Source organism: Enterococcus sp. AN402 (assembly GCF_040719405.1).
In the GTDB taxonomy this organism is placed as follows: Bacteria; Bacillota; Bacilli; order Lactobacillales; family Enterococcaceae; genus Enterococcus; species Enterococcus faecalis.
The window spans coordinates 225,046-686,418 of the sequence record NZ_JBFDTM010000004.1 but is presented as its reverse complement, the minus strand read 5'-3'; the positions used below and the strand labels follow the sequence as shown (position 1 = coordinate 686,418).

The 461,373-nt window shown below is 37.5% G+C and carries 429 protein-coding genes, 3 tRNA genes, 3 pseudogenes, 1 CRISPR repeat array, 2 riboswitches and 6 other annotated features (2 of these 444 cut by a window edge); of the genes and pseudogenes, 124 read left to right on the top strand and 311 right to left on the bottom strand.

The window, feature by feature from the left end; genetic code table 11:
• The 6 genes from mraY to AB1I62_RS04675 all read right to left on the bottom strand — a co-directional run.
• Positions 1 to 910, bottom strand: partial view of a phospho-N-acetylmuramoyl-pentapeptide-transferase gene (gene mraY, locus AB1I62_RS04700; protein WP_002355894.1) — the 5' portion only. 56 nt of this gene lie to the left of the window's left edge; only the first 910 of its 966 coding nucleotides appear in the window; it begins with the start codon at positions 908 to 910; the stop codon falls past the left edge of the window.
• Positions 911 to 937: 27 nt separating this feature from the next.
• Positions 938 to 3,166: a penicillin-binding protein gene (locus AB1I62_RS04695; protein WP_010777493.1), complete on the bottom strand. Its 2,229-nt coding sequence runs from the start codon at positions 3,164 to 3,166 to the stop codon at positions 938 to 940.
• Complete coding sequence (gene ftsL, locus AB1I62_RS04690; RefSeq protein WP_002358883.1) at positions 3,166 to 3,573, bottom strand: cell division protein FtsL; 408 nt, start codon at positions 3,571 to 3,573, stop codon at positions 3,166 to 3,168. The genes AB1I62_RS04695 and ftsL overlap by 1 nt, the downstream gene beginning before the upstream one ends.
• Before the next feature lie 16 nt (positions 3,574 to 3,589).
• The gene (gene rsmH / locus AB1I62_RS04685) at positions 3,590 to 4,546 is read right to left on the bottom strand and encodes a 16S rRNA (cytosine(1402)-N(4))-methyltransferase RsmH (RefSeq protein WP_002355891.1); all 957 of its coding nucleotides are present in this window, start codon (positions 4,544 to 4,546) and stop codon (positions 3,590 to 3,592) included.
• Positions 4,547 to 4,560: 14 nt separating this feature from the next.
• Positions 4,561 to 5,046, bottom strand: a complete 486-nt coding sequence (gene mraZ, locus AB1I62_RS04680) for a division/cell wall cluster transcriptional repressor MraZ (protein WP_002383402.1) — start codon at positions 5,044 to 5,046, stop codon at positions 4,561 to 4,563.
• A gap of 233 nt (positions 5,047 to 5,279) precedes the next feature.
• A complete protein-coding gene (locus AB1I62_RS04675) occupies positions 5,280 to 5,672 on the bottom strand; it encodes a DUF3397 domain-containing protein (RefSeq protein ID WP_002383401.1) in 393 nt (130 codons plus the stop codon).
• A gap of 244 nt (positions 5,673 to 5,916) precedes the next feature.
• Here AB1I62_RS04675 and AB1I62_RS04670 point away from each other — a divergent pair, with 244 nt between their 5' ends.
• A complete protein-coding gene (locus AB1I62_RS04670) occupies positions 5,917 to 6,882 on the top strand; it encodes a magnesium transporter CorA family protein (protein ID WP_002390178.1) in 966 nt (321 codons plus the stop codon).
• Positions 6,883 to 6,949: 67 nt separating this feature from the next.
• On the top strand, positions 6,950 to 7,060 hold the full coding sequence (locus tag AB1I62_RS04665; RefSeq protein ID WP_002383399.1) for a DUF4044 domain-containing protein: 111 nt from the start codon (positions 6,950 to 6,952) through the stop codon (positions 7,058 to 7,060).
• Between the two features lie 90 nt (positions 7,061 to 7,150).
• Here the strand turns inward: AB1I62_RS04665 and recN are convergent, their stop codons facing one another.
• The 11 genes from recN to AB1I62_RS04610 form a co-directional block, all read right to left on the bottom strand.
• Positions 7,151 to 8,824 carry a DNA repair protein RecN gene (gene recN, locus AB1I62_RS04660; protein ID WP_367019125.1) on the bottom strand — a complete coding sequence of 558 codons (1,674 nt, stop codon included), beginning with the start codon at positions 8,822 to 8,824 and terminating at the stop codon, positions 7,151 to 7,153.
• 17 nt (positions 8,825 to 8,841) lie between these two features.
• Positions 8,842 to 9,291: an arginine repressor gene (locus tag AB1I62_RS04655; RefSeq protein ID WP_002358881.1), complete on the bottom strand. Its 450-nt coding sequence runs from the start codon at positions 9,289 to 9,291 to the stop codon at positions 8,842 to 8,844.
• Positions 9,292 to 9,429: 138 nt separating this feature from the next.
• Complete coding sequence (locus AB1I62_RS04650; protein WP_002355880.1) at positions 9,430 to 10,245, bottom strand: TlyA family RNA methyltransferase; 816 nt, start codon at positions 10,243 to 10,245, stop codon at positions 9,430 to 9,432.
• Between the two features lie 13 nt (positions 10,246 to 10,258).
• Complete coding sequence (locus AB1I62_RS04645) at positions 10,259 to 11,140, bottom strand: polyprenyl synthetase family protein (protein ID WP_002355879.1); 882 nt, start codon at positions 11,138 to 11,140, stop codon at positions 10,259 to 10,261.
• Complete coding sequence (locus tag AB1I62_RS04640; protein ID WP_002355878.1) at positions 11,140 to 11,370, bottom strand: exodeoxyribonuclease VII small subunit; 231 nt, start codon at positions 11,368 to 11,370, stop codon at positions 11,140 to 11,142. Before AB1I62_RS04640 ends, AB1I62_RS04645 begins: the two co-directional genes overlap by 1 nt.
• Position 11,371: 1 nt before the next feature.
• Entirely contained in the window at positions 11,372 to 12,718 is a 1,347-nt protein-coding gene (gene xseA / locus AB1I62_RS04635; RefSeq protein WP_002355877.1) for an exodeoxyribonuclease VII large subunit, read from the bottom strand.
• Positions 12,719 to 12,727: 9 nt separating this feature from the next.
• Positions 12,728 to 13,573, bottom strand: a complete 846-nt coding sequence (locus AB1I62_RS04630) for a bifunctional methylenetetrahydrofolate dehydrogenase/methenyltetrahydrofolate cyclohydrolase (RefSeq protein ID WP_002355876.1) — start codon at positions 13,571 to 13,573, stop codon at positions 12,728 to 12,730.
• Positions 13,574 to 13,676: 103 nt separating this feature from the next.
• On the bottom strand, positions 13,677 to 14,129 hold the full coding sequence (gene nusB, locus AB1I62_RS04625) for a transcription antitermination factor NusB (RefSeq protein ID WP_048738200.1): 453 nt from the start codon (positions 14,127 to 14,129) through the stop codon (positions 13,677 to 13,679).
• Positions 14,122 to 14,553: an Asp23/Gls24 family envelope stress response protein gene (locus AB1I62_RS04620; RefSeq protein ID WP_002355874.1), complete on the bottom strand. Its 432-nt coding sequence runs from the start codon at positions 14,551 to 14,553 to the stop codon at positions 14,122 to 14,124. Before AB1I62_RS04620 ends, nusB begins: the two co-directional genes overlap by 8 nt.
• Positions 14,554 to 14,885: 332 nt before the next feature.
• Positions 14,886 to 15,206 carry a MazG nucleotide pyrophosphohydrolase domain-containing protein gene (locus AB1I62_RS04615; RefSeq protein WP_002383393.1) on the bottom strand — a complete coding sequence of 107 codons (321 nt, stop codon included), beginning with the start codon at positions 15,204 to 15,206 and terminating at the stop codon, positions 14,886 to 14,888.
• A 13-nt stretch (positions 15,207 to 15,219) separates the two neighbouring features.
• Positions 15,220 to 16,284, bottom strand: a complete 1,065-nt coding sequence (locus AB1I62_RS04610; protein WP_002391500.1) for a Xaa-Pro peptidase family protein — start codon at positions 16,282 to 16,284, stop codon at positions 15,220 to 15,222.
• 171 nt (positions 16,285 to 16,455) lie between these two features.
• On the opposite strand from AB1I62_RS04610, the gene AB1I62_RS04605 reads away from it, so the two are divergent.
• Positions 16,456 to 17,271, top strand: coding sequence for a metallophosphoesterase (locus AB1I62_RS04605; protein WP_010826901.1), 816 nt, complete (start codon positions 16,456 to 16,458; stop codon positions 17,269 to 17,271).
• Positions 17,272 to 17,341: 70 nt separating this feature from the next.
• Here AB1I62_RS04605 and psiE read toward each other — a convergent pair whose 3' ends face one another.
• From psiE to rplU, 4 genes are all read right to left on the bottom strand, one after another.
• Positions 17,342 to 17,794, bottom strand: coding sequence for a phosphate-starvation-inducible protein PsiE (gene psiE / locus AB1I62_RS04600; RefSeq protein WP_002355869.1), 453 nt, complete (start codon positions 17,792 to 17,794; stop codon positions 17,342 to 17,344).
• 199 nt (positions 17,795 to 17,993) lie between these two features.
• Positions 17,994 to 18,281 (bottom strand): 50S ribosomal protein L27, encoded by a 288-nt coding sequence (rpmA, locus tag AB1I62_RS04595; protein ID WP_002355868.1) that lies wholly within the window; start codon positions 18,279 to 18,281, stop codon positions 17,994 to 17,996.
• A gap of 12 nt (positions 18,282 to 18,293) precedes the next feature.
• Positions 18,294 to 18,638 (bottom strand): ribosomal-processing cysteine protease Prp, encoded by a 345-nt coding sequence (locus AB1I62_RS04590; RefSeq protein ID WP_002355867.1) that lies wholly within the window; start codon positions 18,636 to 18,638, stop codon positions 18,294 to 18,296.
• A 32-nt stretch (positions 18,639 to 18,670) separates the two neighbouring features.
• Positions 18,671 to 18,979: a 50S ribosomal protein L21 gene (gene rplU, locus AB1I62_RS04585; RefSeq protein WP_002355866.1), complete on the bottom strand. Its 309-nt coding sequence runs from the start codon at positions 18,977 to 18,979 to the stop codon at positions 18,671 to 18,673.
• Positions 18,980 to 18,998: 19 nt separating this feature from the next.
• Positions 18,999 to 19,074 (bottom strand) — a sequence feature (ribosomal protein L21 leader region).
• Between the two features lie 172 nt (positions 19,075 to 19,246).
• Between rplU and AB1I62_RS04580 the strand changes: the two genes are divergently transcribed.
• Positions 19,247 to 19,320, top strand: a tRNA-Arg gene (locus tag AB1I62_RS04580).
• A gap of 531 nt (positions 19,321 to 19,851) precedes the next feature.
• On the opposite strand, the gene AB1I62_RS04575 is transcribed toward AB1I62_RS04580, so the two are convergent.
• The 14 genes from AB1I62_RS04575 to AB1I62_RS04510 all read right to left on the bottom strand — a co-directional run bounded on the left by AB1I62_RS04575 (position 19,852) and on the right by AB1I62_RS04510 (position 28,251).
• Positions 19,852 to 20,907, bottom strand: a complete 1,056-nt coding sequence (locus tag AB1I62_RS04575) for a lipoprotein (RefSeq protein ID WP_010824482.1) — start codon at positions 20,905 to 20,907, stop codon at positions 19,852 to 19,854.
• A 177-nt stretch (positions 20,908 to 21,084) separates the two neighbouring features.
• Entirely contained in the window at positions 21,085 to 21,390 is a 306-nt protein-coding gene (locus tag AB1I62_RS04570) for a hypothetical protein (protein WP_002388873.1), read from the bottom strand.
• 7 nt (positions 21,391 to 21,397) lie between these two features.
• A complete protein-coding gene (locus AB1I62_RS04565) occupies positions 21,398 to 21,682 on the bottom strand; it encodes a hypothetical protein (protein ID WP_016617980.1) in 285 nt (94 codons plus the stop codon).
• 19 nt (positions 21,683 to 21,701) lie between these two features.
• Positions 21,702 to 23,264, bottom strand: coding sequence for a cutinase family protein (locus tag AB1I62_RS04560; RefSeq protein ID WP_048738197.1), 1,563 nt, complete (start codon positions 23,262 to 23,264; stop codon positions 21,702 to 21,704).
• A gap of 24 nt (positions 23,265 to 23,288) precedes the next feature.
• Positions 23,289 to 23,684, bottom strand: a complete 396-nt coding sequence (locus AB1I62_RS04555) for a hypothetical protein (protein ID WP_048738194.1) — start codon at positions 23,682 to 23,684, stop codon at positions 23,289 to 23,291.
• A gap of 294 nt (positions 23,685 to 23,978) precedes the next feature.
• Positions 23,979 to 24,359, bottom strand: a complete 381-nt coding sequence (locus AB1I62_RS04550; protein WP_048738191.1) for a hypothetical protein — start codon at positions 24,357 to 24,359, stop codon at positions 23,979 to 23,981.
• A 12-nt stretch (positions 24,360 to 24,371) separates the two neighbouring features.
• Positions 24,372 to 24,656: a hypothetical protein gene (locus AB1I62_RS04545; protein WP_048738188.1), complete on the bottom strand. Its 285-nt coding sequence runs from the start codon at positions 24,654 to 24,656 to the stop codon at positions 24,372 to 24,374.
• Positions 24,649 to 25,059, bottom strand: coding sequence for a hypothetical protein (locus AB1I62_RS04540; RefSeq protein WP_048738186.1), 411 nt, complete (start codon positions 25,057 to 25,059; stop codon positions 24,649 to 24,651). The genes AB1I62_RS04545 and AB1I62_RS04540 overlap by 8 nt, the downstream gene beginning before the upstream one ends.
• A gap of 78 nt (positions 25,060 to 25,137) precedes the next feature.
• Entirely contained in the window at positions 25,138 to 25,419 is a 282-nt protein-coding gene (locus AB1I62_RS04535; RefSeq protein WP_065420471.1) for a hypothetical protein, read from the bottom strand.
• Positions 25,412 to 25,816, bottom strand: coding sequence for a hypothetical protein (locus tag AB1I62_RS04530; protein ID WP_048738183.1), 405 nt, complete (start codon positions 25,814 to 25,816; stop codon positions 25,412 to 25,414). The genes AB1I62_RS04535 and AB1I62_RS04530 overlap by 8 nt, the downstream gene beginning before the upstream one ends.
• Positions 25,817 to 26,122: 306 nt before the next feature.
• Positions 26,123 to 26,554, bottom strand: coding sequence for a VOC family protein (locus tag AB1I62_RS04525; protein ID WP_002355856.1), 432 nt, complete (start codon positions 26,552 to 26,554; stop codon positions 26,123 to 26,125).
• Positions 26,555 to 26,698: 144 nt separating this feature from the next.
• Complete coding sequence (locus AB1I62_RS04520) at positions 26,699 to 27,016, bottom strand: nucleotide pyrophosphohydrolase (protein ID WP_164978405.1); 318 nt, start codon at positions 27,014 to 27,016, stop codon at positions 26,699 to 26,701.
• Positions 27,009 to 27,308, bottom strand: coding sequence for a hypothetical protein (locus AB1I62_RS04515; protein WP_002358867.1), 300 nt, complete (start codon positions 27,306 to 27,308; stop codon positions 27,009 to 27,011). The genes AB1I62_RS04520 and AB1I62_RS04515 overlap by 8 nt, the downstream gene beginning before the upstream one ends.
• Positions 27,289 to 28,251 carry an AraC family transcriptional regulator gene (locus AB1I62_RS04510; RefSeq protein ID WP_104859542.1) on the bottom strand — a complete coding sequence of 321 codons (963 nt, stop codon included), beginning with the start codon at positions 28,249 to 28,251 and terminating at the stop codon, positions 27,289 to 27,291. The genes AB1I62_RS04515 and AB1I62_RS04510 overlap by 20 nt, the downstream gene beginning before the upstream one ends.
• Before the next feature lie 126 nt (positions 28,252 to 28,377).
• Here AB1I62_RS04510 and proC point away from each other — a divergent pair, with 126 nt between their 5' ends.
• Positions 28,378 to 29,193 (top strand): pyrroline-5-carboxylate reductase, encoded by an 816-nt coding sequence (proC, locus tag AB1I62_RS04505; RefSeq protein ID WP_002355848.1) that lies wholly within the window; start codon positions 28,378 to 28,380, stop codon positions 29,191 to 29,193.
• A 59-nt stretch (positions 29,194 to 29,252) separates the two neighbouring features.
• On the opposite strand, the gene mapP is transcribed toward proC, so the two are convergent.
• Together mapP and AB1I62_RS04495 are read right to left on the bottom strand one after the other, a co-directional pair.
• Complete coding sequence (gene mapP, locus AB1I62_RS04500; RefSeq protein WP_010777463.1) at positions 29,253 to 30,077, bottom strand: maltose 6'-phosphate phosphatase; 825 nt, start codon at positions 30,075 to 30,077, stop codon at positions 29,253 to 29,255.
• Between the two features lie 214 nt (positions 30,078 to 30,291).
• Complete coding sequence (locus AB1I62_RS04495; protein WP_048738179.1) at positions 30,292 to 32,460, bottom strand: PTS transporter subunit IIBC; 2,169 nt, start codon at positions 32,458 to 32,460, stop codon at positions 30,292 to 30,294.
• A 280-nt stretch (positions 32,461 to 32,740) separates the two neighbouring features.
• Between AB1I62_RS04495 and AB1I62_RS04490 the strand changes: the two genes are divergently transcribed.
• Genes AB1I62_RS04490 through bopD form a run of 4 tightly spaced genes read left to right on the top strand, consistent with a single transcriptional unit; the run spans position 32,741 to position 37,727 of the window.
• On the top strand, positions 32,741 to 35,035 hold the full coding sequence (locus tag AB1I62_RS04490; protein ID WP_010707761.1) for a glycoside hydrolase family 65 protein: 2,295 nt from the start codon (positions 32,741 to 32,743) through the stop codon (positions 35,033 to 35,035).
• On the top strand, positions 35,028 to 35,696 hold the full coding sequence (pgmB, locus tag AB1I62_RS04485) for a beta-phosphoglucomutase (RefSeq protein WP_002355844.1): 669 nt from the start codon (positions 35,028 to 35,030) through the stop codon (positions 35,694 to 35,696). The genes AB1I62_RS04490 and pgmB overlap by 8 nt, the downstream gene beginning before the upstream one ends.
• Positions 35,686 to 36,693 (top strand): aldose epimerase family protein, encoded by a 1,008-nt coding sequence (locus AB1I62_RS04480; protein WP_002396469.1) that lies wholly within the window; start codon positions 35,686 to 35,688, stop codon positions 36,691 to 36,693. The genes pgmB and AB1I62_RS04480 overlap by 11 nt, the downstream gene beginning before the upstream one ends.
• Positions 36,694 to 36,716: 23 nt before the next feature.
• A complete protein-coding gene (gene bopD, locus AB1I62_RS04475) occupies positions 36,717 to 37,727 on the top strand; it encodes a LacI family transcriptional regulator BopD (RefSeq protein WP_048738178.1) in 1,011 nt (336 codons plus the stop codon).
• 73 nt (positions 37,728 to 37,800) lie between these two features.
• On the opposite strand, the gene AB1I62_RS04470 is transcribed toward bopD, so the two are convergent.
• The 5 genes from AB1I62_RS04470 to AB1I62_RS04450 all read right to left on the bottom strand — a co-directional run bounded on the left by AB1I62_RS04470 (position 37,801) and on the right by AB1I62_RS04450 (position 41,149).
• Positions 37,801 to 38,010, bottom strand: coding sequence for a hypothetical protein (locus tag AB1I62_RS04470; protein ID WP_002355840.1), 210 nt, complete (start codon positions 38,008 to 38,010; stop codon positions 37,801 to 37,803).
• 169 nt (positions 38,011 to 38,179) lie between these two features.
• The gene (locus AB1I62_RS04465) at positions 38,180 to 38,701 is read right to left on the bottom strand and encodes a GNAT family protein (protein WP_048738175.1); all 522 of its coding nucleotides are present in this window, start codon (positions 38,699 to 38,701) and stop codon (positions 38,180 to 38,182) included.
• Positions 38,694 to 39,188, bottom strand: a complete 495-nt coding sequence (gene tsaE, locus AB1I62_RS04460; protein WP_002387026.1) for a tRNA (adenosine(37)-N6)-threonylcarbamoyltransferase complex ATPase subunit type 1 TsaE — start codon at positions 39,186 to 39,188, stop codon at positions 38,694 to 38,696. Before tsaE ends, AB1I62_RS04465 begins: the two co-directional genes overlap by 8 nt.
• A gap of 141 nt (positions 39,189 to 39,329) precedes the next feature.
• Positions 39,330 to 40,313: a phosphate acetyltransferase gene (pta, locus tag AB1I62_RS04455; RefSeq protein WP_002355836.1), complete on the bottom strand. Its 984-nt coding sequence runs from the start codon at positions 40,311 to 40,313 to the stop codon at positions 39,330 to 39,332.
• Positions 40,314 to 40,468: 155 nt separating this feature from the next.
• Entirely contained in the window at positions 40,469 to 41,149 is a 681-nt protein-coding gene (locus tag AB1I62_RS04450; RefSeq protein WP_002363309.1) for a uracil-DNA glycosylase, read from the bottom strand.
• Between the two features lie 133 nt (positions 41,150 to 41,282).
• On the opposite strand from AB1I62_RS04450, the gene AB1I62_RS04445 reads away from it, so the two are divergent.
• Positions 41,283 to 42,152: a Cof-type HAD-IIB family hydrolase gene (locus AB1I62_RS04445; protein ID WP_002383369.1), complete on the top strand. Its 870-nt coding sequence runs from the start codon at positions 41,283 to 41,285 to the stop codon at positions 42,150 to 42,152.
• 51 nt (positions 42,153 to 42,203) lie between these two features.
• A complete protein-coding gene (locus tag AB1I62_RS04440; protein WP_002355833.1) occupies positions 42,204 to 42,728 on the top strand; it encodes an LURP-one-related/scramblase family protein in 525 nt (174 codons plus the stop codon).
• A gap of 184 nt (positions 42,729 to 42,912) precedes the next feature.
• Here the strand turns inward: AB1I62_RS04440 and AB1I62_RS04435 are convergent, their stop codons facing one another.
• The 3 genes from AB1I62_RS04435 to AB1I62_RS04425 form a co-directional block, all read right to left on the bottom strand.
• On the bottom strand, positions 42,913 to 43,476 hold the full coding sequence (locus AB1I62_RS04435) for a GNAT family N-acetyltransferase (protein ID WP_010825082.1): 564 nt from the start codon (positions 43,474 to 43,476) through the stop codon (positions 42,913 to 42,915).
• A 96-nt stretch (positions 43,477 to 43,572) separates the two neighbouring features.
• A complete protein-coding gene (locus AB1I62_RS04430; RefSeq protein ID WP_048738203.1) occupies positions 43,573 to 44,742 on the bottom strand; it encodes a 3D domain-containing protein in 1,170 nt (389 codons plus the stop codon).
• 299 nt (positions 44,743 to 45,041) lie between these two features.
• Positions 45,042 to 45,809, bottom strand: a complete 768-nt coding sequence (locus AB1I62_RS04425) for a putative ABC transporter permease (RefSeq protein WP_002387023.1) — start codon at positions 45,807 to 45,809, stop codon at positions 45,042 to 45,044.
• A gap of 125 nt (positions 45,810 to 45,934) precedes the next feature.
• Here AB1I62_RS04425 and AB1I62_RS04420 point away from each other — a divergent pair, with 125 nt between their 5' ends.
• Positions 45,935 to 47,662, top strand: coding sequence for an ABC transporter transmembrane domain-containing protein (locus AB1I62_RS04420; protein ID WP_002363303.1), 1,728 nt, complete (start codon positions 45,935 to 45,937; stop codon positions 47,660 to 47,662).
• On the top strand, positions 47,652 to 49,418 hold the full coding sequence (locus tag AB1I62_RS04415) for an ABC transporter ATP-binding protein (protein WP_002355825.1): 1,767 nt from the start codon (positions 47,652 to 47,654) through the stop codon (positions 49,416 to 49,418). Before AB1I62_RS04420 ends, AB1I62_RS04415 begins: the two co-directional genes overlap by 11 nt.
• Before the next feature lie 51 nt (positions 49,419 to 49,469).
• On the opposite strand, the gene AB1I62_RS04410 is transcribed toward AB1I62_RS04415, so the two are convergent.
• Both AB1I62_RS04410 and mgsA read right to left on the bottom strand, forming a co-directional pair.
• Complete coding sequence (locus AB1I62_RS04410; protein ID WP_048738172.1) at positions 49,470 to 50,018, bottom strand: folate family ECF transporter S component; 549 nt, start codon at positions 50,016 to 50,018, stop codon at positions 49,470 to 49,472.
• A gap of 30 nt (positions 50,019 to 50,048) precedes the next feature.
• Positions 50,049 to 50,216: riboswitch (THF riboswitch) on the bottom strand.
• A 66-nt stretch (positions 50,217 to 50,282) separates the two neighbouring features.
• Positions 50,283 to 50,705: a methylglyoxal synthase gene (gene mgsA / locus AB1I62_RS04405; protein WP_002355823.1), complete on the bottom strand. Its 423-nt coding sequence runs from the start codon at positions 50,703 to 50,705 to the stop codon at positions 50,283 to 50,285.
• Positions 50,706 to 50,890: 185 nt separating this feature from the next.
• On the opposite strand from mgsA, the gene ugpC reads away from it, so the two are divergent.
• A complete protein-coding gene (gene ugpC, locus AB1I62_RS04400; protein WP_002355822.1) occupies positions 50,891 to 51,994 on the top strand; it encodes an ABC transporter ATP-binding protein in 1,104 nt (367 codons plus the stop codon).
• Positions 51,995 to 52,043: 49 nt separating this feature from the next.
• Here ugpC and AB1I62_RS04395 read toward each other — a convergent pair whose 3' ends face one another.
• The 4 genes from AB1I62_RS04395 to AB1I62_RS04380 form a co-directional block, all read right to left on the bottom strand.
• Positions 52,044 to 52,661 (bottom strand): hypothetical protein, encoded by a 618-nt coding sequence (locus AB1I62_RS04395; RefSeq protein ID WP_002355821.1) that lies wholly within the window; start codon positions 52,659 to 52,661, stop codon positions 52,044 to 52,046.
• Between the two features lie 127 nt (positions 52,662 to 52,788).
• Positions 52,789 to 53,676, bottom strand: a complete 888-nt coding sequence (rsmA, locus tag AB1I62_RS04390; RefSeq protein WP_048738166.1) for a 16S rRNA (adenine(1518)-N(6)/adenine(1519)-N(6))-dimethyltransferase RsmA — start codon at positions 53,674 to 53,676, stop codon at positions 52,789 to 52,791.
• An 18-nt stretch (positions 53,677 to 53,694) separates the two neighbouring features.
• Entirely contained in the window at positions 53,695 to 54,279 is a 585-nt protein-coding gene (gene rnmV, locus AB1I62_RS04385) for a ribonuclease M5 (protein WP_002368172.1), read from the bottom strand.
• Positions 54,276 to 55,046, bottom strand: a complete 771-nt coding sequence (locus tag AB1I62_RS04380; protein ID WP_002358846.1) for a TatD family hydrolase — start codon at positions 55,044 to 55,046, stop codon at positions 54,276 to 54,278. The genes rnmV and AB1I62_RS04380 overlap by 4 nt, the downstream gene beginning before the upstream one ends.
• A 134-nt stretch (positions 55,047 to 55,180) precedes the next feature.
• Here AB1I62_RS04380 and AB1I62_RS04375 point away from each other — a divergent pair, with 134 nt between their 5' ends.
• Together AB1I62_RS04375 and AB1I62_RS04370 are read left to right on the top strand one after the other, a co-directional pair.
• Positions 55,181 to 57,403, top strand: coding sequence for a UvrD-helicase domain-containing protein (locus AB1I62_RS04375; RefSeq protein WP_349581571.1), 2,223 nt, complete (start codon positions 55,181 to 55,183; stop codon positions 57,401 to 57,403).
• Between the two features lie 120 nt (positions 57,404 to 57,523).
• The gene (locus AB1I62_RS04370) at positions 57,524 to 58,129 is read left to right on the top strand and encodes a hypothetical protein (protein ID WP_104859705.1); all 606 of its coding nucleotides are present in this window, start codon (positions 57,524 to 57,526) and stop codon (positions 58,127 to 58,129) included.
• A 58-nt stretch (positions 58,130 to 58,187) separates the two neighbouring features.
• Here the strand turns inward: AB1I62_RS04370 and AB1I62_RS04365 are convergent, their stop codons facing one another.
• The 9 genes from AB1I62_RS04365 to AB1I62_RS04325 form a co-directional block, all read right to left on the bottom strand.
• On the bottom strand, positions 58,188 to 58,463 hold the full coding sequence (locus AB1I62_RS04365) for a hypothetical protein (protein WP_104859706.1): 276 nt from the start codon (positions 58,461 to 58,463) through the stop codon (positions 58,188 to 58,190).
• A gap of 99 nt (positions 58,464 to 58,562) precedes the next feature.
• Complete coding sequence (metG, locus tag AB1I62_RS04360) at positions 58,563 to 60,572, bottom strand: methionine--tRNA ligase (protein ID WP_367019124.1); 2,010 nt, start codon at positions 60,570 to 60,572, stop codon at positions 58,563 to 58,565.
• A gap of 187 nt (positions 60,573 to 60,759) precedes the next feature.
• Positions 60,760 to 62,151, bottom strand: coding sequence for an amino acid permease (locus AB1I62_RS04355; protein ID WP_002364708.1), 1,392 nt, complete (start codon positions 62,149 to 62,151; stop codon positions 60,760 to 60,762).
• Between the two features lie 40 nt (positions 62,152 to 62,191).
• The gene (locus AB1I62_RS04350) at positions 62,192 to 63,055 is read right to left on the bottom strand and encodes a GRP family sugar transporter (protein ID WP_002355811.1); all 864 of its coding nucleotides are present in this window, start codon (positions 63,053 to 63,055) and stop codon (positions 62,192 to 62,194) included.
• Between the two features lie 147 nt (positions 63,056 to 63,202).
• On the bottom strand, positions 63,203 to 64,228 hold the full coding sequence (locus AB1I62_RS04345) for a sensor histidine kinase (RefSeq protein WP_002358842.1): 1,026 nt from the start codon (positions 64,226 to 64,228) through the stop codon (positions 63,203 to 63,205).
• A 13-nt stretch (positions 64,229 to 64,241) separates the two neighbouring features.
• Positions 64,242 to 64,916 (bottom strand): response regulator transcription factor, encoded by a 675-nt coding sequence (locus tag AB1I62_RS04340; protein ID WP_002355809.1) that lies wholly within the window; start codon positions 64,914 to 64,916, stop codon positions 64,242 to 64,244.
• An 88-nt stretch (positions 64,917 to 65,004) separates the two neighbouring features.
• The gene (locus AB1I62_RS04335; RefSeq protein WP_002355808.1) at positions 65,005 to 65,229 is read right to left on the bottom strand and encodes a hypothetical protein; all 225 of its coding nucleotides are present in this window, start codon (positions 65,227 to 65,229) and stop codon (positions 65,005 to 65,007) included.
• A gap of 274 nt (positions 65,230 to 65,503) precedes the next feature.
• Positions 65,504 to 66,376 (bottom strand): VOC family protein, encoded by an 873-nt coding sequence (locus AB1I62_RS04330; protein ID WP_048738160.1) that lies wholly within the window; start codon positions 66,374 to 66,376, stop codon positions 65,504 to 65,506.
• 64 nt (positions 66,377 to 66,440) lie between these two features.
• Positions 66,441 to 67,271, bottom strand: coding sequence for a LysR family transcriptional regulator (locus tag AB1I62_RS04325; RefSeq protein WP_002358839.1), 831 nt, complete (start codon positions 67,269 to 67,271; stop codon positions 66,441 to 66,443).
• Between the two features lie 112 nt (positions 67,272 to 67,383).
• Between AB1I62_RS04325 and AB1I62_RS04320 the strand changes: the two genes are divergently transcribed.
• The gene (locus AB1I62_RS04320; RefSeq protein WP_002355805.1) at positions 67,384 to 68,412 is read left to right on the top strand and encodes a putative sulfate exporter family transporter; all 1,029 of its coding nucleotides are present in this window, start codon (positions 67,384 to 67,386) and stop codon (positions 68,410 to 68,412) included.
• A 93-nt stretch (positions 68,413 to 68,505) separates the two neighbouring features.
• Positions 68,506 to 69,681, top strand: coding sequence for a SulP family inorganic anion transporter (locus tag AB1I62_RS04315; RefSeq protein ID WP_048738158.1), 1,176 nt, complete (start codon positions 68,506 to 68,508; stop codon positions 69,679 to 69,681).
• A 15-nt stretch (positions 69,682 to 69,696) separates the two neighbouring features.
• Here the strand turns inward: AB1I62_RS04315 and AB1I62_RS04310 are convergent, their stop codons facing one another.
• The 3 genes from AB1I62_RS04310 to AB1I62_RS04300 all read right to left on the bottom strand — a co-directional run bounded on the left by AB1I62_RS04310 (position 69,697) and on the right by AB1I62_RS04300 (position 71,151).
• Entirely contained in the window at positions 69,697 to 70,212 is a 516-nt protein-coding gene (locus AB1I62_RS04310) for a GrpB family protein (RefSeq protein WP_002394916.1), read from the bottom strand.
• Between the two features lie 17 nt (positions 70,213 to 70,229).
• Positions 70,230 to 70,724 carry a GNAT family N-acetyltransferase gene (locus AB1I62_RS04305; RefSeq protein WP_002368164.1) on the bottom strand — a complete coding sequence of 165 codons (495 nt, stop codon included), beginning with the start codon at positions 70,722 to 70,724 and terminating at the stop codon, positions 70,230 to 70,232.
• Positions 70,725 to 70,791: 67 nt separating this feature from the next.
• Positions 70,792 to 71,151, bottom strand: a complete 360-nt coding sequence (locus tag AB1I62_RS04300) for a DUF1304 domain-containing protein (RefSeq protein WP_048738155.1) — start codon at positions 71,149 to 71,151, stop codon at positions 70,792 to 70,794.
• Between the two features lie 67 nt (positions 71,152 to 71,218).
• Here AB1I62_RS04300 and AB1I62_RS04295 point away from each other — a divergent pair, with 67 nt between their 5' ends.
• Positions 71,219 to 71,599 carry an MmcQ/YjbR family DNA-binding protein gene (locus tag AB1I62_RS04295; RefSeq protein ID WP_048738153.1) on the top strand — a complete coding sequence of 127 codons (381 nt, stop codon included), beginning with the start codon at positions 71,219 to 71,221 and terminating at the stop codon, positions 71,597 to 71,599.
• A gap of 143 nt (positions 71,600 to 71,742) precedes the next feature.
• On the opposite strand, the gene AB1I62_RS04290 is transcribed toward AB1I62_RS04295, so the two are convergent.
• From AB1I62_RS04290 to opp1B, 15 genes are all read right to left on the bottom strand, one after another.
• Positions 71,743 to 72,165: a hypothetical protein gene (locus AB1I62_RS04290; RefSeq protein WP_010824467.1), complete on the bottom strand. Its 423-nt coding sequence runs from the start codon at positions 72,163 to 72,165 to the stop codon at positions 71,743 to 71,745.
• A gap of 114 nt (positions 72,166 to 72,279) precedes the next feature.
• Positions 72,280 to 72,687: a hypothetical protein gene (locus tag AB1I62_RS04285; protein ID WP_104859636.1), complete on the bottom strand. Its 408-nt coding sequence runs from the start codon at positions 72,685 to 72,687 to the stop codon at positions 72,280 to 72,282.
• A 232-nt stretch (positions 72,688 to 72,919) separates the two neighbouring features.
• A complete protein-coding gene (locus AB1I62_RS04280) occupies positions 72,920 to 73,225 on the bottom strand; it encodes a hypothetical protein (RefSeq protein WP_010824466.1) in 306 nt (101 codons plus the stop codon).
• Between the two features lie 16 nt (positions 73,226 to 73,241).
• Positions 73,242 to 73,583 carry a hypothetical protein gene (locus AB1I62_RS04275; RefSeq protein WP_010824465.1) on the bottom strand — a complete coding sequence of 114 codons (342 nt, stop codon included), beginning with the start codon at positions 73,581 to 73,583 and terminating at the stop codon, positions 73,242 to 73,244.
• 19 nt (positions 73,584 to 73,602) lie between these two features.
• Positions 73,603 to 83,037: a DUF6531 domain-containing protein gene (locus AB1I62_RS04270; RefSeq protein WP_241689154.1), complete on the bottom strand. Its 9,435-nt coding sequence runs from the start codon at positions 83,035 to 83,037 to the stop codon at positions 73,603 to 73,605.
• Between the two features lie 8 nt (positions 83,038 to 83,045).
• Positions 83,046 to 83,699, bottom strand: coding sequence for a hypothetical protein (locus tag AB1I62_RS04265; RefSeq protein ID WP_239660066.1), 654 nt, complete (start codon positions 83,697 to 83,699; stop codon positions 83,046 to 83,048).
• Positions 83,662 to 84,342 (bottom strand): class B sortase, encoded by a 681-nt coding sequence (locus AB1I62_RS04260; RefSeq protein ID WP_010819806.1) that lies wholly within the window; start codon positions 84,340 to 84,342, stop codon positions 83,662 to 83,664. Before AB1I62_RS04260 ends, AB1I62_RS04265 begins: the two co-directional genes overlap by 38 nt.
• Positions 84,343 to 84,702: 360 nt before the next feature.
• A complete protein-coding gene (gene rplT / locus AB1I62_RS04255; RefSeq protein ID WP_002355799.1) occupies positions 84,703 to 85,062 on the bottom strand; it encodes a 50S ribosomal protein L20 in 360 nt (119 codons plus the stop codon).
• Between the two features lie 60 nt (positions 85,063 to 85,122).
• Positions 85,123 to 85,323, bottom strand: a complete 201-nt coding sequence (rpmI, locus tag AB1I62_RS04250) for a 50S ribosomal protein L35 (RefSeq protein ID WP_002355798.1) — start codon at positions 85,321 to 85,323, stop codon at positions 85,123 to 85,125.
• 113 nt (positions 85,324 to 85,436) lie between these two features.
• Positions 85,437 to 85,958 carry a translation initiation factor IF-3 gene (gene infC / locus AB1I62_RS04245; RefSeq protein WP_002355797.1) on the bottom strand — a complete coding sequence of 174 codons (522 nt, stop codon included), beginning with the start codon at positions 85,956 to 85,958 and terminating at the stop codon, positions 85,437 to 85,439.
• A gap of 54 nt (positions 85,959 to 86,012) precedes the next feature.
• Positions 86,013 to 86,144 (bottom strand) — a sequence feature (ribosomal protein L20 leader region).
• Between the two features lie 213 nt (positions 86,145 to 86,357).
• Entirely contained in the window at positions 86,358 to 87,428 is a 1,071-nt protein-coding gene (locus AB1I62_RS04240) for an RNA-guided endonuclease TnpB family protein (protein WP_002355796.1), read from the bottom strand.
• A 40-nt stretch (positions 87,429 to 87,468) separates the two neighbouring features.
• Entirely contained in the window at positions 87,469 to 88,425 is a 957-nt protein-coding gene (gene opp1F, locus AB1I62_RS04235; RefSeq protein ID WP_002361357.1) for an oligopeptide ABC transporter ATP-binding protein Opp1F, read from the bottom strand.
• Positions 88,425 to 89,483: an oligopeptide ABC transporter ATP-binding protein Opp1D gene (opp1D, locus tag AB1I62_RS04230; protein ID WP_002355794.1), complete on the bottom strand. Its 1,059-nt coding sequence runs from the start codon at positions 89,481 to 89,483 to the stop codon at positions 88,425 to 88,427. Before opp1D ends, opp1F begins: the two co-directional genes overlap by 1 nt.
• Positions 89,484 to 89,492: 9 nt before the next feature.
• The gene (opp1C, locus tag AB1I62_RS04225; RefSeq protein ID WP_002355787.1) at positions 89,493 to 90,545 is read right to left on the bottom strand and encodes an oligopeptide ABC transporter permease Opp1C; all 1,053 of its coding nucleotides are present in this window, start codon (positions 90,543 to 90,545) and stop codon (positions 89,493 to 89,495) included.
• Positions 90,545 to 91,486 (bottom strand): oligopeptide ABC transporter permease Opp1B, encoded by a 942-nt coding sequence (opp1B, locus tag AB1I62_RS04220; protein ID WP_002381304.1) that lies wholly within the window; start codon positions 91,484 to 91,486, stop codon positions 90,545 to 90,547. Before opp1B ends, opp1C begins: the two co-directional genes overlap by 1 nt.
• Positions 91,487 to 91,576: 90 nt before the next feature.
• Here opp1B and AB1I62_RS04215 point away from each other — a divergent pair, with 90 nt between their 5' ends.
• Complete coding sequence (locus tag AB1I62_RS04215; RefSeq protein WP_367019123.1) at positions 91,577 to 91,927, top strand: DUF3899 domain-containing protein; 351 nt, start codon at positions 91,577 to 91,579, stop codon at positions 91,925 to 91,927.
• Between the two features lie 78 nt (positions 91,928 to 92,005).
• Here the strand turns inward: AB1I62_RS04215 and opp1A are convergent, their stop codons facing one another.
• On the bottom strand, positions 92,006 to 93,676 hold the full coding sequence (gene opp1A, locus AB1I62_RS04210) for an oligopeptide ABC transporter substrate-binding protein Opp1A (RefSeq protein ID WP_010816372.1): 1,671 nt from the start codon (positions 93,674 to 93,676) through the stop codon (positions 92,006 to 92,008).
• A 243-nt stretch (positions 93,677 to 93,919) separates the two neighbouring features.
• Between opp1A and AB1I62_RS04205 the strand changes: the two genes are divergently transcribed.
• From AB1I62_RS04205 to fni, 6 genes are all read left to right on the top strand, one after another.
• Positions 93,920 to 94,993 carry an FUSC family protein gene (locus tag AB1I62_RS04205; RefSeq protein WP_002355782.1) on the top strand — a complete coding sequence of 358 codons (1,074 nt, stop codon included), beginning with the start codon at positions 93,920 to 93,922 and terminating at the stop codon, positions 94,991 to 94,993.
• Complete coding sequence (locus tag AB1I62_RS04200; RefSeq protein WP_048736929.1) at positions 94,990 to 95,625, top strand: pentapeptide repeat-containing protein; 636 nt, start codon at positions 94,990 to 94,992, stop codon at positions 95,623 to 95,625. Before AB1I62_RS04205 ends, AB1I62_RS04200 begins: the two co-directional genes overlap by 4 nt.
• Before the next feature lie 269 nt (positions 95,626 to 95,894).
• Entirely contained in the window at positions 95,895 to 96,839 is a 945-nt protein-coding gene (gene mvk, locus AB1I62_RS04195; protein ID WP_048736931.1) for a mevalonate kinase, read from the top strand.
• On the top strand, positions 96,839 to 97,834 hold the full coding sequence (mvaD, locus tag AB1I62_RS04190; RefSeq protein ID WP_002355778.1) for a diphosphomevalonate decarboxylase: 996 nt from the start codon (positions 96,839 to 96,841) through the stop codon (positions 97,832 to 97,834). The genes mvk and mvaD overlap by 1 nt, the downstream gene beginning before the upstream one ends.
• Positions 97,835 to 97,836: 2 nt before the next feature.
• Entirely contained in the window at positions 97,837 to 98,943 is a 1,107-nt protein-coding gene (locus tag AB1I62_RS04185; protein ID WP_002355777.1) for a phosphomevalonate kinase, read from the top strand.
• A complete protein-coding gene (fni, locus tag AB1I62_RS04180; protein ID WP_002399734.1) occupies positions 98,927 to 99,970 on the top strand; it encodes a type 2 isopentenyl-diphosphate Delta-isomerase in 1,044 nt (347 codons plus the stop codon). Before AB1I62_RS04185 ends, fni begins: the two co-directional genes overlap by 17 nt.
• A gap of 44 nt (positions 99,971 to 100,014) precedes the next feature.
• Here fni and adhE read toward each other — a convergent pair whose 3' ends face one another.
• The 5 genes from adhE to AB1I62_RS04155 all read right to left on the bottom strand — a co-directional run bounded on the left by adhE (position 100,015) and on the right by AB1I62_RS04155 (position 106,207).
• Positions 100,015 to 102,612: a bifunctional acetaldehyde-CoA/alcohol dehydrogenase gene (gene adhE / locus AB1I62_RS04175; RefSeq protein ID WP_002388933.1), complete on the bottom strand. Its 2,598-nt coding sequence runs from the start codon at positions 102,610 to 102,612 to the stop codon at positions 100,015 to 100,017.
• A 157-nt stretch (positions 102,613 to 102,769) separates the two neighbouring features.
• Positions 102,770 to 103,075 (bottom strand): post-transcriptional regulator, encoded by a 306-nt coding sequence (locus AB1I62_RS04170; protein ID WP_048736933.1) that lies wholly within the window; start codon positions 103,073 to 103,075, stop codon positions 102,770 to 102,772.
• Between the two features lie 261 nt (positions 103,076 to 103,336).
• Entirely contained in the window at positions 103,337 to 103,735 is a 399-nt protein-coding gene (yajC, locus tag AB1I62_RS04165; protein WP_025189494.1) for a preprotein translocase subunit YajC, read from the bottom strand.
• A 60-nt stretch (positions 103,736 to 103,795) separates the two neighbouring features.
• A complete protein-coding gene (tgt, locus tag AB1I62_RS04160) occupies positions 103,796 to 104,941 on the bottom strand; it encodes a tRNA guanosine(34) transglycosylase Tgt (protein WP_048736936.1) in 1,146 nt (381 codons plus the stop codon).
• 159 nt (positions 104,942 to 105,100) lie between these two features.
• Positions 105,101 to 106,207, bottom strand: coding sequence for an iron-containing alcohol dehydrogenase family protein (locus AB1I62_RS04155; protein WP_002379176.1), 1,107 nt, complete (start codon positions 106,205 to 106,207; stop codon positions 105,101 to 105,103).
• Positions 106,208 to 106,377: 170 nt separating this feature from the next.
• Between AB1I62_RS04155 and AB1I62_RS04150 the strand changes: the two genes are divergently transcribed.
• From AB1I62_RS04150 to AB1I62_RS04140, 3 genes are read left to right on the top strand one after another with little or no spacing between them, the layout of a single operon-like run.
• Positions 106,378 to 107,841 carry an ABC transporter permease subunit gene (locus AB1I62_RS04150; RefSeq protein ID WP_002355770.1) on the top strand — a complete coding sequence of 488 codons (1,464 nt, stop codon included), beginning with the start codon at positions 106,378 to 106,380 and terminating at the stop codon, positions 107,839 to 107,841.
• Positions 107,834 to 108,556 carry an amino acid ABC transporter ATP-binding protein gene (locus AB1I62_RS04145; RefSeq protein WP_002355769.1) on the top strand — a complete coding sequence of 241 codons (723 nt, stop codon included), beginning with the start codon at positions 107,834 to 107,836 and terminating at the stop codon, positions 108,554 to 108,556. The genes AB1I62_RS04150 and AB1I62_RS04145 overlap by 8 nt, the downstream gene beginning before the upstream one ends.
• Before the next feature lie 15 nt (positions 108,557 to 108,571).
• Complete coding sequence (locus tag AB1I62_RS04140) at positions 108,572 to 109,726, top strand: pyridoxal phosphate-dependent aminotransferase (protein ID WP_048736940.1); 1,155 nt, start codon at positions 108,572 to 108,574, stop codon at positions 109,724 to 109,726.
• A 46-nt stretch (positions 109,727 to 109,772) separates the two neighbouring features.
• Here AB1I62_RS04140 and AB1I62_RS04135 read toward each other — a convergent pair whose 3' ends face one another.
• The 15 genes and pseudogenes from AB1I62_RS04135 to AB1I62_RS04065 all read right to left on the bottom strand — a co-directional run.
• Positions 109,773 to 110,084, bottom strand: a complete 312-nt coding sequence (locus AB1I62_RS04135) for a hypothetical protein (RefSeq protein ID WP_002355767.1) — start codon at positions 110,082 to 110,084, stop codon at positions 109,773 to 109,775.
• Positions 110,085 to 110,099: 15 nt separating this feature from the next.
• Positions 110,100 to 110,960 (bottom strand): hypothetical protein, encoded by an 861-nt coding sequence (locus tag AB1I62_RS04130; RefSeq protein WP_048736942.1) that lies wholly within the window; start codon positions 110,958 to 110,960, stop codon positions 110,100 to 110,102.
• Positions 110,950 to 113,016, bottom strand: coding sequence for a cellulose biosynthesis cyclic di-GMP-binding regulatory protein BcsB (locus AB1I62_RS04125; protein WP_048736944.1), 2,067 nt, complete (start codon positions 113,014 to 113,016; stop codon positions 110,950 to 110,952). Before AB1I62_RS04125 ends, AB1I62_RS04130 begins: the two co-directional genes overlap by 11 nt.
• A gap of 14 nt (positions 113,017 to 113,030) precedes the next feature.
• Entirely contained in the window at positions 113,031 to 114,293 is a 1,263-nt protein-coding gene (locus AB1I62_RS04120) for a glycosyltransferase family 2 protein (protein WP_002355764.1), read from the bottom strand.
• Positions 114,290 to 115,873: a hypothetical protein gene (locus AB1I62_RS04115; protein ID WP_002355763.1), complete on the bottom strand. Its 1,584-nt coding sequence runs from the start codon at positions 115,871 to 115,873 to the stop codon at positions 114,290 to 114,292. Before AB1I62_RS04115 ends, AB1I62_RS04120 begins: the two co-directional genes overlap by 4 nt.
• Entirely contained in the window at positions 115,863 to 117,383 is a 1,521-nt protein-coding gene (locus AB1I62_RS04110) for a hypothetical protein (protein ID WP_367019122.1), read from the bottom strand. The genes AB1I62_RS04115 and AB1I62_RS04110 overlap by 11 nt, the downstream gene beginning before the upstream one ends.
• Positions 117,384 to 117,396: 13 nt before the next feature.
• Positions 117,397 to 118,605, bottom strand: a complete 1,209-nt coding sequence (locus tag AB1I62_RS04105) for a hypothetical protein (RefSeq protein ID WP_002390400.1) — start codon at positions 118,603 to 118,605, stop codon at positions 117,397 to 117,399.
• Between the two features lie 81 nt (positions 118,606 to 118,686).
• Positions 118,687 to 119,616, bottom strand: coding sequence for a primosomal protein DnaI (gene dnaI / locus AB1I62_RS04100; protein ID WP_002364725.1), 930 nt, complete (start codon positions 119,614 to 119,616; stop codon positions 118,687 to 118,689).
• On the bottom strand, positions 119,616 to 121,025 hold the full coding sequence (locus AB1I62_RS04095; protein WP_367019121.1) for a DnaD domain protein: 1,410 nt from the start codon (positions 121,023 to 121,025) through the stop codon (positions 119,616 to 119,618). Before AB1I62_RS04095 ends, dnaI begins: the two co-directional genes overlap by 1 nt.
• Before the next feature lie 15 nt (positions 121,026 to 121,040).
• Positions 121,041 to 121,523, bottom strand: a complete 483-nt coding sequence (gene nrdR / locus AB1I62_RS04090; protein WP_002381296.1) for a transcriptional regulator NrdR — start codon at positions 121,521 to 121,523, stop codon at positions 121,041 to 121,043.
• A gap of 179 nt (positions 121,524 to 121,702) precedes the next feature.
• Positions 121,703 to 122,302 (bottom strand): dephospho-CoA kinase, encoded by a 600-nt coding sequence (coaE, locus tag AB1I62_RS04085; RefSeq protein WP_002385031.1) that lies wholly within the window; start codon positions 122,300 to 122,302, stop codon positions 121,703 to 121,705.
• Positions 122,299 to 123,141 carry a DNA-formamidopyrimidine glycosylase gene (mutM, locus tag AB1I62_RS04080; RefSeq protein ID WP_002355756.1) on the bottom strand — a complete coding sequence of 281 codons (843 nt, stop codon included), beginning with the start codon at positions 123,139 to 123,141 and terminating at the stop codon, positions 122,299 to 122,301. The genes coaE and mutM overlap by 4 nt, the downstream gene beginning before the upstream one ends.
• A gap of 99 nt (positions 123,142 to 123,240) precedes the next feature.
• Positions 123,241 to 125,889, bottom strand: a complete 2,649-nt coding sequence (gene polA, locus AB1I62_RS04075; RefSeq protein WP_048736947.1) for a DNA polymerase I — start codon at positions 125,887 to 125,889, stop codon at positions 123,241 to 123,243.
• Between the two features lie 187 nt (positions 125,890 to 126,076).
• The gene (locus AB1I62_RS04070) at positions 126,077 to 126,988 is read right to left on the bottom strand and encodes an aldo/keto reductase family oxidoreductase (protein WP_048736949.1); all 912 of its coding nucleotides are present in this window, start codon (positions 126,986 to 126,988) and stop codon (positions 126,077 to 126,079) included.
• Between the two features lie 68 nt (positions 126,989 to 127,056).
• Positions 127,057 to 127,332, bottom strand: a pseudogene (locus AB1I62_RS04065) (hypothetical protein); the annotation flags it as partial.
• Between the two features lie 309 nt (positions 127,333 to 127,641).
• Between AB1I62_RS04065 and AB1I62_RS04060 the strand changes: the two are divergent.
• The 16 genes from AB1I62_RS04060 to AB1I62_RS03985 all read left to right on the top strand — a co-directional run bounded on the left by AB1I62_RS04060 (position 127,642) and on the right by AB1I62_RS03985 (position 145,201).
• Positions 127,642 to 128,691: a hypothetical protein gene (locus tag AB1I62_RS04060; RefSeq protein ID WP_367019120.1), complete on the top strand. Its 1,050-nt coding sequence runs from the start codon at positions 127,642 to 127,644 to the stop codon at positions 128,689 to 128,691.
• 21 nt (positions 128,692 to 128,712) lie between these two features.
• Positions 128,713 to 129,615: a hypothetical protein gene (locus AB1I62_RS04055; protein WP_367019119.1), complete on the top strand. Its 903-nt coding sequence runs from the start codon at positions 128,713 to 128,715 to the stop codon at positions 129,613 to 129,615.
• A gap of 19 nt (positions 129,616 to 129,634) precedes the next feature.
• Positions 129,635 to 131,593 (top strand): VirD4-like conjugal transfer protein, CD1115 family, encoded by a 1,959-nt coding sequence (locus AB1I62_RS04050; protein WP_367019424.1) that lies wholly within the window; start codon positions 129,635 to 129,637, stop codon positions 131,591 to 131,593.
• Between the two features lie 50 nt (positions 131,594 to 131,643).
• The gene (locus AB1I62_RS04045) at positions 131,644 to 131,847 is read left to right on the top strand and encodes a hypothetical protein (RefSeq protein WP_367019118.1); all 204 of its coding nucleotides are present in this window, start codon (positions 131,644 to 131,646) and stop codon (positions 131,845 to 131,847) included.
• Between the two features lie 124 nt (positions 131,848 to 131,971).
• Positions 131,972 to 132,106 carry a hypothetical protein gene (locus AB1I62_RS04040; protein WP_367019117.1) on the top strand — a complete coding sequence of 45 codons (135 nt, stop codon included), beginning with the start codon at positions 131,972 to 131,974 and terminating at the stop codon, positions 132,104 to 132,106.
• A gap of 20 nt (positions 132,107 to 132,126) precedes the next feature.
• Positions 132,127 to 132,567 (top strand): PrgI family protein, encoded by a 441-nt coding sequence (locus tag AB1I62_RS04035; RefSeq protein WP_367019116.1) that lies wholly within the window; start codon positions 132,127 to 132,129, stop codon positions 132,565 to 132,567.
• The gene (locus tag AB1I62_RS04030) at positions 132,488 to 135,226 is read left to right on the top strand and encodes a VirB4-like conjugal transfer ATPase, CD1110 family (RefSeq protein ID WP_367019115.1); all 2,739 of its coding nucleotides are present in this window, start codon (positions 132,488 to 132,490) and stop codon (positions 135,224 to 135,226) included. The genes AB1I62_RS04035 and AB1I62_RS04030 overlap by 80 nt, the downstream gene beginning before the upstream one ends.
• Positions 135,227 to 135,249: 23 nt before the next feature.
• On the top strand, positions 135,250 to 136,965 hold the full coding sequence (locus AB1I62_RS04025; RefSeq protein ID WP_367019114.1) for a phage tail tip lysozyme: 1,716 nt from the start codon (positions 135,250 to 135,252) through the stop codon (positions 136,963 to 136,965).
• 27 nt (positions 136,966 to 136,992) lie between these two features.
• The gene (locus AB1I62_RS04020) at positions 136,993 to 137,835 is read left to right on the top strand and encodes a hypothetical protein (RefSeq protein ID WP_367019113.1); all 843 of its coding nucleotides are present in this window, start codon (positions 136,993 to 136,995) and stop codon (positions 137,833 to 137,835) included.
• 28 nt (positions 137,836 to 137,863) lie between these two features.
• Positions 137,864 to 138,913 carry a VirB6/TrbL-like conjugal transfer protein, CD1112 family gene (locus AB1I62_RS04015; RefSeq protein ID WP_367019112.1) on the top strand — a complete coding sequence of 350 codons (1,050 nt, stop codon included), beginning with the start codon at positions 137,864 to 137,866 and terminating at the stop codon, positions 138,911 to 138,913.
• Between the two features lie 80 nt (positions 138,914 to 138,993).
• The gene (locus AB1I62_RS04010; RefSeq protein WP_367019111.1) at positions 138,994 to 140,262 is read left to right on the top strand and encodes a hypothetical protein; all 1,269 of its coding nucleotides are present in this window, start codon (positions 138,994 to 138,996) and stop codon (positions 140,260 to 140,262) included.
• 322 nt (positions 140,263 to 140,584) lie between these two features.
• On the top strand, positions 140,585 to 142,738 hold the full coding sequence (locus tag AB1I62_RS04005) for a DNA topoisomerase (protein ID WP_367019110.1): 2,154 nt from the start codon (positions 140,585 to 140,587) through the stop codon (positions 142,736 to 142,738).
• 22 nt (positions 142,739 to 142,760) lie between these two features.
• A complete protein-coding gene (locus AB1I62_RS04000) occupies positions 142,761 to 143,369 on the top strand; it encodes a hypothetical protein (protein WP_367019109.1) in 609 nt (202 codons plus the stop codon).
• Positions 143,370 to 143,395: 26 nt separating this feature from the next.
• Complete coding sequence (locus AB1I62_RS03995) at positions 143,396 to 144,142, top strand: hypothetical protein (protein ID WP_367019108.1); 747 nt, start codon at positions 143,396 to 143,398, stop codon at positions 144,140 to 144,142.
• 100 nt (positions 144,143 to 144,242) lie between these two features.
• A complete protein-coding gene (locus AB1I62_RS03990) occupies positions 144,243 to 144,839 on the top strand; it encodes a hypothetical protein (RefSeq protein ID WP_367019107.1) in 597 nt (198 codons plus the stop codon).
• A 53-nt stretch (positions 144,840 to 144,892) separates the two neighbouring features.
• A complete protein-coding gene (locus tag AB1I62_RS03985) occupies positions 144,893 to 145,201 on the top strand; it encodes a hypothetical protein (protein WP_367019106.1) in 309 nt (102 codons plus the stop codon).
• Positions 145,202 to 145,486: 285 nt separating this feature from the next.
• Here the strand turns inward: AB1I62_RS03985 and nrdH are convergent, their stop codons facing one another.
• The 9 genes from nrdH to AB1I62_RS03940 form a co-directional block, all read right to left on the bottom strand.
• Positions 145,487 to 145,759, bottom strand: a complete 273-nt coding sequence (gene nrdH, locus AB1I62_RS03980; protein ID WP_367019105.1) for a glutaredoxin-like protein NrdH — start codon at positions 145,757 to 145,759, stop codon at positions 145,487 to 145,489.
• A gap of 5 nt (positions 145,760 to 145,764) precedes the next feature.
• Complete coding sequence (locus tag AB1I62_RS03975; protein ID WP_367019103.1) at positions 145,765 to 146,706, bottom strand: DNA adenine methylase; 942 nt, start codon at positions 146,704 to 146,706, stop codon at positions 145,765 to 145,767.
• Between the two features lie 45 nt (positions 146,707 to 146,751).
• Positions 146,752 to 147,273 carry a hypothetical protein gene (locus AB1I62_RS03970; RefSeq protein ID WP_367019101.1) on the bottom strand — a complete coding sequence of 174 codons (522 nt, stop codon included), beginning with the start codon at positions 147,271 to 147,273 and terminating at the stop codon, positions 146,752 to 146,754.
• Between the two features lie 16 nt (positions 147,274 to 147,289).
• On the bottom strand, positions 147,290 to 147,481 hold the full coding sequence (locus AB1I62_RS03965; RefSeq protein ID WP_367019099.1) for a hypothetical protein: 192 nt from the start codon (positions 147,479 to 147,481) through the stop codon (positions 147,290 to 147,292).
• Between the two features lie 12 nt (positions 147,482 to 147,493).
• Entirely contained in the window at positions 147,494 to 148,702 is a 1,209-nt protein-coding gene (locus AB1I62_RS03960; RefSeq protein ID WP_367019097.1) for a relaxase/mobilization nuclease domain-containing protein, read from the bottom strand.
• Positions 148,699 to 149,082: a hypothetical protein gene (locus tag AB1I62_RS03955; protein ID WP_367019095.1), complete on the bottom strand. Its 384-nt coding sequence runs from the start codon at positions 149,080 to 149,082 to the stop codon at positions 148,699 to 148,701. Before AB1I62_RS03955 ends, AB1I62_RS03960 begins: the two co-directional genes overlap by 4 nt.
• A 559-nt stretch (positions 149,083 to 149,641) precedes the next feature.
• Positions 149,642 to 149,851, bottom strand: coding sequence for a hypothetical protein (locus tag AB1I62_RS03950; RefSeq protein WP_367019093.1), 210 nt, complete (start codon positions 149,849 to 149,851; stop codon positions 149,642 to 149,644).
• Positions 149,844 to 150,419, bottom strand: a complete 576-nt coding sequence (locus tag AB1I62_RS03945) for a ParA family protein (protein ID WP_367019091.1) — start codon at positions 150,417 to 150,419, stop codon at positions 149,844 to 149,846. Before AB1I62_RS03945 ends, AB1I62_RS03950 begins: the two co-directional genes overlap by 8 nt.
• Before the next feature lie 89 nt (positions 150,420 to 150,508).
• Complete coding sequence (locus AB1I62_RS03940; RefSeq protein ID WP_367019089.1) at positions 150,509 to 150,814, bottom strand: hypothetical protein; 306 nt, start codon at positions 150,812 to 150,814, stop codon at positions 150,509 to 150,511.
• 267 nt (positions 150,815 to 151,081) lie between these two features.
• On the opposite strand from AB1I62_RS03940, the gene AB1I62_RS03935 reads away from it, so the two are divergent.
• The 3 genes from AB1I62_RS03935 to AB1I62_RS03925 all read left to right on the top strand — a co-directional run bounded on the left by AB1I62_RS03935 (position 151,082) and on the right by AB1I62_RS03925 (position 156,453).
• Positions 151,082 to 151,333, top strand: a complete 252-nt coding sequence (locus AB1I62_RS03935) for a hypothetical protein (protein WP_367019087.1) — start codon at positions 151,082 to 151,084, stop codon at positions 151,331 to 151,333.
• A complete protein-coding gene (locus AB1I62_RS03930; RefSeq protein ID WP_367019085.1) occupies positions 151,330 to 152,331 on the top strand; it encodes a hypothetical protein in 1,002 nt (333 codons plus the stop codon). The genes AB1I62_RS03935 and AB1I62_RS03930 overlap by 4 nt, the downstream gene beginning before the upstream one ends.
• A gap of 93 nt (positions 152,332 to 152,424) precedes the next feature.
• On the top strand, positions 152,425 to 156,453 hold the full coding sequence (locus AB1I62_RS03925) for an LPXTG cell wall anchor domain-containing protein (protein WP_367019084.1): 4,029 nt from the start codon (positions 152,425 to 152,427) through the stop codon (positions 156,451 to 156,453).
• A gap of 108 nt (positions 156,454 to 156,561) precedes the next feature.
• On the opposite strand, the gene AB1I62_RS03920 is transcribed toward AB1I62_RS03925, so the two are convergent.
• Positions 156,562 to 157,449, bottom strand: coding sequence for a DNA-processing protein DprA (locus AB1I62_RS03920; protein WP_367019082.1), 888 nt, complete (start codon positions 157,447 to 157,449; stop codon positions 156,562 to 156,564).
• A 591-nt stretch (positions 157,450 to 158,040) separates the two neighbouring features.
• On the opposite strand from AB1I62_RS03920, the gene AB1I62_RS03915 reads away from it, so the two are divergent.
• The 7 genes from AB1I62_RS03915 (at position 158,041) to AB1I62_RS03885 (ending at position 162,521) form a co-directional block, all read left to right on the top strand.
• The gene (locus AB1I62_RS03915) at positions 158,041 to 158,463 is read left to right on the top strand and encodes a hypothetical protein (protein ID WP_367019080.1); all 423 of its coding nucleotides are present in this window, start codon (positions 158,041 to 158,043) and stop codon (positions 158,461 to 158,463) included.
• A gap of 355 nt (positions 158,464 to 158,818) precedes the next feature.
• Positions 158,819 to 159,154, top strand: a complete 336-nt coding sequence (locus AB1I62_RS03910) for a hypothetical protein (protein ID WP_367019078.1) — start codon at positions 158,819 to 158,821, stop codon at positions 159,152 to 159,154.
• 219 nt (positions 159,155 to 159,373) lie between these two features.
• The gene (locus tag AB1I62_RS03905) at positions 159,374 to 159,616 is read left to right on the top strand and encodes a hypothetical protein (protein ID WP_367019076.1); all 243 of its coding nucleotides are present in this window, start codon (positions 159,374 to 159,376) and stop codon (positions 159,614 to 159,616) included.
• An 848-nt stretch (positions 159,617 to 160,464) separates the two neighbouring features.
• Complete coding sequence (locus AB1I62_RS03900; protein WP_367019075.1) at positions 160,465 to 160,818, top strand: hypothetical protein; 354 nt, start codon at positions 160,465 to 160,467, stop codon at positions 160,816 to 160,818.
• Between the two features lie 2 nt (positions 160,819 to 160,820).
• Entirely contained in the window at positions 160,821 to 161,030 is a 210-nt protein-coding gene (locus tag AB1I62_RS03895; protein WP_367019074.1) for a helix-turn-helix domain-containing protein, read from the top strand.
• Positions 161,031 to 161,045: 15 nt separating this feature from the next.
• Positions 161,046 to 161,249 (top strand): excisionase, encoded by a 204-nt coding sequence (locus AB1I62_RS03890; RefSeq protein ID WP_367019423.1) that lies wholly within the window; start codon positions 161,046 to 161,048, stop codon positions 161,247 to 161,249.
• Positions 161,250 to 161,324: 75 nt separating this feature from the next.
• Positions 161,325 to 162,521, top strand: coding sequence for a site-specific integrase (locus tag AB1I62_RS03885; RefSeq protein WP_367019073.1), 1,197 nt, complete (start codon positions 161,325 to 161,327; stop codon positions 162,519 to 162,521).
• Positions 162,522 to 162,688: 167 nt separating this feature from the next.
• On the opposite strand, the pseudogene AB1I62_RS03880 reads toward AB1I62_RS03885, so the two are convergent.
• Both AB1I62_RS03880 and AB1I62_RS03875 read right to left on the bottom strand, forming a co-directional pair.
• Positions 162,689 to 163,849: pseudogene (locus AB1I62_RS03880) on the bottom strand (helix-turn-helix domain-containing protein); the annotation flags it as partial.
• A 123-nt stretch (positions 163,850 to 163,972) separates the two neighbouring features.
• Positions 163,973 to 166,117, bottom strand: coding sequence for a heavy metal translocating P-type ATPase (locus AB1I62_RS03875; protein ID WP_048736953.1), 2,145 nt, complete (start codon positions 166,115 to 166,117; stop codon positions 163,973 to 163,975).
• A gap of 125 nt (positions 166,118 to 166,242) precedes the next feature.
• Between AB1I62_RS03875 and AB1I62_RS03870 the strand changes: the two genes are divergently transcribed.
• On the top strand, positions 166,243 to 166,941 hold the full coding sequence (locus AB1I62_RS03870) for a helix-turn-helix transcriptional regulator (protein WP_048736955.1): 699 nt from the start codon (positions 166,243 to 166,245) through the stop codon (positions 166,939 to 166,941).
• Between the two features lie 69 nt (positions 166,942 to 167,010).
• Here the strand turns inward: AB1I62_RS03870 and AB1I62_RS03865 are convergent, their stop codons facing one another.
• Both AB1I62_RS03865 and AB1I62_RS03860 read right to left on the bottom strand, forming a co-directional pair.
• Entirely contained in the window at positions 167,011 to 169,017 is a 2,007-nt protein-coding gene (locus AB1I62_RS03865; protein ID WP_002381294.1) for a KUP/HAK/KT family potassium transporter, read from the bottom strand.
• A 333-nt stretch (positions 169,018 to 169,350) separates the two neighbouring features.
• Positions 169,351 to 171,996 (bottom strand): calcium-translocating P-type ATPase, PMCA-type, encoded by a 2,646-nt coding sequence (locus AB1I62_RS03860; RefSeq protein WP_002355749.1) that lies wholly within the window; start codon positions 171,994 to 171,996, stop codon positions 169,351 to 169,353.
• An 821-nt stretch (positions 171,997 to 172,817) separates the two neighbouring features.
• On the opposite strand from AB1I62_RS03860, the gene AB1I62_RS03855 reads away from it, so the two are divergent.
• Entirely contained in the window at positions 172,818 to 173,123 is a 306-nt protein-coding gene (locus tag AB1I62_RS03855) for a helix-turn-helix transcriptional regulator (RefSeq protein ID WP_002355748.1), read from the top strand.
• A 344-nt stretch (positions 173,124 to 173,467) separates the two neighbouring features.
• Here AB1I62_RS03855 and queA read toward each other — a convergent pair whose 3' ends face one another.
• Positions 173,468 to 174,499 (bottom strand): tRNA preQ1(34) S-adenosylmethionine ribosyltransferase-isomerase QueA, encoded by a 1,032-nt coding sequence (gene queA / locus AB1I62_RS03850; RefSeq protein ID WP_002355747.1) that lies wholly within the window; start codon positions 174,497 to 174,499, stop codon positions 173,468 to 173,470.
• Between the two features lie 165 nt (positions 174,500 to 174,664).
• Between queA and AB1I62_RS03845 the strand changes: the two genes are divergently transcribed.
• The 6 genes from AB1I62_RS03845 to AB1I62_RS03820 all read left to right on the top strand — a co-directional run bounded on the left by AB1I62_RS03845 (position 174,665) and on the right by AB1I62_RS03820 (position 180,139).
• Positions 174,665 to 175,555, top strand: a complete 891-nt coding sequence (locus tag AB1I62_RS03845) for a ring-cleaving dioxygenase (protein WP_002355746.1) — start codon at positions 174,665 to 174,667, stop codon at positions 175,553 to 175,555.
• 626 nt (positions 175,556 to 176,181) lie between these two features.
• Positions 176,182 to 177,375 carry a betaine/proline/choline family ABC transporter ATP-binding protein gene (locus AB1I62_RS03840; protein WP_002355745.1) on the top strand — a complete coding sequence of 398 codons (1,194 nt, stop codon included), beginning with the start codon at positions 176,182 to 176,184 and terminating at the stop codon, positions 177,373 to 177,375.
• 3 nt (positions 177,376 to 177,378) lie between these two features.
• On the top strand, positions 177,379 to 178,014 hold the full coding sequence (locus tag AB1I62_RS03835; protein ID WP_002355744.1) for an ABC transporter permease: 636 nt from the start codon (positions 177,379 to 177,381) through the stop codon (positions 178,012 to 178,014).
• Between the two features lie 2 nt (positions 178,015 to 178,016).
• The gene (locus AB1I62_RS03830; protein ID WP_002355743.1) at positions 178,017 to 178,937 is read left to right on the top strand and encodes an osmoprotectant ABC transporter substrate-binding protein; all 921 of its coding nucleotides are present in this window, start codon (positions 178,017 to 178,019) and stop codon (positions 178,935 to 178,937) included.
• 3 nt (positions 178,938 to 178,940) lie between these two features.
• Entirely contained in the window at positions 178,941 to 179,603 is a 663-nt protein-coding gene (locus tag AB1I62_RS03825; protein ID WP_002363261.1) for an ABC transporter permease, read from the top strand.
• A 71-nt stretch (positions 179,604 to 179,674) separates the two neighbouring features.
• Positions 179,675 to 180,139, top strand: coding sequence for a GNAT family N-acetyltransferase (locus AB1I62_RS03820; protein ID WP_002355741.1), 465 nt, complete (start codon positions 179,675 to 179,677; stop codon positions 180,137 to 180,139).
• Positions 180,140 to 180,173: 34 nt separating this feature from the next.
• Here AB1I62_RS03820 and AB1I62_RS03815 read toward each other — a convergent pair whose 3' ends face one another.
• The 5 genes from AB1I62_RS03815 to AB1I62_RS03795 form a co-directional block, all read right to left on the bottom strand.
• Positions 180,174 to 181,997: an APC family permease gene (locus AB1I62_RS03815; protein WP_002379167.1), complete on the bottom strand. Its 1,824-nt coding sequence runs from the start codon at positions 181,995 to 181,997 to the stop codon at positions 180,174 to 180,176.
• A 297-nt stretch (positions 181,998 to 182,294) separates the two neighbouring features.
• The gene (locus tag AB1I62_RS03810) at positions 182,295 to 183,464 is read right to left on the bottom strand and encodes a cation diffusion facilitator family transporter (protein ID WP_002386999.1); all 1,170 of its coding nucleotides are present in this window, start codon (positions 183,462 to 183,464) and stop codon (positions 182,295 to 182,297) included.
• A 220-nt stretch (positions 183,465 to 183,684) separates the two neighbouring features.
• Complete coding sequence (locus AB1I62_RS03805) at positions 183,685 to 186,390, bottom strand: YhgE/Pip domain-containing protein (RefSeq protein ID WP_082153244.1); 2,706 nt, start codon at positions 186,388 to 186,390, stop codon at positions 183,685 to 183,687.
• Positions 186,391 to 186,510: 120 nt separating this feature from the next.
• The gene (locus AB1I62_RS03800; protein ID WP_002355737.1) at positions 186,511 to 186,741 is read right to left on the bottom strand and encodes a hypothetical protein; all 231 of its coding nucleotides are present in this window, start codon (positions 186,739 to 186,741) and stop codon (positions 186,511 to 186,513) included.
• Between the two features lie 78 nt (positions 186,742 to 186,819).
• Positions 186,820 to 187,572 (bottom strand): tyrosine-protein phosphatase, encoded by a 753-nt coding sequence (locus tag AB1I62_RS03795; protein ID WP_002355736.1) that lies wholly within the window; start codon positions 187,570 to 187,572, stop codon positions 186,820 to 186,822.
• A gap of 173 nt (positions 187,573 to 187,745) precedes the next feature.
• Here AB1I62_RS03795 and AB1I62_RS03790 point away from each other — a divergent pair, with 173 nt between their 5' ends.
• On the top strand, positions 187,746 to 189,224 hold the full coding sequence (locus AB1I62_RS03790; RefSeq protein WP_002386996.1) for a helix-turn-helix domain-containing protein: 1,479 nt from the start codon (positions 187,746 to 187,748) through the stop codon (positions 189,222 to 189,224).
• A 54-nt stretch (positions 189,225 to 189,278) separates the two neighbouring features.
• Here AB1I62_RS03790 and lepB read toward each other — a convergent pair whose 3' ends face one another.
• From lepB to acpS, 7 genes are all read right to left on the bottom strand, one after another.
• A complete protein-coding gene (gene lepB, locus AB1I62_RS03785) occupies positions 189,279 to 190,028 on the bottom strand; it encodes a signal peptidase I (RefSeq protein WP_164978403.1) in 750 nt (249 codons plus the stop codon).
• Positions 190,029 to 190,085: 57 nt separating this feature from the next.
• On the bottom strand, positions 190,086 to 190,412 hold the full coding sequence (locus AB1I62_RS03780; protein WP_002364740.1) for a hypothetical protein: 327 nt from the start codon (positions 190,410 to 190,412) through the stop codon (positions 190,086 to 190,088).
• Positions 190,393 to 191,688 (bottom strand): hypothetical protein, encoded by a 1,296-nt coding sequence (locus AB1I62_RS03775; RefSeq protein WP_002361325.1) that lies wholly within the window; start codon positions 191,686 to 191,688, stop codon positions 190,393 to 190,395. Before AB1I62_RS03775 ends, AB1I62_RS03780 begins: the two co-directional genes overlap by 20 nt.
• A gap of 24 nt (positions 191,689 to 191,712) precedes the next feature.
• Positions 191,713 to 192,408, bottom strand: a complete 696-nt coding sequence (locus AB1I62_RS03770) for a hypothetical protein (protein ID WP_002378072.1) — start codon at positions 192,406 to 192,408, stop codon at positions 191,713 to 191,715.
• A 318-nt stretch (positions 192,409 to 192,726) separates the two neighbouring features.
• Positions 192,727 to 193,104 carry a type II toxin-antitoxin system PemK/MazF family toxin gene (locus AB1I62_RS03765; protein WP_002355729.1) on the bottom strand — a complete coding sequence of 126 codons (378 nt, stop codon included), beginning with the start codon at positions 193,102 to 193,104 and terminating at the stop codon, positions 192,727 to 192,729.
• Between the two features lie 15 nt (positions 193,105 to 193,119).
• Positions 193,120 to 194,235, bottom strand: coding sequence for an alanine racemase (gene alr, locus AB1I62_RS03760; RefSeq protein WP_002355728.1), 1,116 nt, complete (start codon positions 194,233 to 194,235; stop codon positions 193,120 to 193,122).
• A 29-nt stretch (positions 194,236 to 194,264) separates the two neighbouring features.
• Entirely contained in the window at positions 194,265 to 194,618 is a 354-nt protein-coding gene (gene acpS / locus AB1I62_RS03755) for a holo-ACP synthase (protein ID WP_002355727.1), read from the bottom strand.
• Between the two features lie 304 nt (positions 194,619 to 194,922).
• On the opposite strand from acpS, the gene AB1I62_RS03750 reads away from it, so the two are divergent.
• Positions 194,923 to 195,189: a hypothetical protein gene (locus tag AB1I62_RS03750; RefSeq protein WP_025189488.1), complete on the top strand. Its 267-nt coding sequence runs from the start codon at positions 194,923 to 194,925 to the stop codon at positions 195,187 to 195,189.
• A 60-nt stretch (positions 195,190 to 195,249) separates the two neighbouring features.
• On the opposite strand, the gene AB1I62_RS03745 is transcribed toward AB1I62_RS03750, so the two are convergent.
• From AB1I62_RS03745 to udk, 21 genes are all read right to left on the bottom strand, one after another.
• Positions 195,250 to 196,797, bottom strand: coding sequence for a DEAD/DEAH box helicase (locus AB1I62_RS03745; RefSeq protein WP_002355724.1), 1,548 nt, complete (start codon positions 196,795 to 196,797; stop codon positions 195,250 to 195,252).
• A gap of 302 nt (positions 196,798 to 197,099) precedes the next feature.
• Positions 197,100 to 198,473, bottom strand: coding sequence for a UDP-N-acetylmuramoyl-tripeptide--D-alanyl-D-alanine ligase (gene murF, locus AB1I62_RS03740; RefSeq protein WP_367019062.1), 1,374 nt, complete (start codon positions 198,471 to 198,473; stop codon positions 197,100 to 197,102).
• Between the two features lie 78 nt (positions 198,474 to 198,551).
• On the bottom strand, positions 198,552 to 199,622 hold the full coding sequence (locus AB1I62_RS03735; protein WP_002355721.1) for a D-alanine--D-alanine ligase: 1,071 nt from the start codon (positions 199,620 to 199,622) through the stop codon (positions 198,552 to 198,554).
• A 140-nt stretch (positions 199,623 to 199,762) separates the two neighbouring features.
• Positions 199,763 to 200,209: a YaiI/YqxD family protein gene (locus AB1I62_RS03730; protein WP_010775653.1), complete on the bottom strand. Its 447-nt coding sequence runs from the start codon at positions 200,207 to 200,209 to the stop codon at positions 199,763 to 199,765.
• Positions 200,206 to 201,234, bottom strand: a complete 1,029-nt coding sequence (locus AB1I62_RS03725) for a hypothetical protein (RefSeq protein ID WP_002355719.1) — start codon at positions 201,232 to 201,234, stop codon at positions 200,206 to 200,208. The genes AB1I62_RS03730 and AB1I62_RS03725 overlap by 4 nt, the downstream gene beginning before the upstream one ends.
• 93 nt (positions 201,235 to 201,327) lie before the next feature.
• The gene (locus tag AB1I62_RS03720) at positions 201,328 to 202,338 is read right to left on the bottom strand and encodes a sugar kinase (protein WP_048736967.1); all 1,011 of its coding nucleotides are present in this window, start codon (positions 202,336 to 202,338) and stop codon (positions 201,328 to 201,330) included.
• Positions 202,339 to 202,347: 9 nt separating this feature from the next.
• Positions 202,348 to 203,091: a KDGP aldolase family protein gene (locus AB1I62_RS03715; protein WP_104859283.1), complete on the bottom strand. Its 744-nt coding sequence runs from the start codon at positions 203,089 to 203,091 to the stop codon at positions 202,348 to 202,350.
• Positions 203,092 to 203,094: 3 nt separating this feature from the next.
• A complete protein-coding gene (locus AB1I62_RS03710) occupies positions 203,095 to 204,201 on the bottom strand; it encodes a DgaE family pyridoxal phosphate-dependent ammonia lyase (RefSeq protein ID WP_104859282.1) in 1,107 nt (368 codons plus the stop codon).
• Complete coding sequence (locus AB1I62_RS03705) at positions 204,191 to 205,300, bottom strand: amidohydrolase/deacetylase family metallohydrolase (protein ID WP_002373486.1); 1,110 nt, start codon at positions 205,298 to 205,300, stop codon at positions 204,191 to 204,193. Before AB1I62_RS03705 ends, AB1I62_RS03710 begins: the two co-directional genes overlap by 11 nt.
• Before the next feature lie 8 nt (positions 205,301 to 205,308).
• Entirely contained in the window at positions 205,309 to 206,397 is a 1,089-nt protein-coding gene (locus tag AB1I62_RS03700) for a MupG family TIM beta-alpha barrel fold protein (protein ID WP_104859281.1), read from the bottom strand.
• A gap of 8 nt (positions 206,398 to 206,405) precedes the next feature.
• A complete protein-coding gene (locus AB1I62_RS03695) occupies positions 206,406 to 206,705 on the bottom strand; it encodes a hypothetical protein (protein WP_002363233.1) in 300 nt (99 codons plus the stop codon).
• Between the two features lie 25 nt (positions 206,706 to 206,730).
• Entirely contained in the window at positions 206,731 to 208,044 is a 1,314-nt protein-coding gene (locus AB1I62_RS03690) for a PTS sugar transporter subunit IIC (RefSeq protein ID WP_002358780.1), read from the bottom strand.
• Positions 208,045 to 208,182: 138 nt separating this feature from the next.
• Positions 208,183 to 208,878 (bottom strand): DUF4310 family protein, encoded by a 696-nt coding sequence (locus AB1I62_RS03685; RefSeq protein ID WP_002361314.1) that lies wholly within the window; start codon positions 208,876 to 208,878, stop codon positions 208,183 to 208,185.
• A 19-nt stretch (positions 208,879 to 208,897) separates the two neighbouring features.
• Positions 208,898 to 209,677: a DUF4311 domain-containing protein gene (locus AB1I62_RS03680; RefSeq protein WP_002355709.1), complete on the bottom strand. Its 780-nt coding sequence runs from the start codon at positions 209,675 to 209,677 to the stop codon at positions 208,898 to 208,900.
• A 15-nt stretch (positions 209,678 to 209,692) separates the two neighbouring features.
• A complete protein-coding gene (locus tag AB1I62_RS03675; protein WP_002355708.1) occupies positions 209,693 to 210,049 on the bottom strand; it encodes a DUF4312 family protein in 357 nt (118 codons plus the stop codon).
• 36 nt (positions 210,050 to 210,085) lie between these two features.
• Entirely contained in the window at positions 210,086 to 210,436 is a 351-nt protein-coding gene (locus tag AB1I62_RS03670; RefSeq protein WP_104859279.1) for a glycine-rich SFCGS family protein, read from the bottom strand.
• Positions 210,437 to 210,450: 14 nt separating this feature from the next.
• Positions 210,451 to 210,774: a PRD domain-containing protein gene (locus AB1I62_RS03665; RefSeq protein WP_161797703.1), complete on the bottom strand. Its 324-nt coding sequence runs from the start codon at positions 210,772 to 210,774 to the stop codon at positions 210,451 to 210,453.
• Positions 210,740 to 212,659 carry a transcription antiterminator gene (locus AB1I62_RS03660; protein ID WP_002388793.1) on the bottom strand — a complete coding sequence of 640 codons (1,920 nt, stop codon included), beginning with the start codon at positions 212,657 to 212,659 and terminating at the stop codon, positions 210,740 to 210,742. Before AB1I62_RS03660 ends, AB1I62_RS03665 begins: the two co-directional genes overlap by 35 nt.
• Before the next feature lie 370 nt (positions 212,660 to 213,029).
• A complete protein-coding gene (locus AB1I62_RS03655) occupies positions 213,030 to 213,995 on the bottom strand; it encodes a Gfo/Idh/MocA family oxidoreductase (RefSeq protein WP_104859278.1) in 966 nt (321 codons plus the stop codon).
• A gap of 102 nt (positions 213,996 to 214,097) precedes the next feature.
• Positions 214,098 to 214,439 (bottom strand): type II toxin-antitoxin system PemK/MazF family toxin, encoded by a 342-nt coding sequence (locus AB1I62_RS03650; protein WP_002355703.1) that lies wholly within the window; start codon positions 214,437 to 214,439, stop codon positions 214,098 to 214,100.
• A 168-nt stretch (positions 214,440 to 214,607) separates the two neighbouring features.
• Entirely contained in the window at positions 214,608 to 215,237 is a 630-nt protein-coding gene (udk, locus tag AB1I62_RS03645; RefSeq protein ID WP_002355702.1) for a uridine kinase, read from the bottom strand.
• Positions 215,238 to 215,411: 174 nt separating this feature from the next.
• Here udk and AB1I62_RS03640 point away from each other — a divergent pair, with 174 nt between their 5' ends.
• Positions 215,412 to 215,867, top strand: coding sequence for an N-acetyltransferase (locus AB1I62_RS03640; RefSeq protein ID WP_002366240.1), 456 nt, complete (start codon positions 215,412 to 215,414; stop codon positions 215,865 to 215,867).
• 35 nt (positions 215,868 to 215,902) lie between these two features.
• Here the strand turns inward: AB1I62_RS03640 and AB1I62_RS03635 are convergent, their stop codons facing one another.
• Positions 215,903 to 216,583: a YjjG family noncanonical pyrimidine nucleotidase gene (locus AB1I62_RS03635; RefSeq protein ID WP_104859277.1), complete on the bottom strand. Its 681-nt coding sequence runs from the start codon at positions 216,581 to 216,583 to the stop codon at positions 215,903 to 215,905.
• Complete coding sequence (locus AB1I62_RS03630; protein WP_002361308.1) at positions 216,580 to 217,362, bottom strand: 16S rRNA pseudouridine(516) synthase; 783 nt, start codon at positions 217,360 to 217,362, stop codon at positions 216,580 to 216,582. Before AB1I62_RS03630 ends, AB1I62_RS03635 begins: the two co-directional genes overlap by 4 nt.
• A 330-nt stretch (positions 217,363 to 217,692) precedes the next feature.
• Here AB1I62_RS03630 and AB1I62_RS03625 point away from each other — a divergent pair, with 330 nt between their 5' ends.
• Together AB1I62_RS03625 and AB1I62_RS03620 are read left to right on the top strand one after the other, a co-directional pair.
• Entirely contained in the window at positions 217,693 to 218,301 is a 609-nt protein-coding gene (locus AB1I62_RS03625; RefSeq protein WP_002358773.1) for a 50S ribosomal protein L25/general stress protein Ctc, read from the top strand.
• Positions 218,302 to 218,552: 251 nt separating this feature from the next.
• The gene (locus AB1I62_RS03620; protein WP_002355697.1) at positions 218,553 to 218,876 is read left to right on the top strand and encodes a DUF960 domain-containing protein; all 324 of its coding nucleotides are present in this window, start codon (positions 218,553 to 218,555) and stop codon (positions 218,874 to 218,876) included.
• Positions 218,877 to 218,944: 68 nt separating this feature from the next.
• On the opposite strand, the gene AB1I62_RS03615 is transcribed toward AB1I62_RS03620, so the two are convergent.
• The 4 genes from AB1I62_RS03615 to AB1I62_RS03600 all read right to left on the bottom strand — a co-directional run bounded on the left by AB1I62_RS03615 (position 218,945) and on the right by AB1I62_RS03600 (position 224,600).
• Positions 218,945 to 221,959 (bottom strand): polysaccharide lyase 8 family protein, encoded by a 3,015-nt coding sequence (locus AB1I62_RS03615; protein ID WP_104859276.1) that lies wholly within the window; start codon positions 221,957 to 221,959, stop codon positions 218,945 to 218,947.
• Between the two features lie 114 nt (positions 221,960 to 222,073).
• Positions 222,074 to 222,874, bottom strand: a complete 801-nt coding sequence (locus tag AB1I62_RS03610) for a PTS system mannose/fructose/sorbose family transporter subunit IID (RefSeq protein ID WP_002383066.1) — start codon at positions 222,872 to 222,874, stop codon at positions 222,074 to 222,076.
• Entirely contained in the window at positions 222,867 to 223,658 is a 792-nt protein-coding gene (locus AB1I62_RS03605) for a PTS sugar transporter subunit IIC (RefSeq protein ID WP_002358771.1), read from the bottom strand. Before AB1I62_RS03605 ends, AB1I62_RS03610 begins: the two co-directional genes overlap by 8 nt.
• 48 nt (positions 223,659 to 223,706) lie before the next feature.
• Positions 223,707 to 224,600, bottom strand: coding sequence for a PTS mannose/fructose/sorbose transporter subunit IIAB (locus tag AB1I62_RS03600; RefSeq protein ID WP_002383065.1), 894 nt, complete (start codon positions 224,598 to 224,600; stop codon positions 223,707 to 223,709).
• Between the two features lie 260 nt (positions 224,601 to 224,860).
• Between AB1I62_RS03600 and AB1I62_RS03595 the strand changes: the two genes are divergently transcribed.
• Positions 224,861 to 225,568: a GntR family transcriptional regulator gene (locus tag AB1I62_RS03595; protein ID WP_002366233.1), complete on the top strand. Its 708-nt coding sequence runs from the start codon at positions 224,861 to 224,863 to the stop codon at positions 225,566 to 225,568.
• A gap of 24 nt (positions 225,569 to 225,592) precedes the next feature.
• On the opposite strand, the gene AB1I62_RS03590 is transcribed toward AB1I62_RS03595, so the two are convergent.
• The 6 genes from AB1I62_RS03590 to AB1I62_RS03565 form a co-directional block, all read right to left on the bottom strand.
• The gene (locus AB1I62_RS03590; RefSeq protein ID WP_104859275.1) at positions 225,593 to 227,371 is read right to left on the bottom strand and encodes a beta-galactosidase family protein; all 1,779 of its coding nucleotides are present in this window, start codon (positions 227,369 to 227,371) and stop codon (positions 225,593 to 225,595) included.
• 12 nt (positions 227,372 to 227,383) lie between these two features.
• Entirely contained in the window at positions 227,384 to 228,565 is a 1,182-nt protein-coding gene (locus tag AB1I62_RS03585) for a glycoside hydrolase family 88 protein (protein WP_104859274.1), read from the bottom strand.
• Positions 228,566 to 228,947: 382 nt separating this feature from the next.
• Positions 228,948 to 229,775 (bottom strand): hypothetical protein, encoded by an 828-nt coding sequence (locus AB1I62_RS03580; RefSeq protein ID WP_002391333.1) that lies wholly within the window; start codon positions 229,773 to 229,775, stop codon positions 228,948 to 228,950.
• A gap of 3 nt (positions 229,776 to 229,778) precedes the next feature.
• Entirely contained in the window at positions 229,779 to 231,518 is a 1,740-nt protein-coding gene (locus tag AB1I62_RS03575) for a DUF2264 domain-containing protein (RefSeq protein WP_164978380.1), read from the bottom strand.
• Between the two features lie 379 nt (positions 231,519 to 231,897).
• Entirely contained in the window at positions 231,898 to 232,146 is a 249-nt protein-coding gene (locus AB1I62_RS03570; RefSeq protein WP_002355684.1) for a GlsB/YeaQ/YmgE family stress response membrane protein, read from the bottom strand.
• A gap of 106 nt (positions 232,147 to 232,252) precedes the next feature.
• Positions 232,253 to 233,884: a peptide ABC transporter substrate-binding protein gene (locus AB1I62_RS03565; RefSeq protein WP_002404754.1), complete on the bottom strand. Its 1,632-nt coding sequence runs from the start codon at positions 233,882 to 233,884 to the stop codon at positions 232,253 to 232,255.
• 147 nt (positions 233,885 to 234,031) lie between these two features.
• Positions 234,032 to 234,264: a binding site (T-box leader), on the top strand.
• Between the two features lie 156 nt (positions 234,265 to 234,420).
• Positions 234,421 to 234,663 (top strand) — a binding site (T-box leader).
• Positions 234,664 to 234,716: 53 nt separating this feature from the next.
• Here AB1I62_RS03565 and AB1I62_RS03560 point away from each other — a divergent pair.
• The 4 genes from AB1I62_RS03560 to AB1I62_RS03545 all read left to right on the top strand — a co-directional run bounded on the left by AB1I62_RS03560 (position 234,717) and on the right by AB1I62_RS03545 (position 237,472).
• Complete coding sequence (locus AB1I62_RS03560; RefSeq protein ID WP_002383057.1) at positions 234,717 to 235,361, top strand: amino acid ABC transporter permease; 645 nt, start codon at positions 234,717 to 234,719, stop codon at positions 235,359 to 235,361.
• A 12-nt stretch (positions 235,362 to 235,373) separates the two neighbouring features.
• A complete protein-coding gene (locus AB1I62_RS03555; protein ID WP_002355681.1) occupies positions 235,374 to 236,009 on the top strand; it encodes an amino acid ABC transporter ATP-binding protein in 636 nt (211 codons plus the stop codon).
• 10 nt (positions 236,010 to 236,019) lie between these two features.
• The gene (locus AB1I62_RS03550) at positions 236,020 to 236,853 is read left to right on the top strand and encodes an amino acid ABC transporter substrate-binding protein (RefSeq protein WP_164978381.1); all 834 of its coding nucleotides are present in this window, start codon (positions 236,020 to 236,022) and stop codon (positions 236,851 to 236,853) included.
• A gap of 175 nt (positions 236,854 to 237,028) precedes the next feature.
• The gene (locus AB1I62_RS03545) at positions 237,029 to 237,472 is read left to right on the top strand and encodes a hypothetical protein (protein WP_002355676.1); all 444 of its coding nucleotides are present in this window, start codon (positions 237,029 to 237,031) and stop codon (positions 237,470 to 237,472) included.
• 611 nt (positions 237,473 to 238,083) lie between these two features.
• Here AB1I62_RS03545 and AB1I62_RS03540 read toward each other — a convergent pair.
• The 4 genes from AB1I62_RS03540 to AB1I62_RS03525 all read right to left on the bottom strand — a co-directional run bounded on the left by AB1I62_RS03540 (position 238,084) and on the right by AB1I62_RS03525 (position 245,824).
• Positions 238,084 to 239,022 (bottom strand): glycosyltransferase family 2 protein, encoded by a 939-nt coding sequence (locus tag AB1I62_RS03540; protein ID WP_002376017.1) that lies wholly within the window; start codon positions 239,020 to 239,022, stop codon positions 238,084 to 238,086.
• Positions 238,988 to 240,568: a membrane protein gene (locus AB1I62_RS03535; RefSeq protein WP_048737527.1), complete on the bottom strand. Its 1,581-nt coding sequence runs from the start codon at positions 240,566 to 240,568 to the stop codon at positions 238,988 to 238,990. The genes AB1I62_RS03540 and AB1I62_RS03535 overlap by 35 nt, the downstream gene beginning before the upstream one ends.
• A 212-nt stretch (positions 240,569 to 240,780) precedes the next feature.
• On the bottom strand, positions 240,781 to 243,195 hold the full coding sequence (leuS, locus tag AB1I62_RS03530; protein ID WP_221595564.1) for a leucine--tRNA ligase: 2,415 nt from the start codon (positions 243,193 to 243,195) through the stop codon (positions 240,781 to 240,783).
• 120 nt (positions 243,196 to 243,315) lie between these two features.
• Positions 243,316 to 243,548: a binding site (T-box leader), on the bottom strand.
• Between the two features lie 50 nt (positions 243,549 to 243,598).
• Positions 243,599 to 245,824 carry an autolysin gene (locus AB1I62_RS03525; RefSeq protein ID WP_141407720.1) on the bottom strand — a complete coding sequence of 742 codons (2,226 nt, stop codon included), beginning with the start codon at positions 245,822 to 245,824 and terminating at the stop codon, positions 243,599 to 243,601.
• A gap of 289 nt (positions 245,825 to 246,113) precedes the next feature.
• On the opposite strand from AB1I62_RS03525, the gene AB1I62_RS03520 reads away from it, so the two are divergent.
• The 5 genes from AB1I62_RS03520 to AB1I62_RS03500 all read left to right on the top strand — a co-directional run bounded on the left by AB1I62_RS03520 (position 246,114) and on the right by AB1I62_RS03500 (position 250,194).
• Entirely contained in the window at positions 246,114 to 246,800 is a 687-nt protein-coding gene (locus AB1I62_RS03520; RefSeq protein ID WP_002361297.1) for a DUF1700 domain-containing protein, read from the top strand.
• Entirely contained in the window at positions 246,800 to 247,825 is a 1,026-nt protein-coding gene (locus AB1I62_RS03515) for a DUF4097 family beta strand repeat-containing protein (RefSeq protein ID WP_014862125.1), read from the top strand. Before AB1I62_RS03520 ends, AB1I62_RS03515 begins: the two co-directional genes overlap by 1 nt.
• A gap of 171 nt (positions 247,826 to 247,996) precedes the next feature.
• Complete coding sequence (locus AB1I62_RS03510; RefSeq protein ID WP_002355669.1) at positions 247,997 to 248,647, top strand: phosphatase PAP2 family protein; 651 nt, start codon at positions 247,997 to 247,999, stop codon at positions 248,645 to 248,647.
• A 15-nt stretch (positions 248,648 to 248,662) separates the two neighbouring features.
• Positions 248,663 to 249,631 carry a TIGR01212 family radical SAM protein gene (locus tag AB1I62_RS03505; RefSeq protein ID WP_048737328.1) on the top strand — a complete coding sequence of 323 codons (969 nt, stop codon included), beginning with the start codon at positions 248,663 to 248,665 and terminating at the stop codon, positions 249,629 to 249,631.
• The gene (locus AB1I62_RS03500; RefSeq protein ID WP_048737330.1) at positions 249,631 to 250,194 is read left to right on the top strand and encodes a class I SAM-dependent methyltransferase; all 564 of its coding nucleotides are present in this window, start codon (positions 249,631 to 249,633) and stop codon (positions 250,192 to 250,194) included. Before AB1I62_RS03505 ends, AB1I62_RS03500 begins: the two co-directional genes overlap by 1 nt.
• A gap of 57 nt (positions 250,195 to 250,251) precedes the next feature.
• Here the strand turns inward: AB1I62_RS03500 and AB1I62_RS03495 are convergent, their stop codons facing one another.
• The 5 genes from AB1I62_RS03495 to erfC all read right to left on the bottom strand — a co-directional run bounded on the left by AB1I62_RS03495 (position 250,252) and on the right by erfC (position 256,642).
• Complete coding sequence (locus AB1I62_RS03495; protein WP_002363221.1) at positions 250,252 to 250,920, bottom strand: ABC transporter ATP-binding protein; 669 nt, start codon at positions 250,918 to 250,920, stop codon at positions 250,252 to 250,254.
• Positions 250,921 to 250,924: 4 nt separating this feature from the next.
• Complete coding sequence (locus tag AB1I62_RS03490; RefSeq protein ID WP_104859270.1) at positions 250,925 to 252,004, bottom strand: ABC transporter permease; 1,080 nt, start codon at positions 252,002 to 252,004, stop codon at positions 250,925 to 250,927.
• A gap of 138 nt (positions 252,005 to 252,142) precedes the next feature.
• Positions 252,143 to 252,748, bottom strand: coding sequence for a TetR/AcrR family transcriptional regulator (locus tag AB1I62_RS03485; protein ID WP_002355664.1), 606 nt, complete (start codon positions 252,746 to 252,748; stop codon positions 252,143 to 252,145).
• A 409-nt stretch (positions 252,749 to 253,157) separates the two neighbouring features.
• Positions 253,158 to 254,927: a multidrug ABC transporter ATP-binding protein/permease ErfD gene (gene erfD / locus AB1I62_RS03480; RefSeq protein WP_002358756.1), complete on the bottom strand. Its 1,770-nt coding sequence runs from the start codon at positions 254,925 to 254,927 to the stop codon at positions 253,158 to 253,160.
• Positions 254,927 to 256,642, bottom strand: a complete 1,716-nt coding sequence (gene erfC, locus AB1I62_RS03475; protein WP_002355662.1) for a multidrug ABC transporter ATP-binding protein/permease ErfC — start codon at positions 256,640 to 256,642, stop codon at positions 254,927 to 254,929. The genes erfD and erfC overlap by 1 nt, the downstream gene beginning before the upstream one ends.
• A gap of 253 nt (positions 256,643 to 256,895) precedes the next feature.
• On the opposite strand from erfC, the gene AB1I62_RS03470 reads away from it, so the two are divergent.
• Positions 256,896 to 257,558 carry a TetR family transcriptional regulator gene (locus tag AB1I62_RS03470; protein ID WP_002358755.1) on the top strand — a complete coding sequence of 221 codons (663 nt, stop codon included), beginning with the start codon at positions 256,896 to 256,898 and terminating at the stop codon, positions 257,556 to 257,558.
• Positions 257,559 to 257,638: 80 nt separating this feature from the next.
• Here AB1I62_RS03470 and AB1I62_RS03465 read toward each other — a convergent pair whose 3' ends face one another.
• The 5 genes from AB1I62_RS03465 to rpoN all read right to left on the bottom strand — a co-directional run bounded on the left by AB1I62_RS03465 (position 257,639) and on the right by rpoN (position 264,912).
• Complete coding sequence (locus tag AB1I62_RS03465; RefSeq protein ID WP_010712037.1) at positions 257,639 to 258,430, bottom strand: alpha/beta hydrolase family protein; 792 nt, start codon at positions 258,428 to 258,430, stop codon at positions 257,639 to 257,641.
• 38 nt (positions 258,431 to 258,468) lie between these two features.
• Complete coding sequence (locus AB1I62_RS03460) at positions 258,469 to 259,935, bottom strand: MDR family MFS transporter (RefSeq protein ID WP_048737336.1); 1,467 nt, start codon at positions 259,933 to 259,935, stop codon at positions 258,469 to 258,471.
• Between the two features lie 167 nt (positions 259,936 to 260,102).
• Complete coding sequence (gene metK, locus AB1I62_RS03455) at positions 260,103 to 261,287, bottom strand: methionine adenosyltransferase (RefSeq protein ID WP_002368060.1); 1,185 nt, start codon at positions 261,285 to 261,287, stop codon at positions 260,103 to 260,105.
• Positions 261,285 to 261,380: riboswitch (SMK box riboswitch) on the bottom strand. Its footprint overlaps the gene before it by 3 nt.
• A gap of 122 nt (positions 261,381 to 261,502) precedes the next feature.
• Positions 261,503 to 263,380, bottom strand: coding sequence for an acyltransferase family protein (locus tag AB1I62_RS03450; RefSeq protein WP_048737338.1), 1,878 nt, complete (start codon positions 263,378 to 263,380; stop codon positions 261,503 to 261,505).
• A 200-nt stretch (positions 263,381 to 263,580) separates the two neighbouring features.
• Positions 263,581 to 264,912, bottom strand: coding sequence for an RNA polymerase factor sigma-54 (rpoN, locus tag AB1I62_RS03445; RefSeq protein WP_002361288.1), 1,332 nt, complete (start codon positions 264,910 to 264,912; stop codon positions 263,581 to 263,583).
• Between the two features lie 58 nt (positions 264,913 to 264,970).
• Between rpoN and AB1I62_RS03440 the strand changes: the two genes are divergently transcribed.
• Positions 264,971 to 265,042 (top strand) — tRNA-Arg (locus tag AB1I62_RS03440).
• A gap of 756 nt (positions 265,043 to 265,798) precedes the next feature.
• Complete coding sequence (locus AB1I62_RS03435; RefSeq protein WP_127978659.1) at positions 265,799 to 267,139, top strand: ISL3 family transposase; 1,341 nt, start codon at positions 265,799 to 265,801, stop codon at positions 267,137 to 267,139.
• A gap of 101 nt (positions 267,140 to 267,240) precedes the next feature.
• Here AB1I62_RS03435 and AB1I62_RS03430 read toward each other — a convergent pair whose 3' ends face one another.
• The 6 genes from AB1I62_RS03430 to AB1I62_RS03405 all read right to left on the bottom strand — a co-directional run bounded on the left by AB1I62_RS03430 (position 267,241) and on the right by AB1I62_RS03405 (position 273,913).
• Positions 267,241 to 267,441 carry a cold-shock protein gene (locus AB1I62_RS03430; RefSeq protein WP_002355647.1) on the bottom strand — a complete coding sequence of 67 codons (201 nt, stop codon included), beginning with the start codon at positions 267,439 to 267,441 and terminating at the stop codon, positions 267,241 to 267,243.
• 233 nt (positions 267,442 to 267,674) lie between these two features.
• Positions 267,675 to 268,082, bottom strand: coding sequence for an NUDIX hydrolase (locus tag AB1I62_RS03425; protein WP_002361287.1), 408 nt, complete (start codon positions 268,080 to 268,082; stop codon positions 267,675 to 267,677).
• 25 nt (positions 268,083 to 268,107) lie between these two features.
• The gene (locus tag AB1I62_RS03420; RefSeq protein WP_002363211.1) at positions 268,108 to 269,895 is read right to left on the bottom strand and encodes a glycerophosphoryl diester phosphodiesterase membrane domain-containing protein; all 1,788 of its coding nucleotides are present in this window, start codon (positions 269,893 to 269,895) and stop codon (positions 268,108 to 268,110) included.
• Between the two features lie 29 nt (positions 269,896 to 269,924).
• On the bottom strand, positions 269,925 to 270,434 hold the full coding sequence (locus AB1I62_RS03415) for a hypothetical protein (RefSeq protein ID WP_002358746.1): 510 nt from the start codon (positions 270,432 to 270,434) through the stop codon (positions 269,925 to 269,927).
• A gap of 173 nt (positions 270,435 to 270,607) precedes the next feature.
• On the bottom strand, positions 270,608 to 270,991 hold the full coding sequence (locus AB1I62_RS03410) for a bacteriocin (protein WP_002358745.1): 384 nt from the start codon (positions 270,989 to 270,991) through the stop codon (positions 270,608 to 270,610).
• A gap of 24 nt (positions 270,992 to 271,015) precedes the next feature.
• The gene (locus tag AB1I62_RS03405; RefSeq protein ID WP_104859711.1) at positions 271,016 to 273,913 is read right to left on the bottom strand and encodes an isopeptide-forming domain-containing fimbrial protein; all 2,898 of its coding nucleotides are present in this window, start codon (positions 273,911 to 273,913) and stop codon (positions 271,016 to 271,018) included.
• Positions 273,914 to 274,377: 464 nt separating this feature from the next.
• Between AB1I62_RS03405 and AB1I62_RS03400 the strand changes: the two genes are divergently transcribed.
• Positions 274,378 to 274,782 carry a DUF1622 domain-containing protein gene (locus AB1I62_RS03400; RefSeq protein WP_002383026.1) on the top strand — a complete coding sequence of 135 codons (405 nt, stop codon included), beginning with the start codon at positions 274,378 to 274,380 and terminating at the stop codon, positions 274,780 to 274,782.
• 20 nt (positions 274,783 to 274,802) lie between these two features.
• Here AB1I62_RS03400 and AB1I62_RS03395 read toward each other — a convergent pair whose 3' ends face one another.
• On the bottom strand, positions 274,803 to 275,321 hold the full coding sequence (locus AB1I62_RS03395; protein WP_002355635.1) for a hypothetical protein: 519 nt from the start codon (positions 275,319 to 275,321) through the stop codon (positions 274,803 to 274,805).
• 195 nt (positions 275,322 to 275,516) lie between these two features.
• Between AB1I62_RS03395 and clpP the strand changes: the two genes are divergently transcribed.
• On the top strand, positions 275,517 to 276,110 hold the full coding sequence (gene clpP, locus AB1I62_RS03390) for an ATP-dependent Clp endopeptidase proteolytic subunit ClpP (RefSeq protein ID WP_002355633.1): 594 nt from the start codon (positions 275,517 to 275,519) through the stop codon (positions 276,108 to 276,110).
• A gap of 44 nt (positions 276,111 to 276,154) precedes the next feature.
• Here clpP and AB1I62_RS03385 read toward each other — a convergent pair whose 3' ends face one another.
• The 8 genes from AB1I62_RS03385 to uvrB form a co-directional block, all read right to left on the bottom strand.
• Positions 276,155 to 276,673, bottom strand: coding sequence for a DsbA family protein (locus tag AB1I62_RS03385; protein WP_002413649.1), 519 nt, complete (start codon positions 276,671 to 276,673; stop codon positions 276,155 to 276,157).
• A gap of 112 nt (positions 276,674 to 276,785) precedes the next feature.
• Entirely contained in the window at positions 276,786 to 277,709 is a 924-nt protein-coding gene (locus AB1I62_RS03380; protein WP_104859606.1) for a PEP phosphonomutase, read from the bottom strand.
• A gap of 233 nt (positions 277,710 to 277,942) precedes the next feature.
• A complete protein-coding gene (gene whiA / locus AB1I62_RS03375) occupies positions 277,943 to 278,878 on the bottom strand; it encodes a DNA-binding protein WhiA (protein WP_002358736.1) in 936 nt (311 codons plus the stop codon).
• A 33-nt stretch (positions 278,879 to 278,911) separates the two neighbouring features.
• The gene (locus AB1I62_RS03370) at positions 278,912 to 279,907 is read right to left on the bottom strand and encodes a YvcK family protein (RefSeq protein ID WP_002408004.1); all 996 of its coding nucleotides are present in this window, start codon (positions 279,905 to 279,907) and stop codon (positions 278,912 to 278,914) included.
• Positions 279,907 to 280,794, bottom strand: coding sequence for an RNase adapter RapZ (rapZ, locus tag AB1I62_RS03365; protein WP_002355625.1), 888 nt, complete (start codon positions 280,792 to 280,794; stop codon positions 279,907 to 279,909). Before rapZ ends, AB1I62_RS03370 begins: the two co-directional genes overlap by 1 nt.
• A 165-nt stretch (positions 280,795 to 280,959) precedes the next feature.
• The gene (locus AB1I62_RS03360) at positions 280,960 to 281,754 is read right to left on the bottom strand and encodes a YusW family protein (RefSeq protein ID WP_104859605.1); all 795 of its coding nucleotides are present in this window, start codon (positions 281,752 to 281,754) and stop codon (positions 280,960 to 280,962) included.
• 171 nt (positions 281,755 to 281,925) lie between these two features.
• Entirely contained in the window at positions 281,926 to 284,745 is a 2,820-nt protein-coding gene (gene uvrA / locus AB1I62_RS03355; protein WP_002361280.1) for an excinuclease ABC subunit UvrA, read from the bottom strand.
• Positions 284,746 to 284,862: 117 nt separating this feature from the next.
• Positions 284,863 to 286,860 (bottom strand): excinuclease ABC subunit UvrB, encoded by a 1,998-nt coding sequence (gene uvrB, locus AB1I62_RS03350; RefSeq protein ID WP_002355618.1) that lies wholly within the window; start codon positions 286,858 to 286,860, stop codon positions 284,863 to 284,865.
• Between the two features lie 278 nt (positions 286,861 to 287,138).
• On the opposite strand from uvrB, the gene AB1I62_RS03345 reads away from it, so the two are divergent.
• Positions 287,139 to 289,307 carry an amino acid ABC transporter substrate-binding protein/permease gene (locus AB1I62_RS03345; protein WP_002361277.1) on the top strand — a complete coding sequence of 723 codons (2,169 nt, stop codon included), beginning with the start codon at positions 287,139 to 287,141 and terminating at the stop codon, positions 289,305 to 289,307.
• Between the two features lies 1 nt (position 289,308).
• Complete coding sequence (locus AB1I62_RS03340) at positions 289,309 to 290,046, top strand: amino acid ABC transporter ATP-binding protein (RefSeq protein ID WP_002355616.1); 738 nt, start codon at positions 289,309 to 289,311, stop codon at positions 290,044 to 290,046.
• Between the two features lie 47 nt (positions 290,047 to 290,093).
• On the opposite strand, the gene AB1I62_RS03335 is transcribed toward AB1I62_RS03340, so the two are convergent.
• From AB1I62_RS03335 to AB1I62_RS03265, 15 genes are all read right to left on the bottom strand, one after another.
• Positions 290,094 to 290,813, bottom strand: coding sequence for an MgtC/SapB family protein (locus AB1I62_RS03335; RefSeq protein WP_002361276.1), 720 nt, complete (start codon positions 290,811 to 290,813; stop codon positions 290,094 to 290,096).
• A gap of 35 nt (positions 290,814 to 290,848) precedes the next feature.
• Positions 290,849 to 292,753 (bottom strand): heavy metal translocating P-type ATPase, encoded by a 1,905-nt coding sequence (locus tag AB1I62_RS03330; protein ID WP_048737347.1) that lies wholly within the window; start codon positions 292,751 to 292,753, stop codon positions 290,849 to 290,851.
• A 109-nt stretch (positions 292,754 to 292,862) separates the two neighbouring features.
• Positions 292,863 to 294,311 carry a helix-turn-helix domain-containing protein gene (locus AB1I62_RS03325; RefSeq protein WP_104859604.1) on the bottom strand — a complete coding sequence of 483 codons (1,449 nt, stop codon included), beginning with the start codon at positions 294,309 to 294,311 and terminating at the stop codon, positions 292,863 to 292,865.
• Positions 294,312 to 294,314: 3 nt separating this feature from the next.
• Positions 294,315 to 294,764, bottom strand: coding sequence for a hypothetical protein (locus AB1I62_RS03320; RefSeq protein WP_002390056.1), 450 nt, complete (start codon positions 294,762 to 294,764; stop codon positions 294,315 to 294,317).
• Positions 294,765 to 294,965: 201 nt separating this feature from the next.
• Positions 294,966 to 296,060, bottom strand: coding sequence for a DUF916 and DUF3324 domain-containing protein (locus AB1I62_RS03315; RefSeq protein WP_010774524.1), 1,095 nt, complete (start codon positions 296,058 to 296,060; stop codon positions 294,966 to 294,968).
• Positions 296,061 to 296,135: 75 nt separating this feature from the next.
• Positions 296,136 to 296,876 carry a WxL domain-containing protein gene (locus AB1I62_RS03310; protein ID WP_002375974.1) on the bottom strand — a complete coding sequence of 247 codons (741 nt, stop codon included), beginning with the start codon at positions 296,874 to 296,876 and terminating at the stop codon, positions 296,136 to 296,138.
• A 22-nt stretch (positions 296,877 to 296,898) separates the two neighbouring features.
• Positions 296,899 to 298,998, bottom strand: coding sequence for a MucBP domain-containing protein (locus AB1I62_RS03305; RefSeq protein ID WP_104859603.1), 2,100 nt, complete (start codon positions 298,996 to 298,998; stop codon positions 296,899 to 296,901).
• A gap of 19 nt (positions 298,999 to 299,017) precedes the next feature.
• On the bottom strand, positions 299,018 to 299,797 hold the full coding sequence (locus tag AB1I62_RS03300) for a WxL domain-containing protein (RefSeq protein WP_104859602.1): 780 nt from the start codon (positions 299,795 to 299,797) through the stop codon (positions 299,018 to 299,020).
• A 16-nt stretch (positions 299,798 to 299,813) separates the two neighbouring features.
• Complete coding sequence (locus AB1I62_RS03295; protein WP_104859601.1) at positions 299,814 to 300,545, bottom strand: WxL domain-containing protein; 732 nt, start codon at positions 300,543 to 300,545, stop codon at positions 299,814 to 299,816.
• Positions 300,545 to 300,928 carry an LPXTG cell wall anchor domain-containing protein gene (locus AB1I62_RS03290; RefSeq protein ID WP_164978382.1) on the bottom strand — a complete coding sequence of 128 codons (384 nt, stop codon included), beginning with the start codon at positions 300,926 to 300,928 and terminating at the stop codon, positions 300,545 to 300,547. Before AB1I62_RS03290 ends, AB1I62_RS03295 begins: the two co-directional genes overlap by 1 nt.
• A gap of 178 nt (positions 300,929 to 301,106) precedes the next feature.
• On the bottom strand, positions 301,107 to 302,057 hold the full coding sequence (locus AB1I62_RS03285) for a rhodanese-related sulfurtransferase (protein ID WP_002355603.1): 951 nt from the start codon (positions 302,055 to 302,057) through the stop codon (positions 301,107 to 301,109).
• 495 nt (positions 302,058 to 302,552) lie between these two features.
• A complete protein-coding gene (locus AB1I62_RS03280; RefSeq protein ID WP_002355601.1) occupies positions 302,553 to 303,263 on the bottom strand; it encodes a DUF1003 domain-containing protein in 711 nt (236 codons plus the stop codon).
• Positions 303,264 to 303,361: 98 nt separating this feature from the next.
• Positions 303,362 to 304,528: a serine hydrolase gene (locus tag AB1I62_RS03275; protein WP_002386952.1), complete on the bottom strand. Its 1,167-nt coding sequence runs from the start codon at positions 304,526 to 304,528 to the stop codon at positions 303,362 to 303,364.
• A 152-nt stretch (positions 304,529 to 304,680) separates the two neighbouring features.
• Positions 304,681 to 305,061 carry a VOC family protein gene (locus tag AB1I62_RS03270; RefSeq protein WP_033597357.1) on the bottom strand — a complete coding sequence of 127 codons (381 nt, stop codon included), beginning with the start codon at positions 305,059 to 305,061 and terminating at the stop codon, positions 304,681 to 304,683.
• 133 nt (positions 305,062 to 305,194) lie between these two features.
• Positions 305,195 to 306,586 carry an L-cystine transporter gene (locus AB1I62_RS03265; RefSeq protein WP_104859269.1) on the bottom strand — a complete coding sequence of 464 codons (1,392 nt, stop codon included), beginning with the start codon at positions 306,584 to 306,586 and terminating at the stop codon, positions 305,195 to 305,197.
• 297 nt (positions 306,587 to 306,883) lie between these two features.
• Between AB1I62_RS03265 and AB1I62_RS03260 the strand changes: the two genes are divergently transcribed.
• Entirely contained in the window at positions 306,884 to 307,219 is a 336-nt protein-coding gene (locus AB1I62_RS03260) for a hypothetical protein (protein ID WP_002355597.1), read from the top strand.
• A 46-nt stretch (positions 307,220 to 307,265) separates the two neighbouring features.
• On the opposite strand, the gene AB1I62_RS03255 is transcribed toward AB1I62_RS03260, so the two are convergent.
• The 9 genes from AB1I62_RS03255 to ptcA all read right to left on the bottom strand — a co-directional run bounded on the left by AB1I62_RS03255 (position 307,266) and on the right by ptcA (position 316,728).
• Positions 307,266 to 307,652 (bottom strand): DUF1149 family protein, encoded by a 387-nt coding sequence (locus AB1I62_RS03255; protein WP_002358717.1) that lies wholly within the window; start codon positions 307,650 to 307,652, stop codon positions 307,266 to 307,268.
• A 112-nt stretch (positions 307,653 to 307,764) separates the two neighbouring features.
• Entirely contained in the window at positions 307,765 to 308,196 is a 432-nt protein-coding gene (locus AB1I62_RS03250) for a hypothetical protein (protein WP_104859268.1), read from the bottom strand.
• A gap of 349 nt (positions 308,197 to 308,545) precedes the next feature.
• Complete coding sequence (locus AB1I62_RS03245) at positions 308,546 to 309,190, bottom strand: deoxynucleoside kinase (protein ID WP_002355594.1); 645 nt, start codon at positions 309,188 to 309,190, stop codon at positions 308,546 to 308,548.
• Positions 309,191 to 309,198: 8 nt separating this feature from the next.
• On the bottom strand, positions 309,199 to 309,897 hold the full coding sequence (gene pnuC, locus AB1I62_RS03240) for a nicotinamide riboside transporter PnuC (protein WP_002355593.1): 699 nt from the start codon (positions 309,895 to 309,897) through the stop codon (positions 309,199 to 309,201).
• A 554-nt stretch (positions 309,898 to 310,451) separates the two neighbouring features.
• On the bottom strand, positions 310,452 to 312,038 hold the full coding sequence (locus AB1I62_RS03235) for an amidase family protein (protein WP_104859267.1): 1,587 nt from the start codon (positions 312,036 to 312,038) through the stop codon (positions 310,452 to 310,454).
• 196 nt (positions 312,039 to 312,234) lie between these two features.
• Positions 312,235 to 313,164, bottom strand: coding sequence for a carbamate kinase (arcC, locus tag AB1I62_RS03230; RefSeq protein ID WP_002366182.1), 930 nt, complete (start codon positions 313,162 to 313,164; stop codon positions 312,235 to 312,237).
• 11 nt (positions 313,165 to 313,175) lie between these two features.
• The gene (gene aguA / locus AB1I62_RS03225) at positions 313,176 to 314,273 is read right to left on the bottom strand and encodes an agmatine deiminase (RefSeq protein ID WP_002383005.1); all 1,098 of its coding nucleotides are present in this window, start codon (positions 314,271 to 314,273) and stop codon (positions 313,176 to 313,178) included.
• Positions 314,266 to 315,642, bottom strand: a complete 1,377-nt coding sequence (locus AB1I62_RS03220) for an APC family permease (RefSeq protein WP_002355588.1) — start codon at positions 315,640 to 315,642, stop codon at positions 314,266 to 314,268. The genes aguA and AB1I62_RS03220 overlap by 8 nt, the downstream gene beginning before the upstream one ends.
• 66 nt (positions 315,643 to 315,708) lie before the next feature.
• Entirely contained in the window at positions 315,709 to 316,728 is a 1,020-nt protein-coding gene (gene ptcA / locus AB1I62_RS03215) for a putrescine carbamoyltransferase (protein ID WP_048949570.1), read from the bottom strand.
• Between the two features lie 398 nt (positions 316,729 to 317,126).
• Between ptcA and AB1I62_RS03210 the strand changes: the two genes are divergently transcribed.
• Positions 317,127 to 317,972: a helix-turn-helix transcriptional regulator gene (locus AB1I62_RS03210; protein WP_002392183.1), complete on the top strand. Its 846-nt coding sequence runs from the start codon at positions 317,127 to 317,129 to the stop codon at positions 317,970 to 317,972.
• Positions 317,973 to 318,014: 42 nt separating this feature from the next.
• Here AB1I62_RS03210 and AB1I62_RS03205 read toward each other — a convergent pair whose 3' ends face one another.
• The 8 genes from AB1I62_RS03205 to AB1I62_RS03170 form a co-directional block, all read right to left on the bottom strand.
• Positions 318,015 to 318,332 (bottom strand): thioredoxin family protein, encoded by a 318-nt coding sequence (locus AB1I62_RS03205; RefSeq protein ID WP_002355583.1) that lies wholly within the window; start codon positions 318,330 to 318,332, stop codon positions 318,015 to 318,017.
• A 139-nt stretch (positions 318,333 to 318,471) separates the two neighbouring features.
• Positions 318,472 to 318,600, bottom strand: a complete 129-nt coding sequence (locus tag AB1I62_RS03200) for a hypothetical protein (RefSeq protein WP_002355577.1) — start codon at positions 318,598 to 318,600, stop codon at positions 318,472 to 318,474.
• On the bottom strand, positions 318,601 to 319,974 hold the full coding sequence (rlmD, locus tag AB1I62_RS03195; protein WP_002368027.1) for a 23S rRNA (uracil(1939)-C(5))-methyltransferase RlmD: 1,374 nt from the start codon (positions 319,972 to 319,974) through the stop codon (positions 318,601 to 318,603).
• A 199-nt stretch (positions 319,975 to 320,173) separates the two neighbouring features.
• Complete coding sequence (locus AB1I62_RS03190) at positions 320,174 to 321,262, bottom strand: diacylglycerol kinase (RefSeq protein WP_048737362.1); 1,089 nt, start codon at positions 321,260 to 321,262, stop codon at positions 320,174 to 320,176.
• Between the two features lie 18 nt (positions 321,263 to 321,280).
• Positions 321,281 to 322,711, bottom strand: coding sequence for an Asp-tRNA(Asn)/Glu-tRNA(Gln) amidotransferase subunit GatB (gene gatB / locus AB1I62_RS03185; protein ID WP_002355571.1), 1,431 nt, complete (start codon positions 322,709 to 322,711; stop codon positions 321,281 to 321,283).
• Positions 322,711 to 324,180 carry an Asp-tRNA(Asn)/Glu-tRNA(Gln) amidotransferase subunit GatA gene (gatA, locus tag AB1I62_RS03180; RefSeq protein ID WP_048737364.1) on the bottom strand — a complete coding sequence of 490 codons (1,470 nt, stop codon included), beginning with the start codon at positions 324,178 to 324,180 and terminating at the stop codon, positions 322,711 to 322,713. Before gatA ends, gatB begins: the two co-directional genes overlap by 1 nt.
• Positions 324,180 to 324,485 carry an Asp-tRNA(Asn)/Glu-tRNA(Gln) amidotransferase subunit GatC gene (gene gatC, locus AB1I62_RS03175; protein ID WP_002355569.1) on the bottom strand — a complete coding sequence of 102 codons (306 nt, stop codon included), beginning with the start codon at positions 324,483 to 324,485 and terminating at the stop codon, positions 324,180 to 324,182. The genes gatA and gatC overlap by 1 nt, the downstream gene beginning before the upstream one ends.
• A 317-nt stretch (positions 324,486 to 324,802) precedes the next feature.
• Positions 324,803 to 324,919 carry a putative holin-like toxin gene (locus AB1I62_RS03170; protein WP_002355568.1) on the bottom strand — a complete coding sequence of 39 codons (117 nt, stop codon included), beginning with the start codon at positions 324,917 to 324,919 and terminating at the stop codon, positions 324,803 to 324,805.
• On the opposite strand from AB1I62_RS03170, the gene AB1I62_RS03165 reads away from it, so the two are divergent.
• Positions 324,882 to 325,070 (top strand): hypothetical protein, encoded by a 189-nt coding sequence (locus AB1I62_RS03165; protein WP_336605333.1) that lies wholly within the window; start codon positions 324,882 to 324,884, stop codon positions 325,068 to 325,070. The two genes, AB1I62_RS03170 and AB1I62_RS03165, sit on opposite strands and share 38 nt — an antisense overlap.
• On the opposite strand, the gene ligA is transcribed toward AB1I62_RS03165, so the two are convergent.
• Together ligA and pcrA are read right to left on the bottom strand one after the other, a co-directional pair.
• A complete protein-coding gene (gene ligA / locus AB1I62_RS03160) occupies positions 325,067 to 327,097 on the bottom strand; it encodes an NAD-dependent DNA ligase LigA (protein WP_048737366.1) in 2,031 nt (676 codons plus the stop codon). The two genes, AB1I62_RS03165 and ligA, sit on opposite strands and share 4 nt — an antisense overlap.
• A gap of 125 nt (positions 327,098 to 327,222) precedes the next feature.
• Positions 327,223 to 329,481 carry a DNA helicase PcrA gene (pcrA, locus tag AB1I62_RS03155; RefSeq protein ID WP_048737368.1) on the bottom strand — a complete coding sequence of 753 codons (2,259 nt, stop codon included), beginning with the start codon at positions 329,479 to 329,481 and terminating at the stop codon, positions 327,223 to 327,225.
• A 164-nt stretch (positions 329,482 to 329,645) separates the two neighbouring features.
• On the opposite strand from pcrA, the gene AB1I62_RS03150 reads away from it, so the two are divergent.
• From AB1I62_RS03150 to AB1I62_RS03135, 4 genes are all read left to right on the top strand, one after another.
• Positions 329,646 to 331,205: a ClC family H(+)/Cl(-) exchange transporter gene (locus tag AB1I62_RS03150; RefSeq protein WP_104859266.1), complete on the top strand. Its 1,560-nt coding sequence runs from the start codon at positions 329,646 to 329,648 to the stop codon at positions 331,203 to 331,205.
• A 138-nt stretch (positions 331,206 to 331,343) separates the two neighbouring features.
• On the top strand, positions 331,344 to 332,096 hold the full coding sequence (locus tag AB1I62_RS03145; protein ID WP_002381250.1) for a DeoR/GlpR family DNA-binding transcription regulator: 753 nt from the start codon (positions 331,344 to 331,346) through the stop codon (positions 332,094 to 332,096).
• Positions 332,093 to 333,010 carry a 1-phosphofructokinase gene (gene pfkB, locus AB1I62_RS03140; RefSeq protein ID WP_002363177.1) on the top strand — a complete coding sequence of 306 codons (918 nt, stop codon included), beginning with the start codon at positions 332,093 to 332,095 and terminating at the stop codon, positions 333,008 to 333,010. The genes AB1I62_RS03145 and pfkB (AB1I62_RS03140) overlap by 4 nt, the downstream gene beginning before the upstream one ends.
• A 23-nt stretch (positions 333,011 to 333,033) precedes the next feature.
• Positions 333,034 to 334,956 (top strand): fructose-specific PTS transporter subunit EIIC, encoded by a 1,923-nt coding sequence (locus AB1I62_RS03135; protein WP_002366176.1) that lies wholly within the window; start codon positions 333,034 to 333,036, stop codon positions 334,954 to 334,956.
• 51 nt (positions 334,957 to 335,007) lie between these two features.
• On the opposite strand, the gene AB1I62_RS03130 is transcribed toward AB1I62_RS03135, so the two are convergent.
• Complete coding sequence (locus AB1I62_RS03130; RefSeq protein WP_002355557.1) at positions 335,008 to 335,670, bottom strand: hypothetical protein; 663 nt, start codon at positions 335,668 to 335,670, stop codon at positions 335,008 to 335,010.
• A 111-nt stretch (positions 335,671 to 335,781) separates the two neighbouring features.
• Positions 335,782 to 337,065: a trigger factor gene (gene tig / locus AB1I62_RS03125; protein ID WP_002355556.1), complete on the bottom strand. Its 1,284-nt coding sequence runs from the start codon at positions 337,063 to 337,065 to the stop codon at positions 335,782 to 335,784.
• 346 nt (positions 337,066 to 337,411) lie between these two features.
• Here tig and AB1I62_RS03120 point away from each other — a divergent pair, with 346 nt between their 5' ends.
• The 3 genes and pseudogenes from AB1I62_RS03120 (at position 337,412) to AB1I62_RS03110 (ending at position 341,611) form a co-directional block, all read left to right on the top strand.
• Complete coding sequence (locus AB1I62_RS03120) at positions 337,412 to 339,703, top strand: hypothetical protein (protein ID WP_048737373.1); 2,292 nt, start codon at positions 337,412 to 337,414, stop codon at positions 339,701 to 339,703.
• A gap of 54 nt (positions 339,704 to 339,757) precedes the next feature.
• Entirely contained in the window at positions 339,758 to 340,495 is a 738-nt protein-coding gene (locus AB1I62_RS03115; RefSeq protein WP_025187388.1) for a WxL domain-containing protein, read from the top strand.
• Positions 340,496 to 340,530: 35 nt separating this feature from the next.
• Positions 340,531 to 341,611: pseudogene (locus AB1I62_RS03110) on the top strand (DUF916 and DUF3324 domain-containing protein).
• Positions 341,612 to 341,655: 44 nt separating this feature from the next.
• Here AB1I62_RS03110 and ptsP read toward each other — a convergent pair.
• The 3 genes from ptsP to AB1I62_RS03095 form a co-directional block, all read right to left on the bottom strand.
• Positions 341,656 to 343,383: a phosphoenolpyruvate--protein phosphotransferase gene (gene ptsP / locus AB1I62_RS03105; RefSeq protein WP_002361251.1), complete on the bottom strand. Its 1,728-nt coding sequence runs from the start codon at positions 343,381 to 343,383 to the stop codon at positions 341,656 to 341,658.
• Positions 343,383 to 343,649, bottom strand: a complete 267-nt coding sequence (locus AB1I62_RS03100; protein ID WP_002355551.1) for a phosphocarrier protein HPr — start codon at positions 343,647 to 343,649, stop codon at positions 343,383 to 343,385. The genes ptsP and AB1I62_RS03100 overlap by 1 nt, the downstream gene beginning before the upstream one ends.
• Positions 343,650 to 343,819: 170 nt before the next feature.
• Positions 343,820 to 344,011, bottom strand: a complete 192-nt coding sequence (locus tag AB1I62_RS03095; protein ID WP_002366170.1) for a hypothetical protein — start codon at positions 344,009 to 344,011, stop codon at positions 343,820 to 343,822.
• Between AB1I62_RS03095 and AB1I62_RS03090 the strand changes: the two genes are divergently transcribed.
• The 3 genes from AB1I62_RS03090 (at position 343,975) to AB1I62_RS03080 (ending at position 347,062) form a co-directional block, all read left to right on the top strand.
• Entirely contained in the window at positions 343,975 to 344,187 is a 213-nt protein-coding gene (locus AB1I62_RS03090) for a hypothetical protein (RefSeq protein ID WP_129236307.1), read from the top strand. The genes AB1I62_RS03095 and AB1I62_RS03090 overlap by 37 nt on opposite strands.
• Positions 344,188 to 344,312: 125 nt before the next feature.
• Entirely contained in the window at positions 344,313 to 346,553 is a 2,241-nt protein-coding gene (locus AB1I62_RS03085; RefSeq protein ID WP_002386935.1) for an ATP-dependent Clp protease ATP-binding subunit, read from the top strand.
• Between the two features lie 194 nt (positions 346,554 to 346,747).
• A complete protein-coding gene (locus tag AB1I62_RS03080; protein WP_002355547.1) occupies positions 346,748 to 347,062 on the top strand; it encodes a DUF1827 family protein in 315 nt (104 codons plus the stop codon).
• A gap of 43 nt (positions 347,063 to 347,105) precedes the next feature.
• Here AB1I62_RS03080 and AB1I62_RS03075 read toward each other — a convergent pair whose 3' ends face one another.
• From AB1I62_RS03075 to AB1I62_RS03050, 6 genes are all read right to left on the bottom strand, one after another.
• Positions 347,106 to 348,176: a hypothetical protein gene (locus tag AB1I62_RS03075; RefSeq protein WP_048737375.1), complete on the bottom strand. Its 1,071-nt coding sequence runs from the start codon at positions 348,174 to 348,176 to the stop codon at positions 347,106 to 347,108.
• Positions 348,177 to 348,242: 66 nt separating this feature from the next.
• A complete protein-coding gene (locus tag AB1I62_RS03070) occupies positions 348,243 to 348,890 on the bottom strand; it encodes a DUF421 domain-containing protein (protein WP_002368017.1) in 648 nt (215 codons plus the stop codon).
• 15 nt (positions 348,891 to 348,905) lie between these two features.
• Positions 348,906 to 349,349, bottom strand: a complete 444-nt coding sequence (locus tag AB1I62_RS03065; protein WP_002355544.1) for a DUF3290 domain-containing protein — start codon at positions 349,347 to 349,349, stop codon at positions 348,906 to 348,908.
• A 174-nt stretch (positions 349,350 to 349,523) separates the two neighbouring features.
• Positions 349,524 to 351,098, bottom strand: a complete 1,575-nt coding sequence (locus AB1I62_RS03060) for a peptide chain release factor 3 (protein WP_002355543.1) — start codon at positions 351,096 to 351,098, stop codon at positions 349,524 to 349,526.
• Between the two features lie 173 nt (positions 351,099 to 351,271).
• Positions 351,272 to 352,651, bottom strand: coding sequence for a hemolysin family protein (locus AB1I62_RS03055; protein WP_002363168.1), 1,380 nt, complete (start codon positions 352,649 to 352,651; stop codon positions 351,272 to 351,274).
• Between the two features lie 174 nt (positions 352,652 to 352,825).
• Positions 352,826 to 354,040 carry an AI-2E family transporter gene (locus AB1I62_RS03050; protein ID WP_002384914.1) on the bottom strand — a complete coding sequence of 405 codons (1,215 nt, stop codon included), beginning with the start codon at positions 354,038 to 354,040 and terminating at the stop codon, positions 352,826 to 352,828.
• Between the two features lie 75 nt (positions 354,041 to 354,115).
• Here AB1I62_RS03050 and AB1I62_RS03045 point away from each other — a divergent pair, with 75 nt between their 5' ends.
• Positions 354,116 to 354,547 (top strand): GNAT family N-acetyltransferase, encoded by a 432-nt coding sequence (locus AB1I62_RS03045; protein ID WP_002355539.1) that lies wholly within the window; start codon positions 354,116 to 354,118, stop codon positions 354,545 to 354,547.
• 87 nt (positions 354,548 to 354,634) lie between these two features.
• Here the strand turns inward: AB1I62_RS03045 and bph are convergent, their stop codons facing one another.
• The 5 genes from bph to pfkB (AB1I62_RS03020) all read right to left on the bottom strand — a co-directional run bounded on the left by bph (position 354,635) and on the right by pfkB (AB1I62_RS03020) (position 359,168).
• Positions 354,635 to 355,168, bottom strand: coding sequence for a biofilm phosphatase Bph (gene bph / locus AB1I62_RS03040; RefSeq protein ID WP_002355538.1), 534 nt, complete (start codon positions 355,166 to 355,168; stop codon positions 354,635 to 354,637).
• A 188-nt stretch (positions 355,169 to 355,356) separates the two neighbouring features.
• Complete coding sequence (gene lacD, locus AB1I62_RS03035; protein WP_002364816.1) at positions 355,357 to 356,334, bottom strand: tagatose-bisphosphate aldolase; 978 nt, start codon at positions 356,332 to 356,334, stop codon at positions 355,357 to 355,359.
• The gene (locus AB1I62_RS03030) at positions 356,331 to 356,792 is read right to left on the bottom strand and encodes a fructose PTS transporter subunit IIA (RefSeq protein WP_002358680.1); all 462 of its coding nucleotides are present in this window, start codon (positions 356,790 to 356,792) and stop codon (positions 356,331 to 356,333) included. The genes lacD and AB1I62_RS03030 overlap by 4 nt, the downstream gene beginning before the upstream one ends.
• Positions 356,793 to 356,818: 26 nt before the next feature.
• Positions 356,819 to 358,237 (bottom strand): PTS fructose transporter subunit IIC, encoded by a 1,419-nt coding sequence (locus tag AB1I62_RS03025; protein ID WP_002355535.1) that lies wholly within the window; start codon positions 358,235 to 358,237, stop codon positions 356,819 to 356,821.
• A gap of 4 nt (positions 358,238 to 358,241) precedes the next feature.
• Complete coding sequence (gene pfkB, locus AB1I62_RS03020) at positions 358,242 to 359,168, bottom strand: 1-phosphofructokinase (protein ID WP_002355534.1); 927 nt, start codon at positions 359,166 to 359,168, stop codon at positions 358,242 to 358,244.
• Between the two features lie 178 nt (positions 359,169 to 359,346).
• Here pfkB (AB1I62_RS03020) and AB1I62_RS03015 point away from each other — a divergent pair, with 178 nt between their 5' ends.
• Complete coding sequence (locus AB1I62_RS03015; protein ID WP_002363162.1) at positions 359,347 to 360,093, top strand: MurR/RpiR family transcriptional regulator; 747 nt, start codon at positions 359,347 to 359,349, stop codon at positions 360,091 to 360,093.
• A 59-nt stretch (positions 360,094 to 360,152) separates the two neighbouring features.
• Here the strand turns inward: AB1I62_RS03015 and trmB are convergent, their stop codons facing one another.
• From trmB to AB1I62_RS02995, 4 genes are all read right to left on the bottom strand, one after another.
• Complete coding sequence (gene trmB / locus AB1I62_RS03010; RefSeq protein ID WP_002355532.1) at positions 360,153 to 360,797, bottom strand: tRNA (guanosine(46)-N7)-methyltransferase TrmB; 645 nt, start codon at positions 360,795 to 360,797, stop codon at positions 360,153 to 360,155.
• A gap of 72 nt (positions 360,798 to 360,869) precedes the next feature.
• Positions 360,870 to 361,649: a phosphotransferase family protein gene (locus AB1I62_RS03005; protein WP_002355531.1), complete on the bottom strand. Its 780-nt coding sequence runs from the start codon at positions 361,647 to 361,649 to the stop codon at positions 360,870 to 360,872.
• 128 nt (positions 361,650 to 361,777) lie between these two features.
• Positions 361,778 to 362,989, bottom strand: coding sequence for an ABC transporter permease (locus AB1I62_RS03000; RefSeq protein WP_065420465.1), 1,212 nt, complete (start codon positions 362,987 to 362,989; stop codon positions 361,778 to 361,780).
• Between the two features lies 1 nt (position 362,990).
• Complete coding sequence (locus AB1I62_RS02995; protein ID WP_002363160.1) at positions 362,991 to 363,728, bottom strand: ABC transporter ATP-binding protein; 738 nt, start codon at positions 363,726 to 363,728, stop codon at positions 362,991 to 362,993.
• A 215-nt stretch (positions 363,729 to 363,943) separates the two neighbouring features.
• On the opposite strand from AB1I62_RS02995, the gene AB1I62_RS02990 reads away from it, so the two are divergent.
• The 3 genes from AB1I62_RS02990 (at position 363,944) to AB1I62_RS02980 (ending at position 365,906) form a co-directional block, all read left to right on the top strand.
• Positions 363,944 to 364,369: an HIT family protein gene (locus tag AB1I62_RS02990; RefSeq protein ID WP_002398134.1), complete on the top strand. Its 426-nt coding sequence runs from the start codon at positions 363,944 to 363,946 to the stop codon at positions 364,367 to 364,369.
• Positions 364,370 to 364,714 (top strand): YtxH domain-containing protein, encoded by a 345-nt coding sequence (locus tag AB1I62_RS02985; protein WP_104859263.1) that lies wholly within the window; start codon positions 364,370 to 364,372, stop codon positions 364,712 to 364,714.
• Between the two features lie 163 nt (positions 364,715 to 364,877).
• Positions 364,878 to 365,906, top strand: a complete 1,029-nt coding sequence (locus AB1I62_RS02980) for a peptidylprolyl isomerase (RefSeq protein ID WP_002407336.1) — start codon at positions 364,878 to 364,880, stop codon at positions 365,904 to 365,906.
• 39 nt (positions 365,907 to 365,945) lie between these two features.
• Here the strand turns inward: AB1I62_RS02980 and AB1I62_RS02975 are convergent, their stop codons facing one another.
• From AB1I62_RS02975 to AB1I62_RS02955, 5 genes are all read right to left on the bottom strand, one after another.
• The gene (locus AB1I62_RS02975) at positions 365,946 to 366,890 is read right to left on the bottom strand and encodes an HD domain-containing protein (protein WP_002361244.1); all 945 of its coding nucleotides are present in this window, start codon (positions 366,888 to 366,890) and stop codon (positions 365,946 to 365,948) included.
• Positions 366,887 to 369,598 (bottom strand): ATP-binding protein, encoded by a 2,712-nt coding sequence (locus AB1I62_RS02970; protein ID WP_104859262.1) that lies wholly within the window; start codon positions 369,596 to 369,598, stop codon positions 366,887 to 366,889. The genes AB1I62_RS02975 and AB1I62_RS02970 overlap by 4 nt, the downstream gene beginning before the upstream one ends.
• Positions 369,595 to 370,830, bottom strand: a complete 1,236-nt coding sequence (locus tag AB1I62_RS02965) for a DNA repair exonuclease (RefSeq protein ID WP_010818272.1) — start codon at positions 370,828 to 370,830, stop codon at positions 369,595 to 369,597. The genes AB1I62_RS02970 and AB1I62_RS02965 overlap by 4 nt, the downstream gene beginning before the upstream one ends.
• A gap of 155 nt (positions 370,831 to 370,985) precedes the next feature.
• Positions 370,986 to 371,327 carry a YlbF family regulator gene (locus AB1I62_RS02960; protein ID WP_002355518.1) on the bottom strand — a complete coding sequence of 114 codons (342 nt, stop codon included), beginning with the start codon at positions 371,325 to 371,327 and terminating at the stop codon, positions 370,986 to 370,988.
• A 62-nt stretch (positions 371,328 to 371,389) separates the two neighbouring features.
• Positions 371,390 to 373,576 carry a PBP1A family penicillin-binding protein gene (locus tag AB1I62_RS02955; protein ID WP_002378020.1) on the bottom strand — a complete coding sequence of 729 codons (2,187 nt, stop codon included), beginning with the start codon at positions 373,574 to 373,576 and terminating at the stop codon, positions 371,390 to 371,392.
• Positions 373,577 to 373,918: 342 nt separating this feature from the next.
• Between AB1I62_RS02955 and AB1I62_RS02950 the strand changes: the two genes are divergently transcribed.
• Complete coding sequence (locus AB1I62_RS02950; RefSeq protein WP_002381243.1) at positions 373,919 to 374,782, top strand: RluA family pseudouridine synthase; 864 nt, start codon at positions 373,919 to 373,921, stop codon at positions 374,780 to 374,782.
• Positions 374,783 to 374,905: 123 nt separating this feature from the next.
• On the opposite strand, the gene AB1I62_RS02945 is transcribed toward AB1I62_RS02950, so the two are convergent.
• From AB1I62_RS02945 to AB1I62_RS02925, 5 genes are all read right to left on the bottom strand, one after another.
• The gene (locus AB1I62_RS02945) at positions 374,906 to 375,460 is read right to left on the bottom strand and encodes a GNAT family protein (RefSeq protein WP_002367997.1); all 555 of its coding nucleotides are present in this window, start codon (positions 375,458 to 375,460) and stop codon (positions 374,906 to 374,908) included.
• Between the two features lie 23 nt (positions 375,461 to 375,483).
• Positions 375,484 to 376,992, bottom strand: a complete 1,509-nt coding sequence (locus AB1I62_RS02940; protein WP_367019020.1) for a phosphomannomutase/phosphoglucomutase — start codon at positions 376,990 to 376,992, stop codon at positions 375,484 to 375,486.
• Between the two features lie 33 nt (positions 376,993 to 377,025).
• A complete protein-coding gene (argR, locus tag AB1I62_RS02935; RefSeq protein WP_002355509.1) occupies positions 377,026 to 377,481 on the bottom strand; it encodes an arginine repressor in 456 nt (151 codons plus the stop codon).
• A gap of 141 nt (positions 377,482 to 377,622) precedes the next feature.
• Positions 377,623 to 379,140 (bottom strand): ABC transporter permease/substrate-binding protein, encoded by a 1,518-nt coding sequence (locus AB1I62_RS02930; RefSeq protein ID WP_002375918.1) that lies wholly within the window; start codon positions 379,138 to 379,140, stop codon positions 377,623 to 377,625.
• Complete coding sequence (locus tag AB1I62_RS02925) at positions 379,141 to 380,094, bottom strand: ABC transporter ATP-binding protein (protein WP_048737384.1); 954 nt, start codon at positions 380,092 to 380,094, stop codon at positions 379,141 to 379,143.
• 236 nt (positions 380,095 to 380,330) lie between these two features.
• Between AB1I62_RS02925 and AB1I62_RS02920 the strand changes: the two genes are divergently transcribed.
• The gene (locus AB1I62_RS02920) at positions 380,331 to 381,344 is read left to right on the top strand and encodes an acyltransferase family protein (RefSeq protein WP_048737385.1); all 1,014 of its coding nucleotides are present in this window, start codon (positions 380,331 to 380,333) and stop codon (positions 381,342 to 381,344) included.
• Positions 381,345 to 381,725: 381 nt separating this feature from the next.
• A CRISPR array of direct repeats spans positions 381,726 to 382,091; the repeat unit is 36 nt; unit sequence GTTTTGGTACCATTCTAAACAACATGACTCTAAAAC.
• 93 nt (positions 382,092 to 382,184) lie between these two features.
• On the opposite strand, the gene csn2 is transcribed toward AB1I62_RS02920, so the two are convergent.
• The 8 genes from csn2 to AB1I62_RS02880 all read right to left on the bottom strand — a co-directional run bounded on the left by csn2 (position 382,185) and on the right by AB1I62_RS02880 (position 392,942).
• On the bottom strand, positions 382,185 to 382,844 hold the full coding sequence (gene csn2 / locus AB1I62_RS02915; protein ID WP_048737387.1) for a type II-A CRISPR-associated protein Csn2: 660 nt from the start codon (positions 382,842 to 382,844) through the stop codon (positions 382,185 to 382,187).
• Positions 382,845 to 383,174 carry a CRISPR-associated endonuclease Cas2 gene (gene cas2, locus AB1I62_RS02910; RefSeq protein ID WP_002364833.1) on the bottom strand — a complete coding sequence of 110 codons (330 nt, stop codon included), beginning with the start codon at positions 383,172 to 383,174 and terminating at the stop codon, positions 382,845 to 382,847.
• Positions 383,171 to 384,037, bottom strand: a complete 867-nt coding sequence (cas1, locus tag AB1I62_RS02905; protein ID WP_104859259.1) for a type II CRISPR-associated endonuclease Cas1 — start codon at positions 384,035 to 384,037, stop codon at positions 383,171 to 383,173. The genes cas2 and cas1 overlap by 4 nt, the downstream gene beginning before the upstream one ends.
• Positions 384,038 to 388,051, bottom strand: a complete 4,014-nt coding sequence (gene cas9, locus AB1I62_RS02900; RefSeq protein WP_104859258.1) for a type II CRISPR RNA-guided endonuclease Cas9 — start codon at positions 388,049 to 388,051, stop codon at positions 384,038 to 384,040. It abuts the gene before it with no gap.
• A gap of 472 nt (positions 388,052 to 388,523) precedes the next feature.
• The gene (locus AB1I62_RS02895; RefSeq protein WP_002355504.1) at positions 388,524 to 388,757 is read right to left on the bottom strand and encodes a hypothetical protein; all 234 of its coding nucleotides are present in this window, start codon (positions 388,755 to 388,757) and stop codon (positions 388,524 to 388,526) included.
• 143 nt (positions 388,758 to 388,900) lie between these two features.
• Positions 388,901 to 390,316, bottom strand: coding sequence for a dipeptidase PepV (gene pepV / locus AB1I62_RS02890; protein WP_002358655.1), 1,416 nt, complete (start codon positions 390,314 to 390,316; stop codon positions 388,901 to 388,903).
• 133 nt (positions 390,317 to 390,449) lie between these two features.
• A complete protein-coding gene (locus tag AB1I62_RS02885) occupies positions 390,450 to 391,184 on the bottom strand; it encodes a pseudouridine synthase (RefSeq protein ID WP_048737392.1) in 735 nt (244 codons plus the stop codon).
• A gap of 108 nt (positions 391,185 to 391,292) precedes the next feature.
• Positions 391,293 to 392,942, bottom strand: a complete 1,650-nt coding sequence (locus tag AB1I62_RS02880) for a polysaccharide biosynthesis protein (protein ID WP_002364837.1) — start codon at positions 392,940 to 392,942, stop codon at positions 391,293 to 391,295.
• A 203-nt stretch (positions 392,943 to 393,145) separates the two neighbouring features.
• On the opposite strand from AB1I62_RS02880, the gene AB1I62_RS02875 reads away from it, so the two are divergent.
• Entirely contained in the window at positions 393,146 to 394,672 is a 1,527-nt protein-coding gene (locus AB1I62_RS02875) for a UDP-N-acetylmuramoyl-L-alanyl-D-glutamate--L-lysine ligase (protein ID WP_082153297.1), read from the top strand.
• 65 nt (positions 394,673 to 394,737) lie between these two features.
• Here the strand turns inward: AB1I62_RS02875 and AB1I62_RS02870 are convergent, their stop codons facing one another.
• On the bottom strand, positions 394,738 to 395,310 hold the full coding sequence (locus tag AB1I62_RS02870) for an alpha/beta hydrolase (RefSeq protein ID WP_002358653.1): 573 nt from the start codon (positions 395,308 to 395,310) through the stop codon (positions 394,738 to 394,740).
• Between the two features lie 30 nt (positions 395,311 to 395,340).
• On the opposite strand from AB1I62_RS02870, the gene AB1I62_RS02865 reads away from it, so the two are divergent.
• The gene (locus AB1I62_RS02865) at positions 395,341 to 396,315 is read left to right on the top strand and encodes a ring-cleaving dioxygenase (protein ID WP_048737395.1); all 975 of its coding nucleotides are present in this window, start codon (positions 395,341 to 395,343) and stop codon (positions 396,313 to 396,315) included.
• Between the two features lie 112 nt (positions 396,316 to 396,427).
• Positions 396,428 to 396,601, top strand: a complete 174-nt coding sequence (locus AB1I62_RS02860) for a hypothetical protein (protein ID WP_002355495.1) — start codon at positions 396,428 to 396,430, stop codon at positions 396,599 to 396,601.
• Between the two features lie 75 nt (positions 396,602 to 396,676).
• Here the strand turns inward: AB1I62_RS02860 and AB1I62_RS02855 are convergent, their stop codons facing one another.
• The 3 genes from AB1I62_RS02855 to AB1I62_RS02845 form a co-directional block, all read right to left on the bottom strand.
• A complete protein-coding gene (locus AB1I62_RS02855; RefSeq protein WP_025189908.1) occupies positions 396,677 to 397,147 on the bottom strand; it encodes a C-GCAxxG-C-C family protein in 471 nt (156 codons plus the stop codon).
• Between the two features lie 52 nt (positions 397,148 to 397,199).
• A complete protein-coding gene (locus AB1I62_RS02850) occupies positions 397,200 to 397,928 on the bottom strand; it encodes a YebC/PmpR family DNA-binding transcriptional regulator (protein ID WP_048737397.1) in 729 nt (242 codons plus the stop codon).
• A gap of 130 nt (positions 397,929 to 398,058) precedes the next feature.
• On the bottom strand, positions 398,059 to 398,568 hold the full coding sequence (locus tag AB1I62_RS02845; protein ID WP_002366143.1) for a VanZ family protein: 510 nt from the start codon (positions 398,566 to 398,568) through the stop codon (positions 398,059 to 398,061).
• A gap of 127 nt (positions 398,569 to 398,695) precedes the next feature.
• Here AB1I62_RS02845 and AB1I62_RS02840 point away from each other — a divergent pair, with 127 nt between their 5' ends.
• Positions 398,696 to 400,522, top strand: coding sequence for a M3 family oligoendopeptidase (locus tag AB1I62_RS02840; protein WP_174104881.1), 1,827 nt, complete (start codon positions 398,696 to 398,698; stop codon positions 400,520 to 400,522).
• A 24-nt stretch (positions 400,523 to 400,546) separates the two neighbouring features.
• On the opposite strand, the gene AB1I62_RS02835 is transcribed toward AB1I62_RS02840, so the two are convergent.
• The 8 genes from AB1I62_RS02835 to AB1I62_RS02800 all read right to left on the bottom strand — a co-directional run bounded on the left by AB1I62_RS02835 (position 400,547) and on the right by AB1I62_RS02800 (position 407,982).
• Positions 400,547 to 401,887, bottom strand: coding sequence for an MATE family efflux transporter (locus AB1I62_RS02835; protein ID WP_010777402.1), 1,341 nt, complete (start codon positions 401,885 to 401,887; stop codon positions 400,547 to 400,549).
• 174 nt (positions 401,888 to 402,061) lie between these two features.
• The gene (locus AB1I62_RS02830; RefSeq protein WP_104859412.1) at positions 402,062 to 402,712 is read right to left on the bottom strand and encodes a uracil-DNA glycosylase; all 651 of its coding nucleotides are present in this window, start codon (positions 402,710 to 402,712) and stop codon (positions 402,062 to 402,064) included.
• An 86-nt stretch (positions 402,713 to 402,798) separates the two neighbouring features.
• Positions 402,799 to 404,199, bottom strand: a complete 1,401-nt coding sequence (locus AB1I62_RS02825; protein ID WP_104859411.1) for an aminopeptidase P family protein — start codon at positions 404,197 to 404,199, stop codon at positions 402,799 to 402,801.
• 12 nt (positions 404,200 to 404,211) lie between these two features.
• A complete protein-coding gene (locus tag AB1I62_RS02820; protein ID WP_010825014.1) occupies positions 404,212 to 404,973 on the bottom strand; it encodes a DeoR/GlpR family DNA-binding transcription regulator in 762 nt (253 codons plus the stop codon).
• A gap of 129 nt (positions 404,974 to 405,102) precedes the next feature.
• The gene (locus AB1I62_RS02815; RefSeq protein WP_002355476.1) at positions 405,103 to 405,948 is read right to left on the bottom strand and encodes a VOC family protein; all 846 of its coding nucleotides are present in this window, start codon (positions 405,946 to 405,948) and stop codon (positions 405,103 to 405,105) included.
• Between the two features lie 42 nt (positions 405,949 to 405,990).
• Positions 405,991 to 406,587, bottom strand: coding sequence for a nitroreductase family protein (locus AB1I62_RS02810; protein ID WP_002355475.1), 597 nt, complete (start codon positions 406,585 to 406,587; stop codon positions 405,991 to 405,993).
• Positions 406,588 to 406,757: 170 nt separating this feature from the next.
• Positions 406,758 to 407,693 (bottom strand): LacI family DNA-binding transcriptional regulator, encoded by a 936-nt coding sequence (locus AB1I62_RS02805; protein WP_002361227.1) that lies wholly within the window; start codon positions 407,691 to 407,693, stop codon positions 406,758 to 406,760.
• 4 nt (positions 407,694 to 407,697) lie between these two features.
• Positions 407,698 to 407,982 carry a hypothetical protein gene (locus AB1I62_RS02800; RefSeq protein WP_002366136.1) on the bottom strand — a complete coding sequence of 95 codons (285 nt, stop codon included), beginning with the start codon at positions 407,980 to 407,982 and terminating at the stop codon, positions 407,698 to 407,700.
• 115 nt (positions 407,983 to 408,097) lie between these two features.
• Here AB1I62_RS02800 and AB1I62_RS02795 point away from each other — a divergent pair, with 115 nt between their 5' ends.
• Positions 408,098 to 408,433 carry a hypothetical protein gene (locus AB1I62_RS02795; RefSeq protein WP_002355470.1) on the top strand — a complete coding sequence of 112 codons (336 nt, stop codon included), beginning with the start codon at positions 408,098 to 408,100 and terminating at the stop codon, positions 408,431 to 408,433.
• A 182-nt stretch (positions 408,434 to 408,615) separates the two neighbouring features.
• Complete coding sequence (locus AB1I62_RS02790) at positions 408,616 to 409,470, top strand: M48 family metallopeptidase (RefSeq protein WP_002392656.1); 855 nt, start codon at positions 408,616 to 408,618, stop codon at positions 409,468 to 409,470.
• A gap of 70 nt (positions 409,471 to 409,540) precedes the next feature.
• Here AB1I62_RS02790 and AB1I62_RS02785 read toward each other — a convergent pair whose 3' ends face one another.
• Positions 409,541 to 410,554, bottom strand: coding sequence for a lipoate--protein ligase (locus AB1I62_RS02785; RefSeq protein ID WP_002389569.1), 1,014 nt, complete (start codon positions 410,552 to 410,554; stop codon positions 409,541 to 409,543).
• A 186-nt stretch (positions 410,555 to 410,740) separates the two neighbouring features.
• Positions 410,741 to 411,358, bottom strand: a complete 618-nt coding sequence (locus tag AB1I62_RS02780) for a nitroreductase family protein (RefSeq protein ID WP_002355466.1) — start codon at positions 411,356 to 411,358, stop codon at positions 410,741 to 410,743.
• A 111-nt stretch (positions 411,359 to 411,469) separates the two neighbouring features.
• On the opposite strand from AB1I62_RS02780, the gene AB1I62_RS02775 reads away from it, so the two are divergent.
• Positions 411,470 to 411,817, top strand: coding sequence for a helix-turn-helix domain-containing protein (locus AB1I62_RS02775; protein ID WP_002355464.1), 348 nt, complete (start codon positions 411,470 to 411,472; stop codon positions 411,815 to 411,817).
• A gap of 13 nt (positions 411,818 to 411,830) precedes the next feature.
• Here AB1I62_RS02775 and AB1I62_RS02770 read toward each other — a convergent pair whose 3' ends face one another.
• Together AB1I62_RS02770 and AB1I62_RS02765 are read right to left on the bottom strand one after the other, a co-directional pair.
• A complete protein-coding gene (locus AB1I62_RS02770) occupies positions 411,831 to 412,790 on the bottom strand; it encodes a GDP-mannose 4,6-dehydratase (RefSeq protein ID WP_104859410.1) in 960 nt (319 codons plus the stop codon).
• A gap of 20 nt (positions 412,791 to 412,810) precedes the next feature.
• On the bottom strand, positions 412,811 to 413,779 hold the full coding sequence (locus AB1I62_RS02765) for a TDT family transporter (RefSeq protein WP_002355462.1): 969 nt from the start codon (positions 413,777 to 413,779) through the stop codon (positions 412,811 to 412,813).
• 141 nt (positions 413,780 to 413,920) lie between these two features.
• Here AB1I62_RS02765 and AB1I62_RS02760 point away from each other — a divergent pair, with 141 nt between their 5' ends.
• Complete coding sequence (locus AB1I62_RS02760) at positions 413,921 to 414,748, top strand: LysR family transcriptional regulator (protein ID WP_002355461.1); 828 nt, start codon at positions 413,921 to 413,923, stop codon at positions 414,746 to 414,748.
• A gap of 46 nt (positions 414,749 to 414,794) precedes the next feature.
• On the opposite strand, the gene AB1I62_RS02755 is transcribed toward AB1I62_RS02760, so the two are convergent.
• Positions 414,795 to 415,205, bottom strand: a complete 411-nt coding sequence (locus tag AB1I62_RS02755) for a DUF4809 family protein (RefSeq protein ID WP_002370887.1) — start codon at positions 415,203 to 415,205, stop codon at positions 414,795 to 414,797.
• 15 nt (positions 415,206 to 415,220) lie between these two features.
• Entirely contained in the window at positions 415,221 to 415,583 is a 363-nt protein-coding gene (locus AB1I62_RS02750) for a DUF4809 family protein (protein WP_033594540.1), read from the bottom strand.
• Positions 415,584 to 415,750: 167 nt separating this feature from the next.
• Here AB1I62_RS02750 and AB1I62_RS02745 point away from each other — a divergent pair, with 167 nt between their 5' ends.
• The 3 genes from AB1I62_RS02745 to AB1I62_RS02735 all read left to right on the top strand — a co-directional run bounded on the left by AB1I62_RS02745 (position 415,751) and on the right by AB1I62_RS02735 (position 417,930).
• A complete protein-coding gene (locus AB1I62_RS02745; protein WP_048955688.1) occupies positions 415,751 to 416,704 on the top strand; it encodes an L-lactate dehydrogenase in 954 nt (317 codons plus the stop codon).
• Positions 416,705 to 416,835: 131 nt separating this feature from the next.
• Complete coding sequence (locus AB1I62_RS02740) at positions 416,836 to 417,342, top strand: phosphatidylglycerophosphatase A (protein ID WP_010710809.1); 507 nt, start codon at positions 416,836 to 416,838, stop codon at positions 417,340 to 417,342.
• Between the two features lie 138 nt (positions 417,343 to 417,480).
• Positions 417,481 to 417,930, top strand: a complete 450-nt coding sequence (locus AB1I62_RS02735; protein WP_002355456.1) for a YehR family protein — start codon at positions 417,481 to 417,483, stop codon at positions 417,928 to 417,930.
• 51 nt (positions 417,931 to 417,981) lie between these two features.
• Here AB1I62_RS02735 and AB1I62_RS02730 read toward each other — a convergent pair whose 3' ends face one another.
• The 12 genes from AB1I62_RS02730 to AB1I62_RS02675 all read right to left on the bottom strand — a co-directional run bounded on the left by AB1I62_RS02730 (position 417,982) and on the right by AB1I62_RS02675 (position 432,712).
• Positions 417,982 to 418,899 (bottom strand): hypothetical protein, encoded by a 918-nt coding sequence (locus AB1I62_RS02730; RefSeq protein ID WP_048955686.1) that lies wholly within the window; start codon positions 418,897 to 418,899, stop codon positions 417,982 to 417,984.
• A 356-nt stretch (positions 418,900 to 419,255) separates the two neighbouring features.
• On the bottom strand, positions 419,256 to 420,662 hold the full coding sequence (nhaC, locus tag AB1I62_RS02725; protein ID WP_202564417.1) for a Na+/H+ antiporter NhaC: 1,407 nt from the start codon (positions 420,660 to 420,662) through the stop codon (positions 419,256 to 419,258).
• A 124-nt stretch (positions 420,663 to 420,786) separates the two neighbouring features.
• Entirely contained in the window at positions 420,787 to 422,205 is a 1,419-nt protein-coding gene (tyrP, locus tag AB1I62_RS02720; RefSeq protein ID WP_002355453.1) for a tyrosine-tyramine antiporter, read from the bottom strand.
• A 202-nt stretch (positions 422,206 to 422,407) separates the two neighbouring features.
• On the bottom strand, positions 422,408 to 424,270 hold the full coding sequence (gene tdc, locus AB1I62_RS02715) for a tyrosine decarboxylase (protein ID WP_002355450.1): 1,863 nt from the start codon (positions 424,268 to 424,270) through the stop codon (positions 422,408 to 422,410).
• 298 nt (positions 424,271 to 424,568) lie between these two features.
• Positions 424,569 to 425,825, bottom strand: a complete 1,257-nt coding sequence (tyrS, locus tag AB1I62_RS02710; RefSeq protein ID WP_002355444.1) for a tyrosine--tRNA ligase — start codon at positions 425,823 to 425,825, stop codon at positions 424,569 to 424,571.
• Positions 425,826 to 426,016: 191 nt separating this feature from the next.
• Positions 426,017 to 426,231, bottom strand: a binding site (T-box leader).
• 291 nt (positions 426,232 to 426,522) lie between these two features.
• Positions 426,523 to 427,968 carry a cardiolipin synthase gene (gene cls, locus AB1I62_RS02705; RefSeq protein WP_048737404.1) on the bottom strand — a complete coding sequence of 482 codons (1,446 nt, stop codon included), beginning with the start codon at positions 427,966 to 427,968 and terminating at the stop codon, positions 426,523 to 426,525.
• Between the two features lie 165 nt (positions 427,969 to 428,133).
• Complete coding sequence (locus AB1I62_RS02700) at positions 428,134 to 428,616, bottom strand: VOC family protein (RefSeq protein ID WP_002355441.1); 483 nt, start codon at positions 428,614 to 428,616, stop codon at positions 428,134 to 428,136.
• A 22-nt stretch (positions 428,617 to 428,638) separates the two neighbouring features.
• Positions 428,639 to 429,514 carry an aldo/keto reductase gene (locus AB1I62_RS02695; protein WP_002384874.1) on the bottom strand — a complete coding sequence of 292 codons (876 nt, stop codon included), beginning with the start codon at positions 429,512 to 429,514 and terminating at the stop codon, positions 428,639 to 428,641.
• Positions 429,515 to 429,792: 278 nt separating this feature from the next.
• Positions 429,793 to 429,866 (bottom strand) — tRNA-Lys (locus AB1I62_RS02690).
• An 81-nt stretch (positions 429,867 to 429,947) separates the two neighbouring features.
• Positions 429,948 to 430,085: a hypothetical protein gene (locus AB1I62_RS02685; protein ID WP_002355364.1), complete on the bottom strand. Its 138-nt coding sequence runs from the start codon at positions 430,083 to 430,085 to the stop codon at positions 429,948 to 429,950.
• Between the two features lie 6 nt (positions 430,086 to 430,091).
• Entirely contained in the window at positions 430,092 to 432,242 is a 2,151-nt protein-coding gene (feoB, locus tag AB1I62_RS02680) for a ferrous iron transport protein B (protein WP_002355363.1), read from the bottom strand.
• Complete coding sequence (locus AB1I62_RS02675) at positions 432,239 to 432,712, bottom strand: FeoA family protein (protein ID WP_002355361.1); 474 nt, start codon at positions 432,710 to 432,712, stop codon at positions 432,239 to 432,241. Before AB1I62_RS02675 ends, feoB begins: the two co-directional genes overlap by 4 nt.
• 512 nt (positions 432,713 to 433,224) lie before the next feature.
• On the opposite strand from AB1I62_RS02675, the gene AB1I62_RS02670 reads away from it, so the two are divergent.
• The 4 genes from AB1I62_RS02670 to nrdF all read left to right on the top strand — a co-directional run bounded on the left by AB1I62_RS02670 (position 433,225) and on the right by nrdF (position 437,134).
• A complete protein-coding gene (locus tag AB1I62_RS02670; RefSeq protein WP_002355360.1) occupies positions 433,225 to 433,449 on the top strand; it encodes a redoxin NrdH in 225 nt (74 codons plus the stop codon).
• A gap of 1 nt (position 433,450) precedes the next feature.
• Entirely contained in the window at positions 433,451 to 433,828 is a 378-nt protein-coding gene (gene nrdI, locus AB1I62_RS02665; RefSeq protein ID WP_002355359.1) for a class Ib ribonucleoside-diphosphate reductase assembly flavoprotein NrdI, read from the top strand.
• The gene (gene nrdE, locus AB1I62_RS02660) at positions 433,809 to 435,968 is read left to right on the top strand and encodes a class 1b ribonucleoside-diphosphate reductase subunit alpha (RefSeq protein WP_002355358.1); all 2,160 of its coding nucleotides are present in this window, start codon (positions 433,809 to 433,811) and stop codon (positions 435,966 to 435,968) included. The genes nrdI and nrdE overlap by 20 nt, the downstream gene beginning before the upstream one ends.
• A 200-nt stretch (positions 435,969 to 436,168) precedes the next feature.
• Positions 436,169 to 437,134: a class 1b ribonucleoside-diphosphate reductase subunit beta gene (nrdF, locus tag AB1I62_RS02655; RefSeq protein WP_002355357.1), complete on the top strand. Its 966-nt coding sequence runs from the start codon at positions 436,169 to 436,171 to the stop codon at positions 437,132 to 437,134.
• Between the two features lie 39 nt (positions 437,135 to 437,173).
• On the opposite strand, the gene AB1I62_RS02650 is transcribed toward nrdF, so the two are convergent.
• The 7 genes from AB1I62_RS02650 to AB1I62_RS02620 form a co-directional block, all read right to left on the bottom strand.
• On the bottom strand, positions 437,174 to 438,460 hold the full coding sequence (locus AB1I62_RS02650) for a YgcG family protein (RefSeq protein ID WP_048737407.1): 1,287 nt from the start codon (positions 438,458 to 438,460) through the stop codon (positions 437,174 to 437,176).
• Between the two features lie 45 nt (positions 438,461 to 438,505).
• A complete protein-coding gene (locus tag AB1I62_RS02645; protein ID WP_002386098.1) occupies positions 438,506 to 439,075 on the bottom strand; it encodes a LemA family protein in 570 nt (189 codons plus the stop codon).
• A 158-nt stretch (positions 439,076 to 439,233) separates the two neighbouring features.
• Positions 439,234 to 439,935, bottom strand: coding sequence for an MgtC/SapB family protein (locus tag AB1I62_RS02640; RefSeq protein WP_002355354.1), 702 nt, complete (start codon positions 439,933 to 439,935; stop codon positions 439,234 to 439,236).
• Between the two features lie 95 nt (positions 439,936 to 440,030).
• Positions 440,031 to 440,732 (bottom strand): glucosamine-6-phosphate deaminase, encoded by a 702-nt coding sequence (nagB, locus tag AB1I62_RS02635; protein ID WP_002355352.1) that lies wholly within the window; start codon positions 440,730 to 440,732, stop codon positions 440,031 to 440,033.
• 129 nt (positions 440,733 to 440,861) lie between these two features.
• Positions 440,862 to 442,070, bottom strand: a complete 1,209-nt coding sequence (locus tag AB1I62_RS02630) for an LCP family protein (RefSeq protein WP_002393688.1) — start codon at positions 442,068 to 442,070, stop codon at positions 440,862 to 440,864.
• Positions 442,071 to 442,219: 149 nt separating this feature from the next.
• Positions 442,220 to 443,200 carry a diaminopimelate epimerase gene (gene dapF, locus AB1I62_RS02625; protein WP_002367903.1) on the bottom strand — a complete coding sequence of 327 codons (981 nt, stop codon included), beginning with the start codon at positions 443,198 to 443,200 and terminating at the stop codon, positions 442,220 to 442,222.
• A 147-nt stretch (positions 443,201 to 443,347) separates the two neighbouring features.
• On the bottom strand, positions 443,348 to 443,956 hold the full coding sequence (locus tag AB1I62_RS02620; RefSeq protein ID WP_002361201.1) for a superoxide dismutase: 609 nt from the start codon (positions 443,954 to 443,956) through the stop codon (positions 443,348 to 443,350).
• A 193-nt stretch (positions 443,957 to 444,149) separates the two neighbouring features.
• Here AB1I62_RS02620 and AB1I62_RS02615 point away from each other — a divergent pair, with 193 nt between their 5' ends.
• On the top strand, positions 444,150 to 444,959 hold the full coding sequence (locus tag AB1I62_RS02615; protein WP_002355344.1) for a DUF1189 domain-containing protein: 810 nt from the start codon (positions 444,150 to 444,152) through the stop codon (positions 444,957 to 444,959).
• 178 nt (positions 444,960 to 445,137) lie between these two features.
• Here the strand turns inward: AB1I62_RS02615 and AB1I62_RS02610 are convergent, their stop codons facing one another.
• Genes AB1I62_RS02610 through AB1I62_RS02580 form a run of 7 tightly spaced genes read right to left on the bottom strand, consistent with a single transcriptional unit; the run spans position 445,138 to position 450,463 of the window.
• Positions 445,138 to 445,557 (bottom strand): PTS sugar transporter subunit IIA, encoded by a 420-nt coding sequence (locus AB1I62_RS02610; RefSeq protein ID WP_002363016.1) that lies wholly within the window; start codon positions 445,555 to 445,557, stop codon positions 445,138 to 445,140.
• 9 nt (positions 445,558 to 445,566) lie between these two features.
• On the bottom strand, positions 445,567 to 446,556 hold the full coding sequence (locus tag AB1I62_RS02605) for a serine hydrolase (protein ID WP_048737092.1): 990 nt from the start codon (positions 446,554 to 446,556) through the stop codon (positions 445,567 to 445,569).
• A gap of 12 nt (positions 446,557 to 446,568) precedes the next feature.
• The gene (gene murQ, locus AB1I62_RS02600) at positions 446,569 to 447,459 is read right to left on the bottom strand and encodes an N-acetylmuramic acid 6-phosphate etherase (RefSeq protein WP_016615938.1); all 891 of its coding nucleotides are present in this window, start codon (positions 447,457 to 447,459) and stop codon (positions 446,569 to 446,571) included.
• Between the two features lie 14 nt (positions 447,460 to 447,473).
• A complete protein-coding gene (locus AB1I62_RS02595; RefSeq protein ID WP_002355339.1) occupies positions 447,474 to 448,325 on the bottom strand; it encodes an SIS domain-containing protein in 852 nt (283 codons plus the stop codon).
• A 16-nt stretch (positions 448,326 to 448,341) separates the two neighbouring features.
• A complete protein-coding gene (locus tag AB1I62_RS02590) occupies positions 448,342 to 448,818 on the bottom strand; it encodes a PTS sugar transporter subunit IIB (RefSeq protein WP_002355337.1) in 477 nt (158 codons plus the stop codon).
• Positions 448,819 to 448,848: 30 nt separating this feature from the next.
• Positions 448,849 to 449,685 (bottom strand): PTS system mannose/fructose/sorbose family transporter subunit IID, encoded by an 837-nt coding sequence (locus AB1I62_RS02585; protein WP_196782459.1) that lies wholly within the window; start codon positions 449,683 to 449,685, stop codon positions 448,849 to 448,851.
• Positions 449,660 to 450,463, bottom strand: a complete 804-nt coding sequence (locus AB1I62_RS02580) for a PTS sugar transporter subunit IIC (protein WP_002358431.1) — start codon at positions 450,461 to 450,463, stop codon at positions 449,660 to 449,662. Before AB1I62_RS02580 ends, AB1I62_RS02585 begins: the two co-directional genes overlap by 26 nt.
• A gap of 170 nt (positions 450,464 to 450,633) precedes the next feature.
• On the opposite strand from AB1I62_RS02580, the gene AB1I62_RS02575 reads away from it, so the two are divergent.
• Positions 450,634 to 451,404, top strand: a complete 771-nt coding sequence (locus AB1I62_RS02575; protein ID WP_225581367.1) for a sulfite exporter TauE/SafE family protein — start codon at positions 450,634 to 450,636, stop codon at positions 451,402 to 451,404.
• A 43-nt stretch (positions 451,405 to 451,447) separates the two neighbouring features.
• Here the strand turns inward: AB1I62_RS02575 and AB1I62_RS02570 are convergent, their stop codons facing one another.
• Complete coding sequence (locus tag AB1I62_RS02570; protein WP_002355332.1) at positions 451,448 to 451,849, bottom strand: organic hydroperoxide resistance protein; 402 nt, start codon at positions 451,847 to 451,849, stop codon at positions 451,448 to 451,450.
• A gap of 220 nt (positions 451,850 to 452,069) precedes the next feature.
• Between AB1I62_RS02570 and AB1I62_RS02565 the strand changes: the two genes are divergently transcribed.
• Together AB1I62_RS02565 and AB1I62_RS02560 are read left to right on the top strand one after the other, a co-directional pair.
• Complete coding sequence (locus AB1I62_RS02565; protein WP_002375856.1) at positions 452,070 to 453,596, top strand: acyl-CoA synthetase; 1,527 nt, start codon at positions 452,070 to 452,072, stop codon at positions 453,594 to 453,596.
• A 251-nt stretch (positions 453,597 to 453,847) separates the two neighbouring features.
• Positions 453,848 to 454,546, top strand: coding sequence for a glucosamine-6-phosphate deaminase (locus AB1I62_RS02560; RefSeq protein ID WP_048737096.1), 699 nt, complete (start codon positions 453,848 to 453,850; stop codon positions 454,544 to 454,546).
• A gap of 56 nt (positions 454,547 to 454,602) precedes the next feature.
• On the opposite strand, the gene menC is transcribed toward AB1I62_RS02560, so the two are convergent.
• The 6 genes in view from menC to menB are tightly spaced (at most 4 nt apart) and all read right to left on the bottom strand, a layout consistent with a single transcriptional unit that may run on beyond the window.
• Positions 454,603 to 455,706: an o-succinylbenzoate synthase gene (gene menC, locus AB1I62_RS02555; RefSeq protein ID WP_002375853.1), complete on the bottom strand. Its 1,104-nt coding sequence runs from the start codon at positions 455,704 to 455,706 to the stop codon at positions 454,603 to 454,605.
• Positions 455,707 to 456,531 carry a 2-succinyl-6-hydroxy-2,4-cyclohexadiene-1-carboxylate synthase gene (menH, locus tag AB1I62_RS02550; protein WP_002375851.1) on the bottom strand — a complete coding sequence of 275 codons (825 nt, stop codon included), beginning with the start codon at positions 456,529 to 456,531 and terminating at the stop codon, positions 455,707 to 455,709.
• A complete protein-coding gene (menD, locus tag AB1I62_RS02545; protein ID WP_048737100.1) occupies positions 456,519 to 458,252 on the bottom strand; it encodes a 2-succinyl-5-enolpyruvyl-6-hydroxy-3-cyclohexene-1-carboxylic-acid synthase in 1,734 nt (577 codons plus the stop codon). Before menD ends, menH begins: the two co-directional genes overlap by 13 nt.
• Positions 458,252 to 459,619, bottom strand: coding sequence for an isochorismate synthase (locus AB1I62_RS02540; protein WP_048737103.1), 1,368 nt, complete (start codon positions 459,617 to 459,619; stop codon positions 458,252 to 458,254). The genes menD and AB1I62_RS02540 overlap by 1 nt, the downstream gene beginning before the upstream one ends.
• The gene (locus AB1I62_RS02535; RefSeq protein WP_048737166.1) at positions 459,616 to 461,073 is read right to left on the bottom strand and encodes an o-succinylbenzoate--CoA ligase; all 1,458 of its coding nucleotides are present in this window, start codon (positions 461,071 to 461,073) and stop codon (positions 459,616 to 459,618) included. The genes AB1I62_RS02540 and AB1I62_RS02535 overlap by 4 nt, the downstream gene beginning before the upstream one ends.
• 4 nt (positions 461,074 to 461,077) lie before the next feature.
• Positions 461,078 to 461,373 carry the 3' portion of a 1,4-dihydroxy-2-naphthoyl-CoA synthase gene (menB, locus tag AB1I62_RS02530; protein ID WP_002361188.1) on the bottom strand. Its footprint extends 520 nt past the window's final position, so only the last 296 of its 816 coding nucleotides appear in the window; the start codon falls outside the window, past its right edge — the gene reads right to left on this strand; the stop codon is at positions 461,078 to 461,080.

Here is a 461,373-nt window from a genome sequence, read left to right as displayed (position 1 = left end):
CAAAATCAATTTTCCATTCAGACCAACCACACATTTCAAAATGGTGATGAATTGGTGACATTTTAAAAATCCGTCGACCAAATAATTTAAATGAAGCAACTTGTAAAATAACACTTGCTGTTTCACAAACGTAGACAAGTCCAATTAAAAGTAGCGTCCATTCTTGATGCAAAATAATTGAAATTGCTGCTAACAATCCACCTAATGCTAATGAACCAACATCACCCATGAAGATTTTTGCTGGTTTTCTATTATAAGGGAAAAAGCCAATCAGCCCACCAATCACACTTAGGCAGATAATCACAACATCAAATTGTTGTTGTTTCCAGGCAATAATTGCATAAGTACCAAATGAAATTGTTCCTAAACCAGCAACCAAACCATCAATTCCATCTGTCAAGTTCACGGCATTAGAAAAACCGACTAACCAAAAAATAATAAACACGCCATAAAAAATACCTAACGGAACTTCTGCTACTCCAAACAAATCTAAGGTGTCTGAAAATCCTTCACTTCGATAAACAAAGTAGAAAACCAACCCACCAAAAATTTGACCAATTAATTTTTGACGAGAATTCAAGCCCATGTTCCGTTTTTTAAAGACTTTAATGAAATCATCCAAATAACCTAGCAAACCGTATAATACTAAAATAAATAGAATAATTAGTAGAGACGGCGTAAATTGGTGGAAAAACAACCCCATTGCTAATGAAGTAATCAAGCTGGCTACAAGGAAAACGACTCCCCCCATTGTAGGGGTACCTGTTTTCACGCTATGCCAAGTCGGGCCATCTTCACGAGTAACCTGCCCTTGTTTTTTCATTTGAAAATAGCCAATGAATAGTGGCATTACGCTCACTGTAATGGCAAAACTCACCACTATGGGAATAAAAATCTGTGTCCACTCCATGTTATCTCTCCTAATTATTCTACGTTATTATTCTGTGCCTTCTAAAGTCACGGTTAATTTTTTCTCCGTAATTTCAGTTTCAGCAGCGATACTTTGTTTCGTCACATAGCCTTCACCTTTAAACTCGACAGTCAAACCTAATAAATCACCAAACTTGGTAACATCGCTCTTCGACCAGCCGGTTAAATCAGGCATATAGTTCGTTCCATTTGTGATCAAAATCAATTTCTGATTAGGCATTAATGTTTGACCAGACGGCGTTGATTGTTTCTTGATTTTTTCACCATCACCGATAATCACAGGATCCACCCCGTTCACTTTGGCATTGGCCAACGCTTCCGCTGGTGTCATATTTTTATAATCAGCAACTGTGACTTTATCAGAAGCTACTTTCGTTGTTTCCGGATCTGTCTCTTTAATGTCTAACGCTAATTTCATTAATGGGTTTGCAATTGCCGCCATTGCTTCTGAAGGCGAACCTGATTTTGCTTGTCTAAGCGTAATATACAAAACATATTCAGGATTATCTGCTGGGACCATTTCCACTACAGAAGACAAGACTTGACTTGCTCCATCAACGTACCCTTTACCATCTGAAATCTGGGCAGTTCCTGTTTTGGCAGCAACATGATAGCCTGGTACTTTATAAATATCATACGCAATCCCGTAAGTCGGGTCTTCAACAGTATCAATCATGTACGTACGAATCTGTTGAGCTGTTTGCGCTTTGATTGGGGTTCCTACGATTTGTGGTTCCGTAATCGTTTCTTTTCCTGTATTTTTGTCAACAATTTTGCTGATGTAATGAGGTTGCAACATTGAACCGTCATTTGCAATAGCTGAGAAACCTTTCATCATTTGGAAATTAGTAACCGTAATCCCTTGACCAAAAGCTGAATTGGCCCGATCAACAATATTATTATCTGGAAGTTTCCCAGTGTGTTCTGAAGTTAAACCTGAATGTGTGCTTGAACCAAACCCAAATTTTTTCAAATATTCGACCCACTTGTCGCCACCCATTCGTTGTTCCAAGTTCACCATTCCGATATTACTAGACCAAGAAATAGCTTGACGATAAGTTAAAGACGTTTTGTCTTTTAAATTGCCGACATCATGGTCGTTAATCGTGGTGTCACCAACAGTGATACCACCTATACGGTTAAATGATTCATTTGGATTAAACAATCCTTGCTCAATGGCCGCCGCCGACGTAAATAATTTAAGCGTTGAGCCAGGTTCATACGGACTTTCAACCAATAGGTTCTGCCACGTGCCATTATTGTCTAATCCTTGTTTCGTTTCAGGATTAAATGTTGGCCGTTGAGACATAGCAACAATTTCGCCTGTTTTTGCTTCCATTAACATAGCAGTCATGGAAACTGGTTCATATTTTTCATTAACTTGCGTCATTAAATCTTCTAAGGTATTTTGCAAGCGACTATCCAACGTTGTGTAAATATCTTGACCATCCACTGCTTTTTTCTCTTCCGCCACAGTTCCTGGTAAGGCATTACCGTAAATATCTTTTTCAAAATACACACGGCCATCGGTTCCGCTCAAAATATCATTATAGGCCTGTTCTAGTCCCATCGCGCCTACTAAGCCTTCTTTATCATCATCTGGATTGGCTGCTTTTGTATAGCCAATAAAGTGAGAAGCAAACTGACCATTGGGATATAGTCTGGCTGGATGTTCATTGAAATAAACGCCAGAGATTTTTTTCTTTTTCAAATCTGCTTCAATTTTTTGCCGTGTTTCCAAGGTGATGTTTTGACCACCCGTACCAAATTCCACTTGATATTGTGTTGACCCATCTTCATGGATCCCATTATTCAAGTATTTCAATGCTGTTTTTTTGTCTAGTTTGGTATATTTCGCTAAAATTTCAGCAATATCATCGAAGTCTTTTTTCTCCGCATATAGCTTTTCATTATTTTGTCCCGTATATTTTTTTGATAATACGACATATAACGAATAGGAAGTAGCATCTTCTGCGATTGGATTACCATATCGATCTAAAATTGATCCTCGCTTAGCTTTTACCACTTGGCTTCCTTCATATAGAGAAGCTGTTTTTTCCTTTAGTGATACACCGGCTACTTTGCCTGTTGCCACAATGTATGTCGTTCTAAAGGCAAATAAAAAGAACAATCCAATACTCGTAGCGAATAAAATGATGCCTACTTTTTTACGATTGTTCATCGGATTTAAGTTTTTCTTTTTCATGAATTGTTTAAATTTATGTCTTTTACTCATTATTTAACAGTCCTAACATTGTCGCCGTTATTTTCTAGTCCTTGTTTTTTAGCGACATCTTTGATTCGATCTGATTTAGAAAGTTCGCTTCTTTCTTGTTCCAATTTCAAAGCGTTATCTTCCTTTTCTTTAATGACTGCTTGTGTTTCTGTAATATCGTTCATGGTTTGGACAATTGTCGTTCTTACTTGAATTGTCGCAATTGCAATACCAATCGTTGCACAAACTAATACAACACCGATTAATTTTTCTAGTAAAGAGACATTTTTTAGTTTCTTTTTGGGTAATAGAGTGGGGACAGGTAGTGTTTCCTCTTGCATTTTTCTGTCTTGCTCTGTTGCCACAGTTGGCTGATCCATTTCTGGTGCTTCATAATGGAAATCATTTACTTTCTTCAATTCAGCCATGTGTCTACCCCTCTCTCTATCTAGATTTTATTTTTTCGGCAATGCGTAACTTCGCACTTCGTGAACGATTATTCTCAGATAACTCACTGTCACTTGGTAAAATTGGTTTTCTAGTAATTACTTTTAATTCTGGTTGAAATTCTTCTGGTACCACTGGAATGCCTGGTGGCAAATCTTGTACCGTACTGTATTCTTTAAACATTGTTTTAACGATACGATCTTCTAACGAATGGAACGTAATCACACTGATTCTGCCATTTTTCGCTAGCAAATCAATTGCTTGTTCTAGCGACTCTTCAACTGCCCCTAATTCATCATTAACGGCAATGCGAATTGCTTGGAAAATTCGTTTTGCAGGATGTCCACCTTTGCGTCTTGCTGGAGCTGGAATCGCCGTCTTAATAATCTCAACGAGTTCACCTGTTGTTTCAATTGGTTGCTTTTCGCGAACACGTTCAATTTCTCGAGCAATCTGTTTCGAAAATTTCTCTTCCCCATAACGAAAGAAAATTTTTACCAACTCACTATAACTATACGTATTCACCACTTCGCGAGCCGTCAAGGGTGCGTCTTGATCCATGCGCATATCTAAGGGCGCGTCTTGATGATAGCTAAAACCACGTTCTGCTTCATCTAATTGTGGTGAAGAAACACCTAGATCGTATAGAATCCCATCAACGTGGAACACCCCGTGTTCTGCCAATTCTTCTTTAATATTTCTAAAATTTGATTTGATGAAGGTCACTTGACCTTTGTCTACATATTTCTGCAAACGAGTCTTAGCATGTGCCAACGCTTTTTGGTCTTGATCAAAGGCATATAAATGACCGTGCTCATTCAATTGTGTCAGTAAGTATTCACTATGTCCGGCACCACCGAGTGTGCAATCTACGTATACGCCATCCGGCTTCACTTGTAATCCATCCACTGTTTCTTTTAAAAGAACGGTGTAATGGCGAAATTCTTCAGTCATCATTTGCCTCATTCCTAAAATCCAAAATCAATCATTGTTTCTGCTAATTCATCAAAGTTTTCTTCAGCTTCATCAGAGAATGCATGCCAACGTTCGTCACTCCAAATTTCAATTCGGTTAGAGACGCCAATAACAACACAGCCTTTTTCTAAACTGGCATGTGTTCGTAAATTCGCCGGAATATTGATACGACCTTGCTTATCAATCTCACATTCTGTTGCAGCGGAATAAAAGAATCGTACAAAGGTACGTGCATCTTTCTTAGCTAAGGGCATTTCTTGAAGTTTTGCTTCAAGTTGTGACCATTCATTTAAAGGATAACCAAATAAACAGCCATCCATCCCTCTCGTTACCACAAATTTTTCACCAAGTTCCTCACGAAACTTTGATGGAACGATTAGGCGGCCTTTGGCATCGATATTATGTTGGTATTCACCCATAAGCATAGCCAATACACCCGCTTTTCCACTTGATAGAACAAGTCTACCACATCCCACCACTTTCTACCACTATAAATCTAAAAACTTCTATTTTTTAACTGTTATTTAAAATTTCTGTAATATTTACAGGGTTTTATGTAACAAGCATCACCCAACAAAAAATGTTATTATAACAAGGTTTTTACTATGTTTTTTATAAAATAACCCCACAAATAACAAAAAAACCCCACGGAGTGGGGAGTTGTGGGGGACATTTTCCCACAGCGTATTTCCCCTATTGTCTCCACGCTTTATTACAGTAGATAATGACTGATATTTAGCAAGATAAGCAACACATACAACACAAACGTTAGTAAAAACGTCAACCGCCAAAACATCTTGAAATATCGTCTATATAAAATCTCTCCATAATAATAAGCTTGAAACAGGGCAACAGCGACTCCTAATAACAAAATAGAAATCACAAAATACGGCATAATCGATTCATCATAACTATCTTTGGATAACTCATGGATCCCTATGAATAAAAACGGAATGGCCAAATCCGGTGCTTTTATTTTCCAACGTTCCGTTAGGGAAAAAGTGGACACGAGAAAATTGCACGCAAAGAGCACAATTACCGGAAAAATATACCAAAATAACATTATTGCCGAAAACGACACCATTCTCTCAACAAATCCTTTCATTCCACCTGCTATAACTATACTTCATCAACGTTACACAGATGTTTCATTTCGTTTAAATATATGTGCTAAAAGCCCTTTTTGCTTGCTTTTTCATATAAAAAACGGATTACTTATCAAACCATTTTCAAAACGAGGCCTCACCTATCGCGGCCACTTATTTTTGAATGTTTTTTATAAGCTTTTCTTCTCGTAATGTGTCATACTTCTATTATAATGGATTTAGAACAAAAAATGTTGATTCGGGGTGAATCTTTTGATTAATTATTTATTATTGAAAAATGACTATTTTGAACCTTGTTCACCAGACGATGAATCCCTAAGTTGGATTTCGGTAGAATCTCCTACAGAAGAAGAAATCGAGCGTCTCGTCAATCAATACCACTTACCAACAGATTATCTTACCGGCGTTTTAGATGATGAAGAAAATGCTCGAGTGGAAGGTTTCCGCCACGAAAAATTACAAACGCCTACGTTACTTTTATTTCGTTATCCCAAAGCTAGTATCAGTCCTAGCGGCTATCTGCAAGTAGAAACGGTACCGATTGCTTTAATCGCAACCGTCGATAACAAACTAATTACTGTTAGCAATGGGCCTAACGACATCGTTCATGGGATCCAAAAAGAGGCGTTCACGCATCAAGATCTTTCTATTGAGAAGGCCTTAATTTTAGCCCTTTCATGGAAGATGGCCCTTTCCTTCAATAAAAACTTACAAGCACTTATCCAACAAACCAACAAACTTGAAGGAGAGCTCCAAGTAGCCACAGAAAATAGTCAATTGTATCAGATTATGGACATTCAAAAAAGTCTAGTTTATTTCGAAGCAGCTTTAACGGATAATTTAAAAGTATTAAAACGTTTATATAGCGCTGAAATTTTTAATCATCCAGAAAAACATTTGCCATTTTTAAGGGATATTCTGATTGAACTAGAACAAGGACTGAATACGACTAAAATACAACTAAAATTAGTTGATAACATTAGTAATACTTTTTCAGCAATCGTTTCAAATAACTTAAATAATGTCATGAAAATTTTAACATCCTTAACAATTGTCTTGACCATTCCAACCATCATCGGAGGAATTTACGGCATGAATGTGAAACTCCCTTTTGCAGAGCATGAATATTCTTTTTGGATTATTTTTGCTATCACTACCTTAATCTGTGTAATTAGTATTCGAATTTTAAAGAAAAAGAATCTCTTATAACTTTAGGTTGCTGTTTTCAGGAAAAGGTTGTACACTATTAGCAGAAATTAAAAAGGACGTGTCATTTATGAACGACAAAGAACAAAGTCGCTTTTCAAAAATCACGAAAGTCGTGGTTTGGCTAATGCTGATCGCAATTGTAGGTTCAACTGTTTTAACAGCAATTCTTAGTCTTTAAACTGGAGAACTTTTTCACACATTAAAAGTAAAAAAACAGCCCCTTCAATTGATAGAAGGGGCTGTTTTTTTACTTGCTCAAATAGAGCGGCTATTTTTTCGCCATCGCCAACAGCTCTTGTGCATGTTCAATGGTTAATTTCGTAATTTCACTTCCTGCGAGCATACGCGCAATTTCGTTTACTCGCTCTTTTTCAGATAAAATTCGGACGCTTGTTTCTGTCCGACCCGCCACAATTTCTTTTTCAATAAAATAATGTTCATCAGCAACGGCTGCCACTTGTGGCAAGTGCGTGATACACAACACCTGCGAATTTTCTGAAATTTGATAAATTTTATCGGCAATCGCCTGTGCTACACGGCCACTGACTCCTGTATCTACTTCATCAAAAACAATACTAGTGATCCCTTGCGTTTGAGAAAAGATTGTTTTCATAGCCAGCATCACTCGCGAAAGTTCTCCGCCAGAAGCCACCCGAACTAACGGTTTTAATGGTTCCCCTGGGTTAGTAGTAATATAAAATTCTACTCCGTCTAAGCCATTTTCTTGTAAATGCTCAAGTTCTGTAAAGCGGACTTCAAATTCAGTTCGCTCCAAATATAGTTCTTTTAATTCGGTTAAAATTTGTTGTTCGAGCTCTTTGGCTAGGTGCTTTCGTTCTTTTCGTAAAGCTAACGCTTGTTGATGAGCCGCTTGTTGTTTCTCTGCAAGCAACGCTTCTAAGTCACCTGTACCACCTTCCAAAAAATCAGCCTCTGCTAACTCTTTGGTGATTTCTTCATAGTAAGATAAAATCGTTTCGATTGAATCGCCATATTTACGTTTCATTTGACGGATTAATTCCAAACGATTTTCTACTTCATTCAAGCGACCTTCGTCTAGTTCTAAGCCATCAATTAACCTAGAAAGATCTCCACTGGCTTCTTGTAGTAAGTAGTAAGCATTTTGAACAGTATCTGACAATGTTTTATATTCTGGATCAAGGGATTCAATCGAAGCGAGTTCATTCATACTTGTTCCGATTTTATCCAAACTACTATCGTCTTCACCATTTAGCGCGGCATAACTAATCGTCAGTGCATCAGCAATCTTTTGAAAATTGTTCAGTTTATTGCGTTCTTCTAACAATTGTTCTTCTTCGCCAGCGACTAACTGTGCACTAGCAATTTCATCACTTTGAAAATGAAGCATGTCCATTCTTTGGGCAAATTCTTTTTCATTTTTTTGTCGCTTTCTGACTTTGGCTTCGAGTGCGCGATACTCTTGATACGCCTGTGTATATTTTTCTTTGACTGCTAAAAGTTTTTTCCCACCAAATTCATCTAACATATCAATATGGCGTTCACTTTGCATCAATTCTTGATGTTCGTTTTGGCCATGAATATCTACTAAATATTCCCCAATTCTTTTTAAATTAGTAATGTTGACAATCCGTCCGTTGACACGGCAAATATTTTTACCAGAAGCGGAAATATCTCGTTGGATCACTAAAGAATCTTCTTCTGTTTCAATACCTAATTCTTCTAATAATTGCTTTAATTCTTGACTTTTCGGCATTAAAAAAAGTCCTTCTAAGGTGCATTTATTTGCTCCTTGACGAATATAGTCACTGGAGCCACGTCCGCCTGTGAGTAATCCCATTGCATCAATAATGATGGATTTCCCCGCACCTGTTTCTCCCGTTAAAACGGTCATACCCATTTGAAACTCTAATTGTAACGAAGAGATAATCGCAAAATTTTTCACGGAAAGTTCTTGTAACATCTTGTTCACCTCATTCTTTATAGATAGCTTAACAGCTCTTTATGAAGTTTTTCTGCCGCCTCCTCAGTTCGTGCAATCATGAGAACACTATCATCATCGTTGATGACGGCAAAAAGTTTCTCTTGGTAATTCTTTTCGATTAAACTACCACACGCCGCCGCATTGCCAGGAATGGTTCGTAATACGACATATTTTTCCATTTGTTCTGCAGCTACAAAGGCATCTTTTAAAAGCTTTGCAAGTTTAGCACTCGTATTAGCTTGTGTTTCTAATGGAAGGCTATATCGATAACCCCCTTCTGCAGATGGAACTTTGATCAGTTTCATATCTTTAATGTCGCGAGAAATTGTTGCTTGTGTTACAGCTACGCCCTTTTCTTGTAAGTAGTTGACAAAATCTTCTTGCTTTTGAATATTTTTTTCAGTCAATAAACGTGTAATTAAACGGTGTCTATCTTGCTTTCTCATGGCGCCGCTCTCCTTTTCAGTTTACTCTTGCCCTCATCATAGCTTATTTTTATGCATTTTAAAAGATGAATTACTAGATTTATACAAAAAAGAAGCTTTCACCCGTAGGCGTCCACTTCTTTCTTCTAACTTTTCTCATCATTCCGCTAATTTTTGATGCGCATGCGCGACAACTTCTTCAATGGATTCTGTTGCTTGATAGGATCCTTCTCCTTCAACAGAAACTAAGTGTGCCAAAAATTCAATGTTTCCTTCGCCACCAGTGATTGGTGAAAAATCTAAGTTTTTCACATCATAACCGTTATTCATGGCAAAGCGTGTAATTTCCTCCACAACCATTTGATGGGTTTCTGGATCACGCACGATTCCTTTTTTCCCAACAAACTCTTTGCCAGCTTCGAATTGCGGCTTAATTAACGCCACCACACTACCGCCTTTTTTCAAAATATCATGAAGAGGTGGCAAAATTAAGCGTAACGAAATAAAGGAAACATCAATCGTTGCAATATCCGGCACCCCTTCGGTGAAATCTTCGGGTTTACTATAGCGAAAATTGGTACGTTCCATTACCACCACGCGTTCATCTTGCCGAATTTTCCATGCTAGTTGGTTATAGCCAACATCTAAAGCGTAACTCAAACGAGCCCCATTTTGTAAAGCAACATCGGTAAAACCACCTGTGGAGGAACCAATATCTAGCATTGTTTTGCCTTGAACGTTGATTGCAAAAACATTTAGTGCCTTCTCTAGTTTTAAGCCCCCACGAGAAACATAAGGCATTACTTGGCCCTTAGTATGTAAGGGTGTCTCCACAGAAATTTTTTCCCCTGGTTTATCTAAACGTTCATTTTTATCATTGTAAACCAAACCAGCCATCACGCTGCGTTTGGCTTTTTCTCGTGTTTCAAATAGTCCTTGATTAAACGCCAAGACATCGACGCGTTCTTTTTTCATAAGTGCCTTCTTTCTATCTCAATTGTAACTGAGTTAACAAGTTTGCTAAATGTTCTTCTGAAAAATTGGGAACATTTGCTTTGATTTTTTCTAAAACAGCGCTGCCTTCTGCTAATTGATGTGTTAGCGCATCTTTCGCGCCAGCAATCCCTAGAAGAGCTGGATACGTACTTTTATTCAACGCTTCATCTCGGCCTACTTTTTTACCTAAATCTGCTTCTGTACTTGTGGCATCTAATAAGTCATCACGAATTTGAAAAGCCAAGCCATAGTGATGCGCAAACTGTGTCAGTAAACCAATGACTTCTTCTGTTTGATTGGCTAATACGCCCCCAGCAATTAAGGCGAATTCAATTAGCGCTCCGGTTTTCTTTTCATGAACAGCCGCTAACTCTTCTAAAGTCAAGCTGACTTTTTCTCCTTCAATATCACCCATTTGGCCGGCAACCATGCCTTGATTCCCCGCTGCCTTTGCCAGTTGTTGCATCAGTAAAACTTTTTCACTTAAGCCTAATTGACTCAAAGAAAGTAACTGAAACGCGCCTGTTAATAAGCCGTCCCCTGCTAAAATGGCAGTCGCTTCACCAAACACTTTGTGATTGGTTGGTTTGCCACGACGTAAATCATCATCATCCATTGCTGGTAAATCATCATGAATTAATGAATACGTATGAATCATCTCTAAAGAGGCAGCCACTTGATAGTCTTGTGTTTCCATCTCTTTTTGAAAAGCGGCCACTGTTGTTAGCACTAATAGCGGGCGTAATCGTTTGCCACCTGCGTGTATCGAGTAGAGCATTGCTTCTTTCAAACGCTCATTTTCAGTATATTCTGCGATAAAATCGACCATGACTTTTTCAACCAACGGTAAATGCTGTTGACTAAAATTCGTCATTACGCTTCCTCGCTCTCTTCAAAAACAATTTCTTCATTGTTTTCTGTCATCATTTTCGTTAAAGTTTTTTCCGCTTTTTCCAATGTATCTTGACATTGTTTACTTAATGCCATGCCCTCTTGAAAGGCAGCTAAGGCTTCTTCCAAAGGAACATCTCCTCGTTCTAAGCGCTGAACGATTTCTTCTAAGGCATTTAATGATTCTTCAAACGTTTTTTCTTTTGCTGGCATGTTAAAACTCCTCTTTTTTCGCTGTTATTGTTTCGACGTTTGCTTGAACTGTACCGTCAGCATAATGAATCGTTAATTGATCTGCTGGCTGTAACTCGGTAACAGTTTTAACGACACGGTCCTCTTTTGTAGTATAACTATATCCTCGACCCATAATTTTGAGTGGGCTGAGTAAGTCTAGTTGTTGAACAGCAGACGTGAATTGCTTTTGTTTGTTTAGGAACAATTGTGTCATTTGCGTTTGCAAGTTTCGTTGTAAAAACGCCAACTGTTGCTGACTTTCTCTTAATTGTCCCTTTGGTGTCTGTTGTTGCAATTGAGCGATAATTCCTTGGGCTTGACGTTGCTTTTGGTGATGAATCGTTGTCATTGCTTGGAAAAGACGTTGCGTCATTCGATCTAATTTAATCGTTTGACCTTCATAAAGTCGCTCAGGTTGCTTAAACACATAAGAGTTTTGTAGTCGTTGGAAACGTTCTGTTCGTTGTTGTAAGAGATATAAAAAGCTTTGTTCTAAACGACTACGCCGTTCACTAATTCTTAATAGTTCTTCATTTAAAACTGGTACCGCTAGTTCCGCTGCTGCCGTTGGCGTTGCTGCACGAACATCTGCTACCATATCGGCAATTGTCACATCTGTTTCGTGACCAACCGATGAAATAATCGGTGTGGTGGCAGCATGAATGGCTCGAGCCACTTTTTCTTCATTAAATGGCCATAAATCCTCGATTGAACCACCGCCACGGCCGATGATCATCGTATCAAAATCGCCTTGCGCATCGGCTCGCTGAATGTTCCGCACAATGTCATCCGCCGCCTGCTCGCCTTGGACCAAGGTTGGAAAAAGGACCAGTTGTGCAATTGGGTAGCGTCTTTTGACTGTCGTAATGATATCCCGAATGACAGCACCACTAGGACTTGTAACCACAGCGATTCGTTTGGGATAACGAGGCAACTGTTGTTTAGGCCCTTCAAAAAGTCCTTCTTTTCCTAGTTTTTCTCTTAATTCTGCCAATGCTTGATAAAGTGCACCTACACCATCTGGTTCCATATGTTCAATATAAATTTGATAGGAGCCGCTGTTTTCATAAAGCGAAATCCGCCCCACCACCATGACTTTCATGCCTTCTTTTGGTTGAAACTTCAATTTTTGAAAGGCTGATTTAAACATAATTGCAGAAATCTTCGCATGGTCATCTTTTAAACTGAAGTACTGATGCGCGTTCGCTCGGAAGCGAAAGTTCGAAATTTCACCTGTTAAATAGACACGTCCTAAGTAAGGGTCTGCATCAAATTTACGTTTTAAATACTTCGTTAAGGCTGTTACTGTTAAATACTGTTGCGTCATTTTTTCACCTTACTTTTGTTTTTTTGCTGCCTCGACTGTTTGATACATTAACATGGTAATCGTCATTGGGCCAACACCTTTGGGAACTGGTGTGATATAGCTTGCAATTTCAGAAACTTCATCGAATGCTACATCACCAATCAGTTTTCCTTCTTGATTGCGATTCATACCCACATCAATCACTACCGCACCTGGTTTCACGAACTCTTTGGTGACAAAATGCCCGCGTCCAATTGCTACAACTAAAATATCCGCTTCTTTTGCAACTTCTGCTAAATGTTCAGTTTTAGAATGGGCAATCGTCACGGTCGCATTTTTCATTAACAATAATTGTGCCATTGGCTTGCCAACAATATTACTTCGACCAATAACCACCGCACGTTTACCTGTTAAATCAATATCATAGGCTTCAAACATCTTCATAATTCCATACGGCGTGCAAGGAATCATTTCAGGTTTGCCTACAAACAAACGGCCTAAATTCATTGGATGGAACCCATCTACATCTTTTTTGGGATCAATCGCTAATAAAATCTTTTCTTCATCAATATGTTTTGGCAAAGGTAATTGTACAAGAATGCCATGAAAGCGTGAATCTTGATTATATTTGTCAATCTCAGCCAATAATTCTTCTTCTGAAATAGTTTCTGGTAGTTTTTCGACCTTTGACAGAATGCCAATTTTGGCTGCTGCACGTTCTTTATTTCTCACATACGTTTGGCTGGCAGGATTTTCCCCAACTAATAAAACAACTAATCCTGGTTGGATGCCTTGTTGTGTCATCTTCTCTACATCTTTTTGAATCTCTGCTTGCATTTGATCTGCTAATTCACGACCGTTAATTACTGTACTCATTCCTTCGCTCCCTCTATTGTTTCTTTACTTCTTTAATAGTATTTATTTTAGCATATAACCCAGTATCTTAACACCAGTTAGATAGTAAAAAAAGATTCAGAGCTTACGCCTCTGAATCAATTTCTTTCATTACATTTGATAACACACCATTAACAAATTTACGCGAACGGTCGTCGCTGTATTTTTTACTTAACTCAACGGCTTCATTTAATGCCACAATGTTTGGCACATCTGAAACGTATAGCATTTCAAAAATAGCTAAGCGTAAAATAACAATATCTATTTTTGCTAAGCGTTGCATAGACCAGTTATTACCTAAATGGTTCGTAATCACTTCGTCTAGTTCTGCTTTGCGGCTACACACACCGCCGACAAGTAAATCTAAATACGTAGGGACTAGGTCTTCGCCATCTTCACTGACGATTGCCCGATTATCATAAGCCAATGCATAATCAATGGCATCTTGTTTGGTTAAATCAGCATTAAAATCTAAAGGAAAAAGGGCTTGGAGCGCTTTTTCACGAATCTCGTGACGGGTTAATTCTGTTTTACTCATTCTCTTCTCCATCTTCATCTTCTGGGAATAATTCATTTAAGTCTGGTTGAGGGATTTTTTCAGGTACTACCGCTACAACATGAATATTCACTTCAACTAAATCAATATCTGTCATAAATAAGACTTGTTGTTTCACACGGTCTTGCATTTCTAACGCAACTTTTGGTACAGAAACACCGTAGTTCAAGTAACAATAGATATCGACTTTTAAGCCTTCTTCTTCTGTTCGTAAATATACACCTTTGCCGTGTGCTGCACGGCCTAATAATTCATTCACATTATTGGCAAACGTGCCACGCATCCCATAAACGCCCTCTACTTTTGAAGCAGCGATTCCGATAATTACTTCAATGACTTCAGGAGCGATCACGATTTCTCCTAAAGAATCGTTTGCATTGATTACAAGATTTTTTTCTTCTGACATTTGGTTGTCCTCCTTATCTATTACGCACAAAATCGTTAAATAAACGATTTATTTGATGAATCACTAAGTCTCTTAAGGATTCTCTTTTAAGCAACGGATGATTCTTAAAAATTAAAACAACACTGGTTTCTTCAGTTAATTGTGAAAGAACGTCCAAATTTTGCTTATCAATACTCGTTCTTAGTTTATCATTAATTAGCCTATTTCGCTACCAGAAAAGCTAAGTTCTGACTAAAAGAACAGATAATTTCTTGTCATAAATTTCTAATTCAAGCCTTTAGACGTAAAAATAAGAAAGACCAAGTAATTTTGGCTTTCTTATTTTTACGTCTTTATTCTTCAGGATAACGTTCCATTAGTTTCGTCCGATGCTTTTGCATAATCATTTCTAAAGAGATGTCATATTTATCCGCTAAAATAAATAAATTATCCAACACATCGCCTAACTCTTCCGTTAAGTTTTCCAGATTCTCTTCATCCGCCAAAACTGTTTCATCCGGTCGATCACGGCCAATTTCAATTGTCCGAATGGCTCGACAAACTTCGCCGACTTCTTCTGTTAAAAAGTTGGAACGAATAAACGGATCATATTGATACCAGTTACGTTTTTTATAAAACTCGCTAATAAACCGCTGATACTCTTGGATATCCATGTTCTCCCAACCTTTATAAAATGATTAATTCTTTTGGCGCATGTGTTAATACACGATTACCTTCAGCAGTAATTAATAAATCGTCCTCAATACGCACGCCACCAATTCCTGGCAAATAAATTCCAGGTTCGTCCGTAATCACATTCCCTGGTACAAATTGTTTATCTGCTCGGAATGAAACATTTGGTCCTTCATGAATTTCTAATCCAATGCCATGACCAGTACTGTGGCCAAACGCATCGCCATAGCCATAGGAAGCAATATGATCCCGTGCAATCGCATCTAATTGAATGCCCGTCAACCCAGGTTTAGCTTCTGCTAACACTTTTAATTGTGCTTCTAAAACAATGTCATAAATTTCTTTTAGTTTTGGCTGAATACTACCAATAGCGAATGTCCGTGTCATATCAGAAACATAGCCTTCATAATAACAACCGAAATCTAAAGTGATTAACTCACCTTTTTCGATGACTTTATGGCTAGCAACGCCATGTGGCATCGCTGAACGTAGACCGCTGGCCACAATTGTCTCAAAAGAAACACCACTGGCTCCTTTTGAACGCATGAAGAAATCTAATTGATTAGCCACTTCAATCTCTGTCATTCCAGGTTTAATCATCTCTAAGACAAAGGCAAATCCTTGATCCGCGATGGCACACGCTTTTTCAATAATCGCTACTTCTTCTTCATCTTTCACTTCTCTTAATTCTTCAATCAAACCCATTACAGGAACTAATTCACATGGTAAAATTTCTTCCAATAAGCTATAATCAGCGAAACTAACTTGCGTTTCTTCAAAAGCTAAATTATCTAATTGCAAACGTTCAGCTAAATCTGCTACTTCGTCAAAAATATGTCCTGTGTTTTTAACGATAGTAAAACCAGTTGCTTGTTCCGCAGCTTGTTCCGTATAACGAAAATCCGTTACAAAAAAAGCTTTATCTAATGTAATCATTGCCAAGCCTGTTGTCCCAGTAAAATTGGTTAAATAACGTAAATTATACGGACTTGTCACTAAAAATCCTTGTAAATTATTTTCTTTCATTAACTCCCGTAGCTTTTCGACTCTTGCCATCATTGGTTCGACCTTCTTTCTTTTTTCTCATTTTTCATTATAGCAAATTTACTTCAGAAAAGCATGAATCACCAAAAAACTTCATCGAGAAAGTTTACTGAAAATTTTACCTTTCCTTATTTTTTGCTTAACACTTTTGTAGTAAACTAATTTAGCGACTTCAAGGAGGAAATTATGAACGTTTATTTATTTCTGGCACTATTTTTCATTATTATCGGCATTTTAAGCTATAGTTTTTTTATTGAACCTAACTGCTTAGTCATACACAAAAATCAAATTAAAGTAACAGAATCAGGGAAAACCTTACGGATTGTTCAACTCTCTGATATTCATTTAAAAAAGAATTATTCTGTGAAAGCCTTAAAACAGATTGTTGAAAAAACAAATACATTACAACCAGACATAGTCGTTTTTACAGGAGACTTATTTGATGATTATGCCCGTTTCGGTATCGAAATTCAGGATGAAGTGAGTCAACTTTTCCGTAAAATTAACGCCCCATATGGCAAATTCGCTATTTATGGCAACCACGAGTATAGCGGGTTAGATACCAATTTTTACGAAACAATCTTAGAAGCTGCCGACTTTACCGTACTAAAAAACACGGGCAAATTACTGCCTGTCTCACACCACATCTCCTTGTACGTCGCTGGTTTAGAAGATTCGTTATATGGACAAACCGACTTAGCTGCAGCTTTAGTCAACCGCCCTACTGGAACGCCCACTCTGCTACTAACCCATGAGCCAGATGTCGCAGACTCAGCAGTCAACAAAAACATTGACCTCATTTTAGCAGGACATAGTCACGGCGGACAGATTCGCTTGCCTTTTTTCACTTACAAAAATCAGCTTGCTAAAAAATATACACATGGGCTTTATCATTTAGAAGATGAAACGCCGCTAATTGTTCACCCAGGAATCGGAACCACTAAAATCAGCGCACGCTTTGGTGTCTTACCAACAATTGAACTGATTGAGTTAACTATTTAACTATGCATTAAAAAGACCGCCCCACGTTAGAGAAAAATTCTCACGTTGGACGGTCTTTGATTATGTTCGATTAATGATGAAAATCTTGCTCGTGATCTTCTTCTACTTTCGCTTTTCCTAGCGTATAAAATTTGCTGCCATTTAACCCGAGAATAAATAGCACAACCACTAGTAAAAGAATTGATAAAGATAACAATAAAGTCTGCAAGCCATCGCCATGTGCAACCATTAATTGACGTAAAATTGCGGTTAAACAAATTAAAATCAAATAACGAATCGGAATATGGTGTCCTTCTTGAATATAGCGAAGAATCATCATAATAAACTCAAATAACATAAAGAATGAAATAATTTCTTGCATGATAACTGAAAAATTATCCGGCGTCATTGGCTTCATGAGATATGTAGCGAGGTCAACTAAATAACTAGCCATAAATACTAATAAGAAAACTCCTAAAATCCCTAATACAATATCCAAAATCAAATTCACGTACTTCTTTACTACACTAAAATTCTTCTGCATAATACCCTTCTTTCTTTTGACTCAATTATTTTATAACATGCTTGTTATTACATTAAATATATCATCAATTAACCTTGTCAGACAAGCAGTTAAACCCAATGTGAGATTTTTTTTATTTTGAGATGTTTCTTTATTTTCCGGCTAACCCTTTATGCAAGACAAAAAAAGCTGAATCCGCAGATTCAGCTGTTTAATCGTATTAGTTAGCTACTGGATAAACTGATACTTGTTTTTTGTCGCGGCCTTTACGTTCGAAACGTACCACACCGTCAACTTTTGCAAATAACGTATCGTCGCCACCGATTCCAACGTTCACACCTGGATAAATTTTAGTTCCGCGTTGACGGTATAAAATTGAACCACCTGTAACTGTTTGGCCATCAGCACTTTTAGCGCCTAATCGTTTAGATTCAGAGTCACGGCCGTTTGATGTAGAACCGCCACCTTTTTTATGGGCAAATAATTGTAAATTCATAGTCAATAACATAGTCTGCACCTCCTATTTCTCAGTGATTGTTTTTATTTGAATAAATTCAGTATTTTCGTTCTCTATTGATTGTAAACCTAATAAAAGATTTTCTAATAGAATTTGGGCAATATTTTTTTGTTCCTGATTGACAGTTGTTAACATCTCGACATAAAGGTAGCCACCTTCTACATCGTCAACTTCCACAATCGGTTCAAAACCTGCTAAGGCATCAATCCCATTGACTGTGCTAATTGCTAAGGCAGAAACTGCCGCGCAAACCACATCGCTGCCATAAGGACCTGCTTCAGCATGCCCGGTTAATTCGAATGAAACGATTCGGCCGGAGCCTGTTCGTTTAAAAGAACCTTTAATCATTGATAGGCCTTCTTTCCTGTCAACAAGAGAGATTAAGCGTTGATTGCTTCGATCATAACTTTTGTATACGGTTGACGGTGACCTTGTTTACGGTGAGAGTGTTTTTTAGGTTTGTATTGGAAAGTCACGACTTTCTTTTGTTTGCCGTGTTTTTCAACAGTTCCTTCAACAGTTGCGCCTGCAACAGTTGGCGCACCAACTTTTGTAGATTCGCCACCTACTAAGATAACTTCGTCAAAAACAACTTTCTCGCCAGCCTCAACGTTTAATTTTTCAACGTAGATTGCTTGACCTACTTCAACTTTCACTTGTTTACCACCAGTTTTGATAATTGCGTACATGCTATACAGCACCTCCTTCTTCTAGACTTAGACTCGCCATCCCAAGTGATGATTACTCATGCTTAAAAACTTGTTCTGTGCGGTTGTAGCTGTGGAGACCACAATTACAACACTAACTATAATAACAGAACCAGAAAACCTCGTCAATATAAACTCTCTATTTTCTTCACTTTCTCTCTCCAAAAAAACTTCTTCTGTTATTTAAATTTCCGATTGACTTTCTAACACTACTTCCATTATAATTAGCTTTGTTGTGTTACAACTATTGTCATAGTAGCTCAGCAGGATAGAGCATCCGCCTTCTAAGCGGACGGTCGGGGGTTCGAATCCCTCCTGTGACGTAAAGGGTTCAGTATTGAAACCTACCAAAAAAGCTTTTTTCAGCTATTTTGGTAGGTTTTTTTGTATGTTTTTTGTTATAGTGAAGACGAACTAGGATTCGAACTGAGAACGAGTATCCCTCACGTTTTGGACCATATTAACATTATTTAATTTTTCTGTATAGTGATTATTTTGTACTTTTAAATGCTTTTAGTAGCTTGACGTTGAGCAATTTTATCTTTAATAATGATTGTTTAGCTCAATTGGTCATTCCTAACGAAGGCGGATACTCTCTCCTAATTTTTCCTCTCTTTTTTTAGCTCAACGAGTCAATCCTTCAAACTATTCACATGAAACATACTAAGATTATTTTTAATTTTGCTTTCACAAACTCTTCCTCGGTAATTATTCCATTTATACGCAGCTTTTCTAATTCATTAATTTTTTTAATCATATCGTTTGGTATTTAGTGGATAAGAAGAAACATGAAAATAGAAGAACCTGAAATCAGGTTCTTCTATCACGATTCACTACTAAGTTAACGACTTCGACTATTTGACTTCCGTATAACCGTATCCTTCATAAAGTTTAATAACTGATTCTAATGAATACGTATCATCTTTTGTCGTAGAAATTTTTTCCATTTCTGCTACATTCACTTCATTTTTATCATTTAAAACAATATCAGAATATCCAATAATTGCTGTGAAGGTATCTCTTAACTTGCTATCCGTTCCTGTAGAATACTCTTTTATAGTATAGATGCCAATTAGATTACCATCTGTATTAGAACTAGAGTACCAACCGTTATCCTCATCTGAATTTTCTTTAGCAAATTGACGATACATTAATTTGTTTAATGTTATTTCATATTTAGAAAAATATTCAGAGTCTTTGTATTGTCTTTTGACTTCTTCATCAATCATCCGTTTAATGTCTTCTAAGTTGGCAATGTCTGTTGCTTCTTCAGCAACCTTTGCTAATCCTTTAACTTCAAATTCAGGGGCAAACTTCTTATCAAGTACATATCCTTCACTACTCAGCGCTTCTTCTAATTCCTTTGTTTTCTCAATTTTAGCTTTGTCACCATTTTTCAGTTTACCATCATTTTCAATCGTAAATGTTATAGTATTTAGTGGCGAATCAAATGTGTTATCAATTTGTGCCACACCTCGTCCGCTTACACCATTAAAATTAATTACTAAGTGTTTTTCTACATCCTCTGATGTTAATTTTTGTGGCTCTTCAAGTCCCTCGACTACAACTTCTTTTTCACCAGATTTTATTTTTTTCGTTTTCTTTTCATTAACTTTAGCTATGACTTTCACTTTATCGCCATTAGATAGCTTATCTGTTTTATCAAGCTTAATTTTAAAAGAATTATAAAAATCAGACATTTCTTCCTGTTCTTTTTCATCTAAAAAATCGGACTCTGAATCATACTTGAAAACATCCTTATTTAATTTTTCTGTATCAATAGTATAAGTAGCTGTTCCTTGAGTATCCATCCCCATAAATTCTACATCCACATACTCTGTTAAATCTTTAGCGGAACCACATCCACTTAATAAAAAAAGACTCCCTAAAAATAAAATTAACTTTTTCATTATTTATTCCCCAATCTAAAAATAATTATACCCTATCAAATATATAAATATTAAATTGTAAAAGCAACTGATTATTCAAAAAATCAGACAGATAAATGATTATGTCTGTTTGTTATTTATCCAAAGATATAAACAAAGACAGAATCACCTTTAAAGGCAATTCTGTCATTATTCTTTTTAGAGTTTATCCAATTCTTTTCGATATGTTCTCGTCCATTCACGTTCTTTTTCCTCTAATTGTTGTCTATAACGATTTCCTTCTTGACGTATCAGATGATCACTTTGTTCCATTGCATGGTAAAATTGCTGTTTGTGCCATTGATCATTTTTCGTTAAATAATTGACTTTATCTACCAATTGTCCAGTTTCTCTTCTAAAGTTTACTAATTGATTACTCAGCACTTCTTGTTGGCGGTGAATTTTATTTTTTTCTTCATAATATTGTTCTTCTAAATATTGCCGTTTTCTTCGCTGTTCATCCATTTGTCGGTCACTCTCCCTTGACAGGTGTTTTTAAATTTGGTCTCTGGCTTCCTTTTAAAAATTTTCCTGCTGATTCTGCACTTTTCCCCTGCAAAGCTCCGTTCAAGGCATTAGGTAGGGCGCTATTTGTTTGTTGAAACATGGCTTCTGAAAGTTCTGTCAAACTTGCGGTTGTGTTTTGTTTGGTTGTAGCAATTCGTGTTTTTTTAGCAGTAATTACTGTCTGGATTGCTACTCGTTCACGAGCTTTTTGTTCTATTTCTAATTTTTCTTGAAATTCTCTTTCATCCATAGGAAAACCCTTTCATTTATTATTTTTGAAATAAACTACTTCTTGCTTGTTGATCGTATGCTTGAATATTTTTAGCAACAGTTGTTAATTTTCCGCTAAAATCAGTTAATTTTTGCTTGTATTGCTTGGCTTGGTTGCTAGTATTTGTTGCTTCAGCGCTATCCCAAAGACGACTTTTTTCGTAAGGAGCAATCATTGCTTGGACTTCTGCATAGGATAGATACTGTCGGATATTCATTGCACTTTCACGAATTTCCTTTGAAACTGTCTGGACTTCATCTTCTGCTTCTTGGAGGATATTTTTCACAAGTAGTTCGTATTCTTTTCCAGCTTGCTGCGCTTGTTTTGCAACTAGTTCTGCTAATTCACTACGTAATTCAATCTTTTGACTACCTGAAGCACTGGCTAAACTTTTCTGAATACGACTCACTTTCCCTTGCCATTGGCTGGCAATTTTTGCTTCGTGAATGATTTTTTCATATTCTTTGATGATTTTCTGGCGATTTTCTTCAGATAGCAGACTTAACAAAAATTGGAGACTGTTTTTAGCTAAGGATTCACCTGAAGCATCCATGATTTTCCCTAAATATTTATCAATAAGTTTGGAAACTTTTACTCCTGCTGCAAAAATATAGCCATGTTCCTTTAGATTGGCTTCTTTGGGCGTACCATCAGGATTTAATTGATACTGACCAAAATCATGACTAGAACCGTATTTGTCCGTCAGATCAAAAGTAGTGGTGAACGTTTTCGGTAATAGATAATGCACCCGACCAATTTCATCTACCCCTTTTTTATTTCGATTCAACATGGAGACAATATCAAACGCATTCACATAATAATCGATTTTCCCTTGTTCTTCTAATTGTTGAAGATTTTCCTGAGCTTGTTGAGACATTTTATTAATGCTTTCTCGCGCATCAGGCCCTTGAAACAATACTACTTTATCAATTTTAGCGAGATCTGCTTGGGGGAGATTGGCCACCGCTTGAATAGAAATCATGGTTCCTAAAGAATGACCTGTAATCGACATAGTCGCATTTGGGGCTTTAACACTCATATCCATTATCTTTTGATGCATGGCTTCATTGGCTAATTTTGCTTGAGGCAAATAGGCATTAAATAACGTAAAGGAACCATTATTATTGACCCAGTCATTCAAATTATTCCCTGACCAACCTTTTTTCACGTCCATTGAAACGCCGTCACTACCGCGAGTGGCAAAATATGTATGCTGCGTTTTTGGACTCAAGGTCGGCGTATCTGTTACATAATAAGAATTATAGCCAGCTTTCTCATCTGTTAATAACCCTTTTTTATAAACCTTTTCCCTGCCTACCCAGTTTTTTTCTTTGATTGTTTTTATAGCGTTGTCGGGTTGGAGATAGACAGTACTGGCGTCATTTCCGTGGGCGTCTTTGGCGTTGGGAAAATGGAATGTAGCATGCTTTTTGGTTTCTATTTCTTTTTTCTTTTCAGGTGTTAATCGGTCATGAGGAAAAGAGTATTTTTGAGGTCTTCCATTATAAGCTCCTTGAGCTAAATCGGCATAGATATTAAAATATTCCTTTAAATTAGCCATTGTTGTCACTCCTTACTTAAATATTTAGTATCTTTCAAAATTTAATATTTTTGTCGGCTTCTTTAATGAGTCAACATCAATTAACAGTTCAAAGATTTCTGTATCATTATACAAACCAGTAATATCAATCGTATAAACTTCATAAGGAATTCCACCTGCATCTCGTTGATACGTACTGTAGTTTTCATAGTCAAAACTCACTTTTTTCACTTCAGGTTGTACTTTTTTATTTTCTGAAGTAATATAGAATTCCTGAGATTTAATGTACTCCGTCATTTCCTCCTCGTGCTCCTTCAAAAAAGCAATTTGTTTTTCTTTTTCTGTTGGTTCGTTCATTTTTTTCACTCCAATCATTCCAATTATGGCTACTGATATTACTGCGATTAAGATACCAAATTTTATTTGCTTTCTATTTTTCACTTTTTCACCTCCTTATTATGTATAGAAAAGAGTTTCTATATGCTTTTTCCGATTTGAATTGTTTTTACAGTATTATCAGGTTGGAGATAGACCGTGCTAGCATCATTTCCATAGGCGTCTTTGGCGTTGGGGAAATGGAATGTAGCATGTTCATTTAGCTTAAGATCTTCTTTTTGAACTTGTCAATTTAGCAAACATCAACCCTTCTTTTCGACCGATTTATGCTCCTTGAGCTAAATCAGCATAAATATTAGTATACTTTTCTAAATTTGCCGTTAAATTTCATCTCCTTAACTATGCAATATTTTTTATCTCAGTCGGATTTTTTACATTATCTGGAAGCACATATATTTCAAACCCATCTAATTTTTTACCAGTACCATCAAAAATAGATACTTCAACAGCTATAGTTTTTGGGCTAAAAGCCATACTTTGAACTTCAATCACTGATTGCCAATTATACGTAACTTCTTTAACATCATATTTTTTTAAAAGTACATGTTCACTGTCATACTTTACATACTCCGTCATCTCTTCTTCATGCTTTTTCAAAAAAGCAATTTGTTTTTCTTTTTCTGTTGGTTCGTTCATTTTTTTCACTCCAATCGTGCCGATTATGGCTACTGATATTACTGCGATTAAGATACCAATTTTTATTCGCTTTCTATTTTTCACTTTTTCACCTCCTTAATATGTATGAGGAAGAGTTTCTATGTGATTTATTTTTTCGATTTGAATTGTTTTTACAGTGTTGTCGGGTTGGAGATAGACTGTGCTAGCATCATTTCCATGGGCGTCTTTGGCGTTGGGAAAATGGAATGGAATAGCTTTATCTTTTTCTAAAACTCTTTTTTGTTTTTTTGTCATACCATTTACAAAGTTGTATCTAACTCCCACACTATTTTTTCGATTATGATATGAACTTTGTGCTAAATCAGCATAAATTTTATATGGACTGTCTAAACTATTCATTTTCTAATCCCTCCAATGCCTCGTCAAAATTATTGGTTGCTATTTCTTCCATTTCAGTAGGTCTTTGTATATTGTTTGGTAAAATTTGAATTGTTCCCCCGTCTATTTCATTGTTAGCTAGGTCATATAGCTCAATATCCACTATATACATGTTTCTAGTGAAAGCGCCACTATCTTCTATCCGAAATGATTTCCAATCATACTTGATAATATTTATATTACTTTTCGGATTTCTCCCTTTAATATACTCCGTCATTTCTTCTTCATGCTCCTTCAAAAAAGCAATTTGTTTTTCTTTTTCTGTTGGTTCATTCATCTTCTTCACTCCAATCGTGCCGATTATGGCTATTGCTGTTATTGTTGCGATTAAGATACCAAATTTTATTCGCTTTTTATTTTTCAATTTTTCACCTCCTTATTATGTATGGGGAAGAGTTGCTATGTGGTTTTTTCTATTTTGATTGTTTTTGATTGACTTTTCCTATGTTGATAATCCTTTTTTATAAACCTTTTCCCTACCTACCCAGTTTTTTTCTTTGATTGTTTTTACAGTGTTGTCGGGTTGGAGGTAGACAATTCCACTATTTGGGAGATTTTGACCTCCTTTAGTTCTATCTCCTTTTTCATCAATTACATCTAAAGAGTAATTAAATTCTTCTTTTTCCTTGCTATTTTGATATTTTGGAAAAGCGTTAGGTCTACCATTATAAGAACTCTCAGATAAACTTGCATAGATACAATTAAAGTTTTCTAAATTATTCATACAACATTCCTCCTATCCTAAAAGAATTATAACTTGTCATACTTTTAATACTTGGTAATTTAGTAGATTTATCAAATTTAAATTGTAAATAAAAGCTAGAATCATAAATACTATTGAATTTTCCATCAATCGTGAGTATTTTTCCAGCTCCTATAGGTGTTCCGTTACCAATAGTTCCAACCTCTACACTTTCCCAATCATATTTAACACTGTAAATCTTTGAATTTTGAGATTTTACATACTCCGTCATTTCTTCTTCATGCTCTTTCAAAAAAGCAATTTGTCTTTCTTTTTCTGTTGGTTCGTTCATTTTTTTCACTCCAATCGTGCCGATTATGGCTATTGCTATTATTGTTGCGATTAAGATACCAAATTTTATCCGCTTTTTGTTTTTCATTCATTTAGTCTCCCTTTGTATCTACATACAAGAATTAATCTTTCGCTTTCTCCTTTCATTCCATTGATTTATCAAGATTTTTACAGCCTGTTTTTCTTTGTTTACAGTTTATCAAAAATCAATCTGGCATTTTCTCAATTTTTTTTACGTTAGAGTAATTATTAGAGAATAATGCTGTATTTCTATGACACACTGACTTTCTATCTCCAATTTTTTACTGTCTTGTTGATCACTACAGGATCATTGGTATTTTACTTCTATTGTAAAATAAAAAAAGTGGTACTCATCTCTGAGCACCACTCCTTACTACATTTCTTTTTCTAAAATTTCTGTTCGCTCTTCAAAATTTAGTTCTTGGTTAATTTGATGTACCATCCACATGTAACCAAATGGATCAACAAATAACGAATTTTGAATAGCTCCTTCCATCATTTCTGTAACTGGTTGCATCTCAATGCACTTATTTGCTAAGGCTTTTTTATGAGTTTGCACAATATCTGCTACCGTGATATTGAACCAAATTGTATTGGGATGTTCTGAATCTGGTGCTTTTAAACCAAATTCTTCATTAGCATCTAACATATGGAACCGAGTATCATATAAGTTAAACACTACTTCATTCCTTCCAACAGGATACTTTGTCGCTTCAACTACATGAACCTCAAAGATTTCTTTATATAAAGCTAATGCCTTTAAACTATCACTAACAATAAAATCAATTTCTGTGCCTGTAATCATTGATTGTTCCTCCTTAAAATTTTTTGCAGCAGAAAGCTACTTTTTATTTCTGTTTTCCGCAAACCCTTCAGAATTTCTTAATACTGGCTATTTTCCACTTCGTTATTCTTTTTTAGAAGTTCTTCGATTCATTTGTTTCAACACTTATTTTTCTGGCACTGGATATTTCAACGCATTTTTCTTCAACTTTTCTTCGATAATTTCGTCCAAATCAAACCCTAAATTATCAGCCATCATGTAGGAGTAAATGAGAACATCAGCCAATTCTTCTTTGATTCGTTCTTCTTGTTTGATGCCTTCTTCTGCTGTTTTCCATTGAAAAAGTTCTAACAATTCTGCCGCTTCTAAACAAATTGAGAGCGCCAAATCTTTTTCATTATGGTGGGGGCGCCAATTTCTTTCATCACGAAATTTATTAATTTTTGCCATTGTATCCATTTGTTCCCCTGCTTTCTTATTCATTTGATGGCAACTGAAACCCATCGAACGTTTCACCATCATAGTATTTTAATAACTGTTCTGTAGACAATAATGAGGAGGTTATTTCTTCCTCTTCAACAACTGCTTGATTCTCTTCTCTATACAACAAATAAGCCTGTAAAAGCTGTTGGTAAAGTTTTTTTCGTGAAGAGGCTTCCGCTGAAAGAAACGTTAATTCTTTTAAGTGTCCGCGATAGACAGGCAAATCATCAACGAATTCGATTGGTAATTCTACTACAGTTAACTGAAATTCTTCAAAGACTTCTTCGTACATCTGCCATTCCCTCTTTCTGTCGATATTGTTTTGGGGTCATGCCCATTTCTTCTTTAAAACGTTTATAAAAAAAGGCTTTGTCTTGATAGCCGATTCGTTCAACAATCGTTTGAATCGATAAATCTGTTTGCTTCAAGTAGTTTTTCGCCAATTGGATTCGGTAGGCTAAGACAATTTCCGTAAACGTTTTGTTTGTTTTTTCTTTTAAAAAATTCGATAAGTAATTCGGATGAAAATGAAATTTAGCGGCGACTTCTGCTAAAGTGACATGTGCAATCTGTTGCTCAATATACGCTAAAATCACCTCAACACGTTGATGATTCGACAAATAATTATCTTGCATCTTTAAAGCTTCTCTAGGCAGTTGACCTAGTTCCACCATCAGCAAAACAAAGGCCGCTTTGGTCACTTTATTATTAAAATAGGCCATTTTCACAATTTGTTTCAGTAATAATAGCGAATAGACGTGAACATCCGAATTTGGCGGGCTGGCAAAAACGAAATATCGAGGAATGTTTTCAAATTCACTGCTAGCAATTTCTGTAAAAAAACGATACATGACTGGTTCTTCCGCCAGCTGATTTAAGAGCGTATCAAGAAAATAGTGCTTTTTAAAATAAAATATAATCATAGACATTCCTTGCCCCTGATAGCTAACCGAGGTGGCCTCATTGACAATCATGACTTGGCCAGCCGAAAACGAACACCTTTGTTGATCCAAATAAGCATTGCCATCTTGCTCTAAACAATAGAGCATCCGAATAAATCCTTTCGGAACGTCAATGGTTTCCGAAGATGCCAGCATAAAGCCCGCAATTTCTCGATGTGGATTTTCCTTAAATTGCGCTACTTCATTCTCAAGAGCATTGGTAGTGGTTAAATAACAATCTAAGGTCTCTAAAAACTGATAAAATGCTGCATATTGCTCTTCTTTGCTTGCCAATTAATCACCTCATAATCCAACACTTTTTACTTTACTCCCTCTATTTTTTTCTTTGGCGTTTCCTTCTATACTAGATACATGGTAACACGAAAAAAGAGATTCAACAGTTTTTAGGAGGAATTTTTTATGAAAATTAGTTTTATCGGTGCTGGAAATATGGCATCCGCTATTGCCAAAGGTGCGCTAAAAAAGCAATTTATTGCCGCAGAAAACCTTTATTTTTATGATATTCAAGTCGAAAAAACCGCCGCTTTTGCACAAGAAATTGGTGCACACGCGGTTGCTTCACCACAAGAAGCCATTGCAGTAGCTGACTTAGTTATTTTAGCGGTGAAACCGCAATTCGTTCAAGCAGCTTTACTTGAAGCAAAAGAAGCAATTTTAGACAAGCAACCGTTAATTGTTTCCATTGCAGCGGGTACGACTATTGCAGAATTGTATCAACTGTTTGAGACTACCCAACCGCTTCGTCTCGTTCGTGTGATGCCCAATATGAATGCATTGATTGGCGCGGGTGCAGCAGCTGTCTGTGGTAACGCTTTTGCATCCCCTGAAGACATCCAGACTGTTTTATCGTTGTTTCGAGCAGTTGGCCAAGCTTGGGAATTAGAGGAACAGTATTTTTCGATTTTTACTGCTATTGCAGGTAGCACTCCTGCGTATGCTTTCTTATTTATTGATTCGATTGCCCGAGCAGCCGTTAAAAATGGTATGAACAAAGAGTTAGCCTTAGAAATTGCCACACAAGCTGTACTAGGCAGCGCTCAAACTTTGGCAAATAGCACAGAGAATCCTTGGACTTTAATCGACCAAGTCAGTTCTCCTGGTGGAACCACGGTTGCTGGGATTGTCGAATTAGAAAACAATGCGTTTATTTCAACAGTCATCAAAGGGATTGAGGCCACCATCCTTCGGGATCAAGAATTAGCCAAACAAGACTGATAAGAATAATTACATGAGCGAATAAATAAGAAAAAGCGCTGAAAATTCAGCGCTTTTTCTTATTTTAGTTGAATGAGTAAGCCAAAATGATCACTGACTATCGGTGTTTTCCTACCATCAAAAATTACTTCATATTTTCGTACGTGCCACTGTTTTGGAACAAATGCGTAGTCAATCCGCAAGGCTGCTTCATTTTCTTCCCAGCCATCTATTTTTTTCTCTACTGTCGCTTCACCGCTTGTCTCTTCCGCTACCACAAATGCATCTTGAATCGGCAAGTAACTATTTTCCACTAATTGATAGCCAGTTGTACCAGCTGGGTTGTTTAAATCGCCTAAAATGACTAACGGTTGTTGCCCCGTCGCTAAGTATTTCTCTAATTGTAGCCATTCATAGGCAAAACCTGTACAGGGTGTTTCCCACCAAGAAAAGTGACCAGAGACAACAGTAAGCGTACCTTTTGAACTCTCTGTCTCCGCTACTAAGATTTTTCTTGTTCGATAATTCGTTGGTTCTTGGCTTTCTGAAATAAGGAGAGCTTCACTAGTCAACAGACATTTCGAAAGTAGTGCGTTCCCTTCTTCATAAATAGCGTAACCAATGTGGCTCATTTCCCAACTCCAATAATAGTGTTGGCCTTTTTCAGCTAGATATTGAACGATTAGATATGCAAAATTATCTTCATGGACCGGTGTTTGGGTCGCCACGGGACAAAAAGTAGTTAACTGTTCTAACGGCACTTTCTTGGAAGCGACTTTCTGATTCACTTCTTGTAAGGCAATTATTTCACTTTCAGAAGATAAAATCACCTTGGCAATCTCCTCTAATTTTTTTAATGGTTCTTCTTCTAACCAGCTATGAGTATTGATTGTTAAAAGATTCATCTTTTCCCCTTCTCTTACATGTTATTAGGTCTGTGAGTGGGACAAAAATCACTTTGGATTTTTGCTTCACGCGCAAAACCTGATAAACGGCGGGAACAGAACCAACTCCTTCGGAAATAAGCCGAAATTATCCAAAAATTAAAAAGCAATTTCCGGAAATTCCTTCTTATTTCTCGGAGTTAAACGGTTCTGTCCCGACCTCATACCTAATCATTTAAATTTCAATCTGTCCGATCACAGTTCCCGCAGTGGTGGTTCCTAGTTGATTAATAACTACTTGTTCCACTTTGTCGCTGTTTGTAAAGGCGACAATAATCGTTGTTTCTTTGCCAGCTTGTTCAATCACATCCAAATTCATTTTAGCTAGTTTCGTCCCAGCTTTCAATGATTGTCCTTCTTTAACAAAAGATTCAAAAGCAGGTGTTGCCATTTCGACTGTATCAATCCCCATATGGACAAGTACTTCGATACCTTCTTCTGTTTGTAGCCCAATCGCATGTTTGCTTGGGAAAACACTTAGAACTTTCCCCGAAATTGGTGCCACCACCTCTCCTTCTAGCGGCTTAACTGCAAATCCATCCCCCATCATTTTTTGTGAAAAGACAGGATCATTGACTTGCGCCATTGGAATAACTTCCCCTGTCGCTACAGCCACGAAATCTTTTTTCTTACCTAAGAAATTCGTTGTTGGCACTCCTGCTGTACTTTCTGCTATATCTGGTTCTGGAATGTCAACGCCGGAAGCTAGTAAATCTTCAATATCGGATTTTAAAACATCAGCTTTTGGTCCATAAACGGCTTGAACGCCATTATCTTTCACAATCAAGCCCATTGCGCCTGCCCCTTTCCACGCCTCTTCCGAACCGACTTTTTCTCGATCCTTTACACTGACACGTAAGCGTGTCATACACGCATCAACTTCTTTGATATTTTGTTTACCACCAAGTAAGTAGACAATTTGCGCGATTTGCTGATCGACGACGCCTGAACCAGCCGCGCCAGATGCGATTTCTTCGCCGTTATCATTGTCGTAGTTTCCATTTCTTCCAGGTGTTGCGTAATTGAATTTTTTAATTAAGAAATTGGCTAAGAAATAAGTGACAACACCAAAAATGATGACCATTAAAACAAAATTGATTAAATCGCCACCTAAACCAGCTTTTATTGCTAGCGGTGTTCTTGTTAACAATTCAATATTTCCAAACGAATGCACACGCAATGGTAAAATATCAGCCATTGCAAAAGCAGCACCTTGGATCACGGAATAAATCACATAAAGCGGCACTGCAGCAAACATAAACATGAATTCTAGCGGCTCTGTCACACCAGTTAAGAAAACAGCTAAAGCAGCAGAAAAATACATTGATTTATATTTAGCTTTTTTATCTGCATCGACATTACGATACATCGCCAAAGCCATCCCCATTAAAATCCCTGAAGAACCAATCATTTGGCCAACTTTGAATCGAGCTGGTGTCCAATTTTCTAAGACAAACTGATACTTGCTCATATCACCAGCGCCTTTAAGATTCACTAAGTCTGTTGCCCAAGCCAACCATAAAGGATCTTGACCAAAGACTTGGGTTCCAGCTTGTGCGCCAGATAAAATTTCATACGTTCCACCTAATTGTGTATAGTTGATTGGAATCGTCAACATATGATGTAACCCAAAAGGTAATAACAAACGTTCCAACGTTCCATATAAGAATGGCGCTAAAATAGGTGCACTGTCTTGAGATTGCGCAATCCATAACCCAAAATTATTAATTCCCGCTTGAATATTTGGCCAAATAAGTGCTAATGCAATTGAGACAATTGTTGACCATAAAATAACGACAAATGGGACAAACCGTTTACCATTAAAAAATGATAGCGCATCTGGCAATTTCCGATAATTGTAATACTTGTTGTAAGCCATCGCACCGACAAAACCAGCAATAATCCCTACAAAAACACCCATATTTAATGCCGGGGCTTCTAAGACACTTGTAAAGAACCCCTTCACCATAATCTTCGTGCCAAATAAGGTATGCGTGAAAGCTTGTTCATCTGCCAACATTTCATTTGTTACACCAAAAATGGCTCCAGTAATACGGTTGATTAAAACAAAAGAAATCCCCGCTGCAAATGCTCCACCTGCACGATCTTTGGCCCAACTGCCACCTATTGCTAACGCAAATAGTAAATGTAAGTTGCCAATAATTGCCCAACCGATACTCTCTAGAACTCCGCCTGTTGTTACTAACAAGCCTAAATTAGGATCGATTAAAGGAAGCGATTTCCCAATACTAATCATTAAACCCGCTGCGGGCATTACTGCCACAACGACCATTAAAGCTTTCCCGAATTTTTGCCAAAACTCAAAACTAAACATTTTTTTCATTCCTGCCACTCCTTACGCAATCGGTTTCGTTATGTTGCCATTATATACTCCTGTTTCCTTTTTGTAAATGCTTTAATTTCAAAAATATTGTGGAAAACAACTCCCTACTACTTAATCCTTTTTTATTTTGTCTTTTAATAAAGCAAATAAAGCTCCTTCTAACCTACCTTTGTTTCAGCTTTTATTCATAAGATTACACTTTTTAAGCATTGACTATTGACTAATGCAATCGGTTGCGTTTATGATAGACCTATCAATAAAATCACTGAGGGGGATTCTCATGAAACAAATCAAACGTTTATTCCAAATTGATCCTTGGAAAATCCGTACTACACACTTAGATAAAGAAAATTTACGTTTACAAGAATCATTAACAAGCATTGGCAACGGCTATATGGGGATGCGGGGAAATTTTGAAGAACACTATTCTGGCGACCACCATCAAGGAACCTATTTAGCAGGTGTTTGGTATCCAGACAAAACACGTGTTGGTTGGTGGAAAAATGGTTATCCTGAATATTTTGGTAAAGTGATTAACGCAATTAATTTCATCGCAATGGACTTACAAATTGATGGACAAACAATTGATTTAGCCACTACACCTTACGAAGATTTTTCTTTAGAATTAGACATGCAAAATGGGGTCCTTTCTCGGCAATTCACCATCCAAACACCGAAGAACAAAGTGCGCTTCTCTTTTGAACGTTTTTTAAGCTTAGAAAAAAAAGAAGCAGCTTACATCCACTTAACAATTGAAATGCTGGAAGGTACAGGCACAATCACTCTTCACTCAAAATTGGATGGCGATGTTCAAAATGAAGACAGCAATTATGAAGAACATTTTTGGGAAGAAATAGCTATTGAAACACAAGAAACACTTGGTTTTGTTACGACTAAGACCATTCCTAACAACTTTGAAATAGAGCGTTTTACAGTGACTGCAGGCATGCGCCATTTCATCGATGGAGCCTCTGTTGTGCCTACATATACACAACAGCCCTTGGCCTTAACCGCAGAATTGACAGTGTCTTTAAACGAAGGCGAAACGACCGCCATCACAAAAGAAGTGCTTGTCGTTACCAGTCGTGATGTGCCAGAAACGCAACAAATCACACGAGTAAACGAATTATTTGCAGAAATGACTACCTTGTACCCTGAAGCAAAAGCTGGGCAAGCTGCCGCTTGGGCAAAACGTTGGCAATTAGCTGATGTTGTTATTGAAGGAGATGACGAAGCCCAACAAGGCATCCGTTTTAATCTGTTCCAACTTTTCTCAACCTACTATGGAGAAGACGATCGTTTAAACATCGGACCAAAAGGCTTTACTGGCGAAAAATATGGCGGTGCCACATACTGGGATACCGAAGCATATGCTGTCCCACTTTACTTGGCGTTGGCTAAGCCCGAAGTTACTAAAAATCTACTGAAATATCGCCACAATCAATTGCCTCAAGCCATTCATAATGCCCAACAACAAGGGTTAAAGGGTGCGCTTTACCCAATGGTTACTTTTACTGGTGTCGAATGTCATAATGAGTGGGAAATCACTTTTGAAGAGATTCACAGAAATGGTGCGATTGCTTATGCGATTTATAATTATGTCAACTATACAGGAGACGAAGACTATCTCAAAGATGCTGGTCTAGAAGTACTTGTAGCAATCGCTCGTTTTTGGGCAGATCGGGTCCACTTCTCCCAACGTCATAAACAATATATGATTCATGGCGTAACGGGGCCAAATGAATATGAAAATAATATCAATAATAACTGGTATACCAATACCATCGCTGCGTGGGTTCTACGTTACACCCGTGAGTCTTATTTAAAATTCCAAGAAGAAACAACGCTCAAAATTGCAGACGACGAATTAGCTAAATGGGCAGACATTGTAGAAAATATGTACTTCCCAGTGGATAATGAATTAGGCATTTTTGTACAACATGACACTTTCTTAGATAAAGATTTAATGCCTGTTTCTGATTTACCACTTAGTGAGCTGCCTTTAAATCAACATTGGTCATGGGATAAAATTTTGCGGTCTTGTTTCATTAAACAAGCCGATGTTCTTCAAGGAATTTATTTCTTCAATGACGCCTTTTCTTTAGAAGAAAAACGCCGGAACTTTAATTTTTACGAACCAATGACTGTCCATGAATCTTCCCTTTCACCAAGCATTCATGCTGTGTTAGCTGCTGAATTAGGTATGGAAGAAAAAGCAGTGGAAATGTATCAACGAACAGCGCGCCTTGACTTAGATAATTACAATAATGATACAGAAGATGGCTTACACATTACCTCAATGACTGGTAGTTGGCTAGCGATTGTTCAAGGTTTTGCCCAAATGAAAACGGACCATCAACAACTAAAATTTGCACCCTTTTTACCAGCGACATGGACAGCCTACTCATTCCACATTAATTATCGGAATCGTTTACTATTTGTTGAAGTTGCAGCAGACCAAGTGGCCTTCACTTTACTCGACGGCCCTGCAATTCCATTAACTGTTTACGATCAAAAATACACATTAAAAGATCGATTAGTTTTACCGATTAGAAAGGAAGAAGTTCATGTTTAAAGGCGTTTTGTTTGATTTAGATGGCGTTATTACTGATACAGCAGAATTTCATTACCACGCTTGGAAAAAATTAGGGAACGAAATTGGAATTTCCATTGACCGTGTTTTCAACGAACAATTGAAAGGTGTAAGCCGTGAAGATTCTCTGCAGTTACTGTTAAAATACGGAAAAAAAGAAGGCACGTTTTCTTCTGAAGAATTTGCCCAGTTAGCGCAACGGAAAAACGATTATTACTTGGAAATGATCCAAGCGATTACGCCTGAAGATGTCTACCCAGGAATTCTTTCTCTATTAACGGAATTACGTGAAGCCAATATTAAAATCGCCTTGGCTTCTGCAAGTAAAAATGGGCCTTTCCTTTTAGAAAAAATGCAATTGACGCCCCTTTTTGATGCCATTGCTAATCCAGCAGACGTTCAGGCAGGCAAACCCGCTCCAGATATTTTCATTTTAGCTGCGAAAGAAATTGATTTGACACCAGCAGAATGTCTTGGCATTGAAGATGCCAAAGCTGGGATTCAAGCGATTCTTGCTAGCGGAGCGCAACCTGTTGGCGTTGGCCGCAAAGAAGAGTTAGGCGAAGGGTTGCCCATCGTGCCAGAGACGAGCGCTTTAACGTTTGATTACTTAAAAAAAGTGTGGCTTGATCATGAAGGATAATCGTATCACCGTAACCGATATTCCAAACACAAACTTAAAAAAAATTACTTTGAAGAACGACTTTTTAGAAGTCGTTCTTCTCAATTATGGCGCGCGCCTCCATCAACTTTTGATGCCAAACAAAAATAATCATTGGGAAAATATCCTTTTATCGTATGATTCGTATCAAGATGTATTAAAGGATCAAAGCTTTTTTGGCGCCACTGTTGGACCAGTTGCTGGACGTATTCGTAATGGCCATTGGCAAAATGGAATATTAGAACAAAATAGCGACGGTCATCATATCCATGGTGGCTCAAAGGGGTGGTCTTTTCAATATTGGACAGTCGAGCCCTTTGAAAAAAAGGATATCATTGGCGTTGCTTTTCATTTAACCGACACCATTTCTGGCTATCCTGGACCAATTGAGGCCACCATCACTTATCAGCTAGAGGATAATCAATTACGAATGATCAGTACTGGACGAAGTAAACAGGAAACACTTTTTAATCCTACGAACCACGCCTACTTTAATTTATCTGGCGATGGAAAGTTAGACATTCTGTCACATTTGCTATCTTTGAACTGTCAAGGTATGTTAGAATTAGACGATAATAAGCTGCCTACTGGACGGATTTTACCAGCTTCTGAACTATCCATACGTTTTAATGAACTGACACCTATCGAAACAATCCTCCAACGCTATCCAACTGGGTTAGATGATGTTTTCTCCTTAGTTGGCTCTGACTTAAGACAGCCACAATTATGCTTACAAGAACCTACTTCTGGAAGAAAAATGACGATAGCAACAACGAACCAAAGTATGGTATTATTTTCTACGACTGGTTTTGAGGCTCCTTTTTCTATTAATGGACAAGCGATGCATTCAAACTATGGCTTAGCAATTGAACCACAAGAGTATCCAGACATTGTTCATCATCCTCAGTGGGGCTCTATTTTATTACCAGCTAATAAAAAGCAAACCTACCAAACGGTTTATCAATTTAACCTTCTATAATCACTAAGAAAGGCGTGGCAAAAATGGCAATTACAGTAAAAGATGTCGCTAAGAAAGCGGGGGTTGCAACTTCAACCGTTTCGCGTGTCATTAACGATCATCCAAGTATTTCTGAATCGACAAAAAAGAAAGTGCGAAAAGTCATGGATGACTTAGGCTATGTGCCAAATATGACGGCACGGAATTTGGGTAAACGAATTTCAAGTGCCATTGGCGTAATTTTACCTCCTTTAGATTCGAAAGAACGGTTAGGGAATCCATTTTATTTAGAAATTATGGAAGCCATCAACGAGGAAGCCCGTCTTTATGATATGACTACTGCTATTGCAACTGCCAAAAGTTTTGATGTACTATTGGAAAACGTTAAAAGAATGCATCTTCAAAAACAAGTGGACGGTTTTATTCTTGTGTATTCAGATAGTAAGGACCCCGTCATTGATTACTTATATGAAAACAACATTCCCTTTACTTTAATTGGTCAACCTTACCAACATGAAATGGAAATAGTTTACGTGGATAATGATAATCAATTATTAGGGAAACAAGCGACGGAATTTTTAATTGAAAACGGCCATAAAAATATTTTATTTGTGACCAATACAACGCATGAAAGTTTGTACTTTGAACGTTACTTTGGTTATCAAAAAGCAATGATGATGCAAGGATTAACTGTTTTACCAAGCGTTGCGTTAGAAAAACCTGAAGATTACATGGCTTTCGATGATATTCTTCATCAAAATAATGCCACGGCGTTGGTGGTGATTGATGATATCTTTGCTTTGCGGACGATGCAACTTGCGCAAATCTATGGTTATCAAGTTCCTGAAACGTTATCCATTATTAGTTTTAACAACTCAATCTTTTCAACATTGACACATCCTTATCTAACAAGCATTGACATCGACACGTCAGAATTAGGGCGAATGGCGATGAAAAAATTATATGAATTAATCCACGAAGAATTGACGAATGGTGTCCGTCTCGTTATTCCTCACAAATTAATTAAGCGTGAAACAGTTATTCCTATTCATTAAAAAAGAAGCGTAAGCAGTGTTAAACTGCTTACGCTTCTTTCTATGTGTACGCTCTTATTCGTATGTATTACTTTTATAAAATAACTTTTTGCGAAATTTTTTTCCAAAACGTTTCTTCTTTTGCATCAAATTGAGCTGGTTCCCCGTCAGACAATTTTTCATTTAATAATGATAATTTTTCTTGATGTTTTGCATACTCATCTTTTTTTATTAGCTCTAAACGATACGCACGATCCAAAATCGACTCTCGATAGTTAACATTCATTTTCGTCGCCTTCGCCATTTCTTACATTCCTTCCCAAAATAAATTTTCATTTTTTCGTTAAATTCTTCTATAATTATAACAAAAATATCAGAAAAATAAATATGAAACAAACGATAATTGCGAAAATTTTGTTTTTTCATGCGATTATCGTTCGATTATTTAAGAAATTAAAATTATTAACCAATAATTAATCAATCAGCAAACGCATTAAATGAACATCTAAAAATTCACCTTGGTCTGTTTTGGCGCCCCGAGGCATAATTGCTTCTGTTTCAAACCCTAATTTTTTATAGACATGAATCGCTCGTTGATTACGATCCTGTACCGTTAATTCCAAGCGACGAATAACATGACTTTCATGCGCCCAGCGAATAAGTTCTTCCATCAGGATACTGCCCAGTCCATAGCCCCAGTACTCTTTTAAAATACTAATGCCGATTTCACCAATATGCTCCATCCGCTTTTTAGAAGAAGCAGACACAGAAGCGGTCCCAATGATCGCTTCTCCCGCTAATGCCACCAATAAAACATTATTTGGCGATTCATAGAGTGTTGCTAGATTTTCAGCCAATTCTGCTGTCGACATAGCCATTCCTCGCTCATCCATTACCAAATAGGGCGTTTCACTCCCAATTTTTGACATCACAGATAGTAAATGATCCGCATCAGTAGGCACTGCTTCTCGAATAGAAAATGTTTGTTCAGTCATATTCGCGAGCCTCCCACGTTTTCAGAATCTCTGCTATTCTTTCTTCTGCCAATGGACCAGTTCCACGGAATTCAAGAACTCTCTTGTCAGCTTCTTGAGAATCTTTATTTAAAATAATTTCTAAATAATCTTCTGGCAATTCTTCTTCAATCAAGCTGCCCCATTCTACAACGGATAGCCCATCTCCTTCAAAATACTCATCTAACCCTAATTCATCCGCACCCTCTTCAACACGATAGACATCCATATGATATAACGGAAGTCGTCCTTGTGGATATTCTCGGATAATCGTATAGGTGGGACTTTTAATCATTTGGGAAATGCCTAATCCTAAAGCAATCCCTTTCGTCATTGTCGTCTTACCGGCCCCTAAATCACCAGTCAGGACAATTACATCACCAGCTTGTGCCTTTTGTCCAATGATTTTAGCAATTGCTTCTGTTTCCAATGGATTGTTCAGGACAATGTTCATTTTTTTACCTCCCATCTGCAAGAATCTATGTATGAAAGTATACCGAAAATTCAATAAGTTGACTAGTGGCAGCTTCAAAAAAATAAAGTTGAGGCCCAAGTGTCCTGGGAACCTCAACTTCTACTTTGCTTATTTATCATGCTTCGACATAGTTAATTAGTCGTTCATTAATGTTTGAGCAGCTGTAATGATTGATAATTTATAAACATCTTCTTCGTTTGCACCACGTGATAAGTCAGAAACTGGTTTGTTCAATCCTTGTAAGATTGGGCCAATTGCTTCAAAGTTACCTAAACGTTGAGCAATTTTGTAGCCAATATTTCCTGATTGTAAATCTGGGAATACAAAGACTGTTGCTTCTCCAGCCACTTTTGAGTTGGGCGCTTTTAATTGTGCGACAGAAGATACGTAAGAAGCATCAAATTGTAATTCACCATCAATCGCATATTCAGGTGCTAATTCTTGCGCAATTTTTGTAGCTTCAGCAACTTTTGTTACTTCTGGTGCTTTTGCAGAACCTTTTGTTGAAAAACTTAACAATGAAACTTTTGGTTCAATGTCAAATAATTCAGCTGTTTTGGCACTATCAACAGCAATTTCAGCTAATTCTTGTGCAGTTGGGTTCACGTTAATCGCGCAGTCTGAGAATAAATATCTTTCTTGGTCACGACCACGAATCATTAAGAAAGCACCACTTGTACGGCTCACGCCTGGTTTTGTTTTAATGATTTGTAACGCAGGACGAACTGTATCACCTGTTGAGTGGATAGCACCACTAACCATACCATCAGCAATACCCATGTAAGTTAACATAGTACCGAAATAGTTGACATCTTTTAAGATTTTTTCAGCATCTTCTTTAGTAGCTTTTCCATTACGGCGTTCAACAAATGCTTCGACCATTTCATCCCATTTTTCATAATCATTTGGGTTGATAATAATAAAGTTTGATGTGTTGATTCCACGAGCCATAGCAGCATTTGCGATATCTGTTGGATCACCAATTAAGATTGGTTCTACTAATTCATCAGATTTTAAGCGGGCAGCAGCACCTAAGATTCTAGGATCTGTTGCTTCAGGGAAAACAATTTTGATATTACGGCGTACGACTTTAAATTTTAAGCTATCGAATAATTCCACGATAAACCCTCCAGTTTTATATTTACAAAATCCATCATACACTATTCTCAATGAAAATAACAGTTTTTTCTAGCTGTATTAGTCAAAAAAACCAATAATCCGATAAACTTTTCACAAACTAACTCTTCTACACTATAACAGTTTGCACTGTTACATTACACTGTTTCAGGAAGTTGCCAATCAATCGGCGTTTCCCCTAAACGTTCTAGAGCGGCATTCGCTTGAGAAAACGGACGTGAGCCAAAAAAACCACGATGCGCTGACAATGGACTTGGATGTGGCGATTTGATAATCACATGCCGAGTCGTATCAATCATTTTAATTTTTTCTTGAGCAGGACGTCCCCATAAAATGAAAACAACAGGTTTTTCACGCTCATTCAACTTTTCGATAATGACATCTGTCAGTTGCTCCCACCCTTTACCTCGATGGGAATAGGCTTGACCTGCCCGAACGGTCAACACAGTATTTAATAATAACACGCCTTGTTTGGCCCAGCTTTCTAAAAAGCCATGGTTGACGGGTTGGTACCCTAAATCAGCTTGTAATTCTTTGTAAATATTCGCAAGAGATGGCGGCACTTTCACACCTGGCTGGACAGAGAAACTTAGTCCGTGTGCTTGATTGGGTCCATGATATGGGTCTTGTCCCAAAATTACTACTTTTACTTCTTCAAAAGGGGTTAGTTCTAACGCTGAAAATAAATGATACATATCTGGATAAATCGTTTGTGTCTGATATTCTTTTTTCAAAAATTCTCGCAATTCTTGATAATACGGTTTTTCAAATTCAGCAGATAAAACGGTTTGCCAACTATTGTGAATAATTTCTTTCATAATGCTCACTCCTTCGCTCTCTAAGCATAACGAATTTCTCCAAACCTGACAAGAAATTTCTGGGTACTTTCTCTTGGAAAAACGTGGTAAACTATAGGTAAGCTTTAAATAGATAATGAGGTGTAGAGAATCGATGATTAAATTAATTGCTTCAGATATGGATGGAACACTTTTAGATGCAAAAATGAGCATCACAAATGATAACGCTTCAGCAATTCGCGAAGCGGAACGTTTAGGAATCGAATTTATGGTTGCTACTGGCCGCGCATATACCGAAGCGAAACCCGCGTTAGAAGAAGCTGGAATTGACTGTGCCATGATTACTTTAAACGGCGCCCAAGTGTTCGACAAAGATGGACACTCACTTTTCACGGCTGGGATCGAAAAAGAAACAGTAACAGAAGTACTAACTATTTTGAGTCAACACAATGTTTACTATGAAATCTCTACAAATAAAGGTATTTTTTCTGAACATCAAGAAAAAAGAATTGAAAACTTTGCCGCTCATATTGCAGAATCCATGCCCCATTTAACTTATAAAGTGGCGATCGCCATGGCTTCAGCACACCTATCTTTATTGCATATTACCTATGTTGATCGTTTAGACGACATTTTAAAAGATGATTCGATTGAAGTCCTTAAAATTATTGGCTTCAGTATGGATGGGCCGAAAGTATTAGGCCCTGCTGGGATGGAAGTAGAAGAACTAGATGATTTGGTTGTTACCTCTTCTGCGCTTAATAATATTGAAATTAACCACCGCCTAGCACAAAAAGGGATTGCAGTTGCGCGCGTCGCTAAAGAACGTGGGATTCCCGCTGAACAAGTCATGACTATTGGTGATAATTTAAATGACGTCAGCATGATTCAATGGGCTGGGGTAAGTTTTGCAATGGGCAATGCCGAACTGGAATTAAAAGAATATGCTAAATATGAAACAGCCACTAATTTAGAAAATGGTGTTGGCGAAGCCATCCTGCGTGCAATAAGAGAAGATTTGTAATAAGCACTACCAGTTACAGCACTCATTTATATATAGAAAGGAGATCGTGTCGTGTCTGAATTTTTTATTCAAGAACAACAGTTAGGAAAAGTTACGCGAACCATCGTGAAAGACCAAGCAGGCCGTTCACTTTTTCTATTGGTGGGGCGCTGGGGTACACGAGGAGATGCGCTTTCTTTATATGCAATGAACGGAGAAATTTTAGCCAGTATTAAACAAGTTTCTTGGACTTTTGGTACACGATTTGAGTTATATCAGCGTTTTGAAAAAGTGGGTACTCTACGAAAACTGTTCAATTTGAATGCTGATTTCTATTATGTTCAAGGCCTTCACTGGGCAGTTGTTGGTGATATCAAAGCGCATCAATATTCAATTTATCAAGTCCATAAAAAAATTATGTCAATGGATAAAACCATGCTTTGTACAGGCGACTATTTTGTTTTAACTGTTGCCAATGATGAGGACGCACCGTTGTGCATCTGTATAGCAGCTGTCCTTGACTACTGGTTATATAATAAGAAAAAACAAAAAACTTCCGATGATTTTGGATTAGATTTTGATCCTTTAACGGATTAATGAAAAATAGAGCCTGGGACAAAAATCACTTTGGATTTTTGTCCCAGGCTTAAAAATTGATAAACGGCGGGAACAGAAGCAACTCCTTCGGAAATAAGCCGAAATTATCCAAAAATTATAGAACAATTTTCGGAAATTCCTTCTTATTTCTCGGAGTTAAACGCTTCTGTCCCGACCTCTATTTTTACACTTCTTTTTGCATATGATTGTATAAGTGACCACTAATAGTCATTGTTGTGACATCTTTAAAGCCTTTGCTTGCGTATAACTTTCTCGCCCCAGGATTGTCAAAATCAACATTTAGACCCAAGGCTTGCTTCCCACTAGCTTTAGCTATTTCAGGTAAAGCATCTAATAACTTAGAACCAATGCCCATTCCGCGGAAACGTTCATCCACAGAGATCGTGTCTAAATACCATTCATTAGGCAAGGTTTCTTCTTCAATAAATAGCCGAACATCTTCTGCTAAGCCATGTTTTTTAAAGACTTCTCTTAAAGGTTCATCAATAATCTTTTCATCTTCCGCAGGATAGCCGACAGCAATCCCTGCAACTTCACCTGCATGTTCATAAACTAAAATTCGTTGATAGCCATAGCGATAGGTTGGATACGCCGTTGCCTCTGCTAACAGGTCAATCATTTGTTCTTCTGAGACTTCTTCTAAAATTGGTAACTCCATATCTTTTAAAATAACTAAGACCAGCCGAGCAATCGCTTGACCGTCTTCTTTTGTTGCCGAGCGAATCATTGTAATTCTCCTTTACATTTAACTAAAAAAGAACTGGCTACTATCATTACTGACTTAGCCAATTCCTTTTATCTTGTCTTTAGTATAACAAATTTATTATTGAATTTCTACTGTAACCTGACGTCGTCCCCAAAGACGGCATTGGTCTACTGAATCAAAATGAACATCAATAATATTTCCTTGAATAGCGCCACCTGTATCTCCAGCAATAGCAAAGCCATAACCAGAGACTTTCACTAATGAACCTAGAGGAATTACACTTGGATCGACTGCAACTACATTGCTTTGTTTACTTAAGTCAATACCAGTAGCACTTAGATTACTTGCACCAGCTTCGCGCCAAGAATAAGCGGTTGATTCCATCTGAAGCACACGACCAGAGCCAGTTCCTGGTGTTGATGATTCGCCTGTCGATGATTCTGTCGTTGATGACGATTCGGATGAACTAGCTGAACTTGAAGATTCAGTGCTACTGCTTTCCGTACTTGTAGAAGAGCTTGATGCTTGACTGCTTGACTCTTCAGCAGCTTCGGCTTCTAGTTTAGCCGCCGCATCTGCTTGCGCTTGTTTGTCGGCAGCTGCTTGTTTCTTCGCTGCTTCTGCTTTGGCAGTTTCTGCCGCACGTTTTTTCTGTGCCTCAGCTGCTGCTTTTTCGCTGACTAAGCGTTGTTGCTCTTTCTGTTTGTCTGTCGAAATTTGAGCCAATAATTCTTCATTATTCGCCATTTTTTCTTTTAACTCAGAGACTTTATTATTCATTGAAGAAGCTTCAACTTGTAATTTCTCTTCATTTTGTTTTAAAGTTGTTTGCGTATTTTCAACTTTTTCTTGTAATGCAGCTAATTTTTCTTTTTCGCTAGTTAAGCTTTCAATCTTTTCCCGTTCAAAGTTTTGTAAAACGGTCATGGCGTAGGCCCGATTAAAGAAATCTGATAAATTTTCTGCATCTAATAAGGCTTGCCAAGTACGTTGGTCGCCATTTAATTGAATATCCTTCATACGATCGCCAACAGCTTCTTTACGACGAGAAATATTTTTTTCTGTTTTTTCTATTTCCTCTTTCGAAGTTTTCAACGTATCTTCCGCTTTCGAAATTTGCGTTTTTAAACGTTCGATTTCCGCATATTTAGCATTTACATCGTCTAAGGCTGAATTGATTTCTTTACTAATTAACTCCCCAGATTGTTTCGCTTGCGCTTCTTTTTCTTGCAACGAATCAAGTGATTCTGCTGCCGCAGCGACTGGAAGTCCAAAATTGATAAGCATCATTGTTGTTAAAAATGGTATCAACTTTTTAACCTTCACTAAATCCAACACCTTTCCTAACTTATCTAAAACACCTACTCATTATACTAGTCAGGAGGGCTTGTTTTATTTCAATCATGTTACAATTTATTACAATTTAAATGCAACTCTTTTTTTATCCTGCGTTTATTCATTAGTCCATTTCTATCTCAATTCTTTAAGAATTTCTTAAGACGGCTTAAAAACTAGCTTTTGACGATTTTTCTTTTTTTCATCCCATTAGACCATTGATTGAAATATTTTGTAATATTTTTTGTTAATTATTGGCCCTTTTTCTTCAAATCTTCTAAGAGATGCCGAACTTCTTTGGAATTTTTAATGTTTTTTAAAGTTAGTTTTGGGTAATTGTTAATAAAACGACGTTGTTGGAAATTTAACCGATTTTGGAAATGCTCTTTTTTGGTTCGTTCTTTTAACTTCTGCCAATCAGCTGTAGCGATTTCCATTTTTGTGTTCAACCGTTGCTTAAATTCTTGTTGGTTCGTTTCCAACGTTTGGCCCATCTCGGTAATAAGTTTTTTGAAACCTTGCATGTTCAGCAACGTATAAATTAAGTCAAGCCCCATTACAATCACTATGCAAAGGGCTAAGTAGTTGCCAAAGGTTGCTTGTAAAAAGCTGACAACTTTGGCGATTTCTGGTTGAATAACTTTGACAATCAAGACACAACCCAATCCCCAAAAAAGAGAAACCGGTAAAGCCACACGACCGTTTAAATTAAAAGGTACATCATGATAATCCCACCAAGAGGCATGGAACAGTTTTTCCAAGCCATAACTAGTGACATATTCTAAAATCGTCACTAAAACAGCCGATCCGACATACAATACCAAGAGATTGTTCTCAAAGGGTTCCACAAAATAGAGAACGCTTAAGACCCCAAATCCATAAATAGGACAATAAGGCCCTACCAAAAATCCTCGATAAACAAATTTTTTGGCTTTTAATGAACAATACACCGTTTCCCATAACCAGCCGATAAAGGAATAAATAAAAAATAACAAAATAACCTGACTCATTTTTTCCACGTTTCTGTCACACTCCACTTCTTTGCGCTTTTCTTCTATTTTAACAGAAGTTGAGAAAATGTAGCGAACAACTTTCTTTCATTGAAAGATTAGGCTACAATGAGAGCAGCAAAGGGAGGAATCTTATGTTTGGTTTATTGAAATACGCAAAAAATTATCGAAAACAAATTATCCTCGGTCCAGTCTTCAAATTTTTAGAAGCTTGTTTCGAGTTAGTCTTGCCCTTATTCATGGCTCACTTAGTCGATGTCGGTATTCGTCAAAACGACCGACAGACTGTCATAGAAATGGCCCTCTGGATGCTTGTTATGTCGTTAGTTGGTTTATTTTTTGTCATGATTTGTCAATATTATGCTTCAGTCGCTTCGCAAGGTTTTGGGACGGAGCTAAGAAATCAATTAATGAAGAAAATTAATCAGCTTTCACACAAAGAATTGAATAGTTTTGGTACAGATACCCTCATCACCCGGATCACAAACGATATCAATCAGCTTCAATTGGCTTTAGCGATGTTTATTCGGTTGGTCATTCGGACACCTTTTTTAAGTATCGGTTCTGTGGTCATGGCTTTTTACATTGACGTGCAGATGGGCTTTCTTTTCCTATTACTTTTACCAATTTTTAGCCTTATTCTCTTTATTATCATTAAAGTGACTGTGCCTTTATATCAAAAAGTCCAAGAATATTTGGATCGGTTAAACCGTCAAATTAGTCAAAATTTAAGCGGTGTCCGTGTAATCCGTGCGTTTGCTAGAAAGGAAACAGAGCAACGACATGTTGATAAGGCTTCCGATGATTTAGGCGATATTTACATTCGCGTATCGAATGTCTCTGCTTTATTAACACCTTTAACCACTTTGATTATGAATGTTGGAATTTTATTTTTACTTTATTTTAGTGGCTTAAAAGTTTCTTTCGGTTCCCTGCAACAAGGGGAAGTTTTAGCATTGATCAATTATATGAATCAAATGATGCTCGCTTTAATTGTTGCTTCTAATCTCGTGGTAATTTTTACGCGAGCCGCCGCTTCCGCAAACCGTGTCAATGAGGTTTTAACTGTAGAAAGCCAGTTAACAGATACACCAGAATCAGCAAAAACATCTCCACAATTTGGTGATATTACCTTTGACCATGTAGATTTTCGCTATGAACCAGAGGCCGGTTTGGCTTTGGAAAATATCAATTTCACGATTCCTAAAGGCTCAATTCTCGGCATCACAGGACCTACCGGCAGCGGGAAAAGTACCTTAACCCAACTCATTCCCAGATTTTATGATGTGAGTGCAGGAAACCTTTTTATTAATGGTATAAATGTGCGCGATTGGCCGCTCTTTACTTTACGCCAACAAGTGGCAAGTGTCCCACAAACTGCCGTCTTATTTACAGGGACTATTCGAGAAAACTTACAATGGGGCAAACCAAATGCAACTGATGAAGACTGTTGGGAAGCATTAGCTATCGCCCAATGTAAAGAATTTGTTGAACAATTAGACCAAGGGTTAGACACGCCTGTTAACGAAGGCGGAAAAAACTTTTCTGGTGGACAAAGACAACGGTTGACCATTGCCCGTGCCTTGATTAGGAAACCGCATTTACTTATTTTAGATGATTCCTTGAGTGCCCTCGACTATCAAACAGATTTGAATCTGCGCCGTGCTTTACAAAAAGAACGAGCAGAGACAACCGTTATTTTAATTTCGCAACGCGTGAGTTCGATTGCAACGGCGAATCAAATTTTAGTCCTAGATAGTGGAAAAGTCGCTGGCCTTGGCACCCACGAAGAATTACTTACTTCTTCTAAAGAGTATCAAGAAATCGTTGCGTCACAGGAGGAGGATACCCATGCAAACTAAAAAAATTCATTTTGGCGCCTTCTCACGTTTTAAGCCGTATTTACTACGCTATCCAAAAGAAATTATCGGCGCCTTAATCCTAGGAATTCTCAGTGGTTTTTCGACTGTCCTCATGACTTATTATATAGGTAAATCCGTTGATACAATGGTTGGTAAAGGACAAGTCAATGCTGCGCAACTCATCAAAATTTTAGGTTTATTAGCAGGGATTTTACTCGTAACCGTTCTAAGTCAATGGCTGATTCAACGTCTCGGTAATCGCGTGTCTTATTTATCGACCACACAGCTGAGAAAAGATGCCTTTGCCCATTTAAATCAATTACCGTTAAGTTATTATGACCAAACATCACACGGAAATATCGTCAGTCGCTTTACCAACGATATTGACAATATTTCAATGGCTTGCTCGGCTGTCTTCAACCAATTATTTTCTGGCATGGCCACCGTCGTTGTTGCTTTGCTCTTTATGATTCGGCTAAGTCCCCTGCTCACATTAGTGGTTCTTATCAGTACGCCGATTATTTTTATTGTAAACTGGCTTGTTGCAAAAGCTTCACAAAAAAACTTTGCTGCACAACAAACGATTGTTGGTGAAATTTCCGGCTTCGTTTCAGAAATGGTTGGCAACCAAAAAATTGTTAAAGCCTTTCAACAAGAACAAGCTACGCAAGAAACATTTGAAGCATTGAATCAAACGTTGTATGAAAAAGGACAGAAGGCTCAGTTTTCTTCCTCCTTAACCAACCCACTTTCTCGATTTATCGACCATTTATCTTATTTATCGATTGGATTAGTCGGTGGCTTGTTAGTTTTAAGTGGCAATCCTTTAGTCACAGTTGGTGTTATTTCCAGTTTCACCATTTACTCTAGTCAATTTTCTAAACCTTTTATTGAACTCTCAGGAATCACCAACCAAATCCAAGCAGCCTTAGCTGGATTGGAACGTACCTTTGATATGATGGATCAACCAGTTGAACGTCCTGATGCCCCGAACGCAATTGTTTTGAAAGAAGCGCGAGGCCGTGTTGAATTTAAAGACGTTGATTTTTCTTACACGCCGACGCGACCTTTAATCGAAAACTTTAATTTAATTGCTGAACCAGGAGAAACAATTGCCATTGTTGGACGAACTGGTGCGGGTAAATCAACATTAGTGAATTTGTTAATGCGCTTTTACGAGGTCGACCGTGGCCAAATTACGGTTGATACTCACGACATTACTCAAATTACTCGGGACAGCTTACGAAAAAGTTTTGGTATGGTTCTCCAAGATACTTGGCTATTCGATAGTTCCATTCGGGAAAATTTAACGTACGGAAATCCTGAAGCCTCTGACGAAGAAATTATAGAAGCCATGAAAAAAGCCCATATTTTTGATTTCGTCATGCGTTTACCTCAAGGACTAGATACCGAGATTGGTTCTCAAGGCGTTAAAATTTCTGAAGGACAACGACAATTAATGACTATTGCACGCACGATGATTAGTAATCCGCCGATGCTTATTTTAGATGAAGCGACCAGTTCAGTTGATACATTGACCGAGCAAAAAATTCAGGATGCTTTTTTACAAATGATGACTGGCCGGACCAGTTTTGTTATTGCCCATCGCTTAGCAACAATCAAAAGTGCTGAAAAAATTCTAGTTATGGATAATGGTCAAGTGGTTGAAATTGGCACCCATGACGAATTATTGCAAAAAGAACAGGGTTATTATCGTGACCTTTACGAAGCACAGTTTAATCAAAAAGCACAATAAAAAAGAGTCACTTTTCTGGGATGATGAAAAGTGACTCTTTTAATTTTAAATTTATTGATCTAATTCAGATAATGGCTTTCCAAATAAACGTTTAAAGGGAATTTTATTGCCTAAATAATAAGTGGCAATTACTTGAATAGGAAAGAAAATAACTGTTTTAATTAAGCGTGGCACCCACCAAGCAAAATTTGCTAGGTTGACTCCATACATTAAACTTAACCACAAAGGAGTTAAAATGATATTAATTAAAACGGTGACCAACAATGTCGCCAAAATCACTCGTTTCCATGTCATTTCTTTCTTATAATAGAAATAACCATAAATAGCACCAGCCAAAAAGGCATTTAAAGTAAACCCAGGAAAATAGCCTGCCTTTGGAAAAAGCAGCATTCCTACCACATCAGCCACCGCCGTGCCGATTCCAGCCCAAAAAGGTCCGAAAATCATCCCAATCAATGATTCTGGAATAAACGTGAAACTGATTTTTAAAAACGTTGTTTCATACGCAAAAAAGCGCGAAAAGACAACGACCACCGCAATGAGTACGCCCATTAACGCAATGGATTTTGTGCCAAATTTTTTCTTTGTCATTTTTAGCATCTCCTCTAAGAGCTGCTACATGACGAACCATGCAGCGAATGCGAAAACAAAACCGCGAACATTAAAAAGCTGAACGTGTTGTTCTGATGATAAGCAAAGTAAGAACCTTTACTTTCTAGCAACACACTGTTTATGTTCTTCGTCCAAAAGGCAACATCCCATCCTTTTAGCACTTAACGCTTTGTCTCCTACTCTGTTATTTTATTTGGACAAAAGTCCTCATAAAATATACCACAAAATAGTCAAAATAACCATTAAGGTTCTCTAAAAAGCTAACGGTCGACGATCGCCTTCATGGATAACCTCACGGAAGTCCGCAAACCCCGCCTCGACACCTCTCAAAAGAATTTCAGCACTGCCGATATTGGTTGCTAAAGGAATTTCATAGACATCACTTAGACGAATCAAAGCTGTCACATCTGGTTCATGCGGTTGCGCGGAAAGAGGATCTCTTAAAAAAATAACTAAATCAATGTTGTCTTCTGATATCATTGCGCCAATCTGTTGATCCCCACCTAATGGCCCCGATTTAAAGCAATGCACGGGTAAGCCAGTTGCTTCCATCACTTTCATGCCTGTCGTTCCCGTTGCATACAATTCATGTTTTTCTAAAATATGTTTATAAGCGGTTGCTAGTTTGATCATTAATGTTTTTTTACGATCATGAGCGATTAAAGCGATTTTCATGTTATCCAACTCCTGTCTTTGTTATATTATAACAAAAGTTTATCGATAAATCCGCTGAGAGTGTTTGCCCTTTGTCACCTTGACGAAAAAGTCTTCTTTTTCTTGTGCAACTCTCCCTTGCCGAAAGATAGCGTTTTCATTTAAACTATGAGTAACAAATCAAAAAGAAAAGAGTGACGTATCAAATGGTGGAAATGGCGCTTAGAAATGTGTATAAAAAATATGACAATGCAGAACATTATTCTGTTACAGATTTTAACTTAGAAATTACAGACCGTGAATTTATCGTCTTTGTCGGACCTTCTGGTTGCGGTAAATCAACAACATTGCGCATGATTGCTGGCTTAGAAGATATTACTGAAGGTGAATTATCAATTGGGGACAAAGTCATGAATGACGTTGCACCGAAAGATCGTGATATTGCCATGGTTTTCCAAAACTATGCGCTTTACCCGCATATGACTGTTTTTGATAACATGGCCTTTGGTTTAAAACTAAGAAAATATGATAAAGCTGAAATTAAAAAACGGGTGGAAAATGCTGCGGATATTCTGGGCTTAACAGAGTACTTACAACGTAAACCTGCGGCGCTTTCTGGTGGACAACGCCAACGTGTTGCACTTGGCCGGGCAATTGTTCGTGATGCCAAAGTCTTTTTAATGGATGAACCTTTATCAAACTTGGATGCAAAATTACGTGTAGCCATGCGTGCTGAAATCGCTAAACTACACCAACGTTTAGAAACTACGACAATTTATGTGACACATGACCAAACCGAAGCGATGACCATGGCTGATCGAATCGTAATTATGAAAGATGGCTTTATTCAACAAATTGGTTCACCAAAAGAAGTTTACAATACACCTAAAAATATGTTCGTAGCTGGGTTCATCGGCTCACCTGCCATGAATTTCTTCAAAGTTACCTTAAACAATGGGGTTATTTCTAACCAACATGGCTTAAAACTAGCAATTCCTGAAGGAAGAAACAAAGAGCTTGTTGAACATGGTTATGAAGGCAAAGAATTAATTTTCGGTATTCGTCCAGAAGATATTCATAGCGAACAAGTGGCTTTAACAGCAATGAAAGATGCGGTGATTAAATCTGAAGTCGTTGTTTCTGAATTATTAGGGGCTGAATCCATGCTTTATACAAAAATTGGTGATACAGAGTTTATCTCAAAAGTAGATGCTCGTGACTTCCACCATCCTGGTGAAATGATTGACTTAGCTTTTGATATTAACAAAGGACATTTCTTCGACCCTCAAACAGAAGAAGTCATTAAATAAAAAATCTCGAGGCATCCGTCACAATGACGGATGCCTCGATTGTTTCTCTTTATGCTAATTTAACCTTCTTCTTTATCACTTTGGGTTGTTTCGCTTCTGTAAAAGTTGGAATATCTACATGTTTACTTAAGGTACTTGCTAAAAAGTAGGCAATACTGAAATCCACCAAACTATGAATTAATCCACCAACGCCCATCAAAAGAAAAATAGAATACATGAAGCCGGCTGTATAATAGGTTCCTGGCAAGTTGCCCATTGTGTAAAATACAGAAACAACCACTAGCTCGGCAGCGGAATGAATCACTCCAATTCCCACGTTAAACAACTGTAATTTCCCATTTAATAAAGTGAATTTCCCCTCTTTATTAATTAAAATTTCTGGATGCTTTTGTAAAATCACTGCGCCAATGACTGCAAAAATCAAATGAGATAAGGCCCGCAAAGCAATAATCGGTGTTGCGGATAAGAAAAAACCAAAACCTGTTCCTAGACTAACCGCAATTGCCACCACTGGAGAAATAAACATGGCAATAAAAACTGGGACGTGACTTGCTAATGTAAAACTGGCTGGACCAATGGTAATTCTTGGCATAACCATTGGAATGATAATCCCCATTGCAATTAAAAGTGCTGAAATTGTTAAACGTTTTACTGAGTTTGTTTTCATTAAAACTGCCTCCTAAAGATGTCATGACACCTTTTTGTTTTTCTCAAGTGTAGCTGAACAGCCGCAATGTGTCAAGACACATAAAAGAACTTTCTGTTATTTCTCATAAATAACAGAAAGTTCTTTTTTATACTGGTTTATTTTTTTCTAAAGCATTACTTAAACGAGCGAATTCTTCTAAAGACAATGTTTCACCACGTCTAGAAGGATCAATTTCTGCTTCAGCTAGGCTCTCTTTTATCCAAGCCACCGTTTGTTCATCTTTCCCATAAAAATGCGTTAAGTTATTCCACAATGTTTTACGTCTTAATTGGAAACTGGCTTTGGTTAATTTGAAAAATTCTTTTTCATTGGTCACTGTCACTGCTGGTGTAGCACGGCGCGTCAATTTAATAATCGCCGAGTCAACATTGGGCTGCGGCACAAAAACCGTTTTTGGCACAATAAAGGCGACACTTGCTTCCATAAAATATTGGACAGCAATTGATAATGAGCCATAAGCTTTCGTTCCAGGTTTAGCAGCAATTCGATCAGCGACCTCTTTTTGCATCATCACAACCATTTCGGCTACATCTAAAGAAGATTCTAAAAAATGCATCATAATTGGCGTAGTAATATAGTAAGGTAGGTTAGCCACCACTTTAATCGGATACTTCTCTTGAAAAACTTGGTTGGTTGTCTCGACCAAATCAGCTTTTAAAACATCTTGATGCACCACTGTCACATTATCATAGCGACTTAAGGTATCCGCTAAGACAGGTATCAAGCGATCATCAATTTCAAAGGCCACAACTTGGGCTGCGTTCATTGCTAATTGCTCTGTTAATGCACCAATTCCAGGCCCGACTTCGACAACATTTGTCTGCTGATTAATTCCCGCTGTTTCTACAATTTTTCTTAAAATATTAGGCTCTGTCAAAAAATTTTGACCTAAACTCTTTTTAAATGAAAATCCATGCTTTTTTAATATTTCTTTGGTTCTGGATGGTGTGGCAATTTCTTTATAGTCCGTCACGCTTGTTCCTCCATGTAGTTATTCTTCGTTTGCAAGTTCTTTTAAAATACGTGTCATGCTTTCTTTCAATTCTGCTTCTGTAATCCGAAACATGCTTAACCGTTTGACTAACTGTTTGCTATTTGTATAGCCAATTCTTAGGTCATCTCCTAATAATTCACGGTATTTTTTTGCATTTGCTCCCGCTATTAAACCATATTCAACTAGTGTTTGTCTAGGAATTTCTTGATAGTCTTCACCAGCTTGAACAGGTGTTACGACTTTTTTTAATGCTTCAATAATTGCTTCATCACTAGCATGTTCAACCCCTAGGCTACCGCCATTTTTTTTAGGCACTGCGACTTTTCTTGATAAAAAAGCATGCTTTGCATCAGGGACAACTTCCATTATTGTTTTACGAATTTTTTCGCCCGAATAGTCTGGATCTGTAAAAATAATCACGCCTCTCGTTTCTTGTGCGTGTTCAATTTGTGTCAAAATTTCATCATTGATAGCAGAGCCAATCGTTTCAATCGTATCCGCTGCAACTACCTCTTGAATGCGGCGTGTGTCGTCTTTTCCTTCAACGACAATGATTTCTGCAACTTTCATTTTTTCCTTCATTTATCTATCCGAAACAAGCGATGAGCGTTGACTCTCGTTTGTTCTGCCACTTCTTCAAAGGTTAGTTGACGCAATTCAGCAATTTTTTCCACTACGTATCGTGTATAGCCTGGTTCATTCCGTTTACCACGATAAGGAACCGGGGCTAAATAGGGTGCATCTGTTTCCACCAACATTCGTTCAAGTGGTACCGCCATCGCCGCTTCTTGAACATCCAACGCCTTTTTAAACGTTACGACTCCACTAAAAGAAATATGCAAACCTAAATCTAAAAATTTCTTCATCCACTCGGCATCACCACTGAAACTATGCATGATTCCACCAATATCTGAAATTTTTTCATCTTTTAAAATTCGATAGGTATCTTCTAATGCCTCTCTCGTATGCACACTAAACGGTAAATTCATTTCCCGAGCAATCGCAATTTGACGGCGAAAGACTTTTTCTTGCACCTCTTTAGGATCCTCCATCCAGTAATAATCAAGACCGATTTCACCTAATGCGACAATTTTTGGCAACGTTAATTGTTCTTGTAATCGTCGTTCAACCTCTGGCGTATAGCTACCCGCTTCTGTTGGATGCCAACCAATGATACTATAAATATTGGCATATTCCTGACTAAGTAAAAGAGATTTTTCAATCGTTGGTTCATCAAAACCGACCACGGCCATCTCTGTAACACCCAATTCTTGGGCATGTGCAATCGTTTCTGGAATATCATCATTAAATTGTTCTGCATTCAAATGTGTATGTGTATCAAAAATCATTATGATTGCCTCCTTTATCTCCTCTCTACTTTATCATATTTCTTGAAAAATCTGAATGACTAGGCGACAAGATTCGCCATTTCCTCATAAACAGCGCTTGCATTTATGCTAAAAGTAACGTATACTATTCAGTCATGTTATTAAAAGGAGGAATCTCCATGACCGATGAAAAAATTTTTGAACAACAGCATTTAACAACGGTTTATCATGAGCTGCAAGCGGCTAAAAAAGTTTACGAAGAGCAATTGGCGAACACAATGAAAGATGGCAAACATATGCTAGAGGAATTTGGTCGCGATTCTAAGCTGAATTTTGATAGTTATGCCGATAATCTAGAAACGTTTGCCATGTTGGAAATGAAGAACCGTGAAATTGATCAGTGGAACTTAAAAAATGAAGCAACGGCTAAAAATTTAGACAAAGTGAAACGCCTATTACAAGTTCCTTATTTTGGCAAAATTGGCGTGACTTTTGAAGACAGCCCTGAAGAGCCAGAAAACTTTTATATTGGCGTAAACGATTTTACTTCTTTAGAAGAAGAAACGCGCATTCACGATTGGCGCTCACCGATTGCTTCGTTATTTTATGACAATGTTTTAGGGAAAACAGCCTACACGGCACATCAACAAACCATTCCTGTACAACTTGATTTGAAAAGACAGTTAATTATTGAAAAAGATCAATTAATCAACTATTTTGACACAACCATTGCGATTCAAGATGATGTGTTATTGCATTCTTTAGAAGAAGATGCTTCTCCTTATATGAAGGACATTACGACAACCATTCAACAAGAACAAAATCAAATAATTCGTGACGAAACGCAGCCACTCCTACTAGTCAATGGGATTGCTGGTAGTGGGAAAACGTCTGCGATTATGCAACGGATTGCTTATTTACTTTATCAACATCGAGCAGAAATTACAGCGGATAATATTTTATTACTTTCACCAAATTCAACATTTATTGATTATATTTCTCAAGTTTTACCGAATTTAGGCGAACGAAATCCCTTGAATTTGACTCTTTTACAATTTTTGCGCTTCACTACCAAAGAAGCATGGCCAATGGAAGAAGAAACGGACTATTTCGAACGCATTACTCGCTCTGAGGCAACGGAGCAAGAGCACGTTATTCGTTCAAAAGAATTTGCAACGTTTCTTTTAAGCAATCCTGAAAAAGCAGTTGTGCAGCCACATTTTTTCCGTCCTTTAACTTTTAAAAAGCAGACCTTATTTACTTCAGAAACAATTTTTAAACTTTATCAAGAAACACCAGCTGACTTGAGTATTCGCCAACGAATTTCAGCCACAAAAGAAAAATTAACCAGTCTTTGGACACGGTACTTATTAAAACAAGCCCATTCTAAAAAAATGTTGGATCAATTCCAAGATTTAACAGAAGCTGAACAAGTTCGTTATTTTGGCACAGTGATTACCGAAGATAATGAAAAACATCTGGCTGATTTTGCTTTAAAACGTTTGAAGAAAAAATATCGCTCCATCACTGCCGCTATCAAAAATGATGCTTGGCTAGATCAATGGGCCTTTTTTGAAACGTTTTATTCTTTATTCACTGAAAAATCGTATCAAAAAGAGACAGCTGTTTTCACAGCCGATGAAATTGTGGCCCTTATTTTGGTGAAACATGCATTTATTGAAAACCTCGCCAACCAGCAAATGGCTTTTATCCTAGTCGATGAAGTCCAAGATTATACAGAAGCCCAATTATTATTACTGCTGACACTTTTCCCTAAAGCTAGTTTTACTTTAGCTGGTGATGAAAATCAAGCCATTTTTAATACAGCCATTGAATTTTCTGAAGCCCATGATTTATTGGTTAACGAAACCAGCCGTTCTGTTGGAACCTATCAATTATTAAACAGCTATCGTTCAAGTAAAGAAATTACACGACTCTTCCAAACATTAGGCACTCAACCAGAGCAATTAACCATTGTGCCCATCCGGCATGATGGAGAAAAGCCGACATTTATTCCTTGTGACTCTGCGTCTGACTATCTTAAAGCAATCGTCACTTCCATTGCAACTTTTGATCCGAAAGAAAGCACCGCCATTATTACTAAAACTTTTGCAGAAAAAGAACAATTAACAAAAGAACTTAGTGCTTCTCTTTCATTGGAAGAACATCCGTCACTGCAAGTTTTATCAATTGATATGGCAAAAGGTCTAGAATTTGATAATGTAATTCTTCATAACCCAAATGTTAATCGTTATTCCGACAATAAACGAGATAAAAAAATCCTGTATACTGCTATTTCTCGTGGAATGAAACGGGTCGTTTTACCTTATACCGGCACACTTTCTGAATGGTTTACACTTTACTTGGCAGCCCAGTAACTGAGACTTAAGGCGGATTTTATTTTTAGAAAAACCACTTATAATAGACGAGTAGGTACTGCTTTTTAATTAGCAGACCTACTCGTTTGTTGTCTCTTAAGTTGAGAGGAGCGTGATAAGGTGAAACAATCACCTGATTTAGAAAATTTTTTAAAAACCTCTATCCAAAAAAATGTAACTATTGAGCGAAAACAACAAAACCAAACCATTTGGCACTGGCTACTGCTTATTTTATTTGGCTTGCTAACCTTTGGCTCACTGACACAGCAGTTACTCCTAATTGGCTTGTTTACACTTATTGCCGCTATTGTTAAAGGTCCCTTAATGCTCGTCTGGGGAACCATCTATTCGGCGTTAGTGGCTTTGTTTCCACCTTTTGCTTTAGTCCTATCTTTACTTTTTTTTATAATTAATTTAGGCACCGTTATGAAAAGTTGGCGTATTACTTTAACAAGTGCTTACTTTTATCTAATTCCTTTAGGTTTTAGTCTCTTGAAAACGACCGACTGGGTATCAACGCCTTATTTCCTGACAGGCTTGGCTTTGTTAAGTATTTTAGGGCTGCATTTTATATTAGAGTGGCTCTATAAAAATAATAGCTTAGGCCGTTTACTCACGTGGCAAATTATCAGTGTCCCTTTTTCACTCTTACTGATTATTTTACCAAGTTGCCTAACGAAAGGCCGTTTTGGTAAAAAACGAATACCTAAAAAAGTGAAACTCTAAAATAGAAAAGCCTAGGAAAAATCGCAAATGATTTTTTCTAGGCTTTTCTTCGATTCTTTTAATTTAAAAATTCGTTGATTTTCGATTTTAGGACGTCGATAAAACTGGAGAAAGAGAGTTCATTTGTTTGTGAATATGTCCAATGAGCCAATAACAGAAAAACTAAAATAACCAGTATCGCAACCACTAAAAAGGTTCTAATTCTTACCCTTCTTTTTCTACGTTGAACTGTTAGCCGTGCTTGTTCCCTTACTCTCATAGCTTCTAAATAATACGGACGCCATTTAGGATCATTTTTTCGTTGCTCATAAAACTTAAATTTATGATAAGCCATCAAACTTCCCCCACATCAAATCACTTTTCTTCTAGTATACAAAATAAGTGGTAAAGATAAAAGGTTACAATTCACCTTTTATCTTTACCACTTATGCTTTTATGCGATTCCTGCACCATTTGGCATTTCTTTTGGTGCTTCAACAATTTGAAGTTTCCCTTCTGGTGATTCAGCTGAAAGAATCATTCCTTGGCTAATTTGACCACGCATTTTTCTTGGTTTTAAGTTAGCCACAATGACTACTTTTTTGCCAATTAGCGCAGCTGGATCTGGATAAAATTCAGCAATACCTGAAAGAATTTGACGATGGTTTTCATCCCCAGCATCTAAACGGAATTGCAATAATTTATCTGCTCCTTTGACTTTTTTACAGTCAATAACTTCGGCAACTTTTAATTCCACTTTATCGAAATCATCGTACTTAATTTGTTTTTCTTTCGTTGAAACCAACGTTGTTTCTTCTGGATTCCATTTAATATCCTCTTCTGTAGCACTTTCGCTTTGGGACATTTTCTTTTGAATATACGTTACTTCTGTTTCAATTTCTAAACGTGGGAAAATAGGTGTTCCTTTACTTGTTACTGTTACGTCTGTTGGGAACTCACCAAAATGAATATTTTCCATGTTCATTGTTTCTGGATCTAAGCCTAATTGTTCGAAAATTTTCCCTGGTGTTTCTGTCATGACTGGTTGCAATAAGATTGCCACAATTCGTAAGCTTTCCGCTAAATGGATCATGACACTTTCTAATTCGTTGCGTTTCTCTTCTTCTTTAGCCAATACCCAAGGCGCTGTTTCATCAATATATTTATTGGCACGAGAAACTAGCGTCCAGATTTCTGCAATGGCCGTGTTAAATTCCATTTTTTCCATTGCTTCATGATATTTTCCAATAACATTCGCCGCAGTTGTCGATAGTTCACTATCAAATGGGGTAACTTTTGAAGCATAGGCTGGTACTTTGCCATCACAATATTTATTAATCATCGCAATTGTTCGATTCAACAAGTTTCCTAAGTCATTAGCTAAATCATAATTTAAGCGAGAAACGAAATCTTCTGGTGTAAAGACGCCATCACTACCAAATGGAATTGCTCGTAATAAATAGTAACGTAACGCATCTAGACCGTAGCGTTCTACTAACATTTCAGGGTAAACAACATTTCCTTTAGATTTAGACATTTTTCCGTCTTTCATCAATAACCAACCATGTCCAAAGACTTTTTTCGGTAATGGTAAATCCAAGGCCATTAACATAATTGGCCAATAAATCGTATGGAAACGCACGATTTCTTTCCCAACCATTTGCACGTTCGCAGGCCAATATTTTTGGAATAATGAATCATCTTCTGAGCCATAACCTAGTGCTGTAATATAGTTTGATAACGCATCAATCCATACGTAAACCACATGTTTTGGATCATTTTTTAATGGAATTCCCCAAGAGAAAGTCGTTCTTGAAACGGCTAAATCTTCCAATCCTGGTTTGATGAAGTTATTTAGCATCTCATTTTTACGAGATTCTGGTTGAATAAATTCTGGATGTTCTTCGTAATATTGTACCAAGCGATCCGCATATTTACTCATGCGGAAGAAATAGGATTTTTCTTTAACTAATTCGACTTCGTGACCACTTGGTGCTTTCCCACCAATGACATTGCCTTCATCGTCACGATATACTTCAGCTAATTGTGTTTCAGTGAAAAATTCTTCATCAGAAACTGAATACCAACCTTCATATTCTCCAAGGTAGATATCTCCTTGTTCTACTAAACGGTCAAAAATTTGTTGCACGGCTGCCATGTGATAATCATCCGTTGTCCGAATAAATTTATCATAGCTGATATCTAATGTTTTCCATAATTTTTGAACATCTGCTGCCATTTTATCAACGTACTCTTTTGGTGTCACATTCAACTCAGCAGCTTTTTTTTCAATTTTTTGGCCATGTTCATCCACACCTGTTAAATAAAATACATCAAAACCCATTAAACGCTTGTAACGGGCCATTGCATCGCAGGCGATTGTTGTATATGAATTCCCAATATGTAACTTCCCACTTGGGTAATAAATTGGGGTGGTAATATAAAATGTTTCTTTCTGTGACATACAGAAAAAACCTCCTTTAGTCATTTTCCTAAACCCTCAGGATTTACTCCTAAACAGTATACCATAATTAGACATTATTAAACTATATTTCTTGTCGGTTTTCTCTTGAAAATGAAGAAAATGCCAGAAAGAAAAGAGAGAAAGACCTGTCTAATTGACAAGTATTCCTCTCTTTTTTTGTTCATTTTTATTCTTTTGTCTCGAAACGAACGATACTATGGTGTCGTCCATAAAAGAAATAAATAGCCAAACCAATCACTACGGCTATGCCAAATACTTGCCAAGTAGCTAAAGACAATTGGAACATCAGAGCCGCACAAACCACGATTGAAATTAATGGTAGAACCGGCACAAGTGGTACTTTAAATTCACCTGCTTGCGGTTCTCCTTTCATTGTCCGTAATTTGATAATTCCTAAAGCGAGAAACATCAGATAAAAGAGTGTCACGATATTTGTAAGTTCAGCCAACATCTCCATTGGAACAACACCAGCAAAAACCATTGCTAAAAATCCAGCTACATAGGTTGCATTCTTAGGTGTGTGCCGCTTCTCATCGATTTTGCTCATAAACTGCGGCAATAATCCATCTTTACTAATCGCATAAATCACACGGGCTAAACTGTACATCATCGCAATCGTCACTGTTAATAAGGTTAAAATAGCACCAACTGAAATGATTGTCGCAATTGCGCCATGATTAATGAAGCGCATCGCAAAAGCCACCGGATCCTTGACCCCTAAATCCGTAAATGGAACAATCCCAGTTAAAACTAACGTAACAACAATATATAACAATGTTGAAATAATAATGGAACCAATAATCCCTTTTGGAATATCTTTTTTCGGATTCTTCACTTCCTCCGCGGCCATGCTAACCGCATCAAACCCTAGAAAGGCAAAGAAAACTAAGGCAGCACCACTGAAAACGCCTGAAAAACCATAAGGAATAAATGGTTGCCAGTTCGTTGGTTTTACATAAAAGATCCCAACGAGAACAAATAATAAAATAATCCCAAACTTCACGAAAACCATTAAGTTATTTAAACGTAACGCTGTTTTCGCTTCTAAAGATACCCAAAAAGTTACGGCTACAACGACCAACATGGCAATCAAATCAATATATGTACCATTTGTTGGATTATAAGCACCACTTAACGCTTGCGGCAAAGAAAAACCTAAGCTATCCAAAAAGCCATGGACATAGCCTGACCAACCTGAAGCAACGGATGAAACCGCCAAGAAAAACTCACAAATAATCATCCAACCAGTCATCCAAGCCACAATTTCTCCAAAGACCACATACATGTAGGCATACGGCCCACCAATGACCGGAATACGTGATGCAAATTCTGCATAGCATAAACCAGATAAAATAATCGCGGCTGCTGCTACCAGAAATGATAAGACGAGCCCTGGACCTGCATAGCGTTCCGCTGCGACACCTGTCACAACAAAAATCCCTGTTCCTACTACAGCCCCAATTCCTAGAAAAATTAAGTCCATCGTCTTAAGATTTTTTTTCATCCCACCACTGTCATTGACAGGCACAGTGATTTCTTTTTTTCTGAAAATAGACATGTGTTTACCCCCGTAAAAAAAATAAGCGTAAATAAACTATTTACGCTTTCATATACCCTAAAAGAATACCACCTAGAATAACAAAAATGCAACCAAAAATAACATAAAACATTTCTTTTTTTGATTTTCTTTCCCCTAAAAGGAAGATGCCCCCAAGAGTCGAAATAATAATCCCCATTTGTGATAAAGAGAAGCTAATAGCTAAGCCAATTTCACGCATGGTTAATAACATACAAATATTTCCTAAGCCCCAAAGCAGACCCGTCGTCATATTCATCCAAACAAAACGATCAACTTTGACTTTTTTGAAGGCAAAGAAACTAGCCCCCACTAACATACCAATACTTTGTGGCAAAATAATTCCCCACGGATCTAAACCAGTGGCATTAATAATGATGGTATAGACGCCATACCCAACTGTTGAGAAAATCAACGCCCGAATCCCTTTATTAAAATCTAACATACTGTTTGAGGTTTTCGGTTGACTATCATCATCTTGTCGAGCTGTTAAATACACCCCAAAAACTAAAAAGGCTAAAGCGATAAAGCCCACAACAAAATCTTTTGTTTTTGTCCATTCATGGAAAAAAACAGCCCCTGCAACGGTATTAACAACTAACTGCATCCCAGTTGAAATTGGTAAGCCAACTGAAACGCCCATATATTTCATGCTATGAAATTGTTGATTCTGTCCCAAACTCCAGAATAAACCAGATATAAATCCAACAATTAATGTGGCTGTCGTCAACGTAGGCTGGATGACAAAAAAGACAACAATTGAAAATAGTAATGCGCCGATTGTCATACCTAACGTTTGTTGATTGGCGCTTCCACCAATTTTACCGCTGACTAAACCAATACTGCCCCACGCAATCATGGGCACTAAAGCGATAAGTAAACTCATAATATTCTCCTAACAAATTTATTTCATTTCATTCTAACAATAAAAACGTTTTCTAAACAACTAAGAAGAGTAAGAGAAGTTAGCAAGAAAGTTTTAATAAATAAAAAAAGGCCTATCACCTCTTTAGTTTGCTGATAGACCTACTTTTTATTTCACTTCATTATAATAACTGAGGGAAGGGAAAAACAATGTCATCGTCGTACCTTGCCCTTCTGTCGATTCGACTGTTAAATCATGACCTAACTTTTTCGCTAAGCTATGGGCCAAATACAGGCCAAGACCAGTCGAATGCTGTTCACTTTTCCGCCCGTTTTCACCAGTAAATCCTTTATCAAAAATGCGTCGTTGATCTTGCATCGGAATGCCAATCCCAGAATCTTTTAAAGATAAATAAATACCTTGTTTATTTTTGGAAATTAGGACCGTAATCGTGCCGCCTTCTGGCGTATACTTGACTGCATTACTTAATAATTGGCGGAAAATAAAAATGACCCATTTTCGGTCGGTTAAAACCGCTTCATCTTCCCCTTCAATTGAGAATTGCAATCTTTTTTGGATAAAATAATTTGCTTGCGTACGAACAACAGATTGCACAATTTCTTTTAAAGAATATTCTTGGAGTAAATAATCTCGAGAAAAGCTGTCCAGTCTAGCATAATATAGGACTTGCTCGACATATTCATCAATTTTCCCTAACTCATTTTCCAATAGATAATATTTTTTCTCTGGAATATCATCTTCGACAGATTGTACCAGTAACGTGATAGCCGCTAGGGGGACTTTGATTTCATGAACCCAAGAGTCAATGTAATCTTTTTGGTCCTGTTGGTTGTTAATTGCTTGCTGCATGGTTTGTTGGTGCTCTTGCAATAAACCGTTAATATACGTTTGGACAAGTAGTTCTTCTTCTTTTTCTGCTGTATTCAAATATTCTTGTAAAGAAGGCGGCTCTTTTTCCGTTGCCAACGAAAGCCACCACTTACGTTTTAAATAATAATCAATTGTTAAAAATAGCGATAAAAAAACACTTTGCAGTAAAAAGATATAGCCAACCACTGTCCAATCTAAGCGGACATTAGGAGCCAACCATAAAATAAAACAAGTTAAGAACAGAAAAAATAACCAACCAATTAGTAATAACCAGCGATCTTTTAAATACTTTAGAATGGTCATTGTCTACTCCTATCTAGGGCACCATATAACCGACGCCCACTTTGGTTTCAATATAGCCAGCAATCCCCGCTTGCTCAATTTTTTTTCGTAAACGATTGATATTTACCGTCAACGTATTGTCATCCACAAAACGTTCATCGTCCCATAAAGCGCGCAATAGTTTTTCACGTGTTAAAATTTTTCCGTGCTTTTTCATTAAAAGATACAGTAATCGGTATTCATTTTTACTTAAATCGATCATTTCGCCTTTGATTTCCATTCGTCCATTGTCCACATTTAAAGTAATGCCATTATGTGAAAGCACTTCACTATCCGTATCGGAATAGTTATAAGAGCGGCGCAACAAAGCATTGATTTTAGCAATTAAAACATCTATCTGGAACGGTTTTGTAACAAAATCATCCGCGCCCATGTTCATCGCCATAATCATATCCATATTGGTACTACGACTCGAAATAAAAATAATTGGTACTTTAGAAACTTCACGAATTTTTTGACACCAATAGTACCCGTCGTACACAGGTAAATTAATATCCATCAAGACTAATTGAGGATTCTCCTCTTGAAAATCATCCAATACATCATTAAAATCGGTTGTTCCAATCGTTTCAAATTGCCATTTTTGTAATTCCTCGCTAATTAATTCTCGAATGGTTGTTTCATCTTCGACAATCATGATTTTAGCCATGCAATCCCACCTCTTTTATTTCTAAATTTTCATCTTTCTTATCCTAACAAACTTCATTCTTTTTGGATATAGGACTTTATGATGATTTTTACACTATTTCAAAAATAGGCGCTAATAATTCCCATTCTGATAACATGATGAATTTACCAACAAAAGCAAAAATACCATCTAATAATAACACAGACATATTAATTCCTAATACAATAGAAGCTTTTTCGACAATTGGCATGGACTTTTTATTTTTCAAAATAAGATATAAAACAAAGTTCGTTCCATAAGTAAAAACTGTTAACAACACAATTAACTCAATCATTTTACCACTTCCTATTTTGGACTTTTCATTTTTCCTTCAATAATTTACTACTCTTAATTATAGCATAATCTTATAAAAAAATCGGCAGAGTCCTAACCCTTAAGATAAACAACAGAATAGAAGCAGCCTCTTTGGAACTCGCAAGAATCGAGCCTTTTTTAAGAGTTGAAGGTCTTGATCCTTAAAAGACAAGCCCTTCAACTCTAGTATGTTCCATGTATTGGAATTGATACCAACGTAACGAAGTGTAGTCGATCAGACAACCTCAGTTTTTCTAATGATTATATTTGTCATACACTTCTTTTAACTGGTTTAAATCTATTTTTTTCATTTGGTACAATTTTTTGGTCACTTCATTTGCTCTAGCTGGATTTGAGTCAGATAAATAACGTTTCAGTTCAGGATTGCCTGTTTGCCAACTGACCCCAAATTGATCTTCCATCCAGCCACACGGCCATTCTTTCCCTTTAGCAGTCACTTGTTGCCATAGCCGATCTATTTCCTCCTGATTTTCACAATCAATATAAATGGAGAAGGCCATGGTAAAATCAAAGTCATGTTTATCTCGTGCATCCATTACTCGAAACGGTTGCTCCTGTAATGTGAAAAGTGCTTGCGCAATGTTCCCATCTTCATATTCAACTTTTTCAATTATTTCGCCTGGACCGAAAATCGCCAACCATTCTGATAGAGCTTTGGCTGCTTCGCCATATTTTTCATTAGCAAACATAAAGGTTGGTACAATTGTTTGTTCTTTTCCTGAAAAAGACACTTGCCAAGAGACACCAAATTTGTCCACTACCCAACCATATAAAGGACTAAAAGGATATTCCCCAAAAGGCATCAATATCTGTCCATCTGCTGTTAAATTTCTCCACAACGTTTCTGTTTGTGATAATGTTTTACATTCAACAAAAAATGAACTAGCTGGCGTAAAGGAAAATTCTGGTCCGCCATTTAAACCAATGATTGTTTGGTTCGCCAAGGTAAATTCAATGGTCATTAATGATGTTCCTTGAGGTTGGTGCTCCTCATTAACGTAGTTCGTTTTACTTAGAATCGCACCTTTTTCAAAGATTGTTGTATAGAAGTTAGCAGCTTCTTCCGCTTGTGTGTCAAACCATAAACATGGTGAAAATTTAGGCATTGTGGTTCCCTCCTTCGTTTTCTTTAGTGTAGTCAAAGATTGATAAATAAACAAAGAGAACGTTTTAGTATTTATTCATTTCCGTCTGATAGAATCGATAAATTGCTTGTTTTACTTCTTGAAGCAAGGAGGATTTTAAATGTCCCCGTGTCAAAAAATAAAAGGAACGCCAGTACTTTTCACCTAACGTTTGGAAGGGGATTTTTTCAGTAATCGCTTTTCTTGAAAGCAACGATTGCCCCATGCCCAATTCCAACATTTTAACAATCATTTCATTATTTTTAACTGTCATGAGTGTTGGGCTTTGATTACTTTCTTCTAAATACTGTTGGGTATAATGAAAGACCCCAGAATCCTTTTCACGTACCAACCAATTCTGATTGGCAGGGTCCCCAGCTAAAACCAATTGATCCTGAATAATTTCTTCACGAGAGGCGCCTTTCGTAATTAATGGTTTTTCGATAAAGCCAAAATCAACTTGATGTTTTTCAACTTTTTCCACTACTTCTTCTGAATTGTTCATTTCTAAAACAAAATTGATTGTTGCATACTGTGTCTGTAAATGCTGCATCAGTTGCGGCAAATAATAAACTGCAAAAGTATTAGACGCAGCAATTCGGCAAGTTTCTTTAGGTAATCTCGCCTGATGAAGAGCTGTTAATGTTTCTTGCCAATCATCAGCTAAATTTAGCAAACGATTATACAAGACTTCTGCTTGCCTAGTAGGGACTACATCTTGTCGACCATTTCTTAAAAACAATGAACAGCCTAATTCTTCTTCTAATTGTTTGATTTGATTAGAAACGGCTGGTTGTGAGATATATAGGCAGGTAGCTGCTTTGGAAAAGTTCATTTGCTCATACACAATTTGAAAAGTCTTTAATAATTTAAACATAGGCATCCTTTCGATAACTTTCTATTATAAATATTATTTTAACTATTTATTTCTCAAATGTAAAAAATTTCGTTATACTGGAAGTAATGAACAAGAAAGAGAGATTTTTTCAATGAAAAATTCAGAAAATGATTATATCCAATCTTTATTCCAAATTCTTCCCGGCTTGCTAACAGCTTTCCTTGTCGCCTGCCTTAGCAAGTTTCTTGCCATCTGGTTACCTAGCTTAGGCGCCGCAACGATAGCTATTTTACTAGGAATCTTTTTGGGAAATACCTTTGTTCGCGGTGCCAATTTAAATCGCGGAACCAAAGTAGCCGAAAGTAAATTACTAGAATTTTCTGTTGTTTTATTGGGAACCACCGTGACCTTTCAAACGATTGCCCAAATTGGCTTACAAGGTGTCGCATTTATTCTCATTCAAATGTCGCTGACCATTATTTTTGCCTATTTGATCGGTAAAAAACTGGCTTTTTCTGATAATATGTCTTTATTGATGGCTGGTGGTAATGCCGTTTGTGGATCCTCTGCCATTGCTTCGATTGCTCCAGCAATTCAAGCAGATGAGGAAGAAAAAGGCCAAATCATTACTTTAGTAAACTTATTAGGTACCGTTTTAATGTTGACCTTACCCATTTTAAGTGGGATTCTCTATGGTACCAATTTGTTGGCTCGTAGCGCACTAATCGGAGGGACTTTACAATCAGTTGGTCAGGTTGTCGCCAGTGCCAATATGGTCAATGAGAACGCAGTTCAACTTGCGATGCTCTTTAAAATTATGCGGATTGTCCTACTCGTAGCAGTTGTCTATTTATTTGGACGTTTCAAGCAAAGTAAGACGGCAGAATCAGAGGCTGAGTTGGTAGAAGTCACCAAAAAAAGTAGCGCCCTACCTTGGTATGTAGTTGGCTTTTTCATTGCCTGTGTCTTTAATAGTTTGATTCATTTCCCCGTCGTGATCAGTGAGACTGCTCACTTCTTTAGTTCTTGGTTTGAAATTACTGCCTTGGCAGCAATCGGGTTACGACTCGATTTTAAAAAGTTTTTCCAAGAAGGCAAACGTTTCTTAATCTATGGTTTATCAGTAGGAACTGTTCAAGTCGTCCTAGCCATTTTGTTGTTGGCACTGTTACAGTTCTAATAAAAAAGTTTGACGTTAACACGTCAAACTTTTTTATTTCAGCTTATTCATGCTATTATGAATAAGGTTTTATTAACTTAAAGGAGTTTTTCGATGTTATTTAGTATTAAAAAAAGCGAATGGTTAGGCAATGAACGAAATGATCTCTTTGCCGGTCTCGTTTCTTCTGTCGCCATTTTACCAGAAGTAATCGGGTTTGCGATTATTGCTGGTGTTCACCCGCTTTCTGCAGTGTTTGCTTCAGCTGTTACTTTACTTGTGATTACTTTTACGGGCGGCCGTCCGGCAATGGTTTCGGCGTCTGCTGGCTCAATGGCCTTAGTCCTTGCAGGCTTAATTCAAGCACATGGTTTGTCATACATGCTTGCTGCGACTATTTTAACAGGCTTTCTACAATTTATTTTAGGTTATTTAGGTATCCATAAATTAATGCGCTTTATTCCCAAGACAGTGATGTACGGATTCGTCAATGCGTTAGCCATTTTAATTTTCATGGCGCAAGTACAACAATTGCCTCATCAAACACTGTGGTCCTACGGCATGATTATCTGTAGTATCTTACTTATTTATCTATTACCTAAGTTTATTACAATTGTGCCTCCTGCGTTAATTGTTATTTTATTCATGACTATCCTGTCCTATTTTTTAAAAGGTCATTTGCAAACGATAGGTGATCTTGGTAAAATGAGTCAATTTCATCCAGCGATCCGTTGGCCTAATGTACCCGTCAACTTAGAAACGTTGTGGATTATTTTACCTAGCTCTGTTGCCTTAGCAATGGTCGGGTTAATTGAATCTTTATTGACGATCCCCATTGTGGACAAAATGACAGCGAGCCAAAGTGATAGCCAACGAGAAGTTAAGGCGCAAGGATTCGCTAATATAATTACCGGCTTTTTTGGTGGCCAAGCTGGCTGTGCGATGATCGGGCAAGCGGTCATTAATGTTAAATCTGGAGGACGAAAACGGCTTTCTACTTTGATTTCAGGTATTACCCTCCTTCTATTCATTTTTGTTTTTAAATCCGTGATGGTAGCCATTCCTACAGCTGCATTGATTGGGATCATGATGACAGTGGCAGTCGACACCTTTGATTGGGAAAGTTTACAGCTTTTCCGAACTTTTGAAATTACTGAAATTGTTATTTTACTCGTGACAGTGGGTGTGATCGTCTATACGCATAATTTAGCGATTGGAATTATTCTAGGTGTTCTTTTAAGTGGTCTTCTTTATCATTTTTTCAAAAAAGAACCAAAAAAAAGTTGCTAGCTTTAGCAACTTTTTTTATTTTTCCCAATATTTCTTCAACGCTTCTTTTTCTATTTTCTTAATGAACGCATCCTTGCCATCCATATATTTATCAATGCTATCGGGGTGTGCTTGGGCCAATTGCTTTTTTAATGTACCATAGGTTGTAGCAATTGACGGATTTTCTCGTAAATAATTTCGAAAAGCAAGATGGCGCAAAATTTCTTGCGTATTGTCAAACTGATAAATATGCACATGATGTGTTCTTTTTATCGGGCCTTTTCGTAAATAACGACGTCCTGATAGTCCAAATTCCCCCATATATTCATAACCGATTCTTTCAAATTCCCCTTGTAACAGGTCTACTTTTTCAATTTCTTCAACAATGACCAAAAAATCAATAATTGGTTTGGCTGCTAAATTAGGCACAGATGTGCTACCGATATGTTCAACTTTAAGACAATTTTCCTTTAGAATCTGTTTCAACGCTTGGGCTTCTTCTTCAAACTGTTCCACCCAGGCTGGTTGGTATTCAGTAACGATTACCCGCATGATTTCTTCCCTCTTTTCTATATCCGTTTCATATGTAAAATAGGAAACGGATTTCCTTGAGGATCTTCCTTTGATTCACCAATTACTTGAAACCCTTGAGATTGATAGAACTTCACAGCCCCTTCATTTTGTTTATTGGCATCAACAAAGACAATTGATTCTTGCTCTATTAATTTTTTGATAATTTCTCCACCATAGCCTTTACGAAAATAGACTGGGTCAATAAATAACATTTCCAAAGTTTGTTGGTTTGTTCCACTAAAGCCCACGCATTTCTGTTCTTCATTTAACCACATACTTAATTGAACTTGTTGAAAATAATCAGGTAAAACTACTTCGATTTTATCAATATCTGCCTGACTCAAAAACAAATGGGTAGCTTCTACTGAAGAACGCCATAGAGAAATTAATTGAGGATAATCGGTTTTTTTTACTTCTTTTTGGTTCAGCATTTTTAATTCCTCCCTATCTAATAAACAAAGTATACCACATTTTGTCTCTCTCAATTCCATAAAAAATAGTCAAATCAACCGTGTTTTTTCTGTCGATTTGACTGTCTCTCTCTATTAACTCTGATGGCTAAACGAGTAAACTAATCAAAGCCACGATAGCTAAACCGCCTTGTGTTAAAATAATTTTTTTATCACTACTTAAGCTACCGTACGCCGCCACTAAAATAATATAAATCAATAAAAATTTTTTCATCTCCATCGTTGCTTGCGCAAAATAGACACTATAAATAAGTCCTGCACCGATTAGTCCATTATAGATTCCTTGATTTTTAAACAATGTAGTCACTGATTTTCTTTGTAACTCTTGCTTATCCATTTTAAAAACACGGCTTGTTGTCTCAGATGTTGGTACAATCGTTTCTAAATACATAATGTAGAAAAATTCTACAGCCACCAAGGTTACTAAAATTGTTGAAATTAATGTCATCTGCTCCCTCCTCCCATTCCTTTGAACGAAGTAATTTTATGTAATTTTTGCTATGATGTAAATAGATATGCCTAGCCTTAACGAAAGGAAGAAACCTATGACTTTTCAAGAAACTATTAGCGCCTATATCCAAGAACGTTATCAGATAACGCCCGATTTCCCTTTTGAAAAACACCCAGACTATCTCGTCTTTCGTCATCCTAGAAATGCAAAATGGTTTGCTTTAATTATGCCACTGGATGCACAACTGCTCGGCGCTACCGAGAATAAGCAGCTCACTATTTTAACCGTTAAACTTGCGCCTGAATTGATTGCCTTATTAAAGAACCAACCTGGCTATTTTCCTGCCTATCATATGAATAAAGAGCATTGGTTAAGTCTTTCTGAAGAAATTCCGCTCTCACAAATTTTTTCATTTATAGGTGAAAGTTACCAACGGAGTTATTAAAGGAACGTACTAAGAGTAGAGCCTGAGATAAAAATCACTTTGGCTTTTTGTCTCAGGCATAGAAAATAATAAAGGCTTGATATTTTGCCCCAACCTTGTTGATAGATAGCACTTTCCTCTGGATTTTTGATACTAACATTTGTTTAAGCATTCTCGCCAAAGACAAAATAGACGATCAGAAGCGTCAAAATGAAACCCACGACAATTAGTAGTACTCTTTTTCCATTTTTTTGAGCGGATTTATCTTCATGGAGTTCTAATACTGTGGCTAAACGTTTAAGTTCTTCCGTTGTAAAGGAACACTCTATTCGTAATAAATTAATTTTTTCAGGTTCAATATTTGTTCGTTCAGAGAGTTGCTCATTGGAGAAAGTTGAATTCTTGACTGCTTCTTTTATGTTTAGAAATTGTTTTTGTTTTGGAGCGACAAAAAAAGCGTGATACACATACGTGACTAGTGGAACGATTACAATAATTAAACTAGTTAACTCGAAAAAAACCGCGATGATTCCTAAAATTGCCATGATTAGTATAAAGCTAAACCCAATTATTTTATTCTTATTCATTTTTAACTCCTTTTTTTGCTAATTTGATTAATTTATTTGAAGTCTACTCAACCTATTTAATATAATTAATTCTACGACTAGTCTTGGAAAAATTTTCATTGATGTTCTTTCTGTTCAAATCCTTACAGGTCGCAGTAACTGCGGCCATCTCTGCCAATGCATAGCTGGTATTGCAGCAGCTGCTGTCCCTCCGCTGGCAACTCCTACAAAAGCATCGAGAACACCACTACCAGCAGTCCCTGCTGCAAAGGTTAATCCCGCTCCAACATATTCTGTTGCTGCTTGCGCTAAACCTGCTAGCTGTCCGATAAATACTCCTGTATTATAGGCCGGATTCTGCTTAATCCAGTCTTGTTCTAGCCATCTTGACAATCTCGAATTGATTGGTAGTATTATCCCATTATTGGATAATGACTGTTTAATAACGCCGGCACCAAAGGCGACCCCAGACTTCGCTTTCTCTACTACTTGTTTTCCTACTTTTTTCGCTGTCTGATAGAACTTCGGCAAAGTATTCTTCAAAGATTTGCCCCAGTTTCTCAGTAAGTTCTGGCCTTCTTTTGTCTTCGGTTTGCCTTTACTACCTGTTGCTTTTTGGTAGTCTGCGGTTGGTATCCTTAGCTAAGCAAGGGGAACCTAGCGGTTCTTTTCCTTAATCTATAAACGGTATCAGTAACGAAACAAACTGATACCGTTTATAAATATTAGACTTAACTATTTAGCCCAACAATAGATACAAGTGCCTCTATCTTAACTAAAGACTTTTCCACCATTTATCCGACTTAAAATCATTTGGAATGTTTTCCTCACTAAATTCTTCTACTCCTAAATTTTCTAATTCATCAAACCACAAATTTCTTTTTGAAATTGGCAGTTTTGTACTACACCAAGGACAATAATTTATTTCTATTGATGATTCTTCACCATCGTGAATTATTAGCCCATATTCATCATATTTCGGAATATAAACAATCAATACATCTGGATTTTGATATAATTCAGAATTCAATCCATTATCATCTTTTGTAAAATTATTCATATTTTCGCAACAATAACTCATATTTCCATGTCTCCTTTTATAGGATATTTAATTCTAAGAAAAATCCTTTTTTATCATTTGTTTCTGAAAGCAAGTAATATCGAGTTTGTTTTTTTAAAACACTTTTCAAATATGATGTTGCTCTTCCATATTCTAAAAAGTCAACTAATTCTTTAAAAAATATTCTTTCTTTTTGCTCTGTACTGTCTTTTAATTTTACGATAATTAAATATTGTTCTTCTTTTTGTAAATAGCTGACCTTTTTTTCTAGAATGTACTCTTCCCTACATTCTAAAAAAGAATCTATTTCGGACCAAATACCAATTTCATAACTACAGTCTAAATCACTTTTTAACATTTTAATTTGATTCAAATCCATATATTTACATCTCCTTAAACTATTTCGGAATATAATACCCGCCTTTTTTAGGGGAATGAACAGATATAATTCCTCCAGATTCATTTGTCACTACCTTATTTCCTCTTTTATCTACATATTCCCAAGTTTTCCGTCCAAATCCGTCTATTTTAGACTTCCGATTATTTTTATTATTTGTAATTATAGAGTCAATGACTTCTTTTGAAAAACCTCGTTCATTAGCTCGTTCAGCTCCATGCTCCGAAAAAGAATGTCCTCCTGGAGTTTTGTCTCCAGTCTTAATCTCCTTACTTGAACTACTCGAACTATAATTCCTAGAATTAAAATTATTCTGCAGTACCTTACTGGCATGCGCTCCAATTGCTGCAGTAGCCGCAGTAACTGCGGCCATCTCTGCCACTGCCATAGCTGGTATTGCAGCAGCTGCTGTCCCTCCGCTGGCAACACCTACAAATGCATCAAGAATACCACTACCAGCAGTCCCTGCTGCAAAGGTTAATCCCGCTCCAACATATTCTGTTGCTGCTTGCGCTAAACCTGCTAGCTGTCCGATAAATACTCCTGTATTATAGGCTGGATTCTGCTTAATCCAATCTTGTTCTAGCCATCTTGACAATCTCGAATTGATTGGTAGTATTATCCCATTATTGGATAATGACTGTTTAATAACGCCGGCACCAAAGGCGACCCCGGACTTTGCTTTCTCTACTACTTGTTTTCCTACTTTTTTCGCCGTCTGACAGAACTTCGTCAAAGTATTCTTCAAAGATTTGCCCCAGTTTCTCAGTAAGTTCTGGCCTTCTTTTGTCTTCGGTTTGCCTTTACTACCTGTTGCTTTTTGGTAGTCTGCGGTTAAACGTTGTTGGCGTTGGGCTGTTTGTATCGCTTGGATTTGTGCATAGCTTAGAGTACTTTGGCTACTTGGTGCACCGCTTGCGACGGGATAGCCGCTATAGTAGCTGTAGCCACTATAATTGGCGGAGGCTGGTTGCCAATAGTTAGTTCCTCCTCCAGAGAAATAATTACTTACGGTATTATAGGCAGTTCTCGCAAAGTTGGTGACGCCAGAATAAACCGAACTTGCGACTTGTTTGACACCGTTCCACACGCTACTCGCTACTTGCTTCACACCATTCCAAACAGTGCTGACAACTTTTTTCGCGGTATTATACACATTGCTAACGACTTGTTTTGCTTTATTAACTACTTTACTGGCCGTTTTTTTGATACCTGACCACACGTTTTGGAACCAATTTTTCTTATGTCCCGTTGGGTCGGTATAGTTGATTGGGTTGTTTTCGACATACGTGTAGCCGTTTTGGCTTAATGGATTATCTTCTTCCCCTTCGTAACTGTCTTGGGTCAGGAAGGTGCTACTGTGGCTGTCATAGTAACGAGCTCTGAGGTAATGATAACCTGTAATGTCCTGTGCTTCTCCAGTATACCCATAAGGATTGCCAGTGTCATCTTTTTCTGTTGGTCTGCCGAAAACGCTGTAGTGAGTCGTGTTGGTTATTTTTTCTCCTTGGACTAAACCGGTGACACTGCCACGGGCATCGGTCAAGTATTGATAATCTTCGTTCGTTTGATGATTGGTATAACTGAGTCGTTCATGGCCGTACGTGTACGTCTCTCGTGTTTTCTTTTCATCATCATACGTTTGCAGAACTTGGGTACTTTCTTGATTGACATCATTGACATAGTTGCGCACTTCGTAGTAATTGTACGTATCTTCCCTAGTTGTATAAGGGATTAACACGTCATTCACTTCGGAAGAATAAGTGACTTTCCCTTCACCAGGCCGCTTGCCTAAGCTTGGTGGATTGACTACAATCCCTTCTTCGTTCGCTCGATCTTTCGCGATTTTTTGATGGTAGGCACGTGAAATAGTATCAAAAGCCTCCAACCAAAGATCGCCAACGGTTTCTGGTAAACTTGAAAGTGCTTGGAGAACGTTGCCTGTAAATCCGTACCAGAAAAGAGAATTCTCTTCGCCGTTGGGACTAGTCGCTGGGGATTTACGGCGATCGTCTGGCACGTGTTTCGCTGCGACTTTGCTTTTTTTCTCTTGACGTTTAAAGAGTTGATAGGCGGTCGTTTTTTCTGTGCGACTCGCTGTGAAGACCCGATTATTTTCGCCGTCATAAAGTGCTGCTAATAGTAAGCCTTGATTATCTTTGACTGCTAGTAAGCGATTTTCTGTGTCATAAATATAGTCTAGTGTTTCATCGGTGCCACTTTGTTTCAGACGATTACCGTTCTTATCGTATTCATAAGTGATGGTCTCCTGATCGTTTTTCATACGCAACAGGCGATTGTTGTCGTCATAAGTGAACTCAGTTTTTACTTCTTGCCCAGCAATGGTTTCCGTACTGGTTAATTTATTGCCTGCTTGATCGTAAGTGTAGTTATACGTTGCAAGTTCCTGTTTTTTCTTCTTATCAAAAACGGTCATCTGAACGACTTGTCCTAAGCTATCGTATTCATAAGTTTGTACAACGGTTTTGCCAGCTTGTGTAATGACTTCTTCTGAAATAAAGGTATCGGCATTATATTCATAACGATAGGATGCCAGTTCTTTGCCTTTTTTGTTACGATGCACAATTTCTTCAACACGATTGTCCAAACGATAAGTTAGCGTTGAAGTCGTGCCATCTTTGCGCTTGATTTTGGTCATGTTGCCAGCATCGTCATATTCGTAAGTCGTCGTTTGGTTCTCTTTGTCAGTGACTTTGGTTAAACGGTCCAATTCATCATAGCTGTACTTGACTTCAGACTTGTCGGCGTAAGTCATTTTTTTGATGTTGCCATAATCATCATACGTGTACTTAATCAAGCTGCCGTCGCCTTGGCGGACACCAGTTATTTCGTCTTCGTCGTTGTATTCGTATTGGGTTTGTCCCGTTAAGTCATTCATGGAAATTCGACGTCCTTCTGAATCATAAGTGTACATCACGGTACCATCTGCTTTTTCTGAATAATTGACTTGCAGCAGTTGATCCAGCTTGTTGTAATCATAGGAAATCGTTTTGCCATTGGCTTGTTTGACACTTTCTAAACGATCGTCCGCATCATAGGTGTATTTTGTGGTGTCACCTAAGCTATTGACTTTTTCCACGACATTCGATAGTTCATCGTATTTATATTTGGTGACTTTACCATTGCCATTGGTCATCTCGGTAATATTGCCGACAGAATCATACGCGTAGCTGGTTGTCGCCGCTTTTGCGCCAGTTCCGGTAGTGGCTTCAAGTAGTTGATCTGCTTTGTCATAGCTGTAGCTAGTCACTCGTTGTCCGCCAGAAGTAACTTTAGTTAAATTGTTATTGCCGTCGTATGAAAATTCGTTGAAAGCCCCTTCACTTGAAATAATTTTCGTTAAGCGGTCATCTTGGTCATATTGATAAGCCGTGACTTGTCCAGCGGTATTGGTTTCGCTTGTTAAGCGATCTCCTGTATCATAGGTCTTAGAACTTTTTTGACCTAATGCGTTAATGGTTTCGGTTAGATTACCGTTTGGATCATAGTTGTAGGTTTCTTTCCGTTGACCGTTAATGGTTCGTGTCGTCAGCTGACCGACTGGATCATACTCATAAGAAGTCTTGCGTCCGGTTGGTGTAGAAACGGTTTTTAATTGATCTAAAACATCATAACTGTAGTTGGTTTTGATGCCACTTGGACTGACGGTTTGCGCTAAATTCCCTGCTTCATCATAGGTAAACGTAGTCGTTAAGTCTGCTGGATTGGTCGTTTTCAGCAAGCGCCCCGCTTTATCATAATCATAAGTTGTAACCCGTTTTGATTGATCTTCTTGTTTGATTAAATTCCCAGCAACATCATAGGTATAGCTTTGCGATAAACCTTTCGGTGCCAATTGTTGGCTTAAACGTCCTAATTTATCATAAGCGTAACTGTATTTAGCGCCGTTCGGTAAAGTCCGTTTGATGGCTTGGCCGTAAAGATTATTTTCATAAGTTGTTTTGTGGCTGTTTTCATCTGTTTCTGATAAAAGTCCGCCTGCTTGATCATAGGTATATTTACTGATACCACCAGTCGGTTTCGTGATACTAGTAACACGGTTCATTGAATCATAGGTATAGCTAGTACGATTTTCTTCGCCGCTTGTTTCAGTTAAAAGGTTGCCTAAATGATCATAAGAATACTTTTGGACAGCACCTGTGGGACTAACTTTTTCAGTTAGACGATTCAGGGGATCGTATTTCAAGGCTGTTGTATTCTTTTTTGCATCGGTATAAAGGATCAAGTTTTGATTGGCATCGTAACCGTAACTGGTTTTTTCGCCCTTTTCATCTGTGATACTCGAGACATTCCCTAAAATATCATAGGTGTAAACCATCTTCCCGCCAGCTGGATTTGTTTCTGTAACAATTTGGTTGATTGCATCATACGTATAAGCCGTGCTACGTCCTTTTGCATCGGTTGTTTCGGTTAAATTGCCATTTTCGTCATAGGTATAGGTTGACTTCTTCCCTTCGACATCCGTGGACGTCAGCAGATTGCCCATGACGTCATACGTGAATGTTTCGCTGGTTTTGTCTGCATAAACAATTTTTGTAACGTTGTTTTGTTCGTCATATTCATAGGTTGTGACTTCCCCTAAGCTGTTTGTTTCTGTCAGCCTTTCACCCGACGCATTATACGTATAGGTTTCATCTAATCCCTGGTTGTCTTTTAAATGGACCACACGATTACTTGCATCATATTCGTATTCAGTGATTAAACCGTTAGAGTGTGTTTCTTTGACTAACCGATCTAATTCATCATAGGTATTCGTTAATGTGGAACCATCAGGATTTTCAACTTTTTCTGTTTGAGCAGTCGGTGTATATGAAAGCTTGTAGACATTGCCATTTTCATCGGTAATAGCGGTCGGATAGCCTAGTCCATTATATGCATAGACCTTTTTATTACCTAAAGCATCAGTTGCGCTGGTTATCTGCTCAATTTGACTGTAGGAATACTTTGTTTGGTTGCCTAAGCCGTCTGTAACTGTTTCTGGTAAATTATGACCATTATAAGTGGTGCTGGTGGTATAGCCCGCTGCATCAGTTACACTGGCTTGGTTGCCGTTGCCATCATAGGCAATTTTGGTTTGATTGCCTAGCGGATCCGTAATTGTCGCTAAGGCGCCACCTTTTGTATAGCTATAAATAGTTTCTTTGCCACGAGCGTCGATGAACGAAAGAACGTTGCCCATTTTGTCATAGGTGTACGTACTTGTTTTTTGATTTGGATACGTGACTTTTGTTACATTTCCTAACGAATCATAGGTATAGTTTGTTGTTCTGTTATTAGTTGTTTCACTTAATTTGTTACCATTTTCATCGTAGGTATACGTGGTGACAATTCCAGCTTCGTCTGTCCGTTTAATAATCCAGCCTAAATCGTTGTATTCATTTGATACTTGGGTGCCATCAGGTTTCTCTGCTTTGACCAAATTACCCGTGTCATCATAAGTATTACTGGTCACTTGTTTCAGTGGATCGGTCATTGTGGCGATTTGATTCGTAATGTCGTCATACGTGTAAGTCGTTGTTTTTCCCGCTTCATTCGTATCACTTAGCAAACGGCCTAATGCATCTCTTTGGTAGGTTAATGTTTGGCCAGCCGCATTGGTTTCACTTAGTAAGCGTTGATGTTGATCATAGGTATAGGTTGTCGTCTGTCCTTCTGGATTGGTCATCTTAATCTGATTACCCATACCGTCATAAGCATACGTATAGCTACCACCAGTGGCATTGGTCATACTCAACTTGTTGCCAACTGCATCATAAGTGAATGTCGACGTAAAGCCGTTACCGTCTGTTTGGGCTATTACTTGACCAGCACCATCGTAGGTATAACTGGTCGTTTGTCCGTCTGGGGTCGTTTCGCTGGTTTTGCGTCCTTCACCATCATAGGTCATCGTTGTGATGCCGCCTAATGGGTTTGTCATGCTAACAGGAAGTCCGTGAGCATTATAGGTGATACTAGTCACACCCTCTAGAGGATTGATAATTTTGTCCAAAAAGGCACCCGAATAACTATAAGTCGTTTGGTTACCCTCAGAATCAGTGGTACTCGTTATACGCCCTTGTTTATCAACAGCAAAGGTCATTTTGCCTTGCTGATTGATTTGGCTAGAGAGTAAATTCCCTGCTTTGTCATACGTATATAATGTCTTGGTTCCATCAAAATCGACTTCACTAGTGATGTGATTTTTATCATCATAAGTAGCTTTTTTAACAGCGCCGTCAAAACGCGTTTTCGTCAGCTGATTCCCCTTTTTATCATAGGTGTAGCTAGAAGTTTGTCCTAGTTCGTTCGTCTCACTGATTAGACGATTCTCGGCATCATAAGCTTTGACAACACTTGTGTCATCAGGATAGCTGATTTGAGTTGTGCGGTATTGTTTGTCATAGTGATACGTTGTGACCGCACCATTGCCGTCTGTTGTAATTGTTTGTCCGTTGCTGTACACCAACGTTGACACAGCGCCTGTTCCGTCAACTTGTTTGACAACACGAGCTTCTTTATCATAGGTATTTTCAATAATTTTATTGCCATTGCCGTCATACCAAGCAGTCATTAGACCTTCTTTGTTGTATTCATAACGTGTTTTGACCCCTATCGCATCAGTAAAACCAATCAAATGTCCTTCGTTATCGTATTCATAGGCTAATTTAGCGCCGTTGGGTACCGTAATATTGCTGATATAGCCCTCTTCGTTCATGGTAATGTTGTACATGGTGCCTGTTGGATCAGTAATAGCAGTTAATTGCGCATTTTTATTGTAATCAAATTTCGTTACGTTGCCTTTTTCATCTTTTTGGCTAGTTAGCAGACCAAAATAATTAAAGGTTTTCTCTTGGTTATCATTGTCTGTGATTTGATACTCTTTCACCTTATATTTTTCTTTGCCATTGCCAAAATCGGCTTCTTTCGTTTCTTTTTCTTTGACTGTCATCGTTAAATCATAACCTGCTGGCGCAAGGTATTTGTTGCCTTCTTTTTTAAATTTCAGAATACTGCCATCTGTTCGTGTATAATAAAGGTTTTCTTTTTCATCACTAGTGACTTGTTCATTGAAAGCAAAAGACCAACCACGTCCAAAAAGACTATTGATGTCCGCTCCTTTGGAATTGTACGTTCGCGTAATTTCAAAATTGCTAGTTAAGCTAGGAATCGTAACATCCGTCCGATCTAGATAAAAATTGCCTGTATTCAAATTAATCGGTTCAAAACCGAACTCGCAATGCAGACCACGTCCCATTAATAAGCTATCAATATCTTGTTTGGTTCCATCTGAAAGCTTCGGTGGATTATATGGCTTGTTCGCATTTTTCTTGGGATTGCGAATAAACAGTGTATTATTTTGTAAAAGCAACATGTCTTGTACTCGATTGTCATAAACAATTTGAGCTAATGGTACGCCATAATAAGCAGCGATTTTAGGTAACGTATCATATTGCGTCACTTTGTAAATGACAAATTTTTCACTACTCTTTTTCCCGCTAGAACGGCCATCTTTTTTACTTTCTGCATCAATCGTGTAAACCGTATTGTGGGTTGGCGCGGTAAACGGAATCCCTGTTTGCCAATTAGAAAGTTTATCTCGGTATTTCGTGGTTCCTTTTGGAAAATAAGAGTCAAATAGACTTGAATTAGGATACTTATAAGAATAACTAGCAAACGATTGTCCAGCAAAGTCTTTGCCTTTATCACTCAAGCTATAATCCAAAATCGCACCTGGTGTTGTTAATCCGTCTGCAAAAACACCTTGAAACTGCAATTTCCCTTTTTTATCCGCTGTCATCATGGATCGTAAAGCAACGGTCGTATCTTTAATTGGATAATGGATATCAACTGGATCAGGAATCGACCAATTAATCGTTAAACTTGGGCGTTTATCAGGTGTAAAATCAAATTGTCCTGGACCACCTGTTGAATAGGTCGTATAAAAAGCTCCACCATAATCATTTTCATTGGTTGCCTGAACGACTATCCCATAATTTTTGCTCGTTCCTTGTACCCAACTATTAACCGCATCACGAATATCAAATTGATGCAGCCCATATTTGGCACTACTAATTGCTTTTTCGCCTGTTGGCTCTTGTGATAAGCCGACTGAATTATCCCATGTCAATGTATCAATATTAAAGTCTTCTGTCAGTTTATAACTAGAAAACGTCGCATTGGTTTGCGGATACTGAATGTATTGATACAAATTATAGGTAGCACTATCAATCTTTGCCTCTTTAGGAATTTTCGAAAAGTCATAATTAATTTTTGAATAAATCCTTGTCCGTCCAACATCTTTTGCATTCCCGATTCCGGTCATTTCTTGCGTAATATAGCCAACATAGCCATAGCCGCGCCCTTGATAGGTTCCATGTACTGAACTAGTGACCGTATCAATTAAATTTTCGGTAGGAACGGTTACTGTTGGATCAATCCGAACAGGATAAACACGTGCTTCATCTGCTAACCATTCTTGACTGGCGTCAACCGTTAATTCATAATGATCTTCTTGTTTCTGAAGACTAAGTGTAATGTCTTCACTTGTTTCACCAGCTTGATCCATCATTTGTGGCGCCGATAAAACAAACAGCACTTCTTTTTGACCTTTTTTCCGAATTAGGACTTGATTACTCTCTAAAAAAGCTGAATACTTTTCAGTAGAAAACTGATACACAAATTGATGTTTTTCCCGCCATTTTTCTAAAATAATTTCTTCTTTGACACCTTTATCCGTCACCGTGTACTGAACATCATCACCTTCGTCAACATTGTTATAAAGAAGCGCATTTTCTTTAACTGTCACATTTTTATAAACCTTATCCTTTGGCATTAACTCTAACGTATCCTCGCCTTTTGATACTTGAACCCCTTGATTTTGATCCATTTTATCTGGTAAAACGACTGCTACAGGACTGCTACTCGGTTTAAAAATAGTTTTATCCTCTTCGTTCACCGACACCAGACTTAAATCGACAGGAACCTCAATTTCTTCTTCATTTTTATATGTTTTAACGTCACTGTTAATATAGGTGATAAAATGTGTGTCATCTACTTTATAAATCTGTTCCTGACCATTTTCTAAAATCGGCTCACCATATTTTGTTTTTAACGATTCTTCCTCTTTATTAAGCTTCTTCTCTTCGACCTCGGGCAAGTGCAGAGCATATTCTTTGTTTCCATCGTCAATTTTTTTCTTGCCATCTAATTCTGAAGGAGAAGTTTCTGTTTCTTTGAACGATGTGTCCTCTGTTTGGTTCTGGGTCTCTGGAACGACTGACTCTTGAACATTCTCTACCGTTTCTTTATAATAATTTTTTGCCTTATTTTGTTCAACAGTATCCTGAATCTCTTCCGCATAAGCGAAAGGCATACTCCCCATTAATAAATGCACCAACACAACATACTTAATAATTTTTTCTATCCTTTTTTTCAATTTTACCCCTACTCCCTTTTTTTTGATTGAAATAGCTCTTTATAAACAATTCCAATTGAAATAACTATATCTGTTAGAAACATGACTATCGGATTAATACTCGGTAAAAATATTCGTATCCCTATAGATATACTTAATAAAAAGAAAACCCCCAACAACAATTGTCTAAATAACCGATTTTTCCAACAAAATGATTCATTTAAAAAGTTTTCTAAGCAATAGTAAAGAAAAATAAACCGTGCACTTCCTTGTATATAAGTCGTTAATATCCAAATTAAACGCTTTGTCCCTTCATAGGAAATTTCTGTTGTACGGTAGAGCATTTCTCCCAATAGCCCTAGAAGAACTCCTGATAGAAGCATCACCAACAAATAATTTTTTAAAGCTCGTCGTACTTTTTTCTTTGAAGATACCTTACGATAAAATAGATAAAATAAATACAGGAAAAGACCTACGCCTAGACTTACTAATGTTACACCAATCCCATAACTAATAATTCTATTAAATGAGTCTTCTAGTCTAGAAGTAACTATTCCATTTAAAAATAAATAACTTCCCATTCCATAAAACATTACTCCTACAACATACAGAGTAAAATAAAATTTCTTTATTCCTTCCCCTAGACTACTCTTCACTTTTGTTCCGTTCCCTTTCTCTTGCATGAACAACAAACCTTCTCTCCCCATCTTTTTCATCACAAGTCGACAATATCAAAAGTTTCCCGTGCGCTTGGGCAACAGATTTACGATAATGGCCTTGTGCTTGTTTTGAATATTCCTCAATCCTTTCCTGGTAATCATTCACAGCCTTTAAATCCCCTAAATGATACGTTTCAAACAAATGCTCATCTGTAAAACGATAGGCTGCAAAAACTTCATACTCAATCACTTCTTGCTGTGTTCGAATGGTAATTCTACGATTCGTCTCAAAAAAATTTGTATCTGCAAAATTCGATAGTGTTCCAAACATCGATCCATCTCTCGTAGAATGTCCATAAATAATCGTGACAGGGTCCTTAAAATCTTTCCTATTGACTCCCTCAGTAAAAACCGCACCATAAATGGTTTCATTATGATCAACATCATGCGTAAGATAATAACTATCCTCTGTTAAATGTTGTGCTACAGGATAATGAATACTTGTACCCTCAACATCTAACTGAGCATATACATCTGAATTACTATGAAAAGCAGTTTGGCTTTTATTAACACTTAATTCTGACTTTATATTTTCTACATCTAGAAATTTCAGCCAACAGATTCCTAAAACAAAAATTAAAACAACAAGCGTTAGAAATTGTTTCAACAAATCCCTCCTAATTAGTTATAAACTTCATACATCTCCAATAAAACATTATCATATAAAATTAAAAAAATAGAAATATAATCATTTAAAATATTATCACAATATTCAAAACAATGAAATAGTAATTAACCTTTAAAAAATAAGCTATAAAACCTTTGAAATAAATAAAAATATTTATTGATTAAAATTAACATCTCCTAGTTGTTTTTATTCGATAAATAAAAACAACAAACATTAATTATAATTAATTATTTATATAATTTTATTAAAATTATTTTTAAGCATGATAATATTTGGCTATTTAAATAAAGATAAAAAAACACCCTACTCAAGGAGTAGGGTGTGAAAGATTATTTAAGCTTATTTGCTTAAAGCGTCTTTTGCTTGTTCAGCTAACGCTGTAAATGCTGCTGCATCGTTAACGGCTAAGTCAGCTAACATTTTGCGGTTGATATCAATCTCTGCCAATTTCAAACCGTGCATTAATTTAGAATAGCTTAAGCCATTCATGCGAGCTGCCGCGTTGATACGTGCAATCCATAATTTACGGAAGTCACGTTTCTTTTGACGACGGTCTCTGAATGCATAGTAATAAGAGTTCATTACTTGTTCTTTTGCTGATTTAAATAAAGTATGTTTTGATCCGTAGTAGCCTTTCGCTAACTTAAGGACTTTTTTACGACGTTTACGGGTTACTGTTCCACCTTTAACACGTGCCATGTTGAATTCCTCCTAATATCTTGTTTCTCTTGACGGTAATCTAAAAGTCACCGAGTTGTTTTATTTCATTCTTGCTAATTGTTGGCGGATACGTTTGTAATCGCCTTTTGCAACCATGCTTGCTTTACGCAATTGACGGCGTTGTTTTTTAGTTTTACCGTGGAAACGGTGAGATGTAAAGGCACGGCCACGTTTTAAGCCGCCTCCACCAGTACGTTTTACACGTTTTGCTAATCCGCGGTGTGTTTTTTGTTTTGGCATGACTAATTTTCCTCCTCAAAATCTTTGCTTCAAGTGAAAGACTCTAACAGTCACAACTGTCGAATATCCTTCTTGTAGAAATTACCAAAAGTCCGAATGCTCGGTCTCTTCGTTTACTTGTCGTTTTTCGGTGCCAGCGTTAGAAACATGCTGCGTCCGTCCATTTTCGCTTTTTGTTCCACTGTGGCGATGTCCGCAGTTTCTTCAGCTAAGCGATCAAGAACTTTCTGACCAATCTCTTTATGGGTAATGGCACGGCCTTTGAAACGGATAGAAGCTTTCACTTTGTCTCCTTTTTCTAAGAACTTACGCGCATTACGAAGTTTTGTATTGAAGTCATTTACGTCAATTGTTGGACTTAAACGAACTTCTTTGACGTTGATCACTTTTTGTTTCTTGCGAGCTTCACGCTCTTTCTTTTGTTGTTCGAAACGGAATTTTCCATAATCCATAATTCGCGCAACTGGTGGTTTCGCTCCTGGCGCTACAAGTACTAAATCCAAGTTTGCAGATTCAGCGATTTGTAATGCTTCTGCTTTGGTTTTTACACCTAATTGTTCACCATCTTGTCCGATCAAACGTAACTCGCGTGCACGAATGCCGTCGTTAACCATCATATCCTTTGCTATGGTCATTCACCTCCAAAATTTTTAAGAGAAAATCCTAACGGAAGTCTGCTTTGTTTGCTAAATGCAATAAAAAAACAGGTTCCTATCCAGAACCCGCCAACAGTCTGCCTTACTTAAAAAAATAAGGAATACTTTATCTAGCCCAGCGATATACTCAACTAAGGCGAGAAGCGGGGGCTTCTGCTTTCATTTCTCAACTTCACTAGTTTACCTTAGATTATCCTAGTTGTCAATATATTTCCTCAAAAAAAAACGAATCTAGCACTAGATTCGTTTGAACTCGTATTTTGATCATTAATAATTAGTGGACTGTCCCAATGTGACTTCCTAGAAACAAATGGTTCAACACATGGTGTACATTTTCTATCCCCTAGGCGATCCCTGTAGTCCCTACAGTTCTTCTATTTATAAGGTTTCTCGTTTAGACAAGCCACGTTCTAAGATTTTTTGGCTTCTAAGATACTCTGAATTTTCTGTACTTTCAGAAAAAGACAACTCTGTTTCGATCTCCTCTGACTCAATACAAATGAGTTCTTTGCCATACCATTGTGCTTTATACAACAGTTTAGCTAAAAATAAAGACCAAGCTAGTTCAGAACGATCATGTTTTGGCGGCCGCTCATTACTGTGATGGGCTTTTTCAATACAAATAACATCGTAACTTGAAACCAATTCCGTTGTAATTTTGTTTAAAATATCCGTCCGTTGGTTGGCTATTTTTTCGCGAATTTTTGCGACTTTTATTTTTTGTTTTTGATAATTTTTTGCTTGCGAAAGATCGACACCTTTTTCTAAAGCAATCATTTTACGCTTGTTTAATTTTCGTTCTTCTTGACGTAGTTTTTGCTTTAAATGCTTTGAACAATAGCTTTTTTCGAAGCTTTCACCATTCGAAAGCAGCGCAAATTTTTCCCTACTGCTACAAATTCCCACCATTTTTTGTTGCTTTGTTTTCGTTTCAATCGGCGCTTCACACAAAATGGAAACATAATAATTGTGACTCGCACTCATAGAAATAGTTACAGATTTTATCTCCCCCAGCGGTTGGCGGTGTACCTTCATTTTAATTAAAGATTTCAATTTAGGTACTTTCAAATAACGATTATCCAAAATTTTGACCGTGCCATGTTGATTGTTCGTAGTGTAGGAATGCACCGTTTCTTTCTTTTTCTTTTTTGGAAATCCCATCCCTTTTTCCCGATAAAAATTTTTAAAGGCTCGATCCAAATAAACTTGTGCATTTGCCAAGGCTAAACTATCAACTTCTCTGAGGACAGGGTATTGTTTCTTATATTTAGCTGGCGTTGGCATTTTAAACGTTTGTTGAGGATTTTTTCGCATCTCTTTGTAGATATCAATCCGGTCTTGTAACATTAAATTATACACCAATCGAACACAAGAAAATGTTTTTTGAATAAACTCTTCTTGTTTTGAGGTTGGATAAAGTCTGTATTTATAAGCTTTCAGAGCCTTCATCTCATAACCACCCTACCAAGATAGTTAGAAAAGAAGCTGGTTATAAACCAGCTTTTCTTTTCTTCTCTTCAATTTTTTCACGGTACATTGCAACTTCGTCTTCAGCACAATAAACATAGTGTCCATTGAGAATTTCACGGAGCTCACGATCTTTCCCATCTGCCGCTGCAGGCTGGTAAACGATCCGTTTACGTGTGCGTTCATAGTCTGGATCTGGTAATGGAATCGCAGAAAGTAAACTTTCTGTATAAGGATGAACGCCGAAATTATAGACATCATCACTTGTGCCCATTTCCAATAATTTCCCACTGTGCATTACGCCAATTCGGTCACTGATATGTTTTACCATCGATAAGTCATGTGCAATAAACAAGTAAGTTAAGCCTTGTTCTTTTTGTAAATCTTGTAATAAGTTTACTACTTGAGCTTGAATCGACACATCCAAAGCCGAAATCGGCTCATCACAGATAATGAAACGTGGATTAACCGCTAAAGCACGAGCAATCCCAATCCGTTGACGTTGCCCACCAGAAAACTCATGAGGATAACGCGTACTGTGACTTGGATTTAATCCCACCGTTTTTAAAAGTTCATTGACTTTTTCTTCCCGCTCTTTTGGTGTTTTAGCTAATCCATTGACATCGATTCCTTCAGCAATAATATCATTGACTTTCATTCTTGGATTCAATGAAGCATATGGATCTTGGAAGATCATTTGAACATCGCGGCGGAATGCTTGCATGTCCGCTTTTGATTTAATTTTGCTAATGTCTTTTCCATCGAAAAGAATTTCACCAGCAGTTGGATCATATAAACGAATGACACTGCGACCAGTTGTTGATTTTCCACTTCCTGATTCGCCAACTAATCCAAAGGTTTCGCCTTCAAAAATATGAAAACTAATGTCATCAATGGCTTTTACTTCGTCTTTACGACCAACATTGAAATACTGTTTCAAACCAGTGACTTCTAATAGGACTTTTTTCTCTTCTGCCATTAATTACTACCTCCTGGATTTTTTTGACGCTCTGCATAAATTGCCCAACGACGAACAATCTCTGCTGGAGGCGTAACTTTTGGTGCTTGTGGTGCTAATAACCACGTTGCTGCTTTGTGTGTCGGTGATACTTCAAAATAAGGTGGTTCTTTTTCTGTATCAATTTTTAAAGCAAACTCATTCCGTGGATAGAAGGCATCTCCAGTTGGTGGATCTAATAAATCTGGAGGTGAACCTGGAATCGCATAAAGTTTGTCTTCTGTTCCTTCCATCGTTGGCATTGACCCTAAAAGTCCCCAAGTATATGGATGTTGTGGATTATAGAAAATTTCTTCTGCTGTTCCCACTTCAACCAGACGTCCACCGTACATGACAGCGACACGGTCAGCCACGTTCGCTACTACCCCTAAATCATGGGTAATGAAAATAATCGAAGTGCTAATTTTTTCTTGTAAGTCTTTTAATAACTCTAAAATTTGTGCTTGGATGGTTACATCCAACGCTGTAGTTGGTTCATCTGCAATTAGAACTTCTGGATAACAAATTAAAGCAATTGCAATGACAATCCGTTGACGTTGTCCACCAGAAAATTGGTGCGGATAGTTTTTCAAACGTTTTTCAGCATTAGGAATGCCGACTAATTTTAGTAATTCTAATGCTTGCGCTAAGCCTTCTTTTTTTGAGACTTTATTATGTTTGATTAATGATTCCGCCACTTGTTTGCCAATTGGCATCGTTGGGTCTAATGAAGTCATCGGATCTTGGAAAATCATTGCGATTTCTTTACCACGAATGGCTTGCATTTGTTTTTCTGTTTTATGAACAATATCTTGCCCTTTAAACAAAATTTCCCCGTTATCAATATTGGCATTACTGCTCAACAAACGCATAATACTGCGAGTTGTAACAGATTTACCACTCCCTGATTCACCTACGATGGCTAACGTTTCACCTTTATAAAGATCAAAACTCACACCACGAATGGCGTTGACTTTACCTGCAAACGTATCAAAGGAGATTCTTAAGTCTTTAACTTCTAATACTTTTTCCATAGTCATTCACCACTCTTACTCTTTCATCTTAGGATCAAATGCGTCACGTAAACCATCAGCTAACAAGTTGAAACAAATCATGATAACTGAAAGTGTTGCCGCTGGAATCCACATTAAATATGGAAGGAAACGGAAAGTTTTGTATCCTTCGTTTAACAAGGTTCCTAAAGATGCGGTTGGTGGACGTAAGCCTAACCCAATAAAACTTAGGAACGCTTCAAAGAAAATTGCCGATGGGATACTGAACATCATTTGGACAATAATGACACTTGAGATATTCGGTAAAATATGTTTAATAGCAATTTTCCAACGAGATTCGCCCAATGTTTCTGCTGCCATGACAAACTCTTGGTCTTTTAGTTTCATGGTCTGGGCTCGCACAATCCTGGCCATTGATATCCAGTTTGTAATAACCATGGCTAAAACAATCGAAACAATCCCTGGATCAAAGACTGTTAGCATCAAGATCATAACAACTAAGTTAGGAATACCAGAAAGAACTTCTAAAATACGTTGCATCACTGTATCGACACGACCGCCGACTAACCCGGAAATCAGTCCATACGTTACCCCAATCGTAATATCTAGAATTGCCGCGATAAACGCAATTAACAAGGAAATACGTGTTCCCATAAATAAACGACTTAGGACATCACGACCTAAACCATCTGTTCCTAGATAAAAGTTTACGTTATCTGGAACGTTTGCTTGTGCATATTTATCAACTAATTGACCAGCAACTGTTGTTTTACCATTTAAACCATTCACGCTTTCCAAGCCAGGAATTCGTGGTGGTAAGTTAATGTAAGAAACATTTTGTTTCGTTGGGTTATGTGGTGAAACCCAAATGGTAATAATAGAGATAAAGATAATAACTGCTAAGAAACTCATTGAGATAACTGCAGCTTTATTCTTTTTCAAACGACGCCATGAGTCTTGTAAGAAACTTAAAGACGGTGTGGCGATACGCTCTCTTTCTTTTAGAGTTGAAGTGTTTAGAGGCTGAAACTCATCTGCCGGAATATCTTTAATCGCTTGTGGTAGATTATTTTTATTGACTGTTTCCATTAGCCTTTTGCACCTCCTGATACGCGAATTCTTGGATCAATTAAACCATAAAGTAAGTCAACAATCAGAATTACAACAACTAACATTGTTGAATACAAAATAGTTACTGCCATAATTGTTGGATAGTCGTTTGTCATAATTGATTTTACAAACTGTTCCCCAATTCCAGGGATGGCAAAAATATTTTCTACTACTAAAGAACCTGTCATTAAACCAACGGCTAAAGGTCCTAATAAGGTAATCAATGGAATTAAACTGTTTCTTAACCCGTGGCGGAATGCAACTTGCCAGCGACTCAAGCCTTTTGCTTTGGCTAATTCGACATAATCACTATGCAAGACCTCTACCATCTCGGTTCGAATAAACCTAGCCGAATCGGCCATTGGACTCATTGCCAAGGCAATAGTTGGTAAAATTGTGTAGGCAAAACCATTCCACATAGCAATTGGTAAGATTCTTAATTTCATTGCAAAAATGTATTGTAATAATACCGCGAAAACAAAGTTTGGAATAGAACGACCTAAAATGGCTAACAATGTTGCCAACGTATCTACCCAAGTATTTTGACGCATCGCTGCGATAATCCCCAATAAAATACCGACTAACGTACCAAAGATAATCGCTTGTCCTCCCAGTTGAAGGGATGGCCCAATTCGACCAGCTAATAACTTAGCAACAGGTTGGTTTTTAAATTGGAATGAAATACCAAAGTCTCCCGTTACCAGGTTCTTTAAGTAAATTCCGTATTGAACAATCACTGGTTTATCTAAGCCAGATTGTTTATTCAACATAGCGATTGTTTCTGGACTAAGTTTTTCTTGGTTGGTATAAGGCGTACCTGGTAATAATTGCATTAAGAAAAACGTAATCGTTGCGATTAACCACAAAGTGATAATCATGAAAAAGATCCGTTTAAGAAAATATTTTCCAAAACTATTCAATAATGACACCTCCGAGATTTTTTTGACTTCCTCAGTTATTTTCGTTAAAGTAATGACTAGATAGACCACAATAATAGATAGGGTGAACACATGAAAACTTTTAAATGTCCAATTATTACAGCCGTTATTTCCAGTATCGGCATTTTTCTTTACTTATTAATAAGTAAAGAACCTATCACTACCTCCTCATTATCAGATACCTTCTTTATCGTTTCGCTTTTCTTTTTAATTATCGGCATTGCTTTATGGATTATGTCCTCTGGCTTTTTCGATAACTTTCAGCGCTCAATGAAAAACGCGTTTCGTTTTAAAAAGAAAAATGAACCGAAAGAGTTTATCCCGCTTTCAGTCATTGGCGATGCACATCGCTCTTTCTGGCTAAAAACTGGGGGCATCTTACTGATTCTGTCTTTAGGCTTTCTACTATTTTACTTGGTCTAAGACAAGATAGCAAGAGGACCGTTGCCTTTTATTCCATGGCAAAGGTCCTTTTTTGTTTGCTATCGATCTTTTGTCAGGTTATTCTGAAATGTATGCCCATTTGTAGTCATACGTTGCGCCAGCAGGATGAACTGCGACATCTTTGACTTTTTCAGCACGTAAATGCGCTTCTGATTTTTGGAATAATGGTACCACACCCATGTCTCCCATAATCGTTTTCTCTGCATTTAACATATCATCCCAACGTTTTTCAGGATTTGTCGCATCTGCACTACTTGCAGCTTTCACTAACTTGTCAAACTCTGGATTGTTATAACGTCCACGGTTATATGAGTTATCTGAAGCAAATAAGTCTAAGAAACTACTTGGATCAGCATAGTCAGCACTCCAACCACCGATTACTGCATCAAAGTCGCCTTTGTTTGAACGATCTAAACGAACAGAGAATGGAACCGGACTAACCGTTACCTTCACACCATCTAAAGCATCTTGAATTGACCCTTGAACAAATTCAACTGTTTTCTTAGAAGAATCTGCATCTGAAGAAAGAATATCCATTGTTAAGGTTGAAATCCCCAATTCTTTTTTCGCTTTTTCCCAGTATTCTTTAGCTTTTTTCGTATCATATTCAATTTGACTACCTGCTTCTTTAGCAAAGTCTTTGCCGCCACTTGGGTCTTTTGCCATATCTGCTGGTACTAAACCGTTTGGCTCGATAGAACCATCCCCTAAGATTGATTCAACTAACGCTTTACGGTCGATTGAGTAAGAAATTGCTTTACGTAAGTTCGCATTTCTAAATGGTGATTTTTCATCACGTTGATTTAGTTCCATATATTGTGTTGATGCTTCTTTTTGACTAACAAAAGCTGGGTCATTGGCCATTTGTTGGGCTAATTCACCAGAAAGAACGACATCGTCTGTTTGTCCATCTTGGAACAAGTTCAACGCAGTTGGTGATTCTTTCACGACATTCACATCTACTGAGTCCAGTTTCACTGTGTCTTTATCCCAATATTGATCGTTTTTCTTGAATGACCATTTTGTATCTGTACCAGGACCATCAAAGCCGTCTAAGACGAATGGACCATTGTAGACAGCACTTTCGCTGTTTGATGCATAATTTTTACCATATTTTTCCACAATATCTTGACGTTGCGGGAAGAATGATGGGAAAGCTAATAAGTAATCAAAGTATGGTGTTGCTTTTTCTAGAGTGATTTCTAATTCTGTATCACTGACTGCTTTAATTCCTAATTCTGATTTATCTTTTTCCCCTTTAGCAATGGCATCACCATTTTTTACAGAGGCATACAGATAAGCATATTCAGAAGCTGTCGCTGGATCAACTGTTCGTTGCCATCCGTAAACATAGTCATTAGCAGTCACTGGTTTACCGTCTGACCATTTTGCATCTTTATTTAATTTAATTTTGTATGTTAGTCCATCTTCAGAAACTTCTGCTTTTTCCGCTGCACCTGCAGGTTGGACTTTGTTATCTTTGTCTAAACGATAAATTCCTTCATATACATTATTTAATGCAATAAAACTAATTCTGTCTGTTGCTAGTGATAAATCAGCTGTTGGCATTTCTTGTTGTTCTGTGACACGTAAAACTTGTTCGCCACTTGCCTTACCGCCACCAGACGCGCTTGAGCTATCTGACGTTCCGCCGCCTCCACAAGCCGCTAAAGTTGTTACGCTAAATAATGTAATCACACCGAATGTTAATGACTTTTTCAATTTCATAGTGTTGCCTCCTAAAATAATACAATCTGTATTTTCTGAAAAATCAGAATTTAATAATTATTTATTGCTATGGAATATATCTTACATTTTTCATATTAAAATTGCAAGTCAAAATGTTAACTTTTTTTAATTTTTCTTCTCTTCCTATCAGAAACCACTCTTTTTCTTCCTGTCTTTTATTGCAATTCTTTTGTCAGTTTTCTAAACATTATGGTAAATTAGGAAGTAAAGGAGTGACAAAATATGAAAAATTCTACGTTTTTAAAGGATTTGTTTGCTATCGATAAAGCAAATGACGAATTATTTCGGTTAGTTGGTGTCGCAATTTGTATGGCAATTCCATTATTAATTGGTTATTTTTCCAATAATTTACTCATTGGGACCTTTGGCTCGATGGGCATTTATACGTTTATTTATTATCAGCCGCTTCCTTTGCCCCAATTATTGCGCAGACTGAATATTGTTGGCTTTTTTATTGTTCTGGGCAACAGCTTAGGAATGCTAAGTCACCATGTACCTTGGTTGATTCCCATTACAATTGCCATCGTCGCTTTTCTTGCACGCTTACTTTTTAGATTGTATGGCATTGAGAAGCCTGGTGCTTTGTTAGTTATCATGTCAACCGCAATGGGAACAAGCAACAATTTTCCTTTACATAAGATTCCCATCATGGCCAGTTTTGTTCTTTTAGGAGTAGTGACCGGCATTATCATGGGCATTGTGCTTCATTTCATCGACAAGCGCCCCTACGTTTTTCAAAAACGGATGTCTCTTCAAGAACGACTTTATATCGATCCCGCTTCTTTATTAGATGCTTTGCATTATGCGGCCATTTTATTTTTAGCGGCTTATTTAAGCCAATCGCTTCATTTAGTCAACGCCTATTGGATGACGTTTACTTGCGCAGCCATTTTACAAGGGGAAAATTTACATTCTGTGATGCAGCGAAATGTTCAACGGATTCTAGGTACGAGTCTTGGTTTGTTGCTTTCTGCAATTTTATTAATGATTCCCTTTACACCTTTACAAACAATCGGTATCATTAGTATTCTGTATGCAGCTTTTGAAGGATTCATTAACAGAAACTATGCGATTGCCAGCTTTTTTATTACCCCGATGTCCTTATTATTATCAAATCTTGCACGACAGCAAGTCATTAGTAATCTTTTAAACTATCGATTAGTCGGGATTGTGTTAGGTAGTTTGCTTGGTTTTGCCGGCGCTTATGTTTTCACAACTGCGCTACGTTTCTATAATCGGGCCTACTCAATTGATGAAACCTTTGAAAATCAACAAGAAGAAAGAGGCGTTTTATGAAAATAACTTATCCCTTACCACCAAATTTGCCAGAACAACTTCCTCTATTAACGAACTGTCAATTAGAAGATGAGGCAATCTTAGAAAATCATTTGTATCAGCAGATTGATTTACCGAATCAAGAAGTTCGTAACTTAGTCTTTCGGGATGCTGTTTTCGATCATCTTTCATTAGCAAATGGCCAGTTTGCTTCTTTTGATTGTAGTAATGTGCGTTTTGAATCTTGCGATTTTTCTAACGTCGAATGGCTGTCTGGTAGTTTTCATCGAGTGACTTTCCTTCGTTGCAATTTGACAGGAACGAATTTTGCAGATAGCTATTTAAAAGATTGTCTATTTGAAGATTGCAAAGCCGATTATGCTTCTTTTCGTTTTGCAAATTTTAATCTTGTTCACTTTAATCAGACACGTTTAGTCGAAAGTGAATTTTTCGAGGTCACCTGGAAGAAACTCCTGCTAGAAGCTTGCGATTTAACCGAAAGTAATTGGCTAAATACTTCTTTAAAAGGATTGGATTTTTCCCAAAATACCTTTGAACGCTTGACTTTCTCACCAAACTATTTATCAGGTCTTAAAGTCACCCCTGAACAAGCCATTTATTTGGCAAGTGCCCTTGGTTTGGTGATTACCTAAGAAAATTTTAAAAAAATAGCCGAATAACTGGTTCTGTCGGTTCTTTCTTATTAAATTGTTATTAATTTTTTGGAAAAACCAACGGAACCATTTTACTTGTGCCTTATTTTTAGGTAAACTATCTTAGGTTAAGCAATCTCTTTTTTTGGAACAAGAGAAACTTTTGGAATCATTTCCTATAAATCATGAAGAGATTATGACAAACGTTCTTCTAATCCAAGAACGTCTTTTGTCCTATACTCGATTCTACTCAAAAGGAATGTCAGTGAATGAATATAAAAAAACAAGGCCTCGGTCAAGCGACGGGAAAAATCATTTTAATGGGGGAACACGCCGTTGTTTACGGCGAACCAGCAATCGCCTTTCCTTTTCAAGCGACAGAAATCACAGCCGTCTTTACCCCGGCAAAAACTATGCAGATTGATTGTGCATATTTTACAGGATTGCTTGAAGACGTGCCCCAAGAGCTAGCAAATATCAAGGAAGTTGTTCAGCAAACCTTACATTTTTTAAAGGAAGATACGTTTAAAGGCACTTTGACCTTAACAAGTACGATTCCCGCTGAACGAGGAATGGGCTCAAGCGCAGCAACCGCTGTGGCCATCGTTCGAAGCCTTTTTGATTATTTTGATTACGCTTATACATATCAAGAATTGTTTGAGCTTGTTTCCTTAAGTGAGAAAATTGCTCATGGCAATCCTAGTGGTATCGATGCCGCAGCAACAAGCGGCGCTGATCCCTTATTTTTTACTAGAGGATTTCCGCCCACACATTTCTCGATGAATTTATCTAATGCCTACTTAGTAGTAGCTGATACGGGAATTAAAGGTCAAACACGTGAAGCAGTGAAAGACATTGCGCAGCTAGCTCAAAATAATCCCACAGCAATCGCTGAAACAATGAAACAATTAGGTTCTTTTACTAAAGAAGCGAAGCAGGCAATTTTACAAGATGATAAACAAAAATTAGGTCAGCTAATGACGTTAGCGCAAGAGCAACTCCAGCAATTAACCGTCAGCAACGATATGCTGGATCGACTAGTGGCTCTCTCTCTAGAACATGGCGCTCTAGGAGCAAAATTAACCGGCGGCGGTCGCGGTGGCTGTATGATTGCCTTAACAGATAATAAAAGGACCGCACAAACCATTGCACAGACTTTAGAAGAAAATGGAGCTGTTGCTACATGGATTCAATCATTAGAGGTGAAAAAGTAATGCTTTCAGGAAAAGCACGAGCGCATACAAATATTGCTCTGATTAAATATTGGGGAAAAGCCAATGAAGAATACATTTTACCAATGAATAGTAGTTTATCATTAACATTAGATGCCTTTTACACAGAAACAACTGTGACATTTGATGCCCATTATTCAGAAGATGTATTTATTTTAGATGGTATCTTGCAAAACGAAAAACAAACAAAAAAAGTCAAAGAATTTTTGAACCTTGTTCGTCAACAAGCCGATTGTACTTGGTTTGCAAAAGTGGAAAGTCAAAATTTTGTGCCTACTGCAGCCGGTTTGGCTTCTTCAGCGAGTGGTCTAGCTGCTTTAGCTGGGGCCTGTAACGTAGCTTTAGGATTAAATCTTTCAGCAAAAGACTTATCGCGTTTAGCGCGACGTGGTTCAGGTTCTGCTTGTCGTAGTATTTTTGGTGGTTTTGCTCAATGGAACAAAGGCCACTCTGATGAAACGTCGTTTGCTGAAAATATTCCAGCCAATAATTGGGAAAACGAATTGGCCATGCTCTTTATCTTAATTAATGATGGCGAAAAAGATGTTTCCAGCCGTGATGGAATGAAACGAACAGTAGAAACTTCTAGCTTTTATCAAGGTTGGTTGGACAATGTGGAAAAAGATTTATCACAAGTTCATGAAGCAATTAAAACAAAAGACTTCCCTCGTTTAGGAGAAATCATTGAAGCCAATGGGTTAAGGATGCATGGAACCACCTTAGGCGCTGTCCCTCCATTTACTTACTGGTCCCCAGGCAGCTTACAAGCGATGGCTTTAGTTCGCCAAGCACGGGCCAAAGGAATTCCTTGCTACTTTACAATGGATGCAGGTCCGAATGTCAAGGTTTTAGTCGAAAAGAAAAACTTAGAAGCATTAAAAACATTTTTAAGTGAACATTTTTCAAAAGAGCAGTTAGTCCCAGCTTTTGCTGGTCCCGGAATTGAATTGTTTGAAACGAAAGGAATGGATAAATAAGCATGATTGAAGTTACTACGCCAGGAAAGTTATTTATTGCAGGAGAATATGCCGTTGTTGAACCTGGCCACCCTGCCATTATCGTTGCTGTGGATCAATTCGTAACTGTGACTGTCGAAGAAACAACAGATGAAGGCAGTATTCAATCTGCACAATACAGCTCGTTACCTATTCGCTGGACACGCCGAAATGGTGAGCTTGTATTAGATATTCGCGAAAATCCTTTTCATTATGTTTTAGCGGCGATTCATCTAACTGAAAAATATGCGCAAGAGCAAAACAAAGAATTGTCATTTTATCATTTAAAAGTGACGAGTGAATTAGATAGTTCAAATGGACGAAAATATGGTCTTGGTTCAAGCGGTGCGGTAACCGTTGGAACTGTCAAAGCCTTGAATATTTTTTATGACTTAGGTTTGGAAAATGAGGAAATTTTCAAATTATCAGCATTAGCTCACTTAGCCGTTCAAGGAAATGGTTCTTGTGGAGATATCGCTGCCAGCTGCTACGGGGGTTGGATTGCCTTTTCAACCTTCGATCATGATTGGGTCAATCAAAAAGTAGCCACTGAAACATTAACTGATTTGTTAGCAATGGACTGGCCTGAATTAATGATTTTTCCGTTAAAAGTACCGAAACAACTACGTTTACTAATTGGTTGGACAGGTAGCCCTGCGTCCACTTCAGACTTAGTTGATCGAGTCCATCAATCAAAAGAAGAAAAACAAGCGGCTTATGAGCAGTTCTTAATGAAAAGTCGGCTTTGTGTCGAAACAATGATTAATGGCTTTAACACAGGAAAAATTTCTGTTATTCAAAAACAAATTACTAAAAATCGCCAATTACTCGCCGAATTATCTTCACTGACTGGTGTGGTAATCGAAACAGAAGCCTTGAAAAATCTTTGTGATTTGGCTGAATCTTATACAGGAGCTGCGAAATCTTCTGGCGCTGGCGGGGGCGATTGTGGGATTGTAATTTTCCGCCAAAAATCTGGGATTTTACCATTAATGACTGCTTGGGAAAAAGACGGAATTACCCCACTGCCACTTCACGTCTATACCTATGGTCAAAAGGAGTGTAAGGAGAAGCATGAATCGAAAAGATGAACATCTATCATTAGCTAAAGCGTTCCACAAAGAAAAAAGTAATGACTTTGATCGTGTGCGTTTTGTTCACCAATCGTTTGCTGAATCCGCTGTTAACGAAGTGGATATTTCCACTTCGTTTCTTTCTTTTCAGCTTCCCCAACCTTTTTATGTCAATGCAATGACAGGTGGTAGTCAGCGTGCAAAAGAAATTAATCAGCAATTAGGCATTATTGCCAAAGAAACTGGCCTTTTAGTTGCGACAGGATCTGTCTCGGCAGCGTTAAAAGATGCTAGTTTAGCGGATACGTATCAAATTATGCGAAAAGAAAACCCAGATGGACTCATTTTTGCCAATATTGGTGCAGGTTTGGGTGTGGAAGAAGCAAAGCGAGCGCTTGATTTATTTCAAGCGAATGCCTTACAAATCCATGTAAATGTGCCCCAAGAATTGGTCATGCCTGAAGGAGATCGTGATTTCACTAATTGGCTAACCAAGATTGAAGCTATCGTACAGGCCGTAGAAGTGCCTGTCATTGTCAAAGAGGTTGGCTTTGGCATGAGCCAAGAAACCTTAGAAAAACTTACCTCTATCGGCGTTCAAGCAGCGGATGTGAGCGGCCAAGGCGGAACGAGTTTTACACAAATTGAAAATGCCCGGCGGAAGAAACGAGAACTTTCTTTCTTAGATGATTGGGGGCAATCAACGGTCATCTCTCTTCTGGAATCACAAAATTGGCAAAAGAAACTAACTATTCTCGGTTCTGGCGGTGTGCGTAACTCTCTTGATATTGTCAAAGGACTCGCTTTAGGTGCCAAAAGCATGGGAGTTGCTGGGACTATCTTAGCTTCCCTTATGAGTAAAAATGGTTTAGAAAATACCCTAGCCCTTGTACAGCAATGGCAAGAAGAAGTGAAAATGCTTTATACTCTTTTAGGAAAAAAGACGACAGAAGAATTGACGAGTACTGCACTTGTCCTCGATCCAGTTTTAGTTAATTGGTGTCATAACCGTGGTATCGACAGCACTGTTTTCGCAAAACGTTAAAGAGACCAGAACATTAATGTTCTGGTCTCTTTATTTGAGTTCTTTTATCCTACATAAGCATCTAAGATAATTTGTTTTAGTTCACTAATTAATGGTTCTTTCGGATTTGCAGTTGTACATTGGTCTTCATATGCAAGTTCTGCCATACGATCAACCGTTGTGTCTAATGTTTCTTGTGAGACACCTTGGGCTTTCAAGTTCATGTCAATTCCGACTGATTTACCTAAGTCTGCTACTGCTGTTGCTAAAGCTTCTACTAATTCTGCGGTAGTATTTCCTTTTAAGCCTAAGAATTTTGCAATGTCTGCATAATCAGTATCGGCGCGGAAGTAATCATATTTAGGGAACATTGCGTGTTTTGATGGATCTTTCGCATTGTAACGAATAATATGTGGTAATAAAATCGCATTTGTACGACCATGTGGAATGCCATATTCCCCACCAATTTTATGAGCAATAGAGTGACAAATACCTAAGAATGCATTGGCAAATGCCATCCCTGCCATGGTTGATGCATTATGCATTTTTTCGCGAGATTCCATATCTGGACGTTTCACTGAATTTTCTAAATGATCGAAAACTAACTTGATTGCTTGTAAACTTAAACCACGTGTGTAATCTGAAGCCATCACGGAAACATAAGATTCAATAGCATGTGTTAAAACATCCATACCTGTATCTGCAGTGACTGAAGCTGGCACAGACATTACGAACTGTGGATCAACAATCGCTACATCTGGTGTTAACGCATAGTCTGCTAACGGATATTTCACGTGTGTTTCACTATCAGTAATAACGGCAAATGGTGTAACTTCTGAACCAGTTCCTGAAGTAGTTGGTATACAAACAAATTGTGTTTTTTCTGGTTTGGCAATTTTATATGTCCGTTTGCGGATATCTAAGAATTTTTGTTTTGCACCAAAGAACTCTGTATCTGGGTGTTCATAGAACATCCACATGCCTTTCGCCGCGTCCATTGCAGAACCGCCACCCAAGGCAATCACTGTATCTGGTTGGAAATCAACCATCATTTTGGTACCTGCATAAACAGTATTTGTTGATGGGTTTGGTTCAACATCAGAAAATACTTCGATTTTCACATCATTTTTACGTTTTTGTAGCTCTTTACGTACGATATCTGCATAGCCAAATTGAACCATACCTGGGTCACAAACTAACATGACACGTTCAACATTTTCCATTTTTTGTAGATATTGTAAAGAATTTTTTTCAAAGAAAATTTTTGGAGGTAATTTAAACCATTGCATATTATTTCTCCGTTTCGCTACCGTTTTAATATTAATTAAGTTAATGGCTGATACGTTTTTAGAAACAGAGTTTTTCCCGTATGAACCACAACCAAGTGTTAAGGATGGAATCATTTCGTTATAAATGTTACCGATACCGCCTTCTGCTGATGGAGTATTCACTAAAATACGACAAGCTTTCATACGTAAACCAAAAGCAACTTGTAACTCTTCATCTTCTGTATGAATTACTGCTGTATGTCCTAAACCACCTAAGTTTAACATCGCTTCACATAGTTCAAAAGCATGCTCTGCATTGTTTGATTTCATCATTGCTAAAACTGGCGATAATTTTTCTCTTGATAATGGATATTCTGGACCTGCACCTTCTAATTCAGCGACTAAAATTTTTGTGCCTTTTGGTACGCTAATTCCTGCTAATTCAGCAATTTTTTCTGCAGAGTTACCGACAATCGCTGGATTTACTGCGTATTTGCCTTCATTCATCACTGCATCTTCTAGTTTTTGTAATTCATTCGGTTTCACGAAGTAAACATTGTGTGCTTCAAACTCAGCTTTGACAGAAGCATAAATTTCTTTATCCACAATGACCGCTTGCTCAGAAGCACAAATCATTCCATTATCAAATGATTTTGAAACAATTAAATCATTAACCGCACGTTTTACTTTAGCCGTTTTTTCAATATAAGCTGGTACGTTCCCAGGACCAACGCCTAGTGCTGGTTTACCTGTTGAGTACGCAGATTTTACCATGCCTGCGCCACCAGTTGCTAAAACAATGGCAATCCCTGGATGATTCATCAAAGCAGATGTTGCATCAATCGATGGTTGTTCAATCCATTGAATACAATTTTCTGGTGCACCTGCTGCAATCGCCGCATCCCGTACAATACGTGCCGCTTCTGCCGAACATTTTTGTGCGCTAGGATGGAAAGCAAAAACAATTGGATTTCTTGTTTTTAAGGCAATTAGTGATTTAAAAATAGTTGTTGACGTTGGGTTCGTTGTTGGTGTGACCCCACATACCACGCCAACTGGCTCAGCAATTTCCATTAAGCCGGTTTGTTCGTCTTTGTTAATTACACCCACTGTTTTATCATGTTTAATATTATTCCAAATGTATTCAGATGCATACATATTTTTGATTGCTTTATCTTCATAGATTCCACGGCCAGTTTCTTCGACAGCCATTTTTGCTAAAGGCATATGTTGGTCTAACGCCGCCATCGCCATTTGATGGACAATGTGATCTACTTGTTCTTGTGTAAAATCTTCCATTGCTTTTAAAGCGACATTCGCTTTTGTTGCTAATTCATCAATCATTGATGAAACATCAACTGTTTCTGTCTTTTCTTTTTTTACTGTTTTAACCATGTTCATCCTCCTAAGAGTTTCATTTTAAAAAAACTTTGTTAACTATTTCACATTCACATCATACAACATAAAATGAATCTTGTAAATAGTTTTTGTGATATTTTTCACAACTATTTATAATTTTTTTTATCTCAAAAAAAAAGACCTATTCTTTTTTCTAGAATAAGTCTTCAATATCATGCCAGTCCCTTAAAGGATTTTTTGATGTCTGTGCCAATAATTGTTGATAGTCAAAAAATTCATTCGGCTTAACCTTCTGAATGTCTTTGCGACAGTCTTTGACAGATAACTGGGTTTGTTTTTTCCAACGATAGGTGAGTAAATAAGTCAATAAATCTTCTTCGTTGATGGAAGAATAACCTAGTTCACGAAAATTTTGGCACTTCTTTTTAATACTTTTATTGAGCATTTTTTGTTGTAACCAACTTAATTTTTCCTTTGTCATGGGCTCTTCTCCTTCCAACCAAGCGAAAGATTGCTCACTTTTTAACTATCTTTCAACACTATAAAAAGGAACCTTTTTTGTAAACTTAATAGTTAAAAAGGACTTAGGGCGTAAGTCAAAATGACCTACCTTCCTAGTCCTACATTTTAAGATAAACGACACGAGCGGAATAGGAATTATCTCTTCTTATTGGCTTTCTCGTGTGACTACTGGTCACAGTTTCGCCTTTGAAAAGCCTGTTCCGCTCTCTTTAACCATTAAATAAATCAGTTGATTCGTTTAGTCTTTCTTTTCTTTTGAAGGATCTGATGTTTCAGGAACTTCAGTTACTTCTTCTGTGACTGTCTCTTCAACTTCTGTGACTGGTACACTAGTTACTGCTGAATCATTTGTAACAGCAGTTCCAGGTGTTACAGTTCGAATTGCTGCACGGTCAAATTCTAAGACAATACCTTCGCAATCGATTAAAACTGTTTTTTCGTTGATTTCACTTAAAACACCATGTAAACCACCAATTGTGACAACACTATCGCCAATTTTCATTGCGTTTAGTTGTTTTTGACGTTCTTGCTGTTGTTTCTTTTGAGAACGTGTCATGAAAAACATCATTCCTCCTAAAAGGACTAATGTAAAAATCATTGTAAATCCGCCACCCATTTGTTTCACCTCACTCTGCATTATTCACACTACTAACTGTATCAAAAAAATGCTTGAAGAACTAGTTTTTTCCTCTAATTTTTAGAAACTTTTTGCATTCGCTTTATTAAAGCCATATTCTTCAAAAAACGCTTGTCGGAATTCTAATAAATTGTCGTCCATAATTGCTTGACGGACGTTTTTCATTAAGTCTAACAAGAAGTATAAATTATGATACGATGTTAAACGGATTCCGAATGTTTCATCACATTTAATCAAATGACGAATATAGGCCCGCGTATAATTACGACAAACATAACAATCACATTTTTCATCAAGCGGACGAAAATCTCTTGCATATTGGGCATTTTTAACAACCAAGCGACCTTGTGAAGTCATACAAGTACCATTGCGCGCAATACGTGTTGGTAGCACACAATCAAACATGTCAATCCCACGAATCACTCCATCAATTAATGAATCAGGGGCACCCACACCCATTAAGTAACGTGGTTTATTTTCAGGAATTAACGGTGTCGTAAAGTCTAAGACTCGGTTCATTTCTTCCTTAGACTCACCAACAGATAAGCCACCAATCGAATAGCCAGGAAAATCCATACTCACTAAATCTTTGGCACTTTGACGACGTAAATCTTCAAATCCCGCACCTTGAACAATACCGAATAATCCCTGTCTATCAGGATTCGCATGGGCTTTTAAGCCACGCTCAGCCCAACGAGAAGTCCGTTCAATCGAGCGTTTGACATACTCATAGCTTTCATCAAATGGTGGACATTCATCAAAGCTCATCATAATATCTGATCCTAATTTATTTTGAATATTGATCGCTTTTTCTGGAGAAAGGAACATTTTTGAACCATTTAAATGATTTCTAAAATGCACACCTTCTTCTTCGATTTTCCGCATATCACTTAATGAGAAGACTTGGAAGCCACCTGAATCAGTTAAAATAGGTTGATCCCAGTTCATAAATTTGTGTAAACCGCCTGCTTCTTCGACTAAATCTTCACCTGGGCGTAACCATAAATGGTAAGTATTACTTAAAATAACACCGGCACCCATTTCTTTTAATTCTTCTGGTGAGATTGTTTTAACTGTCGCAAGTGTACCTACCGGCATAAACATTGGTGTTGGAAATGTGCCGTGAGGAGTAATTAATTCACCTAAACGCGCACCTGTGTGTTTATCTTTTTTGATTAAACGATAACGAATGGCTGGTTCCGTCATTCATTTCCCTACTTTCTACTATAATTTGTCCTCCCATCATCATACTTTTTTTTTATTGAATTTGCAAGGATTTCTCAAGGTTTCTTTTTTCAAAAAAGGATCCTTAAAAAAACAGCAACTAGTTCAAATAATTCAAATGAGCTAGTTGCTGTTTGGCACTTATTTTGTCGCTGTATATTTTTCTAAATCTTGCATCGCTGTTTTCACAATTTCAGGGGTAATTTTTTGTTTCATATAATGAATCGTTTCGCCTTCTATACAAGCACGTTCTGCTACTTCTTGATACTCGGCTTCAGTTAAGTCCATGTCCATTTCTTTTAAAGAAATAGGCAAACCTAGTTGGTGATAGAAAGGAATCAATTCAGCGATTTCTTGCCATTTCTCTTCAATGGCTAATTGAACAAACACACCATACGCCACTTTGTTTCCATGCAATTGTCGATGGCTAGCTGGCAGCAAAGTTAGTGCATCATGAATGGAATGGGCACCTGCTGTCCGACCATAATCATCGCCAAAGCCACCCACCATTCCACCAATAATTAAATTTGTTTCGATGACATCAATAAACGATTGATTTAATTGTTGCTCTTCCATCGCTTTTAAAGCATTGATACTTTCATTTAACAAAATATCGCGGCATTTTTCCGCGGCAAAATGAGAAACTTGAATAGGTAACACTTGGACGTCTAACTGCGAAATAATCGCATCTGCTTCGTACCATTTAGCTAATGTATCCCCAATACCTGCCACCATTAAGGACCGAGGCGAATGCAATAACACTCTTGGTTCTACCAACACCAAAGCGTTTGCTTGCGGAAAAACGTCATATCGTTCCATTGCTCCATCTTCTCGATACATTACACTCAATGGCGTGCACGGTGCACAAGTAGCTGCTAAAGTGGGCAAAATAATTACCGGTAACGCCATTTTGTGTGCTAAGGCTTTGCCCAAGTCGGCCACTTTTCCTCCACCAACAGCGACGATGGCCTCTAAATGATTGTCCAGCACTTGCGCTTCTAACTCTTGCACACGTTGATCTGTACAAACACCTCCATAGTTTTCAAAAACAGCTGTTACTTTTTGAAACGTCGGAAAATACGGTTTTGCCGCTTGCCATGACTCAGTCCCGTGTAAAATGAATACACGATGAATATTTCTGCATAATAGTTGTCCTTCTAATAATTCCCACGAACCAATTTCGCAAAGATACTCTTGTGGTGTCCCTCTCACAATTAATGATTGTTCCATCTTGAAAATCCCCTTCATTTTTGACTTTTGAATTTTTTTTTGAAAAAGTTGTATTTTTTCAACTCTACTACTTTTCCTTTTACATATTCTATGATATGATAAATCACATCATAACACAATAAATTTTTATACATTTATTCGCTTTTTTTGAATATTTATAAAAATAATACAAAAAGGAGTTTACGCAAATGACCAAATGTAAAAAATGGCTACAGACGATTTTACCAATTTTATTCTTGTTGCTCTCATTATTACCTATTAAAGAAACTTTTGCAGCCGAAAACGATCCAGTCTATGACAAAATCATCCAAAAGGGAGAACTAGTTGTCGGCTTATCCGCAGACTATGCCCCTTATGAATTTCATGCAAAAGTAGATGGTGAAGATAAAATTGTCGGTTTTGATATTTCTATTGCTCAAAAAATTGCCGACGATTTAGGCGTTAAATTAAAAATCGAAGAACTAGGCTTTGATGCTCTGTTAGGGGCCTTAAAAACTGGCAAGATTGACATGGTCATCTCTGGCATGTCGCCAACGCCTGAACGATTAAAAGAAGTAGCTTTTTCTCAACCATATATGAACGTTCAACAAAGAGTCATTGTTCGGAAAGAAGACAAAGATAAATTTCATTCCACTAAAGATTTCGAAGGCGTTCGTGCAGGTGCCCAAAAGCAAACGACACAAGAAGAATTAATTAAAACCGAATTAACCGGTGCTGTCCCTACTTCTCTTCAAAAAATTCCAGATTTAATTATGAATCTAAAAAATAATAAATTAGATGCAGTCGTTATGGAAGAACCGGTTGGCGAAGCCTATGTTTCTCAAAATGAGGATTTAGCTTTTGCTGATGTTACCTTTGAAAAAGGCTCAAAAGATACTGCCGTTGCTTTTCCTAAAGATGCGCCCGTTTTGACGGAGAAAGTAAATGCCTCTATTAAACAAATTAATGATCAAAAATTAATGGACGGTTATAAAAAAGAAGCCAATCAATTAATGTTCCAAAAAGATCAAAGCTTTTTACAAAAGTATGGAAAGTTCTATCTTAACGGTGCAGGCTATACCATTTTCCTAGCTTTCATTGGTGTTTTGTTTGGTGCCATTTTAGGGGCATTACTTGCCTTAATGAAGTTAGCCAATTCCAAAATTTTACGTGGCATTGCCATTGCTTATATTGAATATGTTCGTGGCACTCCTTTGCTTGTTCAAATTTTTATTGTCTATTTCGGGACAGGCGTTCTTGGTTTAGACTTATCAAAAGTAGCAGCTGGTTGTATTGCTCTTTCTTTAAACAGTGGTGCATATGTAGCAGAAATTATTCGTGCGGGTATTCAGGCAGTTAATAAAGGACAATTGGAAGCTGCTCGTTCCTTGGGAATGAATCAAAACCAAGCAATGCGATACATCATTTTCCCACAAGCTATTAAAAATATTTTACCAGCGTTAGGCAATGAATTTGTTACAGTAATTAAAGAATCTTCCGTTGTTTCAGTCATTGGTGTTTCGGAACTAATTTTCCAAGCTGGCAACGTTCAAGGAGCAAGTTTTAAACCCTTCCTACCTTACTTAATTGTATCGTTGATTTATTTCGTCCTAACCTTTACTATCTCACGTCTATTAGGTGTTGCTGAAAGGAGAATGAGTACTAGTGATTAACATTAAAAACTTACAGAAAACATTCGGAAAAAATGAAGTACTTAAAGGAATTGACTTAGAAATTGAAGCTGGTGAAGTTGTCGTAATTATTGGCCCTTCTGGCAGTGGTAAAAGTACTTTTTTACGTTGCTTGAACTTATTAGAAACACCAACTGGTGGCAGCGTTGAATTTGAAGGAAAAAATTTATTAGATAAAAATACCAACATTGATCAACTTCGTCAAAAAATGGGAATGGTATTCCAAAATTTCAATCTTTTCCCGCATAAAAATGTCTTGGAAAACTTAACGATTAGTCCTGTTAAAGTAAAAAAAGAAGCCGCTGCCGAAGCCACAGAACATGCTCTTTCTTTACTGGAACAAGTTGGTTTATCAGATAAAAAAGAAAATTATCCCGCTCAACTTTCTGGTGGGCAACAACAACGGGTAGCGATTGCTCGTGCTTTAGCCATGCGCCCTGACGTGATGCTGTTCGATGAACCAACTTCTGCCTTAGACCCTGAAATGGTGGGCGAAGTGCTATCCGTTATGAAAAATTTAGCTATTGAAGGGATGACAATGGTAGTGGTTACCCATGAAATGGGCTTCGCAAAAGAAGTCGCGGACCGTGTCATTTTTATGGATGCAGGAATTATTCAAGAAGAAGGCACACCTGAAGAAATTTTTGATGCGCCACAAAACCCAAGAACACAAGATTTTCTAAGAAAAGTTTTATAAAAAGGAGCACCTGGTATGGATCGCAAGAATATCGCAACACGTTACCAACAACCTACTGAAAATTTACTCATGGATATTGCAACATTGGCGAAAAAGACCCCAAATTTAATCGATTTATCGATTGGTGACCCTGACTTAATTACCGATGAGCGGATTATCGAACAAGCAGCTAACGATGCCAAAAATGGGCATACAAAATATACCGCTTCTGATGGTAGCGAGGCATTCATTGAGGCGGTCATTCAGTTTTATCAGTCACATTATCAATTATCCTTTCAACCGAATCAAGTCCGGGCCACAGTTGGCGCTCTGCACGGAATGTACCTTGCCTTACAAGTGATTCTAAATCCTGGAGATGAAGTGATTATTCATGAACCTTACTTCTCTCCTTATAAAGACCAAGTCCTTTTAGCAAATGGTCTTCCTGTCTTTTTACCGACTTATGAAGAAGATGGTTTCCAAATTGATGTAGCTCTTTTGAAAGAAAAAATCACGCCTAAAACCAAAGCGATTATTCTAAATTCACCGAATAACCCGACAGGCGCTGTTTTCTCTGAAGAAACTTTCAGAGAAATCGCACAGGTAGCGATTGAACACAATTTATACATTCTTTCAGATGAAGTTTATGAAGCCTTTTGTTTCCAAGAAACGTTTACTCCCATGGCTACGTTTGCTCCAGAAAATACTATCACTTTTGGTAGCTTTTCAAAAGCCTTTGCAATGACTGGTTGGCGTATTGGTTATATGATTGCCCCAGACTATATTAACGAAGTAGCCAAATTAATTAATGAAGGCGTTACGTATTCTGCGCCTACGTTGTCACAGCAAGCAGGAATCTATGCGTTACAACATTTTGACGAATTTGTAGACCCAATCGTTGAAGTGTTCCAAACACGTTTAGAGTATGTGGCCCAACGAGTAGCAAAGATTCCTTTCCTTTCGCTTCATCCAGTCAAAGGAAGTATTTACGCCTTCATTAATATTCAAAAAACTGGACTAACTTCCGTTCCTTTTGTGGAAAAGCTTTTAAAAGAGACACAGGTATTAGTGATTCCTGGAAAAGCATTTGGTGAAACAACGGGCGATGAGTACATTCGTTTAGCCGCAACACAAAATTTAGATTTATTAAAGGAAGCGTTCGATCGAATTGAAAGAATGACCTTTGAATAAAAAAGCTTCTGCATTAGCTAATAATCATAGCTAATGCAGAAGCTTTTTAGATTTCTTCTATCAATTCAATCGCTTGCCCACCAACATGCGGTGGAATCGACATAGTCATCGGCGGCAAGCCCACGACTGTGAAACGGACTTTGGTCCCTTTTTTCAAGTGAGACAGTGGGATACTTTCCTCTAACTGTTCAACAAGTATGTTTAAAATTACCCCATGAGAAAATAAGGGAACAATGGATTCTGGATCACTTTCTGCTTGGATATTTTCTAAATGTAATCGCATTGACAATGGCTGCGTCTCATTTAACACACCAGCCTCTGCTAATTTCCCTGTAAAAACAGCAAGTTTTTCAGTCATTTGTTTGCCTCCTTTTTAAACATCATATTGAAGAGAATTAATTCCATCCCCTAAAAATTCTGAAGCGTTGTTAAATTCGGCAGGATCATATTTGGTATAGGAAACTTGTAATGTCAAAGTAATATTTCTTAAGGTTTCAGAATGGGCAAATTTCTCTTGAGCTTGTTGTTTGAATTCTTTTCTAGTAGTGTATCCGTCATCCCCATCGCGGAAAATTAATAACGCCCAAGTCGGCGGTGTGCCGTCGATAAAGTATGGTAAGAAGCGATCATCTGTTGTCTCTTTAATCGCCGCTGTCACGATTTGTAGCAATTCATTCTTTTGTTCAGGACTTAATAAGTTACGAATACTTTCCCAATAGGCCACTCGAATCACGACTAAATATAACGGCGCTTCATAACGTGTAGAAATATCAGAAAATAAATCAAATCCTTCTTCGTACATTTTTGCTGTTCTTAAATTAGTTACTGCATCTAACGCATTTAACTGAGAAGTTTCTTTACGTAAACGAATATTTTCTTCTTGAATCATACGAATTTGATAAGTCACTGCATAGATTGTTAAACAGTAGAGTGGCGGCATGATTAGCCAAAATAATGAGCCATAGCTAAACAAATCATGATAGACATACTGATATACAACATAAGTCAATTGTAGAAAAATAAATATAAGCGAAAATGTTAACCCCGCTGTAATTCCTACAAAATAGGTAACGATAATTAAGATAACTGAAATTAATAGACAACTTAAGTCCACAAAGAAATCATTCGTTCCTAAGGCCATAAAGATGGTTGTGCCGACAACCAAAACAATTCCTACCAACAAAGTTAAATCCAAAAGTAAGGTCACTCGTTTTTGATTCACTCTATTCCCCACCTTTCAAATTCTTCTTCACGATGAAGAACGCACTTAATCCAATAATGATCATACCAATTAAGAAGACAAATAGATAAATCATTAATTTATGATTATTGACAATTCGTTTACCTAATGATTCGTTGCTAACGTTGCTTACACGTTTTTTGAAACGATAATCATAGCGACGATAGTTCGGATCAACCACAATGGCATCTCCTTTGTACATAGAAGCATTCTTCTCTGTATTCACTTGTGTAGAGGCTAAAAAGACACCTTGTGATTTAGCTCCTGTTAAGATTAACGCCGCGGCTTTCGCATTATATGGAGAAAACATTAGCTGCGCCGTACCGATTTGTTTACCATAATCTTTTTCGATACTCAGTTTCTCGTTTGAAACAAAACGTGTGAAGTCCTTATCATAATGGAAATATAACTGATCGTTTAACTTACGAATCATCGGATTATCCTTAGGCGTACCAAAAATAATCAAGTTATGATTTTCTAATGCCGCATTTTTAGGCGCTTTTTTATAATACGTAATCTCACCGACATTACTTTCGGCATAATTACCAATTAAGTTAAATAAATTGGTCAACACTTTAAAATAGTTATCGTCCATTTTTTCTGGTAATAAAATCGCTAAATCAGCAAAAGAACGGCTTCTGATAAAAATGTTCGGATAGTTGTTAAATAATATGTCATTCAGTTCTTCTGTTTGAATAAACGCATTCGAATTATTTTCAATAAAGGCCCATGGAGTCTGACCATTTCGTAAAACTTCTGGTGATTTAACATTCAAATCAAAAGCGACTTTTAAAACAAAACTATCAGCAATTTCTAAGTTCTTTGGAAATTCGAGATTTAATTCATCACCGTTCGCACGAGTAGCGGTTAATTTCTTGCTGCCAATTGGTTTATCATTGGCATAGACCGTCACTAAAGAAGAATCAAAATCTAAGTTTTCAGCGTATTTAAAATGTAAATGCACGCGACTTCCATTGGCATTGTTTCGATCCACTGGTAAATTGACAAAGTACGTTTGTTCTTGGTGATAGGCCCCTTCTAGCTTGTCCCCCGTTGAGGTTAATGGATAATTTCCATCAAATTCTAAAGTTGAACTAAACGTATCGGTATTCTCATCAACTGTTGTCTCTTCTTTATCTGTTTGGGTCATTAATTCATAGTTGGCTAAATAACGTCCCGCACGAACAAGTAAGTCCTCATCTTTAGAAGTAGCTACTAAAACATGCTTATCTGGTTGATTGAAAAATTTTAAGACAGCCTGGTCCTCCACACGTTTGCTATCAATTTGACTTTTATACTGATCTGGTAATTTATCATAGCTGGCAATAATCAACTGATAGGGTGCTGACTGTTCTTTGTTCAAAGAAGCCATTGGCAACAATTCTTCTGAGGTAGTAATCAAACGAGCAGCACCAGCTAACGCATGGGTCGCTGCAGCTAATTCTTTTTCCGATGCATTTTCTGGTGTCAAAATAACACTGTGTTTATTCGCAATCGTGTCTGCTCCTACAAAATGATTATAAAAAGAATGAATTGTATTCTCTGGTAGTTGTAAATCGTATTGGAAGTTTACGTTAGATCCTTCATACATCGTTAACCAATTTGCCGGAGTTTCAATTAAATTATACATGTCGTTTCCTGCCTGATTAATAATTTGGCCCTCAACAGTCAATGTATTTGTCTCTTTAATCAGTTCCAAAGGGATTTCAATCGTCTTTTGTTGAATACCAGTCGTATTTTCAGGACGCCAAGAATAAAACTTCACACCATTAACTGCCACAGTTAAATCTGAGGTCTGATTATTTTTTAATTGTGTGATTTGGTAGGTCATATTGAATGATGCTTTTTTTACGTCCCAATAATCAATTTTTGTAAAATACATGGTGCTACGGACAGAAGTACCTGTTAAAGAGATTGTTTTATTTTGAAAAGGTTGTGTAAAGGTATGGTTGTCTTGTTCTTTGTTTTCGGCGTATACGGTCGGACTTGCGACACCAATCAGAATTGCCAGAAAGAACAACCCTATTAAAGTGACTGTTTTTTGTTTCATTGCACGTTTCCTCCTTATTTAAATCGTTCAGTTTTGTACCATTTTGTTTGTGTTTGTTTATGAAAAACATTTTCTTTAATATACATCACCATGCCATAAGCGGCGACTACTAGCCACATCTGACTGTATGTAATATACATCAAGGCAATAATTAAGATATTCTCTAAAGTCATTTCGCCTTTTTCGGTCGTAATACTGACAAAAGTACTGAAAATAAATAACAAAATCGCTAACAACCATAAGGAATTGCTAAATCCTTGTAGGGTCGTTGTTAAGTAACCAGACATTGATAAAACTAACATGATGTCTGACAAAACGAGCGATGTCATTAAGAGAAAATAAATGGACAAGAAATATAAAATATCAAAACGGATCCGACTCGCTTTAGGATTAAACAATAATTTAGCATTTTTAACAATGACATAAATATTGCCTTTGACCCATCGCGTCCGTTGTCGGAACCAAACTGACAAAGTTTGTGGCTCTTGCTCCCACGTCACTGCTTTTGGTTGAAACTTAATTTTATAGCCCATCATATAGATGCGAAAACTGATTTCTGTATCTTCGGCTAACGCTTTGTCATCCCAGCCGCCAATGGCTTCAATAATACTACGACGAACAATGAAATTTGTGCCAGGAATCGTGCATAACTTAAATAATTGAAAACGACCGGCTTGTGCCATCCATTGAAAGGCAAGTGTTTCGATATTAATAAAACGTGTCAACAAGCTTGCATTGCGATTTCTCGTTCTAAATTTACCAATAACCGCGCCGTATTCCTCACTAGCGATTAACTCTCCAACTAAATAACGGAGTGCATTCGGTTCAGGTGTATTGTCCGCATCATAAATGGCAATCACGTCCCCCTTGGCTTGCTTGAAACCAATGTTTAAGGCATTAGACTTACCTTTCCCACCTGTTATATTGTCTGTATTAATAATCTGCAAATTTCGATTAACCGCCTTTTTTTGGACATTCGCTAAAAGCTCAGCACTATTATCACTTGAGTTGTCATTAATCACAATAATTTCATAGCGATCTTGCGGATAATTAAAATTCAATAACGCTTCAACTGTCCGCACAATGACAATTCCTTCATTATGGGCCGGCACCATAATTGAAACAAACGGCGCGTCTTCGTCCTCTACAGGTGGCGGTGCGACAGGATCTGTTTTTAAATAATAAACATAGCCAAAAATAACTAAGAGAATATTTACAATTAGTAGACTCCAAATAATGATAGTTGCTGTTAACATTACAATGTCAGCAATGGTCATTTGTCTTCCTCCTTATTAATATATTTCGACCGATAATTCTTTCGTCCAATCATAAACAAAATAATCAGGATGATTAAAGTCAGCGTGACAACGCCAATCAAAATATTGTTTGTGATACTGAAAAAGAATGAAAATAACCCTGTAAATCGTTGTTTTTCAACTGTTGAGGCCCCTGTATCAGCCAAACCATTGACAATTTGATTGTTTAAGAAGAACCGATTATTCCGAAATTCGATTTTCTGCGTTTGTGTTTGAACAGTGAAATGTTGATCCGCTTCTGAAACACTAAACACTATTGGTGCTTCCTTGACTTCTTGAATTAGATGATCCACTTCTTTTTTAGAATTTGGAAATGAAAAACTAATGGTGGTCGGCATTGGAAATCGATAGTCATTCGGATTATCTTTATCCGTCCATTCAATCCCCGATAAATAATCATACGGTAAATCAAACAAAGCATTCTTATAAGTGATTGATTCTCCCGTTTGGTTCCGATAAAAAACGCGTTCAATCGGCGGATTTTCTCTTAGAATCACTGTATCACTAATTGCTAGACCATCCTCTTGGTATTGAAGGTCTTGATTCCAGTATCCTGGAGCAGAAATGCCTACTGGATAGACATGTCTGTCGACCAATAAACTAATCTGCTGCTCCATCAATTGTTTCAAGGCACGTTGGTCATTTAAATCAACATTGTTAACGACCGGTGTTTCTAAGAAAATGACCCCCGTCGAAGCAAACGCACGTAACGCATTCGTAAATAGTTTATAAGGTAAAATCGTATTGTTTTGTGAAACGCTCGTACTGGATAAAATATAAGGATACGTGGTTTTAACTAATTCTTCTTGCAAATAGGTTGCCACAGACATATCTCTTAACGGGTTAAAATCAGAAATCGTCAAAAACGGCCGTGACATTTTTTCACTTTCCAGCCATTGACTAATTACGTCCAAGCTTTCTAAAAAAACAGCGCCTTTGCGTTCAAACATTGGGAGAAAAGCATGCCCATTCTCAATTACACCAAATGGATATTCTTCTGGTGCTAATTCTTGTGTTTTTAATCGGCCAACCGTCTGACCTTGCGTATTTTCCAGCACAACTGATTGATCTTGAAAAGGCAATACTTGAGAAAAGCGGTTTTTTTCATCTTCTAACCGATATTGACGATGACTTAATTCTTTCCACGTACCGCTAAAATATTGTTTTTCATCGTCACGCATGTTTCGACCAATGTGTAATTGTTTGCCTTTAAAATGAACTCGATCTGCTAGAAAATCAGAGGCAATAACGCCGGCTTGTTCAGGCCAATTCACCATAGAAATCAAACTGTCATAGCCATCATTTAGCAATTCGCCAGGTACATAATCTGATACCGCCACACTCTGAACTTCTACTCCAAAACTCGTCAACACTCGTTGTAAAGCATCCACATCATTTTCTTTTTTCCCAGCAATATTCAAGCTGTCATAGACAAGTAAGACATGTTTACTTGGTGCAGCCAGCGCCGGTTTGGCAAAGCCACAAAAAACGAAAAAGAGTAAGAAACACACCCAGCCAATAAGATATTGTTTATTTTTCAATTCCCTCTACCTCCCCAATGACTTGTGGTGTTGTATCTTGCCACATTCGTTTACCAATAACATCAGAAACAATTTGTAACAAGAGAAAATCTAAAAATACTGAGACTAAAAACAAATGACGTACTAAGTCACTATCCCCATCAATAATAATTGTTGAAATGAAAACAACTAATAAATTAAGATAAATCCCTGTCATTAAAAAGAAGCGAAAAACTAATCTGGGTTCGTTTCTCTTGAGTCCTCTGTATAAACCAACGCCATATAAACCAAACAGAATCACGCCTAATAATAGATAGAAAGCAAAGTTTTTAGGGAAAAAACTGGCTTTAATACGGTTATACACCATAAAAAATTTAGATTGTTCCAGCGGTGCACGCCCCGTCGTTTTCTCAAAATTCCCAACATTATTAGGCTTTACTAAGTAAACATTTGGGACCGCTGAATTCAGTCCTTGCCATAATTCAGATGGATAATTTAAATAATTCAATAACACCCATCCAAAACTCGTTTTATCAAAAAAATATTTTTTCATTTGTTCAGAAGTTGGTGACACGGGACTGTATTCTTCAAAGTAGGAACGTCCCTTTTGTAACCCATATTGCGGGTTGATTCCGCCCTCTGACATCCGTTTATCTGGAACCTTACTATCCTTCATTACACCGCGCGTCATACTGTGGTAGACATCACGTTCATAGATATCGTTAGGAACGATAAAAGCTGCTAACGTTGTAAAACCAATCAGTGCAATTAAAAAGGCCGTCATTGACAATCGTTGATAACGTTGTGACAAGTAGACAAAAAATCCTAATCCAGCAATAATTACACCAATAATCAGCAAATATTCTTGGCGTGTTGTTCCTATTAAAAGTACTACTGCTTGTGCCAAGATAACTAAAACTATTCTTCTGAGCCAAGTTCGTGGTTTCGTCACCCGATAAAAATAGACTGAAAATGCTAAGACACTCACAGAAAGTAAAAAACTCGTCGCTTCAGTATAAAAGGAATTAAAATAAATCGTATAGGAGGTATCCCCCAAGATGAAAATAACCAACAAAGAGATAAGATAACTTTTTTTCAAAGATACGCCTTCGGTTAAGCCTCGTACCAGAATATAAATTGACACTAAAAAACAACTAAGATAAACGAAACCTAAGAAACGAATATCGAAAAGTGTTTGACTATAAAAAAGTTTATTAAGCCAAATGGCAATGGTGATGAAAAATTGTTGAGTGGAAACAAAGTGCGTCGTTGTTTCATTAAAATAACGCATAATTGAAAAGTCCTTAACAAAATAGGCCACATTGTCGTAGCTATCACCATTGACACGATAAAGACTATTTGAATTTAACACACGAAAATACTCGCCATTATCTCCCAAGCCATTAATCGGATAAACAAATAACAAAATGCTTGTCACTAACCCAATCCCTAAAACGGCCAAAAGACTTGGAGAAATATAACGACTCAACCATTCAAAAGCCGAGTTCATGTATTTTTTGATCTTTTCCATGCTTTCACCTCATCTAGAAATCATAGGCCAAAAGAGCCATTAAGTTATTATAGGAATAGACTTGTTTCGTAACTTTATCACCAAACCCTCCATAAATCGGGCTGCTTGAATCCATAATTTGAAAATTATTAAGTACTGTAATTGCCGCACGATACAACTCTTTGTCATTTTCGGCAACACCAATTAAAGCCGCTATCGCATAACTGGCTGCAGATTGATTTTTATCCACAGGCGATCCATTTAAATCATACGAGTTAAAAAGCGTTCCTTGCTGAACTTGTTTTCGCACAAAATCAATACTAGTCTGCTTCGCCATACCCACTTCACTTAAATGGACAATCGTTAATAAAGATTCAATAATATTAAGTGTTCCGTTGTTTTCGTATTTATTTGTTTGATGATTAAACTTCGTTTGATAAAGAGGTAAATCATCAGAAATATAGCCATCGTCTATTAATTGGTAATGATACTGCAAGTAGTCTGCTGAAATCCCAAATTCTTTGTATAGATAACCCAGCGTAATTAAGTCAATATAAAACAAAGAAGTTTCTGAAGACTGTTGTTTTGATTTACTATCGTAAAAATCAATTAGAATATTATCTTTCATAGAGGTTTCCATAAAACTCTTGCCTAATTTTTTAATTTCTTGATCGTACTGATCTGTTTTAAAATGCCCCCCTGCTTCAATTAATGAACGAATGATCCGTAAATCATCAATCGAGGCATTGACATTGTATTTATTGCCTTGCTCGTCAATTCGGTAACTAAATTGGACGCCGTCGTAAAAGGTGTCTTTCGTCTGCTTGTAAAAATTATCAAAACGTCCCTGCGTATCAAAAGCTAAATTACGCAAATATAGACCCGAAGACTCACTTAGCAACTCATGTCCTGTGGCGACATCTTTGCGTTCAGCATCTGGTAAATAGTTGGTTAAAAAACCGCCGTCTGTTTTGAGCCGGGTTTCAATAAAAAACTTCAACAAATCTTTGCGTTCAGCTGTTTCTTTTGTGTGAAATTCATGTTTTGTTAAAAAATGTTGTTTGTCTGTCGACATTAAGCGTTGAATTTTTGGATTCACTTTTTCCACCTCTACTTTATAGGATTTTTCTCTAAACAAAAGAAAATATCCTCCCAGAAGCACCACGAATACCCCAATAAAAATCCAAAGTTTTCTCTTCATTGTTACGCCTCTTTTCCTCACTTCTTTATTGTCAGTGTACACAAAAGTACTTGTTTTTGCGAAACTTACGCTACCTCTTCAAACGCAAGAAAAAAAGCAATCCATAAAAATAAAAGGATTGCTTTAACCGTTTCGTCGATCATTTCCTGTCATCGTAATCTCTTTTGACAGATAACGCACACGTTCCATAATTCGTCTGGCTTTTAGCGGCTCTTGTTCTCCTCGTTGCGTCACGGTTAAATGCTCTTCTAAAGCTTTTAAATCTAGATTGGAAGAGAAAAAAGTAACTAATTGTTCTTGCATTCGGTATTGCAAGATTACGCTTAAAACGTCGTCACGAATCCAACTAGTCATGGATTCCGCACCAATGTCATCAATCATTAATATAGGGGATTTTTTTACTGCATCGAGCTTTTCACCAACTTGATCGCGACCAATGGCTTGCTTCATTTCTACTGTAAATGTTGGAAAATGAACAATTGTCGTAGTAAATCCACGTTCTGCTAAAGCATTAGCCATCGCACCTAATAAGAAAGATTTTCCTACACCGAAGGGGCCTTGTAAATAGAGCCCTTTATGAAATTCTTTTGGTGTCGCAGGATATTCTCTTAAAAATTGCATTGCTTCTGCTAACGCTTTGGCTCGACCTTGAGAAGATGGATCGAAATCTCGTAAATTTGCTTCTCGGACATCTTTTGGCATGTCCATTGCCCTTACTCGATTACGAATTTCTTCTTCCTTCTGACGGGCGATTAAATCAGCCGTTGGGACATACGTTACATCAATGTAATGAAAGTTCAACATTAATCTTGGCTCATAGCCGGGGGCAATCATTGCCGGATCGTTTAATTGAAATTTCTTTTTTTCTTGAACAAATTCATACAGCTTAGCATAACTTTTACGAATATCTTCATCGCTTAAACGCTCTCGGTTTGCTTGTATAAAGGCTTGAACATCTTGATCTTTCAATACTTCGTTAACCAGCTCTTCATATCGTTCATTGATGTCACGCTTCTGGATAATTTTTGACATTTCTTTTCCTACGTCTTCCATCATTGGTCACCTCCTTGGTTTAAAAATTCTTGAATTTGTCGATCTAACTCGGCTTGTTCTTCTGGGGAAAGTTTTGTTTCATCGTTTGGCTGATCTGCCCATTCTGGCAATCGCTCTTGTCGAACAGTTTGGCGTTTCCCTGAATAATTTTGTTGTCGCTGTTTTTGTTTGGTTTGGCTTTGTTTTGCCAATTCTCTGACATGTTCAATTGCTTTTTCTGGTGAATGAATGCCACTTTGTCCCCATTCATTCGCAATTCGATTCACATACTCCGCTTTTAAAGTCGGTTGTTGTTGAATATTGTAAACATAGTTAATCAAAATATTAATCACACTAGTCGGTAAGCCTGATTTAGCAACCAAATATTTCACTAATGAACGTTCTTGTGGTGTCGTATAGCCACCTCGACTATTTTTTAAAGCTTCTAAATATTGAATAGGCGGATTCTTTTCACTATCCATAATCATTTGGATATCCAGTTCAGAAAAACCATTCATTTTTAATGCGTTATATCGATACGTTTGTTGCTCTTCCACCGTCAATTGTGCTTGCTTGTTTGTCACTACGTTTGTTGGTTGTGGTTTTTTATCAGGATCAAACGCTTGATGAATCGTTCCCACTAATTCCTTAGGCAAAATTCGACTTGTATAATAGTCAAATGATTTCGAAGCAAAGTCTACCATATCTAACTCATTGATGCCATATAATTGATGAAAAACATAGACTTCTTCTTGAAAACTAGCCTCATCTTCAGGCAATTGTAAACCTAAGCGGTGCAAACCTTCCACAAAATAGTGCCAATCAAAAGAATCCGTTGATACAGAAATTTTCTTCGATTTTTCTTGTTGAGAAAAAGTTTCTTGAATCGTTGTCAATCGGTTCGCTTCGGAAACAATTTGTTCTTCTTTAAAGGCATAAACCTCTTGAAAGCTAGCGGAAACATTTTGATAGCCCTCTGTTTTAGTAGGATGCGGTTGGAACTTTTGCACTAATTGATCAAATTTCCGTTGTCCAACCCGATTAAATAACACTAAAGCTAACACTTCATCTTTAAAAAAACGAGCGGCTGTTTCAGGTGCTTTTAAATAATATAAATAACAATCTCCTAATTCCCGATCTGTTTTTTTATACGTTTCTAGCAACCCAATGCCCTCTAATTTGTAGCAAGCTTCTTCTAATTGTTGGCAACTCAAGTCCAGCAAACTAATTAAATCTGCATGAAACAGCGAGCCATCCTCCTCTGAGTCTGTTGTTTCAGATAACAAAAGCCAATATAAACTAAACGCATTGGCGCCGACAATTGGTTGATATAAAAAGGTTAAAACCTCTTTCTCTTGATCAGAAAGCGGTGAATCAATAACCGCTTGAAAAATATTTTTTGGTTGGATTCTTTGCCGATTTCCTTTCAAAGAAAGACCTCCTTTTTAATTTTCTGAGTCAGGAGAAGAAGATTTTGCTTTGTCGACAATGTCCTGTAACTCTTTCAAAAACACGCTCATATCTTTGAATTGTCGATAAACACTCGCAAAGCGGATGTAGGCAATTTCATCTAGATTGACTAAATCTTCCATCACATATTCACCGATAAGCGTTGTAGAGACTTCATTTTCCCCTAAACTACGCACTCGATTTTCAACATTATCGACAATTTGAACCATTTGTTCCATAGCAACGGGTCTTTTTTCCGCAGAGCGAATGAGCCCACGCAAAATTTTATCACGATTAAATTCTTCACGATCCCCATTTTTCTTGATTACAAGTAATGGCGCCGCTTCAATTCTTTCAAATGTAGTGAACCGATAACTGCAATTTTCACATTCACGACGACGGCGAATTGCACGTCCATCATCTGCTTGACGGCTATCAATAACACGGGAATTATTATGATGACATCTTGGACAACGCATAACGTTCACCTCTTCTATTCTGTATAATTTTTGTTGCCTATATTATAACATGAAATTGCGCTATTACTAGGTCTTTAGAACTGGTTCTTAGTTGAATCTTTGCCATTCTTTAATAAAAACAAAGACTTTCACTGTTTTTTCTGAAATTTTCAAAACATTTTACGCCATTTAAAAAATATTCACTTCTTTCCAGTTTGTTCCTCTAGCCACTTCTTCACTTGTTGTTCCGTTTCTTCTCTAGTTCCTTGATTATCAAACACGATATCTGCTCGTTCTTTTTTCATTTCAATCGGCCATTGGCTAGCAATTCGTTGTTGCGCTTCTTCTTCTGTTAATTGGTTTCGGGCCATCAGACGCTCTTTTTGAATCTTTTCTGGTACATATACCACAGCAACTTGATCCATAATCGCCTCATAATGAGCTTCATAAAGCAGAGGAATATCAACAATAACAAGGGCGGCTTTCTTTTTAGCTTCTTCAATTTGACGTAAAATTTCTTTTCTTAAAAAAGGTTTCAGCGTTTCATTTAACAGCTCTCTTTTTTGAGGACTAGCGAAAATTAATTGTCCTAACTTTTTCCGATCCAATTCACCAGTTGTTAATACTATTTCTGGTCCGAAAGTTTCAACGATTGCGGCTAAGGCTGGTTGCCCTTTTGCAACAATTTCGCGGGCGATAATGTCGCCGTCAACAATTGGATAACCCGCTTTTTTAAAAAGAGCAACAACCGTACTTTTACCTGTCGCAATCCCTCCTGTAATGCCTAAAACTTTTGTCATTTCAATCGACGACCTTTCAATTGTTGGCATTGTGGACAATAATGCGTACCACGTTGTGCCACTTTTGTTTTAACAATTGGCGTACCACAACGATTGCAAGGTAAGCCTGTTTGCCCATAGACATTCAACGCTACTTGAAAAGTCCCTGCTTCTCCTAACGCGTTTAGATAGGTTCGGATGGTGGTTCCACCTGCTTCAACAGCGCGTGCCAAGACGTCAATGATTGCTTGATACAACGTAGCAACTTCCGCAGGTTTTAAGGAATCTGCTGGTTGTTCTGGATGGATTTGCGCTTGCCAAAGTGCTTCATCTACATAAATATTCCCCAAGCCCGTCACTAGCTTTTGATCTAACAGCAATGGCTTAATTGCCTTATGATGCTTTTTCAAGCCTTGTTGAAAAGTAGCTAATTGGAAAACGTCTGGTGTTGGCTCTGGGCCCAAAGCTAAAATCCCTTTATATTGATGACCTTGATTCTTAGGAACCAATGTCATACGGCCAAATTTCCGTACATCTAAATAACGTAATTGCGTGCCATCTGTAAAAGTAAACATTACATGGGTATGTTTGGCAATTTCATCATCAGCCTGATGAAACTCATATTTTCCTTCCATCCGTAAGTGAGAAATCATATCATTATCAGACAATTTAAAAATCAGAAATTTTCCTCTTCGCTCAATCCCTTCAATCGTTTGACCAGCTAATTGACCTTGAAATACATCAACTTCTGGTGATTCAATAATTCTTGGCCAAAAAACAATGACTTCTTGAATGGTTTTTCCTACAACAAGTTTTTCAAGTCCTTTTCGCACTGTTTCTACTTCTGGTAATTCTGGCATTATTTTTGCTCCTTTATATAAAGAGGTCTGAACGCTTAGATATCAACGTCCAGATCCTACTTATCCTTATTTTATTCATCGTTCTTAATGGGTAAGCTATTATTTTGCTTCATACCATGTTTTTCCCCAACTGCTATCGGTGATAAGTGGCACATGTAAGGAAACTGCGTGCTCCATCACTTCTTTGACGAGTTGATTTAATTGTTCTAATTCTGATTCTGGTACTTCAAAAACTAATTCATCGTGCACTTGTAATAACATTGTCGCTTGTAATTTTTCTTCTTTTAAACGACGCGCCATTTCAATCATCGCAATTTTTAAAATATCTGCGGCACTTCCCTGAATCGGTGTATTAATCGCTGTACGTTCAGCGAACGAACGTAGATTAAAGTTTCTTGAATTAATATCACTTAAATAACGACGGCGATGATACAATGTTTCCACATAGCCTTTGTCTTTGGCATCGCGGACAATCTCTTCCATGTACTGTTTCACGCCTGGATATTTTTCAAAATAGGTGTCAATATATTGTTGCGCTTGCTTTCTAGTAATGCCTAAGTTTTGGGACAAGCCATAATCACTGATACCATAGACAATTCCAAAATTCACCGCTTTAGCTTGACGACGCATGTTAGGTGTGACATCTTCTGCTTTTTCAACACCGAAAACTCGCATTGCAGTGCTGGCATGGATATCTTGCCCTTCCACAAACGCTTCTTTTAAATGCTCATCATTAGAAATATGCGCGAGCACACGTAACTCAATTTGAGAGTAATCAGAAGAGAAAATCAACCAATTATCCTCTCTTGGTACGAAGGCTTCTCTAATTTTTCGGCCTTCTTCTAAACGGATAGGAATGTTTTGTAAATTAGGATCTACTGAGCTTAATCGTCCTGTTTGTGTCAGTGTTTGTACATACCGAGTATGAATTTTATTATCTGGCTGAATTACTTTTAAGAGTCCTTCAACATAGGTCGATTGAATTTTGGCAATTTGACGATAAGTTAAAATATCGGCCACAATTGGTGCTTGTTCTTTTAGTTGTTCTAAAACATCTACCGCTGTTGAATAGCCAGTTTTCGTCTTTTTGATCACAGGTAAGCCCATTTTTTCAAATAAAATAACGCCTAATTGTTTAGGTGAGTTCAAGTTAAATTCTTCGCCAGCTTCTGCATAGATTTTTTCTTCGATTTCTTTCAGACGTTCTGAAAATTCTACTTGCATTTCTTTTAAGCGCGTGGCATCAACACGGATACCAGTTATTTCCATATCGCCTAAAATACGAGAAAGTGGTAATTCCATTTTATAGAATAAATCAGCTTGATTTTTTTCTGTTAATTCGCTATCTAATTTGCTTGTTAAAAATTGAATTGCTTTAATCTTACGTGCTAAATGACCAAAGAAAACTTCTTCGTCCTCTGGCAAGCCTTTTTTGGCCCCTTTTCCATAAATGGCTTCATCAGATTGAATCGCATCATATCCGTAATGTTGTGCTACACCTTCAATATCCGCGTTATTGTCATTGGTATCAAGTAAATAAGCAGCCAATAAAACATCAAAGGCAATCCCTGTCATTTTTCCTACATAGCGATTTAGTGCAACGTACGTCCGTTTTGCATCGTAGACATTTTTTTTACGTGTCTCATCCATCAACCAGTCGATAAATGGCTGACTTTCAAAAACAGCTAAATTATTCGTGGTATAAATCTTCTTGTTGTTGCCCCAAGCAAGGCCGACAATCGGTGACGTATGATAGTTATCTTCCATCATCTCAACATAAAGAGCCATATCGTCTGTAAACATTTCATTGGTTAACTGATCTTCGACTACTTCAAATAAAATATCTTCCATTTCAACAGGTTCTTCTGTAATGTCCAACTTAGCTAAAAATTGTTTAAAGTCCATTTCTTTATAAAAAGGAACCAATTTTTCTAAGTCTTTCCCTTCATATGCCAAGTCTTCCACATTGACTTCGACTGGTGCATTGACTTCAATTGTCGCTAAACGTTTAGAAAGAAAGGCTTGCTCTTTATCATTAATCAAGTTTTCTTTCATTTTGCTTTTTTTCATTTCATCGATATTCTCATAAACCCCTTCAACTGAGCCATATTGTTTTAACAGCTTAATCGCGGTTTTCTCACCGATTTTCGTTACACCTGGAATGTTATCCGACGTGTCGCCAGCCAACCCTTTCATATCAATAATTTGCTTAGGCGTTAATCCATCATATTTTTCAGCAATATGCTCAGGTGTATATGATTCAATATCGCTAACTCCTTTAACAGTGATATCTACTTTGACAGTGTCCGTCGCTAATTGTGTCAAATCTCGGTCCCCTGATAACACAACAACATCAAATTCATCTTTATCAACTTTGTTGGCTAATGTACCAATAATATCATCTGCTTCATAGTTAGGTAGTTCATAATATTTTACGCCTAAACCTTCTAAAAGTTCACGAATATACGGCATTTGTTCTTTAAATTCCCCCGGTGTTTTTGAACGTCCGGCTTTATATTCTGAATAAAATTCTGTTCTGAATGTGGTTTTCCCTGCATCAAAAGCGACTAAAACATGAGTAGGCATTTCTTTTTGCATTACATTTTCAAACATATTGTTAAACGCATAAATAGCATTTGTATGCAAGCCGTTCTTATTTTTGAATCGTTCTAATGAGTTATGTAGCGCAAAAAATGCACGAAAGGCTACACTGTTTCCATCAACGAGTAATAATTTTTTTTTGGTCATTTTTTTCCCCTCATCTTTAGCAAACTAGTTTCCTTTCTATTTTAACAAAAAACTACAGAATTTGCAGTAGACGGCGATTGCAGAATGAAAGAAAAAGGTATTTGACATAGTTCCTTAGTGACAACTATATCAAATACCAAAATCAATCAGCAATACACGCTGGATCTTCACAAGTATGAGAATCTTTTTACGGCAAAACATTTCCCGCTGCACGATAAATATCGTACCAATCTTCGCGACTAATCACAATGTCTGCTGCTTTAGCAATTTCTTCAATTCTACCAAGATTCATACTTCCTGCGATGACTTGCATATTAGCAGGGTGGCGCAGAATCCAGCTGCTGGCTAAACCAGTTGGCGTTGTTTGATATTTTTCAGCCAATTCGCTTAATTTTTGATTTAACTCAGGGAATTTTTCATTTCCAATAAAGACACCTTCAAAATAACCATATTGGTACGGCGACCATGCTTGAATAGTCATTTGTTTCAACCGTGAATAATCTAAAATACCATGATCATAATCAATGCTTCCTGATATTTCCATATTTGTTTGTAAGCCTTGATCCACCATGCCAGTATGCTTGATGCCAAATTGTAATTGATTGGCTAATAACGGTTGTTTAACAGCTGTTTTTAAAAGTTCAATTTGTCCTGGCGTTTGGTTACTTACACCAAAATAGCGAACTTTTCCTTGTTTTTCTAATAAATGAAAAGCTTCAGCTACTTCTTCTGGTTCCACTAAAGTATCTGGACGATGCAACAATAATGCATCGACTGAATCTACACCTAAACGCTGTAAACTCCCTTCGACCGCTTCTAAAATATGTGCTTTTGAAAAGTCAAAAAAGCCTTGACGAATCCCACATTTCGTTTGTATAAAAATATCTTCACGACGAATGGTACTTTCTTTTAAAGACTTACCAAAAATGGTTTCGCAGTCGCCGCCACCATAAATGTCGGCGTGATCAAAAAATGTAATGCCATGATCATAAGCAGTTTCAATTACCTGTTGAGGATTTTCAGCACTATTTAAGCGCATACATCCTAAGATAACCGAAGAAACTGTTTCGTCACTTGTACCAAATTGCAGTTGTTTCATTTTAATATCCTCCTCATCCATTCCTCTTACTTCTTCATTTTAACACTATTTAGACAAAATTGGACTTCTTACGATAGATTCGCTTCGACTTTTTCAAAAAAAGCAGGAGATAATTCCTCTGGCAAATAAACCACTGTCTTAGAAGAAAGCGCTACGTTCATCTGAAACAAATGATTGACAATTAAGAGGTGTGCTTGGTGAAGTTGATACGTTGGTTTTCCATGAATAATTGTAATATTCTTTTTTTCACTGAAATAGCTTTTTATAGATTGCCCCAACGCTCGTTCCTTTTCTGGAGGAAAGTCCGTCAATAGGCAAATAATATATTTTTTTTCATATAAAATAATTGATAAAAAGTCTGTAGATACTATAGTCTAGCGATATTCAGCATATAGGAAAATGAATTTTACTACTATTTTACTACGTTTCAAGAAAGAGTCTTGATATGCTATTTTTACAACAGAATAAACCTAAAACGGTATTTGCTTATTCCCTAAAGGGATAAACAAATACCGTTTTTCTTTATCTTTTGGCAAATTCTTTATTCACTATCGTGTATAGAATACAAAGGTGGTCTTAATGAATATCAATTAGTCTATTAGACAAAGCAACTGATAGGATTAGCTTACAAATATATAAAGGAGGATTATATTATGGCTCAAGATTTCGGTGACGAAACTGGAGATATGCTTCTAAGAGCACTCAAAAGAGCATTTATAAGTGCTTATAACTATCAAAAGCATTCTTCTAAAGGTAAAGAATTTTATGAAAAGCAAGGTATAAATCAAGGAATGCATCCAAATGATGCTAGGCAATATGCCATAAATCAAATGTCCAGGGAACACAGTCTCATTCCTTTTGGTTCAACTACAGACAGTGCCTATTTTGCAAAAGTATGTCAGGAAAATGGAATCTATATAACACCATTTACAGACAAGCAAGGTAATGGATTTATTCAATTCGCTAAAGAAGACAGGGCAAAAATTGACAACATCATCCCTAGTTTCAGTCAGCTATTGACACATCTTCATGCAAAAGACATTGCAGAAAGTATGACAGTACCCTCTCTTAATCCAGAAGTGGTTAAAGAGCTTACTGAAATTGAAAATCTACCTAGTCTATCACATCTAGGAAAAGAAAAGATTCCAAACCACACTGAAAAACTTGCTAATGAGGTTTCTCTAGCACTAGAACAAGCAACGAACCTAAAAGATTTTAGAGAGATACTCGCTAAAAAAGGAATTGGTATGGCTACTAGTGTGAAAGGTGAAAATTTGTTTTATGAAGCACGACTTTCATCAGATGGTTCACTTCTTCCATATGAGCACGATAAACGAGACTGGGCAGTCACAGCAGATACCCTAAAAAATAAATATGGTGTAAATGCTACACATGATTGGATTGAAAAAAAATTCCAGACAGTCTCTGATGGTTCTTTCGACACACGAGGAGAAACAGCAGATATTACCCAAGGTATAGAATCCCACGACGGTATGGATACCAATACTACTACTTTGCGTGTTGAAAGAGAACAAACAGGAACAGATATTGCACCGTCAATGACTAGAAAGAATACAGAGCATCCTTATACTTTTTCCTCAGAAGTATCTGCCATGCGACAAGCAGGTAGGCAGATTTCTAAAGAACGAGGAATAGATGAAAAAATCACGGATATTTCGGACAAATTAAGCCCTATACGTTAACGATGAGAGGAGGTATTGCGAATGGTGGCACAGAGTAAAAACTATGACATTATTGCGACAATTAGGGAATATGAAGATTCTGTTGCGATGTCTGATGGGGAAAGAAAAACATACCTGGGTGTGGATAAGAAAATTCACCTAAAAGATGGTGATGAAACTGTGATGTCACCTAGCTATGAACATCATGCTCAAAAGTGCTTAGAATACCTTAGATTTGGAAATGAGATCACCTCTGTAATTAAGGGAAACTATAACCGTACAGATGCACTAAAAATATGTGACACACCAGAACTATATGTCAGAGCTGGATTTCAACAATTACCTATGCTTTATACTCAACGTCATGCTCGTGATGCTATATGCGCTAAAACACTAGATAATCCACATAAACATGGCTTATCAATTGAACAGCTAAAAAGAATACCAGAACTACTTGAGAAACCTGTGATGCTGTGCGATAGTCCGGCACGAGAAGACTCTATGCTCTCTGTCCTGTGTGCAGTCGATTCTGACAGATTACCTCTCATCGCCGCAATTCGTCCTGATGGACATGGACATTACAAAATGGAGAATATAGAGACCAATTTTATTTTAGCTGTGTATGGAAGGAATAATTTTCACAAATATTTTGAAAATCTCATCACGCCTGAAAAAGTCATTTACTTTAACAAAGAAAGAAGTCAGGAACTAAATGCACTTGCGAAGCTACAATTGCTTCGGAGTTACATCATAGAACCTGACCTCTTAAATACTATTATACGAAAACCACAGTGTATTGTCAATTTGGATAAAGTGAAAAATACTTCTCCAGTGCTAAAAGATGAGGCTATTTCTATGCGACAAGCCGGTAAGCAGATTTCTAAAGAACGAGGAATATATGAAAAGATTACGGATATCTCGGACAAATTAAGTCCTCTGCGTTAAGGAAGAAAGGTTGAATACGATGGCGAAAAACACTCAAAATACTAACCCTGAAATAAGTAGAAAACTAACAAATTCTACTATTATCACACTGATAGCTTCATGCATAGTTTTTTATGTTGGCAACCGTTATGCTGAGCAACTTTTTTCCTATAAAGGACAAGTATTTGAACATACATCTGATGCTGCTCTCGATATGTTTTCACTGATTAAGACATCTCCTTTCCATTTAGACACTCAAGCACCCTCTATCCTTACAGGGCTGACATTGTGTGTCTTTGTTTGGATTATTTGGATGTATTATATTCAACGATTCGAAACGTTACGTGTAGGAGAAGAAAGTGGCTCTGCTAGATGGGGAACAAAAAAAGAAGGCAGAAAATTTTTAGATAAAACGGATGAAAATAACAATCTTATCTTCACAGAAAATTATGGACTTGCACTTTCTCGTCCCAAGTTTAATCAAGAACTTGATCGTAACTTAAATGTGCTTGTCGTAGGTGGATCAGGTTCAGGTAAAACATTTAATTATGTAACACCAAATATTTGCCAACTCAATAGTTCATATTTTATTACAGACCCTAAAGGAACTCTACTTAAAGATGCAGGATTCCTTTTTACGGATAACAATTATCATGTCAAATCTTTTAACACGATTAATCTTGATGAATCAATGCACTATAATCCGCTCAAGTATGTGAAAACAGATACAGATATTCTTTCCTTTGTGAACTGTTACATTATGAACACGAATGGGGACGGGAAAGCTGGGGATCCGTTTTGGGAAAATGCTGAAAAAATGCTTTATACTGCCCTTATTGCTCTTCTTAGAGACTGGTTTCCCGAAGAAGACTACAATCTTCCGAACCTACTAACTCTTTTAACTCTGGCAGAAGCCAGTGAAAACGATGAAAATTTCCAGTCTCCATTAGACTTAATGTTCTTGCAAATTGAAAAAGGTAAGAGATATATAAATACAGGTGCTAACACTTCAACTTCATTGTCACAAGCTACAAGCGGTTTATCTAGAGATTTTACCTCGAACCAAACACAAAATACATTCTCATGGGAAGACTCCCTTTTTACTAGAAATAGTGACGGCGTTAAGCCGGCCGAACAGGGAGGATTATCCCCTGATGAAGATTTCGCACTTATGAATTATAAGAACTTCAAAGTGGCGGCTGGTAAAACTCTAAAGTCTATCATTATCTCGTGTAATGTACGCCTTGCCCCTATTGCAACCGCAGGAATACGAGAACTTCTCACCAAAGATGAAATGGAATTAGACATCCTTGGAGATAAAGACGCAAAGACCGTCATCTTCGGAATTTTATCAGACACAGATAAAACCTTATCGTTCCTTTTTGCGATTATGATGTGGCAATGTATCAACCAGCTTTGCCGTAAAGCATTGACAGACTACGGTGGCAAACTCCCAACCCCTGTTCATTTCATTTTCGATGAGTTTGCCAATATTGGCACAATTCCACAAATCGAAGAAACCATCGCGGTGACCCGTTCTCGAAACATTGGTATCACAATCATTTTACAATCAATGGCTCAGCTCGAATCCAAATACGACAAGAAAGCAAAAACCATTATCGACTGTTGTGACACGACCTTATTTCTTGGCGGTAAATCCAACTCGACTAATAAAGAGATTTCAGAAATGATTGGAAAGCAAACTATTCGCCAAAAAACTTACGGCTCATCAACAGGGCAATCGTCAAGTTCTTCTAAAAATACACAAATTGGCGGACGTGACCTTATTGATGCGGCAGAGATTGGGAAAATGTCTCGAAAGAAAGCTATTCTTTTGATTGCAGGCACAAATCCACTCATGGACAACAAATACAATCCTAAAATACATCCCCGATATGCTTATATTGTGGATAAACGCAATCCTGACCGTCTTCACGATGAAGCCTTTGATTTCGGACGCTATATGCGTGAAGGAAAGAACTATTTAATTCAGCAATAAACAGATATTATCCGTGTAATATATGGAGCAGAGATTGAAAGGAGGATTTTATGGAAGCACTTGTCCGACTTGCTGTAAAGCCAATCGCTTTTTGCGGTAGTGCTATTATCGTTATCGGGCTGATTTATCTTGGTATGACAATCAAAGATGGTATGCAAGGCGGTGGCGGAGAACTTAGAAAAGCAATCGCAATGATTGTAGCAGGAGGCGTAGTCTTAGGGTTCGCAGTTCTCTATGGATTTACTCATTTTTAAGCTCACACAAAATTTTTGATGAAAGGACAACACACATATGTTAAATAACGTTATTACTTTACTTACAGGTGGAATTACATTTCTTGGCGGCGTTCTCGTCGTCTTTGGACTCATCAATCTTGGTATGACAATCAAAGATGGTATGCAAGGCGGTGGTGGCCAGCTATCTGGTGCAATCGCAATGATTGTTGGCGGTGCTATTGTCATTGGCGCTGCCGTTTACTTCGGTTCGTTAAATACAGGATGGGCAGGAATCTAAAATGAAAGAGGTGATTATTTGTGTTATCTGTAACTGTTCATAAAAATATTGCTGAGTACCAACCAAAAATCATTTGGAAAATGACCATACGAACCGTTATTTCTCTTTCTGGTGCACTTGGTTGTTCAATTTTGACAGGACTCTATATTTATTTTGTCCTTGGCTGGAATGTTGGTGACCACATTGTACTGATTTACGCCGTATCTTTACCTTTTTGGCTTTGTGGTTTTTTTCGCCCAAAGGGAATGCCTTTTGAGAAATTTGCTCCCTTATGGGTCAAAGCAAAATTTATTGATGACCGAATTTTTTATACCCCCTCTTTATATTTATCGAGGCTAAGTAAACAACCAAAGGCAAATCATAGAAAGAAAGGAAATATTTATGAAAAATTCTATCGAAAAGAACGAGCACTTAGAGGAATTGAAGCCTACTCTCCTAGAGCAAAAAGAGTCGTTTCCTAATGAGATAGAAGTCGGGGAAATGGGTAATATTGATGATTTTGTTCATACACATAAAAACTTTGGCAATGATATTGCTCCGTCTTATGAAGACATTGACACACAAGCATTAGGCTCTCTTACACATCAAAAAATTACTGCTGGCAAGAAACTCTCTCGCAAAGAGAAGAAACTTGCTAAAAAGGAATTAAAACAGCAAAAGAAAGAATCGCGTAAAAAGTATAGTTCCGTTAAATCACAGTTAAAAGACCGTGATAAAGAGTTATCGGACAAAACAGCAGATTATCGTAGGAAAAGAGAAAATGCGAAAAATGTTCTTAACTATATTGGATACAACTCCATGTACCAAGACGGTATTTGTGAGGTAGAAGAAGGATTATTTTCTTCTTCTATTGCTTTTGATGATACAAGCTATCATTCTGTACGTGATGCACAACAAAAAGCAATGTTTTCAGGCTTAACTCGTCTTTATGACCAATTCAGTGCAAATACTATTTTACAAATGAGTGTTATCAACACACCTATTCTAAAAGAAGAAATCGGTAACAGAAGTTTTTTTAAGCCCGATGCTCAAGACAATGAGTTTGCTAAAAATGATGCGATTATTTTCAACGAAATTCTTAACGACAAGATAAAAGAAGGAGTTTCTAATATTCGCCGTCACCGATATCTAACCTATTCCATCAATGCAGAAAACGCTGATTCAGCAGCACACCAACTTTCTCGTATTGAAACAGAAACAAGTAGAATTCTTTCTACTATTGGCTCGAAAGCCCATTTAATGAATGGAACAGAACGTTTATCAGTGATTCACTCTCTGTTAAACCCATATAAACCATTCTATTTTGATTATCAAAAAGACATATCCGCTCGTAGTGTACAAACAACAAAAGATTGCATTGCACCTACACAAATTGATTTCAAGCCGGATGGACTTTTTACAGATTGTTTTAAGTTAGATAACGGCGTATATGGTCAAGTGCTTGTGATGAAAAAATTTGGTTCAGAACTTTCTGACCGTGCACTTGCTGATATTGTTGATCTACCAATCCCAATGGCTGTGACATGGTTTGTGCAACCAATGGAAAAATCAAAAGCGATTAACTTTGTGCGTACTAGAAGTGCATGGATTGACAAGGAAATCATTGAAGAACAGCGTTCTGCCGTCAATAAAGGTTATGACTTTTCCATTCTTCCGCAAGAGTTGAAATACTCAAAGGATGAAACAGAAGATGTTCTCGACCATTTACAAAACAAAAATCAAAGACTCTATGTCTTTACAGGACTGATATACACTTATGCAGAATCGAAAGAAGCATTGGATAATCAAGTCATGCGGATTATTTCCACTGCACGACAAAACTCTATTGAAGTAGATACTTATGATTATCGTCAGCGCAGAGGACTCAACTCAATTCTTCCACTTGGACACAACCATGTGGAAATTTCTAGAATGTTTACCACTGCACAAGTCGCTATCCTCGTTCCTTTTGCGACACAAGAATTAGACGATTTTGGTGGCAACTATTACGGTCAAAATAAGCACTCAAAAAATCTCGTTATCTGTGATCGTAAAAAACTCACAAGCCCAATGGGCTTCGTTTGTGGCAAAACTGGTTCTGGTAAGGGAATGTTTATTAAAACAGAAATGACAGGAACAATTTTCTCAAATCCTGGCGATGAAATTTTCATCATTGATCGTGCAGGAGAATACACAGAAATTACTGAAAGATATGGTGGGAATACCTATCATTTTGGAGTCGGTACAAACACATACCTCAACCCGTTTGATACGGTTTCTGTAGAACATTTAGGAAGAAGTGAACAAATCGCCTTTAAGATTGATGCCATGCTAGCACAAGCAGGAGCTTCAGCAGCAGAAGCCGGACAAAATCTTTCGGAAACAGACCAATCTATTATTCAGAGATGTGTCGAATTTGCTTTTGAGCGTGCTATAGAACGAGAGGATAATCTGCCACCAACTTTGCAAGATTTCTATGATATTGCACGACAACAACCAGAACACCAAGCCGCAAATATTGCACTGCGTTATGAGCGTTTTGTGAAAGGATCAATGGATTTCTTTAATCATCAGTCGAATATGGATTTTAATAACCGTATCATTGATTTCAACCTCAAAGACCTCCCAGATTCCATGTTGGTTTTCGCACTTATTAATGTGTGTGAAGCGGTTCGTAATCGTATGTATTACAACGCAAAACGAGGCATACGTACATGGCTGTATGTTGAAGAAATGCAGTCGCTTTTTGCCTATCCGACCGTTCTCAACTATTTTTCACGTTTTTCTAACGAGGGACGTAAATTTGGGTTACTTTTGACGGGTATTACACAGAACGCCGTAGCTATGTTAAATAACAAGGCGGCACAAAATATTGTTCTCAATGCAGATTTTCTTATGCTCCTCAAGCAATCTCCTCTTGACCGTATGAAATGGGTAGAATTGCTCAACCTTTCCGAACAGGAAGAAGAGTGTATTGATGAATCAGCAGAAGCCGGAGATGGACTTTTGATTGCAGGAAACGCTCGTGTACCAATTCGAGGAAAATTCCCGTCAGGAAATGTATTATACGATCTCTTTAGCACAAATCCCAATGAAAAACAAAGGTCTTTCACCTCTCAAAGGTCAGGAAAACATAAATAAATCTTCTAACACATAGTGAAAGGATGGTATCCAAGATAATGAAAACAGATGAGTTTGTTAAAACTGCTCAAGAAAAACATCAAGCAGGAGAAAGTCTTGTCTTAACTGAACAAACGGATGCCATCAATTCAGGAATTGTAGGAGAAACCTCTCCTCATTCCCCAAAAGGCTATTCTCCGTCGGCAAGAAACCCAAAAATACAGTCTTTTGTTGACGGAGAAACTTTTCATGATGAAAAAATAACCCCACAAAGAAATAAGGGGCTTAGAACAGCTATTCAACGAAGTGGTCAAGTAGGAATACACAAAGGTATCAACAAAGCCCTTGAAGATACCGAACTTGAAGGCGTAGATGATACTTATTATAAAGGAAAACGAACCTATCAAACTGCCAAACAAAGCAAAAAGTATATTGGGCGACTAAAAAGAAAAACTCTACTATCTGAAAAAAAAGAAGTAGCCCAAGAAAGTTCTCATGTCGTTCAGACCAGTAAGACGTCGCTTGCTAAAGCTAAATCAAAAGAAAATCTATCTGATAGAAAAAAGTTTACTTTTCAAGCAAAAAACAAGGCGCAGGCACAGGCTAAAGGCTATTTCAAAAAGAATGTCTACCAAACAGTAGCTAAGAAATGTACGACTATCTCTGTTTCAAAGAGCATTGCTTTACCCGCAGGAAAAGCGGTGATAGGAAAACTTATTGCCTTTGCTTCTCCGGTACTGTTCTTTATCTTTCTAGGTCTTCTTTCTTTATTTATTCTTAGCGCTTTATTTGCTGGATCGTCGAACGAAGAAAATCATTCGTTTGGATCACTTTCAGGTGTACAGTTAGAAGTTGCTCAAGTACTGCGCAAGCAAGGACTAGACAATATTCAAATTGCAGCTATTATGGGGAATATTTCAGGAGAATCAGGCTGGAATACTACAGCTGAATATCATGGAGAAGGGAATAACACTAGTTACGAATACGGGTATGGACTTTTCCAATTCACTGATACTATTCCAGGTATTGGTAATTACACTAACTACAAAAACTGGGCACAGGCAAATGGAAAATCCCTTGATAGTGCAACGGCTCAAACAGAATTCTTCATGAAACAACTCCCCTCTTCATGGAGCACGGGACTTCATACAAGTGGTTATTATGCGGCACAGATTCCTCAATATGCAAAAACAGCTGTCTCATATTTTTCATGGCTTCGATCCAGCGATTTAGGGTTTACAACTTATGCTTTTCTAGCTTGTTATGAACGCCCAGCGAATTGGGTAGCGAGTTCGTCCTATGCAAAACGCTATCAAGAAGCACAAAAATTTTATGAACAACTTACCTCAAGTGGTGGAGAAATTGAGGCTTCCACCCAAGTCCAACAAAGTATTGTCTCAGCAGCTCAAAGAACTCCTTCACCAGGCTTGAATTTGTGCGCAATGTGGGTTTCCAGTGTATATCAACATGCAGGATTAGGTTATATCGGTGGAAATGCCAATAATATGTATCGAAACTTTGCTAATAACCATGACCGTTCACAGTTAAAAGTAGGTATGGTTGTTGCGGTAGAATCATCTAGTTCAGGTGGAGTTATGGGAGCAATATATGGTCATGTGGGAGTCTATATCGGAAATGGACAAGTCATGCATAATGTTGGTTCTGTTCAAACAATGAGCCTTGATAAGTGGATTGCTTTTTATGGAAAAACCTCTCCTGTTGGTTGGGGTTTCCCGAAAAATGTTTCAATAAACAAATAATCAAATACGTATCGAAAGGTGTATATCATGAAACAGATAATTGCTTTTATCAAGAAAAATAAAAAAGTCGCGTTGATAGGACTTTTCTTTCTTATTATCTTTATCGGATTTTCTATCACTAACGCTATTAACGTAGCAGATAATCGTGCAAAAACCGACACAAAGACATCTACACAAACAGGGCAAACAAAAGAGCCTGAGATGGAAGATATTTCTTTTACAGATAAGCAAAAAGACATCATCAAAAACTATGATAAAAAAACAAAAGATCTTATCAAAACGCTCGCTGTCTCCCCATGGGTCAGTCAGGGGAATAAAAATGTTATTACTTTTCACAATAACTATTATGAAGAAACCACTAACGGAAACACAACAAAAGTTCCCTTTGCTATCAGTGTTACAGAAACAAGTAGCAACGGAGCTGACACACTCATAGATACCATTGTTTTTGAAACCACAGATAAAGTACATTTAGTCACTTTTTCACAGACAAAAGCCAAGTCTGAGAAAGAAAAAGGTGTCTCAACACTATCTTCTGCTAGTCTTTTTGACCAAGTAAACACGGTATATACTCGTGTAGAAAAACTTACTAATGTAACTATCACGGGATTAAATAAAGAAGCTACAAGTTTTCTGGGAGATACAAAAGAACTAACCACAAAACTTAGTGAATGGTGTGCATCTCACTATCCAACCATGACAACAGCCGTATGGAATAAGAGCATGAATCTTTCTTTTAATGAAAAGACGATGACGGCTACAACCGCTTTTTTCCTTGGCACATCAGTCAATGAAGCTACTAAGTCGCAAGCTCCGCTTGTAACCGTTATTTTTGATAAAAAAACTAAAAATTACACATTCAAAATGTAAATATTAGAGTATGGAAGGAGGCTATGTTTTGAATCTAACCATTGATAAAAAACATATTATGTCCTTAAAAAAAAGGAAAAACTTTAAGAAGAAATTCTTTGTAATTTCTAGTGTCAGTCTATTTTGTTTATTATTACCGATACCAGCTTATGCTTATGAATCTGATACCGGCTTTTGGGATGTCGGTGGCAAAATCAGTGACATGATTTGTGAATGGTTACTTGATTTGTCGCAAACATTGTTTAATGGATATTTCAGTTTCGTATCCGCTTCGACAAGCACTAGTTATATAAGTGGTAAATTTTCGATGCTTTTTGGCTCAGAGACAGTTTACTCTCTTGTTGAAACTGTACATGGTGTTGCAGTTATTCCTTTGGCAGAATCTATTCTTGCCTTGTTTATGCTCGTCCAACTCGTCAAAATCAGCCAACGAATTGATGCCACTGCAACCTTGCCGGCCGTGAAAGATATCGTGTTTCTCGCTATCTCATATGTGATATTTCACTGGCTTATTATCAATTCTCTCGATATTGTAGCTGCTATTTTTGATGAATTTAATAAGATCGTCACCTCTTTTCAACAAGGTGGAGCAAATCCTATTCAAAATCAGGCTTTAGACTGGTCAGACATCAATCTATCAGACGTTACCGTTGGAAACTGCATTGTATTAGTTCTTGCTGCTCTGGTTTCTTACGGGACTGGTTTCATTGCCTATATCGTATCACTTCTCGTAGTAATGGCACGTGTGATCCAACTTTATGTTATGGCAGCATTTGCACCGATACCTCTATCTCTTTTAGGTTTTGATGAGACCCGTCAGTCTGGTATCAACTTCATCAAGAATTTTTGTGCCGCTTGTCTCGCTGGAGCAATCATCATGTTCATATTTATCGCTTATCCGACAATTCTAGCAAGTACTGTTACGCAGGTCGGAAGTAACGACTTATTAAATATGCTGAAAGGTGGAACTAATATAACTCCTATCTTTAGTCTATCTACATGGATTGTAGTGTCCATTCTGCTGATACTTGGATTAATAAAATCAGGAGCTTGGGCAAAAGAGATTCTTGGAAGCTAATCTTTGAATACGATACGTAGAATTATTTTTGTTGATAGACTAATACAGTCGATACTTGACAGTAAGGAGAGTTATTTATTATGTCTTATCTTGATAATTGGGAAGATCTAGCACGAAAACTAGCAAAAGATTTTTCACTTAACATTACTAATATAAGGCAAGGAGAGATTATCCCATCCCATAAAGCGTATGATTGCGTCTTGTCTTATAATGATAAAGAATTTTATCTTACCTTTCAGTCTGATCCAAAATTTAGTGGTGAACCGACTATTGCGGATATTGTTTCAAGCATGGTAGAAGACGCTAGCACTTGGCAAAATTACCGTAATGATATTGATGGATTTGCCGCAAATTTGATGCCTGAAGCTCCTGTTTCAAAGGTGGTATCTGCATTTAATAAGTGTAAAGAATCAGCTGAGTGGCTTGGTGTGGATGATGGTAAACCATTCTATAATGACGAACTTTTCCATCTGCAAGAGATGCTAGATGAACATTTTGATGATATCAAAGAAAAGATTCAGGCTATCTGCAAAGAAAAATCGGATCATGAAGCTTACATGAATCCGCCTGTACCAGAAGGATTCATCCCTATTAAAGAAGTTATAGGCAATTTTGATGTGGGAGACATTGGTGACCAAATCACAGGATACAGTGGAAGCGAAGATGTTTTTGATGCGTTCAGTGAGATTGCTGACGCGAATATAGATATTTATTATTATGATTTGTATAAGTGGTTTCCAGATAATGTTGAATATGTTCAAGAAGCTTCCGATCAGGGGCTTCTTGAAGGTGTTAAAGGTGACATTAGTAAAATGATTCAAATGGGACAATATGTTGCCTATACGGAAGATTTGTATTTACATCAAGACGATATTTGTTCCTATTTCACCGCCAACCAATTGTATGATTCTGGGATTTACATGGTCTCAGAAGATATTGCAGACACTCTATTTGACTGCGGTGAAGACTCGGCTACATTAGACAAAGGTCTCTACACAATTAACACAGAAATTCGTGACACCCTTATTTGCGATTTTGTAGCTATGTATGGTGATGATGAATTAGCCGAAGAAATGGCGGATATGGTGATTGACGAAAAGTTTACGAAAGTCAATCCATGTATTATGCACATCACAGCTGCTCGCGAAGTTGCGGAGAAAGGATATGATGAAGCCTTCCGTAGCGAGTGGAACGACTATCTAAAAAAAGTTGCAGAGTGTCAAAAAAATAGTCCTTTAGAACATACACTATCTAGTGTTGTGAAAGAATTACGAGAATCATCTAAAACACTGAACAACCATAACGATAAAAAGATAATCGAAAAATCTACAGATGAACAAAAACTGTAACTAACTTTACTTAAAGGAAAGGGAAACATATTACACCAGAAAAAGTTATTTATTTTGATATAGAACAAAGCCATAAGATAGAAGCACTGGCGGAACTCCAATTGCTCCGTTGTCACCTCTTAGCTTATGACCTTGATAAATCTATCATACGAAAACCACAGTGTATCGTCAATTTGGATAAAGTGAAAAATACTTCTCCAGTACTAAAAGATGAGGCTGTTTCTATGCGACAATCAAGTAAACAACTTTCCAAAGAACCTACTGATATCAGTAAAGATTCTGTTGACATCGATATAGATAATCGTTAAAAGGAGAACAAATAATGAAGTTAGTGATTGCAGAAAAACCGATGCTTGCACGTGATATTGCTCGTGCGATATGTGGCAAAAAAGTGTCTGAAACAGCACCACTGCCGATTAGTGGAAATGGCTATACTGTTATCGGTTGCGCTGGACATTTACTCGAACTTGTTGAACCAGAAGAACTTAACCCCAAGTGGGGTAAACCGTGGGATTTAGATGTACTACCTATTTATAGTCATAACTGGAAAAAAGTGCCAACCAAGGATAAGAAAAATCTTGTAGATAAAATTGCTTTCCTTTTATCTGATGCTAGCTGTGTGATTCATGCCGGTGATCCTGATGAAGAAGGGCAGCTAATCGTTGATGAAATTCTTGATTATCTCAACTATAAGGGAAAAGTTTTACGTGTCTATGTCAATGACAATATTGAAAAAAATATTGTCAAAGCCTTTGATAATCTTATCATCAATGAGTCATGCAGTGGAAACGGGATGGCCGCCTACGCTCGTCAAATGGCTGATATGTGTTTTGGTATTAATGAAACGCGACTTGCTACAAAACGTCTTGGGACTCTATTTACAGTTGGAAGAGTACAAACACCAACTTTAGGGCTGGTAGTCAATCGAGATGAGGCTATAAAAAATTATGTCTGCCAAACTTTTTATGAATTAACCGCAACGGGCACTCTCAATACAAATTCTGTAAAATTTACTTTTAAGCCAAGTAAAGCACTATTAGGCGAAGAGAAACATCTCTATCACAAAGAAGTATTAGAAACGTTAAAGGATACTTTGGATGGTTCTAATCCTCATTTTTCTACAAAAGTTAGCGAGAGTCGAACCTATCCTCCTCTACCATATAACTTAACAGTTCTTATTTCAGATATGTCTAAACGTTTTGGTATGAGTGCGGCACGAACACAACAAATTACCCAAGATTTACGTGATAAATATAAGGCAATTACCTATAACCGTTCAGATTCTCAATATCTTAAAGAAGAACATTTTGTCCAAGCACCAACTGTTTTATCTCAAGCAATGGAAAATCTTGGCGTTCAATGGAATCTTGATTTTACAATTCACGCAAAATCTTTTAACGATAAAAATGTGACTGCCCATCACGGGATTATCCCGCAAGAAGTGAAAAGTCCCATAGAAAATATGACCAAAGACGAAGCTAGGGTTTATATTGCTATCGTTGAACGTTACGCCATGCAGTTTCTTCCGCCTGCTATTTATGATGTCAGCACAAGTACTTTCCCTGTAGAAAATGGGATGATGAGTGCAGTCACAAAACGACTGAAAGATGCTGGATATTTAGACGACTTTGGCAGTATAGAAGAGCACGAAGAGAAAACAGTTCCGTCTAATCCTTGGATTGAAGCTAGTGAACATCTGTTAAAAAGCATTGCGTGTACTATTGTTGAAAAAGAAACAACTCCGCCTAAACCATATACTGAAGGCACTCTTATCTCTGATATGGCGTCTATCGCTAAATATGTAAAAGATCCAAATATTAAATCGATTCTAAAACAGAAAGACGACGGTAAAAAGGGAGAACACGGCGGTATTGGTACAACTGCTACTCGTTCTACAATCATTGAAAACCTGAAAAATCATGGATATTTAGAAGAAAAATCTGGTAAAATCCGTTCAACAGAAAAAGCAAGAGAATTTTATCATTTACTTCCACAAGAAATACGAAGTGCTGATGTTACTGCTCGCTGGTGGCTAATCCAACAAGATATTGCACTTGGAAAAGCTGGTGTCAATGAATTACAAGATAATGTGATTGAAGTATTTCAAAATCATTATGCTACAGCATATCAAGGCATAAGTATCGGTTCGACTTCATCAAAAAACATTGGAAAGTGTCCTTTGTGTGGAAAATCCGTTTTACAAAAGAAATCCAAAAAAACAGGAAAATTTTTCTATTCTTGTAGCGAAAACAAAAATAAAAAACAAGACGATGGCTCTTGGATACAAAGCGGATGCAGCTTCCATCTCGTATCATTTTGCGGAAAATCATTTACACCAAAACAAGCAAAAGCATTACTCTCAGGTAAAGATATTTCCCTAAAAGGATGTACTTCCAAAAAAGGAAAAGTCTTTGACTGTAAACTCAATCTTACGAAAGAAGGAAAACTCATTCCTAAATTCCAACACAAAATATAAGTATTAGTAATAGACTATTACTATGAATGAAAAAGAAAGGATAAGAACAATGAAAAATCTATCTGAACATGATAGGGATATGCTGGAACAGGATTTCTCCTCACTTGAAGAAATAAGTCAATGGGAAGATAATTGGCAAAAAACACACCCCTCTTTTGCACATATTACAATTCACTCCGCTTTTTTGACTCCTCATACATTTACAGCAAAGGACGGACAAAAATATGATAAAGCCTTCGTTTCTTTCCCGCAAGGAACAAAGATTAACGGTGTAGACGTTAGTGGTTTCTCATGTGATGTCTTTCTAAGTGATCTTATGAAACAAAAAATGTTGAATAATGAGCCAGTTACTCTTTCCTTTAAGGCAGATAAACCTGTAACTATTTGGACTGGCAAAAAGGGAAGTGAACAATATCCCTACAAGAAATTCAATGTAAAACCGTGGGATTTAGTCAAGGGATTAAAACAGGAAATACGTGACTTTGAGGCTCAAAAAAATCAAGAGAAAGCACCCGCAAAAAAGCAGACGGATGTTTCTCTTTCTTCAATGGCGAAAGAGAGCCGCAGCGCTTCCAGTTCTCTTTCCAATCAAGAAAAAGATGCAAGCTCTCTTGATGAACCTCAAAAATAGATTAATTAGTAAGAAAGGATAAGAACATGAAAGTTTACGATTTCATGGATGGTAAACCACTTTTCAATCTTCCGAGATACGCACCATCTTTCGATTATATCTTTGTTGAAGATGGTGCGATATACGGCGTTGATAGTCCAGACAACGATCTAGCTTTTAGTTATGATCTTTATTTGATTGACGAAGACTATAATGTTCTTGCGGATGGGCGTGATACTTACGATTGGCCTAAATTTTATAAGCTTGGATGGAAAAAGGAAGAATTACATCAAGGGTGTAAAGATTCGTGGAAAACGAGTCTTTTACCATTATATGGTGAAGAACGATATTCTTTCATTAAAGAGATATATGAAAAGAATAAGGAAGAAGTAGATACTTTTTTCAAAGAATTTTATGGAGTTGATGTTACAAATACAAAATCAGACCTAATAAGAGTAAAATCCACTGATTTTCTAACATATATCATAGATATGATGGATGAAGATACTTTGTGTAACTATTTGTCGGATGGAGATGTAATAGATAATTTGTGTAAGTATTTCATGGATAAACAGAATCAAGAAATAAATCTATCTGAACATGATAGGGATATGCTGGAACAGGATTTCTCCTCACTTGAAGAAATAAGTCAATGGGAAGATAATTGGCAAAAAACACATTCTTCATCTGCACGTGTTTCTCTTTCTTCAATGGCGAAAGAGAGCCGCAGCGCTTCTAGTTCTCTTTCCAATCAAGAAAAAGATGCAAGCTCTCTCAATGAACCTCAAAAATAAATGAATAAATGCTATCTACGATAGGATAAAAGCAAGCAGAGTTTCTTTTGATTAAAAACCATTGGAGACTCTGCTTTTATCATAAGGAAGGATTAATATCATGAAAATAGAAGTTTTATATAAGAATCATAGTTATGAAGAGTTTGATTCTTATATATTTACTAATGCTGAGCCGTATCAGTTTCAAGGATGCAATATTCTTACTGACTGGATTTTACACCTTGATAAATTGGAAGAATATGGCATTATTCTCGTTCAACATTGGTATAACATGAAACAAAGTAACGGAAATATTGTTATTGATGGAGTTGAAGTCCCTGGTATTCAGCGTAATTTAGGCAAATCCATGCTTCTTGTAGCAGCTAATGAAGTTCAAAACATTATCTGGGTCAAAAAAGATGGAGAACTAATATTATGGCGAGAAGGTGCTGACCTTATTCATGGCGATTGCTTCTTTACCATGCAACAACGCTGTCTATCACTCAATAAGAATGCTTTGGCTTTATTTGACTACCTTACCAATACTTATCCTGATGAAAGTGATGAAAATATTGCTAAAAGTATGGGCTATACCATATCTGCTATAGAACGAATTCGTGATGCTGAATTCGCTCAATGCCAATGGGATGATGAAAATAATATGGGAGACACTACTGATGATCCCGATAGTTCGGATAATGATATAGCTTTGAATTAAGCTAGTAAAGTAGTATAATACAAATAAAGAGACATATACAAGGAGGGATTAAGATGAATACAAAGGATAATATTTTGCTTGTTGCTATCGTGTTTAAGCTCTTATTCCCTATTGCTAAATATGCTTATAAATGCGGTATAGTATTTCAAGTCATTCTGGTTGTCATTATGATGTATCTTACTCCTGAGAATTCTCTATCACGAGAAATTCTTAGTGTTGGTGTTTTTTTTACAAAATTGTGGGTTATTTGGTGGCACATTCGTTTTGTTATTCGTTTGTTCAAGAAAGATAAGAAATGGTGTAGCATCAGAAGGTATTTGAGAAACAGAAAATACTCAAACACCGATACCCTGACTAAGTGAAAAGGTCTGACTATCATCAAAAGATGTGAGTCAGACCTTTTGTCTATATCTAGTTTTTGTGCATAAAGAGCAATAAGAGTAATCACTGATCGAGTAGTATATCTAAAAAGCTGTCCACCGATATGTTGGAAAACTTAGCGGTGGACAGCCTGATTAAAAACACCCAATACAAAGGCACTACCCACTATACATGAACACCTGTGCCTGTACAACACAAACTTTGTTGCGTTATCGACTACCCTGAACAGGTAGAGTATGACTTTCCGATTTTTCCTTATTTTCTATTTAATGAGAAGCATTTTTGACATCCCTAATAGTAGATGTCAAAAAAGAATTGTGAGCCAAGCTTTTTATTTTATCTGGGCGAAATCCACACCATTTATTATCCGGTGTAACAACGATTGGTGCTGATAAAAATCCCACTTCCTTAAACTGCTCTAACAATGTTGGATATTCCAAAATATTGACTTCTGTAAAAGATATTCCGTAACGTTCTAATAGCCGTTTAGTTTGTTTACATGCCATGCAATCCGGCTTGGAATAAACTGTAAGATCCATTTCTATCAACTTTCTTTCCGCTTTCTATTTGGTGAGAGAACTCTACTAAGTATCAATTCGGTGTGAGCAGGTAGCAAGAAGTCAGTGATGACACGTGCCGCGTCTTTAGATGCGACTAGTAGCTCTGTGGCTTTCCCAGGCTTGGTAGCTGAATATGTGATTTCGAGTTCGACCAGGAACTGATTGTTGTAGAGCTTGCGCACAAGCGAATGGTCGTCGTAGGTCAAAATCCAGTGAGCGTGTGATATATGTTCGACTTGCTCTGCTAGTGCGCCGTGGTCGTACACGCCGAAGGAATTGAGATAGAGAGAGCCGCCAGTTGCTACGTAGGGCGGGTCGATATAAATGAGTGTGTTTGGTGTGTCTCCGTACTTTTCAAGAACCTGGCGTCCGTCAAGGTTATGGATCATTATTCGATCAGCTACTTTCCCCAACGCTGCAACTCGCTCTGACAGTGTGTTCCTGTTAAAGCGCGCATCGATTTTATAAGTCCCTGTTTGAGCCAAGCCACCGATCACGCCCGCGTTCAAAATTCCAGACCGATTCGTGCGGTTCAAGTAGAAGAACGCAAGACCAAGAGCACGAAGGTCTGAAGTGTCATCGGCTTGGTAGGTCGCGCGCTGTGCGCGCCACTCATCAACAGTGAGTGGAATGTTCTGAATCTGTTCCACGAGCCACTCATTCTCATGCTTGACGCAGTGCCAGAATGCGTAGACAGCATTGTTGATGTCATTGATAACAAGCTGGTCAATGATGTTTTCTTGCAAGAGCGCAACACCCGCCCCAGCTCCGCCTGCATATGGTTCAACATATGTGGGACAGTGAAGACCAAGCTGAGTAATGAGATCCTCAAAAAATCCAGCAAGTGTCGCTTTACCACCCGGATACCTTAATGGGGATACATTCCCGTATCGGCGCTTGGTGATTATTCGTAGACGATTTTCCATAATTCCTCGAATTCTTTCTTTTGAGCCTAGGAAACCAGATCGCTTCTATTTTACCCATAAAAGGTAACAGAACATAACAAAAATCATGACAACCATTATCCACGTTGTAATAGGGATAAAATGATTTATACGAGCCGTTTTTCTTAATCTTTCTATACGTTTTTGAGACTCACGTGTTAATATTTCTATATGGACAAGATACTTTTCTTGAACAGCATCCAAATTCTTCATAGTAATTTCTTCTGCTTTTTCTTGGGCTTTACCAACTCCATTTATAGCCATTTGTTTCGCTAAGTAGGAAACATCTGTCATCTCTTTCTTGATTGTCTGCAATTCTTCCAGTGTATTTTCTAATTGTTGAACTAGCTTGCCATGGTAATCTTTTTGCTCCTGCAAAAGACTTTTAAGTTGCTTTTCCCCATAATTATCTGTCCTATCATCAACGACTAACTTCCCTCTTGCAACTCTTGCCCTGTTTGCCTTTGTTTTAAGAGAAATAGCCTTCGTGCTTTTAGTATCTCTTTCTCTTTCGTTCATTTCTTCTACTTTCCTATAATCAATTGCCATTTATTTTTCTCCCATCCTACTTAACATTTCTCTCTAGACGAATAGTAAAACGACTTTTAGATAGTCTCATAAAAGTGATAAGACTATCTGTTATTGCAATAGCTTCCTTTAATGTTTCAACTATTTGGATCACCTGCCAGTTTTCTTTTTCATCATCTATAGCACAAACTTCAATCACATATCCTAAACTTTGAATACTGTTAGCCATAAAAATTACCTGCTATCGTTTCTGACTCTTCTCAGACCTTTGCTCATTATCCCTTTGTGTCCTCATATTATCCTGTTTTTGTTGGGGATTTTTCATTCTTTCTTTCTTCTCAAATCGAACATTAGATGAAAGGGACATACGTAGTTCATCTGCACCTCGCCAGTATGCTAATATCCTTCTTTTTACTTCTGTATCATTTGTTATCTCTGCCGAAGGTCGCGGTAGGGTAAATTTCGGAAAGTCTTCTAATGCTTCACCATGAATAGATTGAATGTCTTTTCGATATGTTAGATAAAGTTTCTCAATGGTATCAAGATACTGATTTTTGACTTGGTCAATATATCTTGTGTTTTTGTTCTTTCCAGGATAATGAACCTGATTTTCAGAAAAATGATTTTCTAAATTGTTCAAGTTCAGTTGAGCATCCAGCTTTACAACTGAAAACGAAAATTTTCTATTATCCAAATCACGGGCATACATTCTGCCATTTCTAAACTGTGTATCTACACCCCAACTTTCCAAAAGCTCACGGTACTCTACAAGACTTTCAGCTTTCTTAGCTGCAATTCTAAGAAGCTCACGAAGATTTGTTTTGTATGAGGTAATTCCTTTTTTCTCTAGTTCTTTTTCAACACGAGAGGGCTGTTTATGATGAGTAATTGAGTTAATTTTCCCTTCCTCTACTTGTTTCAATCCCCAATATGAATCCATCTTACGAATGCGACTAGCGCGTTCTCTTTTTGCTTTGCCCCCCAATCCTTCATTTAAGCGAGTCCCTGTAGAAAGATTACTGCGATTGATAACCATGTGGATAGCGTATCGATGTGTTTGATCTTCTTTGCAAAATTCATTATGTAAAGCAAAAACAATTTCATGATATGGATAATAGTCTTTAGCATATTGTTTTGCATAACGCATACAATCATCAGGAGAAAGTACTCCACCATTAACATCACATTCATCGGGATTAAACCCTAAAATCTGATGATACAAAATTGTGTTTTTCGCTTCTTTACCATCTTTTCCTTTACGCGCAGCACGATTATGTCCATAAATATCTCGCGTGTGAGACATATAAGATGCCCATAATTTCAAGTCTTTACAACTTTCCATATTTTGTGACTCACGAAGTAAAACTTTCTTATCATTGTTAATATAGTTACGCAAATTCTTTTGGTGTGTCGTTCCACTTATAACAGCACGCTGCTTAATAATCGTCATAAGAAAACTTCTTCTACAAAATCAATATGATTTTTCTCCAACTCTTTTTGGAGGTTAAATAAAAGCTTTCTTGCTTGTTCTAAAAGTAACCGTGTTTGCTTTAAGACAATTTCTGCTTCAGTCGGATTAAATCCTTTTTCCTTGTAAGTGTTGATAAATTTCATGAATTGATTGAGATTCGTTCCTTGCTTTGTCAACTCCCAGATAAAACGACGCAATGGTTCTACATCAATCATTTTGATTTGAGAATCATCAGAATACACACAAGTAGCACGGACAAACTTAGAGACACCCACACAAGCCTTCTTTGCTTTTTGCTGCAAAATCATTTTTTCTTTTTCGCTTACACGAATATTTAAGTATTTATTTCTCTGTGACATCTAAACATTCCTTTCAAAAATAGATTTCAAAAAGTCCCAAACAGTGCCGCCACTGTTCATATAAAACACGATAGCAAATAGCTATATTGCCAAGTGTTTAACATTCCTTATATGACATCTTATTAGGCTTTCTAAAAGACAACAAATCCACGACCCTAGGAGTGGAAAACAGCCTTGCAGAGCAAGATGGAAGGGGAAACACAAGGCGATTTATCGCATTTGTGGGTACACTTCCTACATCTTGCAAGTGAGCGGAAAGCAAGCTTTCCGCGAGAGCTTTGCGGGTGTATGGATGGGTGACGCCACCCATCCAATACATCTGCAAAGCGGTGTTGTCCCATGTAGGTAAGTGGGAGAACAAAAAGGGTAGTGTGTGCCGCCACAAGCTACCCTTGCATTCGCCAATATAGGAATATGTATCATTCATAGAATAATCACCACTTAAACATTTTTAGTTTGCATCAATGACTGTTTTTTCATCAAAGATGAAAGAGATTCCTTGTATAAAGCAAAAACAATTCTTTTCTTAGAACAAAAGATAGCGACACCATCCTTTGTTCTAGGAAATGTTTAACTCCGTGTTCAAAAGACGGCGAATAAGTTGTGTCATATTCTCTCCAGTCTCTAGACGATGTACTTGTACTGCATAATGCAGCTTTACAGGAATACGAATGTTAATCGATTGTAATTCTTCTTTAGGTTTCGTCTGCTCAATTTTTTCTTGCTCACGTTTCATTTTCTGTGCAGAAGCAATAAACGAGTTAGACATATAACTTTTCCTTCATCTGAATAAGGTCGTCACCAATTTTTTCAATTATGGGTATGACATGACTATAAGGGGCAAATTCAATAACAGATTTATTTGCGGCAGATGCCTGCGACAATGCTACAGCACGCGGGACTTTTCCAAGGACATCAATATTTTCTGAATCAAAAAATGCAGATAATTCACGGTCTAGTACACCAAGTGAGTAAAAATTATTAATCACTACAAATACTTTTGCTGTCGTATTTGAAGAGCGGATCAATTCTAATGTCCTTAGCGTCGGTTCTAAATCACGCGGACTTGGGAGAATTGGAACAAGAATTACATTCGCTTCACGACACCACACCTTCATATCTTCTTTTAATTGTCCAGCTGTATCAATCACCTGAAAATCACTATTTTCTATGACTGACATATCCATACAAAGCTCATGAATTTGTCCGCCTTGCGGGTCAGTAGAAACAAACGCAACAGAAAAGCCGCGACGTTCCAATGTAAAAGCAATTTCATCTGCAAGTGTTGTTTTTCCAACACCGCCTTTTTGATTCAACATTAAAATAATGAAAGACATAGTATACTCATCCTTTATTCTTGGGAAAATAAATATATTCCATTGATTCAACTTTTTCTATGAATACTGTTCTTTTTCCTTATTGACCTTTACAATGTATTTTCTAGTTTTTGAAAATGCTTTTCTAGACGTTGTATCGAGTGGGCTGTTTCACTAAGACGAAAATATAAATCCACCATCAACTCAATTTGTTCCAAATCAATAACACGTTCAACGATTTTCTTTTCACGTTCAATATTCACAGAGAATAAATCTTTAGTAAATAAGCCTTTATACCAAATAAAATTAAAAGCATTGATAATATCATGCTTCAAACACTTCAATAGGCACTCACGAAATTCAATATTAGATTCCTGGTATAGTTTCACATATTGTTTACGCGATATTTTTCCCATAATTAAAATCCCATCTCACATAATCCAATGTCTAAATCACTTTGAGTAAGCTAGTCGGTAAGTACTTTCCGACTTATTACTAATGTGTCTACCATTTTCTTCTACACAAATAGTTATTTCATAAGTTTTCTCCTTTTACTGTTTCTTTCCTTATCATGATAGCAGTCTATCATAATAGATTGCTACTTATGACAAAATTATCTGTTAGATAAAAAAGTTGGTATAATCATTTTTTGAAATAGGCACATGTAGAGAAAGGAAAATCTTGTGAGTGCGAAAATCGAAGATATCAACGAAAAAATTCGTCGGTTACGGGAACGGCGAAAGAAATTATTGGAAAAAGAAGAACAAGAATATAATGAGAAACTCCGAATTGTTGGAAAGACTTTATGTGAATCTCTTCAATGCTCTCCCGAACAAATTCAACTAGACGCCCTTTGTGACTATATTTCTAATCATGAGGATATTCATTCTGTTATGAGAATTTTTGATGTAATCGATGGTAAGAAGGAAGCATGAAAAGAACGAATAGTTTTATGTTCCCAAAGAAAAAGATAGCTATTATGTTAGCCCTTGGTCTAGGTCTAACAATGGTTACAGGTATGGGATTACTGCATTTTCGTAATGAAAGCATATGGAGTACGTACCAGGAAGCTCTAAAACAAGAACAAGACCTTTACAATAAGATGGCCGAGAATGCCGAAAAGTTAGAAGAACTTATTAAAGATGAAAAGACTTGTCTTTCACAGGTAAGTGATCCTGCCATCTGTAAAATGGCGATTGATGTAATAGCTGAATCTAAGACTGAAAAAATGACAAAAGCGGTATATAAACCAAATGGATTCAGTAGACTGTCCTTAAATATGGATAAAATTCGCACGGCTACTGATAAACTCCATAATCATATGAGTGTATTAAGCACACTAAATGAGGATGCTTTGGATATCGCAGAAACCTTAAAGAAAAGCTATTTAGAAAAGGCAACCGCTAACTATAAAAATGTGACGAATAATGCAAAAAGTATTATCGTGAGTCTTACAACTCTTATACGCGATTCCGAAGGGAAAGTGACTGACGATGCTACTAGGCAAGAAGCTACTAAAGCTATTCAACATGCTCGTACAGTCGTAGACTCTCAAATAGACAAGAATGATATTACAGCCCTACGCGACACTACAAGTAAGCTCGTGGAGCTAACTAAGGCGTTACATGATAAACAACAAGCTATCAGTAACTCACAATTATCGTACGAAAGATCACAAGTTACACAGACTAAAGAGGTTAAGACAGGCAAAAAAGCTAAAGCGGTGAATCAAGGTACTCGTGCTATTCAAAACCGTATGAGTGGTAAAGAAGGCAACAGTATACATGGTAAAGGTGGTAATAGAAAGAAAAAAATTACCCATACTCCCCGTGTTACCCCAAAGGGGTATTTTACCATAGAAGGGTATGAATTTAACATTCCCAAAGAAGATCGTAGTAAGCCTGTTAAGGAAGGTTTTATCCCATACGGATAATAATAAATTTCCTCATTAAATACAACAATACTTCCACAATCATTTATAATATGTATTTGACCGATAGCAACAAGCAGAAAGATAAAGTTTCTTATGTTAGAAAAACTCAAAACGCGAAAGCATAAAACATTATCACTAATAGCGAGTACGATAGTTCTCGCTTTATTTGCTACTCCTCTATCTGCTATGGCAGATGGAGGTGGTGGTGCAGGTTCAGGAGGCTCTTATACGATACATGGACGAGGAGCGTTGCACTACGTGTTTTATGACCGAATTTCGGGCGGTTCTGATAAACCAAAACAAGGAGTGATGACCCAATCTATTAATTATTTTATATCTGGTGCTTTAACTAATGGTGCATCTTTATCTCAAAAGAAGAGTCCGACTTTACATTCAGCTATTTTTAATGCGTGTAACACAGCATTAAATCGTGCGGAAGCACGCAATCCACAAGGTCGTAATGGTAAGAGCCGTGTCGTTGGACTTATGTGGGGTAGTAAACCTGATACAATATGGGATGGATATGCACAAATTCTCCCATCTGAAGTTACTGACTTCTATAACCAGTGGCGTACTGCGGGTGCTCCTGGTGTTTTATCTCAAGCTCAAGTAGGTTCTGCAAACGGCTATCAGAAATATCTTGCCTATATTGAGCAAGGCAAGAATGATGCTGTAAATAGCATGAATAAAAAGAGCGTTGCCGCTTGTATTGCTCTTAACTCCAACGAACCCCCACAAAATTATAAGCTCACCATTACAACTGATAAGGCTCAAACTTTTACAATGGTTGGCGACACCAAGCCTGTATGGGATACAATTCACGCTTCTAGAAATGGTTCGTCGATTAAAGAAAACGTCACAGGTACAATTTCTCTGATATGGGATTCACCAGAAGGACAGGGAAAGAAAAAGGTAGATAAGAAAGTCACTATCGCAAACAACGGAAATACCACTAGCCCCAAGTTCACACCTGCTGATTTCGGTTGGGATGCATGGACAAGAGGAACATACTCTTTCGATGTGGTCGTTCCCAAACAAAAGAAGATGGCAAACAGTGTCAATACGCCTGACCGCGACCCTCGTGAAACGTGGAAAGTAAACCCTAAATTACCTAGTAAAGAGCTATACAAGAACGGTAGTACTAAGCTGTTAGGCACAAACGTTCTTGCTTCTGGTCAAGCCTATGACACTCGTATTGTAGCCCACTCTAATGGTTATCTATCATCTATGATGATTTCTGATACTATTCATACAGCAGATGTATTTATTGGTAATAAGACAAAAGATGATAAAAATGCCGTTTATGTGCTAAATCCTAATGGTAAGCGTGTGCCCGCAACTATTACTATTGATCGTTCAGCAAAGAATCAAGTGAGCGTTTCTGCAAGCCTTACTAACTTGAATACGCAAGGCGATTACACTCTTGTTGTCCCAACTTTTACCAAGCCAACCGGGAAAGATTATACAATCAAAGATACTGGAAAAGTATGCTACACAAAGACTCTCAAGGAATGTCTAACAACCAATGAAAAGCACACTCAAAAGGTAACCCCTTCTCCTGATAAAGTATGGGTACTAGACGAAACAGGTGCTTTAGCATCTCAAGATAAGAAATGGACAAATACTGTTGCAGCAGATCAAAAACTCTTTTTCCACGGAGATAAGGTTGGTGCTGTCGTCAATGGACACATTCCGGCTCATTTAGCTACACCACTATCTGAATACGCCATCACTGATGACTGGTCAGATGCAAAAACTTATATGGATTTTACAGATGCTACTAAAGTTTCTGTCTATGCAGGTGGTGAAAATGTAACAAAAAATTTCACAATCACAGTCAAAGACGGTATCACCATCGCCACTGCGAAAGAGTCTTTTCTGAAAACTACTAGAAATTTAGCAGCTGATAAGCCGATGAAGCTAGTTATTACCGGTAAATTCAAGCCTGTTGCCCCACCAACTGACACAAAAGGGAAGATTGTTGTTTTGAACAATAAAGGCAGTGAACGGTATAATAACGAAACGAAGCCAACCAATATCCCGCCCGTGTTCATTTGGAATCCTCAACCTACAAAGGATGTTCTCAGCTCTGCAAAACAAGATGGAAACCAGACAAGTATTGACGGCCAACAAGTATTTCCCAATCAGTGGATTGAATACTTAATAAACGTTGATGTGGATTTCCCTAAATCTAGCGAGAATCTTGCACATCCTGTTGACAATTTCCAAGTAAAAGACGATTATGACCCGTTTTTTGAACTGGATAAAACTAGTATCGAGTTTTATGATGCACGAACAAACAAGGTGATCTCACGAAAGCACTACACTTTATCATTTGATGATAAAAACTCGTCTTTTACCGCCACGTTCAAGCAAGAATGGATAGACTCTCAGCTACTTCTCAAAGAAAAGGGAGACTTATTACTTCGCTTTGACGGTAAAGTTGCAGGAAATATTGAGGCAGGTACGACACTTTCTAATCAATCCTTTGAAATCATTAATAAGTCTGTAAGCAAAACCAATATTCCTAAGGTAATAATCCCTTATCAAAAACCAGATAAGGAAGATTTGAATAAAGACCTTATTGATATTGATAAGAAAACAGTTGTAGGCGGAGAAACAATTATGTACCGCTTAACGATGGACGCGACACCCGCAAGAGATAAACTTGCTTATGATGTTCACAAGCTAGGCATGATTGATGATTTTGACGAAAAATATCTTTCCCTAAATACAAAAGACATTAAGGTTGTTGAAAAAGCTACTGGCAAGGATGTGACAGGAGAGTTCAACGTCCAAGTAGACAATGGTATTGCCTACATTTTTGCAAAGTTAGTTGATACAACTAACCAAAATGGGGAAATCATTCAAGCTACACAACCTATATCATTAAAAGACTATGCTAACAAGGCGATTGATCCTGTCAATGACCCGATTATTAAGCAAGAACTATTAGGAAAACAATACTGGGTTTACCTTCCAACTAAGGTAAAGAAAGTCACTGACGGTTATGCCATTGAAAACTCGGCTCTTCAAAACACGGAAAATATGGTGTTAAAAACCCGTATCGTGTCCAATCCTGAGAATGAAATCACGCCAAATAAAGATGTGACAATTACTGTCGGTGGTCAATCGATAAATAAGCAAGAAGTTAAACTTAACAATCTGTTCAACTATCGTCTAACCTCTTCCATTCTTCCGAAAAATATGGCAGAAAAAGCAACACAGTGGTCTATTGTAGACGACTATGATGAAGTTTCCGACCGTTATACGGGACAATGGAGTGCTATTGCAGAAAGAGATCTTTACGATGGTAAAAAGCTTATTGCAAAACAAGGTACACCAATCGACGTACACACGGGGGTTTCTTCTGAAAACACTGAACAAGACAATAATAGTACGGGGCTGTTCACTGTTAAGGACGAAAAAGGTGTACTCACCGTCCATGCAACTCAAAAATATCTCGACCTTGTAAATAGCCGTAGTGACCTTGAGCATGGATTTAGCATTTACGTACAAATGGAGCGTCTCGTTCCGGGCACTGTTACCAATACATTTACTGAAACCTACAATCACATTGAACGAAATCCAGAACCCGTAAAGACAACTACCCCAGAAAATCCTGCAATTGACGTGGAAAAATGGGATACCACGTCTGGAAACAAGCAAGGTGATCGAGATACAGAAAAAGAAGCCCTTATCATCAATAGCAAGAATGCTTCAGCTGCAATTGACATCACGTACACTATCACTAATACAGGTGATGTTCCGTTAAAGAATATTACCTTAAAGGATAAAACGGTTAAAGGTGATGGAAAGGTAGAATCTATTTCTTGCCCTAATATGAAAGTCCTACAGCCGAACGCTAAAATGACCTGCACCTCTAAAATTAAGGGTTTGAAAGCCGGAAGTATTCACACGAACACAGCGACTGTCACGGGGGTGTCAGTTTACACCAATAAGCAAGTAACCGATCAAGACAAATGGAACGCGAAAGTATCTATTCCACTATTGGCTAAGACAGGTGCATCGGTCACTGGTCTAGCTATGATAGCAGTCCTTACCCTTACGTTAGGTGGAGTAATGCTTAGATTCAGAAACCGAAAGGAAATAGAAGCATAAGAAAGACAAAAGAAACATAGAATATCCCCTCCTAAAAGATTAGGAGGGGATATTCCTTGTACAGAACGTCGCCTGGCAATTGCTTAGATCATTCCCTCACCATCGGTATTATGTCCGATCATGCCACGGGAGGAGTCTAAGGTCTTCTATTGATAACTGTGCCATTTTTATAGCAAGGTTTACGGCTTGCTCAGCACTATAGGCAACTGCGCCTAACACTGCCGGATCATCAACGAGCCTGCGTGCCCAGGTTGTTGATTCATACACCTGTTTGGACACGACCAAAGGACGACCATGTGCGACTGCTTGTTTAGCTTGATGCCGTGTTCCAGACTTTTCTTGAGCCGAGACGATAATTGTTGCCTGCCCATAGGCAGACATGACGGCGTTTCGCATAGGAAACGAGAACTTCGTCGGTCGCATGCCAGGCCAAAACTGAGAAAGCACCAATCCATATTCTTCGATCTCGCACTGGAGGTTTCGATTCTGAGCTGGATAGTAGTGGTCAATACCATTACCAATAATTGCAACTGTACGACCGTTGCGACTCAAAGCCTCGGTATGCGCGGCGGTATCGATTCCTTGAGCCAAACCACTTACTACCGTCCAACCTTCTTCTACAACAAGGCGTGCTATGTCCCGTGTAGCATCGATAGCACCCCGACTTGCGTGACGTGACCCTACAATACATATGCCATTATCAGGGGCAACAAGATGACCTCGAACAAAAATAACAGGTGGAAAGTCGTGTACTTCGCGAAGTTGCTGAGGATAGTCCTCATCGCACCACGACAATGGTCGTTGCCCAGCACGTATCCATTGTTCCACATCCGCCAATGCACGCTCGTAAAGGACGTCAGATTGATTATCCGATTCCAGAATATCGTGAGGAAGTTCACCCTCAATGAGCCGTTGTCTTAACGCCATATAAGATCCACGGGAAGAGTTGTGATACAACAAAGCGACAAGGGCAACAAGCTCTATATCGAAAATCATGAATTCGATTCCTTTACAAATTGATGCGATACCGACTTTTAAGATGTACGGATTATCTGTCCGTGCATTGATGAAAAGAGAGTACTTCTTTAATAACTAGTAAATGTTGTTCCTCATTCTTCATCGTGTCACTCCTTTTCTTTTGTAGTTGAGCCAGTAGTTAATCTCGTTCACCGTTTTCTTTTTGACGACGTTTTTCTATCACCGCGCTATTACGCAACGTGTTTTCGCTCAGTCTGGTAATTTCACTGATTTTCCGCCAGCGTACCCCTTGATCCCTTAGTTGTATGATAAGGCGATCACGTAGAGGAGTAAGCTGTTGCGCGGCGGTGATAATTGCTTGCACTTGTCGTAGTTCGTTTTCTGCATGATTCATACTGTATATATTACGGCTATGTTCTGGCTTTCGCAAGGCTTAAATTCTCATGCTGAACGGTCTTTTGTTGGTTTTAAGCGGAAAAACATACACCAATGTGACCGACAACACTCTAGTATAGTAAACTGTAAACTTGACACGACCATACCGTACACAGTAGATTATGTGTGTAGTCAAAAACAAGTGCATATCTAGCAGAGAAAGAAAAGGTTATAATGATTTTTCAAGGTATCTCAACAGAACTTGCACAGCAGCTCATCGATTTTGCTCGCGGCAAACGCGAAGGCAAAGCGATTGAAATCAATGGAAAAACATACGTTCTAGAACATCGAAAAAAAGAAACAGGATTACGCAGGCGTGACTTCGTCTTGTGTTTTCGCGTAGACCGCTCCATAATTCGAATTAGCAATTATTGGAGCAAGAGCGACGTTGCGTGGTCACGGAATTTTAATTGTGGCGAAAATTATGGAAATTGGACGATTCAAAAGCATGAAAGCCCTTTTGAGTCCACGTATTTGGCTGGCAAGTATCCAATGCGGCTGCTAGCAGGTAGGATAAGCGTAACAGCTTTTAGGCGTGAAAAGCCGTGCTACCCGGACGATCCGCGCGCGGCTTTCTATATTTCGCCTTATCGCTGAGAATTGGGAATAGTTCGTTTCCCTCACCTATATAAGTGGACGGTAGCAGAATCTCCGGAGAGCGATTCTGCTACCGTTTTTACATATCCACTATGCGCTCAGTTAAATCGCACTCACGCTCATTTCTCATGCTCCTTAAACTATAAACTTAAACTATAAATGATTGAAAAAATAATCTTTTCCTTTCCAAATAGTTTTCTAGGGTACTAGTACCCTATTTACTAAATTACTAAAGAAAACATGTTATTTGGAGGTATTTGTCGCCTACGAGAATACAGTAGTATAATAGTAAGTAATAATAGTTGTATTTGTACAATACAAGCTATATAAGTTATAGATATGTAGGAGGATTTTTATGAACGAATTTGGGAAAAAATATCACTTTGAAATCATCTTTGATGAAGATAAAGCTATACAATATGATGAAAGTGTTGATGTATGGTACAAGCAGGTGGCAACAATTGTTGAACCGTGGGGAGTAAAAGAAGTTGGCCGTGGTGTATGGACACCTATGCATGGTGTTCGTAGTGATGATTTATTTACTCAGATTCATGCTATGACAGCATTAGCTGAATCGGTTTGGTTTATGGATCGTGTGAAATCTGTGACATTTTTTGAAGAGAATGGCGAGCCTAATGATATGCTAGCTGAGATACGTCGTTACCGTCCACACTTAATTTCCAATAAGTAAGAAATAGAGCATGTCAGCTGTATGTAAAGCATTCCACTTCGATCTTGACGTAGAAAAGTTAAAGAAATATTATCCATCAGATAGTCCATTTGGGTATAAGCAGGCTTGGTCTGATATCAAAAAGTTTATGGAAGCACATGGCTTTCAACATTCACAGTATTCAGGATATGAATCTACTCTTTCTTTAACCACTTTTGCTGCATTCAAATCGTTAAAGAAATGCAAGAAAAACACCCTTGGTTTATTGAGTGTGCTCAAGTAGCTACTATGACTGATATCGGAAAAAGACATGATATTCTTAGCCACCTAAAAGAACAAGTCCCAGAAGTTAATGCAGTGAAATCTTTTATTAAGCAAGAAAATTATTCTCTTGCAGGTGAATTGTCTTTAGTGCGGCATGCTTCACAAGTGCTCAATGAAGGACATATTATTTCTGCTAAAGACCAAATTATCGAAAGATAAATTATTCTAGAATTATAGCATAATAGTAAGCAATAATAATAGTGAGTCAAGTTTCATTGAGAGGGAGCTGAGCAGAGAACCTTGCCCGTTTTTAACTATAGAGTGCCGTTACATCAGATAAGGTTTGGTATTACTTTAGTAACAGCACTCTATAGAAAGAGACAAGATAATATCTATCGTTGACTGATTAACTGGATTGTTTCACCGGTCGGTCGCGTCGCGTCGATAATACTTGGACAAAGTTATTAGCGATTGTCAGTGGCGGCATGTGTATGTAACTCCTTGAGAACAGCTGGATTGTTGTTTCGCGGTTGAGTGGCACTCCTTCGCACTAGATAAGCCGCGACAACTGGCACGACTTTCGAGATATCAACCTGGTTACATACTCGAACTTACTCAGTCCCACCTTTCAGTGACTTTAGTGAGTCTCGTCTCTTTCCCACAATAGATGTTGATGGGATTATTTCATTCGCATTGTTTACCCAGCGCTGGAGCGGTTCTCCACTGGAGCATTAGTAAAGTTCTTCGCGTCTGTGCTTGCAAACATTCCTCTGTACATGCTACTGTTGTTTACAGGTTTTAATGCAAAATCTTTATTTTGTTGTTAAACATCATGTTGTATAAAAAGATTAGCATCTTCTTCAAAGAAGATGCTAATCTTTTTTGTTTCCTCCCCACCAAGTATCCCAAATTTTATTGCTTATTTTGGCAAATTAAAGCCTTTCTAACGTGTCTTAAGTGAACAAAAGAAAGGAGGCAGTATGCCAATGAACATATCTAAGAAATATGACAATTGTACTGAAGACGAGATTATCCGAATGTTTTGTACTTATTGCAGGAAAACCCTAATGAACGCGAAAATAGACTTTTACCGCGAACAACATAGGTACGTAAAGCATGAACAGCTTTTCTCAGACATGAAAGAAACACAACTACGTAAGCTATACACCCCTTATGATAGTTTCCTGGATCAAACGGTTTTGAACGTCGGTGATGTTGAATTTTTTGTAACAGACCCAACTTTAGCCTCTGCAATCAGTCAGCTTGATACACTATTGAAAACTATTATTCTATTTTACTATTTTGCTGGTTGGACTGATAAGGATATCGGTATTAAGCTACATAGCCCAAGGTCTACTATCCAATATCAAAGAAATCATGCTTTGACCCTTTTAAGACAAATCTTAGAAAAAGGAGAATAGCGATGATTACTTACACAATGATTAAAGCAGCAACCAAAGATGACATGAGTGCAACGCAAGAAATTTTGTGTTATTTCGATTCCTATATTGATTGTCTATGTATGCATCCTTTTGTTTATGACAATGGCAGAGTGGAATATTGTGTTGATACTTTGATGAAAACTCAACTCCAAGGAAAATTACTTCAAGCCATTATAAAGTTCAAATTATAGAAAGAAGGGATTATCATAGGAAAAGTAACTATTCCCATATGGGAAAAATACACACTCACCATTGAAGAAGCTGCACAGTATTTTCGTATTGGCGAAAATAAACTCCGTAAACTAGCAGAACAGTCCCCTCCGCCTGACTGGGTAATGATGAATGGAAACCGTATCCAAATCAAAAGAATACAATTTGAATCTTTTATAGACAAAATGGATTCCATTTAAGAAAAAGCCTTGTTTATGCTATACTATTCATAGCATATCAAGGCTCTTTCCATTGATGGAAAGGAGCATATATGAATGAGCGAGAAACGACGCGATAATAAGAATCGTATTCTTCGTACCGGAGAGAGCCAGAGAAAAGACGGAAGATATGTTTATAAATATGTTGATGTGCATGGAAAACAAAAATTTGTGTATGCATGGACGCTTGTTCCAACTGATAGAATACCAGCGGGGAAACGTTCCGACTTATCTTTACGCGAAAAAGAAAAAACTATCCAAAAAGAATTAGCTGATGGTATCAGTCATATAGGTAAAGATATGACGGTATTTGCTCTTTATGAAAAATATACCCGATACAAAGCAAACGTCTGTGAAAATACAATGATTGGTAGAAAACAGCTAAAAAGGATTTTATGTGAGGATTCCATTGGTATTTATCCAATAGTTCATGTTAGATTATCCGATGCGAAAGAATGGGCTTTACGTATGAAGATGAAAGGCTATTCTTATCAAACGGTGAGTAATTATAAACGTTCTTTGAAAGCTGCTTTTTATATGGCAGTTCAGGATGATTATTTGAGGAAAAATCCTTTTGATTTCCCTATTAGTGATGTCCTTGAAGACGATAGAAAACCTAAACTCCCTCTTTCGAGTTCAGTTGAAAAAGAGTTCTTATCTTTCCTTGAACACGATAAGGTCTATCACAAATATTATGATGATGTTGTCATTCTTTTAGGCACTGGTTTACGTATATCAGAGTTTTGTGGTCTAAGAGACAAAGATATTGATCTAGGCAAACAAGTTATTATAATCGATCATCAACTCTTAAGAAATAGTCATTACTCTTATTGCGTGACTCGACCGAAAACAGACAGCAGTATACGAAAAATTCCTATGAGTACCAAAGTGTCTCATGCTGTTGAACGAGTCTTGAAAAGGCAAAAACAAGCAAAAACTTTTAGCGTTAATGGCTATCATGGTTTCTTATTTCTCAACAGAAAAGGGATGCCCCGAACATCAGCAGACTATGCAAGTATTTTTCAAAGGATAGCTAGAAAATACAACAGACAAAACGAGATAAACCCGTTACCTTCACCTTTTACTGCTCACATTCTCCGCCACACCTTTTGTACCAAACTAGCCTATACAGGAATGAACCCAAAAGCTTTACAATACATCATGGGACATAAAAACATCACGATGACACTAAACTATTATGCACACTCAAATGCTGAAATGGCTATTAATGAAATGAAGAAATACATTGAGTAAAATAAGGTTTACTACTCATTTTACTACTTTTGGATAGCAAAAGGTAAGAATTTATAAAAAGTTTTACGACTATCTTCCGAAAGGTCAAACACTAAAAAGCCCTAAATCATAAGGTCTTAATAGCATTTGAGACCTTATGTAAATATACCGAAAAAAGAGACTGGAGTTTCATATAAAATCGGGTTAAATAAATCTAGGATGTGATAAAAATAGCAACTCGTCAATTCCCTTTCTTTTACTGAAGTAAAGACTGGATATAGGCGCTTTAAAAGCCTAATTAGTTTTTGTAATCTGTGCCAGGTTTGTTGATAACGAGCAGCGAGTGTTTGTTCCTGTTTATGAGCTGGCAACCATGCTTGTCCGTCTAATAAACTATTCATATGCGTACTTAAAAATCGACATAAATGAATTTCTTGATAATTAAAATGATGTTGTGTAAAATTTCTCCTAATTTCTTTCATAATAAAAATAGCTGTTTTTAAGCATAAACTTTCTATTTTCATTTGCTCATGAATAAAATACTTTCGCGCTCTCTTGCCAAAACAACCACCAAAATGTGCTTCAAGAATCACAAATAACGCTTTTTGTTCTTTAAGAGACATAAAAGAAGTGCTCAACACTTCCACACGAAATAAATAAAAAAAAGCACTTGTTTGTTGAAATAAATTAGCATTTGGTACTGAAATTTCATGCCCGCCTCGGTATCGTTTCTCCCAAATATAAATTAGCCAACTAAGATGATTCTGTTGGGCCACATTTAAATCCAACTCAAAAAAGGTAATGATTTTCCGAGTCATTTCTCTGTTTTCTTCCAGACAGCTTTCTTGAAAAAACAAATAAAAACAAAGGATTAACTGTCGAATTTGCCATTCATTGCCAGTTAAATCGTAATGTTTTTGACGTACAATAATATCAAAATTAACTAGCCAACGTCGAATATTAGAAAGTTTCTTCCGAAGAGTTGATTCCTGTAATCCCAATACCTGGGTCAATTGTGCATAATTGATTCGCTCTTCAATTAGACAACGTAAAATATAAAATTCGGGAATAAAATAACAAAATTTTTGTCTAAATCGAGCCAAGCCACAAACGCATAATTCACGATATTTTACAATTCCTTTGGTCGTTGTATAAATCTTACAAAGCCCTTCTATCTTAAACGTTTCCTGCTTTTTTTCAAAACGTTGAATGTAACAATGGATGGTTTTGTCGCTCACCTTTAGTTTTTCTGCAGCCATCAAAACAGAAAATGTCTGCTCTTGTTGCAGTAAATCCAACAATTCCAACATATTTTTATGTTCAAAAGACAATAATTCCTTGAAATCCATATATCGTCCCCTTTCACTCCCTTGTTATAAGAATACGTCAAATAAGGCAAAAATTTTTTTAAGAAGAAAAAAATAGAGAACAAAAAGTATTGATTACTTTCCGCTCTCTACAATTATATCGAATTATTTTTTTGAAATATGCAGTGTCATAGCATTTGCTGCTACAATAATTGTACTTAATGACATCAAGACAGCACCTACAGCTGGATTTAAAACAATCCCAATTGGTGCAAGAACCCCAGCCGCTAAAGGAATGGCGACAATATTGTACCCAGCTCCCCACCAAAGATTTTGGATCATTTTACGTCGTGTTTGTTTGGCTAAATCTAAGAACCTTAAAATATCTTTAGGATCACTATCCGTCAGTACAACATCTGCCGAATCAATTGCTACATCTGTACCAGCGCCTATCGCAATGCCGATTGAAGCACGGGCTAAACTTGGTGCATCATTAATACCGTCTCCTACCATCATGACCTGATGCCCCTCAGTAAGATACTGTTGCACAATTTTTTCTTTATCTTCTGGTAAGAGCTCTGCGTAGTATTCCTTCATCCCTAAATAATTAGCAACTGCACTGGCAGCTGTTTGATTATCCCCTGTTAACATGACTGGCGTAATTCCTTGCGCTTGTAACTCTGCAATAAATGTTTTAGCTTCTGGTTTGACTTTATCTCCTAAAGCAAGCAGTGCGACTAATTGACCAGCGATGATTAAATAGCTCAAGGTGTTTCCTTGCTCTTGATAGTTTGTTTTAATTGTTTCATCGAAGGTTAACTGTAACCGTGCAACTTCTTTTTCATTGACTATTTTGACTTCTTGGTTTTGAACAGTAGCAACCAGTCCTACGCCTGATAAAGCTTGCAGATTATGGGCTTCATAAGGTTGAACGGCTTGTTTATTTAAATAATTCATGATCCCAATTGCCAACGGATGGTTTGCATTTTTTTCTAATGCTCCAATATATTTAAGTGCTTCTTCTCTAGTGAATTGCTTACTCATTAATTCTAAGCCAGTAACTGTAAATTGTCCTTCTGTTAAAGTACCAGTTTTATCCAGCAACACATATTCAACCTTATTGGCTTGTTCTAATGCGTTCCGATTTTTTAAAAGTAAGCCATTTTTAGCAGCAATGGAGGTACTTCTAGCAATCACTAAAGGAATTGCTAAGCCTAACGCATGGGGACAGGCAATAATAAAAACTGTAACCATTCGTTCAAATGCTAGCGATAAATCTTTCGTCGCCATTAACCAACCGATAAATGCTAACACACCTACGAATAAGGCAATATAGAATAACCACTTGGCTACACGGTCTGAAATGGATTCTAGTTTTGATTTTTCCGATTGCGCTTGTTTAACCATCTCCATAACTTTTGACAGGTAACTATTTTCACCCGTGCCAGTTACCGAAATTTCAATCATTCCGTTGCCATTGACTGCTCCACCAATCACGGAGTCGCCAATGTTTTTTTCTACTGTTTTTGATTCCCCTGTAACCATCGATTCGTCGACTGTTGTGCTTCCTTTCAAAATTTTACCATCTGTCGGAATTTTATCTCCCGAACGAACAATCAAGCGATCGCCTTCTTGGACATCTTGCAAAGGAATTTCTTCTTCCCCATGTTCAGTCATTCGCTTGACTGTGTCAGGCAACAGTTCAGCCATTTTTTTCAAGGCATCACCAGCATTAGAAATAGCATTCATTTCAATCCAATGACCTAAAAGCATAATAACAATCAGAGTGGCTAATTCCCAGAAAAAGTCCATCACGTGGGCCTGATTCGTAAAATGATTCATGTAAAACGCATATAAGCTGTAAAAATATGATACCGAAATCCCCATCGCAATTAACGTCATCATTGCTGGACTCTTTTGCTGTAATTCCATTTTAGCGCCACTTAAAAATGGTTGTCCACCATAAAAAAATAGCACTGTTGCTAAAATTAAGACCAACCAATCAGAACCTGGAAAAGTAAATTGAAAAGGTAATTGAAAACCCATCATTGGAGAAAGAACAATAATCGGAATAGCTAAAATCAATGACAGCCAGAATTTTTGTTTAAAATTCCCCATATGCATTGAATGATCCATTCCCTTCATTCCTTCATGTTGGTGTGACATAGCCATTTGTTCATGCGCCATATCATGATTCATGTGATTCATTTTATCGTGGGACATTGTTGGCTGTTTTTCCTGGTGTTGTTCATGATTATGTTTTGCTGACATATGATCCCTTCTCTTCTTAAGTATTTTCATCTTAAGCATAGCACAAGATGAAAATTGTTAGAAATAATTACTTTTTTTAGTTTAGAAAAAAAAAGAGCCGAATTTTGCGTATGTATATTTTAAGAACACCTTATCCTCATATTTATTACAAAAGGAGTGTTTCAATGAAAATTACTACAAAGCAAGTCGGGGCGCGCATGCGTGAAGCTCGAAAAAAGAAGAAGTACACTTTACGTTATTTAGCCAATAAAATTGGTTTATCTAGTGGAAGTACAATTAGTAACTGGGAATTAGGTTTGAATTTACCCAATAAACGATACTTAAAAAAAATCGCTAAAGCCTGTGACACAACAGTAGATTGGCTACTTTATGGTGATTTCGATCGATTTGTGCGCCAGCTATTAAAAGAAAATTTTCAAAATAAACAACTGCTAAAACCACCTTTTTTTACTCAGTTGATGGTACGTTTATCTGAAGAACAGCTATCCTATCACGATTCCTTAAAAATTATGATTCAAGCGCAAAAGTTACAGCAGTCCTTTTATGCTTTTCCTTTAACAGTAGAAGCCCCCTCTCATTCCCAAGAGAGTATTTCTATTTATGAACCAACAACTGCAGAAGAACAGTCTGACCAATCTTATTATCATCCGTTTATTTTGTCAGAACTCCATGAATTATTTACACATTCTCAAAATCCAGAATTGGATTATTCTCTGATTATCGCTTTTCTTCCTTTGTTAAAAGTAGATCAATTAACTGAACCTCAAAAAGAAGTCTTACTGGCCATCTTTAAGCGGATGAATTCCTTTAAAGACCAAACGTTTTTAAATGAATTCTTTGTGGAATTACAGTATTTACTCTGATTCTACAAAAAAGATTGAGCCATGTATCTCAAGGACTTAGGCTCAATCTTTTAGTTAAATTTTTTCTATTTATGAACGATTCTTTCGTTCGACTAAGTGCGTTTTCCGTTGTGGGCCAATGATTAAAGGAACGGATTCATATTTGACTTCACTGTATTCCAAGCCAAACCAACTTTCAGGAGAGGTAGTTAAGTTTTTGATAGCTAATTTTGCCTGCATAATTTGTCGATCCCATTTTTTCAGTTCAGAAACGTTAGATAATTCTTCTTGAATTAATACAAATTGGAAATCGCCAACTTCTCTTCCTGGCGTTAATGAATAACGTTGTGGCTGTTTTGGCAAGCGGCCTGTTTTCATCAAGTCATGAACAATTTGTCTTAAATATACATTCACTTCTTGAGAAATATGGAAGCCTAAATATAGCTGAACTTGCACAATAAAATCAGTCCCTAACATATCAACAGAATACTCTTGAGTAAAGGGTTCATCTGTTACCTGAACATTAACAAACCAATAAACATTCGCTCGTTTTGGCTGTTTGTCCAAAATCGAATAAATAATATTACGATTAATTTCGCCGTCCACTCGATCGGAGGTTAAAAAGACCACGTTGGTTTGATACATAGGTACAGATGTATCTTCTTTCAAAGCTTTAAGTTGTGGTACATATTTTTCCAACGACACTTGTTCCGCCGTCGCTTCCTTAATCTCGTTGCCGCGTTCCCAAATAATCATGATGCATAACAAGAAGACTGCCATTCCCACAGCAACATATCCACCATGGAAAAACTTCGCAGCACTTGAAAAGAAAAAGACAACTTCAATGGCAGCAAAGAACAAGGAAATTAGATACGCAGACCAAGCTGGAATTTTATCCAAAAGATAAAACAACAATAAAATGGTCGTCATTAACATCGTAATCGTAATCGATAGACCATACGCAGCTTCCATGTGTGTCGATGTTCTAAAAGCCAGCACGATTGCTGAACAAGCTAACCACAAAATTAAATTTACCGCTGGAATATACATTTGACCGATATTGCTCCCAGGATAAATAATTTTAAGTCTTGGTAATAACTTCAATTTAATCGCTTCAGAAACTAAGGTATACGAACCTGATATTAACGCTTGTGAAGCAATCACTGCGGCGATTGTTGCAAAAACAACGCCAAATACGAGAATACCTCGTGGAATCATTTGGAAAAATGGGTTAATTTCAGCTAATGCTTGCATTTCAGGGTTTTCTTTGACCGTTAACAACCACGCAGCTTGACCTAAATAATTAAGAATCAAACAAATCTTAATATACGGCCAGCTAATGCGGATATTCATTTTTCCTACATGCCCTAAATCAGAATATAAAGCTTCAGCACCAGTTGTAGCCAAGAAAATATTCCCTAAAATAAATAGACCTAATTTATTTTCTGGACTGACTAGTAATTGCAAAGCATAATATGGATTTAATGCACGAATAACCGTCCAATCTTGGCTAAAATTCATTAAACCAATGATGCCTAAAAAAGTAAACCACAAGAACATAATCGGTCCAAAAGCTTTCCCGACCAATTCTGTTCCAAATCGTTGAACAGAAAAAAGAATTAAAATAATCGTCAACGTAATAACCACTATAATCGTTTGGTCATTGCCAAAACGTTCAAAAAATGCCGGAATCCCCCGTAAGCCTTCAATCGCTGTCGTCACTGTCACAGCTGGGGTCAAAACGCCATCAGCCAGTAAAGCGGCGCCGCCAATCATTGCGGGAATAATCAAATACTTACTTTTTTTACGAACCAATGTATAAAGAGAGAAAATCCCACCTTCTCCATGGTTATCAGCATTTAAAGCAATAACAACATATTTAATCGTGGTTAAGATAGTCAATGTCCAAAAAATTAATGAGACCGAACCTAAAATAAACGATTCAGAAACCCGTGCCAAGCCACCATTATCTCCTACAATGGCTTTCATTACATATAAAGGGCTCGTTCCAATATCTCCATAGACAACGCCCATGGCAACTAAGATCCCTGCCATCGTAAATTTCCGACGATCAAACCCCTCTGCTTTGTGTAACACAATACTTTCCTCCTACAAAAGAAATGACTTCGTTTAGTTTAACCAACAGCTCCATAAAAACTTTTAAAACTCTTTATTATATAACGTTTTATATATCTTTTTCATTAGTCAAAAAGCGCTTTTTGACTAACGATGCTACTCACTATAATACGTTTTAAATCGTTTAGCAAGTCTTTTTATTAGAGAATATTCATCTTAGATAAGAAACCCACCTATTTTGAAAAAAGGAAAATCAAAAATAAGTGGGGCAGCAGTCGAAACGACTGCTGCCCCACTTGCTAACTATTAAGATAATTTTCTGAACAAAAGTAGCTTCTTTTATTCCTGTTAAATTTAAATCACTTCTTCTTCCTCTTCAACTTCAGAGAAATGGAACTTAATCATTTCATTGACGAAAATTGGCACAAAGGATAGGAAAATTGCTAACATCCAATGATTTAAACTAATATGCACTAATCCAAATAGTTCTTGTGTGAATGGTAATAAAGCAATGGTTGTGGTAATTAGTAATGCTAAAACGACCATTTCAAAGAGCGACTTGTTGCTTGATAATTTTACACGGAAAACAGAGTTCGCACTACGAACATTAAAGACATGTAAGATAGAGGAATAAGCTAAAATTAAAAATGCCACTGTTTGTCCAACTTCATAGCTGTTTGAAACATAGGCTGAAACACCTGGTACAAAGGCACCTAGGTAAAAACCAAACAAAGTAATGACTGTGAACACTGCTGCATTAATCCCAATCTTTTGCCATAAGCCTCGTGCAAAAATCCCTTCATTTTTAGGAATTGGTGCCTCATCCATAATTCCTTTTTCCGCTGGTTCTTTCCCTAATGCAAAACCAGGTAACCCATCTGCGACCACGTTAACAAACAACAGTTGAACCGCAGTAAATGGCGCACCCCAACCAAGTAACATGGCAATTAAAACAATAAAAATCTCAGAAATATTACAGCTTAACAAGAAGTTAATGGCTTTACGAATATTTCGGTACACGGCACGTCCTTGCGCCACTGCATCAACAATAGTTGCAAAGTTATCGTCCGTCAAAATCATATCTGAAGCGCCTTGGGCCACATCTGTTCCAGTAATCCCCATTGCGCAACCGACATCACTAGCTTTCAAGGCTGGCGCATCATTCACGCCATCTCCGGTCATTGCTACAACAGCGCCAGAACGTTGCCATGATTGAACAATTCGAATTTTATCTTCAGGGGTTACACGTGCATAAACGGATAAATCTTTAACACGTTTATCTAATTCTTCATCACTCATTTTTTTCAGTTCTGAACCAGATAAGGCTTCACTTTTATCTTTTAAAATTCCTAATTCTTTAGCAATTGCACTGGCTGTTACCACGTGATCACCAGTAATCATGACTGTTTTAATTCCAGCTTTTTTCGCACGAGCAATGGCGCCCTTACTTTCTGGACGTGGTGGATCAATCATGCCAATTAAGCCTAACAAGCGAAGATTTTTTTCTAAAGCCTCCGATGTAATTTCCTTGGGTGGTTCATCATATACGGCATAACCGACAGCAATAACTCGTAACGCTCGTTTTCCGAAACGATCATTAACAATAGCCGCTTGATCGACATCTCCGAAACCAAAACGAGGTAGTAACACATCAAAGGCTCCTTTAGTAATTGAGATGTACTTTTTCCCCCATTGATGGACCGTAGTCATCATTTTTCGTTCTGAATCAAAGGGAATTTCACCAATACGAGGATATTTTTCTTCAAGTTCTTCTTTAGTATGATAATTTTCTTCGACAGCACGAACAATTGCCGCTTCTGTCGGATTCCCTGTAACAGTTAGTTCATCGCCTTCTTTTTCCACAATGACATCTGTACATAAAGCAGCCATTTTCAGTACTTCCATGGCTTCATCGGTCATGGCATCTTCCGTATCCGTTACTTCATCACCACGATGCCATACTCGGCGGACGCGCATTTTATTTTGTGTCAGTGTTCCTGTCTTATCAGAACAGATAACATTCGCAGTTCCTAGCGTTTCTACTGCTGGCAATCGACGAATAATCGCATGTTTCTTAGCCATTTTTTGAACACCATATGCTAAGGTTAACGTTACAATCACGGTTAGTGTTTCTGGTACAGCTGCCACCGCTAAGGAAACGGCTGTCATAAACATTTCAAGAAGCGGTTCTCCTTGCAGTTCACCAATAATGAAAACAATTGCTGCAGCCCCTAAGGCTAACAAACTAATACGTTTGCCTAATTGATTCAAGCGTTTTTGTAATGGTGTTTTTTGCTGATCGCTGTTATTCAGTAACCCAGCAATTTTACCCATTTCTGTATTCATTCCTGTTGCAGTTACTACTGCTCGTCCGCGGCCATTCACAACGGTACAGCCTTTGAAAATCATATTTATTTGATCTCCTAAGCCATCATCGTCATGCCCCACGTATGTAGGATCTTTTTCAACAGGTTCACTTTCACCTGTTAGTGCTGACTCTTCTACGCGCATTTGAGAAGCTTGAATAAGTCGTGCATCGGCTGTAATCATTGAACCAGCTTCAAGAACTAGAACATCTCCTACTACTAGTTCTTCAGCATCGACTTCGATTACCTTGCCATCTCTTAAGACTGCACTACTTTGCTTGTTCATGTCTTGTAAAGCCGCCAGAGATTTTTCAGCATTTCCTTCTTGAACAATGGCTAAAACAGCATTGATAATCACAATTGCAATAATTAAGATCCCTTCAAAATATTCGCCATGTTCTGTTACGATTGCTGTATAAAACGAAATTGCCGCAGCAACTAATAAAATAATCGTTGTAAAATCAGATAAACTGTGAATAAATTTCTTTAACACAGAATCCTTCTTAGCCTCTTCAAATTGATTGCGGCCATTTTCTTTCAGCCGTTGTTGGGCCTCTTGTTGTGTTAAACCAGTTTCAGTATTGACTGAAACTTCTTTTGTGACAGTATCGACAGATTGCTTGTAAGCTTCCATCCTATTCCCCCTCTAATTTTTTCTTCCTATATAATAGTGTCTCTATTAAATATAACATGATTTTTTTTGAACACGCAACTTTTTTCATCTTTGGCTTAGCGTTCTCTCATATGTATGAAAAAAACTGGTATTTTCGTTGTTGCTACAGCAATGTTTCTATTTAATTATGGGAATTTTATGAAAAAGGAAACGAATTCAGCCAAAAAGCAATGGACATTTTTTTCATTTTGTCTGATAAAAAATAGTTTATTTCTATATATTCAACACAAAAACAACAAAAAATACAATGTTATTTAGTTCGCACAATTATTTATTTTACATGTTATAAAATAATCAGAAAAATATTATATTTAATCTTATTAATAAGTGTTATAACTTGCAAACGCTTCCAAAAGGTGCTATTCTTTAAGTGTAAGGAGGACATGCAAATCAATTGGTTGAAGATTTTCTCAGTAGATAAAAATCGGTAAACTCAAAGTTGTTAGAATTGCAAGATTCACCTGTAAACAATACGTGTAGAGTAATTGTTAGTGATAACTCGTATCGGAAAATAGGGAAAGGTTATAGAAGGATGGAGTTTCTATAAAGCATTTACCCTATCTGTTATCACCTAACGCAAGTTATCCACCATCCAAGCGTCGAAACTGTATGAAAACAAGGTTTTAGTTTCACCACATCACGTTCACCTTTTGCTTTACATGTATCGCGAAATGTAAACACTTATTCAACCAATTGATGTCTTCCCGTTAACAAGGCCGAGCTTAAATTTAAGCTCGGTTTTTTCTTTTAGGCAATAAAATATATTTGTATCAAATAATCATATGTGTTATATTCAAGGTGCACATTCTATTTTATCTTCTTTTAAAGGAGGGAATGCTATGCGAAAAAAGAAAAAATCTTCGTTTGAAAGTTCAATTCATGTTTATCGTGCTATGGCTCGTATGACCCAGCAAGATTTGGCCAATCGAGTCGGTGTCTCTCGACAAACAATTATTCAACTGGAACGAAACAAGTACAATCCTTCATTACTTCTTGCGCATGACATCGCGAACGTCTTTGGCGTAACCATTGATGATGTGTTCACCTTCAAAGAAACACTGAATGACGATGTAGAACAAGAAGCCTAAACAGTATAAGCTGTACTTAACAAGACAATTTTTCTGATTGTACTTGGAGTTGCCGAGGTACAACTTAGTACCGGCAATACGAAGAAAGCATTTCTTCGTATTGTTGTTTCAATAATTAATCTTTTCTTACATAAAAAAAGAACGGCGCAACCGTGGTTGCGTCGTTCTTTTTATTCTAAGATTGTCTACTAAGCATTTTTGCTCTAGTAGCGTTTTGGTTTCTAACTTTATTATTTACAGGGGAAGAAAAAATAAAGCACACCTTTACTGTGATTCCAAAAATCACGTGTTTATCATAATATATTTTTGTTTCAATCCCAAGTATTCTGCTCACAAAGTGTCGCTTATTTAATAAACATTGCATCGCCAAAACTAAAGAAACGATATTTTTCCTCAATAGCATGTTGATAAGCAGCCAATGTTAAGTCTTTTCCTGCAAAAGCACTCACAAGCATCACTAACGTAGACTTTGGTAAATGGAAGTTCGTTGAAAAAGCCTCTACGACTTTAAATTGATACCCTGGTGTGATAAAAATATCGGTCCAGCCACTGTCAGCCTGGATTTCACCATTAAATTTTGTGCCAATTGTTTCCAACGTACGAATAGAAGTTGTTCCAACGGCAACAATCCGACCGCCTGCTTGGCGCACTTCATTTAATTGCTTAGCCGCTTCTTCAGTTAAACGATAGAATTCGCTATGCATATGATGTTCTTCTATATTATCAACGCTCACGGGACGGAATGTTCCTAAACCGACATGTAAAGTTAAATAAACGAGATGAACACCTTTTGCTTTGATCTCTTCTAATAGTTCTTTTGTAAAATGCAAACCCGCTGTTGGTGCTGCAGCTGAACCATTTTCTTCAGCATAAACCGTTTGATAACGATCTGGGTCATCTAGACGTTCTTTGATATATGGCGGCAATGGCATTTCTCCTAACGATTCTAAAATTTCTAAGAAAATACCATCATATTTAAATTCAATGATTCGACCACCATGTTCCAACTCTTCTTTAACCACCGCTTTTAGGCGACCATCGCCAAATTGAATTTCCGTGCCGACTTTTGCACGTTTCGCGGGTTTAATCAAGGTTTCCCATGTATCGCCTTCTGTATTTGTTAAAAGTAAAACTTCCAAATGACCGCCTGTTTCAGGTTTTTCTCCATATAAACGGGCCGGCAGTACCCGTGTATTATTCATGACTAATGCATCCCCAGGCTGTAATTCATCAAGAATATCATGGAAATGTTTATCCTCCATGTCCCCTGTTTCTTTATTTACAACTAATAATCGTGAACTAGCGCGATCTTTTAGTGGGGTTTGAGCAATTAATTCTTCTGGTAAATCAAAATCAAAATCTTCTGTACTTAGCATTTCCGTCACTCTTTCTACTAGTTTTTATCTTGGTTATTCTAACACTTTTTCTTGTTTCTGGCTATGTCAGCCTTCTGAATCAAACTAAATAGTTGTCAAAAAATGTCAGAAGCACTATACTTACTTTAAGTAAGTATACATAGTTATTTAGAGGAGGAACTCAAAATGCATGCTCAATTTCATCATGTTTCACTATTAGCGCGTCATGGTCAAGAAAATCAATCATTCTATACAAAATTGTTAGGCTTACGTTTTGTCAAAAATACCGTAAATCAAGACAACAATCGCATGCCTCATTATTTTTATGGCGATTATCAAGGCACACCGGGAAGCTTAGTAACTTTTTTTATCGTGCCCTTATTAGGCAACCGCTATGAAGAAAAAAATTATTTAGCCACGATTGGCTTAAAAATTCCCCAAAACAGCCTTTCCTTTTGGGAACAACGTTTAACAGAAAACAAAATTCCATTTAATAAAAAAGAAAAGAGCCTCCATTTCAGTGATCCAGATGATACGCATATTATCCTGACAGAAGTTCCTGAAAATCCATTAAAAGAAACACTCGTTGTTTCTAACGACATTCCAGCAGCGGTTCAAATTATCGGTTTAGCCTCTACTGAATTTCATGTGCCAGATTCTGAAAAAACCTTGGCCTTTTTTGAAACATTTCTTGGTTGGCAAGCAGTTGGCAATACGATTATTTTAAGTGAGACGGAAAGCTTTTCTGTTCATCAAACAACGTCGGATAAAACAAGCCGAATGGGGCGTGGCAGTATGGATCATATTGCTTTTTCTGTGGCTGATGATGAAGCATTACAAGAACTACACACGCGCGCTTTAGCACAAGGCTGGGAAATTGAAATGTATGTAAGTCGTGGATATTTTAAAAGTTTATACATTCGTGAACCAGGCGGGAATCGGGTTGAATTTGCTACTTTGACTCCTGGCTTTACATTGGATGAGCCTCTGGAACATTTAGGGGAAACATTGGCTTTACCGCCTTTTTTAGAACCAAAACGGACTGCAATCGAAGCCAACCTCTACAAAGACATGTAACCAACGCTTTAGAAAACAACGGAAGACGGACGTAATAATCGGTGACAAAATTACGTCCGTCTCTCTTCCCCTATGTTTGAATGTTTGAACAAGAGAATAAAAAATGACCTTCAGATTTTTCTGAACGTCATTGCACATTCCATAAAAAGCATCCTTCGTTCTTCCACTTCTTACTTCTTAAAAAAACTGGTAATTTTTTCAAAAATTCAGTAAAATAAAAGTGATCAATGGTTTCCATTGATTGAACGGGCAACTTGATGGTCCACTTGCACAGGTGACTATTCAAGGCTTCGTGATTTAGTTGCCGCTAAATCATGAAGCGCCTTTTTTTATTTTATTCCCTTGTTCTCTTTCCATTCTAATGAAAAACTCAGCTCCCGTCAACTTGCTACAAAGGACACTTTTCTTTGTTATAGCGGCTTTTCCCCCTTCTCAGAACACTCTTTTTAACATCTTGTTTCGTTCAGACAACTTTTACTAAACAATAGTTGTCTTTTCTTTTTTTTAGAACGAATTAAAAAAATTTTACCGCCTTCTTTTTCCCATTAAAAATAGATTACATTTGTCGAAATCGCATTTTTATAGCATACTAGTAATAAGATACATTTTCAAAATATTTAGTTGAGGTGAGTAAGTTGATAGAATTTCAGCATGTATCAAAATTTTATAAAGGCGGAAAAGTCGCCGTTGATGACATTAATTTGTCTTTCGATAAAGGTGAATTTATCTGCTTCATCGGAACAAGTGGTAGTGGAAAAACAACATCAATGCGGATGCTTAACCGCATGACCGACCCTTCAAAAGGAAAAATTTTAATTGATGGCCAAGATATTCAAAAAATCAATCCTGTAGAGCTACGTCGCCAAATTGGCTATGTCATTCAAAATATCGGCTTGATGCCTCACATGACCATTCGTGAAAATATCGTTTTAGTGCCTAAATTATTAAAAGTACCTGTGGAAGAACGCAATAAGATAGCCGAAAAAATGATTGATTTGGTTGAGTTACCACGAGAAATGTTGGACCGCTATCCCAATGAACTTTCTGGGGGACAACAACAAAGAATCGGCGTTGTGCGGGCTTTAGCTGCCAATCAAGATATTATTCTAATGGATGAACCTTTTGGTGCTTTAGATCCTATCACCCGTGATTCATTACAAGATTTAGTGAAAGATTTGCAAGAACGTTTAGGAAAAACTATTGTCTTTGTTACCCATGATATGGATGAAGCGTTGAAATTAGCAAATAAAATTGCCATTATGAGCGAAGGCAAAGTAATTCAATTTGACACACCAGATAATATTTTACGTCATCCAGCCAATGAATTTGTAGAAGAACTCATCGGAGAAGATCGCCTATTACAAGCCAAACCTGATTTCACCACTGTTGATGAAGTCATGTTAAATTCAGCTATTACTATCACGCCGGAAAAATCTTTACAAGAAGCGATTAAATTGATGCGTGAAAAACGGGTTGATACCTTATTAGTTGTTGATAATTCCCATGTGCTTAAAGGCTTTATCGATGTTGAAACATTAGATCAGCAACGTGGCAAAGCTTCTAGTGTTGGTGATATCTTGAATAAAGATGTCTTCTTTGTTCAAAAAACCGCTCTTTTACGTGATGCTTTACAAAGAATCTTAAAACGCGGCTTAAAATATGTGCCAGTCGTTGATGAACAAAAACGAGTGGTGGGCATCTTAACACGTGCTTCCCTTGTTGACATTGTTTATGATGTTATCTGGGGCGATGAAACAACGATTAGTGAAGCTGTAGAAGCAAAACAAAGCGAGTCCGAAACTGATAAAGAGGAGGCGTAAGCAATGAGTAGCTTCTTTCAAGAATATGGATCAGAAATGATTTCAAAAAGTATTGAACATATTTATATTTCATTCTTTGCACTTTTATTAGGGGTCGCTATCGCTGTGCCCGTTGGCGTTTGGTTAACACGTTTGCCCAAAGTAGCCAATATTGTCATTGGTTTAACAAGTGCCTTACAAACGGTTCCTTCGTTGGCTTTATTAGCTTTGATGATTCCAATTTTTGGTGTCGGCAAAACACCCGCTATTATCGCGCTATTCATCTATTCCCTTCTACCTATTTTAAGAAACACGTATATCGGAATGAAAAATGTCGATGAAAATTACCGAGATGTTGCTAAAGGCATGGGCATGACCAATTTACAGTCTATTTTTAGTGTTGAATTACCCATTGCCATGCCAACAATTATGGCCGGTATTCGTTTAGCTGCTGTCTATGTCATTGCTTGGGCTACACTGGCTTCTTATATTGGTGCAGGTGGTCTTGGTGATATGATTTTCAGTGGATTAAATAACTATCAGCCAGAATTAATCTTTGGTGGGACTATTCCAGTAACTATTTTAGCGCTTTTAGCAGATGTTCTTCTTGGATTATTAGAAAATCGTTTAACGCCAAAAGCTTTAAGGGAGGGCGAATAATGATGAAAAAGAAACTCAAGTTAAGTTTACTCTTCTTAAGCAGTTTACTTTTATTGGCAGGTTGTTCTTTACCTGGTCTCGCTTCAACTTCTGATGATAACACTGTCGCCATTACAGGTGGGATTACTTCAGAAGCGCAGATTTTAGGAAGCATTGTAGCGGATATGGTTGAGCATTACACAGATAAAAAAACAAATGTGATTAACAACTTAGCCACTACTACCATCAATCACCAAGCAATGTTAAACGGAGATGCCTCAATTTCTGCAGCTCGTTATACTGGTACTGACGTGACCACTACGCTGGGCTTACCAGCGGAAAAAGACCCTAAAAAAGCGTTTAACCTAGTTCAATCAGAATTTGAAAAACGTTATCAACAAACTTGGTTCCCTTCATATGGGTTTGAAAATACTTATGTATTCTTAGTTACAAAAGAAACGGCTGAGAAATACAATTTAAAAACAGTCAGTGATTTAGGGAAAGTCGCAGACAAATTAGTTGCTGGTGTCGATACTGCGTGGATCACACGTGAAGGCGACGGTTATGAAGGCTTTAAAAAGGAATACAACTTCCAATTTAAATCTATTTTACCAATGCAAATTGGCTTGGTGTACGATGCAGTCAACGCTGGAAAAATGGACGTTATCTTAGGTTACTCAACAGATGGCCGGATTGGTAGTTACGATTTAGTCATGTTAAAAGATGACAAGCGCTTCTTCCCGCCTTATGATGCCGCTCCTGTGGTTAGTGACAAATTATTAAAAGAAACGCCGGAAATTAAAGATGTCTTAAATCGCTTAGATGGTAAAATTTCTACCAAAAAAATGCAAGAATTGAACTATCAAGCAGATAATGATTTAATTGAACCTGCGGTCGTAGCCGAACGTTTCTTAAAAGAAAATAACTATTTTGAGGGGGAGTAACAGATGAATAATATGAATTTATTCCAACAATTTATCTACTATTTCCAACAAAATGGCGGCTACGTCTTTCAACAATTTTTACGTCACTTTTTAATTTCGATTTATGGCGTAATCTTTGCTGCAATTGTCGGGATTCCTATTGGGATTATGATTTCACGTAAACGTAGCTTAGCCAACTGGATTATCCGTTTAGCGAACATTATCCAAACAGTACCAGCTTTGGCAATGCTTTCGATTTTAATGTTGGGGATGGGCTTAGGTGTCAACACGGTGGTTGTAACAGTCTTCCTTTATTCTCTCCTACCAATTATCAAGAATACGTACACTGGCATGATTCAAGTGGATCGCAATATTTTAGATGTTGGTAAAGGAATGGGTATGACAAAAGTACAACTTCTTTATATGGTCGAGTTACCTTTATCTGTTTCAGTAATCATGGCAGGTATTCGAAATGCGTTAGTCGTCGCAATCGGGATTACTGCGATTGGTGCTTTCGTTGGAGCTGGTGGTTTAGGGGATATTATTATTCGTGGAACCAATGCCACAGATGGTGCTTCTATCATTTTAGTCGGTGCCTTACCAACGGCCTTTATGGCGATTATCACAGATTGGGTTCTAGGGATTATTGAACGGCGTTTAGACCCAGCTAGCAAACATTCCAATTAATAAAAAATACAGAGCAGATCCAACATTGTTTCTTTTCAATGGGATCTGTTCTTTTATCTAGGAGATCAATAATGTCTAACTATACTATTATCGATTTAAACCAACAACCACACTTAATTCCGTCAGCTGCTCAATGGTTTAGCCAAAAGTGGCAAATCCCCGCTGAAGCGTATCAAGGAAGTATGCAGGAAATGCTAACTAGCGAAAACCACGTACCACATTGGTGGGTCTGCTTGAATAAACAGCAGGACATCGTTGCAGGCGTGGGCGTAATTGATAATGACTTCCACAATCGTGCAGACCTTACGCCAAACCTTTGTGCATTGTATGTCGAACCAACATTTCGTCACCAAGGCTTAGCAGGAATTCTTTTAACAACAGTTGGTGATTTTCTAGCTAATTCTGGATTTAAAAAGCTTTATTTGCTCACAGACCATACTACTTTTTATGAAAGATATGACTGGGAATTTTTGACCATGGTAACCACCGAAGAGCAGTCTTGCGCTAGAATTTATCAAAAACAATTACGTCAATAAAAAAATCTGCCATCAAAAGATGGCAGACTTTTTTTTATTTTTTCAAGTGATAACTATAGGTAGCCACAATAATATTTTCCCGCCACGCTAAACGAATCCGCAAGCGTAAACTTGTTTGATTATGCAAAATATTTTGCCAACGTTTATTTGGTACAAATTGTGGTACTAAAACTGTTGTACTGTAGTTATGCTTCGTGGCATTTTTACTAACCAAATCAACATAACGTAAGATAGGATTTTGCAGTGAACGATACGAAGAATGGACAATTGATAGACGAACGTCCGGGAAGTGTTTTTTAAACTCTTCCTGAATTTCTTTTTCCTTCTCAACATTTTCATCCATTGAGACATGCATGGCAACGACATAATCGCCAATGGAACGCGCATAATTCAAGGCGCCGACATTTGCCTTGGTTACGTTCCCTACTAGAACAATAACTGTATTCCCATCAAACTCATGCAACTGTGCCCCATCTTCTAAACGTAGCTGTTCCGCCACATTTTTATAGTGAGTGTTGACCCGATAAAATGCATAAATCAACACCGGCATAATAATAAAGAATGGCCAGATGTCCCCTAATCGATAAATAAACAAAATGGCGATAATCGCGAAAGAGATAAAGGCGCCGACAATGTTAGCAATTGATTTTGGCAACCAATTTTTAGTTTCTTTTCGCCATTTTACAACCATCCCCGATTGAGACAAAGCAAACGGAATAAACACACCAATTGAATACAATGGGATTAAACGTTCTGTGGAACCTTGGAAAATCAATAATAAAACAATCGAACCAGCAGCTAAAGTTAAAATACCATTTGAATAGCCTAAACGGTCGCCACGATCCATATACATATGCGGCATAAACTTATCTTTGGCTAAGTTATAAGCCAAAACTGGAAAGGCTGAGAATCCTGTGTTAGCGGCAACCGCTAAAATTAAGGCTGTCGCAAACTGTAATAAATAATATAAAATATTTTGACCAAAGACCGCTTTCCCAATTTGTGAAAGAACTGTCACTTCTTCTTTGGGCACAATCCCATACCAATAGTTAATAAATGTAATCCCCACGAAGAAGAACCCTAAAATCGTTGCCATTAACGCTAACGTCCCAGCAGCATTTTTTGCTCGTGGTTTCTTAAAGAATGGCACTGCATTACTGATTGCTTCGACCCCTGTTAAGGAAGAAGAACCAGATGAAAACGCCCGTAAAACTAAAGCAATAGAAATTCCTGGAACCACGGCTCCTGGTAAAGCTGTCGCATTCAATGGCTGTGCGCCAGTCACAATTTTAAATAGCCCAACAACAATCAGTAATGTAATAATTGCGATAAAACTATACACTGGCAACATTAAGAACGAAGCAGATTCTCGCAGGCCTCTCAAGTTCATTAAGGTAATCAATATCACAATCCCAATAGAAATTGCTACTTGATGACCATATAACGCCGGAATCGCCGATATAATCGCCTCTGCGCCCGCTGAAACTGAAACGGCTACTGTTAGCATATAATCGACTAACAACGAACCACCAGCCAATAAACCGGCATTTCTGCCGAGGTTTTCACTACTAACAACGTATGCGCCGCCGCCATGCGGATACGCATGAATAATTTGTCGGTACGACAATGTTAAAGAAATAAGTAAAATAATAACAAATGCAGCAATTGGTAATGAATACCAAATCGCAGCCGCCGACAAAGTAACCAGAACCACCACTATTTGTTCTGTACCATACGCAATGGATGAAAGTGCATCAGAAGATAACAACGCAAGCGCTGCAAATCTGCTTAATTTATGTTCATCATTTTCGGCTGATTTCAATGGTTTCCCAATGAACAGTCGTTTTAAATCCGCCATTTTTTTCTACTCCTTTTCTCTAGAGTGACCCGCTCACTTTTTTCATTATTTTTTATCAAACAAATCCATATGCTACGCTTCTCACAATGAAAAGTCAATTGATTTTTGTTACTGAAAAAGATAAAAAAATCACCATCTTTTTTTAATCAGACACTCATTTAAAGTCCCCCGCTTCCTTTATCTTATCAAGAGAATCCAGATAACAAAAGGATTTGCATTCTCTAAACAAAAAAGCGAGAGCTAAAAGTCTATTTGACCTTTTGGCTCTCGCTTAAAAACTTAGTTAATTATTCCCTTTTATTGTAACAAGTACGTATGATCGAAGGTAATTTCCACTTTATAACGACCAATTTTTTCATAAACTTGCCGTTGAATTTCCACACCCAGTTCAAATTCAGATAATTTTGATTCTGTAGGTAAAACCAAGTCGAACAAAATCTTCGGTTCTTCGCCATGGGTAACTAAGCGGATATCATGGACTTTTAAAGACGCATCAAAAGAACGAATAATCTTTTTGATTGTTTGATGAACAAATTGTTGTGTTGGGTCATACAAATTCACTGGATCAATATGACAAACAAGGTTAACATCTAATTCTTCTTTAAACTTCGCTTCAATCGCATCGATTGTCTGATGGGCTTTATTTAAATCCCAGCGATCATCAATTTCAATGTGAACAGACGCAAACGTTTGGCTGGGACCATAATTATGAATCAGTAAATCGTGATACCCTACAATTGTTTCCATTTTTGATAAGACATTTTTCATTTCATCAATTTCTGTTTGGCTCGGACGCATGCCCATCAACTCATTAATAAATTCGCGAATTAACTGCAAGCCACTATAAATAATATATGCAGCAATTAAAAAACCAATATATCCATCAATTCGCAAACCAGTGACGCCTTCAATAAATGCAGAAATCAAAACAGCTAATGTAGTATAAACATCATTAAAGCTATCCTTAGCAGAAGCAACTAATGCTTGAGAATCAATTTTTGCTGATACTTTTTTGTAAAACAGCCCTTGCCAAATTTTAATCCCAATTGACAAAGCTAAAACAGCAAATAAAATGGGGGTCACCTTGATTGATTCTGGATGCAGGATACGATCAACGGAGGTCGTTAGAAACTCAAACCCAATAAACGTAATCACTAATGATACAAGCATTCCACTAATATATTCAAAACGTTCATGGCCATAGGGATGTTCTTTATCCGCTGGCTTACCAGCAATATAAAAACCGACTAATGTTAAAACTGAAGAAATAGTATCGGACAAGCTATTAATGGCATCTGCCATGATTGAAACACTACCTGAAAGCAAGCCAATCATAAATTTACTAACGAATAAAAACAAATTAGAAACAAGCCCAATCCGCCCGGCAAAAGCACCGAATGCTGTTCGTTTTTCCAATTTACGACGTTCAATTTTTTTCTCATATCGTTGAAGCAATGCTTGAATCATTTTACAACCCCTACCCACTTTTTATTTCTTAAAAAAATACTATAAAACCTTTTTATACATTTGTACACAAAAAACCTCACTTTCTGAGGGAGATTTTATTATTTAGCATTGCCAAAAAGTCAAAAGCAAGAGCCCCCAAAACTTCTTTGTTAGGGTTGCCTTGAAAATAAAGAAAAACAAAAAGCCGAAAACGCTAGAGATGTTTTCAGCTTTTTGTTTTTTAATGGAATAAATGGCTCTTTTGTGCTAAAGCCGCAAATTTTTTCGATCTGTGTTCCAGATGTGGATAAAGAATTGCGCCGCCAATACTAAAGACGACTGAAATCCCCACCATAATCCAAATGGCAAACCAAGCATTTGGCCAGTAAATGCCTCCTGCTGATTCCCTTAGCAAGTTCACGGCATGCGTAAACGGCAAGAACGGATTAATCATTTGGAAGAATTTACCTGAGACTTGAATTGGGTAGTTCCCACCCCCACCAGAGATGGATAGTACCAAGATTATTATCGCAATTCCTTTCCCTACATTGCCAAAGAGAGCAACGAGCACATAAACCATTATCATAAACGTAATGGCAATCAATACCGCAAACCAGACACTATACGCTGGATTACGAACATCTACGCCTAACGCAAAGTAATTACCTAAGGTTACAATCAGTGCTTGACCAATCCCCATGACAATGAAGGTAAACATCCGTGCTGAAAATTGTTCCCGTTTAGAAAAGCGTTTTTTATCTTTTCCTTCAAGATAAACATCTGTTGTCGCAACACTTGAGAATAACACAGCGCCAACCCATAAACACAAAGCTGTATAGAATGGCGTACTTGCCGAACCATTATTAGCAATCGGATAAACAGCATGTTCTTTGACTTCAACTGGTTGTGTAAAGAAGTCACTTTCTTTATTGGCATCTAATTTTAGTAATTTAAGAATTTCACCTAAATCAACTTCTTTTTCACCTTTACGGATTGCATTCGCTGCTTTGTGTAATCCTGTTTTGATATTTGGCCAATCATTAATAATCAGCTCGTTGGCTTTGTCTAAGGCCGCTTCAACATCTGGCATTTTCTCATTGACTGTTTTCAAGGTATTCGTTAAATCTTTTCGGATACCTGGATAGTCATTTTGCATAAAGGCTGCCGCTTTGCTGACTTTGTCTTGAATGACTGGTAAATCGTTTTTATACAAATCAGCACCACGATTAATGCCATTGACAATGGTTTCCATATTGCCATTCAACATCGTATTCGCATCATGAATTTCTTGTTTAATTGCCGGCATTTCGGCTTGATATTTTTCTAATAAAGAAATCGCATTAGTGACCGTTTGACTTGTTGAGCTCAATAAACCTTCAAAGTCAATTTGTTGCGCTTTGTTTAGTTGACCTTGAGCGTTTTGGATGGTACTAATTAGTTTGTTTAAAATGGTTGAAACGGTATTACTAATTCCGTTTACATCAACACTACCCACAATCTTAGAAATATTAGTTGCCATTGCGTCAATCTCATTTAAATAATTTTGTACTCCAGAGATATCACCCGCTTGGACTAAAGCATTTAATTGATTCAAGCGATTGCTAAAATCTGTTAATAAATCATTTACATGGCTTAATTGAGCAATCGCACCATCTAAGTCATGATTACCAGCATTTTCTTGGAGTTGTTTCATAAACGCAATAATGTCGTTAATTGCTTGCTGTTGCCGTTGGATATTAGTTGTGAAATCTTGTACTACTTCATTAATATGTTGTTTTTCTTCTGGCGTTAACTGTCCATCATCTAACGCTTGACGAATAGTCGCGACTACAGAAGTTGTTGTTGTAGCAACTTGCTGGATAGATTTCAAAGTCACTTCAACGCTATTCGTAATGCTTGGTAACGCCTCTTGCAATTTATTGGCGCCATCTAATGTAACATTCCCTAAATCATTGGCTTGATCACCTAGTTTACGAATATCTGGTAACGCCGTTTGGACTTGTTGAATGATTTCTAATCCTTGTTTTGCTTCTTGGATTCCTTCGCTCATTGTTTGTTCCACAGAAGCAAAGTCTTCATCAATCATAGCAATTTGTCGGCCAGCGTTTTGAATTTCTGGAATTTTTTCTTGTAACGTCAAAATAACACTAGCTTGTTCTTTGATGCTTGGCATTTTACCATTTAGCTCAACAATCTTCTCTCCTAAAGCATCAACTTCAGGTAAATATTTCATCGCATCGTTGGCTTTCGCTAATTTTTCTTTTAGCTCAGGCATCTTACCATGTAAGTCTGTGACTTGTTTTGCATACGTATCAATGGTTCCAATGTTGGCATCTGTATCTAAAATCATGCTCTTAACTTTTTGAATGCTGACCATGTTTTTATCAATATCATAGCCAATATCATTGAATGTTTTGATTAACGTACTACTTGCCGTTTTAATGAATTCTTCCGAAATTTGTGACTGAATGGAAGAAGCGCCTTTTGACGTAATTTTCGGTGCAATTGCATTAATTTTTTCGTTAATTGAGTATTCAATTTTAGGTTTATTGATATCACCAGAAGTAAAACTTAGCAAATCTTTGGAAAAATCTTTAGGTAAATAAATCCCGGCAAAATATTTTCCTGATTGGACCCCTTTGTCTAATTCCTTTTTCGAATCAACAAAACGCCAACCTAATTGCTTGTTTTTCTTCAAGTTTTTCAAGACTTCATCACCAATATTGACCGATTTATCTTGAAAAGTTGCTGTTTGGTCATCACTATAGACCGCTATTGGTAACTCTCCTGTATTTGAATACGGATCCCATAGTGCTTTAATGTTAAACCATGCATATAATGATGGAATAATCATTAAGGCAACAATCAAAAATGTTGCTACTGGGTTTTTAAAAATTCTTTTCCAATCTAAAATAAATAGTTCCCATGTATTTTTTATATGTTTCATAAAATCACCTGCTTTTTTTTGTGCCTGAATAACTTTAGCATAAAATACAAGAGAATAACAAACAAAAGCTTGAATGTTACGACACATTTTTAAAATGTCGTAAGTTCAAGCTAAGTTTGTTTATTTCATATTTTTAGAAAATTCCGAAACGACTTGTTTAACTTCATCAATGGCTTCTGGTTTTAAATAAGCCAAAAGTTTTGGTGCTTTTGTCATCAAGTACATTTTATCTAATTTGCCTGTTTGTTGGCGTTCAAACATTTCTGCAAGTAGCGCTTGCATTTTTTCTTTTTTATCTTCTTTTGTTCGATCTAGTATGAACGTTAAGAATTGTTCTTGTCCTTCTTTCATTCCCTATCCCTCCTTACAAACAGATTCTTTTCTATTATAAAACTTCTTTTTTAGAAAGGATAGTCCTTTTTTTAGGATCTATGATTTTGTATACAGACTTAGCATGTCTTTTTTGGCGGATAAAGGTAAGCCGAGTCCCTCTTTTAAATAGCCCTCTACCGAACCAAATTCTTTTTCAATCGCCTGTAAAGCGGTCGCTAAGTACTCTTTTTTCACATAAAGTAGCGTTTCTAATTGTTGAATTTCTGCTGGAGGCGTTCCATTTGCTTGATATTGCGCAATAATTTGCTCGTTAGCGGTTTTTCTTTGCTCATTCGTCTTTAAATAATCTTCTAAAATATAAGAATGTTCCACACCTAAAGCACTTAATATCAAGGCTGCGCCGATTCCTGTTCGATCTTTTCCTGCGAAACAATGAAATAAAATAGCTTCCTGTGGATAACTTAAAAAGTTTTCAAAAAATGTTTGGTAACCTTTGCGCCCCGAATTGGAAAGAACCATTTCTTTATAAGCCATGTCCATTGCTTCATCGGGTGAACCAACCGTTTTAAGCATTCCTTCTAATGAAGCAGTCTGCGCCTGAATATCGGCCAAAATATCTATATGTAGATAGTTGGTTCCTTGAATTGAATCATCTGGTCGTTCTTGCGTTTCCGCTGCACTTCTAAAATCATAGATTCGTTTAATTTGATAGTCCTCTACCAGTTTCTGTTGATCCGCTTGTGCAACATTGACGAGTTCACCACTCCGAAAAAAATGCCCTGTCTTGACAACTGTGCCTTGTTGCGTTGGAAATCCTCCAATATCTCTAAAGTTCACCACGCTGTTCATGTTCTATCGCTCCTTCATTTTAATTATTTTGTTATCATTTAAATACTTTGTTTTTTCCTTTTATTTCTTTTTCTCAACGATAATAAAAAACACCTCAAAAAACAATCTTTTTATCAGTTGTTTATTGCCATTTTATCATAGATACAGTATTCTTAAAAGAGAGGTGAGTAACGATGCTAAAACGAGATTTTTTAGAAAAGCCTTATGATTATATGAATGATATTTTATTGTTCCTATATAATAATAAAGGTCAAGCGACACGAAATGAATTAGTAGATTTTTTCAATATTAGTTTACCAACATTGAATGAGTATCTTTCTTTTTTAGAGCAATTTTTGAAAGAAGAGCAACTTCAAGAAAACCTCACCTTAACAGTATTAGGTGACACTCTATATCTAAATAAAGCGCCTACCTTTTCCATGAAAGCAATGATCATGTTGTTCTTAGATAAATCTATTAAGTTTCACATGGTCCAGCAACTCTTCCATAAAAATGAAATAAATGGCGGGTATTTCCAACAGAATTATGCCATTAGCTCTGCTACCTATTATCGAAAAATTGTTGAATTAAATGACTTACTCAATGAGTTTAATTTACGTATCAAACGAGGAAAACTTGTCGGCGAAGAAAAACAAATTCGCTTTTTCTTTTTTAATTTTTTCTGGTTTATCTTTGAAGAAAAAACAGATTTAGAAAAAGAACTGGCCAATCAATACCTAGGATTAATCGAGATATTACAAGAAATCCCCAGAATTACCTTTGACCATACAGAAATTCTCCAAATTAAACTTTGGATGAAAATTTCTTTTCGTCGCATGGTTTTAGAACCCCTGCCAACGATTAGTCCACATGATGTCCAACTCGATCGACCTTTATTTGAAGAAATTAATTTATCTATACATACATATATGAAAAGAATCGACCGTCCATATACAATCAACGAAGCCTATATGTTTTATGACTTTTTTTGTTCCATGCATAATTATTCTGCGAATGCTGCTTTCGCCTTTCGTTTAGCAAAACAACAACGAATTGAAAAAACGTATCTTAACGAAATGAACCGGGTCATTTTAACGTACCTTAAAGCACGTGGTTATTTATCCCATTACGTACTGCCTATTCGGCTACTTTATATTGAAAATTTACTTTTCCAATTACATGCGCAACTCTATTATTTTTCAGGATTTATTTTACCCTTTGATTATTGGACAATTCAGTCACTTTTGAAAGTCTTACGTCATCCTTTTAGCGAAAGTGAAGTTTACGAATTAGTGGAGATCGCTACAACGAACTTTGCCACAAAAGCCACTGCTTCTAAGTACCAAAATCAATTTACTGAAATTAATTATACACTTATTTTGAATCACATTGCTGAATTAAATGAAAAAAAAATAACGATTGGTGTTTATCACTCACTGAGCAGTGCTTATAGCGAGTTGGTAGCACAAAAAATACAACAGAGTATCGCTGGAAAATATCCGCTGAAAATTGAGCCTTACAACGCAGAAAACCATTATGATTTGCTTTTAATGAATACCAATAATGAACAGCTCGTTGCCCAGTATGACCATTACTATATTTTTTCGGATATTAGTAATCGTTACGACCTACAATCAATTGAAAAAATCATTCAATTGTTATTGGGCAAATAATCTCTAAAAAGAAAAGCTTAAGTGCCCTACTCTTAGATGGCTGACTTAAGCTTTTTATTTTACTTTCCCTATTTCCTTAAACGGCGCCATTTTAAACACCACGATGCCTTCAATCGCTTGTATCTCGACAAAGCCGAACGTACGACTATCACTTGAATGCGTACGATTGTCCCCTAAGACAAAGTAATGACCAGCTGGAATCTTCTGAAACAGGCGAAGTTGGGCTGCCGCTTCTTCTGATAAGTCAAAACGACTGGCATTCTCAGGCAGTGCCTCATTATCGCTTGCTATAGGTTCTTCTGAAAGATAAAGTTTTCCCTCGTTTACCCAAATTCGATCACCAGGAACCCCGATAATTCGCTTGACGTACGTACCTTTGCTAGCTAGCGGTGCTTTAAATGCAATCACATCGTACCTTGTTACTTGCTTCGTCCGTTGTACTAAGACTCGTTCCCCAGCGTTAAGTGTCGGCTTCATGGATTGCCCAGCAATTGGGTAGCTAGATGTCTTTAACACAAAAAAGAACACAAAAATAGCGAAAAGAATAGCTGGCATAAAAAATTTAACGACTTGGATGCGTTGTTTCTTTTGGTAGGCTTGCCGCTTTTTTTTAATCTCTTCAGCGGTCATTTTTCTTTGTGGGCCTCTTATTGATTGATGGTTATCTGTTTGCTCAAGCAAATATTCCGTTGCTTTGTTAGTCTTTTGCTTTTTTAGCTGATATGTCTCAGGCAACTTTTGCTTCAAGAAGGCGCGCTTAATGTGGCGAATTGTTCGCATAACGGGCTTTATCCATTCTTTCATCGTTTTCTTAAAAGGAAAAGCTTCTTAAATAAACTTTTCCTTTCTTGCTCCTTTTTTCTATTTAACTAATTGCGTTCCTTTTTTAATATAGCTACTACGTAACTGGTTTTCCTTCATAAACTGATTCAATGGTTTCTGCGCATCTTGTGCCAGCTCCCAAATACTTTGATTTGCTTCTACAAGATATTCGCTCTTCTCTGTTACTATGTTTTTCCTGATAAGCGGTTGCCTTAGCGACTGCTCTTCCTTTGAGACAGCAGCAGCCTGTAATCTTTCTGCGGAGCTACTTAATGTAACAGCTAAAAAAAGGACCCCAAGACAATGTAGTTTCCTTGCTCCCGTTAACTTTTTACTGACCATTTTATTAATAGTTATCTTGTTCAAGACGTGTCAGTTTAGTTAAGCGTTCCTCTAATTCGCGATAAATCTCAAGTACTTCTACTTTTGATGCTTCGACTTCATTCGAAATACTTTTCGCTCGGTTACCAATATTTAACATTTCTAATTCTGCGGAATTGATTAGGTGTTTTGCTTCTACTTTCGCTTCATTAACAATCCGATTGGCTTCTTTTTTGGCAGAAACCATCACTTCGCCAATTTCTTGTTGCGATTTTAAAGCCTCTTCTTGTAATTGCTGATTTTTCATTAATAAATCGTTAATTTGCTGTTTTGCGCGTAGCAGTTCTGTTAACTGCTCACTACTCGGTTCAATATTTTTTGAAACGGCTTGTAGTGTCTTCAATTCTTTTTGAACTTGTTCTAAACTGTCTTCTTTGGCCTCTACTTCTTTTCTTAGAGCAGCTAATTCCCCTTCGTAAACTTGCTTTTCAGCAAGATGTTTGTCATTGACACCTTGTAGTCGACCTAGTTTTACTTCTGCTTCATTTTTTTGCTGTAAACTATTTTGAAGCTCATTCTTTAACTCCTCCATGCGTTGTTTCACAATCACTTCTTGTTGGGCAGCCTCTTGTAAGGTTTGTTTTTCGGCTTCTACTTTTTGTAATTGTACAGTTAGTTTTTCAATTTGTTCCTGCAATGCTTGTTGAGTCGTTGTGCTTTCTTCTAATTCTGTCGTTAACGTTTCTACTTGCTTTTCCATTCCTGTAATATCTCCTTTTTTCTCCAACTTTCCTTTTTCTTCTGCTAACTGGTTGTGTAATGTCTGGATATGTTGTTGCTGTTCAGCCGATTCTTTTTCTAATTCTGCCACTTGCTGCGTTAATTCACTTTCTAAACGTTCCATTTGATTATGTACAGTGGTTAATTGTTTTTCTGCATTTTGCAGATTTGTTTGAAGAGTGGTAGCCTCTGTCGTGGTTTCACTGTTCGTTTCCAGTTGCTCTTCCAATTCAAAAATTTCATGTTCCTTTTGATTTAGTGTTTCAAGTAATGCCTGATTTTTTTCTTCTAATGCTTGTTTTTCCGTTTCTTGTTGGTTCTTTAATTGCTCATTTTCTTCTTGAAGTTTTTTAAAGGCTGTTTCTTTTTTCTGATAGTAGGCGAGCCTTTCTCTTAACGTCGCCATTTCTTTTTCCTGTTGTTCCGGTTTGATTCCGCTAATTATTTTTTCTGGTTCGAATCCTGGCTGAAAAAAGACTTCTTTTTCAAGCGTATCATCCGAAATATCTTTAATTTTTTTGATTAAACGTCTTTTTGTCATCTATATGTCCTTTCTCTCGTCCTTTTAACTAATCACGACAGGCTCCAAATTTGTTTCCAACGTCTCACGAGCATACGTATCAATGGATTTGACAAGGGTTTGCTCTTGATCTCGATAAGTAAAATTAAAATCAATCATGGTAATTTCTTTAACTGAATTCAACGCTGCAATAAGTGCTACAATATTGTCTTGGCCTGTTTGAAATTCATGGTAACTTAAGCCAACTGAAAAAACAGACAGTGTCAAGGTTTGTGTTTTTTCACTTCTAATCATTGTGATACTCGTCTCTCCGAGGTAAGGACGCCATTCACGCGCTAATTGTAATTCATAATTAGTCAAGACAGCGGCCGATTCTGCCGAAACAGCTTGCTTCCAGGGAAACTGATTTAAGGCTGTTTTTTTAATCGCTTGTTTTTTTATTTTGTCACCTTGAGTAGCTTGGCCTTGTGCCAAACGCTCGATCCGTTGTTCCATGCGGATATTTCGTTGATTTAATTGATAATATGTATAAACAATTCCTAACAATAATACGCTAAGTAGACAAACACTAAACAATAAATAAATCATTAAACGACTATTTTTCTGATACTTATAGAAATTTATTTTCCTCTTTAATGTCCGGTCCTCTGAATCCAGTTTTTCGACAAGTAATCGCAAATACAATTGATAGCTTACAAATAAAAATAAGCAACTACTCATTAAAAGTACAACAATCATCATACAAATATAATCTCCTTTATGTCATCGCTCGACAATCAAAACTTGTAAAATCACCTGTTACGCTCTTTAAAAACTCTATATAGTATTGATTGTAACATTCCGTTTGAGCCTTGCCAACAACTTTATTTAAAATACAATGATAAAATTTCATATTTTATATTTATATTTTAATTTTTAAAATATAAAACAAAAAAAGAGAGATGCCACTTGGCCATCTCTCTCGCTTTTACTCAAACTATGTTTAGCGAACCGAACTAGATCAGTCGCTTTTAAAAAAATCCAATTCGTCTTTGTTGATTTCATAGTAGCTATCGTTCTTTATGTAGCTGAATTTGCTTTTGCTGGGGCTGAATCGCTACTAAGTCCAACACTGATGCCTAAGGCACGATCAACTTCTTCCATAATATCAAGTCTCAAATGACAAACTTTTTCTTTCAAGCGACCCTTATCGATTGTTCGAATCTGCTCTAAAAGAATCACTGAATCTTTTTCAATGCCTGTTTCATCAGAATTAATCCCGATATGTGTTGGCAATTTTGGCTTTGCCATTTTGGCTGTGATCGCCGCAACGATAATCGTTGGGCTAAAATGATTACCTAAGTTATTTTGGACAACAAGGACAGGTCTGACGCCGCCTTGTTCCGAGCCCACTACTGGGGAAAGGTCTGCAAAATAAATATCTCCGCGTTTGACCATAGTGGAACCTCCTATCTAGTTATATTCTCTGGGGATTCTTTGTGAGAAAGTACATGCAACTTCATAATGAATGGTTTCTAATTTTTCGGCTACCATTTGTAACGTATTTTCTTCATTGCCATCTTTTCCAACTAATGTAACGACTGAGCCGACAGGAACTTCTTCTGCTAAACGAATCATACATTGATCCATACACACTCGTCCGACGATTTCGCAACGCTTACCATTCACGAGTACTGTAAATCCTTGGAGATGACGCAACCAGCCATCTGCATAGCCGATTGGCACTGTCCCAATCCATTCTTCAGCTTCAGTTACGTAGGTTTCGCCATAGCCAATTCCTTCGCCAGCCGCTAAGCGTTTTACATGGATGAGTTCACTGGTCAACCGTAAGGCCGGCTTTAACGCATAGCTTGGGGCAAGCTTATTACCTGAAGGGTTCAATCCATACATGGCTACCCCATAGCGAATCATGTTTCCTGGCACATCAGGATGCCATAACGCTGTCGCACTATTGCTAACATGGACATACCGAGGTAACTCTTCTAAAACTGCTAGAACAGCCTTAAAACGCCCTGCTTGTTTTTCAAAATAGCTTGTATCGATTTCATCAGCAGTTGAAAAATGAGTAAAAATCCCTTCCCATAAAAATTCTTTGTGGGATTGAACAAACCGCACTGCTTGCTTAGTCTCTTCCGGGGTTAAAAAGCCAATCCGTCCCATGCCAGTATCGACTTTTAAGTGAACACGTAATGGCGTGTTACTCTCAGGCGTTAGTTGTTGAAGAGCAGCTTCTAACCATTCTTGTGTAGCTACCGTTACAGACAAATCATATTGAATCAACAAAGGCACATAAGCTAAGTCTACCACACTCAAAATTAAAATGGGGTCCTGAACACCTGCTTCTCTCAATTCAATTGCTTCATCCAATAAGGCGACACAAAAACCTGTCGCGCCACCTTTTTTCGCCGCTTTAGCGGATTCTACGGCGCCATGCCCATAGCCGTTCGCTTTCACAACCGCAAATAAAGCAGTTCCTTCTGGCAAACGTTGACATTCCTTTTGGACATTTTCAGTAATTGCTTGCGTATCGATATGTAACCGTGTAGGACGATGCCATCCAACGACCATTGTACATCCTTCTTTCTTCGTTGCTTCTATTATTCGCTTTCTAAAACAATTTGTGCAATCGCCATAGTATCTGTGTGCGTAATCGAGACAAACACTTTACCATTATGGGGCGAGTTTGCTACGTATGGTGCACCTGTTTTTTCAGTCAGCACCTCAATATCTTGTAAACCAACTTTACCAATCCCTGTGCCCCATGCTTTAGAGAACGCTTCTTTACAAGCAAAACGACCAGCTAAAAATTCTATTTGACGTTTTGTAGATAACTTTTCAAAAAGGGTCAATTCGTTAGGTGTTAAAACCCGTTGAATAAACGATCCTTGTTTTTCAACAATCGGTTTTATCCGACTTAATTCTACTGCGTCAATACCAATTCCCTTTATCATTTTCCGCCTTACTTCCTATTTAATATAGTTACTCCGAATTACCTTTCATTTTAACAAAATTTCAAAATTTTTCCACTGATTCGCTAAAAAAATAAATAATGTTTTACAAGATCCTCACACAAATTGAAGTACCATACGTTTTCTTCCTATTTACATTTTTATAAAATTTTTCTGAATTTTTATAAAAGTAAGACAACAACTAAGAAGTATCGGAAAAAAATCAGGAAACTAAGCGGATGTTCTGATATTTTATAGCAAATTTTGGCTACTTATGGGAGAATAAAAAGAAAAAGGAGAAAAATGTATGACTTTAACTTCTCGGCAAAAAAAGTTGCTTCGTTGCGCCCTGTTTATTTTTACTTTGTTGCTCTACATATTTCCAATCTTCTTTAAAAATCCCAGCCTATTTTTTCTCTTGCAACTGGTTTGGATCGTAACCATTCATTTGCTACAACAAAAACTGAAACTCTTCAATCTAACTTCCCCGTTGAAAACTTGGATAATTTTGGCGTTTTTCTTTTTTTATATCATTTTGATGCCTTTTTTACTTTTTTTGAGTTTTTCTATTTAACGATTATCTACCAAAAAAGAGCGAGTATTCCGTTCATAGACGGAACACTCGCTCTTTTGATTATTTAGCGTTTTCGCGAATGACGAAACCACGTTTTTTATCGTTATGACGTTTACCGCCACGTTGATCTTTATTTTTGCGGTCGCTATTTTTGTAATTACGGTCGCCATCTTTATGGTTTTTGTTGCCACGATAGCTGCCACCTTTACCATTGCCACCACGGTTGCGATTACGGTTGTTCCCACCGCCACCACCACGGCCATTTTTGTTAAAGCCTTTTTTATTTGAAGGCAATGGACGTTCTGGGGTAATTTTTACAGGAACCGCATCTGCTGGATCTTTCGCTACTGTTTTTAATAATAACGCAGCTAAGTCTGTCGCTGAATATTTTTCTAATAACGCTTCAGCAGATTCTAGATATTTGTCTAAACCATTTTCTTCTAGATCACTTTCGATGGTTTCAACAGCTGCACTTAATTGTCCTTTAAATGCTTCTTTTTCGGTTGGTGGACGTAATGGTGTCATCCGTTTTTTCGTTAGGTTTTCGATGACATGTAAGTAACCCATTTCGTTTGGTGTTACAAACGTCACAGACATACCGCCTTTACCAGCACGACCTGTCCGACCAATACGGTGAACATAACTTTCTGGATCTTGTGGAATATCGTAGTTATAGACATGAGTGACACCTGAAATATCTAACCCACGTGCTGCTACATCTGTTGCCACTAAGATATCTAAGTTACCATTTTTGAATGAACGTAAAACGCTCATCCGTTTTTGTTGTGATAGGTCGCCATGGATGCCTTCTGCTTTGTAACCACGCGCTTCTAACCCGCGGGCAAGTTCATCAACACGGCGTTTTGTCCGACCAAAGACAATGGTCAATTCTGGGGTTTGCACGTCTAGTAAACGTGTCATAATGTCAAATTTTTCAAAGTCTTTTGAACGTACATAATATTGATCAATTAAATCAGCCGTCATTTCTTTGGCTTTAATCTTCACATGTTCTGGTTGTTTCATGAATTTCACGCCAATATTCTTGATTGCTGGCGGCATAGTTGCTGAAAATAGAAGTGTTTGACGTTGTTCTGGCACTTGTGAGATGATTTTTTCAATGTCTTCCAAGAAGCCCATGTTTAACATTTCATCTGCTTCGTCTAAAACTAATGTTTCAACAGTTTCTAATTTCAAGGTACGACGGTTAATATGGTCTAGTAAACGTCCTGGTGTACCTACAACGATATGTGGACGATCTTTTAGTCCACGGATTTGGCGACCGATATCAGCCCCACCGTAAACGGCTTGGACGCGAATCTTTTTATCGCGGCCTAAACGGAATAACTCTTCTTGTGTTTGGATAGCCAACTCACGGGTTGGTGCAATGACTAATCCTTGAATAACGCGGTTGTCTGCGTCAATTTTGTTAAGCATTGGTAAGCCAAAAGCAGCGGTTTTCCCTGTTCCTGTTTGTGCTTGTCCGATTACGTCTTTTCCTGCTAACGCTAACGGAATTGTTTCTGATTGAATAGGGGTTGCTTCCTCGAAGCCTGCGCGTTCTACCGCTGATAATAATTCTGGCGCTAAACCAAGTTCTTTAAATTTCAAATGATATCCTCCTAGATTTTGTTTCGGAAAGAACGATTTCTTCCTAGTTTCAGGTGTCTTCACTTTCAGTTGTTAAAAAGAAATCCATTATAGTGTGCCAACTATTTCTTCTTTCCTGATTTCACCGAAAAATTCACCTTATGGCATTAGAAAAGCCAAACGTGGTCGTTCAGCTTCACATTTATTATTAAACATAGAAATAGATCTATTTTATTTACTACGATTCAATTTTTCTCGTCATCTTCCGGCAATAGGTCATTCTATCATAGAATCCTATTTTCAGCAAGTTTTATGAAACTTATTTACTTTTCTAAAAGTGCATCGATGACTTCACGAAGTTCCATCCCGTTACTTCCCTTTAAAACCACCATATCTTCTGGTTGTAAGACTTTTTTGACAGCTTCAATCAACTCATTTTTTTCTTCTTTTTTAAAAGAATGAATGTTAGCTGGTGCATAGGTTTCTTGCAATTTATCAGCTAAATAAGCCATTTCAGAACCATATAAAAAGACTTCTTCAATCGCATCTGGGGCTAAATGCTGCGCCATTGCTTGATGCATGGCAGCAGAATCAGGACCTAATTCCAGCATGTCTCCTAAAACAGCAATTCGTTTTCCTACTTTGGACATTTTGCTAAAACTGTCTAGAACAAGACCCATAGCTGTCGGATTGGCATTGTACACATCACTTAAAATTTCGGCACCATTCGCTGCTTTCAGCCATTCTGTCCGATTCTTTGTTAGTTCCGCTGTAGCCAACCCTTTTTGAATCTCACTATCCGTTAATTGGAAATACCGACCAATGCCAATTGCGATTAATGCATTGGTGACATTATAGGTTCCTGGCACTGGAATCGTAAACGTCATTTGTGTATCACTGATTTTGAATGAGGTTTGCTCTTTGGCTTCATTTGTGACGATTCCTTGAAGTTGACTTTCCTGGCTAAAACCAAAAGTAATCACTTGTTGCGTGACTTTTTCCACCAATGGTTCTAGCAAAGGTTCATCGCTTGGCACAAATAAACTACCGTCTTTGGCTAAACCATCTACGATTTCCATTTTTGCTTGTGCAATGCCTGCTCGTGAGCCAAAATTTTCCACATGAGCTTCGCCAATCATTGTGATGGCGGCAACTTCTGGCTGAGCCAGATTGGAAAGGAAAGAAATTTCCTGAGCATGATCCATGCCCATTTCTAAAATCAGTTTTTCTGTTTCATCAGGCATGTGTAAAATAGTATAGGGTAAGCCAATTTGATTATTGTAATTGCCTTGCGTTTTGTAAGTCACAAACTTTTCAGATAACACAGCAGCAATTAAATCTTTAGTGGTGGTTTTTCCATTACTGCCAGTCACAGCGATGACATTCGGTTGCATTTTATTTAAATAATAGGTAGCTAATTTTTGCATAGCAGCCAGTGGATCAGTAACATGCAAAACAGGCAATTGTTGCGGTGCATCGTCTAAATCCTGTCCCCAAAAAGCGGCCTGACAGCCATTAGCCATGGCACTCTCAATAAAACGATGACCATCATTTTCACCTTGTAAAGGAACAAAGAGGTTTCCTTTCACAATTTTACGACTATCAAATTCAATGCCTGTTAAAGGAAAATCAGGCCATTGTTGCCAATCATTACTGGCTTCAACCGCTTGCGCTACTTCCCAGAAGGTTAATTTCATTATGTTTTGCTCCTCTGACACAGGGACTGGGACATGCCAAAGTCTTGTCATGTCCCAGTCTTGTGTGATTTTTTCTTCTTAGTTATTATAAAATTCTTGGCGTTGTTTAAAACGATTCAAAGCTAACTGAATCAATTCCTCAATTAAATCACTGTATTTCAAGCCCATATTTTCCCATAGTAAAGGGTACATACTAAAGTCAGTAAAACCAGGCATGGTGTTCAATTCATTCAGGAATAATTCGTTTTTGCTTGTTAAGAAGAAATCACAGCGACTTAAGCCACTTCCATCTAACATAATATACGCTTTTTTAGCGTATTCTTGCGCTTGATGGGCTACTTCTTCTGGAACATGCGCTGGGATTTGCATTTCAATCGTGTTATTGATGTATTTTGCATCATAATCATAGAAAGCGACATCTTTCACCACTTCACCAGGTAAAGTCGTACGGACATCTTCATTTCCTAAAATGGCTACTTCAATTTCACGTGCTTCAATCCCTTGTTCAACAATTGCTCGGGCATCATAACGGAAAGCTTCTTCCAATGCTTCTTGCAATTCTTCACGATTTTCCGCTTTGCTAATTCCGACACTAGAACCCATATTGGCAGGTTTAACAAAGACCGGATAGATTAAAGAACCTTCACATTTTTCAAAGACTTCTTTTGGATTTCCTTTCCAGTCACTTCTTAAAACTGGCACGAATGGTACTTGTGGAATGCCAACAGTTTGTAAAAGATATTTCGTCATGATTTTGTCCATTGCGTTAGCACTAGCTAAGACACCTGCGCCCACATAAGGCATATTAATGGTTTCCATGAATCCTTGAATTGTTCCATCTTCGCCATTTGGCCCATGTAAAACAGGGAAAACAATCGCTTCTTCTTCATAAATTTCCGAAGGACTGATTCGTTTTCCTGAAAATTCGCCTGTTTCTTCAGGTGTTTGTGCCCAAGTTAAATGTAAAACTTCTTTATTTTGTGGTCGTTCAGATAAGAGAGGGCCTTTTACCCATTGACCGTCTTTACTAATAAAGACTAACTGTACTTGATAATATTTATAATAGATTGCATTTAAAACGGAATATGCAGACAAAACAGACACATCGTGCTCTTCACTTCTGCCGCCATACAACAAAATAATCTTCAAATGCTTGTCCTCCTAGTTTCTTTCCTGTCTTTTAGAAAAAATTATTTTTCAAATTATCCTTACTTATTTTAGCATAAAACCCAGTTTCATAATAGAAGCAAATTTAGTGAAGGCAAAATTCTTTGCTTGCCTTTTCCTTGCTAAAGACTCCGTTCCACCAGCTCAATAAGGGCTTGTTTAAACGTTGTTCTATCTTTGTCTGTAAAAGGTTTAGGTCCTTTCGTTCGGCCACCTTTTCGCCGAATTTGGCCACTAAAATAGCGTTGTTCTAACAAGCCATCAATATTTTCTTTCGTATATTGATAACCCAGTTGATGTAAAACCGACACTCCTTTTGGCAAAACCAAGGAAGCTAAGCCATAATCTTGTGTAATTAAAAGATCTCCTTTTTTTATTAACTGCACAATTTTAAAATCAGCAGCATCCGCTCCTTTATCAACATACACAAAAGAGACATTTTCTGGATAATCTTTTAAGGAATAATGATCTACACTAGTAACAATCACCACATCCAAAGCTTTCTCTACAGCGACTTCAATAACCGTCTCTTTCACAGGTGAACCATCGCCATCGACAAAAATTTTCATTCATTTCCCTCGCTTCTTCCTTGCTCTAACCATTTGGGATGACGTTGAAAGTAGTGTTGTAATTCGTCAAAAACGACTTCTTTAACCACTTCATATAACTCTGTATTTCTTAAAATGGTTTTCGTTGCATCAGTGTAGCGGGGCTTTGGTATCGTAATGGCTAAAACAAAATCAAATTCTGCTAAAAAACTATCTGCTGTCACAGATAATGAGTAATGTTGTTCCTCTAAAAATTGATTAAAGGCGGCCACTACGCCATCAAGAAAACCCTCATAGTGGGTTCCACCAAGACTGGGATAATGCCCATTAACAAATGTTTTTTGCACTTGCGGTGCATGATTTTTACTCAAAATAAATTGAACAAGGGCCAATTCTGTTTGCTTGGCTTGAATAATCGGTGCAGCTTTTCTAGTTAATGGATTATCTTTTTCAAATAAATAATTACTTAAACCTTTAGGGTAATAACAAAGATTTTTTTGTTCCTCTTCTTGTGTTAAGAGAATTTTTAAGCCTGGATTCAACATGGCAATCTGTTGACATTGTTGTAAAACACGCATATAAGAAAGTGATTCTGTACCAAAAATTTGCGTATCTGGCCAAAACAAGACTTCAATTCGTTCCTGGGTTTCTTCAATAGGTAATAATAATCGTTTTTTCAATTGCCCTTGATGATAAATAAAAATAGTCCGCTGTTTTTCTTGATCGATACTGATTCCTACTTGTTTTGAGAAGGCTTGTAAAACAGATAAATACAGAAAAGGTGGTTCTAAATCGACTTGCTTTTGTTCAAAAACAAGCGGTCGTGTGGAAGATACCTGAAAAGAGATTTGTTGACGCGATAACTGTATAGCAATTTTCCCTTGATTCTTTTCAATGAAAAACTCTAATAAACCGTTAATTGTCTGAACAAGTAAATTCTCTAAGCCGACTAAGCCAGTCGTTCCAATGAACGCTTCTGGTCGTTTTTGAATCCGTTCAATAAATTCATCATTTTCTAAAACTGTTAAAAGATGTGCAACACTCATCCTGCTGCCTCCTTTGCAATCTGTTTCTTTTAATTATAATGAAAAAAAGACCAGAAGAAAAGCCACACACGACTTTTCTTCTGGTTTTCTTCTTTAACGAATTAAATCAAGATTCGGATGCTCAAGAACGTGATTCACTTGTTTGACCGTTGTCAAAGGAATATCTCCTTGAATCGTATGTGCAAGGACCCCATTGACTGTGGCAAAGATAACTGCCTTTTCTAACGACCAATTTTGGCTATAGCCATATAAAATCCCCGCCGCATAAGCATCACCAGCACCAATTCGATCAAGATTAAGAAGCGGTCTTTTTTCACTCCGTTGGTACTCATTTTGGGTATATAAATACCCACTTAAGTAGTTTTGATTTTGGGAATGACTTCTCGTTGTCCCAGCAAACCATTCCAAATTGTATTGAGACATGAAGCGCTGAATCAGTTCAGTTTCTTGTGCCTCACCTTCTAAATCTTCTCGCGGAATGAAACCTAATAGCTCGACCAAATCACGACGACTGCCAAAAACAATATCACAATAAGGTAAAATGCGTTCGTACTGTTGACGCATAAAGAGTGCGCTATTTGCTGTATTCAAACTAGGTCGATAATTAAAGTCAAAACAAACTTTCTTTTGACAGGCATGCGCCTTTTGCGCAAGTATCAAAGCAGCATCACGAGTTTTTTCAGTTAAACTTAACGAAATACCACAAATATGCACCATATCTACTTCCGCTAAAAAGGCCTCAAAATCGTAGTCCTTCGCCTCGCTGATGCCAAAAGCACTCTGATGGCGATTTTGATAAGTTACTTGTGTGGGGCGGATTCCATAACCCATTTCTGCAAAAAAACTACCAATATGATCGCCCTTTTCTCCTACCCATTGATCTGAAATTCCTAACTTCCTTAACGCTGCTTTGCCAGCTTCACCAAGACGATTGGCAGGTAATTTCGTAATCAATGCTGTTTCTAGTTGAAAATGAGCCAAATTTGCTAAGAGATTTACGCCAGTCCCTACAAAGTTCATTCTTAACTGCTCTGTTTGTTCTAACATTAGATACTCTGGCGGAGTGAAACGAAGCATGACTTCACCAAACGCAGCAATTTTCATCTTTGCCACCTACTTATTCAATGTGTTTTTCATCATGGTTAGTAACGTTTTCACGTCTTCTGTTCTAGTGTCCCCTGTTTCTTGATCGATAATTGAGCTGTAGACATGAGGAATGATTTTTTTAACGCCGGCATCCACCGCAATTTGAACAATTTCTTCAAAGTTTTCTAAATCAATGCCCCCTGTTGGCTCTAAATAAAAGTCATACTTGGCACAAGCTGCTGCTACTGCTTGGTATTCTTCTTTGTGAGCCAAGCCTTTCATCGGGAAATATTTAATGGAACTGCCTCCCATGTCTTTCAACAATTTGATGGCGGTTTCGATAGGCACTTCCGCCGCTGGCGCACCAGAGCTTAACGGACCTGTCGCTATGTTGACATAGCCAACTTTGCCTGTGGGTGAAACCAAGCCATTAATCACTGTTTCGTCTTGACCAAGTAAGGCCCGCGAAGCGCCGACACCTGTGAAGACTTGGTTCACGTGTTGCGGTTGTAGAACTTCTGATAAGCGAGCCACCATTTGACTTTGATTAGGATCGCCAGCCCCTAAGCCGACAGATAAAGCGTTGTTGGTTGCTGCTTGGTATTTTTTCATATCGTCAATGGCTGCTTCATCGGTTTCATAGTTTTTTGAAAGAACGCCTAACACAACATGCCCTTCTGCTGCTTCATAACAGGCTTGGGCATTTTCTACTGAATTGGCTAAGACGTTTAAACAAATGCGTTCTTCTAAATAATTAGGTTTTAATGACATGGCTTATTTCTCCTTTGTGTCCATAATTTCTTGTAATCGTTGCACGATTTTGTTCATTTCTTCTTGATTGACAGAACGAATGTCAAATTCAATGATGCCATTGTTGGCTTGATATTCACGCGTATAAATGGCTGGACTTTCTGCTTTTAACGCTTGGATGACTTCCTTAGCGTTTTTTCTGCCGTCCACTTTGACACTGGCGCGATAAATGTCTCGGCCAGCGCCATCTTGGACAATTTTGGCGGTTAAATCTGACAAGTTGTTGATGGCTTCAACAAACGGTTTTAAGCGCTCTTGCATCGAAGCCCCTGATTCACTGCCATGTGCCAAGTATTCTTCCACTGCTTGCGTAAAGCCCAAGATATTGTCTTTGCCAATTTTCATTGCTCGACCAATGCCTTTGCCTTGTAGGCGCACCCAGTCAATGTATTCTTTTTTCCCGACCACTAAACCGGCACTTGGCCCTTCAATTGCTTTGGCGCCGCTGTAAATCACCAAATCAGCGCCTGCTTCAGTGTATTTGAAAAGATCTTCTTCTGCTGCCGCGTCAACAATTAGCGGCACCTTGTGGCGTTGCGCCACTTTGGCCGCTTCGGCCACCGTCAGCATACTTTTTTGCACGGTATGGTGGCTTTTGATGTATAGAATGGCCGCTGTTTTTTCAGAAATCATCATTTCCACGTGTTCTGGACTGCACATGTTGGCGTAGCCAGCTTCCACCACTTGGCCGCCGCCTTGCGCTACCATAACTTCTACAGGCGTGCCGTAGTCCACGTTGTGCCCTTTAGGTAAAACAATCTCCCGCTGTTCGATTTTTTCTGTATAAGGATGATACGCGTGGTACAAGCTGCCTTTTCCAATCAAGGCAGCCACCGATTGGGCAATCCCCGCCGAAGCCGAGGAAACGATTTGTGCATCTTCTGCCTTCAACAAGTTGGCTAAAAAGGCCCCTGTTTGTACACTAAGTTCACTCATTTCAAAGAAATGTTCACCACCGAATCGTTGAGCCGCGAGGACTGCCTCCGAAACTTTGGAGACACCTAGAATGGTCATTTTGCCAGAAGCATTAATGACTTCTTTTAAGTGGAATTTTTCGTAACTAATTGTCATAGATTTGTCCTCCAATAATTGTTTTGATTGGGCGAATTTGCTCTTTGGCTACTCGTGTCAATCCATTAGAATCAGTCAATGTTTTTTCTTCTGCTTGAATCGTGAAAATCGTTAAATCAGCATCTTTACCTATTTCCAACGTGCCTTTTTGAGCTAAATGGAAATTCTCAGCAGGAGCCTTGGTTACCTTTTCAATAATTTCTGGCCAATCATAGCCGACTACACGGAGTTTTTCCATCGTTGTGGCTAAATCATAAACAGGACCATTTTCTCGGTTACGAATGTAGATATCTGTGCTAATTGATGCAGCTTTCATTCCCTCGCGCAACGCTGTTTCAGCTACGTGAAAATTGAAACTATCCGTACCATGCCCGATATCAAATACGACCCCTTTGTTGTACGCTTGCCAAGCGAAGTCTTTTATTTTATCCGTTGCTTGGTCTAAGATACCATTTTCTTTCCCATTAAAACAATGGGTTAGGACATCCCCTTTTTCCATCAAGGCTAAAATTTCATCTAAATGAGGCGGTGCTGATCCAATGTGAACCATTAAGGGAATTTCTTGGTTCTCTTGCTGAATCTGTTTGGCCAATTCTAAAGGCGTAATGCCGTTATCGCCAATAACGGTCCTACTCATACGGGCTTTAATCCCTACAACAAAATCTGGTAATTCTTGAATCGCTTTTTTGACTAAACTCGCTTGTACTTTACTTAAATCTGCGAGTTCGTCCTGAGCAACGATGCCCCATTTAGAAATATTGACTAATCCAAAAACATTTGTTTTTGCTTGTTGCGCTAAGTCATAAAATTCATGAATGTTTTCAGCACCTGTTGTCCCAGCATCAATCACTGTCGTAACACCCTTTTTGACCCCAATTTCATCTGGATAATCATAATAAAGAGCCATTTTTTCAAAACAATGAACGTGATCATCTATCCAGCCTGCGGATACATAAGTACCTGGTTCTAAGTGGATAGTTTCTTTTGCAGAACCTGAAATAGTTGCTGCAACAGCAGCTATTTTTTTCTCTTTAATTGCAATTTCAACAGGCATACCATCTACTGTCTGTCCATTTTTTATAAGTAAATCGTAGTCCATATTCTTCCCTACTTTTCTATAAATCTAAATTTTGTCCAAGGCTTAATGAATTCTAATAATACAAGTTCTTCTTCTATAATACGCCCTACTCGGTTTTTGCGTGAGTCTTGATGTGGCTCTAAAACGACTTGTAATTCATTTTTGTATTTTCCAAATGCATCATTTCCCACAACAACATCTCCAGGTTGTAGCATTGCTTGATTATCATGTGGGGGATTAGCTTCATTTTTATATTTTTTACGCACTTCTGTGGAACGAATCATCTGCTGAGTGATATCTCCACGGCGAAAATGTTGATTTTTTGTTACGATTTCTTTTTCAATTTCAGAAGTCGCTTCTGCAAAAACAATGGTCAATTCTGTTTGATAACGATTCAACTGACCCAATGCTTCTAATTCTTCGTTGGAAGCATAAGCATTTCCAATAACAACATCATCAATTAAATTTGTTGCAAATAAATGTTTAGCTTGAACAGTGACTGACAACTGTCTATGCATTTCTAAAGTAGGTAGCCCATCATTCACATCCCAAGGACCAATTTCACCTACCTGTGATGAAATAAAAGCAGCTGTCCGAATACCTTCCTTTTTAAAACGGATGCTACATTTTTCAAAGAAATCATACGGCAATGCAGTTCCCGCTTGTGGATAAAAGTTATGACAACCATATAAGAAAGGTCGATTCGCTTCGTACGTTAAAATGTTATCAAGATAAGCAACATCATTACTCATATTCAGCTCAATAGCCACGCCGAATGGATTAAACGTCAACATGGCTTCTTTATTTCCATCAAAACCTGTATCCAACCGAATCCCATCAGCTCCTAATTCGCTGAAAAAAGTCAAATCATCATATGAAATTTCCAATTCATCAAAGATACTTGGAACGACATCTAAAATTGTTTCAAATCCTAAATTTTTCGCATAACTAATTAATTCTTTAAATTTTTTCTGAACCGCTTCTTTGCCATCGGTCACTTCTAACATACTCATAAAAATTCGAGTAAACCCACATTCGCTGGCTTTTTTTAAATACGCTTTATCTTGATTGATATCACTATGATCTGGATAAACTGATACACCTAATGCTCTTTTCATCTTCGTTCTCACACTCCGCTATTTTCAAATTTATTTCGAAATTTCCAAGCAATCACCGAGCTACACAGGATTGTTGTAGAGCCAACGAGCAATACTGGTTGATTTAGAAATCCGCCAATTATCATGGAAAGAGTAATACAAACTGCCGTAAAAACCAACGTCTTTACCAAACCAAATTGATAAACAACAGTAGGCAACTGCCCTTTTTCTATAATAATTTGACTAACGATAAAAAAGAAAATGAACCAAATAATCATCTTATACGCTCCTGACTTTCTTCTCTGACTTAGAAGGGGCAGGATATTCATATCAGAACACCCGCCCTAACATTTTTTAATTTTTTGCTGCTTGTTCAGCTGCTAATTCTTCTGCTTCTTTATCCAATTGTTGTTTTTCATAAACTTTGAAAAATGGATAGTAGATAGCCATTGTAATTAAGAAGTTAACAATCACTAATACTGCGGCCGAGAAACTCCAATTGGTACTCATCCAAGCAGCAATTGGTGCTGGAATTGCAAACGCTAAACGTGCAGCCATCATCGGAATTATATTAGCGACTGTTAAGAAATAAGATAACGTTGTGGTAATTAACGGTGCCACGATAAACGGAATACCTAAAATAGGATTCATTACGATAGGCGTTCCGAAAATAACTGGTTCATTAATATTAAACAAGCCTGGTAAGAACGATAAACGGCCAAGACTTTTCAGATACGTTGATTTAGAAAACATCATTAAAACAACTAAAGAAAGCGTAGTTCCAGCGCCACCAATCCAGATAAACCATTGTAAAAACTGTTCTGTAAAAATATTAGGTAACTGATGAACGTTTGCGCCATTGGTAAAAGCTTCAAGGTTTTCTGCAATCGACATATCCCAGAAAGGACGAATAACTGGGCCCATAATCGCTGGACCATGAATCCCTAAAACCCAGAAGAAACAGATTAAGAAGACTGTTAGTAAGCCGCCAAATAAACTGTTACCAGCAAGGATACCTTTAAGTGGCATTAATAACGTACTCAAGAAACCATTCAAATCAAAACCAATTACGTGGCGAATAACCCAGAATAATAAAAGAATAACTGCTCCTGGAATTAACGCAATAAATGAATTTGACACTTCAGGCGGTACGCCATCTGGCATCTTAATCATAATATCTTTTTCGATAAAGAAGCGATAAATTTCAACAGATAACAGCGCTGTTACAATCGCACCAAATAAAGAAGCTGAACCTAAATTTGCTAAATTAATATAGCGCCCTGCTGTAATGACGTTGTCAACATCTTCAAAGACACGTGTTGGTGGTGCTGCTGTTACTAAAAAGGCCATTAATGCTAAAATTCCACACGTCAAAGAGTCAAGCTTATAACTTTTGGCCAATGATGAAGCAATCCCAAATGTTGCATAAAGTGCAAGTAATCCCATCGTATAGCGGGAAGGAATGTCTAAAATTGCTTGATAAGGTTCAATCAATTTTGTGTATGCCTCAATTGGAATATTTTGAAAAATTGTAAAGAATGAGCCTACAATTGTTAAAGGCATCGTTGCAATTAATCCTTTTCTAATCGCTGTCATATGGCGTTGCGAACCAAATTTATTCGCAATCGGCATTAACTTAACTTCCATCCACTGTACAAAACCATTCATTTGTTAATTCCTCCGTTCAACTAATAAAAATAATAATTATTTCGCATTTATAATAACATAGTAACATAGTAACATTATAATGTAAACGCTTATTCTTATTTATGACAGAGAAAGTGCAAAACAAAAGGCTTTTTCTGATTATAAAGAAACCGGGAATATTGCACCAAAAATCATTGCGCCTAAAATTGCGCCCCCAGCGATTGGTTTTTTCCAAATGTAAAAACCTAAAGCTCCTAATGTGGCACCAATCCCAATAGGAATCGAAGCACCCGCCGCACTCAAAATAATTAACGGGCCTAAGAAACGTCCTGAGGCATTACCAGCACCCATCATCACATCCGCACCAAAAGTGGAATTTCCTTGATTGATAGTAAATTTCCGAATCAACACAATTACGCCACCAACTGCTAACCCTAGTAGCGCACCCGTTAAAAGGGCTAAGCCAAAGTTTTCTACAGGTGCTTTAATACCCATGCTGAGGAAAATTGCAGGTACGCCAATCCCGATCCCCGTTAAAATTGAGCCACCTAAATCTAAAATCCCGACTAAAGAACCTTCTAAAATTCGTGCAAACAGGAAACTTGCACCGAATGCTGCGGCAGCGCCATAAGAACCACCATCTAAACCAGCTTTTAGCATCGCAACAATTGAAACTTCATTAAAGGCGCCCACACCATAAACTACATACATATGTGTTCCTGCAAAAATTGCCGCTGACATAATCCCGACTAAAATCGGAAAGCCCCAATCAGCATACCAAAAACTTTTGCCTTTTAAACCTTCTTGAATTTCTTGTTCTTGTTGTGCCCATTCATTTTTTTCTTGCTGTTCCATCTATGAGACCTCCTTTTTTCTATTTAACGGTGAAGACATTGTGTAAATTATTTAACCATTGAGGAATAGACAAGCGGAAACTTTCGATCATTTCTAAGTCGAACCCTCGGAAGAAGCCACTTAAAATAAATAATAAGATAATGGCACCAAGCATGCCGCGTGTCATTCGGGTCCACCCTAAATCATCGACACCTTTACCGATTAAGATCCCTAATACAACTCCTGGGACAGCATTGCCCATGACTAATTGAGATAATCCGCCAAATAATGTTCCCCAGAAACCTGTCCGTTTTCCTGCATCTAAAGCCGCTAGCCAGAATAAAACGGGCATCACAGTATTGATTAAAATCGTTGCTGCAGGTACCAACACCGCAACTGCTGTTACTTGTAGCGATTCTGGAATTGCTGCAGCTGTACTATTTAAGAAAGCCACAGTCGCCATTCCTACAAAGGCCCCGACAATCCCCATTTTTTTGGGATTATGCATCGTTTTAGTGACATCTTTATCCTTTACCAATAAAATCGCTGCAGCCCAGTTAGGCACAATCCGGTGGGTCACATCTTGTGTAAAGGCCCCTGCTCCGACGGCCGAAGCCCAAGCATTAAAGAAAAAACCTAAACCAAAAGAAAAGTGTGATGCTGGATCTCCTTGTGCCGCGTTCATTTCCCCTAATGTTCTAAATGCCCCTAAACCTTGTGTTTGTGGTGCATGAAACATCCGAGCAGCGCCTGCGCCAGCTGCAAAACCTAGTAAACCACCAATAAGCAATGACTTCAGCAAAATGATTACAAATTCCATTCCTTCTTCCTCCCTTTATACGCCTCTTTTTGAAAGAAACGGAACTACTACTGCGTTCGGTTCTTTAATTGTTTCTGTTAAAAAATCAACTTCTTCGACTGCAATGGCTTGGATTTCCACTTCTACAGCTAGTTCGACATGATAAATCACTCTCTTTCTAGGAAAGAAGAAGAACAGAAATTTTTCTGTATAAACTTGTTCTTTTGCCTGACGAATAGTTACTTCTTTCGGTTCAATCCGGATGAGGACCTCTGTTGTTTCTTTCAATACTTTTTTTGAAACATCATTCAATGCACTTGCAAAAGCTTCATTCTTCTTATTACCTTTTCCAGAAACAATCACGGTTTGTGTTGACCGTTTTGTGGCATCCATAATTACCGCTCCTTTCTAAGTTACTACTTTCTATGCTCAGTGTTTCTTAATAAATGCTTCAGTTACTCGTTTACCAAGTTCTTCCTGATCCATAAAACCAAATCCAAGAACAGTTTTCCCATCGTTAATTGCTGTTACCCCTTCTTCGATTGATCGCATGCCATGTCTTTCGGGATACCCGTATTTGGTAGCAGCCGTTAACGCTCCTGCACCACCACTGCCACAGAAAGAAATGCCTAAATCAGCCTTTTCTTGTTGCATCACATCTCCTAAACGCATATCAGCGCCCATTCCTGGAACAACAACCGCGCGACCACCGGCTTGCTCCACTCCTTTTGCAACATTTTGTCCTTTTCCTAAACGATCTGCGATAACTACTGTAATCATAACTTTTCCTCCTATTAATTGTTTTGTTTAGCAACTTCAAAATGAACAGCTAAAACATACCATTCATCTTCTGATAACTGACCAATTGCTTCTGTTGTTTCTTGTGCAATTTTCAACGTTTCTGGTGTTAGTTCCGTAAATAACGTCCGATCAACACCAGATAATGTCGTTCCTTCTCTTGAACGATTCAGCATCTCATTGAGATGGTTAATCAAAATCGTCCACTGTAATTCCGTTGGTTCAATTTGTGCTTCTGCTAATCGCGCACTGGTTTGTTTGATAATCGATTGTAGCTTTTCTGGTTCAGCACTTTGTTGAATGATCTCCTGTGCTTCCATTGCTAGTTCCATCCTCTTCCTCCTTTGGTTGTTCTAAATAATTAAGTAATGCTGAAATTTCAGCATGATTGACAGGTAACTCATTTTTAGCAAATAAACATTCAATTTGCCGAATTTCTTCTTGCCTTTCATGAGATACTTCTCTATTACAAGGAATCTCTTCGTATTGTTTATTAAACGTAATCCGATGTGTCATTAATAAAACGTGCAGTAAAAAGGCTTCTTGATATTCGCTCAGTAACTTTGTTTGAAACATTCGTTTTAACTCTTCATAAATAATATACGCTTTTACTAACAAATCTTGGCTTTGTATCCGTTCATTTTTTTCAATTACATCAGATTTCGTGGAGCGAGCGGTACCTTTCCCTTGACGTTTCCCTAATAAAATTTTATCGACCTCTTCCCGAATCAAACTTAAGTCTGTGTCCGTCAACAATGGACTAACTTTAATAAATGGGTATGTCATTTCTTCAATTGGGAAAATACTCAATACCAAATCGGGCTTTTCTGCTTGAATCACTTCAGTTGCATTTAAAACAGAAGCAAATCCTGCGAGTTCAACGTTTGGTACTTCCTCTAAAATTTTTTGTTCAATTAAACTGGTCACACCTAAGCCCGTCGAGCAAACATACACAATCCTAACAACTTTAGCTTCCTGCTGTTGTCGTTCCTGAGCTGCCAAAAAATGCAACGCAATATATGCGCAGAAAGAATCGTTGACTAGCAAAACAGAACGTTGAATTAATTGTTTACAGGCACTTTGAATAGCTAAAAATAACGCTGGGTGTTTTCCTTTGATTTCTTCAGAAAACGGATTGTATTCATTAATAAATAAATGTTTCTTTGTAAAACGTAAGGACAGGTGTGCAAACAAGTTCGTAAATAATTGGCGATCATTTACAAAAGGATAATTCAGCTCTTTTGAAACGCTTTCAATCACTTGCTTTGTTAATTGAACCATATCTTGCCGTTGATGGGTTCCGAATAAATCACTATAAATATAAAAATATTCATCCGCTAATAAAGGCAAGTCATACCGTTCAAACACCTCTTGTAAAAGTAAAAGTGGTACTTCGTTCCGTTGTTCAAAGCGTGTTTTTTGCGATAACACTCGGTAAGTCCCAATTGTATGTGCCATCTGCATACGTGCTGCGGCAATTGCCACTCTCAACGTAATAGATAATATTTCGGCATAATCAAATTGATTTTGATCGAGTGGATTAATTAAATTTCGCATTTTTTTCAATGCACTACGATAACAACCTTGAAACAATGTCCCTGACCCAAATTTAATTTTAGGGATTTTTTCAGCCCCTTTTGTCTTTGTCACATAGTTCATAATTTGGTAAATATCGTATTCTGTAAGCTCTTTTTGAGTGATAAATTCCATCAGTAATCGTACATTGCTTTCTTCACCACTAATTGTAAACCCTTGCCGTGCTTGGCGAATTAAGGTTAAATCATATGCTTGCAGCAACCGTTCGACCTGTTCCAAATCACTGACAATTGTGTTTCGACTCACTAATAATTCATCTGCTAGCTGCTGTGCCGTTAAGTACCCTTTGACTGACAATAACTGAAAAATCAATACATTGACTCGTCTTTTTTGATCAGGATAGGTTTCAAATCGATCGACATCGATAATTTCATTTTTTAACAGTAAGCGTTTAGAGTCAGGTAAATCTAGCCAGATTCCCTTATTTCGTTTTGAATAAAGTGTCTCATCGTGCTGTTCAAACCAAGCACGAATATCTTCTAAATCATACTTAATTGTTCGAACGCTGACAGTAAAGTTCTCAGCTAATTCTTGCGTGGTAATACTCCCTTCCAAATCCAAAAGCATCAATAAAATATTTATCGCTCTTTTGGACAACAACACGGTCATACCTTGTCACCTCTTTTCTTTTCCCTTTACACTTAAAACTATAGCGTTATTTTATCTGTTCCACAACACAAAAAAGTTGCACTTATAAAAGTGCAACACTTCTCTTTTCATACAAAAAAAATCCCTTAACAGTAGTAACTGTTAAGGGATACCACACTATTTATTTGCATAAATAGACAGAAACCTTCTCCACAAAAGTATTCTGTCCGACACGTTACAAATCCGGTAACTGATAGCCGTACTATCTGGTGTCGTTGTGTTTGACAATCACTAGCCGTCAAAACGGAATAGCCGAAGCTATCTGATTGAGTCAACTCGTCGCATAAAACACACTTTAACACAGAATAGTTTGGATAGCAAGTGATGGTAATTATTCGTTATCGAACCATTCTTGATAAAAACTTTCAACAATTTTAACGGTTGCTATCGTTAATTCTTTCGTCATTACGGGGCTAGTTAACTTTTTGTCTTGTAAACATTGATTCACATGATTGATTTCATACGTAAATTCACTAGTGAATTGTTCAGACCATTTGACAGTGTTGCCTTGAGCATCTGTATAATAAGCACAATCTGTTTTCCAGAAATTAGGAATAACGATTTGCCCTTTTGTCCCACAGATGGTCATTTCACTAGGTATCTTTAAACCAACATTAATAAAAATATTGCCCAGCGTCCCTTCAGCAAATTTCAAAGCTAAATTACATTGACTATCCGTCGCCCCTTGCTGATATGTTGCGGTTCCCGTAACCGCTTGAATCTCTTTCCCTAATACGTATTGTAAGTATTGTAATGGATAACTTCCTGAGCCATGAAGCGCTCCACCACCCGCTTCTCTCGAGTAAAACCAGGGAATATGGTCCACATTGGGATAGGCAGTAACTGACTGAATCCATAAAATCTCTCCCAATCTCCCTTCTTGAATCGTTGCCTTTACTTTTTGGGTAATTGGTAAAAAGACAGACTTCTGAGCTTCCATTAGAAAAACCCCTTGCTCCTGTGCGATTGCGAAGAGTTCTTCTGCTTCAGCAGCATTTAATGTAAATGGTTTTTCCAGTAGGACGGGTTTTCCTTGTGATAACGCAAGCTTAGCTGCTGAGTAATGTCCTTGATTGTAGGTGGGAATATAAATAATATCAATTGTTTCATCCTTACATAACTCTTCATAACTGCCATAAGCCACCGGAATCGCTAATTCTTTAGCCATTTTTTGAGCATTGTCTAAACGCCTTGATGCAATCCCGCGCACTTCAGCTTGCGCGCTTTCTCGAAGCCCTGCTACAAATCTTGGGACAATTTGGGCAGTACTCATAATTCCATAACGAATTTTATCCATGTGATCGCCTCCTCTTTCACTATACGAGAAAAACGAATATTTGGAAACTATTTCAACAAAAAAAAGAAACCGTTTCCCCAAAACGATTTCTTTATATGTAAATTAACGGATACCAACGCTAACTTTTAAAGCTTGATTGACCTGCTCCATCTCTTCACGAGAAAGTTGACAAACCTTGTGTAGCATTCGTTCTTTATCCAATGTTCGAATTTGTTCTAACAAAATAAGTGATGGCGTCCTGCACTCGTTATGGGGAATTTCGATGAGGACTTGCGTTGGTTGCAGCCGCTTGCTTACGTTACGGGTAATCGGTGCAACAATCAACGTTGGACTAAATAAGTTACCTTTGTTATTTTGAATAATCAGGACAGGTCGAATCCCACCTTGTTCAGAACCAACAACTGGTGAGAGATTCGCATAAAAAACCTCACCTCTTTTTATCATTCAGATTCCCTTCCCTCCTTTTCCTTTAAAAAATTATAGCATATTGTTTCTTGCAATATTTTCAACTTTTTAGCTATCCCTTAAAATATTTGATAAAACCACCCTTTAAAAGTCAAAAAAAGCTTAAACAGTCGACTCTGATATAGAGACGGCTATTTAAGCTGACTATTACATTTTTGTTAAAATACTATCCACTTTTGTATTAATTAAATCAATAGCGACGTGGTTTTCGCCACCTTCTGGCACAATGATATCTGCATAACGTTTCGTAGGTTCAATAAATTGGTGATACATGGGCTTGACGACTGTCAAATATTGTTCAATCACAGAATCCAAAGTACGGCCACGTTCTTCCATATCACGCTTGATTCGACGAATAATACGGATGTCATCATCTGTATCCACATACACTTTAATATCCATTAAATCCCTTAAGCGGCGATCTTCTAAAATTAAAATCCCTTCAAGAATAATTACTTCTTTCGGTTCTTGTATCACCGTTTCTGTACTTCTTGTATGCGCAACGTAGTCATAAACTGGCTTTTCAATGGCTTGATAGTTTAACAGTTGTTCAACATGTTGAATCAATAAATCTGTATCAAACGCAAAAGGATGATCATAATTGGTATTTAAACGTTCTTCAAAACTCAAATGGCTCTGATCTTTATAATAAGAATCCTGTTCTAACATCATAATTGAATGATCGGGAAAATTATTAAAAATCGCACGGCTAACACTGGTTTTTCCGCTTCCTGATCCGCCAGTAACACCAATGATAATTGGCTGACTATCTTTCATGTATAAACCTCTTTCTTTTCAAAAACTTCATTGTCTTTTACTATTATAATGAAAACTCTGAAGAATGCCAGACCTTTTCCAAGACTTTTCATGTGATTTTTATCTTCTTATGAAAAATCTGCCCACACTTCTTTCAATTACAGTATACTTATCAATAAAAGGAGAATCCTACCTATGATTAAAAAAGTCAAAAAAGAAGCACTTACAACGGCGCATTACGCTCTTCTTTATGAGGCAGATCCATCAAAAAAAATGGTGGCAGATTACATTACCCGCGGTATTTGCTTTGACTATCAGACTGAAGAACTTCAAGGAATTTTAGTCCTGTTGCCGACTCACCCACGGACATTGGAAATCGTAAACATCGCTGTCTCAGAAGAAAGCCGCGGGAGGGGCATCGGGCAAGAATTATTACATTTTGCCATTGATTTTGCCAAAAAAGAAAAGTATGATTACTTGGAGATTGGGACTGGGAGCACAGGCTTTCAACAGCTATATCTCTACCAAAAAGTCGGTTTTCGAATGACACATATTGAACCAGATTTTTTTATCCATCATTATGATGAGCCCATTATAGAAAACGGCTTGCCTTTAAAGGATATGGTTCGCTTACGGTTACATTTAAGTTAAAAAAACAACATTTCCTGTACAGGAAATGTTGTTTTTTAATGCCCAAGAATTGATAACAACTCATCTAGCTGTTGAATCGTATAATTGGGTTGAATGGTTGGTGTTGCTGGAGCGGAGGTCGGATTGAGCCAAACAGTTTGAATTTTCGCTTGTTGGCCTCCTTGAATATCTGAATACAAAGAATCGCCAATAATCATTGTTTTTTCTCGACTAAAATTAGGGATCCGTTCAAAAACAAAATCAAAATACTCTTTCATCGGTTTTTGATAACCCACTTCTTCTGAAACAAAAATATCTTTAAAATAAGGCATTAATTTCGAATCTTCCAACCGACGATACTGTGTTTTTGCCACTCCGTTTGTCACAATATATAAATCATAATGGGGTGCTAATTTTTCCAAGATACGTTGACTATTGCCAAGCAAGTCATGTCCTTGACTTAAATATTCTCGGTAGTTTTCTCCCATTTTAACGCTATCAACTTCTCGATTAAACGCGTCAAACAATAAACCAAACCGTGTATCAAGGAGAACATCTTTTGTTATTTTTCCTTCTTCAAATGAACGCCATAATCCTTGATTAATTCGGTGGTACGTTGACTCGACTTCAGATGTAAATGGTACATTTTCTTCTTCAAATAAGGCATGGAGCGCCTTCTTTTCAGCCAATTTAAAATCTAACAATGTATCATCAACATCAAAAAGCAATGTTTTCATTTCCGTTCCTCTTCTCTTTTCAAATTACTCGGTAACGCTTTGCTTGTTTGTTGTTTTTCAATAAAAAAATAAGGCAATAGCAATTGTAACTCTTCTCTTGTTAATGAACGATAAGCACCTAAAGGTAATTGCGGATCTAGCCGCAACGGCCCCATAGTTTGGCGTTTTAAAGCAGTCACTTTTTTCCCCACAGATAAAAACATTTTTTTCACTTGGTGAAATTTTCCTTCTTGAATAGTCAGGAAAACATGACTCTCCGTTTCAGTCGCTGCAAGAACAGTTATTTTTGCTGGCTTACATTGAATGCCTCCTTGCAAAACAATTCCATCTTTAAATTTAGCACAATCTTCTGCAGAGACCAAACCATTGACTTTCACTTCATAACATTTCGCTACTTCTTTATTTGGCCGAATTAATTGATACCCTAATTGTCCATTATCTGTTAATAGAAGTAACCCTTCCGTATCGCCATCGAGTCTGCCCACTGGATAAAGACCAGGGCGTCTGTCTTGCGGCGCAATCAAATCAATGACTGTTTTTTTAGATGCATCTGAGACAGCGCTAACCACACCTTTTGGCTTATTCAACATATAGTACACATGTGTCTTATGCGAAATTAATTGTCCTTTTACTTTAATCATTTGTAATTGCGCATCGACGTTTTGGCTTTCATTTAAAGTCACGATGCCATCCACAGTGACCTGCTTGCCTTTGATTAATCGTTTCACCGTTTTGCGTGATCCAAACTGAAGTTCTTCTAGTAATTTATCTAATCGCATTGTTCCGCTCCATTCTGGTATTAGTATAGTGGAATCCGTTAAAGATGAAAAGTAGAAAAAGGTAATTCCTTGACGTATAAAAATATAAGTGTTACGGTTAATAAGTAAAGTAAATAAAGGTTTCTCAAAAACAGCGTAATGACCTGGGAGAGAACAACGATAACAATGAACCATTCCCATGAGTGTTGCCTGGCAATATTTGTGGGGATTTTTTGATTATTGTTAGCATTTTTCTAGACAAGAACAACTGAAAAAAGAGTTTCTTTTTTCCATTATGTTTTGTTTCTGAGTTTAACCAAATCACTCATTATTTCAAGGAGGAATTAGGTTATGTCAGTACAATTAGAAGTTAAAGAAAGAGCTATCCGTCCACGTTCACTAAGAAATCAGCTACGTCACGAAGGGAAAGTACCTGCCATTGTTTACGGTTACCAAATTGAAAGTACACCAATCTATTTTGAAGAAAAAGACTTATCAAAAATTTTACGCGAACATGGTGCTAACACCGTTATTAAAATGACAGTTGATGGCAAAAACATCAACACATTAATGTCGAAAGCACAATTAGATACCTTTACTGGTCAAATGCTTCATGTTGAATTCTTATCTGTAAATATGAAAGAAACAACAGAAGTCGAAGCAGAAGTTCAATTAATTGGTGAATCTGCAGGTGTGAAAGCTGGGGGTACCTTAGCACAAAACTTGTACACTGTTTTAGTGGCAGCCACACCAGATAAATTGCCAGAATCAATTGAAGTAGATATTACAAACTTAGAAATTGGTGATGCTCTTACAATCGCTGATTTACCTGAACACAAAGACTATGAAATTTTAACTGATCCAGAAGAACAACTAGTTGCTATTGTTGAAGCACAAACTGCTCCTGAAGAAGAAGAAGGAACAGCTGCTGAAACGACTGAACCAGAATTAGCCGAATAAAGAGTACACTTTTGTTCAGCTGATTCTCTTAAGTTTTAGAAATGGGATGTACGTTGAAACAACGTACGTCCCATTTTCTTTTTACTGCATGTCTTGATTTCTTCACATAAATGATGACACCTGCAAAGCTAGGAAGCTACAGAGGAATATTAAATTTTTGCTAATCTACGCAATATTTTCAAACGAAACAATTTCTTTTTTTTAAATTTGCAGTATACTAAAAGTAAGTAAACAAAAAGGAGGTCATCCATATGTTTGAACGTTTTGATAGTGACCGTAGCCGCTATGCTTCATTAGGTGTTGTTTCTAGCTTACCTAGTGGCTTAATTGATAGTATTTGGTTGATTATTGACTTAAATCTAAAAGGGGTTATCCCTTTAAACGACTTACTTCACTTTGATTTGTTGAACAATAATGGCAAAGTGACTGTCCATTTTTCTCAAGAAAATAGTTCAGTAGAAATGGCCATCGACTTACCATTTAGTTATTCTACGGCATATCCGTCGCGAATTTTTGCTTTTGATGATGGCCATCGTGAAACGATTTTATTACCTGCAGAAATGTTAGAATCTTAAATAATTTCAACAAAGTAGCCTCAAATTCCGATTAAACTGGAATTTGAGGCTACTTTAATTTCTTTTAGTTATTCTACAATAATTTGTTTACTACTTCCTGCGGCATTTTCAAAATTAATAGTAAAGGTTTCTGTTGCATCATCATAAGTGATTCCGTCACTTTGACTAATTACTGTGCTGTAATCTTTTGGTATTTTTAAAGTCAGTGTCTTAGTTGTTTGTGTGGGATCAGAGAAAGTATACGTTTTTTGGTGTTGTTGTGTCTTTCTCATTAAAGAAATAGCTTTATTTGAGGTAATCCCTGCTATTGTACCGCCAGTTTCTGACCAAATGTTAACCCCAAGATAGCCTTCTTCTTCTTGCTTAACTGCTTGAATTTCTTCTGTATTTGAGAGAACTTCTACTGTTTTTTTGGCAGCATATGTTTTTAAATCAGTTTCATCGATTCCTGGTAAAACTACATAAGCATAATGCTCGTTCGTTGGGTGTTGACCATGTTGAATCGTAAATGTTCGATAATCACCTACATATTCTTTATCACTTGCAAATGCTTCATTAATTGCTTTATAGGTTCCTTTTCTAGTTTCACTTTTAACATTTACCGTTGTTTCTTCTGGAAAATAATAACCCATATTAGCATTGGAATGATCCGACTTTAGTAATAACCATTGTTTTTTACTCGTTTCATTTTTCTCATGAATCTCCCCAATATTTGATAGCACTTGATACTGATACGCATCATTTAACAAACGATTATCAACAACTGTCTCAATCGAAGCTTCTGTATCCCCTTTAATTCCTGCGCCTAATGCGATAATTTGCCCATTTAATACAAACCAAGATTTTTTAGCTTGTAGGTTCATAGGTAAAAGTTTCCCATTATTTTTGGTCCCGTCTTTATTAAGAGCCATCCCTACTACTGCCTGATTTTCTGACGTTACTCCACCAACCCATTGCTCTTTCGATGTGATTGTTGTAAATGCTGAAACTTCATCTGCCAAAGAAATGGTATCTACAGTTGTTCCTGGTAGTCGATAGGGATCTACAGTTGGCCAATAGCTGGAATTAAATTGAACCTCGTCATCATTATATACGTACATCATTCCGTCACCAGTGTGCCAGCCACGTTTATTTTCTTTATTCCCTGCTTCAAAAGATGCAGTGCGCTTTGAATACAAGCCTAGCCCAAGCATATAACTAGGTGTGCGTTGGACAAATCGATCCATCGAAGCATAAAGTTTCGTGCCTGTAAAAGGAAGTTGCCCTCCCGTAATTTCTGGATTAGTTAAAAGTTGCATAGTCATCTGTAAATCATTAAAATCACGAGCATTTGTCAAATAATAATCTGGGTTCTCCTTCATCCAATATTTAACGGCTTCTTGAAATTTCTTTTGATAATTATTAGGGGCAAATTTAGCCACAATTAATAAATTATACATGGTAGTTGAGCCGTAGCCTGTTTTTCCAACTGCTGGGGCTCTTGAGATGGAACGGCCATTCACGGTTGGTAGCATTTCACCTTTATAAATCAAAGGAAGAAAGGCACGATCAACATTTTCAACAAATTCTGTCACAAGAGTTGCATCCATTTGAAAAGATGAATCTGCTGTAATGGCCAAAATTTGTCCAACCCCTTTCACCAAAACATTGCCATACGAACCTGTATAAGGAATGTTATTGTGCTGGATAAAAGAACCATCTTGGTAAAAACCATCACCTTTTGTGACTAATTTAAATACATCGACGATACTACTGGATGCTTGGTTAATTTTCCCGCTATCCTTTTGTAAAATTCCTAACCCCAAAACAGTTAAAGCTAAGTCCGTTCGGTTCGCTCCTGATGTCACAAAATTTGGGATAAAAGCTAAATCCACAAACGTTCCTTGTGGTTTTGTATACAACTGTTTAAACGGATCTGGGACATAACTGCTCAGCGCATTTGTATAGATTTGTTGCTTTTCCGGAGAAACTTTATCCTCTAAAATCATTAGAATATTAAGAAACTTCTGTGGCACACCAATTTGCCAGTCCCACCAATTTCCGTGGTACTTTTTCCCATCATATCCTTTTTGCGTTACCATAAAATCTAAGCCATCAATAATGGTTGCTGCCAATTTGTCATCTTGGTAAAGCGTACTCCCCTTCGTTCCATAGGCTAACGCTAATTTTTGCAATTTGGTAAATTGAGTCGTTAAATCAGCCGATGGCGTATTGCCAGGCTCTAGTGGCCATAAATAGCTGCGGTTCGGCTCTTTATTCATCGTTTGATCGAGTTCTGTTGCTTCATTGGAGATTTTTTGGACGTAGTCTACAAGCGATTGGTTAGTTGAATCATATTCTTTTGAAACAAGCTGATTTCGCCATTTTTCTTTTAATCCTCGGTATTCTGCAGATGAATCGACAACAGGAATGCTACCAACGGAGCCACTTTTCATAGAAATGATATTCAGCTTTGATAGATTACCAAATAGTCTAATTCCTACAGCGCCCGTCCAGTCATCATTAATGGACGTACCATCAGGATAATGAACCTCTTCATTTTCATAAAATACTTGATCATTCAGGAATGTCTGAATTTTTTTTCCGTCATAGCGAACCAGCAGTTTATATTGTTGGCCACTTAGTAATGTTGGCCCCGGAATATTAGTTAGCCATTTACCGCCTGGTTGTCCTAATTGCCAGTGGCCGTCACGATTATAAGCAAAAGATTGCCATTGACTCGTCTTTTGTTTATCTCCGCGAAAAACCAATCCGAAGTTACTTTGTCCTTCATATAAAAAGGTTAGTTCAAGATCTCCTGAAGATTGTTCGCGTGCATCAAGATTGATAGAGACAGATTCGAGGTTTGTCCCTTGCTTCGTGTTTGCGATCCATAAACCAGCAGAATCATTCTTTTTTTCTGCTGTTCCCACCAAATCTTGCCAATGCCCAACTTGATTGGGGAAATCTGAAATGTAAGAGGGTTGCTCAATCGTTTGGCTCGCTTCGTTTTCTTCTGCAAAGGTAAGGGTGGTTCCCATAAATCCACTCGTCAAAGCAGTAAACAGTCCGACCAGCATTACCCATATTTTCCTGTTTTTCATTCTTTCTCCTCCTAAAAAATTATCGTAAAACGCTTACATACAAATCAGAGAAAAAGAGTGAAGAAAAATACTTTCTACACTCTCCGACTCTCTGAAAATCACTTAATATACTTTTTACGCCAAAATACCAAAGGCACTCAAAACAATCGATAAAATTAAAATAATCCAAATCACTCGTGTGGAATTTAGTTTCTTTTGACCTAACATCCAATAAGTCAAAAGAACAAGTAAGATTGGAACTAAGGAAGGCAAAATCGCATCTAACGTATCTTGAATAACTAATTCGACCCCGTTCTTTTTATAAACAAAAGGAACTGTCGCCTTGATAACTGAAGGAATTAAGGCACCAATCACAGTCACACCAAGAACAGTTGCTGCATTCGTAAAGGCAGATAACTTGTCTTTTAAGGTCGTCACTAGTTTGACCCCTTGCTTATAACCAAGTGGTAAGAGCGCGGCCCGACCAAACAATAGTGCAATATTTGCAATAATCCAAATAACACAGCCAACCACCGAACCATTTTGAGCCAGTGTCCCTGCAACAGAGCCGAAAATCGTCCCCCAAATAACGTGGAATAAAGAGTCCCCAACGCCTGCCAAAGAACCCATCAGAGCTGTTTTTAGCGCAATAATTGTTTCTTTCGCTTTATAGCCATCTTGCTCTTCAATCGCAACATCAATCCCCATAATTAAATTCCCAAAAATAGCATTGGTGTTAAAAAATTGATTGTGTGTGCGCATCATATCTTGAAATTGTGCTTCATCATGACCATAGAATTTTTTTAAAACAGGCAAGATGCCGTATAAATATCCTGAACTCATCATACGTTCATAGTTCCAGTTTAATTGGCTTCCTAAAATATAACGCCAGCTAATTGCATTTAATTCTTTTTTTGTCAGTTTATGCTTACTCATCGCCGTCATATCCTCCTTCAAAATCACCATTTCCTGTTGTTGCTTGTGTCGTGCTTTTTGCCCCATCACGTTTAAATACAAGCATCGCTGCTACCATCCCAACTATCGAAACACCTAACATTGGAACTTTTAAATAAGCCGCTAAGAAAAAGCCTAATAGTAAATAGGGGATATATTGCTTCGTTGGCAAGTAACGTAATAAAATTCCTACACCGACAACAGGTAATACCCCTCCAGCTGTTTTTAAGCCCGTCATTAGCCATTCTGGCATGTTATCGGTAATCGTTGTTACTACAGCATCCCCCGCTAATAACATTAATAAAATCGGAATGGCACGAGACAGTCCCCACAGAACAGAACCAGATAAAACTAAGCGTGGAATCCGTTTTACTTGCATCTTATCAATCGCTTTATCGACACTATGAAGTAAAAAGACATTACAAAAACGGGCGACTACATCTAGTTGCAACATCAACAGAGAAACAGGAACAGCTAAACCAATGCCATACTCCGCTCCTTTTCCAGAGATTACAGCGAAAGCGGTTCCTAAAACAGCCCCTGTGAAATAATCAGGTACCGATGCTCCACCAAAAGCAGCAATTCCTAAACGCATTAATTGAAGAGTGCCGCCAACCATTAAACCAGTTTTTAAATCTCCCATAATCATTCCAGAAATCATTCCAGCAATAGCTGGTTGCGTCAACGTATTTGAAATAAGTGAGTCATTAATAGCAATAAACGCATAAATAGTAATTAAAATAATTTGATACGCTGCTAAATGCATTGAAATTTCCTCCTAAATTTAAAAATATTCTTTCTTAGTCTGACAGTTTTAGCCGCGTAATTTTTTCATAAAATCAACGACTGGATCGTTTGGAACTAATTGGGCTGTCACAGTGACGCCTTTTGAAGCGATTGTTTCAAAAATTTGTTCTTCTTCTGGTAAAACTTGAATACTTTTTGTTACTTCGCGTGCTCCTTCTTTGTAACTCATATTCCCAACATTTACAGTTTTGATAGGTCCTTGCGCTTCGATAAAGCGGAGCACATCTTTCGGATTTTTAAATAATAAAAATAAACGCTGTTTACCATATTTTCCTGATTGAATATTTTTAGCGGCAGCCTCTACTCCAAGAACAGATAAACGCATCGAAGAAGGCGCTGCCATTCTCAAAGATGATTTTTGTAAAGGATCTGTAGCCGCCTCATCATTGGCTACAATTATTCGCTGTGTACTAAGACTTGTCGACCAAATTCCCGCTACTTGTCCATGAATTAACCGTTCATCAATCCGTGTGTTTACAATATTTTCTTTTCCAGCATATTGACTATAGTTACTTAATTCTTTTTCTTTGCTGGCTTCTGAAATCTCTTGTTCTGCTTGATTCATTCCAGCCTTTACATCAACAATATTTTCTTGTGCTAAACAAACTAATTCTTTAATCGAAGCCTGTTGATTAACCACTGCTTCAATCACAACAGAGAGCGTCATCCCTGCAATAATTTCCACTCCGTCAACGTTCAAATAATTCTTAGTTGCCACGTTACATGGCGTTCCTCCTAGTAAATCAGCAATAATCAGTGTCGTACCGTTAAGGGCTTTCATTTTTTCATTTAGCTCTTTCTCAAATTGAAGATTGTCGCTATCTGGTCGTAATGAGACTGTATGCACGTGTTCTTGCCGACCAACGATCATTTCTAAGCTAACTTTGACGCCTTCAGCCATGCTACCATGACTAATTAGTACAATGTTTTCCACGAATTTCCCTCCCTAGATGTAGGTGACCCTACTTAACATGTTATGTTCTCTACGAACTTACTATAACACATACTAAGTTATCCGTAAACCTAATATCTTAATATATTGAATTTATTTTTTTGAATTCTTTAAATAAAAATTGTCTTTCCTCTTTTTCAAAGTGTTTGCTAAAGCCTAGTTAACATGTTATGCTTAATTCATTCGATTACTAGAATGGAGGCAATCGCATGTTACCTAAATATGAACAAATTAAACAAGACCTTTTACGTGAAATAAAAAATCATACCTTTATTCCTGGTGATAAATTTTATTCTGAAGCCGATATTAAACGAAAATATGCTGTTAGCTCTATCACAGCTGTCAAAGCACTGAATGAGCTGACCAGTGCAGGTTACTTGTATCGTATCCAAGGAAAAGGGACCTTTGTTTCGAAATCAAAAGTTTCTCAAAATGTAAAATTTTCTGATATCGAGTTGCATTCTTTAGACTCTGAAAAAGTTAAAGTCCTTTCAATTGAAGAAGAAAATCAAGCCGAAATTTTAAAGGAATTAGGCTTACCAGCTAACGCTTCTTATTATAGAATCAAGCGTGTACGCTATTCTGAAGATACACCCTTTCTCGTACATATCACACATCTTCCCAAAAAGCTTGTTAAAGAGCCGCTCTCAAAGGACCTCACAGCTTATGCAAGTGTGTATGAACGAGTCCGTAAAGATTTCTCAGTAGACCTCTTCTCGTTAGCTTCTGTAGAAACAAATGAAATTGTCTTTCCCGAAGATGCTGAGTTATTGAACTTACTTCAATTAAGTTTTCGTGAACCCGCTGTTAAACAAGTTAAACATTCCTATCTCGCAGATGGTAGTGTTGCTGAATATATTATTAGTTATAAACATTGGAAATATTTCAAAACCAAAATAGAAGTAGAAGCCGAATAAATTTCAGCTTCTACTTCTATTTTTTTAGTCTATGATTACTTGATTCGTAAATTTCAAGTAATCAATGTCAATTCCCTCTGTTTCAAAAATTACTACTTCATTTTGTCCTTGCTGTAAAAATTCTTTGGGACAATACAGCGAATGAATGGGTCCTATTTCCCAATAACGACCTAGATGATGACCATTGACCACAACGAATCCTTTGCCGTAGCCTCGACAGTCAATATACGTGTCTGCTAGCTGTTCTAATTCAAATGTTACTTGATAAAATGAAGGCTGCAATGGATTTTTTCCAGCTGTGTAATCAATCTTGGCTAATTGCTCTTGTGAAAAAGTTAAGGGATAGTGTTGATAGCCTTGATGAAAATGAATGTCTTGCATCACTCCACCTCGAATTCCTTTACTTTGTGTCGGATTATTTAATTTAAATCCATAATTAACGCGACCTAAATTTTCCACTAAGATATCTAACGCAAGTGTGTCTTTTTCAGTTTGTCCTGAAACGAGTAGCTCTTCTCCCACTGTCTCTTGATATTGGGTAGCAGCTAAATCTCCATCTACATAAATGTGTAAACGATCACTGGCCTCGACCACTTTTAGTTTATTTTCATGATGATAATTTTTTAAATCAAACGAATAAAGCAAGTAGCCATAGCCTGAGCCAGCTTCTTCCATACTTAATGGATACGTGGTGGTCTTCGGTGTCATCATTTGATCTTTTACTGCGAATAAGGATACGCTAGCAGTTACTGGAAAGCTTCCCAAATTTCCCAGTTTTTTCGTGCGTGGTTGTGCTTGCCAAACTTCTGGACATACTTCTTTAATTGCTTTTTGAACGGCATAATATTTTTCTGTTGGTTCTCCTGCTTCTGTTAATAAAGCATCATAATCATAGCTAGTGACTTGAGGTAAATCTTTTGCACCTCGCGCCGAACACCCGTTATAAAAGCCGAAATTTGTTCCTCCATGAAACATATAGAGATTTAAAGAACCCACTGCCAGCATATCTTTTACTTCCTTCGCCAAGTCGGTACCTTCTCGCTGAATCACTGGTTCGCCCCAACGATTGAACCACCCATCCCAGTATTCCATGCACATCAATGGCCATTTTTTACCATGACGAGTCATAAATTTTTTCAAAACGGCAGCATTTTCTTTCGAATGACTACCAAAATTTCCTGTCACAAAAACATCCTCTTCAATTAACGTCCCCGCATCCAAAACCTCTTCCCAAGCGCCATCAGATGTAAAAAGAGGAACCTCAATCCCCAGTTCTTCCATTATCTGCTTGGTTTGTCGCAAGTACGCTTTCTCCATGCCATAGGACCCATATTCATTTTCAACCTGCATCATGATCACTGGTCCACCTTGTGTTATCTGCAGCGGTGCTAGTTTAGGCAATAATACTTGAAAATAGTTACGAACTTTAGTCATAAAAATAGGATCTGTCGAACGTAATCGTACACCTTTTTCTTTCAAAAGCCATGCTGGTAAGCCACCAAACTCCCATTCTGCACAAATATAAGCCGAAGGACGCAGAATAACTAGTAAATTCAGTTTTTCTGCCAAGCGGACAAATGCTTCAATGTTTTTCATTCCTTCAAAATCGTATACGCCTTCTTCTGGTTCATGAATATTCCAAGGAATGTAGGTTTCTACTGTATTAGCTCCTAAAGCTTTCAGATTATAGAGGCTATCTTCCCATTGTCTAGGTGTCATTCGAAAGTAATGAATCGCCCCGCTAATAATTTTTATTGGTTGTCCATTTAATAAAAAGTCTTCTTTAATCTCAAACGTTTGCATCATTTTTCCCCTTTACCAGTATCTTTGCCATGATGGTTTTGCTAAACGCATTAAGGCTTCCATGTAAAAATAATCGCCCCATAAATTGGGTTCATCAATCCCTTTTCCTTCTGCATGTGCGTAAACACCATGGAGTAGCAGTCCTTCATTTTCGGAATCATTTTGCGTACGATAATATTCTCCTAATTGATAAATCATTCCTTTGGCAAGCTCTTTCGCTTGAGGAAAAGCCTGTAGTTTGTCTGCTTCCAATAAACCACATGCCGCAATTGCCAGCGCCGAGCTATCTTTGTCAGATGGCATTTGGTCATTAAAATCAAAATCCCAATAGGGAATTAAATCTGCTGGCAAATGAGCTAGAAAAACCTCCACTATTTGTGGATACATTTCTGGAAATGGTTGGGAATGGAGAAATGGTTGGGAATGGAGAAATGTTTCGTTTAGGGGAATCCCTAAAATTGCCCAACTTTGGCCTCGTGCCCAAATGGAAGTATCACTATGTCCTTGATGCGTAGCTCCATGTTTTGGTTTGCCTGTTTCTGGATCAAAATAATAGGTATGATAAGTTGTCGCATCGGATTTAATCACCGTTTTCATTAACGTATGATAGTGACGTGAGGCAATTTCCTCATAAACCCTATTTCCAGATAATTTAGTTGCTTCAAATAAAAGCGGTAAATTCATTAATGAGTCGATAATTAATCGATATTCTTTGGGATCACCATAATGGCCCCACGCTTGAATGAAGGAGCCATTTTCTTGGAATCGTGCTGACAATACTTCAGCGGCAGCTAGCACTTCTTGTTTACAGCGCTCATCACCGGTAATTTTATACCCAGCACCCGCCGATAGACTATATAAAAAACCAATGTCATGGTGGTCCAAAACAAAATGCTCCTCTAATCGTTGTTGAAAGCTGTCAATATTTTCCATTGCCAGTAAACGAAATTTTTCTTGGTGAGACCACTCATATGCCAGCCAAAGCATGCCTGTCCAAAAGCCATTGGTCCAATCATCGTTAGCTTTGAGACGATATCGACCATTCGTAGCACAAGCTGAAGGAAACTGTGTTCCGAAACGCTGCATATTTTTAGCAATTTTTGAAACGCATTCATTTAATTGCGTTTGAATCCATTCATCTGTGACATTTTCTCCTAGAGAGATCAGTCTTTGTTTATTTTCTTGACTACACATCTCCACCACTCCTTAACTTGTTAACATATTAACTTATTGTATTATAACGTAAAAGAAAATAAAAAGCGACCTTTCTTGATTATTTCTCTTAAAAACAAGAGCGTGGGACAAAAATCACTTTGGATTTTTGCTCCACGCTCAAAAACTGATAAACGGCGGGAACAGAACCAACACTACGCGTTGCTCCGATCTCAACAACTTCTAAGAGCTAAAGCTCTAAGAGTTGAAGGTCCTTCGGAAATAAGCCGAAATTGTTGAGAATCACGAAGAACGTAGTGATTCGATGATGAACAATACCTACTTGGTCTCCAAAAATCAAAGATCAATTTTCGGAAATTTCTTCTTATTTCTCGGAGCTAAACGGTTCTGTCCCGACCTCTTGTTATTTATTCCGACCGAATACTTCAATTTGGGTCAACGCTGGAAACGGAGAAGAGTCCAGCGCTTTTCGTAAGCATTTTAATGTCAAAGTTTGTGTTGTTTTCATTGGGAACTTTATTTCTTGAAAACAGGCGGTATTCGTTGTGGCAACTACTCGTTCCTCTCCATCTGAAAAGGCTAAAGTGACTTCCTCCCAATAGCTATCATGTGGGTAATCCGCCCGAAATAACAAGCGGATCCAGTCCGTTTCTACAGGCCTGCCAAAGTCAATCGTTAACTGTGCCTCCTTTTGTTGGTTAATTCCCCAAGAAGCAAATGGATACGAGCCATGAGAAAGGTTACCAAACTTAGAATCAATAGCATTTTTCGCAAAGAAAACAGCATCGTCTCTCGTTTCAACGTTTGCATACGCATGAGGATAGGCTCCTGAATATTCTTTTTGGTCATGTGTATTCATAGAAAGATTTTGATAATTGTCTTTTTCAAACGTGTGCGCTTGTCGAACCATTATTTGGTGCCTTGCTGAATGAAAGGCCGTATCAACAAAAGCTTTTCGAGCAGATTCTTCTAATGGAATTTGATATTCCCAAACTTTTTCTTTTAGATAAATCAATGAAGGAGCCAAAGTTTCATCTAATTGAACCATCAAATAAGGGGTAGCCCCTGTATAAGTCACTACAATTTTATCGCCAACTTGATAAAGGTACTGTTTAATTGCTAATACCGCTAACGTGTCTCCCTCCGCCATGAATGGCGCTTCTGGCTTCTCGTGATCGATTCGGCCAGTAATAATCTGATTGTCTTTATTTTTCAATTCGATTTTTATCATTTTTTATTCCTCCCTTGTCACACCACCTACCAAACAAATCAGGCGATGCGTTCCTATTGGTAGCTCTTTTTGCAAATAAGGTAAACTTGTTCTTGGGAAAAACAACGATGTATTGGGTTCAGGTTGAAGAATACCTGCGTGGTCATACCCTTCAATTGCAACTATTTGCGAACACAATTCTCCTGAATCGACTCTAGCCCACTCTTTACCCAGTTCTTTTTCTGAAAATTTTCCAAGTAACGGTAGACTGAATCCTCCTTCGCGCACTTTTAATGGAACCGATGTCACTATTTCATGTACTCTAACATGCCATTCTCCAAAAGGATAAATGGTTGTTTCAATTTCTACTTCTTGAAATGGTAGCCATTTATAATAAACTTGCTCCTCTGTTAAATAAAAATCATGAACTTTCCCTTTAACACGAAAATATTCACCATCACGAGAAACAGCCAGTACGTTATCAAAAGCCCCCTCCTCATAACACGCGCCAGCTTTGGGAACGCTAAAACCAAAGCGGCTAGAATAGACAAATTTACTATATTTAGCCGCGGCATGCGCTTGATTTTCAAGCCATAGTCCTGCAGGATAGCCGAGGACATGCGTTTTCATTTTAGGATGGATTAATAACATGTTTCCCTTTTCTATCAAACGCTTTTCTTCTCGTTTTATCGCCAGCGGTTCAGCACGCCAAAACGGATGGTCTTGATCCACTGCGAGCAACAAAAATGTTTTAAAAGCCCAATACGGAGAGCCTGGTGCGTTATAGCCTTCTGCCATTACTAAATTTTCGTAATGATAGCCAATGGACAACCGACCATCATAAGTGAAAATAGTCTGTTGCATCCAACAGTGTAAATGTTTTGCTAACAGCGTTTTTATTTGTCCCCAAGGTAACGCCTCTACTTCTGCAAATATCAAAGCTGCGAAAAACGCTCCTTGAGCAAACCGATACGTTTGACTACGTCCGTAAGGTAACGCTTCGCCCTCCTCATCAAAATAGTACAGATAGTCCTGCGCGAACATAACGGCTCGTTCTGTAAAACGTTTCGCACGAATAGGATCTCTTTCTCGCATAAATTTGACATAAATCAAACTATAATAATGAAAAGCAAACGAAATATAATAATCTCTTTGCGTAGTTTTACCATCCATATACCAACCATCACCTAAATACATGCGTTCAATCAACGCCAATTCTTCCTCTAGTTCCGTTTGGTTAATCACTTGTCCACATCCCTCGAGTGCCAAACGAATGAGCACTTTGAAAAACGTCCAATTATTTTTAGGAATTTTACAACCAAGTGCCTTATTTAACCAAACCATGATATTTTCTTGCTGTTTCTCAGAAAAACAGGACCAAAAATATGTCTTATGAAGCAATAAAGTTAAAGATAATGCTGCTGCTTCCACAATATATTGATCATAATCAACAATATCGCCCCAATAGTCTGGGGATGACGGATCAGTTCCTGCGATTAATTTTTCCACATAAGCATCTCTTAAAACATCATCTTTACAAGCAACCCAATACGGTCCAATTCCCCATAATGGTCGAATGAGCGCTTCCATTTCAGCATGTTGCTGATCATAGACAGCACCACTGGACCCAAAATTTACGCCAGGTTTTTCTGATGTTAAAATAGCTGTTTTTAAAGGTGTCATGATTGTTTCAAAAGCTTCCAAATATGCTTCTCTGGTCAAAAAAAGATTACTTTTTAACGATTCCATGCTTTTCGCCCCCATTAGTTTAATTCAAAGAATAACAAGGGCACTTATTTTTTTCAACTATCGTTTAATGAATAAAACGGCGTATTATGAGAGCAGCATTTCACCTTCCCCAAACTTAACATATTAATTTTTTCTTTATTTTTGTTGAACCTTGAGCTATTCACTTTATCCAACAAAACTTCCATTATCAAAAATGAATAATAAATGAAAAATAAGCAGTCTAACGCAGGAAATTCTCATAATAAATATTTTTTAAAAAAAAGAGTCTATGACAAAAATCCAAAGAGATTTTTGTCATAGACTTAAAATATGAGAGAAAAGACATCAAAAGTAATGGTCTGATTAACCTTCACAAGTTTTATGATGCTTTTCAAGATATCATTTTGATACAATTTTACGCCTTGCGGTTTACAATAAAAGAGTAAATAGCGATACAGATAATCGCTCCTAGCAACGCTGAGATAATTGGAAAACCGCCGATGACTGGTCCTAAAGAAGGCAACAAGAGTGATGCTACCCAACTTCCTAAAAAGCCCACAATAATATTTCCAATAATGCCACCTGGCACGTCTTTTCCTAAAATTGCGCCAGCAATTGCGCCAATAATTCCTCCGACAATTAATGCCCATAGAAAGCTAAACATTTGAAAAACCTACCTTTCATAGTTGATTTTTTTAGTTAATTTTCCTACTTTAAGGATAAAACAGAAAGCAGACTTTTTCAAAAGATAGGACTTTTCAGAAGTCAATTTATTCTTCTACATAAGCTAAACGATAGGATACTGTGCGACCAAAAGAAAATACTTGCAAACCTTGTAAGCGATCTGATTTCAAGTAACCAATGGCTCCTTGGAATAGTGGTAAAACACCGGCATCTTTTTCAATTAATGTTTTTTCTAAACTTAGTAATTCATTCCAGCGTTTTTCAGGTTCATTGGCGTAATCTTTTCTAACTTTTTGGAGACCCGCATCATACGCTGAATCGTTATAACCAGAAGTATTTAAGCCACTTTTTGAGTCATAAAATTCTAAAAAATTAATGGGATCAGCATAGTCAGGTGTCCATGTTCCAAAGGCTAAATCGTAATTACCTGCTGTTTGTAAATCCAAACGATTTTGCAAAGGCAGTGATTTTAATTTGATTGTTAAACCTGGTAAATTTTGTTGCAATTGCCCTTGAACAAATTCAATGGTTTTCTTAGCAATCGCTGAGTCCGCTGAGATTAGTTCCAATTCAATTTTATCTTTGCCCAACTCTTCTTTCGCTTTGGTCCAGTTAGCTTGGGCTTCTTTAATATTATATGGCAACAAATCACCATTTTCTTTGCGGAAATCTTCACCTGTGTCTGGATTTTTTGCAAAATTAGCTGGTACAAAACCATTTAAAGCTGTCGAGCCATCTCCTAAAATTTCTTTTGCAAAAGTTTCTTTGTCAATCGCTTGTAAAAAAGCTTTTCGAACATGTTCGTTGCCGGTAATTTCACGGCGATGATTTGGGCTTAAATAACCCACCATGGCTTTAGGTACAAAATGTGCTTGTTTTGACTCTTTATACTGAAGTGCATAAGTATCTGCTAAAACAGTGTAATCTAAGTCGCCATTATCAAAAAGATTGGCTCCTGTGCCAATTTCTTTCACTACTTGAACATCAATTTCATTCAATTTTACGTGTTCTTTATCCCAATAATGATCATTCTTCTTCAATTTCCAAGTTTCGGAATTGCCATCCCAACCTGAAATTACAAACGGTCCATTGCCAACAAAATTATCTGCAGAAGTCCCATAGGCAGTACCTTTTTCTTTGGCAAAGGCTTCATTTTTAGGCATAAAAGGTGTTCCAACTAAGACTTGGGCTAAATAAGGAATTGGATTTTCCAATGTTAGTTCTAGTGTCTGGTCATCGATTGCTTTGACACCAAATTCTTCCATCGTGGCTTGTCCTTCCCGCACCGCACGCCCATTTTTAAAAATATCCATTTGATTACTGCTACTTGAACCGTATGCTGGATCGACCACGTTTCTAAACGCAACTACAAAATCCCCTGCTTTAACTGGATCCCCGTTTGTCCATTTTGCCTCTCGTAACTTGAATGTATAGACTAACCCGTCTTCACTAACTTGTGGCTCTGCTTTCGCCATAGCTAGCTCAGGATCTCCGTTTTTATCTTGTCGATACAAGCCTTCAACTACTTGACCAATCATATCGGAACTATAGACATCTGTATAATGAGCGCTGTCTAATGTCGAGAGTTCACCACCAGATGCGACGTTAATTTTCTGTGTAGCTGCTTCATTCGAGGTCGTTTTCGAACCGCCACTTCCACATGCTGCTAAAACCAAGCCCAGTGCAACAAGTCCGATTAACCACTTTTTCTGTTTCATACCAAAACTCCTCCTTCTGTTCAAACAACTTACCTACATTTTACATGATTTTCCATACATTTGTCCTTTTTCAGCACTTACTTTTTGAAAGAAAAATATTTTTTTAAGAATAAGAGTTGACAGATATTTTTTCTGGTGGTACAGTATTGAAAAACAGAGAACAGAAGAGTAACTGTTTCCTTTAGTGAAGAGAGTCTTTGGTTGGTGGAAAAAGACGTAAAGAAACAGCGAACCACATCTGTGAGTTGACTTTTTGAACCCTTAGTAGGAAAGTCCGGGACCACTCGTTAACAGGCGAAGTTATGAACTTCATAAGGTTCGTGTTGCGAAACACGAATAAACTAAGGTGGAACCACGATAATTGATTATTCGTCCTTTGGCTAGTCAGCCAAAGGACTTTTTTGTTTTTTTAGATGCACTTTTCAATCTGAGAGAGTGCCTCAACTGCTCAAGTCTGTTGTCCTCTTTTCCATATGCTTAATGGGATAATCTAGAAAAGCAACAGGTTTTCTGTTCCGTTCGAACAATTTCATACTTACAAATCAAGGCTTAGGACATAGTAATTTAGCTCTTCCTTTACAGAGACTTTTTCATTGGCTGAAAGAAAAAGATGGATTCTTCTTTACTCACACCTAAAAGATGTTTTTCTGAATCCTTTAGTAAGAAAAACCGGTGACTCTATCGTTAACAGAGAGTAGTTGTCAACGCAACTACATAAGGCTTATCTTGTGAAAGATAAGTAAATTGAGGTGGCACCACGAATGCGATTCGTCCTCTTGGCTCACAGCCAAGAGGTTTTTTTGTTTTTTAATAAAAATTGTTGGAGGAAAAAATGATGGATTATATTTTAGAAATTTTACCTGCTTTAGTTAGCGGAGCTGGCATGACACTGAAAGTCTTTTTCTTTACGCTCCTTGGCTCGATTCCACTGGGGATTATCATTGCCTTTATTTTACAAAGTTCGTTTAAACCTTTACGTTACTTAATTAACCTCTACATTTGGTTAATGCGCGGCACTCCGCTATTGTTACAATTAATTTTTGTTTTTTACGGCTTACCATTAATTGGTATTGTCTTTGAACGTTACGATGCGGCCTTATTCGCATTTATTTTAAATTATGCTGCGTACTTTGCTGAAATTTTCCGCGGGGGGATTCAAGCAATTCCCCAAGGTCAATATGAAGCTGCTAAGGTTTTACGTTTAACACGCTTTCAAACAGTCACCCGGATTATTTTGCCACAAGTTGTTAAAATCGTGCTGCCTTCCGTAGGAAATGAAATTATCAATTTGGTCAAGGATACTTCTCTTATTTATGTTCTTGGCTTAGGCGATCTTTTACGTGCTGGTAAAATTGCGATGAGCCGCGATGTTACATTAGTGCCATTAGCTTTAGTGGGAGTGATTTATTTACTCTTTACGGCAATTTTGACTGTTGCTTCTAAGAAAATTGAAAAATTCTATCAATATTATAAATAGGAGGACTCTACCATGTTAACTATTAAAAATTTAACCAAACATTTTGACAACCGGACCATTATTGATCACTTAAATTTAGAAATTCCAGAGGGTAAAATTTTAACGATTGTTGGTCCTTCAGGCGGCGGAAAAACCACTTTACTTCGTTGTTTGGCTGGTTTAGAAACCATTGATTCTGGTGAGCTTTTGTTGGATGGTGTTCCTTTCAATCCTGCTGAAATGGACAATGCCGATCAAGTGGTTGGGGTCGTTTTCCAGGATTTCCAACTTTTCCCTCACTTATCAGTTTTAGAAAACATTACCTTAGCACCTACATTAGTACTAAAAGAAGAAAAAGCAAAAAGTCAGCAAGAAGCTTTAGAATTACTGGAAAAATTGGGCTTGGCTGGTAAAGAAAAACTCTATCCGTATCAACTTTCCGGTGGACAAAAACAACGAGTTGCACTTGCTCGTGCCTTAGCAATGAAGCCAAAAGTTCTTGGGTACGATGAACCAACGAGCGCGCTAGATCCAGCTTTACGCCAACAAGTGGAAGAAGTTATTTTAGATTTACGGAAACAAGGCATGACACAGATTGTCGTGACCCACGATATGGCTTTCGCTGAAAAAATTGCAGACAATCTTTTGACGGTTGCCCCCGTCCAATAGAAAGGAGTTTATGATGAAAAAGAAATATTCTTTAGCCTTGCTGGTTATCTGTTGTAGTTTACTCCTATTTGCAGGTTGTGGTAAAAGAAAAAGCAACGAAGATCAATGGACACGGATTAACGAAGAAAAACGGATTATTATTGGCTTAGATGACTCCTTTGTGCCCATGGGTTTTCAAGATAAATCAGGCAAAATTGTCGGCTTTGATGTCGACTTAGCCAAAGCGGTTTTTAAACTTTATGGCATTTCCGTTGACTTCCAACCGATTGATTGGTCTATGAAAGAAACAGAATTACAAAATCAAACCATTGATCTTATTTGGAACGGCTACACTAAAACGAGCGAGCGGGCCGAAAAAGTTCAATTCACACAACCTTACATGACGAACGACCAAGTACTTGTTTCTTTAAAAGAAAAAAACATTGCAACAGCGAGCGACATGCAAGGCAAAATTTTAGGGGTTCAAAACGGCTCTTCTGGCTATGATGGCTTCGAAAGTCAGCCTGACGTTTTGAAAAAATTTGTTAAAGACCAAACGCCTATTTTATATGACGGCTTTAATGAAGCTTTCTTAGATTTAAAATCTGGCCGAATTGATGGGCTCCTAATTGATCGCGTCTACGCCAACTACTATCTTTCCCACGAAGATAATTTAAAAAACTATACTATTTCTCATGTCGGCTATGACAATGAAGATTTTGCTGTGGGCGTCCGCCAATCAGACAATCAATTAGTCCAAAAAATCAATACTGCCTTTGAAACGTTACGAAAAGATGGCACCCTTAGTAAAATTTCTCAAAAATGGTTTGGAGAGGATGTTACAAATAACACAAAAATAAACTAAATAACGAATAAAAAGGTGTACTGCTGACTTAGTACACCTTTTTATTTGAATCAAATTCTTAGCAAATTCTAACTTATGAAGAACTTTTATTTTTGCTACACTAGTAAAAGTCGAGAGAATTTGTCCTTTTCTGCCTAGAACAATCATTACTCTCAATAAATGAAAGGAGAAAAAAATGCCTACTAATAAAAAAGAAGGAATGCTTTTTACTACGTTAATGTGCTTTCTGATGGTTTTCGGAATGAGCACCTATAATTTATTATTGCATGGAGAATTTTCATTGTACGCCTTATCAAAAGGTTTGCTTCCTGGATTTATCGTTGCTTTTATTTTAGACGTTTTCATCGTTGGTGTCTTAGCTAAGAAAATCGCTTTTTCTTTACCCTTTAATAAAGAAAAACGGCTATTACTTATTCTGACCATTTCGAGTCTCATGATTATCGGCATGGTGACTTGTATGTCTTTATTTGGCTTATTAATGGAAGGCCAGACGTTGTCACTAAGTGCGTATTTCCAAGCTTGGGGCCTGAACTTTATTGTTGCCCTTCCTTATCAATTGCTGATTGTCGGTCCCTTTTCACGTATGATCTTAACCAATTACCAACAACGACAAACTTAGAAAATAGATTTTCATTATTTATTAACTTTTACTATACAAAAAAGAAATGAAAAAATGTATTACGCCTCCAAAATTAGAACAAAAATCTAACTTTGAAGGCGTATTTAAACTAGCAAAATATGATTATACATTCAAGAACAAAGTAGTAAAAGCTTATCAAAATGGAGAATAGATGCTATCAAACACTGGACAAAGCAATTTAATATCTCTTCATATTCCACTGTACAAGAATGAGTCAAAATAGTAGAAAAATTTAATTTTAAGGTCCTTCATCAAAAAACTGCCAACGGATACACCTGAATTTAAGCATTCGAAACATAATCAAAACGGAACATCCTAATTAAGAATGATGCTCTAGCTGAATCCTTTTCTTGATTTGTTTAATGATAAAGTTTTGTCCTTTCCATATTGCTAAACACTCGAATATAAAAGCAATTCTTGACAAAAGAAATTAATAAATTGATTTCCTCTAATTATCAGCGAAGCAAAACGAAACTTCGGTTCAGTGTTCAATACAGTAAACGTTTCATTTCATAAAAATACCGACTAGATTTCTCCAGCCGGTATTCGAGCTCAATTTTGTATTTTACTAAAAAATTCTATTTTTTAATTTAGACTTCTTCTTCAATAATAAAACGTGGTCGCCCCTTAACTTCGGAATAAATTTTACCAATATATTCGCCCACAATAGACAGACTGATTAATTGAATTCCCCCTAAAAACCAGATACTGATGATAAGAGAAGACCAACCAGCTTCAACATTTCCTGTAAAATGTTGTATCAAACTATAAATCATATAAAAGATACCAATTAATAAAGTAATAAACCCTATGTTTCTAACCATTTTAATTGGTACAATTGAAAAGGAAGTAATGCCTTCCATAGCAAAATTAAGCATTTTTTTTAGCGGATATTTTGACTCACCAGCTACTCGAATATTTCTTGAATAATAAACTTTTGTACTAGGAAATCCAACTAATGGAACCATCCCTCTTAAAAATAAGTTTTCTTCTTTAAAAGTTAGTAATACCTTAGTCGCCCGATTGCTCATCAAACGAAAATCTGCATGGTTTGGTACGGTATTCACACCTAGTTTATTCATAAATGAATAAAACATTTCTGCAGTTTTTCTTTTGAACGCGGTATCTGTATCACGGTTACTACGAACGCCATAAACAACATCGTTTCCATCATGATAAGCATCAATCATTCCCTCAATTGCCTCGACATCATCTTGTAAATCTGCATCAATCGTAACAATCATATCTGCAAATTGAACCGCTGTCGTCATACCAGCTAAAAGTGCATTTTGGTGACCAAAGTTGCGACTAAATTTAAGACCTTTAAAATGTTCTTCTTGTTCAGATAGTCTTTTAATAATAGCCCATGTTTTATCTTTACTACCATCATCCACAAACAAAATGGAACTTTCTGTACTTACTTTATTCTTAGCAATCATTCGTTTTAAAAAATCCAACAATACCTTGCTGGAAATAGGTAGTACTTCCTCTTCATTATAACATGGTACTACTATAAAAAGTTTTGACATTTTCTTTTTTCCTCCTATTAGTTGCTGTTAACACACTTTCCCATCCGATTGCTGAAAGTAAATAGAAAAATGGTAAAAATTGAATTAAATAGCGTGAGCGACCACCTTCAAATAATAGTAGAAACATCATAGCTCCAATAATAGTAAGCTTTATGATAATTTCTCTATATAAAATTTGTTTTTTATCAAAGGAGACCGTTGTTAAGTACATACCAAATAACGTAAATATCCATAAAATTTGCATATAAAAACGGAGTGTTCTTGTTCTTTTTCCTTGCTGATAGTAAAAATCTCTGAGAAAACTCTGAAATTTAGATTTAGATTTATTTTCTGGTTTTTGAGGAATTCCATCGCTTCCCCAACCAAAATCACCACGATCAGTATTATTAAAATGCTTTTTGATAATAAATTTCAGATAACCGCCTACTCCATAATCTTGGAGCCTTTTTTTTATTGTCTTCCCTGCATACTCTTTCCTTTCCTTAGTTGTTTTAAACTTACTCATGGTTGATACATCTTGTGAGTTATAACCGCCACTTCCAGTTAAACCCATCATCATCCAATGTGTCATAGGAAATTGTTTTTCTTTATCATATTGAATAACCGTCTGTTGATTTTTATAAATAGTAAATGTAGTTACTGAACTTACCATTCCTATAACAAATAAACAAACGCTGAATATGTTAATATATTTCCTGTTTTTTTTGTAATTTGCAACAAAAATTACTATAAATACTATTGTCCAAGCAATTAAAAAAATAATTGCAGAAGGTTTAATCAAAAAGGTAATTCCACATAATATCCCTAAAAAAAGAATACATATAAAATGATGTTTATTCTTTTTTCCAAGAAAAGAATAAACCAATAGTACTAAAGAAACAAACATAAAAGAAAGACTATCAGTATAAAGAACTAATAACCATGGTGATAATGCTAGACTAAACATAGATAGATATAAAACTAGATAACTAACTCTTTTCGAAAAAAGTCTATTAGCTGCTACTGTTAATACACCTATGCCCGTATCTAAAACAACTATATTCAATAACTGCCAAAAAAGCCATGTATTACCAATATTAGGAGAAAAGTGGTTTACTAAATTAATAATTCCCAACATTAAAAAAAAGAAAAAAGAATTATTAGGATACATCGATAAATAATTGCTAATGGATTCATTGGTTGTATCTAAGTTTTTTAGCCCATTAAAAATACTACCAACATCCCAACTAATTGGAACGGTAGTTACTACTACAATAATTATTTGTAAAACAACTGTAATGGTAATCAATATAAATGTTATTTTTTTCAGATGTTTTTTCAAAAAAAACATCATATTCTCAAAAAAAATAAGGAATCTTTTTCTATAATAGCTAGAAACTGTCAACATTGTCATGGCAAATATTGTAAATAGAATACAAATCAGGTGAGACGCTTTTAATTCTGACAAGTTTAAATTATCGGATTGAACAGCTCCAAAAATAGTCAACAAAATGACTAATGAACTGACTATATTTATCAATTTAAAAATTGAATTTTCTATTTTCATTATCTTTATCCTTTCTCATAAACCTCCAAATAGAATACACTAACAATTAAAAAAATTTCTTATTTTTATAAAAAATAAATAATGCAATGAAATTGTAACATGAAATATCCTATTCATTCTTATATAAATTTCCGATAGTCTCTAGTTAAAAACTATCGGAAATTTCATATGAGTATAAATGAATATTACTAGTTAGTATTAAAACATATAACTTAATTTGCAACAATATTTACTAATTTATCTGGAACAGCAATCACTTTGCGCACTGTTTTTCCTTCAATAAATTCTTTAACAGCTTCATGGTTCATTGCAATTTGTTCTAATTCTTCTTTGCTTAACCCACGAGCGACATTTTGTTTGCCACGTAATTTTCCGTTCACTTGGAAAACTACTTCCACTTCATCTTCTACTAAGGCTGCTTCATCATAGGTTGGCCAAGGGACATAAGTTAAACTTTCCTCGTTACCTAAAATTTGCCATAGTTCTTCACCAATATGTGGCGCGATTGGCGCAAGTAATTGGACAAATCCTTCCACATATTCATAAGGTAAGGCATCCACTTTATTGGCTTCATTCACAAAAACCATTAATTGAGAAATCGCTGTATTAAAGTGCAAGTTTGCCATATCTTCTGTCACTTTTTTAACCGTTTGATGATAAACTTTCGTTAAACGGCCATCATTAATTGTGGTAATTCGGTCACGCATTTTGCCTTCTTCATCAACAATCAGACGCCAAACGCGATCTAAGAATTTACGACTTCCTTCTAAGCCATTTTCATTCCAAGCAATGGAAGCATCTAATGGGCCCATGAACATTTCATAAAGACGTAACGTATCCGCACCATATTTAGCCACCACATCATCGGGATTTACAACATTGCCACGTGATTTAGACATTTTTTCGTTGTTTTCTCCTAAAATCATACCTTGGTTGTATAATTTTTGGAAAGGTTCTTTGGTAGGAACCACACCAATATCATATAAGAATTTATGCCAAAAACGAGCATAAAGTAAATGCAGCACCGCATGTTCGGCACCACCAATATAGATATCAACTGGTAACCAACGTTTTAATTTTTCAAAATCAGTAATTTCATTTTTATTATGAGGATCAATGAATCGTAAGTAATACCAAGAGCTTCCAGCCCATTGTGGCATAGTATTCGTTTCACGTTTTCCCTTCATGCCAGTTTCAGGGTCGACGACATTGACCCATTCATCAATGTTTGCTAATGGCGATTCCCCAGTTCCACTTGGGCGAATATCCGATGTTACTGGTAAACGTAGAGGTAACTCAGATTCAGGAACCGTTGTGGTTGTTCCATCTTCCCAATGGATCACAGGAATTGGTTCACCCCAGTAGCGTTGACGAGAGAATAACCAGTCACGTAAACGATAGGATACTTCTTTTTTCCCTACGTGATTTTCTTCTAGCCACTCATTCATTTTAGCGATGGCTTCTGCTTTGTTTAATCCATTTAAGAAATCAGAATTGATATGCGGTCCATCCCCTGTATAGGCTTCTGTTGTAATGTCGCCACCTGCGATTACTGGTAGGATATCAATGCCAAATGTTTTCGCAAATTCGTAATCCCGTTCATCATGCGCTGGGACCGCCATGATTGCGCCTGTGCCATAGCTTGCTAAAACATAATCGCCAATCCAAATTGGAATTTCTTGGCCATTGACTGGATTTATAGCATACGCACCTGTGAAAACACCTGTTTTTTCTTTTGCTAAATCTGTTCTATTTAAATCAGATTTTTTTGAGGTTTCTTCAATATATGCTTCTACAGCTGCTGTTTGTTCAGGTGTCGTAATTTTTTTCACTAGTTCTAGTTCAGGAGCTAGAACAGTATAGGTTGCACCGAACAAGGTATCCGGACGGGTTGTAAACACCGTGAAACTTTCTTCTGTGCCAGCGACTTTAAAGGTCACATTGGCTCCTTCAGAACGTCCAATCCAATTTCGTTGCATATCTTTAATACTTTCTGGCCAATCAACAAGCTCTAAATCTTCTAATAAGCGATCTGCATAAGCAGTAATTTTCAGCATCCATTGACGCATTGGTCGGCGAACCACATCATAACCGCCACGTTCACTTTTTCCATCAATGACTTCTTCATTTGAAATAACAGTTCCTAGTTCAGGTACCCAGTTAACCGCAACTTCTGCTTCATAAGCTAACCCTTTTTCATATAATTTTGTAAATATCCATTGTGTCCATTTGTAATATTCAGGATCAGTGGTATTAATTTCGCGATTCCAATCATAGCTGAATCCTAGTGAATTAATTTGGCGACGGAATGTTTCGATATTTTTCTTAGTAAATTCAGCTGGGTCATTTCCTGTGTCTAACGCATATTGTTCTGCTGGCAAACCAAACGCATCCCAGCCCATTGGATGCAATACATTATAGCCTTGCGCACGTTTCATACGTGAAAGAATATCGGTTGCTGTATAGCCTTCCGGGTGACCTACGTGTAAGCCTTGTCCAGATGGATAGGGAAACATATCTAGTGCATAAAATTTTTCTTTATTTGGGTCGTCCAATGTATTGAAACAATTGTTCTTAGCCCAATATTTTTGCCATTTTTTCTCAATCTCTTTGTGATTGTAGCTCATGTTATTCCTCCTAGTAATATAAAATTTTTCATTCTTAAAATTTGCCACCTGCAGCCATTGTCACTATTCTGACTTAAACTAGCCACTTAGTGATAAAAAAAAGTCCTATAGGAAAAATTCCTATAGGACGTGAACATACAAATGCAACGTGGTACCACCTAAATTCGTCAAAGAAACGGTCAGTCACCGTCACCTTAACCTCAAACGTCTTAACGATCGTCACCGACTTTTCCTACTTGGTTTGTTCAAAAAAGTAACTTAAAGGCGAGTTCAAAAGCTTCTGTACGTATTTCCACCAGCCATACGCTCTCTATCACATGGTTCTTTCTACTATTCCTTCTCATTGTTTTTTTCTATTATAAGACTCATGTTACCAAAGATAGCTATTTTTTTCAATCTTAAATTAACCAACTTTTAAAGTTTGACCAATATAAATTGTATCCCCGCTTAAGCCATTTAATTGTTTGATTTTTTGGATGCTGATTCCGTATTGCATTGATAAGCCCCAAAGTGAATCACCGCTTTTAACTGTATGGCGTTTGCCTGATGCACTATTTGTTGAAGAAGCATTGCCACCTGCAGAAGCGCCTTTTTTCACGATGATTGTTTGACCAGCAAAAATTAAATCGCCTTTGATCCCGTTCCATGAACGTAGATTAGCAACACTCACGCCAAACTGTGCAGAAATTTTATTCAGCGTATCACCTGATTTAATCGTGTAGGATGTTGTCGCACCGCCACCATTATTCGTAGGCTTGTTCGTATTCGTTGAACCTGAGTTGGCACCTTTTTTCACGATAATCTTTTGACCAGCAAAAATCAAACTACCGCTGATGTTATTCCAGGCTTGTAAGTTAGCCACACTAACACCGAATTGTGCAGAAATTTTGTTCAAGGTATCGCCTGATTTAATCGTGTAGTACGTATTCGTTCCTGATTGATTATTGTTAGAACCACCATTGCTTGAGCCACCGGTGTTACCTGAAGTACCTTTTTTCACAATAATTTTTTGACCAGCGAAGATTAAATCGCCAGAAATGCCATTCCATGAGCGTAAATTAGCAACGCTCACACCATATTGGGCGGCAATTTTGTTCAAGGTATCGCCTGATTTAATTGTGTAGTACGTATTCGTTCCTGATTGATTATTGTTAGAGCCACCGTTGTTTGAGCCACCAGTGTTACCTGAAGCACCTTTTTTCACGATGAGCTTTTGACCAACGAAAATTAAATCGCCAGAGATGCCATTCCATGAGCGTAAATTAGCAACGCTCACGCCATATTGCGCGGCAATTTTATTCAAGGTATCCCCTGATTTTACAGTATAGTACGTGTTCGTTCCTGATTGATTATTGTTAGAACCACCGCTGCCTGAGCCACCAGTGTTACCTGAAGCACCTTTTTTCACGATAAGTTTTTGACCAACGAAAATTAAATCGCCAGAGATGCCGTTCCATGAGCGTAAATTAGCAACGCTCACACCATATTGCGCGGCAATTTTATTCAAGGTATCCCCTGATTTTACAGTATAGTACGTGTTCGTTCCTGATTGATTGTTCGAGCCGCCTGTTCCTGGGTTAACTGTTCCGCCCCCAGTATTTCCACCAGAAGATGGTGTATCATATTGAGTTAAGTTATATGCGGTAATGACATTATTTAATTTAGCATTGTAGCTAGGATCTGTCGCATAACGACCTGTTAACCAAGCAGTTGCATCGCGGTACGAGCTTGTATTGCTTTTCCAAGCCCCAGCATAATAGTAAATGCCCGCTTGGAAAGAAGTTGTTTTTAGCACGTGCGCATTATCTTGGAATGATTCCATGTAAGAAGGATATTTACGGAAAGGTTCTTTTTTCACTAACCATTTGCCGTTTAAATATTCCCATGTATCCATATAGACAGATTGTCCATTGTAGCTGCCTTTAATCCCAAATAAGTTATAGTTTGGTGCCTTAGATAACGTACTTGCCCCCCAACCACTTTCAACGATTGCTTGAGCCATCATCACTGATGCATATAAATCATTGGCTTGCGCAATAGGTTGTGCACAACGAGCTAACTCGGCAATAAATTCTGAAGGACTTTGCGTCGGTGATAACGCTGAAAAAGTTTGCGCAGAAGCTACTCTAGCTTCTGGTACTTTTACTTCATCATCGGGTGTAACCGCAGGCGCTGCTTCAGACTCGGTTGTTGAAGGAGCTACTGGCGTGATTTCTGCTACTGAAGAATCAGTCGTTCCTGATTCCACAGGTGTAGTTGAATCAACTGTTGGTTGCTCGGTACTTGGTGTTGTTGGTGTTTCTTTTGATGATTCAGTTGTCGATTCAGTCGTTGTTGACGAATCCGTTGTCGGTTGTTCCGTAGTTCCTGGCGTAGTTCCTGGCGTAGTTTCTGTTGTTGGTGTCTCTACTAAGCCAGTTTCCGTAGTAGGTGCTTGGGCAACTTCCGCATTTGTTGGCTGCTCTTCTGTTGCCTCAGCAGTCACTGGTAGTAACGCAACGGGCGTTCCTACAGATGAAACAATTAACGCCGAGCTGAATAAAGTAGTGCTCTTCTTCCATTGTACTGGCGTTTTCTTTCTTTGTTGTGCTTTCCTTCTTTCGATACGTGACATTGATTCTTTCTTCATTGATACGTCCCCAACTTTCCTTTTTTAACTTATATGTAAATGTAATTTTTTAGTTTTGTTATTATAACAAGTATACCTTTTTTTCTGGCGAATTAAAAACACTTCAACAAAATTTCATATTACTGTAACTAGATTGTAAAGAAGTAATGTTTTTTAACATGGATTTCCTCTCTTGTTACTACTCGGAAAAAAACTGCGACTTTAGTTGTAGACGCTTCTTTACCTTAGTCTGATTTTTGTAATTCCTCTTGTTATTCGCCCAAAAAGAAATTATAGTTTAAGATGAGAAATGAATCGTGTAGAAAGAGGGAGCGGAATGAATAAAGAACATTTTATTATTGAGCTGAAAATTTATTTAAAAGCGTTAAATCCAAAAGATCAAGCTATTATTCTTGCGAAATACAAGGCGTTATTTGATGCTCGTGTTGCGGAAGGCGAAACAGAAGAACAAGTGGCAAAATCATTGGGGAAACCACGAGTTATCGCAGAAGAAATTTTAAAAGAACAAGGCATTGAATTGACGGAACGAAAAATTGAAAATAATGGCTGGCAAGAAATTCCAGCGGCTACACCTGCTTATGATCATCCCTATGAAGAAGAATCTGAATTTTACTATGATAATGATTCTCCTTACTATCAACGACCACAGCATCGGCCGCTAACCCGATTTTTCCAAGTGCTTGGTATTTTCTGTTTAAATTTTTTCTTCATGTTTTGGGTTATTTTAGGGATTGCCTTAATGTACGTCGGTTGTGGCATTGCCGGAGCTGCAACTTTATTTTCACCAATTTATGGTATTTATAGTGTTATTACTCAAGCAAATGCCGCTTCCTTTTTCCAATTATCTATGAGTCTCTTTTTATTTGGTGCATCAATCATTGGTTGGTTACTGTTTCTACCAATTTTAAAATTTTCAGCACATGTCTTTAAGCGTTATTTCCAATGGAACATTGCTGTTTTACGAGGTGATATCTAATGAAAAAAACAACAGGGATTCTCTTATCCATTGCTGTCTTAGCGATGCTAATTGGTGGATCTGGCGCCGTCTATTATTACAAGCAAGCGGAAAAATCAGTCACACCGCTAAAAGAAAGTTATACACTAAAAAATAAACAAGCAGGCGAAGAACTTCACTTATCCTTAAAAGGCAAAGGCCCTTATACCATTTATAAAACTGATAGTAACAAAATGGGGTTACGATCACCGAATAATGCCTTTTATTCAAAAGCTGAAGGCACCTTAGATGTCAAAGAAGAAAAAAATAAAATAACAGCAACCATCAATACCACTCGTACACAAAACCAACCCGAGTTGTCATTTTTTAATATTGGCATTTTTAATGACCTCACACCGAACGTGAGTGTCCAGATTCCTAATAATGTGAAAAAGTTAGTGATTGATGGCTCAACCCATTCACAAGTTTCATTGAATGCTTTTAACGTAGACGAATTAACAACTAATCTACCAAATTCTTATGTTAGTCTATCGGGTGTTAAAGCCAAAAAAATGACGCTTAACTCTTCAGATGGTATCTACCTTTCAGCGGATACTTCCGCTAAAACAGCAACAGTTGAAACCACTGACGGCGATATAACGTTGGATTCAGCCTATTTCGATGAAATCAAAAATACGACTACTTCTGGTGATATTCGAGTGCAAAATGCTCGTGGAAACATCCAAGCAACAACGACAGATGGCGATATTAGCGTCTATGATTTCAAAGGAGAAGCTAACTTTTCAAGTGAAAATGGTGATTTTTCTTTAGACATGCCTGCTGTGCCTAAAAAATTAACTGTCGCTCTTGTCCATGGAGATATTTATGTAAATTCTGGAGAAATTTTGCGTAACATTTCAATCAAAGGTGAATCAAAATTAGGCGATGTTCAACTTTTAAACAAAGAGCGAACATCTTATAAGAATGGTCGTGCGGATACAGAGTTTAACCTTTCTAGCGAATTCGGCGATATTACCGTTGATACTCCTGATGATGATAATCAATAAACATGTGCCAGTTAAAACATCTGTTCTGGCACCACAATGAGAAATTGTGGTGCCAGAACTTTTTTAATATCTGTATCCCCTCCAAATCAGGCAATGAAATTATCTTTTAATTTTTTACCCTTTTGATGGTATAATACGGATTGTTGCGATTAAATTTTGAAAGGATTTTTTATGAAAAACAAACTTTATTATCAATTTGCAGGTAGTTGTTTTCTTTTAGTATTTATGTTTTTAGGCTATGTTGTTCGTTTTTATCCAACCTGGCTCAAAGGCTTTGATCAAACGATTACTTCTTTTGTTCGTCGTCCTTTTCCACAGTTAAATAACTTTTTTATTTGGTACACCAAATTTGCCAATTCATTGACGATTATCATCTTAGCAATCGTTGTCATTGCTCTGTTTATTGTTTGGAAATATTATGCTGAAGCATTATGGCTCTTTATTAATACTGCCTTAATTGCTGGCGTAGGTAATTCTTTATTAAAATTATTCTTTATGCGCCAACGTCCTACTTTGGAGCATTTAGTAACTGAACATACGTATAGTTTTCCTAGCGGACATGCTGTAGGAAGCACCTTGTTCTACGGCACTATTTTATTGATTCTGCCAATTTTCATTAAGAATAAAACGGTCCGCCTTTGTGTGCAAATTTTACTAGGTATTGGGATTTTCATGATTGGGGTTAGTCGAATCTATTTAGGTGTCCATTTCCCTAGCGATATCTTAGGTGGTTTTTGTCTTGGTTTAGCTTGGTTGTTATTAAGTTACCCTATTTATTTAGAAAAACGCTTTGTTTGGCGATTTCAAAGCAAACAACGCTAGAAAGAAGTCTTGATTATGCAAATTTTTCCTTATTCAGATGATCCAAATAAACGCTATCACACTTGGAACTATGCACTTCGTCAACAGTTTGGTGAAAAGATTTTTAAAGTGCCAATTGATGGTGGCTTTGATTGCCCCAATCGTGATGGGACGGTTGCCAAAGGTGGTTGTACGTTCTGTAGTGTTTCTGGCTCAGGCGACATGATTGTTGCACCTAGCGATCCCCTGCCGCTTCAATTTCAAAAAGAAATCCAATTGATGCATCAAAAATGGCCAACTGTCGATCAATACATTGTTTACTTCCAAAATTTCACCAATACACATGCGCCCGTTGACGTTATTCGTCATCGGTTTGAACAAGTAGTCAATGAAAAAGGTGTCGTTGGTTTATCCATTGGTACCCGTCCTGATTGTTTGCCTGATGAGGTGGTGAACTATTTAGCTGAATTAAATGAACGCTTTTATTTATGGGTAGAGTTGGGTTTGCAAACCACGTTTGAGGAAACTAGCGCTGCCATTAATCGTGCTCATGATTATCAAACATATCTAGATGGTGTAGCTAAATTACGGAAACACGGGATTCGGGTCTGTACACATTTAATTAACGGGCTACCTGGTGAAACACCTGCCATGATGCGCGAAAATGTGCGGCGAACTATTCAGGATTCAGATATCCAAGGGATTAAACTGCACTTACTTCATTTAATGACAAATACCAAAATGATGCGGGATTATAATGAAGGACGCTTACAATTGATGAGTAAAGAAGCCTATGTTTCAGTGATTTGTGATCAGTTAGAAATGATTCCACCCGAAATTGTTATTCATCGCTTGACAGGCGATGCTCCCTTTGAAACAATTATCGGACCGATGTGGAGCTTGAAAAAATGGGAAGTTCTCAATGCGATTGATGTGGAAATGAAACGCCGCAACAGTTATCAAGGAAAATATACTGTCATTTCAGGAAAGGAAGTTTTCAATTAATGCTACAAACAGCCCTACATTTTAGTCACCAACTTTTAAAAGAAGTGGTGGAACCTGGCGACTTCGTCATTGATGCAACAATGGGAAATGGTCATGATACAGCATTCTTAGCAGAGCTAGTTGGCCCTTCTGGTGAAGTTTTCGCCTTTGATATCCAAAAAGAAGCGTTGATCAATACAGAACAAAAGTTAACAGAACTTAATTTACTCCCACAAACTACGTTATTTCCATTAGGACATGAACATCTTCATGCTGTCCTAGATGAAGAAACAGAAATCACTGCCGCTATTTTTAACTTAGGCTATTTACCTAAAAGTAATAAGGAAATTATTACAAAACCCACTACGACTAAACAGGCGTTAGATGGGTTACTGCCTCATTTGGTAAAAGGAAGTCGCATTATTTTAGTCGTTTATTATGGCCACGAAGGTGGTTCAGAGGAACTTGATTTGGTCACGAATTACACGCAAGCCTTACCACAAGATATTTACAGTGTCTTACGTTATGAGTTTATCAATCAAAAAAATCAGCCACCTGTTCTTTTCTGTATTGAAAAGAAATAAGAGAACATGGTCGGATTGTCTCCAGCAATCCGATCATGTTCTCTTTTATTTGTTTTGTTACTCTGTCAATTCACCATCACGAATACGAACCACTCGATCACAGTATTTCAACAAACGCTCATCATGTGTCACCATGATAATCCCTTTATCTTTCTCTTTGGCCTCTTTCGCTAGTAATTGGACAACATCAAATGCCTTTTCTGTATCTAAACTAGCCGTTGGTTCATCTGCCAAAATTACGTCTGGCTCATGATACAATGCACACGCAATGGCTACCCGTTGTCTTTCCCCACCAGAGAGATCACGAGGATAACTATTTCGTAATTCTTTTAAACCCAACGTCTCTAACAATTGCTCTTTTAATTCACTATTTTTACGTGACTTATCAACTTTTTCAATTAAGTGAAATTGATCTTCCACTGTTAAAAATGGCACCAAATTAGAGCTTTGTAAAATAAAGCCGATTTTTTGAAAACGTTGCGCCAAACGTTGTTTTTTCGTTAACTTATTTAGTGATTGCCCGCCAACAATGACTTCACCACTTGTCGGTGCCTGTAAACCAGCTGCAATCGTTAAAAAGGTACTTTTACCAGAACCAGAAGGACCAATTACTGCGACAAATTCACCTGGTTGAACCGCAAAAGATAATTCTTTTAACGCGATCACTTCTGTATGTTTTTCACCATATTTTTTATAAATATTTTTCATTTCTAAAACATTTGCCATGTCTCTAACCTCCAATCGCGATTAACGGATCAATTTTAGCAATCGTTCGAATTGAAAATGCCCCGCCAATTAATGCAGATAAAATCAATAGTACACTAAACAAAATCATGCGTGGTCCATTAGTTGCATAAGGCATCGCTTCTGGTAAAAAGAGCACGGTAATTCCCGTTAACGCAAGACCAATCGCCACTCCTAGAACAGCCAATAAAGCGGTTTGTAGCATGACTGCCTTTGCTAAGAAACTAGTCGGCACCCCTTGAACTTTTAAGACACCGAACATTGCTGTTTTCTGTAAAGTCATCACAAAGATAAAAATACCGATAATGAACGCTGCAATCACAATCAAGAAATAAATCATGCCATCCAAGGTCAAGTTTTGAGCGCTGTATCCTGGTAGTTTTTCAATAAAATCTGAAATTGAAAGAACTTGGCTGTCTTTATTAGTCGTTTTAACTTCCGCGTTGTCCTTGCTGCGAATAATGAAACCATTAACCATTTTAGCCATTGCTGGATTGTCACCATATTTAATTGACCGCCAAGTATCCAGAGAAGTGTAAATAACTGGCACAATGTTATAGCTACTTTTAGAAATAAAGCCGACAATTTCTAATTGCTCATCATATTTCCCTGCAGTTAATTTGTCGCCAATTTTAAATCCTTGATTTTTCAATGTTTCTGAAGCAATCACTTGATTTTTATCAGTAAATGCGTTTCCTTCAATCACTTTTGGCATTAAAAAACTTTCTTTTTCAATTCCAAATAAGCTAACATTCGTTAATTCAGCCTTTTTGTCATCTGCTGGGCGGATGGCTAAAGATTGTTGACCAATCGGTGCAATTCTGCCTCCTGAAATCGTTTCTTTCACGTTTTCATCTAACACTGATACATTTAAATTACTATTGGCCTCTTTTGATAAAACCACTTGATTCGCTTGCCATTGATCTACGGCTAAACGATTTCCTTGAGCTAAACCGTTCGCTAAACCTGACAAAATAAAAATTAACCAAGCAATCAAGACCATTACTAAGACTACAAGGACGTACCGTCCTTTTGAATACTTCATTTCATTAAATCCTAAAAACATGAATGGTTCACCTCTTTCTTCTTTTCGAAATAAACTATATCACTTATCAATCGATAAATCAATAATTATTTATCGATTGATAAGTGAATTTTACAAAAAAATAGAGAAGTCTGTTTTTCAACAGGGCTTCTCTACTTTTTATTTGTGACTTTTCAGAACGCCATGTAGCATAAATTGAATAAATTTTTTGACATCGTCATCCACTGTTTTTCGCTGGTACGTTTTTTCAATACTTAATAATGCACTAACGTTATATAAAATAAACCGAGTTGCATCATCTACACTGATGCCCTCTTGTAAGCAATTGGTTTCAGGTTCACTTTCAAAAATAGCCGCAATATTATTGATATAGGTTTTTTTGAAAATTTGATACAGCGTACGATTGTAATCAGGGCCCATTTCTTGAAACATGTCGTTCAACATTAAGAAAAGATTAGTCGGATGTTCATCTAACAAAACTTTGATTAATTGATAAAGTTTTTCTTCTACTGATGCATTTCCAGAAACAATTGGAACTAATTCTTCCTGAACACGGGACGTTAATTCTTCAATCACAGCTAAATACAGTTCTTTTTTATTTTTAAAATGGTGATAGAGATTCGGTTGGGTAATGTTCGCTTTTAAAGCAATTTCACGAGTGGAGGTATTTTTGAACCCCTTTGTCATGAATAATTCAGAAGCGACAGACAAAATAATTTGCCGTGTACGTTCTAAATCAGCTTTGCGTTTATTTGGCTTTTCCATGGTTTTCTCGCCCCCTGCTGCTTTTTATTTTAGCATATTCTCCGGCAAGAAACGAGAGACCTTTATACAAAAAACGAAAAATATACAATCAATGTGCCTACTATTTGGAGAAGAACCGCGCAATAATACCACCGCTGCAGATGTATCAGCCAGCCTTTTTCGCCCCCAAGATAAATCAACTACTGCAGTCCATAAAAAAAACTATTAGCCAACAACCAAAAAAGCAGTGCCGATTTTGTCCATCGATTCTCTCTGAATACACTCAGTACAAATAAAGTATTTAGCACCAAAAACGTGCGCCGTAATTGCCGTACATTCCTCATTTTTTCCATTGACATTTCTCCTTTTTCTATTTAGCATAGCAAAAAAAGAAGCAAATGAGAATGACTCATTTTGCTTCTTTTTCGACTTATTCAAAAACAAATTGATTTTTATAAAGTTCCGCATAGAATCCATCTTGTTCAACTAGTTCATGGTGGTTGCCTTCTTCAATGACTTCACCGTCTCGTAAAACAATAATCCGATCCGCATTTAGAATCGTTTTCAAACGATGGGCAATCACAAAACTGGTGCGCCCTTTAATTGCTTCGTCCATCGCTTTTTGGATTTTAGCTTCTGTTACTGTATCAACATTACTTGTTGCTTCATCCAAAATTAATAATTCTGGATTGGTAATAATCGTTCGTGCAATACTTACTAGTTGCTTTTGCCCCGTACTGAAAAGGTTATTCTCTTCCGTAATCTCAGTATCGTAGCCTTGCTCAAGATTTACAATAAATTCATGGATATTCGCTTGTTTCGCTGCTTGAACAATTTCTTCATCCGTGGCCTCTGGCTTACCAAAAGCAATATTCTCACGAATTGTTCCTGAAAATAGAACGGACTCTTGCAAAACAATGCCTACATGTGAACGCAAGCTATCTAAATCCATTTCACGAATGTCCACACCATCAAACGTCACGGCGCCTTCATTCACATCATAAAAGCGATTCATTAAATTCATAATCGTTGTTTTTCCTGAGCCTGTCGGTCCGACTAAAGCGACCATTTCACCTTTATCCACATGAATAGAAACATCTTTCAACACAGGCGTTTCTGGATTATAGCCAAAAACAACATGATTTAAAGCCACAGCTTTGTTAATCTCTTCTAATTTTTCGCCATTTTCGGGACGAATTTCATCTGGTTCATCAAACATCTCATTTAAACGACGAGCGCCTGTAACAGCTAATTGAATCATGCTATAACCTGAAGAAATTTGCATCAATGGTTGATAATATTGTTGGGAATATTGGACAAACATAACGACTAAACCTAGCGCAGCGGCACGATCAACAGAACCATTGATTGCTAACCAACCACCAAAGAAAATAACAATTGCCGTATTGACTAATGACATTCCTTGCATCATTGGGAAAAGTAATCCTGAATACACTTGACCTTTATACGTAGCTGCACGAACTTTTTCATTTTGCTCTAAAAAGCCGTCAATGGTTTCTTCTTGTAAGCCATTAGTGATAATCACACGTTGCCCACTAATTTTTTCATCCATATAGCCATTTAATTTACCCACTTCATCTTGTTGTAAATCGACATATTTGCGCGCCTTGCTAATCACAAAGACCGCAATTAAAATCGCAATCGGCGTAGAAGCAATTGTGGCCCATGCCAGTTCCACATTTTGACGGAACATCATGATTAAGACACCAACCAATAAGGCAATATTGGTTAATACTTGTAGCAACGCTTGGTTTAAACTGTTTTGGATGTTGTCTAAATCACTAGTAAAACGACTTAAAATTTCACCATCTTGATGAGAATCAAAGAAACGAATCGTCAATTTTTCTAATTTGTTAAACAAACCAATCCGCATGCGGTTTGTCGATTTCCCCACAACTTGTGTAAAGAGAATACTGTAAATGAAACTAGCGGCACTAGTTAAGACATAAAAAATGAGTAGTTTCCAAATGACAGAAACGAACGCACTTTTATCGTCTTTTCCTTGCATCACATTAACCGCATATTTCGCTAATTCCTGAATAGCTTCCCCAACGAATTGCGGCGCTTTGACTTGTAAATAAGTCGCTGCGAAAATTGCTAAGAAAATAAAGAGGAAAGAAACTTTGTAACGTTTTAAATAATGATAGAAAAATTTACTAGCTTTTATTAAATCAGTCATTAAGCTTCCTCCTTTCCTTTTTGAGTTTCGTAAATTTCTTGATATACGGGGTTCGTAGCTGCTAATTCTTCATGCGTGCCTTCCCCGACTAAACGTCCATTATCCAATACTAAAATACGATCTGCATGGACAACAGAAGAAATTTTTTGGGCAATAACAATCGTGGTAGTCTCTTTTAACTCTTTATCCAACGCTTCTCGGACTAACCGCTCCGAACGAGCATCCAACGCGCTGGTACTATCATCTAAAATCAAAATTTTAGGTTCACCAATCACACCTCTAGTAATTGATAACCGTTGTTTTTGTCCACCAGAAAAGTTATTACTCCGTTCTTCGACGGGCGCATCATAACCTTCTGCTAATTTTTCAATAAATTCCTTGGCTTGGGCGATGCCTGAAGCCCGTTCCATATCCGCTTCAGAAGCGTCACGTTTACCATGGCGTAGATTTTGCGCAATCGTTCCAGAGAACAGGATTGCTTTTTGCAACACAAAGGAAACTGTTTTTCGTAAACTGTGTTCGTTCACTTCTCGTAAATCGACACCACCAACTTCAATCTTTCCTTCTGTCGGATCAAATAAACGTGGAATTAATTGTGCCAACGTAGATTTACCAGCGCCAGTTGCACCCACAATCCCAATCATTTCACCTGGCTGAATAGAGAAAGAGATGTCTTTCAAGGTATCTTCTTCATCCCCAGGATAACGGAAAGATACGTGATCAAACTCAACACTACCAATTAACTCTTGTTCTGGGACTTTTTTGTAGGTAACATCTGGTTCTGTTTCCATCACTTCTTTAATCCGCTTAATGGAAACAGCGGCACGAGAAGTCATCATCATCATCATTCCGCCGATAATAATCGCCATCATGATTTGCATTAAATAGTTCATAAAGGAAGCGACACCACCAATTAAAGTTGGATCATCCTTGACTAAGTTACTCACAAAGAAAATCGAGCCTACAACGGCTAAGTTCGCCACCAACATAAACGCTGGAATCATCACAGCAAATAAGCTACCTACGATTAAGTTATGGGTGGTTAATTCTTCACTCACTTTTGTAAAACGTGACAATTGATTTTTTTCTTGAACAAATGATTTGACGACACGAATGCCTAACAAATTTTCTTTTGCGATACCATTAATCTTATCAATCAAGTTTTGAATAATCATGAAATGCTTGCCCATTTGCGAAAAGGACAGCATAGAAATCAAAATAACTGCGATGACAAGTGCAACAATCACCCACCATAGTTGTGGCAAGGTTAGCATCGCTAAAATAAAACTCCCGATAAATAAAAAAGGAATTCTAAAAAGTGTCTGCAACGCAATCATAATGACATTTTGAATTTGAGTAACGTCATTTGTTAAACGAACAACTAAGTTACCTGCTGAAAATTTTTCGATATTGCCAAATGAAAAGGTTTGGATTTTGCGGAAAGTTGCTTCACGAATGTCAGCACTGACACCTTGGGCAACTTTGGCAGAAAAAATTGTATTAATAACCCCTGCAACGAGTCCTAATCCTGCAATGGCAATTAATTGAATCCCTAAGTTTTTCATTTTGTCGCTATCGTCATTCATAATTGCTTCCAACACTTGTTGTAACAATTTTGGTTGCCAAAGTGCTGAGACAACCATTACGATCACCGCCAACAAGGCAATAACTACCGAGCCTTTGTATTTTTTGGCGTGTTGAATAATAAGGTCCATCTTATCCCTACTTTCTTAAAATAGTTCCCTGCTTCTTCAGTGTTGGTCTGCGAATTCTTCCCCATTACAAAAAAATCAATTTGCTCATTGACTTCACCAATTTAACACTGTAAAATAAGGCCGATTCATAATTTACCATTTTTAGTGGTAAAATACAAGCGAACAAGTTAATTTTTCACAAGTTTTTCCTATCATAAAGTGTACCTTCTTTTTGATAAACTTACGAAGATAACGTTTAATAGGAGCTAAAATCATGGAACCGAAATTATCAAAAGACACGATTATTGCAGCCGCATTTTCTTTGTTAGAAAAAAGTCCTACTTTAGAACAACTTTCTATGCGTAAAGTCGCCAAACAGCTTGGTGTACAGGCGCCCGCAATTTATTGGTATTTTAAAAATAAGCAAGCCTTACTTCAAAGTATGGCTGAAGCGATTGAAGAGCACTTTCAAGAACCTGCATTATGTGGTGAATGGTATTCTGACTTACTGGCCTTCATGGAAAACTATTATGATCTCTATCAACAATTTCCCTGTGCCGTAGCCATCGAAATCCAAACCGTCCCTGCCTACCCCCAACGATTACGCCATTTGAATCAAATGATGGGCATTTTAAGAGAAGCAGGTTTTTCACCAGAAATGACTCATTTAGCAGTAACGTCTTTACAACATCTTTTATTTGGGATGATTATGGACGCAACGGAGGAAAAACAGCTCGTTTCGCAAGTATTGAACGGAGATGACTATTTAAAAGAACAAGTGCTGCACATGAAACAATATGTCTCCGACAATGAGTTAACGTACATGGAGGAAAGCATTCAATTTCGACACTCCATCCACCAAAAATCCGCCTTTATTCAAGCCGTTAAAACCTACTTAGATGGGTTGCAAGCAGACAACACATCTTCATCTAAATAAAAAAAGCCCTTGGTCCGTCAGTCATTTCGACTGACGGACCAAGGGTTAACTTTTAAAATAAATCTTGAAAACTACTTTCTCTATTTTGGTATTGGTAGCCAAGCCAAGGCTTTTTGAATCCATTCATCCCAGAACACCCAGTCATGTTCTCCTGGTCCAGTTTCAAAAGTGTAACTTGCCTGTGCCTGTTCCAACGCTTGAGCCATCTGTTGATTAGCAGAAAGTAACATATCTTGCTCCCCACAACAAAGGTAAAATTGGGGCATTTCTGTTTGGCTTTCTACTAATTGTTGTAGTAAATACAGCGGATCGTGAATAGAACCTTCAATTTGATCTAACGGGCCAAAAATACCTTCCCAATAGCTTCGATTACGGACTTTTAATAATTCCCCAAAACTAGTGGATGATAAACTGACTGCCCCAGACAAAGAAGCAACGGCTGCAAAAGATTCTGGTTTCGCTAATCCTAATTTCAAGGCGCCATAACCACCCATTGACAAACCAGCGGCAAAGGTTTTTTCTCGTTTTGTACTTAACTGTGGAAAGAGTTGATGACAAATTTTCGGTAATTCTTCTGAGATAAACGTCCAATAGTTCATATCGTATTGCGTGTCCGTATACCAAGCTAAATCCGTGGACGGCATAATGACAGCAATCCCCAAATCAGCGACATACCGCTCAATAGAGGTTCTGCGAGCCCAGACGCTGTGATTTCCTCCCATCCCATGTAATAAATACAACACGGGAATATCTGTCAATGCTGCTTGGGTACTTGTGCCCACTTTTTTTACCGTTTCTTGTGGTAAAATTACGTTCACATTCACTTCCATTTCCAATACATTTGAATAAATATTTGCTTGTAAAAAGGCCATCTACTTTTCCCTCCAATACTCTTTCTATTAGTGTACCACTAAAGCTTCGCTCGTTGCGCTTTTGCGAAAATATTTAACAAAAGAGCGACAACAACTAAGCCCGCACCGACTAAGTAAACATTATGCAGACCTGCATAGAGGATACCGCGTAATGGTTTTAACAACGCAGCTGGAATTAAATTTGCAGTATGTGGATTCACTAATTGATTCATGACATCTGCATCGACGTTTAACGCGCTCGCTTCCAATTTTGCAAACATTCCTGCGTTTAAAATCACACCAAAAATTGACACCATCACAGTCTGCCCAATTGTACGCACCAACGTATTAAACGATGTTGCAACCCCCATTTTTTCAGGCTCCACTGTACTTTGTGCTGTCACCGTAGTCGTTGTGATAGTAATCCCAAAACCAACTCCTAAGACAGAAGACACTACAAAGAAAAGCCAAAACGGAACGGCCATTGGCATTACCACTAAAAAGATGGCCCCGACTAATAGAATCGATAACCCAATCGTTAAGACTTTTTTCATAGCATATTTTTCCATAAAGCTACTTGCTATAAATGATCCAGCCATCCAAAGTAACGACATAGGCGCTAAAACTAAGCCACCAATTCCTGCACTTTTTCCTAAGACACCTTGCATCCACATCGGAATGTAGACATCAATCCCCATTAAGAAACCGCTAATAAGCGCCGCAATAAGATTTACTAAAACAAACGTTGGTTGATTAAATAAATGCAAATCAATCACTGGGTCTTGCGCGCGTTTTTCTATCATCACAAATGCTACAAAAAAGAGCACACTCAAACTCAAACAACCAAATGTTACTAATGTAAAACCATTATCGCTAATCATTTGAAAACCTAGCAATAACGTTAGCAGCACTGCCATCAAAGTAACGCTGCCCAAAATATCCATTGGCATCTTGGTCCGTTCCCGCTTTGGTTCAACTAAGAAAATACTAATCAAGCCCAATAAAACAAGTCCAATAGGAACATTAATGAAGAAAATCCAATGCCAACCGACTGTATCTACAATAAAACCACCTGCTAACGGACCAAAAATACTAGCAATTCCCCAGGCGGCACTGTTTAAACCTAAAATTTTCGCTCGCTTGTCCAATGTATACATATCGGCAATAATCGTTAACGCAACTGGTAAAATTGCGCCTGCCCCCACACCTTGAATTGCGCGGGCAATAATTAAGGTCAACATATCTTGAGCAAAGCCACACAACGAGGAGCCCAAAATAAAAATGATAATGCCAATCATGAAGACAGGTTTACGACCAATTTTATCCGCAAGTTTCCCATAAATCGGTGTTAACATCGCATTCGTTAATAAATAAATTGAAAATACCCAGTTCATAATTTCCATGCCATGTAACGAGCCGACAATCGTTGGCATCGCAGTAGACACAATGGTCCCTTCAATGGCTGTCATAAATGTTGCCACAAAAACACTCACCGTGACTAACTTAACATTTGTTTCTTTTGCCATTTGTTCACATCCTTTTCTATTCAATTGTCAATTTTCTAAATTGCTCCATAGCTATTCTATACAAAAAAGAACAAAATGTCTTAAAAAAATGCTTTTTCATAAAAAAATTATTGCAAAAAAACAAGAAGTCAGCCAAGTATTGGCTGACTTCTTATTTTTTTATTTAATTATTCAGCTAAACTAGCTTTTAACGCTTCAACTTTATCTGTTTGTTCCCAAGGTAAATCAATATCTGTTCGACCAAAATGACCATAAGCCGCAGTTTGTTTATAAATTGGGCGACGTAAATCTAGCATTTCAATAATACCTGCTGGACGTAAATCAAAGTTTTTACGAACTGCTTCGATTAATTTACTTTCTGGAAGAGCACTCGTACCAAACGTATTAATAGAAATAGACACTGGTTGCGCCACACCAATTGCATAAGCTAATTGGACTTCTACTTTTTTCGCCAAACCAGCAGCAACAATGTTTTTCGCGATATAACGCGCAGCATAACTAGCAGAGCGGTCAACTTTGGTTGCATCTTTTCCAGAAAAAGCACCGCCGCCATGACGAGCATAACCGCCATAAGTATCAACGATAATTTTACGACCAGTTAAGCCTGCATCTCCTTGAGGGCCACCGATTACAAAGCGACCAGTTGGGTTGATAAAGTATTTTGTTTCATCATCTAAAAGTTCATGAGGAATCACCTCATTGATTACTTGTTCTTTAATGTCTTTTTCGATTTGTTCTAAGGTTGTTTCATCATCATGTTGTGTACTGATGACAATCGTATCCACACGTTGTGGTTGACCTTGCTCATCATATTCCACTGTTACTTGAGATTTTGCATCAGGACGTAAGTAAGGTAAGACTTTTTCCTTCCGCAATTCTGCTAAACGGCGAACCAAACGATGACTTAACGCGATCGGTAATGGCATTAATTCTGGTGTTTCGTCAACGGCAAAACCAAACATTAAGCCTTGGTCACCAGCGCCAATATCGTCTTTTTCATCTTGATCACGCACTTCTAAGGCTGCGTCAACCCCTTGAGCGATATCAGGTGATTGCTCATCGATTGCTACAAGAACTGCGACAGTCTCTCCATCAAATCCATATTTTGCTCGTGTATAACCAATATCTTTCACAGTTTGACGAACAATTTTTTGGATATCTACATAAGCTGTTGTAGAAATTTCTCCAAATACTAGGACTAAACCAGTTGTTACGGATGTTTCACATGCCACGCGGGCCATCGGATCTTTCTCCAAAATCGCATCTAAAATTGCATCACTGACTTGGTCAGCTACCTTATCTGGATGTCCTTCTGAAACGGATTCTGATGTAAATAAATGTCTTTCTGTCATAATGTTATTCCCCCTAAATAGTTTCGGTTACAAGGCATCTTTAGTAAGTAACGACAATTACTTGCTAAATCCTTTCGGGAACTTGTAACAAAAACAGTATACCAGATATCTAAAAAAAAAGCTTAGGTTTTCAAGAAAATCATTAAATTACCTATATTTGCTTTTCCTATAACAAAAAACTTCCAGCCCCTTTCATCTGAGCTGGAAGTTTCTTGCTACTGTAAAATTTTCTCCGCGATAAAGTGTGTGTATTGCTCGCCACCTGCCACATTTGGATGAACTCGGTCATCATAAAACCAATCATCATGGGCGTTACTATAATTAAACCAGTCAATGACCGTTAAGTTATCGTATTTTTTGTCCATTTGACTAAGTAAACTATTCACTTGATTTTGCCATCTTCTAGTTGGAACGCGAACATTAATCCAATAAACTTTTCGATTACCTAACGCTTTCATAAATTCATCAAATTGTGCCTCTGTAAAAGGACCATTCGTACCTAAACTCACTAAAACAGTATCTTTAAGCATTTTCTTTTTGTCTAGTTCACCAATTAGTGAAATGCTACTATACAATTGACGGCCCACTTCCCCATCGATAATCATTTTAGGGAAAATATCTTGTAACCCGCTAGCACCATCTAGAATAACAGAATCACCAATAGTTGTGATTTCTAAATTCTGCGCTTTTTTTACTTGCTCTGGGGTGAGTTGTGCGGGTAGAACGTCTTGGCTTTCACTCGGTTTTGTACTACTTTCTGTGGACGTGCTACTATTTTTCGTGCCACTTTCTTGAACTTCTTTTTTACGTTCTTCAATTTTTTGCTGATTTTTCGCAATATTTTTTTCTAGTTGCTCTTGTTGCGCACTTTTAGCGTTTGCTGGGGCCACAATTAAACCGAATACTGCAATCACGCTAATCACTGTCATAAAGGCCATTGTCCCTTTTTCACGAAGGTCCCACGGTTTCCGTAAGAACTCAGTGAATTGAGTCCAGACATCCTTATAAGACAATCGTGTCAGTGGATGTTCGATAAAACGATAAGACAATTCGCTCACGACTAAAATTAATGCTATTTCAACCAATGAATGTAGAAGAACATGGTCCGATAAGGTCTTAATTTTGGCCTCATAAAAAATCATGATTGGGAATTGATACAAGTAAATGCCATAACTCCGTTTACCTATCCACGTAAAGACTGGATTCGTTAACCAACGATTCATATCTGCCCCTGGATGTGCAGTGACGGCCACTAAAACAGTGGCTGCCAAACTAATTAAAAACATGCCGCCATAATAAACAAAATTTGTATGATCTGATAATGTTAAAAAGGCTAATACTAAAAGAATTAAGGCACTTAAACCAGCGCCATTTAAGATTTTTTTAGAGGCTTCTGGAATTTCTTCTTTCAAACGTGTGCTTGGCCAAACATACGCCAATGCACTACCTAGTAAAATAGAAAAAACACGTGTGTCTGTTCCATAATAGACACGTGTAGGATCTGCGCCAGGAACATATAAAACGGCCATCAGCGTCACCGAAATTAAGGCGCCGATTAAAACTAAACTGAAAATTCGACCGCGCTTACGAACAAAGCGTTCCAGAAGAATAAAAAGTAATGGCCAAATTAAATAATTTTGCGCTTCAACTGCCAATGACCAAATATGTACAAATGGCGATTGTGTCGCAAATCCATCAAAATAAGAAAACCCTTTAAAAATTTGCCACCAGTTGTTGTAATAAAAAACACTACTAGCGACAACGCTGCGAATATTGTTTAATAAATCCTGCTGAAAGAGTGTAATATAACTAACTGCACTTAAAAGCATCACAATTAATGCTGGATACAGCCGTTTCATCCTTCGCACATAAAATCCTTTTAAATCAATGGTCTGATTTTCTGCCCATTCTTGCCGCAACAAGTCGTTAATAAGATAACCTGAAACAACAAAGAAAATCGGAACACCTAAGTAGCCACCTCGCATGACTTGGGGAAAAAGGTGATACAAAATCACGCCAATTACAGCGATCGTCCGAATGCCATCAAAACCTGTAATATAGCGTTTTTTCTTGCTATTTGCTGTCTGATTCATTTGTGCTTTCCAACTTTTCTATAAAATTATTCTTTTCCTTTATTTAAAGAAGCAAGTAACTTTAATATACGTTTTTTCCTAGGAAATGGCAAGCAAACTTTGCCTCCTTTAGGCTTTTTTTACAATTCAAAAAACCAGCATTTTTTAAATCACAAAAAAACAACCAAAGCTTATGAAAATCACTCATAAGCTTTGGTTGTTTACTCATATCGTTTTCGTTTAGATGAAGATGGAATCCCTAGGGCTTCACGATATTTTGCTACCGTTCGCCGGGATATTTCCATGCCTGAATCTTTTAATCGCTCGACTAATTTTTGATCAGATAACGGTTTACTTTTTACTTCTTGATCAATTAATTTTTGTAGTTGCTTTTTAACCATCGTTGTTGAGACATCCTCGCCATCTTCTTCTGATGAAAGAATACTTGTTGAGAAGAATGAGCGCAATTCAAAGACGCCAAACGTGGTTTCTAGATATTTTCCATTGACCGCACGACTAACTGTCGATTCATGAATAGACAAAGCATCCGCAATTTCTTTTAAAGTCATTGGTTTTAATGGCCGATCTGCTTCTAAAAAGAAGGCTTCTTGACGACGCACAATTTCTTGCCCTACACGTAAAATTGTATCCCCCCGCTGATTCACTGCGCGCTCTAACCATTCAAATTCGTTTTTCTTATCCTTAATATATTCTTGGACTTCTTTGTCGTCAGTCTCTTGCATTCGTTTGAAATAATTTTCTTGAAAATTTAATGTCGGTCGACCAGCTTTGTTGGAAATCACCACTATTCGATCTTCCTTGATTCGGACAGTTAAATCTGGTCGAATATACAATTCCTCGGTCGCATCAAAAATATTCCCTGGCGCTGGCGATAACGTTTGTATATAATCAAAAATCAATTGAATTTCTGCTAATTCAATCCCGAATTTTTTAGCTAACGGGCCCCATTTACGACTCACTAAGGCATCAAATTCTTCCTCCAATAAAATATACGCTAAATTAGGCGCGGTATCGTCTCGTTCTGTTTGTAGCATCAAACATTCTTGTAAATTGCGTGCCCCCACACCTGCTGGATCTAGCTGTTGTAACAAAGTTAATGCATCTAGCATTTGAATGGCGCTTGCTTCGGTTTTCTCTGCCGCTTCTTCTAACGAAATCGTTAAATAACCATTCACGTCTATATATTCTACTAAAAACAATACCAATGTTCGCAAGTATGTATCGCGGTAATTCAAATGAATTTGATCAATTAAAGACTCAAATAATGATAAATGATAGTCTGGAATTTGATTCATATAATTATTTTCTTCGTCTTGATTGGTGTAAGAACGACTAGTTATCGGAAAATCTGTGGTGTACTGCGTGTCTACTTGTAAATCAATCAATGGATTCTCTAGTGCTTTCGCTTCAACAAAGGCAGCGAGTTCTTCCGTATTAAATTGTAAAATTTGAATGGATTGTTGAAGCTGTTGAGTCATGGCCAACTTCTGGACTTGTTTTTGTTGTTGGGACATTCGTTGCTCAAATTTCATTATTTTCGTCCTCCCTCTTGTAATTTTTGTCAATATCAGCTAAACTAGTATTCGTGCCGCGCCCTTAGTGTAGTGGATATCACGTAAGATTCCGGTTCTTGAGACGGGGGTTCGATTCCCTCAGGGCGCGTTATTTAAATATGTTGATTTATCAACGTTTCTGGACACTCTTTATTCATCTAAAGAGTGTTTTTTTCTTGTTTAGGAATGATTTTTCTATCCGTATTTTTTTCAAATGTTGCTTGTGGCAAGCTCAATCGCACTTAACGCGACAACATTTGTTCTGCTTCAGCTACAAATCCAATAAGGTTAAAATTCCTCCGTTCCTATTGTAACGCATAACGTTTCCTTTTTCTATCTGCTAAACAAAGTATTACGACAAGCAAACACCTGCTTCTCTCTTAAAGATCCCTTTCTGATTATATAGTAAATTGCTTTTAATTTGTTAATTATTTTACCTAAAACTTAATACCCTAATTAAATAAAGAACCTGGGGCAAAAATCACTTTGGATTTTTGTCCCAGGCTTAAAACCTGATAATTGGCGGGAACAGAACCGTTCAGCTCCGACCTCTAAAATACTTAATTAGAAATATACTACCAGCAATCACACCAATTATGATTACTAGCCAAAATAATCCACTTACAAGTAACAGCTCAGTTAAGGTCGTCTTCAGATTCTCCTCCTTTAAATGGCCTCTGCTTTGTTTTGCTATGTAATTAATGGCGAGATCAGACAACAGCTATCAAAAAAAGGCTCTATAATATCTAGTGTTGGTGACGCCTTCTGTTGCCAATACTTTTTCTTTTTTCTAATAAACGCAAACAGACACCTTGAAATCCTTTAGAATAAAGTCGACGAAAACCATTCAAAGGAGTGTTTCAAGATGTCCTATTCAGAGTTTACCAAAGAGTTACTAGATATTCTAGACCTAAATCTTATCTTTCATGAAGATGCCTTTCGCAAAGAGCGAATCAATGACGAAACATGTTTTGTTTTTGATGGCACATTGACCTATCAACCAGAGGAATGCTTCCATTGTCACTATCAAAATAAGCAAACGATCATTAAATGGGGCTGGAAAAAAGTATCCATCTTATTGAATGATGTCAGTAACTACAAGACCATTCTGCGGATTAACAAACAGCGCTTCAAATGTAAACACTGTGGAAAGACTTTTTTAGCAGAAGATTCAGTTAGTGATCGTCGCTGCTCCATCGCCCGCAGAGTCAAACAAGCCATTCTTGAGCTATTAAGTGAGCCTATTTCTATGTCTTTGATTGCACGTATGAAGCACATTTCTCCGACCACTGTCATTCGAATACTTCGCAGCCTTCGGCCTAAAACCGTTTCTTTGAACCAGCCGTTACCAGAAGTGGTGTGTTTCGATGAATTCAAATCGGTGAAAAACGTCTCGGGAGCCATGAGCTTTGTCATGATGGACGGCAAGACCCATCAACTGATTGATATTGTGGAAAATCGGCAACTCAATCCTTTACGCGACTATTTCTTGCGCTACCCTAGAAAAGTCCGTGAACAAGTGCGTCTAGTGGTTTCAGATTTCTATACACCTTATCGCACATTGGTGAAAGAGTGTTTTCCGAATGCCCGAATCGTCGCCGATCGCTTTCATATTAGCCAACACATTGGTCGGGCTTTTACCAACCACCGAATTCAAGTAATGAAGACCTTTAAAAAAGGGGATCGTCGGTCGAAGCACTTAAAGAAATACTGGAGACTACTTCAAAAGAATGCGTGGGAATTGAAAGGTCAGCATCGCTACTGGCGTCCGTCATTTCGAGATCATCTGACAGAAGCAGAGATAGTCGATCGGCTATTATCTTATGATGATTCCTTAAAGCGAGGCTACGAAGTCTACCAGGATTTTCTTTCCGTTATCAGAAGACAAGATGTTCCTGAATTCGTCGCGCTCCTAAAAGAAGACTACAAGGAGTTGCCAGAGCACTACCAACCAGTGTTCACGACCTTCAAGAAATACCAAACAGAAATCAAACGAGCGTTGCGCGTTCCCTATTCCAACGGCCCTATAGAATGTTTGAATAACCATATCAAAGTACTAAAACGAATTGCCTATGGCTTTAGAAACTTTCAAAACTACCGAGAACGAATCTTTTTATATCGAGGAAAATATTTTAAGAAAACTAAGAATACTACCCAACTGACTAAAGCCAGAACAACAACACGGCTAGACAAGATAGCTGTCTAGCCGTGTGAGTATCTCGATTATTCTATTGAATTTCTTCACCAACACTCATTGACGAAGAGCCCAAAAAAACGGACCAACACGTGGTCCGTTTTCATTCATTATTAAGCTTTTACGATGTTCGTTGCTTGTAAGCCGCGTGGACCTTCTTCAGTATCAAAAGTTACTGCTTGGCCTTCGTCTAAAGTTTTAAATCCATCTGATTGAATAGCTGAAAAATGTGCAAATACATCATTGCCATCTTCACCTGTAATAAATCCAAAACCTTTGTCTGCGTTAAACCATTTTACTGTACCGTTGTTCATATATATTTCCTCCTAGTGCATAAAAATATGCAAGTTATTGCAAAAAATGTTGAGTGGCAAAAGGAGAAGTATAGTTTTTAAATATATAACTCAAATTACTTATCAAAATTGATTACTTAATTACTATAACATATTTATTAGGAATAAACAATGCCCACGACTCTTCCTTGGACTTTCTAAAATAATCAAAGATGCGCTTGACAAAGCCCTAGCAAAAAACACTCCTATTCTCTCTATTTCCAGTTAGTTTTGTTTAACTTTAAATAATCACTACGCGCCAAATAATCAAATAGCGGAGCTAATCCTGGTGAAAAATTTACTTCCTCAAACCGCTTAATAAATTGTACGCCTTTAATTTTATTTGGTTCGTTCAGGGTCACTTTTCCTTGGGCTTGTTTGGCAAAATAAAAATGTCCTTGCCAAACGATTGAATCAAAAACAAGTGGTCCAGTAAAAATTTCTTCAAGTTCAGTAATTTCCACTGCTAATTCTTCTTTCATTTCACGAATCGCACATTCCAGCGCTGATTCACCAAGTTCTTGTTTTCCGCCAGGGAAATTCCATGTGTCTGGCCGATCTTTTAAAATAAGAATTTCATCAGATTGATTTTTAAGAAGTACTCGCGAAAATTCTTTTTTCATTTCGTTTAACCCTCTTCTTCATTTTTTATTGAGAAGCCACACTTGGTAGCATAAAAATATAATGCAAAATACGATCCGCATACGACGGATTTTTTTCAAAGTCATTGACTTCTTCATTGACTAACTCCAAATCATCGGTAATCACTCCAGCAACGTCCATAAAGAGCATTTTACTCAATACCTCTGAGTCATTAACTGTCCAAGCATAAACTGCTTTTTTCTGTTGGTCAGCTTTTAAAATGAAGGTATCATTCAACGTAGTAGCTTCCATTGTATACAAATCAGCTTGTGTTTCTGGAAAAGTGAAATTATAGGGCAAAATAAAACTAACTTTTACTTTTGATTTGGCTTTTTTAAACGCTTTGATCACATTGTAGTCGAGAGATTGAACCTGATGGTTATTCTTTATCAGAGGACGTTCATATTTTTCAATAAAGTTAGAAAGCGCACCTTGACTATCTTGTTTAGACGTTTTAATTTCTACTAGTAATTTTTGTTTGGCTTGGTTTGCTTTCGCTAAATAATCATCAAAACTGGCAATTGGTGCTTCTTGGCCATTTTCTTTAACGGTCATTTTTGTTAATTCAGCCAACGTAAATTCTTGCGGCGTGCCATCAACGCCGGCGAGTTCTTGAAGGTTGGCATCATGCATCACAACAAATTGATGGTCTTTGGTTTCTTGAACATCAATTTCAATATAATCTGGTTTAAATTTAATGGTTCTTTCCATAGCAGGAATGGTATTTTGTACGCCATTACTATTGGTGACCCCTCGATGCGAAATAATCAAAGGTTTTGATTCTAATAGCCCTGTTAAGTAAACAGCGTTGAAAATTATATAGCCGCCAAAAATGGTGAATAGTCCTAGGCCCATTCCGATAGTCACTAATTTATTACGTTTTGTTTCTTTGTCAAAGGCAACTTTTGTCGTCGTTTCTGCTTGAACATTTAATTGTGTATATAAGAAATTAATCAGTAATACTGAAAGCCAAGCATTAGAGACAAACTGTAAAAATTGGACAACCGTTAAATTTAAAATCCCACCTAGCAAGCTAATGGTATCGCTCAAGGTATCTAACTTCAACTGTAGAAGATAAAGTAACACATAAATAACATACGTTGAAACAAATACCGCGATCGTCACAAATGCAATATTACGAATAATGAACCATAATCGTTTGTTTGTCATTGACCAACTAGCCTTAACTGCCTCGCCCGCTTTTTTTCTCTCCAGAATCATTAATGGAAGCGTGTAAATGAAACGAATAGCTAAATACCAGACTAATAACCCAAAGGCCAGTAACCCAACCAAGTAAGGAATTCGTTGGGACAAAAATTCAACAATAAAATCTGGAATCACAAATTTCGTCAATAGATTACTTTGGAAAATCAGGTTACCAAAAGGGACAATGACAACAAAATAACCGAAAAAGAATAACCACGAACGGGCACCTTGCTTTTTAAGAACCTTAAAAGATGCCTTGGTAACTCCTTTAAAATGAAAGCGATGGTCTTGCCGTATTTGAAAAATCCCTAATAATAAAAAGGTAAACTGATAAAAAACTGCACCTAAAAAAAGTAACAACAAGAGAATTAATAACACCAGAGCAAGCGGCTTTTCTAACAATAAATTCAGGTTATTAAACGAAAGATAAGGAATACCTTGAGTTTTTAGTGCGTTGGAAGTAGCCCAACTAAAAGCCCCACCCACCAATAATAATAAGACATTTAAAGTAAAAAATAACCATAAGTACTGCAAGATGTCTTTAAAAAATTGCCTTGTTCCATTTTTAAATGTTTGCCAAGCAGACATACAAACTCCTCCATTCTAAAAGTATCTGATTAAAGTTCTTCCATACGAATCCTAAATAAAACAACGGCAATCCAAATTGAAATAAATGATGGCAAAATAACAATAATGATTGCGACTGGCTCATCAATAGTTCCTTGTAACGTATTTTTTACTTCTGAAGAAACAATAAACTGATCAAAAATCACTTGATAAATAGTAACATAAATCAATACCCATTGAATATAATATTCAATTATTTTCATTAAAGCGATGGGTAAAACAATTTTTTTCGTCGTTAAATTCAATAAAAAATATAACAAAAGACTCGTACTGATGATAACGACTATCCCTAAAAGAAATAACGACTCTAACCGCTGCCCTATTACGTTTGCAACGCCTATTGTTAATAATAAATACATAGCTACCGAAATTAAGATGCTCACACTTAGCATAACAGAAAACAAAAGTAATGCCTTAAGAAAAAGCCACTTATCAACTCTTTTATTTCCAATCAATAAACCTAAAAGAATCACCGACAAAAGTAAAATCAATTCAATCATTCGTTCCTCCTCCCAAAACAAATGAAAACAAATTCATATGTTCGCGTTTATTTTATCAAACTAAAATGTATTTGTAAAATATTTCACATGTTATTTAATAAACGACTATTACTAGAAAAAAGACAAGCCAAGTTTCCTTTATTTAGGAAACTTGGCTTGTCTTTTTATTCTTTTTACTTCGTTATTTTTTGATAGTTTGCGAATAATTGATTCGCATCTCCTTCTCCATCAATTTTCTTGAGATGGCCGTTATCTATTTTAAACATAGATGGCACATGTAAAACTTTATTTTCTCGGATAAATGTTGACCATTCCTTCATGGTCTCTTTGTTGGTTAATTCTACATAGTAAACCTGTTTAGGTGCTTGCAATAGTTTCTCGAAATCCTGACAATCTGAACAGTTTTTCTTTTTTAAAACAACATAAAATGTTTCGCCAGAGTGTTTTTTTTCTTGATACTCATTGAAACTTAATTCCTTTTTATGCGGAATAAATGTAAAACCTACCAACAAACTAAGTAACAAAATTAACAGACTGAACGAAATTTTTTTATTCATGTTTTTTCTTCCTTTTTAGTTTGTCTAATTTTTTCTTTTTTTATTTTTTGTTATGCCAAAGCTAATAGCCACTATAAGGACAATTAAACCTGCGATCATGTAAAGTGGATTTACTGTTGTATTAGTCATTGGTAAATGAATTCCTTTACTTGCTGATTTTCCAAAATTGACTGGGTTCGTTGGTGCTTGATGATTTGTAGGCGTCAACGGTTTTTTCGGTTTTAGCGGTTGTTTAGGTTCAGGTTTTTTTGGGTCTTCTGGCGTTGGTGCAGGTGGTGTTACGGTTGGCTTGTTGGAATGCAACACGTCACCTTCGTTGCCAAAGTTTAAGTCGGCTTGGTTGGGAATCCCGCCTTGTTCAATATAAGGCGCTAATTCTTCATCCGTTGCGTCAGTTTTAATTTTAGTGGTAATAGTCATTGTGTACGTATGTCCAGCTAAGTATGAGTAGCTGTCATCTTTTTTATTCATTTCAAAAGTTACTTTGTTATTTTCTTGTGTTACTGTGCCATTGGCTGTAACATCTTTACCATTTTCGTCGGTGACTTTCACATCAGTGATATCTAGCACTTTATTAATGTCATCCACCATGCTGGCTTGGGTCCACGTGCTTGTTTCGTTGCCGAAAGCTGCTTTGACGTTCCATTTAAATTCTTGGTCGCGGTTGGTTAAATCTAAGTGATCTTGGCCTTCGATATCTTTTGTAATCGTTGGATCTTCTGGCGTTGGTGCAGGCGGTGTTACGGTTGGCTTGTTGGAATGTAACACGTCACCTTCGTTGCCAAAGTTCAAGTCGGCTTGATTAGGAATCCCACCTTGTTCAATATAAGGCGCTAATTCTTCATCCGTTGCGTCAGCTTTAATTTTAGTGGTAATAGTCATTGTGTATGTGTGACCACTCAAATAGGCATAACTATCGTCTTTTTTGTTCATTTCAAAAGTTACTTTGTTATTTTCTTGTGTTACTGTGCCATTGGCTGTAACATCTTTACCATTTTCGTCGGTGACTTTCACATCAGTGATATTTAGCACTTTATTAATGTCATCCACCATGCTGGCTTGGGTCCACGTGCTTGTTTCGTTGCCGAAAGCTGCTTTGACGTTCCATTTAAATTCTTGGTCGCGGTTGGTTAGATCTAAATGTTCTTGGCCTTCGATATCTTTTGTTATCGTTGGATCTTCTGGTGTTGGTGCAGGTGGTGTTACAGTTGGTTTGTTGGAATGTAACACGTCCCCTTCGTTGCCAAAGTTTAAGTCCGCTTGGTTGGGAATCCCGCCTTGTTCAATATAAGGCGCTAATTCTTCGTCCGTTGCGTCAGCTTTGATTTTAGTAGTAATGGTCATTGTGTACGTATGACCACTCAAATAGTCATAGCTGTCTGCTTGTTTGTTCATTTCAAAAGTTACTTTGTTATTTTCTTGTGTTACTTTGCCGTTAGCTGTAACATCTTTGCCATTTTCATCAGTAACAACGACTTTTTGGATATCTAATAATTGGTTAATATCATCCACTAAACTGGCTTGTTGCCAAGTACTTGTTTCATTGCCAAAGGCTGTTTTGACATGCCAATCGAAACTATCTTCACGATTGGTTAAATCTAAGTGCTCTTGATTTTCGATATCTTTTGTAATCGTTGGATCTTCTGGCGTCACGTCACACGCATGCGCATTGTCATTTTTAGGAATCGTCGCTTCTGGAAATTCCTTAGCAATTGTTCCTTGATTCATTGTCCCACTACTTACAAGGGTTGCTGCATCAATCGCTGTATTTTCTTTGACTTCGTAGTGAATCGTGATGTTTCCTACGTAACCTTCTGTACTAGTTGCTGAAATGGTTTGTCCGTTAATTTGAACAGGCACATCATTTCCAGCATCGTCCGTAGCGGTCGCCGATTGAATATCAAATTGATTGGCAATCGTTAATGAAGCTGTTGCTGGTGTCGATTGCGCCAGACGATCTTTGACAATTTGTTTTAATTGGGTTGTAAAATCATCAATAGATTGGCTTGTAATAAAATCTTCTGGTGTGCTAGATCCTTGTTGCAACTCTTGTTTTACAAAAGGACCCACTTCTGTTTTATACTTATCAAAATATGAATTTACTGAACTTAAAGATTCAACACTTTCCCAATACGCATTAATCATTTCATAGCCTTGGTTAGTAATTTCTTGGTTTAACGCTAAAACTTCTGCTGCTGCACCTTGGTAGTCATTACTATATTCCACTGAGACTTGAAGAGGATGTCTTGGATCTGGATATTCATTGATTGAATCATTGGTATTGGTTTTATGCAAGTAACCATCTAAACGTGTATTAGCGACCCCATCTGTCACTAATAGGAAATACGTTTTTCGATTCGTTAAATCTCCGTGTGTTTGATTGTACGTATCTAAAGCGAGTTTCAATCCTGGGGCGGTTGGCGTACCACCATACGTCCGAACGTCTCCAAAACCAGAGACAAATTGGCTTTTATCATAAGTCAATTGCGTATTGACGCGCACATTCATATCATAATCAGCTGAATTAATTTTTGTCTTTCCATCAGGAAACATAAATTGTTTTCCGCCACGATACGAAGCCAGCATCACGCGGTCTTGATCAGATAAACCTTGAACCACTTCATCAATCGCTTGTCTTACATGTGGAAAATTATCTGAAAAACTACCACTGGCATCTTCAACAACCACTAAATCAACCGGTTCCGTTTCACCCGCTTGAACTGGGAAAGCAGCTTGTCCTTCCAATATCCGTTTACAATCAGCCAGACTGTCGTCTTTCACTTTCACCGTATTGGTCATTCCTTCTGTATCTCCTGCTTTAACCGCTCCTTCAGCTAAAGCCAATGTGGGACTGAAATTTCCCACAACTGTTCCAGCGACAATCACCATTGTCGATAATAATTTCGTTGTTTTCTTAAACATTTTAATCCTCCCTATTTTCTTTCGCTAGTGTTTGGGACACTTGCTTCTCTTTACTTCAACTACAGCTCCTTAAATCTTTCATCAAGTCGATGTGTCCCCTTGTTTTTGTGACACATCTCTTACTCAATTTCTGATTCTATCACCTTTATAGGCTAAAACTTGGCAGTATTCGGCTCTTGAAAACGTAAAATTTGTCTTTTAAAAATTAATGAAAAGACTATCCACTGACAAAGTTGGTTTTCACTTACTTTTTGCTACTTGATTCCTTTTAAGACTCTTTTTTTACACAAAAAAAGTAAAAGAACCTTTACAATCCTTTTACTTAATTGTTAGATGCTATTCATAATTTTCTTAGTTTTTTTCTATACGCTGAATAGTTTAGCCTGTTTATTTCAACAATATTTGACGTTAGTCAGCCGTTTCGTTATAGTTAAAGAAAAGGCTTTTTGGTAGGAGTGAATACGATGAATGAGTGGCCCCATCAGTTAATGACGCTTTTAACCCCACTTTTTGAGCTATGTATTTTAGGACTGAATGTTTTTTCTATTATTGTTTTAGTTTGGGGTGTTTGTTTAGCAGGAAAAGATTTCATTAAAAGTGAACGACAAAATCAAAGCCGCTTTACCTTAACCAAAATGAATACGTTCATCAAAAACTTCCTTGGCAGCTACATTCTGTTAAGTTTAGAAATTTTAATTGCTGCTGATATTATTGAATCCATTGTCAAACCAACTTTTCAAGATATTTTGAAATTGGCAACCTTGGTAATCATTCGTACAGTTATTTCTTATTTCTTACATAAAGAAATTGAAGACACTATGACCGATATGGAACAACAAGAAAAAGAACCAGATACCCCAAAAAATTAGCGGGTACGCTGGTTCTTTTTTTATTTAATCGCTTTAAAATAATGAAGTGGTTCGTTAGACAAACGCTGCATTTTACGTTTTTTATCTTCAATAATTGCTAAAATCTCGTCTGAAAAATTTTCTAAAATAACACGGCCGCCTTTATAGGTGTGTCCTCCCATTTCAGCAACTTCGCTAGCCGTCAAAATGACTTTACGATGCGCAATTTTTTTGAAAAATTCTTCAATTAAGTACGTCGGTAAGTAAAAATTATTTTGAGCAGAAAATGATTCCAAATAAATAAAATCATCGATGCTAATGAAACAATCATCCATCGATAAGTATTCAATTGATCTGTCTATATATAATTCACGCTTTTGTAAAATTTCTTTGACTTTTTTATTTAATAAATTCAATGATTCAATTTCTTTAACCAAATGTTCTAGTTCACGATAACGTACTTCTTTTCGCTCTTTGTAAGATGAATGTAAGGCGGCACTTGCTGTGACTATTAGCGCACCGACGATTACACCGACCATTCCGGCGATAAAAACAAACATATTTTTCCCCTCGCTCTTTTCTAATTTTCCATTTTAGTATAACATAATCCAAAAGTTTCGGATAAAAAATGACACAAAATTTTTCAAGCGACTTCGTTGACCTTTATTGACCAAAGAGGTATACTTTTCATAGGCATTCAAAGTGCTTTGTGATAGAATGACTTTAAAAGTTTCTTTATATAGGAGGATTTACTTATGAATTTAATTCCAACAGTTATTGAACAATCATCTCGCGGTGAACGTGCTTATGACATTTACTCTCGTTTATTAAAAGACCGCATCATTATGCTAAGCGGCCCTATCGATGATAACGTGGCAAACTCAGTGATTGCACAGTTATTATTCTTAGATGCCCAAGATTCAGAAAAAGACATTTACTTGTACATTAACTCTCCTGGAGGTAGCGTTTCTGCAGGTTTAGCGATTTTCGATACCATGAATTTCGTTAAAGCGGATGTCCAAACGATCGTATTAGGAATGGCAGCTTCAATGGGTAGCTTCTTATTAACAGCTGGTCAAAAAGGCAAACGTTTCGCTTTACCAAATGCGGAAATCATGATTCACCAACCACTTGGTGGCGCTCAAGGGCAAGCAACAGAAATTGAAATTGCTGCTCGTCACATTTTAGACACTCGTCAACGTTTAAATTCAATTTTAGCTGAACGAACTGGCCAACCAATTGAAGTGATTGAACGTGATACCGATCGTGATAACTATATGACTGCCGAACAAGCAAAAGAATATGGTTTAATCGATGAAGTAATGGAAAATAGTAGCGCCTTAAATTAAAAATAAAAAAATGGAAACAGCGACAGTCGCTGTTTCCATTTTTTTTATTTTTCAATGTATCCACGTAATTCTTCTTCAGTGACACTTTCGTCAAAGATATGCTCACCAATGATGATCGTTGGTACAAATTGAATGTGCGCCGCATTGGCTTCAGCAATCACTGCGGAAACAAGCGTTGCATCTTTTTGTTCTTTTAAGCCAAGATTTTTTTCAGCATACGTCGCTACTTCTTCTAAGGTTAAGTTTCCCCATTCATCTTGCGTAGCAAACATTTTATGCAATGCTGACAGTGCTTGTTCAGGCGCTGAATAGTCAATGTAGTGATGCATCACATTGCCGCGTTGTAAACTTTCTTTTTCTTTATCAAACAACTTAATGATACGTTCAACTTTACCACTTTTGACAGATTGTGCTAACAGTTCCTCAGACTCTTCAAACCATTTTCTGCAATAAGGACAGCGAACATTGATAAATTCTATCATTTTGACAGGGGCATTGCGCTCACCAATGTGAAGCCCTGTTTCTGTGTTAACTTTTGTTGCATCAATTACTGAAATATCCATAAAAAACCTCATCCTTTCAAACCTTTATTTCTCTTTTAGTATACCGTTTTTCAATAAAAAAATCATAAGACACGAATTCAAATTTTCTGAATTCGTGCCTCTGTTCACTTTTTTAACGATTAATCGAACGAGCCATTCTAGCAACAGTATGTCTTTTCCCACGTATCGCATCAGAAAGCTCTTTAATATTTTCAATACCAACTAAGCCCATATTGGCATCGCCAATATGTTGAATATCTACGCCTAAAATTTTATTTCTAATGCCGATTGCTTGGATAACTTCAGGTTGAGCACTTTCTTGTGAAGTTCCAATGGCACTCATAACTAATTTTCCTTTTGAATGTGCAAAATCCACAACTTCTTTGACTTGTTGATCATTGATGCCCCAAACCGTGCCGACTGCTGGGACTAAGACAATATCAGCGCCCGCTTCAATAAATTGTTCAGTTGATTTTAAACTGACCACTGGTTCATCTACGCCTGAACTGTGCATTTTTCCGGCAATAATGATGCCATCAAAATGTTTTTTGGCTAAGGCCACGTTCTTAGCAATCAAGTCGTTGGTCACGCCAGTTCCTGGATTACCTGTCAATAAGATAAAATCCAAACCCAGTTCATTGGCTTTTTTGAAAGTAGCTGCTGATGCTTTTCTACCTGGTTCAATCGAAACTCTCGTTGAAGCTAAGTCTAAATTTTCATCAACAGGTTCGACATTCATGCCAATCGGTAAACCGACTAGTTCTTTCAAACGATGAACAACCTCATCATTAGGGACACATGTTTCCGCAGTATATTGCCCTTCATAAGCGGCTACTACAATCGGTTGATTAACATCGAAAACATTCAATAAAATCATGTCTGCGCCATATGCTTTTGACATTTCCGCACAAGTGATATCACCTGCTACGGATGGATGAACTACCACATTTTCCGATAAAATTACGCGCCCTTCGCTCGCTTTAATACTCTGAAACAGCTCTTCTTTTGACATCCGTTTGATTTCTGATGCATTTGCACTAATTAATCGTTGAACCATTTTGACCCCTCCAATAGTTTTTAATGTTTTAGTTAAAAACAGCAATAAGTAATCGCTTGCATTTTATTACATGCAACATTCGTGCCAACGTCGTTTCTTTAAACCACAGGTCAACACTACATTTCAGTGCTACACACTTTTTGCACACTTTAATTTTTTTTACACGCTTAAAGAAAAAGTGAAGGATAGCACTTCAAACGGAAATGTTATTCTTCACTTCTGGAGCAGAAAAGTTACGCACTTTTTTCTCGTAATTTTTCTGCAAATTCATTAATTTTTCGAATACGATGATTAATACCTGACTTAGAAATAGCTCCTGAAGGAATCATTTCCCCTAGTTCTTTGAGACTAACTTCCGGATACTCTAACCGTAATTCTGCGATTTCCTGAAGTTTCTCCGGTAATGACGTCAGCCCTACTGTACTTTCAATAAATTGAATATTTTCAATTTGTTTTGAAGCCGCATCAATAGTTTTATTTAAATTCGCTGTTTCGCAATTCACTAAACGATTTACTGAATTCCGCATATCACGGACAATCCGGACATCTTCAAATTTCAACATAGAGTTCGTGGCACCAATTAATGTTAAAAAGTCGGCAATTTTTTCAGCACCTTTTAAATAACAAATATACCCGTTTCGGCGTCCCAATGTTCGAGCGTTTAAGTCATAGTAATTCAACATCTTACAAATATCATTATTGTGTTCTTCATAAATTGAAAAAATTTCTAAATGATAGCGACTTGTTTCCGGATTATTAACTGAGCCAGAAGCCATAAAGGCCCCGCGTAAATAGGAACGCATTTTTTGTGCGTTACCCATGATTTCATTTGACACATTGCCATTAAAAACGACCCCATCCATAATATCCAAATCAGCTAGAATTTTTTGTGTATCTTGTTTTAGACGCACAATGTAAACATTATTTTTCTTTAGTTTCATTTTTTTACGAACTAATAATTCTGCTTGTGCATGGTAATGATCTTTCAGCAATGAATACATTCGACGAGCAATTGCAGCATTTTCCGTTTGTACATTCAAGACAAACTGTTGATTAACTAAGCTAAGTGAGCCGTTCATCCGAATTAATGCTGCTAATTCTGCTTTCGCGTGTTCTCGATGGACTTCTAAACCAGTCAACTCTTTTTTGACATCCGAGGCAAAAGACATCTAAGCTCCTCCTCTCTTGATTCTTTTGATTAATTAATATTTCGTTCCAAATACGATACGGAAAAGTTCTTCAACAACTTTTTCCCCATCATGAAAAACTCCGCCATCTCTTAATTCTAAAAAGTCTGTCGAAATAACTCGGCATCCTTCTTCACGTAATCCTTGAAAATCATGCTTTACTTGAACTAAATATTCATCATAAATTTCAGGATCCATGTAATTTTCTGGTACTTTTTCTGTGTTAACCAGCACTGTATCAACAAACTTCGCTTGTAGATGCTCGTTTAAGACACGAACATGATCTGCATCCGTAAAATGTTCCGTTTCCCCTTTTTGGGTCATGATGTTACAAATATAGACTACTTCGGCTGCCGTTTGTTTGATGGCTTCACCAATTTCTGTAATAACTAAATTAGGTAAAATACTTGTAAAAAGACTCCCCGGTCCTAACACGACCATGTCTGCTTCTTCAATTGCTTTGACGACTTTACGCGCAGCTCTTGGCTGTTCTTCTCCGTGTGTATTTGTTACAAACACATGGTCAATCGTCTTGCGATCCAGTGCAATTTTTGATTCTCCCACCGCCACTGAGCCATCTTTAAATACGGCATGTAACGTTAATGGCCGTTCTGATGATGGATAAATCCGTCCATCAACATGCATCATTTTTGAAAGCAATTGAATCGCTTCATACGTGCTTCCTCTCATTTCTGAGACAGCAGCAATGATTAAATTACCGATTGCATGATTGGCAAAATGACTATCTGATTTATCAAAACGATATTGAAAAATATCTTCATATAATTGTGGCATATCTGACAATGCCACTAAAACATTTCTTAAATCTCCCGGAGGTGTCATGTTATTAATAGAGGAACGAAGCTCGCCACTACTACCGCCATCATCAGCGACCGTTACGACGGCAGTAATATCAACACTTTGATTTCTTAAACTTTTTAAAATTACTGGCAAGCCTGTTCCACCACCAACAACCACAATCTTCGGTTTACGAATTCGATAGGTTTTCATTAAGAGCGATTAACCGTTTCTTTTCTTTTTAAGCGGTCGCGGTGGGTAATATTTACATGATAATCTTCCTCTTTTAATTCAGCGCCAACACGTTCTGTCAATGCAACAGAGCGATGTTGTCCGCCAGTACAGCCAATTGCAATGGTGACGCTACTTTTACCTTCTTTTTTATATCCCGGTAAGACTGTTCGCAGTAAATCGATAAATTTTGTATAAAATTCATCTGTTTCTGGGAAGCCCATCACATAATCATAAACAGGTTGATCCATTCCAGTTAACGGCCGTAGTTCATCAATATAATGGGGGTTAGGTAAAAAGCGAACATCCATAACGATATCTGCATCAATCGGCAAGCCATATTTAAAGCCGAAGGACACCATTTCCACTCGAAATTCGTGTGTCTCTCTCGTTGCTAGTTCTTTATTCAAACGTTCCCGCAATTGACGAGGGGACAAGTCCGTGGTATCAATAACCAACTGAGCATCCGCCTTGATTTCTTCCAGCATTGCACGTTCTTTACGAATACCTTCTGTCACTAAACCATCCATCGCCATTGGATGCGCACGGCGTGTCTCTTTATAACGAGAAACTAACTCTTCATCGGTGGCATCTAAAAATAAAATCGTTGTATCAATAAAATTAGTATTTTCAAGTTCGACTAACATATCCTGAATTTCTCTAAAGAAGGTCCGTGAACGTAAATCGATCACTAACGCAATCTTGGTAACTTTTCCAGATTCTTTAATTAATTCCCAAAATTTTGGGATTAAGCTTGGTGGTAAATTGTCGATACAGAAATAGCCCATGTCTTCAAAGCTTTGAACAGCGACTGTTTTTCCAGCGCCACTCATTCCTGTAATAATAACCAGTTGTAAATTTTCTGGCATATTCAACACTCCCTTCACTTGCATCACTATATTATAACACCCCGGGCGTATCAAAGAAAGCTTTTCAATCATTCTTATAAAGATTTCTATTCTTTTATAGAAAAACAGCATTGACATTTTTGTCAACGCTGTTTTAATTGCTGAATTATATTGTATAACTGTGTGTTATTTTAATACAAACTCAATTTCTGTTTTATCAGTAAAATTAGCTTCAAACTCAAATTGTTTTACTTGTTCATTCACGGCTAACTTTTTCGTAATGTGTTCTTTAATTTGTTCATTTGTAGCTGTTTTGATTGACAATCCATCTAAAAGAGTCATGATTTTGTCTTGTGCTGCCTTACCTTCTAATTCTAAATCAGCAGATTCATCTTCATACGTTGCTTCAATTGTTCCGTTCGATTTTATTTCATAGGTGAACTCAATTTCATTTTCGTCGTATTCGATTTCTACGTCAATCTCTTGAAGACTGACAACAGTTGGTGTCGGTGTGGTTAGTTCATTGTCTGCTGTTTCATGGTCCCCACCAACTTCAGGAGTTACGGTTTCCCACTTAAAGGTACCAATTTTAGCTGTTGCTAGATAGGGATTATTAATGGTAATGACTTTCAATTGAAGGTCTGAATGGTTGGCGATATCTGTTAAAATCCCCAGAGCCTGATATGTATTTTGTGTAAAACGTGTCGCAATATTTTGCGCATCAATTGTGGAATAGCCTAATGTTTCCCAGGTGATTTGTTGCTTTAATTCCTGATGAACGGCTTGTACTGTCGCCGGCTCCAATTGAATGCCCGTTGCTTCTTTTAAGTCTTTCTTGGTAAAACTCATTACTTTTTCATGGTCTGATTGTGAAATTAAAGTAGCTGCTTCCATTGTGTTACTATGTACAAAAGGTGTGATTCCGATAGCTAAGACCATTCCTGCTGTTAATAAACTTGTTGTTATTTTTTTGTTTTTCATTTAAGACTTCCCTTCGTGTTCATTGTTATTTTGTTAATAAACATAGTATATCTTTTAATTACACATTAAGTCAACATTTATTTTTAATTTTTATTAAAAAATATTTGTTATTTTATAATAAAAGAACCTTGTTTCCCATAAAAACAAGGTTCTTTATTTAATCATTAATGTTTATTTCAGAACACGTTTTAAATAATATCCTGTGTAACTGTCTTTGACTTTAGCAACTTCTTCTGGTGTTCCAGTCGCCACGATCGTCCCACCACCGTCGCCACCTTCTGGCCCTAGATCAATCACATGATCCGCAGATTTGATGACATCCAAGTTATGTTCAATCACTAAAACGGTATTGCCCGCTTCCACTAAACGCTCTAATACTAGAAGCAACCGCGCAATATCATCGGTATGCAAGCCTGTTGTTGGTTCATCCAGAATATAAAAGTTTTTCCCATTAGAATTTTTATGAAGTTCACTCGCTAGCTTCATCCGCTGTGCTTCCCCACCAGATAAAGTAGTTGCTGGCTGCCCCAATGTCACATAGCCTAAGCCTACATCCACAATTGTTTGCAATTTACGATGAATTTTAGGGATATGTTTGAAAAATTCTACGGCATCTTCCACCGTCATATCTAAAATATCAGAAATGTTTTTGCCTTTATAATGAACTTCTAACGTCTCAGAATTATAACGTTTGCCATGACAAACTTCGCAAGGCACATAGACGTCAGGTAAAAAATGCATTTCAATTTTGATGATACCATCCCCGCGACAAGCTTCACAACGGCCACCTTTGACGTTAAAACTAAAGCGACCTTTTTTATAGCCACGAACCTTGGCTTCATTTGTTTGGGCAAACAAATCGCGAATATCATCAAAAACACTAGTATAAGTCGCTGGATTACTTCTTGGTGTTCGACCAATTGGACTTTGGTCAATGTCAACAATCTTTTCAATGGCTTCATAACCAGTGATACTTTTGTGTTTCCCAGGTTTATTGGAATTACGATTTAATTTTTGGGCCAGCGCTTTTTTCAAAATTTGATTGACTAAAGTACTTTTCCCTGAACCTGAAACACCTGTGACAGCAACAAATTCACCCAGCGGAAATTCAACACTGACATTTTTTAAATTATTTTCACTGGCACCAGTGACTTTGATCGCTTTGCCATTGCCTTTGCGACGTTCTTTTGGCACAGGAATCACTTTTTTCCCAGAAAGATATTGTCCAGTCAATGAATGCGGATTTTTAGCAACCTCTTCCGGCGTACCAGCGGCTACAATTTCACCGCCCAGATGTCCAGCGCCAGGTCCCACATCAATCAAGTAATCCGAAGCCATCATTGTATCTTCATCATGTTCCACCACAATTAATGTATTGCCTAAGTCCCGCATTTTTTTCAATGAGTCAATCAAGCGGTCGTTATCTCGTTGATGCAAACCAATTGATGGTTCATCTAAAATGTAAAGGACGCCTGATAAGTTTGATCCAATTTGTGTTGCTAAGCGAATTCTTTGTGCTTCTCCGCCAGAAAGTGTGCCGGCAGCTCGACTTAAGGTTAAGTAATCTAACCCGACATTTTTTAAGAAGGTTAACCGATCTTCGACTTCTTTTAAAATTGGCCGAGCAATCGTTGTTTCTTGTTCAGATAAAGACACACCTTCAAAAAATTGGACCGCATTTTTTATTGCTAATTCACTGACTTCACCAATGTGCGTGCCATTGATTTTTACAGCTAAAGCTTGCGGATTCAAACGATACCCTTGACAGCTTCGACAAGTCAATTCTGTCATGTATAACCGCATTTGATCTCGTGTAAAATCGCTATTCGTTTCATGATAACGTCGTTTAATATTTTTTAAAATCCCTTCAAATGGCACTTCCACATCACGAACACCACCAAAGTCATTTTCATAATGAAAATGAAAGTTTTTCTCGCCAGAACCATTTAAAATAATTTCTTGTTGGTCTGCAGGTAATTCTTCAAACGGCGTATCCATATCAATCCCAAAACTGGTGGCTGCTTGCTCCAACATTTGTGGATAATATTGGGAACTAATAGGGTTCCACGGAACAATGGCCCCTTCTCTCAAGGTTTTAGTGGGGTCTGGAATCACTAAGTCTTTGTCCACTTCTAATTTAACACCTAAACCATCACAATCGGGACAAGCGCCAAATGGTGCATTAAATGAAAACAAGCGCGGTTCCAATTCACCGACTGTGAACCCACAATAAGGACAAGCATAATGTTCACTAAACAACATCTCTTCTTGACCAATCACATCAACAATTGCGTAACCTTCAGCTAAACGCAAAGCCGCTTCAAACGAATCGAACAAGCGAGAGCGAATGCCTTCTTTCACAACGATACGGTCAATCACAATCGCAATATCATGTTTTTTATTTTTTTCAAGTTCTGGTGCCTCACTAACATCATAGGTTTCACCATCCACCCGCATTCTGACATACCCTTCACGTTGGATCATTTCAAACACTTTTTTATGTTGGCCTTTTTTCTTGACCACAACAGGCGCCAAAATTTGAATTTTTGTTCGCTCTGGTAGCTCTAAGACTTTATCAACCATCTGTTCAACAGACTGACTGGTAATTTCAATATGATCGTTAGGACAAATTGGATGACCTACCCGAGCAAATAACAATCGTAAATAATCATTGATTTCCGTGACCGTCCCCACTGTTGAACGCGGGTTTTTACTTGTCGTCTTTTGATCAATTGAAATCGCTGGACTTAAACCATCGATGCTGTCAACATCTGGTTTATCCATCTGTCCCAAAAATTGTCGCGCATAAGCAGAGAGACTCTCTACATAACGTCGTTGCCCTTCTGCGTAAAGCGTATCAAATGCTAATGAACTTTTGCCAGAACCAGATAGTCCAGTTACAACAACCATTTTGTCACGAGGAATCGTGACATCAATATTTTTTAAGTTATGGGCGCGTGCACCATGAATCACAATTTTATCATTTGCCATATATGTTCTCCTTTTACTAAATCTCTTACGTCAAATCATTTCAAGTCATTCTATAGAGAAAAGATTAGTAAAAGATACGATGGCTCATCGTATCTTTTACTTAATCCGTTGGTTGACTTATTTGGCAGCTTTCAATTCAAGAATGGTATCTCGTAATGTGGCTGCAGTTTCGAAGTCTAATGCTTTGGCCGCATCTTTCATTTCTCTTTCAAGTTTCATTAATAAATCAGCTTTTTCTTGTCTTGATAAATCTTCATATGATTTATCCAATTGAACCACTGTTTCATCTTTATCAGCTGTTTTGGAAATAGAAATCAAATCACGAATTTCTTTAATAATTGTTTTTGGTTCAATGCCATGTTCTTCATTATATGCTTCTTGGATTGCCCGACGTCGTGCCGTTTCATCCATAGCTCGTTGCATCGAATCGGTGATTTTATCTGCATACATAATGACTTTTCCTTCAGCGTTCCGGGCAGCCCGTCCCATCGTTTGCACTAACGAGCGTTCACTACGTAAGAAGCCTTCTTTATCTGCATCTAGAATCGCAATTAAGGAAACTTCTGGCACATCGATTCCTTCACGTAATAAGTTAATACCTATTAGAATATCAAATTCGCCTAATCGTAAATCGCGAATGATCTCCGTTCTTTCCAGTGTTTTTATATCACTATGCAAATATTTAACTTTTAAGCCTAATTCTTTGAAATAGTCGGTTAAATCTTCGGCCATTTTCTTCGTTAAGGTTGTGACAAACACCCGCTGATCTTTTTCGATCCGTTCATGAATTTCGCCCACCAAGTCATCAATTTGACCCATAATTGGGCGAATTTCTACTTCTGGATCTAGTAAACCTGTTGGTCGAATGATTTGTTGAACAACAGTCTCTGTTTGTTCCATTTCATAAGGTCCTGGTGTTGCCGATACATAAACAATTTGGTTTACATGTTGTTCAAATTCTTCTAAACGAAGCGGTCGGTTATCAAGTGCACTTGGTAAACGGAAACCATAGTCCACTAACATTTGTTTCCGTGCTCGGTCGCCATTATACATCCCTCTAATTTGCGGCATTGTTACATGAGACTCATCGATTACAAGTAAGAAGTCATCTGGGAAAAAGTCCAACAGCGTATATGGCGGCTCCCCTTCTTGGCGACCATCCATATGTCGAGAGTAATTTTCAATCCCTGACGTGTAGCCCATCTCTCTCATCATCTCAATATCATAGTTGGTTCGCTGTTCCAAACGTTGGGCTTCCAATAATTTGTTTTCACTGCGAAGCACTTTCAAACGTGCCTCTAATTCTTCTTGGATCTGCGAAATGGCGTGTTCCATATGTTCTTCGTTCGTCACAAAGTGTGTTGCTGGAAAAATAGCGACATGCTCTGTTTCGCCGACAATTTCACCAGTTAACGCATCTACTTCACGAATTCGATCAATTTCGTCTCCGAAAAATTCAACACGTAGCGCATGCTCATCCCGTGAAGCTGGGAATATCTCAACCACATCACCGCGGACACGAAAACGCCCCCGTTGAAAATCAATATCATTTCGTTCAAATTGAATATCGACTAAGCTTTTTAGTAACTCATTACGATCCATTTCCATTCCCACACGTAATGAAACAACTTGTTGACTGTATTCCCGCGGATCCCCTAAACCAAAAATACAAGAAACTGATGCTACCACGATGACATCGTTTCGTTCCAATAAAGAACTTGTCGCTGAATGGCGTAGTTTATCAATTTCATCATTAATACTGGAATCTTTTTCAATATATGTATCACTTGAGGGTACATATGCTTCTGGTTGATAATAATCATAGTAACTGACAAAATACTCGACCGCATTATCTGGGAAAAATTCTTTAAATTCCCCGTATAATTGTCCAGCTAGTGTTTTATTATGTGCAATCACTAATGTTGGTTTGTTCACTTCTTGAATCACATTAGAGATTGTAAATGTTTTACCTGTTCCGGTCGCTCCAAGTAAAATTTGAGCTTTTTCTCCACCTTTGACACCGTCAACTAGTTCAGCAATAGCGGCTGGCTGATCTCCGGCAGGCTCATATTTAGAAGCCAAATGAAAGGTATTGGAAGTTTCTCTTTCGATCATTTATAACTCCCCCTCAAAGTGTCTAATTTCTCTTAAATTATCGGCCCATTCTGGCAGAATGTCCACTTATTAGTTTAACATACCGAACATATTTTCGCCACTTTTGCTGTTTCGGACTTCAACTGATCTTAATCTTTTGTTCTTAATTTCTATGTCACATTTTATAACATGTAATGTAAGGAAATTAGAGTTTTTTTCTCTTTTTAGCGTTCAAATACTTGTCAGCTTCCTATTTCTTACTATATAATTGTTCAATATGCAAAACTAGGAGGTATTTTATGAAAAGGAAACACTTTTTACTTTCTTTCTTTGTGATGATGGTAACTCTGCTAACATTCATTAGTGGCACTTCAGCACATGCAGAAGGAAAGAAATATACAATTGGAACGGATTTAACATTCGCCCCTTTTGAATTCCAAGACTCAAAAGGAAAATACATTGGTATTGACGTTGATTTATTAGATGCGATTGCCAAAGATCAAGATTTTGAAGTGGATTTAAAACCATTAGGCTTCGATAGTGCAGTCCAAGCGATTCAATCTAAACAAATTGATGGCATGATTGCTGGAATGAGTATTACGGATGAGCGAAAAAAATCCTTTGATTTTTCAGATCCATACTTCGATAGCGGTTTACAATTAGCGGTTAAAAAAGGAAACGACAAAATTAAATCATATGATGATTTAAAAGGCAAAACGGTTGCGGCTAAAGTTGGAACTGAAAGTGCCAACTTCCTTGAAAAAAATAAAGAGAAATATGACTACACCATCAAAAATTTTGACGATGCAACGGGTCTTTATAAAGCCTTAGAAAACGGCGAAGCGGATGCAATCGTTGATGATTATCCTGTATTGGGTTACGCAGTTAAAAATGGGCAAAAATTACAATTAGTTGGTGATAAAGAAACAGGCAGTTCTTACGGTTTCGCAGTGAAAAAAGGACAAAACCCTGAATTAATCAAAAAGTTCAACGCTGGTTTGAAAAATCTTAAAGACAATGGTACTTATGATAAAATTTTAAACAACTACTTAGCGACAGGTGATGAAACAAACACACAAGACGCTGGCGAACAGATGAAAAAAATCACTCCTAAAAAAGAGAAATATGTGATTGCTAGTGATTCTACGTTTGCTCCGTTTGAGTTTCAAAATGCCCAAGGCGATTATGTCGGAATTGATGTAGATTTAGTCAAACGTGCAGCTGAATTGCAAGGTTTTACTGTTGAATTTAAATTTATTGGTTTTAGTTCTGCTGTCCAAGCTGTTGAATCTGGTCAAGCAGATGGGATGGTTGCAGGCATGACGATTACGGATGATCGTAAAAAAGCCTTCGACTTCTCTGTTCCTTACTTTGATAGCGGTATTCAAATTGCGGTCAAAAAAGGCAATGACAAAATTAAATCGTATGATGATTTAAAAGGCAAAAAAGTCGGCGTAAAAATTGGTACTGAAAGTGCTGATTTCTTAGAAAAAAATAAAAAGAAATATGATTACTCAATTAAGTATTTAGACACAACTGATGCATTATACAGTGCGTTAGAAATTGGCGAAGTTGATGCCATGATGGATGATTATCCTGTCATTGGCTACGGGGTTGCGCAAAATCAACCACTAGCGACACCAATTCCTCGTGAAAAAGGTGGTTCTTACGGTTTTGCTGTCAAAAAAGGGCAAAATCCTGAACTACTTGAAATGTTTAACGAAGGCTTAAAAGAAATGAAACGTACAGGTGAATACGATAAAATTATCGGCACTTACGTGAAAGATGGCAACGAAGCCAAAGAAGAAACAGCTGACGAATCTACGTTTGTTGGCTTTATGCAAAACAACTGGAAACAATTGTTACACGGTTTATGGATGACGATTCTATTAACGTTGATTTCCTTCGTACTTGCTTTAATTGTCGGCGTTATTTTTGGATTATTCAGCGTTTCACCAATCAAAGCATTACGTGTACTTTCAACCATTTATGTTGATTTAATTCGCGGAATTCCTTTAATGGTCTTAGCGTTCTTCATCTATTTCGGATTACCTGGTGTGCTGGGCTTTAATATCCCGGTCTTCATTGCTGGGATTATCACATTAACTTTAAATGCCAGTGCCTATATTTCTGAAATTGTGCGCGGCGGAATCAAAGCTGTTCCAGTTGGCCAAATGGAAGCTTCAAGAAGTTTAGGTCTTTCCTATAATCGGACAATGCAAAAAATTATTTTACCACAAGCGATTCGCATTATGATTCCTTCATTCATTAACCAATTTGTTATTTCATTGAAAGATACAACTATCCTTTCAGCAATTGGCTTAATCGAACTACTACAAACAGGAAAAATTATTGTTGCTCGGACATTACAAAGTACAATGGTTTACTTCGTTATTGCGTTAATCTACTTAATTTTAATTACTAGCTTAACTAAATTAGCGAAAAACCTTGAAAAGAAGGTGAACTAATATGACTGAAAAAATCTTAGTTGAACATTTAGTAAAAAAATATGGTGACAACACGGTCTTAAACGACATTAATGTTTCTATTAACGAAGGCGATGTAGTCTGCGTCATCGGTCCTTCTGGTTCTGGTAAAAGTACTTTTTTACGTTGCTTGAATCAATTAGAAGAAGCTTCTAGCGGAGACATTATTATTGATGGTGCGAACTTGACAGATAAAAATACGGACATCAACCAAGTCCGTCAACATATCGGCATGGTTTTCCAACATTTCAATTTGTTTCCACATTTATCTATTTTAGAAAATATTGTTTTAGCACCAACCGATTTAGGTCGCTTATCAAAAGACGAAGCGGAGAAAAAAGCGTTAGAACTTTTAGAACGTGTTGGGTTGGCAGATAAAAAAGATGCCTATCCAGATTCTTTATCTGGTGGTCAAAAACAACGTGTCGCAATTGCACGTGCGTTAGCGATGAATCCTGATATTATGCTTTTCGATGAGCCAACATCAGCTCTTGATCCAGAAATGGTTGGCGATGTTCTTGGTGTAATGAAAGATTTAGCAAAACAAGGAATGACAATGGTCATAGTTACTCACGAAATGGGCTTTGCAAAAGAAGTGGCTAATCGAGTAATGTTCATTGATGGCGGTAACTTCCTAGAAGATGGTTCGCCAGAGCAAGTCTTTGAAAATCCTCAAAACCCTCGAACAAAAGATTTCTTAGATAAAGTATTAAATATTTAAACAAAAGCACTTGGCGCGCGCTAGCGCCCAAGTGCTTTATTTTATGGTTAAATTGTTTCCGTGACAGAGACAGATTGAACGTGCCCTTTTTCTTTTAAGAGATGGTGCAAGTTGGAATGCCAGAAATCTTCTTTGCCTACATAAGAAATCTTTGCTGTCACTGCCTCTTGTTCGGATTCCAAAGTCAATTCTACTAAGCGCTCCCCTTTTTCTAAAGAAGCTTGAAGTTGTTCATGCAGTCGGCTTTCTTTAATCATGGGTTCCTTCATTTTTACGATAAGCTGCAATCGTTTTAAAGGAGTTTTTCGTTTAAAATGGGCCAGAGCTAATACTAGCAAAGTTGCCACGAGATTGATAAATGCAATGGTTAAAAAACCCATCCCAATGACTAAACCAATAATAGTAACATTCCACATCATTACTGCTGTTGTTAACCCAGAGACTTTCCTTTCTCTAAAAACGATAATCCCCGCACCGAGAAAGCCTACACCACTAATCACTTGGGCGCCATATCGTGTAATATCCATAGAAATAATGGACGCCAAGGCGCTATTTTGTTTCACCACATCGACTAAAATATCCACCGATTGAATCTGTAAAATGGAAATCGTACAGGAGGCCAAACATAAAATGGCATTACTACTGATACCGAAGCCTTTTCTTTTAATACTTCTTTCTAACCCAATCAATGCTCCAAAAACCACGGCTAGAGCCATCCGAATGACAACGTCGGTGAGAGAAAGTTCAATCATTTTTAAAGAATTCATCGCTTTCTCTCCTTTCTTGCAAGTGACTATTTGACTTATTTTGTATTAACTAATAAACGCAAGCCATTAAAAATGACCACTAAGGTACTTCCTTCATGAATAAGTACGCTAAATGCGATATTCGCAATACCTAAAAAGTTCAAGATAATTAACGTTGCTACCACTAACATTGAAAAAATAATATTTTGCTGCACAATTTTATTCAAGCGTTTTGAGACACGGTGAGCATAGCCTAATTTAGAAAGATCATTTTTCATCACTACCACGTCTGCAACATCGATAGCAATGTCTGTACCATCCCCCATCGCCACTCCGATATCAGCATTCACTAAAGCGGGCGCATCGTTAATGCCATCACCAACCATCCCTGTCATTCCTACTTCGCGTTTTAATTGATCAACAATCGCTGATTTTTCCTCAGGTAAAACATTAGCAAAAACTTGGTCCACGCCTACTAAGCGACCAACTGCTTCACCCGTAAGTTTTGCATCTCCTGTAATCATTGTTGTTTCAATATTTTGTGACTTGAAATAGTGAATGGCGTTCATTGCTTCTTCATTAGGAACATCCATCAATGCCACTAAACCAATCACTTGTTCATTTTCGGCAAAGTACACTACCGTTTTGCCTTCACTCGCTAATTTCGTTGTTTGTTTCTCAATGATTGTTGGCACTTGTTCAAAACTAGATGGTTTACCCATTCTAAAAGTTGTGTCTGCAATGGTCGTTACTAAACCCACCCCGACAATATTTTCTACTTCTAAATTTAAAGCCGTTGTTTCTGCTTCAAAGCGATTAACAATCGCCGTCGCCAATGGATGATTGGATTTTTTCTCCATATTTGTTAAAACAGCTACTAATTCGTCTTGGCGATCTTCTAAGCCATCAACAAAAAGATAATCTGTGACCTCAGGTTTGCCTTTTGTTAGTGTGCCTGTTTTATCAAAAGCGAGTGCTTTCACTTCAGCTAAATTTGATAAGAATGAGCCACCTTTAAACAAAACGCCTTGTTTCGCTAAATTGGAAATTCCTGATAAAGTTGCCGGAACGGCACTCGCTGCTAATGCACAAGGGGAGGCAGCAATTAAGAAGACCAAGCCTCTGTAAAAACTTTCAGCCCAAGTCAATTGGAAAAGTAATGCGCCACCTAAAACAATTAGTGGAAAAACTGCTAAAACTAGTGTGACATATTTCGGTTCAAATCGTTTAATTTTGCTTGCAATTTCTGATTGATTTTCTTGTGATTGGTTCACGAGCTGTACGATTTTTGCAAAAACTGTTTCTGAACTATCTTTCGTTACTTCAACAACAATTGTGCCTGAACCGTTCATGGTACTACCAAAAACTGCGTCCCCGCTATTTTTTTCTTTGGGAATACTTTCCCCATTAATAGATGATTCATCCACAGCGGTACTTCCTTCAATCACGACGCCATCTGTCGGGATTTGGGCACCATTGAGGACTTGCACGCGGTCACCAATCTTCAATTGTTCAACTGACACAGTTTGAATTGAGCCGTCATCTGTTATCAGGCGAGCTTCTGTTGGATTTAAATTTAATAGTTTTGTAATTTCACGTTGGCTTTTGCCTTGGGCATAATCTTCAAGGAAATGCGCCGCCGCAAAAATCAAAATCAACAATGCTGATTCTTCAAAACTTCCCATTAATGCTGAACCAACTGCAGCTAAGGTCATTAACAAATGAATATTAGGCGAAAACTTTCGATTGTTTTTCGTATCCCGATACGTATCTCCAAAGCCTTCCCCAATAATATGATAACCAGCTAAAATAGCAGCTAACGAGAAAAGAATATTTTTCACTAAGAGCATGTTCCCTAAAAATAAACCGATAAAGAAAAGAGCCAATCCTGTAAAAAAGAGAATAACTGGAACGTTTTTACCTTTTTCTTCATGTGTGTGTGCACCTGTTTGTTTTGACATTGTTATGCGCCTCCTCATCAATGTTTTTCTATTCATATGAATGTATATTCATATTATAAAACACTTGGGTGGTTTTGTAAAGACTTAAACACAAAGACAAGCGATGATTCTATTCGATAGGATCACCGCTTGTCTTTGTCGATTCTTTTTGATGTTGATATTTTTCTTCTTGAATAGTCAATAATGATTGCGTTAAATTGACCCAATCAATCGAACGAGGTGGATCCAGCCAAACCATAACTTTACTCTGTTCTTCTTGATACAAGTTATTTAAATTGGTAATCACCACATCTGGTAAGGTATCTGATAACGGGTCAATAATTTCTACATTTAAATTCACATAGACGGATAAATTTTTTTTGATAAATTGGTTATACTCTTTTCCATAAGAAAAATCAATTAGGACCTTGGCTGGCTCTGCAATTAAACGAACCGGAACATGATTAATTAGCAACAATAGATAGTTAAAAAACAAACAGTGATTGGCTTTCGCAATTTTTTTATGTTTTGCTGTTAACCAACGAATATATTCAATTAAATAAAAATAAAATTCCGGATATGTTTGCTTAAAAAACTGTAAATCCATTTCAAAATCGTCAAACATATTAATCGGAAAGTAAATAACATTGAAATGAATAATTGCTAACCCTTCTTCTAGAGTATTCCTTGTTGACTCCTCTAAACAATTAAATGCTTTTTCAAAACTTCCAATGAAAACACGAGTTAAGCTTTCAATCGTAGGATCTTCGTGAATAACATATTTTTTCTCTAGTTTGCCATGCAAATACAAGAAAAAAACAATCGTATACGTTAATGATTTTGAGGTCAATGCCCATGCCACTTGCGATTTTTTTATTAGTTCCTCTGAAAATGTATTCAGTGCACGCGTATCGATCCCTTCCACCGCACGTCCTTCGTTGTTAATCATAATAGCTAAATAATGGAAAAAATTGCGTCGCTCATAGGTGGTGAAAGTATAGTTTAACTCAACAGACTGTAATACACGTTTCGCTTCATTATAGACTTTTACCGAATATAGTTCGGAAATTGGTTGATTGGAAAGCGTGAACAATTTATACAAAAAAAATGAAATTGCTTTTTGATTGCCGACAATTTCCCGCTTACTAAAATAGATCTGATACTCCTTTAAGGCTTTTTTTAGCCGCTGTAAGGTACTATACGCCACAGAGGTGCTGACATGATTACATTCAGCAAACTTTGTCAAACTATAATTTCCTCTAAAGTAAGACAACACTAATTTAAAAGAGAGCGATTCTGTTAAGTATTTCGTGAGCAAAAGTTTACTTGAATAGTTTCCATCAATTTCAAGTGTAACATCTACATCAGAAACGACTAAAGTTAAGCTGTCGCTTAACTTTAGATTGTCAATATCTGCTTTTAATTTTTCTAATGTTTTTTTGACTAAAAAATTCGACATTGATAATTCTTCGCGAAGTGCAATAAAAGTACCTGATAGCGTGGGACTTTCTTCTAAATGCCTTAGCAAGGAATAACTTCGTTGATCTTCTTTATTTAAAAAAATTTCATAATTCATCATTTATCAGTTCTTTCTCCCATAAATAGCCGTTCCTACTAATTCCTGTATGAAATTCAAGTAAAAAGTGTTTTGCCCCTCCGTTCCAGCACCGCCTGTGCTATTTGGTACAATGGTGATATGGCTAGCATCAAATAATTCATCCGTGAAAAATACTTGATGCTGACTTTTCTTGGAAGAAGGCCTTTCTTCATTTGTTTTTGGATTATTGGTTTTCACTTCTTTTTTACTAACTTCTTCGCTACTTTCTTCCGCTTGCGTATCGCTAGTAATAGTACTTTCATTTGTTTCTTCCATTTTTTCTGGTGTGCCAGTATTCTCAATCGGATAAATTTCTTCTGTTGGATTGGTCGGATTATAAATTGGATTCCGTTCTTCTGCTGCTTGCACAGTGGTTACTTGAAAAAACGAGAGTAACAATGTACTCCATAATAGTAAATGTTTGTATTTATCCATTTTTCTCACATATATTGCCAAATACTTTAGCTACATAACAAAACAAAAAATATAACTAGTAAAGTGGTATCAGACGATATTTAACAATACTCCTTCTTATTATTTCTTTTTTTGAGTTAGGTTTGTTGAATAAACTGCATGTTTGATAAGTAAAAACAAACAAAAACGTTGCCGATAATCAAATCAAAAATTAACTACTCTTTATATTTCTCTTTCGTTTTTTTCCTGTTTCTTTTTTCGCCAAATCAACCAGGCAATGATTAAAATTACTATCAATAATAGTAGTAAGCCAATCATCAAATATAAATTCGAATGATTTTCTTTTAAGGTGACATCTTTTTCATTTAATTCTTTGGCAACTTCACCATTAATTGTAAAGTCTTTTTCAAATTGCCATTGATTTCTAAAAGATATCGATTCATTGTTTATTGATTTTTTAAATGAGCCTGCAGCATCTTTATTCCCAACAACGGTCATAGACAAATGGTAATCTCCTGGCTTAAGCGGTTGCCCTTTTAGCGCAATGGGAACAGAAAAATTGGTATTTGGCGCAATTTGCATGTTTGCTTTTTCCTCTTTATATAAAACTTCTTCATGCCCCTTTTTGGTAATCTCTACCGAAAATGCAACTTGGTTAATATATGTTTTTTGATCATTTTGTAGATTGACTAAAATCACATTTCTAGCATTAATCTGTCCTGGTGAGACTTTTTTCAAAAGTAAATTCGGCTCAACCTTTTTTTTATTTTGTTGCATCAATAATGCAACGACATACGAATATTCATTTTTAATGGATAACCCTTGACTCTTATCGTCTTGGCGTTTGCCTTCATCCGACGTTTCTTCTTTAAAAGTGATACCACTAGCTAACACTCCATCAAAGGGTGTATTAGGCATTTTGACGTTAATAGAAACCGTTTGTTCACTTTTCGGTTTTAAACGAACTGAGCTAGGGTATTGAACGTAGTCTTTTATATCAAACGCTAAACTTTGATCTTTTTTCCCCTTATTTTCACCATACTCCACGATTACATTTGAATTGGTAATGGCACTATTGATGGAAATACCTACCTTTACTTCTTTATCTGTATCATTGCGCAAGTTCACTTTCAACTCAGTTTCTTCATTTGGTGCTAGTAATAAATCAAAGTAAGTTTTTTCTTTATCTACTTGTTTTTCTGATGGAATAGGCGTAACCGCAAAATTAAATTCACTGGCATAACCATTGCTAGGTACTAACGCTAAAAGAATTAGTAGTATCGGAAAAAAAAGAAATCGTTGTTTTTTTCTGTTCAAATTATTTACTCCTTTTCTATATGTAGTGAATAGCAGGTAACCATGTTTCCTGCTATTCTTCTTTTTAAAACTCGTTTAATTTCCTGGAGCGTCTGTCAACGTCCATGTTAATTTTGTGGCGTATTTTTCAGCGTATTTGGTTGTAGAACCTGGAACAGTTAACTCAATACTTTTAGCAGCTGTAGTTGCATCTGTTCCCCAATCAAATAAATAAGTTCCTGCACCGTTTCCTTTCGCTGCACTCATTACATCTGATTGACTACCATCTGAATTTAGCGTGATTGTGGCTGGGCCTGTTGGTTTGCCTGAATCTGAAGCAGTCACTACATTTCCGTTTTTAAACGTGATAGCTGCCCCAGTCAATTCTTTACCAGAAGTTGATTTAAATTGTCCTTCTTGTTTCACTTTTAATGACCAGCCAGCTTCGGTTCCACGGTTATCTGTTACTTGGACATAGTTAGGCCCTTCTTTGACTTCATCGGTTGCGCCTACTGTCTTGTATTTTTGGGTAGCAGCAAAATAAGTCTGATCCTTCGACGTGATTTTTTGAACACCGAAGTCTAGACTTGACGCATAATCAATTGACAACGGACCGTTTGTTCCTGGATTAGGACCTTCAGGATCTGTTGGGTCAATAGGATCAACTGGATTAGTTGGATCCGTTGGGTCAACCGGATTAGTTGGATCTTCACTTGGTGTAAATTCTACGATACCATTAGATGTATAACTACCGCCATCTTCTGCAAAGGCTTGAGAAGTCATGCCTAAGCTCCCTAAAATAAATGTGGATAAACATACTGTTGTTACTTTTTTCATTTTCTTTTCTCCATTCTTTTCTTTAATTTCCTGGTACGTCTTCTAACGCCCAAGATAAACGAGCTTTAAATGTTCCAACTCTTTGATAAGCTACAGGAACATTGATTTGAATTCCTTGTTGTTTTGATTCATCAAGTAATGCTGTTAAATCTGTTTCACCTTTCTGATTACTTTCTAAAAGCGTAATTGCCTCATTTGTAATCTGAGAGCTTCCAGCAGTTGAAACGAAAGAAAAAACATCTGGCATTACAATTGAATCATTCGTTAACGGTTGCGTTTGCTTTAGTTGCAAGCGCCAATTATTTGCGTTACGTTCATCCACAACTTTGAGTCCTTCGGTGGGATGCCCAAGTTTAATTAGTGGTTGATTACGTATCTTTTCCGTACCAAAAGTAATCTGTTTTGGTGCCTCTTTAAAATATAGTTCCCCTAAACGATAGTAAAAATAAATATCTTTTGTTTCCTCTGTCATTGTTCCTTCCGCATTGCCTGAGTCTTTTGTAAAAATATAGCCAGAAATATCTAGGGGTTTTTCTTGATAGGGTGCACCAATTTTCCCTGTTACACTTTTAGGTGGAGCAATATCTTTACCTTCCGCGTCTTTATAAAAAACGGTTACTGTTTTTTCTGTTGGTTTAGGAATAGTAATCGTTACATTATTTGACTTTTGCAGTAAGGTTCCTTCTTCATAATAGTCAAAGTTCATAGTTAAAACTTTTTCGGGCGTATTATCTTGAAGGGTTGTTTTTAATTCAATAATCATGTCCTTCTTTAAAACTAGGTAGTCATTTAAAGCAATTGTTAAGTGATTCCCTGTTTGTGTCAGATCTTTGGCTGCTACCTTTTTACCATCAATCATTAATGAATTTTCTTCATATGCTAATTCATCAGGTAAGTCAATGCTTACTTGCGGTTGACGATCTTCGATAAAGTCATTGTCAATATTCAACGTATTCCGTAGTCTCACCTGATCATTTTTCACTGCTTCAACAGCTGAGCTAAACTCCTGACCATTCACGCTAAGGGCTGCTTGTGACGTAACGTTGGTAGGAATTTGTGTCATTGCTAAAGCATTCTCTTGGTATTTGCCACCTGTAGAGGATGTAAAGCCCCAATAAACCGTTGTTGCGCCAAATTGTGCATTTAAATCTGAAACTACATACGTATTCGTGCCCACACCTTCTAAATCATATGTTAATGCTTTGGTTGCGGCACTCCAATGAACAGTCAACATGCGCCAGGTTCCATTAGATAGATAGGTTGGCGCAACGGTGACGCCTGAATGCTCCCCTGTATAGCTGTTGTTATTAGCTTTCGGAGTGACAAAAGCTAAATGCCCATTTCCCTTATCTTGTGAAATTTCTCGGTCCATTCGGTTGGAACTACCAGTATTTTTATAGGTATCAAACTCAATCGATAAGGCATTTCTAACATAAGGTTGACCCGCTTTCGTGGAGTATGCACCGATTCCCATCCCAGGTGAACCAATGACTTCTTGAGGCGTTGTGGACATTCTAGGATCATTCGTTAAGGTAAAGGTCATACCATCACCAGCATTTGCATACTCGTTTCCTAAATACAAATAACTTTTAAAGGTAAAATCCGACAATAAACTGATTGGTTTTTTTGACCAAATAGCGCCTTTTTGTGATTTAACAGCTGGGTTTAGTTGTAATAACTTCCCACCTTCTAAAATACTTGTTGCATTTCCAATTGGCTCTTGAAATACCTTGTCGATTGGAATGATATTAGGATCATCAGGCAATGAAGTAGCGTATGGCGCAGCCAACATGCGCGGCTGTGGTTCAACTATCGCCGATTCCGTTGCACTGTTATCGTCATCCTTTTGTTGTTTGCTAGGTTCTAAAGTAGCCGTTGATTGGTCTGTTTCTGCTGGATGATTATCGGTTGTTGTTGTCGTTTCTAGGGAAGGTTCTTGCTCTAATTTTTCCGAGTGAGAAGGAGCGCTAGTTGCCTGATCATTGGCCGATTCCTCCACTATTTCCCGATTGACTTCGTTGATATTTGTCGAAGGATTACTAATCGCTTCGCTAGTAATAGGCGCAAGGATTAGTAAGAATAAACTACTTGCCAAAAAGACTAGGCTTTGTTTGTTTCGCATCTCTCTTCACCTCTACTTTTTAAATTCCTGGTACATCCGTCAACGTCCACAATAATTTTGTTTGATATTTCACGGCATCTTTAGGGGTTGACCCTGGTACTGATAGCGCAACATCTTTTGTAACATTAACATTGTGTACCGTATTGGTTTCATCGCGTTCTGCAACCACTTCTACTTTGCCCCAATAAGTAGCCCAAGTTCCTGCACCGGTTCCTTGCTTCGCAGCTACCACTAGCGATGCGGTTCCTGGAACAAGGGCAATCTTATTTGTTGCCTCTGGTTTCACAACATTTTGCGCATTACTATTAACGTTCGGGTTAGCTAAAGAAATTTGCGCACCTGTCAACTGACTATTTAAAGTAGCCTTTGTTGCTTTAAATTGCTCCTTTTGCGTAACCGTTAAAGACCAACCACTATTGGTTCCTCTATTATCAGAAATTTGCACAAAATTTGGTGTTTCTTTTTGATTTTCTTGATATTGCTGTGCTCTTGCAAAATATACTTGGTCTTTATTCGAAATACGATTTTTCCCAAAGTCAAAACTTGAAGCATAATCAATAGACAGCGGTCCTTGGGTACCAGGATTGGGACCTTCTGGGTCTGTCGGATCAATTGGTTTGACTGGCTTTTCTGGATCGGGATTTTCTGGATCAACTGGCTCTGTCGGATCTACGTTCGGAATAAATTCTATTAAACCATTCGAACGATACTCTTTTGGCTCTTCTGCCTTCGCTTGTAAGGACCAACCAGCAACTGCAAATGTACTGCATAGAACGATTCCTGTGAATTGTTTTTTCATTGCTTTTCTCCTTTATTTAATTATTAGCGGGAGTATCTTCTAATGCCCAAACTAACTTCGTTGAATATTGTTGTGCAAGCTTTACAGATTTTCCGGGAACGAATAGTTGGACAGCTTCTTTATTTGTTGCTTCATTTGAACCAAAGCGATAAACCCAAGTCCCAACACCTGTTTCTTTTTTAGCGTTCATCGCTAGATTATTATTTACACCAGGTGTTAAGGAAATAGTACTACTGACTTCAGTAGGTTTATATTTTTCATCCACCATTGAAGCAGCTTCTGCCTTTGTAAACGTCAATTGAGCGCCGACTAGTTCTTCTCCAGTAGCTGTTTTAAATTGTTCAGGTTGGGAAAGCGTTAGTTTCCATCCTGCTAACGTTCCTCTTTTATCAGTTACTTGTACATAGGTTGGTTTTTTTGAACCATCTTTCATTTCATCTGGCGCAGCATAATACGTTTGATCTGCCGTAGAAATCTTTTGTGCACCAAATTTAAATTTTGACCCATAATCAATTGATAAGGCACCACCCGTTCCTGGCCCTGGAGGATCAATTGGGTCTACTGGATCAGTAGGATCGGGATTTTCTGGATCAACAGGCGGTGTGATTTCATTATCACCTGCTTCAAAAGTAATTGTGCCTTCTGTATTGTATTCTTTCGGAAAAGTTTCTGCTGCTGATGCGTTTATTGCTTGAAACCCTACGCCTAAAAGTATGGTTGCCGATGTAAGTAAAACAGTTTTTTTCATTAATTAAACTCCTTCTCTCGTTTCATTTTATTAATTAAATAAATGACTATCCCCAACAAACTAACTCCTATCAAGGAATACAGCGGATTTTCAGACTCGCCTGTTTTAGGTAAAACTGCTTGTCCAGAAGCAGCTAAATTGTTTCTTCCCTGTTCTTCTGATTGTTGGGTATCCGCTACGTCATTTGACTCTTTTTCATTCTCATAAACGTAGGTACCATAGAAGCTCGCTTGACCATTTGATTCATAATTATTTTCTTCAGCCATAACGCTTTTTGTTTGCAACCCAATGATCAATAGCCCTAAACATACCAAACTAAACCTTTTTATGATTTTCATCTGAATTCCTCCTTCCCCATTTTCAACATTGACTGGCCCAGCCAATAAACATTATATAAAAGAAATATTTATTAGATTTTTTTATTTTTTTCAGACGCTTTTAAAAAATAAAATGGTTTTAGCTAAGAAAGCTTTAAAATCAACACTTTTAAAGACAAAAAAATAAACAAAAAAACTTCGAAAAATAATTTTCGAAGTTTTTTTGTTTATTTTTTTATTATTTTTATACTTCAACCGCTTCTAACAAAGCCAAACGTTCAGCAACTTCTGCTTCTGTTAAATTATGTTTTTTTACATAACGGTTGGCAGGATGCTGGCTACATTCTAATGAGCAGCCACCTAAATGTTTATGTTCATTTTCTTCTGAAGTTAAGATTTGACGATTACATTCTGGGTTTGCACAGTTAATATAGCGTTCGCAAGGTGTTCCATCAAACCAATCTTTCCCAATAACTTTTTTATCAACGTGATTAATTTCGACACTGATTCGGTCATCAAAGACATACATTTTGCCATCCCAAAGTTCGCCACGTGTTTCTGGATTTTTTCCATAGTTGGCGATACCACCATGCAATTGAGCAACATCTTCAAATCCTTCTTTTAATAACCAGCCAGAAAATTTTTCACAGCGAATCCCGCCAGTACAATAGGTAACAATTTTTTTATCCATAAATTGTTCTTTGTTCTCGCGAATCCATTGTGGTAACTCACGGAAGCTACGGATATCTGGGCGCACGGCACCACGGAAATGACCTAAATCATATTCATAATCGTTACGAGCATCGATTACAACAGTGTCTTCGTCTAATAAGGCTTCTTTAAATTCTGCAGGTTCCAAATATTTCCCCGTCGTTTCTAATGGATCAACGTCTTCTTCTAAGTTCAACGCCACTAATTCAGAACGTGGGCGAACAAACATTTTGCGGAACGCCATTTCTTCTGCTGGATCAATTTTAAAGAATGTATCCTTAAAGCGCTCATCTGCTTGCATTGCTTCCATGTACTTTTCTGTTTCTTCGACAGTACCAGATAACGTTCCGTTAATCCCTTCTGTCGCTACTAAAATACGGCCTTTTAAATTTAATGATTTGCAAAAAGCTAGATGCTCTTTCGCAAAAGCTTCTGGATCTTCAATTGTTGTATATTTGTAATAAAGTAATACTTGGTATTTCATCTTGTTTTCCCCTTTTGTATAAAGTCATTCTATCCCATTATACGGTGAATAAAAAAGGGAAAGCGATTATTTTGCTTGTGTATTTACACACAATAAAAAAAGCCTGATAAACGGCGGGAACAGAACCAACACTACGCGTTGCTCCGATCTCAACAACTTCTAAGGTGTTTTCTCGACATGCGTCTCGTCACAGTACACCCTTCAAAAGAGCTACAGCTCTAAGAGTTGCGATGTTTCACTGTGAAGCATGAACAGATGAAATCATCGTACCTACTTGGTGAAGGTCCTTCGGAAATAAGCCGAAATTGTTGAGAATCACGAAGAACGTAGTGATTCGATGATGAACAATACCTACTTGGTCTCCAAAAATTAAAGAGCAATTTTCGGAAATTCCTTCTTATTGCTGAGAAACACTATTTGCAAAGCAAATAGATGTTAATCAGTACCTACTTGGTTCTCGGAGCTAAACGGTTCTGTCCCGACCTCTTCTATATACTACTCCTTTTCAGAAGTCGCGGCGAGTTGTTCTTGCAATTCACCTAAAAGTTCAATTTGAATATTTTGGATTTTTACCAAATTTTCTAGTTGATTATTGATAATATAATCCATTTTCTCATGTAATAAATTAATTTCTACTTCTGCTTTTAAGTTAATTTTATAATCATTATTCGCTTGTTCTCTGTCACGGGCTTCTTGTCTGTTTTGACTCATCATAATAATCGGTGCTTGGATAGCTGCTAAACAAGATAAGGCGAGATTTAGCAAAATATAAGGATATTTGTCAAATGGTTGTCCCAATAAAGTGGTAGAGTTAATCACGATCCAAGCAATCAACACGAAGCAAAAGAAGCCAATAAACACCCAGCTACCGCCAAATTTAGCAATGGTATCCGCTGCTCGTTGGCCAAAGGTTAATTTCTTTTCCATCTTTTCATTCATATTATTGGAAATCAGCTTATCTTCTTTGATATGTTGAACCACCAATTCATTCAGTTGTTGGATTTTTTCAGAATCATTTGCGACCAATTGTTTCATGTAATCCAAACGATAATTAAGTAACTCCGCCAATGTAATCATCGATTCAGCTGTCAATTGTGGATTGTTTTGGAGAATAAAAGCTTGCGTTTCCTGTTCTATATCTTGAAGATAAATGTTTTTTTTCGTTGATTCACCAATAACAACTTGTTTATTTTTTGATTGCTTCATCTTCGTCACTCCCTTTGATCGTTCTTCCCTTTATTTTAATATAAAGTCTCTCAGAAGAAACCTAAAAAGGCTTTGGAGTGATCGTTGTTGCTTCTGCTTTAAAATTTAACAGTTAAATTGGTTACATCATGGAACAACGAACCAATTAATTCTTTGTATTTCGCTGGATTCACACAATTAGTTAGCAATATGACCCCTGTCTTCATATCTTTTGAAAATAAAACCAGGGCTTGTTGACCCGCTTCAACGCCGTGTAAACGTAAATAATTATCATGAACATAGATGCCGCCATGATAAGAGCTTTGCTGAGAAGACGTCCATAATTTTTGCAAAAGTGCGGTGGAAACTAAATGTCCACTCGTTAATTGATGTAAGTACCAATACAAATCACCTGTCGTCATATCCACATTACCAGTCCCAAATTCATGGGCAAAACTAGCTGCAGGAATTGAGAGCACTTGGTTATATGAATTATCTTCTGTCCATTTATAACTTGTTGAATTATTGGGCTGTTCCAATAAGGTTTCATAGAAGCCAAAATTCTTTAAACCAGCCGTTTTGTGATAAAGATTATTAAATAATTCTTGATAGGTACGTTGATACATTTTCTCTAACATTCCTGCTAAAAGGACAAAATTTACTGGGGAATAATTGTATTTTCCTTTATTGACTTGAATGGTATTTTGTTTAACAAATTGAATAATTTCTTCATCGGTAACGATATTATTAGGCATTGCTGATAACTTTAAACCACTTGTCATATTCAACATATCGCTAATCGTAATATCCTCAGCACCTTGAATTTGCGGATAAAACGTAGCGAGTTTTGTATCTAATGTAAGTTTACCTTCTTCAATTGCTTTTAAGATCAAGGTTGTGGTAAAAGATTTTTGAATTGAGCCAATCTGAAACCTTGTGTTTGGCGTGTTGGCTTGTTGCTTTTCAAAATTGGCAAAGCCATATCCTTTATTTACTAAAACCTGATCATCTTTAATGATCAAAGCCGAACCAATATAATTTGTTTCTTGAATTTTTTGATCAAGTTCGCCACTATCTGGTGCAACTATTTCTTTCGTTAAATTCGCATAATTATCACTTCGGCGATCTTCTTCCAAGACCACTTTCGATTCTTGACTAACTTGTGAATCTCTAGTGAAAAAGAACGTTTTTATTAAATAACCACTACCACCAATCACCACCAACAAACATACTATAAAAAGCCAATTCACTCCTCCATGTCTTTTCTTTGCATGTCGTTTACGCATACCGCTTACCTCCGCCTATTCTATTAACAGCATTATCATACGCTATATTTTCATGAAAATTACAGTTTTTAGTAAAATTTATAAAACTTTCAACTTTTATAAAAAACAGCTTGGCACCAGAATCAATCTAGATTCTGGTGCCAAGCTGTTTTTTATTTACTTTCTTGCCCCATCACAGCAAAGTAATTATCATCGTTATCTGCAAAATTAAAAACTAAGCCTGTTGGCAATTGAACCATTTCACCGACAGTAACCCCAGCCTCTTGCATTTTTTTATAGAGACCAATGATATCACCGCTAGCAAACATTAAAGAAGGGGTATTCCCCGCCACTTCTGGTGAATGTTTTTGAATAAAGGCCAAATCATATAAAACAATAATCGCTTCTGCTGATTCACTTGGTGCAATTTCTACCACCAATGTGCCGTCAACTTCCTCTCTTTCCTTTTCAACAAAGCCAAACGTTTGCCAAAATTGACTAGATTCCTCAACATTATTCACATATAACATAATCTTTACTTGGTTTGAAAACATTCCTTCACGTCCTTTTGAATTTAGTTAACAACTTATTATATACGTTCTTTTAAATAATTACTGCACTTTCGCTTAAAATCAAAATAAAAGTGTTTGAGCAAGACATTGCTCAAACACTTTTCGTTTTATTGATTTAGATATTTGCATCTAAGACAACGTCGCGATCATTTAAGACATCACGATCTAATTCATGAATACGAGCACTTGTTAACACACCTGCAACCATACTATCGTTAACGTTAACAGCTGTCCGCGCCATGTCAATAAGTGGTTCAACCGAAATTACTAAACCAACAATTGCAACTGGCAAGTTCATTGCGCCTAAAACGATTAGAGAAGCAAAAGTTGCTCCGCCGCCGACACCGGCTACGCCAAATGAACTGATTGTGACAACTGCTACTAACATTAAAATAAATTGTAAACTAAAGACATCAATTCCAACAGTTGGTGCAACGATGGTTGCTAACATAGCTGGATAAACGCCGGCACAACCATTTTGTCCAATAGATAAACCGAAACTACCAGCAAAGTTTGCTGTGGCATCATCGACACCTAATGCTTTGGTTTGTGTTTCAATATTTAATGGTAAAGCTCCTGCACTTGAACGAGAAGTAAAAGCAAAGCTCAAGACTGGAAAAACTTTTTTTAGATACGTAACTGGATTGACTTTTAAAGTAATTAAAATCAGCATGTGAATGGCCAAAACAATGATTAAGGCCACATACGATGCCAACACAAATTTACCTAAGTTAATAATCGCAACAAAATCACTTGTTGCTACAACATTAATCATTAACGCTAACACGCCATAAGGGGTCAAGCGTAAAACTAAGGTAACAATTCGCATGGTAATTTTATATAAACTATCAATTAAATTTGCAAAAAATTCAGCTTCTTTTGGCGCTTTACGACGAACGCCTAAATAAGCGACACCAACAAACGCAGCAAAGATTACCACCCCAATGGTACTCATTGGTCGTGTTCCCGCAAAGTCAGCAAAGACATTTTTAGGAATAAATGAAACGATTTGTTGTGGAATCGTCAAATCTTGAATCGCATCTTGACGCGTCGCTAACTCGGCAATTCTTGACGTTTCTGCAGCACCTTGCGTGAATTTTGCCCCTTGAAGACCAAACGCTAAGGTTGTTCCAATCCCCACCAAGGCAGCTACTGCTGTTGTTCCTAGTAAGGTGGCTAACACATTAAAGCTAATTTTTCCTAATTTATTGGATTCTTTCATTTTTGTAAATGCACCTACAATAGATACAAATACTAACGGAATTACGAGCATTTGTAGAAACGCTACATAACCATTACCTACAATTCCGATCCATTCCATTGATTGCGTAGTAATTTTACTGTCTGTACCAAAAGCAAATTGAATAATTGCACCTAAAACAATCCCCACGCCCAATGCTGAAAAGACACGTGTTGAGAATTTTAAATGTTTCTTTTGCATTTGGTAGAAACCGAATAACACAGCAATAAATGCAAGGATCACTAATACAGTGATGAATGTTGTCATTTTAGTTCCTCCCTATGTTTTTAATGACAAGTACATCAAAGGAAGTAAAGGTTCCCGGTACTCACTCTCCAGTAAATACCCTGAAAACAGCAAACTGTTTCCAGTGATAGTTCTATTGTACCTTATTTTATAGCAAATAGTGGGATAATTTGCTTACTTTTTGATAGAAAATAACCGTTGCGATAGTTTAAAACTATCACCAAGCGTTGTTTTACTAGTCACTGTAAAAATAATTTGTTTTTTGTCCTCTTTCTTTTAAGCTGACGTGCTATACTTAGTTCTAGGAGGTTTAAGCGTATGCAAAAAATTTGTTGGATCCTTTCTGTCAACCGTGATGGAGCAATGTTGTATGTTGGGAGCCCTGCAAATGGAGGTCCTTGGCTCTTTTCAAATAAAGAGCAGCAAAACATCAAAGCCTTTTTTCAACCAACCTATGAAATTGACTTTATCAGTTATGATGTTCTTTCAGAGGAAGTACCAGAAGCTGCGTTCATTTTGTACAATGAAATGCTCGCTCCCTATCTTCCCGAAAAAATCACCAAAGTTGGTCAGCCGATTGCTTATGTGGATATCGCTACAAAAAATTATGAACAGTTTAAAAAAGCTTTGGTTGCTAAATCTTCACAAGAATAAAAACAGCGTTTGTAACGGAATCCGTTATAAACGCTGTTTTTAAAGTTTAAGCTTCTTCTGATTGTTGAAAATTCAATTGAACACCTGGACGATCCAGAGCAATTTCAGTTACTTCATAAGATAAACGTTCGACGATGCTAAATAAAGGACGCACAAGTTCATCGACTTCTTCTTGCGAAATATCTTCTTGTTTTTCAATTTTACGATCAATAATGTGATTAATTTGGCTAATCGCCCCTGATAAAACAAATTCGTCAAAGACAATTCGAAATTCTAAGCGAGCAACAAGTGCTGAGCTATTTTCTGGATAATTTTCTTCTTCTACTTCAATTGGTGAAAAACTGACACGTAAATCTGTCTCTACTTCTGAATCAGGTACTCGCATATCATAGTGATACGCTTCAACAATTTCTTGTTGGCGTTTAATTTCCATTATTTTTTCTCTCCTTTTTTAACAAGATATTCCCCTTTTAGAATATCCAATGGTTTCTTTTCTCAAGTATACCACAAGTCCGAAAGTTGCCTAGACCAAAAAACACAGAAGGTCAGACTTTTTTGATAAATTGATTTCGGCATTTTGAACAAGTGACTTTGATTGTTCCTCGTCCTTTCGGCGCACGTAATGACTGCTGACATTTTGGACATTTAAAATAACGATATCCTTTCTGAGTCATGTGTCGCTTGCGAAAAGCATGAACTTTTTGCATTAGGTGTTGTTTTCGAAGAATAAACCGTTGATTTTCATTCAATCGCGGGTGAATATGTTTTGAAAAAAAGCGATAATACACGTAGGCGCCTGTGATTAAAATCAATAACCGAACCCAAAGATAGCCAGTAAAAATATTGATGAGCGCCAGCACAACACTTGTTAGCAACAGCGTTCGATTCAATTCATCGAACCGGGCATAACGTCCTTGTAAAAATCGTTGCGCTTTTTTGCGCCAACGTAGAATGCGTTCAAACCAAATTTGGCCCATTTATCTTCCTTCTTTCGAGCATTATTTTTTGAATAAATGATTGATTTACAGAAACTTTCAATCAAAATTTACACTTACTAAGTCCAAATTTTGAACAACTGTTGGTTATTTTCGATGGTATACTTCTAGAGAAGTCAGGTCAACCGATGAATGACTTCGTTGATAATAGCTACCGCTATTTTATACAAACTTAAACTGTCGATGGATAGATTATCCGATTTTAACTTAGGGGAAGGTTAAAATCCGATTCTATAATTTAGCACTACACTCCTTTATTTAGTAGCAACTTTAGCCTATCTATCCACATTTTAAGTCAAAAAGAAGCAAGTCCGGACTTGCTTCTTTTTATTTATCTTTCTAATTCTTCAATTTTCTTCTCAATTAACGCCAAGACATATTGACACGCTTCAGGATCTTCGACAAAATCATATTTATCGCCATCAATTTGAATTTTAGGACTTTCATCATAGTCTTCGTACCATTGATCATAACGCTCGTTCAACATTTGATAGTAATCATACAACGTTGGATCTGTCTCAATTTGTTCATAAGGACGGCCACGTTTTTTGATGCGTTCTAACATTTTGGGAAATGAAATACGAATGTGAACTAACAAATCAGGTCTTTTTTTATGCGCAGCATAAGGCAATTCTTGGAGCATATTTTGTAATAAGTCATCGTACACTTTGACCTCTGTTTCGTTGGCACGACCTAAATCTGCATTTAAATGAAAAAGTAATGAATCTTCATAAATCGAGCGATCCAATACATTATTTTCATGCGTTAATGCTTGTTTAATACTATCAAAACGTTTATTTAAAAAATAAATTTGTAATAAAAATGCGTACTTTTCCGGTTCCGCATAAAATAAAGGTAATACCTCATTATCATCAACTGATTCGTAAAAGGCTTCTGAACCTAAACGGTTTGCAATTAAAGCTGTTAAACTAGATTTACCAGCGCCAATCGTACCTGCTAAAACAATCACTGCCATCGAACTCCCTACCTATTTTTTTCCATTTTATTTTTTATCTTCAACCAATTAAACATACCAAAAATTGAGTTAAAAGTATACATACAATACATAACAAATATCGCATAATCACCACCAGCGTGCGTCCCTGCTCGGAACCATAACAAAATTGAAAAAATATTTCCTAGTAGCCAAAACACGAATTGCGATTGATAACGTTTAATCATCAATAACATCCCTGTCGCTGAAACACTGAACGTGATTGCATCTAATGTTTGTTGCGCATCATTTACAAAACCTAACAAAATATATGCCGCTACGCCAATGAGCAACCACGTGAAAAAGGCATACAACCACTGAATACCTTTTAAAACTTTTACTTCGGTTACTTGACCCGAGCCATCCTCGCTAGCCCGAAGCCAAGCATAAAGCCCTGTAATGTCCATAATAATATAGAAGCTTTGTAAAAGAACTTCCGCATATACCCGTGTCACTAACCCAAAATAGCCAATAATCACTGCACTGATTAACCCAAAAATGTAATTGCTGACTTTTCCTTGGGCAATTAAATTCACACAAATGATGCCGGCTAAACCACCTACTAACGTAATCCAATTCGATGGATTGATAGCAAATGCAATCAACTGTACCCCCACCATCAAAGCTAAAAACAAGTAACTTCTCGTTTCCCAACCTTTAAAATCATTCACCAAAAAATTCTTATTCACGACAAATTTCCGACCTTCCTAAAACCAAACTTTTATCTGTTGACGTCTCAATAAGAGTACTCCGTTTTAAAAAACAAGTCAATCAGATTTCGGAATAAAAAGAAGATTTTAATACTATATATTGATTAAAAAAATAAAAAGATACTACATATAGTTATTTTGTAAGCTTTCTGATATCCTTTATTGCCACAATATTTTCTTCATCTTGTTTTAATCTTCTATGTAGTCATGGATTTGTTTCCATCTAATGATTCCTGCGGCAGAACCCTTTACGACGGTAGCGCTCCAAATTAATGTTGCGAAAGCGGAAGCAACCGCACATATTTATGCTTCAAATACAGTCATCGTTCACTCTTTTTATTGAAATGCTTAAAAATTGATGGCCTTATTTCTCGAATCTGGCCACTTATTAACTTATTACATGAAAACATTCGCCTAAAAAAAGCAAAAAAAACGACTAACCTAAATAATCGACCTACAAACAATTCCTTTCATTTGTAGGTCGATTATCTTTATTAGGTTTGATACGGATGTTTCGCCATCCCTAGTTTTCTTTACTGCTCATCTCTACTTATTTTTTTACTGTTTGCCAATAGCTCGTTGTCTGAAAGCACTATCCGTCCTTTGGTACTTTGTTCAAAGCTGTAAGCTTGCTCAAATAACGTTTGCTCTTTATTGGCAGTTTGTGTAAAAGTCAGCCCATAAGGTTGTCCTTCGCTGTTCGCTGCCAAAGGAACAGTCAATTCAGGATATCCTGCCACAGCACTTAAACCCGTACCTTCAGAATCAATAAAAGCATATCCGTCTAATTGTTGTTTTTTTAGCAACGCATCAAACGTTTGCTGTGCTTTTTTAATGGTTGCTTGAATGACTTCTTTATCTGGTTGTTTCTTTTTAACATCTGCTTCTAATAAATCTTGCCCATACTTGGCACGAACCTTTTTATCTTGTTGATTATACGCAATTAGTTCCTCCAGTGTTTTAAATGGTAAGTCATAACGTTTCGCAAATTCTTCCAATGCAAACTTAAATTCATTGGAAATAACTTTCCCGCCATCAATCCCTTCCATATCTGGCGTTACCGGAATCACTTCTGCTCCAGCTTTTTGGAGGGCCTTTTTAGCAGCCGTAAATTCTTCTTCAGCACTTGGCATTTCTAGCAACCCAATGCGTTGACCTTGTAAGTTATTTTTAGTAAATTTCGTTGAATCAATGCTCGGAACCGTGTCTTTCTTAAACGCATTATAGCCTTGTGCAGCATCAACGACACTTCGGGCAATCGGGCCAACTGTATCTAATGACGGTGCCAATGGCAAAACACCTTCGCCACTTACTGAACTGTGGGTCGGTTTAAAACCAACCACTGATTGATGAGAAGCGGGGGAAACAATCGATCCCATCGTCTCAGTGCCTAAAGAGAAGGCGCCGATATTCATCGTCACACTAGCCGCACTCCCAGAACTTGAACCTGAAGGTGTTATTTTGAGCGGCCCATAAGGATTAAGTGTTTGTCCATGTTTGGAACTATAGCCACTTGGTGCTTTCATTGACATATAATTCGCTAGTTCAGATAAGTTTACTTTTCCTAAAATCAAAGTTTGCGCCTCTGTTAACTTCTTAACTACTTCCGCATCTTCCTTAGGCTTGAACGTGCGTAAAGCATAAGCTCCTGCACTCGAAATCATGTTGGTCGTATTTATATTTTCTTTCAAAGTCACAGGAATACCATACAAAGGCTTCTTCGGTGTTTGAGAGGCTTGCTGATCAAATGCCTTTGCTTCCTTAATTGCTTGCGGATTGATTTCAGAGATGCTGTTCATGCCATTATCTATTTGATCGAACTGTAAAATACGGTCCAAATAAAACGCCGTAAGTTCTTCATAGGTCAATGTTCCTTCGGCAATCGCTTGCTGTAATTCAGTGATATTTTTTTCAATAATCAACGGTGCTTTGGTACGAGCTTTTTGTACATCTGTTTCTTTTAATTGGTCTTCAATCGTTTTAACGATTCTCTCTTGATTGTACATTGCTGGGGTTTCTGCCTCAGGAGTGAACTTTTTGAGTATAAACCAATACGCTGCAGCGCCTATTATGACTAACAAAACAGCAATTATTCCGATTACTTTTAAAAATTTAGACATTTTTATCCTCCTATACCATTTAAAGATTATCTTACTATGTTTATTTTTGCATGACAACTAACAGTTTTGTTCGTTAAAAAGACAAAATAGAGAGTAGGACATCCGTCAAAACGACCGATGTCCTACTCTCTAACGATTAAGATAGTCCGCTAAATGCGTTTGTTTTAGTCTTTTGTGAAAGTTAAATACTGAGAATTTATTGTGTAATTCGTGTACCACTTTCTCCTTTGATTGCTTCCGAAGCTAATTCTAAAAGCCCGATAATCGCCTGGCGGTTTGGTTTACTTTCTGCAAAACTGATGGCCGCTTCCACCTTGGGTAACATACTACCTGGCGCAAATTGATCTTCTTCTATATATTGTTGCATTGCCGTAACCGTAACATCGGTCAAAGCTTGTTGATTTGCTTGACCAAAGTTAACAAAAACATGTTCTACTGCAGTTAATACCACAAAAACATCTGCTTCAATGAGTTCAGCCATTTTTGCTGCCGCAAAGTCTTTATCAATGACTGCATCTACACCATGATAGACTGGACCATCATAGGCAATAGGAACCCCGCCGCCACCACAAGCAATTACGATTTGTCCTGCATCAACAAGTGTTCGCAAGCTAACTTTTTCGTAAATATCAACTGGTTTTGGCGAAGGAACTACCCGCCGCCAGCCTCGACCCGCATCTTCTTGATAGACGTTCCCAGTTTCCGCCATCAACTGTTTGGCTGTTTCTTCGTCATAATAACCACCAATTGGTTTTGTTGGTTTTGTAAACGCTGGATCTTTTGGATCCACCACGACTTGTGTAATTAACGTAACAACTGGTTGTTCCCCTAAATTTCTGGCTACTAGTTCTTCATCAATTGCTTGTTGTAAATGATAGCCAATATAGCCTTGGCTCATTGCTGTGCATTCAGGAAACGGCACGACATCTTCTGGAGATTGACTCGTTTCCTCAAAAGCTAAGCGAATTTTGCCAACTTGTGGCCCGTTGCCATGAGCAATCACCACTTGATGGCCTTGTTCAATTAAATCAACAATGGATTTTGCAGCGGTTTGTGCTTTTGCCAATTGTTCTTTCGAAGAATTTCCTAACGCATTTCCACCTAATGCAATCACTATTTTTGACATCTGTTTCCCTCCTAGCGCTTTGGTTCTTGTTGTGTGATACAGTGAATATTGCCGCCCCCATAAACAACTTCTACCGTATTAACGCCGACAATTTTTTTATCTGGGAACATCGTTTGAACTTGCTCTAAAGCCAAACGATCATTTTCATCACCATACTGTGGCACAATCACGCCATCATTTGTAATTAAAAAGTTCATATAGGATGCGATACAAATATCGCCATCTTCTCGTGGCATGGTTCCTTCCACGAAATCAATTTTGAAGGAGCCTTGAATAGTTACATTTTTGACAGGACAGCATAATTTGTGGACTTTTAATTGGCGTCCTTTAGCATCAGTCATTTTAAGCAAACGTTGATACGCATCTTGTGCCGCTTCATAAAACGGGCTATTTTGATCTTCAGTGTAAATACAAGCCACTTCACCAGGTGCAATAAAACAAGCTACATCATCCACATGACCATTAGTTTCTTCTGGGTCAATTCCATCACCTAGCCAAAGAACTTTTTCAACATTTAAATAGTCGCATAATTTTTGTTCGATTGCTTCTTTTGAAAGTTGTGGATTTCGACCTTCACTTAATAAGCACATTTCTGTAGTCAAGACTGTTCCTTGTCCATCTACGTGGAATGAACCGCCTTCTAAAACAAAATCATCTGTACGATAAGAATCTACATGCTCAATTTCACAAATTTTTTGTGCAACCAAATCGTCTTGGTCCCAAGGGAAATATAAACCATCTACTAATCCCCCCCAAGCATTGAATGTCCAATCCACACCACGGATTTCTCCATGGTCGTTAATGACAAACGATGGTCCACAATCACGAACCCAGGCATCATTGTTTGACATTTCGTAAACCGTAATTTCTGGCGGCAATTGGCGACGGCAATTTTGAAATTGTTGTTGAGAAACCACCACATTCATCGGTGTAAATTGACTAATTGCTTTGGCCACATTAGTAAAAGCTTCTTGGACAGGTTTACCACCATCGCGCCAATTATCCGGTCTTTCTGGCCAAATCATCCAAACTTTCTCTTGTGGTTCAAATTCTCCTGGCATTCTAAAGCCATCTTGTTTAGGGGTACTTCCTACAATTCGTTTAGCCATTTTCTTTCGTTCCCTTCTTAATTTTTTTCACGTAAATAATTACTTCACCAAACAGAATAAAAATGATTGCCCCAATTGTGATTGGTAATTTTTCATTTAATGCTGCGGGACTAAAATCTAAAGGCACTGCTGTGAAAATCAGTGAAATAATAATCATAATCATTGGCAAAACCACTAAAACTTTTAAAAATCCTGGTTTTCCGTTAACTTTAAACGGACGTGGTGTATCGGGATCAATTTTTCTAAGCTTATAAAAAGCTGGGAAAACCGGGATATACGATAACAAGAATAGGACGACATTCAAGGAGAAAAAGGCCCAGAATAAATCTTGATTAGGTAAAATTGGTGCTAATACAATGACCACCGATGCCACAATGCCATTCATCAAAGCAGCCCCAATTGGCATGTCATTTTTCTTACTACGTTTTTCAAAAAATTTAGGCATGTCACCATTTTCAGCAGCATAACAAGCTGTATTATTGACTCCTAATGACCAAGAAATCATGTTGCCGAACAACGTAAGAAGGAATAGGAAAGCCATCAACATAATGAACCAACCTTCTGTCGAGCCTGTCAATAGTTTAAAGCTATCCATCATACCACTGCCGGTACTAATTTGATCGGTGGGAATCGCTACCCCAATTCCAAAGGCTGAAAAAATATAAATGGCCGCAATGACTAACCCCGCTGCTACAATAGCTTGTGGAATTTGCTTCTTAGGATTTTCCATATCATCTGCAAACGTACAGATGACTTCAAACCCTAACAAATTAAAAATGATTACAGAAATAAAAGATAAACTCCTTAAGTCAAACGTTGGCAGCATTGATTTCAAGGTAAATTCATTGGCAACACCTTTCGTCAAGGCTACATACAATCCTAGCCCACCAATTAAGACAGCTAAAACCATCTTGATTACGGCAGCTCCATTTAGAATCCAGATACTGTCGCTGACTGGATAAAAACTAATCCAAACCACAATCCAAGTAAAAATTAATTCAACAATAATCATCATCGGTGTTGAAAACTTAATACCTGTAATTGTCGTTAATAGTTCTGGCGTCATAACGGCTAATGAAGCTAGCCACAATGGATAATTAATCCAATAATACCAAGAAACTCTGGCACCCCAACGATGACCATATGCTTTGGTCACCCAATCATAGATGCCCCCTTCACCAATATAAGTTGTTCCTAATTCTGATGAAATTAACCCATATGGCAATAGGAATGCAATTAATAAGAAAATCCACCAAAAAAACTGAGAATTACCAATTGCAGCAACAGGCGCCGCTGCTTCAGCAACGAAAACCACACAGATGACTGATAAAATGGCACTCGTTAAACTAAATTTCTTTTTCCCCTCCATGAAGACTCTTCCTCTCTTTATAAACTGTCCACTGATTCATTTTTTCAATCAGTGGACAGTTGGCCGTTAAATGCTTTGAGTGTCTAAGAAAACTTCTAGTTCTTTTTTCGCTTCTGCTTGCTTGATTAAATCATAAGGATTTTTTGCTTCATAATCATTCATAAGATATACTAATAAGCCACGAATAGATGTTAAACGGTTTTCTGCTTCATCGAAACAAATAGAATTTTTACCGTCAATCACTTCATCAGTTACTTCTTCCCCACGTGTTGCTGGTAAACAGTGCATGAATTTACAATTGGTACCTGCCCGATCCATCATTTCTTGATTCACTTGATATTTTGGATAGAAAACCTTCATACGTTCTTCTTCAGATAATTCCGCTTCGTACAAGCCATACCAAACATCCGTGTACAAGAAATCAGCGCCTTCAACAGAACTTGCATCATCTGTAACCAAAAAGCTACCGCCTGAAACTTCACAATTTTTTGCTAATTTCGCTTGATGCTCTTCATTTAATTGGAAACCTTCTGGACCGAAGTGAACAAAATTCATGCCCATTTTTGTTGTGATTAATCCTAAAGAAAAACAAACTTGTGTTGCATCTCCGACAAAGACAACTTTACAATCTTCTAATTTTTTGCCTTCTGGTAAATGCTCAACCATGGTACACAAATCACCTAATTCTTGGGTTGGATGATTGTAATCAGACATACCGTTAATGACTGGGATGGTAGCACAATTAGCTAAATCAACAATACTATGGTGACGTTCCACACGAGCCATCAAAATATCTACTAAACGTGACAATACACGGCTGGTATCTTCAATCGTTTCATGTCCCCCTAATTGAATTTGACCAGGTGCTAAATATTCGCCATGTCCACCTAATTGTTCCATTGCAGTTTCAAAAGATACTCGTGTTCGAGTTGAAGATTGTTGGAAAATCATTCCTAAAGATTTGTTTTTTAACAGTTGCGGATAATACCCATTTTTAATCGCTTCTTTAATTTTTAATGATAAATCGACTAAATAGTGCATTTCCTCTTTCGTATATGTTTCTGTTGTAACGTAATCTCTTTTCATGATGTGTTCCTCCTAAAAGTTGTTTTTGTTTACACATCGACTTTACCAAGTTTAGCGAAGAGTTTACTATCCACCAAAAGTTAGAAAACGCTTTCTTTTTCGGCGTGATTTTTCATTAAAAAAAGTTTATTTATGGTTATAAACCGTTGGTACACCAGGGGTTTATAAAAGTTTAGGCGGATTTCTCTCTAATTTCTGACCAATCATAGATTTGAAAATGGTATAATTATTTTGAAAAATCATTCACTTAAAATAAAAGATGAAAGGGGTTTCCAATCGTGACATTTGTTTTTATTTATAACATCTTGTTGATTATTTTATATTCGTTTACTTCAACCTTTACCTTAAATCTTTACTTGAAAAATAAACAACCGATTTTTTTATTGCTTCTCTTTTTAATGGTTATTTTTATTTGTGACAATGTGATTGTTTATATGACTGAGTTCATTAATTCGTTTGCAACCGAATATAATCAGACCTTTATGACCGCACCTTTTTTAAAGACCATCATTTTTATTTGTTGTAATTTTGCCTATCTGGCTATTATCAATACTATTAGTGGTCGTCCTTTTAAAAATTATCAATTTGTCTGGTTATTTTTAATTGGTTTATGGATGCTAGCTATTCCATTTTCACAAAATTCCGCCTTAAAAGTTTGGTTGTACTATTTACCCAATCAGCTATTTTTAATTTACCTTGGATGCTATGCGCTCTATCAACTACGAATAGATCCTTTATCAGCCCTTGCGAAAAAATATCTTCGTTTTATTGGTTGGCTAAGCATTGGTTTCGGTGTGGCGATTCTTTTGGAAGATACCTTCGTTATTTTTAACATTGACCAATATTCTGATATTGTCTTTAAAATTAACAACCGAAACGTTTCTGAAGATATTTATACAATCATTCTCTCCATCGCCATTATCTACTTCTGTAATCGTGATTTTCCTCTGTCGGTTCTTGAAAAAGACGCTGCTAAATTGGAAGAAAATCAATCAGATGAACCCGTACTTTTGGCGCCTTTTTGTGATGCCTATCAATTAACGCAGCGAGAACGAGAAGTGCTTTCGTTACTTTTAGAGTGCAAAACAAATCAAGATATAGCCAACGAACTATTCCTATCAATCGGGACAGTAAAAACACATATCCACAATATTTTCGTTAAATTAGAAGTAAACAAAAGAGCAGAAGTTTTTGTCAGTTATCAACTTTTTTCTCAACAACAAACTGAACATTTAGCGAGATAATTAAAAAGGAAGCCTCTCCGTGATCGGTGGCTTCCTTTTTGATTAACTATTTTCTTGTACTTGTCGAACTCTCTTTTCAATTTCTTGAAAGTTAATAATTTTAGCTTGGCGATGAATTTCTTTTCCTTCATAGTATAAGATAATGGTCGGTGCAGAAAAAGCATTTAATTGTCCAATTATTTCTGGACTTTTATCAGCTTCTGCAATGTATGTAGGAAATTCATATTTTGTTGCAATTTTTTCGACAATCGGTTTATCAACTGTACAAACACTACAATTTTTTGCTGTCAAAAAGACGGCTTGTAGACGATTGTCTGTAATTTTTTCTTCTAATTCTTCTAATGTTGTTACATATTCCACTGAATAGCCCTCCTTGTCTTTTGTCTAAAATAACAGATTTACTAGCAAAATAACAACTTATTTGTTTGGTTAGGAATGCTTTAACAAAAAAGTTGCCGCCCATTTCATTAATGGGCGGCAACTTTTTACTGATAACCGCTTATTTATTAAAAATTTTAGGCCCTTTGCGCATGTTTTTACGATCATTTTTGGGAGTTTCCATTTTTTTAGAACGGCCACCACCTTGTTTCTTTTTAATTAATTCTAACATTTTTTCTTTTTCATTCATTTAATCCACCGCCTTTGTTAATAACGTGACAGATTCAATGTGGGTCGTTTGTGGGAAATTATCCACTGGTTGAATTTCTTTTGCTTCATAGCCACCTTCTGTTAATAATGCAATGTCGCGAGCGAGTGTGGCTGGATTACAGCTGACATAAACAATTCGTTTAGGTTGCGTTTCAATTAATGTGTTTACTAATTGACCGTCTAACCCTTTCCGTGGTGGATCCACCACCACAACATCTGGTTGCAAGCCATTTTCAACTAATTTTGGCAATAATTCTTCCGCTAAACCAGCCGTGAAAGTGGCATTCTCAATATTGTTTAATTTAGCATTATTTTCTGCATCTTTGACCGCTTCTTCAATTACTTCAATACCGTAAACTTGCTTTGCATCTTGGGCTAAAGTTAAGCCAATCGTCCCAATCCCACAATAGGCATCCACCACAATTTCATTGCCTGTTAAAGCCGCATACTCTTTGACTTTTTGATACATCACTTCTGTTTGTTGTGGATTTACTTGATAAAATGAACGCGCGGAAATTTCAAATTTCAAATCAAAAATAGTATCTGTAATTTTTTCAGACCCATGTAATAAGATGGTTTCGTCGCCAAAAATGACATTGGTTCGTTTTGGATTTACATTTTGTACAATGCTGACTACTTCCGGAATAGCTTCCAAAATATCTGGCACAATTTTACTAATTGGGAATAATTTCGGTGTTCTCGTAATTAGAACAACCATCATCTCCCCAGTATGGTAGCCACGACGAACGACAATATGGCGTAAGTTCCCTGTATTATCAGATTCGTTATAAGGTTTTACGCTATATTTACGCATAATGTCACGGATTTTAACAATTGCTGCATCAATTTCGGGGTCTTGAATATAGAAATGTTCCATCGGAATTAAATCATGGCTATTTTTCCGGAAAAAACCTGTTTGTAGTTGGTTGTCAATTTTACGCACGGGAATTTGTGCTTTGTTCCGGTAATGCCACGGATCGTTCATCCCAATTGTTGGTAAAACAGGGACTTCTGGCAATTTAGCGACACGTTGCATAACATTTTCGACTTGTTGCGTTTTAAATGATAGTTGGGCGCCGTACGCTAAATGTTGCAACGGACTAATCCCGACTTTTGTAAAGTTTTCATCTTTCACGGGCACACGCTGTTCACTGCTTTTTAGGACAGTCAATACTTTCCCATAACCAAAACTTTTGCCTGTTTTTAAGACTTTGATTTCAAGTTTTTCACCTGGTAAGGCATTTTCAATAAACAATGGATAATGGTCCACTTTTGCCACGCCTAAACCTTCATGCGTCAAGTCAATGATTTCTACTTCAATGACGTCATTTTTCTTTACTGGATAATTTTTCATAAGTCGCTCCTTCTTTTTATACACTTCACTCATTCTAATGAAAATACCTAAGAAAAGCAACAACGAATTTTCATGGCGATTTAGCAATTTCGTTTGAGCTTTTTAGGTAAATAAAAGAATGAGATCCTTTCCCTTAGTCAAAAAATAGCCAATGAAAGATCTTATCAACTAAATCTTTCATTAGCTATTCACGGACTACCTATTGCTTTTCTTTTTCGGCAATCTTTCCATCGCCATCAATATCTTCGTCTGTTAGTCGTTCAACTTCTTTGACAAATTCTTTGCTGGCTTCGTTATATGCTTCTTCCTCTTCGTCTTCTGATTCTACGACAATCTCATCGCTACCAGTTAAGACAGAACCCATAATTGCATTGGACGGCAGTGCATCACCATTTGCAAAAATTTCAATGTGTTGATGCATATTTTTAAAGGTCATTGGAGCATCGCCACCATATTCACCATCTAAATTAATCATCATTTTATTGTTCTTTTCTAACGTTTCTGCATGTAAATAGCTAGTCTTTGTATAGATTAGTCGATGATCATCAACATGCTTTCCACCATTTAACATTAACGCAACTAAATGAAGAATCTCAAAAATATTGGCTGTTTTTACAATGATTAATGAAAACTTACCATCATCTAATTTAGCGTCTGGTACGATTTGCTCGAACCCCCCCACCGAGTTAGTCAGCCCTAGGAAAAACATTGAGGCGTTGCCTTCGTACACACCTTCATCATACGTCATGCGCATTTTAATCGGCTTCACTCGCGGCAACATTTCGGCTCCTTTGGCTAAGTACGCTAAGTAACCAAAAATACTTTTCAACTCTGATGGAACTTCATAAGTCAGTTCCGTTAAATGACCACCCGCCGCAATATTGATAAAGTAATTTTTGCCGGCTTGCCCAATATCCATTTTGACAGTTTGATTTTTTTTAATCACTTCTGCTGCCTTAACGATATTATCACGAGGAATCTTCAATGCCCGTGCATAGTCATTCGTCGTTCCAGCAGGAATAATGGCCATTTTAGGTCGCCGCTTCAACGGAGCTATCCCATTCACGACTTCATTAATGGTCCCATCTCCACCTGCTGCTACTAGTAAATCAAATCCTGCACGCGCAGCACGATGTGCTTCATTGCGTGCCGAATTTTCTTCTGGTGTGGTCGCAAATGCACTGGCTTCATAACCACATTCTTCTAAAATAGATAAAATATCGGCTAAGTTCTTTTTAATTAACTCTTTGCCTGACGTTGGATTATAAATCACTCTAGCTTTTTTCATGGTTTGCCTGCTACTTTCTTATCGTTTTGAAAGCTCTTCTTGCAATAACTTGTTAACCACACCTGGGTTTGCTTGTCCACGAGTTGCTTTCATAATTTGTCCAACAAGGAAACCAACTGCACGGTCTTTTCCGTTTTTAAAGTCATCAATTGATTGTTGGTTGTTGTCTAAAACTTCGTTAATCATTGGTAATAATTGCGCTGGATCAGATAATTGAACCAAACCTTTTGCTTCGACAACTTCTTTAGCGTCTCCACCGTTTTCAATTAACTCTTTGAACACTTTCTTCGCAATTTTCGAGCTGATTGTGCCATCGTTAATCAAAGTAATCATACCCGCTAGATTTTCTGGTGTTAGTTTAGTATCGGCTAATTCAACTTTTTCACTGTTTAAGTAAGCAGAAACTTCGCCCATTAACCAGTTTGATGCTTGTTTCGCATCTGCACCGTTTACTAAAGTTGCTTCAAAGAAATCTGACATTTCTTTCGTTAAAGTCAAGACCATTGCGTCGTATTCAGGTAACCCTAATTCACTGATATAACGGGCACGACGTGAGGCTGGCATTTCTGGCAAACTAGCGCGAACTTTTTCAATCCATTCATCATCAATTGAAAAACGAGGAACATCTGGCTCTGGGAAGTAACGGTAGTCACTTGAGCCTTCTTTAACACGCATAAGCAACGTTGTACTAGTTGCTTCATCAAAGCGGCGTGTTTCTTGTTGAATTTCGCCACCAGATAATAGGACTTTGGCCTGGCGTTTTTCTTCATAAGCTAAACCTTTTTTTACAAAGTTCATGGAGTTCAAGTTCTTTAATTCCGCTTTAGTACCAAATTCTTCTTGACCATACGGACGTAAAGAAATATTGGCATCACAACGCATAGAACCTTCTTCCATTTTCACATCAGAAACTTCTGTAAATTGGATAATTGAACGCAACGCTTCTAAGTAAGCATACGCTTCTTCTGGTGAACGCATGTCTGCTTCAGAAACGATTTCAATTAAAGGCGTGCCTTGACGATTCAAGTCTACATAAGAATAGCCATCTGTGCCGTGAATATTTTTCCCAGCATCTTCTTCTAAATGCACCCGTTCAATGCGAATTTTTTTCTTTTTGCCTTCGACTTCAATTTCAATCCAACCATCATGTCCGATTGGTTGATCAAATTGAGAAATTTGGTATGCTTTCGGGTTATCTGGGTAAAAATAGTTTTTACGGTCAAAATGTGTTTCTTTTGAAATTTCACAGTTCAAGGCAAGTGCTGCTTTCATGCCAAATTCTAAGGCACCTTTATTCATGACAGGCAAAACACCTGGGTAACTCCAGTCAACCACATTTGTGTTGCTGTTTGGTTCTGCTCCGAAATGCGCTGGCGCAGAGGAGAAAATTTTAGAGTTGGTTTTCAATTCTACGTGGACTTCTAATCCAATGACAGTTTCAAAGTTCATTAATCGTTCCCCCCTAAAATGACTGGTTTTTTCGTATGGAAATCTGTCGCTTGTTCAAAAGCATAGGCTGCTTTATACATTGTATGTTCGTCAAAATGTTTTCCAATAATTTGTAAACCAACTGGCAAGCCTTCTGAGAAGCCTGCTGGAATGGACATGCCTGGTAGTCCTGCTAAGTTGACAGGAATGGTTAAAATATCATTCATATACATTGTGATTGGATCATTGATGTTTTCCCCTAGACCAAAGGCAACTGTTGGTGTGGATGGGCCAATGATTAAGTCATAATCCGCAAAGACATTCTCAAAATCTTGTTTGATTAGTGTACGGACTTGACCAGCCTTTTTAAAGTGCGCATCATAATAACCAGCACTTAAAGAGAAGGTTCCTAACATAATCCGACGTTTAACTTCTGTTCCGAAACCTTCAGAACGTGAATTAACATAGACATCTTCTAGATTTTGGACATTTTCGGAACGGTAACCATAACGAATACCATCAAAGCGTTGTAAGTTTGAACTTGCTTCTGAAGAGGCAATAATATAATAAACCGCTACGCCGTATTTAGAATGTGGCAAACTAACTTCTTCCACCGTTGCTCCTAAAGATTTAAATGTTTCTGCTGCTTTTAATACCGCTTCACGAACATCTGGGTGTACCCCTTCACCTAAGTATTCTTTTGGTAAAGCAATTTTCATGCCTTTGATGTCGCCAGTTAAATCTGCCGTAAAATCAGGAACAGAAACGCCTGCAGAAGTGCCGTCTTTTTCGTCATAACCACTAATTGCATTTAAAGCTAAGGCATTGTCTTTAACATTTCGTGTCAATGGACCAATTTGGTCTAAACTTGAAGCAAAAGCAATCAAGCCAAAACGAGACACACGTCCATAAGTTGGCTTCAAGCCCACAATACCGTTGAATGCGGCTGGTTGGCGGATACTGCCACCTGTATCGCTCCCTAAAGAAACTGGGACTTGTCCGGCTGCGACAGCAGAAGCTGAACCACCAGAAGAACCACCAGGGACTTTCGTTTGATCCCAAGCATTTTTTGTTTTCTTGAAGTAAGACGTTTCCGTACTTCCGCCCATGGCAAATTCATCCATGTTCAATTTTCCGACTGGAATCATATCCGCTTGATAGACTTTATCCATCACGGTCGCATCATAAATTGGGTCAAAATTGTGTAACATTTTTGAGCCAGCTGTTGTTAAAATATCTTTTGTGACAATGTTGTCTTTAATCCCAATTGGAATCCCAGCTAATGGATTACTTTCAGTGATGCCTTTTAAGTCAATCGCTTTGGCTAATGCCATTGCTTTTTCTTCACTAACTGTGATAAAAGAACCTAGTTGTTCTTCTGTATTTTGAATACGATTTAATGTTTCTTCGGTTAAATCAACTGCAGTGATTTCTTTTGAGACCAATAAATCATGTAACTCTGTTAACGATTTGTCGTATAATTTTTCCATTAGGCTCCTGCCTCCCCGTTATCCATAATTGCAGGCACTTTAATGTAACCATTCTCTGATTCCGGAACATTCCGCATTAATTCTTTACGGTCCATTCCTGGTGTCGCTACGTCTTCACGCATGACATTGATTGATTCATTCACATTTGAAGTAAAAGGAACCCCTGTTGTATCTACTTCTTCTAGTAATTCCACCATATCAATAATTTTATCTAGTTGATTGGTAAAGTCCGCTAATTCTTCTTCGGAGAAAGATAATTTTGATAATTTAGCGACATGTTTGACTTGTTCTTCTGTAATTGCCATAGATACCCTTCTTTCTATCATTTACTGAAATTTTCATTTTCAGATTAATCAATTGGATTGTATTTCTTTAAACAGCTTAGCACAGCTGCTCACTCTGTTCCCATTCTACCATAAAATGGTCGGATATTTTAGATGAAACCTTGAATTTCATTGATAATTTGTCGCTCGCAAAAATGACGGAAATATGTTATTATGAAAATGAAAAGAGAGATATGCAGGAACATACCTCTCTAATAGCCACTACCAGTTATAAGAACTGGTGGCTTACTGAGTTATTGGTTTTATTTCAAACGCTTAACCGTTCAGCTCCTCAAAGCTTATGAACGGTTATTTTTGTTGTCTAAGACAAGCGCTAAGATACCGAAGATAATGGTCACAACAAGTGTTGCAAAACCAATCATCAGTCCTAGCGCTGCTTCAACGGACAAAAACATTGCTCCTTTCGTTAAAGTAAGAAGAATTGCGCATAAGCATCAACCTCCTTTCTCAACTCAGAAAGTCCTCGTTCATATAACTTTTATGACTAAAATAAGTATACCATCAAATTACTACATAAAATCTGACAACGTTAATTTTTCTTCTTAAAAATGACTTGCATCTAACGCATCGACCATTTCTTGTTCATTCCAAACGGTCACGCCTAAGCTTTCAGCTTTGGTTAATTTACTGCCTGCATCTTCGCCAGCAACCACAATGTCAGTTTTTTTCGAAACACTCCCTGTAACTTTTCCACCAAGATTTTCAATTTTTTCTTTGGCTTCTTCGCGAGTGTACTGCGTTAATTTTCCTGTTAAAACAACTGTTTTGTCTTTGAAAGGTGACTCCACTTCTGCTAATTGTTCTGTCCGGAGACCTTTATATGTCAAGTTCACTTGGGCTTTTTCCAGTTCAGCCATTAATTCATGAACTTCCTCATTTTCAAAATACGTCACAACGCTGTCTGCGATTGTTTCGCCAATTGAATCCAAAGCCACAATTTCTTCCGCAGTTGCTCGACTTAAGGTTGATAAATCACCAAAATGCTCCGCTAAAATTTTCGCCGCTTTCGCACCCACATGGCGAATCCCTAAGCCAAAAATCAAACGTTCGACAGAGTTTTCTTTACTCCCTTGAATGGCAGTATAAATGTTGTTTGCTGATTTTTCTTTGATTTTATCCAAAGTCATTAACTGTTCTTCTGTTAAGAAATACAGATCCGCTACGTCTTTCACTAATCCTTTGTCATACATTTGTGCTAACACTCTTGGCCCCAAGCCATCAATGTTCATTGCGTTTCGTGAGACAAAGTGATTCAGCCCTTCTTTAATTTGCGCAGGGCATTTTGGATTAATACAACGTAACGCCACTTCCTCATCTAAATGCACCAACTCACTATGACAAATTGGACAATGTGTCGGCATTTCATAAGGCTGACTATCGGCTGCACGTTTTTCAACTAGGACTTGCGCTACTTCTGGGATAATATCGCCGGCTTTGTAAATAATAACATGATCATTTAAACGGATATCTTTCATTTGAATAAAATCTGCATTATGCAAACTTGCCCGACTAACCGTGGTTCCCGCGACTCGTACAGGAGCCATGACCGCAGTAGGAGTGACCACTCCCGTGCGCCCAATTGTCCATTCAATATCTTCCACTACTGTCTCTGCTTCTTCTGGTGGAAATTTGTAGGCAATCGCCCAGCGAGGTGCTTTGACAGTGAAACCTAATTCATCTTGCAACGCAAATTCGTTCACTTTAATCACAATTCCATCGATTTCGTATGGCAAAGTGCTCCGCTTTTCATGGTATTCTTCAATGTAGGCCCAAACTTCATCGATTGACTGACATAATTGACGTTCAGGATTGGTTCTAAAACCAATTTCAGAAAGCTCTTCTAATGCCTCAAACTGCGTCTTCGCTTTCATCGGTCCAAAGTCAGCAACTGTGTATAAAAACGTATTTAAGTTCCGTTTCGCCACAATTTTTGTATCTAATTGGCGCAAACTTCCCGCCGCTGCATTCCGAGGATTGGCAAAAATATCTTGGCCATTTTCTTCACGTTCTTCATTCAACGCGACAAAGGATTGTTTAGGCATGTAGCACTCGCCACGAACTTCCACTGAAATGGGCTCCGTTAAACGCATCGGTACAGAGCGAACCGTTCGTAAGTTCTCTGTAATGTTTTCACCAACCGTTCCATCGCCTCGTGTTGCTCCGCGTACAAACACCCCGTTTTCATAACGTAATGAAATTGCTAACCCATCAATTTTCAACTCGCAACAGTAAGCAACGGGTTTACCAATCGCCTTACGAACACGTTCATCAAAAGCAAAAATGTCTTCCTTGCTAAACCCATCATTTAAACTATACATTGGAATGTCATGCGGAGCTTTTTCAAAACCAGATAAAACTTTGCCACCTACACGTTGTGTCGGCGAATCTGGCGTGATTAAATCAGGAAACTCCGTTTCAATATCGACTAACTCTTTATACAAACGATCGTAAACATAATCTTCTACGGATGGTTGATCTTTGACATAATATTCATGGGAATATTGATTGAGTTGTTTTCTTAATTCTTGCGCACGAGTTGTCGCCGCCGTTAATGTTAATGGTTGTTGTTCCATCGTAGAACTCCTCCTCATAAGTGTAATGCTCTTATCGTCTTTTTAACACATTTACACTAAGATAGAAAATAAAAAGAATTTATCTAATGATGCTTTCTCATTAAATCGCTGACCTATTTTGCATGTTAAATTTTTTCAATAGGTGCAAATGCCGCTAACAACCGTTTAATGCCTTTTTCTGGGAAAGCAATGTCCAACTCTAAGTCTTTGGCCGAACCGCCTACACGAACGACTGTACCAACGCCCCATGCTTTATGTTGGACCTTATCACCTGCTTGCCAAGAAACTTTTTCGCCACCACTTGCCACTTTGTTGCTAACTGATTTTGTAGCTGGCTGTGCATAAGCTGGTTTACTTGCACTGGGCTTGAATACTTTAGGATCAAAGGTACGCGCTGGAGCTTTCTGTAAATTGGCCGCCGCCCCTTGTTTCATTAAACGCTCCGCCTCAATTTCTTCTAAAAAGCGACTTGGTCGATTATATTGCGTGCGACCATATAATGTTCTCGAATAAGCATTCGTTAAGAACAGGGCTTCTTCCGCTCGTGTGATACCAACATAAGCCAAGCGCCGTTCTTCTTCCAGTTCACTTTCTTCTAGCATGGCACGTGATAATGGGAAAACCCCTTCTTCTAAGCCCATTAAAAAGACCACTGGAAATTCCAGCCCTTTGGCCGCATGCAACGTCATTAAGGTTACTTGTGAAGAGCTCTCTTCTAAATTATCTAAATCAGAAACCAAGGCTAAATCTGTTAAGAAATCCGCCAATTTTGTTTCTTCGCCATTTGGATCGTCGTTATTTTGCGCTTCAAAACGTTTATCAAATTCTTGTGTCACAGATAAAAATTCGTCCAAGTTTTCTAAGCGAGCTTGAGACTCTAAATTATTTTGCGCCATCAAAGCTTCCCGATAACCACTACGTTGTAAAGTTTCTTTCACCAATTCTGTAATCGTTAAATAGGGCACTGTTTTCGTTAAGTCTTGAATCATCATGCCAAAATTACCAAGCTCTTTACCCGCTTTTCCTGAAATATTTGCCAAATCAACATTTTGGGCAGCTTCCAGCAAAGCCCAACCATGCGTATCCGCAAATAATCGTAATTTTTCAATTGAACTTTTACCGATTCCTCGTTTTGGTTCATTGACAATTCGTTCAAAGCTGATTGAATCATCTGGATTGGCAATCAAACTTAAATAAGCCAAAATATCTTTAATTTCTTTACGGTCGTAGAATTTATGTCCGCCCACCATGGTATACGGAATATTAGATTTCAAGAGCATTTCTTCCACTACACGGGATTGAGCATTGGTCCGATATAATACCGCAAAATCACCATAAATTCGGTCATTTTCCCGCATTTCTTTTTGGATTTGGCTCACAATAAATTGTGTTTCATCCCGTTCTGTGTCCCCACGATAATAGACAATTTTTTCACCGTCTATATTTTCTGTCCACAGTTCTTTCTCGCGGCGGTTACGGTTATTTTTGATGACATCATTCGCAGCCGCCAAAATGTTTTTGGTGGATCGATAATTTTGTTCTAGCAAAATTACACTGGCATCTGGATAATCTTTTTCAAAATCCAAGATATTTTGCATATCCGCCCCGCGCCAACCATAGATACTTTGGTCGGCATCACCTACGACACACAGATTTTTGAAACGTGCAGCCAATAAATTGACTAAGGTATATTGTGCATGATTGGTATCTTGGTATTCATCCACATGAATATAGTGAAATTTATTTTGGTAGAACGCCAACGTATCTGGTTGTTCATTGAATAAACGAATCGTATTCATAATCAAATCATCAAAATCCATACATTGGTTTTTGCGTAATTCTTTTTGATAGGCTTCATAGCATTTTGCGACAATTTCTTCATATAAGGAACCTTGCATTTCAGCAACTTTATCAGGCGTTTGTAATTCATTTTTGGCATTGCTAATCGTACCTAAAATTGAGCGAGGATCATATTTTTTTGAATCAATATTTAAGTCGTTTAAGATGCGTTTCATTAATGTTTTTTGTTCCGATGGGTCAATAATTGTAAAATTACGGTTGTAACCAATCTGATCCACATCACGACGTAAAATTCTTACACACATGGAGTGAAAAGTGGAGACCCATACATCTTCGCCACCCGTTTCCAGTAATTTATTTACACGCTCTTTCATTTCTTTAGCAGCTTTATTGGTAAACGTAATCGCCAAAATATTCCATGGATTTACTTCTTTTTCCTCAATTAGATAGGCAATTCGGTGTGTTAAAACCCGCGTTTTTCCACTACCAGCACCAGCCATGACTAACAGTGGTCCTTCTGTATGCAAAACGGCTTCTTCTTGTCGAGGATTCATTCCCTGAACCAAGGCATGTTTTTGTGTCATATTAAACGTCCTCTCTCTTTTTTCAATCTTATACAGTATACCAAAAATCCCTTTGAAGTTCTTTAGAAAAGAACAAAAAATCTTTTTCTTTTTATATGAAATTTTCTTGTAAATCAAGTCAAACCGCAGTACATTAGTAAGTAGTGATGGAGGCTAAAAATGAAATGAATAATGATGTACATGAAATTAAACAATTAGATGGTACCCGAATCGGCTTTATCCTTAAAGGCATCGTCGTCGGAATTCTGGTCGGCTTTGTTGTCAGCTTATTTCGCTTAGGCATTGAAAAAATTGGCGAACAAGTCGTGCATCTGTATCAAACGTTTCACGAAAAACCCTTTTGGATGATTCCTTGGTTCTTATTTTCTCTCGTGCTTGCTTATTTATTAGGACGACTGATCAAAAGCGAACCAGCAATTAAAGGCAGTGGCATTCCCCAAGTGGAAGGACAACTTCAAGGTCAATTAGAAATTCACTGGTTTCCAGTGCTTTGGAAAAAATTTATCGGTGGGATCTTAGCGATTAGTCCTGGGCTATTTTTGGGACGTGAAGGTCCTTCAATTCAACTAGGTGCAGTGGTTGGACAAGGCTATAGTCAATGGCGGCAAAGCACCAAGTCTGAAGAAAAAATTTTAATCAGTAGTGGTGCCAGTGCTGGTTTAGCCGCCGCTTTTAATGCACCAATCGCAGGACTTTTATTTGTTCTAGAAGAGGTTCACCATTCCTTTTCACCTTTAGTTTGGTTAACCTCTTTTTCTGCGGCCATTTCCGCTAACTTTGTTTCTTTGCATTTCTTCGGATTGCAGCCAGTTCTTTATATTGGTCCGGTTAAATCTTTGCCTTTAGAGTACTATTGGACATTAGTACTGCTGGGCGTTTTACTAGGATTATTAGGTTGGATATATCAAAAAACATTGTTGTCCTTACCAAAAGTATATGGAAAAATCAAAGGCCTTTCTTCTAATTATTATGGTTTTATTCCTTTTATTTTGATTTTACCGATTGGTTATTTCTTTCCACATTTACTTGGCGGTGGGAATCAAATTGTTTTAGCTTTAGGCAATCAACCGGCCACGATTTGGGCTTTAGTCGGCTTACTGGTTTTACGTTTTGTTTTTTCAATGGTTTCTTACGGTTCGAATCTCCCTGGTGGTATTTTCTTGCCTATTCTAACTTTAGGTGCCATTATCGGAACATTGTATGGTAGTCTACTTGTCCAATACGTAGGGATGGATTCAATTTTTGTGAAAAACTTTTTAATTTTTGCCATGGCTGGTTATTTTACTGCGATTGGTAAAGCACCGTTAACAGCGATTATTTTAGTAACAGAAATGGTCGGCAATTTTTCTCATTTAATGTCTTTAGGGGTTGTTGCTTTAGTTAGTTATATTACCATCGATAGTCTTGGCGGCAAGCCAATTTATGAAAGCTTATTAGAACGTTTGGTTCCTTCTAAAGTAAGTAATATTCGTGGCCACAAAACGATTATTGAATTACCTATCACTGCAGAAAGTTCCTTAGATGATACGATGGTACGTGATTTTGTCTGGCCTAAACAAATGTTGCTCACTTCCATTCGCCGTGGCGAATCGGAAATTTTAACACATGGTGATACTGTTATGCATGTTGGCGATGTGCTCATTATTTTGACCGATGAAAAACTCGCTTACCAAGTCAAAAAAGAGATTTATCAAAAAACTTTACCGAATGATTTAGTGAATTAAAGAAAGCTGCTGAACTCAGGTTCAGCAGCTTTCTTTTTTTCTTATGACTGTTTTTTAATTTTTTTGAATGTTTTTGACCGTTTTAGATTGATTAGCGTTTTCATTTGTGCTATTATATCCATGAAATGAGGGATGAAAATGCTTACGGAAGAACGACATCAAAAAATTTTACAATTGTTAGATCAAAAATCAGTCGTCAAATCACAAGAACTTGCTAGCTTATTCAATGCTTCAGAATCCACAATCCGCCGCGATTTACAAGAATTAGAAGACGCCAATTTGTTAGAACGCATTCACGGCGGAGCTAAGCGTATTCTTAATTTAGGCTTTGAACAAAACATGACGGAAAAATCAATCAAAAACACGCACGAAAAGCAAAAGATTGCTTCTTTAGCCGCTAGTTGTGTACAAGATGGCGATATGATCTATTTAGATGCTGGTTCAACCACGTTAGAAATGATCCCTTTTTTAGTTGGGAAACAAATCCATGTAGTGACGAATTCCGTGCATCACGCTGCAAAACTTAGCGATATGGAAATTCCCACTATTATGCTTGGTGGTACTTTGAAGCTCTCCACTAAAGCAATCATTGGTGCCACTAGTATGGAACAGCTACAACATTTTCGTTTTAACAAAGCTTTTTTAGGAACTAACGGCGCACATTTAGAGTTTGGTTTAACAACGCCTGATCCCGAAGAAGCAGCGCTAAAAGCCTTGGCTATTCATCAAGCAGAAACAGCCTATGTTTTACTGGATCATACAAAATTTAATGAAGTAACGTTTACCAAAGTGGAAGAATTAGAGTCAGTTACTTTACTAACTGACTACTGCCCTGCTGAATCACTTCAAGGATTCCAGCAAAAAACTATTTTAATGGAGGCAAACAAATGATTTACACAGTGACTTTAAACCCTTCTATCGACTTTATCGTTCATGTCGATCATCTACAAATTGGTGATTTAAATCGGATGACGAATGATTTTAAATTACCTGGCGGCAAAGGAATCAACGTTTCACGTATTTTAAAACGTATGGAGACAGAATCCACTGCCTTAGGTTTTTTAGGTGGTTTTACAGGCTCATTCATTGCCGATTGGTTGAAAAAAGAAGAAATCCAAACGAATTTCACTCCCGTGTCTGCTGATACACGAATCAACATTAAATTGAAATCAGATACTGAAACAGAAATTAACGGCTTAGGACCTGCTCTAACAAACGAAGAAATTCAAGAACTAAAACAAGCAGTTAGTCGTGTTCAGGCTGGTGATATTGTTGTTCTTTCAGGAAGTACACCTGCTTCTCTACGCAAAGGATTTTACGAAGAATTAATCCAAATTGTGAAGGAAAAAGGCGCAGAATTTGTTATTGATACGACAGGTGAAGATTTAATGAACGCTTTGTCACAAAAGCCTTTATTGGTCAAGCCAAACAATCATGAGTTGGCAGAATTATATCATACAACCTTTACAAGTGTTGAAGACATTTTACCTTATGGACATCGGTTACTAGAAGAAGGAGCGCAACACGTAATTATCTCAATGGCTGGTGATGGTGCATTACTTTTCACAACAGAAGGTGTTTATCGTTCCAACGTTTTAAAACGTCCACTGAAAAATTCTGTCGGCGCTGGCGACTCAATGATTGCTGGTTTTATTGGCAACTTTTCAAAAACACAAGATCCTTTAGAGGCTTTCAAATGGGGTGTCGCTTGCGGTAGCGCGACCGCATTTTCTGATGATTTAGCCTCAGAAGATTTTATCCAAGAACTTATTCACGAAGTAACAATTGAAAAAATTTCAGAATAAATCCACTAAGGGAGGAAAATAGAGTGAACATTAATGATTTATTAATAAAAGATGTCATGATTATGGATTTACAAGCTACTGATAAAAAAGGCGCGATTGATGAAATGGTCCAAAAATTATACGATGGTGGCCGCATCTCTGACATTGACACTTACAAAGAAGGAATTTTAAAACGCGAAGCACAAACATCGACTGGTTTAGGCGACGGCATCGCTATGCCTCACGCAAAAAATAGTGCCGTAAAAGAACCGACAGTTCTTTTCGCTAAAAGTAAAAAAGGTGTTGATTATGAAGCACTAGATGGACAACCTACTTATCTATTCTTCATGATTGCTGCTCCAGAAGGCGCCAATGATACACATCTCCAAGCGCTTGCGGCCCTTTCTCGATTACTTATCGACCCAGAATTTGTTGGCAAATTGAAAGAAGCAGAAACTCCAGAAGCAGTACAAGCTCTTTTCCAAGCAGCAGAAGATCAAAAAGAAGCGGAAGAAAAAGCAGAACAAGAACAAACAACGCCAGCACCAGAAAGCAATCGTAAATATATTATTGCTGTGACTGCTTGTCCTACAGGAATTGCTCATACTTACATGGCCGAAGATGCACTGAAGAAAAAAGCAAAAGAAATGGGCGTAGACATTAAAGTAGAAACAAACGGTTCAGAAGGAATTAAAAATCGTTTAACTGCTGAAGATATTGCTCGTGCTGATGGCGTGATTGTTGCAGCCGATAAAAAAGTAGAAATGAATCGATTTGATGGTAAAAAATTAGTCAATCGTCCCGTCAGTGATGGAATTCGTAAAACCGAAGAACTAATTAACTTAGCCATTAGTGGTGAAGCTCCTACTTTCCATGGCAGTGACTCGGCTGCAAGCGACCAAGAGGATTCAGCGGAAGGTTCAATCGGTTCTCGTATCTATAAAGATTTAATGAATGGTGTTTCTCATATGTTACCTTTCGTTATTGGTGGCGGAATTGCCATTGCTCTTTCCTTTATGATTGATCAATTTATCGGAGTTCCTCAAGATCAATTAGCCAACTTAGGGAATTACAATGACGTAGCTAGCTGGTTTAACCAAATTGGTGGCGCAGCATTTGGCTTTATGTTACCTGTCTTAGCTGGTTTTATTGCTTCTAGTATCGGGGATCGTCCAGGCTTAGTTGCTGGTTTCGCGGCTGGTGCATTAGCAAATGCTGGCGGAGCTGGATTCCTTGGGGCCTTAATCGGTGGTTTCTTAGCTGGTTATGTAGTGGTTCTTTTACGTAAAGTCTTCAAAGGCTTGCCAAAATCATTAGATGGAATTAAAACCATTTTATTCTATCCAGTTTTTGGTTTGATTATTACGGGCTTATTAATGTTAGTCATTAACATCCCGATGAAAGCAATTAATGATGCGTTAAATCATTTCCTACTTGGCTTAGATGGCACAAATGCTGCTTTACTTGGTGCCTTATTAGCTGGTATGATGGCCATCGACTTAGGTGGACCAGTTAACAAAGCTGCTTATGTTTTCGGTACAGCTACGCTAGCAAGTACTGTTGCAGAAGGTGGCAGCGTGGTCATGGCTTCTGTAATGGCTGGCGGAATGGTTCCTCCATTAGCAATTTTCGTAGCAACTCGTTTATTTAAAAATAAATTTACAAAAGATCAACAAGACGCTGGCTTAACCAATATTGTAATGGGCCTTTCTTTTGTCACTGAAGGGGCAATTCCTTTTGCAGCAGCTGATCCATTACGTGTGATTCCAAGTTTCGTGGTAGGTTCTGCCTTTACTGGTGCGTTGGTTGGTGCGTTTGGTATCAAATTATTGGCACCACATGGAGGAATCTTCGTCGTCTTCCTATTAAGTAATCCATTACTATATCTATTGTTCATCTTAATTGGGGCGATTATTTCAGGAATTGTCTACGGACTTTTGAAAAAACCTGTCGAAGTACCTGCTTAAAAAAAAACAGCAAAAAAGCGATTCAACCATGGTTGAATCGCTTTTTTATTATTATTTTCTCTTTATCGCATAATTTTCTAAATACTCAGGGTTTCCTTTGCTTCTGATATACGTGTACACGCCCATCACAAAGGCCCCAAGGGTATTGGTAAATAAATCCCCCATCGTATCCATCAAAGCAGCACGCCCAATAAATGGTTGGCCGTTGGACATATTATAGCGTTGTAAGTTCATGTTTCCTAATGAATCGCAGATAAATTCCCAGAATTCCCAGAAGACGCCACAAAGCCCTGCAAATGCAAACCCAAATAATAAAAATAACCACGGGGAAACATCGGCGTACTTCGTTTTCTTCAATAGGAAAGCAGCAATACCATAACCCACAGCAGTTAACAGCATCGGACTAACAAAGTGTAAAATTTTATCCCAGAACGAAATGATTGAAATCATATGCAACGAGGTTCCTAGGAATACTGAAATAAATAAGAAAAACCAGTAAAAATAAACGATGGTCGGTGGCATAATAATTTTTAAAAATTTATTGACAAGATCTGGTAAAAAGATCAGCCCAATTCCAAGTAAACATTCGATAACAAACGTCACACCTTGTTTTGTTGAATACTTAGCCGTAAAAAATTCCCAGAGATTGTACGTCAAGCATAAGATGCCAAACACCACTAATCCATATTTAATTTTCGAATAATTTTTATCCATTTTGACACACCCTTTCAAAAGTTATTTTATATGAAAAAAACTGTAGATGAAAGACACCTTCCATCTACAGTTTTAGAAAACTCTATCGAATGAAGAGCTTATTAAAAATGTTTATTTTTCAACAGCTGTTTCAGTAATTGTTTCAACAGCACGTTTCATACGAATATCGTGTTCTAACATGTCGTTGTTTAATACTTTACGTACTTGTGCTTCAGGCATGTTGTATTGTTCTGCTAAATCTTTCACTTCAGCATCGATGTCTTCTTGTGTTACTTCGATGTTTTCAGCTTTGGCAACTGCTTCAATCACTAAGTTTGTTTTTGTGCGTGTTTCTGCTTCGCCTTCAAATTGTTTGTGTAAATCTTCTTCTGTAGAACCAGTTAATTGGTAGTACATTTCAGGAGAAATTCCTTGGCGTTGCATGTTGTTTAAGAATTCATCCATTGAACGGTGAACTTCGTCGTGAACCATTACGTGTGGTAATTCAACGATTTCAGCATTTTCAACAGCTAAACGAATTGCTTCTTCGTCTTTTGCTTCTTCAGCTGCTGCTTCTTTTGCTTCTGTCAATTCTTTACGGAATTTTTCTTTTAATTCGTCTAATGATTCTACTGAATCGTCAACGTCTTTTGCAAATTCATCATCCAATTCTGGTAATTCTTTTGCTTTTACTTCATGAACAGTTACTTTGAAGACTGCTTCTTTACCAGCTAAATCTTCTGCTTGGTAATCTTCAGGGAAAGTAACGTTTACTTCTACTTCTTCGCCAGCTTTTTTGCCAACTAATTGGTCTTCAAAGCCTGGAATAAATGAATTAGAACCTAATTCTAATGAGTAATTTTCTCCTTTGCCGCCTTCAAATGCTTCGTCGCCTAAGAAGCCTTCAAAGTCGATAACTACAGTGTCGCCATTTTCAGCAGCGGCATCTTCTTTGATTACTAATTCAGCTTGAGATTCTTGTTCGCGTTTCAAACGTGCTTCCACATCTTCATCTGTTACTTCACGGTCTTGTTTAGACACTGTTAAGTTTTTGTATTCGCCTAATTTTACTTCAGGTTTTACAGTTACTTCAGCAGTGATAACCCAGTCTTCCCCTTTATTCATGCTTTCAACATCAATTTTTGGTTGTGCTACTGGTTCAATTCCTGCTTCTAAAACAGCCGCTTCATATGCTTCTGGTAAAACAGCGTTTAACGCATCTTCGTATAACGCTTCTTCTCCATACATACGGTTAAAAACAGTACGTGATACTTTTCCTTTACGGAAACCAGGTACGTTTAAGTTTTTTTTCACTTTATTGAACGCTTGCGTTAATCCTTTTTCGATTACTGCTTGTTCGATTGAAAAAGTTAATACACCATCATTAGTGCCTTTTTTTTCCCATTTCGCAGACATTTGTTTCCCTCCGAATAACATTTAATTTTATACATCAAACTTTATTTATGCATACCTTTAAATAGTACACTATCCCTAGGAAAATGTAAATATTTTAAGTGCTAAGAAGTGAAAGAAAGACTCGATTTTTAGCAAACTATCAGTTTTTTAATTTTTTCGGATTAAAAAAGCATAGAATTTCGAGAAATTTCCTTCTTAAAACACTAAAAGATTGTGATTAAAATATCTTGTTCACAATCGGATGTAATCGCTTTACTTTATGAATGGCCCATTATAGAATGTATGTACTCAATATTTACTCAGTATATATTTTCGCCATTATACATATAATATAAAAAAGGAGAGGATGGTTTTGAATAAGTTCGTCTGGGGAATCTTTTCTTGCATCATATCATGGCTTTTTTTATCGCTGACTCAACCTTTGATAGCTCATTCTGAAACACTGAACCCTACAACTCACGCCTCTACTTTTAGTGAAACATTTACCTCAGTTTCAACAGAACAACAAACAACTCAAGCAACCGATATCGTGGAACAAGAAACCGAGCAAACACACACTTCCTCTGAAAACGATAAACCTATGGCACCTACGCCAGCTAGTGTTTCTGTTGGTAATAGCACCTTAAAAAGTACCTTAAGCACGGGAACGTATAACCAAGATATTATCACACTTTCGTATGAATACAGTGTGACACTTATCGGCTTAGCAATTAATGATCGACCGATTATTGCTATTCAACTTCCTACAGAAATTTCAAGCCAGTTAGATAACGACACTCTAAAGCAACAAGATTTTCTGACTCTTTTAACAGGGACTGTCAGTTATCCAGGAACAGCCACTCAAGATATTCACAGTTCAACTAACGGCGTCAGCCTCTCTTATAGTAGCACTTATCATTCTGTTTATCTGACTTTTCCAAGTAGCACCTTGGTGTTACTTCCCGGAACCAAATGGTCTGCCGCCATTTCATTTGATGTCGGCGCACTTTATAAACGAGGAATTTCAATCCCTCCTGCTCTTAACGGCAAAGACTATCCGATTCGAGGAACCTTTACAGATGTCGGCACTGGATTAGGCGCAATTAATATTATTATTGGGAATAATACAAAAACAGGCATAATTAGCAAAGCTCAACTTAGTTTAGGTAATTATCCCGTTCCTCAAGTCACACCAGCCAAACTAACTCAACCAAATCATCTGGACACTACTGTAACAGGGACCATTCAACAAGTACAAGACCCAAACTATAACTACTCTGTTCAATTAACCTTGAACCGCCATGATGGCACCACTACCCCCATTGTGGTGAAAGGGATTTCTGTCGATGCAGCCGGAAATTTCTCGACATCGTTAGCTTCACCATTAGAATATGGCGACACGCTCTCTACAATTGTCTTTGCTCGTTCAAAAACGTCAACCGACTATATTCAAAGCAGCCCCTCAGCTGACCAAAGTGTCAATTGGTCAATCCAACCAGTCACAAACGTAGTCGCCAATGCCGGCTCAACTCAACTTTCAGGTAAAGCTTCTCAAGCATCTAACGGAACCTATCAAGTTAAAGTACAAATAAATGGTGGTTCTATTTCCACAACGCCCTTAGATTCCAATGGCCATTTTCAATTTGCTAATTTACCCACTTTCCAAGGAGGAGAAACGGTCAGCTTGTGGGTCCAAGGGGTCAGCAATCGCACTGGCCTGCCTTTGTTAACCAGTTCTACTGTTTCTCAAACAGTTGCTTATCCTGTGCCTCAACTAACAGTCACGCAAATCATTGAGCGGAAAAATGCACAAGGGCTCTGGGAAGCTGCAAACTCTGTCGTAAGTGGTCAAATCATTCGTTTTACGTTAACCACACGTTTAACCAATCAACCAGCAACATGGATGAATCAGCAATTACGAGCAACGGTGCCTAAAGGACTGTCCCAACTTTCAGCTGCTACATTAACAAAACAATCAGCAGTAGGTTTAAGTACGCCAATAGCTGGGCTTCAACTTTTAACTGATAGTTCCACTGGTTTGCCGTATTGGAGTTATCACAATTCGCTGCCAGCAGATAATTTTACGGAAGCTAATACACAATTCACCTTACAATATACAGCAACGGTTACAGAAGAATGGATAAACCAATTTCTTTTATTTTCTAGCACGGTTACTGGCAATGATGGTGGCGGAACGCCAATTACGCCAATCACTAAGGAACAGTCTTTACCTATCAAAAACGGTACCCTCCGTTTTGTGCAGATGCCAACTACAGTTTCCTTTAAAAATTTACCTTTTCCCAGCAAACGAACCATATACTCACCATCGACCATCAGCGCTCCTTTCCTCATTGCCGATGGTCGAGTTGCAAAAACACCATGGCATTTGTTGGTAAGAGAGAGTCAGCCCATGCATTCAACTTCTACAAATAAAACGATCCAGCAAGCTTTCATTTATCGAAAAAATGGCAGTGATTTTCCTCTCTCCTCTTTAGCAACCGAAGTTTATCAATACACCGCAACGGACGATAACAATGTAGAAATTCCTTGGAACCAACAAAATGGACTTTTTTTAAGCGTTGCTCCTGACCTTAATTTAACGGTCAAAGAATCTTACACTGCCGAATTACAATGGATTCTTTCTGATACACCCCTCTAATTAGGATTTAGCTTTTTTAAAAGTTAAAAATAAACAAGAAAGAAGGAATAAAAAATGAAAAAGATCGTGCGCATTTCAAGCATTTTGTTCGTTGCTACGCCTCTTATGCTTTTAAATAGTCCAAAAGTTGAAGCAGCTCAAGTCGCTTCTATTCAATCCAACGCTGATATTACATTTGCTCTTGATAATACTGTCACGCCACCTGTCAACCCGACGAACCCTTCTCAGCCTGTGACACCTAATCCTGCTGATCCTCATCAACCTGGTACAGCCGGCCCCCTTAGTATTGACTATGTTTCAAATATCCATTTTGGATCAAAACAAATTCAAGCCGGAACAGCGATCTATTCGGCACAACTGGATCAAGTGCAAAATAGTACTAGCGATTTAATTAGCGTGCCAAACTATGTCCAAGTAACTGACAAACGTGGTCTAAATCTTGGCTGGAAATTATCAGTTAAACAGAGTGCGCAATTTGCTACAAGTGATTCAACACCCGCTGTTTTGGATAATGCATCCTTGACCTTTTTAGCAGCAACACCCAATTCAACACAGTTACTTTCTTTGGCACCATTAACGGTCCCAGTAACCTTGGATCCAACTGGTGCCGCCACTTCTCCTGTGGCGACTGCCGCTCTTTCAACAGGAATGGGCACTTGGACATTAGCTTTTGGTAGCGGAGCGACCGCTGCTCAAGGCATTCAATTAACTGTTCCTGCGACAACGAAAAAAGTTGCAGCTAAACAATATAAAACAACGCTTACTTGGATTTTGGATGATACACCACTTTAAAAGAAAACAAACAAGGTATTGTATGAAGTTGTTTCATGCAATACCTTGTTATAAAAAATTGTCAAAAAGGAGTGCACACTATGAATCAGCAGCTTTTTAAATGGCTCCATGCTATTAGCGTCATCATTTTTTTATTTTTTATTGGCTCTTATTCTGTAGAAGCAAGCGAAATGACTTTTTCTGTAAAAGCCATTTTACCCGACAATCAACGAACCAAAGAAACAAGTTATTTTGATTTACGTGTCGCTCCAAACCAAACACAAAAGCTACAAATCGAACTAACGAATCAAACAGCCAACGACATTACCGTGCTAGCTTCAGCCAATGCAGCGATTACTAATGATAATGGCTTGGCAGATTATTCTCATGCTGAAACAAAAAAAAGACCCATCTGCACCTTTTACTTTTAATGAGATTGCGCAATTACCAAAAGAAATCCAACTACCTAAACACTCAACCAAGACTGTTGAATGTCAGCTTACTTTACCGGAAAAACCATTTAATGGGTACGTTTTAGGAGGACTCTACTTTGAACAAAAGTCAGATGAACAACCTGCTCACTCAGAAAACGGCGTGGCCATCAATAATCGTTTTTCTTATGTAGTCGGCGTCTTACTTAGTGAAACAGATGAACCTGTTCAGCCAGAATTATCTTTAAATGAAGTAAAAACCGATCAAGCTAACGGTCGTAACCGCATATTAATGAATCTCCAAAACAAACAAGCGGCTATGATTAAAAAATTACAAGTCGATGCCTCTTTATATTATGAAAAAGAAACCAAACCTCGCTACGAAAATCACCAAGAGTCGTTAACAATGGCCCCTAATACAAATTTTAATTATCGGATTGACTTAAAGGAACAACCTTTTGTTCCTGGAAATTATACTGTAAAAATCAAAGCAAACGATGGCTATCAAGACTATTCGTGGGAAAAACACTTAGTCATCCAAGAAAAAGAAGCTAAAAAATACAATGCTACCGCCGTCAACCTCCCACCTGAGAAACACACCAATTTCCCTTGGAAACTAGTGAGTAGCATCACGCTGGTTTTTCTATTCATTTTGGGAAGCACGATTTATTATTTCAAGAAAAAAATACGTGAATCGCAACAATAAAAAAGCACATCGACAATTGTCGATGTGCTTTCATAATCACTTAATTATTTTGTATATTCTTCAACTAATGCAACGACTTCTTCCATCGTGTCGCATTCTTTTAATGCACGATCAGCAAGTTCAGCCATTTTAGTTGTGTCTAGACGTTTCATCAAGCTACGTGTTTTAAGGATAGATGTAGCACTCATTGAGAACTCATCTAAGCCCATACCCAATAGTAATGGAACAGCTGTTTGATCGCCCGCCATTTCACCACACATACCAGCCCATTTACCTTCAGCGTGTGCTGCATCAATTACATTTTTAATTAAACGTAAGATTGATGGGTTGTATGGTTGGTATAAGTAAGAAACGCGTTCGTTCATACGGTCTGCCGCCATTGTGTATTGGATTAAGTCGTTAGTTCCAACACTAAAGAAGTCAACTTCTTTGGCAAATTTATCAGCTAATACGGCAGCTGCTGGAATTTCAATCATAATACCTACTTGGATATCGTTTGAAACTTCAACACCTTCGTTGACTAATTTTTGTTTTTCGTCTTCAAAGATTGCTTTCGCTGCTCTAAATTCTTTCAAAGTAGCAACCATTGGGAACATGATACGTAAGTTACCATGAACAGACGCACGTAATAATGCACGCATTTGTGTACGGAACATGCCGTCACCTAGTTCTGATAAGCTAATACGTAATGCACGGTAACCTAAGAATGGGTTCATTTCGTGTGGTAATGTTAGGTAAGGAAGCTCTTTGTCCCCACCAATATCCATTGTACGAACCACAACTGGTTTTCCTTCCATTCCTTCAAGAACTGCTTTATACGCTTGGTATTGGTCCTCTTCAGTTGGAAAGTCAGATGAATCCATGTATAAGAATTCTGTACGATATAAACCAACAGCTTCGCCGCCGTTTTTGTGTACGCCTTCTAAATCTTTTGGTGTACCAATGTTTGCAGCTAACTCAACATGTTTGCCGTCAGCTGTCACTGTTTCTGCATTTTTTAGTTTATCCCATTCTGCTTTTTGATCTGCATAAGCTTTTGCTTCTGCTTCAAATTCAGATTTTTCAGCATCTGTTGGGTCAATAATAACATCCCCAATGATTCCGTTCACTGCTAAAATATCGCCTGCTTTTACTTTGTCAGTAATTTCTTTTGTACCAACGATTGCAGGGATTTCTAACGAACGAGCCATGATTGCTGAGTGAGAAGTACGTCCGCCGATGTCTGTAACAAAGGCTTTAACATACGTACGGTCTAATTGTGCAGTATCACTAGGTGTTAAGTCATGGGCCACCACGATGACTTCTTCGTTAATCATTGAAGGATTTGGAAGAGTCACACCTAATAAATGTGCTAAGATACGTTTGGCAACGTCACGAATATCTGCTGCACGCTCTTGCATGTAAGCATTATCGTCCATTGCTTCAAACATACCAATATACATATCCGTAACTTCTTTCAAGGCAGCTTCTGCATTGACTTTGTTGTCTTGGATATTTTGTTTGATTTGACCAACCATTTCTGGGTCAGATAAAACCATTAAATGAGCATCGAAAACTTGCGCTTCTGCTTCACCAAGGCTTTGAGCTGCTTTGTCGCGAATTGCTTGCAACTCTTCAGTAGATTTTGCTAAAGCATCGTCTAAGCGAGTTGCTTCTGCATCAGTATCTTCTACGGAAGTTTTGTTGAAAGACAAGTCAGGTTGAACTAGCAGGTAAGCTTTAGCAACAGCAACGCCATCACTTGCGGCAATCCCTTTTAGCATCTCAGACATTATTCAGCCAATCCTTCTTTTTGTAATGTTTCAACGATTGCTGCCATTCCTTCAGCTTCGTCAGCACCATCAACAGTGATTGTTACGTCAGAACCTTGACCAACGCCTAAAGACATAACGCCCATGATTGATTTTAAGTTAACAGATTTACCTTTGTATTCTAAGTTAATATCTGAGTTAAATTTGCTTGCAGTTTGTACTAATAAAGTAGCTGGACGTGCGTGAATTCCTGTTTCTGCTACAATGTGAAATTCTTTCTTTTCCATATAAATCGGTCTCCTTCGTAAATAAAAAATTTTTATGTTAGGGTTTTCCTTTCTTGATACGCTAAAATCAAACGTCTACTCGAAAAAAGACCCTTTCAGTTTCTAAGATTACCATTTTTTTCTATCTTACACAACACTTTTTGCTTAAATTTCGTGATGTTTTGCACTGACTATTCTTCCTCTTTTTGGTAACGATAAATGATTCGTCCATTTAACCCCGCTTCTCCAACAATTTCCGCGCGGTCAGGTAAAGAAATCCAAGCATCACGAAATTGGAAAAATTCATTTTGCTCCACGATTAATTCAGAGATTTCTCCAGCTTTTAATGAAGCAATTTTTTCTACAAAAGGATTTTCAGCCATTTATTTCACCACTCTTTCTCTTAAATATCAACTCTTATAGTTTACTTGAAAATGGCGCAATTGTCTGTAAAAAAATCGAATCTTTGCCTTTTTTTAAACAAGGTCTTTTACTTGATTCTCTTACAAAAAATGCTATAATAACCTCAAAGGTCAAAAATGGTCAAGTGATTTTATAGACAGAATTTATTCTTGCTATCTAGTACTTGGCTGGTTTGAGGAAAAATGGTCTGTTTACTAGAAATAATAGAGCAAACAGCTATTTTTCTGGCCTCAGTTATTTTGAAAGGATGTGTTTCATTCAATGATTTGTCAAAATTGTCAACAAAATGAAGCAACAATTCATTTATATGCAAATGTGAATGGTCAAAGAAAACAACTGGACTATTGCCAAAGCTGCTATCAAAAATTAAAAAATCAAGCAAATAATTCCCCTCAAAATATGGGACAAGACCCTTTTGGCTTTGGGAGTTTAGACGATTTATATCGTTCTCTTTCTCGCCAAATGCAACAAGGTAATCCTTATGAACAACAAACACCACCCACTCAATTTGGTGATGGTGGTAATGGAGGTCAACCCCCTCGCGGAGGCGCTGGCGCTGGTCAAGGTTTGCTAGGCGAGTATGGGATTAACATCACTGAAGCGGCACGCCAAGGAGATATCGATCCTGTGGTAGGACGTGACCAAGAAATTAAGCGTGTCATTGAAATCTTAAATCGCCGTACAAAAAACAACCCCGTTTTAATCGGTGAACCAGGTGTTGGTAAAACAGCCGTTGTCGAAGGTTTAGCCCAAAAAATTGTCGATGGCGATGTGCCCCAAAAATTATTGGACAAAGAAGTCATTCGTTTAGATGTGGTTTCACTTGTTCAAGGAACTGGTATTCGCGGACAATTTGAAGAACGGATGCAAAAATTGATTGAAGAAATCACTGAAGCTGAAAATGTCATTTTATTTATTGATGAAGTCCATGAAATTGTGGGTGCTGGTGCTGCTGGTGATGGCAATATGGATGCTGGCAATATTTTAAAACCAGCCTTAGCACGTGGTGAATTACAATTAGTCGGTGCCACAACTTTAAATGAGTACCGTATTATTGAAAAAGATGCTGCCTTAGAACGTCGGATGCAACCAGTCCAAGTAGATGAGCCAACCGTTGCCGAAACCATAACGATTTTACATGGTTTGCAAAAACGTTATGAAGATTATCATCATGTTAAATATACAGATGAAGCGATTAACGCAGCAGCAAACTTATCCAATCGTTACATTCAAGATCGCTTTTTACCAGATAAAGCGATTGACTTGTTAGATGAATCTGGTTCAAAAATGAATCTAACTATTCAACTCGTCGATCCAAAAACAATTGATAAAAAATTAGCAGAAGCGGAACAACAAAAACAACAAGCTTCCGCAGAAGAAGATTTTGAAAAAGCGGCTTACTATCGTGATCAAATCAATAAATTACAAGCAATGAAAGAAAAACAAATCAGCGATGAAGAAACACCCGTCATCACTGAAAAAGATATTGAAGCCATTGTGGAACAAAAAACTGGCATTCCTGTCGGTGACTTAAAAGAAAAAGAACAAACCCAATTGAAAAATTTAGCTGTTGACTTAAAAGCTCATGTTGTCGGACAAGATGATGCCGTCGATAAAGTAGCTAAAGCGATTCGTCGCAATCGTGTAGGCCTAGGCAAACAAAACCGCCCAATTGGTTCCTTCTTATTTGTAGGGCCAACAGGCGTTGGTAAAACAGAATTAGCAAAACAATTAGCCTTTGAGCTATTCGGTTCAGAAGATTCGATGGTTCGTTTTGATATGAGTGAGTATATGGAAAAACACAGTGTTTCTAAACTGATTGGTTCTCCTCCAGGCTATGTTGGGTATGACGAAGCTGGACAACTCACAGAAAAAGTCCGTCGTAATCCTTATAGTTTAATTTTATTGGATGAAATTGAAAAAGCACATCCTGATGTTTTACACATGTTTTTACAAATTCTCGACGATGGTCGTTTAACAGATGCACAAGGTCGTACAGTCAGCTTTAAAGATACCATCATTATCATGACAAGTAATGCTGGAACAGGAGCTGTGGAAGCTAACGTTGGCTTTGGCGCTGCCCGTGAAGGTGTGACTAAATCTGTTTTAGGTCAATTGAACAACTTCTTCACCCCCGAATTCCTTAACCGTTTCGATGGTATTATCGAATTCAAAGCATTAAGCAAAGAAAACCTGATGAACATTGTCAGCTTGATGTTAGAAGAAGTAAATGGCTTATTAGCTAAACAAAAATTACACATTGAGGTTCCAACAGAAGTCAAAGAGAAACTCGTTGATTTAGGCTATGATCCTGCAATGGGCGCTCGTCCTTTACGTCGAACAATTCAAGAACAAATTGAAGACGGCATTGCTGAATACTATCTAGATCATCCTGAAAATCATCAATTAGTCGCAGCGTTAGATAACGAAGGTAAAATTATCGTAACTGGCGCACAAGAAGTGACTAAAACAGAAACTTCAACATCTGACCAAGCAGAATAATCAAAAATCCGCACGCATTAATAACAATGCGTGCGGATTTTTTTATGCTTTTCACTTTTTATTTTCATCAAAAAAAACTATAATAGAAGAAAGATATTCGTATACTTGTTCCTCATAGAAAAAATTCAATCTGGAACTCCTGTACATAATTGGAAACGCTCTTTTGCAGCACACAACTATAATGAGGTGATAAAATGAAATTAGTGAATGTGACCAATAGCTACAAACAATTAGTAAATAAACAATTGGAAAACACGGATGCTTACTTTGTAAAAGTCTACTCAGCAGGAAACACGACCGCTGTCTATTCAGAAGCAGCTCACCATGTGGAAGTTCTGATTATGAATAAAAATCGTCGCATTCGTCCGACAGAAGTAAAAGAAATTTTAGCAAAACTGTTAAAACGATTACCTAAAGAGGCTTATGACCCAGATGAAATTTCTATCATTGAATTAAACCATGTGACCGAAGTGTCTGTTCCATTAAAAGTTTCCCTCATGGAAAACTAAAAAAAAACTGCCGAAGTTTCCCCACTTCGGCAGTTTTTTCAATTTATTGTGACGTTATTTTTTTTACAAGACTTTGATAATTTTCCGACCAGGCTTCCTCATTTGTCGGACTGACTAATTTATTTTCCTCGATTGCTTTTTTTCTTAAGTCATCTACTTCTTTTTTGAAATTTTCCCCCGATTTTTGAGCATAATCTTTTGAAAAATATTTTGATTGGCGAGAATAAGCCTTCAGTTTCGCATCTTTAATCTCTTCTTCTGTATCTGCAAAATATTCATCATAACGAAGATCGGTTATTTTCCCTGAATCTTTTAACGTAATAACCGTTAAACGTCCAGAAAGCCCCTCCCCAAAATCTTCTGTTAGACTTGTATAATGTTCTTTTGAGGGTTCTTTGATTTCCTTGGCTAAAGCCCTAGCAGCAGGAAGATAGCCATTATTAGCGCTATTGGATTGACCTTTGGCTGTCTGGAAGGCGCCATCTAGACGATTTTCAGTAACCATTTGATTTTCTAAAAAAGTCATCGTATTAACAACGGTCACTAACGATTGATCAGTTCGGGCGTTGTTCGCTTGAAAATTTGCATAGCCGGATAAACGTTTTGTCACTCCTGCCCATTCTTCAGAATAATAGTTTTTAGGTCCACGTTCATCAAATTCCACTAACTGAATTTGTTGATCCTTAACAACGACATCAATTAAAGCCGTATAGCCGCCATCAAACACGACTTCATGATGATAATAATCTCCTTGAACTTCCCCGATTTCTGGACGACCTGACCAATACATCTTCTGGGCTTTTTCTTCTGGACTAATTACTGATTGTCCATTATTAGCTTCTACTGTAGCGCCAGAAACAGCATCAACTTCAAAGGTATGTCCATTACGCTCATAACTCACTTTGGCAGCACTCTCTTTCGATTGATTATTCGTGTTTGCCTGCTCCTCCTGCTTTACAGAAGTGTCATTAGTGGCTTCCGAGGCACCACTCGTTACTTGGCCTGCTTCTGCTTCAGTACTTTCTTTCATTTTTTCAGTTCGTTGATCTGGTTGGCACCCCATTAAAATAAGCATTGAACAAAATAACCCGACAACTATCTTTTTAGTTTTCATTTTTCCTCCTTTTAAAGCTCATTGAATTACCATCCAATTCTAATATAAGTAGGATAAAAAGTATAGCTAAGCAATCGTTTTTTCTTCATATGGCGATAAACTTAACTGCCCAGATAAATACTCACCTAGATAGATTTCCTGTAATCTTTGGAATCCTTGTTCTTGGATTTGCGTTAATAGCCAGTGCTCATCCTTTTTGATTAACTCTAGGACATCCATGTTGGCTTGACCGTCCACAATAATCGGGTAACGAATACTTTCATCGCCATATTCGACGATTGTTAATTGACCATTTTGTTCTAAAACCGCCCGTTTAACAAGCTGGACTTCATAAATACCATTTGCTCGTAATTTAAACATCAGATCATTTGCAGAAATACCATTTTTCAAACATTCCTTCACCACAACCTGTCCATCCTTGATTAAAGTAATGGGTTTACCATCCACAATTTGCTTCACATAGCGATTGTGTTCTTTTGCAAATTTTAAAATTAAGACTAATAATGTCCACAAAATTAACACTAATACAAATTGGAGCACCGTAATTGAATCATTATAAATAACACCACCAATAATGCCCCCCAATACATAGTTTTGCACTTGGTCCATAGCCGATGTGGGCGCCAAATTCCCTTTTCCCATCAAATTAATTTGGACAATTAAACAAATAATACCTAAAGCAAATTTAATAATAATTGGACTATAAAACTGCATTAATTTTCCCTCACTTTACTTTATGATTTCAATCGTTGGTGTTAATAAATACGTTTCTTGTAATGTATAAGACTGCTGATCCGTACTTAAACTCATTTTATAAAAGACTTCGTCAATTTTAACTATGGTTCCGTCAGCCAATTGTGTACCATTGACATAAACTTTTTCTGGAGAAACCTTTTTTTCCTGTGCCACTTGTTCGACAAAATGTACCATTTGTGAAGATTGTGAATGCTGATTTTGGTTCAGTTGATAATTGGAATATTGAACCCCTAAAACAAATAATAATGATAAAAAAATAATAATACTTAATTCACGATATTTCGTTTGAATTTGATGTCGCACATAAAAACTAAACACAATGACTAGCCCGATTAACAAAGCAAAAATAAAAAAATACTTTAAGTAATCATTTAAATTAGATTGGCTTTTTAAATACTCGATGCCATAAAAATTCATGTTCTTGTCCACTCCTTGATAGGTTCGTTATAGTAAGTATTCTATCTCAAAAAAACAATCACGCCTACTTTAATACCTTATAACAAGAAAAAGCTCAGCGCAATCATCTTGAGAATGATTGCGCCGAGCTTCAATCTTCTAAAGATTCAGCTACCGATTGATTACAAATTAATTTTACATCAAACTTTTCAGTTCAACATCTGGATATTTATCCGCAAACCAGCGTTCCGCAAATTGGTTTTCAAATAAGAACAATGGTTGATCGAAACGGTCCCGTGCCAAAATATTTCGGCTAGAGCTCATGCGTTCATCTAAATCTTCTGGATTAATCCAGCGGGCAATTTTAGAACCCATTGGCGTCATTACTACTTCAGCATTGTATTCATTAGACATTCGGTATTGGAAAACTTCAAACTGCAATTGACCTACTGCGCCAATGATATATTCTTCTGTTAAATATGTTTTGTATAATTGAATGGCTCCTTCTTGAACCAGTTGGTAAATTCCTTTATGGAAAGATTTTTGTTTCATCACGTTTTTGGCAGTCACTTTCATGAATAATTCAGGGGTAAATGACGGCAACTCTTCATATTGAACATTCATTTTCCCTTCATACAAAGTATCGCCAATTTGGTAATTTCCTGTGTCATACACACCGATAATATCGCCTGCAACAGCTTCTGTGACGTTTTCGCGGGCATCCGCCATAAATTGTGTCACGTTACTTAATTTGACTTTTTTGCCTGTTCTACCTAAAGTCACGTCCATGCCTCTTTCAAAAACACCTGAACAAATTCGAACAAAGGCAATTCGATCACGATGGGCTGGGTTCATATTCGCTTGAATTTTAAAGACAAAGCCTGAAAATTCTTTTTCGTAAGGACTTACTTCGCCACCCTCTTCTGTTTTATGCGCATGTGGCGCAGGCGCAAATTGTAAGAAGGTTTCTAAAAATGTTTGAACCCCAAAGTTTGTCAAAGCAGAACCGAAGAAGACTGGCGTTTGATCACCACGAGCGATTTTTTCCTCGCTAAATTCATCGCCTGCTTCTACCAACAACTCAACATCTTCCAACACTTGTTGATAAACGCTGTTATTGTGCAATGGTAAATCGCTTGGGATATCGCCATCTTTTAAAGGAATAAAACGCTCCCCGCCATTATTTTCTGGACGATATAATTCCACACGTTCATTATAAATATCGTATAGACCTTCTAGGCCTTTTCCCATACCAATTGGCCAGTTCATTGGATAAGATTCAATATCCAATAGTTCTTCCAATTCTTCTAAAAGTTCCAATGGTTCCCGTCCGTCACGGTCCAATTTGTTAATAAAAGTAAAAATTGGAATACCACGTTTTTTAACAACTTGGAAAAGTTTTTTCGTTTGTGCTTCAATCCCTTTGGCACTGTCAATAACCATCACAGCACTATCCACGGCCATTAAGGTCCGATACGTATCCTCTGAGAAATCCTCATGCCCTGGGGTGTCTAAGATATTAATCCGTTTGTCTTGATAGTCAAATTGCATCACAGAACTCGTTACCGAAATTCCCCGTTGTTTTTCAATTTCCATCCAGTCAGATTTGGCAAAGTTCCCTGTTTTTTTCCCTTTGACTGTTCCAGCTTGGCGGATGGCGCCCCCAAATAATAATAATTGTTCAGTAATCGTTGTTTTCCCAGCATCCGGATGGGAAATAATCGCAAACGTACGGCGACTATCGACTGCTTCTTTTTGATTGATCGTCATAAAAATCTCCTTATCACTTGTGATGTTTATTTATTTATTTTCTTCAGCATAATTTTTGATTAACCTTTGCTAGTATATCATGTCAAGCCTTGAGAATAAAGAGCTGCTGTTGGCTGTTTTTTAAAAGGAAAACCTGCGACATTAGTCAAAACGACTGATGTCACAGGTTATTTTTAACGTCTTGGTTCGTCATCTTCCATTTCTTTACGGAAAAAACGACGATTTTCTTCTGGTTCTTCATCGACAGTTTCTTCATCGTAGAAATGAACGCGTAAGACTAGCAAACGTGTGCCTTCCATTTCTTCAGCAGTTAACTTAATATTGCCCACTTCAAAAGAAGGTTTTTCCCCTTCATCAGGAATGGTTCCTAATGCTGTAATTAAGTAACCTGCCATTGTATCAACATCGCTCATGTGTAAATCTGTTTCAAATACTTCATTAAATTCGTCAATTAACATGCGTCCTTGAACCAAATATTCATTGTCAGCCACTTGTGTATATAAATTTTCTACTTCATCTGTTTCATCGTCAATTTCACCAACGATTTCTTCTAGTAAATCTTCCAGTGTTGCTAAACCGACAACACCGCCATATTCATCTAGTAAAATCGCCATTTGGTTTTGTGTTCGTTTTAACTCATAAAGTAAATCATCAATAAAAATGGTTTCTGGGACAAATAATGGTTCTTGGATAATCGCGCCTAATTCAATGTTTTCAAAGCCTAAATTACGTGCAGCTTTTAGTAACGTTTTGGTATGTAAAATACCAACAATTTTATCTTTGTCTTCACTATAAACAGGAATCCGAGAATAATTTTCTCCTAAAATTAAATTGATGTTTTCTTGGACATCATCTTGGATATCAACCATGAATGCGTCTGTCCGAGGAACCATTACTTCTCGTGCCACTTTTGTATCTAATGAAAAGACACCTTGTAACATTTCTAGTTCTTCGTTTTCCAAAACACCTTCTGTTTCAAGCATGTAGCGCATTTCATCTCGTGTCATCTTCGAATCGGCATCATCGAAAGTCATTGGTGTGATTTTGGATAATAAATCGGTCGAAGCCGATAGCAACCAAACGAAGGGACGCGCGATAACTCCTAAAAAGCGGACTGCACCAGAAGTCAATTGAGCGACTTCTTCTGATTTATTCATGGCAATTCGTTTAGGATATAATTCACCAAATACAATAGAAACGTACGTTAACAACGCTAAGATAATGATACTGGCAAGACTCTTAGCTGCGGCGCCGCCACCTAATACAGGGGCCAAACGACTAGATAAAGTCTCTGCTAATGAAGCACCAGATAGGATATTAACCAAAGTAATCCCTACTTGGATTGTGGATAAAAAGTTATTGGGGTCTTGCAATACCTTAAGCAATTTTTGAGCTTTTGCGTCGCCGTCTTCCGCTTTTTGTTCCACACGATTCTTGTTAACAGATACGACTGCAATTTCCGCCGCTGCCAAAAAGGCATTGATAAACGTCAACACGACTAATAATAGAAGTTGCGCAATTAGCGACTGACTCTCAGGGTCAGCATTATTCATAATGTTCTCTCTCTCCTTAATTGTTGATAATTCCGAGGCTGTACTTTCGTACTCTTTTAACGTTCTTCCTCTTTTTATGGTTAGGCTTAGAAACAGACACAATCAGTATTATGACAGGTTATTTTCTATCCTAATCCATAAAATCATAGCACGAAAGATTAGCGGATTCAATCATTAACCGTTATTTTCTTTCGTATTTGTTTCATTCCCTAAAAGAACGGCATTGGTAACTTTTTCACTACGACCCGCTTTGACCATATCAATAACATAGTAGATAATGGTCCGGCAGATTGCGTAAAATGGAACGCCAAGGAAAATACCTAGCAAACCTGCTAAATTTCCTGCCACCAATAAAATTAAAATAATCGTTAACGGATGGATTTTTAGAGATTTTCCGATAACGTTTGGATAAATAATATTTCCGTCCAATTGTTGAACCACTAGCACCACTAAACAACATAAGGCTGCTTTGACGGGTTCATTAAAGATGGTCACTAAGACAGCGGGCGCTAATCCTAGATAAGGGCCTAGATAGGGAATCAAATTCGTAAAGCCGGCAATGACACCAAATAAAAAGGCATAACGAACGCCAAGCAATGAATACCCAATAATCGTAAATGTACCGACAAATAAACATTCAATCGCTTGTCCACTAATATAACTGGATAAGGTTTGGTTCAATTGTCCTAAAAGATCCACAATATCATCTTTTCTTTTTTCAGGTAAAAAACGTTGAATCGCTGGTACTAGCTTGTCTCCATCTTTTAACATATAAAATAAAATAAATGGCGCAGTGACCAAAACAATGGTGGTTGACGCCACCGTTGATACGATTGAACCTAAGCTACTTGATAAACTACTTAAAAATTGTTGGATAATATTTGCATAAGAAATATCCATTTTTTCAATATAGCTTGTTAAATCAATTTGTTTAAAAATAGGTAACTCCGCAATCTCATAAATCCAGGTCTCCACTTGTTTAAAGAAATCAGGCATACTTGATGCTAAACTAGCTAGCTGATCTGCCAACTTAGGGATAATTGTTAATAAGATCAGAACTAATGCGATGATTAGTAATAAAAATACCAGTAAGACGGCATAAATTCGTTTCATTTTCGTCTTCATTAGTAGATTGACCACAGGATTTAGTAAATAATACAAAAAGCCTGCTACTAAGACTGGGGCAAACAACGTTGAAAAGAATGTCCCAATCGGTGCAAATAAGAAATTAATTTTCGAAGCAATAAATAATAGCATGGCCACGACAAGTAATTCAACTGACCAGAAAAATAATTTCGATTCTTTAAATCGATTAATCACAGCGGCTCCTCCTTTATTTTTATTCAATTGTTGCTGTTTTATTTTATCACACCTTCCCCCCTCAGTCATTGAGAATACTTCATTGCTAGAACTTTTTCGTGGTATAATAAAATAGAAACAGATTCTGAACTTGGGGGTTTTTCTATGCATGTAGCTCAAACAAAAGATACCATGAGTGATCTTTATTTAGATGCTGTCCGGCTTCGTCAACGCGTATTCGTAGCGGAACAAGGGGTACCAGAAGAGATGGAAATCGATGAATATGAAGCACATTGTATTCACTTTGTTTTGTACACGAACCATGTAGCTGTCGCAACTTGTCGCTTGCTTCCACTAGAAAATGGCGTTATGAAATTACAACGAATGGCCGTTGAAAAAGCTTACCGTGGCGCCGACTATGGACGAGTGATTATGGAAGCGGCGGAAAATTTTGCCAAAGAACAAGGCTACCACAAGATTACTCTAGGAGCACAAGTCACCGCTGTAGGCTTCTATGAACGTTTAGGTTATCAAAAAACAGGAGCACCTTTTATGGATGCTGGCATTGAACACTACGAAATGAATAAAGAACTATAACACCAATTAAATCGGAAAATTTAGAGCTTGGAGCATTAGCCATTTTGGCTAATGCTCCAAGCTCCTTTTGTGGGCTGTTTACATCGGCTATTTTTTTGATAGCTGTTGATAACGTTGATACCAGATATCTACATACTCGGGCGAGAAGGGGCCTTTTTCGTTATTAATCCAATCCACTAAAGTCTTGACATTTTCTTTTAAAATGAAGTCAATATCTTCTGGATAATCCATTAGTTTGCTATGAAATTCATATTCATCAACGTCTAGTAAACGTTTTTCACCATCTGGAAAAACCTTGATATCTAAATCATAATCAATATACTTCAACGCTTCGTCATCTAAAACATATGGCGAAGCCAGATTGCAGTAATACGAAACCCCCTTTTCTCTAATCATTGCTATTATATTGAACCAATATTTCTTGTGAAAATAAACAATGGCTGGTTCACGAGTCACCCACCGACGTCCGTCGGATTCCGTTACTAACGTGTGATCGTTCACACCAATTAAAGAATACTCGCTCGTTTTTAGTACCATCGTATCACGCCACGTTCGATGTAAATGTCCGTCATGTTTATAACTCTGAATGGTTACAAACTCGCCTTCTTTAGGAATTCCCATAATACCCCAACTTTCCCCAAATAAAGTAAAGCACTGTTACTTTTTGGGTGTTCATACATCGATATCAAAATAATTATATCATATCTTTTGAGTTTGCGTACATTGAGTTCACTTAAAGAAGACGATTTCTGAAAAAATTTAATTCAGATGACCAAATAGTTTAAATTCAGTATATATTTTCAGCTTAATTACTGTATTTTTTCAAAGACTGATACTGCGCTCTCTCTTAAAACCTGATTCAATTCTTCAACATTTGTTTTACCAGTTGTTTCAAGCCACGCAACGGCTGCTTCAGAACCTTGTTGAACAAATGGAAGCACGCCGTCTGCCCAAGTTGCGCGACCACATAAGACTCCATTAAACGAGGAACCTGCTTTTTTTGCAAATTTCAATGTTTCCTGAAACATCGTAGCACTAACCCCTGCACTCAAGAAAATAAATGGAAGTTGTGTTGCTTCACTTTGCATGTTGAAAAAGGCCTGCGCTTCATCTTGGCTATAAAGACTTTCAGTGCCAAAACCTTCTACAAAATTCATGTTCACAGGGACTTCTACTTTTAAAACATCAACATTATAGCGATCCTTTGAAAATTCTTTCATCGCTTCAATTACTTTGTGCGGTTTTACTTTAGCGTATTCTTTTGAAGCACTATCCGAATTGTTTGCATCATAAGAGACAATTTCTAAAAAGAATGGAATTTCTTCGGCTAAACACTCTGAACCAATCCGTTCTATATAAGCTTTCTTTCGTTCATTGATTGCTTCACTTTCGTCAACATCGTAATAAAGTAAAAATTTACACGCGTCTGCGCCCGCTTCTTTTAAACGCTTAACCGACCAAACATCAAGACTATCGGGTAACCGTCCTGGTGTCGAAGCATCGTAGCCCGTTTTTTCATACGCAAGTAACAAACCTGAAGTCTGTGCTCGATTTTCAGCAGCAGCTAGGCCATATTCTGGATCCAACAAAATTGCTGAAGTCTCTGGTGTTAAGCAACGAGATACTAATACTTTAAAGTCACTGATTTCTTGCGCAGTCACCTCTTTGTATTTTCCCATCATGCGTTTTAAGGCCCCACGTTGATCAATGGCTAGTGCGCCAATAATCCCTTGATCATCTACCAGATTTTCTAAATGTTTACGTTTTTGTTCACTAATTTTTTTCATTCTGTTCCCTCTCCTAATTGATTATTTAGTAACGTAGCAATTTCAGCTGGCGAACTTGCTTGTTTCAGTCCAGAAGTAACTTCTTCTCTTAATAGGAGGCGCGCAACGGAAGAGAGTAATTTCAAATGTGTCGTGCCAGCTTCGGCATCTGGAATAAACAGCGCAATCACAAACTCCGTTAATTGGTTGTCAAGGCTCTGCCACTCAACACCTTGGTCCAAGGTAACGATGATAATGGCCGCTTGTTGAATCGTTGCTGCTTTTGCATGAGGTATCGCAAATCCATTCATCATCCCCGTTGTTCCTTCTTGTTCTCGCTCGTTCAGTTTATCGAAAACTTCCTGTGCGTCCTGAGCAACTTCCAATTCTGTTGATTTTTTTGCTAAAAAGTGAAAAACATCCTCTTGCGTTTGTAACTGTTGATTTAAAAAAATATGATTTTCTTTAATAAAAGCCATTCCATCCACTCCTAATTCCTGTTATTTCATTTTTTTGATAACGATTGCTCTTGTTTGGCGATTCTACTTTTTTGTACAAAACCTAGCAATAAACCGCCTACCAATGAACCAGCTAAAATTGCCAGAACCCATTGAACAGCGTGAGTAACAACTGGTAAAACAAGAAATCCTCCATGAGGTGCTGGCACTTGTACCCCAAACATATACGTTAGGACTGCCGCAATTGAAGATCCGAGCATCATAATTGGTAAAACCTTCAAGGGGTCTTTTGCCGCAAACGGAATAGCGCCTTCTGTAATATGTGTGGAGCCTAAAATAAAGTTCACTAGCCCCGCATTGCGTTCATTTGTGTCAAAGTATTTTCCAAAGAATAATGTAGCAAAGCCTGTAATTAAAGGTGGCGCTATGCAGGCAGCAGAAACTCCTGCCATAAAAGAAGTATTTCCTTGAGCTAAGAGTGCCGTCCCAGTAACATAGGCCGCTTTATTAACTGGACCTCCCATATCAAAGGCACACATACAACCCACAATTATTCCTAAAACCAACGGACTGGAGTTTTGGAAACTAGCTAAAAAGCTCATCATTCCTTCGTTAACAGCTTTCATCGGATCTGCTAGTAAAGACATAGTGATACCAATAACTGCAACGCCAATGACTGGATAAAGGAAAATTGCTTTTAAACCATCTAATGATTTAGGCAAACCTTTAAATACTCTTTGTAATAAAAGAATGAAATACCCAGCAAGAAAACCAGATAATATCCCTCCTAAAAAGCCAGTGCCACCAGTGTTAGCAATCAAACCACCGACAAAGCCCACAACCAAACCAGGTCGTTTGGCAATCCCCTCTGCGATATACGCAGATAAGATTGGCACCATCATGCCCATTGAGGCATCACCAATACTTTTTAACATAGCAGCGGTAGCATTATACTGACTACTTTCTGGATCAAATGAATAAATGCCCCAAATAGCAAAAGAAAGAGCAATTAAAACGCCGCCTGCTACTACAAACGGCAACATGTGAGAGACGCCATTCATTAAGTTTTTATAAATACTATGTCCAACATTTCCTGAAGAAATCTGTGTTTCCTGTTCAAGTTCATCCACTGCTTGGTTTTCGGCCGCAATCGATCCTTTGCCTGCGAGTGCTTCTTCAATTAAGCGATCTGCTTCTTTAATCCCCACACTGACAGGGACATCAATGATTCGTTTCCCAGCAAAACGTTCTGCTTGAACGTCTTTGTCGGCGGCAATAATGACTGCCTCCGCTCCTTGGATTTCTGCAGGTGTTAACTCGTTTTCTATACCAATCTGACCATGTGTTTCAACCTTAATCGTAATACCTTTACGTTTCGCAGCTTGTTCCAATGCCTCCTGTGCCATATACGTGTGCGCTATTCCCGTCGGACAACCTGTAGCAGCTATTAATTGATACGTAGCCATCTGTTTATTCCTCCTCTTGAATCTTTATTTGTTGCTCTAACTCCTGAACATCTGAAAAATCTGTCAATCCTTTGCGAAATGCTGTTGAACTACCTGCTGCAATACTTCTTTTTAAATTTTTTTCCAATGAAAGTCCTTGATGCCAGCCAGCTAAAAAGGTACCTAACATTGCATCCCCTGAACAAGCTGTATTCACAACCATTCCAGTTGGTGAATTACCTGAAAGAACCTTTTCATTATTCATAAATAAAGCCCCTTCACTACCTAAAGAAAGTAAAATATTTTTGGCTCCCCGCTTCAGTAATTCTTGTCCGTAAAAAATGTAATCGTCCTTAGTCTGCACTTCTGTATGAAACCACTCTTGAAGTTCTTCTTCATTTGGTTTCAATAAAAATGGTTGATAAGGCAAACAATCTAAAATTTCTTCATAACTACTGTCTAAAATTAAGAACACCTGCTTTTCAAAACAAATTCGGCTAATTTCAATCAAAATACTTGGCGAAACCCCTTGTGGTAAACTTCCTGATACGCACAAATAATCCCCTTTACGTAACTCTGAAATTTTTTTCAAAAAACGTTGTACATGTTCTTCAGATAATTTTGGTCCTTTATTGACTAATTTGTATTCCTTTTGATCTTGGGTAACTTTTGTAAACACATTGATTCTCGTTGTGCCAGCGACTTCGATAAAATCAGTGGTTATCTCTTTTTCTTTTAAATAATCCTCGACATAGTTCCCAGTGAAACCAGCTTTGACTCCCAAAGCGGTATTATCAATCCCTAACATCTTTAAAATTAGGGAAACATTGACTCCTTTCCCGTTTGCTTGAATATCATCTTCCTTCGTGCGATTCACGACAAAAGGAACTAGCTCTTCTGTTTCGATAAATAAATCAATGGCTAAATTTAATGTACATGTATAAATAGTCACTGTAGTTCCTCCTTTCTCCTCTTTATTATGTCTCAAAATACCATGTAAAGGTTTTCATTCTTTCGCAAAAATATAGAAAACATTTACAATTTCATAATTTCTCTAGCTTTTTTATTTTTTTTCATTAAAAATAGGCTTATAAATGTTTTTTTAGTGAAAGAAAGAAGGGCTAGCCATTATGGAACAAAAATTGAGTGAGTCAGAGCAATATCTCTGGCATTTTATCGAAACACATATTTTAGAAATCCCTGATTATTCCATTGTAAAATTAAGCGAACGAGCCAACGTATCAACTGCGACGATTGTAAGAACCATGAAAAAGAAAGGCTATGAAGGTTTCACATCCTTCAAGCATCATTTGAAAGATAAAGAAAACCAAAATATAAATTTTTCAGCATTAGAAAAAGTAGACCGAGGAATTCGGACGGCCATTTTAAAGAATGAAGAAGAAGTAACTCGCACGATTAACATGATTGAAATTGGTAATATCGAAGATGCGATCCAAAAAATCAAAGCTTCTCGACGGATTATTATCTTTGCTAGAGGTTTTTCAGAATTAATTGCTCAGGAAATGATGGTTAAGTTTCAATTGGCTGGCAAATACTGTGAACTGCATACGGACCCAGAAATTATTAAAAATATTAGTAAAAAGTTATCAAAAAAAGATGTGGCTCTTTTTGTTTCTTTAAACGGAGAAACCCAAGAATTAGTTGTCGCTGGTAAAAACTGTTACGACTCAGAAATTGGGACTATCCTTTTAACTGCAAGCAAACACTCTAGTTTAATGAAATATATTGAAATTCCGTTCGTAGGCTTCAAATCAGAAGGCTCCTTTTTCCCCGATTATGAAGTGCGTTCACGGTTACCACTATCCATTCTGGCAAGAATTTTATTGGACGCCTATGCTTTAAGAACGACAACTTAGGCTTTCTTAAATAATAAAAAACAAGCATTCCTTCACTTAAAATAAAGGAATGCTTGTTTTTATTTTGCAACAAAACGTGCTTCTACTCGATAAATTCGTTGACCACGACTAGAAAATTTTTCTTCGTATTCTGTCATAATGTTGCCTTCAAACTCGCTATTATGCAAATCTAGCCACACACGTTCAATAATCATGCCATATTTAGAAAAGCTACTTAATGAGTATTCGAAGAGCCCTTGATTATCCGTTTTAAAATGAATTTCTCCATTTGGTTTTAAAATAATTTCATCTGTCGCTAAAAAGTTTTTATACGTTAAACGACGTTTTTCATGTTTTTTCTTTGGCCAAGGATCTGAAAAATTTAAATAGATTAAATCTACTTCATTTTCAGCAAAATATTCTGTTAATGCTTCGCCGTCTACTCGCAATAACTGTAGATTAGGTAACGGCTCGGCCACTAGCTTATCTAATGCAATCGATAAAATACTTAATTGCATATCGATACCAATATAATTAATCTCAGGATGTGCTTTAGCCATTTCATAAATAAAACGACCTTTACCTGAACCAATTTCAATGTGGATGGGATGATTATTGCCAAAACGTTCTTGCCATTTCCCTTGCCATTTTTCAGGACCTTCTACCACATATTGTGGATATTTTGCCATATATTCTGCTGCTCCGGGTCTATTTCTTACACGCATATTTAAAATTCCTTTCTTTTAAAAACAGACTGGTGAAATTCGCCAGCCTGTGTGGATGTTAAATGAATTAGTTTAACTACTAAACATTCGTTTTAATTGTAAAATTTCTGCAGTCATTGCTCTTCTTTCGCCCTCTTGGTGATGACGAACAATCTCTTGTAAAAAGCTAAATAAACCATACCAATAAATTCGTTGAACCGTACTTTCATTCGGGATTAAACCATAAGATAGTAACCATTGATTCCAGCCGGAACGAGGGACATAATGACTCAAAATCATTCCTAAATCTACCGCTGGGTCCGCGACCATCACAGAATCCCAATCTACTAAATAGAGATAATTATTCGAGACTAACCAATTCCGATGATTCACATCGCCGTGAACAGCTACATAACTAGTTTCTGGATATTCTGGTAAATGATTATATAAATAAGTGATTACTTCTTTTAAATAACTGTTTCGTTTTAATTCTTTAGGTAGTTGACGCTTATACTCTTTCAACATTGTTAGCGGGGTACAAACTTCGCCACCAATTTTTTTCAACATGTCTTTCAGCAAATTGGAATGATGCAATTGGTATAACACGTCAATCACGTCATTGCGTTTGCCAATTTCGTCCGCATGTAATAAACGTCCTTCCAGCCATTCTTGGGCTGTTAGTACGTCGCCATTCGCTGTCCGCTTTGTCCAAATCATCTTCGGGGCTAACCCTTCTTTAGACAATGCTGCAAGAAGTGGAGAAGTGTTTCGTTTAATGAACACTTTCTCTGTTTCTTTTATTCCCATGTATGTTTGACCAGTTGCGCCCTTTATCGGCTGCAGACGCCAGTCTTTATCCAACTGAAATTCCATGGAAATTATCTCCTATCTCAACACAATTTTATTGCAATTTTTACAGCAATTACCATTTTAGTCGCCAAACCTTGCTTCGTCAAGCTTCTATGTGGTTCTTTTGTAAATTTTGCTGGGTTTTCTCATCTTTATAACTTATTCAAGCGCATTGGAACATACATTTTAGTGAAAATCACAACTTCTACAATTAAGGCACCCAGAATGAGCAAGCTATTTTGCAAACTGCCTAAACGAAGGCAGACAATCCCACCAAAAATAATGGCCGCAACAGATAATGCGCCACCAATTAACCGGCGAATCGCTGCTTGTTTTTTTTCTATTGAAATTGGATATAGCTGTGTCATCACCATATAATCAAATTGCGTGTACATGGGAATCAACTGGAACCCGATTAAATAGACAAACAATAAAGCAACTACCAACGCAATCCAGAATTCTTGTAAAAAGAAGAGTAGCACGCCACCAACCAAAATCAAACGAAACAATAAGCCGCTATATTCGCTACCTCGTAAAAAGCTCCGAATGAATAAGTAAGCATACGTGTTCTCAGATGTTTTTTTGACTACTCCGAGGAGAGGATCTAAGTATTTACGGCGTTTCACTGTACTACTCACTTCAGGAATATCTGTAAACAGCTGAATGAATTTATAAATTCTATGCATTCTGTTTTGTTCTTTTTGGATCATTTTTTCCCAATCCAAGAAACTCTGTTTCATCTTATTTTGCCAAATACTCGATAAACAAACGGCCAGGATGATGCCACCAATCACACCAACCCAAGGCGTCCAGTAAATGGCTCCCGTCATAATCAAGAGACTACTGATCAACCAAACGAACCACCAACTACGGTAAGTGGTTGACGAAAGATGATAGAGCCCATAGCTTTGTAAACTAAGATGTGTATAAATCATACAAACTAGCATGACCAAAAATAAAAAGAAGGTTTGAAACGACCAACCCGTTGTAACTACAATCAACGGCATCAATAGGCCACTTCCTAGAAAGCTGACCACAATCGGTAAAAGTAAAGAGTAGCGCAGCGCCCGTTTCAGATAAGCAGCGAATTGTTTTTCTTTTGGTAATAAAAAAACCTTGTCTGGCTCTTCTGTCAAAGTAGCCAACTTACCAACTTGAATGAGTAGCAGCCAGCCCAACAGAATTAACGGTCTGCCCCAAACAAAATCACGAGGTAATTCTTTTAACAACTGGGAATAGTACAGACCTAATCCGCCTAATAAAAACATACAGACTAAAACAAAATGATCATTTAAAATATAGCGCAAGTACTTGGACATTTTTTTGAAATGCCGTGACAAACGTTGACTAAAAAATTCGCCCATGTTACCCCACCTTTTCTTCCTTCGTCAAGGCAAGATAAATATCATCTAAAGAAGACTCTGGTAAATTAAATTCTGCACGTAATTCAGCCATTGTACCGTTTGCCCGTAACTTCCCTTCGTGTAGCACCACAAAGCGATCACAATATTTTTCAGCTGTTGCTAAAATATGCGTGGACATTAAAATCGCTGCCCCTTGCTTACGCATCGTATCCATTAATTCTAATAAAGCATGAATTGCTAAAGGATCTAAGCCTAGAAAAGGTTCATCAATAATATATAAACTCGGTTCAATTAAGAATGCACAAAGTACCATGACTTTTTGTTTCATGCCTTTTGAAAAATTAGCAGGAAACCATTCCAATTTATTGTCTAAGCGGAACGTTTTTAGTAATGGTTCTGCTCGTTTGAACGCTTCTTCTAATGGAATATCATAAGCCAAGGCCGTTACTTCGATATGCTCTTTCAATGTTAATTCTTCATATAAAGAAGGTGTTTCCGGAATATACCCGATTTTTTTACGATATTCTTCAGGGGCTTGTTGCAATGTTTCCCCGTCAATCATAATTTTGCCTTTTTGCGGCGTAAGTAACCCAATAATATTTTTGATGGTGGTACTTTTCCCCGCACCATTCAAGCCGATTAAACCAACCATTTCACCAGACTTGACATCAAAATTAATATCTTTTAAGACAGGAATATGGCCGTAACCTCCTGTTAAATGTTCAATTGTTAAGCTCATTTCTTTTGCCTCCAACCTTTTCTCTCTACCATTATTAAACCCTAAGCGAACCAAGAATTCAAAAATTACTCCCTTAATTAAATGGATTTTTTTCTTTCTCTTATTATACACGAAATGAAACGAACTTTTTAGCGAACTCACGTACTTTTTCATCCACAGAGAAATCAACTTGTGGTAAAGTAAAGGAAAGAACCTAGAGAAAAGAGGAATTTTTCATGAATGATTGTATTTTTTGTAAAATTATCAACGGCGAAATCCCAAGTTATAAAGTCTATGAAGACGAGAAAGTCTACGCGTTTTTAGACATCACACAAGTGACCAAAGGACATACCTTAATGATTCCAAAACAACACGTTGCTGATATTTTTGAATATAATGACCTTTTAGCAAGCGACGTCTTTGCTCGTATTCCTAAAGTAGCACGAGCATTAGAAAAAGCTTTTCCAGAAATGGAAGGATTAAACATTTTAAATAACAATAAGGAAGTGGCTTATCAATCCGTTTTCCATTCCCACGTTCATTTGATTCCCCGTTATTCAAAAGAAGATGATTTCTCTATTCATTTTGGCAACCATCAAGAGGACTATTCCGCCGAAGCGATGCAAGAAATTGCTGAGACCATTGCAAAGCAGGTGAACTAAATGAAAAAATTTATTAAAGGTCTCATTTTTGGTGCAGCTGCTGGTACCATTGGCGGCTTGTTGGCTGCTCCAAGAAGCGGGAAAGAAACACGCCAACATTTAATCAATGAGCTAGAGGACTATCGTTCACTGAAAAATCAAGTCACGAATGACTGGGATCAGGTGCAACGAAATTTGGCAGTTGTCGAAGAAAACGTTCCACTGGCAACTGAATTTTCAAAAGACCTGCAACAAGAAATCACTGATTTCAAATTCCAAGCGGAACCTCGGATTGCTCAAATTAAAGAACAAATTGCCAAAATCACGGCTGAATTACCTGACACACAAACCAACAAGCAAAAGTAAAGTCTTTTATGTTAATTATTTCTTTTGTTATTAAAAAAATAAAAAGTGTGACGTAAATACGAATTTTGTTTGAAACTATGCCTGAGACTCTTTCTTTTTCAAAATAAGGTATGGTATAGTTATAACAGAAATAAAACTAAAAAAAACAGGAGTGCATAAGAGAATGAAGAAAAAACTAATCTTAGCTGCAGCGGGCGCAATGGCCGTTTTTAGTTTAGCAGCGTGTTCAAGCGGTTCAAAAGATATCGCAACAATGAAAGGTTCAACAATTACTGTTGATGATTTTTATAACCAAATTAAAGAACAAAGCACTAGCCAACAAGCGTTTAGCCAAATGGTTATTTTTAAAGTCTTTGAAGAAAAATATGGCGACAAAGTAACTGACAAAGATATTCAAAAAAGCTTTGACGAAGCCAAAGAACAAGTAGAAGCACAAGGTGGAAAGTTCTCTGATGCATTAAAACAAGCTGGTTTAACTGAAAAAGCATTCAAGAAACAATTAAAACAAAGAGCAGCCTATGATGCAGGTCTAAAAGCCCACTTAAAAATTACAGATGAAGACTTAAAAACAGCTTGGGCAAGTTTCCATCCAGAAGTAGAAGCACAAATTATCCAAGTTGCTTCAGAAGATGATGCCAAAGCTGTCAAGAAAGAAATCACTGACGGCGGCGATTTCACAAAAATTGCTAAAGAAAAATCAACAGATGCTGCTACGAAAAAAGATGGCGGTAAAATTAAATTTGATTCACAAGCAACAACTGTTCCTGCCGAAGTTAAAGAAGCTGCCTTCAAATTAAAAGATGGCGAAGTGTCAGAACCAATTGCTGCAACAAATATGCAAACCTACCAAACAACCTACTATGTAGTGAAAATGACGAAAAACAAAGCAAAAGGCAATGACATGAAACCTTATGAAAAAGAGATCAAGAAAATTGCTGAAGAAACAAAATTAGCCGATCAAACATTTGTTTCGAAAGTCATTAGTGACGAATTAAAAGCGGCCAATGTGAAAATTAAAGATGATGCCTTCAAGAACGCTTTAGCAGGCTACATGCAAACTGAATCTTCAAGCGCTTCTTCAGAGAAAAAAGAATCAAAATCAAGTGATTCTAAAACAAGCGATACCAAAACAAGCGACTCTGAAAAAGCAACAGATTCTTCAAGCAAAACAACAGAATCTTCTTCTAAATAAGCATAAAAAAGAGAGTGGTCGATTGACCACTCCCTTTTTTTATTTATCTTTTGGAACATAGAAACTGCGGTTATCTAAACCAAAGATTCGTTCCGTATACTCCCCAGGCTGTGTTTGACGAATGGCCCCTATCATCATTTGAATGGACGCATCCATGGTATCAATTTGATGTAAGATTTCCGCTTCCATAATTCTTGGTCGCACAGGTGAGCCATACTCCAACAATCCATGGTGGGCTAAGACCATGTGCCGAAGAACGACAACGTCTTCTTCTCGATCATCAATTTTCAAAGCCAAACACGCCTTGGTAATTTCCTCATCCACCAAAACTAAATGACCAATTAAGTTCCCTGCCACCGTATATTCTGTCGTAATAGCACCAGATAGTTCTAAAACTTTTCCTAAGTCATGTAAAATAATCCCCGCGTATAATAGTGACGTGTTAATTTCAGTATATTCCTTAGCAATTGCTTTGCCTAGGCGCAACATTGAGACAGTGTGGTAAGCTAAGCCATTCGCAAAAGCATGATGGTTCCGTTTGGCTGCAGGAAATTCATAAAATTCTTGTTGGTATTTCGTCATGAGATAGCGCACAATACGATTCCAATGAGCATTGGTAATTTCAAAAATCACTTGATTGATTTCCTCGACCATCTCTTCTTTTTTCAAAGGCGCTCGTTCCATATATAAACTTGGCTGGCTTGGTTCCTCTGCTGTCGCTAAACGCATGTGTAAAATTTTTACTTGGGGTTTATTTTGATAAACTTCTCGTTTCCCATTCAGTAAAACAACGTTTCCCGCAGTAAACCGTGTAATTTCATCCTCAGAGGCGTCCCAATATTTTCCGTCAATCGTGCCAGATGTGTCTTGAAAGGTAAAGGCAATAAACTTTTTCCCATTTTTAGCTACACGTACATCGGCATTTTTAATTAGAACAAATGATTCAAAAAGTTCTTCTACTGTTAATTCACGTAATTTTTTCACTTGACGCTTCCTCCTTCTAACGCAATTACTCTTTGTTGTAAGTCCTGATAATAGCTTACCATTTCTTGGTCAGAAGAAAAACAAATGACTTGCTGTTTTTGACCAAATTTAGTAAATAATTCAGCTAATTGGGCTTTTCTTTGATGATCATAGTGTAACCAGCCATCATCAATGATAATTGGACAAATCAGTTGCTCGCCTTGGACTGCTAAAAAGGCAAAACGAACAGCCATCATCAATTGATCTTTAGTGCCAGTTGATAATTCATGTAAATAAAACATTTCTTGTTCTTTCGTCACCGCAACTAGTTGACCTTCGGCTACTTGGATTGATTGATAACGCTGATTTGTTAAAAGTGCAAAGTAGCTTGATGCATACTGTAATAAGCTGGGCAATTGTTGTTCCGAAAGCTCTGTTAATAGGTCCATTAGCAGTTGTCCCGCTAGTTGATACCCAGACCAACGTTGAGCTAGTTCTTTGATTTCCGCTTTTAAAATTGCTTGGCGTTGATACAACTCATCTAAGGTACCATCCGTCATTAATTGTTGTTTTTCATAAATCAGCGCTTGATACTGTTCTTGTATTTTATCTAACTTGCTTTCTTCCAGTGCTTGTTGCTGCGCCAGTTGTAAAGAACGGTCTTTTAACGCTGCTTCTGTTACCGCTTCTGGAAACAGATTGCCTAATTGTGTCGCTAATTCTTGCCCACGACCAACTTGAGCTTGCTGAGTGGTCAGCTGTTGAATCCTACTTGGAACATCAGCGATTGATAGAATCCGATAACGAATTAGTAAAGGCTGAATTCGTGTTAATGCTTCTTGCTGTTTAGTTTTCAACTCTCGTAACTGCTGTTTGAGATAGCCATCTGCTTGATACTCCTGAGCAAAGCGAACCTTCTCCATTTCTTCAGCAAATCCTTCTAAAAAGTGTAACTTTTCGGAAAGGCTCTTTCCTTGCAAGGGTAAATGCGTCATCAATGGGAAGATTTGTTCTTCAAATACTTGGCGTTTTTGTTGATTTTCCTTCAATTGACTCATGAGTTCTTCATTTGTTTGAACAAGCAATAAATAGCGCGTAATCAATTCCCGCTGATTCATTAAAGTATCAATTTGTTGCATTTTTCCTAATTGATGGACTTGGGCTTGCTCCGCTACTGCTTGTTCAAGTTGTTCCACTTGCAGTTGTGCCTCACGTTCTTGATTCAGCGCTTGTTGGAACTGTTCATTTAAATAATCTAGTTGCGAAAGTTTCGTCTGCCATTCTTCTTTCACTTCATCAGAGGAAGCTTCTTTTCTAGTGGCGTAGCTAAGCACTTCTTTCGCGATAAAACTAACTCCCACGAGAACTAGGCCCCATTTTAAAGGGCTTGGCAAAAAGAAACCGAGTAATGCAAGGATACTTCCTAGCAATAACCAAAGTGGTTGACTTGTTTTCTGCGCTTTTTGGGCACGCGTCGCTTCACCAAAAAATGCGGCATGCGCTTTTTCAAAATCCGTTAACTGGTCTTCCAGATTTTCAATTTGAGAAGCCAAGAATGCTTTCTGTTCTTGTCCTTTTTGAAGAGCTTGCGTATACGCAACTTGTTGTTGGCGCCACTTTTGAACGGTTTCGTTGTCATAAAAAAGCTGTGGTGGTCGTTCAGGCGACCATGACCATTCGTTCTCTAAAAGGACCATTTCTTGACGATTTTGCTCAAAGGTTTGGGTCATCCATTCCGATTCCGTCATCAATTGTTGCATATCATAGCGTTGATTCAACAATTGTTGAATCAATGCTTCTTGTTCTAGGTAAAAAGCATACCCTTCTGGAACATCGAGCGCTTCTGACTGAAGAGATAACTCTTTGGTCAAACGTTGTCGTTCTTTGTCTAGGTACATATATTCTTGAAAGGTTTCTTCTAATTGAACTTGGTCTTCTTTTACTAAAACAACGTTCTCTGTTTCTTCAGGTAGCGACTGCCATTCTTCGTACAAGGGAAAGTGACGTTGCTGTTCCGCAACCTGTAACAAGTCCTGTTGCGTTTCTTTTAATTGCTGTTGCAGTGTCACTCGCTGTTGTTCTGTTTCGCGAATCGTTTCTTCTAATTGTTGAAAAGTTTGTTGCTGCGCTTCTTTCTCTTGAATTTGCTCTTTTAGTTCTTGATAAGCCGCCAACTTCTGATTGAGTAATGGCTGCTGCCCTTTGCCTTTAAAGATTTTTTGTGCTTCTTTAAAGTACGCATTTCGGTAAGTCAAAAGTTGTTGACTACCAGAAACACCAATGGCTAACAAGGATGTTTGCAGTTCCTCTTCTGTCAACTTGTCACTCGTAATTAATTGTTCTTGTTGGAAAGTAAAAATCTCTTGAAATAACTTTTTCGTTAGCGGATGTAACATTTGCTGTAAGGTTTTTTCATCCCCCATTTGTTGTTGATAATAAATGATTGCTTGCCCTTTATTTTTTTCTTTAAAACGCTCGACTTGAACTTCCCCAAACACAGGATGTGCCAACCACAAACGACCACCATACGAACCACCATTTTTAGGTACGTAATCGCGTTTTCTTTTGCCCTTTGTGGGAAAACCAAACAGCATTGCTTGAATGAATTGATACAATGTGGACTTGCCAACTTCATTTGCGCCGTACAGCAATTGATTACCAGATTCAAATGTAATTTTCTGTTGTTGCCATTTTCCAAAGCCCACAATCTCTACTGCAAGTAATTTCATAGTGGGTCCTCCTGAATAGTAAAGTCTTCATTAATTTGCTCATGTGCTAGGCGCAAGCTCTCTAATCGCCACTGCTCATCCATTGAAAAAATTCCAGCAAATTCTGGATAACGTAACAATTCCTTGGTGGTATCTTCAAAAATAACTGGATCTAAGTATGTTTTTTCTAATGCCGTTAATAAGTTGGGACTAGCGGCTAAATAGATTGGTTCTTTCGTTGGTTCCTCTGCTTGCAATATTAGGCGATAAACAAAAAAATCACCTTGCGTTTTTTGTAAAAGCTGCTGCTGTAAGTAGCTTAATAGTTCACCATTGACAATGGCTTGCACCACGGTCACATCCAAATGTTGCGTTTCTTTCAGTGTCAACGCCATCAATTGCTGTTGCTGATGCGCATGCCACTTCGTCAGCAAACTGGTTTCAAGATAAGACAAAACGCTTTGGGTGTCACGGCATTGCGCAAGAGATACTTCTTCATTCGTCCAATCTATTTCTGCGACTTTTTCAAATTGAACAGTCGCTTGATTTTGGGAAAGTGTGACCACTGCAACCCCTTGTAAAGACTGTTCTTTTTTCGTGTGTCCTTGAGGTGTTCCAGGATAAACAATTAGCGGTTGTTCACTAACAATTTGCGGCTGATGAATGTGGCCCAATGCCCAATAATTATAGCCAGTGGCTTTTAAATCCTTCCATGTAAACGGAGCATAATTTTGTTGCGCTTTCCGACTGGTGTCTCCATGATAAATCCCAATATGAATGTCAGATTCTGCTTGTTTGATAGGAAATTCTAGTGCTTTATTTTCATCAATCCAGGGATGCTCATAACTAAACCCCGAAACAGCCACTTGTTCGCCCGCTCTCGTTTCAAAATACAGTGTCTCAACCATTTCTTTTTCAAATAAAAAAACATTGTCTGGAAAAGAAAACCAATAGCGGTCTTTTTTATAGTAATCATGATTCCCAAATGTTAGAATCACAGGAATTTCTGCTTGTTTCAACTGTTCTAATGCGGCCATCAATTGGGCTTGCATTGAAATAGAGGTCTGACTTTGATGAAACGTATCTCCTGCAAAAATAACCAAGTCCACCGCTTCTCGAATGGCAACTGTTACGATATTCATTAACAATTGTTGATTAGCTTCTCTTAAGCGCTTCGCTAAGGCTGTCGGGATCCCAGTTAACCCTTCAAAAGACCGATCCATGTGTAAATCAGCTGTATGCAATAGTTTCATCGTTTCCCCTCCTTTTCTCCTTCCTTTATCATATCATTTTCTGCCAGCTTGGTCAGTAAAAACATACGAAAATTTGTTCGTTTTTTTATTTTCAGTAAAAGAAAAACTCTGACAAATTGTCTTATAGACAACTTGTCAGAGTTCAATTACGTAAATTAATCGTTATACATATCACGCACAGGAGTCATGATAATTCGGTTTAAATCATTGACAACTAAGCTAAACGCTTGTTCTTTTTGCATTAATTCGTTGATAACTGCTGTTTCTTGCACTTTCGTTGCAATGCTTTGTGCTTTTTCAGCATCTTCATCCGTGAATTCTTCGCCGCGCATTTGTTTTTCTTGTAGTCCTTGTTGGAATCCTTGGAATTCTTTAAACAATGTGTAAGCTGCTTCGTCTGCTTTTACTTCTTCATACGCTGCTTGTAATGCTTTAAATTCGTCTAACTCACGTAGTTCACGTTCAATCTGATTGGCTGTATCATAAATGTTACTCAATGGAATCCCTCTTTTCTCAATAGTTTCATCTTTATTGTACCATTTCTCTTAGGTTTTCCCAACTAATTTCCTAATAAGCCTCCGAAAATTCCTTCAATCTTGTCTTTGACTTTTTTCGCGCCGTCTTTAATTTGTCCCCCAACTTCATTCAATGTATCTCCGAAATTGCTAGCGCCGTCTTGAACAGAATTTCCAAAGTCTTTCAAGTTATCCCGCCAATTAGAATTGGCACCACCAGTTAAACTATCGTTGCTATCAACAACTTTCCCACCTGTGGCATAAGCATCCGCGACAGGAAATTGTGCTTGTTTGACTTGTGGCAAGATGCCACTGGCTTGACTGTTGAACACCTGTGAGGCATACGTAGCGCTACTGCCTTCCAAATAATGGGTTTTACTGGTTTCTTGGAAGCCTAACCAAGTAGCAATGACAACTTCTGGTGTATAACCAATCACCCACTGATCGTTCGTTTTACTACTATCGAAGTTGGTTTCTGTCGTACCTGTTTTACCAGCCATTACGTAGCCTGCTGGTTGTGCGTTGACCCCGCTCCCAGAACTAAAGACCCCTAGTAACATACTTGTAATCCCGTCTGCAACATCTTTGGTAATGACTTGTTCTTTCTTGACTTTAGTATTATCAACTACAATTGCGCCAGTTGAGTCGACGATTTTTGTAATTAAATGCGTTTCAGTTTTATAGCCTTCATTGGCAAAGGCACTATAAGCTCCCGCCATAGTTAGTGGCGAAACACCCGTTTGTAATCCTCCAAGGGCTAAACCATAGTACCGATCTTTTTCTGATAACGGAATGCCAAATTTCTCTGTTTTTTCATAGCCTTTATCTAAACCAATTTGATGTAATAACCACACCGCTGGTAAATTTAAGCTTTCTCCTAAGGCTTGGTACATAGGAACTTCTCCACTGTACGTTCGGCTATAGTTTTGCGCTGGATAATAATCTTGTGGTTTATCTTCTAAAACAGAGTCTGGTTTATAGCCAGCCTCTAAAGCTGGTGTATAGACAGAAATTGGTTTTAAGGACGAGCCTGGTGAACGTTTTGTTTGCGTTGCAAAGTTAAAGCCTCGATAAACGTGTTCTCCTCGACCGCCCACCAGTGCTTGCACGCCGCCGGTTTTCGGATCAATGGCTACAGAGCCACTTTGAACCATGGCACCATCTTCTGCATTGGGTGGAAATAGTGCATCATTTTTATAAGTTGCATCCATCGCATCTTGATACCCCTGATTTAAAGAAGTGTAAATCTTGTAGCCTTTATTTAAAATATCTTCTTCTTTAAATTTATAACGATTGACCGCTTCATCAATTACCGCATCAAAATAATATGGATATTTGTAACTATTTTCGTCGCCAACATAGGTGTCATTTAATAGACTCGCTAAGTTAACACTCGCTTCTTGATTGGCTTCTTCTTGAGATAGTTTTTTATTGTCGACCATTAGTTGTAAAACGGTATTCCGTCGCGCTGTGGCATTGTCAATGTAATCAATTGGGTTATAGATTCCTGGCCCTTTTAACATGCCCGCTAGCGTTGCGGCTTCCCCCACTGTCACTTGGGACGCATCCACGCCAAAATATTTACGAGCTGCATCTTGCACTCCCCAGACACCATTACCAAAATAAGAATTATTTAAATACATTGCTAAGATATCTTTTTTCGAATATTTCTTTTCGATTTCAATCGCTAAAAATAATTCTCTGGCTTTCCTATCTAACGTTTGCTCTTGCGTTAAGTAAGCATTTTTGGCTAATTGCTGCGTAATTGTACTTCCGCCACCACCGCCACCGATTTTCCCGAAGGTCAATTTTCCAACAACCGCACGGGCAATCCCTTTGATGGAATACCCTTTATGTTGGTAAAACCCGCGATCTTCAGTTGAAATAACCGCATCTTGAATATAAGGAGAAATATTATCCAGTTCCACAAAAGTCCCTTTTTGCCCGAATAATTTTCCGACTTCCTCTCCTGACTCATCATAAACGCGTGTTGATTCACTTAGCCCCGATTTTAGGGTCTCAACGTTTGCGGACTTGGCTAAGTAAAATAAATAAATACTGGCACCTAAAGCGACTACCAAACCAATTAACAAGAAAATTTTATTGATTTGATACTTTTTCCAAATCCGCTTTCTGGCTTGATGGAATTGTATTAAATAAGGCTTTATCCACGTCCAAAAATGACGTAATCCGACACCGACTTTACTAAAAAATTGTTTAAGATTGTCCATAGTACTCCCTCTGTTTACGTTTCTTGGCTAAGTCTACCATATTCTTGTGGGTACGACCTAGGTCTAAAGCATGAAAAATTCTTGAAAAACAATTTCAATGGTCTTTTCGCTGTAGCAAAGGAAATATGGCCTTCACTAGAGGTAAATAATTGCTTACGCTTAGAAACGAGTCTTTATTTAGCCTCTATTCTATCATGCTTTTCTTCGTTTTTTATGTAAATTTGTTTAAGAATCTCTCAAGGAACTGCCTTTCTAACAAATTTCAGCTTTTTTTCCGTTCTGACTTGACCTTTTGAGCAGCTTTGTTACACTAAATAGCGAATCAGTGAAAGGTGGGATTTGGTGGAATATTCAATGAGATTACCTGAAAATTTTTCAACAATGACTGTAAAAGAACTATTAGAAAATGAGTGGCTAGTCCCTCGAAAAGTGCGCCATTTTTTACGCACGCGAAAAAATGTCAAAATCAACGGAGAAACAGCTGCTTTTCATTTTCCAGTCCAAGCTGGCGATTGTGTCACCTTAACGTTTGAAGAAACCGATTATGTGCGTCCCACTATTCATTTGGGGGAAGCAACGCATGTGAAGGTTTTATATGAAGACGAACATTTAATGATTGTAAATAAACCTTATGGCATTAAAACCCATCCAAATCAGCCACAGGAAACAGACACCTTGTTAAATCATGTTGCTGCCTATTTAGCCGAGAAAAATCAGGTCCCTTATGTCGTTCATCGATTAGATAAAGAAACCAGTGGTGCGATTGTCTTTGCTAAAAATCCTTTTGTCTTACCTATTTTAGGGCGTTTATTAGAAACAAAACAAATTTACCGCCAATATCAAGCGATTGTGGCTGGTCACTTTAACCAAAAAGAGCAGACAATCAATCAGCCGATCGGTCGTGATCGGCATGATCGCCGGAAACGACGGATTGATCCTCAAAAAGGGGATTCAGCGATTACACATGTCCAAGTGGTCCAAACTCTTTCTAACAATCAAACCGCAGTTACCTGTGTTTTAGAAACAGGTCGGACGCACCAAATTCGGGTCCATTTAGCTAGCGAAGGGCATCCAATTATTGGTGATCCGTTATACAACCCAAAATCGCAGGCAGCTCGTTTAATGCTCCATGCTTCACAACTTCATTTACTCCATCCGTTTACAAAAAAACAAATCGTTGTGACTGCAGCGCCTGGCCTATGGTAAAAAAACAGAAGAAATCGGACGGTAACCGCCGATTTCTTCTGCTTTTTTATTTTACCGCACATTCACTGCTGAGAACGGCATATCTGCGTTTGCTCAGTGTCTTGGTGTTAAACAGTTCCTGAGCTAACTCTCAGCCTTAATCATTTGTAGCCACTCTTTTTGTAAAATTCCGTAATTGTAGATATCCAGCCATTGGCCATCTTGAAATAACGCTTCTCTATCAATTCCTTCTTTTTTGAAGCCTACTTTTTCATAAACATGAATCGCTTTTTGATTGTTACTATTGACAGCTAATCTGATTTTGTGCAAGCCCAATTCATAAAAAGCAAATTTACAAATTAAAGACACCGCCTCAAAGCCATATCCTTGACCACGTTGCTCTTTTTGTAAAATAGCAATCCCTAAATTGGCCCCTCTATTTTTCAACTGTACATCAGACAATGAAACCCAACCAATAAATTCCTCTGTCGTATTTTCTAAAATAGCAAATAGAAATCGATCATCTTCTCCTTTATTAATCGTGAAATCTTTCCATTCTTCAAGCCCCCACGGATGTAAAGCATCCCAGCTCAAATGCCGAAGCAATTCATTATCCCATTGCTGTTTTGCAATATGTTCGATATATTCTTCTCTAAAATGAGAAAAGCCAATGTGTTTTCCTTTTAAGACATTTTCCATAAGAACACCTTTAATTTCCTAGATTATTTTTCTATTTGCTGACTATCTATTTCCTCGTATTTTTGTAAAAAAGTGGCAATTTTTTCGATGACACATGCATTTTTATCGCTTTGGTCATTCTCTACCTGAAGAACAAGCAACGGTTCATGCAGACTTAAGCGTAGCAAAAACCACCCACTGCCATATTGACCAGACACGTTTCCCCGAACACCTTCTTGGTTTTCACGGTCCACAGCAAAGTCTGCTTGATTTTCTACAAACAATTCAAAGTCTCGCAAGACTTGTTGCCCATAACAAGTAACATCCTCCGCAGTAATTTTGAAGCGAAATTCGTTGGTTTCTGCCGGTTGCTTCAATGTAGCAATCAGATCTCCTAACGTTTGATTATTTTGTTTCAATTCTGGTAACAACATTAAAATTTTCGCCACGACATATGCACCATCATCCAGATTGTAGTTTTCTTGAAACGCTGCATGACCACTGGTTTCAATGGCTAACGGTGTCTGAAAGCCCCCATGATTCAATTCAATCATTTTATTAATGACATTTCGGTAACCAGAAATATAACGAATCTGTTGGCCGCCTTTTTCTTCAATAAATGTTTTTAAATGACTTGAGGTTGGCGAATTTGTCACAATATAACTACCAGGCGCTTCTTTTAAAACGATTGCCGCTAAAACAGCAATTAAATTATTTCGGTTTAGTACCTCACCTGATTGGTCCACCACGGCCGAACGATCTACATCTGTATCAAAAATAATGCCCAAATCTGCTTGATTAGCTAAAACAGCTGTTTGAATACTTTTCATTGCTTCAGAATTATCTGGATTAGGTACATGATTAGGAAAATGCCCATCTGGTTCTAAAAACTGTGATCCCGTCGTATCAGCGCCCAAAACTTGAAGAACCTGCTCTGCAAAGAAGCCCCCAGCCCCATTACCCGCATCAACGATAATTCGAAAGCCCTGTAAAGGTTTCTCTTCTGGCGAATGAATTCCTTGGCGAATTTTTGCCACCAAATGCTCCGCATAAATTGGCAGTAACTCTTGCTTCATCAGTGTGCCATTTTCATTGGCCGTCAGCGGATCAGTATGAGATAAAATATACCGAATATCTTCTTTCTCTGCTCCACCTTCTGCTGTGAAGAACTTCAAACCATTAAAGTAATAAGGCAAATGGCTAGCTGTAATCATAATCGCTGCATCACATTGAAGCGTTGGAAATTGAGTAGCCATAAACATAGCAGGCGTCGTAGCTAAACCAACGTCAATCACCTGAATACCTAATGAAAGAAACGTATCTACTAATGCTTGCTTAATCGGCTCCGCCGTTAGACGACTATCATGTCCGATTGCAATTGTCAGGTGCTGTTGTGCCTTTCGTGGCAGCTGTTTTTTGTCCTGTAACCAACGAACCACGCCCACCGCAATCTTGGCTACTGCTGTTACGGTTAATGTTGCAGTTTGCTCTTCCGTATCCAAAGCAATTCCCCGAATATCCGAACCATTTTGTAGCGCTTTCAATTCTACCAAGAAAAAAACTCCCTTCTATTGATGCTTTCAATTTTAAAAAATCATATTTTCGATGCGTTCGATAAAGTGTTCCGCATCCTCTTCTGAACGTGTAATCACAATAATCGTATCCGCACCAGCCACTGTACCAGCCACTTCTGGATAAGCTACTTCATCTAAAAAGTTACTCACCACATCGGCATTCCCCATCTCTGTATGCAAGATGACAATAAATTGTACTCGCTCCATTCGAACAACTGAATCTTTTACTGATTCTCGTAATTTCTCTTCACTGCTTGTGCCTTGTGCTTGAGAAAAAATTGCATATTTGACACGACCATCTGCACCATGTGTTTTAACAATACTCATTTCACGGATATCTCTTGAAACAGTCGCTTGAGTGGCTCGGACGCCAAGTTCTTCCAAACGAGTGATTAATTCATCTTGTGTTTCAATTTCTTGTTGCATAATTAATTGTTTAATCAAACGTTGGCGTTCTGCTTTTTTCATATAGACCACTCCTCTCCATTCATTTCTTTTATTATATCCAAAAATGAGTAAAAATACAGGTACTTTTCACATTAAACTCTTTATTTATCTGAAAAAGGCTGGATAAATGTTTATATACCAGTCTTTTTCAGTAAAAAATACTTATTTAAGAAGATTCTTTTCTTTTAAATAGTCTTTCGCCACTATGCTAGGATCTTGCCCCTCCACATTGACTTGATAATTCATTTCACTCATTTCTTCTTCGCTAATTTTTCCTGCCAATTTATTCAATATTTCTGCTAATTCTGGATATTTTTCCAACGTTGCTGTTTTAATAAGTGGTGCTCCTTGATAAGGCGGAAATAGCGCTTGATCATCTTCTAACGTTACTAAATCGTATTGTCTCAATTCACTATCCGTTGAATAGGCATCAATCACATTTACCTCACCATTATTAATCGCTTGATAGCGTAACGCCGGTTCCATCGATTGGACATTCAGATTTAAATGATATTTTTCTTGTAATCCCTTATAACCATCTTGCCGATCAATAAATTCTAACGTAAAACCTGCTTTCAACTGATTGCTAATTTTCTGTAAATCACTAATCGTTTTTAATTGATGCGCTTTTGCAAATGAGCGCTTAACTGCGACGGCATACGTATTTTCATAGCGCATCGGTTTCAACAAAGTAAGGTTTTCTTGTTTTTTCAAGCCAGCGCGTGCCGCTTCATAGACTACTTGAGGTTGATTGTCTAGCTGAGGAGGATTTTTTAAAAAGGTTTCGATCACTGTTCCTGTAAATTCCGGATAAAGATCGATTTCATCTGATTTCAAGGCATTATATAAAAAAGTAGTCTTGCCAAAGTTTGGCTTTAACGTCACCTGAATGTCGCTATTTTCTTCAATTAAGGCTTTATACATATTAATAATAATATCTGGTTCCGCTCCTAATTTGCCAGCAATTGTCAGCTGCTTTTCCTTTGAAGAAGTTTGTTGATTCCAGAAAAATGAACCACCTAACAAAAGGCCTAAAATAGTACCGCCAATGATTAGTCGCCGCCCATTCGCTTTTTCCAACCAATGAATTCCATAATTAAATAAGACTGCTAGTGCAGCCGATGAAATGGCTCCAATAAAAATCAACGATAAATTATTTCGATCAATTCCTAATAAAATGAAGGTCCCTAAACCACCTGCTCCAATTAACGCCGCCAACGTGGCCGTACCAATAATTAAAACGGTAGCCGTTCGAATCCCAGAAATAATAAATGGTAACGCCATTTGCAACTCAAACTTAAACAGTTTTTCTTTTTTACTCATCCCAAATGCTTCTGCGGCTTCTTCTAACGAAGGATCAATTTCCGTCAAACCAGTATAGGTGTTTTGTAAAATTGGGAATAAGGCATAAATCACTAGCGCAACAATTGCCGGTGGTCGACCAATACCAATTAACGGAATCAGTAAGCCTAGCAAGGCTAAAGAAGGGATGGTTTGGAAAATCCCAGTCACTTGTAACAGACTTTCCGCTAACTTACGATGACTCGTTAAATAAATGGCTAGGGGAATTGCAATCAACGCAGCGAATAATAACGAAATAAAGGACAATTGCATATGCTCGATTAACGCTTGCAGATATTCTTCTTTTCGAGCGAAAAAAGTTTCAATCAGTGCTTGCATCTACTGTCCCTCGCTTTCCAACAGCTGTTCCATAAAACGAGTAATCGTTTTTGAGGTGATACACCCTAAAACTTGTTGTTTTTCTACTAAATTTGCTTTCTCTTGTGCATTAATGAGTTGGACAATCTCTTTTAAATTGGTTTCCATGAAAACAGTCGGCACTGGCTCAATCGTCTCATCTGCGGCTTCTAAAAATGCATTCAAGTCAGCGCCACAATAGTTCGCTAGTTCTGGCGAAGATTGTTTGAAAAATTGACCGACAAAATTATTTTTCGGATGTTTTTGAATGGCTTCTGGCGTATCGACTTGAATAATTTTGCCAGCGTCCATAATACAGATGCGCTCCCCTAACAATAAAGCTTCATTCATATCATGGGTCACAAAAACAATGGTACTCGCTAATTCCTGATGAAGTTCTTTCACCAAACGTTGAAGATGATGTCTTGAAATCGGATCTAGCGCGCTAAAAGGTTCATCCATTAAAATCACTTCTGGTTCGGCTGCAATGGCGCGTAAAATCCCGATACGTTGTTGTTCGCCTCCTGAAAGCGCTGCTGGCTTACGATGCAGATATTCCTCAGGATCCAGCTGAACTTTTTTCAATAGTTCAATGGTTCGCTCTCTGCGTTGCTCTTTGGGCCATTTTTTCATTTCAGGAATCAACTCAATATTTTCCGCCACGGTTAAGTTAGGAAATAAGGCAATTTGCTGAAGAACATAGCCAATTTTTAGTCGTAATTCACGTAAAGGGTAGTTGGTTACCGCTTGTTCATTGAGAGCCACTTCACCTGTCGTTGGCTCAATGAGCCGATTAATCATTTTCAAAGTCGTCGTTTTTCCACTACCACTCGGCCCTACTAATACAAAAAATTCGCCTTGTTGGATTGTTAAATTCACATCGGACAAAACGGCATTTTCTTGATATACTTTTGAAACATTTTGAAATTTTATCATTTATTTTCACCGCATCTTTCACTTCTTAATAAACAAAATCTTTGGAGGATCGTCACTCTTTCAGTATAATTTAAGACTAACATCCTGCCTAATTTTTTGTTTTAAGCGCAAGTATGTGGGGGCTCATTTAACGGCTGCCGGTTCGTATCTACAATTATCTACTCAATGAATGGAAAAATTGTCCTCTTCTGCCTTAAACAAAAGTGAACTGTTTTCTACTAAAAGGAGTGATCGTTATGGAAAACGACAAGCGAATTTATAAATGGGACAACGTGAAACTTTTTTTAATTTTCTTAGTGATTTTTGGGCATATTTTAGATCGTGAAGCTGCTCCTTCACGACTCATGGAAACGATCAACTTTTGGATCTATTCATTCCATATGTCAGCCTTTATTTTTGTCTCTGGACTCTTTAGTAAACATGCCATTAAACAACGAAAATATCTCCGTTTACTTTCCTTTGTTTGGCTTTATCTCTTAGCGAAGTTGTTGATTACACTTGCTAATTTCGCCTTTGCAAATAAAATGAATTTTGATTTACTGAACGAAACGGGCGTTCCTTGGTACTTACTTTCCTTAGCAAGTTTCTACTTAATTACCATCTTTCTTCAGCGCGTTCAGCCGAAAATCATGTTGCCCATCATCATTGTTATCGGCTGCGCCTCAGGCTATTTGCCTGTGGAAGGTTTCTTGTCTTTAGGACGGACTCTGGGCTTCTTTCCTTTCTTTTATTGTGGCTACTTAATGGATATTCAAAAGCTACAAACCTTTTTAGATCATCGCAAAGTCAAATGGGCAGCGATAGGCATAATTTTAAGCTCCTTTTTATTTGTAAATAGTCAATGGTCATTGGCAACGAAATTTTGGGGCTTCTTAACTGGTTGGGCTTCCTACGCTGAAATTAGTCCGGCCTTTGAATACAGTAGTTTCATTCAGCTGTTCTTTTACGTTGCTGCAGCATTGGTGTCTCTTTCTTGGTTTGCATTATTGCCTAAACGAAAGTTACCTTTAAGCGCCCTCGGAAAAGATACCCTCTACCCTTATCTCTTGCATATGCCCTTAATTATTCTGTTGGAAAGTGGTTTACAATTAGACACACTCTTTAAAGAATGGTTTACTTTCCGAATCCTGGCACTTTTCTTCTTAGCCCTCTTCATTTTAGCTATTACGAATATGCCTGTGGTGAAACGGGGAGTGGATTATCTTTTTAATCCACAATCAATAATGATTCCCAAGAAAATATACAAATAAAGAGCATAGAAAATTAATCCGCTTTCTATGTTTCATGAATCTCATTAAGCATCTTTAACCACATTGAAAGGTCTATCTTTCAATGTGGTTAACTTAACTTTAATTGGGTCCTCAGTTTTACTTTTTTGTATCATCAAATAGTACAACAAAAGCATGAAATATTAATAAAACAGGGAGTGTCATTTTCAATAAATTGGGGATTAGTTCTTGATTTATAGATAATCGTATTCTCTATTCGTAAAGTAATAAATAACGTGACTCTAAAATTAAATAATTTCGTAATCGCATCACTTGCTCTAGCAAAGCTTCAATTTATTAATTATATTTTTTATATAATAACCATATTTATACATATTAACGATATTTTTACATCAATCATATCGTATCTGCGAAAACTAAACAACATGACTCTAAAACACTAAATGCCACCTCGTCTGGCACCATAGCGTTTTGGTACCATTCTAAACAACATGACTCTAAAACACTGAGTTTGGCGTGAAGTCTTGTTTCTTTGTTTTGGTACCATTCTAAACAACATGACTCTAAAACGCCTTTGCAACGGCGATTGTGACAGGATTGGTTTTGGTACCATTCTAAACAACATGACTCTAAAACAAAATTTTTGAAGCCCTTCCGTGTCAAAAGGTTTTGGTACCATTCTAAACAACATGACTCTAAAACCGAAGATCCGGTAAAACCAGTGCCACCACCGTTTTGGTACCATTCTAAACAACATGACTCTAAAACCTCGGAGAATTATTTTTTCTCCAAAGTTCCGTACTCGCATCACTTATCCATAGCTAGATTTCAGTTTAGAATGAACCACTAATCAATAACAATTTAAGCTTTTTCATAACTCAAATAAAAGTTTTCGTCCAAAATATATTGGAATCTGTTCTGGACCACCCTTTGTTCTAAAAACAAGACATCCACATTATTTAAAGAGATATATTCTACCACTTGTTGCACTTCATCCTCTGTCAAATACGTACACGCATTAATAAAAATCAATAATTTTTTCTTTGATAAATAACGATGTAATTGTGTAATTTCCATAACTTTTTCAAAAATCGTATCACTCGTTGTTTCGATTTTGATTCCAAGAGCTTTGAAAAGTTCCTGCACAGTGATGCCATCTTCTTCCAAATCCATTTCATGTTCCAACAATTCATAGCCAATTAATTGACTAATTGTTCCAGTTAACTTCTCAATCATTGATTTGACTTCTGGTTTATCATTTAATTGTGCTTCTAAATCCCCATAGATTAATTTCAGCGTGGCAGCCGAATTAACGTCATAGCCTAAAATATCCGTAACAACAAATAATTCCGTTGGTTTCAGCCCTTTTTGTTGCGCATCAAATAGTTTTAACTCATTTTCCCCATCATATTGATAAATTAACTTCACTAGATGGGCAAAGGTTTGAACGTCTTTAATCGTTAAAAAGGTGGCTTTTTCAATTTCAATGGGTTCTTCCAATAAAGAAAAATTAACTCTCATCTATTCTTCTCCTAAAAAGACAATCCGTTCATCTGAATTAGCAACTCGATTGTCTTGTTCTCCATGCAAATAAATCATTCGAGAAAATTGTTTTTCTGTTACATTTAATAGTGTAATTAGTCCTCTTTGCGGATTATTCTGCTTTAAGCGAGCCAACATTGCTTTATTAGCAGTATCATTCAACAAAATTTTGCTGTAAACCGAAAATTGATGCATAATAAATCCTTCATTAATCAAAAATTTCCGGAACTTCCGATACGCTTTCCGGTCACTGGCTGTGTCCGTTGGCATATCAAACATTAATAATAGACGCATATATCGATAACTCATATCCCAAACTCTGGAACTCCTTCCTCCTCTTGATTCAGAACTTTTACTACATGTTTTGTATAATCGGTAGCAATATTGGTTAAAAACATTTGTTTTTTCTTGTACATATACGTATTCATAAACAAAGCAAATAACTTACGTTTCATTATCGGAAATGCTTCTTTTCTATTCTCATAAATGATTTGATCTACCAATGGACGAAAAGGCTCCATAAGATCACTTGCTAAGTTAAAGTCATTAAATTGGTTGGCATGTTTTAGTCCTAGTTGTGTAAAACAACCTGTCTGGACTAACTCTCGAGCAAAAATACTTAATAACAACGTATAACCATAATTTAAACCAGCATTAATGTCATTTTCTTGTTCACGTTTAAAATCATTGCCGAAGAGAGTATTAAAGTAACTTCGAGCTGCATGACCTTCTCGATTGGCTGGATCAAACAGACGTAATTCAGCGCGCATAGCTAACAAAGCAGCAGCCTTTTGGCTATAGTCTCGTTGCGCTAAGTGTAAACTCTGATTGGTGATTTTTTGTGCAATGATCGCTGTCCAAACTTGACCTTTTCGTTCTTCCGTCCAAGCCAACTGGCGTGTCAATTGCAAGCTACTATCATGCCGTCCATAAAAGGGCAAAATTTTACCAATTGGTAAACGCTTATCATCGCAAAATAACACTAATATTTTTTCATCAATTAATCGTTTTAATAGCATCGTGGTTAACGAAATGTCCGTTGTTTCCAACAACAAAACATCAATCTCAGACAAATGAATTAATTCTTGGTGATCAATTGCTTTAAAAACAAGATGATTGTTTTTATAGGATAATTTTGAATGCTTGTTAACCACTACCGTTCGCCAGCCCATCTAGTCGACAACCTTTCTGCGTGTTTCATACAGGCCCGTAGGCGATTGGTAAATGATAGTGGCATCAAAAATTTCTTTGATTGACGTGTAGCGTGCTCGCTCAATGTCTTTTTGGAAAAATTTAAATGTACTTGGTGCGCCCATCGCATTAAACTGCATAAGTTGGATAAAGGATGCCGCAATCTCTTTCACATCTGCTGTTTGATTTGCTTCAAAAAGTTTCACAATTTGCTGGACTTTTGACTTGGCTAATGTATGCACTTCAGCAAAGTCAACCACTCTCTCTAAAATCTCTTGAAATTCTGGTTGATGTTGTTCTACATAAGCCAAACTTTCTGATTGATTTGGTAACAAACATTGTTTCGCATGGTACAGTAATGTAAGTAAATGTTCAGGTAAAACCATCTGGTTCCCTTTTTGCGCTTCTTTAGCGCTGGCTAATAAGCGCCGGCGCCCCTCTGGAAATTCATACAGTGTATACTTAGGCAATTTCATTAATACACGAGGCCGCAAGAAGCCTTTCTCCTCTAAAAAAAGAATAGGATTTTGTTCAAACCTTGTTTTTTCCATAATCGTAATGCCCAGTATCTCCTGTTTAATAAGAGGTTTTTTACCTTTTTCATGCGTGAATAACACTGTATAAGCAACTACAGGACTATCAAAACCGCCATATTTTTGGGGATCCAAACCATTTTTGACAGGAATCAATTTATTCGATGGTCCTTTGGGTTTAATCGACTCTTTTGAAAAACCGCCTTTTTGCACTTCTACTTTTTTGACAATATTCATTTGATGGTAATTTAATTCTTTTTTGATAGTTTTTAAATAACTGTTACTCCAAAGAATTTCGCCATCCTTCATGAACCGTGGTTCATCTTCCGTGAAAAAGCGCAGCAAATTTGTATAAATTATAGCCTTCGCCGTGGCTTTATTTTCTTTAAAGGTCTGGAACTTAGGATATTCTCCGTAAACAAATTCTGGTGCTAAATTAGGATAAACTTTTAATAACGTGGTTGCGACCACACAGTTTAAATAAGCATCTTGTCCATGGTGATAATCATTCACTTCACGGACTTTATACAAGCCAAAAATCGAACGAACTTGGCTCGTTAAACTAGCTTTCAAGGTGATGATTTGAACTTTTTTCTCTTTTGAATTAGCATTGTAGCGTTGATTTAGGATTCCCGCAACATTTTTAGTAATTTGACGAGTTTCTACTAATTGCCGTTGGATAAAATGCGCTTTGTCTTCGAGAGTCAAGCCACCTTGCTCCCCCTTGGTCAGACGTTGGAATTTCCGTTGACTAATTAAGCCAGCAGCATATAATTTCTCCCAATAAGCTTTCATATCCTTAACAACTTCCTTGCTAGGTACATCATCGGATTTCCCTCGATTTTCAGTAGAGCCCACTAAAACTAGGTTATCCAATGAATCGTCTTTCATAAAGCTTTGTGGGATAATATGATCAATATCATAGTGAGATAAACGATGAAGCGATAATTCATCTCCCGTGTACATATCTTTACCATTTTGCATATAGTAAAGGAAAAGACGGGTATCTCGTAACTTTTCATTAGTCGTTGGTTGTTCTTTTAATAAATTGCTGCCGATTTCGGCCATTGCTTTTTCAACTATTTTCAAGCGTTGGATGGATCTTCTCTTGCCAGTGCTAGTCGTTTGATTTTCACGTGCCATTTCGACAACAATCCGCTTAGGCGCATAACCCATAATCGCGACTAGTTCATCGACAATTTTTAAACTTTGATAAATTCCTTTTTTTATTGCTGGACTACCAGCTAATTCATTGACAGTTTCACTTAATGTTTCTTCATGTTCACTGGACTGTGCTTTTTGAATAGCATTTTTAAAAGATAATTGTGAATCATTAATCAGTTGCATAAAATTGCGATTATAGTGTTTTGAGACCCCGTCATCTTTAATTAAATAGCCCAAAATTGTTTTACCCGATTCTTTATCGTAGATACCATTGATTAATTTCTTCGACAATCTTCCCCAGCCAGTGTAGTGCTTGCGTTCTAATTTTTTTAGTACTTCTGCTGAGAACTGCCCTTTGAATGTGGAAAGTTGCGTCCGAATTCGTTGCCGATCTTCAAAAATAGTTAAAATTTTTATGATATCTTCCAATTTTTCGGCATTATCTGGGTGGTCTAATTCTGCTCTTGTCAAACCACATTTCAGTAAATCCTGATACGTGCTAAAACTAGCATTAAATTGGTCTTCTTCAAGTCCACTAAGCGTGACAATCTCCGTATTATATTCGTTTCGATAGAATTGAATGATATCCTTTTTCTTAACTTTTCGACGCGTCTTAAACAGATAATCAAAGATTTTTTCTTTTTCCTTACCTGAAAAATTGGCTTTGATTCCTCGATCATCCGTATAAGAAATCTTGGTCAATTCATTAAATACCATAAACTTTTCATATAATAAACTATGTTTCGGTAAAACTTTTTCAGAAGGTAAATACGTATCAAAATTGGTCATTCGTTCAATAAAGGCTGTCGCTGATTGGTCCAAATCAACGGTTTCTTGAAGGTTCCAAGGACGAATTGGTTCCTCACTTTGACGTTTTAACCAAGCGAAGGTACTTTCATCTCCTTTTGATAATGGTCCGACATAATAAGGAATTCGAAATGTAACCAGTTGTTCAATTTTTTCTTGATTTTCTTTTAAAAATGGATAATAGGCCGCTTGACGATGAATGATTGCTTGTAACTCAGCCAAATGAATTTGATGAGGAATCACCCCATTATCAAAGGTCCGTTGCTTTCTTAAAAAGTTTTCTTGAGCAATTTTTTCTAAAAAATATTCTGCTCCAGCAATATCTTGAATGATTTTCTTAACATACTGGTAAAATTTAAGCTGTGAAACCTTACCTGCGTGTGCAATGTAGCCTGCATAGCCGTCTTTCTGTTCATTTTTAAAGAGATTATCATATTCGTCTGGACAATTTTCACGAATAAATCGTTTGAAATTTTTTAAATCTTCTTGATGTTCTGTAAAACGGACAATCATGCTAGAAGATAATTTCGCGTGACTTTTTTTATCCGAATCTGCTAAAATCGTTGATAATTCAACTGCATCGTACACATTTTTAGCAGCTAAAAACACGTCACTATATTCATCCCCAACCTTTGCTAAAATGCCTTCTAAATCTTCTTCATAGCTTTCACTAGCGTAGGTTATTTTGGCTTCTTCTTCCAAACCAAAAACTTTTTTAAAGTCAGCTTTATTCCCTACCATTAGCTTTAAGAACTGACCAAATAAGCCATTAGCTTTTTCTTGAGGAAATTGTTGTAAGACTTTTTCAGATTTTTTAGTCCGAGAAGCTTTTTCAGTCAACTCTTCCTCAATCAAGACAGATTCAGGTAAAGGCGAACTAACTAAGCGACCCTCTCCATTCACAAAGGTCTGGTTATAAATGATCATAAATTGTTGAAATTGTTCTTTAACAGAAATATTTTCTGTACTTAATTTCCCTTCAATTAAAAAATGTCCACGATATTTGACAATATGTGCCAACGCCAAATAAATTAGTCGTAAATCTGCTTGCTCAGATGAATCTGCTAATTTTTTGCGTAAATGGTAGATTGTCGGATACGTTTCATGGTAAGCTACTTCATCTTCCAACTTAGCAAAAATCGGATGTCTGTGCCACTTCTTATCTTCAGGCACTAAAAAACTCTCTTGTAAACGAGCAAAAAAGTTTTCATCCAAAGCTGTCATCGCTTCTTCAAAAAAAGCTTGTAAGTAGCGTAAACGATTCCGTCGACGACTAATTCTTCGTCGTGCCGTTCTTTTTAATCGGCGATCTTCGGCTGTATGCCCTTCTTCAAATAAACGCACACCCCAAAAATTTTTCTTGATTTTCTTTTTTTCAGTGTTTCCATAAATAGGCATTTTTTTCTTCACCAACTGATAGTCTTCTGTCATAACTGCCCAGCCGACAGAATTAGTCCCTATATCCAGACCAATAACGTAGTCTTTCTTCATTTTATTTCCACTCCTTTTTTTAAATTACTACTTGAATGATTTTTATTCTATGCTATAATTTAGTTAAGTTCTTTTGGGACTATTCTAAACAACATAGCAAGTTAAAATAAGGTTTTAACCGTAATCAACTGTAAAGTGGCGCTGTTTCGGCGCTTTTTTTTTTTACAACCAGAAAGTAATCGCTTTCAAATTAATCAAACTGAATACCGCTACTTAAAGTTTACCATTCTTATTTTCTTAAAAAAAGGGGTATTTATAGTTTTTGCAAACTAATAGAATTATATACATAACAAAAATAACATTATCTATTTAAGAATCTCTTACCTTAATTTCTTTACTTTCCTTAAAATAACGAATCTATATTTATTGTATGGTAATATCTTTTACTATTTGTTGATGTTGTCAAACTTTACATGGCAAAAAAGGCAAAACACAGTGCGTGGTTAACTGTGTTTTGCCTTTTTAATTACGACTATTGAAACAATCCTTTAATTTTATCAAACAAACCATCGGTCGTTGTATCAGCTAACATCGCTGTAATTTTATGATAGTGTTCGCCTAATTCATCTTTATGTTCTTCAATGAATTGTTGCGCATGTTCCACGTTACCTTCTCCAATTAAATCTTTTGCTTTTTGAACTAATTCTTCTACGTTCATTTTCACACGTCCTTTGATTAAATAGTTAACAATAAGTGTTTCACTCATTGCGTTTTCTCCTATTTATCGTATCGTGGGATCCGTTGACTTGCAAGAAATTTTCAGTAAATTGACGGTTCTGATTTTGGGTTTTTAAAAGGCAAAAATTGCAAAAAAAGCTGTTTTCGAAAATCGAAAACAGCTTTTTTACTTTACTTCGCTAAACGATAAATCGCATCTGCATAAATAGCAGCTGCTCGGAATAAGTCATCTAATTCCATAAATTCGTTGGCTTGGTGCATTGTGTCTGTGTAGCCAGGGAACATTGCGCCATAGGCAACACCACGTTTTAATAAGCGGCCATAAGTACCGCCACCAATGATTTGTTCTTGGCCTTTTTCGCCTGTATGGTCTTCATAAACTTGTAGTAACGTTGCCACCAATGGATCATCAACTGGTACATAATGCGGTTCTTGGTTGCGATCTCCTTGTGTTGCAGTGACCGTTTCACCGACTGTTGCTTGAACTTTTGCTTGTAATTCTTCTGCTGAAGTTCCTTTTGGATAGCGGAAGTTTAATGTTACTAAGCTATTTTCAGGATTTTCTGGATCAAAGTTAACAATCCCAGCGTTCATTGTCAATTTACCCATTTTTTCGTCTTCAAAAGCCACACCTAATTTTTCGCCATAAAAATCTTCATGGATAAATTCAGCAATGGTATTAATAAAGCTGTATGCGCCTTCTGCAAAGCTGTAATCATTTAAGAAAGTTGCCAAGAAAGTCGCTGCGTTAATTCCAGATTGTGGGCTAGCACCGTGAGCACCTTTACCAACTACATGGAAAGTCACTGTTTTATCTGAAAGTTCTGCGTTACCTGAAATTTTTGCTTCTTGTTTGATGAATGTTTCAAAGCTAGCAGCTAGTGAAGCCGCTTCGTCTGCTGAAGCAGCCGTTACAACAGCATCTGCTGTTCCCGGAACCATGTTTTCACGTAAACCAGATTTGAAGCTTTCTAATTTATAATCAGCGCCGTTACCGCCTCGGAAAGTTAAACGAATAGTCACATTTCCTTTTTCCCCATTGATAATTGGGAACTCAGCATCTGGTGAGAAACCAAAGTCTGGCGCTTCTTCATGTTGGAAATAGTAATCCATATCGCCCCAGCCGCTTTCTTCGTCACTTCCTACTACGAAACGGATTTTTTTAGACACGGGTAAGCCTAATTCTTTGATAATTTTCATTGCGTAATAAGCAGCCATACTTGGGCCTTTATCATCGCTCGCGCCACGTGCATAAATTTTGCCATCTTTAATGACTGGTTCATAAGGATCTGTTTCCCAACCATCACCAGCAGGAACAACGTCCATATGACCAAAAATTCCTAATGTTTCGTCGCCTTCGCCATATTCAATATGTCCAGCGTAATTGTCGACATTTTTCACCGTAAAGCCATCACGTTCACCATAAGCTAACATGTGTTTTAAGCCAGCAACTGGTCCAGGTCCAAAGGGCGCTTCAGGTGTTGCTTGTGCATCATCACGTTCACTGTTGATCCGTAATAAGTTTTGTAAATCTTCTAATAAGTCGTCTTTACGTGCTTCGACTTCTTTTGTCCAATCAATTGTCATTTGTTGTCACTCCTATTCATAAAGTTCTACATAGTCAATCATACCATTTTATGCAGAAAAAGAAAGAAACCCGACACTATTTTTCGAGAAATTTTTTATCTTTTCCGCAGAAAGGGCTGGGTTTTTGTTTATTTTAATTGAGGTATGATTGTTTAGGTTGTAGTTGTTGCAATTCGGTTTCTGTTAAGGGCCGATATTCCCCTAGTTCTAACGTTTCATCCAACCATAGTTCGCCCATTCGTAATCGTTTTAAATACGTCACAGGTTTGCCTACAGTGGCTAACATCCGTTTGACTTGATGGAATTTTCCCTCTTGAATCACTAAACGGACTACGGAAGTCCCTTCTTCCTCATTGATCGTCTCAATGACTAAACGACTTGGTTTAACCATTTCTTCATCTTTCAAGGCAAATCCTTGCGCAAACAGTTGACAATCTTCCGCTGTCACAAGTCCCTCAACTTCAGCTAAATATTCTTTATCCACATGCTTTTTGGGTGATAATAATTGATGCGCTAACTGGCCATCATTTGTTAATAGAAGCAAGCCTTCAGTATCTTTATCCAAGCGACCAACTGGGAACAAGTCGGCACGGTAATCCTGATCAGTTAACAAGTCAATTACCGTTTCATCTCGCTGATCTTCCGTCGCAGAAATGACACCTTGTGGTTTATGCAACATGTAATAAAAGAATTTTTGATACGTAAGAATTTCTCCCATCAAGGCAATTTGATCTGTTTCTTCATTTACTTGTGTTTTGGCTTCTTTTACGACGTCACCATTCACCGTAACGACTTTTTTCTTTAACAATTGTTTGATTTCTTTACGACTACCGATACCAACATCGGCTAAAAATTTATCTAAACGCATCGTCATTCCTCTTTCCTTTAAAAAAATAGCTTGGGACATAAATCGAATCGATCGATGTCTCAAGCCTTGTCTCTTAAGAGAATCTGCTGAAAGGAGTTCAATCAGCTATTATTTAATATTGAATTTTGCACGTAATTTTGCGGCATTTTTCCCTAATAAACGATCAGCTAAGCGAATCTTCAAGACCGAATAGCCATAAAAAGCGCCTCCTGCAGCAGCCACAATTACAACGATAATGAAGGCTTGGAAACGTCTAGTTGGATCTAAAAATAGATACAAGAACTGACGGAAAATCAAAGCGATAATCATCATGATGACTGTAATACAGAACATTAACAATGTTCGCCGTAAGGTTAATTTGTAATTAAAACGTGTCACTTGACGAATTCTTCTTAGAATCAATACGCAAGAAACCGTAAAGCCAATCATCGTTGCTAATAACGGACCGTAAACTTCAAATAAACGGATTGCGGGGAATTGCACGATTAATTTCACTGCTAAACCAATTCCTAAATAACGCATTGCGTCACGATTTTCATACATCCCCATCAACATATTTGACACTAACATATACAAGCCCAAGAATAAACTAGCGTAACAAGCTTGCACTAATAAAGAAGTACCTAAAGCATCTGGCATGTAAAAAACAGTGTATAGTGGTTGCGCTAAAACAATCATACCGAACGTTGCTGGCAACATTACAAACACAAAAAGTTGTAAATTATTACTAATCAAACGCGCTAACTCACGGTGATTTTTTAAGGTGACCGCTTCTGTAATCAACGGTAATCCAGTAGCCGAAATCGAAGTCGCTAAAGCCACGACAATCATGGTTAATTTGTCCGGATTGGCATTAAAAATACCGAAAAGCTCTCGTAATTGGGTATCTGAATAATCCGTAAACAAACGCATAAAGTTTGAGAAAGTAAACTGATCGACAAGTTTAAAGACAGTCACCCCTGAGCCGACTACAATAAAAGGAATCGCCTCTTTAAAAGTTTCAATCAATAACTCTTTTGGAGCAATTTCATGTTCATTGGCGCTGTGTTCTTCTAAATAATCAAATAATGGTTTTTGTTTGTACATGTAATAACCTAAAACCGCAAAACTTGCGAGCATCCCAATAAATGCCGCAAAAGTGGCTTGGGTCACCGCTGTAACGTAATTACCTTCAAAGACTTTCATGATAATAAAAGCAGTTAATAACATGTAAAAAACTCGTGCTACTTGTTCAACAATTTGTGATAAAGCAAAGGGCATCATTTCTTGATTTCCTTGGAAATAACCGCGAATGACACTCATGCTTGGGAAAACTAAAACGGCTAAACTTAATGAACGCATTGTTGGAACTAATTCAGGACCTCCGCCAGACAAAGCTGCTAATGCCGGAGATGCCAAATACATCACAATAGCAAAAACCACACCTAAGCCACCCATTAGTTGTAAGGCACGATAAAAAAGCTGTCGACTAATTTTATATTCGTTCAATGAATTATAATGCGAGGTCTGCTTGGCAATCGCACCTGGAATTCCGGCGGTAGAGATCATTAGGAATAAGGCATAAATCGTATACCCCATTGAAAACAAACTGTTCGCTTCGTTTCCGTGCTCGCCCATCCAAGCGTACCAGGGGATGATGTAAATCGCCCCTAACATGCGGGAGATAATATTACTAGCTGTCATCCAAGCTGAGCCTTTGACCATTTTTTCTTGGTTCGTCAGGATTGGTTGATCAACTGAATTTGGTTGATTGATCATTTTGTCCTCCAATATTCTTTGAGTATGCTTTCTTTATTTTAATTGTTCATCTTGGGATATGCAACGACTTTCTCGAAGAATTATCCTATTTTAACATTTCTCATGGATTTTCTCACGCTAACGAGATGGTTTTTTTAAAAGAAAAATAATGCTATAATGACATCAGTTTTGAAATTTCGTTGAAACGTTTGGAGGCAAAAAAAGTGACGATTTCATTATTCGCAATTCGCGATTGCTTAGAAAAAGAAGATTTATTAAAAGAATTTATTTCACCAGAAGGCTGGCACTTGACTCTTTCCGACACGTTAGGTCAACGAGAAGTAACGGCTCTTTCTTACGATTCGAGAGACGTAACAGCAGAAACACTCTTTTTTTGTAAAGGATTAAACTTTAAAGAAATCTATTTAGAAAATGCTGTAAAAGACGGCCTAGAAATCTATGTTTCTGAGGTGCCTTATGAGGTTCCGGCACAACTAGGAATTATCGTGACTGACATAAAAAAAGCAATGGCTGTGTTAAGCATGGCTTTTTATGATTATCCACAAAATAAATTAAAACTGATTGGTTTTACTGGAACCAAAGGTAAAACAACAGCGGCTTATTTCACCAAATATATCTTAGATGTTGCTACACAACAAAAAACAGCCTTGCTTTCTACCATGAATTCGACATTAGATGGCAAAACATTCTTTAAATCTGCATTGACTACACCCGAATCTTTGGACTTGTATCGAATGATGGCAACCGCTGTTGCTAACGGGATGACTCATTTTATTATGGAAGTTTCTTCCCAAGCCTACAAAACTAATCGTGTCTACAAGTTATTTTTTGATGTCGGCATTTTTTTAAACATTACCCCCGACCATATCAGTCCAATTGAACATCCAACCTTTGACGATTACTTTTATTGCAAACGTCAATTGATTACACATTCTAAAGTCATTGTGTTGAATCACGAAGCTGATTATTTTCCATTACTTAAAGAAACTGCACAACAGCAAAAAGTCCCAGCCATTGTCTATGGCAGTCAGCCGGCTCCAGAAGTAGACTATTCATTCGCTGTTTCTTCAGAGGATTCCTTACGTTTTATCGTTGAAAGTCCTGCAGATGCGTTAGGATTGGCCGGCTCTTATCACCTTCGTTTAGGTGGTGATTTTAACAAAGGTAATGCGTTAAGTGCGGCGATTGCTAGTGTCCTTGTGGGAGCTTCAAAAGAAGAGTGTCAACAAGGAATCGCAGCAACCACCGTCCCTGGCCGGATGGAATCTTTAACGAATACCAACGGTGCAACCGTCTATGTTGATTACGCTCATAATTATGACAGTTTGAAGAATCTTTTAACCTTTGTCCGTGAAGAACATCCTGACGGCCGCTTAATCGTTCTTGTCGGTAGCACGGGAGACAAAGCGATTTCTCGCCGCAAAGACTTTGGTACGGTTCTTTCTGAATTGGCTGATGTTGCAGTCCTAACAACCGATGACCCAGCCAGTGAAAATCCAGCAAAAATTTGCCAAGAAATCCAAGCCCATATTACCAAAGAAATGCCTGTTTACACCGTTTTAGATCGTGGCGAAGCAATTGCTCACGCATTATCTTTAAGCACAACGGCTGATGATGCGATTGTCTTAGCTGGTAAAGGCGCCGACCTTTATCAAAAAGTAAACGGCGTAGATGAACCTTACGCAGGAGACTTTGCCCTTGCGGAAGCTTTCATTAATAAAAAGAACTAAATTATTTAAACACACATAAAAAAACAAGCTGCAACCACTTATCAGCAAAGGTTGCAGCTTGTTTTTTAAAGAACTTCTTTTATTTTCGTTACTTCTTCTTCTGATAAGCCATGACCGCCATCCACTAGTAAAAAGTCGACTGGAAAATGTTTCTTTAATTGGTTAGCTAAAGAAAGAACTTGTCCCGGAATACTCAACTCATCCTGAGCCCCTGTTGTGACAATCACTTTTGTCGCAAACTCACCAGATACATATTGATAGCCTAAATTGCTTGGATGCAGTAAAATAACAGTGTTAGCAATAGTCGGGTTCTTTTCTAACAGGCCTAAAATAAAATTGGCACCGTTAGAGTACCCTATAAAAATAACTTCATCGTATAACTTTTGCGGTTGCCAAACTTCTTCTAGAAACGCCGTCACTCGCTCATCAAAGTTAGCACGAGGTAATGCTCCATTGACTAATGGCGCAAAAAAGCGTCGCTGTTCGCCTACACCTTCTGTCCCTAAGTAACTTAGAACACTCGCTTCTGGATAAAGGGTTGCGATGGTGGTTAATAATTGATATTCATTGCCACCAGTACCATGGAAAGCAACAACTAATTGATTAGGTTTCGACCCTTTTTGAAAAAATTGTTTCATTTAATAAACCTCCAAGAAAGGAATTTTACTATGTATGCACAAATTCATCACATCTCTATTTTAAATCGATTGATAAAGCCTACATTTGACTTCTATCATAATACACTGGGATTAAAATTACTAATGAAAACGATCAACCAAGATGACCACACCATGTATCACTTGTTTTTCTCAGATAATGAGCAACGAACAGGTACCGAATTAACTTTTTTTGAATTGAATGATGGCCAAGATCAATCCTTTGGTACAAATACAATTGAACGAACTATTTTAAAAGTACCAACGCGCGCCTCTTTGGATTTTTGGGCAGAACGTCTTGAGCAAGCGGGTATCTGCCACTATGGTGTGGAAACATTTAACCAACACCCAATTTTGCGTTTTGAAGCGCCCGATAATACGCAAATGGCGCTTGTTCCGTTACGTGAATTTGAAAATGCGGAAGATTATTTTCCAGCTGAGCATTCTGAAATTCCAGTAGAACATGCAATTTTAGGCATTGATGCAATTCAATTACGCGTCCAATATGCCGCAGCTACCAAACAACCTTTAGTGGATTATTTACATTGGCATGAAAAAGAAACAGTACCTTTTTTTGAAACTGCGCATGAAGTAACCGTTCTGGAAAATCATCATCCACAGTTTTATCAAGAGGTACACATCATTGATGACCGTACCAATCCGCTTGCCATTGAAGGAATTGGTGGCGTTCATCACGTCGCCTTTGGGGTGGAAGATACGCAAGAATTAACGCAAGTTGACAGCCTGTTGGATGAAAAGAATTTTACAAACTCAGGGATTAAAGACCGTGAATTTTTCAAATCATTGTATTTTAGAGAACCGAACCACTTGTTATTTGAAGTAGCCACACAAAAAGGCCTGCTAGATGCCGAAGCCTACGAAAATCAAAGTCCAAACTTTGATGAAATCCCCCTTTATTTGCCTCACTTTTTGGCAGATCAAAGAGAACGAATCGAAGCGATTTTAGCACAACAACGCCATGAGTAAACAAAAATAGCGGTCCTAACCGCTATTTTTGTTTTTTAATATCCTATTATTGCCCTTTTTTGAAAAAAAGGAGTACACTAATAGTAGATGAACTGCGCAAGGAGGTGAGTACATGTTATCTAAGGAAGAAGTTCTACACTTATTGAACGAAGCAAAAAAAGAAGTCGATCGTTTAGAAACAAACCGCCAAGAAGATTTAGGTAATTCAATCAACTATATTGAAAATGAATTACAGCTCCAACGTGTCTTATCTCAAGTGGAAGCTTATGAAAAAGTACTTGGTTAATTGATTACGCATTAAATGAGAGAGGAGCAACCAGATTCAGGTGAATGAATCTGGTTGCTCCTCTCTCATTTTTTACTAGACTAATTCGTAAGCAAGTTCTCGTGCAATAATTTTTGCGGTTGTTTCAGCGATTTCTCCAGTAAAGCCAATGCATTGTTCCATATGCTCAGGTGAGCCCATCGTCATTTTACTTGTCAAAATACTGCAGCAAACCACTCGATGCTTTTGTCGAAAACTTTGATGCAATTCGTTGGCTAAAGTCATCGTTTTATTTACTTGTTCTCCTTTGGCTTCTGTCCGACCAAAAAAGTAGCCCAGACACATAACCCCGCCTGAAAGAGCACCACAAATACACTTCGCTCCTCCAACACCTACAGGAAACCCAGAAGCCATGGCCACAGCTTCAATGGGAATCTCCGCATCAAAGTGTTGCCGAATGGTCGCCACAATCGCTTCCGAGCAATAAAAATCACCGTTACGATAATAGGCTTCCGCTTCTTCCCTGATTGCTTGTAAACAAATTCTCTTTTTCAAAATGCCCTCCATTCTGTATCCGCTTTCATTTTATGAATAAAAGGACGCCAAGCATCCCTTTATTTTATAGATTTTCTGCAGAGGTAAATACTTCTGACACATCATCATCGTCTTCTAACTTGTCAACCAAGCGCTCTAATTGCGCTTTTTGTTCCTCGTTCAAGGTTAGTAAGGTTTGCGGAACCATTGTTAATTCAGCTTGTGCTAATGAATAACCTGCTTGTTCTAAAGCATCGCGAACCGCTGTAAAATCTTCTGGTGCTGTGTAAATTTCAAATACTTCTGGTGATGTTTCTAAATCCTCGCCGCCTGCTTCCAAAACGACTTCTAGCATGTCGTCTTCCTCAATTGCATGATCTTCTCTCTTAATGACAATATAGCCTTTACGATCAAACATATAATTCACCGAACCCGTTTCACCTAAAGAGCCACCATTTCGAGTAAACGCGACGCGAACATTGGTGGCCGTTCGGTTGCGGTTATCTGTTAGTGCATGAACTAAAACTGCCACGCCACCTGGCCCGTATCCTTCATAAGTTACCTCGTCATAATGTTCCCCTTCACCAGCACTACTGGCTTTTTTTATGGCGCGCGCAATATTATCATTGGGCATATTGGCTGACTTAGCTTTATCGACTGCTAAACGTAAAGCAGGATTCATTGCGGGGTCAGGGCCACCTGCTTTTGTCGCCATATAGATTTCCCTTGAAACTTTTTGGAAAATTTTCCCACGTTTGGCATCTTGCGCATTTTTACGCCCTTGAATGTTGCTCCATTTGCTGTGTCCTGACATCCTTGATTCCTCCTGACTTTTCGTTACTATTCTCCTTTATTCTACTCTTCTTTTCAGTTAGGAACAAGCGCTACCAAAAAAAGACCCTCGCTTATCCATCTTTCTGACGAATAAACGAAGCTCTTCTAAATTAGCGTCTTCTTTTTTTATTTTTCTTCAAACCATGAACCACCAAACAAATAACGATGGCTGTCAAAGCACCCATGGCATCCAACATAACATCTTGAAAAAGAGGGGTCCTTCCGCCTGTGATCATTTGATGAAATTCATCTAAACCTGCATAGCCAGTAGCAGCTAGCCAGGAAACAACAGCTGTTAAAAACAGACCTTTGATTCTTGGCACTAATCCAATGAACCAACTACCACCTAATAGAAAATACGTACCAAAATGGGCTCCCTTACGAATAAAAAATTCAACAAATTTACTATAACCACTAGCTTGAATGCTCACTTCACTGCCAGCATATTGAAAAGAAATGTTTTTTAATTGTTCTTCAAAAGGATGACTGCTCAGAAGTTTATCTAAAAGACCAACTTGTGATTGCTGTTCATACGTCTGTGATGAACTGAAAAATAAAATGGCCATAATAACAAACGCAATGACTAAATATAAATTACTATCTTTCAAATAATTTTTCATATAATCCTCTTTTCTTGGTTTCAAGTTACCCCGTGCCTGCCACGGAAAATTCTTTTTTATTATAGTCGGTTTCGAGGGAAAAAGAAACAACTTCTCTTAGGTCTTATGATATACTGAAAAGAAAAAAATGAAAGAAGGATTGGATATGACCTATTCTATTACATGGGATTTAGACAGTATTTTCCCCAATGGGAGCGAGTCCAAAGAACTTAGCCAACGAATGACTCAATTAACCGAACAGACAAAAGAGTACCATCAATTAATCACAGAATGGACACCAGAAAGTGCCCAAGGCAAAGAACAATTTGCTGAAATCTTAACGTTACAAGGGAAAATCTCAAATGGCTTTTCACAATGTAATAGTTTTTTAACTGCTTTAATTTCTGCTAATACTAATGATACCAAGGCCAAAATTTTATCAGGCGATTTATACAATCTGTTGCCAGCGATTCAATTAGCTGAAACCATTTTTACTAAAAAAATCACCGAGATTTCAGCAGAACATTGGCAAGCCCTGTTAGCCGAAGAACCGTTCAAAACAATGGCTTTTCGCTTAAATGAATTACGCCGTGATGGAAAAAAACTGCTTTCCGAACAAGAAGAAAATATCATCAATACGCTTTCTCTAGATGGGTTAAATGCTTGGAGTACACATTACGATACGATTGTTGCTTCCATTGTGATTCCTTTTGAAGAAAAAGATGGCTCTGTGACAGAACTATCTGCAGGCCAAGCCTTTAACCGCATGATGGGAGATCCTGACAAAGAGGTTCGTCAACGTTTGTTTACAGCTTGGGAGAAAGCTTGGAGTGGCAAAGCTTCAATTTTAGCAGATACCCTAAATCACTTAGATGGGTTCCGTTTATCTGATTACAAATTGCATGGCACTACAGATTATTTAGAAAATCCCTTAAACTATAATCGAATGAGTCAAGAAACATTAACGGTTATGTGGGAAACCATCCAAAAAAATAAACAACCATTCGTCGACTTTCTAACGCGCAAAGCGCAATTATTCGGCAAAGAAAAAATGGATTGGCAAGACCAAGATGCACCAATTATTTTAGGTAATTTAGAAGAAAAAACGTATTCCTTTGATCAAGCCGCTGCCTTTATTTTAGAAAATTTCCGTAAATTCAGTCCGAAAATGGCTAATTTTGCCCAAATGGCTTTTGAAAAAAGTTGGATTGAAGCTGAAGATCGTCCAGGCAAACGTCCTGGGGGTTATTGTACAGAATTACCTGAAACACAAGAGTCGCGGATTTTCATGACCTTTGGCAATTCAATCAACGAAGTAGCTACTTTAGCCCATGAATTAGGTCACGCTTTCCATAGTAGCGTGATGTGGGATTTACCTTCATTGAATCGAGAGTATGCCATGAACGTAGCAGAAACAGCTAGTACCTTTGCAGAATTGATTGTTGCTGACGCCACCTTAAAAGAGGCCAAATCAGACGTTGAAAAGATTAACCTTTTAGACACAAAAATGCAAAATGCCATTGCCATGTTTATGAACATTCATGCGCGTTTTATCTTTGAAAATAATTTTTATCAAGCGCGCCAAAAAGGTTTAGTAGCGGAAGAAGATATTACTGAATTAATGTTAGCGGCGCAAAAAGAAAGCTACAAAGATAGTCTTGGCAGTTATCATCCTCATTTCTGGGCGAGCAAATTGCACTTCTTTATTGATGATGTGCCTTTCTATAATTTCCCATATACTTTTGGCTATCTATTCAGCATGGGTATCTATGCGTATGCCAATCAACAAGGCAGCTCTTTTGAAGACCAATACATTGCGTTATTAAGAGACACTGCTTCGATGACAAGCGAAGAATTAGCAAAAAAACATTTAAATGTTGACTTAACAAAACCTGATTTCTGGCAGGCCGGCATTGATCAAGTCCTAAAAGATGTGGAACAATTCATGACTTTAACTGAAAACTATGTAAACTAAGCAAAAAAGAAACAGTAACCAACATCAGGTTACTGCTTCTCTTTTTTTCAAATAGTTTCGATACGCAAAGTAGCCCACAAGCATTAGTCCAAACGTAACAAATTCAACTACTGGCATGGCTAACCAAACACCGGTTAATCCTAGTAATTTCACCAAAATAAATAAAACTGGCACAATTAAAAAGAACCCACGCAAAGAGGAAATCATTAGCGCCATTTTCGGTTTACGAACTGCCGAAAAGTAATAAATCCCCATAAAATTCAATCCTGTAAACAAGAAGGAAATCGCATATAAGCGGATGGCTGTCCTAGCAATTTGCGCCAACTGGTCGTTCCCTTCGCTATTAAAGACCTCAATAATTTGTCCCGTAAACACTTGACTGATTAAAAAGAACAGGAAGCCGGCGACCAAGTACGTAATAAAGCTAAGTTTAACAAATTTACGCAACACCTTCGTTTCCCCTAAACCATAGTATCGGCTGAGTAATGGTTGCGCCCCTTGCCCAATCCCTGTAAAAATGGCAATCACAATAATATTGAGATTGGCAACAATCGCATAAGCTGAAATCGCCACATGACCAACTAAGTTTAACAAAACAATATTAAATAAAAACATGACAAAGGCCGAAGAAAATTCATTTAAAAAGGAAGAAAAACCAATCGACATAATTTCTCGAACATCCTGAAATTTCACTTTAAACTTTTCAAAACGTAAAACTCGTTGCGGCGACCACTTATGCAACGTAATCAGGATTAAGCTTGTTAACGGTGACATCACCGTTGCAATGGCCGCACCTGCCATACCCCACCCAAATTGATAAATAAAGACATAATCCAAAATAATGTTGACAATTCCCCCACTGACAAAAGCAATCGTTGCCAAACGAGGATTATGGTCATTTCTTAAAAAAGTAATCAGGCAATTGTTTAAAATAAATAATAATGAACAGCTAAGGTAAATCATATAATATTCCTTTGCCAAACCAAACAAGACACCGGTCCCCTGAAGTCCCCGAATAATTTGATCGGAAAAAATCAAACTCGCTAAAGTAAAGAGACTTCCTATAACGAAAACTAACCCAATCGTTAAACTAAAATACTGATTGGCTTTTTTGATTTCTTTTTGCGCAACCGTGGTCGAAAACAACGTAGCGCCGCCAACGCCAAACATCCAACCTAATCCATTAATAATATTAACGAGTGGTAAGACAATGTTAAGCCCCGCCAACGCCTCGGTGCCGATCCCATTTGCAATGAAAAATGTGTCCGCCAAAATAAAAATTGATTGCGCCGCCATACTTAAAATTCCTAACAGAACATTTTTATAAAACAACGCAGTAAAATGGTTTTGCTGTGTTTGCTCCATACCCAAATCTCCTTCTAACAAAAAAAGGACTCATTCTTTTTGCTTCAAGGCTTACGCAAAAATCAGAATCCTTCAATTATTCAACCCAGCGATTAAATAATCTGTCTATTTATTGATACTTCTAGGTTAGCATTCTCTCTTCGAAAAAACAACCATCCTTTTATTTTTCTCATTTTAAACTTTCTTAAGCAGTTGCAGTTGTTTTTGAACCACTTGCCAATCTTCTTTCACGACTTCTTTTAAACGATAATTATAAAAGACAGCCGCTGGATGGAAGAGTGGAATGATTTGATAGGTTTTCTGCGTCCAATGATAGTTTTGTGATTGCTCACCAAATGTTTGAATGGGCGACTGAATGACCGTTCCGTGCACTGCAGTGATTGTTGGCTTTGGTCCTAAAAGTCGTTGCAACCCAATATTCCCCAGTGTCAAAATTAGTTCAGGTTGGCAAACAGCGATTTCCCAATCAAGCAAAGGCGCAAAAATTTTGATTTCTTCTTTGGTTGGCGTTCGATTAGGAAATTTGGTTACTCTTTCTCCCGTTTTTGCAATCTGCTTCGTTTTTACAGAAAAAGGCCGACTCCTAACCGCACTGGTGATATACACCGTTTCACGACTTAAGCCAACTTGTTGTAATTGTTCCATCAACAATTGACCTGAACGACCAATAAATGGCACATTTTCTTTAATTTCTTCTTTTCCAGGGGCTTCCCCAATCAGCATCACTTTTGGCTGTTGCGGGCCTTGCCCTTCCACAAAACCTTCTAATGGTAAGTCTTTCGCTTTAGCTAAAACTGCTTTTTTCAGATGTTCAGGATAGTGCATTTACCATCACGCCTCTCTTCTGGTGTTCTTCCTTCGCTATATTGATTATAAATAAGGCCCAAAAGAAACTCAAAAAAGGAGCCTACTCATTTAGGAGCTGGTTTTTCTACACACAAAGCTTTGTCTTTAGCTAGATAAAAAGGCCGTAAGTAACCAACTAAATTAGACATTGGTAAAACCTCCGATGGTAAGTCAATCTTCAATGTCTCCTTTAAATAGGCTTTGCGTGTCGCAATCCGTTGCCACATGTCTGGATAAGTTTGCTGAATCTCTTTTTGCAGTGTTTCATCAGCCAAAGCCACACATTCTTCTGCACTCACCCCTGTATAACCAGGTACAGAAGGAATAATATCCACTTGAAAGAGCATGCCACTTTCCAAACGAATGGCTGAATCTGGATAAATAGGCGACGACATCCATTCATCATCCGAAACTAAATGCCCAGGATTCAAATGCCAGTGATAGATTTCTTTTGGTAACTGTTCTTCAATTGCTTGGTACATTTCTCGTCCTAATAGTCCGATTCGAATGGTTTCAAGCCAGTGAACGACAGCTTGAAAATAGGGTTTTGCTACGCGCTCTAAATAATCACGTTGCGCTTCTGGCAATTGCTGCTCGTTTTCAATAACAAAACCTGTTCGGCTAGACAAGCCGCCTTTGTAGCCTGTAGTTAATGATAAGGCATCACCTAACTGAATTTCTTTGGCAGTCGGATACATGTTTGCATATTCAAAACGTTGACCAGTTGCCGCAATGGTTACTACCGTCGGCGTTTGACCTTCATCATTTAACAAAGCCCCAATGTCCGTTTCACGCTGTCCTACTTCAATTGCATTTAAGGCCTTTAACATACTGCGAGAAGCCAAATTCGCCCCATATTCATAGTGCGCCAATTCGTTGGCATTATTTGTTGTGCGGGCCCCCTTTGCTCCAATCAATAAGTGGGTCCCATTTAGTAAACGAGCTTCTTTCGGCAGCGCTTTTTTCAGTGCTTCGACAATAAAATATGGCACATCAAACATAGTAGCAGGTTCTTGCTGTTGTGTCGTAAACATTTTCCACCCAACGATACCTATTTTTTGAGCAGTTTCATCGAGAAGCGTTTCAAAAATCTGCGACAACTTTTGTTCCCCAGCCATTGGTTGATTCGGTAGCGAAAAAGCTGGATAATGAATTAAATCGGCTGAGATGCGGGCATGTTGGCACAGTTTTAAATTTTCATTGCCTAAAATAAGTGTCGCCATACCATCCTTATTTAACACAAGAAGTCCTTCTTCAAACCTTGGAATAAAGCCAGTTAAGTATTCAAAATTACTGCCATGCTCTTTGTCTGCATAGAAGACCAATTGATCGAATTTTTCTGTTTCCATTCGTTGTAATACTTTCTGCTTACGCGCCATCATCGTTTCATTCGTCAAATACGTTGGAAAAACATTCTCAAAAACAGTAGGTTCAGCAATATGTGTATAATTAATTTTTCGCTTCATTATTATCCTCCATTATTCATCTGCGACAATCAACGTTACGCCTGCTTGCGCTAACTGCTCACAGAATTTTTCATCAGGTCGTGCATCTGTCACTAAACAATCAATTTCTGTTAATTCGCAAATTTTAAATAAACCCGTTTTGTTTAATTTCGTTTGGTCTGCTAAGGCAATGACTTGTTTGCCTTGTTGAATCATTCGCCGTTTGACTTGACCTTCTTCTTCTGTGTGAATAAATAATCCTTGTTCAGATAACGCAAACACACCTAATAATGTATAGTCGGGGGCAAATTCCCCAACCTTAGCGACTGTTTCTGCCCCAAACAAAAAGAGTTGTTGTTTATGCAGTTGCCCAGGTAATACTGTAATTTTTGTCTGATCCATTTGCGCTAGAAGTAGCGCATGACTGAGAGAGTTCGTGATCGCGTGAATCGGACTATTTTCCATCGCTCGAATAGCTGCTTCCACCGTGGTTGATGAATCAAAAAAAATGGACGCTTGTTTGGGAATATTTGCCCAAACTTTTTGGGCAATCGCTTGTTTTTTCTCTGGATGCTTCACTATTCGTTGAGCATAATCGTAAATAGTTGCTTCAGACTGCACTGAGATAGCGCCACCGTGCGTTCTCTTTAAATGTCCTTCCTTTTCTAAACGAATTAAATCTCGCCGAATAGTATCTTTTGAAACGGAGACTTGCTCCGCTAACGCTTCCATGGAAATACTTTTTTGTTCATTCACTATTTTTTGAATCTTGGCTAAACGTTCTTCAATCAACATGCTTCCTCACCTCTTCTAAGTAAAGATAGCATCTTTTGCATTATTTTGCAAAAAAATGCAAAACAATGCAAAAAAAGACAAAAAAACTAGTCCTTCATTTTCTAACGAAGGGCTAGTTTGAGAGTGGTTTTAATAGGTAAATTGAATAATCATGCCGCTAGGATCTTCTAACGCAAGTAAATGATCTTTGGCAATAAAATGTAACTTTGCTTCTTCCGCATTGGCTTGGACGATCTCTAAATCTGCCGCAGTTGGTAAACGGAAGGTGTAATTTTCTAAGCCAAATTGATTTTCTTGAATCGTTGGCAGCTGTTTGCCGCTCCATGTATTTGTCCCAATATGATGATGGTACTGACCCGCTGCAAAAAACTTCGCTTGTTGACCAAAGTTAGACTTTAAGCCAAACCCTAAATTTTTATAGAACGTTTCAGTGGTATCTAAATCGGCCACTTTCAAATGAATGTGCCCAATTTTAGAACCTTCGGAAATTCCTAGCCAGTGACCGTCAGCTTCTGCAGCTAAACTATCACCGTCTAATTCTTCTGTCACACCGATAATTTCACCATTTGGACGAATATCCCAGACTTCTTCTGGTTTATCCCAATAAATTTCGATGCCATTATTTTCTGGATCACTTAAGTAAAGGGCTTCACTATAGCCATGATCTGCTGCGCCAATTTGCACATTTTCCTGCAAAAGCCACAGCAACATATTGCCTAAATCTTTGCGGGTTGGTAGCAGGAAAGCAATATGGTACAAGCCAGTGGTACCCTGATTTTCTTCCCCTGCTGTTAGTTCTTTTAAGACAAGAATTGCATCGTTGGTGCCTTGTGGCGCTAGCCAAGCACGTCCCTCTCCTTGTTTTAAAAGTTTTAAGCCAATTGTTTTCGTATAAAAGTTTACCATTTTATCTAAATCAGCCACTTTCAAAGTGACTTGTTGAATCCCAATATTACTTGGTAATGCTTGAACCATTTGCTTTCACTCCTCTCCTCTTCATTTTACTAAAGCAATGATTTAGTTGAATTCTTTAAAACGAGCACTATCTTCCATGTATTCTTTTTCGCCAGCTGGCGCTTCAATGGAACCAATGACCATTTGTGCACGTAAATTCCAGTTTGCAGGAATTGACCATTCTGCAGCAACCGCTTCGTCAATGACCGGGTTGTAGTGTTGTAAGTTTGCGCCAATATTTTCTTGCGCTAAGGCAGTCCAAACGTTTGCTTGTGTTAAACCAGTTGCTTGTTCAGACCAAACAGGGAAGTTATCCGCATATAATGGGAAGCTATCTTGTAAGTTTTTCACGATATCTGTATCTTCAAAGAATAAAATTGTGCCCGCACCAGCTGCAAAACCTTGTAATTTAGCTTGTGTGTTTGGAAATGCTTCTGCTGGAGTTAATGGTTTTAAGGCATCTTCAGTCATTGCCCATAATTTTTTGTGAGCATCGCCGAATAAGAACACCACGCGTTGTGTTTGAGAGTTAAAAGCTGTTGGACTTTCTCTAACAACTTCTTTTACTAAAGCAGTTACTTCTTCTTTTGAAATTGGTAAGTTTTCTCCTAAAGCATAGATTGAACGACGGTTTTTCATCATTTCAGTAAATTTTGACATAATATGTTCATCCTTTCGAATTTCCTCAGTAAATTCATTTAATTTTGTTTACATGCTTACTATACTACCTTACTAAAAGTAAGTAAAGCTTTTTGCCTTACTTTTTGTAAGTTTTTTTATTTTTTAGTGAAAAACCTTATTCTACCAAAGAAAAAACAACCAGCTTTTTTCTAAGAAAAAGAAAAATCTGGTTGTCGATTAATAAATGTAGAAGTCAATTGAATCGTTTTCGGCCGTTTTTCTTGAAATAAGTGTGTGGCTTTTTCCCCTAACTCCATTAATGGATGACAGATTGTTGAAAAATTTAAAATTTCACTTAATAAAGTTTGCTCCTGTCCCACTAAAAAGAGTGGTCTTTCAATAACGGCTTGAATCCCTGCGGCAATTTCATCACCGTTGGTCACAACCGCTTGGAGCGTTGGATCTTGCCCACAGTGACGTCCTACTTCACACCCATCTTCATAGGTTAAACAGTCCTTAAATAACCGATTTTCAGGAATCGCTCCATAAATTTCCTGATATGCGTCAACTAAATAGCGTGCGCTTGTACTTTTTTCTGGTGCACGGTTAATCGTAATTGCCACTTCACTACATCCTTGTTGTTTCAACGCTTGAAAGACCCGCCGGTAAACGGTTAAACGATCGATATAGATACTAGCATAACTAGGGTCTTCTATTTTTTCACAAAAAACAACTTGCTCTTTATACGGAGCAAACACACTTAAAGGATTTGCCTTTGACAAAACAATCATGCCATCAAACGCACCCGTCGCCATTTTTTCCAAGTAACTTTTTTCAACTTCTTTATCATAATCCGTTGGTAATAAACTGACCATCATCCCTTGTTGAAATGCTTGGTGGATAATCCCACTTAAAATAGCATCAAAATAAGGTTGATTCGTATAAGGAACCATGACACCTAATGTATTACTTTTCCCAAAGCTAAGATTTCTCGCTAATATATTGGGCTTATAGCCCAACTCATCGATAATTGCTTGGATTTTCAGTCGTTTTTCTTCAGAAACATAAGGATGATGATTAATCACACGCGAAACAGTCGTAACTGAAGATCCTGAAAGGCGCGCAATTTCTCGAATTGTTGTCATACTTTCACCTCATTACTTTACAAAATTGAGTTAAATAAGGCACAATCCCTGTCCCGTAATCAACAAAACGATAAAAGGTCTCCTGCCAAGCAAAAGAAATTTCCTGAATATCCTCCTGCTGTGTCAAGTGCCACTCCGTTATCTGATGGTACGGAATTTCTTGATGCCAAATCTTATAGTATTTTTTGGGACTATTTAACTGCAGACTTTTGGCCGTCGTAGTCACCGAGACAAAATAGTAATCCATACCAAGTCTATCGCTTATCTCCACTATAACATTCATTTTCATGCCCTCCAATATTTTGATACACCTAGCTTACCTTATGAAACGCGTACCAGAGCAAGAGGAAAAATAAAAAAAAGTGAGACCATGTTATACTAGATGTATCATATAAAAGCAAAGGATGAGTGCAATGGAAACTGTTACAGTAGCAACAAAAAGCGACTTACTAACAAATTTGAACAAGCAAACAGATGAAATCATTATCTCGGGGGCACTTGCACAAGAAATTTACCACTTAAAAAAACAACAATTAACCGAAACGGAAGAAATGGGCTTTTTAGTGGGCAGCCAAGGTGCTGGCTCATTTTTAACCTATTTAATCGAGAAGTTATCCTATATAAATTCGGAGCTATCGCCAGAAGAACAAAAAATTGAACATGCGATTTTGCGTTTGTATGTTATTAAAAAATTAACTCCAGAAACTACTTTATTACGTCTAAAACAGTTAGATTATTAAAATTTTATTTAATCAAGATAGACCAATTCCCCGCGTACAACGAGTCCCTTTCATTAATCACTTGATATAATTACCTTTATTCAAGTTCCCACCATTGTCATTATCGATTAACCAATGGTATATTAGAAGTAACAGATAAGTCATTTTATTTGAAAAAGTGTTTGGGAAATGTTTTGGGAGGAATGTTTATGTGTCAACCGCAGGAAAAAAAGAAAGAAATTTCTGTTGCTAAGTTACGTTATCGTTTTGAAGTACCAATGATTATCATTGGTTTTGTTTTATTGTTTTTAGCATTGGGGTTAGTTGCTTTATTGATATTGAGTGATTTGCCGATTCCTGACTGGTTATTAATTGTCTTAATTGCACCAATTGCGCCAGTCATTGCTTTTTTTACCATTCGTTATATGTACATGGATACTGCTTCTAACGGAGTGGAAATTACAGAAAATCAGTTACCAGAAATTTATTCCTTGTATATTGATTTGGCAAAAGAAATGGGCTTTGGCACTAAAAAATTAAGGATGCCACGTCTTTATTTAATCAACGGGAATGGTGTCTTAAACGCTTTTGCGGCAAAATGCTCTTTACACAGACGCTATGTTGTCATTCACAGTGATTTGTTGGATATCGCGTACAATACAGGCGATTTTTCGCTGATTCGCTTTATTTTGGCACACGAGCTAGGACACCATAAATGTGGGCACACTAATTTATGGCGACTAATGTTATCCATTATTTTGAAACCAGTTGCGTTAGATAAAAGTTTTACAAGAACGCAAGAATATACCGCTGATCGCGCAGGTTTATACTACGCCGAAGAAGGTGCTTTAAGCATGATTTATTTATTTTCAGGAAAATACATGGGCAGTCGTGTGGATTTAGAAGAATACTTTCACAGTATTGATTTACATGATGATACCATCTGGCTTAAATTGAGTAACTTCTTATCCGATCATCCTGTTGGCTTCCGTCGAATGCAAACATTGAAAAAAGCCAAAGATACTGGCAATTGGGATGTTCATGGAAAATTTTTCTAGCAAGAGCCAACCATCATTAAATAAACGTGCTGGGACAAAAGATTCTTTAACTTTTGTCCCAGCACGTTTATTAATCCACCAATAAATGAACAAATTCTTCTTTGGTGATATTTACAAAGTAGTCTTCAAAGTTAAACGCTGCTAATGCTTGCCAAATTGATGAATACTGATAGTCCACACCTAATAAAGCTGCAACGATTTCCGCTGTTTCTTTTTTGGCAAAGTAATCACCATAAATCGTTAACTCAATTATTTTACCTTTTTCAACAGTCAAACGTGCATCCACAATGCCGCCTTTAAACTTTTCTTCTTTTTTGATCGTAAATTTAGGCGCTTCACCAAAAATCCAAGCTTCATTGCCATACACTTCAGCGACCAATTTCCTAATTTCCTGCTGATCTGCTTTGGTTAGGACATATTCTTTCTCCGCAATTTCAGTTAGAGATTCGACATCAAAGAGCTCCATCAGTAAACGATTGCGAAATTCCTCAATGGTTAATTGTTGATATTTTTCGTCTAAGTACGGCCGTAAATTGGTTACGCGTCCCCGAACAGATTTTGTCCCTTTTGATTCAATTTTTTTCTTAGAAACAGTTAAAACACGTTGAACTTCTGCCAAATCAACATCATACATCAAGGTACCATGAGTATACATCTTCCCCTTTTTTGTATACATGGCATTGCCAGAAAATTTTTTCCCATCAATTAATAAATCATTGCGACCGCTAATCTCGGCCCCCGTTGCGCCCATTTTATGTAATGCTTCAATAATTGGTTTAGTGAACGCTTTAAAATCCCCAAAAGCTTGGTGTCCTTCCTGAACAACAAAACTAAAGCTGACATTCCCGAGATCATCATAAACAGCACCACCGCCCGATAAACGGCGAGTAATAACGATTCCCTTCTCTCTAGCATAAGCTAAGTCAATTTCTTCATAAGCATTTTGATTTCGGCCTAAAATAACACAGGGTTCCTGAATATAAAACAATACTAAGGGCTCTTCAAAAGAGAGAGTGTTTAATAGATAATCTTCCGTTGCTAAATTTTCACGAATATCTCGTGACTGCATTATGACATAACGCATAAGGTCGCCCCACTTCTTTTTCTTCTAGTGTATCACTTTCTTTCAAAATTGGTTCACTAAACGTCTTCTCTGGCCATTCTCAAAAGCGGATGATCAACAAAAAAAGAACGTGGGACAACAATCACTTTGGATGTTTGTTCCACGCTCAAAATCTAATAAACAGCAATTGCAGAACTGTTTAGCTTTTTAATCTAACCAAGTTACTACTTCTGAAACATCTCGTCGGACTGTTTCAAAGCCGGGTGTTTGAGCTTTGCCAATCGGAATAATCAGTCCGTTCACTAAATGATCCTCAATATTAAATAACTTGCGAACAGCTTCCGTTTCAAACCCAGACATCGCCACAGTATCATAGCCTCGATCTTTTGCAGAAAGCATCAGCTGCATTGCAACTAAGCCTTGGTCTAACATTAGCCACTCTCTTTTTTGTTCTTCGCTAACATCATAGTACCAAGAAACATTTTCATTAATTCCTTGACGAATTTCTTCCGTCATCGTTCCTTGTGCGACAGCTTTAGCACTGATTTCATCTGCATTGGCCACTGTATAAGCAGTCAAATCACCTAATAAAATAATCACCGCCGCTGCCCCTTTAACTGCTGGTTGTTGCATCGAAACTTCGTAAAGGGCCTCTTTTTGTTCTTTTTCTGTGACAATTAAAAAACGCCATGAATTTAAATTGGTACTATTTGGCGCGAACATCGCTTCCTCAATTATGGCCATTAATTCCTCTTTAGGAATCTCAACATCTGGCATAAAATCCCGAACTGAGCGGCGGCTGCGAACAACATCTTGATACATCATATTTCTTCTTCCTTCCTCTTACCTTACTTGACATAGTTATTATTACTCACTATGATGGAGAAAAAAAGTACGCACTTTTTATTCACCTAGGAAGAAAAAAGTAACCATTACGTGTCACAAGGAGAAACTATGACAACTGATAAACAAACCAGTATCAACTTAGCCCTTTCCACCATTAACGGCAAATGGAAATTATCATTAATGGATGAATTATTCCAAGGAACCAAGCGCAACGGTGAATTGATGCGTGCGCTCGACGGAATCACTCAGCGCGTCCTGACAGATCGCTTGAGAGAAATGGAAAAAGATGGCCTAGTCCATCGAGAATCCTTTAACGAACTGCCCCCGCGTGTGGAATATACGCTCACTCCGGAAGGATATGCTCTTTACGATGCCCTCTCTTCACTTTGCCATTGGGGCGAAACATTTGCACAAAAAAAGGCGAGACTTAACAAATAAGTCTCGTCTTTTTTTATCTATTTTGGGTATTATGGGTAAACTTAAGATATTTTTGAAGTCCTTCTCGAATTGAATAAACGGGCGAAAAACCTAAGCCTTTCAAAGCAGAACTATCTGAAAGAGAATATTTTATATCGCCATCTCGTTCCTTTTGATAAGAAACTGGCAAAGAAAGTCCCACTAATTGGTTCATTTCTTCAATTAATTGATTAAGGGAAATGGCAACTTCGGTACCCACATTATAAACATGTCCCAACGCTTCACTTTTGGTTGCTACTAAATTTAATGCAGTTAGGACATCCTCAATGTAGATAAAGTCACGTGTTTGCTGACCATCTCCAAATATTTGAAATTGGCTCGCTTGCCCTTGCTCTAATTGGATATAACGATCCATCAAAATGGACAGGACACCAGAATAGGGTGAAGAAGGATTTTGATTGGGACCATAGACGTTAAAGAAGCGAACTGCACTCGTGGGTACCCCATGTAAATGGTATTCATTGAGAACATAACGTTCAGCAGCAAACTTATCAATAGCATAGGGACTCAAAGGGCAAATCACCGAAGTTTCTCTTTTAGGCAACGTTGGCTCTGCACCGTAAACGGCTGCTGACGAAGCAAAAACAAAACGTTTGAGCTTTTTTTGATATTTTTTTATTGATTCCAGTATTTTCAATACACTTAAAAAATTGACCTCATGTGTCTCTAGAGGCTGTGCCACAGAACTTGCCACGCTTGCCACGGCCGCAAGATGAAAGATATACTCAAACGAATGCTTTGAAAGTACTTCGTCCAATAATTGCTGATCCGTCACACTTCCTTTAATAAAAACCAACTGCTCAGTTTGTTGCAAATTTGACACTCGCCCCATGGACAAATCATCAATCACAAAAACTTGATACTGTTGACTATAAAAATTAGCCAAATTAGAACCAATAAAGCCAGCTCCTCCAGTAATTAATAGTTTCTTCACCTCTTTGCTTCCTCTCTTTTTTAATTTAATTCCACTTTTTTCGTGTTATTTTCTCTTTGGAATAAAAAAATGCAATATCGAATGAACACATAACTTACAATAGCCACAGCTAATAAGAGTTCAAAAGTAGACAAAATATTTAACAGACTCGTTAGGCCTACCTTTTCTGCAAATAAAGGTTTAACTTTGACTAATGCTGTCGCAGAAATCACTAATGGGAATGTAAAGGCAGCATAACTTGGATAGAATGTCACTTGCATAATTTTATATAGATTCACAACTACAATCCCATAAATACATTGAGATAAAATTAGCAAGAAAACAACTAATGGCATATACAAATGACCACCCATTGAAATATAGCCAGCTAAACATAACGAACCTGGCGCTGTCATAATCGTCAATAAAGGAATGGTCGATTCAGGCATTTCTTTCGACTTCGTAATTCTCTTGATTAAAATTGGTAACAAGAGTAAATAAAAGAACAACGCTACCCAAAAAACAATTTTTCCCAACTCATTGATAAACAATTGAGAAGTATTAGGAATAACGCCAATGCCGACAAACGTAATAAACCAGCTTGGATAAATATGTTCCAGTTCGATTTTTGTTGGAAAAATATGCACCGCTACAAAATAAATCATTAAAATAAAATGTAAAATCACTGCGCCAATCCACAACACGTTAATCCAAGCAGCATTGGTAAATATCCGATCTAAGAAAACACAGATAACCATTAAAGCCATTGTAAATGTTGGTGATACCGAAGCAATAATTGGATCATCTAAGGTGCTTAATGCATGTTTCATTGTAAAAATAATTTTTAAAATAACTAAAATCATTAAGAGACTGCCAAGTACACAATAAATGGTCCCAATTGTTGCATATCCCAAGGAATAAAGTAAATTCCCCAAAGAAACCATCCCTAAAATTAGTCCGCAAATGGGAATCGGGACTTTCCGCAAGAATTTTTTCGCACTTTCTACCATTATGTAGTCACACTCCGTCTTTATTTATTATTATTGATATTAATCAAAAGTATGTTATTATACTAAATGAAATATTTATATTTGTAAAATAAATATTTTCAATACCAACTATTAAGATAGTAAATAGAAAGAGGCGATTTTATGTTCGAATGGATCAAAACATTTATTGCTGTGTATGAAACCAAAAATTTTAGTGCGGCGGCCAAACAATTGTATATTTCTCAGCCAACTGTTTCTTTGCAAATCAAGAAATTAGAGCAACACTTTTCGATCAAGCTGTTCTATCGTAATGGAAAACAATCGGTTATTCCTACCAAAGAAGCTGATTTTTTATATCCAAAAATGCTCTCGATTATTGAAAGCTTAACTACTTCTTTTGCGCAAGCTGCAGAAAAAGAGAATTTTAAAGAAGACTGCATTATAGCCTCTTCAAATACAGTTGCTATTTATTTATTGCCAGATATTATGGAGAGTTTGGTTACCGCTTTTCCACTCATCAACTTTTCAATTCAACTGATGAATTCAAACGAAGTCGTGGATATGGTTCAAAATAATCATGCCCACATTGGACTAATTGAAAAACCCATTGAAACCAAAAATCTACACAAAGAAATTGTTTATGAAGACCAACTAGTTCTAGCAGGAGATGCCGCTTCAAAATTTTGGCTCTTAAGAGAAAAGAACTCTGGCTTACGTTTTTTCAATGAGCTTTATCTCAACGAACACAGCATCAACTTACCAATTATCGAATTAAACAACAACGAAGTCCTGTTACAATTACTAAAAAATAACATTGGGCAATCAATTGTTTCTCGATTATCTATTTCCGATGAGATCCCCTGGCAACCAATTGATCAGTCCTTTGCTTCTCGAAAAATTTTCATTGTCCAGACCGATCACCATGCCAATACTTCCTTCTCTGAAGTTTATAACCGAATCGTTGAAAAAATTCGTGAACGACAAGCCTAAAAAACAGGAGAACGACTTAGCTTTCGCTAAATCGTTTTCCTGTTTTTTATTCATCAGTTTCTTCTACCAATTCAAATTCAAAAGGTTCTAACTCAAATAGTTGGTGTAAAATTTGCTGGGTTTCTTGGAACACTTGTTGTGGCTCTTTAGACAAAAGAGTGCTTTGAATGGTCTGTTTTTTTGATTGAAAAAGAATTCTCGTCTCCTCTTCCTTAAATACAACTTGATGAGTTTCCCTTTCAAACATCGTATATTCTTCGAACATTTCCATAACTAATTTTTGACGAAACCCTTCTTTGAGTGCTAATAAAGTTACTAAATCTGCAACGGTTAGCGTTTCTAACGCAATTGTTTCATCTTCTACATGAACAAGATAATTCGTACACTTCACATTCGGACAGGCATTGCAGCCGCCATTAATCAAGTCTGAGGTAGTTGTTATTTTCACCTGTTTCATCTTAATCCTTCTTTCCTACTTTTCGAGAAAAACACAAGGGGTCTCCTCAAAAATATTCAATAAAATATGATTGACTTCTTGAAAGACTTCTTCGTGATTTCGGCATTGTTTTTCCATTACTAAACGCAGATCATTCACAACAAAAGTCAACGTCGTCGCTTGTTGGGAAACATGTATACAACGGTTGCCTTTAACAAAACATTCTGTTTGTTCTTCAATGAATGGTTCTTTTTGATAGCCATATGCTGAAGCGATACATTCCAGAATTTCGTAGATTTCTATTTTTGGAAGTTCATAGCTACAGCTACCGATAACTAGTTGAAAACGGTTCGGCTGTTTTTCATTATTGCTTGCATAATACACTGTTGTCGTTGTCATTTTGCCTCCTTATCTCCTCTATTTTCCTACTCTTATCATAACAAAAAAAGCACGCTTCCCTTATTTAAATTGTTAATAAAGACTATTACAGATTGGTATAACCACACCTAAAAAGTTCGTGATATAATTCACTAAGAAAGAAATATTACAGAAAGAAGAGATGAACGATGAAAGTATTTAACAAAAAAGTCGCAATTATTGGTACTGGTTTTGTTGGCACAAGTATCGCCTATTCCATGATCAACCAAGGGATTGCGAATGAATTAATCTTAGTTGATATTGACAAAGCCAAATCTGAAGGCGAAGCAATTGACTTATTAGATGGTGTGTCTTGGGGTCAAGAAAATGTAAACGTCTGGGCTGGCGACTATCAAGACTGCCAAGATGCCGATATCGTCGTGATTACAGCTGGTGCTAATCAAAAACCTGGGCAAAGTCGTCTAGATTTGGTTTCAATCAATGCAGAAATTATGAAAACAATTGTTAACAATATCATGAAATCTGGTTTTGATGGAATTTTAGTGATTGCCTCAAATCCTGTCGATGTACTGACTTATGTGGCTTGGCAAGCTTCTGGTTTACCTGTTTCAAGAGTAATTGGAACTGGTACAACTTTGGACACAACTCGTTTCCGCAAAGAACTGTCTCAACGTTTAGCGATTGATCCACGCAATGTTCACGGCTATATTATTGGCGAACACGGGGATTCTGAAGTGGCTGTCTGGTCTCATACCATGATTGGTACCAAACCTATTTTAGAAATTGTGGATACGACAGAGCGCTTAACTAGTGACGATTTACCAATCATTTCTGATAAAGTGAAAAATACAGCTTATGAAATTATCGATCGCAAACAAGCGACCTATTATGGGATTGGTATGAGTACTGCACGCATTGTTAAAGCCATTTTAAATAATGAACAAGCTATTTTACCTGTCTCAGCTTACTTAGATGGGCAATATGGGCAACAAGATGTATTTACAGGGATTCCTGCAGTCATTGGCAATCAAGGTGTGACTGACATTATTGAATTGAATCTGAATGCCGCTGAAAAAGAACTCTTCCAAAAATCAGTGACACAATTAAAACAAGTGATGGCATCGTTACAACCGAACGCTTAGTAATTTTTAACTAAAAATAACACTTCAACTAAATTATTCTCTACCAAAATAGATTCTAATTCCCCTTTATCGTTCTTTTTGGTACCATGAAAGAAGAACTTTAACTAAAGCAGAAATTAGGAGGACAAAAAATGGTAATCCAAGGAGATACGTTAGAAAATAGCGCACGTCGTTTATTGCAAGAACGTGGCGTAACAATGAATGATTTAGCTGAACTTGTGTTATTTTTACAAAAAGATTATATTGATAATTTAACATTAGATACTTGTTTAGAAAGTATTGATGCCGTCTTAACAAAGCGTGAAGTACACAACGCGATTATTACAGGTGTCCAACTGGATATTCTGGCGGAAGAAAACAAGCTACTCTCACCGTTACAAGAAATTTTAACGGAAGATGAAGGGCTTTATGGCATTGATGAAATTATGGCGCTCTCCATTGTAAATGTTTATGGATCTATCGGTTTTACGAACTATGGGTATATCGACAAGGTAAAACCAGGCATTTTAAAAGAGTTAAATGCGCATGATGGCGAACATGTCCACACATTCTTGGATGATATCGTGGGCGCAATTGCGGCTGCGGCTGCCAGTCGGTTGGCTCACTCACAACCAGATTTAAGTGATATTACTAAATAAAAAACTTGCCTCTTCATTTTTATGAGAAGAGGCAAGTTTTTTATTTGCTGGACTTCTCACAAGCTTTCTACTTAACAGTAATTATTTGCCATGTTATGTTACAGTCAAGAATAAACAGCTAAAGGAGGTTATCTAGAAATGAAAAAGTTTTTACGCGTATTTTTAATTTTTATTGGGGTATTTTTTCTTGCAAGTTGCGGTTCAAAAATAGAGACAAAAACCTTTGTAGGTTCGCCACAAGATGGGATTGATTCCACCTTAACCTATACGTACCAAGGAGATAAAGTCTTAACGCAAACGGCTAAAAACATTGTTTCTTATGACAAATTGGGGATTACAAAAGAAGAGGCAAAAACAGCGTTGGAACCCGTTTCTAAACAATATGAGGACATCAAAGGGCTTGATTACAAACTGACCTATGAGGACAAACAAGCCATCGAAAAATTGACGATTAATTATGAAAAACTTGATTATGATAAAGCCAAAAAAGTGGATGGTATCCAGATTGATGGAGATTCTTCTAAGGGAATCAGCATGAAGAAAAGCCAAGAATTGGTGGAGTCACAAGGTTATACAGAACAAAAATAATAAAAGAAAGCGTTTGACAATGGGCATTGTCGCACGCTTTCTTTTTATTAATTACATCGATGTTGCCATCTTCACTGCTTGAATTGGGTCAAAATGATGAACAGAGTAAACGACTGTACCGGCTTGCCAAACTACTGAGTTGCGATTATAGTCAGTGGTTCCTGCCACGTTCAGCGTGATTTGACCAACGGTATTCGGTGCTGGTAATGTTTCTTGTTCCAAAATATTGACAACATTTTTCGCTAAATCATCAGGCGATTCACCATTGATATTTGAGGCCCGTACGACTAAACTCCAATTGCCTTCTTGCCAAGATAAGTAACTAGAACCTGCCGCCCCTTGTTTATAACCAGTGATATTGTAACCTAAATCTACTGGTTGACCGCCATTATCAATGATTTGGTTCACTGCATTTTTTGCTTCGGCATCAGAGCCATATGTTTTTTTCTCAAAAGAACTAATTGGCGTTAACTGATTAACACGTGCATCATTAACTGGAATCGCTTCTTTTTCTGCATAATATAAAACACGGAAATTGTTTTGATCCGCTTGTGATGTTGTCGCTGCAGTTAAAAAGTTATTCGTTTGACTCGTTAAAATTGCCTGCGGTAAGCCTTGACCAGAAAACATGTTTGCTAGCTGGTTAAGCACTTGGTTGGCTTGGTCATCTGGATTCGCATTTTTCGCTGATGATTGCTTCTCTGCTGAGCCATTATTTGCCGCTTCCTTCGTAGAAGAAGCTGTTGCTTTCGAATCAGCTGTCGTTGTTCCTGACGGTTTCGCATCACTAGATTTCGTTGCTGCTTTGCTACTTGATTCTTTTGTAACAGATGCTTTTGTACTCTCGACTGTGGTACTTTCCGCAGCACTGGAACGACTATCCGTATTTTCTGTACTTTTTCCGCCGCCACATGCTGCTAAAGCAAGGGTTAAAAGAAAAGCACTAGAAATAAGCCCTATCTTTTTCATAAGAATTCCTCCTTGTTTTCCCTACCCTTATTGTACCTTAATCATGTGTATCCGTCACTTGTTTGTGTTTCGTTCTAAGTTGGTTTAAATAACAGAAAGTGGACGGTAGGATTCGAACCTACACCTCAACATTGAGCAAGAATAAACTACTGTTAGTCTCTATGAGTTTAACACCACGTTCATCCACCTATTTGATTGATCCTTTGTATCATAACTTAGAATAATTAAATTGCCTTTAAGGAGCTTCAAAGATTATATGAAGAATTGTAAAAAATCTGTGACGAAAAAACGATTGAACCAATCAGTAGATACACTGAGGTTCAATCGTAACCAATTGTTTAATTATCTGAAAAAACTCACAATTCAACGTTAGTCCCTGGTGCTTTTTTGTTTTCCCCTTGTTGTTTTTTTAAGAATATCCCCAAAATGACAGTGATAATAGGACAAAGCAATGGGAAAAAGGCATATGGTAAGTATTCTAGTGCACCAACTTTTAACGTTCCCATAATGAAGGTACCACTAACTCCCCAAGGAATTAACGAGTTGACTGCCGCCCCAGCATCTGCCAAAGTACGAGTTAAATATTTTTTATCAATACCTAAACGAGTAAATGAGGATTTAAATGTTTCCCCTGGTAAAATAATTGACAAATATTGTTCGCCAACTAGTAAGTTAATTCCCACAGAACTTAAGGCAGTTAAAGCGATTAATTTGGCTGGATTATTCACATAGCCTTTAATTTTATCAATTAAAGTAGCCACGATGTTAAACTTAATCAACAAGCCGCCCAAACCTAATGCCAAAATAATCAACGCAGCAGAACCTAACATGCTTTCAATCCCACCACGAGATAAAAGTGTATCAATACTTTGGTCCCCTGTATCTGCCACATAACCACTCATTAAGATGGTAGAAACTTTCGCTAAACTTAGGTGATGATCATTTATAAAAGCTAAGATGACCGCCACTGTAGAGCCGACTAGTAACGTTGGAATAGCCGGTACCTTTTTCCAGGCGAATAAGAATAAAACCGCTACTGGCAACAATGTAATCGGTGAAATCCAGAATCCTTGATGTAACGTTTGGACCATTGCATCAACCGATTGTAAATCCGCCGAACCAGATTGATGCCCCAAGAAGATATAGCCGACAATCGAAATAATAAACGCCGGAACAACAGTGTACATCATGTTTAGTATATGTTCAAAAAGGTTCACGCCACCAATTCCAGCAGCTAAGTTTGTTGTATCAGATAACGGTGAAATGTTGTTCCCTAAAAAGGCACCTGAAACAACTGCGCCAGCTGTCATCGCATTGTCGAATCCAAGAATATGTCCAATACCTAGAAAGGCAATCCCCATAGTTGAAACAGTCGTAAAGGAGCTCCCTACCGTCACACCAACTAGTGCACAGACCACAAAAACGGTTGGTAAGAAGAACTTCACTGAGATAATTTTAAAACCATAGACCATAATTGTTGGAATCGTCCCAGATAAGATCCAAGTAGCAACTAAGACACCTATCAGCAAGAAAATAATAATCGGAATGATCCCTGGTTTAATCCCTTCCACAATGCCTTCGTGGATTTCATCCCAAGAAAATCCTTTCCATTTGCCATAAAGCAACAACAACATGAATACAAAAAGAATCGGTATGTGAGGGGTTAATTTTTGACCAATAATTAAGTACCCGAGAATCGCTAACAAGGCAATCAAAATGCCTAAACTTTCAGCGAACGAAACAGTGGGTTTCGTTGATTTCATATGAAAACCTCCTTTTATGGAAAGCGAAAACTGAAGCAATAATCGAACTTGCTTCAGTTTCCAAACGACAATTTACTATAGTCATCAGGTGAAGAGGCACTCAGCAAAATAATTGCTAGCCTTTTTATTCACCTAAATCTTCTTTTACTTCCGTTGCCCAACTTGCTTTTTTAAAGCGATTAATGATTAACGGAATCACAAACATAACAATAGTGATTAATGCAACTAAGACTGCATCAGTCACGGTTGTTGTACCTAATGTGGCGAAAATAACAATGATAACACTAAAAATTAACATTGCTGCCACTAAATAAGCTAAGCCATTACCTTTTTTACCAATTCGGTAAGGACGTAGTGTATCTGGTTGAGATTTACGTAATTTAATTAGGGAAATCGCAATCAATACATACACAATACTATAAATAATTGTTGTTGCATTTGTTAAAGTTAAGAATACAGCGTTGACATCATCCATTACCCCATAAAGTAAAGCGAATAATGAGATAACCACAGATTGTGTTAACACAACGTTACGAGAAACGCCATATTTATTTTCGCGATGGAAACCAAATTTTGGTGGCAATAAGCCATCACGAGCAACTTGAATAATTGTTTTTGATGGTCCAGTAACCCAAGCAGATAATTGTAATAACACACCTAAGAAGACCATGAAACTAAAGATATTACCAATAATTGTTGGTAAACCTAAAACGTCACAATAAAGCAAAATTGGTTGTGTAATGTTAGACAATTCCATTTTGCCATTTGGAACAATATTAGCAACAAACATTGCATTAATAACGTTTAATAAAACTAAACCAATTAATGAAATGAAAACGCCTTTTGTATAATTTTTTGTTGCATCTTTCAAACGAGGAATATAAACAGAAGACATTTCAATCCCAACAAAGATAAACGCAATCCCTGCTAGATATTTAAATGTGTCCATATTTTCTAAGTTTGGTAAAACTTTTGACCAAGAGAAGGCACCTAAATAGCCGCCAGGTGTTAAGCCTACTTTAATCATTGAAAGAAGACCTAAAACAAACATAACTAATACTGGGATGTAAACACCTAGCCAAACACCAATATTTCCGCCAACTTTCGCCATGTCAAATTTCAAGTTCAAGATTGTAATAATCCAGTAAATCACTAAGATACAACCTAATACGAACCAATGATTTTCACCTAAGTGAACATTACCAAATGTATTACCTAGCAAAGGGCCTAATGTAGAAGCAACCATTACCATTCCTGGGAACATTTGCACCCATAGTAACCAAGCGACAACAAAACCCCATTTGCTACCTAAGGCAGTTTTAACCCAAAGTTGAGGGCCACCTTCTTGAGGAAGCATCGTAGATAATTCACCAGATATCAATGCGATTGGACCAGCAAAGAATAAGACCGCGAAAATTGTGTAAGAAATTAATGTCCAACCAACAGCAGCAAGTGTTGGGATACTACGTACAGTTGCACACAATGCCATTGTTAAACCGATAAAAGTACCTAATTCAATTTTTTTAACTTGTTGTTTATCCAATTTTGTACACTCCTTATAAGATTTTGGATAAGGAGCATGAATGACTGTTATACGCTGAGTAAAACAGTCATTCGACTGCCTCTTACCCAGACAAAGAATTGGTTAAGAGGTTAGCCGTCTGGTTGATTTATCTCTTGAATAAATCAACCAGACCAACGTTCCCTCGTTCGGTTACCATTTCTTTTTTCCGTTTAAGATTCAATTATTTTACGTCGTAAATTTGTTCTAATTTTTCTTGTAAAGCAGCTTGAATCTTAGGAGCGTAAACATCAAATTCTTCTTTATCGTTCATGTATGGAGTCATTACAGCAGCACGTAACACAGTTACTTTACCTGCACGGTTCCATTCTTCGTCACTAAATCCTAAGCTGTTTACAAATTTTAATGGGCTGTTGCCATAATCTGGAATAGCAAAGTCAGTATGTGAAGTAATGAATTCGTTGTTGTAAATATTTCCTTTAACGTATGATGCATAGTCATATACATCATGGTTTAATTTGTTCATTGCTACTAAATCATCGTTGCCTTTTTCTTTAAACACATAGTCAACCATGTTGAAGTCTGGATGAGTTAATGTGTGGACTTCGATTTCTTTGTCGCCAACTTTGAATGTTAAATCATTCAAGAAGTTATAGAAATGATGTGATCCTTCAATTGAAGCACCAATTAATTTACCATAACCTGCAACGTTTAAAGGTAAAACGTGGTGTGCAGCCCATACAGAAGCAGCTGTTGCACCAGCTTTTGAACCTTCAAGGATATAAGCACCTAGTAACGCAGGAATATCGGCACCTTTTTCAAATACGTAAGTTGCGAAGTAAGAAATAACGTCGCGCATACGGATATCTTGGATAACGATACCACCAGCTGAATAAGGGATATAACCCATTTTATGAGGGTCAATTGTTACTGATTCTGCTAATTCGATTGCTTTATATGCATCATACACTTCTCTTGAAATGTGTTCTTTTTTCTCTTTGAAGACACCGTATTCTTCGTGAACATCTTGTAAATCTTCGTAAGGGATGAAGTTGTTGTCTTCGTCTAAGAAGATGGCACGTCCATAACCACCATAAGCAGCATCAACGTGTACATAATAGTAAATACCGTCTTTCATTAATTCATCGCGTAAAGCAATAATTTTATCGATTGAGTCAACGGCACCTTCTTCAGTAGAACCAACTACACCGACAACACCTAGCACTGGAATTTGTTCTTCTGCTAAGCCACGAACGATTTTTTCTAATTCGTTGATATCCATACGGTAGTTATGGTCAACTGGTACTGGGATAACTTGATCTAAACCGATACCGATAATATCAGCAGCTTTTAACCAAGAATAGTGTTTAGTTTGTGGGACTAACCATTTACCGATTGCTTGTAAATGTTTACCTGAACGAGCTGAATGAGCTTTGATTTCATCAATTTCATCTTCAGCTGATTCTAATAAGTCCATAATTTCTTTTGTTGGCATGTTCAATAGTTCCCAATCTGATTTGCCAGCAACTAATTCTGGTTTTACTTCTTTCATAGCAAATGGTAATGATTTAATGTTACGGGCATACCATAAGCCTTCTAAGTTAGCTAAAGAACCATCAGCAACGATGTGTCCCCAACCATTTTTGTAGCTCATTAAGTGAGCAAATTCATGTCCTACTTCTTCTTCCATTTGAGAAGTTGCTGGAGAAGATTCATAGGCAACGTTGTTCCCGTTCCATAGCATTGCAAAGTTGTAAGCTAATAGAGAAGGCATTAATGTTTCTGAGTTCATATGTCCCCAATATCTACCTGCTGTATGCCATGGAACTGAATGTGTACGCATGCGAGAAGAGATTTCATTCAATACATCTTTCATATGGTTGACAGTTTTTTCGTAGCTTTCAGATGTGCGTTCTTGAGAAGAGATAACTGGCATGTCTTGTGGCATGTAGTTTTGACGCCATCCTAAATGTTCATCTACTAAGTCGATCAACAAGTCTTTATATAATTGTCCGTTTTCGGCTTTGTCCCCAATGAATAGTGCATTAAGGTTCATTTCGCCTTTTGCTAATTTTTCGTTTTTCATACGAAAATTCCTCCTTACAAATTTTAATGAATTAGATTTTGCATTCACAACTTACACCCAAACGGCTAAAGTGTAAAGAAGAAAAATAACAATGGTTATCATAGCTCTTTAATTTTATAATTTTTTCACAAGGTGTCTTGTCAGAACCATTATATAAAAAAATAAGAGTGGGATTGTGTGTACAATCCCACTCTTATTAGGTGTATTAACGGTTTCACCACTACCTGTAAGGAGAAATAGAATTTTAACTTTGATCAAATAATCACACGTCTTCTCTTCGTGAAATTATTATCAATTTCTAATCCATTACTTTTGCTAAAAAGTAATTTTTCTTCCCTTTCCGTACAACAACGAATTTTCCATCGAAATGTTGTGTTGGATCGACTGCAAAATCTAAATCGGTAACTCGGTCACCGTTAATACTTATAGCTCCTCCGCTCACATCTTCGCGAGCTTGACGTTTTGATGGTTCGATTTCTGTGTCAACTAACCAATCTACGATGTTTTTAGCATCTTTGGTAATTTCAACAGTTGGCACATGTTCTAACCCTTGCTCAATTTCCTCAATCGTTAAGTCTTTAATGTTGCCTGAGAAAAGAGCTTCTGAAATTTTTTGCGCTTCTTCTAAAGCTGCATCATCGTGAACAAATCGTGTCACTTCTTCAGCTAAGCGTCTTTGTGCTTCACGTTTACCTGGTTCTTTTTCAACTTTTTCAGCTAACGCATCGATTTCTTCTTTATCTAAGAAAGTAAAGAATTTCAAGTATTTGATGACATCACGATCATCTTGGTTTAACCAGAATTGGTAGAATTCAAATGGTGAGGTTTTCTTAGGATCTAACCAGATAGCGCCACCCGCTGTTTTCCCAAATTTTGTACCATCTGCTTTTAGCATTAAAGGAATGGTTAACCCGAATACTTTGGCTTCTGGTCCTTCTTTTTTACGAATCAAATCTAATCCTGCAGTGATATTGCCCCATTGATCAGCGCCACCAATTTGCAATTGAATATTATGTTTTTTATGCAATGTGTAAAAGTCAATTGATTGAAGAATTTGGTATGTGAATTCTGTAAAGGAAATGCCACTTTCTAAACGACTAGCGACAATGTCTTTTGCCAACATCGTGTTGACATTAAAGTTTTTCCCGTAATCTCTTAAAAAATCTAATAAAGATAGTTCTGATAACCAATCGTAGTTGTTCACCATTGTTACCTCAGCATCTTTACCAAATAATTTTTTCATTTGGTTTGAAAGACTGTCCACATTATGTTGCACAGCTTCCATCGTTTGTAAGACACGTTCGGTTGTTCGTCCACTTGGGTCACCAATTGTTCCAGTTCCGCCACCAATTAAAATGTATGGGTGATGACCTGCTAATTGGAATCGTTTCATCATCATAAAAGGAATTAAATGTCCAATATGCATGCTATCTCCAGTTGGATCGACACCGCAATATAGCGAAATGCTCGTATTTTCTGTAAGTTCTCTTAGTCCTTCTTCGTTTGTTTGTTGATTGATTGCATCACGCCATGCTAGCTCGTCAATGATATTCATGTTATCACCCTCCATATTTATAATTATCTCTTTATAGGAAATCGTTCATTTAACGAAACAAACGATTAACACACTTGTTTTTACACGATATTCCGTGTTTATTTCTATGTATACACGGGTTCACGAAATTTTCTTTGGTCTGCCACGTATTCAAAAAAAGAATACAAAAAATCCCTAAGCCGTCGAAACGACTTAGGGACGAATTTCTCGTGGTACCACCCAAATTTATACATAGTTTAGTTTATTTAAAATACTATATACCTCTTAACAAATAACGCTGTTACCCGTGCCCTGTAGGCAGAAGCTCAAGAATGTAATTCGATAAATAACGTGTACTAGTTTCCAGCGCCACTAGCTTTCTGTAACAGTGGTTATTTCTCTACTGCTTTTCTGTCATTGCTTTGTATTTAACTTGTACATGTAGCATATTCCTTTTCGTTTTTTTTGTCAACACTCTTTGCTTAATTTTTTTTACTTTTACAAAAGATGTCCCTTTTTCGCAAAAATAAAATAACAAATTAACAATAATATTTATTTGTTTTAACAGCAACTACAGATAAAAAAATAACGAATAAAATAAAAAAATATTCTTTAAAATTTTTTTGACTTTTTTTGTGATTTTCTATACTTTTATAAAATTCCCGAAGAAAAATGACGAACTTCGGATCAGAAGTTCGTCATTTTGTGAAAAACAGTTTTAAAGAATTGGTGAAAATAATCGTGAAATTTGCTGTTTAAAAATCAACCATTTTGACATGTCGCGAACAACTTCTGGAGTCATTGTTGTACATTTTTTTCGATCTTCTAAGAAAATTGCTTCTAATTGATCAATGATTTTTTTATCATATAACACAGCATTTGCTTCAAAGTTTAATTTGTAACTTCGGATATCTTGATTGGCTGAACCAACTGTGCAGACTTCATCATCCATAATCATTGTTTTCGCATGTAAGAAACCACCGTTATAAATTAAAATTTCAATATTTTCTTTCATCAATAAGCGGCCGTAATACTGTGTTGCTCGATAAATAAACGGATGGTCGGGCTTATCTGGAATCATAATTTTAACATCTACTCCTGAAGCCGCAGCAACCTTTAAAGCAGCCAAGACACTATCATCAGGAACTAAATACGGCGTTTGAATCCAGACTCTTTTCTTGGCAGAAGTAATCAATTTAATAAAGGCCAATTTAATTTGTTCACGGTCACTGTTAGGACCACTGGCAATCATCTGAATGGATGTATTTGCCTCTGGCACCAATGCTTCAAGTTTAAAGAAATAATCCAATTGATACGCCACACGATTTTTCTCGGGGGAAGAGACGTTCCAATCCATTAAAAAACGCATTTGCAGTAATGAGGCTGCTGGCCCTTGAATCCGTAAATGTGTATCCCGCCAATAGCCAAACTTTTTAGTCGTTCCGGCATATTGATCGGCAACATTAAAGCCGCCAATGTAGCCTACTTTTCCGTCAATAACAACAATTTTCCGGTGATCATGATAATTCAAACGAAACTTCAAAAGTGCTTTTTGAGAAGTAATAAACGTTTGGACAAAACCGCCGTTTTTTTTCAATTCATTCAAATGATGAACCTTGGTGCCCTTTGAGCCAAAGGCATCGTAAAGCAACCGCACTTCAACCCCTTCAGCCGCCTTTTCTTCTAATAAGTTCAAAATTTTGGTACCGATATGATCCGTTACAAAGGCATAATATTCAATATGAATGGAGTGCTGAGCTTTTTTTATGTCCGCCATCAACGCATTGAATTTTTCCGTACCATCCGTAAAAATTTCAACATCATTTTTCTTAGTCAGGGGCATCCTATTTAACGAGGAAAAAAAGTCTGTAAACTGTTGTTGCTCCTCCGTCGGCATCTTTAGACTATAAAGTTCAAAACTTTCTTCTTGGAAATTCTGGAAATTCTCTAATTCCCGTAAATCACTTTGTTGCAAATAAAATTTCTTTTTGTCGGTTAAACCGCGCCCAAAGAATAAATATAAGAAAAAACCAAAAACGGGTAGAGCAATCAGTACGAGTAGCCATGCCCAAATTGCTGCTACATCTCGAGGTTTTAACAAAATGGTAATTCCCGCAATAATTGCATTAATAAAATAAATAACTGTTAAGACGCTAAGAATCAATTGTCTTCCTCCTTTATTTGTTACGTTTTAGTATACCATCAATTACGGATTTGGAATATCTTTTCTTTAGCGACTTCTGTCTCAAAAAATAAAAAGAACCCCCATCCTAGTTAGTGATACTAGAATGAGGGGGTCTTTTTGATGTTTATTTGAAAGTCTTTTAACTTAATTTCGTGTAAATGGACCTTTAGGAGCAATCAATTCTAAATTTGTACCATCTGGATCGGTAAAGTAAGCGACCCCTGTACCAAAACCGCTCTTCAAGCCATCTTCTTCTTGGAATGTAATCGGCTCTCCATCAGGTTCTACGCCAATCGCTCTTAAACGTGCAACAGCTGCATCAATATCTTCCACTTCGAAACACATATGCATTGCACTAATTTGTTCGTTGGAATAAGAAGCTTTTTCTGATTTTGGTTTAACATATTCTAATAAATCAATATTGATGTTTTCTAGATGCACATTGGCATACTTGATTAATGTATCATCTAACCCTTGTGTTTGGGCCATCCGTTTTCCACCAATTTCATCACGATTTGCGATTTTTGTTCCTGTTAATGCTTCATAAAACTTCACTGATTCATCCAAATTACTGACTGTAATCCCCACGTGGTTGACTACTGAAAAACCTTTAACTGCTTCACTCATTGTATCTCCTCCTAGTTAATTTTTAGAAATCAAACGTGTCTGGATCTGGTCCCACACGTAACGATTCATTCAATTGGTTAATTTGTGCCATTTCTTCTGCACTTAGTTCAAAATCAAAGACCGCTGCATTGCTAATCATCCGTTCTTTGTGGACAGATTTCACGGCTAATAAGATATCTTGTTGAATATCCCAACGTAAAATCACTTGCGCTGCTGATTTATTATGGTTCTCAGCAATCGCCAAAATGGTTTCATTCGATAATAATTGACCTTGCATCAATGGTGACCAAGCTTGGACTTTGATATCATGTTTTTCACAGAAATCACGCACTTCTTTTTGATCCAATTTTGGATGTAGTTCCACTTGGTTAATTACCGGAACAACTTTTGCATAAGAAAGTAAATCTTCTAAATGATGAACTTGGAAGTTGCTGACACCAATTGCTTTCACTTTTCCTTCGGCGTATAAAGTTTCTAAAGCTTGCCATGATTCTTTGTAAGAATTATTTCCTGGCCAATGAATTAAATACAAATCTAAATAATCTAAACCTAAACGTTCCAAACTATCATTGAAAGCTTGAATTGTTTCATCATAGGAAATATGCGCGTTCCAAACTTTCGAGGTAACAAATAAGTCCTCACGGTTCAAACCAGTTGCCGCTAAGCCTGCTTTAATTCCCGCTCCTGTGCCAGATTCATTGCCATAGATTTGCGCTGTATCGATTAAACGATAACCATTGATAATCCCTTCTTCGACCACTTTTGCTGTCTCTTCATCTGGTATTTGGAATACCCCGAGACCCATTCCTGGAATTTTAGTGCCGTTGTTTAATGTTACTGTATCTGCTAGTGATGTAATCATTTGATTCGCTCCTTTAACGTTTTCTGATATCATCATATACCGTGCCGTACATGCTGTATAGTACGTACTTTTTCGTTTCATAGGAACCAAAAAGTGCGCTTTTTGTTAAATTCGCTTTTTTAGCCTGAAATTTTTTTAACTTTTTTTATATAACGTACTTTCTCGCTCTTCTAAGCGTAGCATTCTTTAAACGATTTAACTAGTGTATCTCTCACGACACACGACATCTTATGTAAAAAAAGAGAACGCGTACTCCGTCTTCGAAACGTCCTAAGACGCCGACAGAATACCGTTCTCGTGGGTTTGGCACCCAATGGGGGCATAGGGATTCGAACCCTAGACCCTCTGATTAAGAGTCAGATGCTCTAACCAACTGAGCTATGCCCCCGTTGTATAAAATGGCTTTTCAGCTACCTCAATATTGTAGCACTCCGCTATTATTTATACAAGAGGGAATTTTTTTCAGTTGTTATTCTTGTGAAGATTGTTCTTTTTTTACAGGACAAGCTGTTTGACAATCTTCACAACTTTCCCCTTTTTTGATTCGTCGATAGGTGATGATTCCTGCTGTTCCAAAAATTAAAATGGATAAAATAATTGTTGCCATCCGTTATTACCCTCTTTCTAAAGAAGTGATTGCTTGGACACTTTCTTTGCCTGGCTTTGGTTTTCTTATAAGGAAATAAAATCCAGCTAAAACAACACCCATCGCTAAAAAAGTCCCCAGAGTTAGTGTGCCTTTTTCGACTAACACATGGCCTAATTGATAAATCACAAAACTGACCATATAAGCCAAACCGCATTGATAACCAATGGCTCCTAATGTCCATTTGAGGTCTCCCATTTCACGACGAATTGCGCCAATTGCAGCAAAACAAGGTGCACATAATAAGTTAAAAGTTAAGAACGAATAGGCCGCGACTGGCGTAAAGGTGTGTTGCAGTGCGCCCCAGACTTCTACCCCATTTTCAGAAACATCTTTCACATTGCCAAATAAAATGCCTAAGGTACCAATAATATTTTCTTTCGCTATCAATCCTGTAATTGTAGCAACTGCCCCTTGCCAATTCCCCCAACCTAATGGGATAAATAGCACCGCCAACCCTTTACCTAGAAATGCTAGAATACTTTGACTTTCTGGAACGGGTTGAAACGTCACAGAATAATGGGACATGAACCAAATGAGAATACTGGAAACAAAAATAATCGTGCCTGCTTTTTTTACAAATGAGCGACATCGTTCATAGGCATGTCGAACCACACTTCTAAGCTGTGGCAAATGATAGGCGGGAAGTTCCATAATGAATGGTGCTGGATCTCCCGAAAAATGCTTGGTCTTTTTTAAAGCAATCCCTGACAACACAATGGAAGCAACCCCTAAGAAATAAGCAGAGGGCGAGACCCAACTTTGGTTAGGAAAAAATGCACCTGCAATCAGAGCGATAATTGGCAACTTCGCCGAACATGGCATAAAAGTCGTGACCATAATAGTCATTCGCCGATCGCGTTCGTTTTCAATCGTTCGACTAGCCATCACGCCTGGGACCCCACAACCTGTCGCAATTAACATTGGAATAAACGACTTACCAGATAGGCCGAATTTCCGAAACAAGCGATCCATGACAAAGGCAATCCGTGCCATATAGCCACAATCTTCTAAAAAACCTAAACATAAAAACAGGACGGCCAGTTGTGGTAAAAAGCCTAACACAGCCCCAACCCCTGCAATGATCCCATCTAAAATTAAACTTTGCATCCATGGCGCTACTTGCCATTGCGCCAACCAATTTCCTACAAATTGAGGAACCCATTCCCCGAAAAAGACATCGTTTAACCAGTCTGTCCCCATTGTACCAACCGTTTGAATAGACAAGTAATAGACCAACCACATCACAAACGCAAAGATTGGCAACGCCAACCACCGATTGGTTACCACTCGGTCAATCTTATCACTGTGAGTAAATGTCATTTCTGTTTTTTTCGTCGCACATAAAGCAATTAATCGAGCAATAAAGGCATAGCGTTCATTGATGATAATCGCTTCACTTTCATCTTGAAAGATTTTTTCAGTAATTTGAATGACTTCTTCAATTTCTTTTTCTTGAAAAGAACTCAATAATAATTGCTCTTTGGTTCGAACATCTCGTTCAAAAAGTTTTAAACTATACCAACGCTGTTGCGTTTCAGGAACAGTATTCCCTAAAATATCAACAATTTCAGCAAGTGCTGCTTCTAAGCGATTATCATAAGAAGGATAAATAACCTCTGTCTCTATGGCATTCGCTCGCTGCTTACTTTGTTTTAAAGCATGATCCAACCCACGATTCTTCAAAGCACTAATCTCAACGACAGGCACGCCTAAGCCATAACTTAACTTTTCACTATTCAATGTTTGGCCGTTTTTTTCCAACAAATCCATCATATTTAACGCACAAACAACCGGTAATCCGGTTTCAATTAATTGTGTTGTTAAATAAAGATTCCGTTCCAAATTGGTCACATCGAGAATATTCAAAATCACTGAAGGTTGGTCCTCCAAAAGATAATCTCGTGCCACAATTTCTTCAGGCGTATAAGGAGAAAGAGAGTAAATCCCTGGCAAATCTTGAATAATGAGTGTCTTATCTTTCTTTGCCACCCCCTCTTTGCGTTCCACAGTCACCCCTGGCCAGTTTCCAACATATTGGTTGGCTCCTGTTAACATATTGAACGTTGTCGTTTTACCGCTATTAGGGTTGCCGGCTAGTGCAATTTGCTGAGTCATTCGCTTTCCTCCTTTTCAACCAAGATTAGTTCCGCTTCACTTTTTCGTAACGTTAGTTCGTAGCCACGTACATTGATTTCAATTGGATCAGCTAAAGGAGCTACTTTACGAATAAAAATTACTGTTCCTTTTGTTAAACCCATGTCCATCAACCGACGTTTCACCGCTCCTTGTCCGTGGATCCCTACTATTGTAGCGCGTTCTCCAACTTTCAAGGTATCTAAGGAGACCCAAACTTTCTCATTCGCCGAGCGCTCCTCCACATGAATCGCTTGTAAAATCGTATCTGTCAGCGCAATTCGACTATTATGTAATAAAACAATACCATTTTGATTCTGATAATTGACAAGGACAACTGCTTGGCCTGCAACGACACCTAAATTGTTCAGATGTTTCTTTGTCTGAACATCTGCTTGGACGCTTTCGACTGTATAGACTTTCCCAACTTCTGCCTGCGCTAACGTAATCATTTACTTTCCTCCATGTGAAAAAGTTTCAAACGAAAATGAGAATCGTTCTCAATTAAAAGAATACGCTTGCTTACACGGAAAGTCAATGAATTTCTGGATGTATCTCCTGTTTTCTTCTATTTTCCTTCTATATAGAGACACTTTTTTCAGGTTACTATTTTTGAAAAAAGTCAGCTCTTGTTTTTTATGTTACTAGCTACTATAAAATTCCACTCATTCAATAACAAATCCGCTTATTTTTTCTTCTTGTGCCTAACTCAAATGTCAACACAATATTTAGTGTTTTTTCACTAAATGTTCTCTTTCAAAATTTTAATTTTTTTGTTTGTCAAACACTGACCAATGTGTTTTTTCTCCCAAAAACGAGGATTCACGTGTTTTCATTTTTCTTTCAAAAACACAAAAACTAGTATTATGAGAAAAACGCACCACAATATATAGTGTTAAAGTGTTGACTTTTTTCTACATAGATTTATACTAGTCTATGTAGAAAAAAAGAGGAGGAACTTTCAATGAACGTAAAAATCTTTTCAAAAAATAACTGTATCCAATGTAAAATGGCGAAACGTTTCCTAAGTGAAAATAACATCGCTTTTGAAGAAATCAATATCGACGCACAACCAGATGCTATCGACTGGTTAAAAGAACAAGGGTTCCAAAGCGTACCGGTAATCACATCTGAAGCAACAACCGTTGTTGGCTTCCGTCCAGACCAATTAAAACAATTGGCTAGCTAAGATGAAACTTGTTTATTTTTCAGTCACCGGTCAAACAAGGCGCTTTATTAAAAAATTGGATTTGCCTGCTTATGAACTTGAGCCAGCGAATCCTTTTTTTGAAATAAATGAGCCTTTTATTCTTGTCATTCCTACCTATGATGCAGAAATTACAGAGGTAGTGAATGACTTTCTTGATTATAAAAGTAATCAAGAACTGTTAGTTGGTGTAGCTGGTGGGGGCAACCGTAATTTTGCTGAATTATTTGTCTATACCGCCAAAGATATTGCCCGCGATTACCACGTTCCGCTTCTATACTCCTTTGAGTTTAGCGGAACAGACGAAGACGTGGAGACCTTTAAGAAAGTAGTGGAAGAAATTGAGTCTAAAAGAAATTAAAGATGTCAGCTATTTCAAACTGAATAACGAGATTAACCGTCCTGTTGATGGTCAAATCCCTTTAAATAAAGATAAAGAAGCACTCGCAGCCTTCTTTAAAGAAAATGTAGAACCGAATACACGTAAATTCAGCTCTGCTGAAGAAAAAATCAACTTTTTAATGAAAGAAGATTTTATTGAAACTGAATTCATCGAAAAATATTCAATGGACTTTATTGAAAAATTGTATGCTTTCTTAGATGAACAACATTTCCAATTCAAGTCTTTCATGGCGGCTTATAAATTTTATTCTCAATACGCTTTAAAGAACAACGCCGGAACAGAGTATTTAGAAACATATGAAGATCGAGTTGCCTTTAATGCCTTGTATTTTGCGGATGGCGATGAAGAGTTGGCTTTAACATTGGCGGATGAAATGATCCATCAACGGTATCAACCAGCCACACCTTCTTTCTTAAACGCTGGGCGTAAACGTCGAGGTGAATTGGTTTCTTGTTTCTTAGTTCAAGTAACAGATGATATGAACAGCATTGGGCGTTCAATTAATTCTGCCCTTCAATTATCACGAATCGGCGGCGGCGTAGGAATTACTCTTTCAAACTTACGTGAAGCGGGCGCACCAATCAAAGGTTATGATGGCGCAGCAAGTGGTGTTGTCCCTGTTATGAAATTATTTGAAGATAGCTTTAGCTACTCTAACCAATTAGGTCAACGTCAAGGTGCTGGTGTGGTTTATCTAAACGTCTTCCATCCAGATATTGAAATGTTCTTATCTGCTAAAAAAGAAAACGCTGATGAAAAAATCCGTGTAAAAACGTTGTCTCTTGGTGTTATTGTTCCAGATAAATTTTACGAATTAACACGTAACAACGAAGATATGTATTTATTTAGTCCTTATAGTGTGGAACGTGAATATGGTGTGCCTTATTCCTATGTAGATATTACCAAAGAATATGATAACCTAGTGGCCAATCCAAACATACGTAAACGTAAAATTAAAGCCCGTGACTTAGAAAATGAAATTTCTAAATTACAACAAGAATCTGGCTATCCTTATATCATCAATATTGATACTGCTAACAAAAACAATCCGATTGATGGCAAGATTATCATGAGTAACTTATGTTCTGAAATTCTTCAAGTTCAAACGCCTTCTGTTATTAATGGGAAACAAGAATATGAAGTTTTAGGAACAGATATTAGTTGTAACTTAGGTTCAACTAACATTGTTAATTTAATGGAAAGTCCTGACTTTGGAAAATCTGTCCGCGCTATGACGCGTGCGTTAACTTTTGTAACAGATGCTTCTGAAATTGATGTCGTGCCAACTATCCAAAATGGAAATCGTTTAAGCCATACAATCGGACTAGGCGCAATGGGCTTACACACCTTCTTCGCTAAAAATCATATGGAATACGGCTCTGAAGAATCATTAGACTTTACAGACATTTATTTCATGTTATTAAATTACTGGACTTTAATGGAAAGTAACCAAATTGCGAAAGAACGTAACCAAGTCTTCCATAATTTTGAAAAATCAGATTATGCTTCTGGTGCTTACTTCGATAAATATATTGAAGGCAACTTTACACCAAAATTTGATAAAGTGAAAGAAATCTTCAAAGACATTCAGATTCCAACGGCTGAAGATTGGGCTGCGTTACGCGATGCTGTGAAAAAAGATGGTCTTTATCATCAAAATCGTTTAGCCGTAGCGCCAAATGGTTCAATTTCATATATTAATGATACTAGTGCCAGCATTCATCCAATTACTCGCATGATTGAAGAACGTCAAGAGAAGAAAATTGGTAAGATTTACTATCCAGCGCCTTATTTAGCTAATGATACAATCCCTTACTATACTTCTGCTTACGACATGGATATGCGCAAAGTGATTGATGTCTACGCAACAGCGCAACAACACGTTGATCAAGGAATGAGTTTAACCTTGTTTATGCGTTCAGAAATCCCTGAAGGCTTGTATGAATGGAAAGAAACACCAAAACAAACAACCCGTGACTTAAACATTTTACGTCATTATGCGTTCAACAAAGGGATTAAATCAATTTACTATATTCGTACATTTACAGATGATGCTGAAGAAATTGGCAGCAATCAATGTGAGTCTTGCGTGATTTAATGAAAAGCACTTAAATAAGGCGTTCTGCTTGAGCGTCTTATTTTTTAGGAATGTTCTCTTTTTAAACAGGACATTTTCAGATATACTGGACAAAGAAGAACGGCTGCATGCTCCTATTTGGACTCTGTAGAACGTTTTAAGCGAAGAAACGAGACAACTAGTCAAACAGACTGCTGTCCCAGCATACAGGAGGAATAACCATGGCAACGTATTATGAAGCAATTAACTGGAACGCCATTGAAGACGTCATTGATAAATCCACTTGGGAAAAATTAACCGAACAATTTTGGTTAGATACACGGATTCCGTTATCCAATGACTTAGATGATTGGCGGACTCTTTCCGATTTAGAAAAAACTACTGTCGGCTACGTTTTCGGCGGTTTAACTTTATTAGATACTGTTCAATCAGAAAGCGGCATGGATCAACTGAGAAATGATGTGCGGACGCCCCATGAAGAAGCCGTCTTAAATAACATCCAATTCATGGAATCTGTCCATGCCAAAAGTTATTCTTCTATCTTCAGTACATTAAATACAAAAAAAGAGATTGATGATATTTTTGAGTGGACAAATACCAACAAACATCTGCAATATAAAGCAGAACGGATTAACGAAATTTATAAAAACGGTACTCCGTTAGAGAAAAAAATTGCTAGTGTATTTTTAGAAACGTTTTTATTCTATTCTGGGTTTTACACTCCTCTTTACTATTTAGGAAACAATAAACTAGCGAACGTCGCTGAAATTATTAAATTGATTATCCGTGATGAATCAGTGCACGGCACGTATATTGGCTATAAATTCCAATTAGGATTTAATGAATTACCAGAAGATGAGCAAGATAAACTAAAAGACTGGATGTATAATTTACTTTACGAATTGTACGAAAACGAAGAACGTTATACAGAAGAATTATATGATGACTTAGGTTGGACCGAAGAAGTAAAAACCTTTTTACGTTACAACGCCAACAAAGCTTTAATGAACTTAGGTATGGATCCCTTATTTGCGGATACAGCCAATGATGTGAATCCGATTGTAATGAATGGTATTTCGACAGGAACTAGCAACCATGACTTCTTCTCCCAAGTAGGAAATGGCTATTTACTAGGAACAGTTGAAGCCATGAAAGATGATGACTATCTTTACGGTTTAGATAAATAGCAAAAAGCTAGAAACGATTAACGTTTCTAGCTTTTTATTTTACCAACTTCCTGAGGCACCGCCACCGCCGAATGAGCCGCCACCGAATGAACCACCACTGCTGCTACCAGAACTACTATGATTAGACGGATTGTATTGTGAGTTTAAATAAGCATACGTCAAAACACTACCATCATAACTATATAAAGTATCTCCTACTAATAAACGCCCAAAAGATTGTTTTTTTGCATTTGGATATATACTTAGTAAAGAACCACGCTTAGTGGCACGTCTTATTTTCCCTTTTGTGGCAAATAACGTTGCTCCATTAAGATATAAACAATAAAAAGAAGTCTTTTTCATCTTATTTAATACTTCCTTTGTCTGTTCTGAGTTATTTAGGACAGCCTTTGTTGGTAAACAATTCAAATAATCTTGATACATTTTTTTAACAAGTTTTCTTGTTCTTAAAATTTGTAAAATATAAACAGCACAAATGAGCATCCCAGCAATACTTGCCATTAAAAGAACATTTCTTTTCGTTGTATTAGTGTTTAACTCTGTTTGTATATTTGTTAATTCATTATCCACTTGTGCGGTTTTTGAATTGATTGCAGCCGATACTTGATCAATAATTTTATTGAGACCTGTATTATAATCCTCGTCTCTAAAAGCCTCTTTTACTTCTTCATTATTAATAATATCATCCGCATAGCTATCCGTTAAAATACTCTCTAAGCCATATCCAACTTCCAAGCGAGACTCGCGATCCTCAATTGCCATTAGAAAAACCACACCATTATTTTTTTCACGATCCCCTACACCTAATTGATTAGCAATCTTATTGCTGTAAGATTCAACAGATTCCCCACTAGGTAACGCAGGAACGGTAATAAGCATAAATTGTGCGCCATTCGCATTTTCCAACAATTGTTGATTCAATTGAAACATTTTCTGTTTAAGTTGATTTGAGACAATACCTGCATTATCTGAAACATAGATATTAGCATCATTAATGTTCAACTGCCCATTCGTTCCAGTAATTGTCACTAATTCATTTTCACCAGTTATTTCTTGTTTAAAAAAGTTATTTATTGTTGTCTGGGTTGACGCTTCAGTCATTTTCCCTGCTAAAATATCGTCTCTCTTTTTTTGTAAGGCATGTTGCTTCTCTCTCAGTGCAGTTTGTTTTGCTTCATAGGAGATTCCCTTTCCTTCATGCCAAGCAGCCATTCCTAATATTAAAATCATACTTAAACTAATTACCACAACAATCGTTGTATTCCGCTGATGCTTTTTATAAAACAAACGAACTTTTTCTTGAATTTTTTCGACTTTTTTATCCAACCTTCCTCACTTCTTTCTTTTTAACCCAAATTTTCTACAAATTTTTTATTTAAATTCCACTTGTGGCACTTCTTTTCCCTGCTCTGTCGCAACATAGTTAGTTTTCTTCTCAAATCCTAAAAGTTTTGCAATTATTTTATCAGGGAATTTTGAAATCTGTTGGTTATATGTTTCAACAGCTTGTATATAGTTACGGCGTTCAACAGAAATTCGATTTTCAGATCCTTCTAATTGAGTCATTAAGGTTTTGACATTTTCAGAAGAAGCTAACTTTGGGTAATCTTCATTCAATACTGTAACAAAATTACCTAATCCTTTTTCAATTTGCTCATTTGCTTGCCCTTTTTCAGAAGAAGATTTTGCTCCTGCGTATGCTTTACGTGCTTCCGTTATTTCTTTTAAAACTTCTTTTTCTTGAGTCATACTGCCTTGAACACTACTGACAAGATTAGGAATTAAATCAGCCCGTCTTTGCATTACATTCTCTACTTGTGACCATTCTGCTTCGACTTTATTATCTAAAGTAATCAATTGATTATAAGCTTTCATCACAAATGCACCAATAATCACAACGACAACAACAATAATACTAAGAAATTTATTTTTTTTATTCATCTTACTTATCACCTTTCTTTCTAACTCGTAATACAATCATAACTCTTTTGTAATCTTTTTGAAATATTAAACTTAAAAAATCAGTCCTAGGTCCTAGAAGAAAACCGCCATAAGCATTTTAACTTATAGCGGTTGTCATTAATTATAAATAGATGTTTCTACACATTAATCAATCGTAATTTTGTTACATTATTTGAAACAGATAGATCTTCGATAACATCGGCATACGTTAGGCCTTTAGGCAAATCAATAGTATAGATATTCGTATAGATTTTTGTATCATCCACCCAAGAAACATTGAAGTTCACATCATAAATTTCAATATGTTTTTCTTCAAAATACTGATTAATAAATTCTTTGGTTTCTTGTTTATGTTGATAGCGAATTTCTAATTTTTTGATTGTTGGTACGTGAATAATTCGTTTGACAATGGTTAAGGCAAATAATACACCGATAAAACTTGTTAAGGCAATCGTATAGTAGCCCATGCCCACCGCGATCCCTAAACCAGCAACGGTCCATAGTGACGCTGCTGTCGTCAATCCGGTGACACTTTGTTTCGTTACAATGATGGTTCCAGCACCTAAAAAGCCGATTCCACTTACAACTTGTGCAATCAACCTTGCTTGATCTGAACGAATGACCCCCGTCAAAGCCGGATTAGCTAACGCATCTTTCAATGCATTGATTGCAATTTGCGACTGAATTAACGCAATAATAGCCGCGCCCATACAAACTAAAATGTGAGTGCGCATCCCTGCTGGGCGATTCTTATATTGTCTTTCAAAACCAATTGCGCCACCCATCACCATCGCTAGGACTAACCGTAAAATAATTTCTGGAATTGTTAGCTGTAACATCCTTTTCACCTCTTCTTCTATTACTTCCAGTATAACAAAAAAAGAACTTGAAACATAAGGAAATCCTTATGTTTCAAGTTCTTTTTCATCAACGATTATAATTTACTTGCAGCTGCATCATCAATGATTACAACAACATCTTGATGGTTTTGTAATGCACTTGCTGGCATGTCTGTTGTTACTGGTCCGTCAATCATTCCTTTAATGGCCTCTGCTTTTGCTTCGCCATAAGCCATTAAAATCATTTTTTTACCTTTCATGATTGAGCCAATCCCCATAGAAACAGCACGTGTTGGGACATCTTCTACTTTGTCAAAATAACGTTTGTTTGCGTTGATTGTTGATTCAGTCAACTCAACGACATGTGTTAAGCTATCTAGAGGTGTGCCTGGTTCGTTGAAACCAATATGTCCATTTTGACCAATACCTAAGATTTGGATATCTACTGGATGTGCATCAATAATTTTTTCATATTCTGCGGAAGCAGCATCTAAATCTTCTGCTTTACCATTTGGTACAAATGTTTCTTTAAATGGTTTTTTGTCAAATAAGTGTTTGTTCATGAAATAACGGTAACTTTGCTCATCTTCGCCACCTAAACCAACATATTCATCTAAGTTTACAGAAGTCATTTCTGTAAAGTCGACATCACTTGCTGTCATTTCTTTATATAATGTTTCTGGTGTACTACCTGTTGCTAAGCCTAAAACTTTCGCACCATTGTTCATACCTTCTTTAATTAATTCAAACGCTTTTTTGCCGCCTTCTTCTGCATTTGCTACACGGATAATTTGCATTTTGACACGCTCCTTACGGTTTATTTTGGTATAGTCCAATTATAACACCTTCTGAAAAAAATTTCTAGAATAAAAGAAAAAAACTTCTATTTCCATCAGAAATAGAAGTTTTCGAGCTTGTTTAACAGATTAATATTGTGGTGCGTTGGGATCCACATACGTATTTGGATCAGCATAAGCGTTTGGATCTGTGTACGTATTTGGGTCAACGTACGTATTCGGATCATAGGCTCCTTCTGCTGCTTGTTGCGTATTGCCGTTGTATTCTGTTTGTCCGGCTGTGGTGTCCGCTGTGCTACTCGAACTAGTAGAGCTATTGACACTTGAATCACCAGATTCACCAATCAGTGCAGTATCTGTAACAGCATAGCTAAACTGATTATAAAAGGCTAAATCTTTTTCACGTTCAGAAGCATGTTCTTTTAAACCAAGTTGTTTTCTAAGCGTTGTTTGTGTTTTATATAAACTATTTGGATCTAGGACTTGATAATAAATATCATCAATGGTTGCACTGTATCCTTGTAATTGTTCTGAGTCAATTGTTTTAAAGGCAGATAAATATTTTGATTGGATGTCCATCATGTCATCCCAAGTTAAGTCTGTTTTTACGTTGGCTTCAACAGCATCAAGAATTTTTCGATATTTTGAAACACCGTCAAAACTCATGACTTTGCGCACAATTTTCTCAACAACTTCTCGTTGGCGGCGTTGACGACCCACATCTCCTTCAGGATCTTCGTGACGCATCCGCGCATAAGCCAAACCTGTCGTGCCATCTAACTTGATTTTACCTGCTGGAACAGTAATACCGTCCAACGTAAATTCACCAATCGTATTATCTACTTCAATACCGCCTACCGCATCAATCAGGTCTTTTAATCCTTTCATATTGATGGATACATAGTGATGGATGGGAATATCCAGTAATTCTTGAACTGTATTAATCGCCATTTCGGCGCCACCAAATGCATAGGCATGGTTCAATTTGTCTTGTGTGTCATTTCCAACAATATCTGTTAGAATATCTCTATCCAAACTGATCATTGTGGACTTGTTTTCTTTCGGGTTGATGGTTACAACCATTGTAGTATCTGAACGACCTTGTTCTGTTCGGCCTAAATCGCCTGTGTCAATCCCCATTAAAAGAACAGAGAATGGTTCTTGCGCATCAATATTGGCCGTGGCTCCTTTATTGGACTTACGGTTAACTGATTGATAGATCCCATTAATTGTTGAATTGGCATCTGAATACATCTTAATCCCGTAAGCACATACCCCAGCTACTACCACTAGCAAGACGCTCAAGAAGCCCAGTACTACTTTTTTCCATAGTTTCATAAGACACTTCCTCGTTTATCTAAGAATAATTCTTAATTCATGCCCTTTATTTTCTCATAGTTTGCTTATTCAAGCAATATTTTTTATTTTTTGGAACAAGAACTTAACACAATTGTAAAATAAAAGAGCGCTTTATCAAGGAACAATTGTTATTTTTGAGAAAGTGTTTGCAAAAATTCTTGATAATGTTTCTGTTCATTCGTTTCAGTGATAGTTATTTTCTCAAATGCACCATTTAGTAAATCAGTCAGTGATCCTTCAATCAAATGCGTAATCGTGGCATTCCCAATTAATTCCATCCAATAACTGCCATCTGACGTTTCGTGGACGACTGTTTTCACCATACCTCCAGCATTTTTGACGGTTATTTCTTCATAAAAAACACCATCTTTCAATAACGTATAAAGTAAACTACTTGCGCACATGGCTGTCCCACAAGCACTTGTAAAACCTACACCACGTTCATACGTTCGAACAAATAGTTGATTTTTGCCAAGAATTTCAACAAAACTCACATTTATCCCTTCTGGAAAATATGGATTTTCATTATTTACATAGGAAGCGATTCGTTCAAATTCTGGACCATTTAAGGTTTCGTGATCCACAAATGCTACAAGGTGCGGATTAGGCACTGCTACCGCTGTAAAGCGAATGGTTTTAGATAAGGCTGGTACAATTTCATCAATTAATGTTTGGACCCCTAAATGCATTGGGATAGTGACTGCTTCAAAACTTACTGGCGAAATTTCCACTTGGTAAGTCGCTACTTCTTCAGCTAAATTGGGGGCTTGACGTACTTTCAAATCTGCAAACATTGTTTCAACTGTAAATGATTTTTCTTGGTTTTTTTCAGCTAAATAACGGGCAACCGTACGCAAGCCGTTCCCGCACATGCTTGCTTCACTACCATCGCTGTTAATCACTCGCATTCTAGCATTGGACGTGCCGTGAGTCCCTTCTCCTACCAAAAGTAACCCATCTGCTCCCGCCAATAATCCTGTTTCCCGCGAACATAACTGGATGCGCAATTGCTCAATTTCCTCAGCGGTTAAAGAGCGCTCAAACTGTGTCTCATCCAATAAAAAGAAATCATTTTCTGACCCGTGTACTTTTTGCATCATAACATTCATTTTTTTAGCTCCTTCTTTATGTATCCGTTATCTTTCCCTACTTACTTTAGTATGCCATAAACGAACAACTATTTCGACCCTGGATTTGTAAAAGGAAAGAGTCAAATGACAGCCGTCATTTGACTCTTTCCTTCACAATTGGCAAACTTATTTTGCTGCTGCAAAAAGTTCGTTTACTTTATCCCAGTTAACAACGTTCCAGAATGCTTCAATGTAATCTGGACGAACGTTTTTATATTTTAAGTAATACGCATGTTCCCAAACGTCAAGACCTAAAACAGGTGTTTGGCCATCCATTAATGGTGAATCTTGGTTTGGTGTTGAAGTGATTTCTAATTTACCGTTATTCACAACTAACCAAGCCCAACCTGAACCAAAGCGGCCAGTTGCAGCTGTTTTGAAAGCAGCTTTCATTTCATCAAAGCTACCAAATGTTTCATCGATTGCTTCTTTAATAGCGCCAGTTGGTTGTCCACCAGCATTTGGTGCCATAATTTCCCAGAAGAATGTATGGTTTGCGTGACCGCCACCATTGTTACGAACGGCAGTACGGATATCTTCAGGAATAGCATTCATATCTGAAATTAGGTCTTCTACAGATTTTTCGCCTAATTCTGGATGTTTTTCAATCGCTGCGTTTAAGTTAGTCACATAAGTGTTGTGGTGTTTATCATGGTGTAAGTGCATTGTTTCCACGTCAATGTAAGGTTCTAATGCATCATAAGCATATGGTAATTCTGGTAATGTGTAAGTCATTTTTTAAATCCCCCTATTTTTTAGTATGTAACATACGTCTTTCATACAACTATTATGATAACAGAGTGAACCGCTTTCTACAAAATAGTTTGCTTGCCAAAAGAAAAGTTTTACAAAAGAGGGAGATTACCTTGTGTTTCCCTCATAAATTCGCTAGAATGACCTGTAGAAGAATGATGTGAGGAGTAAATAAATGAATACATTGCAATTATTTAAGCAGGCCTTTTTTTCAGTTTCAGAATTACGGCATGCGAAAAAAATGGCGTTTTGGAAAGTAATTCTCTATGCTGTTTTTTTAAGTGCTATTTTAGCACTACCTATTACCAAACAAGTCTTTTCTGTGCTACAAGAGGTGCAACAAGATGGCCAAAAAATTGCAGAAAAGTTGCCTGACTTTTCTATTGAAAATGGCACGTTGCAAACAAAGGCTAAAGAATCTGGCTTTATTTATCAAACCGACTCGATTATTTTTACGTTTGATCCAGATGGAAAGCGTACAGCCGCTGATGTCCAAAAAGATTTAATTGGTAATGCGTTTGGTTTGGCTTTTTTACAAGATGAATTTGTAGTCGCCTTACCAAATTCAGGCGCAACTGAATCAATTCTAGGCACCGACCAATTTATCTTCCCCTATAGTAAAGGAACCTTAGATGGCGTTAACGCTCAGAGTATCAAGACTGCGCTAAGTGAAGCAGCGATCCCCTGGTGGACAAAACTTATTGTCTTTTTAGTGGCTATCTACCCTGTTCTAATCGGTTTAGTTTTAGACTTACTGATTGCCGCTATCGGTGCATCTCTCTATTCAAAATTACGTTTTTATTCTTTACGTTTGATTGATTGTTTAAAAATTATTACGTATTGTGCTACCGTGCCAGTCATCTTAAGTGCTATTTTAAACTTCGTAAATCCGATGTTTAACGATGGCATCCTAGTTATTTTACTAAGTCTGTTCTTTTTCTTTGTCACAACCAAAAACGAACCACGGAATATCCCTGGTTCTTAAAAAAAGAGCCTGGGACAAAAATCACTTTGGATTTTTGTTCCAGGCTCAAAACCTGATAAACGGCGGGAACAGAACCAACTCCTTCGGAAATAAGCCGAAATTCTCCAAAAATTAAAAAGCAATTTTCGGAAATTCCTTCTTATTTCTCGGAGCTAAACGGTTCCGTCCCGACCTCTTTCTATTCTTCAAATTCTTCTTCATCTGTTAATTCAGGTAAGTCAATCGTAGTCACCGCAGATTGGCCAATTTGCGTTAAATATGCAGCTAATTCATCCACATTTTCCACAGGTGAGACGGCTGCTTCAATTGCCATTGCTAAATTAAGTCCAGCGACTACTCGCAATTGCGGATAAGTGCCCATGGCCATCATAGCCACATTACAAGGTGTTCCTCCTTTTAAATCAGCTAATACAAGCGTCGGGACATTGCCAGCTTCTTTTAAGATTGCTGCCAGTTTTGCTTGCGTGCCGCTCAAGCCATCTTCTGCGGTCATTGACACAATCGCAGCATCTGCTAATTCCCCGACAATCATTTGAGTAGAAGCTAAGGTTTCTTCTGCCATCCGTCCATGGCTCATTAAAATTAATTTTGGTTTCATCATATCCTCCTAAAAATACTGCTGATAAATTTTTGTTCGTGCTTTCAGAAAACCACGTTCTTCACGAGTGGGATGAATCCGATTCGTCAACAAAATTAGGGCTTCTTTGGTCTCTTTTTTCATACCAATCGCCGTTCCAGTAAAGCCAGTATGATACAAATAGTCTGCCCCAGCTTGCGTCTTTTTCACTTCCCAACCAAATGTACGTCCCCCTTGGTTCATAGACCAGAGAGCATCGAACATTTTTTCAGAAAATAATGGTTTGCCAGACGGGTAGCGATTGTTCATAAAACACTGAACAAAAGTGAGTAAATCTGGTAAAGTTGCAAATAACCCTGCACTGCCGATTGGCGCTTTTAGTTGATAGGCTTTCGAATCGTGGACCACTCCCTGAATAACGCCGCGTTGTTTTGTAATCTCTGTGGGCACTGCCTGGGCAAAATCGCTGACCGTAAAACTTGTATGCTGTAGGTTCATTGGTTGAAATACATATGTTTGAAAGCTCTCTTCTAATGAGCAGCGATCCAATACTTGAATAATTTCTCCCAATAAGTAATACCCTAAATCAGAATAAGTGGTTTTCCCTCGTTCAGATAACGAATGCGTTAAAATGATTTCTTGCAAGCTTTTTTTTGTGACATTTTTCTTATCGGCAACATCAGCTGGCAGTCCGCTCTGATGCAGTAGAAGCTCCCCAATCGAACAAGATAGTCCTTGATAATCAGGTAGGATTTCCCCCACAGTGGTTGAAAAAGCAAGCTGATTTGTATCGATTAATTGTAACATTCGACTTGTTGTCCCAATAACTTTCGTTAAGGACGCTAAATCATACAGGCTAGCTGATGAAACCTTTTGTCTTGCAAATGGACCAGTATTACCTAAAAAGCCCGTATACTGTTCTGATAAGCTACCTTCTGTAATCGTTCCCCAAGCGACACCCGGAACGACTTGCTGATTAATCAGTCTCTGAATTGTTTCTTGAATTGCGATTTGATTCATTGTTCACCACTTCTATGCTAAAACTTCTGAAATCCGTCCGTCATGTTCTGCTAATAGTTGTTTGGCTTTTTGAAAATCAACGTGGGCTTTCGCCATTACAATGGCTGGTGCCACTTCTAGCTGTGCTGCCTCCAAGTATTCTTTGGCTTGCGATTCCTCGATTTCTGCTGCTTCTTTAATGATATTCGTGGCACGTTGAATTAATTTTTCGTTCGTTGGTTGTACGTTGACCATCAAATTTTGATAGATATTCCCTACTTTAACCATAATCCCTGTTGAAAACATATTTAACACCATTTTCTGTGCTGAACCCGCTTTCATTCTAGTTGATCCTGTAATGACTTCCGGTCCTACAATTGGCGCAATCCCAATTTCCGCCAATTGATTCATCGGACTTTGATTATTACAGGTAACTGAAATGGTTAGAGCGCCCACTTTTTTTCCGTATTCAATTGCGGAAACAGCATATGGTGTCCGACCACTAGCAGCAATCGCAATTACGACATCTCGGGCGGTCAATTGATGTTGCGTTAAATTTTCGATAGCTAATTCTTTCGAGTCTTCAGCGCCTTCAATTGCTTGATACATTGCTTTTTCACCACCAGCTAAAATACCAAATGCGCGTTCTGGCGACACACTATATGTGGGCGTTAATTCAATCGCATCCAAAGCCCCTAAACGTCCAGACGTTCCTGCACCACAATAGATTAAACGGCCCCCTTTTTTAAATCGTTCTGCCGCTGCATCAATTGCTGCAGCAATCTGCGGAAGCACCTTTTCAATTGCTTGTGCTACCTTTTGGTCTTCTTGATTTATTAAAGTCACCATCTCTAATGTTGACACTTGGTCAATCTTTTTAGTCGCTTCATTTCTGGCTTCTGTCGTTAATCCTTCTAAGTTCATTTGCTTGCACACCCCTACTTCTCTTTTAGACGGCTGACAAGTTGACTCGTTTCAATCATATTACGTTCAATTTCTGTGTCTAAATCATCTTGAATTGAACCTAAATACAGAACATCGCCAATTGCCATTGACGAAGCAATCGATGAAATAGCCCCCACTCGAATGAGGTGCTCATTATTGGGGACTAAAAGAACTTCATCGCTCAATGATCGCACGTTTTCTCCATCGTTACTGGTAATAAAAATAACCGTTGCGCCTCTATTTTTGGCAATTTCACAGGCGATTAAGGCTTCTTTTGTCAAACCACTATAGGAGACCGTGATCAAAATGTCTTGTGCCGTTGCATAATTTAAAAACTCCAACATCATGTGACTATCATAATTAAAAATCGCTTGGCGACCAGCGCGGTTAAACTTGTGATAAAGATTATAAGTCGTTAAAGAAGAGGCACCAATTCCAACCAAATGAATTTTTTCCGCTTTTTTAACATGCGCGATTGCTCGTTCCAAGGCTTGTTTATCCACTGTATAAAATAAATCCTCAATCGTAGCATTTAATAAAGATTCCACTTTCATACAAATAGTATCCACCGAATCATCCGCCGCTACAATTGGATCAATATCTTTTTTACCGTTACTGGCAGCTTGTACCGCTGCAATGGATAGTTTTAACTCTTCCCAGCTGTCAAACCCTAATTGTTTAGAAAAACGGGTAACTGACGCCGGAGAAGTTTCGCTATTGCTAGCAATTTCGTTTGCTGTTAATGAGAGAAGACGGGTCGGATCCTTCAGTATATAGTCTGCGATTCTCTTATTTACTTTGGAAAAGTCCTTATATTTTTGTCTGATTGAACGGATTGGTTCCATCTTCTCATCTCCATTTCTATTTTATGAAAGTTAAAATTGCTTCGTTTGGTTCAGAGGGGATCATCTGTGCGGTAATAGTCACCCCATTATCTGTTAAACGACGAACGGTTTGAATATCTTCATCGGTTAATGCAACAGATTTTTTAATTGCTCGACTGCCTTCTTTTTGAGAAATATTGCCGACATTGAAGCTCTGCAACGGAACACCGCCATCAATTAAAGCCGCCATATCTGCAATGTCTTTCGTAATTAAAAAGACTTTTTCTTCATCATAATTGCCTGCTAAAATTTTTTCAATCGCTTTACGTTTTGATAAAATGGATAATTTAACTCCTGCAGGCTTAGCCATTTTTAAGGCACCAATTTGTAATTGATCTTTGACAGCGGCATCATTTACTACCATGATTCTTTGTGCGCCAACCGTATTCGTCCAAACGGTTGCAACTTGTCCGTGAATTAAACGCTCATCTACTCTTGCATGTACAATTGTCATAATAAATCTCTCCTATTATATACTATTTTTTTAAAATAAACCGCCAACCCAAGCCAACATTGGTTGTAAATTGCCTAAAACCATGCCAATTAAAATTAAAACAAAGATTAGCCGTGTTGAATTCATTTTCTTTTTCCCTAGTAACCAATAGGATAAAAGAACAATCCCTAAAGGAATTAATGCGGGTAAAATTTTATCCAACATTTCTTGAACAGATAATGTTACATCTCCCATTTTATAAGTTAAATCTAATTTGTAAGTAATTACCGAAGGAATCAAACCGCCGACCACCGTTAACCCTAAAATAGCTGCACCTTGTGTAAACAATTTCATTTTATCCGCAAATTCTGTCGCAATTTTTTTCCCTTGATGGTAACCAATCCAAGTGAATTTATAGCGAACCCATAGGACCACTGCTCCGGCAATTAACGGGATCAGTAACCCAACAACCTGGCCCCCTTGCGCCATGTAAGCTGCAATCGAAAAAACAATCGCACGATAAATCGCGATAAAAATGGTATCACCAACACCAGCAAACGGACCCATTAGACCTGTTTTCAAGCCAGTAATGGCCGTTTCATCTTCAATGCCGACTTCTTCTTCCAAAGCCATATCAGCTCCGACAATTAAATGCGACATGGCTGGCGTTGTATTCATAAAGCCAAGATGTGTCTTCAAGGCTTTCTTCATAGCTACTGGATCTTCACTGTATAGTCGCTTTAATGCAGGCATCATCACCCAAGCGTAACCAAGTCCTTGCATTTTTTCATAGTTCCAGCCCCACTGATAGCCAAAAAGATTACGGACGTAAACTTTATTAATATCCTTTTTTGTTAATTTGTTAGTCATCAATCTCAACCTCCTCATCATCTTCGTAAATAACCGTGCCACTTGTTGTAGCTGCGCCGCCTTTGTTATGATTCATCACATAAATCGCTGCTAAAGCCAAGCCAACCAGTGCGACACCTAAAACTGAGAAGAATTGGGCCCCATAAGCAAGTAACACGAACCCAATAATAAAATAAGGCCAGTATGTTTTAATTGGCAAGTACCGCATTAAAATAGCAATCCCCATCGCTGGTAAAATAGCACCTGCTGCTTTTAACCCATTCATCACCCAAATAGGAATCCAATTATTGATAGCGTTTACAACTTGTTCACCAAAAGCTAGGCCAATAAAAACTGGGATGACACGAGAAATCGTCCAAGGAAAAATTCCTAAAACATTGCAGCGCTCGACCCCTTTATAATTGCCTTCTTCCGCATAGCGATCTGCTTTGTGTTGGAAAAACGTATTAGCCATTCTGCCTAAAATATCTAGTTGTGTTAATAATAACCCAATCGGAACCGCAACTCCGATACCATACTCTGCCCCTTTCCCTGAAATGATTGCATAAGCCGTTCCCATAATGGCCCCCGAAAGAAAGTCTGGGACTGTTGCTCCTCCATAAGTCGCTACGCCTAATGTCATCAATTGAAGCGTTGCCCCAATCATCAAACCTGTTTGAACATCTCCTAAGACTAGGCCAGTAAACGTTGCAGCAAACAATGGTGTATATGGACCAATCTGAATAGAAATTTGGTCAAGTACACCAACAACTGTGTAAAGACATAAAATCAAAATAATACCAATCGATACTGTCATGCTTTCTCATCCTCCTTGAATGCGTTTTCTTTTTTTGTATTTGTAGAATACCATTAAAGAAATATCATTTCAAGTTCTTTTTAAAAATATTTTTAAATGAAATTATATTTCTTATATAATTTTTGTGCTATACTAAAAGAAAACGGTTTAGGAGTGATTATGTGCGGGTTTTGCTGATTTATTTCATAACTATTTTTCTATCCAATACAGTTGGTGCGCTCTCTGGGATGGGTGGAGGCGTCATTATTAAGCCTGTTTTGGATTTTCTTGGGTTCCATTCGTTAAATAGTATTGCGTTCTATTCAAGTGTCGCTGTTTTTGTCATGTCCATTTCTTCGACTTATAAACAGTATCAAAATGGTGTCCAAATTGAATGGAAAAAAGCCGCGAGTATTTCGTTTGGTTCCTTAGTCGGCGGCATGTTAGGTGATTTACTTCTTAATCAGGCGATTGCACTAGCACCAAATGAAGAAAAAGTACAACTAATCCAATATATCATCATGTTGCTGACCTTGGTTTTGGTTCTTCTCTACAATCAATTTTCCAACTGGCACTTACACCTCAACGGATTGAGCATTTTTCTGATTGTCGGATTAGGCTTAGGGATTCTATCAACCTTTTTAGGCATCGGTGGCGGTCCCATTAATGTAGCTTGCCTTATTCTCTTTTTTGGAATGGATATCAAATCAGCAACTGTTTATTCCATCATTACTATTTTTTTCTCCCAACTCGCCAAACTTGGCAATATCGGCTTGACCACAGGGTTTGCGGTTTTTGATTTGACAATGCTTTGGGCTATTATTCCTGCCGCTTTATTCGGTGGTTATGTCGGCGGTCTTTTCAGTAAAAAATTATCCCAACAACGGGTCGCCCAAATTTATAGTTTAGTTGTTTTTTTAGTTATTTTGTTAAATATGTATAATTTGTGGACTGTTATCTAAAAAAGAAGCGCTTTGTCGTATAGACAAAGCGCTTCTTTTTTAATTAAATCACTGTTAATTTAACATCTATATTATTTCTTGTTGCTTTAGAATATGGGCAAATTTCGTGGGCTTTTTTAACAAGTTCTTCTGCTTTAGCTTGATCTACCCCATCAATATGAACTTCTAATTCAGCACCAACGCTAAACCCATCTTCTCCTTGGAATAAGGAAACACGTGCAGTTACTGTACTTTTACCTTCGACTTTTTCTTGATCCATCACTAATTCTAACGCACCGTTAAAGCAAGCACTGTAAGCCGCTGCGAATAATTGTTCTGGATTTGTTGTATTTTCTTTCTTGACACCTGGCGAAGCAACCGCATAAGAAAATGATTTATCCGGTGAGTGAACTTCTCCTGCACGTCCACCCGTATTAATGATAGTTGTTTCATAGATTTTTTTCATGTAAATTCCTCTCCTTTGTAAAGTTTTACACTTCTGAGAACTTTTTACTTACATAGTTATTGTAGGAAACTTTGCCAGATACAGCAAACGTTGTGCTTGTGAATAATAAAAAATAACATTTAACGTTGTATTTTTGACGTAGAAAAAGAACCCATTCTATGATAGGATAAAGTGAACTTGTACATTTGTACACAAACTATTTTACAAAGGAGACTTTCCCTTGACACACTTACTTGATTATCAACCATTAAACCTCTACACAAACTATCAAGAAGCCGCAGAAAAAACACCAACTGTTCCAATTATTTTTGATGAATCTTTGCCTGCTTTTCCTGCACTTGGCTTAGAAACAACTTATGGTGAAAGCCATCAAGAAATTTTGAAACGGGCATATCAATTAGCCGCTTTAGGTGTAAAAAAAGGCGACAAAATTATTATTTATAAAAGTCCTAAATTCGACACGTATTTACTAGCTGTTGCAGCCTCATATCTAGCAGCCGTTCCTGTAATGGTTTCATACCATTTACCTTTTGAAACAATTGAAGTATTCGTTGATCGTTTAGAAGATCCTTATATTTTATTTGATGATGTGACTGCTGAAAAAGTTCAAGCTGTTCGTAACAGCTCTGACAATAAAAAACTTTCGGTTGCTTCTCTTTTAGAAGCTGATGCCACGGAAGTTCCTCAAGACGAACTGACTAAAGACGAAATTGCCTACATGACTCACACCTCTGGAACAACAGGTATTCCTAAACTTATCTGTCATTCCAATCACTCTATGGGTTGGCGTACAAAATGGCAAAAAACCATTTTTACAAAAATTGCTGAAAAGAAATTAGTTGGCTTTCATATTTCGCCAGTTCATTCTCGTTTTAACATTGGCGTGTCTTCTTTAATGGCTATGGGCTTCCCTATGATGCCTTTAGCAAATGCTTCGAGCGAAAAAGTCGCTGAAATGTTCAGCACCTATCAACCAATCGCTGTAGAAACACACCCCAATAACTTCGTTCAATGGGTTCGTTTGGCCAAAGAAAAACCTGAAGCCTTCGCTAGTGTCCATTATTATCATTCTACTTTTGATGCAATTAACAACGCTACAATGGTGGCTTTCTTAAAAGCATCTGCTGCCAATGAACCAATTTTCCTACAAGTTTATGGACAAAGTGAATGCGGGCCAATGATCTTACGAGCGCATACTTTAGAATCCCTAAAAGATTCAGATGCTCGTGACATGGGTGTTGGTTTAGAGGATTTAACACAAGCTCGAATTACCGATGAAAAAGGACAAGTTTTACCTGCGATGACGGACGGCCATATCCAATTCTTATCAAAAGGACGGGCCTTAACATATTACAAAGAAGATGCCCGCTTTGCAGAAAATGTCTACGGCGAATGGTGGGACAGCGGCGATTACGGGATGTTAGATGAACGCGGCCACTTATTCTTGAAAGATCGCCAAGTAGATCTAATTGAAAACATCGACAGTAATTTAGCTATTGAAGATCATTTATTGGATGCATTAGATTTCTTAGAAGAAGTGATTATTGTCCGTGGTAAAGAAAATGAACCTCAACCAATTTTAGCGGTTGTCCCTGGGGAAGAAATGGATTGGGACGCTTGGTGGACACAAGTAGCCGATTTACCACATTTAAACGAACCTATCATTATGGCTTTTGATGAAATCCCTCACACAGCTACTATGAAAGTGCAACGTTTACAACTAGAAAAATGGTTGAAAGAACAATAAAATAAGATTCTTTGTCAAATAACGTTGGTCAAAAGAACGTTTAGGCCAGCGTTGGAGCAAGTGGAGCAGAAAGCTAAAAAGTTAACTCGTTGTAGGTTATCTTAAGCTTTAAAAAGAGGAGCAGTCGTCGTTTTGACGGCTGCTCCTCTTTCTTTTGTCTACCGTTAATTAAATCCTTTTTGTGAAGAACTTGACATGGGATGGTTCCCACAAATTATACTTAGCTTATTCAAAGAATGGAGTGAGCAAGTATGAAAATTTTAATTAAACAAGATTTCGACACGATGAGCGAATGGGCAAAAATGTTACTTCTAAGCACGATGAGTCAAGATAAACGAGTGAATTTATCAATTACCGCTGGCAAAACGCCAACACTTGTTTACCAAAAATTAGCCTCGATTGTGAAAAATTCATCTGACTTTGATAATGTTCATTATTATAACTTTGATGAAATCCCCGTTCCTCATCAAAAGGAAGGCATTACTCTGACAGATTTGCGGACGCTGTATTTGACACCTGCAGAAATATCCGAGCAAAACATCCATCCATTAACTGTTGAAAACTTTCAACAACAAGAACAACGGATTGCTGACGCAGGCGGCTTAGATTTGATGTTAATTGGCTTAGGAGCAGATGGTCATTTTTGTGGGAACATGCCCACTACCACTCATTTTAAAAATGAAACCTATCAAGTGACCGTCACTGGTTCAGAGCCTTGGTTTGTTCCTGAAATGATGCAGCCAGGCATGACCTTTGTTACGATGGGGCCAGCCAGCATCATGAAAGTTAAGCACCTTGTCCTAATTGTAAATGGTGAAAAAAAAGCTCAAATGGTCAAACAAGTACTCCAAGGACCTGTCACAGAAACGTATCCTGCTTCTATTCTTCAACTCCATCCAAATTTAACGGTTCTCTTGGATGAAGCCGCAGCGAGTCAATTAGAAAAATAAAAAATTGCGCCTAGATTATGCTTCTCTGCATAGTCATAGGCGCAATTTTGTTATCATTACATGATTTTTTGATACTGACTGTATTTTAGCAAACTCGTCTGGGAAAGTGTAACACCAATACCAAGTCCCTGAGGCACGGTCATTGTCCCTTGCTCTAAAACAAAAGGTTCCGTGATGATATCTTCATAAAAATAGCGTTCCGTGGCTGAAATATCACCTGGAAAGGAAAAGGTAGGCTGTGACGCAAATTGCAAATTCAATGCGCGTCCGACACCAGACTCAAACATGCCACCTAACCAAACCAATAAATCATTTTCTTGGCAAAATGTGGCAATCTTCAACGCCTCGTGAATCCCACCTACACGAGGAATCTTCAAATTGATACTACGGCAACTGCCCAATGCTGACGCCACTTGGCAGTCTTTGAGACTACGAATATTTTCATCCAAACAAATTCTTGTCTTCAGTTCTCTTTGTAATTGTGCATGATCTAAAAAATCATCTGCAGCAAAAGGCTGTTCAATCATCGCTAATTGATAGTGATCTAAACGTTGCAATTGAGGCAAATCAGCCAATGTATACGCTGAATTGGCATCGACCATTAAAGGCAAGTTAGGAAAATGCTGACGAATCAAAGCAACGGGTTCCACATCATAACCGGGACGAATTTTCAGCTTCACTCGTTGATACCCTTTTTCTACAGCTAACTGAACTTGTTTAAGTAATTGAGGTAAGTCTTCTTGAATCCCTAAACTAATCCCTACAGGAATTTTCCTCCGCGTTGGTCCAAAAAATTCAGTTAAACTCTTCTGTTGCCGTTTGGCATATAAATCCCAGATGGCAGTTTCTAACGCAGCTTTTCCCATCCAATGTCCTTTAACTTCTTCAAAAATTGTTGAAACCTCTTGCGGCTGTTCAATCGCTTCTGTTAAAAGTAACGGAATTAAATGCTGTTGGATGATGAAGCGTTCGGTTACCAACGTTTCTTGCACATAATCAGGCTGCTCAAAAGCCACTAATTCGCCAAACCCTTGATTTCCTTGCTCATCCGTTATTACAAATAGATCAAACGCTTTTTCTTCCAAGCGACCATAGCTCGTGACAAACGGCGTTTTTAAAGGCAAACGAACCTGATAGGTTTCAATTGATTGAATGTTCATTCAGATGGCTCCTTCCAATAACGCTGTCACCTTTTCATAGAAAATCGTTGGTTGTTCTAAATGGATACAATGTCCTGCTTCAGGAAAAATTGTCAGCCTCAACAACGGTTGACGTGCCTGCATTTTTTTCGCAATCCCAATAAATTTTTGATCTTCGCCGCCTACCAATAAATCGGTAGGAATCGGCTGCAATTCTGCTAGACGTTCCCAGTAACTCTCTTGCGCTCCTGTACCCATATACCACAAACTGCTAGCCAACCCAAAGGCCGATTGGCTCAAACGTTCCTGACGAATGGCCATTTGCTGTGCCACAGACAAGGCTTTTTGCGTTTGAAATAACGGTAATTCTTGCCAGAAATCAATAAAATCCACAAGCGGTTCCTCTAAGAGACGTTCCGCCAAACGATGATCTTGACAGATACGAGCCTGACGTTCTGCGGCGGTGGCCAAACCTGGTGATCCACTTTCCAATAAAAGATGCTGTACCTTTTGTGGATAATGTAATGCAAAACCTAAAGCTGTTCGAGCGCCCATTGAATAGCCTAATAAACAAAAGCAAGGCAAATTTAGCGATTCGGTTAGTTCAGCAAGATCATGGCAAACCTGTTTCATGGTATAACGCTCTGGTGCTACCAAACTAGCAGTCGCGCCATGACCAGGTAAGTCAATGCCTAAAACGTTATAAGGTGTTTGACTGGGAAAAACGGCTGCAAACGTGGCTAACGTTCCTGTGAAACCGTGTAAACAGACTAGAGTCGTTCGCTTTGCATCAAAAGGTGTTAACCATTGATAATGGTACTGCATCCCCCGAATTAACCGTTCCATGAAATCCCCTGTCTTTCTACTCGTCTACCAATTTCAGCTAAAATTGATTCGTACAAATGAACATTCTCTTGGCGATTTCCTTTGACTTCTATCACTTGAAATTGTGGTTCTTCAGCCGCTGTTTGTAAAATTTGCTTAAGCTCCGCGCTTGTTTTGACTTCTTGATACGAAGCACCGTAAAGTTCAGCAACTAACGAAAAATCTAAATCAAGCGGTGTTCCAAATAAAGGCTCGAAATCGTCCTCACGTAAAGTTCGTTGAGATAGAAAAGAGAAAATCCCGCCACCGTTGTTATTTAATAAAACAATTGTTAACGGCAACTGATAACGTTTAGCCAAAAATAAACCATTCATATCATGATATAGTGCTAAATCACCAATCAGTAGAACGTTTTGCTGTGTCGGTGCTACGGCACTCATTCCTAAAGCAGTTGAAACAATCCCATCAATCCCGTTGATGCCGCGATTTCCAAACATCCGATAAGGGCGACTATCCATAAATCGATCTAAGTAGCGGATAGCCATACTATTAGATACAAATAACTGACCGTTCTCTTTCATTGTTTGGTGAACAGCTAAGCTGGCTGTTGTTTCATTTAATTCTGTCGCGTTCAGCGTTTCTAGAAGAACTTCAGAGACCGTTTTTTCCAGCAGGAGCCATTGTGCTAACCAAGTCGCTTCTGTTGGTTTGACAACCGTTAGCAGTTGTTCTACAAACGTGGTTTCCTTTGCCTGAATAACTGTTTGTGATTTTTTCAATTGCTCTTGCCATTGCCCATTTTCGTCCACAAAATAAAAAGCAGTCTCTGTCGTTGCTAAGCGTTTCAACCATAACATGATGTTTTTAGAAATTGGCAGCGAACCAAAGCGCACTACCACTTCTGGTTCTTGTGGCAAGGTCGCCACATTTAGAAACAGATCACTATGTGCAATAACAACTTCACTATTTTGCCCATGTGTCACAATGTTTGCTAAAGGATCCGCTAGTAACGGCCATTGCAAAGCTTCGGCTAATTGAATAAATAACGCCGCTTCTTTCTCTGTATGACTGCCACCGACAACCAAGACGCCGTTTTTCTGGTACCATTGATTCGCTAACTGTTGCACTTGTTCTGTAGAAAGGATTGATTGACCAGCGAATAAAGCCGTTTGTTGAGAACTCTTTGTTTTTCTCTCTAAGTCAGGTAATAATGGTTCCCGCAAAGGAAAATTCAAATGAACAGGTGCTGCAGGCGTTTGTTGCGCGAATGCTGCTCCTTTAGCGCCTTGCCAATAGGCGTAATTCAACATCTCTTCTGTTGCTTCTGGCAAAGCCATTTCAACAAATAATTTCACATGATTTTGATACATTTGTAATTGCTCCATGGCTTGAGGAGCGCCAACTTGACGTAACTCATGCGGCCGATCCGTTGTTAAAACGACTAAGGGTACATGGCTAATATTGGCTTCGCAAATTGCTGGATAATAGTTTGCAGCTGCTGTTCCAGAGGTACAAAGTAAGACCACTGGTTTTTGACTCGCTTTACTTAATCCTAAAGCAAAAAAAGCAGCGGAACGTTCATCGACATCGACAAAAGTTTGGATTGCGGTTTCCCGATGAAGTAATAAAGCCAGTGGTGTGGAACGGGACCCTGGACTAATGACTGCTTGTTCAACCCCACTATTTTTTAAGCCTTCAATAAAGGCCGTTAAATAATCGGTCATTGTTTCTTGATGATTCATTAAACCTGCCCTCCAATTCCTCGTAACATCGGTTGAAATTTTATTTTCGTTTCTTCTCTTTCTAGCTCTGCTTGGGAATCCGCAACAATACCACAACCTGCATAAAGAACGCCTTGCTGACCAGCAAAGACACCTGAACGCAAGGCCACAGCGAACTCTCCACTATCATCATTCCCTGAAATCCAACCGATTGGCGCACCATATAACCCACGACTCCCTGGCTCATATTGTCGAATCCATTCGACTGCCAACTCTTTGGGCTCACCGCCTAAAGCTGGCGTTGGGTGTAACTGCATCACACTTTCCAAGAACGAAATTCCCGGCTTACGTTGACCCGAGATTGGTACATAAAGATGTTGTACATCTCGATTTTCCAAAATAATGGGTGCTTGAATACTGTTTTCAGAAGTCGTCATCTTCGCCAACTCTTTCGCTAAACGTTCCACCACAATTTGGTGTTCTCCGGTATTTTTGCGGTCTTGTAAAAGTTGTGCTCCTAAAGCTTTCGTTTCTTCTGGTGTTTGACCCGTTTTAATGGTTCCTGCAATACAAGCGGTCGCAAACGTTTTTTTAGTACCCAACAGAAGTCGTTCTGGTGTTGCACCAATGAAACTTGTGTCTTTGGCTTCTAAAGCAAACAAATACGTATTTTGTTGTTGTGCCATTAAATTAACGAGCACTTGGTTACTTCGAATTTTTTCAGGACTGCTCACAGCAAGTTGTCGAGCCAAAACCACTTTTTTTAAAGGGCCATCTTCTCTTAAGACTGCTACTGTTTCGTTGACAGCTTGTAGCCATTCAGTCACGGCAACTTCTTCCTTGTCAATCTTTGTTTCCGCTACAGCTGGCAACTCCTCACAGGTAGCTAACAAGCGATCAAACTGAGCCACCAAAGTCGACCAACGTTCCTCGACTTCTTGTTCACTAGAACCTGAAAAGTTCAGCGTTCCATAAATACGTGAACCTGAAAAAGTAAATAGAATACTTGGTAGATAAAACCAACCTTCCCCTAACTCTCCCCAGGCCTCAGTAGGCGTTTGTTCTGTATCAAAAGGCAAACCGCCAAACAGAAGAGCCCCCGTACCAGAAATAGACATATTTTGAAAACGAGTTGCCGCATCTTTTTTTAAAAAGTTGTTCAATTGATGCGTTTCTGTTTCTGCGCCTTTTAAGATAGTTTCATATCCGAAGCCAACCAAAGCAAAATCTTTTTTCGGCGTTTGCCAAAAAAAACGTTCTCCTTGGTATGCCTTTTCACCAGCGGCAAAAATTGCCAAGGCTGTTTGTTCTGTTTCTAATGGAAAAACCCAACTGAACTGACGGGCATTCTTCTGATAGGCTTGTCGTAATTCATCAGGCAATTTCATCTGATTAAAAACGCCTCTCTTTCTTCTGTCATGAAACGATGTTTGGCAATCTTTCCACTTGCTGTTTGCGGGAAAGAATGACAAAAATAAATGCGTTTCGGTCGTTTATATTTTGCCAGTTTTCGTGAACACTGGTCTTGAATTTGCGCTAAGGTGATTTCTTGGTCACTAATCACATATGCAACTGGGACGGCTCCCCATTGCGCATCTGGTTCTCCTACAACTGCCGCTGCTTTAATTCCTGTTATCGCCTGTAACACCTGTTCAACCTCAGTGGGGTAAATATTTTCACCACCAGAGATAATGAGTTCACTTAAACGACTAACCAAATACAGGTAACCTTGTGCATCTAAATAGCCCATGTCGCCTGTTTTAAACCAACCATCTGCTGTCCATTTTTCAGGTTGACGATGGTTAAGGTAACCTGAAACAACGTTTGGTCCCTTAAGTAAAATTTCCCCGACTTGCTTTTCTGGCTGTTCTTGTCCTAGTTCATCAACAATTTTGATCTGCATATCTTTTAACGGTTGCCCAGCAGAGCCGATTTTCAGTGCCGCATCTTCAAATTTCAAGGCAACAACTTGCGAACACGTTTCCGTCATCCCATAAGATTGAATGACTGGAATCCCTTTTTCCTCACACTGCGCTAATTTATCCGGAGCAATCGGTCCGCCGCCTAATAGCATTCCTTTAAAGCTGACGCTGTAGCCAGCTTCAGGATAGACAGACAATAATTTTTGTAACATTGTCGCAACCACTGAAATAACGGTTCCACGGCCTTCTTGTAAATCTTGTGTCACTTGCTGTTCATCAAATTTATCGTAAAGGCGAATACTACAACCTAAGACGAGTTGTCGAACAACAATCGACAATCCGCTAATGTGAAATAATGGGACTGCACACAACCAACAATCTTCAGCAGTAATCCCCATATTTTCTTGGGTGCCTCTAGCACTGGCCAAATGATTTTTAAACCGTTGCAAGACCCCTTTAGGCTGTCCTGTAGTTCCAGATGTATACATAATAGAAGCCACCGACTCTAAGTCACTTGGCTGTTGAAACTCCTGATGTGAAAGACTATGCTGTTTTTTAATCATTGGCTGAACGTCGACAAAAGAAATTTCTTCTAACAAAGCCTGCGTTTCAGGCGCACCAATAATCGTTTTAACTTGCGCATCTTTTAACTGAAAAGTCAGTTCAGCAAGTGTCAAATGCGTATTTAAAAATAATAACTCTTTCCCCAATTCCCATAAGGCTAGAATTGAAAAATACAACTCTTTGCTGTTCTTACTGAATAAAGCCACACGTTTTTCTTCTGGTGCAAGCACCTGTTGATATGTGGCTACCCAATGGCTGACTTCTTGTTGCACTTCTAAAAACGTCCAAGATTCATCCTGAAAATAAAAAGCAGGATGATCGGGACGTTTTTGTACTTGTTTATTTAACCAAGTCATTGGTTTATGGGAATTTAGGGAATTGATCGAAATCTGGTGTCCGTTTTTCTTTAAATGCATCTCGGCCTTCTTGTGCTTCAGCCATTGTATAGTAAAGAAGTGTCGCATCACCAGCTAATTGTTGCACACCAGCCAAGCCATCTGTATCGGCATTTAAAGAGGCTTTAATCATCCGTAAAGCAATCGGGCTTTTGGTTAACATTTCTTCTGCCCACTCCATTGTCACATCTTCTACTTGATCCAATGGAACAACGGTATTAATCCAGCCCATATCTAAAGCTTCTTGGGCAGAATATTGTT

Bases quoted from the DNA above. Each gene is read 5' to 3' on its own strand.
- AB1I62_RS04695 (WP_010777493.1), bottom strand. From the start codon at position 3,166: ATGAGTAAAAGACATAAATTTAAACAATTCATGAAAAAGAAAAACTTA.
- ftsL (WP_002358883.1), bottom strand. From the start codon at position 3,573: ATGGCTGAATTGAAGAAAGTAAATGATTTCCATTATGAAGCACCAGAA.
- rsmH (WP_002355891.1), bottom strand. From the start codon at position 4,546: ATGACTGAAGAATTTCGCCATTACACCGTTCTTTTAAAAGAAACAGTG.
- AB1I62_RS04675 (WP_002383401.1), bottom strand. From the start codon at position 5,672: ATGAAAGGATTTGTTGAGAGAATGGTGTCGTTTTCGGCAATAATGTTA.
- AB1I62_RS04665 (WP_002383399.1), top strand. From the start codon at position 6,950: ATGAACGACAAAGAACAAAGTCGCTTTTCAAAAATCACGAAAGTCGTG.
- recN (WP_367019125.1), bottom strand. From the start codon at position 8,824: ATGTTACAAGAACTTTCCGTGAAAAATTTTGCGATTATCTCTTCGTTA.
- AB1I62_RS04655 (WP_002358881.1), bottom strand. From the start codon at position 9,291: ATGAGAAAGCAAGATAGACACCGTTTAATTACACGTTTATTGACTGAA.
- AB1I62_RS04650 (WP_002355880.1), bottom strand. From the start codon at position 10,245: ATGAAAAAAGAACGCGTCGATGTCTTGGCGTTTAATCAAGGACTATTT.
- AB1I62_RS04645 (WP_002355879.1), bottom strand. From the start codon at position 11,140: ATGACGAATTTTAGTCAACAGCATTTACCGTTGGTTGAAAAAGTCATG.
- AB1I62_RS04640 (WP_002355878.1), bottom strand. From the start codon at position 11,370: ATGCCAGCAAAAGAAAAAACGTTTGAAGAATCATTAAATGCCTTAGAA.
- xseA (WP_002355877.1), bottom strand. From the start codon at position 12,718: ATGACGCAACAGTATTTAACAGTAACAGCCTTAACGAAGTATTTAAAA.
- AB1I62_RS04630 (WP_002355876.1), bottom strand. From the start codon at position 13,573: ATGAGTACAGTAATTAACGGTCGTGAATTAGCAGATCAAATGCAAGCA.
- nusB (WP_048738200.1), bottom strand. From the start codon at position 14,129: ATGAGTAAAACAGAATTAACCCGTCACGAGATTCGTGAAAAAGCGCTC.
- AB1I62_RS04620 (WP_002355874.1), bottom strand. From the start codon at position 14,553: ATGTCAGAAGAAAAAAATCTTGTAATCAATGCAAACGATTCTTTAGGA.
- AB1I62_RS04615 (WP_002383393.1), bottom strand. From the start codon at position 15,206: ATGGATATCCAAGAGTATCAGCGGTTTATTAGCGAGTTTTATAAAAAA.
- AB1I62_RS04610 (WP_002391500.1), bottom strand. From the start codon at position 16,284: ATGATGGCAAGAGTCGAAAAGCTACGGGAGTTAATGAAAGAAAATAAT.
- AB1I62_RS04605 (WP_010826901.1), top strand. From the start codon at position 16,456: ATGAACGTTTATTTATTTCTGGCACTATTTTTCATTATTATCGGCATT.
- psiE (WP_002355869.1), bottom strand. From the start codon at position 17,794: ATGCAGAAGAATTTTAGTGTAGTAAAGAAGTACGTGAATTTGATTTTG.
- rpmA (WP_002355868.1), bottom strand. From the start codon at position 18,281: ATGTTATTGACTATGAATTTACAATTATTTGCCCATAAAAAAGGTGGC.
- AB1I62_RS04590 (WP_002355867.1), bottom strand. From the start codon at position 18,638: ATGATTAAAGGTTCTTTTAAACGAACAGGCTCCGGCCGAATCGTTTCA.
- rplU (WP_002355866.1), bottom strand. From the start codon at position 18,979: ATGTACGCAATTATCAAAACTGGTGGTAAACAAGTGAAAGTTGAAGTA.
- AB1I62_RS04575 (WP_010824482.1), bottom strand. From the start codon at position 20,907: ATGAAAAAGTTAATTTTATTTTTAGGGAGTCTTTTTTTATTAAGTGGA.
- AB1I62_RS04570 (WP_002388873.1), bottom strand. From the start codon at position 21,390: ATGGATGAACAGCGAAGAAAACGGCAATATTTAGAAGAACAATATTAT.
- AB1I62_RS04565 (WP_016617980.1), bottom strand. From the start codon at position 21,682: ATGGATGAAAGAGAATTTCAAGAAAAATTAGAAATAGAACAAAAAGCT.
- AB1I62_RS04560 (WP_048738197.1), bottom strand. From the start codon at position 23,264: ATGGCTAATTTAAAGGAATATTTTAATATCTATGCCGATTTAGCTCAA.
- AB1I62_RS04545 (WP_048738188.1), bottom strand. From the start codon at position 24,656: ATGAATAGTTTAGACAGTCCATATAAAATTTATGCTGATTTAGCACAA.
- AB1I62_RS04535 (WP_065420471.1), bottom strand. From the start codon at position 25,419: ATGAATAATTTAGAAAACTTTAATTGTATCTATGCAAGTTTATCTGAG.
- AB1I62_RS04530 (WP_048738183.1), bottom strand. From the start codon at position 25,816: ATGAAAAACAAAAAGCGGATAAAATTTGGTATCTTAATCGCAACAATA.
- AB1I62_RS04525 (WP_002355856.1), bottom strand. From the start codon at position 26,554: ATGATTACAGGCACAGAAATTGATTTTATTGTTAGTGATAGTTTAAAG.
- AB1I62_RS04520 (WP_164978405.1), bottom strand. From the start codon at position 27,016: ATGAATAAGAAAGCAGGGGAACAAATGGATACAATGGCAAAAATTAAT.
- AB1I62_RS04515 (WP_002358867.1), bottom strand. From the start codon at position 27,308: ATGTACGAAGAAGTCTTTGAAGAATTTCAGTTAACTGTAGTAGAATTA.
- proC (WP_002355848.1), top strand. From the start codon at position 28,378: ATGAAAATTAGTTTTATCGGTGCTGGAAATATGGCATCCGCTATTGCC.
- mapP (WP_010777463.1), bottom strand. From the start codon at position 30,077: ATGAATCTTTTAACAATCAATACTCATAGCTGGTTAGAAGAAGAACCA.
- AB1I62_RS04495 (WP_048738179.1), bottom strand. From the start codon at position 32,460: ATGAAAAAAATGTTTAGTTTTGAGTTTTGGCAAAAATTCGGGAAAGCT.
- AB1I62_RS04490 (WP_010707761.1), top strand. From the start codon at position 32,741: ATGAAACAAATCAAACGTTTATTCCAAATTGATCCTTGGAAAATCCGT.
- pgmB (WP_002355844.1), top strand. From the start codon at position 35,028: ATGTTTAAAGGCGTTTTGTTTGATTTAGATGGCGTTATTACTGATACA.
- AB1I62_RS04480 (WP_002396469.1), top strand. From the start codon at position 35,686: ATGAAGGATAATCGTATCACCGTAACCGATATTCCAAACACAAACTTA.
- bopD (WP_048738178.1), top strand. From the start codon at position 36,717: ATGGCAATTACAGTAAAAGATGTCGCTAAGAAAGCGGGGGTTGCAACT.
- AB1I62_RS04470 (WP_002355840.1), bottom strand. From the start codon at position 38,010: ATGGCGAAGGCGACGAAAATGAATGTTAACTATCGAGAGTCGATTTTG.
- AB1I62_RS04465 (WP_048738175.1), bottom strand. From the start codon at position 38,701: ATGACTGAACAAACATTTTCTATTCGAGAAGCAGTGCCTACTGATGCG.
- tsaE (WP_002387026.1), bottom strand. From the start codon at position 39,188: ATGGGAGGTAAAAAAATGAACATTGTCCTGAACAATCCATTGGAAACA.
- AB1I62_RS04450 (WP_002363309.1), bottom strand. From the start codon at position 41,149: ATGAAAGAAATTATTCACAATAGTTGGCAAACCGTTTTATCTGCTGAA.
- AB1I62_RS04445 (WP_002383369.1), top strand. From the start codon at position 41,283: ATGATTAAATTAATTGCTTCAGATATGGATGGAACACTTTTAGATGCA.
- AB1I62_RS04435 (WP_010825082.1), bottom strand. From the start codon at position 43,476: ATGATTCGCTCGGCAACAAAAGAAGACGGTCAAGCGATTGCTCGGCTG.
- AB1I62_RS04430 (WP_048738203.1), bottom strand. From the start codon at position 44,742: ATGCTTATCAATTTTGGACTTCCAGTCGCTGCGGCAGCAGAATCACTT.
- AB1I62_RS04420 (WP_002363303.1), top strand. From the start codon at position 45,935: ATGTTTGGTTTATTGAAATACGCAAAAAATTATCGAAAACAAATTATC.
- AB1I62_RS04415 (WP_002355825.1), top strand. From the start codon at position 47,652: ATGCAAACTAAAAAAATTCATTTTGGCGCCTTCTCACGTTTTAAGCCG.
- AB1I62_RS04410 (WP_048738172.1), bottom strand. From the start codon at position 50,018: ATGCTAAAAATGACAAAGAAAAAATTTGGCACAAAATCCATTGCGTTA.
- mgsA (WP_002355823.1), bottom strand. From the start codon at position 50,705: ATGAAAATCGCTTTAATCGCTCATGATCGTAAAAAAACATTAATGATC.
- ugpC (WP_002355822.1), top strand. From the start codon at position 50,891: ATGGTGGAAATGGCGCTTAGAAATGTGTATAAAAAATATGACAATGCA.
- AB1I62_RS04395 (WP_002355821.1), bottom strand. From the start codon at position 52,661: ATGAAAACAAACTCAGTAAAACGTTTAACAATTTCAGCACTTTTAATT.
- rnmV (WP_002368172.1), bottom strand. From the start codon at position 54,279: ATGAAGGAAAAAATGAAAGTTGCAGAAATCATTGTCGTTGAAGGAAAA.
- AB1I62_RS04380 (WP_002358846.1), bottom strand. From the start codon at position 55,046: ATGATTTTTGATACACATACACATTTGAATGCAGAACAATTTAATGAT.
- AB1I62_RS04375 (WP_349581571.1), top strand. From the start codon at position 55,181: ATGTTATTAAAAGGAGGAATCTCCATGACCGATGAAAAAATTTTTGAA.
- AB1I62_RS04365 (WP_104859706.1), bottom strand. From the start codon at position 58,463: ATGGCTTATCATAAATTTAAGTTTTATGAGCAACGAAAAAATGATCCT.
- metG (WP_367019124.1), bottom strand. From the start codon at position 60,572: ATGTCACAGAAAGAAACATTTTATATTACCACCCCAATTTATTACCCA.
- AB1I62_RS04355 (WP_002364708.1), bottom strand. From the start codon at position 62,151: ATGTCTATTTTCAGAAAAAAAGAAATCACTGTGCCTGTCAATGACAGT.
- AB1I62_RS04350 (WP_002355811.1), bottom strand. From the start codon at position 63,055: ATGAGTTTACTTATCGCTTTAGTGCCCATGATTGCGTGGGGCAGTATT.
- AB1I62_RS04345 (WP_002358842.1), bottom strand. From the start codon at position 64,228: ATGACCATTCTAAAGTATTTAAAAGATCGCTGGTTATTACTAATTGGT.
- AB1I62_RS04340 (WP_002355809.1), bottom strand. From the start codon at position 64,916: ATGGCTAAAATCATGATTGTCGAAGATGAAACAACCATTCGAGAATTA.
- AB1I62_RS04335 (WP_002355808.1), bottom strand. From the start codon at position 65,229: ATGATTGAGTTAATTGTGTTGTTAACAGTTTTTACTTATGGAACGAAC.
- AB1I62_RS04330 (WP_048738160.1), bottom strand. From the start codon at position 66,376: ATGCCTAAATTTTCACCATGTTTATGGTTTGACACACAAGCGGAAGAA.
- AB1I62_RS04325 (WP_002358839.1), bottom strand. From the start codon at position 67,271: ATGTTTAAATTATTAAAGACTTTTCAAATTGTGTATGAGCAAATGAAC.
- AB1I62_RS04320 (WP_002355805.1), top strand. From the start codon at position 67,384: ATGAAAAATTCAGAAAATGATTATATCCAATCTTTATTCCAAATTCTT.
- AB1I62_RS04315 (WP_048738158.1), top strand. From the start codon at position 68,506: ATGTTATTTAGTATTAAAAAAAGCGAATGGTTAGGCAATGAACGAAAT.
- AB1I62_RS04310 (WP_002394916.1), bottom strand. From the start codon at position 70,212: ATGCGGGTAATCGTTACTGAATACCAACCAGCCTGGGTGGAACAGTTT.
- AB1I62_RS04305 (WP_002368164.1), bottom strand. From the start codon at position 70,724: ATGGAATTGAGAGAGACAAAATGTGGTATACTTTGTTTATTAGATAGG.
- AB1I62_RS04300 (WP_048738155.1), bottom strand. From the start codon at position 71,151: ATGACATTAATTTCAACAATTTTAGTAACCTTGGTGGCTGTAGAATTT.
- AB1I62_RS04295 (WP_048738153.1), top strand. From the start codon at position 71,219: ATGCCTAGCCTTAACGAAAGGAAGAAACCTATGACTTTTCAAGAAACT.
- AB1I62_RS04290 (WP_010824467.1), bottom strand. From the start codon at position 72,165: ATGAATAAGAATAAAATAATTGGGTTTAGCTTTATACTAATCATGGCA.
- AB1I62_RS04280 (WP_010824466.1), bottom strand. From the start codon at position 73,225: ATGAGTTATTGTTGCGAAAATATGAATAATTTTACAAAAGATGATAAT.
- AB1I62_RS04275 (WP_010824465.1), bottom strand. From the start codon at position 73,583: ATGGATTTGAATCAAATTAAAATGTTAAAAAGTGATTTAGACTGTAGT.
- AB1I62_RS04265 (WP_239660066.1), bottom strand. From the start codon at position 83,699: ATGCAAGAGAAAGGGAACGGAACAAAAGTGAAGAGTAGTCTAGGGGAA.
- rplT (WP_002355799.1), bottom strand. From the start codon at position 85,062: ATGGCACGTGTTAAAGGTGGAACAGTAACCCGTAAACGTCGTAAAAAA.
- rpmI (WP_002355798.1), bottom strand. From the start codon at position 85,323: ATGCCAAAACAAAAAACACACCGCGGATTAGCAAAACGTGTAAAACGT.
- infC (WP_002355797.1), bottom strand. From the start codon at position 85,958: ATGACCATAGCAAAGGATATGATGGTTAACGACGGCATTCGTGCACGC.
- AB1I62_RS04240 (WP_002355796.1), bottom strand. From the start codon at position 87,428: ATGAAGGCTCTGAAAGCTTATAAATACAGACTTTATCCAACCTCAAAA.
- opp1F (WP_002361357.1), bottom strand. From the start codon at position 88,425: ATGGCAGAAGAGAAAAAAGTCCTATTAGAAGTCACTGGTTTGAAACAG.
- opp1D (WP_002355794.1), bottom strand. From the start codon at position 89,483: ATGACTATGGAAAAAGTATTAGAAGTTAAAGACTTAAGAATCTCCTTT.
- opp1C (WP_002355787.1), bottom strand. From the start codon at position 90,545: ATGGAAACAGTCAATAAAAATAATCTACCACAAGCGATTAAAGATATT.
- AB1I62_RS04215 (WP_367019123.1), top strand. From the start codon at position 91,577: ATGAAAACTTTTAAATGTCCAATTATTACAGCCGTTATTTCCAGTATC.
- opp1A (WP_010816372.1), bottom strand. From the start codon at position 93,676: ATGAAATTGAAAAAGTCATTAACATTCGGTGTGATTACATTATTTAGC.
- AB1I62_RS04205 (WP_002355782.1), top strand. From the start codon at position 93,920: ATGAAAAATTCTACGTTTTTAAAGGATTTGTTTGCTATCGATAAAGCA.
- AB1I62_RS04200 (WP_048736929.1), top strand. From the start codon at position 94,990: ATGAAAATAACTTATCCCTTACCACCAAATTTGCCAGAACAACTTCCT.
- mvk (WP_048736931.1), top strand. From the start codon at position 95,895: ATGAATATAAAAAAACAAGGCCTCGGTCAAGCGACGGGAAAAATCATT.
- mvaD (WP_002355778.1), top strand. From the start codon at position 96,839: ATGCTTTCAGGAAAAGCACGAGCGCATACAAATATTGCTCTGATTAAA.
- AB1I62_RS04185 (WP_002355777.1), top strand. From the start codon at position 97,837: ATGATTGAAGTTACTACGCCAGGAAAGTTATTTATTGCAGGAGAATAT.
- fni (WP_002399734.1), top strand. From the start codon at position 98,927: ATGAATCGAAAAGATGAACATCTATCATTAGCTAAAGCGTTCCACAAA.
- adhE (WP_002388933.1), bottom strand. From the start codon at position 102,612: ATGGTTAAAACAGTAAAAAAAGAAAAGACAGAAACAGTTGATGTTTCA.
- yajC (WP_025189494.1), bottom strand. From the start codon at position 103,735: ATGCAGAGTGAGGTGAAACAAATGGGTGGCGGATTTACAATGATTTTT.
- tgt (WP_048736936.1), bottom strand. From the start codon at position 104,941: ATGACGGAACCAGCCATTCGTTATCGTTTAATCAAAAAAGATAAACAC.
- AB1I62_RS04155 (WP_002379176.1), bottom strand. From the start codon at position 106,207: ATGAAGGGGATTTTCAAGATGGAACAATCATTAATTGTGAGAGGGACA.
- AB1I62_RS04150 (WP_002355770.1), top strand. From the start codon at position 106,378: ATGACCAAATGTAAAAAATGGCTACAGACGATTTTACCAATTTTATTC.
- AB1I62_RS04140 (WP_048736940.1), top strand. From the start codon at position 108,572: ATGGATCGCAAGAATATCGCAACACGTTACCAACAACCTACTGAAAAT.
- AB1I62_RS04135 (WP_002355767.1), bottom strand. From the start codon at position 110,084: ATGACTGAAAAACTTGCTGTTTTTACAGGGAAATTAGCAGAGGCTGGT.
- AB1I62_RS04125 (WP_048736944.1), bottom strand. From the start codon at position 113,016: ATGAAACAAAAAACAGTCACTTTAATAGGGTTGTTCTTTCTGGCAATT.
- AB1I62_RS04120 (WP_002355764.1), bottom strand. From the start codon at position 114,293: ATGACCATTGCTGACATTGTAATGTTAACAGCAACTATCATTATTTGG.
- AB1I62_RS04110 (WP_367019122.1), bottom strand. From the start codon at position 117,383: ATGGAAAAGATCAAAAAATACATGAACTCGGCTTTTGAATGGTTGAGT.
- dnaI (WP_002364725.1), bottom strand. From the start codon at position 119,616: ATGGAAGACGTAGGAAAAGAAATGTCAAAAATTATCCAGAAGCGTGAC.
- nrdR (WP_002381296.1), bottom strand. From the start codon at position 121,523: ATGCGTTGTCCAAGATGTCATCATAATAATTCCCGTGTTATTGATAGC.
- coaE (WP_002385031.1), bottom strand. From the start codon at position 122,302: ATGACAAAAGTTTTAGGCATTACAGGAGGGATTGCGACAGGTAAAAGT.
- mutM (WP_002355756.1), bottom strand. From the start codon at position 123,141: ATGCCAGAATTACCAGAAGTAGAAACAGTGCGAAAAGGACTTGAAAAA.
- polA (WP_048736947.1), bottom strand. From the start codon at position 125,889: ATGACCAAAAAAAAATTATTACTCGTTGATGGAAACAGTGTAGCCTTT.
- AB1I62_RS04070 (WP_048736949.1), bottom strand. From the start codon at position 126,988: ATGAAACAACTGCAATTTGGTACAAGTGACGAAACAGTTTCTTCGGTT.
- AB1I62_RS04060 (WP_367019120.1), top strand. From the start codon at position 127,642: ATGGCTCAAGATTTCGGTGACGAAACTGGAGATATGCTTCTAAGAGCA.
- AB1I62_RS04055 (WP_367019119.1), top strand. From the start codon at position 128,713: ATGGTGGCACAGAGTAAAAACTATGACATTATTGCGACAATTAGGGAA.
- AB1I62_RS04050 (WP_367019424.1), top strand. From the start codon at position 129,635: ATGGCGAAAAACACTCAAAATACTAACCCTGAAATAAGTAGAAAACTA.
- AB1I62_RS04045 (WP_367019118.1), top strand. From the start codon at position 131,644: ATGGAAGCACTTGTCCGACTTGCTGTAAAGCCAATCGCTTTTTGCGGT.
- AB1I62_RS04040 (WP_367019117.1), top strand. From the start codon at position 131,972: ATGACAATCAAAGATGGTATGCAAGGCGGTGGTGGCCAGCTATCTGGT.
- AB1I62_RS04030 (WP_367019115.1), top strand. From the start codon at position 132,488: ATGAAAAATTCTATCGAAAAGAACGAGCACTTAGAGGAATTGAAGCCT.
- AB1I62_RS04025 (WP_367019114.1), top strand. From the start codon at position 135,250: ATGGTATCCAAGATAATGAAAACAGATGAGTTTGTTAAAACTGCTCAA.
- AB1I62_RS04020 (WP_367019113.1), top strand. From the start codon at position 136,993: ATGAAACAGATAATTGCTTTTATCAAGAAAAATAAAAAAGTCGCGTTG.
- AB1I62_RS04010 (WP_367019111.1), top strand. From the start codon at position 138,994: ATGTCTTATCTTGATAATTGGGAAGATCTAGCACGAAAACTAGCAAAA.
- AB1I62_RS04005 (WP_367019110.1), top strand. From the start codon at position 140,585: ATGAAGTTAGTGATTGCAGAAAAACCGATGCTTGCACGTGATATTGCT.
- AB1I62_RS04000 (WP_367019109.1), top strand. From the start codon at position 142,761: ATGAATGAAAAAGAAAGGATAAGAACAATGAAAAATCTATCTGAACAT.
- AB1I62_RS03995 (WP_367019108.1), top strand. From the start codon at position 143,396: ATGAAAGTTTACGATTTCATGGATGGTAAACCACTTTTCAATCTTCCG.
- AB1I62_RS03990 (WP_367019107.1), top strand. From the start codon at position 144,243: ATGAAAATAGAAGTTTTATATAAGAATCATAGTTATGAAGAGTTTGAT.
- AB1I62_RS03985 (WP_367019106.1), top strand. From the start codon at position 144,893: ATGAATACAAAGGATAATATTTTGCTTGTTGCTATCGTGTTTAAGCTC.
- nrdH (WP_367019105.1), bottom strand. From the start codon at position 145,759: ATGGATCTTACAGTTTATTCCAAGCCGGATTGCATGGCATGTAAACAA.
- AB1I62_RS03975 (WP_367019103.1), bottom strand. From the start codon at position 146,706: ATGGAAAATCGTCTACGAATAATCACCAAGCGCCGATACGGGAATGTA.
- AB1I62_RS03970 (WP_367019101.1), bottom strand. From the start codon at position 147,273: ATGGCAATTGATTATAGGAAAGTAGAAGAAATGAACGAAAGAGAAAGA.
- AB1I62_RS03965 (WP_367019099.1), bottom strand. From the start codon at position 147,481: ATGGCTAACAGTATTCAAAGTTTAGGATATGTGATTGAAGTTTGTGCT.
- AB1I62_RS03960 (WP_367019097.1), bottom strand. From the start codon at position 148,702: ATGACGATTATTAAGCAGCGTGCTGTTATAAGTGGAACGACACACCAA.
- AB1I62_RS03955 (WP_367019095.1), bottom strand. From the start codon at position 149,082: ATGTCACAGAGAAATAAATACTTAAATATTCGTGTAAGCGAAAAAGAA.
- AB1I62_RS03950 (WP_367019093.1), bottom strand. From the start codon at position 149,851: ATGTCTAACTCGTTTATTGCTTCTGCACAGAAAATGAAACGTGAGCAA.
- AB1I62_RS03945 (WP_367019091.1), bottom strand. From the start codon at position 150,419: ATGTCTTTCATTATTTTAATGTTGAATCAAAAAGGCGGTGTTGGAAAA.
- AB1I62_RS03940 (WP_367019089.1), bottom strand. From the start codon at position 150,814: ATGGGAAAAATATCGCGTAAACAATATGTGAAACTATACCAGGAATCT.
- AB1I62_RS03930 (WP_367019085.1), top strand. From the start codon at position 151,330: ATGAAAAGAACGAATAGTTTTATGTTCCCAAAGAAAAAGATAGCTATT.
- AB1I62_RS03925 (WP_367019084.1), top strand. From the start codon at position 152,425: ATGTTAGAAAAACTCAAAACGCGAAAGCATAAAACATTATCACTAATA.
- AB1I62_RS03920 (WP_367019082.1), bottom strand. From the start codon at position 157,449: ATGATTTTCGATATAGAGCTTGTTGCCCTTGTCGCTTTGTTGTATCAC.
- AB1I62_RS03915 (WP_367019080.1), top strand. From the start codon at position 158,041: ATGATTTTTCAAGGTATCTCAACAGAACTTGCACAGCAGCTCATCGAT.
- AB1I62_RS03910 (WP_367019078.1), top strand. From the start codon at position 158,819: ATGAACGAATTTGGGAAAAAATATCACTTTGAAATCATCTTTGATGAA.
- AB1I62_RS03905 (WP_367019076.1), top strand. From the start codon at position 159,374: ATGCAAGAAAAACACCCTTGGTTTATTGAGTGTGCTCAAGTAGCTACT.
- AB1I62_RS03900 (WP_367019075.1), top strand. From the start codon at position 160,465: ATGAACGCGAAAATAGACTTTTACCGCGAACAACATAGGTACGTAAAG.
- AB1I62_RS03895 (WP_367019074.1), top strand. From the start codon at position 160,821: ATGATTACTTACACAATGATTAAAGCAGCAACCAAAGATGACATGAGT.
- AB1I62_RS03885 (WP_367019073.1), top strand. From the start codon at position 161,325: ATGAGCGAGAAACGACGCGATAATAAGAATCGTATTCTTCGTACCGGA.
- AB1I62_RS03875 (WP_048736953.1), bottom strand. From the start codon at position 166,117: ATGCTTAAGATGAAAATACTTAAGAAGAGAAGGGATCATATGTCAGCA.
- AB1I62_RS03870 (WP_048736955.1), top strand. From the start codon at position 166,243: ATGAAAATTACTACAAAGCAAGTCGGGGCGCGCATGCGTGAAGCTCGA.
- AB1I62_RS03860 (WP_002355749.1), bottom strand. From the start codon at position 171,996: ATGGAAGCTTACAAGCAATCTGTCGATACTGTCACAAAAGAAGTTTCA.
- AB1I62_RS03855 (WP_002355748.1), top strand. From the start codon at position 172,818: ATGTGTTATATTCAAGGTGCACATTCTATTTTATCTTCTTTTAAAGGA.
- queA (WP_002355747.1), bottom strand. From the start codon at position 174,499: ATGCTAAGTACAGAAGATTTTGATTTTGATTTACCAGAAGAATTAATT.
- AB1I62_RS03845 (WP_002355746.1), top strand. From the start codon at position 174,665: ATGCATGCTCAATTTCATCATGTTTCACTATTAGCGCGTCATGGTCAA.
- AB1I62_RS03835 (WP_002355744.1), top strand. From the start codon at position 177,379: ATGAGTAGCTTCTTTCAAGAATATGGATCAGAAATGATTTCAAAAAGT.
- AB1I62_RS03830 (WP_002355743.1), top strand. From the start codon at position 178,017: ATGAAAAAGAAACTCAAGTTAAGTTTACTCTTCTTAAGCAGTTTACTT.
- AB1I62_RS03825 (WP_002363261.1), top strand. From the start codon at position 178,941: ATGAATAATATGAATTTATTCCAACAATTTATCTACTATTTCCAACAA.
- AB1I62_RS03820 (WP_002355741.1), top strand. From the start codon at position 179,675: ATGTCTAACTATACTATTATCGATTTAAACCAACAACCACACTTAATT.
- AB1I62_RS03815 (WP_002379167.1), bottom strand. From the start codon at position 181,997: ATGGCGGATTTAAAACGACTGTTCATTGGGAAACCATTGAAATCAGCC.
- AB1I62_RS03810 (WP_002386999.1), bottom strand. From the start codon at position 183,464: ATGATTCAAGCATTGCTTCAACGATATGAGAAAAAAATTGAACGTCGT.
- AB1I62_RS03805 (WP_082153244.1), bottom strand. From the start codon at position 186,390: ATGAAACATATAAAAAATACATGGGAACTATTTATTTTAGATTGGAAA.
- AB1I62_RS03800 (WP_002355737.1), bottom strand. From the start codon at position 186,741: ATGAAAGAAGGACAAGAACAATTCTTAACGTTCATACTAGATCGAACA.
- AB1I62_RS03795 (WP_002355736.1), bottom strand. From the start codon at position 187,572: ATGAACAGCGTGGTGAACTTTAGAGATATTGGAGGATTTCCAACGCAA.
- AB1I62_RS03790 (WP_002386996.1), top strand. From the start codon at position 187,746: ATGCTAAAACGAGATTTTTTAGAAAAGCCTTATGATTATATGAATGAT.
- lepB (WP_164978403.1), bottom strand. From the start codon at position 190,028: ATGAAAGAATGGATAAAGCCCGTTATGCGAACAATTCGCCACATTAAG.
- AB1I62_RS03775 (WP_002361325.1), bottom strand. From the start codon at position 191,688: ATGACAAAAAGACGTTTAATCAAAAAAATTAAAGATATTTCGGATGAT.
- AB1I62_RS03770 (WP_002378072.1), bottom strand. From the start codon at position 192,408: ATGATGATTGTTGTACTTTTAATGAGTAGTTGCTTATTTTTATTTGTA.
- AB1I62_RS03765 (WP_002355729.1), bottom strand. From the start codon at position 193,104: ATGGTCAAACGCGGAGATATTTATTTTGCAGACCTTTCCCCAGTAGTG.
- alr (WP_002355728.1), bottom strand. From the start codon at position 194,235: ATGGTCGTTGGATGGCATCGTCCTACACGGTTACATATCGATACGCAA.
- acpS (WP_002355727.1), bottom strand. From the start codon at position 194,618: ATGATAAAGGGAATTGGTATTGACGCAGTAGAATTAAGTCGGATAAAA.
- AB1I62_RS03750 (WP_025189488.1), top strand. From the start codon at position 194,923: ATGACTTTAACTTCTCGGCAAAAAAAGTTGCTTCGTTGCGCCCTGTTT.
- murF (WP_367019062.1), bottom strand. From the start codon at position 198,473: ATGAAATTAACCTTCTGGGAAGTAGCGCAAGCGGTTGAAGCCAGTAAT.
- AB1I62_RS03730 (WP_010775653.1), bottom strand. From the start codon at position 200,209: ATGAAAATTTTTGTCGATGGCGATGGTTCACCTGTGAAAGAGACGGTT.
- AB1I62_RS03725 (WP_002355719.1), bottom strand. From the start codon at position 201,234: ATGAGTGTTGCACATCTTTTAACAGTTTTAGAAAATGATGAATTTATT.
- AB1I62_RS03720 (WP_048736967.1), bottom strand. From the start codon at position 202,338: ATGAAAATTGCTGCGTTTGGTGAAGTCATGCTTCGTTTCACTCCGCCA.
- AB1I62_RS03715 (WP_104859283.1), bottom strand. From the start codon at position 203,091: ATGTCATTAAAACCTAATTATTTAGAAGAACGCATTTGTTTAAACGTC.
- AB1I62_RS03710 (WP_104859282.1), bottom strand. From the start codon at position 204,201: ATGACAATTAGTTACGAAAAATTCCACTTAAAAGAAGTCATTAATGCT.
- AB1I62_RS03705 (WP_002373486.1), bottom strand. From the start codon at position 205,300: ATGGACTACGATTTACTTATAAAAAATGGACAGACAGTAGATGGTATG.
- AB1I62_RS03700 (WP_104859281.1), bottom strand. From the start codon at position 206,397: ATGAAAAGAGCATTAGGTGTATCAGTTTATCCAGATCATAGTGATATC.
- AB1I62_RS03695 (WP_002363233.1), bottom strand. From the start codon at position 206,705: ATGAATATCCTGCCCCTTCTAAGTCAGAGAAGAAAGTCAGGAGCGTAT.
- AB1I62_RS03690 (WP_002358780.1), bottom strand. From the start codon at position 208,044: ATGAATGGTTTTGTACAGTGGATGGAAGTTAAGTTAATGCCGATTGCG.
- AB1I62_RS03685 (WP_002361314.1), bottom strand. From the start codon at position 208,878: ATGGAACAGCAAGAAAAAAATGAATGGGCACAACAAGAACAAGAAATT.
- AB1I62_RS03680 (WP_002355709.1), bottom strand. From the start codon at position 209,677: ATGGAATTTGTAATCATTTTGCTGAAGTCATTGCTTATTGGTGGTTTA.
- AB1I62_RS03675 (WP_002355708.1), bottom strand. From the start codon at position 210,049: ATGGATGCCACAAAACGGTCAACACAAACCGTGATTGTTTCTGGAAAA.
- AB1I62_RS03670 (WP_104859279.1), bottom strand. From the start codon at position 210,436: ATGATTACAGTAGTTATCGCAGATCGTTTAGGAAAAGGACAAAATGTT.
- AB1I62_RS03665 (WP_161797703.1), bottom strand. From the start codon at position 210,774: ATGGAAGCACAGGAGATCATTCAACAAAGTGCTGAACCAGAAAAGCTA.
- AB1I62_RS03660 (WP_002388793.1), bottom strand. From the start codon at position 212,659: ATGACCGTGTTGTTGTCCAAAAGAGCGATAAATATTTTATTGATGCTT.
- AB1I62_RS03655 (WP_104859278.1), bottom strand. From the start codon at position 213,995: ATGGATAAAATTCGTTATGGAATTATGAGTACTGCCCAAATTGTCCCA.
- AB1I62_RS03650 (WP_002355703.1), bottom strand. From the start codon at position 214,439: ATGATAAAAAGAGGTGAGGTTTTTTATGCGAATCTCTCACCAGTTGTT.
- udk (WP_002355702.1), bottom strand. From the start codon at position 215,237: ATGAAAGATAGTCAGCCAATTATCATTGGTGTTACTGGCGGATCAGGA.
- AB1I62_RS03640 (WP_002366240.1), top strand. From the start codon at position 215,412: ATGATTAAAAAAGTCAAAAAAGAAGCACTTACAACGGCGCATTACGCT.
- AB1I62_RS03635 (WP_104859277.1), bottom strand. From the start codon at position 216,583: ATGAAAACATTGCTTTTTGATGTTGATGATACATTGTTAGATTTTAAA.
- AB1I62_RS03630 (WP_002361308.1), bottom strand. From the start codon at position 217,362: ATGCGATTAGATAAATTACTAGAAGAACTTCAGTTTGGATCACGCAAA.
- AB1I62_RS03625 (WP_002358773.1), top strand. From the start codon at position 217,693: ATGTCAGTACAATTAGAAGTTAAAGAAAGAGCTATCCGTCCACGTTCA.
- AB1I62_RS03620 (WP_002355697.1), top strand. From the start codon at position 218,553: ATGTTTGAACGTTTTGATAGTGACCGTAGCCGCTATGCTTCATTAGGT.
- AB1I62_RS03615 (WP_104859276.1), bottom strand. From the start codon at position 221,959: ATGAAAAACAGGAAAATATGGGTAATGCTGGTCGGACTGTTTACTGCT.
- AB1I62_RS03610 (WP_002383066.1), bottom strand. From the start codon at position 222,874: ATGAGTAAGCATAAACTGACAAAAAAAGAATTAAATGCAATTAGCTGG.
- AB1I62_RS03605 (WP_002358771.1), bottom strand. From the start codon at position 223,658: ATGCATTTAGCAGCGTATCAAATTATTTTAATTACTATTTATGCGTTT.
- AB1I62_RS03600 (WP_002383065.1), bottom strand. From the start codon at position 224,600: ATGGCTGAAGGCGTCAAAGTTAGCTTAGAAATGATCGTTGGTCGGCAA.
- AB1I62_RS03595 (WP_002366233.1), top strand. From the start codon at position 224,861: ATGTTACCTAAATATGAACAAATTAAACAAGACCTTTTACGTGAAATA.
- AB1I62_RS03590 (WP_104859275.1), bottom strand. From the start codon at position 227,371: ATGCAAACGTTTGAGATTAAAGAAGACTTTTTATTAAATGGACAACCA.
- AB1I62_RS03585 (WP_104859274.1), bottom strand. From the start codon at position 228,565: ATGTGTAGTCAAGAAAATAAACAAAGACTGATCTCTCTAGGAGAAAAT.
- AB1I62_RS03580 (WP_002391333.1), bottom strand. From the start codon at position 229,775: ATGATAAAAATCGAATTGAAAAATAAAGACAATCAGATTATTACTGGC.
- AB1I62_RS03575 (WP_164978380.1), bottom strand. From the start codon at position 231,518: ATGGGGGCGAAAAGCATGGAATCGTTAAAAAGTAATCTTTTTTTGACC.
- AB1I62_RS03570 (WP_002355684.1), bottom strand. From the start codon at position 232,146: ATGTTTAGCTTTCTATGGGCATTAATTGTCGGAGGAATTATTGGCGCA.
- AB1I62_RS03565 (WP_002404754.1), bottom strand. From the start codon at position 233,884: ATGAAACAGAAAAAGTGGTTAATCGGACTTGTTGCACTGGGCTTGGTT.
- AB1I62_RS03560 (WP_002383057.1), top strand. From the start codon at position 234,717: ATGATGGATTATATTTTAGAAATTTTACCTGCTTTAGTTAGCGGAGCT.
- AB1I62_RS03555 (WP_002355681.1), top strand. From the start codon at position 235,374: ATGTTAACTATTAAAAATTTAACCAAACATTTTGACAACCGGACCATT.
- AB1I62_RS03550 (WP_164978381.1), top strand. From the start codon at position 236,020: ATGATGAAAAAGAAATATTCTTTAGCCTTGCTGGTTATCTGTTGTAGT.
- AB1I62_RS03545 (WP_002355676.1), top strand. From the start codon at position 237,029: ATGCCTACTAATAAAAAAGAAGGAATGCTTTTTACTACGTTAATGTGC.
- AB1I62_RS03540 (WP_002376017.1), bottom strand. From the start codon at position 239,022: ATGTCAAAACTTTTTATAGTAGTACCATGTTATAATGAAGAGGAAGTA.
- AB1I62_RS03535 (WP_048737527.1), bottom strand. From the start codon at position 240,568: ATGAAAATAGAAAATTCAATTTTTAAATTGATAAATATAGTCAGTTCA.
- leuS (WP_221595564.1), bottom strand. From the start codon at position 243,195: ATGAGCTACAATCACAAAGAGATTGAGAAAAAATGGCAAAAATATTGG.
- AB1I62_RS03525 (WP_141407720.1), bottom strand. From the start codon at position 245,824: ATGAAGAAAGAATCAATGTCACGTATCGAAAGAAGGAAAGCACAACAA.
- AB1I62_RS03520 (WP_002361297.1), top strand. From the start codon at position 246,114: ATGAATCGTGTAGAAAGAGGGAGCGGAATGAATAAAGAACATTTTATT.
- AB1I62_RS03515 (WP_014862125.1), top strand. From the start codon at position 246,800: ATGAAAAAAACAACAGGGATTCTCTTATCCATTGCTGTCTTAGCGATG.
- AB1I62_RS03510 (WP_002355669.1), top strand. From the start codon at position 247,997: ATGAAAAACAAACTTTATTATCAATTTGCAGGTAGTTGTTTTCTTTTA.
- AB1I62_RS03505 (WP_048737328.1), top strand. From the start codon at position 248,663: ATGCAAATTTTTCCTTATTCAGATGATCCAAATAAACGCTATCACACT.
- AB1I62_RS03500 (WP_048737330.1), top strand. From the start codon at position 249,631: ATGCTACAAACAGCCCTACATTTTAGTCACCAACTTTTAAAAGAAGTG.
- AB1I62_RS03495 (WP_002363221.1), bottom strand. From the start codon at position 250,920: ATGGCAAATGTTTTAGAAATGAAAAATATTTATAAAAAATATGGTGAA.
- AB1I62_RS03490 (WP_104859270.1), bottom strand. From the start codon at position 252,004: ATGTTTTTAGGATTTAATGAAATGAAGTATTCAAAAGGACGGTACGTC.
- AB1I62_RS03485 (WP_002355664.1), bottom strand. From the start codon at position 252,748: ATGGAAAAGCCAAATAAACGCAAAGCTGATTTAGAACGTACACGGCAA.
- erfD (WP_002358756.1), bottom strand. From the start codon at position 254,927: ATGACTGATTTAATAAAAGCTAGTAAATTTTTCTATCATTATTTAAAA.
- erfC (WP_002355662.1), bottom strand. From the start codon at position 256,642: ATGGACCTTATTATTCAACACGCCAAAAAATACAAAGGCTCGGTAGTT.
- AB1I62_RS03470 (WP_002358755.1), top strand. From the start codon at position 256,896: ATGGAACCGAAATTATCAAAAGACACGATTATTGCAGCCGCATTTTCT.
- AB1I62_RS03465 (WP_010712037.1), bottom strand. From the start codon at position 258,430: ATGGCCTTTTTACAAGCAAATATTTATTCAAATGTATTGGAAATGGAA.
- AB1I62_RS03460 (WP_048737336.1), bottom strand. From the start codon at position 259,935: ATGGCAAAAGAAACAAATGTTAAGTTAGTCACGGTGAGTGTTTTTGTG.
- metK (WP_002368060.1), bottom strand. From the start codon at position 261,287: ATGACAGAAAGACATTTATTTACATCAGAATCCGTTTCAGAAGGACAT.
- AB1I62_RS03450 (WP_048737338.1), bottom strand. From the start codon at position 263,380: ATGAATCAGACAGCAAATAGCAAGAAAAAACGCTATATTACAGGTTTT.
- rpoN (WP_002361288.1), bottom strand. From the start codon at position 264,912: ATGAAATTTGAGCAACGAATGTCCCAACAACAAAAACAAGTCCAGAAG.
- AB1I62_RS03435 (WP_127978659.1), top strand. From the start codon at position 265,799: ATGTCCTATTCAGAGTTTACCAAAGAGTTACTAGATATTCTAGACCTA.
- AB1I62_RS03430 (WP_002355647.1), bottom strand. From the start codon at position 267,441: ATGAACAACGGTACAGTAAAATGGTTTAACGCAGACAAAGGTTTTGGA.
- AB1I62_RS03425 (WP_002361287.1), bottom strand. From the start codon at position 268,082: ATGAAAAAAGAATTTTCGCGAGTACTTCTTAAAAATCAATCTGATGAA.
- AB1I62_RS03420 (WP_002363211.1), bottom strand. From the start codon at position 269,895: ATGTCTGCTTGGCAAACATTTAAAAATGGAACAAGGCAATTTTTTAAA.
- AB1I62_RS03415 (WP_002358746.1), bottom strand. From the start codon at position 270,434: ATGATTGAATTGATTTTACTTTTGTCGGTGATTCTTTTAGGTTTATTG.
- AB1I62_RS03410 (WP_002358745.1), bottom strand. From the start codon at position 270,991: ATGAATAAAAAAATTTCGTTCAGTCTGTTAATTTTGTTACTTAGTTTG.
- AB1I62_RS03405 (WP_104859711.1), bottom strand. From the start codon at position 273,913: ATGTTTAAGAAAACAACGAAATTATTATCGACAATGGTGATTGTCGCT.
- AB1I62_RS03400 (WP_002383026.1), top strand. From the start codon at position 274,378: ATGAATGAGTGGCCCCATCAGTTAATGACGCTTTTAACCCCACTTTTT.
- AB1I62_RS03395 (WP_002355635.1), bottom strand. From the start codon at position 275,321: ATGTTTGTTTTTATCGCCGGAATGGTCGGTGTAATCGTCGGTGCGCTA.
- clpP (WP_002355633.1), top strand. From the start codon at position 275,517: ATGAATTTAATTCCAACAGTTATTGAACAATCATCTCGCGGTGAACGT.
- AB1I62_RS03385 (WP_002413649.1), bottom strand. From the start codon at position 276,673: ATGGATATTTCAGTAATTGATGCAACAAAAGTTAACACAGAAACAGGG.
- AB1I62_RS03380 (WP_104859606.1), bottom strand. From the start codon at position 277,709: ATGGTTCAACGATTAATTAGTGCAAATGCATCAGAAATCAAACGGATG.
- whiA (WP_002358736.1), bottom strand. From the start codon at position 278,878: ATGTCTTTTGCCTCGGATGTCAAAAAAGAGTTGACTGGTTTAGAAGTC.
- AB1I62_RS03370 (WP_002408004.1), bottom strand. From the start codon at position 279,907: ATGAAAACCTATCGAATTCGTAAACCGAAGATTGTGGTTGTTGGTGGT.
- rapZ (WP_002355625.1), bottom strand. From the start codon at position 280,794: ATGCCAGAAAATTTACAACTGGTTATTATTACAGGAATGAGTGGCGCT.
- AB1I62_RS03360 (WP_104859605.1), bottom strand. From the start codon at position 281,754: ATGAAAAACAAAAAAATAACAACAAGTTTATTAACAGCAGGAATGGTC.
- uvrA (WP_002361280.1), bottom strand. From the start codon at position 284,745: ATGGCAAATGATAAAATTGTGATTCATGGTGCACGCGCCCATAACTTA.
- uvrB (WP_002355618.1), bottom strand. From the start codon at position 286,860: ATGATCGAAAGAGAAACTTCCAATACCTTTCATTTGGCTTCTAAATAT.
- AB1I62_RS03345 (WP_002361277.1), top strand. From the start codon at position 287,139: ATGAAAAGGAAACACTTTTTACTTTCTTTCTTTGTGATGATGGTAACT.
- AB1I62_RS03340 (WP_002355616.1), top strand. From the start codon at position 289,309: ATGACTGAAAAAATCTTAGTTGAACATTTAGTAAAAAAATATGGTGAC.
- AB1I62_RS03335 (WP_002361276.1), bottom strand. From the start codon at position 290,813: ATGAATTCTTTAAAAATGATTGAACTTTCTCTCACCGACGTTGTCATT.
- AB1I62_RS03330 (WP_048737347.1), bottom strand. From the start codon at position 292,753: ATGTCAAAACAAACAGGTGCACACACACATGAAGAAAAAGGTAAAAAC.
- AB1I62_RS03325 (WP_104859604.1), bottom strand. From the start codon at position 294,311: ATGATGAATTATGAAATTTTTTTAAATAAAGAAGATCAACGAAGTTAT.
- AB1I62_RS03320 (WP_002390056.1), bottom strand. From the start codon at position 294,764: ATGGATAAATACAAACATTTACTATTATGGAGTACATTGTTACTCTCG.
- AB1I62_RS03310 (WP_002375974.1), bottom strand. From the start codon at position 296,876: ATGAAAAAAGTAACAACAGTATGTTTATCCACATTTATTTTAGGGAGC.
- AB1I62_RS03305 (WP_104859603.1), bottom strand. From the start codon at position 298,998: ATGCGAAACAAACAAAGCCTAGTCTTTTTGGCAAGTAGTTTATTCTTA.
- AB1I62_RS03300 (WP_104859602.1), bottom strand. From the start codon at position 299,797: ATGAAAAAACAATTCACAGGAATCGTTCTATGCAGTACATTTGCAGTT.
- AB1I62_RS03295 (WP_104859601.1), bottom strand. From the start codon at position 300,545: ATGAAAAAAACTGTTTTACTTACATCGGCAACCATACTTTTAGGCGTA.
- AB1I62_RS03285 (WP_002355603.1), bottom strand. From the start codon at position 302,057: ATGAAATACCAAGTATTACTTTATTACAAATATACAACAATTGAAGAT.
- AB1I62_RS03280 (WP_002355601.1), bottom strand. From the start codon at position 303,263: ATGAAGCAATCAAAAAATAAACAAGTTGTTATTGGTGAATCAACGAAA.
- AB1I62_RS03275 (WP_002386952.1), bottom strand. From the start codon at position 304,528: ATGCGTAAACGACATGCAAAGAAAAGACATGGAGGAGTGAATTGGCTT.
- AB1I62_RS03270 (WP_033597357.1), bottom strand. From the start codon at position 305,061: ATGTTTTCAAACCAAGTAAAGATTATGTTATATGTGAATAATGTTGAG.
- AB1I62_RS03265 (WP_104859269.1), bottom strand. From the start codon at position 306,586: ATGACAACATTCATCACTGTATTAGTGATCCTTGCATTTATTGCTGTG.
- AB1I62_RS03260 (WP_002355597.1), top strand. From the start codon at position 306,884: ATGCAAAAAATTTGTTGGATCCTTTCTGTCAACCGTGATGGAGCAATG.
- AB1I62_RS03255 (WP_002358717.1), bottom strand. From the start codon at position 307,652: ATGGAAATTAAACGCCAACAAGAAATTGTTGAAGCGTATCACTATGAT.
- AB1I62_RS03250 (WP_104859268.1), bottom strand. From the start codon at position 308,196: ATGGGCCAAATTTGGTTTGAACGCATTCTACGTTGGCGCAAAAAAGCG.
- AB1I62_RS03245 (WP_002355594.1), bottom strand. From the start codon at position 309,190: ATGGCAGTGATTGTTTTAGCAGGTACGATTGGCGCTGGTAAATCTAGT.
- AB1I62_RS03235 (WP_104859267.1), bottom strand. From the start codon at position 312,038: ATGTCTAAATTTTTAAAAGTAATCGGAATAATTGCTGTTTTGTTAGTC.
- arcC (WP_002366182.1), bottom strand. From the start codon at position 313,164: ATGTCAAAAATAGTGATTGCATTAGGTGGAAATGCGTTAGGAAATTCT.
- aguA (WP_002383005.1), bottom strand. From the start codon at position 314,273: ATGGCTAAACGAATTGTAGGAAGTACCCCTAAACAAGATGGCTTTAGA.
- AB1I62_RS03220 (WP_002355588.1), bottom strand. From the start codon at position 315,642: ATGGAGGGGAAAAAGAAATTTAGTTTAACGAGTGCCATTTTATCAGTC.
- ptcA (WP_048949570.1), bottom strand. From the start codon at position 316,728: ATGAAAAGAGATTACGTTACAACAGAAACATATACGAAAGAGGAAATG.
- AB1I62_RS03210 (WP_002392183.1), top strand. From the start codon at position 317,127: ATGGTTATTTTTATTTGTGACAATGTGATTGTTTATATGACTGAGTTC.
- AB1I62_RS03200 (WP_002355577.1), bottom strand. From the start codon at position 318,600: ATGAATGAAAAAGAAAAAATGTTAGAATTAATTAAAAAGAAACAAGGT.
- rlmD (WP_002368027.1), bottom strand. From the start codon at position 319,974: ATGAAAAATTATCCAGTAAAGAAAAATGACGTCATTGAAGTAGAAATC.
- AB1I62_RS03190 (WP_048737362.1), bottom strand. From the start codon at position 321,262: ATGAAAAAAGCTAGAGTGATTTATAATCCAACGTCAGGCAAAGAGTTA.
- gatB (WP_002355571.1), bottom strand. From the start codon at position 322,711: ATGAACTTTGAAACTGTCATTGGATTAGAAGTCCACGTAGAATTGAAA.
- gatA (WP_048737364.1), bottom strand. From the start codon at position 324,180: ATGGAAAAATTATACGACAAATCGTTAACAGAGTTACATGATTTATTG.
- gatC (WP_002355569.1), bottom strand. From the start codon at position 324,485: ATGGCAATTACAGAAGAACAAGTCAAACATGTCGCTAAATTATCAAAA.
- AB1I62_RS03170 (WP_002355568.1), bottom strand. From the start codon at position 324,919: ATGTTTTTGTCCGTTGAAGCAGCGCTAGGACTGATGATTGGTTTTGCA.
- ligA (WP_048737366.1), bottom strand. From the start codon at position 327,097: ATGGAACAACAACCATTAACATTAACGGCGGCGACAACTCGTGCGCAA.
- pcrA (WP_048737368.1), bottom strand. From the start codon at position 329,481: ATGACACAAAAACATGCCTTGGTTCAGGGAATGAATCCTCGACAAGAA.
- AB1I62_RS03150 (WP_104859266.1), top strand. From the start codon at position 329,646: ATGAATAATGATGTACATGAAATTAAACAATTAGATGGTACCCGAATC.
- AB1I62_RS03145 (WP_002381250.1), top strand. From the start codon at position 331,344: ATGCTTACGGAAGAACGACATCAAAAAATTTTACAATTGTTAGATCAA.
- pfkB (WP_002363177.1), top strand. From the start codon at position 332,093: ATGATTTACACAGTGACTTTAAACCCTTCTATCGACTTTATCGTTCAT.
- AB1I62_RS03130 (WP_002355557.1), bottom strand. From the start codon at position 335,670: ATGGATAAAAATTATTCGAAAATTAAATATGGATTAGTGGTGTTTGGC.
- tig (WP_002355556.1), bottom strand. From the start codon at position 337,065: ATGTCTGCGAAATGGGAAAAAAAAGGCACTAATGATGGTGTATTAACT.
- AB1I62_RS03120 (WP_048737373.1), top strand. From the start codon at position 337,412: ATGGTTTTGAATAAGTTCGTCTGGGGAATCTTTTCTTGCATCATATCA.
- AB1I62_RS03115 (WP_025187388.1), top strand. From the start codon at position 339,758: ATGAAAAAGATCGTGCGCATTTCAAGCATTTTGTTCGTTGCTACGCCT.
- ptsP (WP_002361251.1), bottom strand. From the start codon at position 343,383: ATGTCTGAGATGCTAAAAGGGATTGCCGCAAGTGATGGCGTTGCTGTT.
- AB1I62_RS03100 (WP_002355551.1), bottom strand. From the start codon at position 343,649: ATGGAAAAGAAAGAATTTCACATTGTAGCAGAAACAGGAATTCACGCA.
- AB1I62_RS03090 (WP_129236307.1), top strand. From the start codon at position 343,975: ATGAAGCAATTTTTTCTACAAAAGGATTTTCAGCCATTTATTTCACCA.
- AB1I62_RS03095 (WP_002366170.1), bottom strand. From the start codon at position 344,011: ATGGCTGAAAATCCTTTTGTAGAAAAAATTGCTTCATTAAAAGCTGGA.
- AB1I62_RS03085 (WP_002386935.1), top strand. From the start codon at position 344,313: ATGATTTGTCAAAATTGTCAACAAAATGAAGCAACAATTCATTTATAT.
- AB1I62_RS03080 (WP_002355547.1), top strand. From the start codon at position 346,748: ATGAAATTAGTGAATGTGACCAATAGCTACAAACAATTAGTAAATAAA.
- AB1I62_RS03075 (WP_048737375.1), bottom strand. From the start codon at position 348,176: ATGAAAACTAAAAAGATAGTTGTCGGGTTATTTTGTTCAATGCTTATT.
- AB1I62_RS03070 (WP_002368017.1), bottom strand. From the start codon at position 348,890: ATGCAGTTTTATAGTCCAATTATTATTAAATTTGCTTTAGGTATTATT.
- AB1I62_RS03065 (WP_002355544.1), bottom strand. From the start codon at position 349,349: ATGAATTTTTATGGCATCGAGTATTTAAAAAGCCAATCTAATTTAAAT.
- AB1I62_RS03060 (WP_002355543.1), bottom strand. From the start codon at position 351,098: ATGACGATCAATCAAAAAGAAGCAGTCGATAGTCGCCGTACGTTTGCG.
- AB1I62_RS03055 (WP_002363168.1), bottom strand. From the start codon at position 352,651: ATGAATAATGCTGACCCTGAGAGTCAGTCGCTAATTGCGCAACTTCTA.
- AB1I62_RS03050 (WP_002384914.1), bottom strand. From the start codon at position 354,040: ATGACTGAGGGGGGAAGGTGTGATAAAATAAAACAGCAACAATTGAAT.
- AB1I62_RS03045 (WP_002355539.1), top strand. From the start codon at position 354,116: ATGCATGTAGCTCAAACAAAAGATACCATGAGTGATCTTTATTTAGAT.
- bph (WP_002355538.1), bottom strand. From the start codon at position 355,168: ATGGGAATTCCTAAAGAAGGCGAGTTTGTAACCATTCAGAGTTATAAA.
- lacD (WP_002364816.1), bottom strand. From the start codon at position 356,334: ATGAAAAAAATTAGTGAACAAAAACGTAAACATTTAGAAAATCTGGTA.
- AB1I62_RS03030 (WP_002358680.1), bottom strand. From the start codon at position 356,792: ATGGCTTTTATTAAAGAAAATCATATTTTTTTAAATCAACAGTTACAA.
- AB1I62_RS03025 (WP_002355535.1), bottom strand. From the start codon at position 358,237: ATGGCTACGTATCAATTAATAGCTGCTACAGGTTGTCCGACGGGAATA.
- AB1I62_RS03015 (WP_002363162.1), top strand. From the start codon at position 359,347: ATGGAACAAAAATTGAGTGAGTCAGAGCAATATCTCTGGCATTTTATC.
- trmB (WP_002355532.1), bottom strand. From the start codon at position 360,797: ATGCGTGTAAGAAATAGACCCGGAGCAGCAGAATATATGGCAAAATAT.
- AB1I62_RS03005 (WP_002355531.1), bottom strand. From the start codon at position 361,649: ATGGAATTTCAGTTGGATAAAGACTGGCGTCTGCAGCCGATAAAGGGC.
- AB1I62_RS03000 (WP_065420465.1), bottom strand. From the start codon at position 362,989: ATGGGCGAATTTTTTAGTCAACGTTTGTCACGGCATTTCAAAAAAATG.
- AB1I62_RS02995 (WP_002363160.1), bottom strand. From the start codon at position 363,728: ATGAGCTTAACAATTGAACATTTAACAGGAGGTTACGGCCATATTCCT.
- AB1I62_RS02990 (WP_002398134.1), top strand. From the start codon at position 363,944: ATGAATGATTGTATTTTTTGTAAAATTATCAACGGCGAAATCCCAAGT.
- AB1I62_RS02985 (WP_104859263.1), top strand. From the start codon at position 364,370: ATGAAAAAATTTATTAAAGGTCTCATTTTTGGTGCAGCTGCTGGTACC.
- AB1I62_RS02980 (WP_002407336.1), top strand. From the start codon at position 364,878: ATGAAGAAAAAACTAATCTTAGCTGCAGCGGGCGCAATGGCCGTTTTT.
- AB1I62_RS02970 (WP_104859262.1), bottom strand. From the start codon at position 369,598: ATGAAATTACTTGCAGTAGAGATTGTGGGCTTTGGAAAATGGCAACAA.
- AB1I62_RS02965 (WP_010818272.1), bottom strand. From the start codon at position 370,830: ATGAAACTATTGCATACAGCTGATTTACACATGGATCGGTCTTTTGAA.
- AB1I62_RS02955 (WP_002378020.1), bottom strand. From the start codon at position 373,576: ATGGACAATCTTAAACAATTTTTTAGTAAAGTCGGTGTCGGATTACGT.
- AB1I62_RS02945 (WP_002367997.1), bottom strand. From the start codon at position 375,460: ATGGAAAATGTCTTAAAAGGAAAACACATTGGCTTTTCTCATTTTAGA.
- argR (WP_002355509.1), bottom strand. From the start codon at position 377,481: ATGAAAAAAGCAGAACGCCAACGTTTGATTAAACAATTAATTATGCAA.
- AB1I62_RS02930 (WP_002375918.1), bottom strand. From the start codon at position 379,140: ATGCAAGCACTGATTGAAACTTTTTTCGCTCGAAAAGAAGAATATCTG.
- AB1I62_RS02925 (WP_048737384.1), bottom strand. From the start codon at position 380,094: ATGATAAAATTTCAAAATGTTTCAAAAGTATATCAAGAAAATGCCGTT.
- AB1I62_RS02920 (WP_048737385.1), top strand. From the start codon at position 380,331: ATGGAAAACGACAAGCGAATTTATAAATGGGACAACGTGAAACTTTTT.
- csn2 (WP_048737387.1), bottom strand. From the start codon at position 382,844: ATGAGAGTTAATTTTTCTTTATTGGAAGAACCCATTGAAATTGAAAAA.
- cas2 (WP_002364833.1), bottom strand. From the start codon at position 383,174: ATGAGTTATCGATATATGCGTCTATTATTAATGTTTGATATGCCAACG.
- cas1 (WP_104859259.1), bottom strand. From the start codon at position 384,037: ATGGGCTGGCGAACGGTAGTGGTTAACAAGCATTCAAAATTATCCTAT.
- cas9 (WP_104859258.1), bottom strand. From the start codon at position 388,051: ATGAAGAAAGACTACGTTATTGGTCTGGATATAGGGACTAATTCTGTC.
- AB1I62_RS02895 (WP_002355504.1), bottom strand. From the start codon at position 388,757: ATGAGTGAAACACTTATTGTTAACTATTTAATCAAAGGACGTGTGAAA.
- pepV (WP_002358655.1), bottom strand. From the start codon at position 390,316: ATGACAATTGATTGGACAAAAGAAGTCGAAGCACGTAAAGACGACTTA.
- AB1I62_RS02885 (WP_048737392.1), bottom strand. From the start codon at position 391,184: ATGCGTTTAGATAAATTTTTAGCCGATGTTGGTATCGGTAGTCGTAAA.
- AB1I62_RS02880 (WP_002364837.1), bottom strand. From the start codon at position 392,942: ATGATCAATCAACCAAATTCAGTTGATCAACCAATCCTGACGAACCAA.
- AB1I62_RS02870 (WP_002358653.1), bottom strand. From the start codon at position 395,310: ATGAAACAATTTTTTCAAAAAGGGTCGAAACCTAATCAATTAGTTGTT.
- AB1I62_RS02865 (WP_048737395.1), top strand. From the start codon at position 395,341: ATGTATGCACAAATTCATCACATCTCTATTTTAAATCGATTGATAAAG.
- AB1I62_RS02860 (WP_002355495.1), top strand. From the start codon at position 396,428: ATGTTATCTAAGGAAGAAGTTCTACACTTATTGAACGAAGCAAAAAAA.
- AB1I62_RS02855 (WP_025189908.1), bottom strand. From the start codon at position 397,147: ATGGAGGGCATTTTGAAAAAGAGAATTTGTTTACAAGCAATCAGGGAA.
- AB1I62_RS02850 (WP_048737397.1), bottom strand. From the start codon at position 397,928: ATGTCAGGACACAGCAAATGGAGCAACATTCAAGGGCGTAAAAATGCG.
- AB1I62_RS02845 (WP_002366143.1), bottom strand. From the start codon at position 398,568: ATGAAAAATTATTTGAAAGATAGTAATTTATATTTAGTCATTGCGTTT.
- AB1I62_RS02840 (WP_174104881.1), top strand. From the start codon at position 398,696: ATGAAAGAAGGATTGGATATGACCTATTCTATTACATGGGATTTAGAC.
- AB1I62_RS02835 (WP_010777402.1), bottom strand. From the start codon at position 401,887: ATGGAGCAAACACAGCAAAACCATTTTACTGCGTTGTTTTATAAAAAT.
- AB1I62_RS02830 (WP_104859412.1), bottom strand. From the start codon at position 402,712: ATGCACTATCCTGAACATCTGAAAAAAGCAGTTTTAGCTAAAGCGAAA.
- AB1I62_RS02825 (WP_104859411.1), bottom strand. From the start codon at position 404,199: ATGAAGCGAAAAATTAATTATACACATATTGCTGAACCTACTGTTTTT.
- AB1I62_RS02820 (WP_010825014.1), bottom strand. From the start codon at position 404,973: ATGTTGATTGAAGAACGTTTAGCCAAGATTCAAAAAATAGTGAATGAA.
- AB1I62_RS02815 (WP_002355476.1), bottom strand. From the start codon at position 405,948: ATGGTTCAAGCATTACCAAGTAATATTGGGATTCAACAAGTCACTTTG.
- AB1I62_RS02810 (WP_002355475.1), bottom strand. From the start codon at position 406,587: ATGTCAAAATTTACTGAAATGATGAAAAACCGTCGTTCAATCTATGCT.
- AB1I62_RS02805 (WP_002361227.1), bottom strand. From the start codon at position 407,693: ATGACAACAATTCGAGAAATTGCGCGCCTTTCAGGATCTTCAGTTACG.
- AB1I62_RS02800 (WP_002366136.1), bottom strand. From the start codon at position 407,982: ATGAAAATGAATGTTATAGTGGAGATAAGCGATAGACTTGGTATGGAT.
- AB1I62_RS02795 (WP_002355470.1), top strand. From the start codon at position 408,098: ATGAGTGCAATGGAAACTGTTACAGTAGCAACAAAAAGCGACTTACTA.
- AB1I62_RS02790 (WP_002392656.1), top strand. From the start codon at position 408,616: ATGTTTATGTGTCAACCGCAGGAAAAAAAGAAAGAAATTTCTGTTGCT.
- AB1I62_RS02785 (WP_002389569.1), bottom strand. From the start codon at position 410,554: ATGCGTTATGTCATAATGCAGTCACGAGATATTCGTGAAAATTTAGCA.
- AB1I62_RS02780 (WP_002355466.1), bottom strand. From the start codon at position 411,358: ATGATGTATCAAGATGTTGTTCGCAGCCGCCGCTCAGTTCGGGATTTT.
- AB1I62_RS02765 (WP_002355462.1), bottom strand. From the start codon at position 413,779: ATGGTAGAAAGTGCGAAAAAATTCTTGCGGAAAGTCCCGATTCCCATT.
- AB1I62_RS02760 (WP_002355461.1), top strand. From the start codon at position 413,921: ATGTTCGAATGGATCAAAACATTTATTGCTGTGTATGAAACCAAAAAT.
- AB1I62_RS02755 (WP_002370887.1), bottom strand. From the start codon at position 415,205: ATGAAACAGGTGAAAATAACAACTACCTCAGACTTGATTAATGGCGGC.
- AB1I62_RS02750 (WP_033594540.1), bottom strand. From the start codon at position 415,583: ATGACAACGACAACAGTGTATTATGCAAGCAATAATGAAAAACAGCCG.
- AB1I62_RS02745 (WP_048955688.1), top strand. From the start codon at position 415,751: ATGAAAGTATTTAACAAAAAAGTCGCAATTATTGGTACTGGTTTTGTT.
- AB1I62_RS02740 (WP_010710809.1), top strand. From the start codon at position 416,836: ATGGTAATCCAAGGAGATACGTTAGAAAATAGCGCACGTCGTTTATTG.
- AB1I62_RS02735 (WP_002355456.1), top strand. From the start codon at position 417,481: ATGAAAAAGTTTTTACGCGTATTTTTAATTTTTATTGGGGTATTTTTT.
- AB1I62_RS02730 (WP_048955686.1), bottom strand. From the start codon at position 418,899: ATGAAAAAGATAGGGCTTATTTCTAGTGCTTTTCTTTTAACCCTTGCT.
- nhaC (WP_202564417.1), bottom strand. From the start codon at position 420,662: ATGAAATCAACGAAACCCACTGTTTCGTTCGCTGAAAGTTTAGGCATT.
- tdc (WP_002355450.1), bottom strand. From the start codon at position 424,270: ATGAAAAACGAAAAATTAGCAAAAGGCGAAATGAACCTTAATGCACTA.
- tyrS (WP_002355444.1), bottom strand. From the start codon at position 425,825: ATGAATATCATTGACGAGCTAGCATGGCGTGATGCAATCAATCAACAA.
- AB1I62_RS02700 (WP_002355441.1), bottom strand. From the start codon at position 428,616: ATGAGTGAAGCAGTTAAAGGTTTTTCAGTAGTCAACCACGTGGGGATT.
- AB1I62_RS02695 (WP_002384874.1), bottom strand. From the start codon at position 429,514: ATGATGATATCAGAAAACGTTAAAGGAGCGAATCAAATGATTACATCA.
- AB1I62_RS02685 (WP_002355364.1), bottom strand. From the start codon at position 430,085: ATGGCAACAATTATTTTATCCATTTTAATTTTTGGAACAGCAGGAATC.
- feoB (WP_002355363.1), bottom strand. From the start codon at position 432,242: ATGACTCAGCAAATTGCACTAGCCGGCAACCCTAATAGCGGTAAAACG.
- AB1I62_RS02675 (WP_002355361.1), bottom strand. From the start codon at position 432,712: ATGATTACGTTAGCGCAGGCAGAAGTTGGGAAAGTCTATACAGTCGAA.
- AB1I62_RS02670 (WP_002355360.1), top strand. From the start codon at position 433,225: ATGAACGTAAAAATCTTTTCAAAAAATAACTGTATCCAATGTAAAATG.
- nrdI (WP_002355359.1), top strand. From the start codon at position 433,451: ATGAAACTTGTTTATTTTTCAGTCACCGGTCAAACAAGGCGCTTTATT.
- nrdF (WP_002355357.1), top strand. From the start codon at position 436,169: ATGGCAACGTATTATGAAGCAATTAACTGGAACGCCATTGAAGACGTC.
- AB1I62_RS02645 (WP_002386098.1), bottom strand. From the start codon at position 439,075: ATGAATAAAAAAAATAAATTTCTTAGTATTATTGTTGTTGTCGTTGTG.
- AB1I62_RS02640 (WP_002355354.1), bottom strand. From the start codon at position 439,935: ATGTTACAGCTAACAATTCCAGAAATTATTTTACGGTTAGTCCTAGCG.
- nagB (WP_002355352.1), bottom strand. From the start codon at position 440,732: ATGCAAATTATCCGTGTAGCAAATGCAGAAGAAGGCGGCAAAAAAGCG.
- AB1I62_RS02630 (WP_002393688.1), bottom strand. From the start codon at position 442,070: ATGAAACTATGGAAAAAAGTAGTACTGGGCTTCTTGAGCGTCTTGCTA.
- dapF (WP_002367903.1), bottom strand. From the start codon at position 443,200: ATGAATGTTATGATGCAAAAAGTACACGGGTCAGAAAATGATTTCTTT.
- AB1I62_RS02620 (WP_002361201.1), bottom strand. From the start codon at position 443,956: ATGACTTACACATTACCAGAATTACCATATGCTTATGATGCATTAGAA.
- AB1I62_RS02615 (WP_002355344.1), top strand. From the start codon at position 444,150: ATGAATACATTGCAATTATTTAAGCAGGCCTTTTTTTCAGTTTCAGAA.
- AB1I62_RS02610 (WP_002363016.1), bottom strand. From the start codon at position 445,557: ATGAAACCAAAATTAATTTTAATGAGCCATGGACGGATGGCAGAAGAA.
- AB1I62_RS02605 (WP_048737092.1), bottom strand. From the start codon at position 446,556: ATGAATCAAATCGCAATTCAAGAAACAATTCAGAGACTGATTAATCAG.
- murQ (WP_016615938.1), bottom strand. From the start codon at position 447,459: ATGAACTTAGAAGGATTAACGACAGAAGCCAGAAATGAAGCGACTAAA.
- AB1I62_RS02595 (WP_002355339.1), bottom strand. From the start codon at position 448,325: ATGGAACCAATCCGTTCAATCAGACAAAAATATAAGGACTTTTCCAAA.
- AB1I62_RS02590 (WP_002355337.1), bottom strand. From the start codon at position 448,818: ATGACAATTGTACATGCAAGAGTAGATGAGCGTTTAATTCACGGACAA.
- AB1I62_RS02585 (WP_196782459.1), bottom strand. From the start codon at position 449,685: ATGAGGAGGTTGAGATTGATGACTAACAAATTAACAAAAAAGGATATT.
- AB1I62_RS02580 (WP_002358431.1), bottom strand. From the start codon at position 450,463: ATGACAGTATCGATTGGTATTATTTTGATTTTATGTCTTTACACAGTT.
- AB1I62_RS02570 (WP_002355332.1), bottom strand. From the start codon at position 451,849: ATGAAAAAAATCTATGAAACAACTATCATTAATACGGGTGGACGTGCA.
- AB1I62_RS02560 (WP_048737096.1), top strand. From the start codon at position 453,848: ATGAAAATTTTAATTAAACAAGATTTCGACACGATGAGCGAATGGGCA.
- menC (WP_002375853.1), bottom strand. From the start codon at position 455,706: ATGAACATTCAATCAATTGAAACCTATCAGGTTCGTTTGCCTTTAAAA.
- menH (WP_002375851.1), bottom strand. From the start codon at position 456,531: ATGGAACGGTTAATTCGGGGGATGCAGTACCATTATCAATGGTTAACA.
- menD (WP_048737100.1), bottom strand. From the start codon at position 458,252: ATGAATCATCAAGAAACAATGACCGATTATTTAACGGCCTTTATTGAA.
- AB1I62_RS02540 (WP_048737103.1), bottom strand. From the start codon at position 459,619: ATGAAATTGCCTGATGAATTACGACAAGCCTATCAGAAGAATGCCCGT.
- AB1I62_RS02535 (WP_048737166.1), bottom strand. From the start codon at position 461,073: ATGACTTGGTTAAATAAACAAGTACAAAAACGTCCCGATCATCCTGCT.